Origin of the sequence: Marivibrio halodurans, assembly GCF_017963645.1 — a bacterium.
Lineage (GTDB): Bacteria > Pseudomonadota > Alphaproteobacteria > UBA8366 > Aestuariispiraceae > Marivibrio > Marivibrio halodurans.
Genome location: NZ_JAGMWN010000001.1, coordinates 285129 through 746501 on the forward strand (window position 1 = coordinate 285129; position 461373 = coordinate 746501).

Genomic DNA, 461373 nt, shown 5'->3' on the forward strand with positions numbered 1-461373 from the left:
GCCAGTTCGCGCCGGGATTCCTTCGGATCGATGCCGATGATCGGAATCGCGCCGGCGAAGGCCGCCGCCATGCAGGCATTGAGCCCGATGCCACCGGTTCCGAAGATCGCGATGCTATCGCCCGCGCGCGCCTGAAGCACATTATGGACCGCGCCCATGCCCGTCGGCGCGGCGCAGCCGAGCAGGATCGCCGTCTCCGCCGTCAGGCCGGCCGGAAGCGGGGTCAGGCGGTTCTCGCTGACCACGGCATGGCGCTGGAAGGTGGTGACGCCGCCGGCATTCACCTCCTTGCCGTCCCAATCGTACTTGCAGCCACCGGTCTCAGCGCCGCCGCCCCGAATCCAGGAGAGGACGACCGCGTCGCCCTCCTTCACCTTGGTGACCCCGGCGCCGGCATCGATCACCGTGCCCGTGCCCTCGTGGCCGAGACAATGGGGCAGCCAGCGATCCGGCCCCTTGTCGCCCCGCCATTCCATCACCTGGGTGCCGCAGGCCCCCGAATAGGCGATTTCGACCAGAACCTGCCCCGGCTTCAGCGCGGGTATGCTCAATTCCGCCAGGACCAGCGGTTTCCCTTGTTCGACGAGGAGCGCGGCTTCGGTTTTCATGATACGGCGGAGGTCCTTTGTTCAACGGTTGCACAGACGCGCTCGGCGATCTGGTGGCCCGTCAGCCCGAGGCATTCACGGGCGAATTCCTGTTCGCCGGATTTCTTGAAGAACTTATCGGGGGTTCCGATACGCATGAGCTTGCGCGCATCGACGCCGGTATCGACCGCCCATTCCGCCACCGCCGCGCCGAGGCCGCCGATGACCGAATGCTCCTCGATCGTTACCACCCGCTGAAACCGCTGGAATGCGTCGGCGAGGCATGCCTCGTCCAACGGCTTGACGGTGTGGAAACTGACGACGCGTGTCGAAATCCCCTGCTCCCCTAGCAGACGGCCGGCCTCCAACGCCTCCGGCAGCATGTTTCCGGTCGACAGCAGACAGACGTCGGAGCCGTCCTCGATGGTGATGGCCTTGCCGATCTCGAAATCCTCGATCGGGCCGGAGTGGATGACCGGCTCGCCCTTCTTGCCCATGCGCATATAGACGGGGCGATCCTGGCGCAGGATCGCGCGGAGCGCGGCGCGAACCTCCCAGGCATCGCCGGGCGCCATCACCACCATGTTCGGGATGGAGCGCAGGAACGAAATATCCTCGCACGCATGGTGCGTCGGACCGAGCCCGGCATAGGACAGTCCCGCCCCCACGGCGACGATCGTGACCGGCACCTCGTGATAGGCCGCGTCGGTGCGGATCTGCTCAAGGCACCGCGTGGTGATGAAGGGCGTGATCGTATAGGCGACCGGCCGCATGCCGTTCATGGCCATGCCGGCGGCGACGCCCATCATGTTCTGTTCCGCCACGCCGCAATTGAAGAAACGGTCCGGCTGCGCGTCCTTGAACTTGTCGAACAGCTTGTTGCCGATATCCCCCGACAGCATCACGACGCGGGGGTCTTCCTGGCCAAGCTTCGTCAGCTCGTCTGCGAAGGCGTTTCTCATGTCAGATCAACCCCAGTTCACGATGCGCTTCGGTGACTTCCTCGGCGGTGGGCGCGCGATAGTGCCAGTTGTTGTCGTCCTCCATGAAGGAGACGCCCTTGCCCTTGACCGTATGCGCGATCAAGGCCACCGGCTTGCCGGAGCCGTTCGGCACATTGGCCATCAGTTCCGCCAGCTTCGCGACGTCGTGGCCGTCGACCTCGTGCGCGTCCCAGCCGAAGGCGGCCCATTTGTCGCGCAGCGGCGCCAGCGCCAGGGTCTCGTTCGACCGGCCGGTCGCCTGCCACTTGTTGTAATCGACGATGACGCAGACATTCTCGAGCTTCTGGCCCGCGCCGAACATCGCGGCCTCCCAGACGGAGCCCTCGTTGTTCTCGCCATCGGACAACAGGGCGAAGACGCGATAATCCTGCCCCTTGATCCGGCCGGCGAGCGCGGAGCCGAGGCCGATCGGCAGGCCGTGTCCGAGGGAGCCAGTCGCCGCCTCGACCCCGGGCAGCAGGTTGGCCGGCGGATGCTCCGCCAGCCGCCCGTCATCCTGGTTATAGGTGGCGAGCTCTTCCTCCGGGAAATAGCCGCGCATGGCGAGCGTGGCGTAAATCGCCATGGCCGCATGCCCCTTGGAGAGGATGAAACGGTCGCGCTTCGGGTCGTCCGGACGCTTCGGATCGATGCGCAGCGCATGCCAATAGGCGGCTGTCAGGACGTCCACGCAGGACAGCGACGAGCCCAGATGGGCGGATTTGGACGCGTGGCACATCTCCACCACGCGGCCGCGTATGCGCGCGGCCTGGGCGCGCAGGGCCTCCCCGTCCGGGCTTCGATCTAGGGCCATGGCTTCCATTGGACGCCTCTCTCGATGACTTAGGGCTTGTGAATATAGTCGGACGGCAGATTGGGCAGTTCGCTCTCGAAGCGCCTGGCCCAGGCGATGCAATCGGCCACGCCCTCCGCGAGACCAATCTTGTCGCGCCAGCCGAGTTCGGTGCGAATCTTGAAACTGTCGAGCGTATAGGCCGTGTCCTTGCCGGCCCGCTCCGGTCCGATATCGACGCAATCCTCGAAGGAGGCGCCGAGCTGATCCAGGATCGTTTCGACCAACTGCCGGATGGAAACAAGCTCATAGCCGGAGATGTGATAGCAATCGCCGGGCGCGCCGTTGAGCGCCACCTTGTAGGTCGCGTCCGACACGTCGTTCATATGAATGAACACGCGCACGGACTTACCGCCGCCATCCAGCTTCAGACGCTTGCCCGTCATCGCCGCGTAGATCGTGCGCGGGATGATCCGGTAGAGCTGCTGGCCAGGGCCGTAGACATTCGCCGCCCGGGTCGAGACCGCCGGGAAGTCGAAATTGTCGACATAGGTCTTGAGGCTCATATCGCCGGCCGCGCGGGAGACCGCGTAGGGGGTCGAGGGATTGTAGGGATGATCCTCGCGCACCCAGCCCTCGGTCGAGCCATAGACCTCCGGCGTCGTCACATGCACGTACCGGTCGAGCCCGTCATAGCCGCGCAGCAGATTGTGCAGCCGCACCGTGGAAACCACGTTGGTGCGCATCCAATCGTCGGGATGGTCCCAACTCTGCCCCACCATGCTCTGCGCCGCGAAATTGACGACATGAGTCGGACGTTCGCGCTTCAGAAGGGCGCCGAGCGTGTCGAGATCGTGATTGATGTCGATCTTCTCGAATCGGACGGCGCCGCCGTCCTTGCGCCATTTATAGGGCAACAGCGCGTCATGCGGCTCCGCCGAGCGGCTTCCGGCCAACACGTCATAGCCGAGGCCCGCGAGATAGTCACAGAAACTCGCCCCGGAGAAGGAGTTCGACCCGAGGACTAGAAAACGTTCGTTACCGGCCATCAATCCCCGCCTTACGAGCTTTTGCCTTCGACGACCTCATGGCGCTTCGTCCAGAGGTACTGCATCAGCATATGCCCGATAACGAGCTGCGCATCCTCGGCGATCTGCATGTCGTCGATGGCGAAATGAATCGGCCGGTCGGCCATCGCCTTCGCCTTGCCGCCGGAGAAGCCGAGCACGGCATAGCTCTTCATGCCGATCCGCTTCCCCTCCTCCAGGGCGTTCAGGATGTTCGGGGAATTCCCGCTGCCGGAGAAGCAGATCAGGATATCGTCCGGCCGCGCCATGACGCCGAGCTGAATCGAGAAGATCTGATCATAGCCCTCGTCATTGGCCAGGCAGGTAAGGACCGCCGAGTTGGCTGGCAGCGCATGGGCGCGAATGCCGGAGCCCGGAGTCTTGCCCAGGGCATAGACGAAGTCGTTGGCGAGGTGGATCGCGTTGCCCGCGCTGCCGCCATTGCCGCAGAAGAAGACCTGCTTGCCGGTCTTCCAGGCGTCCAGCATGTCGTCCGCCAGCTCCGCCACCTGTTCCCAGCTATAGCCGGTCAGCGTGTCGGACAGGCGCTTCGCATAGGCGGAGAACATGCCGTCCGGGCCGCCGGACCGGTCGTCCGCCGGACGCTCTACCGTCGGTGCTTCCGTTACGCTCATCACAGCACCTCCTCTTGCATCCAGTTCAGATTGTAGAACGAGGGCTCGTTTTTCAGAACCCCCTGGGAATGGAGGCCGGCCAACTCGCGAATGGCGTCGCGTACAGTCTTCTTCGGCCGGAACCCGGTGGCGAGCAGCTTATCCGAATTGACCCGGTAGGAACGCGGATCATTGGACGGAGTCACGACGACCTCCGCATCGACATGCTCGCCGACCATCTCGGCGATCTCGCGAATCTTCAGGTTCTCGAACCCGGCGTTATAGACACCGGTGTGCTGGGGATTGTGGAGCAGGAAGACGTAAAGATCGGTGATGTCGTCGATATGGATGTTCGGCCGGGTTTGTTCCCCGCCGAAGACGGTGATCTTGCCGTTCTCCAGCGCCTGCATCGTCAGCATATTGACCGAGACGTCGAGGCGCATGCGCGGCGAATAACCGCAAACCGTCGCCGGGCGCACGATCTGGACCGTCATGTCGTTCTCGTAGGAGAGCACGATCCGCTCGCCGCACATCTTCGTCTTGTTGTACTCGGACAGCGGGAAGAGCTCCAGATCCTCCGTCACCTGCGGCTCGTCCGACACGCCGTAGACCGAGCCGGAGGAGGCGTAGATGAACTGCTTCACGCCGACGCGCTTCGCACGGTCCGCGAGCTGCATCGTGGCGAGGCAACTGATCTCCCAGGTAAGCTTGGGGTCGAGATCGCCGCACGGGTCGTTGGCCACGCTCGACAGATGGATGACGGCGTCCACGCCCTCCAGATCCACCTCGTCGATATTGCGGATATCGCCCTTGACCATGGTCAGGTTCGGGTGCGGCAGCAGATGATTGCCGAACCACTGGATATCGAAGGCGACGACTTCGTGCCCATGCTCCAACAGCTTCGGCACCAGCACGGTCCCCTTATACCCACACGCACCGGTCACAAAGAGTTTCATGTCCTAGACCCCATTCCAAACACCCTCTCCGACCATGCCCGAAATGCACATGCCCGGTACGCCAGCGTGCTACCGGGTTAGCCGTCTCCTTTCAACAGAAAACGGGCCAGCGCGGGAGAAAACACCCCTGACGTACAGGATGGCGACAGATTGTCTCAGCCATCATCTATCTCGCGTAAATTTAAACCCTGCGTATAGCTGAGAGGCATTGCCCCCCCCTGCCACAATCCCCTATACCGTCTCGGATTTGACAAACGATCCTTCGTTGCTGGCACTCTCGTAACAGGCGAAACATCATGAGCGTAGCGAAAAATCGTCCCCCAAACCCTCAGCAGCAGCAATACGAAACAATCCACGACGCCTATGAGGTGCATTATTATGACGCCTCATCAATGGCTTACCGCCATCGTTTTATCTATGGCCCTCTCGTCGCCGGATTGGATTTAACCGATGCCTCCCTTGCGGATCTCGCATGTGGCAGCGGGCATAATTCACTCGCCATGCGCAGCTATTTCCCGACCATAACAACAACGGGATATGATATTTCTCCGTCGGCTTGCCGCGATTACGAGACTCGCACCGGCGGAAACGCCCATCAGATTGACCTCACCGTTCCCTACAAAGCCGAGCAGACGCACGATGCCGCCCTTGTCATTGGTGGGCTACATCACTGCGTCGCCGATCTCGATGCAACGTTTCGCAATGTGGCCCAAATGGTGCGCCCCGGGGGATATTTCCTGATGATGGAACCGAATGACGACTTCATCCTGAGCGTCATTCGACGAGTCTGGTACCGACGCGATCGGTGGTTCGAGGCCGATACGGAAGAAGCGCTCAAGCATGATGAGATTGCGTCGAGGGCGGCCCCCTATTTTACTCCCGTGAGAGTCGAATATTTCGGGGGGCCAGCCTTCTACCTTATTTTGAATAGCCTTATCATGCGTATTCCGTTGAAAGCGAAGCCCTTTTTGAGACCATTTCTTTTCCCGTTGGAGCGAATCTATAATCTGTTGCCTGGTCGAAAACCCTATGCGGCGTTCCTGGCCGTGTGGCGGCGTAATGAGGTTGACGTTTAGAATGTCTCATTCGTTCGGCGGAATCTCTGGTTCATTATAAATCAATGTCCTATGTAGGGGCATTGGTGACAGTGTGCTCGAGGCTGCACTGTGCTAACGAGATTTGGGTAGCGAATATGACGGTCTCTATCGCCAAGGTTCGTGCAAGTATCATGAAACAAGGGCTCCCCAAGGATTGGTCGCGGGTCAGCAATTGCTATGGGGTGGCCATATCGTCGCGCATTCTTCTGCCGTTCCTCGGCGCCTTCGTTGTGGCCCCCTATCTCGTCACGTTTTCGCCTTGGTTGGCCATCCCTGTTGTTCTGACGATGGGAATCTACGGCTACAAGATCAGCTTTATCCTACATGACTGCTCGCATAACGCGCTATTCTCGAGAAAGTCCGTCAACCTATGGGTCGGGCGTGTCTGTGGGTGGATGGTTGGCGTCAACTATGATGTGTTCCGCCAGACTCATCTCTTGCACCATAGCCACAATGGCCAGGGCCTTGACCCTCAGCATGGCGAAGTGAATGGGTTTGGTGGAGCCTCGCGGGGTAAGCTGTTGCATCATCTGCTGACCCCGCTCCTAGGCATGCGCGCGCCGGAGATAATCTTAGGCTATGGCGGCGGGTACCTCGAGGCGGAAGAAGGCGAGCAAGCAACCCTCGAGCGTGTTGCCGACGAAGGGCGCCGCACTCGTATCCTCTGGCTCGGTGGCACGGGACTCACGCAAATCGTCCTCGCATTGATTGTCGCGAATTTTGGCATGGTTCCATGGGCCGTGCTGCTTTACCCGTTGGCTGTCGTAACGGTCGGCTTGTTTCTTGCTCGGATGCGGACCTTCGCTGAACATTGCAGGCCGGAAGGGGTGGAAACCCCCGACTTCACGCGGTCTCACCGACCGAACTGGGTCGATTCCCTGCTGCTATACGATGCACATTTCAACTATCATCTTGAGCACCATCTTTTCCCACAAATTCCATCCAACCGCCTGAGAAACCTCTATGATAAGTTTGGTGAGCAATATCATACAGAAGCGACGATCGCATCGTCGATGTTTGCAACTGTGGCGCGGCGGGTGCTTGATGCGCGAGGGTAAGCAGCAACAGGAGCGGCCTGAAACAACCGTCGGCATGATCGAGACTCGGGAGGTTGATTGCGTGCTTTGTGGCACGTCGGAGGTCGGTGAAGAGGTCTGTGTGACGAAGGACTTCTGCTACGAGACCTGCGAAAATGAATTCCATTATGTCGCTTGCGCAAATTGCGGCCATCTCTATTTAAAAAACAGGCCGGCTCTTTCAGAGCTTTCGACGATCTATCCAAAAAATTACCTTACATATGATTACGAGAAATCGCTGGGCAATCTGATCTTCCGTCTTCGGAATGCAGTCCAAGCGCGCAAGATCGACCCGATCGCACATTATGCGCGCCCCAACGACACGATCGTCGACATCGGGTGCGGCGCGGGTGATCTCTTGCGGCTCATGCGCCGGTATGGTGCACCGGGTTGGCGGTTGGTTGGCGTGGATTTTTCCGCCGAAGCCGTCAAGCGTGCGAGAGCTGACGACATCGAGGTCATCGAAGGTCGTATTGAGGCGTTGCCGGAGAACACGCTTAATGACGTCGGCGTCTTTGTTATGAACCAGTTGATTGAGCACGTCGAAGATCCCGGTGAGGTCCTGAGGAGCTGCGCTAGTATGTTGCGTCCCGGCGGGGTTCTAATAATGGAAACGCCCAACCATGCGGCTTGGGACCCACGTCTTTTTCGCTCACGATATTGGGGCTGTTGGCACGCCCCTCGTCATTGGAATATTTTCGACGCGGAATCGCTTGGCAGCTTGGCTGAACGCAATGGGTTCGAAGTTGTCGCGGAGGACTACACCCTCAATCCCTTTGGCTGGCTGCATAGTATCCAGTACTGGATGCGTGAACGCGTCGGATGGTGGCGTCTGGGCCGTAAGTTTGACGTCGATAACGTTTTTGCCCTTGCTGCAGCGAGCGCTCTTGATGTGCTCCAAAAGCTCTTCTCCGGGAAAACCTCGAATCTTCGCCTCATTTGTCGAAGGCCGGAGATGGAAAGGTGAAATTTGTGCTCTCACCGAGGGGGCGGAAGTATTTTGTCATCGTTACCAAGATTTTGGTGACTGCAGCTATTTTAATCTTCATAGCTAAGCTCGTTGAATCGGATGAGATCTTGGTTACGTTGAGTGGAATAGATATTCCAATGGTTATTCTTGGGGTCTTGGCAATGTGGCTCAATGTCGCCCTATCTGCTCTACGTTGGCAAGTATTTCTGGGTTTTTTCCGTGTCCGAGCATCTCTTCTTGATTGTATGCGTATCTATGCTGAAGCAGTCACACTTAATCTAATACTACCCGGTTCCGTTGGTGGCGATGTATTCAGGATCTATAAGCTAGGACGAGAACGTGGGAAAGGGCGGTACTGGGAGATTCTTAGTTCAGTCCTCGCGGATAGGTTTTGCAGTCTTTTGATTCTAATAGCACTCTGCGCGGGCACTCTAACATTACATGGAAATCTCGTAGGCGTTCAATTGACGATCATATGGGGGCTGGTGGTTATGCTCGCACTCGGTTTCGTGTTCGTCTATGCCTTCCCTATATCGCGCCATTGGATGCGTAATTGGGCCTATCGCTTACTCTCCCGATTGGTTTATATCGTGCGACGTCTTTTTCGTGGCCCCAGACGTATTGGACTTGCATTGTTTCTATCCATAAGCGTTCAAATACCTATACTTATGAGTATGTATTTTTCGATATTATCTGTTTCTATTGAATTGGCTGACGTTAATATTGTAATTCTATCTACAACGCTTGCGACTCTCGCAGCAATGATTCCTGTTACCTTGGCAGGTTTCGGAATGCGAGAAGGCGCCATCGTTGTCGTCTTGACTTTATTCGGAGCAACGCCAGAACGTGCGGCGGCAATCGCGGCTGTTTTTGCGGTTTGCACATTAGGCCAGTGTTTACCCGGACTTCTGTCTTGGCTTTCTTTTCGATCCAAAGCCTTTTTCTTCTCAAAAGCCCCTACTTGATCGTGCGTTCCATCCCACCGTAGTAATGGTTACATACCTCGATTATAACCAACAACAGTCCAACTGTACCCGTGGCGGTGATGTGTAGCGATATCGGATAAACCACAAGACGACAGGAGGTCAATTGCTTCCTTTTGAGAATAGTATTTTGCATATGCTGGTTTCAATTGGTCGTATATAACAAGATATCTTTTTTCTCGAGAGAATTTCCCGATCACGTTTCTCATATAACCACGAAGTGGAACGGGGAGCCAGTGCGCCATCCATATATATCCGCTAAGTATTACATTTAAGGCATGGCAAAGAATAGAGAGAAGGCCGTGAGGTAGCCTAGAGGTTACTACCCTAAGCGGCAAAAAAAGTCCGAGATATGCTTCATTACCTTCTTTTCCATATAACCATACAATCATTAGCCCGTCATCTTTTAGGCATTGACGCGCCCTTTCGACGACTTCTTTAGCATTTGGTATATGGTGTAGAACGCCGATAGATAGTATCATATCGTAGGAATCGTCTACCGGCATCTCTTGGCCTGGGGCTTCGACATATCTAATTTGATCGGCTAGGTCCTCTGTATTCTTCTTGAGGACGTTCATTGAGCGAGAGGGTTCAATAGCCGTCACATGTTTAGCACCTGCTCCTAAAAGCATCCGAACGATGCGTCCGGAGCCACTACCAATTTCAGCTATACGCTTATCGTGAATTTCCTGAATTGGGACTAGTGGCTCCAAGATATCAGCCAAAAGCTCTACTGACCCATAATAGCCTTCATTTCCAGTGTATCTCGTCCACTGGTCGCCAAAATCCTCAATTGTTCGTTCTCCTAGATCATTCTTCATTTTAAGACGGTCTCCATTTCAAACCGGTTCATTACTCGCTTTCAGGGCGCTGCGCTAATACCAAAACAGAAACTCCGAAAGGTATTCTTATGAACGGAGCGGTCAGGCAATCCAACGTAAATAAAAATAATAATATTTCATTTATTACAGGCGCATTAAATCTATTTTCACTCTTTTGGGGTATCTTTAGCATTGAAATAATCCGGCGAACCAAAAAAATCGGTAGGAATAGCAGGAAGTTGAAATAGTAACTCCGCCGTACGCGCAGTCTGGAGACAGCGACCAAGGATTCGAAGCCCTTCTTACGGTAACGCCGCTTGTGATGCGATAGAATATCCTGGGCACCCCACAGACTTTGAAAGGCTGGAACGGTCATCAGGACGTAACCTCCGGGCCGGACGACTCGGAAAATTTCCGAAAGGGCCCGGGCATCGTCATCGACATGCTCGACGATATCCGTCGCGAGTACGAGGTCGAAATGACCATCCTTGAAGGGCATTTGGCAGATATCACCCTGCCTCACCTCCCCCAGCCCCTTATCGCGGCAGAAGCGAATCGCTTCCTCGCTCATATCGAGGCCTGTCACATCAGAAAATCCCATATCCCGCATAAGCCGTAGGTTGGTCCCCGTGCTCGTTCCAACATCAAGCACACGGGCGTCCCGGGATACCCCTGCCCGGCCTATCTCTCGCGCGAACAGCCTTCGGCGGCCCACGAACCACCAATGGCGTTCCTCCAGGGCCGCTTCGGCAGCGTAGGTTTCTCTATCCATAACCGGCGCGCCTTCTTCCCCTATGCCGGCACTGTCGCCGCCATGGCGGGTGATCGATGGGCTGCGCGCTGAAGGCTCCACCATGTCCACATAAAAAGCCGATAATCCGCCCGCCCAGTGCGGTGAGCCTCCCAGGCATGTCGAGCCCAACCGGTATCGGTACCGGGTATCGGGAACATCGGAATCTCCTGTGGCACCTCGCACATCCAATCAGCCAGTGGAATACCAAAGCCCTTTTTGCGCCGATGGACGATCTCGGTCGGTAGAAGCGGCTCCAGCGCCTTCTTCAGCAGATATTTACGCTGGCCGTTCCGGAATTTGAAGCGGTTCGGTAAGCGTTGGCAGAATGACACAAGATCATTATCGAGAAAGACCGCCCGCGATTCCAAGGAGGACATCATACTGGCCCGATCGGACTTCGTCAGGATGTCATCCTGCAGATAAATCTGCGTGAAGAACTGGAGCAATCGGTCAATCCGTCCTCGCGCGGGGCCCGTCTCCCAAAGATCCATCGCTTCGCTATAGACTTCTTCCATGGGCATCGGCTGATCGAAAAGTTCGGTAGCCTCCTTAGAGTCGATCGGCGCCATCCAGGCCGGTGCCCAGGCCGATTCCGGATACGAGAGACCGGCCAGCGTCCGACGCAGCTTGAAGTCGAGGCTCATGTTCCGACCGGAACGGGGAAGCTGCCCGGCCAGCCAACGAAATATCTCGTGAAGCGGCCGCGGCACTGTCCGGCTATAGAGCGCGGCCGGTCCCAAGGCCGCGAAAGGATCATATCCGGCAAAGAGCTCGTCGCCGCCGTCACCGGACAGTGCGACTGTCACATGCTCACGTGTGAAGGCGCTTAACAGATGTGTCGGAACGATTGAGGCATCGCCAAGTGGCTCGTCGAGACCGTCGAGCACAGACGGGATAAGGTCCCGTGCGTGACCCAGGCTAAGCACACGGGACCTATGTTGTGTTCCGACATGCTCCGCGACTTGAGCAGCGAAGCCTGATTCGTCGTAAGAGGCCTCTTCGAACCCGATCGTGAAACTGCGCAAGGAATCCGCCGGAACATGTGTTGCTGCGGTGGCGAGGATGCCGCTCGAATCCAGCCCGCCACTCAGGAATATCCCGATCGGCACATCGCTGACCAGACGCCGCGCCACGGCGCGGGTCAGAAGTTCGCGAAGCTCTTCCGCCAGCACCTCCTCACCGCGTGCTGCGAGGTCCTCATCCGGTTCGAGATCGAACCGCCAATAGCACATAGTGCAGTGATGACGAGTGCGCAGATCGACGGTCATGAAATGACCCGCCGGCAACTTATAGGTTTCGGAATAGAGGGCATGAGGCGCAGGCAGATAGCCGTAAGCGAAGAGCTTCTGGAGCGCGGTGGCCGAAATTTCCGTTCCCACGGCGCGGTGGCAGGTCAGCGCGCTGAGTTCGCTGGCGAAGGCGAACAATTCGGAACGGGCGCTGTAGTAGAGAGGCTTCTCTCCGAAGCGATCGCGCGCGAGATAGAGGCGTTCCCGTTCCAGGTCGAATATCGCGAAGGCGAATTGTCCGTTCAGTCGCTCGGCCAGGCCCTCGCCCCATGCCCGATAGCCATGGATCAGGACTTCCGTATCGGAATGGTCGGTTTCAAAACGGTGGCCGCCCCCTTCCAACTCAGCACGGAGATCCTCGAAATTGAATATCTCGCCGTTGAAGACAACGCACAGGGTGGCGTCGCGGCTCCACATCGGCTGGCCACCTCCCGCCAAGTCTCGGATCGCCAACCGCCGATGCCCTAAGTGCAGCCCCCGGTCGCGGTCGATATGGAAACCTTCCGCGTCGGGGCCGCGATGGGTTAGGGCACGCGTCATCGCCTCCAGGTCGGACCGGTCACCGACACCCACGAATCCCGCGATACCGCACATGCGCGCCGTTAGTCCTTCTGACCGTTACGAAGAACATCCACCATATAGGTGGTCTTCCCCTGTCCTTCGAAGTAGGTGCGAACAATGACCTCCGCCAAAATGCCCATCAACACCAGGATCACGCCGATCATGAACAGCATTGCCGTCATTAGGGGAAGCGGTGTCGCGATAAAGGAAACCCCCTCGAACAGCTTGAGGAAAACCGAATATCCACCGGAAAGAAACGCCAGGGCTATAGAAATGAGCCCCGCCCCCCCGAAGAAGTGAATCGGTTTCGTCAGGTAGCGGTCGAGGAAACTCACGAGCAACAGGTCCAGGACGACCTTGAATATACGCTTCAAACCATATTTCGATTTACCGGCCACGCGCGCACGGTGGTTCACGGCCATTTCAGTCACACGGCCGCCCATCCACTTCGTATAGATGGGAATAAAGCGATGCATCTCGCCATAAAGCCGGACATCCTTGATATAGCGTCGACGATAAACCTTCAGGGAGCAGCCATAGTCATGCAGGCTGACACCGGACACATGCGAAATCAGCCAGTTAGCTGCTTGGCTCGGCAGTTTCCGCGATAGCATCGTATCCTTGCGGTCACGACGCCAGCCGGACACCACGTCGAATCCTTCGTCCAGCTTGGCCAGCATGGTGGGGATGTCCTTCGGATCGTTCTGACGATCTCCATCCAACCCAACCAGCAACTCGCCGGAAGCGTGGTCGATCGCCGCGGACATCGCCGCCGTTTGGCCGAAGTTCCGCACGAAATGAATAACGACGACGCGCGTGTCCGCCGCGGCCAAATCATCGAGAACCGCACGCGTCCCATCACTACTACCGTCATTGACGAACACCAGTTCGAAGGCGCGCCCATCACCTTCCAGCACCTCGACGAGTTCGTCGTAGAGGGGTTTGATATTCTGGTCCTCATTATAGAATGGAACAAGAACAGATATTTCGACCGACGATCCTGACGCGCCCTGCTCCGGTGTCCGTCCATCATGGTCCCGCATGCTCATGATGCCCCTACTCCCCATATTCTCGCCCCAATATCGTTGCCCCCGATGCACGTATGCGTGGGATCACACACTAGCTCCTGTTCGCCGAAGCTCCCCCGCCCCGGACTGGGTAGATCACCGCGACCTTGCCAGTACAATCCTTGATGGCATCACGATCCACATCCGGAAGACCGTTCACCAAGAAGAAGACATCCTGGTCCGATAGAAATGCAGCGAACTCCTCACAGACCGGCTGCCACGCCTGGAAGCTTATCACGCGTGAGTCCCTTGCGCATTCAAGGTCGATTGTCCCTCCCCATTTGGATTCCGTCCAATCCTTCCGAGTCGCGGTTAGGCGCTCCGTCTCCTCGGAATTGCATGTCGGGGAAAGCGCTCGCCACTCCCGTAAAATGGTTTCGGCCTGTTCTAAGCCTGCTTCCCCATAGGGTTCCGGCGGAAAGATGATCGCGAGGGCACCAGTACAATCCTTGGGCACGGTCTTCGGGTCGAGTTCCATCCCATCAAGGAAGAACGATAGATCATTCTCCCGAATAATATCGATCAAGTCTCCACAGATCGGTGGCCATACCTGGAAACTGATCACATGCGTTCCCTGCGCGCATCCAAGTGTCACGGCCCCCCCCCATGCGGATGTTTTCCAGTCCGCGTGCGAAGCAGTCAGGCGCGCCGCTTCCTCCGGATCACAAACCGGGTCCTTTTCGCGCCATTCGCGTAAAATTTGGTTCGCCTGCGCGAAGCCAGCCTGCGCATATGGCTGTGGCTCGAAGAAAATAGCGAGAGGACCAGTACAATCCTCATCCGCGACGGGCCCATCAACCTCTTCGCCATTCAAATACAAAGTTTGCCCGCGTTTACTGCTGATTTTGACGATATCAGCGCAAAATGGCTGCCATACAGGTACGCTAACAACACGAATTTCACCAAGGCACATCAGTGTTACGTCCTGTCCCCAGATCAAGGTTTTTAACGCAGGACGCCCTTTGAACACATCGGACAGTCGATCTGGATCACATGTCGGCGATTCTTGACGCCATATGTCGACGATTTTTGCAGCTTGCTCATAGCCATGTCTTGCCAGCAAGGATGTCTGAAAATCCTTGGCCAGAAAAAGTATGCTGGGGGGAATAATGAGAAGAGAAAAGGCCAGAATAATGCTTTTCATTAACTTCATGCGCTGAGTCATCACCATGATCTCACCACTTCGCCTGTATAATGGCCTCGAAAAGTCGTTCGCGCGGTGTTTTCTCGAAAACGATCAAATCCTGCACATCCCAAAGTCCAGGTCCTTCAGCCATGGCATCGATATCGTCCCGCCAGTCCTCCATATCCCGGCGTCGACACCCGGCATTAAATATTCCATAAGTGAAGTGGAGGGTTAGCTCAGCGGAACGGTTCACGGAAAGCGCCGTAAAGGCACCGTTTCCACGAAATATTCGTGCTCCCACCCCATCCGTATCCTCAATCTTCCAACAGTGGGAATAATAAACTGGCAATACGATAATGGTTGGACCATCTGACTTTATCGTGACGTGTAGTTTATTCTTACCGACCCGCAAGGAGGCATCGTCAGCACGCACAAAGTCGTCCAGAGGCCGTGTTTTTAACAAGAGTGTTTCACGCACATCCACATCCGGCTGCTGAAGAAGGGCGATAGTTTTCGCTATGGACGTGGTTTGTTCAATTCTGCTCGGACGAAGGATTACCTCGGGGTTGCGCACCCGATGAACATAGGCATGCCCGCCATTGGCTATATCCACACGCTGTCCAGCCTCCAGTGCGGCATGATGAAGCGGCTCCCCGGAAACAACCACCTTTACCGCAAACGAACGGAACAAGTTCTCCTGATATGAGGCAATCGTCAGTTTGTTGAACCGCGCCTTATAATGGTTATACGGATGTGATTGATCTTTTGTCGCTTCTTCGGAATCCGTAAGCCGCGTGGTAAGGAAGTGAGCTGGAGGTGTCACCACTTGCGCATATTCATTCATGGTTCGCGCCCCCATGTTCAGCAAATGGCCAGTTACATGATTAAAGCTAGGAGTTTGATCACGCCCGATGTTAAGTACCGATACGGTAAAAAGCGTTTCCTCCCCCCCATCCTGCCGGAGCATATCAAGAGCACGTTCCGCGATCGGACGATAAGATTCTATTGGTTCCTGATAGATGATGGAGCGATTTGGCGCCAAGCTCATCGCGCATGCCACGATAACTACTGGAGCCACTAAAGAAAATGTAACGGAAGCCGCCCGACGCCCCCAAGAGGACAGATGAATTGGAGTCGCGTCGATTCCGTCCCGCAAGATAGCTGCAATAACACCGACCGCTACTACGATGAAAACCGAATAACTATGGGTTTCATAATATAACGGGAAAGGAAATGGCCAAACCTGAGCATAGGCTAGATAGTAGGTAGCAACGAGATAAAATACTACCAAACACGAAAACATTGAAAATGAGATGAATTGCCTTCGTCCCTTTGTGAAAAGGGCCCCAAACAACAAGGATACAAAAACAGAAATATGGATAAGGAAAGTCCACTTTCCGACAAAAACTCCTGAAGTATATACGGGGAATCCAGCCCCTCTCCAGGCTTCCATGACCATGGAACGAGAATTACCAATACCAAGAGTATATATATACTCCAACAGCCCGGAAGCAGAAATAATAACGATTATCCCAAAAAGGTAGGCGGAATGAATTAGTATCGCCCGCCCCTTTGACAACAACGCAATCACAAAGAATGGAAAGAAGAACATCCCATTTATCAAAACCCATAGAGGTTCAGACGATATAGACCAAACCAAAATCAAAAGAAACGACAAATACCTTAAAATTAGATTTTTATTATTATTTATAAATGCGATTCCAAGCATAAAATTAAACTGCGCAATCGACAGAAATGCTGTCGGCCAAATTAAAAATTGAACAGAAGTGCTAAAAATATATTGAAAAGGGTATATAGTCTGCAAACATGAAGCAAAAACTGCCAAAAAAGAGAAAATATTATTTAGGCCAAGGCAGCGCGATAAAAAGAAAATAGAGCTGGAAAAAAGTAGAAAATTTATAACCGATGAAATGAAAACACCATTCCACCCTTCAATATAAAGAAGGGGAAATGTCGAGCTTAGAGCCGTATTGAATGGTAACGCTAAATTAAAAGCGCCCTGCATTGTGTTTATATTGTTTGTCTGCCAGGGAATTCCGCTGGACTGAGAGTTTTCAATCAGAAGCTGTAATAACCGGCCATCCGTCCCGGCAAAAAGCCCCTGGGGAATCTCAAGCCAAATCAGCGGCACAATGATCCAGAACGTCAAAAGAGAAAGATAGCCAAGAATCCGATCGCGAGACCAGTACTGCCGGCTAAATAAGAAACTCGTCCAACCGTTCATGGACTGATGAAGGATTTCATATGCTCCGAAAATTGTCATTTATCCTATCCTCATCGTTTTCTTTAAAGTTTATGATTGTTCCTAATAAGGATATGTAAGTTACATACTCATTCGATATGCGGACGTTTGAAAACTTTCCTTAGGCTAAATCTATAAGCGGCCTCATCGCAGCCCCGCGCAAACCGCGAAGTTATAGTGCGCCATCTTGTGGAAGCCGGTATGGACCACCTCGTCATTCATGCTGAACATGAAGACGTTGTGGAAATAGTTCTGGAGCAGCGCCTTCAACTCCGGGCCGGTCTTGCAGTTGATGTGCCCTTCCTTCGATTGCGGCGAGGCATAGACCTGGCTTTCCAGGGAGGGGACGCCGATGACCGCGCACCCGTTCTTTTCGAGATTGCCGAAGCTGTTCTCCAGGAAGACACGCTCGTCCTTCGGCTCGATATGCTCCAGCACATCCAGCGAATAGACCGCGTCGAACGATCCCGGGACCGGGCCGTCCAGCATGTCGTGAACCCGGGCATCGAAGTGCCAGCGCTCCACCATCCGGTCGTTGACGTCCTGGATGAAGACGGGATCGAAATCGATCGCCGTCAGATTCTCGACTTCCGCCTGAACGATGCGGATACCGAAGGCATCGCCGCATCCGACCTCCAGAACGTGGCGGCGCCCCTGCAGCATCTTGGCGACGAACTTGTAGCGCGATAGCCGGAAGACCAGATGCTTCGGGTCTTCGTACCAACTCTCGCTGCTGCGCAGGCCGAACCGCTCGACGCCGCGCTCCTTCGCGGCCTCGACGATCACTTGGTACTGTGCTTCCTTGGTCTTCTGCGTCTCGCTCATGCTTAGTCGCCTTCTTGGCGGCGCGTTCTGGAACGCGGCCGCGCGCTTTCGCGTTAAATCTTGACGTCGCCGTCCTTGCCGACGACCCGGGTTTCGGGGCAAAGCACGACGAAATGGCCGCCCTTCTCCAGATAATCCGGGTTGGATTCGATAATCTTCGCCGAATGCACCCAGGCAAGGATCACGGTGTAGTCCGGCATACGCTCCAGCAATTCTGCCGTCGGACGAATGGGAATACCATCGCCGGATGAGTATTTCCCGACCTTCTGCGGATGATCGTCGACGATGAAATCGATCTTGTCCCGCAGACCGAGCTGGGCCAGCAGGGTCGGCCCGCTGCGCGCCGCGCCATAGGCGGCGACGGTCTTACCCTCGGCGCGCCATTGATCGACCAGGGCCGCGGTCGCTTCGCGCATCCGCACGAGCTTGGCATCGAACTCCCGAAGGGTTTCGACCCGATCGAGCTTGCGCTCGTTCTCCAGCGCGACGAGTTCATGAACCGACGTCTCGACCGGCCGCCTGCCCCCCTTCAACTGAACGGTCCCGATCAGGGAGCCGTGCTGGATCGGCGCGCGCTCGACCGCGATCAACTCCAGCCCATGCCGATCGAGGAAATCGATCAGCGGCTTCACCGAATGGTGGCTCATATGCTCATGGAAAATCGACGCGATGAGGACACCGTCGATGATATCCAGCAGATACTGCGCCTCGAAGAAGAATAGACCGTCCGGTGCCAGCATGGTGCGGACGCAATCAACCATCTCGCCCAGGTCGTCCGCGTGCGCGAAGACGTTGAAGGCGCAGATCGCATGCGCAGGCCCGTATTCCTTCCGAACCCGCTCGGCGAGGTCCCGGGTCATAAGGTTACAGAAGGTCTCGATCCCGCGCTCATTGGCGCGGCGCGCGACTTCCGTCGCCGGATCGATGCCGAGCACGCGATAACCCCGTTCCTTGAAGGGCACCAGGAGCGAGCCGTCATTGCTGCCGATATCGACGACCAGGGCGCCTTCCGGTGGCTTGGTGGCGTCCAGGATCGTGTCCGCCATCTGCCGGAAATGCTCCGGCATCCCCTTCGCCTCACCCGAATAATAGGTGTAGGAGTCCCAAAGGTTCGTCGAATCGATGACGTCCAGATGCTGAACATGGCCGCAATCGGCGCACATATAGACATCGACCGAATAGCGCGCGGCCTGGCGCGCGGTTTCGGGATCGTCGGTATAGCCTTCCGAAAGAGGAATCGGCTTAAGCGCGACCACGAGTTCCACGTTCGGCGAGTCGCACAAGCGACACGTATCCCGATGCGCCACGGAAACGTCCATTTTCAAGACAGCCCCTCCCCTCAATCCAAGTCCCGCGCGGCCGGGAACAGGTCCCGCACCAGCGCTTCGAGCGGCTGCGGCCGCAGCCCCGTCAGTTCCTGCGTCCGGGTCATGCCCAAGCCGCTATAAGTCGGTTTGAAGGCGATATGAATCCCCTTCTCCGTCGACGTCGTCGCTTCGATAAGGGCAGAATCGACACCAAGCCGGCCCGCCAAGGCTTCCGCGAACCGCGTATAGCTCACGTTCTCCGCACCCGAAAGATGTAAATTACCGGACACCCTCTTTTCCGCGATCGTGGCCAAGGATTCACCCACGAACCGGGTCGACATCGGCGCGAAGATCAGGTCGGAAAAGGGGGTTACCACCTCGCCCTTGTCCCATGCCGCGAGCCAGTTCGGCAACGGTGGCGTGTCCGATTCCATGATCTTGGTCAGCCGCGTGATATTGAGCCGGTCGCGCGCGTCCAATTCGTCGGCGAATTTCAGTATCTCGCGCTCACCCTCGTCCTTCTGCCGGGCATAAGCGATGCCCGGCGCGTGCGGGTCATCCTCGTGCGGCCAAGGACGCTCCCCACCGAACACGGAATTGGTCGAGATGAAGGTAACGAAGATTCCCTGCTCCAACAGGGAGGCGACCAGCCGCGGGATCAACTCCACATTGATGACCCGGGCCTGGGGGTCGGTCTCGCAGCGCTCGTAGTTCGTCGCGGCCGCGATGACGAGGGCATAATCGACGCCTTCCGGCGCGCGATAGGTCTCCTCGCGTTCGAAATCCATGAGAACGCGCCCCGGCCCCACGGTCTCCTCCCGTCGCGTCGAGGCCAGAACCTCGTGACCGCGCGCCGCGAGCGCCTTCACGGTGGCGCCGCCGACAAGGCTGTCGCCACCGACAACCAGAAACTTTCCTTGATCCGGCATCTTTTACCCACCTGTTTTGAAGCATCTGCTCTTCGCAAGTGCTTATCTCGATGTCAACTGCCCTTCCCCTTGCATGCCGATTCCACGCTTTAAGGGGAATTCTCGTCGCGCGTATTTCCGTCGCCTCGCCGGCGCATGGTCAGCAGGATACTCGTACAGAAGGCCGGACGGGCCACCCGGGAGCACGCGCGGTGACGAAGATTCACGCCCGCCATCGCCGTGGCGATGAAGGGAAGCATGACCGCCGCCAACAGGGTCGCCGGGGTTTCGCGCCAGCGTCCCGGCCAAAGCGCGCGCAGACAGGACAATTCCAATCGTCGCAGAAGGCGTCTGAGACGCCCCCCCACCAACCGCGTTGAAATCGTCCATCCCAACCAGTCACGCGGCAGCATCCCCTCGACCAGTAGAGGAAATAGGTCGGTATGATTGGCCGGGTCGGCCGACGCGCCGGGATGGTGTATCCAGAGCCTTAGAACACCGCCCGGCGCCAGCAACGGCTGCGTCCGCGCGATCAGGGCCCGGATTTCCTCAACCCTATCCCATGGCAGACGGACGACAACCGCGTCGAAGGGGCCGCCCTGGGCACTCGACGTTTCGCCGATTCCCTCGATCGATGACGTCGTGGCGTCGAGGCGGCGCACGCATTCGGCCGCGAGCGTCCCGTCACCACCATCCGCCACGAGGGTTCGGGCCGCCCTGTCCCGCGCGATTTCCTCCAACTCCCGCTCGATCAGCCATATATCCGGCCATTGATTGTGCCAAAGCGCGACCCGCATGCCCCGACCGCGACGCCGCCTGGCCCCCTGCAGAATGCGGGCATAGATCGATGCCGCGCCCCCATCCTTCAAGGATGGGCCACCCTCCCCCTGCGCCAGTTCTGGCGGCAGACTGGCCGGGCGGTCCGTGCCCGCCTGCTCGGCACGCGAAAGGCTCCACATCCGCACCGCCGGCGACCAATAGGGATGGTTCGCGTAAGCGATTGGCGGACACTTGTTCAGGGCCGCGTCGATACGGTCCATGAACGCGCTCAACGCAGCTTTCTGCCGTGCCAATCCCGCCGGCAAATCCCGTGCATGGAAGACGATATCCCGTTCAGCGACGGCGCGATGCTCCTTGGTCGTCCAGGCGGCCAACCCATCGGCGATCATGGCGGGATCATGTACCCCGGCGAAGAGTAGCTCGCGCTCCTGCGCCGTCTGCTGCAATTCCATGATGAAACAGTCATCGGAATCATCGAGCACCACCCACGGCCCCGACGGGGCCAGATCCGGCACGAACCCGTAATCGCAATAGGAGGTGACCGGCGGCATCGAACGCTCCGGCCGGATCGCCAGCATGAAGATCAAGTGATACCGCGCCAGAAGCGTGGCATCATCCACCTGCCAGAAGATTTGATTGTAGGTGTGGGCGGCCAACAGATCCTGCGTCACCGTCTTCCCGACGACGGTCGGATGCAGCATCTCGAACGCCATGGCGACCATATCCCGCTTTCCCATGGCGAGGGTCGACGTTCGCGGGTCGAACGCCTCCAGCAGACGGGGTACGGCTGGCTCCGCCTGAACACGCAGCGAAGGCGCCAGAATGCAGCGTGCCTCGTTCCGGCTCATATGCTCGGCGAGCATGCCCAAGGAGCCGTCCGCCAGGACGAAATCCGAGTTCATAAAGATGAACCAACTGTCCGTCTGCCGCTCTCCCGCCGAGCGGACACCACGGGCGAAGGCCAAGGTCAGCGTGACGCCGTAATGACCATCCGTCACCAAATCGTCGATCAGGATAAAGGTCACCGTGCAATGCTGGCGTAAAGCCGCGAAGGTCGGCTCGCGCTCGAACAAGGCCACGCTCTCGCGCGTGGTCATGATCGCGACCTCGAGTTCGACCCGCTCCACCAGGCTCGGTATATTCCCCGAGGCAAGATAGGAAGGCAGGGAGACTCGCGCGAACACCTCAACGTAGCGACGCCCCCATATCGCCGCGATCATCCTCGCTTTCGGTCGCATTTCCCCCGACCTTGATTTGAATTGTCCAGCGTGCGCCCAGTCGCGCCTATGCGTCGAGACCGCGAATGAAATCGAACCCCGCCTCGGGATCGCTCTCGGGCGGCGCCCAAGCAGCCCCCTCCGACTTCGCCGGATCGAACGGACCGGTCGTTGTTTCGAGATAGACGAAGATATCACTCTCGAAATCGAGTGTGTGGAATATCCCTTCCGGCATACGATAAAAGAACGTTCGCCCCTGCCCGTGCGGCCCCATCGGAACGCGCCGCGTCACCTCCCCCGATTCGCCGAACAACAACGCGGTCGCGCTCCCCTCGAGCACGGTTAACGTCTCGCTTTTCCCGAAATGCCGGTGCGGACGTACATAGGATCGGCCAGCCATGGCGATCAGCATCTCCTGGGCCGTCGCTTCCGGGCCGGGATGGAAACAGATACGGCAGCGCTTTCTGGGTGATTCCAAGGCGATGCGCTTGATCATCGCGACAGCCTCCGGGCCGGCCGTCGCAAAGGAATCGACCGAATAATAGACCTCCGCCGCCACCTGCCGGAATGCGGTGCTGTCGGCCATAAGTCTTCTCCTGGAATATGCCCCCATCAACGTCCATGCCTTTCAGCATGAAGCGCCTCTTGATAGGGGGTCGATAAGCTCACGTCAATTTTGGGTGCTTCCGCTCGCGCCGGAAGTCTCTGAGAGTTCATGGTGAAAAGCGTATTATCATGGATTCCCCGCTGGATTTCGGGCCGCCTATTGTGCAACAAGGCGGCGTCCGGGGGCGCGATGGCCTTTTCCCGGATTCCATCGGTACGGGGGACGTGCGAAAGACTTTTCACGCGGTTCCATTCAAACCCGTGGACAAGCTATTTCGATCAATCGGAGGGTTCGGATGAGTTGTTTGGTTTGCGGCAACGCGCTAGGCGCGGATCGGTTGGATGTCGGTGCGCATCCCGTGGCCTCCTTCCTGCGCGAGGAGCGCTCGGCCGAGGAGGATCGCGTATCGATGGTTCTGGGCCAGTGCGAGACGTGCGGAGTCATTCAACTCCGGCAGCCGGTCTCTCACGAGAAGCTCGTCCCGCCGACCTTCATCGCGGCCCGTGAGCCGGAGGATCACCTCGATTCGGTCGTGGACAAGATCCTGGAACTGCCGGGCATGGGCCCGGACAGCGTCGTCGCCGGCCTCACCTACAAGGACGACACGACGATAGAGCGGTTCGAGCGCAAGGGCATCAAGAAGACTTGGCGCGTCGAGCTCTCCGATCTGGACATCCAGGAACCGGCCGCCAATATCGAGACGGTTCAGATTCGCACCACGCCGGAACGGATGGAAGCGATCGCCGCGAAGTATGGCCAGGCCGATTTACTGCTCGTGCGTCATATTTCCGAACATACCGAGGATCCCGGCGCCTTCATGCGCGGACTATCCGCCCTGGTTAAGCCAGGCGGCTTGCTGATGCTCGAAATCCCCGATTGCACCGCCAACTTGAACCTGAAGGATTATTGCATGGTGTGGGAGGAGCATTCGCTCTACCTCACCCCGGCGACCTTCGCGATGCTGCCGCCATTGGGAGGCTTCGAGAGCCTCTATATCGACGTTCATCCTTTGCCGTTCGAGAACTGCCTGGTGCAACTCGCACGCAAGACGGGCGAGCCGCGCATGCCCGCCCCGACCCCGGAGGCGGCGGCCGAGATCGGGTGGCTCGGCGACTATGCGCGCGCCTACGAGCCCGCGCGCGAGGAACTGCGGCGCCTGCTCCAAGGCATGCGTGAAAGCCAGGGCAAGATCGCGCTCTTCGGCGCCGGCCATCTGGCGTGCGCTTTCGTCAACTTCATGGGTGTCGAGGATCTGATCGAGTTCGTCGCCGACGACACGCCGGAGAAGCAAGGGCGCTATCTTCCAGGCACGAATCTCCAGATCGTCCCCTCGGCCGAACTGGTTTCCCAGAACATCGCCGTGTGTCTGCTGGCGCTGTCCATCACCAACGAGGATAAGGTGATCGGACGCAACCAGGGCTTCGTCGACGGTGGCGGACGGTTCCTATCGATATTCCGTGCCAGCACACGATCCGTTTTCGACGCGGGGAAGAAGACGTAGACTCCCCCATCGACGAGGGCGGCATCCCCGATGGGTTGCCCCCGGAAATAGTCCAAGCGGTGCGGTGTCTTTGGTCCCTGGACGCGTCCCGGCCGTGAGAATAATGTGAGCGGTGATTGCTGACAGGTTAGTCGGCACCGAAATACAGGAGCGACGAGATCCTATGGGTGTTTCATTCTATACTCTTGAAACAATGGAAAAGTATGGCCTGATCGGTGCGGGGCGAACCTTGTTGGATTTCGGCAGTTCGAACCTGTACGCCGCAACAGCCGATCAGATCGCCGCCTTCGTGAGACGGCACGTGGAATCGCCCCGACCGGATCTCGATGAGTTCGCGAACCGTCTTGCCAGTGGCAGCGGCAAGGGCCCCGACGGCCAAGCGCTCAATCAAGCGTTTCTGGGCGAACTCCTGGAAGCGATCAATATGACTTATGAATCGATCGATATCGCGGCCGGCTATAAAACACGTCAAGTCGATCTTAATGTCGAGCCGTTGCCGGCGGCAATGGTGGGCCGTTACGATTCCGTCATAAATTGCGGAACCAGCGAGCACATCCTCAACCAACTAAATACATTCAACGCCATCCATGCCGCCACGAAGTCGGGGGGAAGGATGATGCATGTCCTGCCGGCGATCGGCTTCGTCGATCACGGCTACTTCACCTATACGAGCCGGTTCTTCTTCGATCTCGCCGGATACAATCAGTATGAGGTCGTGGATATGTGGTACGAAGGCGACGGCGGTGGCGACGAGAACATCTTCACTACCGCGCGCCAGTATCAAACCTATTTTCCGGTGCTGACCGAACGGCTCGCGAAGATCGGGACCACGGATCGTGAAACCAAGCAGGACAGCGTGAAGGTTCCCACGATCTCGATTTCCCTTGTCTTCCAGAAAACCCAGGATGTGCGGTTCATGGGGACGTTGGAAACCAGCACCAGCGTGGGGGAATTCACAGGCGACTTGCGGGACGCGTATAGCGAAAAGCAGGGCTCCGCAGCGAAGACTGGGTAATCAGCCCTATTTCATATCACCCCTGGAGCCGGAGACGTCGGGCGACGAGGTCGCCCGCGTCGAACGGGCGGAGCCCAGCGAAAACCAGCCCTTTCGCTAGAGGACGGCCCAAGGACCCCAAGCTTCGGCAAAGCCGTGCGAAACGGATAGGGCAAGACGGGACGACATCCAGCACGCCTGGGTGGTCAAACCCACTCCATTTCCCACGATCGATTTGGAAGCAAAGAGCGCCGCTGATCCAGCGGCGGCGCCATCTTTGCGCGTACCCGGATGGGAAAATATCCGGCGTGTTTGCCTGAAAACGTTCGAATGCTGCCGCGGCGGTTCTCACCAACAGGTCCGGGTCGAGGTTTGTGCGCGAAGCCACACCCGTATCGCTCCGTCGCCAGGCGCCAAACGGCCGCTCGTCGAAAATCGCGCCCCAGCGCGCCGCCATATAACGCTGAATATAACCATCACAGAAGCTTCCCAGCGCGAGATCAAAGCCGCCTAATTGCACAAGACGGTCTCGTCGATAAACGCTCGAATTCCCAAAAATCCAACTATCGCGCGCCATGAGGGTGCGTCGCGCATTCTCGGGGGAAACCCAACCATCCTGGTTGTAGGGTGAAGGGCTGGCGATAACACCTAAATCCTGCCCATCGGCGTCCGAGATCAACCGGGTACGGGTGGAATAAATCGCCGCGCTCGGATGTGCTTGAAGCCCGGCCCTGGCCGCATCGAGAAACCCCGCCTCCACCGTATCATCGGCGGCGGAACAATGAACCAAGTCGGTCTCGACCGCCTGAATTCCCATGTTCAGCGCACCCACGACGCCTAGATGCTCCGACAGTTCGATCAACTTGACGGAAGGGTAAGTCGAGACGATCTCACGCACACGGAGTCGCGCGGCCGGATCGGAATAATCATCGACGATGACGACGGCATCCGGCGCCGCTGACCGATCCGCAAAAAGCCGTTTCAGCGCGTGGGGCAAAAGATCCGTGTGGTTCCTATGGGGAATCACGACGCCTACGCTCAAGCCTTGCATTATTGCCTCGCAGGGATAGCCGGACGTCCCGAGCCCGTTACCTCTTGTTTGGCCTGAATTCGCGATGCGCTCGTTCCAGGCCCTCCACGGTTTCTATTCCGCGATGATAGCCGTCCACCGCGGTCGCGAAAATCCGACCGACATACCGGGGGATGATCTCCGTGCTGAGATCGATGAAAGGGCCCTCGTGCTCATCGATATCCGCGAGAACTTCCGGGGTCAGGATATAAACCGCCGCATTGGCCAGATCACCCGGCGGATTATCCACCTTCTCGTGAAAGGCCTGAACGAGTCCGCTCTCATCAAGCTCGACGATCCCCGACTGCCGCGGCATGTCGGTATGGAAGGTCAGCATCGTCAGTGCCGCTTCCGGCGGGCGAGCGTCATGTTTCGCGAGGAACGAAGGCACGTCGAGTTGCGTCAGGTTGTCAGCATGCGCGACAAGCAAGGGCTCTCCAAGATGGAAGCCGCCATTGGCCTTGATCGTACCCGCTGTGCCAAGCAGATCGGGCTCAAAGCTCATAGCGACGCGATCACGCCAAGGAGACTCTGCGATGAAGGCCTCCACCTTCTCATGGAGATAATGGGTATTAACCAAAATCTCCGAAACCGCACGGTCGCGCAGCAGCAACTCAAACCAATAATCGAGCAACGGCCGCCCATGGACCTCGACCAGGCACTTCGGCGTGGTATCGGTAATCGGCCGCAGACGGCTGCCCATGCCCGCGGCAAGTAGAAGCGCGCGCATATCAGGCAAGCACGCCGCGAAGGGCTTCGATCAACTCGGTCTGATGCAGCGGTTTATTGCCGATCCGGGATACCTGACAACTCGCCGCGACGGAGCCGATAAGGGCGCTGAGCCAAGGATCCGCACCGGCCCGGAGCGACATCGTCATGCTGGTGAAGAGGGAATCGCCGGCCCCCGCCGTATCGACCGGAACGGCGCACAACGCGGGCAAGCGGTCCGCGAAAGGCTCCCCATCCGACTCACTGCGCACGAGGAGACCATTACCACCAAGCGTTACCGCGACGATCCGCGCTTGCGTCGAGGCCTTCAATTTCTCGACCGTCGAGGCCAAGCCGATGTGGAAGTCGCGGATGGAGAGCCGCGCCTCGTGCTCCGTCGGTGTGATCAGATCCATTCCCTTGAAGCGCGCGATATCGCCAAACTGCGAGGATGCCTGACTATCCGCCACCATCATGATGTCCCGACGCCGGGCACGGGTTACCAAATCGTCGACCAGCGCTTGGGGAAGACAGCCATAATTGAAGTCCGAGAACAGCAGCACATCGGTCTGATCCGCGATTGCCTCGAACGCTTCCGCTATACGACGCGCGACCTTTTCCTCGACATCATGCTGGCGCAACTCGTTGACGCGCAGCAGGGTCTTACCCTGGGCGCGGAATCGGCGCTTCAAGGGCGTCGGGCGCGTGGGATCGCGGAAACCGAATACCTGCACGCCGAGTTCCTCGAGCGCATCAAGGCTCGTCTCACCGATCTCGTCATCGCCGATGATGGTAAGGAAGGATACGTTGGCACCCAGGCTGCGTGCATGGCCGGCGACGGCCCCCGCGCCGCCGGTGAACCGCGCCTCGTCCTGGGGCGAGACAACGATCGTCGGATCTTCCTGGGACATGCCGACCGGCTGGCAGGAGATATAGGAATCGACGATAAGGTCCCCGATCACCGCCACGCGCAAGCCACTGAAGGCGGCAACCGTGCTGGCCGCGTCATGCAGGGTAATTCCGTGACGGGTAATGTAATCCCTGGGGACCAGCGCCGCCTTGGACGGCCTGGAGAATTCACGCTCAAGCGCTTCGTTGTCGGCGAATGCGATCTCGCCGGATCCGAATACCAATCGTCCCCCATAGGAATCGACGATCGCCTGCTCGACGTTGAAATGCTCCTTATGCTCCGCCCCCTTCACGATGATGTCCGGTTTCAGCGCGGCGATCACTTCGGTCAACGGCTGCGTCAGATCCAGGATGCAATCGACGAAGGAAACCATTTCCAGCGCTTCGCGACGGGTTCCGATCGGGATCGTCACCTCCCGCGGGCCATCGGGCGATAGTCCGACGACCAGGCGATCCGCATTCTCGGAAGCGAACTTCAACAGGCGCAAATGACCCGGATGAAGCACATTGAAGTTTCCGGACACGAACGCGACGGTTTCCTCTGGACCGAAGGCATCGCGAACCTCCTTGCACATCTTCGACAAGTCGGGCGCGTTCGTGGGATAGCGTACATTTTCGGCGAACTCGTGCATCGAAGTCCTCATTTGATCCATTCATCGACTTAGACGTCGCGCGAACCGCGCGACCAGCATAGCCCAGTAGCAGGCATGCGCGACCGCTTCTTTGCGCGACGGTTCCGCAGCAGTGGACGATGAAAGCAAATCTCGGTTCCCCACCCGATTATTCCGCATCAGAAAAGCAGAAAAACGTGCCCCCATCAAAGCAGCGTGATCAGTACCTATTGCCTATTCCCAGATATCCTCAAAATGCCCCCGAACATATCCATGCACGCATGAAAAAGGAATATGCCAGCCAATAACCACGCTATCCCCGCTGACGCCTTATACCGAACCCTTTTGCCCGATACAGGATTCCTTGAGGCGTCCTCCCCATTTTCGAGCCGACTTATATGTCCGAACGATAATTCCCGGCGCGGGTTTGACATAGTTTTTCGCGTCGACGCAACTCGTATCGACGACATATTCGTTATCAATCGCGTCGGCAGCAAGATTCTCCGTGGTCAAGCTAGTGGTCTGCTCCATCGGAATCTGGAATGGGTGATCATATTGTTTCCGCAAGACGGTTTCGATCCCGATATCGTGCGCCGCATCTGAAACCGTATCGCTGCCTTCGAAACCTGCGGGCAATGATACGGCACGACCGACACTGAAGAGCTGCCTGATCAAGCTGTATTCGTTCGAGCCCGCAAGGTTGCGGAAGAATAGCTCATCATACCGAAAGAACCCGTGCGAGAAATATCCGTCCGATGGCAAATCATGATACATTACCCCCCTTTTGGCGCAAAGATCATGGACCACCTGAAACGCATTCAACTGGTTTATGACATGCTCCGTTGTTCCAAGGTTCATGACCAAGTCGAAGCGACCCTTAAGCGCGGGGCCAGGCGCATGCCTGTTCAGATCGAAAAGAATGGTTCTCGGCGCGTCGAAGATATCCAACGCGACATAGGTAAAACCAGCGCGTTCCAGCAAATCGCCTAGAAACATGCCGTCCTTGATATCATCCAGGAAGACCGTGTCATTGTTCGCGGCGCGAAGATGCGAAGGAGCCCTGCGCGCATAGTACGCGAGCATCGAGGCCGCCCCCTCGCGGAGAGCGGCTCCGAATAGTTGCGTCACACCGATATCGCAGATTTGAGCGCCGTAGGGCAGCTGACCCGCTTCAGTCAATTCCATGATCCGCTGGATCGTCTTAATGCCCGCGCCCAAAGTTTTGTGCTCCGCTTCTTGGAAAGATAAGGGGTGGATTTCGAGGCGCGCTATTCTCTCAGAACCCGCGCTCGAAGGATACGGCTCCGTATCCTGGCGAGGTCACCGTGTTCGCATCATTCTAGACAAGCTATGAGACATCGCACGTGAGAGCCCCGCACACAGTATTAAGCAGGGCTTTCCACTAGTGCCTTCCAACCCAATTGACAATCCTCGGGAACACGGTTTTAGAAGGGACGTGACACATGTTTATGACGCGCCCGAAGAAGTGGAAATGTCGATGAATTCACAATCTGGGTTTTAATGGATCGCGCATAGCGTGCACACTCCGATTCAAACCGTTTCGTGATTGCCATTCCGTTGATCTGAATCGCAGGGTGTCATGCCCGGGTGGGAGAATCGGGATAAAGGGTCGAGGTGGCTATTCTACCACGTGGAGGGGGAAGTTCGATGGCGGGCAAGCAAAGGGCGAAATTTATCTCAGCAGTATGGGGCGCCCGCTACATCCAGGATTTCTGCCAAGCGTCCCTGCCCTCCTATCTCGCGCCCGGAAATCTACCCACGCTCGGCGCGGTTTGCGATCTCGAGATACTCATCCTGACGGACAAGGCGAGCGTTCCGATCTTCAAGCGAAATCCGCTGTTCGAGGACCTTCGGAAAATCTGCGCCGTCCGGTTCATTCTGATCGACGATCTGATCGTGAAGGGTCAGTACGGGGTAACGCTTACCCTAGCCTATGCCCGGGCCGTCATGGACAGTGGAGAAGCCCAAACGGATACCTATTTCATTTTCATGAATTCCGACTTCGTTCTGTCGGACGGCTCGCTTCGCCATCTCGGAGAGCGTATGCAAGCGGGTGAACCCTGCATCATGGCCCCCTCATTGCGCGGGCGTCAGACGGAACTCACGGCCTTGCTCCGTGAGGAATACGACCCGGCGAGCCGGACGTTGTCGCTTTCCTCGCGCGAGATGATCCGGATGACCTTCGATCATCTTCATCCCACGGTCGTCGCCAAAACGGTGACACAGGATCACATCACCTGCACCACCACCAACCAACTTTATTGGCAAGTCGATGAATCTACTCTTCTGGGCCGCTATTATTTGATCTTCATGCTTGCCATCAAACCGGAGCGGCCGATGCCGCTCGTCACTTCCTATTGCGACTATGGATTCGTGCCGGAACTGGTGCCGTCCGGCGCCTTCTCCATTATCGACGATTCCGATTCGTTCTACATGCTCGAACTACAACCGACCGATCAGGAATCGGAGAGCCTGCGGTGGGGGCGCCTGAACCCCCGAAAGGCGATCAAGACACTCGCCGAATGGACCACCAGGGAGCATCGTGCCTTCGCGGAAATCGACGTCATGTTCAAGGCCGGGGATGCGCCGGAATCCTTGGACAAGGAGCGAGCCAATTTCCGCGATTTCTTTGATAGGTTCAAAAGCGCCCTACGCTCGCCCCCCAGGGAGCCTGCCTATCACCCGTATTGGGTGCTCGGTTTTCAATCCTGGTGGCAATTGCGTGGCGAAGGTAATGTATCCGGGACATCCGGGTCCTTCACGCCTCCCCCTACCATCCCATCGGAAATGCGGGCGCCGGCATGGATCGGTAAGGCGGACGCGGACGATATTCTGGGCCGTCCATCCCTGATCCCCAAGGACTTTACTTGGCTGAAGCGGTTCCTTTATCCCTCTTTCGAACGTCCACCGGATGTGTCCCATACCCATCGCGCCCGAACCGATTACGAACCGATCAGGCGGTGGATAAAATCCATGAAACATGCGGGAACCAAGGGCCTGTTCCTGCATGAAGTATCGAGTCCCATCACGCGGCCGCTTGCGCGGCAATCCGGTGCCGAAACGCTGGCGATCGACGAATTCATCCGCGATGACATAACGCCGAACCAACTTTATTCGGACGTTCTCATCCATGTATATCTATCATCGATCGGACATGTCGGTTCGCTTCTAGCCAATGTCTCGAAGATCGTTGAGCCGAATGGCCGCATCACGCTTTTCATTGAAGGAAGTTCCCTGAATTCCGGCGTTCAGGAAGGCAACTTCCAGCACGAGTTGGCCCGGTTTATGGCGGATACCTTCACGATCGGATTAATGAGGTTCGACATCAGGACGGCATTCGCAGGCGGACACATCAAACACTATCTGACAATCGTCGAAAGAGGCGCTCGGACGAGGATATCTGTACGCTCGCCGCTAGGGAGTCTGAAGCGTCCCGTCTTTTATCTAATTCTCGCCGCTACCGCCGTTCTGTTCGCCGTGGATAATATCCGGAAGAAATTTCTGCGATCCACTAAACCAAAATACTGCACGAGCGTGGTTCTCACTCTCGATTTTTCGAACAAACAGAAGCGTGGCATGCACAAGCGACACTTGGAACAAGGTTCGGTTTGACGTTCGCGCGGCTCTCGGACAAGACTGCGGCCCACTTTCATATACAGTCGATCCTGTGCTTCTTCGTGTCGCATGAAGGCGGTTCGATGGGGGATGGTCGACGGTACTTTCCATTCACCGACTGCGTGTAACAGTGGCGGACCAGATGATGCGTCTAACGCCTGTATCCATGGCTTTCGGGGCGCTCGCCACGACGGTTCCGCTTGTCGCCACATTCGCGCCGGTTCAGGTCACCGCGCTGTTTCTGCTGTTCGCTGTTCCCCTCGCCTTCCTGGCTTGGCGCCGTGCGCACGCACCGTTCTTGTTCGCGTCGGGCGGACTGCTTCTATGCCTACTCCTTTGGGGCGGCGTCACGCTTTCATGGAGCATCGCTCCCGACGAGGGGCTCAAGCGCCTGACCCGGCTGCTGCCTCTCTTCGCGTTGGGTGCACTTTGCCTCGCGATCGCGGTGCGGACCGATCCGTTAACGCGCTGGACGGCTGCGCGCGCCGTTCGTGGCGGTGTCTTGATCGGAATCGTCACGCTGATCCTGCTCAGCCTCAACCGTTACTTCGTCAATGGTGCCTTCGATTTTGGGGTCGAGGAGATCATGGGCGCTGATCTGTTGAACTATAAGGTGGGGGGGACATGCATCGCGGGGCTAGCGCTCATCCTGCTCGCCCAGGAAATCGATGATGGGAAACACGGTCGCGCGCTTGCCGGTGCGGCGCTTGTCGGCCTGCTCGTCGCCGCGACGCAAAGCACGACCGCGCTTGCCGCCTATGGTATCGGGGTGGCGGCATTCCTGGCGGCAGTTGCCCTGCCCCGCGTGATCGGCCCGGCGGTCGCGGTCGCGATTCCCTGCGTCGTCATGGCCATGCCATGGCTACCCGATCCGCCCTTTTCCCTGATGAAGGAATTAAGCGCGTCCGGCCTGCATCGCGCCGCGATCTGGCATTTCACCATCGATCGAATTCACGAAGCGCAGTTCCTGGGGTGGGGCCTGGATTCCGCGCGGGACCTCCCTGGGGGGCGGGACTTGGTGCCCGACAATTTCTTCGGCTACAAGGTGCAATGGGTGCCGGAATGGCATCAATTGATGCAACTGGAAACGGCGGAGATTCTGCCCCTCCATCCGCACAACAATAGTCTGCAGGTTTGGCTCGAACTCGGTTTCCCCGGCGCCGTTCTGTTCGCCGCGCTGTATGGCGGCGCGGCAATCCTGATCAACCGCGATTCCGGGCGGAGCCGAGTTCAAAAGGCCGGGCTTCTCGCGATTCTATGCTATTTGTTCGTTGTCGCCTCTGCCAGTTTCGGCATTTGGCAAAGCTGGTGGATATGCTTGCAGCTCACCGTCTGGACACTGGCCCTGGCGGTGTTGACCAAGCCACATCCGGTGCGGCCCATGCCCGGCCAAATGCCGGATATAGCCGGGACATGAGTGCGCCATGTGCGGAATAGCCGGGTATTTCCTGAAGGCGGCATCGCTCGACGCCAGCGAAGGCGACAGCCGCCTCCGCCGCATGGCCGATTCCCTTGCCCATCGCGGCCCGGACGGCGACGGTATTTGGAACGAGCCTGCGGTCGGCTTCGCCCATAGGCGGCTCAGCATCCTCGACCTCAGCGACAATGCCCGGCAACCGATGAGTGACGAGAGCGGCCGCGTCCATCTCACCTACAATGGTGAGATCTATAATTTCCAGGAACTCCGGGCGACGCTGGAGAAGCGCGGCGCGCGCTTCCGCTCCACCGGCGACACGGAAGTCCTGCTCAAGGCCTATCTGGAATGGGGAGAGCGCACGCCGGAGAAACTGGTCGGCATGTTCGCCTTCGCCGTCTATGACCAGCGGGACGAGTCGCTGTTCCTCGCCCGCGACCGTTTCGGTGAGAAGCCGCTGTTCTATACGGTTCAGGATGATGCCTTCCTGTTCGCTTCCGAGATCAAGGCATTGCTGACATGGCCCGAATTTAAGCGCCGTACCAACGGCCGGGCCCTGCACCGCTATCTCACCTTTCAGCACGCGCCCTATCCGGAAACGGCTTTCGAGGGGGTTCTCAGCCTGCCCCCCGCGACGCGGTTGCGTATTCGCCGCAACAATTGCGCGACGCCCCCCGCGCCCGAGACCTATTGGTGCCTGGAAAGACCGCCGACACCGACGGCGCGTGACCCTATCGAGGCGGCGGAAGATGTGCGCGCGCTCTTGGAGCAAGCCGTCCGGCGGCAACGGGTCAGCGACGTTCCCCTCGGCGTCTTCCTGTCCGGCGGACTCGATTCCAGCGCGATCGCTTATAGCCTGCGCCGCATGGAGGCCGGGACGCTTCGAACCATAACCGCCGGCTTCGAGGCGCGCGCCAATGACGAGCGCCGCTATGCCCGGATCGTCGCCGATCTCGTCGGCGCGGATCATTCGGAATATACGTTCCATAACGACGTCGTGGACGATGTCGTCGCCCTCGATTCCGTCCTGGACGAACCTTTCGCGGACCCCGCGATCATACCGGCGATGCAGATGTCGAAGCTGGCCAAGCGCCATGTGGACGTCGTCCTCTCGGGCGATGGGGGCGACGAGGCGCTGCTCGGCTATTCGCGCTATGTCGGATGCAAGCTGGCGCACATGCTCGACCTGATTCCCGGACCGATACGCCGGACCCTCGCGCGCGCCGGGTCGGGATACGCGGTCGGGCCGGATACACCGCGCGCCCTGCGCTATGCGGCGCGTCTTCTGTCGGAGATGGGGCGGGAGGAGAGCGCGCGTTACGCCAGCATGATCTCCTTCTTCTCGGACGAGGATCGCCCGTCCCTCTATGCCGACGGCATGGCGGCCCACGGCTCGGAGCATATCGCGGAGGAGATCGCGGCAGCGCTCGCGGGCGACGAGCCGATCGCCTCGCGCGCCGCGGCCTACGATCTGCGCGGTTATCTGCCGAACGTCCTGATGACCAAGACGGATCGCGCCGCCATGGCCTTCGGACTGGAGGTGCGCTGCCCCTTCCTGGATCATGAATTGGTCGAATATTGCGCGGGCCTTCCCGACTCGTTGCGCCTGCCCGGGACGAACAGCAAGGCCGTCCTGATGGAGGCGATGCAGGGCGCGCTCCCCAGCGAAATCCTGGTGCGGGACAAGGCCGGTCTCGGCGTGCCGCTTGCCCATTGGCTGCGAACCGACCTTTGGGAACTGCTGACGGACAGCCTGTCGGAGGAGACCGTCAAGCGGCGCGGCCTCTTCAACCATGCCCCGATCGCGGCGATGCTGAACGAACTGCGGGAGGGGGGGAGCCGTCCGCAATATCGCCTTTGGGCCCTGCTTCGGCTTGAGCGCTGGCAGGCCTCCTGGGCGGCGGCATAGCGCGGGTTCCCTTCAGCCCGGGGAAAGGCGGCGATAGAGCGCGCCCCAGGCCGCCGCATTGGTGGCGATGCCGTATCGGGCCTCGGCGCGCGCCCTGCCGCCGGCGGCGAGCGCGCGCCGACGGTCCGGATCACCGCGCAAGGCCTCGACCGCGCCGGCGATCGCCTCGACATCCCCGACCGTGGTTACGACACCCGCCGGGGCCATGCCATCCCAATCCGCGATCAGCATCCGGTGCGCGTCGCCACAATCGGTCGCGATGACGGGCGTTGCGCAAGCCATCGCCTCGCCGATCGAATTCGACATTCCCTCCCCGTAACGGGAGGTCGAGATCAGCAGATCCGATGCATTCAGGATATCCGGGATATCGCCGCGCCGGCCGAGACCGTGAAGATTGGACGGTCCTTTCAGCGCCTCCGTCCCCCGGCCGACCGCCAGGAAATGCACATCCGGCAGGCGCGCGGCGACCGCCGCCAAGGTCTCATACCCCTTCATGGGATCGACACGGGCGACCGTGGTACAAACGAAATCCGCATCCGATAGGCCAAGTTCCCGGCGCAATGCCCGCCCCGCGCTGTTATCGCCCGCGCTGTTATCGGGGGTGAAGTGCGCCAGATCGAAACCGTTCTCCACCACCTCGAAACGCTCCGGCCGATAGCCGAGGGTCCGGTGGACATCATATCCCGCATGGGAATTCGCGACGATCATATCCGGCGCGCGACTGAGCCAAGCGCCTGCCCGCACGGAGGTGCGCAGAAGCGGCGAATAGTCGGAAAAATTCATGTCCGAGCAACGGATTCCCCAAACCAAGCGCGGACGCGCCCCGCCCGTCCCCCAGAGCGAGGCCAAAGCCGCGAGATTCGCGTAATACATCCACCCCTGGACGATATCCGGGCGGCGCGCGCGAACAGCCCGGCGCAGACGAAGCAGATCGAGCGGCGCCGTCGGTAGCCGCATGTTCAAGCAATCGAGAGGAACGCCCGCCGCACGGACCTGTTCCGCGAAAAACCCGGGGCCGCGAAGACACAGAACGCTATGATCGATATCGCCGCCGCGCGACTGCATGAGCAGATTGACGAGCGCACGTTCGGCCCCGCCCGCTTCCAGATCCACCAGGACATGAAGGACGTGAGTCACCGGCCGCCGCTCCCACTCCCGCGCTCATGCTTGGTCGCGTCCGGCCGCGTCCCGCGCGCGGCGCGTATCACCGCCCCATCTGCTGGAACTTGGCATCCAGCGCGCGCATCACGCGCGGGCTGACGAATTGCGAGATGTCGCCGCCCAACTGCCTGATTTCCTTAACGAACCGGCTGGATATGAACTGGTGGCGCTCGGACGACATAAGGAAGACGGTCTCCACCTCCGTATTGAGGCGCGCGTTCATCCCCGTCATCTGGAATTCATATTCGAAGTCGGATACGGCGCGCAGACCGCGCACGATGATCTCCGCCCCCGACTGCTCCGCCCAATGCATCAGCAGTCCGCTAAAGGGTTTCACCTCGATCACGGCGCTAAGGCTCGGCGCGAGGGTCGCGATCTCCGCCTTCACCATGGCGACCCGCTCCTCCAGGGAGAAGATCGGTCCCTTCCCCGCATTGGTCGCGACGGATACGATCAGCTTGTCGCACAGATGCTTCGCCGCGCGGCTGATGATGTCCATATGGCCGTTGGTGATCGGATCGAAGGTTCCGGGATAGATTCCGATCCGTTCCGTCTTCGACATGGGCCTTCCCCCCCGTCTCCCTCGCCTCGCGTGGCGCCGGCGATCAGGCCTCGCCGTCGCTCCCGTCGCCATCATCCATGACGCCCGGGGCATCTTCCGCGCCGTCGTCGGTGGAACCGGGGGTGTTCGTTCCGATCACCTCCGCCTCCTCGTCGGGCGGCATTTCGCCTTCCTCCCCCTCGTCCGTCAAGCGCGCGACGGAGACGACGCGGGCGCCCTCCGCGATATCGAACAGGCGGACGCCCTGGGTGTTCCGGCTCTTCGGCGTCAACTCATCCAGCCGGCAGCGAATGATCTGCCCGCCGTCCGTGACAAGCATCAACTCATCGCGCCCCGTATCGACCCAGAAGGAGGCCGCGACCAGGGCTCCCTTGGTCTTCATGTTGTTGATGCCCTTGCCGCCCCGCCCGGTCACCCGGTAGTCGTAGGCGGAGGCCAACTGCCCCATGCCCTTGTCGGAGATGGTGAGGATGAACTCCTCGTTTTCCCGCATGGCTTGGAAGGCGGGGGTCTCCAACTGCGCCGCGCGTTCCTCGTCGCGGGCGCGGTCCTCTCCTTCCGCGCTTCCCGCCTCCTCGCTCGACGATGCCAATCGGCGCGCCGCCGACGCCGCCTGCAGATAGGCGGTACGCTCCTCCGGCGTCGCTTCCGAATGGCGCAGCACGGCGAGCGAGATCACCTCATCCCCATCCGCCAGCCGGATACCCCGCACGCCGACCGAGTTCCGCCCGACGAAAAGACGCACGTCCTCCACCTGGAAACGGATCGACATCGCGCCGGCGCTCGCCAGAAGCACATCCTCGCCCGGCTGGCAGGGTTTCACGTCGACCAGACGGTCTCCTTCCTCCAGCTTCATGGCGATCTTGCCGTTCGCCTTGATATTGGTGAAATCGGAGAGCGCATTGCGCCGCACATTACCGCTGGCCGTCGCGAACATGACGTTGAGGCCGTCCCAACTCGCCTCGTCCTCCGGCAACGGCATTATGGTCGTGATGGCCTCGCCCTCCTGCATCGGCAGCAGATTGACGAGCGCCTTGCCACGGGCCTGCGGACTGCCGAGCGGCAGCTTGTAGACCTTCATCTGGTAGACCATGCCGCGCGAGGAGAAGAACAGCACCGGCGTGTGCGTCGAGGTGACGAAGACCCGGGATACGAAATCCTCGTCCTTCATCGCCATGCCGGTGCGGCCCTTGCCGCCGCGCCGTTGCGCGCGATAGGTCGAGAGCGGCACGCGCTTGATATAGCCGCCGTGGGTCACGGTGACGACCATCTCCTCGCGCTGGATCAGATCCTCGATATCGTGCTCGAACTCGTTCTCCTGGATCTCGGTGCGCCGGGGGGTGCCGAAGCGCTCCTTGATCTCCAGAAGCTCCTCCTTCATCACCTCGTAGCGGCGTGCGCGGGATGCCAGAATCGCCAGATATTCGCGGATTTTCTCCGCGATCTCCCGGGTTTCCTCCTCCAGCTTCTCGCGTTCCATGCCGGTCAGGCGCTGCAGGCGAAGCTCCAGGATGGCGCGGGCCTGCCGTTCGGAGAGCCAGGCCTCCTGCCCCTCGATCCGGGCTTCCGGATCGTCGATCAGCTCCAGATAGGGCAGGATCTCCGCCGCCGGCCAGGAGCGCCCCATCAGCGCCTCGCGCGCGGACTGAGGGTCGGGTGCGGCGCGGATCAGTTCGATCACCGGGTCCAGATTGGTGATCGCCACCATCAGGCCGGTCAGGATATGCGCGCGGTCGCGGGCCTTGGCGAGTTCGAAGGCCGTGCGGCGCTTGATCACTTCCTCGCGGAAGTCGGTGAAGCTGCGCAGCACGTCGCGCAGGCGCAGCAATTGCGGCCGCCCGCCGTCGAGCGCCAGCATGTTGACGCCGAAGCTGGTCTGCAGCGGAGTGAAGCGGAAAAGCTGGGCCTTGATCACTTCCGGCTCGACGCCGCGCTTCAACTCGATGACGACGCGCACGCCCTCCCGGTCGCTCTCGTCGCGCAGATCGCCGATCCCCTCGATCGTCTTATCGCGCACGACCTCGGCGATACGCTCGATCATGCGGGCCTTGTTGACCTGGTAGGGGATTTCGGTGACGACCAGTTGCTGGCGGTCCTGGCCGCGCTCCTCGACGTCGATGCGCGCGCGCATGGCGATGGAGCCGCGCCCCGTCGTATAGGCCGCGCGGATACCGGCGCGGCCCAGGATTATCGCGCCGGTCGGGAAATCCGGACCGGGAACGAGTTCCATCAGTTGATCGTCGCTGATCGCCGGATCGTCGATCCAGGCGATGCAGGCATCGATCACCTCCCCCAGATTGTGCGGCGGGATGTTGGTCGCCATGCCGACGGCGATACCGCCGCCGCCATTGACCAGCAGGTTCGGATATCGCGCCGGAAGGACGGTGGGTTCCCGCTCCGACTCGTCGTAGTTCGCCTGGAAATCGACCGTATCCTTGTCGATATCGTCGAGCAGCGATTCCGCCGCCTTCGCCAGCCGTGCCTCGGTATAGCGCATGGCCGCGGCCGCATCGCCGTCCATCGAGCCGAAATTGCCCTGCCCGTCGATCAGCGGCAGGCGCATGGAAAAATCCTGCGCCATGCGGACCATGGCGTCATAGATCGCCGAGTCGCCATGCGGATGGTATTTACCCATGACGTCGCCGACGATGCGCGCGGACTTGCGATAGGGCTTGGTGCTGTCGTAGCCCCCTTCCTTCATCGCGTAGAGGATGCGCCGATGCACCGGCTTCAACCCGTCGCGCACATCCGGCAACGCCCGGCTGACGATAACGCTCATCGCGTAATCGAGATAGCTGGAGCGCATCTCGTCCTCGATCAGGATGGTCGAGACGTCGCGATTGGGATCATCCGGCCCACCGCCGGCGGGAGGCTCGCCCGGAGGCGGCGTGACGGGGGGCTGGGCGGGTGCGTTATCGTCGCTCAAGGGACACTCTCATGAAGGCTACGCGAACCGGGACAAAAGCGCCCCGAACATGGGCCGGACACGGGGCCGCCGGGGCGCTTCTCATATGACAGTTCTGTTAGCACAGGGGACCGGGCGTTAACACCCAAATCGGCCCCTTTCCAGGGTCGGGACGGGGCACGGGAAAAGGCGCATTTTATATTTATTTTCAATGATATAAATAATGCGCTTTCGACCCGTGGAGGGCAGCGCCCTTGCCATCGGCCCGACCCTGCCCGCATTGTTGGAAAAGCCCCTGAAAACCGCCGAATCGGGAAAATGTGCGCGCCCCGCGATTGAGCGAAGCACCCATTCGTTTCGATACCCGGTCGCCATCCCCGTCCACCTTTATCCAAGGCGGTCGATCGAGGACGGCGTGCCGTCGATGTCCCGGAATGCCTATTCGCCCAGCGCCTCGAACATCCGCTCGTTCTCGGACGCGTCGGGACGGCCGGGCAGCAGCAGGTTCAACACGACCCCGACGATCGCGGCGAGCGCCATGCCGGCCACCTGCAGATTCTCCGACACCTGGATCAACGCACCGCCCACCCCGATGGTCAGGATGACCGAGGCGATCACCAGATTGCGCGTGTGGCCGAGATCGACGCGATTATCGATCATCATCCGCAAACCCGAAGCCGCGATGATGCCGAACAACATGATCGAGATGCCTCCCATCACCGGCACCGGAATGGTGGAGATAAAGGCGGATACCTTGCCGATGAAGCCGAAAATGATGGCCAGAACCGCCGCGCCGCCGACGACGAAGACGCTGAAGACCCGGGTCACGGCCAACACGCCGATATTCTCGCCGTAGGTCGTGTTCGGGGGGCCACCGATCAACGAGGCCAGGATGGTCGCCAACCCGTCCCCCAACAGCGAGCGGCCGAGCCCCGGCCGGCGCAGGAAATTACGGCCGACCACCTTGCTCAGCACCATCTGGTCGCCGATATGCTCCGCCACCGGCACGATGGCCGCGGCCAGGAAGGAGACGATGATCGCTTGCTGGATGTTCGGGCTGTAGGTCACGAAGGGGATGGAGAAATCCGGAACCTGGAAGAAGGGGGCATCCACCACCTGCTGGAAATCGACGAGGCCCAGCGGCAACGCGATCAGATAACCGGCCCAGATTCCCACCAGGACCGGAATCATGGACAGGAAGTTCCGAACCAGCGTCGCGCAGAGAATAGCGACCAACAGACTGGCCAGCGCCACCGCGAAATAGGTGCCGTTATAAGTGAAATCCGCGCCGACACCGCCCTTTGTCGCCATATCGACGGCGACGGAGGCGAGGCCGAGCCCGATCACCATGATGACCGGCCCAACGACAACCGGCGGCAACAGACGCATCAACCAATTGACGCCGAAGAAGCGGATCAGGGTCGAGATCACGACATAGACGAGCCCGGCGACGAAGCAGCCGACGAGCGCCCCTTCCGGTCCAGCCGTGGCGGAGGCGGCCAGGATCGGCGCGATGAAGGCGAAGCTGGAACCGAGATAGGCGGGAATCCCCCCCTTGGTCACCAGCATGTAAAGCAGCGTGCCCGACCCGCTGGCCACCAGGGCGACGGCGGGCGACAGCCCGGTGATGAGGGGAACCAGGACGGTCGCCCCGAACATCGCGAACAGATGCTGCAGACTGAGAAGCGCCCAAGCCGGCGCCGCCGGCTTTTCATGCAAATCCAGCGCGACGCGCCGATCGTCCGAAACCGCCATCGACCATCCCCCTGATTGTCGGATTTTCATGCCAAGTCGCCAGCCTGACGCGATTCGCCGATCACCGCACCGCGGTTCCCATATTCCGGCCCCTCTCCCGCCCTCGCGGCGATGAATCAGAACGGAATATCGTCGTCCAGATCCTGGCTGTAGTCATTCCCGCCGGAACGTCCCCCGCCTCCGGAACCACCGCCCGATCCGCCGCCCGGTCCACCACCGTAACCGCCACCACCGAAGCCGTCATCGGGGCCGCCACCATAACCACCGCCGCCGCCCCCGGAGCCGCCGCCGGAACCCCCGGGTCCGTCGAGCATGGTCATATTGCCGCCGAACCCGCGCACGACGACCTCCGTCGTATAGCGATCCTGACCCGACTGGTCGGTCCATTTGCGGGTCTGGAGTTGCCCTTCGATCAAGACCTTGGAACCCTTCTTCAGGTAACGCTCCGCGATCTCGGCGACCTTGCCGAAGATCACGACCCGGTGCCATTCGGTCTTTTCCTGGTTATTGCCGTCGCGGTCGCGCCAACGTTCCGAGGTGGCGATGTTCAGATTGGCGACCTTGTCGCCGCTCTGCATCGTGCGAACCTCCGGATCGCGCCCGAGATTCCCGACCAGGATGACCTTGTTCAAGCTGCCGGACATCGATCCCTGCCTTCCATTTCATACGATCGTGGATTTCCGCGCGTGGCGTAGCAAAGCTCGCGGTGCCTGCCAAGCACGCGCGGCTCCGCGCCTCGCATATGCCGCCGGGTCGTCCAGCGGCGTTTTTTTTTCAATCTGCTGCGTCTTCCGTCTCTGCGGCGTCTTCCGCCAAGGAATGCCGCGCACACAATAGCGCACCACATGCGACCCGCCCAGCGCCGACATCCAGTGCCGACATGGCGGCTCCGCCAAGCCATCGCGCGGCCCCCGGCCGACGCGAATCCCCGCGAGACAACCATTTAGGACGGGTGGCGTCGTCCCTTCTGATATGTATACTGAGCGCCGAACGATAACACTCCTCTAAGACAGGGAAGGTTCACCATGAGGAAATTCTTAGCCACCCTTCTGACGGCGGCCGTATCGACCGGCGCCCTGGCCGGTGGGGCCTCGGCGCAGGATGCCGTGAAAATCGGCATGCTTCAGGGCTTCACGGGCCCGACGGAGTCGCTCGTCAAGCCGATGGCGCTGGGCGGTGAGATGGCGATCAAGGAAGTGTCGGACAGCGGCATCTTCCTCGGCGGTCGGGAAGTTGTCTCCGTGCGCGGCGACAGCACCTGCATCGACGCGGCGGCGGCGACCGCGGCGGCGACCCGCCTCGTCACGTCCGAGGGCGTCGTCGGCATCAATGGCGCGACCTGCTCCGGCGCGACCACGGCCGTCCTCAACAACGTCGTGCGCGCCAATGGCGTCGTCATGATCTCGCCGTCGGCAACCTCGCCGGCGCTCTCGACGATCGAGGATGACGGCTACTTCTTCCGGACCGCGCCGTCCGACGCGCGCCAGGGCCAGATCATCGCGGATATCCTTCAGCGTCGCGAGATCGGCACCGCCGCTCTCACCTACACCAACAACGACTACGGCAAGGGCTTGGCCGACGCGATCCAGGCCGCGTTCGAGAAGAACGGCGGCACGATCACGGCCGTCGCCGCGCATGAGGACGGCAAGGCCGACTATTCGGCCGAAGTCGGCACGCTCGCGGCCGCGGGCGGCGAGGTTCTGATCGTCGCCGGTTATCTCGACCAGGGCGGCAAGGGCATGATCCAGGCTTCCCTCGACACCGGCGCGTTCGACAAGTTCGTGCTGCCGGACGGCATGGTCGGCGAATCGCTGACGGACAATTTCGGCGACGCGCTCGACGGCTCCATCGGCACCAACCCGGGCACCGACAGCCCCGGCGCCGATATGCTGGCGAAGCTGTCCGAGGGCAAGGATTTCAAGGGCGACGATCCATACGTCCCGGAATGCTATGATGCCTCCGCGCTGCTGCTGCTCGCCATGCAGGCGGCCAACTCCACCGATCCGTCCGTCTATAAGGACAAGATCATGGAGGTCTCCAACGCGCCGGGCGAGAAGATCTTCCCGGGCGAACTGAAGAAAGGCCTGCAGATTCTGGCCGATGGCGGCGACATCGACTATGTCGGCGGCACGGCGCTCGAGATGATCGAGCCGGGCGAATCCGCCGGCAGCTTCCGCGAGACGGAAATCAAGGGCGGCAAGTGGGAAACGGTGATGTACCACTAAGGTACGCACCGACCACGGATATCGGGAACGGTCAGGGCAACACCCTGGCCGTTCCTTCTTTGTCCCTTTGAAAAGCAAGTCACAGAAAAACAAGCCACTGAAGAATCCGGGCGGTCGATATGATAACCGTTGAGAACGTCGCCAAGCATTTCGGCGGCATCCATGCGGTCGATGGTGTCTCGCTGTCGATCGAGAAGGGGTCGATCACCGGGTTGATCGGCCCGAACGGCGCGGGAAAATCGACGCTGTTCAATATCATCGCCGGGGTCTTCCCCCCCTCCTCCGGCAGGATTTACCTCGACGGGGAGGACGTGACGGCGCTCCAGCCGCACGAGCTCTTCCACAAGGGGCTGCTTCGTACGTTCCAGATCGCGCATGAATTCTCCACCCTGACGGTGCTCGAGAACCTCATGGTCGTTCCGGGCATGCAGGAAGGGGAGCAGCTGCGCCACAGCTGGTTCAATTTCAGCCGTGTGAAGGAAACCGAGGCCCGCATCCGCGATCGCGCCCGGGACGTGATCGAATTCCTGGAGATCGCGCATCTGGAGAACGAGCTCGCCGGCAATCTGTCGGGCGGCCAGAAGAAATTGCTCGAACTGGGCCGGACCATGATGGTGGACGCGAAGATCGTCTTCCTGGACGAGGTCGGCGCGGGCGTGAACCGAACACTGCTCAACACCATCGCGAAATCGATCAAGCGCCTGAACGAGGAACGCGGCTATACCTTCTGCCTTATCGAGCATGACATGGATTTCATCGCCCGGCTTTGCGACCCGGTCATCGTGATGGCCGAGGGCAAGCTATTGACCCAAGGCACGATCGAGGAGGTCAAATCGAACGAGGAGGTCATCGAGGCCTATCTCGGCACCGGGCGCACCCAGAAGCGGAAGGCCGAGGCATGAGCTTTCTATCTGCGACGGGAATGACCGGCGGCTATGGTGCCGGCGCCGACATCATCCATGATTGCACGATCACCGTCGAGGCCGGCGAGATCGCCGTCGTGGTCGGCCCGAATGGCGCGGGAAAGTCGACCGCGATGAAGGCGGTCTTCGGCATGCTGGGGCTGCGGGAGGGCAAGGTCCTTCTCGATGGTGAGGATATCACCCAGATGGCCCCGCAGGACCGCGTGCCGAAGGGCATGGGGTTCGTGCCGCAGAACCGCAACGTCTTCGTCTCGCTTACCGTCGAGGAAAACCTCGAAATGGGAGCCTTCATCCGCAAGGACGATATCCGCGAGACGAAGGATCAGGTCTTCTCGCTTTTTCCCATTTTGGCGGAGAAACGCAATCAGCCGGCGGGCGAACTTTCCGGCGGTCAACGCCAGCAGGTCGCGGTCGGCCGCGCGCTCATGACGCGCCCGCGATTGCTTATGCTGGATGAGCCGACGGCCGGCGTCTCGCCGATCGTCATGGACGAGTTGTTCGACAAGATTCTGGAGGTGGCGAAAACGGGGGTCGCCATCCTGATGGTCGAGCAGAATGCCCGGCAAGCGCTCGAAATCGCGGATCACGGCTTCGTGCTGGTCCAGGGGCGTAACCGGTTCACCGATACGGGCGAGGCGCTTCTCGCGAACGAGGAAGTGCGCCGTTCCTTCCTGGGGGGTTGAAGTGGAGGACATCGTCAACGCCTTGGCGCTGTTCGCGAATTACGTCGCCGTTCCGGCGACCGCGTACGGTGCCCAACTCGCGCTCGGCGCGCTCGGGGTCACGCTGATCTTCGGGATTCTACGTTTCGCCAATTTCGCCCATGGGGAGATGATGTCCTTCGGCACCATGGCGACCATCCTGGTCACCTGGGGTCTGCAGGACGCGGGCATCGGCCTCGGCCCCTTCCCGACGGCGCTGTTGGCGCTGCCGGTCGGTATTCTCGCGGCCATCACCATGGCCCTTGTCGTGGACCGGACAGTTTTCCGCTTCTATCGACGCCAACGGTCCAACCCGATCGTCTTCGCGATCGTATCGGTCGGCGTCATGTTCCTCCTGGCCGGGCTGGTGCGCATCATCATCGGCCCGGACGACCAGAGCTTCGCGGACGGCGCGCGCTTCGTCATCAACGCGCGTGAATTCAAGGAACTGACCGGGCTGGAAGAAGGCATCGCTATCAAGCAGACCCAGATCATCACCGTCGTGGTGGCGGGCGCGGTCGTGGCCGCGCTCTTCTGGTTCCTGCAGAAGACGCGTTCCGGCAAGGCGATGCGCGCCTATTCCGACGACGAGGATCTGGCCCTTCTTTCCGGCATCAGCCCGGAGCGCGTGGTCGCCATCTGCTGGATCATCGCGGCCGCCCTGGCGGCGATCGCGGGCACGCTCTACGGTCTCGACAAGACCTATAAGCCCTTTATCTTCCTGCAGATTCTGCTGCCGATCTTCGCCGCCACCATTCTCGGCGGCATCGGCCAGCCGGTCGGCGCCATTCTCGGCGCCTTCATCGTCGCCTTCTCGGAAGTGATGGTGACCTACGCCTTCCGGAAATTCCTCGCCTATCTCGGTCCTCAGGACTGGGCGCCCGACGGCTTGGTGCAACTGCTCTCGACCGACTACAAGTTCGCGGTCTCCTTCATCATCCTGGTCGTCGTCCTGTTAATCCGGCCGACCGGCATCATTCGAGGGAAGGTCATCGTATGACGAAGAAGGTCGCGCTCCTTTATGGCCTGATGCTGCTGGTGCTGGCGATCGTCGGCATCTTCCAGAGCTGGAACGTCGCGTTCGGCATCTTCAATCTTTGCTTGATCTCGGCGATCATGGCGCTCGGCGTGAACATGCAATGGGGCTATGCCGGGCTGTTCAATGTCGGTGTCATGGGGTTCACCGCCCTGGGCGGGCTGGCGGCGGTGCTTGTTTCCATGCCGCCGGTCGCGGAAGCGTGGCAGGTCGCCGGCGGCGATATCGCGCTATCGATCCTCAGCCTGATCGGCACCATCGCCGCGATCATCGCCGCGCGCCACTATGCCCCGCGTATCCTGCGCATACCGGTGACCATCCTGCTATTGATCGTCGGGTATTTCGTGATCGGCCATTTCTTCAACCCGGCGACGGAGGCGATCGAATCGATCGACCCCGCCTTGACGGGCTATCTCGGCGGGCTCGGCCTGCCGGTTCTGATCGCCTGGCCGGTCGGCGGGCTGGTCGCCGCCGGTGCCGGGTGGTTCATCGGGCGTATCGCACTCGGCCTGCGGGCGGACTATCTGGCGATCGCGACGCTTGGCATCTCCGAGATCATCATCGCCATCATCAAGTACGAGGAATGGCTGTCGCGCGGCGTGAAGAACGTGACCGGCATTCCGCGCCCCGTCCCCTACGAAGTCGATCTGGTCGAGACCGACTGGTTCATTTCGCTGGCCAATTTTTTCGGCGCCAATGACATCAACGACGCCGCCGGCCTGTTCGTGAAATTGTGCTATGCGGTCCTATTCATCGCGGTTCTCGCCATCATCATGTGGTTCGCGGAGCGCGCGCTGAAATCGCCTTGGGGGCGCATGATGCGGGCGATCCGCGACAATCGCGATGCGGCCGCCGCCATGGGCAAGGATGTGAAGGCGCGCCATCTGCAGACCTTCATCCTCGGCTGCGCGGTCTGCGGCGTCGCGGGCGCGATGCTGACGACGCTGGACGGCCAGTTGACGCCGACCAGCTATATCCCGCTGCGCTATACCTTCCTGATTTGGGTCATGGTGATCCTGGGCGGGTCCGGGAACAATTGGGGGGCCGTGCTGGGCGGTTTCGTCATCTGGTTCCTGTGGGTGGAGGCGGAACCGCTCGGCAACTGGTTCATGCAGACGATCACTATCCCGTTGCCGGAGGATTCAAGCCTCGCCCAACATCTCGTGAATGGCGCGGCCTATACGCGTTATCTGCTGATGGGGGCGATCCTGCTGCTGGTCATGCGTTTCGCGCCGCGCGGGCTGATACCGGAGCGGTAGCAGCGGATTCGTCATTCCGCATCCCGCGCATCCCAGGCAACAAGAAACCCGCGACTGGCCACGCCGGTCGCGGGTTTCGTGTTTCAAACGCCGGGAAGAAGCCTTTCGCCGTGGGGCAGTTACTCCGCGGCCTCGGCGCGTTTCGTGGATTTGACGAGCGGCGTGATCTCCCGCACCGCGCCTTGCGCGGCAGAGGTCGCGAACGCCGCATAGGCCTGAAGCGCGCGGGACACGTTGCGCCGGCGCGGGGCGGCCGGCTTCCAAGACGCATCGCCCTTCGCTTCCATCGCCACGCGGCGATCCGCCAGTTCCTCCGCCGATATGTCGAGCGTGATGGACCGGTTCGGAATATCGATCTTGATGATGTCGTCCGGTTCGACCAGCCCGATCGCACCGCCCTCGCCCGCTTCCGGCGAGACATGGCCGATGGACAGGCCCGACGAGCCGCCGGAGAACCGTCCATCCGTCACCAGGGCGCAGGCCTTCCCCAGCCCCATGCTCTTCAGATAGCTGGTGGGATAGAGCATCTCCTGCATGCCGGGGCCGCCCTTCGGGCCTTCATAGCGGATCAGGACGACATCGCCTTCCTTTACCTCGCCGCCGAGAATGCCCGCGACCGCCGCATCCTGGCTCTCGAAGATGCGGGCTGGCCCCTCGAAGGTCAGGATTGAGGCATCGACACCGGCCGTCTTCACGATGCAGCCATCTTCAGCCAGATTGCCATAGAGGACCGCGAGTCCGCCATCGGTGCTATAGGCATGGGCGACATCGCGGATGCATCCGGCCTCCCGATCGATATCGAGGCTGGCATAGCGCCGATCCTGACTGAAGGCCTCGGTCGTGCGCACGCCACCCGGCGCGGCCGAATAGAATTCGCGCACGGCCTCCGACGGTTCGCGCATCAAATCCCAGGCCTCGATCGCCTCCCCCATGGTGGCGGCATGAACCGTCGGGCGGCCACGATGCAGCAAATTCGCACGGTCGAGCGCGCCCAGAATGCCGAGGATCCCGCCGGCGCGGTGCACATCCTCCATATGATAATGCGATACGGCGGGCGAGACCTTGCAGAGATTCGGGGTCGACCGACTCAACCGGTCGATATCCGCCATGGTGAAATCCACCTCCCCTTCCCGCGCCATGGCGAGGAGATGCAGGACCGTGTTGGTGGAGCCGCCCATGGCGATGTCCAGGCGCATCGCGTTCTCGAAACTCTCGAAGGTCGCGATACCGCGCGGCGTGACCGGCTCCCCGCCCTCATAGTGGCGCTTGGCCAGATCGACGATGCGCCGGCCGGCCTCCAGGAACAACTCGCGGCGCCTCGCATGCGTGGCCAGCAGGGACCCGTTCCCCGGCAGGGCGAGCCCCAAGGCCTCCGCCAGGCAATTCATCGAATTCGCCGTGAACATGCCGGAACAACTGCCGCAGGTCGGACAGGCCGACCGCTCGATCTTATCGACCGTCTCGTCGTCATTGGCGGGATTGGCGGCCTCGACCATGGCGTCGACCAGGTCGACCATGCGCTCCCCGTCCTTCAATTGCACCTTGCCGGCCTCCATCGGCCCGCCGGAAACGAAGATCGTCGGGATATCCAGCCGCATGGCCGCCATCAGCATGCCCGGCGTGATCTTGTCGCAATTGGAGATACAGACCAGCGCATCGGCGCAATGCGCGTTCACCATATATTCGACGCTGTCGGCGATCAGCTCCCGGCTCGGCAGGCTATAGAGCATGCCGTCATGGCCCATGGCGATACCGTCGTCGACCGCGATGGTATTGAATTCCTTTGCGACACCGCCCGCCTTCTCGATCTCCCGGGCGACGAGTTGGCCGAGGTCCTTCAAGTGCACATGTCCGGGCACGAATTGCGTGAAGGAATTGGCGACCGCGATGATCGGCTTACCGAAATCATCGTCCGTCATGCCGGTGGCCCGCCAGAGCCCCCGGGCACCGGCCATGTTCCGGCCATGAGTCGTCGTGCGGGAACGGTATTCGGGCATGGGAACGCTCCTCATCAAATCTTCTTATCGTCAAGGAGCGAGACACTACCGGTGAAAACGACCGACCACCAGCCGGAAAACCGGACAAGGCGCTGTGCCAATGGGGAAAGACGGCGCTAACGCGTGTCGAATAGCACCCGCCGGCCGCCGATCGTCAATAATCGTCGTCGTCCCAACGGCGCTTGGCACCGGAGGCCATATTACGAATCTCGTCCTCGACCATCCGCTCGACCATGCCCGGAAGATTGTCGTCGAGCCAGGAGCGCAACATCGGGCGCAGCAGGTTCTTCACGACATCCTCCAACGTCTCGCCGGAGTGTCCCATCCGGATGGAACGTTCCAGCTTGGCGAAACTGGCGACGCCGAACGCCTCCGTCGCGTCGGAGACAATGCGGTCGTCGTCATAGTCCTCCAAGGGCTGGGGACGACGGCTGGGGGCCGGCGGCGGCGGAGGAGGAGGATCGAAGAAATCGTCCTCGTCGTCCTCGTACGGGTCCTGGTCCTCCATATCGACCAGTTCCAATTCAGGCGGGGGATCCGGTTCGGGTTCCGGCTCAGGCTCAGGCTCCGGTTCGGGCTCCGGGGGCTCATCCTCGATCTCGTCGACCAGTTCGAGGGGCTCTTCCTCCTCCAGCTCCAGGGGAGGGTCGGGCTCGGGTTCCGGCGCCGGGTCGGGTTCCGCGTCCTTGTTCTGAACGTCCTCGTCACCGTCCTCGGAAATGATCCGCCGGATGGAGGCGAGAATTTCCTCCATGGACGGTTCTTTTTGGGACGAGTCGCTCATCGTTCAGACCTGTTCTTCCAATACCGACCGCGCAGGCCGACCGCCCTCTCCCACCCGCATCGTTCCGACGACGGAAAAGGGCCTTCTTGGACCGCGATACCGCGTCTGGCCTGGGGATTGTAGCCCGATTCCGCCATTGTCTTCGCCAAACTGCACTGACTCGGCGGATTTATGCAATCGCGTTTCCGGAGAAAGTCATTCACCGGGTTAGGCACCGGAGAGACGCCGGCGCGATCGATCGAAAGGGCTGGAAAGGCTATTCGGATATCTCAACCGTCTCGCTGTCGCGATCATAGGCGCTATCCTCGACCGGATCGCCCGTCCCCCAGAACTGATCACGCACCGCGCCATAATGCGATTGCGGGTCATAATAAGGAACGTCCAGTCCGAGATCACGGGCCGTCATGCCGCCGGTCGCCACGAGCACGTCATAGCGCGCGACGAGAAGATCCCGTTCCGCCTGAACCAGGGAAACACGGGCGTCGAGCAATTCCTGCTCGGCATCCAACACATCAAGGACGGTACGCTGGCCGACTTCCGCTTCCTGCTGCACGCCTTCGAGCGCGATCTCGGCGGCACGGACCTCCTCGCGGATCGCCTCGATCTCCGCCAAGCTGGAGCGATAGGTCTCCCAGGCGCTGGTCGCGTCGTCGATGACGCCTCGACGCGATTCCTCGACGGTGTCCAGCGCCTCGCGCGCACGCTGCTTGGCCGCCCGAATCTCGCTGGTCTGGAAGCCTTGCTGATAGATCGGCACGATCAACTCGGCCGTCAGGCTCATCTGATCGCGTTCCGTATCGGCGCCGAGTTGATTGCGGCTGTGGCTCGCGCTCCCGACCAGATCGACGTCCGGCAGAAGATCCCCCGTCTGGCTATCTATGACGCTCAAGGCCGACCGGCGATCATGGACCGCCGCCCGCACTAAAGGGTTGGTTGAAAGCGCTCGCTCGACCGCGTCTTCCCGGGAAGCAGGCAGTTCCACCAAGCCTAGGGGTGCCTCCAATTCGCCCGGAGGTTCCCCAACGACCCGCTCATAGGCCGCGCGGCTCACCTCTAGATTACCGGCGGCGCGGATCTTGTCCGACGTCGCGCGCGACAGACGCGATTCGGCTTGCGCCACGTCGGTTCGCGTGACCTCGCCGACATCGAAGCGATCCTGCGTCGCCTCCAACTGGCGCTGCAGGCGAAGTTCGTTTTGCTGATTGAGATCCAGCACCGCCTGATCGCGCACCACGTCCATGAAGGCGCTGACGGTGTCGAACAGCACCTCCTGCTCGGTCGAGCGCAACCGCTCCCGCTCGCCGCGCACATCCGATTCGGCCGTCGCGATATCCGCCTCGGTCGATCCCCCATTATAGAGGTTTTGACGAACCTCCAGTTCAAGCGACCAGGTGGAGCGGGTATCCTTCTGCGGTGTCGTGTTCTGGCGGGTACGCAAGGCGCCGCCGGACCCGAACAGTTGAACCGACGGCCGCCATCCGGAAAGCGCCTGTGGCACACCCTCGTCCGTCGCGCGAAGCCGGGCGCGACCGGCCTGCAATGTCGGGTTCTCGACATAGGCCTTCGAGAGCGCATCACGCAGCGTCTGCGCCCGCGCCTCGTCGCCGGGCGCCAGGACGAGACATGCGACGAGCGCGCTCCCCCCCATCAGCCCGGCGTGGAAGAATTTTCGGAAGGACGCGACTTTGGGCATTGTGACCGCCATCTGTTTAACCATGATCGGCGCCGGCCCATCCGCGCGACGCCGATATTATCTTGTTCCTGGATGCGCGAGGTTCAATCGATTCGTCCTCATCCGCACGCGGCGGCTAGAAGACGAACCCCACCTCGCGCTCGAAACCCGGCGCGGGCTGCACCATGGCATCGCGCAGGATGCGATGCGAAACCACGCCGTTACGCTTGCCGAACAACGTCAGCCGCCCGACCTGACCCGGTCGACCGATCACCGCGACGAGGCGCCCCCCCTCCTCGAGCTGGTCGGTCAGTGCCTCCGGAACCTCGGGCAGGCATCCGTCCACCAGGATGACGTCATAGGGCGCTTCCTTGGGCCAGCCCTCGGCGTGCGGCCCCTCGACGATCACCACATTGTCGAGCGCCATGTCGGTGATCAGCGTATTCATGCGCCGTGACAGGTCTGAATCCTGCTCCAGGGCGAAGACGCTGCCGCCGAGCCTACCCGCGACCGCCGCTATATATCCGGTGCCCGGCGCGATAACGAGCACGTTGTCCGCGGCCCCGATGGCGGCGGCATCGATCAGGCGCCCGGCCGTCACCGGCTCCATCAGGAAGCGGCCCGGCGCGATCTCCACATCCTCGTCGATATAGGCGATCGTCTGGCGTCCCTTGGGCACGAAACGCTCCCGGGGGAGCGTGCCCATCGCGTCCAGCACGCGCTCATCGGTCACATTGTTGGGGCGAATCTGGCAGGCGACCATGTTGCGTCGCGCGATCGTGAAGTCCATGTCGACATCCCCGTCCGAACGGCCGGCGCGCGGGCGCCGGGAGGCCGTGGGTTCTGAAACCATCCATCGCCGTTATAGGCGCGCAGCGAAGCGAAGGCAATCGCGGCCTTATTCCCAATCCGTGCCCATCGCGAACCGGCCGACGCCGATGCTTGACCGGTACGATAACGGCGCGTATATCCGGCGCGCTTCACACCCTTGAACGGCGCGGTGGCGGAGTGGTTACGCAGCGGCCTGCAAAGCCGTCTACGCCGGTTCGATTCCGGCCCGCGCCTCCAACGATTTCAATAACTTACCGGACGCAGCCAGGGGAATTTCCCCCGGCTGTGCCCAATTTTGTGACCACCCAATTCCTTAACGAGAAACTGGTGGACACGGGAAGCAGATTAGTTCTTATCCAGCATGTCGCCCGGACATCCACGAGCCGACGTCTCCGAGGGCGTGGGTTCGTTGATGATCGTGATGGAGGCGCCCGGCCGCATCCTGCACAGCGGATAACGGAAATCACCCGTTACCGTGTAATGACGGTCGTCATCCTCCCGCACGAAAGGGATCGCCTCTCCGTCCGCAGTGATCAGGACGACGTCCCCATCATCATCTCGATACAGACCCTCGGGGATGCGTCCACGATCCTCGGCCCTATAGTGCCGTTGGTTCGTGTCGCCTATCTGAACCTTGATCGTCATGGTTAGTCCTCCACTCCAAAATAATGTTTCCAGCCCTCGGTGCCGAAGACATCATGGTCGTCACACGCGTCCAACGCTGGGACCAAGTCCGTGTTGACGATGTCCTTGACACACTTCCCGTCCTCCCCGCCTGATGCCAGAGTGGATGCCATTCGCATCAGCAACCGCTCCGCGTCGATGTGGTGGAGTTCCATGGTTCCTTCTCCTCTCAAAGAAAACGCCCCGCCGAATGGCGAGGCGCTTGGACCGTGGATCGCTTCACTAGATACAGGAATTGTCAGCTTCGTTTGAGATGGTGCTCCAGTCGGTGGTCGATCCACCACCTGACAATCAGCTTCTCCCACCAACGAGTCCTAGCACCCCATAAGTAGGCATGGGCTCGTTTCTTCACCCAGTTGATCATTCGTCGCTCTCCCCTCACCACGGTTCCTGACATGGCGCGTCCCAGGAGCCATCCTCAACGCGTCGCGCATAGTCCTGAAGGAAGAACCCGACGAGCAGACCAAACGTCACCGTCAGGGCACGTACTGCTTCGTGCCAATCCTCGGGATTGAGGCCCCACTCAACGAACGCACCTATGAGATAGAGCCCGACCGGCCCGAAGGTAAAAAAGACGATCCGGTTCGCGTGCATCAACTGTCCTCCATTGCATCCAGGATATTCGCGGCCTTATCGGCTTCCTCGCCAGGGATAAGCTGCGCGTACTTCTCGGTCTGCTTGGTGGTCGAGTGACCCAACAGCTTCGATAGCTGGTGAAGCGTCACCTTGCCCGATTGCGCCAGCCGCGAAGCGTAGGTGTCCCGCAAGGTGTGGATCGTAGCCGTTCCGCCGTACCGTTCAATCAACCGGGGATTATTGAGCCCGGCCCTATCCATCGCTTTTCGGATCGTGTGAAAGCGGTGGTTCCGGTGTTCGCCGGGATTGTCCCAGTCCGGGAACAGCCACGGTGTGTTGACCTTACGCACCATGTCGAGGCGCTCCTCGATAATCCGTCTGACACGGGCAGTCATGGTCATGCCCGACCAGTTCTTCACCTTTGGCCGGAAAAGCATGATCTTGCCCTTGTCGAGCCACACGTCATCCAAGGGCAGGTCGGCGATCTCGCCTATCCGCGCCCCGGTATCCAGAAGCATGACTGTCATGTGATAGGCGTCCTTCAGCATGTAGCTGTGCTTCCAATTCAGTTCCTCGGGCGCGGACCACTGGTTGATCGGCCTGTCCGGCCGTAGCTCATGAAGTAAACGCTGTACTTCATCCTCGGACAGATACCGGAACTTTGCCTTGGCCTTCAGACGTTTGTCCTTGCGGGACGTCGGGAATTTGACGTCCGGGACCGCGACCTCGGTATCCTTGAAGAAGGTGATCGTGCGGGAGAGGATGTTCAATTCCTGACGTATTGTGGAGGCCGCCATGCCCTCCGCTGCACGTTGGTTGACCAACCCCTTTACATCCTGGTCAGACAAAGCGGCGAACCGAATGCTCGCATCCAGCCCCTTCTTTCGCCGACCGGACGAACCGGAGAATAGGACTTTAATGTACCCCTCGGTCTGACTCCCGCTATCCAGCGAGCGGGCGTACCCTTCGAACCAACGGGATACCGCTTCCCCGAGCGTGATATCCTCCTTCTTCCCGTGATACGTCCGGTCGCTGACGTCGGTGCGACACTTGGCTTCGACGGCGAGGGCGTCCTTCTTATTCGTGCAGTGGGTTGATCCACGGTACTCCTCGCCCTTGAGGCGGAATTTGTACCACCATATATTCCCACGCTTGTAGACAGACATTAAGCCCTCGCCTTGATGCGGTCCTCGCCGGACCAGACGACAGTATTCAGGAGCGCGCAGATTTCGCGATGCTTCGCGATCAACATGCCGCGCCGGTCCTCGCATAGGTAGATCGTTCCTGTTTCGTCGGTGACCTTGCTGATCGTCTGAAACGCCTCCCAGTCGTGCGTGCTGAAAAGGTAGAATTGCGGATCACCCTCGTCCGTCGCGCCGATGTCGGCGCATTCCGCGACCCCTCGCCGGGATAGCTCCCGGAAAGCTTGCATGAGGGCGGAATACTCCTCCGCCTCCCATGACCCGTCCTTTTCGATTGTATCAGCGGGAAATGCGATCACTTCCGCCATTGGCTCACCTCGCCTTTGGACAGATGTTGTTTTATTCAGTCCTCCTTGGAGTGAGGACCGAATAGCTCCTCGAACATGTAGGGGTCATAGGCGGCGAGAAGTCGCTTGGCGAAGTCCCGTCTCCCAACCCCAAGGGCTTCTGCCCAATACCGCATCCCTTCCGGCGGGACACGGTTCGCCCCGTTCTCGACGGACGAAACGAACGTGTAGTAGTCAAATCCCAAACGCTTCGCGAGAGCAGCCTGAGTGAGGTCCTTGTCCTGTCTGAGTTTCTTGATCCAGGACCCGACTTCCTTCCTCTTCTGCTTCGCCTCCTCGGTCTGAACGCGATACTTTGAATGGGCCATCGTCGCCCTCCTCGTTCATGACCCCGTCCCATAATATGCTTAGTATTCCTAAGCATGGGGAACAAGGGTTCAGTTGCCTCTAATCACCATTACCACCATCCAGACGACCAAGAGTGCGAATGGCAGCAAGGGCATCCATTTAAGGATGTCCATCACGTCCCCCTTTTGTGGTGATTTGGACTCCCGTGTCCAGCACAATCTTCATGAGCGCACCCGTATCTACCTAACCCAATACATCTAGCGTCCACCAGATGGGTATTCAACAGGTACACCAAAGGGTTACCCTATGGTGTCTACTCTGGACAGGTTGCCTTGTATGGCAACCCCAGCATGAGAGTCCTCTTTGAGGGGTTACCCCATAGGGTACCCTATAGGGTACCCCATAGGGGACAGTTTTGGCCCACTCTTCGTTTCAATAGGTACATGTAAAGTGAGCCGCCTCTTTCCCTGTCAGGGTCCCCGACAGGGGTTAGCGTTTAGACACGACGAGGCTTAAGTGTCAGCCGTAGGGTGGACCGTGAGTCTCATAGGGTCAGGTCCGGGGTTGGTCCAAATCCGTCAGATGGTTATGGCGGAGTGGACCAGAAGCAGAATTAGAAGCGAGACTTCCACGGTCAGAACCGTGATGATCAGGCTCCAGTCGGTCATGCGGACAGGTCCTTTCAACCCTCCTTGGTTGGATGGACGACGTCCCCGTCGAGGGTCCCTGCCATCTCCGAATGGTCCCGCAGAAGCTTATCCAGGAGACGGCGCGGAACCTTGACTTCCTTGGTCGTCCGCTTGGTGTGGTTCAGGATTGCGTGAAGCTCCTCGAATTCGGGAAGCTTGAGGGAAAGCTTGGCTTTACCCTTCATACGCCATCACCAATGTCAGGGCGGCAGAGCGAAGCGATGAATGGGTCCTCCTCGACGCGCTCAGTTTTACCGTCCTTCGCCTGTGTCTCCTCCAGGCTGATCAGGCCGTCGATGTACGCCATGGCTTCCTTGATACCCTCGGCCGAGGCCGTGAACGGCCAATCATGGATCGGCTTGGTATCGCCGATATTGTTCATGATCACGACCGACGCTGGGACGGTTGCCGTCGAAAGACTGATTTCGTACCCACGATAAGGGAGGGTCGTGCGGCCCTGAATGTAATAGCCTTGGGCGCGGATCGATGCTTCCGAGCCAGGGGACGGGCGCCGTTGGAGGCGAACAGTAGTGTGGAGCATGGTTAGTCCTCCTTAATTGCATGAAAGGCGGTGACGCGCTTACGTCGCCCCCAGTGCTGCTCGACCGGGACCGCGCCGCGTTGATCAATCACCCAGCCGTTCTTAACGACCTGCGCGTGGCCAGTGGTGCAGACGAGATACAAAGCGTCCCGTCGCGTGAACTGGGCGAGGCGTTGAAGGGTGACGGCGCTGGTTACCTCGGTATGAGAGTGTTGAACGCCGAGGGATGCCATGGCCTTCACGACCAGACTCCACGTCGTTCCCCCCTTCCAGTTCTTTCGCGGGTGGCGCTGATAGGCGGAACGGAATACGTCCGTGTAGGCTCGGACAGCTTCCGCGTAGCTGCATCGCGCGACGACGGACAGCGCTACCAAGCCGCAGTTTCGGGAGCCCTCTAGATCGTCTGGCAAAGCCAAACCGTCGGGTACCATCTTATCCTCTCCTTTCATGATGCTATTCCGGTGTAGTCAATGGTCAGATTGATGCGACGGCGCGCTCCTCGACACGTTCCGCTTTGGCAGCCGGGAAAAGCACTTGCATATCCCCATCGACACGCCCAGCCACGCGGTAGCGCGTGAGACGATATCCATGGTTGTCGAGGTAGCGCCGCGCTGGCGCGGTGTAGAACCAATCCCGTACTTGCCGGAGTGAGCGGAAGCCAAAGAGCCAGTATCCTCGCGGCTTGCTCGCGAAGGCGTCCGTGAAGCTGGATATCTCTTGGGCCGGGCCGGGATGCGAATAAACATCCACATCCAAGTCACGAAGCAGTAGCCTAGCCGCTCCAGCGGTGTAGGGACCAGTCCCGTCCGACATACGCTCCACCCGCCACGCGTAGCTTGTGCGTGCCATGTCGCCTCCTCATTGTTGGATGGATGGATGGGGTTCAAGGAATGCCCCAGCGGATCGCCCGCCAGGGCATACCTAGAGCCTCATCGCTCATTCACATCACACATAGCGGCGAATTCTTCATGCGTGATATAGTGTTTACCACCACACGCGCGGATGTAATCGAATTGTTCAATTGCGCGCCGGGGGTTGGCCGCGAGAATACGCTTGGCGAGTTCATGACAGGAAAACCCGTTATGATGACCCGCTATCCGCTGTCCATTGCGATAAAGCACATGTAAGTCCATCTCACTGTGCCAGTGAACACGGAGGCCATCGTCCATGGGTCGAAGAATTTCGGCGCTGCTATTTGGCAGTACGGATTGGCGATAGGCTTGTTCATGAGCCATAGGGTTGCCTCCCCCTTAGTAGGTGCCAGTGGCGTAGTTCGCGGAATGAGGTGGTTCCCGACCCTCTTCCATCAGCATGGTGTATGCGTCCCGATACCACCGCCGCCGGTCGGCCTTGTTGGAGATGTGCGGGCGAGCATCGACACACCGCCAAGCGCGACGAGCCTCTTTACCCGCCTCGCTAATTGGCGTGCGCCGAGCACACGCACCTTGGGGCAATCTCTTGAGGATCGGCATGGCTTACCTCCCGGTCGGATAATCCACATCAAAGGCGCGTAGCACCTGCCCCACTTCTCTGAGGTTGTGGCGCAGAAGGTCGCGACAGTTCCGGGCGTTCTCCCCTTCTCCCATCTCGTGCTGGTCCCGCGCCTCGGCGGCTTCCCCGGCCGCCGCCATAAGCACCATTCGCACGCGTTCCATGCGGTTGTAGGCTTGTTCGTGAGTCATCGGCTGCTTTCCCCCTTATTAGGCGAACCGCAGGGGCCAGACAGCCCGGATCAGGCTGCAAAGGCGGACATATTCCTTACGGTTACGCGTCTGCTTCGCGGCGAACGCGCGGCGCGTCATACGGTTCAACAGATCGCGGGCTTCGCGGTTGTGCATGATGTTCACTCCTTTTGGGTTACGTTACTGCTGTACTTGACGCCTAAATGGCGCAAGAGAAACCGCCCAAGGATGACCCTAGGCGGTAACTATTGCGTCATGAGGCGGGCACTTCCGCCTATGTGGAATAGACGAGATAGTCGTCACCCTGGTAGCTGACCCGGTAGCCATTCCGCAGCATACCCCCTACCGATCCGGTAGTTGGTTGCACGCACTGACACCCCTTATCAAAGTGCTTAAGCACTTCGCGCGAGCGTCGAAAGTCAGTCTCAACGACGTAGCCGCTGCCTGTTAGCCGACATGCTTGGTAGAGCATTGTAGCCTCCAGTGGTTATGGGTCACGAAACAACTGTTATCCGAAAAGGGACAAAAGCCCGCCAGGATGGCCCGGCGGGACTATGATTGACTCATTAAGTCGCTAGGGTTGGCTTCATGCTGGCCTGTTTCCAGACGCCAGGATGCAGCGTTTCGCGTCACTCTCTAGCTTAACGCGCCGTCGTGCCTTGCCTTGTTTCAGTTGGGCCAGCCGTGGCGGCCAGGGCACTCCCCATCCGCTTTAGGCTAGGTGCGAGCCTTGCTCGCCTTCCTCAACCTACCTCCAAGGCAATAGTACGGTTCTTCACAATGTCCAATAATCCGGGGCTTTCGCCCTTGGCGTCCGGTCGTCCCGTCCGCCGTTGATTGGGGATATGGCATAGTATCCTGGGGTTTGTCTACCCCTATACATAAACTTTTTTGGGCACACAGACTAAACCCTTGTGTGCCAAAGAAAAAAAGCAGGGCGACAAGGGTCGTCGAAAGTTTGCGTGTGTGTAAATCACGGGCTGGAACCCCGAGCGTGGCACCGGCGCTTGCTCGGTCGTGGCCATCCGTAGCCATCCTTGCACGGAGAGCGGCGGCACGCCCTTTCAGGTTCATCGGATAATTAGTTGGCCGTGTACAGCCCACGGCGCGGGCCAGGGTTATGGCAGGATTGCGCCCTGCCCGTCCCCTAGGTGTGCCCGATTTTGTGCCCAGGCGGTGCCATCGCTGGGCCGACCGGCGCCCCGCCCGTTGCGTGCGCGTGCGCGCGGGTGCCCAGGCGCATGGGCGCGGGCCTTCGGGCCGGGGGCAAGGGGGGAATTTCGTTCAGCGCATGGGGAGAAACGGGGTCACGAAAAATCGGGGGAAAATAAACGGAGCCCCAAACGCTACCCTTGACCTATGCCCCTCACCTTTTCCACCTTCCGGTCATGAACGGAAGTCCAGTAATAGGCATCGGCATCGCCGCGTTGGGTATCGTTACGGCGGCTACGGGGTTGACCGAGGGGCTGATATTGGTCCCGGTCGGGCTCTGGGTAACAGTCGCGGGACCCACGTAAGGGATACACCACGACCGTCACGCAAAACCGATATAGGTGCGCCAGGGAATACGCTGTGTGAGCTTTGGGGTGTTCGTAGGTCTACCCTACCTGACAGAACCCAAAGCTCACACACGACGCTCTCTGAGGCTAACGGGTGACGCGCCTCATGGCCACGTGCATCCCGCCCATTACCGTTACCGTGAACGTCACCAGGAAGGTGACGAGGGAGACGGCTTCCGCTTCAGTCAACATACTTCTCCTCATAGGTGGTGATCTTCCGCTCCAGGGTGTCGTAGGTAACGACCGAAGTACCCTTGCGACGTGCTTTCCGGGTAAATCCCGGTGTCTGACAACTGTCGATGAAGTCTTCCAGCATCTCGTCCAGTTCCTCTCGCTCCATGTCCCGCCGTGCCTCGTCGGTGTCCATGGCCATGGCTTTCTCATAGGAGGCAACCGCGCCAGCGAAGGCGTCGATGCGGTCGTCGTGATTGAGAGAGCCCCGTTCGCGGGACAGGTGGGTTAGCTGGTAAATGAAGGTCTCGTCTCGGGCCACGCTGTCATCGATCACGACCCGGTGGGCATTCAGGACGGGCTCGACGGTGTCGATGATCCGCTGTTCCTTCTGGCCCGAAGCCCACTCCGCTTCCTCGATGGCCACGGGCCAATCGTCCATCTTGGCCTGTTTCTTCGCCTTGGACATGACAGGCTTGAAGGCGTTGATCCAAATCTCGCCGCCATAATTCGGCTCGACCAGGACCTTATTCACCTTCAGGCGCAGAACGTCCTTGGCGATCTTCAGCATGGCTTCGTCGACGCCTCCATTCCATCCACTCAAATGCGGGCAGAAAAGCATCCCATTAAGATGCTTCAGGGTTACCCAAGCCGTCTCGTCCTTACCGCGACCCGATGGGTCGACGAACATGATCGACCCCTCATAGGGACGATATTCGGTACGGTCCACGAATAGCGGGCCAAGGAACTTGTCACCGGAAAAGCCAACATTCGGGATGTCGTGATAGACGTTGTCCGTGCCGGTATCGGTCCCCCATTGGATCGTCAGGGGGGCCTTGTCGGCGTTCAGCGGATAGACGACGAAGTCGAACTGCTTCAGCGGATAGCGCTCCGCATCGGACAGCGAGGTGTCCAGCATGTACTGGAGAGCGAACCAGGAGCGCCCCTTCGCCTCGCGCGAAATGAGGTCCTCGTCGGAGAACCGCTTGGGGTCCACAGGGTCTCCTGAAGCGGCACCCTTGTCCATCGCGTCCTGCACGAACGGGGCGAGGATGTTCACCTTCTCGCCACTGTCCCGCATCAGGAGGTAATTCTCCATCTTCTCGGGACGCGGGAAACGCGCTGGCACGGTGAAGCAATTGAAGCCGCGCTCGGTGACGAGGCGGTTGTAGATACTCTCCTCGGTTTGGGGCGTACCCAGGAATAGCACGTCACCGGCCGGTCGGGTCAGGTGTCCTTCCGCGTCCTCCTCGGCCGGAACCTTAATGGCGTCGAATTCGTTGACGTTCCTGAGAAGCGTCTCGCGGCTGTCCTCGGTGCGGGAGTTCTCCGGCACCTCGATATCGTCCGCTATGATCCGTGTCGCACGGGACCCGGTGATCTGACCAGTGATGCCCGCCGCCTTCAAGGATGGCGACTGGGAAATCGAGGCGCCCCGGACGTCGAACCTGTCGAATGAGTTACGCTGCCCCTCCTGGGGTCTCAGGAACTTCAGAATGTCCATGGTCCCCAGGATGTTCTTGACCTGGGAAACGAACTCCTTCGCCTTCGGCGACGAAGCGGAGACCACCAGGATTTTCTCATTCTTAGGGTCTCGGCCGAGGAGCCACAGACAATAGGCTGCGGCGATATATGACTTCCCGATACCACGGAAGGCGCGGACCATTTCGGCCCGCCCCGTCCTGGCCTTGTACCCTTCCGGGAAGCCATGCTGCATGAAGTACGCGATCTCGTACTGGGCCGGTGTGGGAGCGGGAAGCCCCAGATGCATCCAGACGAGGTAGAGGAAGTTACGGAAATCCTCCGCGACCTCCTTTGGCAGCATTAAGCGTTACCTTCCTTGTTGCTGGGGAACGGAAGCCCCTTCTCCTTCATGAACTGGTCCAACGCGCCAGCCGGGCTGTCCGTCGTCGGGATATCCTCGGGCGGGTTCTCCTTGATGTAGCGCTGGGCCGTCGCGATGATCCGGGGATCGGGGTCCTCGGCTTGAAGTTGCTCGATCAGCACACGTGCCAGGATGTCCCGAATTTCGCTTGAGCGGTTCTTGTCTTCCATCAGTATTTCCTACCTTTCCAGGCACCGACGGTGTTCTGAAACCCGTCGCGAACGCCCAACGCCGCACCCACGGCCGCGCATCCCATAACCTCGATTGGGCACAGGATGACGACGGACAGCTTGCGGAACCAGTTGGGTTTCCAGTTGACGACCGGCCTCATGTGGCCACCGTCAGATGCTCGAACGGCTGACCAAGATGATCAGCGACGTTGAAACACGGGCAAGCCTTCTTGACGCCGGGGAGATCCCGGTGGCCGAGGATAGTATCGACCTGGGGGTATTCCTCCAGAAGTGTCCTCAGAAGATTGGGGAGGGTCTGGAACTGCGCGGCGGTGAAGTTGTTCTCCGCCTTCGTGATATCGTCGGCGTCCGAGCCCCCAACCATGCAGATGGCCAGGGTGTAGTCGTTGTGTCCGGCCGCATGGGCGCCTTGGCGCCATTCGTCGCGACCCGACTCTACCTTGCCGTTACGGCGGAGGACGAAGTGATAGCCGATATCCGACCAGCCACGTTCCTTGACGTGCCACTGGCGGATTTCCTCGGCCCCGATGTTCATATCGGCGGGCGTGGCCGATGCATGGACGACGATAGCCGTCGTCTTGTCTCGCGCGATCATTACCTCTTGAAGTATTTGACGATCTTCTTGACCCCCACGGCGGCCGCAATGACGGCACCGAGGGATACCTGATACCACTCGGGGACCGAGCGGCCGAGGGCAGCAAAACCCTCTTCGACATGACCTGCCATGCCGGGGATAAAGCACAGGACTACCGGAACGGAGAGAACGATGGTCCAGTATTCGTCCTTCCAAGACGACTTGGACCCCTCGGCCATCTCCATGTCCCAGTCCTGATTGTGCTTTATTTTCGACTGAATACGCTTGTTTTTCGCTGCCTCGATTTTTGTCTTTCGTTTTTCCTTGAGGCGCGCGCGATCCGTCTTACCTTTGACCCAGTCCAGGCCAGCCTTGACGAGACCGCTCACCACGGTCCCGGCCAGGGCTGTCAATCCCATTTAGTCCTCTTTCGTCCAGTCTCGGATAATCTTGATGCCGCGTAGGGTGAGAACGACGCCGCCCGCGACGACGCCATACAATGCTCCCCACTCGTCGAGCCATTCCGCCCACAAGGGCATGGAAAGGCCGGTCGTGCCGAGCGCGGCATCCTTGGCGACATCGAATTTCTGAGCCGCTTGGGATACTCGTTCGACCGAAGTAGCCATTACTGCCTATCAGCCTTTCCCCGCAGCCATTCATGAGCCTTTTCGCCCCCATGCCTGACCAACCGAAAGAGACCCTTCGCAAACTGGATCGGTCTCAGAACAAGGAAAAGGAAAAGGACGAAGGCTTTGCCGAACGCATTTAGGTTCTGCATGACTTCACCTTGAAATTTTCTGATTGATTAGGGCCACCGGCTGTCCGCCATGGGGTCGCCCTCGTAATTACCTGCGCGGATTTCGTCCTTAATATCCCAGGAAATGTCGTAGATGCCCGAGATATGATCGAACACTGCCGCCCCAAGGTCGAACATCGCGGTTTCGGACAGGGACCGAGTGACGTTATCCGCCCCACGGAACTTGAAGGTCCGGGAGCCGCCAGTGGCCATGATGTTTCCGGCGAGAGAGGCTAGGCTGTCAATACGGGACAGGTCCTTATCATTCCTCGTCTGGACCGGGATCGACGTCTCGTCGATGGTCACCGTGACTCCTTGGGAGACGACATATTCCCGGTAAGCGTTGACGGCTTCGCACTTCTCCTCGGGGGTGGGCTCGATCTCCGGCTTCTCCACGGAATACCCCGAGGGGATCGGGCCAATGGACTTGATGACAAGCTCTTCCCCGTTGTCCATGTCATAAACCGTCTTTCCGCGATGATCCTCTTTGAGGGACCAGTAAGCCCCCTCCCAAACGGCTACTTGATCTTCGCCAGGGGTGGGAGGCTCGGAAAGCACGGCACCTCTCGGGATTAGCAGGTTGCCCTTGTCAAGAGGGTCTTCATCAACCGCCACTTCCCCGACGAACTCTCTCGTCGCGGGTATCGTTTGATATGCAATCGTCATGATCGCCCCTAGTATTTGATGTAGAAGACGACCGCTACGTTCTTCGGCCGCGTCTCGTCAGCGGTCCTGGCACCGCCATTAATCGGGGAGAAGTACAAGTCCCGCGCTTGGTTCCCACCCGTGTCGGGCTTATTCGCGGAATTGGACGGGTACGCGGTAAACGCCCCGGAGATGGAGCCACCGCCGTTCCAAACCGATCTGATCCAACCATTGAAATCCTGAAGGGCGTCGCTCTGGTAGGTCAGGATCGACCGACCGACGTCAAGTCCCCGCGTCTCATCCAACCCACGAAGGAACACGCCACGGAAGTCGGGCAGGTTAAAGGTCGTGGAGCCGTTTCCGTTCCCATGGGCCGTGCCCAGGACCGCAAACAGGTCGGCATAAATCGTCCGACTTACCTCAGCGCCGTTGCATTTGAGGTAGCCTTCGGGAGTCGTGGCCGAGATGTACGGCATGATCGCCCCAGGCGGTACCGTATCTTGACTGTTGCGGATGCGGTGCCCGTTGATATCGACGTCGCCGGTCATGGGGCCGTTAGAGCCATCGCGCTTGTAATAGGCGGTGTGAAGCGACACGGCCCCGAGCCATGCGCCCGACCCTGCCGACCAAACGCGCCATTCGCCCGAGGCACTATTCCAGTAGACGGCGCCATCTATCAGCGCGTTCCCATCATTATCCGTCGTGGGATCGGAACTCTTGGCCCCGAGGAAGCGGTCGTCGAAGGTGTCCAGCTTCGCCGCAGCGGACGATTCGGACTGAGCCGCGTTACTCTCGGATGCCGCCGCTGCATTCTTATGCGTCTCGGCCTCGGCCGCATATTGACCCGCCGTATCGACCTTTGGATCGATCTGCGTATCGACATACGATTTCGGAACGACATCCTGTTCCTCTGAGGGGGAGCCTACATTCTTGACCCGGCGACCCTGGACATCGTAGGCGTCATCGGCGAGGTCCGGGAAGAGAGCCCGGACGGCGGTGTCAATGGCCTCCTGAGACAAGAAGAACGCCTGTAGACTGTCCGTGTCGAGGTCCTCTTCCGGGAGGTAACCGTTCGTGAAATCGACGAGACGGGCATCCCGAGAAGACTTACGCTCGATCTGGATCGTCGTTCCGCTTGCCGGGGCGCTGTCGAAGCTGACCACGCCCTTGGACGGTAATGTGAAGTGGCCATCTTGATCGACTCCATCGACTTGAACCGCAATGTGGTCATCCGCGATGTAGTCGAAGTTAAAGGTGTATTGGGTCTGAGACCCATCACCCACATAGGTCTTGAAGCTATTCGCCATGTCCTTCTGGTGTTGGTTGCGAAAAGCGAAGACCCGCAGGGGTTAACCTGCGGGCCTCCGTTCCGTTCAATAGTGCGGGGTTCTACCCTTCGTTCAACCGACGCCAAATAGCATCGAGGTAGAAGAGGTTAGAATACGGAGCAAGGCGCTTCCCCTTCTCCAGGACTTTCTCCGGTTCATCCAAGGAGGAGAATAGACCTTGAATGTCATCGACGGTGGACACGGTCGGTCCCAACATACCGGAAAGCCAATGCGACTGCCGGTATCGCGAAGGGACCAAACCCAATTCGGAGAAATCGGCGCCCCAACTCTCGGCGAGTTTCAAGCCGCCGTTCAGCATGGGGTTCGTCATGAAGAGAAGTCCACCACGGTCGACGCTCTCTCGAACCCATCCCCCACTAGGCAGGTCCTTGATCTCGTCCCAGCGATCTTTGATCAAACCCTCGCGGATCGTATAGGACGCCGCGCCCATCGATAAGGCCCACAGAGCGGAAGTCGCAGCTTCCCATTCCTTGTTGGCCATCTTGTAGGACAGCTTCCGACCCCATTTGTTCACAGAGGTGAAGGCGAAGGTTTGGAACTGGAAGATCAACTTACCCATCGGGGTGGACATGAAGGGTGGCGTATCGCCCGCCCCCGGCGTGATCACGGCCCGGTCGGTTGCCCGGCGAAGCGCCACGTAGAAACGGCGGGTGGCCGAGTCATCCCCCCAGTTCTGCGCGTTCGGTAGCTTCATGCCGTACTTCCCGGCCACCAGCTCGTCTTCCCCGAATTCATCCATCTTGCTGGTGATGCTCTTCAGGGACCGCTCGTCCAGGGTGAGTTCGGCCATATCGCGCATCTCCTTGGCGGACAAGTTCTCACCACGCTGTAGCTTCTTCCCAGCCGCGTACATGTTCTGAACGATCTCGTGACCGGCGACGAACTTCAGCCGACTGTTCCAGAAGCGCATCAGGTTCAGGGTATTCATCTTGTCCGTGCCCCATTGGAGCCCGTGTTCGATGGCGTCCGTCACTTTACGCGTCCGACCGACGCCAACGCCCCGCTCACCGATCACGTCATCCAAACCATAAAGACGGGACTGACGGTTCATCAGCGGGGAGTTTTCGATGCCATACAGAACCGCCGCTAGGGTCTGGTCATCCATGTCCTTGGCGATATTGTGGATCGGCTTTCCGAGCATCTTGGGAAGGGTCTTCCCGACGCCGACATTCATGCTGATCGTCGCCATGTCCTGGATCGACGACCACACGACCGACCCCATGAACCGAAGGAAATTACCATGCCGGAGCGTGCGGCTCGCGTACATGACGGCTTCCGAAGGGTCCAGGTTTTGAACGTCGTACCGTCCGAGCAACCGGTCGCGCGCCACGACGACGGCACCGGTCTTTTCATTCAGCATTATCTCACGTTCGCGATCCAATGACCGGGCCAGCTTATCATCGCCGTTCTGGCGGGCCGCTTGGGCACGCTCGGCGTAGATGTTCCGAAGCTCCTCCATACGGTCAGCCAGGGCATCGTCGCCAAACTTCTCCCGAAGCGCCAAGCGACCGGCCATGTCCTGCTTATACTGGGTGGCGATCTTGGTAGGGTCGAAGTCGATGTACCCTTCGTCCATCAGGACGTCGATCTGATCGTCCGTGAAGTTCAACGCCCGAAACTTGGAACGGCTCGGGTGCCCGACGTGGAGAACCCCCGTGGGAAACTCGTCGCGCTTCAAGAAGCCGTTCCGCACCAAATCCTTGACCGCGTCGGGGACATTCTTTCGTCTCCGCGCGGCATCGGCCGCTTTCCTTGCCCTCTTGGCATCAGCCTTGGCGCGACGGGCCTTCTTCCCAGCCTCCTTTCGGAGACGGTTGGCCTCGATCCGTCTCGTCTTGGCCGAATTGCGAGCGGACTTGGCGGCGTCCTCGGTGTAGCGAAGAGTCGTCAGCCGCTTATTGTTGATCTTACGCTGTCGGTCCAACTGTTGAAGCCGCTTCTCTATCTCCTTGAGACGGCCTTCCAAGGAAGCCCTGGCATTCGTCTTTTCGGGGTCGGGCGTCTTCTTGGCCGTCAGGGGCTTGAAGAACGCCTCGTCTGACCGCCGAAGCCGTTCAAGCTCCGCCCGCTTGGCCTTCTGGTTCACCATCATCTCACGGATGAAGTCGAAGTCCTGGAACTCCCGGACTTGCTTAGACGACCCTTGTTTCCGGCCGATGGTTACCGTGGGCTCGGCATAGAACTTGGCGAGATCGTCCTGAGCGCGGCGGGCCTTACTGACCGCACGGTCCCAACGCTTGATCTCCTCTTCACCGACATCCTTCACGGCGCGTGGAATGAACTGTTGTTGACGCTCTAGCGTCTGTCTGCGGGACGCCTCCGCCGCGCGCGTAATTGCGTCACGCTCGCGACGTAGTAGCTCACGCTCGGTTTCGACAGCCTGACGGGCCACCTCGCGGGCGCGGGTCTCCTGCTCGGCTTTCTCGATTCGGGCGTTGGTTTCCGTCGTTCGCGCCTTGCGCGCCTCCTTGGACGCTTGGATCAGGTCGGCGTGGCGCTGACGGGCTTCCTCGGCGGCTTCTCCGACAGCGGCCTCAGCCTTCTCCAGGTCGAATACGTCCTGCTCCTCGTTCCACGCCTTCTGGATTTCCTCCTTCTGGGCGACATCGTCGAGCGCGTCGTATTCCCGTTTCGACAGGCCGTAGAAGTCCCGGAGCCACTCGTCATCCGGCTCCTTCTGGAGCATATCGATCAACAGCCTTTCCAGACGGTCGGGATTTTCCCTCACCTGCCCCATGATCCAAAGTTGCGGAACATATTCCTCAACCTTCTGGTTGGGTTGGAAGACGCCTTGCTCGACCCCTTTACGGTAAAACTCCTCATAGTAACGCTGCCATCCCTTGACGGCATTGTTAACCGACCCCTCGAATTCCGACGGCACATTCGCTTCCGAATTCCTGAGCCGCTTGTAGACCATCTTATTAAAGTCCTGGCGGGAGACGACTGGCGCCCGGCCGATCTCGTCACGGATCGCAGCGACGCCTTCGGTGCCGGGCTTCTTGGTGTTCAGCCGACGCCATTCGCGTTCATGAGCTTGAGAGGCTTCCGCCGTCCGGCTCTCGTAGTAGTGGACAAGGTCCTCGGCGCTCTCTACCGCCCGGCCCCGCTCATTGCCCTTGGTAACGATGCCGGTGTCGAGCATTTCCATGATCAACCGGCGGCTTTCCGTGACCTGGGCGTTGGACGCGGCGGAAACCGGGGTCCGCCAGAACCCAACCTTGTCGGACATCTCGTCCAAGCCACGAGACAGGATGCCTTGCTTGTCGGGCATATCGAAGTCCGCCAGTTCCTTGAACCGGATTTCATCCGACACGGACGCTGCGGACAGGTCCTCGCCGGGGACGCGGCTCCGGGTCGCGACCGGCGCATTGATATCGACCGCTTGAGAAGTCTCCCGCGCGATCTTGCCTTTCCCCAAGGTATGCATGAAGGCACCGATGCCGCCGCCGAGAGCGGTTCCCACACCGACGTTCAGGAAGCTCTCGCCGATGGTCCGGGTCTCCTGAATGCCGTGTAGCAACGCTTCCTGACCAGCCACGAAGCCGCCCGCTTCCGCTGCGGTGGTGAGGGCAGTGGCCCCTAATTTACCAGCCTTGAATGGCGCCGTGAGCGGCACAAGTGACGACACGTCCAGGAAGGACGTAGCCATCCCAGCGACATGACCCGCGAAGGACGAGTTTCGGATGACCTTGCGCCGGTCAAGTTCACGGTCAATCTGGCTTACCTTGGCCTGAAACTCGTCAGGGTTCTGAACGTTGTCGAAGTGTCCGTCCAAGAGGAACTCTTCGACGTGTGGCTCGAACTCGTCCTGGTTATCGGCGTAGAACCGGAAGGGCGAGAAAATACCGTCGTGCTGCTCGGACGGTCCTTCATAGCCGGACTCGACGCCCTGGCGAATGTAATCGGCCACGCCGCCGAGGACGGTTTCTTGCATGAAGTAGGCTCCGGCCGTGTCACCGACCGATGGACCGTCAGTTTCTCGTTCGAAATTTTGGACGAGCGGCGCGGAGCCGGTCTCCAGAATATCCCTGGAGACCCGCTCGTTTGCCAGCGCTCGCCTTTCGGCTACGCTTCCTGCCATTTCCTCTCGCTAGTGGTTACGAATTGCTGTCGGGGATGATCTGCGGTTCCATCCCGAACGCTTGGGCGAACATGTTGGCTTCGGCATTGCGCCGCGTGGATAGGTCGACGTCGCCGCCATTGCTGTCCTCGCGGATTTCCCGTTCGGCGGCCCGCCAGTTGCCATTTCGGATCGCGGACGTGAGGTCGTCGCCGATAAGGGCGGGGTTCTGGTACGCCATGCCGGTCAACACGAGTCGCGCCTCCTCCGGCAGTTGGAAAAGGGCATCCATGCCCAGCTTATTCTGGAGGATCTTATCAGCCTCCATGAACGCCTTGTTGAAGACGTGCTGAACCTGATCCTCGCGAAGTTCGGCGTCTCCCTGCCGGATATCCATGGGGTTGGCGCCCGCTTCCTCCAGGGCCTCCCGGATATAGGGCTCGTCGAGATTGAACCCCAAACCGACAGCCTTGTTGCCGCCTGGATCGTCATAGGCGACGTCCCGCGACCCTTCCATAGCCTTGATGTACTCATAGGCTCGCATCTGGAAGCTGTCCTCCACGTCGCCCCCTTCGGGCGTGACGGGCTGTCCGCCATTGTAGTTCTTCACGAACCGCTCATGGAGCCCCAGAACGTGATCGAGGGCATCCTGCGGAGTGTCGAACTTGTCCGGGATTAGCTTCGTGACGTTCGTGGATGGGGGAACGATGCCCTTATCCTTGAAGTCGTCGACGACCTCGCCGACTACGTCGGCCATCCGACTCTTGGTTTCGGGGTCGTCCAAGGCTAGGACCTCTCCGTCGAACCGCATCGCGGCCGCGTTGAAAATCACCTTTCCATTAACGACCCGGCCCGGCATCCGAGATTGGAAAGTGTCGATGAGCTTCTCCTGGCGACGACGCAGTTCGTCGGACGCCTGAGCTTTCTCGAACTGTCCGGGGTCCGGCTTCGCCGGGGGCGTCGGCCGCCAGTGCAGCGCGTAAATCGGCTGCTCGGCGTCGTTCCGAACCTTTTCGTACTGAATACCGAGAGGCGCCAACTCCGCGTTGACTTCTTCGATCTGCGTCTCGAATTCGGCTGGGTCCTCGGCCCATTCCCGCGATCCACTTACCGTGTCGGACTGCGACGTTCCCTTGGGACCGGTTCGGGTCTCTGTCACCTTTTGGAAATCGACCGATTGTCCGGGCGTTACGGTGACCCAGCCATTCTCTTGCCCCCCGTACCCTTCGGGTCCGGTGACCGCGAACCAGCCGTCCTTGGCTAACGGCGTGTTGGGATCGACCGTCATGGTCTCGGGATCGGCGCCAGCGAACACCCACGGCTTTTCCTCTCCAAGCGTGTCAACGGCCCCTTCCCAAAGGCTGTCGCCTCCGAAGAGACTCGTATTGTCGAGGGCATTCTCGGTCGACGTAACGAAGGCCCGCTGCTTCTCGGTAAGCTTTACCAGTCGTTCGCCATCGGGGCCGGGAACCTTTTGGTGACGTGCGAGGACTTTTTGCGCCGCCCGCTCGATAGCCTTATCCGATTTCAGTCGGTCACCGGACGCATCCTTCAGGAAGGCCGCGAGGTTCGTCACCTCACCGACCACGTCCTGGTTACCGTCTACGACGTCCAGGGTCGCGTCGAACTTATCGTCGACCACGTCCCCCAAGACCTCAGCGACCTTCTCGTCAGCGGTCTGATCGTCGTCAAGCTGCCCATCGGTGTACAGGAACGACGCCTTGTATCCGTCGTTCAGACGTTCGTTCAGTTCCTTCCCACGCCGATCCATCGCCGTCAGAACCGTTGTCGCCGCTTGGTTTAGCGACGTGCCATCCTGTCGAAGGCTCTGCATCAGGAAGTAGGCATTGGTCGTCTTGTCGGGGAGGTCCGCAAATAATCGCGGGTTCGACTGTTCAATGGCACGCATCGCGTGGAAGGCGGGGACGACGGACTGAGCCATCATGTCCTGGTCATCGACCGCACGCACGTCCGTGAGGCCAACCGTCATCTGTTCGACCTCGTCCGGCACGAATGACAGGCCCCGGATCATCTGATGCGCGCTGGGGTGGTTCGCTTTCAGCGCGTCGGATACCATTGGCCCGGCGAAGTCCTTCATCTCCTCATGCGTCGCCAGGGTGCCCATGTTCGTCGTGTCTCCCATCAAGGTGGACGCCACGCGGGAACGGGACTTACGCTCGGCCGAAACTTCGGCGACCTGATCCCGGATGTCGCCCCAGGCGGACTTTACCCCACGGTGCCAGCTTCGGTACTGACGGATCGGGAGAAGTTCCCGATACGCCACGGACAGGTTGCCCTGGTCCAGCGCGTCCTGGGCGGACGTAAGCTGGGCGTCGATCCGATCATTGAGCGCGGTGTTCTGGACACTCGCGGTCTCCTGGTCGATCCGGGAGACCATGGCTGGGAACTGCCGCGCCAACGGGGTATAATCCGGGTCGTCCGGGTCCTTCTTCGTCAGCAACCGACGTGTCCGCATTATATTCTGAAGGGGCTTATTCGAGCGGCGAGCGGCCCGGAACAATGCGTCCACCGCCAGGGCGGAGCCACGGCGCGGATCGTTCGTTATGGTGGCGCCCTCGTTGATCACACGCCGTAGGTCGGACACATCATCCACCTCGCCATTGCTGAAGCGTACCTGGACACTGTTCTGGAAGTCCTGGACGTTCCTAGCCTTCTGGTTCTCGTGAAGTTGAAGCTCCTTCGACCGTGTGTCGGCTTGAATGCTTCGGAAGAAGCCCTCCACGAAGAAGGGCTTGATCTCCTCGGGCATACCCTTCGCCTGTTCAGCGACGAAGGATCGGGCGCGTTCCTGGATCGCGTCCGGGCCATCGGACAGGGAAATCTCCACCAACGGGCCTTTCTTGAAGTCCGTCGCGGCCTCGTCGGCCAAGAGGGTTCCCTTGGTCTTGATGAAAGTCTTCATCCGGGCCTTGGAGACGTCTTTCGGCAGGTCGTCTTCCGTCTTCCCCATCAAAGCGTCCATCTGACCCTGGTTGGCTTCTTCGACCTCGCGTTCCTGGGCCGCTTCTCGGGCTTGGCCAAGATCGCGTTGCCGCTGAACCTCGGCCACATCCATGATGCCGTCGCCCATCTGACCGAACGTGCGTTCCAGGTCGTTCCCCAGGCGCTCCATACGTGTGGCGATACGGGAGGCGCCCGCCGTGAGACCTTCCAGCGGGTTGTCAGCCTCGGGGACCGACCGGCGCACCGGCCGGGTATTCGCCGTCGGGGCCGTCCGCGTGGACGTCGTCAGGTCAACGTCTGTCGGGCGACGGCGGGTCTGCCTCTGTGATGCCATTCGTTATCCTTTAGCTGCTTCCAGTCGTTCTTGATGCTTGGCGTAGCTGGTGGCGATCTGTACGCCGGAGTTGAGGGTGTCCATCATCGCACTGGTGCGAGCGTTGCTTTCAGCCATCTCGGCTTCAGCCGATGTGGTCGCCACCTGAAGATTGCCTCGGTTGATGGCGTTCGCGGTCTCCTGCGAGACGGCTTCCTTGTCCTTCTGTAGGGCGTCAATCTCGCGCTGACGCTGCCGCTCGATCCGACCAACATCCACGCCTTGCAGATATCGCTGCTCGTTCGCGATCCGTAGCGCGTTGGTCGTCCCCAGAACGCCACCCCCCGACGCCATCTGCGCCTGGAGGGCGGCGAATTCCGCATCGGCCTTGCGGGCGAGATCGGACTTCTTCTCCTCGGAAGCCTCGTCGACCTGCTCCTGCCGTTCGGTAAGTTCTTCTTGCTGCCGCGCGAAGTTATCCATGGCCACTTCTTCAGCCATGTTGGCTTCACGCCGGGCAGCATCCTTCCGCATATCCGCCGCGTTCTGGGCTTGTTTATAAGAGGCAAACGACCCCACAGCCGTCGTAACGGCGGAAATCGCCAACGCGGCCCCCGTGGAAATCGCCATTATGCGTTCTCCTGTCGTGAAAGCTCGTTGAAGAAGCCCTTGACCGTGGCGCTCGTGACGGTGAAGGGAAGGTGCGTCTCGTTCTTGAAGGCGATTGTGGTCGTGTCCCCCTTCCCCTTCACGCGGACGCGGAAGATATCGGACAGTATCGGCTGCTCTCCGACCCTGTTCGTCGCGCTGCCGAGCTTCCGTCCAGACATCGTGTAAGTCCTCGTGGGTTTGCCGTCCGGGGTGACTTCGACTTCGAAGAACCCGGTTTCGGTGAAGGACACCTTCATGTATTTCAACTGAAGTCGACCGCCGAGAACGGTGTTATTCTCCCCTTCTCGGACATAGATTCGGGAAAGCTCCACATAGGCCGTGTAAGGCAATCCGATGATCATATCACCGCCAGACCAATCCCCCTTGGCGCTGACCTTGTACGGGTCCCCGGAGTCATGATCGAGACTGACCTCCCGGCCAGCGCTGTTGAAGTCGCCGCTGGCCACGGCGATAGCCTTTGCCTGATGCTGGAACGGTAGCGTCCACGACGTCACGTTGTTATCGCTGTCGTGATCACCCGCCACCGCCACACGGCAGTCCAATAGCGGATTGAAATTCATTCCCACGAGAGGTGCCTCGGGAACGAACGCGCATTCCTCGATAAACACGTCGCCGCCGCGAGAGACCAGGACCGACAAGCGATCTCCCAGGCATTGCAGACCAATGATGCCATCGCAGCGCGTGCGCCATCGCCCCCAGGCGGATTGAGCCTTGGTTTCCCCGTCCCAATAGACGGTGTAGTTGTATACCGTGTCCTCCTCCCCATCCGTCACCGCGAAGAGCATTCCGGTAGTCGGGTCCGCGTCCATCGTGGAGATTTCCGCCGGGATGTACCCTTGAACGTGCTTCGTGACGTCCGCCGCCGTGTTCGACAGCGTTTCGTCATCATAGAAATACTCCAACAGGACCGCGTCCCTTTGAGTGGAGGCAGCGAAATACAACTGGTCACCGACCGTGACGGGTCGAGCCAGGGACGACGTCGAATAGGTCGTAGTCATATCCACGGACGCCGTCTTAGGAGACATCGTGGCGCCGCCCGAAAGGGTGAATTGGGAATTGGCGGACGTCAGAAACACCGTCTCGCGGTGAGGCGTCGCCCACCGGAGCGGGCTCACCGTATTGGACTTAGCAACCCGGTGGATCGGGTCTGTGTCCAGCACTTGGGTCGCCTTGTCCGGCCATAATTCGAAGAAGTCCCCCGACTTGGAGGAGTAAATGTCCTCGTCGCTTACCAGCCACATCCGGTTCTTGAAGAAGAACAAATCGGATAGCGCCGATCCAATGAAAGGGGGCTGAGGAACGGTCACGTCGTCGCCCACTTCGCGCGCGCGCCACGTGATCCGAGACAGGGTGAAGGTTCCGTCGCTCTCGCGGACGATCTTGTGCGGCATGGACGACGCATCGAAGGCATTCTTCAAGCCCGGGCGGACCCACTCGATCCAAATATCACTAGCTTGCACGTACTTGACGTAATAGTCGTCCAGTCCGGTAGCCGCGCCGGTCACTTTATAAACCACGCCGTCGCTGGGAGGGTTGCTGCTCGCCGAATAGGGTAAATCCCCGAACGTCGCGACAGAACCGGACAATCCGCCGCCCGACGTGACGCCCATGGATGTAATAATCGAGCGGTTCACGACCAATGTATAGTCCTTGACCGTGACCATGACGATATTATTTCGAGGGTCCCCTGTCGTGATGTAGTCACGCTCGGAACTGCCGTAGAAATTTACCGTCTTTTCCTCGCCGGTGAGCGCGTCGAAGACTGAAAGCCCGCCACTATTATCGATGGTCATCCAATATTGTTCATTGGCATCCCGCGCGTAAGCATGTGCTTTATACGGGTTGGAAGGGTCCAACCCCGTCTTTCCGACCAGCTTCAGGGCCGGTCTCTTCGTGAAACCCCCGGACACGACACTGAACAAAACATTGTCCGCCTCTTGAACCTGTGAAGGGAGGCGAACGGTATGCGGCTGGCGGGACACGCCATTGAACAGGGACCGGATGGGCTGATCAATCAACAGTCCCATTTAGGCTCCGTAAAATCGGTTCTTTCGATGGGTGATCATATGAGCGTGACGGTTGTCCGTAAGGACATTGCCATCCTCCGCTTCAGCGTCGGCCCATAGCAGGTCCGTCCATGCGTCGCGCTCCTCCGCGACCACGAATTTATCGAGCACGGTCGATCCGATTTCGCTCTGTTGGTACAGTCGCGCGGCGTGAGCCGCGATGTAGCGGCACATTTGGTGCGACAATTCCTCAAACGGCCGTTTCAGCACGACGTCCGCCAGGACGCCCGCATCGAACACGAAGGTCCGGTTGCGTCGGTCATAGAGCCGGTCACCCCGAAGCACTACATCCGTGACCTTATCGGCGCCGACAGTGTCGACCTTAAGGGTGCCCTTCGGCATGTCGATATGACCCTTGGCGTCCGGTACCAGCATCCAATTCTCTTCCGTGTTCTCGAACCAGCCGATGGACTGGATATCGGTGGATGTCCGATCAACGAAGCGCTCTGCGGCCTCGGCATCGGGATCACCGGACTGAAGGCTGTTGACGGGCTCTTCGCCGACGACCTCCAGGATGCGGTTCACCGCGTCGAGTTTTTTGCTACTCATGTCCTCTCAAACGAAAAAGCGGGCCAGCCCCCTCTTTGGAGACTGACCCGCTATGTTGGATGAATGGTTACTGACCGACGAACCGCAGATTATGCGGTCTTGAACTCCACGGCGGTCTCGGGACGCAAGGTGCCATGGCCAACGGCCATCTTGGACACCATGAAGTCCTCCTGCCGCCGCACGTCACGCTCGGTTTCCATGGCGATGTCCTGGAGACGAAGCGTGCCGACAGCCTCCGGCGTCCACAGAATGCCGGTAGTCGTGCTGTAGTCAGCCTGATACTTGGAGTAGACCGAGCTATCGGCGCTCTCGTCGCTGTTCGGGATCGTGCGCTGCTTCATGATCGTCACACCGTCGATCTGCATCGCCTCCTCGCGACCGGCGATGGCGCCGATCTGGCCGAAGTCACGGTTCACGACGAGGTAGTTGCCATCGGTGTCCTTGGCGTACTTAATCGCGTCGTACACCTTGGCGTTGACGAGCATATAGCGCGGATCGTCGTCCGGTACGTCGTTATCGAACAGGTCGATATTCGCTTGACGGATCGCGTCGATCCAATCCTTACCGGAGATGGTGCCGCTGTTCGCCAGGGCAGCGTCCGTGATGACGTTTCCGCCGGGGAAAGGACCATCGGCGCTCGTGCGAGCGGCCAGAATGGTCTGTCGCATGACGTTCTTGTCGAACTCACGAGCCAAAGCCCGACCAAGCTCGGTAGAAAACTCACCTGTAACGTCGAAGTGCGACATCTTCTCGTCGAGGTCATAGATCGCCGTGTGAGCAACCAACAGACCGTCGATGGTGATGGTCACCTCGGTCGTATCGATGTCGTTCCCGAGCATCTCCTTACCAGCGGTATGGTACTCGGCCTGGGCCTTCCAAGTTTTCGGGAACTGAGCGGACTTACCACTCTCGATATTCTGGACCTTGTGCTTGTCGAGGGTGAGGACCTTCTCCTGGAATGCCGTGAGAACCTCACCGCCGAAAATCTTCAGGAACAGATTTCGGTCGTCGGCGCTCTGACCCTTACCAAACCGGGCCGGATTGCCGTCGTCACCAAAAGCCATTGTGGGTAGAAACTCCCTGCTTGCGAAAATAGATGTAGAGAAACTGATGTACTTTTCGGACACACCCTTTCCTGTCCCGGTTGTCCGCCGTAGCGGGCCGGTCGTATTCGCGGGTCGTCCAGGATGCGCTGTCGCCTCCCCTTCGGGGCCACCTCCGGGGCAGGGACGAGGGGCGCACCCCACCTCGTCACGACTGGCTAGGTCGGAGAGGATTTGAAATACGGCCCAGGGCTCAAGCCGAGGGCGTCAAAGCGTGAAATGAATGACCCCGGCCGCGTGCTTAATGCAGAGGCGGTACCGGGGTTGATAATAAAGCCGCCCGTCCGTGATGCCGGGTCTGGTTATCAGAGCTACCGTGGACGGGGGCGACGCTGGCGAGGCGCTGGGCCTCGTACCCACAGCACGCTGCGGGCGGGTAATCCGTGAACCCGGCGCTCCTCGTGGGAAAGGAGGGAAACCACGAAGCGTCTTGCGCGCTCTCGCCGGGGCGGAGCCAAGGCACTCAGCGGGTTCAATAGGTACAAGAGATAGAGGCGGGGATGTCGCTCCCCGCTGGCGGACCCTACATGAAGTTGGACATCGCCACCTTGCGACGAACCTTCTTCTTGTATTGCGGATCGATATCGTAGAGCCGACGCCCCTTCTCGTCCCGCTTGGACATGGCGTCGATCATTTCCTGCTGGCTGGTGAAGCCGGATTCGGTCTCCGAGCTATTGTCACCTTCCATAAGGCTAGGCTCGTCGCCTCCGCTGGCGTTTCCGTCCGCGCCGAAGCGTGACTTCATCGCGTCGATGGCAATACGCCAGTCCTTGCTATTCAGGAGACCGTTGTATTTCTCGATTTCACTCTGCGGAAGCTCATTCGCGGCACGTTCCAGCATCCGGTTCAGGACTTCCTGGCCTCCGGCATAGTCCGCCGAGCGCCGCTGCGCCATCTGCTTGGATGCCTCGCGCATCTGGATATGCTCCTCAGCCATCCATCGCGGGATTCCGGCATCCTCCAGAGCGTCGAAGTCCTCGTCGTCGAGGGTGCCATTTTTATCGATCTTGCCGGTAATCTCGCTCCAGTCGAGCCCGGCATTCTCGATAACGTTCTTGACCCCCTGGTCGCCGCCCTCGGAGCCGTCGTTTTCCCCGTCTTCGGAACTGGAACGCTGCTCCTGGTCGCCGCCATCGGAGCCTTCCTGACTCTCCTGACCGCCACCGGACGTCCCCTTTTCCAATTCCTGGTAGGATTTCAGGAGGTTTTCGACATCGACTTCCCCCTTCTCGCCGTTCCAGAACTTGTCCGGTACATTGTCTGGCTTCTGGGGTTTGCCTTCCTGGGAAATCTCATCCATCTGGTCGGCCGTGCTGGACGATTCCCCGTCGCGGAAGCCGCTCTCGTACCGGCGGGCCATCATTTCATTATATTCAGGCGTACCCTTTTCGGGCGTCTGAGCGGCTGCGTCTCCGCCCCGGTTGTCGTTTTCTGCCATGCTCCTTTAGCTCTGTCGCTGCTCTAGAAGTTGTCTAACGGCATCGGCTGGAAGCTGTCCCATGCTATCGGACATCTGACGCTTCTGCCGTATTCGCTGTACCTCTTCGTCGGTACGGACGTTGCTTGGGAGACCAACGCCGACGAATAGTTTCTTCAGAAGATCGGGCCAGGGGATGTAATCCTGGACTTCCTCGCCCATTCCTTGGATCAAATTGAGGACGGTTTGGATTCGCACCACATCCTGCTCTCGACCGAGGGCTTCCAGCCCGACCACGACCTGGGGTTCGACCACGTCCGACATCTCGGGAAGTTTACCCTGTTGTTCCATCTGGAACATCAGACGCTTGAGGCGAACGCGCATCATATCCTCGGACAGCATCGAATAGACACCGCCCAGGACTCCCTCCAGTTCTTCAGCCAGCATCCGAAGCTCGGTCGCGGTGACGCGCTCGGCGTCACGTCGAAGGCCGGACTTCAGAAGGAAGGCGCCGGAGAGGCTCTCTTCCAAGCGTTGGATTTCGGCCGATGTGACCTGCATCCCATTGGCGTTCTCAAACTGGAGCATGGTGACGCTGTCCGCATCGCCGACGCCAACAGCGCCGTTTTCGGCCGTCTCCAGGAACTTCTTCATCCGCTTGGCGTAGGTCTGGGGCGACACGACATAAAGATTACGAGACGCCATGGCGGCGCCGTCGCGCATCGCCTTGCTGAGGCCATCGAAGCTGGTCAAGTCGCCGATATGCTCCTCGACCTTCCCTCGCCCGTAGCTTTCGCCAGGGATTACGGACCAACGCAAGGGGTTCGCCGGGAGTCGATCCGGGCTGTAGGAACCTTTCGTTCCCTCGATTACGTTGTCGTTGATCTCCTGCTGGACCTTGAAGCTGCCATCCTTGCCCTTTCGAACCCAGGTGTAGATCGCGACGTCCTCGCCGTTGTCCGCCTTCTGCTGTCCAGGCGTCAGCGAACCCTTGGCCTTCTCCGGCACGTTCTCCGGCGCCATCTTTTCCTCTAGGACGATTTCCAGGAGATTACCGGCGCGGTCACGGACAACGCAGTATTGACTGAAGGGGTAGACGCGGATTCGGTTATCGGTCCCCATCCACTCCAGAGCGTTCCCCGTCACGACGAGAAGCTGGGTGCATAGATTGGTCGATTGACGCCAGCCACTCCGCTCGATCTCTCCCTGAACCAGTTGCTCGGCCATCGCTAGCTTCTGGGTCATGCTCTCGGGGACCGACATCTGGCCGGACTCCTGGAGAATTTCCGGGGGGATCGTCATCTTGAAGAAGGGCTGCCCCGGCGGCAGAAGGGCCGTCATCAGACGGGAAGACAAATGAACGACCGCCCGGCTACCAAGGCTTTGGTAGGGCTCCGGCAGACGGGACGTTCCTTGGTGACCGTCGGGAGGAAGTAGGGAGGGAAGTGTCAGTTCCGCCGCTCGGCGGGCTCGCTCTAGGAAGGGCTCCCGCTTAAACTTCAAGCGCTCGTACCGCGCTCGCGCAGTATCCGCCATTAACTCTTAGATTTCTTCCGCTTCTGTTTGTTGGGTATACTCAAGCCAGACCCGGACGTGCCAGCCATCGGGATCGTGAATGCTTCGCGATCCACATGGTCTTCGCGCTCCTTTGCGCGTTTCCGAACCTCCTCGATGCCCTCTGGATCGACAGGCTTAGGTTTCTCCTTCTCTGTCTTCTCGGGCTTGGGTTCGGACTTGGGGGGCTTAACGATTTCCGGCTGGGGCACGCTTCCACCGCCGCCGCCAAACAGTCCCATTAAATAGAAACTCCGGCGCCTTGGGTCTGGGTGGAAACGCTCCCTTGCTTGCGTTTCGTGACGCCGCTGGACCGGAAGCGCGTCCGGGACGTATTCGTTTGCGCGGCGCTTATGCTGTCTTGGTGGGCCGCGTTCAGCTTCTCCTTCCGGTCTTTCAGCTTCTCCTTCCGGTCTTTCAGCTTCTCCTTCCGCTTCAGTTCGGCGTCGTGCGCGTCGCGCGCGGTCTTGGAACTGAAAGTCTTCCCGTCGCTGGCGGTATATCGGGGTGCCGCCGTCTGTCGAGGCGCGGGGTCCGGCGTACTCATTAATTACTCCAATGGTTGGGAATTTCGGTGAAACAGATGGTCCCCGAAGACTGCCAACCGAGCCGTAGCATTTGATAGAGGATCGCCTTGTTATAGACCTTGCACATAAGTACCTTGGCACCGCACAGGTCGGCGACTTTATGTAGGTCCTTGATCACCCCGCGCGTCAGCCGCAGGGTTCGGTGCTCCTGGTCCAGACAAATGTGGAACTCCAGGACATCTGGGGCGTCCTCGACCCAGTGAAACCACACGAACCCTAACGTTTTCAGTTTGTCAGATGTCGTGAGGCGGCAGATTAGAACCCGTTCAACATACTCCACGGGCCAATCGAAGGGGTAGTCGTTCGCCGCGAGGAAGTCGGTCAGGAACTCGGGCTCCTGGCAGAACTCAACCTTCATCGCGCTCCTGCTCGCGCTGGGAAATCAACTCTCGGATCAGTTCAACCTTGCCGGCGTACCGATGGGCATCTTCCGGGCGCTGGTCAGGCGCAATACACTTGGGAGGGTACGTTTCCGCCAGAAATTCCAGAAGCCCGTCTGTCGTTTCGGGGAGGTAGAGGCTGTCATCCATGGTTGCGATACCTCTGCAATAGCTACAGGTTTTGCCGTGGAGTTGCTTCCTCCACGCTTGGCCTTTCGATTTTTATTCCACTTGTAGATGGCGCCCACGACTAGGGCCGTCTCGATAATCCCAACAGGCATGGGCGCCGTCTCCTTCGTGGTCACTCGCAGGTTCGGGTGTTCGTCTCGGGATCGATGTAGCAAGCCGACCCTTCATGGACCGGCCCGCTCTCGTCGGCGTTCAGAATTCCGTGCCGCTTACCCGAGGCGCGATAGGTGGTGCATCCCTTGGAACCGCCCAGATAGGCTTTCCAATAGACGTCCTTGAACTCCTGGAACGTGACGTCGGCGCCGACGTTGCACGTCTTACTGACGGAACTATCCATCCAGTAAGCGGCCACGTTCAGAACGTCGACGTGATCCTGTACGGTCAGCTTATCCGCCGTGCGGCCGTAATGGTCGAAGACACGGACGCCATAGTCGTCGACATGCTCCTCCCGCAGACCGTCCGGCATATTGATCGTGCGCGTGAAGCCGTGGCTGAACACGGGCTCGATACCAGACGAAACATTGTCGGCGGCGAGGGAAATCGTGCCGGTTGGGGCGATAGACATGAGGTGGGAGTTTCGGATGCCGTGAAGGTAGATGCATTCACGGGTATCCTTGTCCAAGCCCTGGACGAACGCGCTCTTGAGATACTTCTCCCGGTCGAAGAGCGGGAAGGGTCCCTTCTCCCGCGCCAGCTTCGCCGACGCACGGTAAGTCTCGTTCGTGATCGCACGTAAAATCTCATTCAGGATACGCCGGAAGCCAACAGTTCCGTAAGGATGCCCGATAGCTTCCAGGGCGTTGGCCACGCCCGTCACGCCTAGGCCCATACGCCGCTTAGACTTCGCTTCGTTCTCCTGCTCCGGGTGCGGATAGACCGCCCGGTCGACCACATTGTCCATGGCGCGGACGATGGTGGGGATATCCTCCAGGATATCCCTCAGCCTAATCACGAGATGTCCCTCGTCCCCCTCTTCGACATACTTGGCGAGGTTGATAGAACCCAGCAAACAGGCTCCGTAGGGCGGTAGGGGCTGCTCGGCACAGGGGTTGGTCGCGGCAATCGTCTCGCAATACCAGAGGTTATTCATGGCGTTGACGCGGTCGATGAACACCACGCCGGGTTCGGCCCAGTCCCAGGTCGCCGACATGATCTTGTTCCAGAGATATCGAGCGCCAACCCAATTGTAGACCTTTCCTTCAAAGCGGAGAGGGAATACGTCGCCGTTCCGGACGGCCGTCATGAACTCGTCCGTGACCGCCACTGACAGATTGAAGTTGGTCAGGGTGTCGTGGTTGGCCTTGGCGTCGACAAACTCCAGGATGTCCGGGTGATCCACGCGCAGCATACCCATCTGGGCGCCGCGTCGGTGACCGGCACTGGAAATCGTGGCGCACATGGCGTCGAAGATGCCCATGAAGCTGACGGGACCCGACGAGTGGCTATCCAGAGAGCGGATCGTCGCGTATCGCGGGCGTAGGGGCGAGAAGTCATACCCCATGCCGCCGCCAAGCTTCATCGTCTTGGCGGAGAACTTCGCCCCATCCATGATGCCGTCCATCGTGTCCGGGATCGTCGGCGCCACATAGCAGTTATAGGGCGTTACATGTCGGCCCGAACCCATGGCGGCTTGAACGCGTCCGGCCGGGAGGAACTTCTGAAGGGACAGAAGCTCGGCGAGGTTCTGGAAATGCAGGTCGTCATCGGCAAGAGCGTCGGCGACGCGGTCCATCCCGGCTGTGAAGCTCTCGCCTTCCTGGAGGTACTTGGTCCGGTATATTTCCTGGGAGATGGGAAGCTCAGGCCCGATCTGTGTCATTACTCTCCTGGTCTTGCATGAAGGCCCCGCCGGAAGCACCGGCGAGGCGAGGTCTTATCGGTTGATCCGGGAGCATGGGGACCCCGGTGTGTCCCGGCACGTGCCGTGGTCGTGGCACACCGACTTGGCGACACCACAGAGACAACGGCTCTGGTGATCGAGCCGGGGCGGCAAACCTGTCATGAACCGCCAGACGTATTGCGGTTCGTCTTCTTCTTCCGGCCCTTCTTCCGGCCCGTTCCGTTCGGCCGCTTCGATTGCCCATTCGAGGTACTGTCGTGCTTTTCGGAGGTCTTGCGCCGGGTCTTCCGGGTGCTTCCGCCTGTACCGTGCGAGGTATTTGAGGACGGTTCCGACGTGGAGAGCTTCGTCTCCGGGCAAGTCCCGGACGCATTGCGCGGTGAAGTCGATGGGGTCGATGCCCCGGCCGTCGACGTAGTGGGAAGGACGACTGACTTCGTCGGGTGCCATAAGTGAATTGTCTCCTTGTCCTGGTCGTAGTTCTCTGCCCGGAGGATGCGGGCGACCTGAGCGTTCAGGATCGCATCCTCTTCCGATTGCCCGGCGTCCACGAACGCGCCGAGGACGGCTTCCCACATGTCAGCTAGCGTCGAGCACGGCTCCAGAAGACGTTCCGCGCGCTTCTCGCCGACGCCCTTCGCGCCCTTGTAGTTGTCCGTCACGTCGCCGGTTAGGGTCTGCGTCATCCAGACATAGTCGGCCATGAACCGGTTCGTTCGGCGTTTCTGCTTCTTATCGGGGTTGAAGTGCCGGGCCGGGACCGACAGTAAGTCCTTGTCCGTCGACACGATCACCGGCTTATGGAAATGGCCCGAGGTTGCATAGATGCCGATCACGTCGTCCGCCTCCAGGCGAGGTATCGACAAGCTCTTATGCTGGGTGGACAGGTGATCCTTGACCGCCGTCAGATGCTCCGGCCGCTTCATACCCTTCCTGTTGGCCTTGTATTCCGGGAATATTTCCTTGCGGAAATTTCCATCAGAGGAAAAGCACAAGAGCCAAGCCCGAAGCCCTTTAATGGGCCTAAGCCATGTGTCGAGAAGCATGTCCGCGGATCGTTTCGCCTGGGCCAGGGAGGCGGTCACGCCCTCCTCCCCGTCGCCCCAGTCGATATCCTCCTCCGTGGCCGACGCCGCCTTATAGGCGACAATATCAGCATCGATCAGAGCAGTAGTCATATAGGTTGTATTTTCTCCTTAGTGGGTCTCGGACCAGTTGTCCCCGATGTCATGGGACCCGGTCATCGGAACGCGTAGGTTCAAACTGCGCCCGGCCTCTTCGATGGCCCACGATGCCGTCTTGCCGATCAACTCGGCGATTCCCGGCTTGGCTTCGATCTGGAATTCGTCGTGAACATTGGCGCAGTAGGCCCAATCCCGGCCGATAACGATGTCGTTCTCCGGCCCGACCCGGTGCATCATCTCCCGGTGGAAAATGACCAGAGCCTCCTTCATGATGACGGCGCCCGCGCCTTGGAATAGGAAGTTCAGACATGAGTGAAGGGAGCGGACCTTAATCTTCCGTCCGTCGAGGCCCGGTATCCAGCCGTCGCGCTTGGCCTTCTTCGTCGTCTTTCGCGATAGGCTATCGAAACCTGTAATGCCCTTCATCAGAGCCTCTCGCGCGGCCTTACCGAGCGCGGATGGCGATCCATGAGGCTTCTTCGCTCCGGCCTTTCGGGCGTCCGCGATCACCTCGCGGCCCAATTTGGCGTCCCCTCCGCCATAGACGATGGCATAGATGATCGTCTTGGCACTGTCCCGGAGATAGAGCTTAATCGAGCGTTGGTTCAGGGTGTGGACGTCGTCACCCGTCTCCGCGCTTCCCTCAATCGCACGCTTGCCGAAGGCCCCTTCGTCGTACATGGCCAAGAAATGGCCCATCACGCGAAGCTCCAAGCCATCGGCGTCGATGCCGATCAGCTTCCACCCTTCTCGTGGCTTCCAAAGCGCCCGCATTCGCGGGTCCTTGGACACTTGCGCCATGTTCGGGTACTTGTGGGACATGCGTCCCGTGGCGGCGCCGGTCGTGATGACCGACCCGTGAACCCGGCCGCCATGCTCTAGGTTCAGCCAGCCCTTGTCGCGATCCTTGCCGACGATCTGACCCAGCTTCTTATTGGTGTCGAGATACTCGGCGGCTAACTTCGCCTCGGGCCATGTCAGACGCTTCAATACCTCCTCGCTGACCTCGGGCTGACCTGTATTGGTCCACTTGTCCGGTTTCCAGCCATATCGGCGGATCAACCGATCCGCGATCTGTGGGCGCGATCCGGGATTGAACTCCTGGAGCTTGACCTTGCCGTAGGGCGCCCCGGCCGTTAGATCGGCCTGAAGCGGGTCCTTGTAGCGGACGGTACGCTTCGGTTCCTTGTAGCCGTTGGCGACCCATATCGGCGGGAAGCTATCGCGCAGCTTATCCTTGATGTCCTCAAGTTCCTGGCGAAGCTGGCCCACCAATTCCTGCGCGTTTTCGACGTCGATCCGAAAGCCGTTCTGCTCCTGGAGGAACAGAATTTTGGCGACTTCATGTTCAAGCTCGACGGCGTAGCCGTAACGGGCTGCAATAGGTCCAAGCCTTTTGTATAGCTGCTCGGTTACGTCGTCGTCCCGAAGACAATAGGTTCCCATGGCGGGGGTGAACCGCTCGAAACTGTCAATGTCCCCTTTTGGGAAATCGAAGGCCCTACCCGCCTCCGCGAGGGAGTGACCGTTCTTCCGACCCGGATTGACCAAGCGCCAGACGATCAGGGTATCGAAAACCTTATCGCTGAAATCCTCGTACCCAAACCGAACAAGTGCCGGGCAGTCGAACTTGATGCCGTTGTGCATCACGATCCGATCCGCCCGGCGCAGCCGATCCACACCTTCCTCGATACTGGGATAGCCTGGATGGTCCGCGTAAAGCGTGGCATCGCCCGTATCCGGGTTCTTCACCGCGAGGCAGTGAAGCTTCGTCATGGTCTTCTTGTTATGAGGTGGAAGCGGTAGGAGACCGTCTGTTTCGATGTCGGCGATCTCTGTCAGCATCCAGTTACTCCTTGTGATGAAAGCGCTGTACGTGCCGCGTAAAGAATTCCCCGGCCCGAAGCAGTTGCTCTGCCGACAGGTCCGATTTCAGGCTGTTGGCCTTATGAGAGACGATGACCACGTTTCCGGGCACGTAGCCGAAATCGTTATCCAGACGCTCGAACGAGAAGACTTCCGGTCTTTTCTTCCCGCGCGTTTGGGGCGGGAGGTAGGAAAGATGCACGCCCAAAGCGGGACAACGCCGAGGAAACTCGATCTCTTCAAGCGTGAGATCGAAGGCGAGCCCCCGGCGCTTCGCCTCGGCCCTACAATCCCTGAACCTCTTGCGGACGTACCGCCACTCCTCGCGGCTAAAACGCTTCTTCGTCCGAGACATCGCCGCTGGTGGACCCGGAAGCTGTCTCGTCGTCGAAATCGACTTCGCCGTCCTCGTCGACCCACCATCCAATGGGGTTGAGCCGCCCGGTCTCGTCGTTGTAGCGAACGACGTCGCCGGGTCCGGTCATGCCGGAGTACCTGTTCTTCAGAACCCATATGACCGTGCTGTTCCGTGTCGCCGGGTCGGCGGCGGAGCTATCCCTCTGAAGTCCGATAACGAGGTCCGATAACTGCACGATGCCGTGCGACCCGCGATAATCCTTGAGGCTCGGCTTGGCGCCATCCTCGTGCCCCTGCCCACCGCCTGGGCGGGACAAGTGAGCCACCAAGTGCAAGCCTACCTCCGTGCGTTCGGTGAAGGACCGAAGAGCGGTCATCATCTTGTCGATAGCCTTGCGCTCGTCGGGTTCGTCCATGCCGGAGAGGACGATGTTCAGGTGGTCGAGGACGATCCAGCGACAATCGACCGCCGCCATGTACGCCATTTTCCCCATGAGAGACCGCTGTTGTATCGAACCGAAATGGTCGTACAGCCAGAACCGATCCGTCCCGAGGGTTTCCTTGATGGCGTGGTCGATATCCTCCTCGGCTATATCCTGGCCAGGAAGATGTATCGGCTTGTCCAGGTGGAGTCCCACGAACCCCCGAGCGGAGCGGCTTACATTTTCCTCAAGGGCGATGTACCCGATGGGGTCGCCGTGGGTCATGGCGTTATGATAGGCGATCTCGCGGACGAATGCCGACTTGCCGACGCCGGACCCGGCGCCCCAGGTCACGATTTCGCTGCCGCGCTGTCCATAGGTCAAGCCGTCCAGGCACGGGAAGGGGTAGCCCTTCCCCATCTCCAGCGGCTCCTTCACCTTCTCGGCGAGGTCGGATGCGTTGATTACCCCGTCCGGCCGCTTCTCCTGCGCTTGCCAGATGGCATTGCAGATGCCCTTCACCTCGCGGTTCTGGAGCATCTCGTTGGGGTCCTTGCGGGGAAGACTGGCGACCTTAGCCTTGCCGGGGGTGATGACCTCGGCAACCTCGGCGGCGGCCTTCTTTCCGGGTTCGTCCTGGTCGAAACAGAGGACGACCTCCTCGAAACTTTCAACGAACTCGATCTGCGCCTGGACCGATGTCACGGCGCCCTGCGCGCCATTCGGCAGGGATACGACCGGCCACCAATTATTATAGCCGAGGGCTTGGGCCACTGAGAGCGCGTCGATTTCGCCCTCCGTGATGACCAAACGCTTACCGCCTTCCTTCCAAAGTTGCTGACCGAAGAGACCGGCCTGTCCGAGATCGCCCGTGACGTAGAAGGATTTGTCGGGCTTGCGGCACTTCTGCGCGACCATCGCCCCATTGCTATCGTAATAGGGCGCGATCTGAACCCGATTACCGTGTCGGTCCTCGCCGTATCCGTAGCCGAACTTTCGGCATGTCTCTTCGTCGATACAGCGTTTCCGAAGGGGCCTGACCTCCTCGATCTGGAGAAGCCGCTTCGTCTTACTGCTCACCTTCCTCCTTTCCGGCTGTCCGTCGATCTTCCCACGCTGACCGCATGAGAAGCACTTTCCCCAGCCATCCGTGTTGACTGAAAATGCGTTGGAACTTTCGCACCACGGGCAGGGCTGGTGGGTCTTAACCCAACCGGCCATCAGCCCTCCGGGATCACTGACGTCAGACCGTTCTTCTTGCTCGTGGCGTTGAACTTCTCGACCACGGCACGATCCAGGTTGATCCCAGCCCGGAGCGCCAGGAGGCTTGCGGAGATCACGACATCAGCCAGTTCATCGGCCAGCTTGCGGTGAAGCTCCTGGCTGTCCTCGTTACTGCGTTCAACGTCGTCCCGGATGCGGTTCATCTTCTTGACGATGTTACACGCCTCTCCGGTCTCTCCGGCCATTTCCACGGCCCAGTCCGACAGGCTCCAGGACGCAATGCCATTCGGGCCTTGCCACTCCCGGCAACGGATAGAGTTGTACTCAGCAAGCTCCCTCAGTGCGAGGTGCCGCATGGGTTTGCTCCTTTCGGGCGATCCATAGGTTTCGAAGGTGAAGAAAGAGGAAGACCACGTTAGTCAGGGCGGCGGCATGAACCGACGCCAACAGACCCCAGGTGATGAAGAGGATCGCGGTAACGACCCCCAACACCGCCCCGAAAGTCTTGCTGCGCCCGTATAGGAACACGCATGTCATTGACGCCAGGAATGCTGCCCACTCCAGAAGGGACAGCGGATCGATCACGCCGCCGCGCCATCCATTACCGTGAGGGTTTTCTTGACGTTCGCGTCCTTCGCCATGCGCTCAAGCGCCATGGATTGTGCGGCATTCAGACACTTCGAAGGTTCGTCATACCCTTGGTGAAGCAGGGTCGTGGCGTATTCGGTCTTCAGGCGTTCGAACTTGCGCTTGACCTCTTCCCATTTGCCGGTCGCCATGGCGAGGCGGTCGTTCTCGTCCTCCAGAACGGTCACATGTTCCTGACGTTTCTGGTCCCAGAAAGTCTGTGCCATCAGCGTCCCCCTTTCTTCTGACCTTTAAGCTTTTGCTTCTTCTTGCCCATGCCACGGAACAGACGCTTCGGAACGCGGGTGGCGACGGTCTTCTTTTGGTTCATGGTGTCCCACGGTCGCATCCGCCACCGCCCCCGTTCGGGGTTCGTCTGAGGCTTGTCGCTCGGGATGAAGTAAACCCGGCCTTCCGCGATGTCGGCTGTGATCTCGACGCTCATGGCCTCTCCTTTCGGCATGAAAAAACGGGCGAGCCCGTAGGCCCGCCCGCTGTGTAGGGTCGGTCGATAGCTCCAGGAATTAGACGGGGGCCTCGTAGGTGAAGTCCAACTCCTTCCCCTTCGGCGGATCGATCAGATCGGACAGGCGGACACGCATCCGCTGGGCACGTGCCGCTTCCCGGTAGTGGGTCGTTCCTTCATGGAATTTCCTATCGGAGACGTCATACGCCTCCTCGGCCTTGGCGTTGGCGATGTCCCCGACCTCCTTCAGATCGGTGATCATTGCGCTAAAGCTCGCCATCACGTTGTCGACGGTAGCGACATTCGGGTTAACAACCTGCAACAGCTTGCGAATGAAACGGGGCATGATGCCTCCTCCTTATTGTGGTGGTGCGAGAAGAGACCCGTCCAAGAGCAATCCGGTCGGGACGGAACGTATGGCGACGGCTCAGGCGAAAACGATCAGAACGCTCATGGCGGAGAGCGCCGCCATGATCAAAATCTCCGGCCCCGGTCCTGGGTCGCCCATGTCGGAAAAAAGTAGCGTACCCAGCATCACGCAGCCGCCCTGGTCAGGAAGCGGGGTAGCGGAACATCCCGCTCAGTGAAGGCCGTCCGCTCGGCCGACTGCCTAACCAGACGATAGCGGACGTAACGCTTGCCGGTCGGGTCCTTACGATTTGTCCGCTCGATGGTGTAAGGGAGACCCGCACCCATGATCACGACCTCCAGGTCCGAGACACGGCGCGGCAGCGCCTCGATCCGGTACAGGCTACGGGCCTCCAGGCCCGAGATGGTTCCGATATTGATCAGATGCTCGGCCAGGGTCCGTACCTGCGGGCTCATGCCATGGAGCCAATTCGACAGGTCATTGCGATCCTTCATGTGTCCTCCTCTTCGGCGAGCGGGAACCAATAGAGAAAGGTTCCGGGCGCCTCGCCCGTTTCCGTGAAGCGCTTGGTGGATGTGCAAAAGACGACCTGATCGTCGTCCTTCCAGACCTTCTCGCCTTTAGTGAGCACGTCGAGCGGTGCCTTGACGTAATTATCGACGTCGCCCTTGGGCCAGAAGCGCTTGGTGGTCTTTGGCTTCTGGACGATTTGCTCGACCATCACGGCGACCGGCCCCTCCAGCTTCGGCCCCTCAAAGGCTTTGGCGAAGGGGAGCGCGGCCTTCCGCCATTTGGCGTAGGTCTTTGCGTAGTAGGTTCCGAACTTTCCGACGCGTGGACGGGATGCCGGGACCGGATCGATGTCGATAGTCAGGCGAAGCAGCGCCGCTCCCGCCCGGTCGACGAACCAATCCCGGAAGGCCGAGACGAAGTTAGAAGTCCTCGTCGTTGGTCTCTTCGTCGTCATCCTCTTCCTCGTCGTTGGTCTCTTCGTCGTCATCCTCGTCATCGAAGTCGTCAGCCGCGTCCGATCCGCCGTTCCTCTTCTCGATCAACTGCACGGCGTCGAGATAGCGAGTGACGCCCCCGCCGAACCCGTCGTAAGGGATCATCGTGATGCGGAACTTGGCCAAGTCACCGGCCATGATCCGGGTGTCCGTGTCCTCCAGGCTGTTCCGCTTCTTATCGACCATCTTCGGCTGGAAGGCCGACCGGCACTCAAGAAGCCAGTGCCCATGGAACTCCGACTTCTCGTCGTCGTATTCGTCGCCATCCTTGAAGAGCGGGTTCTTCGACTTCTTGCCCTTGGCATGAAGGTCGTTCAGTCCCTCCATGTACTCGACGAACGCTTCGGACCCATGCTGGGTATTCTTGTCGGCGTCCTTCCAGACGATACTGTCGTCGTCCTTCGGAACCAGGGCAGTCCCCTTGTACTGCGGCTCGTCCTCGTCCCAGCGGTCGTCCGGGCTGTAAATGAACGTATAGGCCAGGACACAAGCCGGGCCGACGACCTTGTACGCCTCGCTCTTCTTGCCCTTGGACTTCTTCTGGGTCTTCTTCGTTCCGCCCTTCTCGCTGCGCTTGGCGGTCGCGCCTTTCGATTTCGCCACCATGTGATCCTCCTTACGAATTACCGTATGCGCTCGACACGGCCGCCACCGTGGCGAGACCCTTCTGATCGTCCACCGGCGTATTCGCTTCGCGGTAGCGGCTGATCAATTCACTGCCTCGTTCCAAGGCTTCACACGCCTCCCAAAACGGCGACTCGCCGTGTCCCGAAATCGCTTCCAGGAAGGTGGCACCAAGCATTGCGGCAGCCTCCCGCCGCTGACCCTGGGTCAAGCCGAGGTTGTCAGCGAGATTGTCCATCTTGTCGGCCCCCGTCAGCACCGCCGAGATGAACTCCTTGTTGGTAAGAACCTTGGCGATGTTCTGGATATCCATCGCTCGATCCTCCTTTCGTGTGTGAAAGTGTCTGTTCACTAGGTACATGATTTATTAGTTACGAAACCGATGTACCCTTAGCTGAAAAAATAGTCGCTCCGCAGGACTTCGGAGATGTCGAAGTCCCCGGTCGACGGTGGCTGGGGAAGATCGAACGCCCCGTCCTTGGACAGCATCCTGTGAAGGTCTCCGAGAGGGTCCCCCTTGTAGATGTGGTAGAACTCTTCCCGGAGAATGTCGCCAAGGATTCGGGTGTCCTCCCCCGCGTGAGTGGCGAAGCTGTCGTGGATCATGGCGAAATCGTCGATGCCGGAGCGTTTGGCCATGTTCACCGTGTTCACCAGATGGGCGGCGTCGTAGCTGTGGATCACGTTCGGCGCGGCCGCCAATGCTTGACGCCGGTTGTCGATGCCCATGACGGGCTCCTCCTCCCAAAGGACGCACTCGCCATAGAGGGTCGCAACACGCTTTTTGTTACGCTTCCAATACGCCTGACGGACCTGCATCCCCGATGGGGTCGTCCAATCCATCGGCTCGTCCTGCTGAGCCAGCGCCTTGGCGCAGTCCTGAAGCCACTGCATGATCGTCGAAGCGGATCGAACAACGCCCTCGACCGCCTCCAGGAGCGCGCTGGTCATGTACTCCGCATTACGCGCCTTGTGGCCGTCCAAGGCGTCGCAGTGGCCGTCCTTTATGAACTGCTGACGGAGTCCAGCACGGGTCACGCCGTAGGGCATAGTCATCACGCCACGCTTAACGGTCTTGCGGGTCACATTCCCGAGCCAACGGCTCGCCGCGTCACTGCCATCCTTCGCGTCACGTTCGGCAATCTCGATCACACGGTCGGTCACGATGGTATAGAGATCGCGGCGGGTGTTACCGGCCGCCACATTCGTCTGCGCCGCGCCATAGCTGTCGCGCCCCATGGCGCTCAGAATTTGCAGCCCGGAACAGGTGGCGTCCTGTGGGATTGGAAGGTGCGATATGAACGCCTCGCCTTGTTCGACATAACCAAGCCATTCCCGGCAGGTCGCCAGGAACCCCCACGGCTCGTCCGCCTCGGTCCAGAAGCGTCTACCGTCCAGCGGGTTCCGCGCACTATCGATCACCTCGCGCTCATTTTCCATAAACCACTGTACACGCTCCTCGAATGAAACCTTATCCATCCCGAATGTCGCCGCGCCCCGGAGACACAGGTGGTAGGCTCCGTTCTTGCCAAGCGGCTTGCCGTTCGCGAACATCAACATGGATTTCCCGAGGTCGTCCTGTTGCGGATTGATGTCCTGGGGCATGGGGTAGAGCCGCCCCCGCCAGTCGACGGACGACGGGAAATAAAGCGTCTTGTCCCGGAGCCTTTCCGCCAAGGACAACTTGCGGAGGAGTGCCTCGCGGCGACCCATCAGCTTGGCGTTCAGGTCGTGGATACGCTCGCGTTCTGCTTTCTTCTCCGCCCGTTCCTCGTCCGACAGGGCGTCCCACTCCTCGGCGCTCAGTCGCTTCGGTAGCGGGTGGTCGTCGGCGGACGGCAGGTCGGCGATGACGTCACCATGGGTATAGGCTTCGCGGATGATATCGACGATCCAGTCGTTCGTCATGAACGGTGTCTTCTGGACCGCGTTCACGGCGTCAAGGTGGTCCTGGGAAAGCGGGCTATCCAATTCCGCCGTATGAGTGTGGATACCCGTTTTGATCAGCGGGGTTTCGATCAGGTAGTAGCCACCGCTGTAATCCGTCATTCACCCTCCTCGTGACAATGTCCAGGACACTCGGGATGCTCGTCGAGTTCCGCTTCAGCCTTCCCGCACACTTTGCAGAGGGTCAAACCGCCATCGCATATCATGCAAAGCCCGGGGAAATCGGCGATATTCGGGCACTCGTGACCGTCCCCTGGTTCCATCAGGGTATGCTTCACGCGTCCTCCGCTCCGTTCTTCCGGTCGAACAGGATGCCGCCCATCTCCTTCGCCGCCCGGCTAAGTTCCGCTCCGATGGCGCCCAACGGGCTCCAGGCTTGGTTCAACAGGAAGGGCGTAACCTTCTTCTTCACCTCGATCTTACCCTTCGATGCGAGCCAGTCAGGATCGCCGGACTCGGGTTGGATCGCGATCTTCAGGTTCATTGGACCTTGTTCCTCCTTCTTTCCTTGGATCGGATGTACTTACGCTTGTCGGGAACGACCTGGGGCTTGAACGCCCGTCCCTGGAAGAGCGAGCGATGCGTCGGTTTCCCGTAGCGTTTGCGTTTCTTCGTCACGGAACCCTCCGAGGTATTCCTGGACCGCCCAGTGACGCATGTTGATAGACCGATGTACCCCACGGGCAGTCTGAAAGGTCCGGGCGACGATGTCCTGGGGGTAGCCATTGTAGACAAGCAGCCGCGTCATCCCCTGCATAGTATGGACCTCCCGGTAGCGACCGGGTTCGGTCACGGCCACGACTTCATCGAACACCCGCTTGTTTACCGGCAGCCATTTGGTCGGCCGATTGACGAGCCGGTTCTTCGTCCTCTGCCAACGGCGCCGAGCCTCCCTTAGAGTCATGCGCCCTCCGGGTTGAAACGGTCCCGGCCGATCATCCTGATCAGACGATGATGCATGTCGATCAGAACGTCGCCGAAGTCCCGATCACAATAGTCGTCATGCGGGACGTAATAACCTAGTTGGTAATCGGAACCGCGAACTTTGGAGTAGCCAATGGCATCGAACCGCCATGAGTCATTCCAAGTTCTCCAGGCTGTCATCTTGGCGACCTGAAGCATCTTTGTACACTCGGGACTTATAAACGATGCCGGTTCATCCCGTATCTCGGTCATAACGCCCGCTTGTTCATAACCAATCCGACGTTCCAGCATCTTGATCTTGTCCAGCATGGCGAACTCACGGGGCGTCTCGGGGTGACCGAAGTCATTGTCATGGATCATCAGATGTCCTCCGCAGCCATCAGTTCCACGCACTTCCGACGCAGCGAATTCAGGGTGTCCTTGCAGTCTCTCCCTCCAGCGAGTTCCATCGCCTCGACCGGGGTGCCGTCCTCCTGGCGGATACCGACGTCCGCATAGACGATGAAGCCGAGGGGCGTGTCCTCCATCGAGACTTCAAAGGCGTTGTCCTGGAAGAACTGTTCGTCGGCCGGATACACATCGAAGACGTCGATGTCCTGGGCGCGTCCGTGGGGTCGGATATAGACTGTAGCCTTCATGTCATCTCCTTCTTCCAATCGTTCGGCTTCGCGATCATCGGCAACATGAACGGGCGCTGTAGCTCGGATACAGCGTGATAATGCGTGATGTATTCCTTCGCTACGTCGGTAAGCTTGATCTGTCGCTCGGTCACCAACTGCCGCCCGTTGCCCTTGTAGTGCATCTGCATTTCGAACCATCCGCCTCCGTGTTCGACCAATAGCTGGACGCACTTATGACCGAAATGGACCTTGGTTTCCTTGTCCCAATCGAGGGCCACGCTCTCCTCGGACAGCTTCATCCACTTCTTGGCGTTCCGGGCATCGACCTTCTTCACCCGCCGCTCCATCAGTTTGTAGAGGTCCACGGCTGCGTCGCCGCTATCCTCTGCGGCTTTCTTCTTCTCGGCCTCCTTCTGCTTAAAGAGGTCGAATTCCCGCTGGGTCTTGGCATTTCCGGCAATGGCAATGGAGAGCGGGGTTACCGGGCGGTAGTCCTGAATTTCCACGGACAGTCCCGCCAAGGTCGACCGGACGATCACGACGGCCAGTTTCTCCGCCTCCAGGCAAAGCATCGGAACGGCCCATTTGGGTATCTTTCCGCGCCCCTGGATCGTCTGGAACGCCTCGTCCTGCGCTTCCCGTACAGCGGGGATCAAGGGCTTAAGGATTTCAGTAAGCATGACCTCCCCCGCCTCCATGTCGGCAAGACCTCCCCTACCACCGGCCTGAGCGCGGTCATTGGCCTTGGCGACCGCTTCGCGGTACCGCTTCACGCCGTCGTCTACCCCCCTTAGCTCCCACTGGTGCTCGGCTTCGATGTCACGGATTTCGGCTTCCGCCATATGCTCTCCTCTGTGCCCTCTGTGCCCAGATTTGTACCCACGCCATGCCCTTGGAATGTCACCAATAATGCCGTGTACACCGGTATCTATTTGATTTTTCTATGTATATAAACCACTTGTGGAGTGGTTTCATAACTGCAAAGCCGTCTACGCCGGTTCGATTCCGGCCCGCGCCTCCAATACCCACTTCCGACACCCGACCACCCTATCGGCTCTCCCGCCGCGCGGCCTTCACGCGGCGTGTCGGAAGGCTCGTCGAATCGCCTTTTCAACCAACAACTTGGCCCATGCCGAGACGTCGTCGAAGAAGATGACTGGGCGATGACGAATTTCACCGTTCGGCTCTTGGCAAGCACCAGCCGGATTGCTATACACGCGCCCGGTCGGGCGGGCACCCCGGTGACACCCCGACCGACATACCGATCCGGTGTAGCTCAGTTGGTAGAGCAAGCGGCTGTTAACCGCTGGGTCGCAGGTTCGAGTCCTGCCGCCGGAGCCATTAAAAAGGCCGCCCCACGGGGCGGCCTTTCTCGTTTGCGTCCCTAATCGCCGCGGCGGACCTATGGGGATAGCCCGCCCCCAGGCTTTCCCTTGCGGCTTCACCCCGCCGGCTTCAGCCCATGCAAATGGTGCGGGCAGTGCTCGCCGGTTTCCAGCACGCTCAGCATCGCCGTCCAGGTGCCGATATTGTGATCCACCGTCGCGGGGCTGGAGGCGGCGGCGGCCTTCTCATAGAGCGGTCCCTTCAGTTGCGCCAGTTCCTCGCGCGCGATTCCGACATACCAGGCATTTCTGTTCACAAGATGAACATTATGAAATCCGGCGGATTTCATCGCCCGGCGATAGCGGTCTGGCGACGCCATACCGAAACTCAATCCCTCCATTTCCAGATAATGCTTCATCGCCGGCGATGGCGCGTCGTCATGCGCGATCATCCAATCGCTGGCCGCGATTCGGCCCCCCGGCTTCAGCACACGAAAGATATCGGCGAAGAGATCCTCCTTGTCCGGAATATGGATCATCGAATCCTTGCTGAACACGATATCGAAGCTTTCCGCCTCGAAGGGTAAGGGGCCCGGCGCGACCTGTTGAAAGTCGACGCGCGCCGCGAGGCCGAGTTCCGCCGCGCGGGCCTTCGCCTTGCGCACCACCGGCCCTTCGACATCGATGCCAACGACCGCGCCCGCGCCGTGATCGCGCGCGAGGCTGAGGGCGATACCACCGGATCCGCAGCCGATATCCAGCACACGCTTGCCGGATAGATCGATACCCTCCAGGACGCGCGCCACCTCTTCCGGCCCGCCGGGCGAGAGGAAGCCCCAGCCCCAGAGGGATTCGAGAAACTCGATCAGCTCGTCCGTGTATTCGTCCTCATGCGCGGGACTTTCGGTCATCGCTTTCTCCTTCTCGTTCCAGGCAAGGCGATCGGAGACCGATCGCCACCATCGGTCAGTCAGGCGCCTCCATCAGGATGGGCACGACCGCGTCGTCGATCTCGCGGGCGAAACGGTGTCCGCCATGCACCGCATGCGCGATCAGCCCGGGCGCCAGCGCATCGCCGATCCGCGCCACCTGCCCGATTCCGGCCTCGGCGAGCGCATCGGGCGCCGCCGTCAGTTCATGATAAAGCCCGTCTTCCGGCGCGCGGGACGTGACAAGGACAAGGTTGGGCGCGGCCATCGACGCCGCGCGGTCGGTGAAGATGCAGCGCGTTTCCACCACCCCGCCCGCGAAGGCGGATACCGCGCGGTTCGGCACGATCTCCACGCCCAGTTCGATCAGGCGGGCATTGGTGCGGAAGTCCTCCTCCGTATGCGCGCCCCAGGCGCAGGCGCGCCCGGCCGTCGTGATCAGCGTAACCGCCCGGCCCGTCTTCCGAATCATCTCCGCCAGGACGGAGGCCATGTAATGCTGGTCGTCGTCGAAGATCGCGACCGGCCCACCGGAAAGGATATCCGCCCCGCCCTCGCCCATCAGGTCGTCGGGCGTGTAGAGACCCTCGTCCCCCTCCAGCGCAGGGACCGGCGCATGGAACCACCGCCCCATGCCGTCGCGCCGCCAACGCGCCCCGGTCGCAAGTGCCACGACCGGATGCCCCAGGTCCCGAATCGCCGCCGCGTCGAGTGGACTTTCCAGATAGGTTTCCACATTGGAAAGGCGCGTCAATTGCTCCAGCCGATAGTCGCGCACCCGCGCCCAGGTGGAGAGGCCGGGAAGCCGTGCCTCCCGACCCGCGCGCCCGCCGAGCGTGTTCGATGCCTCCGCCAGCACCACGTCATAGCCCCGGCGACCGAGCGTGCAGGCGGCCTCCAGCCCCGCCGGACCGCCCCCCACGATCAGGATAGAGCGGTCGGAGCCCCGGGCCGGCACCCGTTCCGGATGCCAGCCGCGCCGACCCTCCTCGCCCATTGTAGGGTTCTGCGTGCAGCGGATCGGCGCGCCGCGCGTATCGAAGGCGTAGCAGATATTGCAGCCGATGCATTCGCGGATGCGTTCGGGCTCGCCCGCCTCGATCTTGTTCGGCAGGAAGGGATCGGCGATCGAGGGTCGCGCGGCCCCGATGAAATCGACCGCCCCGCGCCGTATCAGCGTCGCCATCGCATCGGGCGTCGTGTAGCGGCCGACGCTGACGACCGGTTTGCCCACCAGTCCGCGCGCCTCGGCCAGCCAATCGGCATGCACGCCCTCGTCCACGAAACGGGAATGCCCCATTTCCATACCGTAGTCGTCGCATACGAGGTCCCAGAGATCGGCCAAGGGGCCGAGATGGGCCAGCATATCGCGGATCTCGTCCGGCTCCGGCCCGAAACCGCCGGGGGAATGGGACCCGGTGAAGCGCACGGCGACCGCGCATTCGCCCTTGGTCGCCTCGCGCGTCTCCTCGACCAGTTCGGCGACGATCCGGGCCCGGTTCTCGAGGCAACCGCCATATTCGTCCCGCCGGTCGTTCATCGGCCCCAGCAGGAAATTATGCAGGAGATAGCCGTGCGTGGCATAGACATAGACGACGTCGAAGCCCGCGCGATAGGCGCGCTCCGCAGCCTGCCGGTGCCAACGGCGAAGATCCCGGATGTCCTGCGCGTCGAGCTTGCGCGACTGAATCGGATCGCCGCGCGCCGGCAGGCTTTGCAGGTCGAAGGGCGGCTCGCGGCTGGCCAAGTTGGCGATGGAACTGCCGCCATGCCAGAGCTCGACACCGGCGAGGCTGCCATGCTCCCGCACCGCCTCCACCATCAGGGCGTTGGCGCGCAGATCCTCCTCGTCCCACAGCCGGGCATAGGGATAGGGCGTGTCGTCCGATGTCCGGTCGATCGAGCAATATTCGGTATTCACGACCGCCCAGCCGCCTTCCGCCTTCACGCCGCGCATCGCCGCCAGGGTACGCGGCCACCCGCGTCCCATTCCGGTGCAATGCGGTACTTGATAGAAACGGTTGCGTGCCGTCTTCGGCCCGATGGTCACGGGCTCGAACAGAATATCGAAACGCGGATCGCGCGCCATGGGCCCTTCCCCCTGCAGTGAACGTGGCGATAGCCGGTCGTCCGGGAGAGCTCAGGCGGCGTTGGAGGCGGACCAGATACCTTCCGCTTCCAAATCCTTCTGCGTGCGCAGGATGCCCTCCCGCAGGATCTCGACCATGGTGTCGATCTGCGAGCGCTCGATGACGAGCGGCGGGGACATGACGCACATATTGTACATCGGCCGGACGATCAGCCCCATCGCCTCGGTATGGCGGTCGATCCGCTCCCCGACCTTCTTGTCGAGACTGAGGGGGTTGCGGCTGCGCTTGTCGGCCACCGCGTCGACGCAGGCCATCAGCCCCTGCCCGCGCACCTCGCCGACCAGCGGCAGTTCCTCCAGCTCCTTCAGCCGCCCGAGGAAATAGGGCGAGATATCGAGCACGTGCTGAAGCAGCCCCTCCTTCTCCATGATCTCGATATTGGCGAGCGCCGCGGCGCAGGCGATCGGATGACCGGAATAGGTATAGCCGTTGGCGAACATAACGCCCTCCTCGGACCGCTCGATCTCGTCGAACAGCCGTTCGGATATGGCAACCCCGCCAAGCGGGACATAGCCCGAGGTCACCCCCTTGGCGAAGGTGATGATATCCGGCGTCACGCCGAACACATCCTCCGAGGCGAACCAATGGCCGAGACGCCCGAAGGCCGTCACCACCTCGTCATGGATCAGCAGGATATCGTTCTTGCGGCAAACCTCCGCCACACGCTTGTGATAGCCGGGCGGCGGAATGATGACGCCGCCGGAAGCCAGGATCGGCTCGCCGATGAAGCATGCGATCTTGTCGGCACCGACCTCGGCAATCTTGGCCTCGAGTTCCGCGATCAAGTGATCGCCGAATTGCTCGACCGTCATGTCATCCGGCCGGCGATAGGGATTGGGCGAGGACAGTCGGACGACCAAATCCTCCGCCACGTCCAGATAGTCGCGATCGCGCAACTTGCCGCAGCAGGATGCGGAGAGATAAGTGGAGCCGTGATATGCATCGCCACGCGAAAGAATCATTTTCTTCTCGGGCTTTCCGCGCACATTGCTGAGAAATTGCGTGAAGCGCAGCGCGGTGTCGACCGCCGTCGAGCCGCCCGTCGTGAAGAAAATCTTATTGAGATCGCCCGGCGTCATCGCGGCGATGCGCTCCGCGAGTTCCGCCGCCGGCGCGCTGGTCGAGAACCAGGGCGAGTTATAGCCGAGATGCATCGCCTGCCCGTAGAGCGCCTCGGCGATCTCCGGCCGGCGATAACCGACCTGCACGCACCACATGCCCCCCGGCCCGTCGATCAGCCGGTTGCCGGCGCCATCATAGACATAGACACCGTCGGCCCGGTCCATCACCGGACGCGCCTCGTCTCCCAATTGATCGACCATGTCCCAGGGTTGGATAAGGTGGCGCTTGGCCGATGCCTCGACGGAGGCGACATCGACGCTGCTCTCATGGCTGTTCGGGCGGGTCATGCTCTTCATGGGACGGCTCTTTCGCTTCTTGTGTTCCGAATTCCGGGGGGATTGTTCCGGGTTGGCCTCTCCGGACCGTATCCGGCGAAGACGGTTCTGCCCGCACCCGGTCATGGCGCGGCCTGTGGCACGCGCCGTGAACCGATAGCCGGAAACCACCTGTCGCGGTCTTCTGCCGGATCGTGTCTCAGGAGATAACACTGAACAGACGTTCAGTCAAATTACGTCGTTCAACTTTCGATTTCATATCGCTTCTCGATGTCGCATCATGGCGCGTCCCCAAGGCTTTGGAGATACCGCGAGGCACGCGGCGAAGCTCATGCGGACGATCATCCCTTAGCCCGAACAACGGACAACAGTGACAGGATAGCGCCCCCATGGCCAAGGCACGCAAGGCCGACGCGCCGACCACCCGGATCGAGAAGAAGGAAGCCACGCGCCAGCAGTTGATCGCGGCGACGGTGGAGGTTATCGCGGCGGACGGCTTCGCGGACATGACGCTCGCGAAGGTTTCGCAACGCGCGAACGTGTCGCGGGGGCTGGTGAATTTCCACTTCACCAGCAAGGAGCGCCTGCTGGTCGAGACCCTGCGGCATCTAACGGAGGAATACCGGGCGAGTTGGTCCAGGGCGATCGCCGGACCGCGCACGGCGCGCGACAAGTTGCTGGCGCTGATCCGCGCGGACTTCAGCCCGCGCGTCTGCAATCGCAAGAAAATCGCGGTCTGGTATGCCTTTTGGGGCGAGGCGAAGTCGCGACCGACCTATCTGGAAGTCTGCGCCAAGGCTGACGGCGCCTTCGCCCAGACCGTGGAGGAGCTTTGCGTCGAAATCGCGCGCGAAGGCGGCTATGCCGTCGATGCCGCGCTCGCGGCCCGCGGCCTGCGCTGCATTACCGATGGACTCTGGCTTGAACTCCTGATGGCACCGCAGCAGTTCCGCCGCGATATCGCGATCCGGACATGCCTGCAGTATCTCGCGGCCCTGTTTCCAAACGATTTCCTGGGCTCCGAATACGATCATCTGACGCAGGCCGTCCTGGAGCGCGAAACCCCCGCCTAACCCCCGGCTTGCCCGCCAACTTAGGCGAACCGAAGCCATCTCCATGAGTCGCGCGCCCCTCACTGAACGACTGTATAGTCAAAAATTACGCGCTATATACTTGACGCGACGCGCGTCAGGGCCATACGATTGAATGAACGTTTAGTGAAACGTCGAGGATTTGCCGACGGGCGGCGCAGAATCCGACCATCGGATCCGGCATGTGCCGGCGCGAAAGTGACAACGACATCCGGCCAACGGGTGGCCTATGGATTGGGGCTGGCGCGCGCCATGCGCGGGCACCTCCGATATCGCATATCGTCGATACGCCGACGTCGAACACAATCGAACTCTACTGGGAGACAGAGGATGCAGATCAAGGACAAGGTTAAGGCTTTTCATGACGGCGCCCTTAGCCGCCGCGACATGCTGAACGGCCTGGCCGCGATCGGTGTCGGGGTCGCGATGGCGCCGATCCTGCCGCGCACCGCGCGGGCCGCCGGCTCGGACGCCATTTATTTCACCTGGGGCGGTTACGACATCCCCGACCTCTTCAAGCCCTATATAGAAAAACATGGCGAGGCGCCGAGCTTCGCCACCTTCGGCGGGTCGGAGGAAGGGCTGACCAAGATGCGCGCCGGCTATGTCGTCGATGTCTCGCATCCCTGCAACCAGGCGGTTCCGCGCTGGGTGGCGACCGGCCTGTTCCAAACCGCCGACCCGTCGCGGCTTTCCAATTGGTCGGACGTCATCCCCTCGCTCTACGAGCTGGAAGGCAACATGGCGGACGGCCGCCCCTACATGGTTCCGATGGAATGGGGCCAAACCTCGGTCACCTATCGTACCGACCTCGTCGACCTGCAGGGCGAGCCGGAATCCTGGGGTATCCTCTGGGACGAGCGCTATAAGGGCCGGTTGGGCTCGCTCGCCTCGGCGGCCGACGCCTGGTGGGTCGGCGCGATCTATGCCGGCGTCGATTTCGAGAACATGGCGTCCGACGAGGCATTCGAGAAGATCGCCGCCGTGATGCGCGAGCAGCGTCCCCTGATCCGCACCTATACGGATGAGACCACGTCGCTGGAGCAGGCGCTGGCCTCGGGCGAGATGGTCGCGGCCATGACCTGGAACGAATCCGCCGCCGCGCTCAAGAACCAGGGTCTGCCGGTCAAGTTCGCCGCTCCTAAGGAAGGCGCGCTGACCTGGGTCTGCGGCGCGATGATCCACAAGGAAGCGCCGAACATCGACCTCGCCCACGACATCATCGATTCCCTGATCAGCACGGATACCGGCAAGTTCCTGATCGGTGAGTACGGCTATGGGCACTCCAACGCCAAATCCTTCGAGGCTTTCTCCGAGGAAGATCTTGCGGCGAAGGGCCTCAGTTCCAATCCGAACGACATCCTTGCGGCCGGAAAGTTCCAGATTCCGCAGAGCCAGGAGTTCGAGACGCGGATGAATCAGGAATTCGAGAACATTAAGGCCGGCTTCTAAGTTTCGCCGGCGCCACAAGAATTCCTGGTTGGTCACCGATGTCGCCGCCCGCGCCGCAGCATGCCGGTGTGGGCGGCGGCAGCGGTGCTACCGGATTTGGATTTTCGGTGTAAGATTTTCGGCGGTTGTTCCGCTCCTACCCGTCGATCGTTCCGGACTTGAGGCAGCGTTACGCCCAACGTCGCGCATGCCGTCGGGACCGGCCGATCGGATGATCGCGAGAGGTCGAACACGTGGTTGATGCAACCTCGCTGAGCGAACCCGAATTAACGGAGTCGCGACCACGCGGCGGTCGCTTGGCGACCCTTTTCCGACGAAGCGAGAGCCTGCGCGGCTATGCCCTGCTCTCCCCGACACTGGCGGTCATGGCGCTGGCCATGTGCGCGCCGACGGCCATGATGGTGGCGTTGAGCTTCTGGGTTCAGTCCGGCTTCGACATCACCATGACCTTCACGCTCGATAATTACGCGAAGGTCTTCACCAATCCGATCTTCGAGGCACTGTTCCTGCGCACCCTGATGATCTCGGGAACCTGCGCGCTGGCGACCGTTCTGATCTCCTATCCGATGGCCTATTACGTGGCCTTCCACGTCCACCGGCGGAAACTCGCCTGGGTCATCATGATGACGCTGCCCTTCTGGACCAGCTATCTGCTGCGCGTTTTCTCCTGGAAGGTGGTGCTCGGCTATAACGGCGCGATCAATTCGGGGCTGATGTCGCTCGGCCTGATTTCCGAGCCGCTGGAGTTCCTGCTCTACAGCCCGGAAGCCGTCATCATCACGCTGGCCCATGCCTGGGCCGCCTTCGCGATCCTACCGATCTATGTCTCGCTTGAGAAAATCGACCGCTCCCTGCTGGAGGCGGCCGCCGACCTCGGCGACGGCGCGGTCGCCCGGTTCCTGCGGATCACGCTGCCGCTCTCCATGCCGGGCGTGATCGCGGCGCTGCTGCTGATCTTCATCCCGACCTTCGGCGATTTCGTGACGCCCGCGCTGGTCGGTGGGCCGGATGGCATGATGCTGGCCAATATCGTCCAGAAGATGTTCGGCAAATTGAACGATTGGCCGCTCGGCTCGGCGCTGGCCATCTCCATGATGATCATCGTGTCGATCATGTGCGGCGGCCTTATCTGGGTCACGCGTCAGATCAAGGAGCGCGCGATATGAGCGCCGGCGGATACATGCACCGCCCGAACCGGCCGTTGATGGTCTATGCGATCGGGTATCTCGCCTTTCTCTACATGCCGATCCTGCTGCTGCCGTTGTTCTCCTTTAACGACGCGATCTATATCGCCTTTCCGTTGAAGGCGTTCACGACGCAATGGTACCAGCAGATGTTCGCCAACGACGCGATGCACGCCGCGCTCATGAACAGCGTTCAGGTCGGCGTCAGCGCCTCGGTCCTGGCGACCATACTCGGGATCTTCGGGGCGAAGGCGGTCACGCGTTTCCGCATCAAGGGCGTGAAGCCGGTCCTGGGCGTGGTCATGCTGCCACTGGTGATCCCGCCGATCATCATGGGCGTGGCGCTGCTGATCCTGCTGAGCCAAATGGGGATTCCGCTCTCGCTCATCACCGTGACGGTCGGGCATGTGCTGATCTGCGTGCCCTTTTCCATCGTGACGCTGATGGCGAGCTTCGAGGGCTTCGACAAGTCGATGGAGGAGGCCGCCGCCGATCTCGGCGACAATGCCTGGTGGATCTTCTGGCGGGTCACCTTCCCGATGGTCTTCCCGGGCATCCTGGCGAGCCTGCTGCTGTGCTTCACCATCTCGTTCGACGAGTTCATCATGGCCTTCTTCCTGGCGGGAACCGACCCGACCCTGCCGATCTTCATCTATGGCCAACTCCGTTTCCCGCAGAAGCTTCCGGGCGTATTGGCGCTCGGCACCTGCATCGTCGCGGTCACCTTCACGGTGGTCTTCCTGGCGCAATGGTTGCGCGGACGCGGGCCCACCGCCCCCAAGACAGAAGGGAACTAGGCGGATGTCTTCCGACGACTCCTTCCTGAATATCGAACAGGTCACCAAGCGCTTCGGCGCGGTTGTGGCCGTGGATCGAGTGAATATCGCGATCCGCACCGGCGAGTTCTTCTCGCTGCTCGGACCCTCGGGCTGCGGCAAGACGACATTGCTGCGCATGCTGGCGGGCTTCGAAACCCCGGACGAGGGCGAGGTCTATATCGACGGCGTGCCGATGTCGGGTGTCTCCCCCCATGTCCGGCCGACCAATATGGTCTTCCAGAGCTACGCGATCTTTCCGCACCTCAATGTCGAACGGAATGTCGCCTATGGCCTGCGCAAGGAGAAGCTCTCCAAGCAGGAAGAGGCCAAACGCGTCGACGAGGCGCTGGAGATGGTGAAGCTCGGCGGCTACGGCAAGCGTAAGTCGAACGAACTCTCCGGCGGGCAGCGCCAGCGCATCGCGCTGGCCCGCGCGCTCATCCGCCGGCCGAAGGTGCTGTTGCTGGACGAACCGCTGGGCGCGCTGGACAAGAAGCTGCGCACCGACATGCAGATCGAGTTGCGACAGCTCCAGCAATCGCTCGGCATTACCTTCGTCTTCGTCACCCACGATCAGGAGGAAGCCATGACGCTTTCCGACCGGATCGCGGTGATGGCGCAGGGCAAGGCGCTGCAGGTCGCCTCGCCCAAGGATATCTACAACCGCCCGACCAGCATGACCGTCGCCGATTTCATCGGCCAGATGAACTTCATCGAGGCGTCCGTCGGCCAGGTCGCGGATGGCGTCGCGGCGCTGGAGGCCAAGGGGCTCGGCCGTATGAAGGCGCATATCAACGGCACGGCGGTGACGACGGGCGCGCATATGATCGCCGCGCTCAGGCCGGAGAAACTCTCCCTCACCGACAGCGAGCCGAACGGCGGAGGGAATGTCGTGAAGGGACGGATCGAAGCCGCCGCCTATCTCGGCGACCGCAGCCATTTCCACGTGCGCGTGGACGGGCTCGACCAACCGCTCGCCGTGGCCGCGCCCGACCTTCCCTTCGTCGGCGACGGTGCGAAGCAGGAAGGACGGCCGGTCTGGCTCACCTGGGCCGACGATTCCGTGATCCTGCTCGACAAGGATACGCGTTAGATCCGGAAGGCGCGTGGGGACCGTCAATCCGACGGACGCGCGCCCTCCCCCTGCTCGCCCGTTCGGGACGATGACGCGTTATCGTCGTCCGCCGCCTTCGTCTCCTTCGGGCGGATGGGATTGTCGAGGCGCCTGAACCGGCGCTTGCAGCCACAATCCTCGACCGGCTCATCGGTCCGGGGCTCCGCAACCGGCGGCTCCTCCTCGCCGGCCCATGCGGCCGTGTCGCGGCCACCCACGGCAGGCGCGGCCGTCATTAAAAGCCCCAGCAAACCGATCCCCAGCAGCGCCGTTGCCGATTTACGCCCACCGACCGGGCGCCGCCGCCCGCGCTTGGATAATCCCGTTCCATGCATGCGCATTTCCAGCGTCTCTATTCAGAATCCCATGCCATCACAATGGCACGTAAACACATGAATTAGAATGTATAAGATTCCATAGTTTGACTGAAAAGTCATTCAGTGAACTGGACAGCGTCACCCCGCGCGCCTAGACTGGCCGCGGATTTCATGGGGCCACCGCCCCTTCGCGAAACAGGAGGTTCAGGCGTGAAACGCTATGACGCCATCGTCATCGGCGCCGGACATAACGGCCTGGCGGCCGCGGCCTATCTGGCGCGCGGCGGGCTGGAGGTTCTGGTGCTGGAACGGCGCGACGCGATCGGCGGCGCGGCGATCTCGGAGGAACGGCATCCCGGGTTCACCTATTCCTCCTGTTCCTATGTCTGCAGCCTGCTTCGGGCGGAGATCATGCGCGATCTCGACCTGCCGAAGCATGGGCTGAAAATCATCCCCTACGGCACCACGGCGTGCCTGATGCGGGGCGGCGATCGTTTCGCGATGTATCCGGACGCCGACCAGACCCGGCGGGAAATCGCGCGCCATTCCGCCCGCGACGCCGATGCGTTCGACGAGTTCATGCGCGACCTCTATCGCCAATGCCGGGCGATCCGCCCGCTTCTCCTGAAGACGCCACCGGACCCGACCAGCTTCAAGCCGCGCGACATCAAGGGCCTGCTGGAGATCGGCCGCGCCTTCGGTCAGTTGGACGAGGACGCGCTCTATCAGGCGATGCAGTTCTGGACGATGAGCTGCGGCGATTTCCTCGACCGCTATTTCGAATCCGACGTGGTGAAGGGGGCGCTGGCCGGGGGATCGATCATCGGCACCGCGCTCGGCCCTTATTCGCCGGGCAGCGCCTATGTGCTGCTGCATCATGTGATGGGCGATCTGGACGGCCATGTCGGCGCCTGGGGTTTCGCCGTGGGCGGCATGGGCGCGATCAGCAAGGCGCTGGCCGGCGCCGCGCGCGAGCATGGCGCGGAAATCCGCACCGGTGCGGAGGTGTCGGAGATCTTGATGCAGGGCGACCGCGCGGCGGGCGTCGTGCTGGCCGATGGCGAGGAGGTGCGCGCGCGCACCGTGGTCTCCAATCTCGACGTGAAGCGCACCTTCCTCAAACTCGCCCCGCGCAAGCATCTGCCGGGCGCGTTCGTGGACCAGGTGGAACGGTTCAAGATCCGGGGATCGTCGGGCAAGCTCAATATCGCGCTCGACGCGCTGCCGGACGTACCGGCGCTGCGTCACGATCCGAAGCTGATGCGCGGCGGGCTCAATGTGGGCGACTCGCTCGAATACCTGGAGCGCGCCTATGACGACTGGAAGAACGGTACCTGGTCGAAGAAGCCCTATCTCGACATCTTCATCCCCTCGACGCTGGATTCCTCGATGGCGCCACCGGGCAAGCATTATATGTCCGTCTTCGTGCAATATGCGCCCCCGACACTCGCCGACGGCCCTTGGACGGCGGAGAGCCGGCAAGCCTTCGGCGATACCGTTCTGGACACGATCGAATCCTACATGCCGGGTTTCCGGAAGCTCGTGCTCGACGCCTGGGTCCGCACCCCCGCCGATATCGAGGCGGAAGTCGGCCTGACCGAAGGAAACATCTTCCAGGGCGAATTGACGCTCGACCAGCTTCTCTTCAACCGGCCCGTGCCGGGCTATGCCCAGTACCGCTCCCCCATCCGGGGGTTCTACATGTGCGGCTCCAGCACCCATCCGGGCGGCGGCGCCATGGGCGCGCCGGGCGCCAACGCGGCGCGCGAGATGCTGCACGACCTGAAGCGGAGGGCCGCATGACCACCGGCAACGCGAAACATTATGATGCCATCGTCATTGGCGGCGGGCACAACGGCCTCGTCGCCGCCGCGCTGATGGGGCAGATAGGCAAGCGCACGCTGCTCATCGAGGCATCCGCCGAGCTGGGCGGCATGGCGGTCCACGCGCCGGCCATCGGGCGCCTGTCGGAGACGGTGGTCCGCGCCCTCGCCCTGGACCGGCACGGCCTACGCTTCCGCACACGTTCCCTGGCGACGGAGATCCTGCGGGAGGGGACCTCCCCCCTCCCCCTCCAGCCCGACGACCCGGCGGCGACACGGCAAGCGATCCACGCGCTTTCCCCGGCCGACGCGGAGGCTTGGCCGCATTTCCAGCAACGCATGGCGCGGCTGGCCGCCGGCCTCGCCCCCTTCCTGGAGCGCACGCCGCCGCGCCTAAGGCTCGACGATTGGGGGGAGCGCTGGGAGCTCGCCCGGCTCGGCTTCGCGGTGCGGCGCATGGGGCGGGCCGACATGCGCGATCTGTTGCGCATCCTGCCCCTCAATGTCGCCGATCTGGCGGAGGAGGTGTTCGAGAGCGATGTGCTGCGCGGGCTCCTTTCCTTCGACGCGGTGCTCGGCAACCGGATGGGCGCGCGCTCCCCCAACACGGTCTTTCCGCTGCTGATGCGCCATGCCGGCGGCGCGGGCTGCCGGCCCGGCACGCAGGCCGTTGCGGAAGGCGGCACCGCCGCCCTGATCGACGCGTTGAGGAAGGCGGCGGCCTCCCATGGCGTCGAGATCAGGACCGATGCCCCCGTCGCCCGCATTCTGGTGGAGGACGGCCGCGCGACGGGCGTCGAACTGACGGACGGCGGGACGATCCGGGCTGGAACGATCCTGTCATCCGCCCATGCGGGAACGACGCTTATCGACCTGGTCGGGCCGCGTCATCTGGATACGGACTTCACGCGCGCGGTGCGCCATGCGCGCGGCGCCGGCGTGACGGCGCATCTGATCCTCAACCTCTCCGCGCCGCCGGCGGGGGGCGATCCCGACACCCTCGCCACCACGCGCCGTGTCCACGCGCCAAGCATCCAGGCGGTGGAGCGCGCCTTCGACCGCGCGAAATACGGTGAGTTGCCGGAGGACCCGCCCTTCGAAGTGACCGTCGTGAACGAGGGCGAGGGGCACGCCCGCGCCCATGCGCTGATCCAATACGTACCCGGCGACTTGAAGGACGGTGACTGGAAGACGGAACGGGACGCCTTCACCAAGCGCCTCGTCGCGCGGATCGAGGATCTGTGCCCCGATCTGGCCGGACGGGTCGAGGGCGCGCACCTCGCCACGCCCGCCGACATCGCCGCGCGCCACCGCGCGCCGGGCGGCCATTGGCATCATCTGGAAACGGGATTGGATCAGGCCTTCATGCTGCGCCCGGTCCCCGGCTGGGCCCAATATCGAACGCCGATAGAGGGCCTCTTCCTCTGCGGGGCGAGCACCCATCCGGGCGGCTGGATCAGCGGACAACCCGGCCTCAACGGCGCGCGCGCGGCGCTCGCCGCCGAGAAGGCGTCCGGCAAGGTGAAGGGAGAAGCCGCATGACGACCGCCACCGCCACCACCATGAGCCCGGCGCAGACCCAGACACCGATGCTGCCGCGCGGCCCGATGCTGAAGCGCAGCCCGTTCCATGAGCGGCTCGCCGCCCTCAACCTCGCCAACGCGTGGGAAGCATGGCAGGGTTATACGACCGCCAGCCTGTTCTACGATGCGGAGGACGAATATTTCGCGATCCGCACCGGCGCCTCGCTCTACGACGTCTCGCCGATGCTGAAATACCGCATCGCCGGACCGGAGGCGGAGGCCGTCGTCGATCGCCTCGTGAGCAAGCGGATCGACAAGCTGAAGCCCGGCCGCGTCACCTACGCCCCCTGGTGCGACGCGCGCGGGCGGGTGATCGAGGAAGGCACGATCTTCCGCCTGTCCCCGACGGAATTCCGCATCAACTGCGCGGAACACCAACTCGCCTGGTTCTCGGAGACCGCGCACGGTTTCGACGCCCAGGTCGAGGAGGTGACGGAGGAAATCGCGGGCCTTGCCCTGCAGGGACCGACATCGAAGCAGGTTCTGGCCGATATCGGTCTGGCGGAGGCGGCCGCCCTACCCTTCTTCGGCATCGGTACCTTCAAGGGTGCGGGAGGCTATCCGGTAACGGTGAGCCGCACCGGGTTCACCGGCGATCTGGGCTATGAACTCTGGGTGGCGCCGGAGCATGCCCTGCCCCTGTGGGACGCGCTGATGGCGAGAAGCGATCTTCACTATCTGCGGCCGATCGGCTCGCGCGCGCTCGACGTCGCGCGGATCGAGGCCGGGCATATCCTGATCAATGTGGAGTTCGTCGGCGCCCGGCATGCCATCCGCCCCTCGCAGACGCGCACACCGTCGGGGCTGGGGCTCGACTGGGCGGTCGATCTGGCGAAGCCGCATTTCAACGGCCGCCGCGCCCTGATCGCCGAGCGCGAGGCGGGCGGGCCGAAGCGCCGCCTGGTCGGCCTCGACGTCACGGGACGCAAGCCGGCGACGGGCGCCTATCTCTATCATCGCGGGCGGGAAGTCGGCCAAGTCACCTCCGCCACATGGTCGCCGATCACCAAGCGCAATATCGCGCTGGCTACCGTCGAGGCGCGATACGCAACCGAGGGCACGGTGCTGGACGCCGAAATCTACTATATGAAGGAAGTAACCCAGGGGAAGGTCGACGCCGCCGCGACGATCGTCCCCCCGCGCTTCTATCAACCCGGCCACCGGCGCGGTTGAGGGGAAAGAACCCACGATGCAGCAGGACCGCCCGCCGGGGTTCGAGCCCTTTCCGCATCCGCCCGTCGCCGCCGAGGCGGAAACGGGCTTGAGCGCGCGCCAACGCCGGCGCGGCCTGATCGCGGTGTTGGCGAGCCTGCTGGCCGCGGGCCTGACCTTCGGCACCTCGATCCCGCTGCTCGCCCTGCTGATGGAGCGGGATGGGGTCTCCACCACGATGATCGGCCTCAACTCCTCCATGCCGTTGCTGGCGACGATCCTGATGTCGACGGCGACGCCGTGGATCGTGCGGCGGCTGGGTGTCATCCCGACGCTGATGGCGGGAATCGTGCTGATCGTGGTGGGTTTCCTGGGCATGGCGGCCTTCCGCTCGCTGGAGGCTTGGTTCGTTCTGCGTTTCCTGGTCGGTGTCGGCATGTCGGTCCATTGGGTGATCAGCGAAACTTGGCTGAACAGCGCGGCGAAGCCCGGCAATCGTGGCCTTATGGCCGGGCTCTACGCCGCCCTGATGGGGATCGGTTTCGCCGGCGGCCCCGCGATGCTGACCATCCTGCCGATCGACGGCTGGACGCCCTTCCTGGTGATCATCGGCTTCGTGGCCCTGGCGGCCGTGCCGATCCTGTGGGCGGCGGGCGCGGCCCCGCGCCTCGACCTGACGAGCGAGAGCGGACGCTGGTCCGCCCTGCGCCTCGCGCCGACGATCTTCCTAGCGATCTTCGTTTCCGGGCTGGTCGATACCGCGATGCTCTCGCTCCTGCCGATCTATGGTCTGCGTCATGGCTTGGCGCAGGAGGAGGCGGTGCTGCTTCTTTCCGTCGCGGTGGCGGGGACGGTTGTGCTGCAGGCCCCGCTGGGGCTTCTCGCCGATCGCGTGAACCGGCGCGCGCTGCTGCTCATCGTCGGGACGGTGGGGCTGGCTGGCGCCCTTCTGCTTCCCCTCGTCCTGGCGGAGACATGGCTGCGCTGGCCGCTGCTCTTCATCTGGGGCGGGACGGTGGCCGGGCTCTACACTGTGGCGCTCGCCGATCTCGGCGCGCGGTTCGAGGGGGGTGCGCTGGCGGCCGCGAACGCCCTCTTCGTCATGAACTACTGTATCGGAAGTCTGCTCGGCCCGTCGGTCGCGGGCAGCGCCATGGACGCGGTCGGGCCGGACGGATTCGTCCTGACGGTTTCCACGGCGCTCGGCCTGTTCCTGGCGATCGGGGTCGCGCGGACGCTCTGGATGCGCGGCCGGCGGCCACGGGCCCCGACTTGATCCGACTCAATCCGGGAGCCCGCGGGCCGTCTACCGCCGACGCATCACCCCGCCGCCGCCAGCTCCGCATCCCGCGCGGCGACCGTGCCGGGCGCCGGCGCCACGGTCAGCGTCGTGACCGGACAGGCCGCGCGCACGCGGTCGTGCAGTTCCTTCACCCCGTCCTCGTAGATCGAGAGGGGGCCTGGATTATAGCCATGGCTGCGCAGGCCCTTCTGGACCCGTTCGCTGAGCCACCGGTCCTCCGCCAGCACCATGCGGTTGATGCGGTCGTTGAGATAGCGCAGCACCCGCATCTCCCGCCGATCGTCCGCCTGCCCGTAGAGGCCGAGGCGAACCTGACAACGCCCCTGCCCCAGCGGCAGGATCTGGAAGAAATCCATGCTGTCGGGATAAACGTCGATGCCGTGGTTCGGCAGCATGCTGAAGAATTGCCAGGTGCTCCGCTTCTCCTCCGGCAGGTGGGTCAGCACCTTCGGCGCCAGATCCTGATACATCCGCTCCACCCAATTGGGGGACGGACGATCCTTATGCCGGCTGACGCTGCCGCCGATGCCGAAGCTGTTGCCGAAGCCACCCATGCCGCTATCCAGCATCCGGTGATAGCCCGGATGGCCCATCGGGATGTGATAGTTCTCCTGGTTATTATCTACGGCCGTCTTCCAGTCGCAATTCCAGACCTGATCGATCATGGGCCGCACGCCGACCATGGTCTCCGGCCGGTAGGGCTCGATCAGCTTGGCGTAATCGCCCCACATCTCCGCGAGGCTCGGCCCCTCGCCCGCGACGCGCACGAAGACGAACCCGAGGAAAACCTCGTGCTCCACCGTGTTGAGGCCGAAGCAGTTCTTGTCCAGGCCGGGAAAAGTGCTCTCCGCCGGGACACCCGCGAGACGACCGTCCAGCGCATAGGCCCAGCCGTGATAGGGACACAGCAGACGCCGACGCAGAGTGCCCCGCCCGTCCAGCAGCTTCGCCCCGCGATGGCGGCAGACATTATGGAAGGCCCGGATCGTGCCGTCGGCGTCGCGAACGATGGCGATGGAATCGCGCATCAGGTCGAACACCATGTAATCGCCCGGGTTCGGCACGTCGTTCTGATGACAGGCGACCTGCCATGTTCCGAGGATCAGCCGTTCATATTCCAGCGACAGCAGTTCCGAGTTGTCGTAGGTCCAGGCCGGCAGACCGTGGACCGCCTCGCGCCGGACATCGGCGTTCTCGGGATCGCGAATGCTCATGATGCCGCTCCTTCTCGTGATTGCTCCTCGTCATGGCCCGGGGCCACATGCCATCTCGGCTCGTTCGGAAAGACCGTCGCCAGATAGCTGATCGCCAAGTCCCGCGCGGCCGCCCGATCGAACGACCGGCCCGCGACCAACGCATCCTGCCAAAGCCCGTCGATCAGCCCGCCCAGGCCGCGCGCCAGCGCCTCCGCCGCGCGCCCTTCATTCCGCGCGCCGGTTCCGGCGAGCATCCGCCGGCACAGAGTCAGAAGGTCGGCCTGAAACACCGCATCCGCCTCCCCCACCCGTTCGAGATAGAGGCGCCGTGCCTTTGCCTCCCCCCAAAAGGCGGTCCAAACGGCGATAGCGTCCGGCGCGCTTATTCTGGGGTCGAGCGATATGTCGATCAGCCGTTCCAACGCCCGGGCCGGATCGTCACCGGCCTCCATGAGGACCCGGCGGCGCGCGCCCTCGAACATCGCCACCACATGATCCAGCGCCGCCAGCAGCAGCGCGTCCTTGCGCGCGAAGTGAAAGGTGACGGAGCCAGGCGAGATACCGGCCCGGCCGGCCACCCGTTCCATGGTCGTGCCGGACAGCCCCTGGCGCGCGATCACCCAGAGGGTGGCACCCAAGATCCGTTCACGGTTCACGCGCGACCGGGTTTCCCGACCGGCCCCTGGGGTGACATTCGCCACGATATGCTCCGGGCTTGAAATTGACTGAATATACGTTTAGCGAAATCATCTAAAAAAGTCAACCACGGGGGCGGCGCAACAAACCAACCCACTGTTTCTTCTAGGTTTAAAGGAACGTGGTCGTCAGACTTCGAAATGCCTGGGGAACAGCGATGCGAGAAACGCCTTCGCATTGGCGAGGGCCTCTTCCCGTTTCATCTCCTTGGGATAAAGCAGAACCTGGAGCCAGAGCCCGTCGATCACGGCTTCCAAATTGCGTGCGGCGACCTTGGGGACGATTTCGTCATAGCCGCCCGCCGCCGCCAAGTCGGCGCACAGATTTTCCAAGCGTTCGCGCCGGTGATCGTCATGGGCGCTCTGGATCGCCAGATAGGTCGGCCGGTGCCTTGCCTGCCCCCAGAAGGCGAACCAAACCGCCACCTTCCGGCGCGAACAGACGGCCGGCGCGAAATCCGCGGCAACGACGGCCGACAATCGTTCGGCCGGGTCCGGTCCGGCCTGGTCGAGCGCACCCTGCCAATGCACTTGATGCTCATCGGCCAAGGCGCGCAGCGTCTCCGCATAAAGCGCTTCCTTGCTGACGAAATGGAAATTGACCGTGCCGTGCGAGAGACCCGCTTCCTCCGTCACGCTGTTAAGGGTGGTACCGGACAACCCCCGTTTCGCGATCGAGGATATGGTCGCTTCGATCAACTCCCGCCGACGTGCCTCGCGGACACCGCCGCGTCCCGCTCCAACCGTATCACCGCGTCGCGCCATCAGGCCGGCCTTCACCACACATTAACTGACTGATCAGTCAAATTTTAGGGGCCGGCATATTCCAACGTCAAGCATGCACCGGACGGCGACCGGATCAAAGCTCGTCGAGTTGCCGTTCAAGTTCGTTGACCAGATCGTTCGCTTCCTGAAGCTTCAAGCGCGCGGTCCCTAGCTTCGAGCGCATCGCCTCCACCGGATCGACATTGCCTGCGGTTTCGAAGGCTTCCACATCGCCCTCCAGCAACCAATTCGGCGTGACATTCAAAATCCCCGCGAGGGTGAACAACCGGTTGGCGCGGGGGTCGCGTTCCCCTTCCTCCCAGGCGGAAATGGTTTCCAGCGTGACCCCCATGCGCCGGGCCAGTTCCTCCCGCGACCACCCCTGATGCTCACGCGCGCGGACGATGCGCGCGCCAACCGGAATGGCTGTGTCGGACGATGTCATGGAAAACTCCTTCGCGCCGTTGATCGGCGCCTATGAAATTCACGGGTCTCGTAAAGCGTCGAGCCGTCTCCCTCCCGTCGATCAGTCTCCCGATCCGGGGTCGGCGATGCTAGAGGGCACGCCCGGCAAGGTAAAGATATCCGCCGGGAGCCGAATGGCTAGCGCCCCAACTCCTTGGAAACGGCGTCGGAGAGGGCCTCGACGACGGCCCGCGCGACCGCGTCCCCATCGCCTTTCATTCCCCGTTTGTAGACGACCTTCATCGCGTCCACATGCTGATCGATCAATTCCGGCGTGACGCTGCGCTCGTTCGGCAATTCCCGGACATAGCGGCAAAAGGAGCGTCCGATTTCCGTGATGAGGGGATAGCCGAAGGTCGTACCCTGACCACGCATGTTATGGATCAGCCGGAAAAGGGAATCGACCGCCGACGGGTCGCGCGATTGCCGATAGCGGACACCATAGGTTTCCAGCCGGTCGATATCCTGACCAAGCTTGTCGATATATTCCGCCTCGAGCCGCTTGACGATCTCGTCGGCTTCCCGGATCGCGCGCTCCGGATCGCGCCCCCCGGTCTTGGGAACCTTCTTGGCGAGATCGTTCGGCCGTTCGATCACTTGATGCCAACTGCGATCGGGATTGTCCGGAACCGCCGGCACATCTTCCTTGGTTACCATTCGTGCCCTCCCCCGACACGAACCGATCCAACGCGGGCGCTCCCCCTTGCCCCCCGGGATGGAACGGCCGGCTGCCGGTTCTAGATATCGATTTCCTCGTGCGCGCCGCGACGATCATCGCCGTCGAAAATCGGCAGGTTGAGACGCCGCCGACACGGACCGAAAAAGGAGGCGGTCCGAACGAAGGGGCGTGGATTATCCACGATCTGGACAAGCCTGGCATGAAGCGATCTGGCGGCGACCGGCTTCGCCAGGAATTCAGTGATTCCGAAATCCCGTGCCTTCATCACCTTCATTTTCTCGGTATAGCCGGTCAGCATGATAATCGGAACATATCGACAGGGGCTGTCCTGATCGAGGCGTACGCGCCGAACGAAGCTCGGCCCGTCTTCCGGCTGCATTTCCCAATCACAGAGAATGACGTCCGGCTCGCTGTCGAGAAGCTGTTCCCATGCCTCGAACCCATCGGAGGCGAAGCGGATCTTGGTCACGCCAAGCGCCTGCAGCATCCGCTCCAGCACCATCCGCATGAAACGACAATCATCCACGATCAGGATGCTGAGTTGGCTGAAATCGTGTCGATGACGGTTCGACATGAATTATTGCTCCACCGGGATCCTAATCCGCGCCCCTCCCGGTATCGGCGCGATAGGGAGCACCGCCCGATGCCAAATTCTATAGCAGAGACACCTTGGCACGGGAAACATTTTGCATGCCCGCGTGTCTACGGGTCCAGCCGTACTAGGCGCCCATCATCGGCGCATGCTATCGTCCGAAGTGGGTTTATAGCGGTGGGGCGAGGCGGCAGGATGGCCCAGGACAATCAGGTTCGCGTACTTAACCGACGCTCCTATTATGATGGGGACGTCATCTTTCACGAAGGGGACACAGGCAGTCAGGCCTTCGTCGTCCAGCAAGGGCGGGTGCGCATCGTTCGTACCGTGGAAGGCGGCGAGAAGGCGACGCTCGGCATCATCGAGGCCGGCGGGATTTTCGGCGAAATGGCCCTGATCGACAAATCAACGCGGATGGCAAGCGCCATCGCGGACGGCACCTGCGTGTGCATCTCGATCCCCGAGGAAACGGTCCGCAAGAAGCTCAAGGCATGCGACCCGGTCGTGCGCACGGTCATCCTGATGATGATCCGCATGATCCGCACCGTCGCGGACGAGACGCGGTTGCCGCCGGACACCGTCGACGCCTTAACGCGCGAGGTGACGGAGGAAACGGTACCATGAGCGACACGGCCAGCGCGCTCGGCAAACGTCGCTTCGAAGCGGGCGATATCATCTTCATGGAGGGCGATCCGGGAACCGAAACCTTCCTGATCCAAACCGGCCGGGTTGGATTGATGAAGCGCGGCGCGGACGGTCTGTTCGAGCCGCTGGCGACGCTAGGACCGGGACAGGTTTTCGGCGAGATGGCGCTCGCCACCAAACGTCCGCGCGCGGCAGGCGCGCGCGCCCTGGAGGATTGTCAGGTCATCGCGGTATCGCGGGCGCATATCGACGAGAAATTGAAGGACGCGGACCCGTTCATCGCCGCCCTGTTCCGCATCCTGGCAGGCAATCTCGAATCAACCCTCGACCGCAAGCGGGAGGTCGAACGCGCGGGCCGTCCGCGAACCGACGCCGTGCTCAAGGGGCGGCAAGAGGCCCTCGACCGGGCGATGGACGATCTGACCGGCGCGTGATGAATCGCGTCGGCGGAGCCGCCGGACGTGGATTCATCGCCGGGTGAAATCGATCGGCACCTCGGCCTGACGCTCGTCCTTCATGAAAAGCCGGCCGAAATTGCCGAGCGAGACGAGATGCGCCACCGCCAGGGCGAACCACCCGCTACGCCACCAGGTTTCCAGTTGATCCGACGGCAGGGCACGCAGCCGCTCCTCGTCGATCACCCGGAATCCCTTGATCGCCATATGCCGCTTATCGGCCAATTCGACATCGACGGCGCGGTCGATCAGCAGATCCTGCTCCCGGCAGGCATCGACGAACTTGCGCGTCCGGCTCTGTTCGCGCGCGAAGGCACCGGCGAAACGCCCCATGCGCTTCATCAAGTCGCTGGGCTTCCGTCCCTCGAACAAGGGATGTCCGCCATCGCGCGTCACCATCGGCGCGTCGGTATCGACGCCGAGACGGACTTCCGGCGTCTCGCCACGTTTCAGGCCCCGGCTGTCACGTAGGAGGATGAAGGGGTAGCGGCGCACGAAGGCCGGAATGTAACAACCTTCCGTCCAGTGTCCCTCCGCCTCGACGAACAGATTCTGGGCGTGGCGCACACCGACCAGAACGACCGGCATGTTGGTCTGGTCGCCGTTGAATAGAATTGGATAGTGACGCGCGGCGGCCATGAACTCGATCGCGTTGAGCGGGATCATGTGCGAATCGCGCGCGAAGCCATAGTCCCCATCGACGAGAAGCCCCAGATCGCCGTGCTTGTCGGCTTCGAGGACCTCCAACCGACGAAAGAACATCGGCAGTGATTGGCTTTGCCGCGCGCTCTGCCCGTGCGCGCGGCCCTCGCTCGCTCTCTCGTTCATCGTGGCGCGCCGCCGCCTCCCGCTCTTTCCTACGATGTCCCGTCCGATGGCATCGGGTTCTTGCTACCATCATCCGGTCGAAATGGCGATGGGGCCGACGCGATCAAGCGCCGCCCCAATCGCATGCGGATCGCGGTGGAACAAGGCTGAAACGGCGCGGCCGTCCCTACTCCGCCGGTTCAGGCGTCTTCTCGCCGCCGGCCTGACCGCCCGGGTTCTTCATCACGATAACGGGGTCGACCTTCCGCAATTCGTCCAGTTCGATATGGCAGGTGATGACATGGCCGTTCCCTGCATCGCGGAATGGCGGTCGCTCGTCATCGCAGATCGACCCGATCTTGCGTGGACAACGCGTGCTGAAAGGGCAGCCTTTCGGCGGATTCAGCACGGAGGGCAAATTACCTTCCAGCACGATCTCGCGCTTCTCGATCGACGTGTCGGCGATCGGCACGGCGGAGAGCAGAGCCTCCGTATAGGGATGGTAGGGCGGCGCATAGACCTCCTCCACATCGCCCTGCTCCATGATCATGCCGAGATACATCACCACGACCCGATCGGACAGATAGCGCACGACCGATAGATCATGGCTGATGAACAGCAGCGTCGTGTCATACTGCCGCTGGATATCCATCAGCAGCCCCGTGACGGCCGCCTGGACCGAAACGTCGAGGGCAGAGACAGGCTCGTCCGCGATCACCATCGGCGGATAGCCGGCGAAGGCCCGCGCGATGCCGATGCGTTGCTTCTGGCCGCCGGAAAGCTGCCGTGGCTTGCGGTATTTGAACGCGCGCGGCAGCTTGACGAGGTCGAGCAGTTCATCGACCCGGGCATGGACTTCCTGGTCGGACTTCGCCACCCCGAACTTCTTGATGACGCGCACGATCTGGCCACCGACCGTATGGCTGGGGTTGAGCGTCTCGTTCGGATTCTGGAACACCATCTGCAGGGTGGATATCTGCTTCGGTGTGCGGCTTGTGACGGGCAGGCGCGAAATCTCCTCGCCGTTATAGACGATCTCCCCGTCCGTGGAGGTCTCCAGCCCCATCAGCACCTTGGCGAAGGTCGACTTGCCGCAGCCGGATTCCCCAACGATCGCCACCGTCTCGCGCTTGCGGGCAGAGAAGGTGATCGACTCGTTCGCCTTGACCCAGCGAGAAGCCTTACCGGTCAGCAGCGCCTTGATAGAACTGTCGCGGACCTCGAAATATTTCCGCATGTTCTCGACATGCAGGACCTCGTCCCCGGGTTCGTTGGCCGGATGTTGCTCGATATCGGGCGTGAAATTCTCCCAATCGATCTCCTTCCAGCGCAAGCAACGCACGGCGTGACCGCTATCCCCGTCGATCGTCTCCCAGGGAATCCCTTTCGGATCGTCGCACCGTCCCTCCTGGAAGAAGTCGCAGCGCGGCCCGAAATAGCAGCCCGACGGCCGGTCGTAGGGCAAGGGAAGCTGCCCCCGGATGGGGACCAGCGGGTTGGCGTTCTTGTCCGCCGTCGGCAAGGGAATCGAGCCGAACAATCCCCGCGTATAGGGGTGGCGCATCATGTCGAAGACTTCCTTGACCGTGCCGGTCTCCACCGCCACGCCGGAATACATCACGCAAACCCGATCGCAGGTTTCCAGGATCAACCCCATATTGTGGGAGATATAGATCATGGAGGTCCCGAATTCGGCGCTGATCTCCTTGATGAGCTTGACGATACCGGCCTCGACCGTGACGTCCAGCGCGGTCGTCGGCTCGTCGAGGAGCAACAGCGTCGGATTCGACAAAAGCGCCATCGCGATGACCACGCGCTGCTGCTGGCCGCCGGAAATCTGGTGGGGAAAGGCCCCCATGACCCGCGCCGGGTCCGGCAGCTTGACCTTGGCCAGCATCTCCTCCGCCCGGCGCCAAGCATCCTCCTCGGAAATGCCGGGCTCATGGAACAGCGGCACCTCGGAAAGCTGGCGGCCGATCTTCATCGACGGGTTCAGGGCCGACATCGGCTCCTGATAGATCATGGCGATGTCGGAGCCGCGAAGCTGGCGCAACTCCTCCTTCCCCATTCGCGACATGTCGCGGCCCATGAACTTGATCGATCCGCCGACGATCCCGCCATTGCCCCCCATATATTGCATGATCGCCATGGCGACCGTGGACTTGCCGCAGCCGGATTCGCCGACGATTCCGACCGCCTCCCCCGGATAGAGGGTCAGATTGAAGTCCTTCACCGCCGGCACCTCGCCCGCGCGGATGAAGTAGGAGATCGATAGATTCTCGATCGCCAGGACCGGCTCCCCCTTAGGCGGGGTCTTCACCGGATTGGCCTGTTGGGCTTGGTTCATGTCGCTCATCCTCGTCCCCCCGATCCGGTCAGTCGCGCAGCGACACTTCGCGCAGGCCGTCGGCCAGCAGGTTGAATCCGAGCACCAGCAGCGAGACCGCCAACGCCGGGAAGAACGGCATCCACCAGAACCCTCCCATGGCGAGCGAGCGCGTCTCGTTGATCATGCCCCCCCAATCCGGGAAGGGCGGCGGCAGGCCGAGCCCGAGAAAACCGAGCGCGCCGATGGTGATCGTCGTGTAGCCCATGCGCAGACAGGCATCGACGATCAACGGCCCGCGCGCGTTGGGCAGCAGTTCCGTCAGCATGATGTACCACGGCCCCTCGCCCCGGGTTTGGGCGGCCGCGATATAATCCCGCGTCGCGATGTCGAGCGTCAGTCCGCGCACGATACGCATGATCCCCGGTGCCGAAGCGAAGACCACCGCGAAGACGATGGTCAGGCCCGAGGCACCGGCCGTCGTGATGATCAACACGAACAGCACCATCACCGGGAAGGACAGGATGACATTCGCCAGGAAGGATAGAACCTCGTCCACCCATCCCCGGAAATAGCCCGCGGCGAGCCCCATCAGAATGCCGACGACATAGGCGCTGAAGGTCGCGAGCGAGGCGTAGAACACCACCCGCTGCGTGCCGTAGATCAGACGGGAGAAGACATCCCGTCCCTTGTTGTCCGCCCCCAGGAAAAGGAAATGCCCGTCCGCCGTCGTCGTCAGGGGCGCCGCGAAGGGTTCGATGAATTCGTCGTAGCGATAAGGCGCCAGAAGCGGCGCGAAAATCGCGACCAGCGCGAAGAATACGACGAGCGCGAGGCCGACGACACCGACCGGGCTCTCCCGCAGCAGGGCGATCGATCCGACGATCCTCTCGACACTGCCCTTGGGCCTGTCGGAGGAGGAAACGCTGCCGTCCGTTTCGCTGGCTTGGCTCATGATTTATGCCCTCCCCTCAACTGAACCGGATACGGGGGTTCAGAAAGGTGTAGCCGATATCGCCCAGCGTCTGACTCAACACGGCGACGAAAACGGCGGCGAGACCGCAGGCCTCGATGACGAAGATGTCGCGCCGCAGCGCGGCCTCCAGCAGCAGGGTTCCGAACCCCTTGTAGGCGAAGGCGTATTCCGTCACGACGACGCCTGAGAGCAGCCAGTTGAGCTGCAGCATGATCACGGTGAAGGGGGCGATCAGCGCGTTGCGCAAGGCATGCCGGAGAATCACCCGCCGGTAGGGCAGGCCCTTCAGGACCGCCGTGCGGATATAGTGAGTCGTCATCACCTCGGCCATCGAGGCGCGCGTCATGCGCGCGATATAGCCGAAACCGTAGAGCACCAGCACGCTGACCGGCAGGATCATCTGCGCCCAGTCCCATCCGGCCGCCATGGAACTCGTACCCGGCAACCATTCGAGTTGAATGACGAAGACCGTGGTCAGGATGACCGCGCTGGCGAATTCCGGGATCGATGTGGTGACGATCGAGACGACGGAGATCGTACGATCCTGGGCCGATCCCTCCTTCACGCCGGCGAGCACGCCGAGGAACAGCGCGAGCGGCACCATGATGAGGAAGGTGAGCCCCGCCAATATCCCGGTATTCGCCAACCGATCCCAGAAGAATTCATTGACCGGACGCTTATATTGCACCGATTCCCCGAGATCGCCTTGGGCGACGTCCCCGACCCAGTCGAGGAAGCGGATCGGGATCGGCCGGTTATAGCCGTTCTCCTCGATCCATATATCGAGTTGCTGATCTTGCGCATAGGGGCCGAGCACCCCTCGCGCGACCGAGCGCGGATTGCCCTCGTTGACGACGAACAGGATGAAGCCGACGACCAGCATGATGAGCAACATCAAGCCGATCCGCCGAACGATCAGTCGGGTCATGGTCGCCGAACCCCCTTTTTGCCCCCGGCCGGGTCGGCATGCGTGCGCCGCCCCTTCGCCTTGCGCCGCCGGAACCGACACCACCCGATACCATCGAACCCATGGCGAAGCCCCCTAGGGTCCTATGGCATGCCTTGCCCGCTTAAAGTCCCCCGTCGCCGGCAAGGCGGGGTGGCATCCGCCCGATTGGCGACGCCCGATAAATACGCATTCACGAATGAACCAAATTAATATCCGGCCCCATGCCCCGCTGGGGCCCTGAAACAAAGGGGCACAGAAACAAGCGCATGAAACGGCGCGCCCCCGAAAAAACGGGACACCCCCGCCGTCGCGTGGACGGCGGGGGTGCTGCGGATCGCCTCTTAGGAGTCGATCCAAACGTTATGGAACTGATGATAGAAGGTCGGGTGCGTGATGTGCCCCTTGACCCGCTTGTTCGCCGCCTTGAAGACCGACCGCCAGAACGGTTGGATAATGACGCCGGAGTCGCGAAGCAACTGCTGCGGCTTCTCCATCAGCTTGCGGCGCTCCTCGACATCCAGGGTCGCCTCGGCTTCGTCCAGGGCCGCGTCGAACTCCGGATTGTTGTAGGCCGCCTCGTTCCACGGCACGCCGGTCCGGTAGGCGAGGCTGAGCACCATGGTGCCAAGCGGGCGGTGCGTCCAACTGGTCAGGCCGAACGGCGCCTTGTCCCACACCTCCCAATACTGGTTGGCCGGCATCTTGTTGATGCGAATATTGATTCCGGCCGGGCGGCACTGCGCGGCGAGCGCCTCGCACTCCGCCGTCTCCCACGGACCCTGGGTGTCGCCGACGACGATCTCCAGATCGATGCCGTCGGGATAGCCGGCCTTCGCGAGCAGGGCCTTCGCCTGTTCGATATCGCGCGTCGGCCCGGGCAGGTCGAAATATTCCGGATGAATCTGGCAGACGTGATAGTCGGCCGCGACCTGACCCGCATTGCGGTGCGAAATCTCCAGCATCTGCGCCCGATCCGCGCAGAGCTGCACGGCGCGCCGCAAATCGACATTGTCGAACGGCTTCTCCGTGGTGCGCATGCGCATGACGCCGGTCTGGGCCGTCACCGCCTCGTGCAGTTCCACGTTGGGCAGCTTGCGCACGACGTCGAGCTGGTCGACAGGCGTGTTGTAGGTCATGTCGACCTGGTCGGACGCGATGGCCCCGATCTGGGCGTTCGAATCATTGCCCAAATCGATATACTGGATCTCGTCCAGATAGAACGGCCCGGCCCACCAATCGCGCGCCTTACGGAGCACGGCCTTCTGGCCGACCGCGAACTCCGCCAGTTCGAACGCGCCGGTGCCGATCGGATTCTTCGACAGATCGGCCTCGTAGTCCTTGCCGAAGCCACGGTGCGTGATCGCGGTCGGATAGTTGTAGAAGTTCTCCGGCATGGCGAGCGCGGGCGAGCGCAGATTGAATTGGACCGTGTAGTCGTCGACCACCTCGACCGCGCCGGGAATGCCGCGCTTATTGCCGTCGACTTCCTCCACCATCGGCGCGAACAGGCCGAGGTTCGAGGAGCCGGTCGCCGGGTCGAGCCAACGGTTGACCGTATGCGCGATATCGGCCGATCCGAATTCGTCGCCGTTCGACCAGGTGATGCCCTTGCGCGCGGTGAAGCGCCAGGTCTTCAGATCTTCCGACGCCTCCCAGCCCTCGGCCAGATAGGGGCGCGTGATATTGTCGGATCCGGTGCGCGTCAGATATTCGACGATGAAACGCGCGACATTGGATTTCTCCACCCAATCGAAGGTGGCGGGATCCGTCATTTCCTGCATCGCCATGGCGACACGAAGCGTACCGCCCGGCTTGGCGGACTGCGCCATCGCCGGCCGCACGCCGAGACCCTGGCCGGTGATCGACCCGGCCATCGCATAGGCCGCCGTCGCCGACATGCCGAGCAATGTCGCGGTGCGCAGGAAATCGCGGCGGTTGACCTTGCCCGAGGCCAGCCCATCGGCGAGTTCCGGCATGTAGGGGTGAATTTCGTAGCCGAGCTTCCGCGCCTCCTTGCCGATATAGCGCTTCTTGCCCAGTAGTGAGTTTCGTTTGAACATCTTAAGCCGTCTCCCTTTGGCTGCCCAGAACGGCCCGATCATCCGACCCTCGTCATGCGAAGGAGCCGGCCCCACGACCGTCAGTTCTCAGAGATCGCGCGATCCGCGATAACTGCGCTTAGCGACAAATGCCTACCCTGTTTTCATGATCGGTCATGACGATGCGATGCGCGCGCCGTGGATGCCCCCGATCATCTGGTCACTTACCGCCGCCACCGGCGGAAGGTCGCGGACTATCGCACCCCTTCCATCCGACCGCTCGGTGCTCCGCCGCTCGTTTTTTTTCGAGCGTGCCCAGTTCGCCAAACGCCCCATACCCCCGGGACCTTCGCGCCACTCTGTTCAAAAAGTATGGCCGGGGGCCGATTCAGAAGTCAACGGCTAAACGCCCTTGAATATCCGAGGCTTTTTCCGGCGCACGTCATAAATTGGCCAGAGATTGTCGCGAATCGGACAGCCCATTGGGCAGGCGTTCATCCGCCGTTCCGCTGTAACTCGCAATCCGACGATAGTCGTCCTGATCGACGACACTGGCTCCCGAGAGAAGCAATGCCTCGCGCGCGGCGGCGAGGTCCGGATCGGCGAGCGCGGCCTCGACCGCCGCGCGAAGCCCGGCGATCCGGCCGCCCTCCATATTCCCCGACGTCACGAGGGGCAGTCCCGGCACCGCCCGCGTCCAACCGACGGTCGCGAGTCCCGACACCTCCGCCGGGGCGTGCCGCGCGATCAGGGCAAAAGTCACGGCATCGACGGCGCAAAGATCTGCCCCGCCGTCGCGCACGGCAGCAAGCGAGCGGCGATGGGCGCCCGTCTCGACCTCCTCCGCGAAGAAAGGCGCCGCGCCGGGCGCATGATCGGCGACCGCCCAACGCACGCACTGATAGCCGGAGAGCGAGCGCTCCTCGTTGAACGCCAGGCGTGCTCCACGGAAATTCAGGATGGCCCGGCTCTGTTGCCCGTCACCTTGCGTCGCGCGTCGATCCCCCGCCCGCGCCAGAAGCCGGCTTCTATAAAGCGGCCCCTCGCACCCTTCGGCCGCGTAGCGCGGCGTCACGACATAGGCGACCCGGTCGCGGAGCAGCGTCGCGAAGGGATAGCCGCAGGTCTGGGCCAGCAGGAGATTGGGGTCGCGCCAATGCGCCCAAGGGTCCTCGGGCCAGGAAAGCTTGTCCGGTACGCCGGTCAGCCCCGCCATTTCGAGGTGACGGGCCAGCCCCGCCCACCAACGGGTCAACGCCACCTCCATCTCCGGCATGGCGTACATGAAAAGGGATGCCGGTGAATCCATCATGGCGCCCATCGTCATGCCAGACGCCCCCGCCCCGTCACACGGTCGGCCAGACCGCGCAGGAAGACGGGCGCCTCATGTGCCTGCACCACGGCCGCGCGGATCAGCCGGTCGAAATGTTCCGTCAGTTGGCGGATATGGCCGGTCGTGTTGAACACGAAGTACATCTCCCCCAGGAACAGCGCCGCCCGTTTCGGCCCGAAGACGGTATAGGGTACCGCGAAATGGGTCCGCCCGTCATAGAGGAACAGGCGCAGACGCGGATAAAGCTCGTCCGTCAGCGTCGCGGCGTGCAGCAATTGTTCCCGCCGGTCCGCGGCGCTCAATTCGCGCCACACGCCCGCCCCCTCCGCGAAGGTCTCGAACGCCTGGCGCGAGCAGCATATTTCGAAATCCGCATCCGGCGTCCGGGTATAGGCAAGCTTGCTGCTGGCATCCGCGATCGCTTCCGACGGGCGCTTCGCGGCATAGCCGGCATATTCGAACCGCAACACCGCTTCCGTCTTCATCAAATCCGGCAACGAAGCGGGCACATAGCGAATCTTGTAGCCCGCCGCCTCCGCGTGCCACCGGCGCAGATTCTCGTCCGACGGCGCGCTCGGCCCGCTCAAGGCGACCTGTACCGATTCCCGCAGAATTTCGGCCCCCAGCTTCTGCTGTTGGGTGAGCCCCATCAACCAATCGAGACTGACCTGCAACACCGAGGCGACGGCGGCCACGGTATCCGCGCGCGGCAGCCGGTCGGTTTCCGCCGATAGAAGTTGCGACAGGGTCGATCGGTCGATCCCCGCTTCCGCCGCCAGACGGGACCGGTTGGTACCAGCCGCCTTCATCGCCTCCTGAAGGCGGTCACGGAAAATCCGGACGGTTTCGCGCCGATCACGGGACATCGCGGTGCCTATCGTTCATATCCTTGGTGATAAATGTCATCAAACAGGATATTTCACAACGCCTATAACTAAAATGCTACATTGAGTGACAGAACATGACAAAACCCACATTGTGGAAAAGTCCACCCCCAGCGTAACAATTCGGCATGAGCGTCACACCCATGCCACCGGCGAAGGCCGATCCCGGTTCCGCCCCCGGATCAGAACACGACAAATCACCCTCTCACCCCATCATATGGCGGGGATCGGGACGCACGCCTCTGGCCCGTCTTCTTGCCCGTCTCGACGCGCTGGAAGCCCCCACTTGGGCAATCGTGCTACTGACATATGGCGGGTTCCTGGTCCTGACCTATTGGTGGCGGATCGTGCCGTTACCGCTTTTGGTGGCGTTGGGCGCCTATCTGGTCTGTCTGCACGGCCATATGGCGCATGAGCTTCTGCACGGCCACCCGACGCGCAAGCGCTGGCTGAACGATGCCCTGGCGATGGTGCCGTTGTCGCTTTGGCTGCCCTATCCGATCTATCGGGACAGTCATCTGGCGCATCACGGCATCACGCACTTAACCTCCCCGATCGAGGACCCGGAAAGCTTCTACCTGACGCCCAAGCGCTGGAGTCGCAAGCCGGTCGCCCTGCGCGCCCTGCTCTATTGGAACCAATCCTTTCTGGGACGCATGGCGGTCGGGCCGCTTCTCATGGTCGGTCGCTTCCTTGCGGGCGAGATTCGACGCTTCGGGCGGGGCGAGTGGGCCTATGCCGGGGCCTGGGCCGTGCATCTGATGCTGGCCGCGCTGGTCGTCTTCTGGGTTGTGGCAATCTGCGGCATGCCATTCTGGCTTTATCTCGTCGGCATCGTTTATCCGGGTCTTTCGCTTGGACTCATGCGCTCCTATGTCGAGCACCGGCCGGGCCCCGATCAGGATAGCCGCTGCGCCATCGTGGAGGGCGGGCCGCTGACGCGACTGCTCTTCCTCAACAACAATTTCCACCTCGTCCATCATGTTCGTCCCGGCCTGCCCTGGTACCGGATTCCGGCGGTCTATCGCGCCGACAAGGCTGGCTGGCTCGCGCGCAATGGCGGCTATCGCTATCGCGGCTATTGGGACGTAATCGGCCGGCACCTGCTCTGGGCCAAGGATTCCCCGCTGCACCCGACCATCCGGTGATCCTGCCCCTTCCCGGAACGCCCGCCGCGTGCTACCGCGACGGCCATGCAGGATAATATCTCTCTCGACGGCACGGAATTGACGCCGGGGCGCCTCGCGCGGATCGCGATGGAAGATGTCCCGATCGCGATCGATCCGGAGGGCCGTGCCCGCCTCGCCCGCGCCCGATCGGTGGTTGATCGCGCGATCGACGAAGGACGTCCCGTCTATGGGTTGACGCGCGGTTTGGGCGATCAGATCGACCGGACGATCGACCGGGAAAGCCTCGGCGATTTTTCCCGCCGCACGATCAGGGGGCGCGCCCATGGGCTGGGGTCGCCCCTGCCGCGTGCCGTCGTGCGCGCGGCGATGGTCGCGCGCCTCAACGCCGCGCTCGTCGGCGGAGCCGGGATGTCGGAGGCGGCGGTCGATGCGCTCGCCGCCCTGATCAACGCGGGCGTGACGCCGGTCGTGCCGCGCATCGGGTCGATCGGTGAATCCGATCTCTGCCTGATGGCGACCCTGGCGCTGGTGCTGATCGGCGACCCAGAGGGGCGCGCCGAGGTCGCGGGCGTGGAGATGACCGCGCCCGAGGCGCTCACCAAGGCCGGGCTGTCGCCGCTTACGCCGCTGCCGAAGGATGGGCTGGCACTGATTTCCGCCAATGCGATCGCGGTCGGAGAAGCCGCGCTTGCCGCCGCCGGAATCGACCGCGCGCTGGAAGCGGCCTTCGCCGGCTGCGCCCTGATGCTGGAAGCCTTCCGCGCCAATCCCAGCCCCCTCGACCCGGCCTGCGCGGCGATGCGCCCGCAGCCCGGCCAGGCGGAAGCGGCGATGCGCCTGCGCGGGTTCCTGGAAGGCAGCCGGCTGCTCTCCGACCCCGAGGCGCCGCGCCGGCTTCAGGACCCGCTCAGCTTCCGATGCGCGGCGCCGACGCTGGGCGCGGTGCTGAATGCGCGGGAGGGGTTGGCCGCCGCGCTGGACGCGGAACTCAACGGCGCGGGCGACAATCCGCTCGTTCTAGCCGATCGCGACACCGTGATCTCCACCCCGAATTTTCACGCGCCGGGTCTGGCGCTCGCCTGCGATCACATGGCAGCGGCCGTGGCGACGGCGGGCGCATCCATGCTGGCGCGCTGTCAGGTGATGAAGGAACCGTCCCTGACGGGCCTGCCGCGCATGCTCTCCCCCGGCGATATCGGCAGCGCGGGCATCGCGCCCTTGATGAAGCTCGCCCAGGCGTTGATGCATCGGCTGCACGGGGCGGCGCAACCGGCGGCGACCATGCCATCGCTGGCCGGCGGAACGATCGAGGATATCATGAGCTTCGCGCCGCAATCGGCGGAGAAGCTGCGCGATTGCGCGGAAAGCTTCCGTCTGCTCGTCGCGCTCGAACTCCGCATCGCGATGCAGGCGCTCCATCTGCGCCCGGAGGCGCGTCCGGGACGCGCCTTGTCACTCTGGATCGAAAGGCTGCGCCCGCTTTGCCCCCCCTTGGAGGCGGAGGACCGACCGCTGAGCAACGAGATCGACGCGATCGCGTCGGCCATCCGATAAGACCCATTCGGCGGCGCCCGGCCGCCCGGTCAATCGTCCAGGGGTATCTGGTCGTCCGTCTCCACCGCGTCGAATATCTCGTCGTTCTCCAAATAGGCCTCCCGTTCGGCCGCGTCCTCGGCGTCCTCGCCCTCGTCGCCCTCGGCGAGCGCATCCTCCTGACGCATGGCGATGGCCCCTGCGCCGGGGCGGAGGTCCAGCAGTCCGGCGGCCTTCAATTCCTCCACCCCCGGCAGGGCCGACAAATCCTCCAGCCCGAAATGGTCGAGGAAGGCCGGCGTCGTGCCCCAGGTGACCGGCTTGCCCGGCGCGCGGCGGCGCCCCTTCGGTCGTATCCAGCCTGCCTCCAACAACGTGTCGATCGTCCCGCGCGACAGGGCGACGCCCCGGATTTCCTCGATCTCCGCGCGCGTCACGGGCTGATGATAGGCGACAATGGCAAGCGTCTCTATGGCCGCCCGGCTGAGCCGCCGGGGCACCTCGCGCTCCAATGTCATGTGTGGGGCGAGATCGTCGGCGGTACGAAAGGCCCAGCCCTCCCCCACCCGGGTCAGAATCACGCCCCGATTGGCGTAAAGCCCCTGCAACTCCTCCAGCAAGGTCGGCACATCCGCGCCGTCCGGCAGACGTTCCCCCAGGACATCGGGGCCGAGTGGCTTGTCGCTCGCGAACAAAATCGCCTCCAGCAGGCGGATTTGCTGAAAATGATCCATCAATGCTCCTCCGGGGCGTCATCGGACGCCTGGTCGTTCGGGCCGCCGGTCTCGTCCTCCCCGCCCCAATCCTCCTCGTCGAGCAACGCGCCGATCGCCGCGTCGTCGAGCCCTTCCAGCGAATCCGCGTCCGAGCGCGGGCGCGCCGAATCCTCCTCCGGGATCTCCTCGCCCTTCAGCGTCTCGTTCCGCTTGCGCGCCACGCCGCGCACATAGATCGGCTGGAACGTGCCGGACTGCCGGACCTCGGCCAGCCCTTCGCGCGTCAATTCCAGCATGGCCGCGAAGGTCCCCGCGATGGTCGACCGGGTTAGCAGCAGATCGTCGCCCTTCGCCTCCGGCGGCAGGAAGACCTCCAGCATCTGCCAATCCGTCCGGTCCCCGATGATATGGCGCAGGCGGGAGAGGGCCTGTTCCATCGAATAGAGCCGGGTGGGCAGGATACGAAGCTGACCGCTGCGGACCTGACGGGCGCGAATCTCGCCATAGGCCTTCAGCATGTCGTAGAGATCGTCCTCGAAGCGCGGCGTGCGCTCCACCTTCAGCGTCTCCGGCATGCCGCGCGCGAAGAAGTCCTGCCCCAGTTGCGTGCGCCGCATCAACTCCTTGGAGATATTCTGCATCGCCTCCAGCCGCTGAAGCTGGAAGGCGAGGCGGGCGGCCATTTCCGCCGGATCCTCGCTCTCCTCCGTCACCTCCGGCTTGGGCAGCAGGATGCGCGACTTCAAATAAGCGAGCCACGCGGCCATGACGAGATAATCGGCCGCGATCTCCAATTGCAGCGTCCGCGCGCGTTCGATATAGCCGAGATACTGGTCCGCCAGTTGCAGGATGGAAATTCTGGCGAGATCCACCTTCTGCTCGCGCGCCAAATTCAGCAAAAGATCGATCGGTCCCTCGAACCCGTCGATATCGACGACCAGTTCCTCCTCCGGCCGCGCGACGCGCTCGCCACCGGTGTCGAACGGCTCCGCCGCCGCGCCGGGCGTCGGCGCGTCCCTTCCGTCATTCGATGTTGGCAGGTCGTCGCTCACGGTCGAGGCGGGCCCCCTGGATAATGCCGCCGGTTTCGATGCGCGGGCCGTGCGACGGCGTTGGCCGTCCGATAGCAGGCACTGCCCAGGCCTCCGTCCAGCCCCCTTTCCCCTCCTCCGGCATAGCCCGATCAGGGCGAACCGGCAAGCAAGGCGTCCAGCCGCGCGGCCGCCGCGCGCGCGTCGAAGCCGGCGGGCGGATCATCGCGGCGTGCCAGCGCGGCGCACCAGCGTCGCGCGCCCTCCCCGTCCATCATGCCGGCCCCGTCCAGCGCGGCCGCCATCTCCGACCGATCGCCGTTGCAATGCAGGATGACGTCGCACCCGGCCTCCCGGGCCTGCACCGCACGTGTCTCGAACGAACCGGAGAGCGCCTTCATCGACAGATCGTCCGTCATCAGCACCCCGTCGAAGCCGATCTGGCCGCGTACCACGCCACCGATCACCGCCGCCGACGACGTGGCGGGACGCGCCGGATCGATGGCGTCGTAGACGATATGCGCCGTCATGCCGAGCGGACAGTCGCCGAGCGCCGCGAAGGGCGGAAAGTCCCGCTCCTCCAACGCGGCGAGCGACGCCGTCACGCGCGGCAATTCCAGATGGCTGTCCGCCACCGCCCGGCCATGGCCCGGGATATGCTTCGCAACCGGCAGAACGCCGTGGGTCAGGAAGGCCTCCATCGCCACGCGGCCGAGCACGCCGACGACCGACGGGTCCTCCGCGAAGGCGCGGTCGCCGATGATCTCGTGCCCGTCGGGTGCCGGTACGTCCAGGACCGGCGCGCAATCCACATCGATACCGAGCGCCGTCAATTCAGAGGCGATCAACGCGATATCCAGCCGCAGCGCCTCCACCGCCGCGATCGGATCGCGACCATGCAGGAGGCCGAACGGCGCCATCGGCGGCGCGGCCCGCCAAACGGGCGGCCGAAGGCGCTGCACGCGCCCACCTTCCTGGTCGATCAGAACCGGTGCGGCGGGATCGTCCACGCAGGCACGCAAATCGGCGACGAGCGCACGCACCTGGTCCGGTGTCTCGATATTGCGGGCGAACAGAATGAAGCCGAGAGGCCGGTGTCGCGCGAAAAAGTCCCGTTCCCCGCCGCTTAGCACCGGCCCCGCGCAGCCCAGGATAGCGGCCGCTCTCCGGCCTTCGAACGCCTCTGTCCCATCGGTCATGATCGCTTACCCGCGCCTACCCGCCGGGCCGCACGACGAGACAAGCCTGTTCCTTGGCCTTGAGCGCGGTGCAGACGGCGTTCGCCGCATCCCGGCTGGCCAGCGGACCGCCCCGCACACGGTAATAGGTCTTGCCGTTGACCTCCGCGCGCTGCACCGCGAGCGTGAGGTCGCCCAGCTCCGCGTCATGCGCCTGCTGGACACGCGACCAGGCAGCCCGCGCATCGGCCTCGGAGCTGAGCGCGGCGATCTGCACCTGCCAGCCGCTGGTGGGATCGGCCGACGCGGTCTGTGCAGATTGTTGGGCGGGTTGTTGGGCCGGTTGTTGAGACGCGGCAGCGGGTTCACTCCGGGACTCCGGCGTGGCTTGTTGCTCGGGCGCCGCGTTCGTCTGGCCGCCGGCTTCGGTGCCGGACTCATCGGGAGCCGGCGCGGCCGTCGGCGGCTCGGCCGAGGGTTCCGCCAGCTTGGAATCCGGCAATGGCGGTACCGGTTCGATCCCCTCCCCGGTTCCCGGCGCGGTGCCCTGTCCGGCGGAATTATCCGTGATGGAGGGCATGGTCGGCGTTTCGACCGCCGGCGCGCCACCTGATTGGCCCGCTGCCTGCTGCCGTTCCGGCGCGGGGGGCTGCATCGGATCTTCCGGCGGGGGCAGGATACGCTCGACTCGCTCCTCGCCCTCCTCGCCGGAGATGCGATTGAATACCTGCTTGTCGGTGTGGGGAATCTCCATGCCGCCCGGATCGGTCGGCTGCACCTTCGCCTCGCCCTCGGGCGCCAGCAGGGGGGCGGCATCCTCGCTGCCGGACCGCACCCCTTGGTTATAGGCGTACCAGACGATGCCGCCAAAGACGAGAACCGCGATCACCGCGACCGCGATCGGCAGGGTCCGCAAGCCACGACGGCGCCCCCCTCCACCATGACCGCCACCGCCATGACCACCGTCATAGTCGGCCTGGCCCTCGAGGTCGGCGAATTCGCGTTCGAGATCGTCCAATTCCCGCGACATGGCGCTCGTCACCTACTTGTCCGGCGGATGCGGCCCGCCTGTCCCGCCCCTCGACCAACGACCCCCGACCGCCGCGCATCCCATCCGCGTGGGATACACGCCCTCAACTCAACTCATCGACCGGCGTCACGCCGAAAACATCCAACCCCGAGGCGATCACCGTGCGCAAGGCTTCGACGAGCGCCAACCGCGCGATCGTCACCGCCGGGTCGTCCGGCTGTATGAAGCGCAGCGTGGTCTCTTCCTTGCCACGTGTCCACAGGGCGTGGAAGGCGGATGCCGTATCATAGAGATAATAAGCGATTCGGTGCGGTTCTTCCGCCTCCGCCGCCGCTTCGACGGCACGCGGCCATTCGGCCAGCCGCTTCATCAAGTCGAATTCCGGTTCCGCGTCGAGGCGCGAGAGGTCGGCCGCCGCCAAGGCCTCGGCCGACGTATCGATTCCCGCCTCCTCCGCCTGCCGGAAGACGGAGCGGCAGCGGGCATGGGCGTAATGGACGTAGAAGACCATGTTATCGCGGCTCTGCTCCTTCACCGCGCTCAGGTCGAAATCCATCGGGGCGTCGTTCTTGCGCGTCAGCAGGAAGAAGCGGACGACGTCGCGGCCGACCGAGTCGATCAGATCCTGAAGCGTCACGAAGGAACCGGCGCGCTTCGACATCTTCACCGGCTCCCCCTTGTCGAGGAGCTTCACCATCTGGCAGAGCTTGACCGTCAGAGAGGCTTCGCCGCCGCTGACCGCCTTCACGACCGCCTGCATGCGCTTCACATAGCCGCCGTGATCCGCGCCAAGGACAAGCACCATGTGCTTGAAACCGCGATTGTACTTATCCCTGTGATAGGCGATGTCGGAGGCGAAATAGGTCCAGCTACCATCCGATTTCTTAAGCGGCCGGTCGGTATCGTCGCCGAACCGGCTCGCCCGGAAGAGGGTCTGCGGACGCTCTTCCCAATCATCCGGCTTCTTGCCCTTGGGCGGATCGAGAACGCCGATATAGATCAGGCCCTTCTCCTCCAGATAGGCGAGCGCATCGTCGACCTTCCCGCTTTCGATCACGCCGCGCTCGGAGGTGAAGACGTCCTGCTCCACCCCAAGATCGGCGAGCGTGGCGCGGATCAAATCCATCATCATGGCGACGGCCTTGTCGCGGACGATCGGCATCCAGCCGTCCTCGTCCATTTCCAGCAGGGCCGCGCCATGCTCGCGCTTCAGGACCTCGCCCACCGGCACCAGATAATCGCCGGGATAGAGCCCTTCCGGCATCGGGCCGATATCCTGGCCCAGCGCCTCGCGATAGCGCAGGAAGGCCGACCGGGCGAGAATATCGATCTGCACGCCCGCGTCGTTGATCCAATATTCCTTGGTGACGGCATAGCCCGCCTTGTCGAGAAGCCGCGCCAGCACGTCGCCGAAGACGGCGCCGCGCGCGTGACCGATATGCAAGGGGCCCGTCGGGTTGGCGGAAACATATTCCACGATCACCGGCTCCCCGCCCCCGGCATCGCCGTCGCCATAGGCCGGTCCTTGCGTCAGGACGGCCCGCGCCACACGGTGCCAGATATCGGCCTTGAGCCGCAGGTTGATGAAGCCGGGACCGGCGATCTCCGCGCTTTCGATCCAATCGCCGCCGGACAGGCCGGCCGCGATCTTCTCCGCCAGATCGCGCGGCTTCAGACCGGCGGGCTTGGCCAGAACCATGGCCGCGTTGGTCGCCATGTCGCCGTGGCTTGGGTCGCGCGGCGGCTCCACGGCGACGCGGGAAAAATCGGTTCCCTCCGGCAGGTCACCTTGATCCTTCAAGGCCTGAAGAACCGATTCGACCTCGCGTTTCATTTCCTTGAAAACGTTCATTTTATCACTTTTCTCATCGGTCGTTCATGTCAGCTCAGCCGCAGCCGCGTCGTGCCGGCGAAGAGGTGCTTATACTGGCGATGCGCGAAACGATCCGTCATGCCGGCGATATAGTCCGCGACCGTGCGGGCGGTCGTCGCGTCGAACGGCCCGGCGCAAGCATCCCGCCAGATCTCCGGCAGCCGGTGCGGCTTGTTGAGATAGTAGCGGAAGAGTTCGCCGATGATCCGCATGCCGTCGGCCCGTTCCTCGTTGACGGCGGGCGCGCGGTACATATTCGCGAACAGGAAGGCCTTCAACGATTTTTCCCGCCCCGCCATCCCCGCCGAGAAGGCGACCATCTGCCGTCCCGCCGCGCGCAAGGCGGCCGCGTTCTCCGGTTTCGCCTCGGCAAGGCGCCGTCGGGCCTCCGCCAGCACGTCCGCCACCATCTCCCCGATCAGGCGCCGGACGGCCTCCGCGATGCGCACGGGACGCGGCAGGTCCACATAATCCCGGTCGACCGAGGCAAAGGCCGCGTCCACATGCGGCACGGCCTCACGCACCTGACCGATGGTGAAAAGCCGCGCACGCAGCCCATCATCCATATCGTGATGGTTATAGGCGATATCGTCGGAAATCGCGGCGATCTGCGCCTCCAGCCCGGCATGGGTCCCGACCTCCAGGTCGAAACCGGCATTGACCTCCGAAAGCGTCAGCGGCAGCGGATCGTCGCGCACCGGCCCGTTATGCTTCACGACGCCTTCCAGCGCTTCCCAGGTCAGGTTCAGGCCGGGATGGGTCGGATAGCGCATTTCCAACCGCGTCAGGATACGCAGCGCCTGATCGTTATGATCGAAGCCGCCGAAAGGCTGCATGATCTCATCGAGCGCATCCTCCCCCACATGACCGAAAGGCGTGTGGCCAAGATCGTGGGCGAGCGCGATCGCCTCCGTCAGGTCTTCGTCCGCGCCCAGCGCGCGCGCGATCGACCGCGCGATCTGCGCCACCTCCAGCGAATGGGTCAGCCGCGTGCGGATATGATCGCCTTCCGGCGAGATGAAGACCTGGGTCTTGTGTCCCAGCCGCCTGAACGCGGAACAATGAACGATCCGGTCGCGATCGCGCTGGAAGGGCGTACGGGTTTCCGACGGCGCCTCGTCATGGAAGCGCCCCCGGCTCTCCTCCCACATTGTCGCGTAGGCCGCTCTCTCCGGCGTCATGGCATCGGTCCCAAGAGGACAAGGGGATACGGACATGAAAGCAAAAGACGGGCGCCGACCGGGCACCGCCCCGCCCCCTCTACAGCCGACGGCGGGGAAAGGCAATGAAGGCGGCGTTCATCGCTTGAAACCGTTATCCGAACCGGCGCGGAAATTGACATTCGACCGTCATTTCCTACCTTATGGGGGTGCGCCCGGGACGGCGCGCACCATGCCAAGGATAGGTAAGCGATATGTCCGACGCCCCCGCCACGCAAACCGGTCTTTCCGCCAATCTTGACGATCCCTTCGCGATCGCGATGAATGACGGGCCGCGCGAGTTGTCGATATCCGACGCGGCCGCCCGCCGCCTCGCCTTCCTGTTAGGCCAGGAGGACGACCCGGATCAGATGCTGCGGGTCACCGTCTCCGGCGGCGGCTGTTCCGGCTATCAGTATCATTTCGATTTCGACCGGGAAGCCCGCGCGGACGATCTGGTGTTCGAGCGCGATGGCGTGAAGGTCGTCACCGACAACGCCTCCATGGACCTGCTGGCCGGCAGTCAGCTCGACTATGTCGACGATCTGATCGGCGCCTTCTTCACGGTCAACAACCCGAATGCCAGCTCCTCCTGCGGCTGTGGGGTCAGCTTCTCCGCTTGAGGGCGATTCGCGCTGGCACGGGCGGTCGGGAGCGCTTAGGCTCCGCCCGTCATGAGCCAGAATACGATCCGCATCGCCACCTTCAACGTGAACTCGATCAAGGCACGCCTGCCGCGCGTGACGGAATGGCTGGAAGAGGCCAAGCCGGATGTCGCGCTGTTGCAGGAATTGAAGTGCGCCGACGAGTCCTTCCCCCATTTCGAGATTGAGAGCGCGGGCTACAAGGCCGAAATCCACGGGCAGAAGAGCTATAACGGCGTCGCCATCCTCTCCCGCCATCCGATCGAGGATGTGCGCCGCGGCCTGCCCGGCGCCGACGAGATGGGCGATGATGCCGATCAGGCCCGCTATATCGAAGCGACGGTGAAGGGCATTCGCCTCGCCTCCATCTATCTGCCGAACGGCAACCCGGCGCCGGGGCCGAAATTCGACTATAAGCTACGCTGGATGGAGCGGCTGCGGGCCCATGTGGCGGAAACGCTGCTGCCTTCGGAACGGCCGCTGGCGCTCGGCGGGGATTATAACGTCTGCCCGACCGACCGGGACGTCCACGATCCGACGGGCTTCGCGGAGGACGCGCTCTGCCGGCCGGAGAGCCGGGCCGCCTTCCGCGCGCTCCTCAATCTCGGCCTGACGGAGGCATGGCGCGCCCTGCACCCGAACGCGGAGGGGAAATACAGCTATTGGGACTATGGCGCCGGTGCGTGGCAGAAGGATAACGGCCTGCGCATCGACCATTTCCTGCTCTCCCCCCAGGCCGCCGACCGGCTGGTCGAATGCGAGATCGACCGCCGCCCGCGCGGGCGTGAGAAACCATCCGACCATACGCCGGTGGTGGTGGAACTGACGGTCGATTGAGGGGCCGGCACGCCGGACCGGTTGGGATCAGCCCTCCCCGCCCCCACGAAAACCGATGGCGACGACATACATTTCCGGGCTTTCCTTGCGGCTGGCGGGCGGCTTGAAGTGGGCCACCTTCTCGAAATCCCGCTTGAGTTGGTCGAGCAGCCCCTTCTCCGTCCCGCCCGCGAAGACCTTGGAGACGAAATTGCCGCCGGGCTTCAGCACCTCCTCCGCGAAGGCATAGGCGAGTTCGGCCAGCGCCTGGGTGCGAAGATGGTCGGTCGGCGCGTGGCCCGTCGTATTGGCCGCCATATCGGAAAGCACGACATCGACCGGCCCGTCCAGTTCCGCGCGCAGCCATGCCGGCGCGTCGTCGTCGGTGAAATCCCCCTCGATCAAAACCGCCCCCGGAACCGGGTCGCAGGCCAGCAGGTCGATGCCGACGACACGGCCACGTTCCCGCCCGTCCGGTTCCTTGCCAAGGCGTTCGCGCGCGATCTGCACCCACCCCCCCGGCGCGCAGCCCAGATCGACCACCGTGCCGGCGCGCGGCAGGACATCGTATTTCTCGTCGATCTCCTTCAGCTTGAAGGCGGCGCGGCCGCGATAGCCAAGGCGCTTCGCCTCCAGCACATAGGGATCGTTCAACTGACGCTGGAGCCAGCGGGTGGAACTCGACTTGCGCCCGCGCGCGGTCTTTACCCGCACGGCCTTGTGGCGGGCGTCGCTGACCTTGCCGCCGCCCTTACCGCCCCCGTTGCCGCCAGCTTGCCCGCCGCCGGAGCCTTTGTTGCCGGGTTTCCGTGCCACCGACTTTCCTTCCACAAAACCGCTTTATAGAGCGGATGCGCGGGCCATGAGGTCGAGCAAAATCCCCTCCCGCAAGCCCCGATCCGCCACCCTCAGCCGCCCGATCGGCCATTGCCGACAAATGGCCCGCAGGATCAGGCAACCGGCCAGGACAAGGTCCGACCGATCGCGTCCCACGCAGGGATGCGCCGCCCGTGCCGCCGGGTCAAGCGCGGCCAACTCGCCGGATATTCTCTCGATCGCCGCGAAATCAAGCCAGGCCCCATCGACCCGCGCGCGATCGTATCGCTCCAGCCCCTGGGCGATACCGCCCAAGGTCGTCACCGTGCCGGATGCACCGATCATCTGGACCCGGCCCGCATCGACCTCTTCCCGGATATTCTGGATCGCGCAAAACCGGCCGAGACTGACGGCCAGCACATCCTCGATCTCCGCGCGCAGGCGGGCGGGCTCCGTCGAGGAATCCAGCAATTCCGAGACACCGACCACGCCGAGCGGCACCGAATGCGCGCCCAGCACCTTGGGCGGCCCCTGGCGGTCGGCGTCGAGGGCGATCCAGGCGATCTGGGTGCTGCCGCCACCGATATCGAAGATCAAGGCGCGATCCGCCCGCCGGTCGATCAGGGGCAGGCAGCCGGCGATGGCAAGCCGTGCCTCCTCCGCCGGGCCGATGATCTCGAGCTCGAGGCCGGTTTCCCGCTTCACCCGGGCAACGAACTGGTCGGCGTTGTTCGCGCGCCGGCAGGCCTCCGTCGCGACGGCACGCACCCGCTTCACCCGGCGGCGGCGCAGTTTCGCCGCGCAGGCGCCGAGCGCGTCCAGCGTCCGACGCATGGCCGGTTCCGACAGGGTTCGGGTGCCCGCCAGCCCCTCGCCCAATTGCACGACCTTGCTGAACGCATCGACGACCCGGAATCCCGACGGCGTCGACCGCGCGACCAACAAGCGGCAATTATTCGTGCCGAGGTCGATCGCCCCGAAGGCATCGCCACCGGCCCCACCCCGGCCGCGCGTCCCACGCCGGCCCCGCCGCTTGCGACGGCGCGCCGGTCCGGCCCCCGCTTCCCCGTTGGTCGTGCCCTTCTCCAAACCGTCCTATCCCTGGGCGGAGCCATCTGCCCTTACGATGCCCCGCTTATCCGCTTACATCCCACAGGAGGATATCGGGCAGCCGGGCATCACGCAAAAGGACCATCGCGCGCTACGCCGGTCGACGCGCCACCGCAGGTCCCTTGACTTCCTCAGGGGCGATTGCTACAAGCCCGCTCACACAAGGCCAAGCCCCGGCGAAATCGAATTAACATACTGATTTCGCTATATGAATGGGGGATCGTCTAACGGTAGGACAGCGGACTCTGACTCCGTCAATCTAGGTTCGAATCCTAGTCCCCCAGCCATTGAGAAGCCCCGCATTACATTGCGGGGCTTCTTTCTTTTCAGCTACTTGTCCCGACATGCCGCGCCGGATCGCGTATGCGCCCGCCAAATTATCGGCCCCTTCATCAAACGGAAGCACGCAATCCGATCGCGGATAGGATAGATTGACGCCGAGGGTGGAAGTAACCCAACCGCGAAGGGAATTATCATCACCATGACGATTCGCGCGCGACCGACGCTCACGGCTTTCCTCCTGGCGGGGATACTTATCGGATGGCCGGCGGCCTCCCCGAACGCGGAAGGGGGTACTCCGGTGGTATCCGGAACGGAAAGCTCCAGCCGTAGCACAGCATCCCAAACCGCCCATGCCTTTCAATTCGATGGTCTGGACGGCGCGCCGATCACGCTTCGCGATCATGCGGGCGGGCCGATCCTGGTGGTGAATACCGCCAGCCTTTGCGGCTATACCGGCCAATATGAGGGGCTGCAGGCGCTTCATGAGCGCTATGCGGACCGCGGCCTTACCGTCGTCGGCGTGCCCTCAGACGATTTCGGGGGGCAGGAATATGAGACCGCCGCCGAAATCAAGGCGTTCTGCACCGGGGCCTATGGCGTGACTTTTCCGCTCGCGGCGCGGGCACCGGTACGCGGCGCGGAGGCGCATCCCTTCTATCGCTGGGCGCGCGAAACGCTTGGCGCCGACAAGGCGCCGCGCTGGAACTTTCACAAGTATTTGATCGCGCCGGACGGCCGGCTTGTCGCGGCCTTCGACACGCGCATCGAGCCACGGGCACCGGAAGTCCTGCAGGCAATCGAGGCACTGTTGCCCGCGATGTGAGGTCGGTGGGTCGGCAGGTGGGCTTTTCATTACGGAACGTACGTTCCACTATCCAGGCCGATCAATGGTAATCGGCCCGGAGGGAACGACGATGACGATCACGCTTTATGAATTGACCGGCGCGGACGACGATTTGCGTTTCAGCCCCTATGTCTGGCGCATCCGCCTCGCGCTCGCGCATAAGGGGCTCGACCACGAAGGCGTTGCCTGGCGCTTCACCGAGAAGGACGCGATCGCCTTCTCCGGACAGGGTAAGGTTCCGGTTCTCGTCGACGGCGACAAGACGGTAATCGACAGTTGGGATATCGCCTGCCATCTGGAGGATGCCTATCCCGACCACCCCAGTCTCTTCGGTGGCGAGGCCGGTCGCGCCGGCGCCTATTTCGTGAAGCACTGGTTCGAGACCGGGGTCAACCGTTTCATCGCCAAGATGGTGGTGGCCGACGTCTGGGCCGTTCTTCATGAAAAGGACAAGAGCTATTTCCGTGAGACCCGGGAAAAGGCGCTCGGCAAGAAGCTGGAGGAGGTTTGCACCGACGAGGACGCGGCGCGCGCCGATCTGGCGCAGGCGTTGACCCCGATGCGCGCGGTTCTTCAGACCCAGCCCTATCTCGGCGGCGCGGCGCCCAACTTCATGGACTACATCCCCTTCGCCGCCTTCATGTGGGCGCGATGCAGTTCACCGAGAGCGCTTCTGGAAAGCGACGATCCGGTCCATGGCTGGCGCGAACGCATGCTCGATTCCCTGGGCGGCATGCCGCGCGCGGCGAAATGCGTCGAGACCGGATGAACCACCCGCGGCCGTCTCGCATCGTCATCGACGCGATTTATTAGCCTTTCCTTCACCAAGCGCCGCCGAAGGGGCCGATTTCGGTCTCTCGGCGGCGTTTTCTTGTCCAGGGGAGACATGCGCTTTTGGCATCCCCCCTCTCTGAAAACTGCGCATTTCTTTGGGTGAATTCCCGACTATTTCCCGCTCACCCGATGACGCGGACGGCGCGCCGATCGGCTGGTTCAACCCTTCTTCGAACGGGAGTAAAAGAGATGGCTGTCACGATGTTCGATGCCGGCCGCGAGGAAGTCACGATCAAGGACATGATCGCTCGCGCCGTCTATGTTTTGAGCGCCAAGACCTACCGGGCCGCCGACGCGATGGCGCGTCGCAGCGCCCGCCGCAAGACCGAGCGTGAGCTGGCCCGCCTGACGGACGGCATGCTGCGCGATATCGGCCTGGAACGCGCCGACATTCCGAAGGCGGTTTCCATGCTTCAGGTCTCCGGCCGCTAAGCCGACAATCCCCATGCGATGCGTGCGCGTCACGCATCGCCGGGTATCGTTCGACGCCCCGCCCGCGCCCGTCGCGGCGGGGCGTCATGCGTTTCGAAGGCATGCGTGCTCCGCGGGCAGTCGGGAGGTCCCGGACGACTCCAGCGAATCGGCGGAGTCGCGCGCTATTCCCATAGACGTACCCCCCACTTTCCCGATAGACTTCGTGGCATGGGAGACTATAGCGAGGGTCTCCCGCCGATCAGTCAGGGAGCTTCGTTCGTACCCATGAACCGTAATTTGCCGCCCGCCGTGGTCCATGAGCGCGTGTCCGCCCGGGTGAAATGGTACAACCCGACCAAGGGATTCGGTTTCGTCAAGACCGAGACGGGAGACCCGGATGCCTTCATGCATGCCTCCGTCCTCCCCCAGGAAGTGACCCAGGATCTACCCACGGGGGCAACCGTGACGTGCGATCTGGCGCAGGGTCAGAAGGGGTTGATGGTCTCGACCGTCTATGATGTCGATCTTTCGACTGCGGACCCCAGCTTCGGCGGTGGTGGTGGCGGTGCCGGCGGCGGCCGCCCCCCCGGAGGCGGCGGCTTCGGCGGCGGTGGGTTCGGCGGCGGACCGCGTCGCCCCCCACCCGGTCCGGTCAGCGACCCGTTCGAGGGGACGGTCAAATTCTTCAACACGGCCAAGGGCTTCGGGTTCATCGTCCCGGACAACGGCGGACCCGATGTCTTCGTGTCGATCCGTACGCTGGAGCGCTGTGGCGTTCCCACGATCGATAGCGATCAGCGCGTGCGTATCACGACCCGGCCCGGTGACAAGGGACCGATGGCGGAGTCCGTCGAGGTTCTCTGAACCAACGCCGGGCCGCCCGCCCCCACGAATCGAAATGTCGTGCCGGACGTTTTTGGCGCGCGGCCTCTGGTATGCATCCAATATACCAGAGGCCTTTCGCGCTTCCAGCACCTGCCGGTCATAAGCCAGGGTATCGGCTAGAATTCCGGATACAAATACAGAGACATCGCCCCCCACTCCCGGCGAGACCCGCGAACCGGCCACAGGGGACAGAGGGGCGCCGCCCGGCCGAGCCTCCACGCACGGTCCCCACAAGGACCGACCGCCTCCACTATCGGCGTCCCCCGAAACGGGTTACACGGCGTATTTGAGGTTTCGGCGTCGGAAACTGGCCGTCCAAGCGGGTGACGGGATAGTGCCCCTCCCGAAATCAGCCGGAATCAGCGCACGGGCCCGTACCCATAGGCATGGGGAAGGAAGCGTTCCAACCTATTCAGGACCTGGCCCGTGAAGCGAAGCTGTTCCTCGTTGATCCCGGTTTCGCCGAGCTTGCCCGCCTGCTCATCCAGAATCTCCTCGACCTTGTCGCGGACCTTGAGGCCCCGATCCGACAGCCGGACCCGGAAAGAGCGACGATCGTGCGTCGAGCGCTCCTGAATCAGATAGCCGTTCTCGACCATCTTGCGGACATTGTAGGACACGTTGGACCCCAGATAATAACCGCGGTGCGTCAACTCCCCCACGGTCAACTCGTCGGTCCCGATATTATATAGGATCAACGCCTGGATATTGTTGATGTCCCGGATCCCCAGCCGATCGATTTCGCCCTTGATCACCTCGAGGAATTGCCGGTGCAGACGCTCGATCAGCTTGATTATGGTGAGATAGTCGTCTTTCACGGAACAATTCTCTTATTCAGTGCACGCGTGCCGTTCGGTTGATCGCCCCATGCCACGCGGCGCGGACGGACCAGTCCGCGCCGTTACATCGAGGCGCGCCGATGAACGGTTTCCCCCCGTGCGCGGCCCCCACCCAAATTCAGAGACTATCCTTTCGCGCGGCACGGTGTCCAGTTGGGAATACAGCGATTCTACTCGGTCGATTCGCGGATCATCTTGATTATTCCCGAGAAATCCACGGCATCGTTTCCACCCTCGCTAAATCGCTGATAGAGGGCCATCGCCTCGCGGCCGAGTACCGTTTCCGCCTCGAACCCCTCGGCGGCATCCTGCGACAATTTCAAGTCCTTCAGCATCATCGCCGTGGTGAAGCCAGGCTGATAGTCACGATTGGCGGGCGAGGTCGGGACCGGCCCCGGCACCGGGCAATAGGTCGTCAGCGACCAACACTGACCCGAAGCCTTCGAAGAGACATCGAACAGCTTCTGATGGTCCAGTCCCAACTTCTCCGCCAGGACGAAGGCCTCCGCCACGGAGATCATCTGGATGCCCAGCATCATGTTGTTGCACATCTTCGCGGCCTGACCGTTGCCGGCGCCGCCGGTATGCACGATCGTCTTGCCCATCTGCTCCAGATAGGGGCGCGCGGCCTCGAAGGCTTCCTCGGGTCCGCCGACCATGAAGGTAAGCGTTCCGGCCTCGGCCCCACCGACACCGCCGGAAACCGGCGCGTCGACCATGGCGAACCCCTTGTCCCCGGCCGCGGCCGCGACGGCGCGCGCGGTCTCCACATCGATGGTGGAGCAATCGACCAGCAGAGTGCCCGGCGCCGCCTGACTCAGCACCTCGCCTTCATAGACCTTACGGACCTGCGGGCCCGCCGGCAGCATGGTAACCAACACGTCGACGTCGCGGGCGGCTTCGGCCGCGCTTCCGGCGATTTCCGCGCCGGCATCCTTCATCGTGCCCAGCAGTTTCTCCGAGAGATCGAAAGCCTTCAGCGCATGGCCCGCCTTCAGCAGATTACGGGCCATCGGTCCACCCATATTGCCGACCCCTATGAAGCCGATCCTGGCCATCGTCCTTCTCCCTATTTCCATCGCGCGGCCTTGCCGGCCGCCTCGTCCTCCGCTCGCGCTGTCTTGGTTCACGCGAAGCGCAAATCCGGTGCCACGGGCGCGAAATAGCCCTGCACCGTTTCATCGTCGACCTCCTCCGGTCCGCTGGCGGACCAGTTGGGGGCGTGATCCTTATCCACCAGCACCGCGCGGATTCCTTCGTAGAAATCGCTGCCGGGGCGCATGCAGGCCTGGCTGAGGCGGTACTCCATCGTCATGCAGGCATCGAATCCCAATTCCCGCCCCCGGCGAAGCTGCGCCAACGTCACCTTCATCGAGGTCGGCGATTTCTTCTCCAGCACGGCCAGCGTCTCGGCCGCGAAGGCCGACCCGTCGGCGGCCAACGCGTCGAAGATATCCTCCAGCCGATCATGGGCGAAACAGCGATCTATAATCGCGCGATTGGGCGCCAGGACAGGCTCGCCCGCGTGGCGGTTGAAGTCGGCCAGCACCGCCCCGATCGCCGCCGCCGCGTCGCCCTTCAGGGAGGCCCCGGCGAGCGCCGCCTCCAGGGCCGGCAGGTCGTCGCTGCCCACGACATGGGTCGCAAGGCCAAGCGCCGCCGCATCCGCCGCGCCGATCCGCGCGCCGGTAAGCGCCAGATAGAGCCCCGTTTCGCCCGGACATTTGTTCAGGAACCAACTGCCCCCGACATCGGGAAAAAGGCCGATCCCGGTCTCCGGCATGGCGAACATCAGCCGTTCCGTCGCGACCCGATGGCTGCCATGGATCGAGAGACCGACCCCGCCGCCCATCGTCACCCCGTCGAGCAAGGCGATATAGGGTTTGGGGAACATATGGATCTTCCTGTTGAGGCTGTATTCCTCCCAGAAGAAGCGGCTGGTCAGATCACCGCCAGTCCGACCCGCCTCCCATACGGCGCGCACATCGCCGCCGGCGCAGAAGGCCTTGCCCCCCTCCCCCTTGATCAGGACGGCGGCGACGCTATCGTCCTCGCGCCAGTCCGCCAGGACCGGGTTCATCTTCTCGATCATCGAGAGATTGAGGGCATTCAACGCCTTGGGACGGTTCAGCGTGACCACGCCCAAATCACCCGCGCGGTCGAACAGGATCTCGTCCTCGTCGCTCATTCGACATCAATCCTTCAACAGGTTCCGGCTGACGATCAGCCGCATGATCTCGTTCGTCCCTTCCAGGATCTGGTGGACGCGAAGGTCGCGCAACAGACGCTCGACCGGGAAATCGCGCAGATAGCCATAGCCGCCGTGAAGCTGCAGCGCCTCGTTGACGATGGTGAAGCAGGCGTCCGTCGCGAAACGCTTGGCCATGGCGCAGGCCTGGGTCGCGCCCGGGTCCTTGGCGTCGAGACGCGCGGCCGCCTTGTGCACCATCAGGCGCGCGGCCTCCAGTTCCGTCGCCATGTCGGCCAGCTTGAATTGCAACGCCTGGAAATCAGCGAGCGCGCGGCCGAACTGCTTGCGCTCCTTCATATAGGCGGTGGCCTGCTCCATCGCCGCGCGCGCGCCGCCGAGCGAACAGGACGCGATATTGATCCGCCCGCCGTCGAGGCCCTTCATCGCGATCCGGAATCCCTCGCCCTCGGCGCCGATGCGGTTCCCGACCGGAACCCGGCAATCCTCGAACACGACCGCGCTCGTCGGCTGGCTGTGCCAACCGAGCTTGCGTTCCTGCCCCCCGAAGGAAAGGCCGTCCGTCCCCGCCTCGACGGCGAGGCAGGTTATGCCGCCCGGCCCCTCGTCGCCCGTGCGGACCATGGTGACATAGACGTCCGACCGGCCGCCGCCGGAGATGAAGGCCTTGGAGCCGTTCAGCACGTAATGATCGCCGTCGCGCACCGCGCGGGTCTTCAGACTGGCCGCGTCAGAGCCCGCCCCGGGTTCCGTCAGGCAGTAACTGGCGAAATGATCCATCGTCATCAGCTTCGGCAGGAACTTCGCGCGCACCGCGTCGTCCCCGAAACTGTCGATCATCCAGGCCGCCATGTTGTGGATCGAGATATAGGCCGCGGTCGACGGGCAGGCCCAGGCCAGTTCCTCGAAGATAATCGCGGCATCCAGTCGGGACAGTTCGGAGCCCCCATGTTCCGCCCCGCAATAGATGCCCCCGAAGCCGAGCGCCGCGCCCTCGCGCAGCACATCCTCGGGGAACCGGCTTTCCTCGTCCCAGGCCGCCGCGTGCGGCGCCATTGCCTCCGCCGCGAAACGCCGGGCCATGTCCTGGAACGCGCCCTGATCCTCGCTGAGATCGAAATCCATGGGTATTAAGGTCTCCTCCCGGCCACGATGTCTCTCGGGCTTGGTCCCCGCCGGGCGGGCCGGCGCAGCGGACGAAGGCGAGCATAGTGCGCTCGCGGGAAGCGTCAACAAGCCCGGACGGCCGGCGGCGCGAACAGGTCGTCAAACCATGTGCAACCGATGCATGGCCAGGCGTTCATAGGCCGGGCGGCATTGTTCGGCGATCGCTTCCAGCGCGTCCGGCAGGCGCCGCGGCGCGGGGTTCGCGGTGCCGAAACCGGTCGATGCCTCCACCGCCTTGTACCAAACCGGCGCCCAAACGCCGTCGCTTTCCCTCGGCCCGGACGGCCAGGAAAGCATCGCGGGATCGAACGGAATTCCAAGCGCGGCGCACAGGGCACGCAACGCCCCCGGCGGGTCCGCCAGGACATCCGCCGCGTCGATCACCGGCGGAACCCCTCCGGTCGCGGTACGCGCCCGATCGAAGATTTCCACCTGCCTTTGAAACCCGAGTTCGAACGCCGCCGGCATGCCCCTCTCCTTCACGAACGAAGCGACCACCGCGCGCGGATCGCGGATAAGGAAGGCGTTCCGCACCCCCGCGATCCAGTCCAGCGGATCGCCGTCAAGGATATGCTGGCACATGTGCTTCTGGTACCAGATCGCGGCGCCACCCGGCGGGGTGCCGGTCAGGGTCTCGACGACACGCGCGTAATCGGACGGCTGGCTTTCGATCACCGCCTCGCGCATCGGATGGTCGATACCGGTGCGGATCAGATAGGCGCTATAGAAGGGCTCGTCCGAGACGGCGCAGTCCGCGCGGTTCTCGAAGCCGCGCATCATCGCGGTGGAGATGTTGCGCGGCCCCGACCACATGGCGATGCGCACCGGCCTTTCGCCCGTCGAAGCCATCTTGGTCGCGCTCATGCCGACAGGGTCCGGGGCGGACATTCCCGTTCCACCAGGGCCTTGTAGGCGCCTTGCAGGCGTTCCACCACGGGCCCGCGCCGCCCCGCGCCGATCACCCGGCCGTCGATTTCACGCACGGGAATGACGCCGGCGAAGGTGCCGGTGACGAAGGCCTCGTCGGCGGAATAGACCTGGGTCAGCGGAAAACTCTTCTCCGCGACCTCCATCCCAAGCTCCCGGCCGAGGGCCAGCACGTTCGCGCGCGTGATCCCGGCGAGGCAATAAAGCCCGCTCGACGTCCAGAGCGCGCCGTCGCGCACGATGAAGAAATGGGTAGAATTGCAGGTCGCGACGAAGCCGTGCGGGTCGAGCATCAGGGCCTCGTCCGCGCCCGCCTTCTCGGCCTGGATGCAGGCGGCGATGCAGTTGAGCTTGGAGAGGGAATTCCAGCTCGGGTCCTGCACATCCGGCGCGCCCCGATGAATATGGACCGTATGCAGCCGCAAGCCCGTCTCCAACACGGCCGGGTTCGCCTCCTTCCATTCGGGGATGATGACGATCGTCGGCCCGCCGACATTGGCGCGGGGGCTCTGGAACGGTGTCGATTTCATACCCCGGCTGACGACGAGGCGGATATGCACCCCGCTTTCCATCCCATTGGCGCGGCAGGTCTCCAGGATCGCCTCGCGCAGCGCCTCCCGGCTCATCCCGATGTCCAGGTCGATCGCCTTCGCCCCTTCCCACAGGCGGGCGAGATGCCGGTCGATGAAGGCCAATCGGCCGTTATGCAGACGAATCCCCTCCCACACTCCGTCGCCCAGAAGGAAGCCGGAATCGAACACGCTGACCACGGCCTTGTCGCGCGGCAGGATCGTGCCGTTTATCCAAATGCGGACATCGGCGTTACGCGGGTCGGCATCGTGGGCGTGGCTGCCTGTTTCCATTTGGATTGATCCTTCATCGCGATTGGGCGTATCGAAGGTAGCGGCCGCCGACGTACCGCGAAAGACTTGCCAGGCCGGGCGGGTGGTGGAAGCCTGCCCCAATAATAATCCCTACTGGTCGAGTGTCCCTGTCCCCATGTCCTCAAGCCCGTCCCTCCCGAAGACAGCCATCGTGATCGGTGCCGGCGCCGTGGGCGTTTCCTGCGCGCTGCAACTGGCCAAGCGTGGCGTTCGGGTGACGGTGATCGACCGCGGCCCCGTTGGCGGCGGCACCAGCCACGGCAATGCCGGCGCCATCCTCCGCGCCGCGAGTCCGGTGGCGGGACCCGACGTCATCGCCGCCTTGCCGCGCATGCTGCTCGACCCCAAAAGTCCGCTATCGATCCGCTGGCGCTACCTCCCCCGATTGACGCCCTGGCTGATGCGGTTCCTGAACGAGAGCCGGCCGTCACGCGTGCGCCGCAACGCGGATGCCATATGGCAGCTAGGCGCGGGCGCGGTCGATGCCTGGCGCGCGCAAGTGCGCGGCACGGCGGCGGAGGACATGCTTCGCCCCGTGGGATGGCTCAAGGTCTATGAGAGCGAGGCCAGCTTCGAAGCCGCCCGGCCGGGCCTGGAACGGTATCGCGCGCGCGGCACGGCGGTCGAATATTTCGATCGCGATTCACTGCGCCAATTGGAACCCAATCTCGCCCCCCTCTTCGCGCGCGGGGCATTGCACGCGGATGCGCTGTTCGCGCTCAACCCGCGCCGGGTGGTGGAAATCTGCGCCGACGCGGCGCGCGCGCTCGGCGTCACCTTCCGGCAGGCGGAGGTATCCGACGCCCATGCGGACGACACCCACGGCACCGTCACGCTCGCCGATGGGGAACGCCTGACGGCGGACCGCCTCGTCCTCGCCTGCGGGGCATGGTCGAAGGGCTTGGCGAAGCGTCTGGGCGCTTCGATCCCGCTCGACACCGAACGCGGCTATCACCTGATGTTCGAAACGCCGGAACGCGGCCTGAATCGTCCGGTCGTCTGGGAGGACAAGGGCTTCGTCCTGTGTCCGATGGCGCATGGGCTGCGCATGACATCGCAGGTCGAACTGGCGGGGGTCGAGGCGCCGCCGGATTTCCGCCGGATCGAACGGCTGCTGCCGCTGGCGCGCCGGATGCTGCCCAGCTTGGCGGGGGAACCGACCGACCGCTGGCTCGGCTATCGCCCCAGCACGCCGGATTCCGTCCCCGTCGTCGGCGTCAGCCCGCGGGCGCGGGCCGCCCTCTTCGCCTTCGGCCATCAGCATTACGGCCTCAGCCTCGCCGCGCGCACGGGCGAGGTGATCGCCGACATGGCGCTCGACCGCCCCACCGGCGTGGACGAGAGCGTCCTGTCGCCGTCCCGCTACGGCTAATCATGGGCGGCGCATGTCGGCGCGCGCGTCGTGGCCGGAGAAAATGAATTCTCCATCGTCCTTATATGGCAACATTGATGTCCTAGAGTGACGATGGGAATCCGGGCCCGCGCGGAAACAGGCGGAGTTTCGAGCACATCATGTATCCAAGGATTTCAGAGGACGACAACCTTCTGCGGCAGGATCGGTTCATCGAGCAGCTTCAAGCCGGTGTACGGTTCGCCTTCCAGCCGATCGTGACCATTCAGACCGGAGCCGTGCACGGCTACGAGGCGCTGCTTCGCAATCACGAAGCCGTCGGCGCGTCGAGCATACCGGAGCTGTTCGACATGGCGCATGCGCTCGGCGTGCTGCACCGGGCGGATATCGTGCTACGCGAACGCGCGATCGCGGATTTCTCCACACTGCCGGCGGCCGACCGTGCGATGCTGTTCTTCAACCTCGACGGTCGTATATTCGAGAGTCCGGACTACCACCCCCGCCGCACGATCGCGCTGCTGGCCCATCACGGGGTCTCACCGCATGCGCTTTGCCTGGAATTGTCGGAACGCTACGACAATGCCTCCGCCAAGCATTTGAGCGAAACGCTCCGACTTTGCCGGGAGCATGAGTACAAGCTCGCGATCGACGATTTCGGGCGCGGCTTTTCCGAAATGAAGATGCTCTACGACCATCAGCCGGACTTCGTGAAGATCGATCGCTACTTCATCAGCGACATCGCGCATGATTCAAAGAAGCGGTTGATGGTTTCGACGATCGTCGACCTGGCGCATGTGCTGGGAACGCGCGTGGTCGCGGAAGGAATCGAGACGGAAGCCGAATTCCTGGCCTGCAAGACGGTCGGCTGCGATTTGGCGCAAGGGTTCTTCGTCGCCCGGCCGACCATGGCACTGGCGGATCTGCGCGCCGATTATCCGATCGTCGAGGAGGTCAACCGCCGTGACCGACGGCGTAAGGCGAACGACGCGACATTGGTGCGCGACCAACTCGACATTTTCCACGCCCTGCATGTCGACGATAGCATCGATACGATGCTGGACGCCTTCCGCACGCATAAGGATCAGACGATCTTTCCGCTGCTCGACCCCCATGGCCGACCGACGGGCGTGATCCGGGAGTATGACCTCAAGGAATTGACCTATCAGAAATACGGGCGCGATCTGTTGCACAATAAGGCCTATGCCCGGCGCCTGTCGCATTTCGCGCATCGCTGCCCAATCGCGGATATCAAAAGCCCGATCGAGAAGATCCTGCAGATCTACGCCCTGTCGGAAACGACGGACGGGATTCTGGTCACCCAGGATGGCAATTATCTCGGTTTCCTGACCGCCGACCGGCTCGTGCGTTTGATGAACCAGAAGAACCTGGCCGCCGCCCGCGACCAAAACCCGCTCAGCAACCTACCGGGCAACAACTCGGTCAGCGACTATATCGCCGAAACGTTGGAACGCGAGGAAGGCGATTGCGCCCTGCTTTATTTCGATTTCAACGATTTCAAACCCTTCAACGATACCTATGGCTTCCGGCAGGGCGACCGGGCGATCACCCTCTTCGCCGACCTGCTGCGCAAGCATTTCCCGGACAGCGATGCCTTCGTCGGGCATGTCGGGGGTGATGATTTCTTCGTCGGCGTCCCGGATCGAGCGCGAGAGGAGATCGCCGACCGAATCCGCGCGCTGCTGGAGGCCTTCCGCTCCGACGTGGAAAGCTTCTACAGCCTGGAACATCGGGAAAGCGGCGGTATCGTCGCCCTGGACCGGACCGGGCGGCGACAGCGGTTCGGGTTGTTGAAAGCCTGCTGCGCGGTCGCGCTTCTACGCGACGGCGCGCCACGGCCCAGTCAGGACAATCTGACGAAACGTTTCGCCGCCTTGAAGAAACGGGCGAAACGCGATCCATCCGGCGTGGTGTGCGAGGAAGTGAGCAACGGCGGCGACTGATCCGTCCCGCCCCTTGCCGTTCCGGTCACGCGCGACAATTTCTTCTCCGATCGGCTGTTCGGAGGATCACGAGATGACGGGACGCATTACCGGCCACGCGTTGCTGCTGGCGCTCGCCCTAGGGCTGGCCGCTTGCGGTGGGACGCCCCTGCTGGGGTCATCGGACTTCGTCCTGACCAAGACTCAGGTCAAACCGGCCTATGACGTCGGTAATTTCCGTTTCGCCCACGGCTCGAAGAACATGCCGGTCGCGGTATCCGGCCGGGCCCGCGGCCTCGACGAGCAGGCGATCGGTGTCGCGATCGCCCAGGCGATGACAGGGCGCACGCCGGTTGCCCCCACGACGTTCGTTAGCGCGCCCGACACCCCCCTCGACGCCAGCCGCCTCGCGGTAAGGGTCGCCCCGCCGATCGACATGAGCGCGGGCAGCCTGTGCGCCGGCCGGCGGATCGATCAACAGGCCCAGGATATGGACGGGAAGGTACGGGAGCCGGACCGCCTGACGCTCCTGCTCGCCTATTGCAACGGCGCGCGGCATCTGAGTTCGACACACCTGACACTGGCCTTGCCGGCGGATGGCACGGGTTTCGACACACCGGCCTTCCGACGCGCCGCCGCGTTGGTGGCGACGGAAATCTTTCCGGCCCGCGATCCGAACGACGATGCCAGTTTCGAATTCATGATGGCGAACTGATCGCCCCCCCTTTAGTCGGCATGATGATGCCGTCATGCTCTAGCGCTCGTGAAGCAGCCAATCGCGCATCAGGGTGGTCGCCGCGTGCGGGCGTTCCAAGGTCGGCAGGTGACCGCATTCCTCGATGACGGCGAGGCGGGCACCCGGAACGAGCGCCGCCATCTCCTCATGTAACGCCAGCGGGGTCAGGGCGTCCTGCCGACCGCACAGCACAAGCGTCGGACATGCCACTTCCGCCAGCCCCGGCCGCGCGTCGGGGCGCCCGATGATCGCGGTCTGCTGGCGCACGAAGCCCGCCTGCCCCACGGCCTCGGCCATGGTCATGATCGGATCGACAAGGGATTTGTCCTCCAGCCGCTCCTCATGCACCAGCATCGGCAGAAGACGCGGGGTCACCCCCTTGAACTTTCCTTGATCCGAAAGCGCGATCAACCCCTGGCGGCGGCGCGTCGCCTCGGCCGTATCGGGGCGGGCCTGCGTGTCCATCAGGGCCAGTTTCGTTACGCGCTCCGGCGCCTTGCGCACGACCGCCATGGCGACGTAGCCGCCCATGGACAAGCCCGCGAGCGCGAAGCGTGCCGGCGCCTCGGCCAGCAACCGATCGGCCATCGCGTCGATCGAATCGTCGCGCAGCGTATCGGCAACCACGATATCCGCGATATCGGCGAGGTGACGGGTCTGGTGCGCCCACATCCCATCGGTCAGCAGCAGACCGGGAACGAGGACGAGCGGGGTACGGTCGGACATTACTTGATCAACTCCAGCAGTTCCTTGAATTCGGGCGTCGCCGCCTCGCCGATCCATTCGAACAACACCATCTCGGTGGTAACGATCTGCGCCCCGGCCGCGGCGAGACGGTCAAGCCCCATACGCCGGCTCTCCGCCGCGCGGCTTGCCACTGCATCGGCCACGACCGCCGTTTCGAAACCACGTGCCATGAACCCGGCGGCGGTTTGCAACACGCAGACATGCGCTTCCGACCCCGCCAGCACGATACGACGACGGTGGGTCGCCGCCACGGCGTCGGCCAAGCCCCGGGCGCGCGCGCCGTCGAAGGTCGTTTTCCCATGAATCTCCCCCGCCTCCAACAACGCGCGGACCGGCGGAACGGTCGGGCCCAACCCCTCGGGATATTGCTCGCTCGCCAGAACCGGGATCTGAAGACGCCGCGCGGCGCGGATCAGCCGGAGGGCGTTGGCCAGCGTGCGTTCGCCCTCCATCACGGCCGGTATCAGCCGTTCCTGCAAATCGACGAGCAAAAGCAGAGATTGGGTTCGTTCGAGAAGCATGACATGATCCGTGACGACATTGACCTGCGGCGCGCGGGATCGGCGAGAGTAGCGCCGAGCGTGACCAGTCGGCAACGCTTGCCCGTCAAAGCGGTGCGATCCGGGCCAAAGCTGGCGAATTCCGGCCGATCCGGCGATGCACGGCGTTGACTTGAACGGTGCAACCCCTATAGTCCGCCGCGATATGCCATTGGGCGCCCGCCTCTCCGCCGATTGGACGGGGCGCACCGTAAAAACCCGGGGATGGCTGGCGGATGGGCCGGCCATGCGGCATATGGCCCAAGCTGGAGGCCCGGCCATAGAGCCGACGAGAGTGTGATCCGAGCGCGCGGTCGTGAAAGACCGGCACCGAGTCGCCCCTGCCGAGGGGCCCTACCCGGCCCGCATGAGGCCCACCAACCGTAGCCCGCAACGCGTTAGGACTGAAGCGCCAACCATATGACCACATTCGCCGACCTGGGACTTTCCGACAATGTACTGCGCGCGGTCAGCGACGCGGGCTATGAATCTCCAACGCCGATTCAGGCGAAAGCCATTCCTCCCGTTCTGATGAACAAGGATATTCTCGGCTGCGCTCAGACGGGAACCGGCAAGACGGCGTCCTTCACGCTGCCGATGATCGATATCCTGTCCCAGGGACGCGGGCGGGCACGGATGCCACGATCCGTCATCCTGGAGCCGACGCGCGAGCTCGCCGCCCAGGTCGCCGAGAATTTCGAGACCTACGGCAAGTATTGCAAGCTGGAGATGGCGCTCCTCATCGGCGGGGTCAGCTTCACCGAACAGGAACAGAAGATCACGCGTGGCGTCGATGTACTGATCGCCACGCCGGGCCGGCTTATGGACCACTGCGAGCGGGGGAAGGTCATCCTGACCGACACCAAGATCCTGGTGATCGACGAGGCCGACCGGATGCTCGACATGGGGTTCATTCCCGATGTGGAACATATCGTCTCGCTGATGCCGCGCTTCCGTCAGACGCTGATGTTCTCGGCCACCATGCCGAAGGAAATCCGGCGGCTGGCCGACAAGTTCCTGGACAGCCCCAAGGAAATCACCGTCGCCCCGCCGGCCACGACCGCCGACACCATCGAACAGTCGGCGATCCCCGTCAGCCCGCGCGGCAAGCGCCGGAAACTGACGGAACTGCTGCGGGTCGAGGATGTCTCCAACGCGCTGGTCTTCTGCAATCGCAAGCGCGACGTGGCGACCCTCTACCGCTCGCTGGAAAAGGACGGCTTCAAGGCCGGCGCCCTCCATGGCGACATGGACCAGTATAAGCGGATGGAATGGCTGGCGAAGTTCCGCGACGGGGAGATCAACGTCCTCGTCTGCTCCGACGTCGCCGCGCGCGGACTGGATATTCCGAGTGTCAGCCACGTTTTCAACTACGACGTCCCCAATCATTCGGAGGACTATGTCCACCGGGTCGGACGCACCGGACGCGCGGGCCGCAAAGGCAAGTCGGTCACCCTCGTCACCGAGAACGACGACAAGCAGATCGCGGAGATCGAGAAGCTGATCGGCCGCAAGATCAATCTTGAGAAACCGGCGGAAAGCGACACGGCCGAGGCACCAGAATCACCCGCCGCCACCGCCCAGCCCGTCGAAGCCGGGGACGACAAGGCACCGTCGACGAAGAAGGGCCGCGCCAAGAAAAGCCGTAGCCGCCGACCGGCGGAAGCCGCGCCAAGGGAAGCAGGCGAGGAAACCTCCAAGGAACCGACCGGGGACAAGAAGCCGGCAGCCAATGACGAGGGTCGACGCTCCGTGAAGCCGCGCGAGCCGCGTGGCGCGCGATCGTCCAACCGCCGGGGCGAGCGGGTCCCCCCCGACGTCCCGCCCGAGGAGTTGAATAAACCTTTCGGCGAGACCGACTTGGTTCCGGCATTCCTGAGACGCTGACAGGCGGCGAAGGAAAAGCCGCGTCCTAAAAGCTGGGCGGCGTGCAGGCGGACATGATCACGCAGTCCGCCTCCCCGATATTTCGGAAGCGGTGCGGCAACCGGCTGTCGAATAGATAACCGTCGCCCGGGCGTAATACCCGTACTTGGTCCCCGACCGTGACCTCGATCAATCCAGCAATCACGATTCCGCCCTCCTCCGCCTCGTGAGACAGGAGTTCCGCCCCGGTATCTGCGCCGGGGGGATAGGTTTCGTGGAGGATCTGGAGTTGATGACGCGAGGCATCGCCGACCTGACGCAGGCTGACCTTCCGGCGCCCGGTCGCGGTCGAGGCCGGGTCCATCCCCATATCGGCGGGGGAAAGTTCCGTGAAATCCCCGGCGGAGAAAAAATAACGCGGCTCCAGCGAATCCCCATCCTCCGCGAAGAATTCGGACAGCGCCATGGGAATGCCGTCCAGCACCTTCTTCAAGGAGGAAACGGAAGGGCTGGTCTTGTTCTGCTCGATCAACGAGATCGTGCCGTTCGTCACGCCCGAACGCTGCGCGAGCTGACGCTGCGAGAAACCGCGCGCCTCCCGCACGGCCTTCAACCGCCGCCCGATATCGATGTCCATGGCCGACCTCTCGTCGCGTTTGACGTTTAAAAAAATGAACACGAACACCCACGAAGGCAAGTGAAAAGCCACATTCATCAGCGCGGGCAATCCTTTAGCGCCGGATTTTGCTGTTTAACGGCCCTCTTGCGATGCTGAAAAACTGTATTTGACCTGATATATTAAACGGCGTACAAGCATTTCGGACGCTAGGGGGTCGGAAAAGTGCCCCAACGTCACTCTCCAGGCGCGGAGAATGTCTCCGCGCGGGACATCGCAGGAACCCCATGACCGACAAGCACACCCCCCAGGCCGGAACCGGCGCGTCCAGGACGCGCAAGACCGCCACCCCCCGCGTACGCAAGGGCGCGAAATCGAAAAAGGCGCAGCCCGAGATGCTGGAGCCGCGCGCGGCGATCCTGTCCGAACCGATGACCACCACACACCGGGAGGCCCCCATCATGACCAATGCCGATCTTTTGGCCCGCCGTCAGGCCGCCGTTCCGCGCGGTGTCGCGTCCGCCGCGCCGATTTTCGCCGACCGTGCCGAGAATGCCGAGGTCTGGGACGTCGAGGGCAAGCGCTATATCGACTTCGCTGGCGGCATCGCCGTGCTCAACACCGGCCACCGCCACCCCAAGGTGATCGAGGCCGCGAAGGCGCAGGAAGACCGTTTCACTCACACCTCCTTCCAGGTGATGGCCTATGAGCCCTATATCGCGCTGGCGGAGAAGCTGAACGCCCTGGCCCCCGGCGATTTCGCCAAGAAGTCGATCTTCCTGACCACCGGGTCCGAAGCGGTGGAAAACGCGGTCAAGATCGCGCGCGCGGCGACCGGGCGCTCGGGTGTCATCGCCTTCACCGGCGGCTATCACGGTCGCACATTGATGACCCTCGGCCTGACCGGCAAGGTCAGCCCCTATAAGAAGGGCTTCGGCCCCTTCCCGGCCGACATCTTCCGCGTTCCCTTCCCGCAGAAGCGCGAGGGTATCTCGGTCGAGGATTCGATCCAGGCGCTGGAGACACTGTTCCTGACCGACGCGGAGCCCAGCCGCGTCGCCGCCATCATCCTGGAGCCGGTGCTGGGCGAAGGCGGGTATTATCCCGTCCCGACCGAGCTGTGGCAGGCGCTGCGCGCGATCTGCGACAAGCACGGCATCCTGCTGATCGCCGACGAGGTGCAGTCCGGCTTCGGGCGGACCGGTCGCTGGTTCGCGATCGAGCATTCGGGCGTCGTTCCCGACATGATCACGGTCGCGAAGAGCATGGCCGGTGGCTATCCGATCTCCGGCGTCATCGGGCGCGCGGACGTGATGGACGCGGTCGAGCCGGGCGGCCTGGGCGGCACCTATGGCGGTAATCCGGTGGCCTGCGCCGCGGCGCTCGCGGCCATCGAGGCGATCGACAGCGAAGGGCTGCTGGCCCGCTCCGAGGCGATCGGGACGAGCATGCGTCAGCGTTTCGCCGATATCGGCGCCAAGGCCGCGCCCTATCGGATGTGGGACATCCGCGGCCTGGGCGGCATGTTGGCGGTCGAGTTCGTCACCGACTTCGAAACGGCCCAGCCGGACGCGGCCCTGACCAAGGCCATCGTCGCCAAGGCGCTGGAGAAGGGCCTGGTACTGCTGGCCTGCGGCATGCATGGCAATGCCATCCGCGTGATGGTGCCGCTGACGGCCTCCGACGCGCTGATCGAGGAAGGCCTGCAGATCTTCGAAGCCGCGCTTGTCGAGGCGGTCGCGGAACTGCAACAGGCAGCGGCGTAAGCCATCGGCTATCGGCCACCCGCCGTCGGCAATGCCGCGCGGGAGCCCCCGAACAGCCTTGTTAAGGGAAAGGTCCCGTCCGACACTGGGCGGGACCTTTTTCTTGCCTGGACGCATATCGCGGGCGGTGCCGTCGCCCGATGGAACTTTTCTTTGGGAAATGCCGCCGATGCACGATCAGCTATATAGCGACCTATCCCTGATCGCGGCTTATGATTCCCTCAACAGCGACCGGCGCGACCGCGATTTCTATCGCGCGCGACTGCCGGCGGCACCGGCGCGGCTCTTGGATATCGGCTGCGGCACGGGCGACTTCGCGCTCGAATGCGCGCGGGACGGATATTCCGTGCTGGCCCTGGACCCGGCCCCGGGAATGATCGCCCACGCCCGGGCGAAGGATCGCGGCCGTACTGTTGATTGGATCGTGGGAACGATGGCGGCGATCGCGCCCTGCCAGGAGGTCGATGCCGCCACGATGATGGGGCACGCCTTTCAATGCCTGCTGACGGACGCCGATATCCAGGCGTTGTTCGCGCGCATCGCCGGATGCCTGTCGCCGCGCGGGTCCTTCCTGTTCGAAACGCGCAATCCCGCTATATGTCCCTGGGAACACTGGACACCGGCCCATGCCGGCCCCCCGGTGACCCTGCCCACGGGGGACGGCGTGCAGGTGATCGACGACGTGCTGTCGGTCGAGGGCGAGGTCGTCACCTTCACGGAAACCTATCATTGGACTTCGGGAAAGGCGCCGACGCGATCCCTAAGCCGCCTGCGTTTCGCCGACCGCCCCACGATCACGCGCCTGGCCGAGGCGGCCGGGCTTCGGGTGGATGCCGTGCACGGAAACTGGGACGGCGCGGATTTCGACGAAGCGACAAGCCCGGAATTGATCTTTCGCTTACGGCCGACCGCTTCCTATTCCGCGAGCGCGGGAGCGCCGTGATCAGGCGTTTCGCAAAGGCTGTGATCGCTCAACACCTCGATCACCCGGCAGTCGGCCACGCGACCGCCCTTGCACTCCTCCACCATCCGCTCCAACTCGCCGCGCAGCGCCGTCAGGCGCCGGATGCGACCCTCCACCGCGTGAAGCTGTGCCGTCGCGATGCGATCCGCCGCCTCGCAGGATTGAGCGGGATGGTCGACCAAACTTATCAGGTCGCGGATCGCCGATAGGGGAAAACCCAATTCGCGTGCATGGCGGATGAAGGCCAGACGCCGCACGGCGGAGGCATCATACAGGCGCTGATTGCCCGATGAGCGCCGGGGCGCCGGGATCAAGCCGATCTGCTCGTAATAGCGGATCGTCTGGATGTTGCAATCCGCCGCCTTCGCGACCCGCCCGATGGTCATGCCGTCCGTCATCGAGAAACCTCTTGAACCTATAGCGACTGTAGAGAGTAGATATGGTGCGGACAGTGAATTCGACCAAGGAGGAAATAGGGAAATGTCCGCGGGATGCTGCAATCACGGCGCCGATTTCAACGGTGTCTCCAAGGGATTCCGGCGCGCGCTCTGGATCGTCATCGCGATCAACGCCACCATGTTCGCGGTGGAGATGGCGGCCGGCGCCCTCGCCGGATCGCAGGCATTGCAGGCGGATGCGCTCGACTTCCTCGGCGACAGCCTAACCTATGGCATCAGCCTGGCGGTTCTGGGCTTGTCCTTGAAGGTGCGCGCGACGGCGGCGCTCGTGAAAGGAATCAGCCTTGCCCTGATGGGGTTCTGGGTCTTCGGATCGACGGCCTATCAGGTGCTGATCCTGGGCGTGCCGAATGCCCCGGTCATGGGCGCCATCGGCCTGATGGCGCTGGCCGCCAATCTGGCAAGCGTGCTGGTCCTGATGCGCTATCGAGACGGAGACGCCAATGTTCGCTCCGTCTGGCTGTGCAGCCGCAACGACGCGCTCGGCAATCTGGCCGTCATGGCGGCGGCGGGTGGTGTCGCGCTGACCGGTGCCGCCTGGCCCGACCTGCTGGTGGCGGGACTGATGGCCGGGCTCTTCCTCTGGTCCGCCGTCCAGATCGTCCGTCAGGCGCTGGCGGAGCGCCGCCACCCCGCGGCGGAACCGCAGGGGGCGGAGTGAGAGGGCGGAGTGAGGGGAAGATTCCCCGCTACCGGCCGAGTTGCTTGACGCTGCGCCCTGCCCAGTCCGGCGTGGGGTCGACCACGGCGGCCTTCATTTTCTCCAAGGCTTCCGCCGGGAAAGGCGCGGTCTTACCGGCCCGTGTGTCGAAATGCAGCAGCAGGCATTCGAAGGTCGCGCGCTCGCGGCCCTCGAACTCCATGACATGGGCGATCTGGAGTTTTTTCTCGTCGATGCCCAGGATCATGCTGGCGATCTCCAGATTCGCCGGCGCGCGCACCTCGTCGAGATAACGCAGATGCGTCTCCACCGTATAAAGAGCACAGCCGGTAGCGTCGAAATAATCCGTGCCGACCCCAAACGCGTCCTGGAGCTTCCAGGTCGCGTTCGAGAACGGCACCAGATAATAGGCCTCGTTCAGGTGGCCGTAGGCGTCGAGCCAAGCATCCTGAAGCGGCTCCTTATGCAGGCGGTGAATGGTCATTCCTGTCCTGTCCCCTTCCTGCTCACGATGGCTTGGTCATGACGACCAGCTTGGTCATCGCCGGAATCAGGTCCTGTCCATCGTCGACCTCGAACCCGGCCTTCTGCCCGGCCTGCTTCAACCAACCGACCGAGAGCGAATGCGCATCCGGCGTGAAGGCCATGTGCTGAAGCTGCCACAGCGCGGCCAGCGCGGGGCCGCGCCGATGCTCCTCCACCATGAAGTCATGGACCATGATTCGGCCCCCCGGCTTCAAGGACTGCCACGCCTTGTCGAGCAGGCGGGTCACCGCCTCCCCCGGCACGCCGCTGATCAGATAGCTCATCAGGATGGCATCCATCTCGCCGGGCCATTCAGCCTCGACCGCGTTGCCGGGAATGTAGCGCACGCGATCGACCAGCCCGGCCTCGGAGATGAAGCGCCAGCCGATCTCCGCCACGTTCGGAAAATCGATGATGGTGGCGTGCAGGTTCTCATAGGCCTTGCAAAGGCTGATCGTCATCGCGCCCGTGCCGCCGCCGACATCGAGCATATGCTCGGCCTCCGACAGATCGACCATCCGGGCGAGCGTCCGACCGGGGCCGAGGGAGCCCGCATGCTGACTCTCGGAATAGACGGAAGCCTGTTCCTCGTCCGCCATCCAGTGCTGATAGGAGGAAATGGCGCTGTCCGGCAGTTCCCCATGCATCACGGCGTTGAGCTGCAATAGGAAGGGATACATCTGCTGATCGATCTGATAGCGCAGATAGTCCCCGAAATCATATTTCGACTTGCGCGACAGGAAGGCGTCGGCCGCCGGCGAATTCTTGAGCTTCGTGCCCTCTTCATATTGCAGCACGCCGATGCTCGCCAGCGCGGTGGTCAACGTGATGACCCGGTTCGCCGGAACGCCGGCTTCCTTGGCCAGTTCCTCGGCCGTCTTCGGGCCGTCGGCGAGCAACGTGAAAATATCGACATGAAGCCCCGTGAAGAGTGCCTTGGAGGCCATGAACCCGAAAGCGATGGAGGAAAGGTCTTCCGCCGTCTCGACGGGCGAAACCTCTACTGAAGCACCGGACATGGTTCTTACGTCCCCTTCTCTCATGATTTTGCGTTTTAGCGACATATGAGCGTCGCCAATTATCGAAGAAGCGACATCATACAGAAGGATATGGTGCAGTGCAAAAAAACATCCCCAAGGCGAAAAACAGGGGGGATGACGGGACTAAACGCTCGGCGGATCGACCGAGACGCCGATCGGAGATACCGGCGGGACGAGACTGCGCAAGCGATCCAGGAAGAGCGAGAACAGCTCTGCCTGGGAAGAGATGCCGAGCTTGTTATAGGCATTCTTGCGATGAATCTTCACCGTGCCCGAACTGATGTTCAGATGCAGCGAGATCGATTCCGTCGAATGGCCGCGCAGGATGAAGGTGATGACCTCCGACTGACGGTCGCTCAACACATCCTGGCCGATGGCGTTAAGGGCGGTTTCCACCGGGTGCGGCGTATCGCTGGCGTCCGTCCCATCCGACGCGCGCTTGGCGTCGAAACTCTTATAGAGCGTGCCCCAGTTATTGGAGCCGAGGGCGCTGACGACCGGCGCAATCTCCCCCAGGATGGCCACCTCCTCCGGCTTGAAGGGCTCGCGCGTCTGGCGCCTCGTGATGCTGTGCACGGCGGTCACGCCGCCGGGCGCGCCCATGAAGAAGCCGATCTCGTCCAGGATGCCGGTGCGGGCATAGTGACGCTTATAATATTCGCTGTCGTAGAAGCGATCCGGCGCGATGTCGGAGAGCTTCGCGAGGCCGGATATCCGCCCGCCCTGCACCTCCGCGAAGAAAGGGTCCAGCACATAGGGGCCGATGACGTAATCGCCGACGATGATCCCGACCTCGTCCTGCGTGGCGAGATCGGTATAGACCCCGATCGGCTGTTCATTGCCGCGATAGGCGAACAACATCGAATTGTCGAAGGGAACGAGCGCCCGGATCGCCTGATCCAAGCGCGGCAGGAAATCTTCCGTCCCCAGCGCCGCGACGACGCGGGCGAGAGCGGCGCTCCATCGTCCCAATAGCTCGTTATCGCGCTCCATCGCCCCTTCCGCTCAGGTTCTCGCGCGCACGGCCGCGTCCATGACGGGCATATTACCTTGGGGATATTCCGCCGTAACGGAAATGTCTCCTATCGTGCATGCATTCGACATGAGACCCCTTGGTTCAACAGGATGCGCACCTTAGCCGATGTCTTCAAAAAACACCCGGGATAACGATCCACCGGCCTTCGACGCCGCCCTTTCCGACCTCGGCGCGGAGCATGTCCATATCGGCCTGTTCGACGCCGACGGCGTCTTCCGCCACAAGAAGGTGGGGGTCGACAAGGCCCGCAAGCTCGCCGCGAAGGGATATCAGTTCTGCGACGTCCTCTACAATTGGGATACGGCGGAGGAACCCTATGGCGGCGGCGCCTATATCGACCGGCCGGCCTCGATCGATCCGTCGTCCGTGCGCCCCTACCCCTTCGCGGATAACGAGGCTGTCTGCCTCGCCGACTTCGACGAACCCTATGGCGAGCGCAGCGCGCGCCTGCAAGCCAAGCGCCAAGTGGAGAAAGCGCGAGAGATGGGCTTCACCGTCCATTCCGCCTTCGAATTCGAATTCATGCTGCTGAACGAGACGCCGGAGAGCCTGCGCGCCAAGGATTTCCACGATATCGACCATTTCGCTCAGGGCAACCGAACCTATTCGCTGCAAAGCGCCGCCCTGCATGACGACCTCCTCGCCGGGCTGGAGGAGACGATGGCGGCGCTCGACATCGAACTCGACGCCATCCACACAGAACTCGGCCCCGGCACGTTCGAGGCACCGCTCAGTCATGCCGAGGGGCTGAAGGCGCCGGACGACGCGGCGCTGTTCAAGAATTTCGCCAAGGCCTATTTCCTGCGCCAGGATCTGATGGCGGCCTTCCTCTCCAAGATGTCGCCCGATCTGCCGGGGCAATCCGGCCACTTCCATTTGTCGCTGCGCGGCATCGAGACCGGCGCGCCGGTCTTCGCCGACGCCAAGGCCCCGGACGGGCTCAGCCCGACGGCGCGACACTTCATCGGCGGGCTGGTCACCCTGATGCCGGAGATGCTGGCGCTGTGCAGCCACACGGTGAATGCCTATAAGCGCATGGTGCCGGGCGCCTGGGCGCCGACCTATGCCTCCTGGGGCGTGCAGAACCGTACGGCCGCCGCGCGCGTCATCAACGACACCGCCGAGGCGACGCGGGTCGAGTTCCGCGTCCCCAGCGCCGACACGAACCCGCATGCCGCCTTCGCGATGTGCCTCGGCGCGGGCCTCTGGGGGATCGAGAACGCGGTGGAACCGCCGCCGGCGACCGACGCCGATTGCTATGCCAGCGAGCCGGCGGACCACGCCCGTTTCCCCGGGACGCTCGGCGAGGCGGCGGCGCGTCTGGCGGCCTCCGAGGCCGCGCGCCAAATCTTCGGCGACGTCTTCATCGATACCGTGGCGACCATGCGCCGCCACGAGGAAGCCGCCTATCGGCGGCATGTGAGTTCCTGGGAACTCGGCCGATATCTCGAAGTGGTCTGAGACCCGGGGGATACCGGACGAAACACTGCAACCGGGTTGGTTCGCTCTATTGGAAACAGGGAGTAAGAGGATGAAAAAGCTGATGAATGGCATGGCCGGCATGGGCGTGGATCGCCGTACCGTCCTGAAAGGGGGAACCGCCGCGGCCGCGACCGCCGCCTTCGGTGGTGGCTTCGGCATGCGGCCGGCCTCCGCCGCGACCTCCATGCGCTATATGTGCTGGGAAGGTTACGACAAGGAAAGCATCATCGGGCCGTTCGAGAAGGCGAACGACGCCGAACTCTCGATCGACCTGATCACCGACAGCGCCGGCGGCTTCGCCAAGCTGGCGGCCGGCGGCTATCGCGATTTCGACGTGGTCTCCAGCGACAGCCCCTGGATCGCGCGCATGGGGCCGGCCGGCATCTGCGAATATCTCGACGACGAGGAATTCGCCGACGCCTATGCCAGCTTCTACCCGCAGTTCCGCGCGCCCTTCGCCCCCCTGCAGTTCGAGGGCAAGGCGACCGGCCTGCCGACGCGCTGGGGCTGGGTCGGCCCGACGGTCAACACGAAGTTCGACAAGCTGGAGACCTGGTCGAGCTACGATCCCTGCTTCGATCCGGCCTATAAGGACAAGATCTGCGTCCTGGATTGGGGCGATTGGCCGATCATGCCGATGGCGCTGCATGCCGGCATCAACCCTTACAAGGAACTGGACGACGCCGAGCTGAAGGAAATCCGCAAGGTCCTGCGCGCACTGTTCAAGAATACCCGCGCGCTGGTCGGCGACCTGTCGGTGGCGCAGAAGGGGCTGATGGACGGCTCCTTCCGGGCGCTGATCGGTGGCGGCACCTACTGCACGTCGGCGCTGCGCAAGGACGGCAACGACCATATCATGTCGATCGTGCCAGAGCCGAAGGACGGCCTGAACCAGGGCATCATCTGGATGGAGGCGACGGGCGTGCTGAAGGGCACGGACAATCCGGACCTCGCCAAGGATTTGGTCCGCCACATGGTCTCGCCCGAGGTTTCGGTCGATCTGGCCTGGACGGAAGCGACCTGCAATCTGGTGCCGAGCCAGGATGCGGAGGATCTCTTCTCCGATGAGCAGAAATCCGTCCTGCAGATGGATTACATGTGGGAAGCTTGGGACAAGAGCCAGTTCCACGACATCGCGCCGAATGTCGACGAGATGCTGGCGATCTTCCAGGAGGAGTTGGCGGCCGCCAACTGATCCCGGCGACGAAACGGCCGCCCGGCGCCCCGACCATATCGGGGCGCCGGGTCGCGCCATTATTCATTTCGTTCCTATAAACGACCGACGAAGAGGCCCGCGGCCCCGTGAATGAAAAGACCCCCATCATCGACGCCCGGTCGATCGACAAGTTCTATGGCGGCTATCAGGCGCTGAAGCAGGTATCGCTCAGCGTCCATGCGGGGGAGTTCGTGGCCCTCGTCGGGCCGTCGGGCTGCGGCAAGACGTCGTTGCTCAAGATCCTGGCCGGATTCGAGGATTTGAGCGGCGGCAGCCTCACGATCGACGGGCACGACATGGTCGGTGTCCCCTCTTCCGCCCGGCCGACGCGGATGGTGTTCCAGAAACTGGCGCTCTTCCCCCACCGCACCGTTCATCAGAACATCGCCTTCCCGCTCAAGCTCGCCCGGCGGCCGAAGGAAGAGATCGACCGCCGCGTGGGTGAGATGATGGAGTTGATGCACCTGCGCGCGGCCTATGCGACGCGCTATCCCGCCCAGCTTTCCGGCGGGGAGCAGCAGCGCGTGGCGCTCGCCCGTTCCATGGTCTCGCAACCCAGCGTGCTGTTGCTGGACGAGCCGCTCAGCGCCCTCGACGTGAAGCTCAAGAAATCCCTGCAGGCCGAGATCAAGCGCCTGCACCGCACGGTCGGCACCAGTTTCGTCCATGTGACGCACGACCTGGAGGAAGCCATGATGCTGGCCGACCGGATCTGCGTCATGCGGGCGGGCCGCATCCTGCAAACCGGGGCGCCGTCCGACATCTATTTCCGGCCCGTGAACGGCTTCGTCGCCGGCTTCATTGGAGAGACCAACCTGCTGCCGACCCGGATCGAGCGGCCGGCCGGGGGGCTGCGCTTCGAGGCCCCGGGGCTTTCCTGCGCCGAACCCGTACTGGGCACCGATCAGGCCGCCGAGGGGCTGGAGGCCGGCGAGGCCGCGTTGATGATCCGGCCGGAGATGATCGTCCTGTCCAAGAATGCCGCCGACGACGGCGAATGCGTCATGGAAGGCCGGGTCGAGGAATTCTTCATCAAGGGCGCGTCGATCCAGTATCGCGTGAATGTACCCGGCGTCGAGGCGGCGGTCGTGGCCGAGGTGCCCGGCACCTCCCAGCCACCCGCCGATGTGGGCGATAATGTCCGCCTCTCTTTCGCGCGGGCCGATCTCTTCGTGCTTCACCGGGACTAGGGCGGGACCAGCGTAATGGCGGATCAACGGAAAAGCTGGCGCGACCGCGGCCTGATGCTCGCCACCCTGCCGGTAAGCGCGCTGATGCTGTTCTTCTTCCTCGTGCCGCTGGGCCTGACGGCGGCGCTCAGCTTCCAGAGCACGAAATATTACCGCGTGGTCTGGTCCTGGGACACCGGCACATGGATCGACGTCTTCACGCATGGCCATTACTGGTCGATCATGCTGCAGACGATCACCATGGCGCTGGCATGCGTCGCGCTGTGCATCATCATCAGCCTGCCGGTCGCCTATGCGCTGGTGAACCGGATGCGGTCGGTCGAGAACCACGTGAAGGTGCTGATCGTCTTCGCCTTCCTGACGGACGCGGTGTTGAAGACCTTCGGCTGGGTGCTGTTCCTCGACCGTACCGGCGTGATGAACGGCATGCTGGAGACGATCGGTTTCGGCCCGGCGGCGACCGACATCCTATTCAACCCGGGCGCCACCTTGTTGGGCATGGTCTATAACCTGCTGCCCTATACGATCTTCACGATCTATCTCTCGTTGGCGCGGATCGACCGGGATCTGGTGCTGGCCGCCTATGACGCCGGCGCCTCGCGCCTGCGTACCTTCTGGGAGGTGACCCTGCCGCTCAGCCGGCCGGGCGTGATCGCGGGCGGGGTGCTGGTGTTCGTGCTCAGTCTCGGCGTCTTCCTGGAATCGAAGGTCATGGGTGGCGGCACCTCGCCGATGGCGGCGGAACTGATCCGCCAGACCTTCGAGACGCGGGTCAACTGGCCCCTCGGCGCGGCGCTGACCCTGGTCGTCATCGCGATCGGCGTGCTGACATTGGGTGGGGCCGGCGCGCTGTTCCTCCACCTCAATTCCCGGAAAGGAACGGCGTGATGACCAGGGATCGTCTCGAAGGCCATCTGGCCAATATCGTGCTCTACGGCTCCGTCGCCGGGGTGCTGGTCTTCTTCTATATCCCGATCCTGACACTGATCCTGTTCTCCTTCTCGGAGAGCCGTTTCCTCAGCTTCCCGATCGAGGCGCTGTCGCTACGTTGGTATGGCGAGTTGTTCGCCGCCAATGATTTCTGGCCGGCCCTGCGTAATTCCGCGGTCCTGGCCTCCGTCTCCACGGTCTTCGCGACGATGTTCGGCATCGGTGGGGCGATCGCCTGGATTCGCTGGCGCTTCCGCTTCCAGCGCTTCTTCCAGGGGCTGACCTTCGCGCCGTTGCTGTTCCCGCAATTGCTGCTGGGGGTGGTGATGCTGCTCTGGTTCTCGGTGCTGGGAAGCTGGCTCGATTTCTCCCCCGGCCTGTGGAGCGCGATCATCGGCCATGTGGTCTATATCACCCCCTTCGCGCTGGTCATCATCGCGGTTCAGGTGCATGGATTCGACGACACGCTGGAGGATGCGGCGCGCGACGCCGGCGCCAACCGCTGGCAGGTTTTCCGGGAAATCACGCTGCCGCTGATCTGGCCCGGCGTCTTCTCGGCCGCGATCTTCGCCTTCCTGCTTTCCTGGGGGAATTTCTATATCACCTACAGCCTCGCCGGGACGGCGCGGACGCTGCCGACCTTCGTCTTCAGCGGTATCGCCGTCGGCTCCTCGCCGATCTATCCGGCCTTGGCGACATTGAGCTTCGTGCCGGCGCTGCTGCTGGTCGGCCTCGCCGATGTCTTCCGCCGCCGGGCCGCCGCCCGGCGCGCCGCCCCACCCAAGAGCGAATAGGCCGATCATGACGGACGCCGACGACCCGGTTACCGCCGGCGCGATGGCGCGCGCGACGCGCGACGGCGCGCTGCGCCCGACGGACCTCGTGGAACGCGCGTTGCGACGGATCGAGGAAATCGCCCCCCTCAACGCCTTCCCCCTGGTCGACGGCGAGGGCGCGCGGGCCGAGGCCGCGCGGCTTGAACGCCTGTCCGCGGCGGAGCGCGAAAACATGCCGCTCCATGGCGTGCCGGTCGCGATCAAGGATTTCACCCCAACGGCCGGGCATCTCACGACGCGCGGGTCCTGGAGCCAGAACGAGGTGCCGACGGAAGACCCCGTCTTCGTGCGCCGCTTGAAGCGCGCGGGCGCCATCATCGTCGGCAAGACGGCGACACCCGAATTCGCCTATTCCAGCTTCACCCAAAGCCCGCGCTGGGGCATCACCCGCAATCCGCACGATCCCACGCGCACGCCGGGCGGGTCCTCCGGCGGGTCGGCCGTCGCCGTCGCCACGGGCTGCACGCCCTTCGCGGAAGGCAGCGACATGGGCGGGTCCATCCGCATCCCGGCGGCGCTCAGCGGCGTCGTAGGGCTCAAGCCCAGCCTGGGGCGCATCCCGATGGACGTGCTGCCCGGCGGCTCGGACTTCCTCTCCCATTTCGGGCCGATCGCGGGATGCGTGGACGATGCCGCGCTGTTCCTGTCGGTCACGCAAGGGGCGGATGACGCGGATTATCTATCGCAAGCCGCCGTCGGGCCGATCGACCACCCGGTCGCCCCCGCCGATCGGTCGATCCGCATCGCGGTCTCCCCCGACCTTGGCTATTACGCGATCGCGCCGGAGGTCGCCGCCCGCCTGGACGAGGTGATGGCCGCCCTGAAGGCCGACGGCTATCGGGTGGAACGGGTCGAGCTTCCCTGGTCGCGGGCGATCAACGATGCCTGGTCGGCACTGTGGGGTGTGGCGCTCGCCACCAGTTGGGGCGACGCGCTGGAAACCCATCGCGAATACATGGACCCGGCCGTGGTGGCGCTGATCGAGGCCGGCCGCGCCCTCGATGCCGTCACCGCGCGCCATTACGAGGCCGTGCGCCACCGCCTGTGGGCGGATCTCGCGGCGGTTTTCCGGGATTATGACGTCCTGCTCTGCCCCACCTGCGCGCGGCCCGCGCCGAAGGTCGATGCCCGCGACGCCGGGTTCGAGCAGGATGCGCCGGACGGCCGCTATGCGGGGCTCGACCTCTGCTGCCCCTTCAACATGGTCAGCGCCTGCCCCGCCGCCTCGGTCCCGATCGGCACGGCGGAGGGGATGCCCGTCGGCCTGCAGATCGTCGGCCGCCGCTTCGATGACAGCACCGTCCTGCGCCTCGCCAAGAGCGTGGAGCGGCTCTACCCGCCGAAGTTGGCGCCGATTCCACGCGGGTAATGGATTATCCCGGCCGCGACGCCGCGTCCCCGGCCCTTTGACCCCCAGCTTACGCACCCTGGCCGGCGGGGCCGAAACGGATGGGACCCTCCTCGGTCACGACCCGGCCCAACGGGATGTCGTGCCATTGGGGAAAGATCGTGCGGATGGCGGCCGAGGAATAGCCGACACCATGGAGTTCGGGCCGCCGTTCCAGCGCCGCCAGGGTCCGGTCATAGAAGCCCCCGCCATAGCCCAGCCGATAGCCCGCGCTATCGAACCCGACGACCGGCGCGATCACCATGTCCGGCACGACGCATGGCGCATCCTCGCCCGGAATCGGGATGTTCCATATGCCCCGCGTTAGCTTCTCGCCCGGGGACCACGCGCGGAAGATAAGCGGCTGGCCACGCGCCACCACGACCGGCAGCGCACATCGGCCGCCATGCGCGTCGATCCGTTCGAGAAGACGGCGAAGGTCGGGCTCTCCCTTGAACGGCCAATAGGCAGCGATGATCCGTCCCGCGACGGGTTCGAGCATGGTCTCCAGACAGGCCATGATGCGCGCATCGTGCCGACGACGCAGGTCTCCCGGGATCGACAAGCGGCTCTCGATAAGCCGGGCACGCTCGGCCTTGCGCCAGGCCTTCAGGTCCGCGCCCAGCGGGGACACCTCGTCCGCCCGGTCTCGTTCGCCGGTCACCGCGGAAACTCCGCATGCCCCGATATCTCGAGGGGAGCAACCTCGCGATCGGGTCGCACGAACCGCTCGCCGCCCTTCAACAGGACCCCGTGATGCACAGCAAGGCCATATTCCAGGCTGCGGGCGATGCGCTCGGCCCGCTCGATGAAATGATCGGCGGCGGCCGGCGGACAGACCTCCCGCGCGGTCGGGATGAAGAGGGCCAGCCACCGGTCGAAATGCCGTGCATCCACGGGCAGGGTCGCATGCTTCGCCATCGGCTGACCGTGGAAACGTCCCGTCAAAAGCGCGACGGACGACCAGAAGGCGCACATCCTTTGCAAATGGAGATCCCAATCGTCGATGCGCGCATCGAACACCGGGCCCAGGACCGGATCCGCGCGAATGCGGTCATAGAAGGAGTGGACGAGACGCTCGATCATCGCCTCGTCGATGCCCGTCCGCGCGATAATCTCGGCCGTGACGGCCGCCCGGCGTTCCGTTTGCATCGCGACTCTCCTTAACAGGTATTTAATATACCTATTTATCAAGCCATAGTGCGCCGGTGCAATCGCAATTCGAAAGGACGGCCATGCGGCTAAGATCTTCAACGGATTTCGGACTACGCGCGCTGATGCGCCTCGCGGGACAGGCGGAGCATGTCTCCTCGACCCAAGAAATGGCCCGCGATCTCGGCATATCGCGGAACCATTTGACGAAGATCGTGCAAACACTCGCCGGCGCGGGGTTGCTGACCACCCGGCGTGGGGCGGGCGGCGGCTTCGCATTGGCCCGTCCGGCCGAGCGTATCACCCTGGGCGAGGCGATCCGCGTCATGGAGGCGGGGCAAGCCCTGGTGGAATGCTTCCAGGCGGACGGCGGCGCCTGCACCCTCACCCCCGCCTGCCGGTTGAAAGGGCACCTCGCCGCCGCGCGCGACGCCTTCCTGGCGGAATTGGACGGCACGACGCTGGCCGAGTGCGCCTATCCACCCCGGCCCGCGGGACGCATCGCGACCTGAGTGAACGGACACGAATCCATAAGGCAAGGGAAGCGGCGAAAGCTAACTTGCTTAAAAATCTGACGACTTTACGGGAAGGCCCCGCTGGCACGCCGCAAAAAAGCAAGCGATACCAGCGGGTTGTTGGTCGGAGCGGCAGGATTTGAACCTACGACCCCTTGTCCCCCAGACAAGTGCGCTACCAGGCTGCGCTACGCTCCGATCATGACCCTGGTGGGGTTCGGCGGCGGACGAGGCCCGTCTTCCGAACGGCGCGGAATGTAGGCGCTTCGCCCCGGATGAGCAACCCGGGAAGTCACTTTCCCGGCGCCTATCGTTCCGTCAGCGCGAGCTTCACGCCGAGGCCGATAAAGGCGGCCGCGAAGGCGCGGCGCAGCCATGCCATGACGGAAGGCCGGCTCACCACATGATCGCGCATCGCGCCGGCCGCGGCCCCATAGCCGACGAAGACCACGAAGGTCATCGCCATGAAAACCAGGCTCATCGCCGCCATATGCTCCAGCGCATGCGGCTGCCCCGGCGTGACGAACTGCGGGAGGAAGGCCAGGAAGAACACCGAAAGCTTTGGATTCAACAAATTGACCAGAATCGCGCGAACGACGATTTCCCGCGCGGGCGGCACCGTACCCGCCGCTTCCACCGAGAGCGCGCCATGGGCGCGCAGCATGCTCCACGCAAGATAGAGCAGATAGCAGACCCCCAGCACCCTGAGTGTCTCATAAGCGATCGCGCTCGTTTCCAGGATGGCCGCCAACCCAAACATTGCCGCCAGAAGATGCGGCACGATACCAAGCGTGCACCCCAACGCCGCGATCGAGGCCGCCCCCGCCCCACCCCGCAACCCGCAGGCCAGCGTGTAGAGCACGCCCGTACCCGGTGCGATCACGACGATGAAGGCGGTAAGGAGAAATTCCGGCGACATCCTGTCGGCTCCTTCATTCGATCCGCACGGATCATCGCAAGATGGCATGCCGACGCGCAAGCGTGACGGGGAGACGAGGCACGCGCTATTCGGCCAATGTTGCGCGCAGGGCCACCAAGCGCCGCCGCGCGGCTTCCAGCCGGGACCGGGCCCCGTCGGTCAGTCCCGCCGCGCCGGTCACGTTTTCGGGGGCGGCGCACGCCGCGTCCCGGGCGGCCGGATCGACGGTTTGCTCCGGCATGGGCGCACGCCCCTCGCCCCCGGTAGATTCCGCCGGTTTTTCCGATATCCGCGTCACCGTGCCCGGCGCAGGATCAATCAGGAAACTCGGCTGGCTTTCGGTCACGGTTTCCAAGGCACTGTTGACGCTGGCGGCCGCGCCGTCGCATTCCCCATTGCCGTTCTGGGCGGGCTCTCCATCAATCAAGGCACGCACGCCGCGTTCGCGCAGCACCTTCTGGACGCCGCGAATGGTGAATCCCTCGGAATAGAGCAGATCGCGGATGCGCTGCAGCAACACCACGTCATCGGGCCGGTAATAGCGCCGCCCGCCGGCGCGCTTCATCGGCTTCACCTGGGCGAACTTGGTCTCCCAGAAACGCAGGACATGTTGGGGAACGTCCAGATCGTCCGCGACTTCGCTGATCGTTCGGAAGGCGTTCGCGGCTTTCGCCCGCCCGTCATCGCCGTCCGCTGCCGTCATTGCTCACGCCCACAAGGAATCCGGGCCGCGTGACAACGGGCCCGCCCGGCCGCCACGCCGGATGAAATGGCTTACTTGTTGATCCGGTCCTTCAGCACATGGCTCGGCCGGAAAACCAGGACGCGGCGCGGGAGAATCGGCACCTCCTCCCCGGTTTTGGGATTGCGTCCGATGCGCTGGCCCTTCTGCCGCACGGAGAAACTGCCGAAGGAGGAGATCTTGACCGTCTCCCCATCGACCAGCGCGTCCGACACCTCGCCCAACACGGTCTCGACCAGCGCCGCCGAATCGTTCCGCGACAGCCCGACCTCCTGATAGACCGCCTCCGCGAGTTCGGCGCGGGTCATGGTTTTCCCCGCCATGACGAGGTCCCCCCAATCAGTGTTTCTTCCAGGGTAGCACGGTAGCCTCGCGCCGAAAGGCCGTCAATCGCCAGGACCTCGAATCACGACGATCGTCTCTACCACCGGATGAGGGCCGCCCCCCAGGTGAACCCACCGCCCATCGCGGTGAGGCCCAGAAGGTCGCCGGGCTTGAAGAGTTGGCGCTCCACCCCGTGGGTCAGGGCGAGCGGGATGGTCGCGGCGGAGGTGTTCGCATGTTCCTCCACAGTGACCACGACATGATCGGAATCGAGACCGAGCTTACGTCCCACCATGTCGATGATCCGGCTGTTCGCCTGATGCGGGATCAGCCAGGTGAGATCGTCGAGATCGAGGTCGGCGGCATCCAGCGCCTCCTCCACGCTTTCCGACATGCGCTTGACGGCGTGCCGGAACACTTCCTGCCCCTGCATCCGCACGAACCCAGAGGTTCGCGAACTCGCCGGGCCGCCATCGACATAGAGCGCGTCGTAGAACCGACCGTCGGAGCCGAGCCGGGTATCGAGGATACCGCGTTCGCCCTTACCGTTGCCGGTTTCCTCCGCCCGCAGCACCACGGCGCCCGCGCCGTCGCCGAACAGCACGCAGGTCCCCCGGTCCGTCCAGTCCAGAATACGGCTGTAGATTTCCGCGCCGACGACCAAGGCGCAGCGTGCCTGACCGAGCCGCAGCATGTTGTCCGCCTGGGTCAATGCATAGAGGAACCCGCTGCACACCGCCTGCACGTCGAAGGCGGGACCCCGCGTCACGCCCAATTTCGCCTGAAGACGCGTCGCCGTCGCCGGGAAGGTATTGTCCGGCGTCGTCGTCGCCATGATGATCAAATCGACATCCGCAACATCCGCCCCGGCATTGGCAAGCGCGGCGCGCGACGCCTCCAGCCCCAGATCGGAGGTCAATTGATCGTCGGCCGCGATATGGCGGCGGGCAATTCCGGTGCGCTGGCGAATCCACTCGTCATTGGTATCGACGATCCGGGCGATATCGTCATTCGTCATGACGCGCTCCGGCAGATAGGCGCCGACCCCTTTGACAACGCTGCGCACCGGCATCTCCAACCCCTAACTCTTGCTTGCCATCCGATCGGCGCGTTCGACGCACGCCCGATTCTTCCACCGGCGCCGATCGGCACCGGCACCGGGCCGCTCACCGACCGGTTTCGGCCGGCCGAAGCTGCTCGAAATCATGTCGCATCTTGGCGAGGAACCCGTGGGTCGCCATGTCGGCGGCGACACCGATCGCATTCGCGAAACCGAGCGAATCCGTCCCACCGTGGCTCTTCACCACGATTCCGTTAAGACCAAGCAGCACCGCGCCGTTATAGCGTCGCGGATCGACCCTGAGGCGCAGCTTATGCATGGCGCGCCGGGCGAAAAGATAGCCGACCTTGGCCATCAGGCTCGACTGGAATGCCTCTCGCAGAAAGGCACTGACGAGGCGCGACGTACCTTCCGCCGTCTTCAGCGCGATATTGCCGGTGAACCCGTCGGTCACCACGACGTCGACCGTGCCGCACGCGATGTCGTCTCCCTCGACGAACCCCTTGAACTCGATCGGCAGAGTGCTCTCGCGCAGCGCGGCGGCAGCCAGCTTAACCTCGTCCTTGCCCTTGAGATCCTCGACCCCGACATTGAGCAGTCCGACCGTCGGCTTCTCGATCCCCATCGCCGTACGCGCGAAGGCTTCCCCCATCACCGCGAACTGCACCAGATTCTCGGCATCGCACGCGACATTCGCGCCGAGGTCGAGCATGCAGGTCTCGCCACGCTCCGTCGGGAAGAAGGAGCAGATCGCCGGACGTTCGACACCCGCGATGGTGCGCAGGCCGAACATCGCCATCGCCATCAGCGCGCCCGTGTTGCCGGCGGAGACGGCCGAATCCGCCTCCCCGGACTGAACCGCGTCGATCGCGAGCCGCATGCTGCTCTGCTTCCCGCTGCGCAACGCGACGGAGGGCTTGTCGGTATTGGCGACGACCTTGTCGGTATGGCGAATCTCGACGCAATCGGCGAGATGGCTCTGAGCCGCGACGAGCGGCTTCAACCGGGCTTCGTCGCCATAGAGCAGGAAGCGCAAGGCCGGGTTGCGCTCACGCGCGATCGCCGCGCCCTCGACCACGGAATCCGGGGCGTTGTCCCCCCCCATCCCGTCCAAGGATATGGTCAACCGCTCCGCCAAGCGTTCTCGCCTCTCATCCCCCGCCCGCAGGATGCGATTCGCCCGCGGAATCCAATTCTCAAGCTCTCAAGCCAAGCGCGGGCATCATGTCTATCCCGCCGCAAAACCAAAAGCCGGGCCCGCCTAGGAGCCCGGCCGGATCGAACCGCTCATCTTCCTGGACCACGGCTCCAGGCGGCATGTCCGCGACGCCCGGAGGCTGCGGACACACCGTCCTGTTCGGCGTCGTCGCCTAGAAGCTGTCCTTCGGCTCAATCACCTGACGGCCACGATACATGCCGGTCTTCAGGTCGACATGATGCGGACGAACCAACTCGCCCGTCGTCTGGTCCTCGCGATAGGTCGGCTGCTTCAGGCCATCATGCGCGCGGCGGTTGCCACGGCGGGACGGCGTCGTTTTGCGCTTCGGAACGGCCATGATCACAATCTCTCGTTCACTGCCCCGGAAATCCGTCACGCGGCAACCCGTCGCGCGGCACCATGGGCTGGGTCTCAAACAACGCGGCGGCCGACATATCGGCCGCCCGCGAAATCCGGCGTGTTAATAACGCTTTTGTCCGGGCGGGGCAAGACGCGACACACGCGCGGCAGGGTGGAACCTCCCCTACTTCTTCAACTTGGAAAGCGCCGCGAAGGGACCGGCCGGCTCCTCCTCCTCGATCGCCGCGCGACGTCCCGCCGGCACGTCGTCGAGCGCCGTCGACATGTCGACCCCCGCCTTGCGCGGGTGCGGGTCAAGCAGCACCGCCAGACGCTGCACCAGCAATTCGCCGAGATCGATGCGCCCATTCACGATTTCCTCCGGCGGGTCGGGATCGTCGAGGGTGAATTCGCGCTCCGTCTCCTCGACCGATTCCTGTTCCGGCGGTCCATATTCGACCGAGAACCGCTCCTTGATCGAGACCGGCAGGGGTTCCAGCGTGACGACGCACCGCTGGGCGAGTTCGGCCTCGACCCGGCCCATGGCGATCAGCATCGGGCCGCCCGCCAGCGGGCGCAGGGCCACCTCCCCCGCCAGACGATCCAGGGCGACAAGGTCCAGTCGCTCCGCCAGGGCAGCGCGCGCCGCCTCGTCCGCCTCCAGGCGATAGGTTTTACCACCGGAGGGGACATCATCCGCCTCCACCGGCACGGAGAATTCGGGCGGGCGATCGATATCGGCGGGCTCGCTCATTCCGCCGCCTCCTTCCTGTCGGGTTTGTCGGGAACAGTGCCGGCGCCCGCTCCGGGCAGGACCGCATCGGCATCGGCGAAACCGACGCGTCCCGCCAGGATCGCCGCCGTCGGCTCATTCGCGAGATGGTCCATCTGGGCGCGGCAATAGGTCGCGAGGCACGCGGCCGCGCGCGCCCGCCGCGCCTCGTCCATATCCGGATCGCGATAGACGTTGCGGACCAACACCTCCTCGAGGGCGTCCGGCCTATCGGCCTTCAACGCGCCCCAATAGGCATCGAGCCGACCATAGAAGGCCTGCGCCAGCTTCTTCATCTTCTTGCCGACCGACATGTCGCCCACGCCCATTTCGCGCAAGGAACGATCCATGTCCTTCATGATATGATTGGCGAGCTCGTCACCGACCGCCTGCCAGCCCGGCGCGCCGCTCATCCGCCGGAACAGCAGGAAGGCGTGCAACGCGATCATGTCGAAACGACCATCCACCGTATCCGCCACGCCGCCGGTCTCGTAGAGCGCGGGCCGGCGGGCGGCCGCCACCACCGAATCATAGAGATCGGCGGCCGCGCGCTTCTCGGGCCCGGATCGGAAGAAATCGATGATCGGTTTCACGGGCATTCATCCTCAAATCATTGCCAAGGCCGCATGTAGCGCGACGAAGGCGCCGGTTCAATGCACAGCGGGTCGGTTCATACGCGGGCGCGGCAAGAGCGAGTCGAGGCCGTGCCGCAGGCTATGCTTGAAATGACCGCGCGCGCGAGGCATCTATCGGGCGGGCCTCGTGACGCGAGACCGATCCTTCACCTTCACGATATCGGATTCGGACCTGCCATGACGCGTCCTTCGAAATCCCGGCTCCTCCGCACCGGGCTCATCGGCCTCGGCGCGATCCTGCTGCTCGGCGCGTGCGAGCCGCGGACGGCGCTGCGCGGCAATCTGCCGCGCGAAAGCCAGATGGAACAGATCCGCGTCGGCCAGGACAGCAAGAGCCGGGTGCGCGATATTCTCGGCACCCCATCGACGGTCGGAACCTTCGATCAGGATGTCTGGTACTATATGAGCCAGAAGACGGAACAATGGGCCTTCTTCGAGCCGGAAATCGTCGATCACCAGATTCTGGCGCTTTATTTCGACGCCAACGGCCGGTTGGAAAACATGGTGACCTATACCGAGGAAGACCTGCGGGAGGTGGATTACGCCAGCCGCACGACTCCGACCTCGGGCCGCGAGTTCACCTTCATCGAACAGATGTTCGGTAATCTCAACCGCTTCCGTTGAGGCGCTTCCGTTGAGGCGCCCAAGGTCGAGCTAGCCGGCGTCGAGCCAACCGGCGGCGCGCACTCCCGGGATGAAGCTTCGCCCCACCGGCACTTCCAGGCCGTTCTCAAGAATCAGCACCGGCCGCTTCGCCTTGCGGCGGACATCGCGCACCGCCGCGCATGCCACCCAATAGGACCGATGTACCTGCATGCCGTCCGCGCCCGCCAGATCGCGCGCGGCGTCGCGCATGCGGCAGAGGATCAGGGCCGTCCCCGTGCTGGTGTGGACGCGCAGATAATGGTCCTCCATCTCCAGCGCCAACAGCCGCCCCGACAGACCCGAAGGCCAGCGGGCGCGGAAAGCTTCCGTCGGGTCGACGGCGGCGCTTTCCACCTGCCGCGCATCCTCCAGCGCTTCCCCCTTGCCGGAATCGGCCGCGCGGCGACGCGCCCGTTCCATCCCATAGCCGGCGATACCGACAAGCCAAAGAAGCAACAGCACCTGCCCCCCGAAAACCAGCGGCCGTTCGGCGAGATCGGTCCGGAAGATCACCTGCCCCGCGCCGAGCACCACCAGAAGACAGGGGCCGAGCGACAGAAGCGCCGCGAGCAAAGGCAGGATGACCACCGGCGCCGGAAAGCGATCGTGGAACCGGCGACCCAGCCCCTTTAGCGCCGCGTCCATGATCACCCAATTGACCATCACGACGCTGACCCAGAAGGCCGCGCGGACAAGCGGCCCATACGCCTCGTAGCTGCCGAACGGCCCCAACGCAGCCAGCAACAGGCCGACCGCGACCGGACGCCAGATCCAGCTTCCCACCAACGCCGGAACACGGCCGATACCCCGACCCATCCGTTCACGCATCGTGAACCGTCACCGCGTCGCCCTTCACGAATGCCCCCTTCCCCTTTCGCGAAATGCCGCTTGAGGACGTCTCCCGGCCGCCTCTACCTCTTCCCCCAACGGACCATGAGGACCGACAATGACCGACAACGGGAGAAAGACCGATGCCGACCACGTCGCCGATGATCGGGCCCGCCGACGCGATTTTGGCCGACGCGATCCTGACGATTCATATCGCCGCCGGATTTCTCGCGCTGACATGCGGCAGCGCGATCATCCTAATGCGCAAGGGCGACGGTCGCCACCGCCAGGTCGGCTGGGTTTTCTCGGGCGCGATGATGACGGTCGCCGTCACGGCCCTCGCGCTGTGCCTGTTCCGTCCGAACGACTTCCTGCTGACGATCGCTTTGTTCAGTGCCTATCTCACCCTGAGCGGATGGTGGGCAATGGCGAGCCGGAGATCGGTCCGTTCCGCGCGTGCGGTCGTCGCGTTGGATTGGGCGCTCGCCCTCGGCGGCATGGCCACGGCGCTCGCGATGCTGGGCGTCGCGGGGATGGAGATGCTGATGGATACTTCCCACCGGCCCGTCGTGCTACTCGTCTTCGGGCTGGGTATCGCGGCCATGGCGGGGCGGGATATGGTGACGGCGGCGCGGCGCGGCGGCCTTTCCAGGGCGGAGAAGCTGGCACGGCACATCCAGCGCATGATGGGCGCCTGGATCGCGAGCCTGACCGCCTTCGCCGTGGTCAATCTGAGCTTCCTGCCGGATCTGGCGGTGTGGCTCGGTCCGACGGCGCTGGTCACCCCCCTCATCACCTATTGGAGCCGACGTTACGCCCCGAAGGTAAAGGCGGTCATCGCCTGACCAGCGACCTGTCCACGGGCGAAACGCGAAACGCCCCCGACCGTCACGCGGCCGGGGGCGTTCGTATTCCAGCGCCATGGCGGACGCCGATGGCGGTCGAGCTTACGCCAGACCGGCCAGCAGCAGCAGCGCCACGATGTTGGTGATCTTGATCATCGGGTTGACGGCCGGACCGGCGGTATCCTTATAGGGATCGCCGACGGTATCGCCCGTCACGGCCGCCTTATGGGCTTCCGAGCCCTTGCCGCCGTGATTGCCGTCCTCGATGTACTTCTTGGCATTGTCCCAGGCGCCGCCGCCCGCGGTCATGGAGATCGCGACGAACAGGCCCGTGACGATGACGCCCAGCAGCATCGCGCCGACGGCCGAGAACGCCGCGCCCTGACCCGCGACGAGCAGGATCACGACATAGAGCACCAGCGGGCTCAACACCGGCAACAGCGAGGGGACGACCATCTCCTTGATGGCGCGCTTCGTCAGCATATCGACGCAGCGGCCGTATTCGGGCTTGGTCGTGCCCTCCATGATGCCCGGGATTTCCTTGAACTGGCGGCGCACCTCGACGACCACCGCGGCGCCCGCGCGGCCGACCGCCGTCATGCCCATCGCGCCGAACAGGAACGGCAGCAGACCGCCCATGATCAGCCCGACGACGACATAGGGGTTGGAGAGCGAGAAATCGACCGTGATATCCGCGAAGAAACGGTTGAGGTCCGCGGTATAGGCCGAGAACAGCACCAGCGCGCCGAGACCGGCGGAACCGATCGCATAGCCCTTGGTGACCGCCTTCGTGGTATTGCCGACGGCGTCGAGCGCATCCGTCGTGTTGCGCACGCTGTCGTCCAACTCCGCCATCTCGGCGATGCCACCGGCATTGTCCGTGACCGGGCCGTAGGCGTCGAGCGCGACCACCATGCCGGCCAGCGCCAGCATCGTCGTCACCGCGATGGCGATACCCATCAGACCCGCCAGCAGGTGGGCCACGACGATCGCCGCGCAAATCAGCAGCGCCGGAATCGCGGTCGCCTCCATGGAGACGGCGAGCCCCTGGATGACGTTGGTGGCGCTTCCCGTCTCGGACGCCTTCGCGACCGAGCGGACCGGGCGGTATTCGGTGGAGGTATAGTATTCCGTCACCCAAACGATCAGCGCCGTCAGCACCAAGCCCAGCAGACCGCAGATGAACAGGTCGAGGCCGGTGAAGGTGACGCCGTCCATCGTCATCGGCGCATCCAGGCCGATAATGAAGTGCGTGATCGGCAGCAGCAGCACGGCCGAGATGATGGCCGAGCCGAAGAAGCCCTTATAGAGCGCCTTCATGATGTTGCCGGAGCCGTCGACCTTCACGAAATAGGTCGCGACGATGGAGGCCAGCAGGCACACCCCGCCGATCGCCATGGGATAGACCATGAAATCGGCCAGCGCGACGGTGCTGTCGGTGATGCCGTAGAGCAGCGTCAGCACCATGGTGGCGCCGACCGTGACGACATAGGTCTCGAACAGGTCGGCGGCCATGCCGGCGCAGTCGCCCACATTGTCGCCCACATTGTCCGCGATCACGCCCGGGTTGCGGGGGTCGTCCTCGGGGATGCCGGCCTCGACCTTGCCGACGAGGTCCGCGCCGACATCGGCACCCTTGGTGAAGATACCGCCGCCGAGGCGCGCGAAGATCGAGATCAGCGAGGCGCCGAAGGCGAGGCCCACGAGGCCGTGGATGATCGCCTTGTTCTCGCCGTCGGTGACCGGCGTGATGTTCTGCAGGATCAGGTAATAGACCGAGATCGCCAGCAGCGCGAGGCCCGCGACCAGCATGCCCGTGACCGCGCCCGACTTGAAGGAGACGGAAAGTCCCTGGGCCAGCCCCTGGCGGGAGGCCTCCGTGGTACGGACGTTGGCGCGCACCGAGACCAGCATGCCGACATAACCGGCGACGCCCGAGAGCGCGGCACCGATGATGAAACCGACCGCGCTGGCCGTACCCAGCGTCGCGAACAGAATAACCGCGACCACGACACCGACCATGCCGATCGTCGTGTACTGACGGTTCAGATAAGCCGAGGCGCCTTCCTGGATGGCGCCGGCGATTTCCTGCATGCGCTCGTTACCGGCGCTCATGGACAGGATGCTGCGCGAGGTCACGATGCCGTATAGCACCGCGGCCACCCCGCACAGGATTGTAATGATGAGCCAGGTCATGGCTTTCCCTTCCCCTTCATCTGAGCTCCCCCATCCGGCAGCGTCCGGGGCGAGCATGTGCGATGACCGGCCGCCGTCGTCGACCGTCCGAATCGGACGGACGCGCGTGGCCTTGTCGTTCCCCTATGGTCCCGGGGCCGTCAGCCGTCGATATCGCCTGATTCCCCCGGAAAATCGCGGCGGACCTTACGGGATGGCATCCGCTCGTGCAACCGGAATGGGGCCGAAACCGGGGCGTCCCGTCACCCCGCCCGCCCACCATCCCCGGGCAGCCCTCACGCCATGCGTTGCCGTCGGCGAACGACCAGCTTGAACCACCCGACGAGGCAGAAGGCGACGAGCATCGCGATCCCGACGACGAGGTTCACGGTCTGCCAGCCATGGATGCTCTGCAACACGCCGGAAAGCAGGCTCGCCACCGCGACGGTGGAGAAGACACAGAAGTCGTTCAGCGCCTGGACCTTGGATTTCTCCTCCGGCCGGTAAGTCTCGGTCAGCAGCGTCGTACCGCCGACGAACATGAAGTTCCAGCCGATCCCCACCAGGATCAGGGCACTCAGGAACTGCAGAAATTCCACGCCGGAGAAATTGATCGCGATCGCGGTCAGATAGAGCACCGTTCCCGTCAGGATGATCGTCGCGGTCCCGAACCGCTTGATCAGCGCGCCGGTGAAGAAGCTCGGCACGAACATACCCAGGACATGCCATTGTATGACGAAGGCCGCGTCGTTGAAGGCATGGTTATATGACGTCATGGCCAGCGGAGTCGCGGTCATCAGGAAGGACATGCTGGCATAGCCGATCATGGCCGCGAAGACCGCCACCGGCAGTGTCGGGTTGGCCACGATCTCGCCCAGCGGACGGCCGGAATTCTCGCGCTCCGCCCGGCTCGGCTTTGGAATGTCGAGGAATTGGAGCAGCCCCGTGGTGACGATCGACAGCACGCAGATCGCCGCGTAGGCCCCGGCGAAGGGCGCGCCGGCGATCAGATCGCGGCTGTGCTTGGCGATCTCGGGGCCGAAGACGCCGGCGATGATCGGGCCGATCATGACGTAGCTGATCGCCTTCGGTTTGAAGGCTTCCGAGGCCGTGTCCGCCGCCGCGAAGCGATAGTACTGCCAGAAGGCGTTATGAATGCCCATCATGAAGCCGGCATAGACGAACAGCCAGAAATCGCCGCCCATGATCGCCAGAACGGCGATCGCCGCCCCGGCGAGCCCGATCATCTGTCCGATCGTGAAGCCGGCCCGCCGGCCTATCCGTCCCATCAGCAGGGAGGCCGGCACCGTCGCCGCCATCGTGCCGATGAACTGCACGCCGAGCGCGAGGGTCGCGAAAGCCGTTTCCGGCAACGCGCCGACGAGGGGCAGATGATAGATCGCGTCCGGATCGGCCAGCAGCATGCCGGTCAAGGCCGTCACGGTCATGACCAGACTGGCGCCCGTATTACTGAGGCCGAGCGCCACGCACAGGACAGCGACATTCCTCTTGGTCGGATCGCGGCCCGCCGGGCCGGTTCCGTTTCTGGCTTCTTCGGACATGGGCGGTTGGATCAACTACACGGTGAATGGGCATGGAAGGTCGCGCGCCGCCGCCGACCCGTCAAGCCGAATGGCCCACGCCGAGATGGGCATGGGAACCGGCCATGTCCTCAATTGGTCTTCTCGTAAGCCCCCTGAATCAGGACCTCCCGAACCACGTCGGCACCGACGATCCGATCCGCGATCGCCCGAAGGCGGGCCTTCACCGTGCGCACATTGAGCGGACTGTCGAGCGGCACGCTCGCGAAATAGGCATGAAGATCGCGCAGGAAGGCATCCATCAGGCGGGGCATGCGTTCCTGGATCTCCTCGCGCGCCGCCAGATCCTCGACCTCCAGGCTGATCTGGAGCAGGACATACTTGGCGACTGCCCCACCCCGGATCACCGGGATCGTCAGCGCCTCCAACTCGACATAGACGGCCGGCTCGCCCGGCCCATCGTCCGGCGCGGCATCACTGGCCTCGTGGCCCTCCCCGGCATCACGCATGAGGAACCACCAATAGGCCCCGCCTCCGCCGGCACCGAGCAGCAGGATGAGGAGGACGAGAATGATCAGGAGCTTCTTCACGGGTCCGCGCCGGCGCCTTGTCCGAGAACGGGGCGGTCGATGCAACCGGCCCGACAACACCCTCCAAGTTCCTGTTCTAGCAGGAATCCTCAGCCGTGGCGATAGCCCGGCCGCGCGAATTCCAGGGCCGACCCGTCCGCGTCGCACGCGGTGACGGCGCCTACTTCCCCTGCGACGAGGCGGCCGATTCGGGAAACCCGCGTATCGGTGCGCCGTCCGGCCGCCTCCACGGCCGCGCGCTCGCCGGGCGGGGCGGCGAAGAGCAGTTCGTAGTCATCGCCGCCGGTCAGTAAGTCCGGCAACCGCCCCGGCTCGTCCGCCAGGATGTCCGACGCGGCCCCGGAGAACGGGACGGCGGGACAGTCGATCCCGATCGCAAGGCCCGAGGCCGCCGCCATATGCCCCGCGTCCGAAATCAACCCGTCGGAGACATCGAGCGCCGCGCGCGCGACGCCCGCCAGCACCCGGCCCAGCGCCACGCGCGGTTCCGGCCGGCGATAGCGCCCGATCAGATAGGCCGCCGCGTCGCCAAAGCCGTGAGCCCGGGCGGCCTCCAGCCCCAGGAGCCCATCGCCGATGGTCCCGCTGACCCAGAGGTCGTCGCCGGCCCGCGCGCCGTCGCGATGCAACGCCTCCGCCGGTTTCACGGCCCCGAACGCCGTCACGGTGATCGTGACCGGTCCCGGCGTGGCCACGCTGTCCCCGCCGGCGAGATGGATATCGAACGCCGCCTGATCCGCGGCCAGGCCGTCGCAGAAAGCGGCCAGCCAACCGTCATCCACCATCTTCGGCAGGGCGAGATTGAGCGTATAGCAGACCGGCCGCGCCCCCATGCCCGCAAGGTCGGAAAGATTCACCCGCAGCGCCTTCGCGGCGATATCCGCCGGTCCCTCGTCGCCGATGAAATGGACCCCGGCGACCAGCGTATCAGTGGTCACCACCAGGACCTCCCCCGGCGCGCAATCGATCAGGGCTGCATCGTCGGAAAGCGACCGCGCGCCCGGAAAGCCGGCCGCGAGGGGACGCAGGAACCGGCCGATCCGGCCGAATTCACCAAGGGAGGTCGGTGTATCGTCGCGCGTTTCAGCCATTCACCACCTGCCGCGCGGCCATGCGGATCACTCCCGCGTGGGGTCGTCGGTGCCGGATTGCCCGATCGGCGTCTCCAGCGGGTCGACCTCCGCCGCCTGTTCGGCGGTGCCCCCCTGCCCGCCCGCTGGGCGGAGCGTCTTGGCAAGCGAGTCGAGGACCGCATTGACCAGGCCGATCTCCGTCCGGTCATAGAAGGAATCCGTCACGGTCAGATAGTTCGAGATGACGAGTGGCGGATCGGCCGACTCGTTGCGCCACAACTCGAACGCGCCAGCGCGCAGGATCGCGCGCATCAATGCCTCGTAGCGCGAGGCCGCCCGTTTCGTGCGTCCGGCCTCGGCGATCATCGTGTCGATCGCCTTGGTCTCCGCCAGGACGCCGCGCACGATATCGGTGAAGAGTTGCGGGTCGGCGGGCAGCGCCTCCCCCTCCAGCTCCGCCGTCTTGCCGCGCGCGGTGAAGGCCGCGATCACGTCGGTCGGGCCGTGCTGGGACATCTCCATATCATAAAGCGCCTGAACCGCGGCCAAGCGTGCCGCAAGCTTCCGTCCGCTCCTGGAAATCGTCTTTTCGCCCATGGGGTACTTTCCGTTCCTCGTCCCTCAGGCGTCCAGCCCGAATTCACGGCGAAGCGCGATCATGGCGAGGCAAGCCTCCGCCGCGCCGCCGCCCTTGTTCTTGTCCTCGACGCTGGCGCGTGCCCAGGCCTGCACCCGGTTCTCGACCGTCTGGATGCCATAGCCGATCGCCAGCGAATGCTCGACCGACAGGTCCATCAGGCCGCGCGCGCTCTCGCCGCAGACATAATCGTAATGCGTCGTCTCGCCCCGGATCACGACGCCGAGCGCGATATAGCCGTCGAAGCGCGGCTTGCCCCGATGCAATTGGCTCTTGCGGGCGATGTTGATCGCCGCCGGAATCTCGAAGGCGCCGGGCACCGCGAAACGCTCCCAGGTGGCGCCCGCCGCCTCCAGCGCCTGGGTCGCGCCACGCGCGAGTTCATCCGCCAGATCCTCGTAGAACCGGGCCTCGACGATCATGATATGGGGGGCTCGATCAGCCATCGCGTTCATGCGTCCTCTTCCCGGTCCAGAAGGCGCGCAACGTAGCGCGCGAGGGCATCCACCTCAAGATTGACCCGGTCGCCGGGACGCCGGTCGTGGAAGGCGGTCACCTTGAAGGTATGCGGGATGATATTGACCCCGAAGCGATCGCCCGCCACCTCGTTGACGGTCAGCGACACGCCGTCGAGGACGATCGAGCCCTTGGACGCGATGAAGCGGCGCAGCGGCGCGGGCGCCCGGAAGCCGAAGCGCCAGCTATCCCCCTCCTCCGCGCGGTCCAGCACCTCCGCCACGCCGTCGACATGGCCGAGCACGAAATGCCCCCCCAACTCGTCGCCCAGGCGCAGCGCACGCTCCAGATTGACCGGCGTGCCCTCGGCCCAATCGTCCAGCACGGTCTTCGACAATGTCTCCGCCGAGGCGTCGACGGCGAACCAGCCGGTCCCATCGGTGTCGCGCCCGGCCTCCGTCACGGTCAGGCAGCAGCCGTTGCAGGAGATCGACGCGCCGATCGCGATCGCCTCGACCTCATAGCCGGTCGCGATCGTGAAACGGGTGTCGCCACGCCGCTCGACGGCGCGCACGCGGCCCAGATCGGTAACGATGCCGGTGAACATGGCCCAAGGCTCCAACGGGGTTCGATGATGGGGGCTATCTATAGCGTCCGGCCCGGTGGGGAAAGCCCGCCGGTCGACGGGGCGCCCGCGCATCAGGTCCTGATATCGGCGACCGGCCGCTTCGCACCGCGCACACGTTCGCGATAGATTGTGTAAAGACCGCTCGCCACCACGATTCCGGCCCCGATGACGGTCCAGGAATCCGGCAAATTGTCGAACACCAGATAGCCGATGATCGTCGCGAAGACGAGAAGCGTGTAGTTGAAGGGTTGCAGCACGGAGGCCGGCGCCGCCTCCAGCGCCTTGATCAGCAGCAGGTGCCCCGTCGCCGCCGTGCAGGACAGCAGCAGCAGCCAGCCCCAATCAACCAAGGTCGGCCATGTCCAGAAGAAGGGACCGATCACCGTCATCACCGCCGCCCCGATCAACGCCATGTAGGTGAGCGAGGTTTCGCTGTCGTCATGGCGCGAGACCACCCGCGTCAGCACGTTATAGGCCGCGAAGAGCAGCGCCGTCAGCAGCGCGACCAGAACGCCCGGCTTCAACGCCTCGAACCCCGGCCGCAGGATCACCAGCACGCCGCAAAAGCCGACCAGAACCGCCGCCCAACGGCGAATCCCAACCGCCTCGCGCAGGAAGAAGGCCGCGATGGCCGTCACCATCAAGGGGAAGGTGGCGAGCAACGAATGGATTTCCGCCAGCGAAAGCGTGCGGATCGCCACGATGAAGGCCCCGATCTCCGCCAGGATCAGCAGGGACCGTAAAATTTGAAGCCATGGCCGTTCGCTCCGCAGGCATTCGCGCAGCGGCTTCTTGCGCAAGGAGAAGGCCAGCGCGAAAGCCGCATAGAAGACGAACCGCACCCACAGGATCTGCGGCGTGGAATAGGTATCCGCCAGCCCCTTGGTGATGGCGTCCTGGGTCGCGAAGATCAGCATCGCGCCCACCACCAAGGTGATGCCGAGGGTCGGGTTATCCTGATGCGGTGCGCGTCTCATGCGGAAGCGCTTATCCCATCGCGCGCCGGGCCGCAAACCCAGCGCGCGTCGGAACAGTCGGGACCGGAAAAGGCCCTACCGCCCCTTCCACTCCGGCTTGCGCTTCTCCGCGAAGGCGCGCGGGCCTTCCCTGCTGTCCTCGCTCTCCAGCATGGCGAGATAGGTGGGCAGGTCATGGCTGCGCAGCAGGTCGAAGGCGTCCTGGGTTTCCATGTTCGCGGTCTCGCGCACCACCTCCTTGATGCAGGCGAAGACCAGCGGCGGCCCGTCGGCCAGCAGGCGGGCGAGTTCCCAGGCGCGCTCGCGCAGGCGTTCGCCGGGCACCACTTCGTTGACGAGGCCCCAATGCTTGGCCTCCTCGGCCGCCATCCAGCGGCCGGTCAGCAGCATGTCCATCGCCACGTGATAGGGAATGCGCTTGGGCAGCTTGATGGTGGCGGCGTCGGCCAGGACGCCGATATTGATCTCCGGAAGGGCGAAGCGCGCATGGTCCGCCGCGATCAACATGTCGCAGGCCAGCGCGATCTCGAACCCGCCGCCGACGCACATGCCGTTGACGGCGCAGATCACCGGCTTGTTTAGGTCGGGCAGCTCCTGCAAGCCGCCGAAACCGCCGACGCCGTAGTCGTCCTCATATTCGGCCGCGCCGGAGGCCGCATCCTTCAGGTCCCAACCGGCGGAGAAGAATTTCTCTCCCCCGCCCGTGACGATGGCGACGCGCAGGGACGGATCGTCGCGGAAGCGCTGGAAGGCGAGGCCCATCTCGCGGCTCGTCGCGTTGTCGATGGCATTGGCCTTGGGCCGGTCCACCACGACCTCCAGGATGCCGTCCTTTTCCGTCAGTTTCAGCGAAGATTGGCTCATGCCACCTCCCTTTCCTCCGCAAGTCTCATGAAGGCGTCGGCCGCGACCGCCCCGTCCGTTCCCACGATCAACGGATTGACGTCGAGTTCGAGGAGACCGTCGCCCTGCGCCGCCGCGAAATCGGCGATCGCCTGTATCGCGTTCAGTGTCGCGGACAGATCGCCCGCCGGCCGGCCGCGATACCCCTCCAGCAGGGGGAAGACGCGCAAGCGGCGCAACGCCGCCTCGATCCCGGCGCGATCCGCCGGCAGCGAGAGAACCGCGCGGTCCGCCAGCACCTCGGCCAGCACGCCCCCCGCCCCGATCATCAGGCACGGGCCGACCAGGGGATCGCGGATAATCCCGACGATCAATTCGGCCACCGGGGACGACACCATGCGCTCCACCAGCACATGGCCGGAAAGCGCGAGCAGATCCTCCACCGCCTCATGCAGCGCGTCCGCGTCCGCGAGACCGAGGCGCACGGCGCCATGTTCGCTCTTATGCGCCATCGATGCGCTGACGGCCTTGGCGACGATCGGATAGCCGATGGCCTCCGCCGCGGCGAGGGCCTCGCTCGCGCTCGCCACCAACGCGCCCTCGGGCACGGCGACCCCGACGGCGGCAAGCCGCCGCTTCGCGCGGTATTCGTCGAGACTGCGCCCCGACCCGTCGGCAAGGATGGCCGGGCGCGGCGCGTGGGCTGAGTCCACGGCCGCCTCGGCGCCCGCCCGGGCCAGCCCGGCGCCGGCCAATGCGGCCGCGCGGACGGCGATCAGCGCCTCCTCGATCCCCTGCATCGGGGCGATCCCGGCGGCCATGAGATGCGCGCGCGCGGCGGATGGCAGGCATTCCGGCAGGCTCGCCACCACCATGGTCGGGCGACCCGTCGTCCGGGCGGCGGCGATCAGCGCATCGGTCGCCATTTCCCACCCCGTCTCGTCCCCGACACCGGCCTTGGGGTAGTCCAGCACCAGCATCCCGACATCGACCGGCGCCGAAAGGGCGGCGGTATAGCATGCCTCGCACGCCGCCTGATCGAGCCAGATATAGGTGTGATAGTCGAGCGGATTGTCGATCGCGATCCCCGGCCCCAGCGCCGCGACCAGCGCGGCGCGCGACGACGCATCGAAATCGGGCAGGGTGATGCCGACCCGCTCGGCGGTATCGGCGACCAGCGCCGCCTCCCCGCCGGAACAACTCATGGAGACGAGACGCCCGCCCGGCAGTCCACCATGAACGTGAAGCAGCTTCAGCGTCTCCAGGAAGGCCGGGACACTCGCCGCGCGCGGCACGCCCAGGCGTTCCAGATAGGCATCGAAGGCGGCGGCCCCGCCCGCCATGCTGCTGGTATGGCTCAAGGTCGCGCGGGCGCCGCGCGCGGAAAGCCCGGTCTTGAAAGCCAGCACCGGCTTGCCCGCCCGGTGCGCGGCGGCGACGGCGCGGGCGAAACGCTCCGCGCCCTCCGGCAGCCCCTCCAGATGGACGCCGATGGCGCTCACCCTCGGATCGGCGGCATGCGCCTCGATCAAGTCGGCGGGGCCGACCGTCGCGGCATTGCCCACCGTCGCCAGATGCGCGATCGGCAGGCCGCGATCCTGCATGGTGAAGTTGATCGCCATATTGCTCGACTGCGCGACGATGGCGACGCCGCGCTCCACCCGTTCGCCGCCATGGACGTCGGGCCAGAGGGTCACCCCCTCCAGATAGTTCAACATGCCGTAGCAATTCGGCCCCAGGATCGGCATGGCGCCGGCGGCCCCGACCACGCGGGCCTGCAGGGCCTCGCCCTCGGCGCCCGCCTCCTTGAAGCCGGCGGCGTAGCAGACCGCCCCGCCCGCGCCCATCGCGGACAGCTCGGCCACGACATCGACCGTCGCCTCGGGCGGCACCGCGACGAAGGCCGCGTCCGGCGGCGCGTCGAGGGCACCGACCGACCGCTTGCACGGGATGCCCGCCAGCATCTCGCGCTTGGGATGAACGACCTCGATCACGCCGGCGAAGCCCGCGCGGCGGCATTGCTCGATCGCGACACCGCACTCCCGCCCGCCGATGAAGGCGATCCGACGGGGAGAGAGCAGACGGCTCAACCGTCCTTCCGCCATGATGCCCCCGTCAGCCGCCGAGCGGGCGCAACAGCCCGCGCGAGATGATGTGCCGCTGGATCTCCGAGGTGCCCTCCCAGATGCGTTCCAGCCGCGCATCGCGCCAGATCATCTCCAACGGCAGTTCGTTCATCAGGCCCATGCCGCCGTGAATCTGGATCGCCTCGTCCGCGATGAAGGCCAGCGCCTCCGTCGCCGCCAGCTTGGCCATCGCGGCGTCGCTGTCGGTCATGGTGCCCTGGTCGTGCTTCCAGGCCGCCTCGTAGGTGACGAGTTCCGCCTGACGCAGCCTCAACGCCATGTCGGCCAGCTTGAAGCTGACGCCCTGGAACTTGCCGATCGGCTGGCCGAACTGCTTGCGATCCACCGCCCATTGCGTGGCCAGTTCCAGCGCCCGGTCGCACCGGCCGAGGCAGGTGCCGGCCACCTGCAGGCGCGTCGCGCCGAGCCAGTCATTGGCGACGTCGAAGCCCTTGTCGACCTCCCCCAAAACCTGGGAAGCTGGGACGCGGCAATCGTCGAATTCCAGGATGAAATTGTGATAGCCGCGCATCGAGACGTTCTTGTAGCCGGGCCGGATTGTGAAGCCAGGCCAACCCTTGTCGATCAGGAAGGTAGTGATCTTCTTACGCGGGCCGCGCGGGCCGTCCTCCTCGCCGGTCGCCGCCATCAGGATCACGAAATCCGCCCAATCGGCATGGCTGATGAAGTGCTTGGTGCCGTTGATGACGAAGTCGTCGCCGTCGCGCACGGCCCGGCAGTTCATGCCGCGCACGTCGGACCCGGCGCCCGGCTCCGTCATGGCGAGGCAATCCACCTTCTCCCCCCGGATGCAAGGCAGCAGGTACTTCTCCCGCTGTTCCCCGACACAGGCCTGGAGGATGTTGGACGGCCGGTAGACCGTATAGTGCAGCGCATAGGACGCCCGTCCCAATTCCCGGTCCAGCATGGTCATGGACAGCGTGTCGAGACCGCCGCCCCCCAATTCCTCCGGCATGGCGGCCGCGTAGAGGCCAAGTTCCCGGCTCTTTTGCTTGATCCTCTCGGCTACCTCGACCGGGACCTCGTCGGTCTCCTCGACCGTACGTTCGTGGGGGTAGAGTTCCTCCTCCACGAAGCGGCGCGCCATCTCGATCAGCAGGCGCTGTTCCTCGCTCGGGCTGAAATCCATGGCGGTTATCGTCCTTCCTTATCCGCGCGCTCGGCCAGCAGGCGTCCGGCGCCCTCGCGGTACTTCGACAGCGCGCGCATGATGTCGATCAGGCAATCGTCGCGCAGCCGCTCCAGATCGCGGATCGCGACGCCCTGAAGCTGCTCGCCCGTGCCCTCGACCATGCGTTCGATCAGGGCCTCGGTCAGGTCCGGCGCCTCGAGCTTCGTCCAGGGCAGTTTCAGGGCCGGGCCGAACTGCTTCATGAAATGGCGCATGCCCTGCTCGCCACCGGCCAGCGCGAAGGTCTTGTTGACCCCCATGAAGGCCCAGCGCAGGCCGGGTCCATAGACGATGGCGTCATCCAACTCGCCCGTCGTCGCCACGCCGTCGGCGACGAGGTGCAGATTCTCCCGCCACAGCGCCTCCTGAAGACGGTCGGAGAGGAATCCCTCGATCTCCGTGCGCACGCGCAAGGGGTGCATCTCGATCCCGCGATAGAAGACCTCCGCCCGGTCGAGCACGGCCGGATCGGTCTTCTTGCCGCCCAGAATCTCCACCAGCGGCAGCAGATAGACCGGATTGAAGGGATGGCCGACCAGCACGCGTTCCGGATGACGGCACTTCGCCTGGAACTCGCTCGGCAGCAGGCCGGAGGTCGAACTCGCGATCGGTACATGCGCCGGCGCGACGGCGTCGATCCGGCTATGAACGTCGATCTTCACGTCCAGGTTCTCGGGCGCCGATTCCTGGATGAAATCGGCCGCCTCGGCCACCGCCTCCAGGCTGTCCACGGTCGTCAGCCGATCCTGCGAGGCACCGGGGGCGAGGCCCATCTTCTCCATCGCCGGCCAGGCATTCGCCACCTTGGCCCGCAAGACGGCGGCCCCTTCCGGTGCCGGGTCCCAGGCCACGACATCAAGCCCGCGGGCCAGCGCCCGCGCCGCCCACCCGGCCCCGATCACCCCGCCGCCGACGAGGCCGAAGCACTTGATCTCCGTCATTTAAACGTCGTCCTTCCCGATCAACGATGCTTGGTGAGCTGGAACTTCGCGCGCGCCTCGTCCGGGGTCAGCACCCGCGCGCCCATCAGTTCGATGATCCGGCGCGCCTTGGCGACCAGATCGGCGTTGGAGGCCAGGACGCCGCGTTCGAGATAAAGGTTGTCCTCCAGCCCGACGCGAACATTCCCGCCGAGCAGCACGGCCTGCGCCACCATCGGCATCTGCATGCGACTAATCCCGAAGGCCGACCAGTTCGATCCCTTGGGCAGCATTTCCGCCATCGCCTTCATGGACGTGGTGGAAGCCGGCGCGCCATAGGGAATCCCGAGGCAAAGCTGGAACAGCGCCGGGGCATCGATCAGCCCCTCGTCGATCAGTTCCTGGGCGTGGACGATATTCCCGGTGTCGAAGGCCTCGATCTCCGGCTTGACCCCGATCTCCTTGATCTCCTTCGCCAGCGCGAAGAGCATCCGGGTCGTGTTGGTCATGATGTAGTCGCCATGACCGAAATTCATCGTCCCGCAATCAAGCGTGCAGATCTCCGGCATCGACCGGCGCACATGGGCCAGACGCTCCGAGGCCGGCGCCATGTCGGTCGCGGCATGGTCGATCGCCAGCGGGTCCTCCGGCGGGCCGAGCGTCAGGTCGCCGCCCATGCCGGCCGTCAGGTTCAGGACGACGTCGGTGCCGCTGGCGCGGATGCGCTCGCACACCTCCTCGAACTTATCCGGGTCGCGGGACGGCGTGCCGTCGTCCTCGCGCACATGGATATGCACGATCGCCGCGCCGGCCTTCGCGGCCTCGACCGCGCTGTCGGCGATCTGGGCCGGCGTCTTGGGCAGATCGGGATGCTTGTCCTGCGTCGCGCCGGAGCCGGTGACGGCGCAGGTGATGATCACGTCCTTGTTCATGGTCTAAGCTGTCCCCCGTTAAAGATTGACAGATCCCTCGTCGAAAATCCGGGGTGGAGCCTATCCATCCCGCCGAAACCTATTTTACATTTTCCGATCATTGATTGATTATTTTCGCCAACTCATGAAATCCCGGAGCCCATGTTCACCCCTCAATCCCACGGCGCGATCCAGCGCATCGGCTTCCTGCTGCTGCCGAAATTCTCGCTGCTTGCCTTCGCCAGCGCGATCGAGCCGTTGCGCGTCGCCAATCTGATGGCGGGTCGCACGCTCTATGAATGGCGGCTCTTGTCGGAGGATGGGGAGCCGGTCTCCGCCGTGAACGGCATGGCGAGCGTGGTCGACCATTCCCTCGACGACGCCCCCGCCCTGCCCGCGATCGTGGTAACCGCCAGCTATGAGCACGAACCGGCGATCAGTCGGCGCATCCTCTCCTGGCTGCGCCGGGCGGCGGTGTTCGGCGCGCGGCTGGGGGCGATCGACACCGGCAGCTTCGCGCTGGCCCGCGCCGGGCTGCTCGACGGCTATCGCGCCACCACCCATTGGGAGGAGTTGGAAGCCTTCGCCGAGCGGTTCCCGCGCGTGGAGGCGCGCCAGGATCTGTTCACGGTGGACCGCGACCGCTTCACCTCGGCCGGGGGGACGGCGGGCCTGGACATGATGCTGAACCTGATCCGCATGCAGCACGGGCAGGATCTGGCCACGGCCGTGGCGGATTTCTTCGTCTATGCCCGCATCCGCGACGCGCGGGACAGCCAGCGCATGCCGCTGCGCGCCCGGCTCGCCACCAGCAATCCCCACTTGATCCGCGCGGTGGAAGCGATGGAAGCGGCGTTGGAGGAGACCATCCCCATCCCGCGCGTCGCCAAGCGCGCCGGCATCTCCGAACGGGAGTTGGAGCGGATGTTCCGCCGCTGGCTCAACACGACGCCCGCGCGCTATTATCGCGGCCTGCGGCTCGACCGGGCGCGAGGGTTGCTGCAACAGACGGACATGCCGGTGCTGGAGGTGGCGACGGCGTGCGGCTTCAACTCCGCCGCCCATTTCGCGCGCAGCTATCGTCAACGCTTCGGCCGCTCCCCCACCGACGATCGCTCGCTTTCCTGATCGGCGGGGGCGCACTATCGTCGCCGCCATGACGACCGGCTTGATTCAACCCGTCATCCTCTCCGGCGGCGCGGGCACGCGGCTCTGGCCGCTGTCGCGACGGGCCTATCCGAAGCAGTTCCTGCCGCTGGCGGGGACGGCGAGCCTGTTGCAGCAGACCGCCGAACGCGTATCGGACCCGGCGCGGTTCCACCCTCCCCTCGTCATCGCGGGCGAGGCGCATCGCTTCATCGTGCGCGACCAGTTGGAGGAGGCCGGCTGCCGCCCGGACCGTCTGGTGTTGGAGCCCGTGGGGCGCAACACCGCCGCCGCCGTGGCACTGGCCGCGTTGATGATGGCCACGCGCGATCCGGCGTCCATCGTGGCGATCCTGCCCTCCGACCATATGATCGCGGACGAAGCGGCGTTCCACGCCGCCCTCGCCCGCGCGGGCGAGGCGGCGGCGGCGGGATATCTCACCCTCTTCGCCATGCGCCCGACGCGGGCGGAGACCGGCTATGGCTATATCCGGACCGGCGCCCCCCTGGAAGGGCTGGACGGGGCCTTCCATGTCGAGCGTTTCGTCGAGAAGCCGGACGCCGCCACCGCCGAGCGCTTCCTGACCGACGGCGCCCATGGCTGGAACAGCGGTATGCTGATCTTCCGGGCCGACATGATGCTGACGGCCCTCGACCGGCACGCGCCGAAGGTTCTGGCGGCCTGCCGGGCGGCGCTTGCCGGGGCATGGGTCGATCTGGATTTCCTGCGCCTGCCCCGCGCGGCGTTCGAGGCGGTACCCGCCCTGCCGATCGATGTCGCGGTGATGGAACGGACGGACCGCGCCGCCGTCGTGCCCGCCGATTTCGGCTGGAACGACCTGGGCGCCTTCGCCAGCCTGCACACGGTGGGCGCGGCAGACGACCAAGGCAATGTCGTGCGTGGCGATGCCGTGCTGGAGGCGTGCCGCGATAGCCTCGTCATCGGCGAGGACGGGCGCCTCGTCGCGGCGATCGGGCTCACGGACATGGTCGTCGTCGCGACCAAGGACGCGGTATTGGTCGCGCCCGCCGACCGGGCGGACGCGGTCAGACACCTGGTCGCGCGCCTGGAAGCCGACGGCCGGGTCGAGGGAACGGAACATCCGCGCGCCCATCGCCCCTGGGGCAGCTATGAGGATATCGACCGCGCCGGGGATTTCCGCGTGAAGCGCATCGTGGTCAAGCCGGGCGGGCGCCTCTCCCTCCAGCGCCACCGCCGCCGCTCCGAACATTGGATCGTGTTGCACGGGGAAGCGACGGTGACGGTCGGCCAACGGACGGAGACCCTCCGCCGCAATCAATCAACCTATGTGCCGGTGGGCGAGACCCATCGGCTGGAGAACCACGCGGACACCCCCCTCCATCTCATCGAGGTGCAGGTCGGGGACTATGTCGGCGAGGATGATATCGAACGGCTGGAGGATATTTACGGGCGCGATCCCGATTGATCGTCGCGCCCCTCCGCCGCCAGATTGTCCAGAATCGGGCAATCCGGCCGGTCATCGCCATGACAGCGTGCCATCAAGATTTCCAGCGTGCGCTTCATGCTCTCCAATTCGGCGATCTTTTCGTCGATATGCCGCAAATGCCGGTCGGCCAGCGCCTTCACATCGCCGCTCGCCCTATTGCGGTCGCGATAGAGGGAGAGCAGCGCCCGGCAATCCTCCACCGAGAACCCCAGGCCGCGCGCATGCCGCACGAAGCGGAGCGATTCCACCGCGTTCCCGTCATAGTCGCGATAGCCGTTCTCGCCCCGCGCGGAGGGCTCGATAAGGCCGATCTCGTCGTAATAGCGGATCGTCTTGGTCGGAATCCCGGCCTGCTTCGCGGCGTCGCCGATATTCATCCCTATCCCCTTTAGAGCTTCGCCGCGCGCAGCCGCAGCGCATTGCCGATGACCGAAACTGAACTCAGGCTCATCGCGGCGGCGGCGACCATCGGGCTCAACATCATCCCCAGCACCGGATAGAGCACCCCGGCGGCGAGCGGCACGCCAAGCCCGTTATAGACGAAGGCGAAGAACAGGTTCTGGCGTATATTGCGCATCACCGCGCGGCCGAGCGTACGGGCCGCCAGCACCGCCCGCAGATCGCCCCGCACCAGGGTCACATGCGCGCTTTCGATGGCGATGTCGGCGCCGGTTCCCATGGCGATGCCGACATCCGCGCGGGCCAGCGCGGGCGCGTCGTTGACGCCGTCGCCGGCCATGGCGACACGGCGGCCCTCGCCCTGCAGGCGTTCGACCACGGCGTGCTTGTCCTCGGGCAGGACCTCCGCCTCGACCTCGTCGATGCCGAGACGCCGGGCCACCGCCTCGGCCGTCGCGCGGTTGTCACCGGTCAGCATGACCAGCCGGATGCCGGCGGCGTGCAACCCCTCGATTGCTTCCGCCGTCGTCTCCTTGATCGGATCGGCCAGTTTCAGAACCGCCGCCATCTTGCCGTCCAGCGCCACGAAGACGGCCGTGGCACCGTCGCGGCGCCATGCATCGGCCGCTTCCTCCAGCGCTTCCGGATCGGCCCCGGCGACCCGCATCATCGCGGCATTGCCGATCGCCACCCGGCGGGACTCCACCGTTCCGGCGACCCCCTTGCCGTCGGTCTGGTCGAAATCCCCGGGCGCGTCGGGCAGTGTCAGACCGCGCTTTTCCGCCGCCTCCACGAAAGCACGGGCCAGGGGATGACCGCTTGCCCGCTCCAGCGCCGCGGCGAGGCGCAGGACGCTCGCCTCGTCCGCGTCCTCGGCGGTTTCCACGGCCTCGATCGCGGGTTGCCCCTCGGTCAGCGTGCCGGTCTTGTCGAGCACCAGGGTATCGATGGCGGCGAGACGTTCCAGCGCCTCCGCGTCGCGGATCAGGATGCCCGCCTGGGCACCGCGTCCGACACCGGTCATCACCGACATCGGCGTGGCGAGGCCAAGCGCGCAGGGGCACGCGATGATCAACACCGATACCGCCGCCAGCACCCCATGGGCGAGCGCGGGACTCGGCCCGACGGCCGCCCAGACGGCGAAGGCGATCACGGCGCAAAGGACCACGGCCGGCACGAACCATCCGGCCACCCGGTCGGCCAGCGCCTGGATCGGCGCGCGGCTGCGCTGCGCATCGGAGACCATCCGCACGATACGCGAGAGCATCGTGTCCGATCCGACCTTGTCCGCGCGCATGACGAAACCGCTATTCCCGCCGAGGATCGTACCGCCGATCACCCCTTCGTCCGGCCCCTTCTCCACCGGCCGGGCCTCCCCGGTGACGCGGCTTTCATCCAGCGTCACGGTACCTTCCAGAATGGTGCCGTCCACCGGCACCGCGTCGCCCGGACGCACGCGCAGCCGGTCACCCTCCTTTATCTGGTCGAGGGGGACCTCGCGCTCATGCCCGCAATCGCTCAGGCGGATCGCGGTCTTCGGTGCCAGATCGATCAGTGCCTTCAACGCATCGCCCGTGCGCTCGCGCGCACGCAACTCCAAAACCTGCCCGACGAGAACGAGGGTGACGATGACCGCCGCGCTCTCGAAATAAAGCGGAACCGTGCCGTCCTCCGACCGGAAGCCGTCCGGGAACAGGTCCGGAACCAGCAGACCGGCGAGGCTCGCCAGATAAGCGGCGCCCGTGCCGATCGCGATCAAGGTGAACATATTGGGGCTGCGATTGACGATCGAGGCCCAGCCACGTTGGAAGAACGGCCAGCCGGCCCAGAGCACCACCGGGCTCGCCAGCAGAAGCTGAGCCCAGCGCGACCAATCCCCGGAGACGAGACTGGAAAGGCCGGGAACCATCTCCCCCATCGCCAGCACGAAAACCGGCACCGTGCCGACCAGCGCGACCCGGAAACGCCGCGTCATATCCAGCAGTTCGGGGCTCGGTCCCGCCTCCACGTCGACGGTGCGGGGCTCCAGCGCCATACCGCATTTCGGACAGGTACCGGGCTCCTCCCGCACGATCTCCGGATGCATCGGACAGGTATATTCGGTACGGGTTTCGCGCGCCTGGGGCTGCGCGGGCTCAAGCGCCATCCCGCATTTCGGACAGTTGGCGGGCGTATCGGAATGGACGCCGGGGCACATCGGACAAACATACCCCTCGCGCGGGGTCCGCGCCGACGCGCCTTCCGTCTCCTTGCCCTCGCCTTCGCCGCCGTGATGCCGGCAGGTTCCATCATGCGCCATGCTGATTCTCCTATTGCCTGCCGCCTATATGGAGGTTCCAGCAACTGGAAGGTCAAGAGGCGCCATGGAGGGCGACTAATGCGCGCCCACCCCACCGCCCGGCGCGGGCTTCGCGAACAGGAAGACAAGCGGCACCGCCAGCAAGAAGGCGGCCGCCATCATCAGGAACACATCGTTCCAGGCCATGACGGTCGCCTGTTGGCCGACATCCTGGGCCAGCACCTGCATCGCGGCCGCGTGCGGGTCGCCGACCGCGGGGTTCCGCGCGAACATCTCCGTCAGGCGATCGATATGCGCGCCCGTCCTCTGGCCGTCCGCGCCCAGGGATTCCGCCATCCACCAATAGTGCCGGTCATAACGCCCATCCCATTCGGTGTTGATCAGCGCCAACCCGACGGCGCCCCCCATGTTGCGGAAGACGTTGAAGAGGCCGCTGCCCGCGCTGACACGATCCATCGGCAGGGTGCCGAGCGCCGTCGCCGTGATCGGCACGATGCATAGGATCAATCCACTGCCGCGCACCACCTGGGCCCAGAACAGCTCGTCGAAGGAAACGTCGGCGGTCATGCCGCTATTCAGGTACAGGCCGAGCGCCACCATCGGAAAACCGATGGCGAGCAATATCCGGGGATCGACCGCCCGGGCGAGCCGCCCGGCGATCGGCGCGGTCAGGAACATCGCCGCCCCGGTGACGAACATCACCTCCCCCACCTGAAGGGAGTTATAGCCCCGCACCTGGAAGAGCAGCTGGGGCAGGATATAGCTCTGCCCATAAAGGCACATGCCCAACACGAAGGTCAGGATGCAGCCGACGGTGAAATTGCGGTTCCGGAAGGTGCGCAGGTCCAGCACCGGATCCGCGATGGTCAATTCCCGCCAGAGCAACAGGATCGCCGAGAGGCCGGAGACCAGCGCGAAGAAAAGGATCGTGTCGTCGGCGAACCAATCCTCGCGCGGGCCCTCGTCCAGCACGAATTCGAGCGCGCCGAGGAACCCGCCGGTCAGCGCGATGCCGATGATATCGATCCGGCGGAACAGGGACGGCCGTGCCCGATCGATATCCACCACCAGCGGCACGGCCAGGGTGACGAGAACGCCGGGCACCAGATTGATCAGGAACAGCCACTCCCAGGAGAAATACTCGGTGATATAGCCGCCGAGCGTCGGGCCGATCGCCGGGGCCATGGTCGCGGTCAGGCCGATTACCACGGTCCCGACCATCTGGCGTTCCGGGGGGAAGAGCTTGTAATTGGCCGCGAACACGGTCGGAATCATTGCCCCGCCGACGAAGCCCTGAATCGCGCGGAACAGGATCAGCGATTCGATGTTCCAGGAGAGCGCGCACAACGCGCTGGTCACCGTGAACCCGGCGGAGGAGGCGACGAACAGCCAGCGCGACGACATGACCCGCGCCAACCAGCCGGACAGCGGGATCATGACCACCTCCGCCACCAGATAGGCGGTCTGGACCCAGGTGATCTGATCGCGCGAGGCGGAGACGCCCGCCTGAATCTGCGGCAACGAACTGGCGACGATCTGAATATCCAGGATCGCCATGAACATGCCCAGCACCATCAGGAAGAAGCCGAAGACACCGCCCCGGGGGGTGAAACCCTCCGCGCCGTCCCGACCTTCCCCGCCCGTGGTCTCGGTCACGACGCGTCCCCATCCGTCCGGATGATGACGATCGCGGAACTTCCCGGACGCGGGGACAGACCGTTCGGGAACGCCTCGTCGAAACGGAGTCTGACCGGCACCCGTTGCACGATCTTGGTGAAATTGCCGGTCGCGTTCTGCGGCGGAAGCAACGCGAATTCAGAGCCCGTGGCAGGCGCGAGGCTGGCGATATGCCCCCGGAAGTGCCGCCCGCCGAACATGTCGAGCGCGATGTCCGCGTCCATCCCCTCCCGGAAATGCTCGATCTGGGTCTCCTTGAAATTAGCGACTACATAGAAATCGTCGCGGGGCACGATGCTGAGGAGACGCGTGCCCGACGCCACGGTTTCCCCCGCCTCGATCTCCCGATTGCCGACGGTGCCGGCGCGTGGCGCGCGGATCACGGTGCGGTCCAGGTTCGTCTCGGCGGCGGTGCGGTCGGCGCGGGCGCTTTCCAGCTCGCCCAGGCGCTGCTTGCGCTGAGCGGCGAGAACCGCGAGTTCGTTGCGATCCCCCTCCAACGTCGCGCGCGCCTTGTCGCGCGTGGCCGTGGCCGTGCGATAGGCATTGCGCGCCTCGTCGAGGGAACGCGCGGTCGTCGCCCCCTTTGCCACCAGCGCCTTTTTGCGATCCAGATCCTTGCGCGCGAATTCCAGATTCGCGCTCGCGGTCGCCAAATCGGCCTCGCCCGCCTCGATGCGGCGGGCTTGAAGGTTCCGGTTGGCGGCGATGGTCTCTATCGCCGCCCGGGCGACATCGATCCGTGCCTCGGCGCTTCGAAGCGCCGCGCGATAGTCCCGGTCGTCGAGACGAACGAGCACCGCGCCCTTCTCCACATATTGGTTATCCTCGACGGATACCGTGGTGACGGTGCCCGATACCTCGGCCGACAGATTGACGATATCCGCCTTTACATAGGCATCGTCCGTGTCCTCCACGAAACGGTCGACGGTCCACCATTGATGGCCGAAATATCCACCCCCGACGACCACCGCCCCGACAAGCAGCGCCAGCATCACCTTCTTGCGCCAGCCGGTACGCGCCCGCGCGGGCTCCGAAGCGGCGGATCCGCCCCGGTCCTTAGATTCCGTCATAGTCATGCGCACTCCATGAGAGGAAACTAAACTGAACGGTTTAGTTTTTTGTTGTATCTGGGCGACACCACGCATATGTCAAGCGCATCGACGCAAGAAACGCATAGGGAGAACGACGCGAACATGCCCCCCCAGGACCGTGCGACCAGCAAGCAGGCGCAGATTCTCGAAGGCGCGCGGGGGGCCTTCACGACCTCCGGCTACGAAGGGACCAGCGTCGACGAGATCGCTCAGCGCGCGGGCGTCTCCAAAGCGACAGTCTATAAGCACTTCGCCGACAAGAAGGATGTCTTCCTCGCCTTCGTGCGCTGCGAATGCACACGCCACGCCGCGCAAACCTTCGACACCCCTCCTTCCGAGGGCGATATCCGCACGATCCTGATCGGCATAGCGAACAGCTACCTGCACTTGATCCTTTCGAATCACGCCCAGGCCGTCTTTCGTATCGTCGTGGCGGAATCCCAACGCTTCCCGGAAATCGGCCGCGCGTTCCAGGAAGCGGGCCCCGAGACGGGCCGCCGCCGCCTGGAACGCATTCTCGCGGGCGGCGTCGCGCGCGGCGAACTCATGATCGACGACACGGACCTCGCGGCGCGCCAGTTCCTCGAACTCTGCAAGGCCGATCTGTTCTACGAACGGCTCTATGGCGGGCGGACCGAACCAACGGCGACGGAACGCGACGTCCATGCGCGTAAGACGGTGGACATGTTCCTTCGCGCATACGGCACTCCCACCCCCCGCGCCTGACCTCCCCTTACCTCTCCACCCCCCCCCTTCGTCAGCACGAGGCGGGGCGGGGCGAAGCGGAACGACCCGCCACGACGGCGATGAATCATCCACACCCTTAAAAGCGGGCGGATTTTTCCTGAAGTTCTCGGAATGCGTGTCTCTTAGTCTTTGGAATCAAACATAATTTTTTGCAAGTGATTCTCAGAATCAATTGCATTACGCCGAACCCTGCTCTACGACTCCGGTCGAACGCGCCCCGGGAGGGGGACCACGGACGAATTCGCAGGAGAAATACGATGCACAGAAAGGCGCTTCTGGCCGCCGGATGCGCGGTCATGGCGTTGACGGGCATGCCGCAGGGGAGCAAGGCGGCCGAACCGATGAAACTCGATCCCGTCATCGTCGAAGGCGGTAATTCCCATTCCTCCCAGCGGCTGCGCCGCGACGTGGAGGCGGGCATGAACGCCAACCGCACCAATTCCTACATCGACGGATCGGTGCTGCAGAACATCAACCCGGTCAATTCCGGCGACGCCCTGCGCTATAACGTGCCGGGCCTGATCAACCAGCCCTTCAACGGGGACCGTTTCGGTGGCGGGCAGAAGATCCGGACCTTCGGCGATTTCGGCGCCGCCCAGTCGATCGACGGCATGCCGGCTTTCCAGATGCAGGGCCAGGAAGGCGGCGGCTACAGCAACACGCTGATCCCGACCATCGCGATCGACCAGATCGGCGTCATGAAGGGCAGCCGCGGCGTGGGATATGGCGACGGCACGGATGGCGGCGTCATCGACACGACCATCAAGTCGGGCCGCGACTATACCGACCACCAGGCCGTCAGCCTCGACCTGAACACCGCGCGCGAGGCATTGACCCAGGTGGAAGCCGCGGATCATTCCGGTAAGTGGGACTACTACGCCGCCGGCAGCTTCCTCTATGGCGACTATAACGGCGACCCGGACATTCTCGAGCAACAATCGGTCAAGGGCGGACTCGGCAAGGTCGGCTATAACTTCAGCGACGACACCCGCTTCGAGTTCCTTGGCATCTACGACCGCAGCGATCCCCGCATCTATCGCAACAATGCGATCAACCAGATCACGACCTCGACCTTCTATGGCGCGGCGACGCTCGACCATCAATATGACGAGAACAACAGCGGCCGGGTCGGCGTGATCTTCGAGGAGGGCGATTCCGCCTGGCCCGGGCGTAATCGCGATCGCGGCATCTCGAACCAGATCCTGTTCGGCAAGCATTACCTGTCGCGCCAACTCACCGACGGCGTTTCCTATGACGGGTCGATCGGCGGCGAAGTTCGCAAGACCAACTCGACCCGCGACGAGATGTGGGACAACACCTTCGTCGACTACGCGGCGATTTCCGAGAATGCCTTCCACATTGGCGACAACCTGATCGTGAATGGCGGGCTTCGCGTCACGAAGTTCAACAACGAGATCGTGCTGAACGGCGTGGAGCAGCCGGACAATCTGGCGGAGGACACGGTCTTCTCCTATGAAGGCGGCGCCTCCTACGACTTGCCGACCCAAACACAGATCCGGGCCAGCTATGCCACCGGCTATAACCGGTTCTTCAACAAGTACGGCAATTTCGGCACGGACGCGCTGAACCCGGCCGGCGCGGGCGACGAAATCGTCGAATCCCGCACCATCGAGGCCGGCGTGAACCAAGGCTGGAACGGCGGCTATGTCGATCTGGCGATCTACAATGTCGTGCAGGACAATGTCCCGCGGCGAAACGGCGGCGCCATCGAGAGTATCGAGGTCGATCAGTCCGGCATCGAGATGGAATTCTTCCATCGCCTGACCGAGGATCTCGCCGCCTCCGCCAGCTACATGCACATCCTCGACGTGCAGGCGACGCGCGCGAACGGCCAGGAGATGAACTCCAACATCTTCTGGGCGGGCCAGACGGCCTCCGTGCCGAAGGACCAGATGTCCATCCGTCTCGACTATGCCTTGACGCAGGAGGTCGACATCTGGGGCATGGCCTTCTATTCCACGGGATACGAGGAAGTCGACGCGAACGGCAACACGACCGAACGCGAGGACTATAACCGTATCGACCTGGGCGCGGCCTGGGCGCCGGTGGAGGATTGGAGCTTCCGCTTCCGCGCCGAGAACATCACCGACGAGCGTGGCTTCGGCCAGGCGGTGCAGGGCACCTATGTCGATACGGACGGCAATCTCGGCCGGGTGTTCTGGGTCGGGGTGGATCACACCTTCTAGGCATCGCGTCCGATAGAAGGGAACCTTCCCAAGGGGAAGATATTCCGCCGATGAGGCCGGCGGGCGAGGGGCTGGAGACATGCACTATAACTGGCTTAGAAAGCTGCATCTCTGGCTCTCGCTCGCCGCCGCCTTGCCGCTCGTCATCCTGAGCCTGACCGGCGCGCTGCTGGTCTATGGCCATGAATTGCAGGAAATGCTCCAACCCGAGCTATGGACGGTCGAGCGTCCGACGCCCGACGCGGAGCCCCTGCCCTATTCCACCCTGATCGAACGGATCGCCGAGCAGAAGCCCGACGTCCGCGTCTGGTCCTTCGGTATCGGCGAGGATGGGGCCCGGGGCGAGGGCGGGTCGGACAAGGCCTGGACCCTATGGCTTGGCGGCGGGGCCGGAATATTGAACCTCGATCCCTATACGGGTCGCATCCTCGACCACTACAAGGGCGACGAGACCCCCTATGATTTCGTGCGCGCGATCCACCGGCGCTGGCTGACCAGCGACGGGACGGTGACGCCCATCGCGCGCAACATCATCTCCGCCGTGTCGGTCCTGCTCATCGTCCAGATGATCGTCGGGCTCTTCATGTGGTTGTTGCCGGCCAAGCGGCTCAGCCGGTTGAAGGTCGATTTCAAGCGCTCGACACGCATCGTCGTCCTGCGTCTGCACCAATTGACCGGCGTGGTCACGGCCCTGATCCTGGTCACCGTCGCCTTCACCGGCATGGCGCTCTATTGGCACGGTCCGATGGAGGCCGTCGTCGAATTCACCACCGGCCAGGAAGTGACCACCCCGTCGGAACCGCAGCTTCCACCCAATCGGATGGAAGTTCACGACATCGACGCCGCCGTCGCGGCCGGCCAAGCGGCCTTTCCCGAGGCGAAGCTGCTGCATTTCCGCGCCCCGCAGCCGGGTAAGCCACTTTCCATGGGTTTCCAACAACCGGGCCATCTGGTGCCGAGCCAAGTGTGGGTCGGCGGCGATCCGCCGCGCGTGCTCGGCACCGACGACGCGGCCGACCTCAACGCCGTCACCTGGTTCTGGCGCGCGAAGTATTGGATCCACATGGGCGATTTCGCGGGGCCGATCGTCCGCGCGCTCTGGGTTATCGTGGCCCTGCTGCCCACCGCCTATGTCGTCAGCGGCCTTTGGCTCTGGCTCGACCGGCGCGGTCGTCGGCGCGCGCGTCAGTCACGGGCCGCACCCGCGCGGGCCTGAGCCCCGCCCCGCCCCCTATCGCTCCATCAAGCGGCGGACCCGGTGGTCGCCGAAATCCGGCGCCCCGTGGCGCAATAACCGTCGAGCCAATCCGTGCGCCCCGCCTCCGCCGACCAGAGGATGGGAAAGAAACTCTCGTCCAGTGCCGGGTCGCCGACACGTTGATAACGTCGATAAATATAGCCGCCAGGCCGGTCACTGAACCGCGCCGCAGCCGGGACTAAATGCAGGCCGATCGACCGACGCATGCGCTCTCCGCTCCGATTCGGGCCGGAGCCGTGCCAGATCTCCCCCGCATGGAAGACGACGGTGCCCGCGGGCACCTCGACCGGAACGGGCTCGGGCGGCACGATCCCGGCGGATTCCGCCGCCGCGCGCATCTGGGCGCGATAATCCGCCTCGCCGTGGAACGCCTCCGGCAAGGGGCTAAGCGGCCAGAGATGGGAGCCCGGCACATATTCGATCGTCCCCGCCTCCCGGCTGGTATCGTCCAATGTCACCCAGCAGGTGACCGTCCGCGCGGGCTCCAGGAAATCCATGAAGGAGGAATCCTGATGATGGGCGATCGCCTTGGTGCCGGGCGGCTTCCACCAGATCGTATCCTGTCCCAGACGCGCGCCGGACCAGCCCGTGAGAACCGCGGCCGCCCGGCCCACATCCTCCGACAGGGCGAGCCCGGCCACCGTCAAGTCCGCCTTCCAGGCATTCGCCATGTGGCGCGTGACGTCGGGCAGGCTCATCCCCTCGCGCCAGTACCATTCGTCGGGATAGACGCCGGTATCGAAGCGCCCCGCGAAAAGCCTTGGGAACCGTTCGCGCAGCGCGGCGATCCGCTCCCCTGCCAGAACCCGCTCCAGGATCAGGAAGCCGTCGCGCCGAAATCGCGCGATATCGTCCGGTCCGATCGCCGATAGCCGGGGAATATCAAACACCGCCATGCTCGCCATCCATCTGTTCAATTGGCTATATGATGATATTATCCTCGGCATGAGTGGCGATCTAACGAATGAATTACGGAATCAATCCGGGATTCCCGAACTTGACCGAACCGATCTCGGTATTCTGCGCCTTTTACAGAAGGATGCGCGGTTATCGGTGAAGGAGATCGCGGCGCATGTGGGGTTGGCCCCCTCCACGACGCATGAACGGATCAGGCGCCTTCGCGAAGCGGGCGTGCTCGGCGACGCCCATGCGGAGGTCGATCCGAAGGCGCTCGGCATCGGGCTAGAGGCTCTCTTCATGATCGAGTTGTCGAAGCATAAGCGCGGCACCGTCGACCGTTTCATGGACGATATCGTTCAGGTGCCTGAGGTTCGCTCGGCTTTCCTGGTCACGGGGCGCTACGATCTGGTGGTCCATGTAGTGGTACGCGACACGCGCCACCTGAAGGATCTGGCCCTCGACCAGTTCACCAGCCGCCCCGGCACCGCGCGGGTCGAAACCTCGATCATCTTCGACGCCCGTCAGCGCCACGAGTTGCCGGTTTTCGGCCGATCCTAGAGAGATGGTAAAAGCGGGAACAGGCTGATATCCCTTCCATGAGGGCCGAATATCCGGGAGGGCCAAATATCCGGGGCCTTCCGATCCGGCATATTATCAGACGGATACGGACGATACGGGCATGGATGATCCGCGCGCGCACGCCGAACCCGGCGACACCGGCTTCCACACGGTATCCGTCGCGGACGCCCTGGCGGCGGTCGACGGCCGATCGGCGGGGCTCAGCACGGCGGAGGCGGCGCGGCGCCTCTCCCGGTTCGGCCCCAACCGCCTGCCGGCGCCGCCGGGACGGTCCCCTTTGCGACGCTTGCTCGCCCAATTTCACAATGTGCTGATCTATGTGCTCCTCGGCTCGGCGGCGATGACGGCCGCGCTGGGGCACGCAATCGATACGGGCGTGATCCTGGCGGTCGTGATCGCCAACGCGGTCATCGGCTTCATCCAGGAAGGCCGGGCCGAACAGGCGATGGGCGCGATCCGCCGAATGCTTGCCCCGCGCGCCTCCGCGATCCGCGACGGCGAGCGGCGCGGCATCGACAGCGCCGACCTGGTGCCCGGCGACATCGTGATGCTGGACGCGGGCGACAGGGTTCCGGCCGATCTGCGCCTGATGGAGGCGCGCGGCCTGCGGATCGAGGAAGCGATCCTGACCGGCGAATCCGTCCCGGCCGATAAGGCGACGCAGGCCGTCGCCGCCGACGCGCCGGTCGGCGACCGCGCCTGCATGGCCTTCAGCGGCACCCTCGTCGCCGGCGGATCGGGCCGCGGGCTCGTCGTGGCGACCGGAACGGGAACCGAGATCGGCCGGATCAGCGGGATGCTATCCAAGGTCGAGACGCTGACCACCCCCCTGCTTCGACAGATGGATGTGTTCGCGCGCTGGCTGACGGTCGTCATTCTGCTGATCGCCGCCGCGCTCCTCGCCCATGGCCATATCGCCGGGACCTTGCCCTTCGACGAATTGTTCATGGTCGTCGTGGGCCTTTCGGTCGCGGCGATCCCGGAAGGCCTGCCGGCGGTCCTGACCATCACGCTTGCCGTCGGCGTGCAGGCGATGGCACGCCGCAACGCGATCGTTCGCCGTCTGCCGGTGATCGAGACGCTCGGCGCCGTCTCGGTGATTTGCAGCGACAAGACGGGGACCTTGACCCGGAACGAGATGATGGTGGCGACGCTGGCCGCCGCCGGCCACGACTATATCGTCGACGGCGACGGCTATGCGCCCGAAGGGAATATCCGCCGCGCCGACGGGTCGAGCGTCATCCCATCCCCTGCCCCTGGCCCTGGCCCTGCCCCTGCCCCTGGCCCTGCCCCTGGCCCTGCCCCTGGCCCTGGCCCTGCGAACGATCCGGCCGGACAGACGCTGATGATGGAGGTCGCCCACGCTTCCGCGCTTTGCAATGATTCCTCCTTGAGCCGCGACGAGGCGGGCTGGCGGGTGGAGGGGGACCCGATGGAAGGGGCGCTCAAGGCGTTTGCCGGCAAGATCGCGAGGCACGCGCCGGAGCCGTTCGACAACTGGCGGCGGTGCGATGCCATACCGTTCGACGCGGCCCACCGCTACATGGCCGTCCTGCACCACGACCCCGAGGGGCAGGCATTCATCCATGTGAAGGGTGCCCCGGAACGTCTGCTCGCCATGTGCGCGACCCAGCGAACCGCCGATGGGGGCGAAGCACCGCTGGAGTCCGCCTATTGGCACGGCCGGGTGGAGGATATCGCCGCGCTGGGACAGCGCGTGCTGGCCCTCGCCACGCGCGCCATGCCGGGGGATATCGACAGCCTGGAAGGAACGCGGATCGAAGACGGCCTGGTTTTCATCGGTCTCGTCGGATTGATCGACCCTCCCCGGCCGGAAGCCATCACCGCGGTCGCGGAATGCCATGCCGCCGGCATACGCGTGAAGATGATAACAGGCGATCACGCCGCGACGGCCAAGGCGATCGCCCGACAGGTCGGCCTGCGCCATCCCGACGCGGTCCTGACCGGCGCGGATATCGAAGCCCTGGATGACGCCGCCCTCGCGGCGGCGGTCGTGGATACCGATGTCTTCGCACGGACCAGCCCGGACCATAAGCTACGCCTCGTCACCGCGTTGCAATCGCATGGGCTGACCGTCGCCATGACCGGCGACGGCGTGAACGACGCCCCCGCGCTGAAGCGGGCGGACGCCGGTATCGCGATGGGACGGAAGGGCAGCGAGGCGGCGAAGGAGGCATCGGTCCTCGTCCTCGCCGACGACGATTTCGCCTCGATCGCCGCCGCCGTCCGCGAGGGGCGCACGGTCTACGACAATATCAAGAAGGTCATCGCCTGGACGCTTCCCACCAACGCCGGCGAGGCGCTGACCATCATCGTCGCGCTCCTCTTCGCGATGGCCCTGCCGATCACAGCCGTTCAGATTCTATGGATCAACCTGATAACCGCGATCACGCTCGGCCTCGCGCTCGCCTTCGAGCCGACGGAGGACAACACGATGAACCGGCCGCCCCGGCCGCGTCACGAACCATTGCTGACCGGGGCGCTGGTCTGGCGCATCGTCTTCGTCTCCGTGCTGTTCCTGATCGCCGTCTTCGGCATGTACGCCCATGCCATCGGCAAGGGATACGACCCCGCGCTCGCCCGGACCATATCGCTCAACACCCTCGTGGTGCTGGAGATCTTCAATCTGTTCTTCGTGCGGAACATCCATGGCACGTCGCTGACATGGAAGGCCGTGCGGGGTACGCCCATCATCTGGGCCTGCGTGATCGCGGTCACCCTGGCCCAGTTCGCGGTGACCTACCTGCCCCCGCTGCAACTCGTCTTCGGAACGCGGGCCGTACCGCTTGCCGACGGCATTGCGATCGTCGCCGTCGGCGCCCTCTTCCTTGTCCTCGCCGAGGGGGAGAAGCAACTGACCCTGCGGCTCCTCCGGCGGACGAAACCCGGCCCGCCTTAAAGTCGGGCGCGGGGTCTCCGCCTCACTCCCACTCGATCGTGCCGGGCGGCTTGCTGGTCACGTCGTAGACGACGCGATTGACGCCGCGTACCTGATTGATGATGCGGGTCGCGCAGCGGCTCAGGAAATCGTGCGGGAAGGGGTAGCTGTCGGCGGTCATGCCGTCGGTGGAGGTTACCGCGCGCAGGGCCAGCACATGGTCGTAGGTGCGCGCGTCGCCCATGACGCCGACCGTGCGCACCGGCAGCAGCACCGCGAAGGCCTGCCAGATCGCGTCATAGAGGCCGGCATTGCGAATTTCCTCCAGATAGATCGCATCGGCCTTGCGCAGGATATCGCACGCCTCCCGCGTGACCGGCCCGGGGATGCGGATCGCGAGCCCCGGCCCGGGAAAGGGATGCCGGCCAATCAACGCCTGGGGCAACCCCAGTTCGCGACCAAGGACGCGAACCTCGTCCTTGAACAGTTCGCGCAGCGGCTCCACCAGCTTCATGTTCATGCGATCCGGCAGACCGCCGACATTATGGTGGCTCTTGATCGTGACGGAGGGGCCGCCGGCGAAGCTGACACTCTCGATCACATCGGGATAGAGCGTGCCCTGGGCCAGGAAATCGGCGCCGCCGACCTTCTTCGCCTCCTCCTCGAACACATCGATGAAGAGACCGCCGATGATCTTGCGCTTCTTCTCCGGATCGTCGACACCGTCCAGCCTGCCGAGGAACAGGTCCGAGGCGTCGCGATGCACCAGTGGGATGTTGTAGTGATCGCGGAACAGGGTCACGACCTGCTCCGCCTCGCCCTGACGCATCAGGCCGTGATCGACCAGGATGCAGGTCAGCCGCTCCCCGATCGCCTCATGGATCAGCACGGCGGCGACGGAGCTGTCCACCCCGCCGGACAGGCCGCAGATCACCCGGCCGTCCGGCCCCACCTGCTCGCGGATGCGCTGAATCGCGTCCTGCTTGAAGGCGGCCATGGTCCAATCGCCGCTGCACCCGCAGACCACATGCACGAAATTGGAGAGAAGCCGCGCGCCGTCCGGCGTATGCACCACCTCCGGATGGAACTGCACGCCGTACATGCGCTTCTCGTCGTTCGCGATGGCGGCGAAGGGGGCGCCGTCGCTGCGCCCGACGATGCGGAATCCCTCCGGCAGCTTGGTAACGCGGTCGCCGTGGCTCATCCAGACGCGCGCGCTGTCGCCCCGCTGCCATACGCCCTCGAACAGGCCGCAGGGCTCCGTCACCTCGACATCCGCGCGGCCGAATTCCTGATGGTCGTGGGTCTCCACCTGTCCGCCCATCTGGGCGACCATCGTCTGCTGGCCATAGCAGATACCGAGCACGGGTACCCCCAGCGCGAAGACCACCTCCGGCGCGCGCGGTGTGTCGCTTCCGGTGACGCTGGCCGGCCCGCCGGAGAGGACGACCCCCTTCGGATCGAAGGCGCGGATCTGCGCCTCGTCGAAATTGTTGAAGGGGTGAATCTCGCAATAGACCCCGGCCTCGCGCACGCGGCGCGCGATCAACTGCGTCACCTGGGAGCCGAAATCGAGGATCAGGATCTTCTGCGTCTGGTTCATGTCTTCGATTTCGCTCATGTCCCGCTCCTCGCTCCCTTACGCTCTCTGCCTGTCAGGCCAGCTTGCGGCCCATCACGGCCACGAAAAATCCGTCCACCCCTTGCGCGCCGGGCGATAGGCGAAGGCTCGTCGCGCCCGCCGGCGCGGGGCACGCGCCACCGTCCTGTGCCGTGCCCTGTTGGGCCGCCACCGTTTCCGCCCAGACATCCGCGATCGGATAGGCGAAGAAATCCGGACGCTCCGCCAGGAAGGCCGCGACCCGCGCCTCGTTCTCCTCCGCCAACCATGAGCAGGTGACATAGACGAGCCGCCCGCCCGGCGCCACCAGGCGCGCGGCGCTATCCAATATCTGGCCCTGAATTTCAATCAGCCGCTCCAGATCGGCCTCGGTCGTCTTCCATTTCTGGTCCGGGTTGCGCCGCCAGGTGCCGGTGCCGGTACAGGGCGCATCGATCAGCACCCGGTCATAGAGGCTGCCCTTGCCGCCCTTCGCGCTCGCCGCGCGCTTCACCCACTTGTCGCGCTCGCTCGTCAGCGGCCGGCGTTCCACGATGAAGACACCGGCACGCTTGAGGCGCTGGGCCGCGCGCTTCAGCCGGTTCTCGGACGTATCGCAGGCGACGAGACGCCCGGTATTGTTCATCCGCGCGGCGAGCGCCAGCGACTTGCCCCCCGCCCCGGCGCAGAAATCCACCACCCGCTGTCCCGGCCGCGCATCGGTAAGCAGGGCGGCGAGTTGGCTGCCCTCGTCCTGCGGCTCCACCAGTCCCTGCTTGAAGGCCCGCGTGCCGCTCAACGGCGCCCGCCCGGCGAGGCGCAGCCCGACGGGGGAATAGGGTGTCTCGACCGCGACCAGCCCCTCCTCCGCCAGCGCGGCCTTGGCGGCCGCCCGGTCGGCCTTCAGCGTGTTGACGCGCAGGTCGACCGGCGCCTCCTCCAGATAGGCCGACGCCTCGGCATCGGCCCGCTCGCCATGGATATCGGCGAAACGCGCCGCCAGCCATTCGGGGGCATTGGCACGGGCGGCGACCGGCTGGCAGCCGAAGTCGAAGCCGCGCTGGCTCGTCAATTCGATCGCGACGCGCTTCTCGCGCATGCGCAGCGGCTCCGGCGCGAAACGCGCGCCGTCGCAGGCCTTCTCCAGATCGGTAAGGCGCCAGCCCTCCCCCAATTGCAGCCAGACCAGCAACCGATCGCGCGCGGCGGGCGGATGGCCGGGATCGACCCCGCGCGTACGCTCCAGCCACCAATCGATCTGGCCGCGCCGGCGCAGCACGCCATAGACCATGGTGGCGATCGCCTGACGGTCCTTCGACCCGGCATAGCGGTTGCCGCGCGCCCAATCCGCCAAAACCTTATCGGCCGGGGGGGCGTCGGGCGCCTCCAGTATCTCCAGGATATCGATCGCCGCGGAAAGCCTGCCGCCGGGGGTCATTCGCCCACCTCCGGCAAGCGTCCGCGCAGTCCGCCGCAGGGCACGGGAGCCTCAAGGTTCTCATCAAAAAAGGTAGAAGCCACGATCCTCTTACGCCCTAGCCGTGCCGCAGCTTGAAATAGAGGATCGCGCCCGCCAGCAGGAAAGTGACCGCGTTGGCCGCGACCAGCGGCAGATCGCCGATCATCAGCCCATAGGTCAGCCACAGCACGATCCCCGTCGTCAGCACCAGAAACATCCCCAGCGAGATATCCCGGGTCGAGCGCGTGCGCCATGTCTTGATCACCTGCGGCAGGAAGGCGACCGTCGTGCAGGTTCCCGCCAGCATTCCGATCGCCTGAACCGCCCAATGCACTTCCTGCACCATGGGTATGGCTCCCTTCCCCCGGATCCTCACCGCCCGGATCAACTGTCCAGTTGATAGTTGGGCGATTCCTTGGTGACCGTGATGTCGTGAACATGGCTTTCCCGCAAGCCCGCGCCCGTGATGCGACGGAAATGGCTGTAGCCGTGCAGCGTCGCGATATCGGCGCAACCGGTATAGCCCATCGCCGCGCGCAGCCCGCCGACCAGTTGGTGGATCACGCCCGCGACCGGCCCCTTATAGGGAACGCGGCCCTCGACCCCCTCGGGCACGAACTTATGGCTCTCCGCGATATCCTCCTGGAAATAGCGGTCGGCGGAGCCGCGCGCCATCGCCCCGGCGGAGCCCATGCCGCGATAGGCCTTGTAGGAGCGCCCCTGGAACAGGAACACCTCGCCCGGCGCTTCCTCCGTCCCGGCCAGAAGGGAGCCGATCATGACGCAATCCGCGCCGGCCGCGATCGCCTTGGCCACGTCGCCGGAGAATTTGATGCCGCCATCGGCGATGGCCGGTACGCCATGCTTCCGGCAAACCTCGGAGGCCTCCATGATCGCGGTCAATTGCGGCACGCCGACGCCCGCGACGATGCGGGTGGTACAGATCGAGCCGGGACCGATGCCGATCTTGACCGCGTCCGCGCCGGCATCGATCAGGGCCTGGGCGCCATCGGCCGTCGCCACGTTGCCGGCGATCACCTGGGCATAGTTGGACAGGCGCTTCACCGCCTCCACCTGATCCAACACGCCCTTGGAATGACCGTGGGCGGTATCGACGACGATCACGTCGGCCCCGGCCTCCAGCAGGGCCTCCGCGCGTTTCAGCCCGTCGGCGCCCGCGCCCGTCGCGGCGGCGACGCGCAGGCGCCCTTCCTCGTCCTTGCAGGCATTGGGGAAGGCGCGGCTCTTCTCGATATCCTTGACCGTGATAAGCCCGACGCAGCGGTTGTCGCCATCAACGACCAGCAGCTTCTCGATCCGGTGCTTGTGGAGAAGACGCATCGCCTCCTCCCGGCCCACGCCTTCGGGAACGGTGATGAGCTTACGGCTCGTCATCAGTTCCTTGACCGGGGTCGTCCCCTCCTCCGCGAAGCGCACGTCGCGGTTGGTCAGGATACCGACCAGCTTGCGCGAGCGCTTGGAGACCACCGGAATGCCGCTGATCTTGTTGCGGTCCATGATGGCCAGCGCCTCGGCCAGCGTGCGGTCCGGCGTGATGGTGATCGGGTTGACGACCATGCCGCTCTCCGAACGCTTGACGGAGCGGATCTCGTTCGCCTGCTCCTCCACCGTCATGTTCTTGTGAACGACGCCGACGCCACCCTGCTGGGCCATGGCGACGGCCAAACGCCCCTCCGTTACCGTATCCATCGCCGCCGAGATCAGCGGAATATTGAGACGAATGCGGGTGGTGAGTTGCGTCGAGGTATTGGTCGCCGCCGGCAGGACCTCCGAACGTCCCGGCTGGAGCAGCACGTCGTCGAATGTGAGGGCTTCCTGAATCGGCATGGGGCGCATCCCTTCGAAAATGTGGCGGCCCGTGGGCTGTCGGGCCGGGATGCGGGTGGAAAATAGACAAGGCGGGCATTTTTTAAAGGGAAAATTTGGCGACACATGCAAATCGAAGCTTTTTTTGGCCGTTCAGATATCGAACGGCTGCAACTCGTCCTTCATGCGTGCGTGTTTACCCTCAGCTTCATGCGGATGATTCGCCGGCTGAACATCCCGGAAAGTCCCGCGTGCGGGGTTCGCGTATCCCCTCGCGCCGCCGGGACGGTTCGGGAACTGCCCCTTGAACCGCCCCGATGGCGGCAGTAGAACCGCGCTCTCGGCTTTATCAGGCGGATCGAAGAGGATCGACACCCGTGCCCGACGTGCCCCTGAACGAGGCGGCGCTGAACCGCCGTACCTTCGCGATCATCTCGCATCCGGACGCCGGCAAGACGACGCTGACGGAAAAGCTGTTGTTGCGCGGCGGCGCCATCCATCTGGCCGGCGAGGTCAAGGCGAAGGGCGAGCGGCGGCGCGCGCGATCCGACTGGATGAAGATCGAGCAACAGCGCGGTATCTCCGTCACCACCTCGGTCATGCACTTCATTCGCGGCGCTGTGCATTATAATCTGTTGGACACGCCGGGCCACGAGGATTTCTCGGAGGACACCTACCGAACCCTGACCGCCGTCGACAGCGCCATCATGGTGATCGACGGCGCCAAGGGCATAGAGCCGCAGACCCGCAAGCTGTTCGAGGTCTGCCGCATGCGCGACGTGCCGATCACCACCTTCATCAACAAGATGGACCGCGAAACGCGCGACCCCTTCGAGTTGATGGATCAGATCGCGGACGAGTTGCAACTCGACGTCACGCCGCTGACCTGGCCGATCGGTGTCGGGCAGGATTTCATGGGCTGCTACGATCTGGTGCGCGACCGGCTGCTGCTGATCGGCGCGGACAGGATGGAATCGGTGGAGGTCGACGGCCTCGACGATCCCAGGATCGCCGACTATGTGCCGGAGCGCCTGCTGGACAAGCTGCGCGAGGAAGCCGAGCTCGCCCGCGAGGCATGCCCCGATTTCAATATCGACGCCTTCCGCCAGGGACATATGACCCCGGTCTTCTTCGGCAGCGCGCTGCGCAATTTCGGCGTCGGACAGGTCCTCGACGCGCTTGAGGATTACGCGCCGCCGCCGCGCGCGCAATCGACGGACAAGCGGACGGTCGACCCGTTGGAGGACAAGGTCACCGGCTTCGTCTTCAAGGTACAGGCGAACATGGACCCGAACCACCGGGACCGCATCGCCTTCGTGCGTCTCGTCTCCGGGCGCTTCAAGCGCGGCATGAAGCTGAAGCATGTGCGCTCCGGCAAGCCGATGGCGATCTACAACCCCATCCTGTTCTTCGCCCAGGATCGCGAGTTGGCGGAGGAAGCCTTCCCCGGCGACATCATCGGCGTGCCGAACCACGGCACGCTGCGCGTCGGCGACACCTTGTCGGAGACGGACGAGCTGCGCTTCACCGGCATCCCCGACTTCGCGCCTGAAATCCTGCGCCGTGTGCGTCTGGACGACCCGATGAAGGGCAAGCATCTGCAACGCGCCCTGGAAAGCCTGGCGGAAGAAGGCGTCACCCAGGTGTTCAAGCCGGAGCTCGGCGCCAACTGGATCGTCGGCGTGGTGGGGCAACTCCAACTCGACGTGCTGGCCGCGCGGATCGAGGCCGAATACGGCATCAAGGTTACCCTGGAACCCGCGCCATTCGAGACCGCGCGCTGGGTTGCCGCGGACGACGCGAAGACACTCGACACCTTCGCCGGATCGGTCCGCAGCGCCATGGCGCACGACCGTGACGGCAATCCGGTCTTCATGGCGCGGAATATGTGGGAACTGAACCACCAGCTACAATCGAACCCGGATATCCGCTTCACCAAGACGAAGGAACGCGCGTGATGGCCTTCACCCTCTATGGCGCGCCGGGCAGCGGCAATTGCCATAAGGTGGCGCGGATGCTGAAGCTCTGCGACCTGCCCGCGACCTACCGCTTCATCAATCTGATGGAAGGCGCGCAGCACGACCCGGCTTTCTGGGAGATCAGCCCCCTGGGCGAGATTCCGGTATTGGTGGACGGCGGCAAGGCACTCTATCAATCGCCGCTGATCCTCAAGCATCTGGCGGAGAAGACGGGCCGCTTCGGCCCCGACACCGCGGACGAACGCTATCGGATGGATAGCTGGCTGATCTTCGACCAGCAGCGCATCTTTCCCTCGATCGCGGTAAAGCGCTTCACGATGCGATTCACCCCGCAATTCGGCAATCCGGAAGTCTATGCCTTCCTGGATATGAATGCCCGCCGGGCGCTGCGCGAACTGGATCGCGCGCTTTCCGTCTCCGATTATCTGGTGGGCGCCTCGCCGACCATCGCCGATATCGCGTGCAGCGCCTATCCGCTGATGGCCGGGGAAGCGGAGATTGATATCCCCGCCGAATGGCCCGCCGTGGCAGCCTGGCTCGACCGGCTGACGGCGCTTCCGGGCTGGGTCGCCCCCTATGATTTGATGGGCCGGGAAGACGGGCCGCTCTAAGGCATCCGCGGCCGGCGGGATGGTCTCCCTACCATGTCGTCATTCCATCCGCCCCAGGATCGGCACCAGGAAGACGATACAGGCCAGGAAGAACAGCACGGCGCCCCCCAGGGCCCATAAATCCCCCGCCTTCCAGGCGGAGACGATGAAGCCGATCGAACTGGCGATGAAGACCAGCCAGCCGGCGACCGCCCAGGACCGCGCCTTCCTCACCATTCCCCTCCCGTCGGGAGGGCCGCGCGAATCCGGGTGGCGAGGCCCCACCCCCCATTCCTTCCAGCGTTCTTCCCAAGGTTCTCCCCAAGGTTCGTCATCGACCCGGAAACTCCGTAATAGCCTAAATATCGTACAAGATGGCTGGTCGGCGCCACCAATCGCCTACCGAAGATTGCGGATTCGTTAAGTCTTCGGCAACCTCTTCCCCGTAACGGAGTATGGTGGGGTTTAGACCTAAAGGTTGGGGCGACGATAAAATCAACGGGGAAGGACTGAAGCAATGTCCAGGGGATTTTCCAAGCTCGGCATGGTTCCGAGAACCATCACGGTCACGACGGGGCTTCTGATCGCGGCAATCGCGCTCATCAGCGCGGTGATCCTCTATCTCATCTCGGCCGAGATCGAGCAGCAGGTCATCGACCGCCAGGAAACCAGCCTGCGCGCCGCCGCGGAAGTGATGACGGACCGCTTCTCCGACTTCGAGGCGAGCTATGACTCCGACGGCAATGTCAATCGGTTGGAAATGCCGGCGATCCCCGATTTCGACTCGCATGAGATGATCGATAAGGTCGGCCGCATCACCGGCGAGACCGCGACCGTCTTCGCCTTCGAGCCGGAGAACGGCGATTTCTGGCGCCGTACCACCAATATCGTCAAACCGGACGGCAACCGCGCGGTCGGCACGCAACTGGGCATAGATGGGGCCGTCCACCCCGTGGTCTCCGCCGGCGATACATTCCGGGGGCAGGCGACCATCCTGGGTCTCGATTATTACACGATCTACGAACCGATCTTCGGCCCCGGGGACGAGGTGATCGGCATCCTTTATGCCGGGGTGCTGAAATCCGAGGTCCAGGCCCTGCTGCACCAATTGGCCCTGGCGCTGGCACTCATGGCGCTCGCCGTCGTGGTGCTCAGTGTCCTGACCGCGACGCTGACCTTCCGCCGGATGCTGGCGCCGATCCCCCGTCTCGCCCGGTTGATGACGCGGATGTCGGAAAGCGGGGAAGCCGTCGACATCCCCTATGTCGAACGGTCGGACGAAGCCGGCGTGATGGCCCGCGCCCTTCGCGTCTTCCAGGAAAAGACCCAGGAAGCGGCGCATCAGACGGCTGAGAACGAACGCCTTCGCGAGGAGCAGCGAGGCCGCGACGCCGCGCGGGAGGAAGAACGGCGCGAGGCGATGAAAACACTCGCGGACGAGTTCGAACGCTCCGTCGGCGAAATCACGCGGCGCCTCGCCGCCTCGGTCGAATCCCTGCGCACGGCCAGCACCAGCATGGGCGAGGCCGCCAGCGATTCCAGCGAACGCTCCAACGAAACGGCCCGGGCGGTCGAGACCGCCGCCGATAGCGTCAATATGGTGGCCAGCGCGTCGGAGGAGCTTTCCGCCTCGATCCGCGAGATCAGCGAGCAGGTCGCGGAAAGCTCCCGCATCGCCAGTTCCGCCGTCGACGAGGTGCGCAACACCGGCCAGACCGTCGGCGAACTGGCCCGCGCGGCGGAGGAAATCGGCGGCGTGATCGAGCTCATCAACGATATCGCGGAGCAGACCAACCTGCTGGCCCTCAACGCGACGATCGAGGCCGCCCGCGCCGGCGAGGCCGGAAAGGGCTTCGCCGTCGTGGCGAGCGAGGTCAAATCCCTCGCCGAGCAGACCGCCAAGGCGACCGAACAGATTTCCTCCCGGATCACCGCCATGCAGTCCAACACCAAGGGAACGGTGGATGCGATGAAAGGTGTCGGCGAGACCATCGAGCGGATCAACGAGATCGCCGGCACGATCGCCGCCGCCGTGGAGGAACAATCGGCCGCCACGCAGGAGATTTCCTCCAACGCCTCCCAGGCGGCGCGGGGAACCTCCACCGCCTCCGAGGGCGTGCAAGGCGTGCGCGAGGCCGCCGAGGCCGTCGGCGAGAGTTCAACGGGGGTGAAAACGCTCTCCGGCGACCTCTCCCGCGATACGGACGCCTTGAAGCACGAGGTCGAGGGTTTCCTGACGAAGGTGCGGACCTAGCGGGCCTCGCAGGCCGCGTTCGGCCGGGGGTGGGCCAGCGGATAGGCGGTGCGCACGATCCGCTCGGCCCGGCTGCGCCAATAGCCCTCCAGGGTGAGGGGGGAGCCGTCGTCGCCCCGGCAGTAGGTCGTCGCCCCCACGTTCCCGTCGCTTTCAGGCGCCGAGGGTCCGCGCCATTTACCGTTCGGATAGCGGCATATGGCATTCGCCGCGGCATGCGCGATGGAGGCGATAACCTGAGCCGGCGCGCAACGGTCGGGATAGAAGCTGCTGATCCCGCGCTTCTCATGCCAGATGCCGTCCTGCCGCACGGCGATTCCGGTCGCGACATAGACGCCGGTCGCCCCGTTGCGTTCGATCACCGCGCCGATACGCGCGCCGTCCGCGTCCCGGCCGCCGGGCCGGTGATGATAGCCCGATCCGCGGTCCCGGCCGTTCACCTCCCCGCAGAACAGGTGCGGACGTTCCACCGGCGGTTCCGTCCGGCTCAACAGGGGCGCGCCCAGGGAACAAGTTTCCGCCTCCGCCGTCAGCGGGGCCGCGAACCCGACAGACGCCATCGCGAGAAGCAGGAAAAACAGATGGCGCGCGAATGCGCCCTGGCGCGAAAATTTCATTGCCCTACATCATAGTGCGGGGGTGCGGGAGTGGTCCCGTATCCTTATAGTGTCCGACTGACTTCCACCCGGGCCCGATCCGGGTGTTCCGACACCAACTCTATGCCAGAGGCCCCATGTCCGTCAGCATTCGAGTGCGCGGCGCGCGCGAGCACAATCTTAAGAACGTCGATGTCGATCTGCCCCGGGACAAGCTCGTGGTGGTCACGGGCTTGAGCGGCTCGGGCAAGAGTTCGCTCGCCTTCGACACGATCTATGCCGACGGCCAGCGCCGCTATGTGGAGAGTCTCTCCGCCTATGCCCGGCAATTCCTGGAGATGATGCAGAAGCCGGACGTGGATTCGATCGAGGGGTTGTCGCCCGCCATCTCGATCGAGCAGAAGACAACCAGCAAGAATCCGCGCTCCACCGTCGGCACGGTGACGGAAATCTACGACTATATGCGCCTGCTATGGGCGCGCACGGGCGTCCCCTATTCCCCCGCCACGGGCCTGCCGATCGAAAGCCAGACGGTCAGCCAGATGGTCGACCGCGTGCTCGCCATGCCGGAGGGGACGAAGCTCTATCTCCTCGCCCCACTGGTGCGCGGCCGAAAGGGGGAATACCGCAAGGAATTCGTGGAACTCCAGAAGAAGGGCTTTCAGCGCGTCAAGGTCGACGGCAAGTTCCACGAGATCGAGAACGTCCCCGCCCTCGACAAGAAGCTCAAGCACACGATCGACGTCGTCGTGGACCGTATCGTCGTGCGCGAGGGGCTGGAACAGCGGCTGGCGGATTCGGTGGAAACCGCGCTCGGCATCTCCGACGGCCTGCTCGTGGCGGAGAACGCGGAGGATGGCGAGCAGACCATCTTCTCCGCCAAATTCGCCTGCCCTGTCTCCGGCTTCACCATCCCGGAGATAGAGCCGCGCCTCTTCAGCTTCAACAACCCCTTCGGCGCCTGCCCGGCCTGCGACGGTATCGGGACGGAAATGACCTTCGATGAAGGTCTGGTCGTTCCCGATCCGGGAAAGAGCCTGCACCAGGGCGCGATCGCCCCCTGGGCCAACAGCTCCAGCCCCTATTACAAGCAGACGCTGGAAGCCCTGGCCAGGCATTACGGCGCCGGCATCCAGGCCAAGTTCGAGGATCTGCCGCAAGAAGCGCGCGCCGCCATCCTCTATGGCACCGACGATATCATTACCTTCCGCTACGATGACGGGCTGCGCACCTACAAGACGGAGAAGAACTTCGAGGGCGTGATCCCCAACATGCAGCGGCGCTATCGCGAGACCGAAAGCAATTGGAGCCGCGAGGAACTGTCGAAATACATGACGGTCACGCCCTGCGATGCCTGCGGCGGCCACCGTCTGAAGCCGGAGGCATTGGCGGTCAAGGTCGCCGGCCGCCATATCGGAGAGGCCGCGCAACTGTCGATCGCCGAGGCGCATGCCTGGTTCTCCGGTGTCGAGGAGCATATGACCGCCCAGCAGGCGGAAATCGCCCACCGCATTCTGAAGGAAATCAACGAGCGGCTCGGCTTCCTGGTTAATGTAGGACTTGAATATCTGACTCTAAGCCGAAATTCCGGAACGCTTTCCGGCGGCGAGAGCCAGCGTATTCGTCTTGCGTCCCAGATCGGCTCCGGCCTGACGGGCGTGCTCTATGTGCTGGACGAACCGTCGATCGGCCTGCACCAGCGCGACAACGACCGGCTGCTCGAGACGTTGAAACGACTGCGCGACATCGGCAACACGGTGATCGTGGTCGAGCATGACGAGGAGGCGATCCGCGCCGCCGATTACCTCGTCGACATGGGGCCGGGCGCCGGCGTCAATGGCGGCCATCTGGTCGCCGCCGGCACGCCGGAGGAGGTGCTGAAGGTCGAGGAGAGCGTGACCGCCCAGTACCTGACAGGCGTCATGCAGATCCCCGTTCCCGACACGCGCCGCACCGGCCACAGGGGGCAATTCCTGAAGGTCGTCGGCGCGCGGGAGAACAACCTGAAGAATGTCGATGCGACCATCCCGCTCGGCACCCTCACCTGTGTCACGGGCGTATCCGGCTCCGGCAAGTCGACCCTGATCCTGGAGACGATGCAGCATGCGCTCGGCCGCGTGCTGATGGGCGAGAAGGCCCAGCCCGGCGCCCATGACCGGATCGAGGGCATCAAGTTCCTGGACAAGGTCATCGACATCGACCAGTCGCCGATCGGGCGCACGCCGCGCTCCAATCCCGCGACCTATACCGGCGCCTTCACGCCGATCCGCGATTGGTTCGCGGGCTTGCCGGAAGCGAAGGCGCGCGGCTATCAGGCGGGACGCTTCAGCTTCAACGTCAAGGGCGGCCGCTGCGAGGCCTGCCAGGGCGACGGCGTCATCAAGATCGAGATGCACTTCCTGCCCGATGTCTATGTCACCTGCGACCAGTGCGACGGCCAGCGCTATAACCGCGAGACGCTGGAGGTCAAATACCGCGATAAATCCATCTCCGACGTGCTGGAGATGACGGTCGACGAGGGGGCGGAGTTCTTCAAGGCCGTGCCGTCGATCCGCGACAAGATGGTGACGCTGCAGCGCGTCGGTCTCGGCTATATCAAGGTCGGCCAGCAGGCGACGACGCTGTCCGGCGGCGAGGCGCAGCGGGTCAAGCTCGCCAAGGAGCTTTCCAAGAAGGCGACCGGCCGCACCCTCTATATCCTGGACGAGCCGACGACGGGGCTGCATTTCGCCGATGTCCACAAGCTGCTGGAGGTGCTTCAGGCCCTGGTCGACAGCGGTAACACCGTGGTCGTGATCGAGCATAATCTGGAAATCATCAAATCGGCCGACTGGCTGATCGACCTCGGCCCCGAGGGGGGCAACAAGGGCGGCGAGATCGTGGCCCAGGGCACGCCGGAGGAGGTCGCCGTGGTGGAACGCAGCTATACCGGCCGTTACCTCGCCCCCTATCTGCCGAAGGTGGCGACGAAGAAGAAGGCGAGTTAAGGGACGGTCATGTTGCGGCGGACGCTCTTTCCTCTGACGCTGTTGTTGCTCGCCGGGTGTCTCGGTTTCGGGGGCGGCGACGCCCCGCCGGGCACGCCCCCCACCTCATCCACCCCATCCGCCAAAGCCCCCGCGCCGAAGCCGGCGACCCCCATCCCCGCCGAAAGCGAAACCGCCGAAGCCACGGCGGACAGGTCGGATGGGACGCCCCCCGCCGCCCTGTCGCCCACGAGCGATTGGACGATGATCACCCGCCGCCAGGGGGAGGACGGCGCGCTGATCGAATTCATCCCCCAGGGGGAAACCGCCGCCACCTGGACCAAGATGGCGAGCGTGACGCAAGCCAGGCTGGGCGCGCCGGCAAGCGCCATGAAGGTGCGACGCTATCTGTTCCAGCCCTTGCGCGAACGCTGCGCCGACGCGACGGTCGAGGTTCTATCCCAAAGCCCCCCCGGCGTCGGCGACGTACGGGACGAGGCGGTGCTGATCTGCGAGGGATTCGACCGCACCGGACTGCCGGCGGCGATCAACACGAAACGCCACAGTCTGCTCTATGTCGATGCGCGGGCGACGCGAACCGGATACGAGACGTTCCAATTCACCTGGCATCATGACAGCATCCCGGCGCGGACCTATCGGGAGTCCCCCCTGTTCGACGGCGAGGCACGCGCCTGGCGACGCGGCATGGAACAGGCGCTGACCGGCGCCCAGGCACCGGGAAGCTGACCGGATGCCCACCCCCCGGATGCCCACCCCGCCGAACGCGCCTCCCCCCGGCATGGTGAAGGGCGTCGGCGTGCCCGGGCGCTGGCCCCGGACACACGCGCCGGAAGGATGGCCCGGCCCGGTCGATTTCCCGATCGACCCCGGCCGGAACCGGCGCAACGGAATAACCATCCTGATCTTCGCGGCGGTCGGAGGCTGTGCCTATTTCGCGCTGGGTGGCGGCGCGGTCCTGGGCTGGATCGTCGCGCTTGTGGTCGTGGCCCTGATCGCGGGCAGCCTCGTGCGCGTGCAGGGCGACGCCTCCGCCCTGCGCTTCACCCGCGAGGGCATGGAATTCGTCGGCACCCGCCCGCCGAAGCGCCATCGCTGGGACGAAATATCCGGTATCGACCCGATGGATATCCCTTGGGGCCTGCCCATCGGACACGCCAAGCGGGGTCAACGCGTGGTGCGCGTCACGTTGAAACCCAGGACACGCTATGGCCAACCGGATCATGAGGTCGTGCCGGCGGGCCCGGGCGTGGATGCCGACGGCCTCGCCCAGGCGATCGAAGGGTGGTGGCGCTATGCGACGCGCCCCTGGTAATCTCGCCCTTGGGTACGGATACGGATGCAATGCGCGCCCCACTCTTTTTCCCGCACGAAGCAGGAGAAACGGGGCATGATTGCCATGTCGCACCGATGAGTCCTCCGCCCCTGGATATCGTCCGTGCTAGAATTTCCCGAGAGCTTGGGGCAAGATCATCGGGGAGGGTCGACATGACGCTGCGGCGGCTCCTTATCCTGTTGCTTTTCTGTCCGCTGGTGCTCGCGGCCGCGCCCGGGGCGGAGGACGACCCCGGCGCGCCGCCGACTCTGCGCGCGCTGCGGCTGAACGATGCGGAGATCACGCGCCTGCAACGCGCGATGATCGAACTGGGTCTTTTGACCGGCCCGGCGACCGGCCGTTATGACCGGGCGAGCGACGATGCCCTCATGCGATTCCGCCGGGAAGCGGGGCTCGACCCCAAGGCCGCGATCGGCGAGGACACCCTCAAGCGTCTGGAGCAACGCGCCGCCGCCGCGATCCTGATCGACGACCTGCAAGAAGCGCGACGCGCCGAAATCGCGAAGGCGCGCGAAGCCCTGCTGTCCGATCCGGCGACGCGGGACTTGGTCGTCGACGTGCTGTCCCCCGCCGACGCGACACGCGATCCCGGCCCGTGCCTGGACGCCCCGACCGTCCGATGCCTGCTCCATGAGGCGGGGGAGAGCGCCAAGGCCGTGGCCGACGCGGCGCGACGGGATTGGGCCTTTTCCGAAATCCTGGCGGTCGAGATGCGTGCCGGTCTGGACCGCGAGGCGCTGGAGACCATGCGCCGGATCGCCGACCCGCGTCGGATACTGCATGCCTTGCGCGACATCGCGATCGACCATGCCCGGCGTGGCGATTTCGCGGCCGCGCTGGCGGCGGCGGACCGTATCCCGGACGACAAGACCCGGCGGGCCGCCCTCGACGGCATCGCGCGCGTCGGCCTGCCTCCGGATCATGCCCCCGCTACCCTGCCCGAACCGGGCGAAAAGTCGAACGACCTCGTAAAGGCCAATATCGCACCGCGCCACCAGGCGATCGACCTCATCGACCTCGCGCTTGCCCGGATACGGACCGGCGATATTGCCGGTGCGCGCGCGCTGCTCGAGGAAGGGGCGCGCATGATCGACGGGCTCGCGCAAGAGCACCGCCGGTCCTTCCCCCGCTATCGCATGGCCCTCGCACGGCTCTCGCTTGCCGCGCGAACGGAAAGCGCGCGCGACCTCGACCCCGTCCCGACGATGATCGACGAGCCGCATCTGCGCGCCCAGATCTATGCCCGCCTTGCCGATCTTCGCCGGCGCCTCGGCCTTCCCGGCGCGCCGGAGGCGGAGGAGAAGGCCGAAGCGGCCCTGGCCGAGGTGCCAAGCCGTCTGCGGCGCATCTGGACCGCGGCCGACATCGCGAGAACCCTGCACCGGGCGGAGTCCGACGCGGCATCGGCGCGATATCTCAACCACGCCCGCACGGAGGCGGCCCAGTACCGCACCCCCTGGGGACGTGCCAGGGCGCTCGCCAGGCTCGCGCTCGCCTATCTCGAAAGAGCCGACGGCTCGACGGCGGCCCCACCAACCAGCGGACCACACCGCCCGGAATGACGAACGGGAACCGACGCCCAGGACGAAGCCCCATGATTAGGACGCGCGAGTAAATGCACCCGGATGAAGGAAGCCGGATGAACCTGTTGGGAAGCGGTGGATTCAAGGATCACTTCTCCGCCAGCGCGGCGGCCTATCGGCGCAGCCGGCCCGGCTATCCGGACGGGCTTTTCGCTTGGCTCGCGGGTCTGCCGGCGGCCGGGGAACGGAACGCCACCGCCTGGGACTGCGGCTGCGGCAATGGGCAGGCCAGCATCGGCCTCGCCCGCCATGTCGGCCATGTCATCGCCACCGACCCCAGCGCCGGGCAAGTCGCGCGCGCCGCGGCTCACCCCCGCATCCGCTATCTGGCCGCCCCCGCCGAGCGCACGCCGATCGCGGCGGACAGCATCGACCTGGTCGTCGCCGCGCAGGCGGCCCATTGGTTCGACATTGACGCCTTCTATCGCGAGGTTCGCCGTGTCGCCCGGCCGGGGGCCGTCGTCGCGCTGATAACATACGGACCGCTGCGCGCCTCAGGCACTCTCGACACCGTCCTGTCCGATATCTATCACGGGCCGGTCAATGCCCATTGGCCGCCGGAACGCGCGCATGTGGAGGCGGGTTATCGCACCCTGCCCTTCCCGTTCGCGGAGATCGCGCCGCCCGTCTTCGCCATGCGGGCGCGCTGGCCGATGGAGAGGCTGGTCGATTACATCTCCACCTGGTCGGCGGTGAAGGTCTATCGCGAGGCCACGGGCACCGACCCGATTCCCGAAGCCCGCGCGCGGATCGCCGATGCCTGGGGCGATCCCATGCGACGGCGCGAAATCCGATGGCCCCTCAGCCTACGGGTCGGGCACGTCCATGGCGACGGGATGGTCTGAGTCGCCCACCCACCCCGGACCAAAAGGCGATCACCAGCGCCCGGGACCGCCGCCATCCGGATCGACCTCGTCGGAAGACGTCCCTTCCTCCGTCGGAATACGATAGTGCTCACCCAGCCAGCGATTGAGGTCCACCTGACGACACCGGTCGGAACAGAAGGGTTTCGTCGCCTCCTGCACCGGTTCGCGGCAGATCGGACAACGCGCCTTGCCGGCCCGTTTTCGCGGCTTTCGGTCGGGGTCGAACATTGGCCCTATCGCTCCAGATCGATGCGGGGGGGCACGCTATCCGGGCCGCGCCGAATTTCCAAGGGGCGGCCCAATCGCCGCTCGCAATCCGCACGCGCCGTGGCCAAGGGGCCATCGAGGGCGCGCTCCACCACATCGGACGCCGTCACCACAGGCCGCCCCGGCCCGGGATTACGCAAGACCGCACGCAGGATCGCGGCGGCCTGGGCGTCCGGCGCCGGGGCGGGGTCGCCCATCGGTGCGTGGTGAAGTTCCCCCAGGCTAGGCCCCGTGCGCTGGCGGGTGATCTCGATCAGACCGGCGGCGGTGACACCCAGCACGTCGGTCTTCACAGGGTCACCCTTCACGGCCGCGCGCATGGCATCGACCAGCGCGCGCATGCGGCCTTTCGCACGCAGGGTCACGCAATCGATGACGATCAGGCCGGAGAGATTGCGCAGCCTGATCTGGCGCGCCGCCTCCTCGCAGGCGCGTTTGTTGAGGCGGAATACCGCCTCGTCCTTCAGCCCGCCGCCGTCGGCGGACCGGCCGCTGTCCACGTCGATGACGGTCATCGCCTCCGTATCGTCGATGGTGAGGCGCCCGCCCCCGGGGATCGAAACATGCCGGGAGAGGGCATCCGCGATTTCGTCCGCGATTCCCGCACGCTCCAGCAGGGCGCCCTTGGCCGGATCGGCGAAGGCAATCCCGGCGGCGAGGTCGGGCCAATCGCCCTCGACCCGCTGTTTCAGGCGCTGGAAGAAGGCTCGGTCGTCCGTCGCGACACGACTTTCCGCCGGTGCGTCGCGCACTTGGCGCAGGGCGAAATCCGCCGGCGCCTCCAGGATCGCCGGCGGCTTCGCCCCCTTCAGCGCCTGTTCCACCGCCGCGCGGCGGGCGGCGAGACGCCGGAGGTCAGCCAGCAGCGCCGCCTCCCCCACGGCCGCCGCCGGCGCACGGACCTGCAAGCCATCATCCAGGCCGCTCGCCCCCATCGCGTCCAGCGCACGGGCCAGAATCTCCTCCAGCTCCGCCCGCCGCTTGCCCTGGCCGAGCGCGCGCGCCCAGGAGATGCCCTGCCGTCCGGCGGTCCAGCTCAAATACCGCTCATGCAGCGTCCAGGCGCGGGTAACGGCCGCGCCCTTGCCGCCATGGGCGTCGCGGCTCACCTGCACCGCGATCGCCGCCCCCTGGGTCAGCTTTCCCGCCTTGGCCAGCAACCCGTCGCCGATCGATCCGAGATCGAGGAAGGCGGCCCCCGTCTGCCCGTCGACCGAGGTGACGCGCGCCGCAAGGATGGTTTCCACGGCGGCCGGGCGGCCGTTGCGGTCGATCGCCAGATGGCGCAGCCGCCCCTCCTCCGCGTCGAGCAGGGCCGCGCGCCGTTCCCCCGGGCTCGCATCGATATAAAGCTCGCCACCCGCATCCGTCATCGCGCCATGATCCCGAAACTTTCAAGAAGGTTCGCCGTCTCGAACAGGCCGAGACCGACGACATTGCTGTAGGAACCGTTGACCTGCCGCACGAAAGCGGCGGCGCGCCCCTGGATCGCGTAACCGCCCGCCTTGCCGTGCCAGTCGCCGCTTTCGATATAGCGGTCGATCTCGGCCCGTGTCAGTCGCTTGAAGGCGACCGCCGTCTCGACCAGGCGATGACGGGCGGTGCCGTCCGGTCCGATCGCCGTGATGCCGCCATGAACGCGGTGACGCCGGCCGCTCAGGAAGGCAAGGCAGGCGCGTGCCGTCGCCTCGTCCTCCGCCTTGGGCAAGGCCCTGCGGCCGACCGCCACAACGGTATCGGCGGCAAGGATGACGGCATCCCCCCCCACCCCGCCGGACACCACCGCCGCCTTTCCGGCCGCCAGACGCGCGGCGAGCGCGCGCGGCAACTCGTCCCGGCCCGGTGTCTCGTCGATCTCCGCCGGGACAATTCCGGCGGGCTCGATCCCGATCTGGCGTAGCAGGTCGAGCCGTCGCGGGCTGGCCGATGCGAGAAGGAGGCGCGGCGCGGCCGTCATGCGCGCCCTCCCGCCCGCGAAGCGCACGCCACCGCGCCGGCCGGTGTCTTCATATCCAAGAGCGTCTCCCTCATTCCTCCACCCCGAACCGTTTGGCGAGGCGCTGGCGAAGCTGGTCGCGCACCTGCCGATAGGCATCGAGGCGTTGTTCGCGCGACCCCTCTATGATGGTGGGATCGAAGGTATTCCAGAATTCGACATCGCAGGCCATGGTCCGGGTCAGCTCCACCGCGTGGTGCTGCGCCTCCGGGGAAAGCGCGATGATCAGATCGAAGGAGGTATCCTCCAACTCATCGAAGGTCTTGGGATTGTGGTTCGAGAGATCGACGCCGATCTCCTTCATAATCTCCACCATCATCGGATCGGTCTCGCCTTCCCGCGCCCCGACGGAATCGACGTAGATTCTATTGCCCATCAATTGCTTCAGGAGCCCCTCGGCCATCGGGGAGCGCACCGCATTCATGGTGCAGCAGAACATGACGGCATCCGGCAGATCCACGTCCATCCTGGCGTCCTTCAAGCCCCGTGTCCGACCGCTCTCCCCGTCAGTGTTCGTCAGCCACGAATATGCAGGACGCAAATCAGGGTGAAGAGACGCCGCGCCGTCGCCTTGTCCAGTTCGATCTTCTCCCTCAACCGTTCGATCAGCAGGTCCGATCCCTCGTTGTGCAGGCCCCGGCGGGCCATGTCGATGGTTTCGATCTGGCTGGGCGAAAGCTTCTTGATCGCGTCGAAATAGCTCTCGCAGATCTGAAAATAATCCCGGATGAGCGCGCGGAACGGGCTGAGCGGCAAGGTGACGGCGGTAAGCGCCCCACCCGCCTCCGAGGAGATGGTGAACAGAAGCCGTTTTCCGTCCTCGATCGACAGCACGACCTTATAGGGGCCTGTGAAATCGCCGGCCGGGCGGAAACGGTTCATGTCGAGGAGGTCGTAGATCGCGACCGCCCGCTCATGCTCGATCTCCGGGGCACGGCGCACGACGGACTGTTCGTCGAGACGGATATCGACGATCCGCTCCGTGCCTTCGCTTGCGCTCTGGACGCCGTTCCGCTCCGACATGCTCGTTCCTCCAGGCTCTTGGGCCATGCGCTCGCCAGCGCCGTTTCCCGCCGGCCACGATTATCGGGATTTCCGGCCCATCCGTCGAGGCGGGCGGGAGATGGCGCGCGCGAACCCGCGAATGCCGCCGGACGTCAATCGCCCGCCGCCCTGTTGAGCCGGATCGCGATGGACCGCGCATGCGCGCCCAGCCCCTCCGCCTCCGCCAGCCGCACGGCAGCCGGACCGATGGTGCCCAGGCTATCGGCGTCGCAGGCGACGAAGGACGTCCGCTTCATGAAATCCAGCACGCCGAGGCCGCTGGAGAAACGCGCGCTGCCCGATGTCGGCAATACATGGTTCGGCCCGGCGATATAGTCGCCGATCGCCTCCGGCGTATGGCGGCCCAGGAAGACGGCGCCGGCATTGCGCACACGCTCCGACAGGGAGTTCGGATCGGCGACGGCGAGTTCCAGATGCTCCGGCGCGATACGGTCGACGAGCGCCGGGGCCTCCTTCATGAGGTCGGAAACCAGGATGATCGCGCCGTGATCTGTCCAGCTTTTCTCCGCGATCTCCCGGCGCGGCAGGGTCGCCAGATGCGACGCGATCGCCCGTTCCACCGCGGCGGCGAAATCCGCATCGTCGGTGATCAAGACCGATTGGGCGGACGTATCGTGCTCCGCCTGGCTCAACAGATCGATGGCGATCCAACCGGGGTCGTTCGCGGCATCGGCGACGACCAGGATTTCCGAAGGTCCCGCGATCATGTCGATCCCGACCGTGCCGAAAACCCGCCGTTTCGCGGCGGCGACATAGGCATTGCCGGGGCCGACGATCTTATCGACCGGCCGGATCGTCTCCGTCCCATAGGCCAACGCGCCGACCGCTTGCGCCCCACCCAGACGATAGATCTCCTCCACCCCGGCCAGATGCGCCGCCGCCAGAACCAGCGGATTGACCCGGCCGTCCGGCGTCGGCGCCACCATCACGAGACGCTCCACGCCCGCGACCTTGGCCGGCATGGCATTCATCAGCACTGAACTGGGATAGGCCGCCGTGCCGCCCGGCACATAGAGCCCGGCCGCCGCCACCGGCCGCCAGCGCGCGCCGAGGCGCACCCCCACCCTATCGACATAGTCGAGGCCGCCGGGCAGCGTCTTCTCGTGGAAGCTTCGGATGCGCAGCGCGGCTGTCTCCAGCGCCGTCATCACCTCCGGCTCCACCAGGTCGGCCGCGCCCGCGATCTCCGATGCGGGCACGCGCATCGTCCCGGCCGTCAGCTCCAGACGGTCGAACCGCTTGGTATAGTCGAGCACCGCCGCGTCGCCGCGCGCCCGCACATCGGCCAGGATCTCGGCCGCCGCGCGGTCGGCGGTTTCCTCCACGTCACGGCGCGCGCCGAGGAATTCCTCGAACGCCGCCGGGAAACCGTCCTCGCGGCTGTCCAATCTATGCGGCACGGCTCGCCTCCGCGAAACGCTCGATCCATTGGCCCATCTGCTCCGGCCGCGTCTTGAGGGCCGTGCGATTGACGATCAGGCGGGAGGTCACCTCCGCCAGCGTCTCGATCTCCACCAGACCGTTGGCCTTCAAGGTACCGCCGGTCGAGACCAGATCGACGATGCGCCGGCACAGCCCCATATTGGGCGCCAGTTCCATGGCACCGTTGAGCTTGATGCATTCCGCCTGCACGCCGCGCCGGGCGAAATGACGCCGGGTGATGTTCGGATATTTGGTCGCGATGCGAATATGGCTCCAGCGGCTGGGATCGTCGCCCGCGCTCAGGCTCTCCGGCTCCGCGACGGCGAGGCGGCAATAGCCGATGCCGAGATCCACCGGCGCGTAGATTTCGGGATAATCGAACTCCATCAGCACATCATTGCCGGCCACTCCCAGATGCGCCGCGCCGAAGGCGACGAAGGTGGCGACATCGAAGCTGCGCACGCGCACGATCTCGACCTCCGGCCGGTTGGTGGCGAAGCGCAGCGCGCGGCTGTTCGGGTCGTCGAAGGCGGCCTCCGGCTCGATCCCCACGGAATCGAGCACCGGGCGCAGTTCCTTCAGAATCCGCCCCTTGGGCACGGCGAGGACCAACGGCTCGTTGGCGCGGCTCTCGTCCGCTTCGTCCATGATATCGTTCGCGGCTTGGCTCATCGGGTCCGTCTCGGGCGTTGCTCGCGCCGCCTTCCGTCTCGTCCCAGCGGCGACGCGGCCACTATGTGGCACAGCAGCCCGGCGGATTCCAGCCAATCGATCGCGATGGCGCCGCGATCTACAGCAACAGGCCACCCAACACGCCCGCCGTGACCACCACCGCCCAGGGCGGCAGTTTCCAGATCACCAGCGCGACGAACGCCACCCCGGCCAGCGCCACGGCATGGGGCCGGTCGAACACCCCCGCCAGCACCGGATCGTAGAACGCGGCCGCCAGCAGCCCGACGACGGCCGCGTTGACGCCCGCCAGCGCGCGCCGCATCGCGGGCGCGCGGCGCAACCGTGCCCAGAAAGGCAAGGCGCCGAGCGTCAGCAGCATGGAGGGCAGGAAGATCGCCGCCGTCCCGATCGCCGCGCCGCCCCATCCGCCTGCCGCCGCGCCGAGATAGCTGGCGAAGGTAAAGAGCGGCCCCGGCACCGCCTGCGCCGCGCCATAGCCCGCGAGGAAGCTGTCACGGCCGACGATCCCGCCATCGACCATGCCCGCCTGCAGCAGCGGCAGCACCACATGCCCGCCCCCGAAGACCAGCGCGCCCGCGCGATAGAACCGGTCGGCGAGCCCGAGTCCGCCGTCCAGCCCCACCAGGAACGGAACGATCAGAAGAAGCGCGAACAGGAACAACGCGCCGAGAGCCACGCCGCGCCCGATATCGATGTCGAGGCCGTCGCCTCCTTGCCCCGCCCCTTCTAGCCCCGGCTCCTCTTGCCCCGACCCGGCTTCGCTTCCGCCCCCGGCGCCTTTCAGGAACACGAGCCCCAGCACCCCGCCGGCCAGGATCGCCGCGATCTGCGCCCAGACCGGCGCGCCGAGAAGGCCGGTGACACCGATCACGACGACGAAACCGCCAACGGCCAGACCCGCGCGCGGCGCATCCGGGGCCAGCGTCCGCGCCATGCCGATCAGGGCCTGCGCCACCACGGCCGCCGCCGCCGCCTTCAACCCCAGCAGCCAGCCGCCGCCGAGCACGCCCCCGAACCGCACCACGCCGAAGGCGAAGAGCGTCAACGCCAAGGCGGAGGGTAGCGTGAAGCCGGCCCAGGCGGCCAGCATGCCACCGATGCCGCCGCGCGCCAGCCCGATCATCATGCCCACCTGACTGGACGCCGGGCCGGGCAGGAACTGGGCCAGCGCTACCATATCGGCATAGGCCCCTTCCGTGAACCAGCCGCGCCGCGCGACGAAGGCCTCCCGGAAATATCCCAGATGGGCGATCGGCCCGCCGAAGGACGTACAGCCCAGCATCAGGAAGATGCGGAAGAGCGAGAGGGCGGGTGTCCGCCCGGACGGTGCGTCGGTCATGGGCCATTCTCTAACGCGCGCGATGTGACGGTTTCGTGAAGCAAGGCCCGGGTATCACCAGTGATTGCCCCGATCCCCCACCTTCTTATATATCGGGCGCCATGATGGACCAGGCCACGACCGCGAACCGGCTCGACATCGACCTCGGCTTCGACAAGCCGCGGGCGGAAACGCGCGTCGTCGTCGCGATGTCGGGCGGCGTCGATTCCTCCGTCACCGCGGCGCTGCTGCACGAAGCGGGGTACGAGGTCGTCGGCATGACCCTGCAACTCTATGACCAGGGCGAGGCGATGGCGCGCAAGGGCGCCTGCTGCGCGGGCCAGGATATCTACGATGCCCGGCGCGTCGCCGATGGCATGGGCTTTCCCCATTACGTGCTGGATTACGAAAGCCGCTTCCGCGATGCGGTGATCGAGGATTTCGCCGATGCCTATGCGCGTGGTGAAACACCGATCCCCTGCGTGCGCTGCAATCAGACGGTGAAGTTCACCGACCTGCTGACCACGGCGCGCGAACTGGACGCGGACGCGCTGGCCACCGGCCATTATGTCCGCCGCACGGTCGAGGCGGACGGCGCGCCGACCCTGCGCCGCGCCGTCGACGACGGCAAGGATCAGAGCTATTTCCTGTTCGCCACGACGCACGCGCAGTTGGATTTCCTGCGCTTCCCCCTCGGCGACCTGGATAAAAGCGAGACCCGCCGGCAGGCCCAGCGCCTCGGCCTCGCCATCGCCGACAAGCCGGACAGCCAGGATATCTGTTTCGTGCCCGACGGCGACTATGCCCGCATCGTCCGGCGCCTGCGGCCGGAGGCGGCGGAGCCGGGAGAGATCGTCGATCGCGACGGCACCGTGCTGGGCCGGCATGACGGGATCATCCATTATACGATCGGCCAGCGCCGGGGTCTCGGTATCGGCGGGCGGGACACCTCCTCCGAGCCGCTCTATGTCGTGCGGCTGGAGCCGGAGAGCCGACGCGTCGTCGTCGGCCCGCGCGCGGCACTGGCGACGCCCGATATCCTGCTCGACCAGGTAAACTGGCTGGGCGGCACGCGACTGTCGGACGGGCCGGCCAAGGTGCTCGTCAAGATCCGCAACACCATGACGCCCGTCCCGGCGGCGGTGGAGGCAACGCCGCTGGGCGATGTCGAGGTTCGCTTCGAGCAGCCGCAGCACGGCGTCTCCCCCGGGCAGGCCTGCGTCTTCTACGACCCCGCCGACGCGAGCCGCGTGCTCGGCGGGGGCTGGATCGCCCCGCGCCGCCCCCAAGCCGCCTAGAGCATGCTCTAGAAACCCAGATCGCTCAGGCCGGGGTGATCGTCCGGTCGACGCCCCAGCGACCAGTGAAAGCGCCGCTCTGCCGCCTGAATCGGACAATCGTTGATCGAGGCGATGCGTCGGCGCATCAGGCCGTTCGCCGCGAATTCCCAATTCTCGTTACCGAAGGACCGATACCATTGCCCCGCGTCGTCGCGCCATTCATAGGCGAAGCGCACGGCGATACGCTCACCGTCATGCGCCCATAATTCCTTGATCAGGCGATAGTCCAGTTCCCGCACCCATTTGCGCGTCAGGAAGGCGACGATCGCCGCGCGGCCTTCAAGGAACTCGGCACGGTTCCGCCACTGGCTGTCGGGGGTGTAGGCACGGGCCACCACCTCCGGGTCGCGGCCGTTCCAGGCATCCTCCGCGCGCCGCACCTTCTCCCGCGCCGTCCCGGCGGTGAAGGGCGGCAGAGGCGGACGGGTTTCCTGCATGGTCATACTCACTCTCCTTCCTTAATGAGCCGGGCCTTAATGAGCCGGACCTTAATGAGCCGGGCGCGCAGATCCGCGTTCTCGGCTTCCAATTGGGCGATGCGTTCACTCAGGGGCCGGGCGGCTGCCTCGACCTCGCGGCGGGTGAAGCGCTGGGGAATATGTTGCGGGCAGTTCCAATCGAAGGCCTGGAGGCGTAGACGGAATATCCGCTCCACCCGGGCCCTGTAGGCAGGGTCGATCACGCGGGCCGTAAGCGACGGGTCGGCATCCGGCGCGATACTCTCCGCCCTTGCATAGATCTTCAGGCGCGCGCGCCGTACATGATCCATCAGGAACAGACAGGTCCGGTCGTTGGCCGTCAGATTGCCGAGGCTGATATACTGGCGATTGCCGCGATAGTCGGCGAAGGCCAGCGTGCGGTCGTCCAGAACCTTCAGGAACCCCACCGGCCCGCCGCGATGCTGGACATAGGGCCAGCCGGTCTCCGAGACACTGGCGATATGGAAGCTGTCGCGCGCGGCGATGAAAGCGGTTTCGTTATCGGTGAACCGATCGAAGGCGCGGTCGCCCGAGACAGCGCGCCAGTCCCGGTCGACGCCCATGGAACGTTGCGCGGCGAGGACGCCGGGCGTCGCGGCGATATCGAGGAATCCATAGGCCATGCTCAACCTCCAACCATCCGAATGAAGAAAGGCGGGACCGGGACGGACGGCGCCCCGGCCCCATGCGGCATCACGCCGCCACCTCCTGCGCGGGCTCCAGTTCGGGCTCCACTAGGGGGAAGTCGATTTCCGTTCCCGCGACCTCGTTGAGGAAATTGGTGAAGCTGTTCTCCGCGACGAGCGCCACGATCTCGACGATCTGCCCGTCGGTGAAACCGGCGGCGCGCACCGCGGCGACATCCGCCGCGTCGACATGGCCGCGCTCGCGGGCGACCTTCGCCGCGAAGGCGACCGCCGCATCGGCCTTCGCGTCACCGGACGCTCCCCGGCGGTTCAGCGCCACTTCCTCCGCCGTCAACTTGGCCAGATTGCGGGCGAGATAGCTGTGCGCCGACAGGCAATAGGCGCAGCCATTGCCCTGGGCCACGGCGAGCGCGATCCGCTCCCGCGTCTTGAGGTCGAGCGCCTTGCCGAGCGCCCCCTGGAAACCGGCATAGGCGCCAAGGGCAACGGGGCTGTTGGCGATAACACGGAACAGGTTCGGCACCGTGCCGAGTTGCTGCTTCACGGCGTCGAGGATCGGCTTGGACGCCTCCGGCGCCGCGTCATGGGTTGGGATGCTCAAACGGGACATCGGGAAATCTCCTTCTCGCTACTCGAACCGGGGGTCGGTTCGACGAGGCAAAGAATGGAGATTTCCAGATAGAATAATAATATGGTAAATTTCTAAACTAGATTTTCACTTTATGGAAAAATGGATGGATCGCTTCGACGCCATGTCGATGCTGCTGGCCACGGTGGATCATGGCAGCCTCTCCGCCGCCGGGCGGGCCCTTCACGTGCCGGTGCCAACATTGAGCCGCCGGATTTCCGATCTGGAGGAGCGCCTCGGCACCAAGTTGCTCATCCGAACCACGCGGAGCCTCGCGCTCACCGATGCCGGCACCGCCTATGTCGAAGCGGCGCGCCGTATCCTGGAACAGGTGGAAGCCGCGGAACGAGAAGCCACCGGCGAGTTCGTGGAACCGAAGGGGGAACTCGTCGTGACCGCGCCGCTCCTCTTCGGCCGGCGGCATGTGCTGCCGATCGTGACGGATTTCCTGGCCCGGTTCCCGGCGATCGATATCCGTCTGGTGCTGTCCGACCGGAATGTCCGCCTGGTCGAGGATCACGTCGACATGGCGGTTCGCCTCGGCGATTTGCCGGACAGCGCGATGGTCGCCACCCGGGTCGGCACCATGCGCACCGTCCTGTGCGCGAGCCCCGGTCTGATCGCGGCCCATGACGCGCCGCGCGGACCGGAGGATCTGCGCCATATGCCGTGTGTCGCCTTCGACGCACCAATACCGCTCTCGTCTTGGAGTTTTCACGATCCCGCCACGAAGCGGCGGGTGGATATCGGCATTCGTCCACGCCTTTCCGTCTCGACCGCCGACGCGGCCGCCCAGGCGGCGATAAACGGGGCCGGGGTGACGCGCCTGTTCCATTATCAGGTGGCCGACGCGCTGGCGGCCGGCACGCTCCAACTGGTGATGGAGGATCACGAGCCGCCGCCGACACCCGTCCATTTGATTCACGCGGCACGCGGGGCGATGCCGCTCAAACTGCGACGCTTTCTCGATATCGCGGCCCCGAGACTGCGGCGCGATCTTGAAATGCTGCCGTCTTCCGACCCAACGATGTCGCGAAACGACCACCGATCCACCGCCGACGATCCGTCGTAGAAGGAGTGAGGGGTGTTGTTGCCGGCCGCAATCCCTACATGGAACCGATGCCCCGCTCCTCCCCCATCCTGACAGAAAAGCCGCCCGACGAGGCTGGCGGCGCGCACGCCGACGCCGCGGACGATGGCTTTGGGCGGGGGTATCGCGGTCTCGCGATCTCGCTGCTTCTGGCGAGTTTGGGGATCGCGCCGCTCGATGTCGGCTTCACCGGGGCCTATATCGCGATCTCCGGCCATTGGCAGTCGGTGCCGGATGCCCTGATCGCCAATCTTTTCGTTCTGGTCGCAGTCAATGGGATCGGGGCCTGGGCGATCCTGCGGCCGCTTCGCCATCTCGGCGCGTCGTCCCCTGTGCTGCGCCGGCGCGCGCGACGGCGCCTGGGCCGGCTCAGCCTGTGGCTGCCGCTCTGGGCCTTCGCCGTCGGGGCGCTCTATTGCGCGGCGGTCTTCCTTTCCGGCTCCTATACCGGAGGAATCGGGGAGGAAACGGCGGTCGAGACCGGCACCGCCATCGCGGCCTATTTCTGGTTCGCCTTCGTCTACGGCTTCTATTTTTCCTTCTACAGTTATTTCGCCGTCTCCGACGTGCTGGGCCGGGCGGCCGAGCGCGCGCCTTCCGTGCCGGTCGCGCGACTGCGCCAGCCTTTCGCCTTGAAACTCGGTCTCGTGGCCGTCGCGCTGGCGCTCATGCCGCCGGCGCTGGTTCTGCAGGACCTTACCTGGCTCGCCCCCGTCCGGGCGGCCCAGGGGCTTTACCGGACCGACGCGGTCCTGCTCGACCTGATGGCGACGATGCTGGCGGCGGGAATTTCGCTGTTCTTCGTCGGGCGCAGCCTGTTGCGGCCGATCAACGCGCTCGTCCAGGGGTTCGACGGACTTGCGGCGGGGCGGCTCGATCTGCGGCTGCCCGCAGCCTCGGACGACGAGCTGGGCGCGCTCTCGCGGCGCTTCAACCGGATGGTGCGGGGATTGGCCGAACGCCGGCGGGTGGAATCCATGTTCGGCAAATATGTCGCGCCCGCGGTCGCCCGCTCCATCCTGGCGGACAGCGCCGACGGCCATATCCGGGGCGAGGCGCGGGAGGCGACCAACCTCTTCGCCGATATCGAAGGCTTCACGGCCCTCTCCGAGACGCTGCCGGCGGATGCGGCCATCGACATGCTGAACGACTATTTCGCGGCCGTGAGCGCACCGATCACCGCGCGCGGCGGCGCCATCGTGAACCTGACCGGGGATGGGCTGCACGCCGTCTTCAACGTACCCTATCCGATAGAGAATCATGCGGAGGCCGCCGTCCTCGCCGCGATCGACATCCAGCGCGCCCTGGCCCGCATGCGATTCGGCCCCGACTCCCTGGCCCTGCGCACCCGGATCGGCGTGCATGGCGGCATCGTCGTCGCCGGGTCCGTCGGCTGCGACGACCGGCTGCATTACACCGTCTATGGCGACAGCGTGAACGTCGCCGCGCGCCTGGAGGCGCTCAACAAGGATCTGGGCACGGAAACGCTGGTGAGCGATGCGGTCATGACCGCGCTGTCGACGGCGGTGATTCCCTCCGACATCACGGTCTCGCGCCATGCCGGGATCGCGCTCCGCGGTCATGTCCGGCCGGTCACGGTGCACGCCCTCGCCCTGCCGGGGGCCGATCCGAACGAACGGGCGGGACCCGATGCTTGACAGCGCAGCGCGCCCGAAATATCTAACCGGCGCTCAAGGGGATGGCGGCCCGACGCGGTCCGCGCCTTCCCCATCGGGGCGGAGTAGCTCAGTTGGTTAGAGCAGTGGAATCATAATCCATGTGTCGGGGGTTCGAATCCCTCCTCCGCTACCACCGATCCAGGCACCTGGGCGATCCCCACCGGACACGAAAAACCGGCGGATGCGAAGATCCGGCCCGGACGGTACGCGGATAGCCGGCCTCTTCGATTTCACCCCGCCACCGAATCGGACGGTGCGGAGCGCTTCCTGACCAAGGTGATCATCGCGAGCAGCCCAAGCACGGCGAACGGCAGGCATCCCAGGAAAACCCATCGTGCCACCTCCGCCGCTTCCGACGGCGTCCGCATCGTCGCGAATCCCGAGGCATTCGCGACGATGCCGACATAGGCCGCCCCGAGGGCGTATCCTAGTCTTTGAACCGTCGGGATGGCGCCGGAAATACGCTGCACCTCCGCCGGCTCCCCAAGCGCGACGGTCCGCCTGAGGATGAAGGTCCACGCCATTCCAAAGCCCGCCCCTTCCATCGTGGAGCATATCGCGATCGACCAGATAGGCCCGCTCGGAACGGCGAAGAGGAATCCCACGACACTGGCCGCCACGAGCGCCATCCCGGTGGTGATCATCAGCCGGTCCAGCCGTTCCGGCGAACCGCTCACCAGAACGGCGGTAACCGTCCACCCGATGGACGAGCAGGCGACGATGTAACCGGCCGTGAAGGCGGACGCATCGTGGATCAGCGTGACGAGAAGCGGCCCGAAGGCCGTGATCGCGATCGTCGCGATGGAAAGCGACAGGATCATCGTCAAGGCCGAGCCGACGGGCTTCGTCACATCGAACGGCAGGTTGGGCAGAAGACGGTCGCCGCCCGCCCTGTTATCCAGCCAGAGAAAGAGCACGAGGCACCCCAGCCCGGACCCGATGCATAATGTCGTGCGGATCGGCGCGATCTCGACGCCACCATAGGATATGAGCAGCACGGCCAGACACAATAGAGCCAGCCTCCTGAAGGGGAATGTGCCGCTTTCCGGGGGGTGCGCGACGGCCCGGTCCGGCTGCGCGACGATCCAGGCGGCGAGACCGAACGCCTGCAAGGCGAAGAAACCGAACCCCCAGCGCCACGTCGCGTGATCGACGAAGAGCCCTCCGATCAAGGGGCCCAGGAACGCGGACACGCCCCAGAAGGTGGAGACCGCCGCCAAGGCGCGCGCCGTATAGCGCCTGGGAAAGATCACCCCCACCGCGACGAAGGACATCGCGACGAGCCCCCCACCACCGAGGCCCTGGAGAACCCGGCCCGACAACATGACCGCCATCGTGGGGGCCGCGGCGCTGAGCAGGCAGCCGAGCGCGAACAGAACCGCCGCGAGACTCATGGGAAGCCGCAATCCGTGGCGCATGGTCAGATACGCGCTGGCGGCTCCCGCCACCACCGAGGCGATTTCATAGAGCGAGAAGGACCACCCCACCAACCCCCTGCCGCCGATATCCGCCACGATGGACGCAAGCATCGTCGCCATGATGAGTTCATCCGCCGCGTGCAGCCAGACCGCGAGACAGACCAAGCCCAGGGCCGGCGCATAGACGCTGCCCAGGAATTCCTTCCAAGGTACGGAGGCCTCGCGCGTGCTGTCGGGGGTATTTGGAAAATCCGTCATGCCGCTCTCCTTGACAGCGAAAGCCGTAGGACCTCAACAATGGTTGAGGTCAAGGAGGATTTTCATGGCGAATCGTTATCTATCGGTCGGTCAGGTCGCGGAACGAAGCGGATTGCCGGTCTCGACCCTTCACTTTTACGAACGGAAGGGGCTGATCGCCTCGCAACGGAACAGCGCGAACCACCGAATCTATCACCGGGAGGTCCTGCGCCGCGTCTCCGTGATCAAGGTGGCGCAAGGCGCGGGCATCCCCTTGGCGGAGATCGCGCGTGCCCTCTCCACCCTTCCGGCCCATGCCGTGCCGGATACGGCGGACTGGGCCCGCATCTCCGAGGTCTGGCACGACGATCTGACGCGGCGCATCGAGAGGCTGACCGCCTTTCGGGACAAGATGACGCTGTGCATAGGATGCGGCTGCCTCAGCATGAAGCGGTGTCCCCTCGTCAATGCGAACGACCGTTTGGCTGCGCAAGGGCCGGGCCCGCGTTTGTTGTAACGGCATGGGATAGCTGGGTCCCATCGGCCTCGGCCCCGTTATGATCCCCCACGCCGTGCCCAGGCCCACATCTTTATATTTTTTTGTTCTCAAATATATTGACATAATGCCTATCTTAAATAGAGTGAGAGTCGCAACACACCCCCCGTGCGCCCGGCGCGCGGGGGGTTTTCTCATGCGCCTTTCGGTGCGGCCCGTGGGCCCGTCTCTCTCGATCCGATCCGGATGGGAAGTGGCGGGTCGCGGGCCGCTTTCGTTTCGCGTACCGACGACATGATAAAGGAGACCGCCCCATGGCCGGCACCGAAGATAGCCCCGCCTATGAATCATCCTCTCCGCTTTCCTCCCGTCCCACGCCCAGCCGGTCCGATAGCAACGGGGCCCGCGCGTCCGATCCGGCGCCCTCCCCCGATCACGGCGCGGCGCGGTCGGGCGGCCGTGTAGGCCGGCAGCCCGACGGCGAGCACGAGGGGACGCTCGGCGGTGGTTCCAGCCGAGATTTCGGCCGAGATTCCGGCGGCGGCGCGCGCCACGGCGCCTCCCATCCGACGGCTTCGCGCGACCGGACCTTCGGTGTTCCCGATCGCCTTCGATCCGACGGAGCCGGCGCGGCGCGCGAACCGGGCGACCTCCCCGGCACCATCATCGACGCCGATGCCGGCGACGGGCCCCGTCACGGCGTGTCCTCCCCCACCGCCACGGCGCGAGATGCGCGCCCGCGGCCGGCCCGCCCGCCGAAACCGCTGAGCGACGACGCCCTCGCCGGCCTGCGGCGCACGGCCGACGCCATGAAGCGCACCACCAATATCGGCGGCTACGCCGATATCGTCGATGGCGCGGTCGCGGCCGACCCCGAAGCCGCGATGCGCGAGATCGGCGAACTGCGCCGGATGCTCGGCGATCCTCTCCTGGAGACGCAACTCGACCGCCAACTCCACGACGCGCTCGCCAAACGCGCCGCCGCGCGCCCCCTCGGCCCGGCGGCGGCCTCGACGACGATCGAGCGCGGCGACGACGACGGTGACCGCTTGGCCGATCAAGACGATGTGCAACCAGTTCTCTCCGCCGCATCCTTCCAAGGCAAGGAAGGGAACGGCCGCGTCACCGATCCGGTCGCGCTGAAAGAGGCGAAAGAGCGCGTACAGCATGAGTTGGAGGCGTCTATGCTGGAACTGCCATCGCCGGAGCCAGCGACGCCCCAAATCAAGCGTCCCATCAATCCGGGAGAAGATGTCCTCGCCTACTACAACAATGCGCAAGACTGGCTTCTTGGTGAAGAAATCACGGAACCGGAGTCGAAGGCCGCCCTGGAAGCAATGATCGACCTCATCCGCTGGGATGACGAATGGGGACAACCTTCAAAGGGGGCGCCGCGTATGCCTGATGACCTTCGTGCTCAAGGCCGGCCCGACACGACGCCCCCTCGATACACGGTCCCCGGAGAGAAAGAAGGGATCGCGCGCTTACTTCGAGGGCAAGGAGCGAACCCAACCGCCGAGTTCCCACCAAAAACCCGATTGAGTGCTGAAGAGGTCTCGGCGCTCATGAAGGACGGGGGTTTGTCGAACTTTGAACGCGCCAGTGTAGTTCTCGCGCCGGACGGCTATTATCACCGGATGATCAAACCCTATTACGATCCACAAGCTGTCCATGCACGCGCCCTCGAACTCGGGCGCCGTCATGCGGCACGGTTCAATCGACCGCTCCATGAGGTGCTGATTGACGACATGCGGTTCGATTACGGTGTCAATTGGGAGTGGCCCCGTCGCTGAAATCCGGGTGACCCAACGGGCCGAGAAGCGCTTCTCGATCGCCGGCGCGAAACGCGTCGGCGAGCGCCTTTCCCTGCTTGATTGCATCCTCCGTTTTCACGCGTTCGAGTTCTTTTGAAAGTGCTCTTTTTCGATCGTCGAGTACCTTACGTTCCTGTTCCCGATCCCACGCCTCATCCGGCACTTTGGAAATTGGTGCTTTCCGTGCAGCCCAGGGGACCGGCAGATCATCGAACATCAGAAGTGTCCAGGCGACGTGACGGGCTGGATCTCGACCGAAGGCAGGATGTTGGGACGATTTGAACTGAAAGGCTTCGTCCCAGTAGAAATAAGACAGATATCCACGCGCCAGACCATTGCCGCGATCAGCTGCTTCGATCGCTAGAAGGCGCAACAACTCAAGCCTTTCCGGCTCCTCGAACAGGCTCATCCCAAAACCGGCCACTTGTATGATGCTGTGCTCCACGAGGGATGTTCGGGCCAGACGAAACGCCTCTCTATAGCGCGGGTCCTCCCTGTCGCCGTCCGCCGCCCGGATTAGGGAGCCGACCAAGTGGCGGAACACGCGACCGCGCCCCGCCAACTCTATCGCGCGGCGCAAATGCTCGCGCCCCTCCTCCCGGCGGTCATCGAAATACCCGTCCTCCAGAAGCAATCGCCGCCCCAGCATCTCATGCGCGAAGGCGACATCATGGGCCGCCGCCGCGCGCAGCATGGCAAAGCCCGTCTCGAAGGAGCGCGAGACCACCGGCGGCTCGAGGAACTGAAGCGCCCCCCAGTAAGCCTGGGCATGGGGCTCGCCCGCCTCGGCCCGCCCGCGCAACGCCTCGAGGGTCCGCCGCGCCAGTTCCGGCGTTTCCTTGAAAAAATCATAGTCGAACGCGGCGACCGCTTGATCGGAAGTCAGGGCGCGCCAGATGATCCGGGCGGCCGCCCGATCGTCGCCATCCGCCGCCGCCGCGCGCAGCAATGCATCCGCCTCCGCCGCATGATCAAAATGCAAGATGGAAGCGCCACGCAAATCAATAAATGCGTAAAGTGCTTGACGGTCACCCGCCTTGGCCAAGGCCCGCAGGATGGGCGCCGCCTCATAGACCCGCGCGCGCTTCGCCGCCTGAAAACCATAGGCCCGCAGCGCCCGCGCCGTCAGTTCGTCGCGCGCACCGAGCGCGGACAGCACCTCGATCTGCCGTTCAATGGACAAGGCGCCGGCGCGTGGCGATTCCGGCGCGCCCGCGGCTCGCGGAACGGTCGCGACGCAGAGGCCGAAAAGCAGAAGCGCTGCACCAATAAGACGCATGCGATGAAACGTACGGCCTGCTCGTTCCAGGCGCAAGCCGGTAGAAATCGCCCCGCATCACGTTGGCCCGTTCGTCGCCGACCCCCGACGATGTGACGGCCAGCGCGCGCGCGATCGACATGCTGGGCACGCTACGCGCGACGGAACGGCTAAGGGGCGAACAGGCGCAACGCGCGCTCGCCGAGGCCGATGCGCGCCATGGCGAAGGCTCCGCGCTCTCGACCGCCGTCAAGGCCTATGTCCGGGAACGCACATCCGCGCTCGGCGCGAACCCGGAAACGGTGAAGGCCGCCCTCGACCACGCCAACGCGCTCGCGCGCGATCCGAAAACCCATGCCGGCATGCGCGCGAACCGGGCGGCCTTCGACCGGCTGACGCCAGATCAAAAAGCCGCCGCCAAGGCCACCCGGTTCGAGATCGAGCGGGAACGACGCGCTTTGATGGACGAGGCTCGCGTGGCGCAAGCCGCTTTCCTCCAAACCAGCCGCGGCGAACACCGGCGCGGCTATAGCTCAAGTGTCCCATCGCCTACCCGTCAGGCCGCATACACTGCGAAAATGACCGAATTGGAGACACGGTACGAGGCGCTTTTAACGGATGAAGCTGCCCTCCCAAGCCTGCCCTACCCGAAGGTTGATCCGGGCTTTGCGCATGAGCTCGGCCACGACGCCGCCGACTTGCTGGAGATGCAAGCCGGCGCGGGCGACGCTTTGATCACGGCCGGCTTGGCGATAACGCCCTGGAGCGCCAGCCAGGCGACAGTCCGAATGCTCGGCAAAGCTGGCGCAAAGGCCTTTGGGCAAGCGACCAGCCTCGGTGTCGCGGGCGTAGAGGCTAGGCGCGCGGCAAGTAATGCCATACGGCTGGCCACCCATGCGGAATTCGAGGAAAGAGGTTTCGACACAAGAAATCCCGCCTCCCTAACCCAACTGCCGCCCGAGGCCCGGCGGCGGATCGCTATCAAGGGGGCCGTCGCCGCGCTGGCAAATGGCGCTTCGGCCGCCGTCGCAAAGCAGATCGTCAACAGGCTGACAAAGCCGACAATGGCCGAACTCGAGCATTTGATAATGGAAGAGGGGGTTGCCCACGCCTTTGAAGATTCGGTTTCCGGCGTTATCGATAAGCGTTGAAGCGCTTGCACTGAGACGACAAATTGGCGAGAGAAGGCCAACGAACATCAAATGGTTCTTCTCTCGCCTTTTCCTGTGCAAGTAAAAGAGCCTTGTCGCCCCAATCCCTCTGCACGACCTTATCCAGAATACTTTTCGCATCGATATCACCGCGCTCAGCCGCGTCGAGCATGTAAGCACCGCCGATAACGTGCTTCTTCAAGTGCCTGATAGTGATGAGGCCTAAGTTAAAAAGCGCCTTGTGACTCCCCGCCGCTGCAGCTTCTTTATATATTCTCGCTTGTTTCAGATAGGTCTGATAGGAGGCCTGCCCGCCGTTCGGCGCCAGGAGATAACCATATAAGTTCAAGGCATCTGGAGTATGGCACCGCACGCGCTTATCGAGAAAGGAACGCGCGCGTCCATAGTCCGTCATTGTAGAAATATCACCAGAAAGAAGCCGCGCCATGAGGTAACGTGCCTGGAGGTCGCCCGCGTCGGCGGCGGGTTTGAGAAGATCATGGGCGCGAGCGTAGTCGCCCGCTTCGTACGCCGCGACGCCCGGGGCCGCGACGCCCGGGCCTGCGTCGATCGACGGATCGGCCATGGCCGGCGCGCTCCAAAGAAACGTCGGGAACAGCAGCGCCGCCGCCGCATATGCTATCCTTGAATGCATGGAGACAAAGATACGCGTACCTGCCCGCCGGTACAATCATCCACGCCCTATCCCTCATACCCGCACATGCCGCAAACCGGCGATCGAGGCCTATAAGGCACTCGGCCGGACGAGCCGTGGCGAGATCGCGCGCGGCCATGGGCCCGGCAATCCCGCGCCGGGCCGTCAGCGCGCCTTCGACGACAAGATCGATGCCCTCGCGGCGCGCATTCTCGACCTCGTCGCCCGGGAGGATGACCTCCCCGGCGTGCCGCACCCAGACCTCGACCCCGGCCTGGCGCGCGAACTGGGCCAGGACGCGGCGCGCGTTCTCGATGGCCGGGAACGGGCGGCGGATACCGCGCTCGATATCGGCATGACCGTCGCCGGCGCCATCCTACCGGGCGGCGCGGCCGGAGCCGGCGCCAAGGGCCTCGCCCGCGCCGCCGCCATCGGGCTCGACGCCGCCGGCGCCGCCAAGGTCGCCCAGGACGCCGCCGACGCCGGCCTCGCGGCCGAAATCGAGAAACACGGCCTCGACCCCACGAACCCGGACACCCTCCGCCACCTCCCACCCGACGCGCGAAACCGCATCGCCGCCAAGGCCGCGATCGCCTTCGCCGCGAATGGGGGTGCGAAAGCCGGGGCCGCGCGGATCGTCAGGCACGCGACCAAGCTTGTCGGAGAGAGTGAGGTACGCAGGGCGGTTATCGAAAGCGGAGCAGCCGAAGCGATTTACAGGGGGTTCGACGGTGCGATCAGGAAAGACTAAAATGCAGGGCATTGTCTGCTGAAGCTGGTGAGGGCTGGCCAACGTACTTCGAACGGTTGCTCCCTCACCAGTTTTCTAATTCGAGCGAGAGCGATATCCCCTGAGTGGTCAGCCTTAATTCGCTTGATAATCTGCAATCCCTGAGGATCGCCCTTCTCAGCCGCCTCGTAAACATAGGATGCGCCAAGAACCGGCTTTCTCATATTTTTTGTAATCGTCAAACCCATGTTGAAAAGTGCCTTAATACTTCCTGCTCCCGCAGCTTCTTTATATATTTCAATTGCCTCTACCAGGATAGTATATCTTTCCTCCCCATGATATCGAAGCATTGCATTCGCATAGAAATTTAGAGCATCAACTGAAAAACACCTTGTTTTCGCGTCAAGATAAGCAAAGGCCTGTTGATAGTCCGTGCGATCCGCGAGGTCGCCGCTCAGCAAACGCGCCATCAGATACCGAGCCTGGATATCACCGGCCTCCGCCGCTGGTTTCAGGAGATCGTGGGCACGCGCGTAGTCGCCCGCCTCGTACGCCGCGACGCCCGGGGCCACGGCACCCGGGCCTCCGTCGATCGACGGATCGGACACGACCGACGCGCTCCAAAGAAGCGCCGGGAACAGCAGCACCGCCGCCGCATATACCATCCTTGCATGCATGAAGACAAAGATACGCGTCAAAACCCTTCCTCACAATTATCAAAGAGTTGCTATCGTTCTTGCGTGTTCGCACCCCAAATGCGCAAAGCTGGGGTGCTCTACCCCTCCCCCCGGACTCCGAACCGACGCACGAAACCGCATCGCCGCCAAGGCCGCGATCGCCTTCGCCGCGAACGGCGGTGCGAAAAAAGCCGCATCGGAAATCGTCGGCCGAATATACAGAGATGGCGGGGCTCGCGAATTGGAGAAAGGGGCGGCCGAGACCGGCATCAGCGAGACGTTGCAGCGCGCTTTCGAGGGCTTTGCCAAACGGAAACCAGGTCAGGACAATTAGCTTCACTTGGATCGAGGAGGGGCCAGCGTTCTTCAAACGGCTTCTCCTCGATCAGTGCTTGAATCGCGGCGATCGTCGCGTCCGCATTGGACGAACTTCGCACGACTGACATAAAGCGCAGCCCCTCTGGATCATCCAATTGCGCCGCTTCGAAGAGGTACGCGGCGCCGGTGAGCGGACGACCTAAATCCTTTCCGACCACCCCACCCAAATTCGCCAAAGCCACGCGATTACCGGCTCTTGCCGCCTCCTTGTATATCAAAGCGGCACGAAGAAGTCCCTCTTCGGTCGGATGGACACTCTGATATAGAAATCCAAATAGACTTAAGGCTGCGGAATACTGGCATCGGACTTGCCCATCCAAATAGCTTAACGCAGCGTCGAAGTCGGTTCTGTCTGGGAGATCGCCGGACAGGAGTTGAGCTAAGAGATACCTTGCCTGAAAGTTGCCAGCATCCGCTGCCGGCTTCAAAAGTTCGTAAGCTTTCGGGTAATCACCCGCTTCATAGGCCGCAACGCCGTCGGCTACATCGACGGAAGAATCGTCGGCTGCCAGCATGGAGCCGAAGACGGTCACGAACATAAGAAATGCTGCAAGACATGCGGCCATTGAATGCATAATTTTATAAATACCCCCATTAAATGGCTTTCAACAATATCTTCTTATCGCAGCGAACTGGGTAAGGGGGCCGCTGAAGCGGCGGCAGAAGAAATATTGCGCACTCTTATCAGTCCACGGCCTGAAGAACGGTGAACCGGGGACACATTCTTGCTGACTTGTTGAGCGTGGGCCACCGAAGTTCCGGAGGCTCATTCTCGATTATTTCCGTGATCCTTTGCTCCGTGAGAACTGCATGTTCGGTTCTTTTAATGCCCTCGACGATTCCCCGAGAAGCAGCATGTCCCTTTTCCGATGCTTCCCAAATGTAAGAGGCGCCTATGAACGGTCGATCGAAGTCTTCCGTGACGGTTTTCCCCAAATTGAACGCGGCCCTCAGGTTTCCCGCCAGCATCGCTTCTTTATACGCGAGTATTTGATGGCGGCTCGCGGCAACGCTTTCGCCGTGGGCCCTCGGATAGCTGTAGCCATAGAGGTTCAAGGAAGCCGGATTGTAGCATCTTGTTCGCTCATCCAAATAGCCGAGGGCTAATTGAAAGTCGGTCGAGGCCGGCAAATCGCCGGTCAGGAGACGCGCCATCAGATACCGAGCCTGAATATCACCGGCCTCCGCCGCTGGTTTCAGGAGATCATGGGCACGCGCGTAATCGCCCGCCTCGTACGCCGCGACGCCCGAGCCTGCGTCGATCGACGGATCGGCCATGGCCGGCGCGCTCCAAAGGACCGTCGAGAGCAGCAGCACCGCCGCCGCATATGCCATCCTTGCATGCATGGAGAGAAAGATACGCGCCGATCCACGTTGGTTCAATTATCGAAAAGCCGCCATCGCTCCCGCGTCTTCATTCCGACGGTGTCCAGGACAGTCCGGTTCAATCGACCGCTCCATGAGGTGCTGATTGACGACATGCGGTTCGATTACAGTGTCAATTGGGAGTGGCCCCGTCGCTGAAATCCGGGTGACCCAGCGGGCCGAGAAGCGCTTCTCGATCGCCGGCGCGAAACGCGTCGGCGAGCGCCTTGCCTTCGCGTAACGCCTCATCGACCAAGGCGCCATCCAGATCGCGCGACAGGGTTTCACGGCGCTCTTCAATCACCTCCTGATCGGTCTTCTGCCGCCAGTCTTCATCCGTCAAAACGGAGCCCGCCGGCTTCCAACGCGCGCGCGGGATCGGCAGATCATCGAACATAAGCAGACGCCATGCGACATGCTTCCCAAGGTCTTTCCCGAACGCCGAATGGGCAGCGTTCTTGAACTCATAAGCCCCTTCCCAATAAAAGTTGGATAGGAAGTTGCGCGCGAACCCGTTCCCACGGTCAGCCGCCTCGATCGCCAGGAGCCGGAGCAACTCAAGCCGCTCCGGCTCCTCGAACAGGCTCATGGCATATCCCGCCACCCAAGTCGTGCCATACTCGGCGAGAGAGGCACCCGCCAGACGAAACGCCTCTCTATAGCGCGGGTCCTCCCTGTCGCCGTCCGCCGCCCGGATTAGCGAGCCGACCAAGTGGCGGACCACGCGACCGCGCCCCGCCAACTCTATCGCGCGGCGCAAATGCTCGCGCCCCTCCTCCCGGCGGTCATCGAAATACCCGTCCTCCAGAAGCAATCGCCGCCCCAGCATCTCATGCGCGAAGGCGACGTCATGGGCCGCCGCCGCGCGCAGCATGGCAAAGCCCGTCTCGAAGGAGCGCGAGACCACCGGCGGCTCGAGGAACTGAAGCGCCCCCCAGTAAGCCTGGGCATGGGGCTCGCCCGCCTCGGCCCGCCCGCGCAACGCCTCGAGGGTCCGTTGCGCCACTTCCGGCGTTTCCTTGAAAAAATCATAGTCGAACGCGGCGACCGCTTGATCGGAAGTCAGGGCGCGCCAGATGATCCGGGCGGCCGCCCGATCGTCGCCATCCGCCGCCGCCGCGCGCAGCAATGCATCCGCCTCCGCCGCGTGATCGTAGGGCAAGGCGTAGCCCGCCCGTAGATCGATATACGCGTACAGGGCCTCCGCATCACCCGCCTTGGCCAAGGCCCGCAGGATGGGTGCCGCCTCATAGACCCGCGCGCGCTTCGCCGCCTGAAAACCATAGGCCCGCAGCGCCCGCGCCGTCAGTTCGTCGCGCGCACCGAGCGCGGACAGCACCTCGATCTGCCGTTCAATGGACAAGGCGCCGGCGCGTGGCGATTCCGGCGCGCCCGCGGCTCGCGGAACGGTCGCGACGCAGAGGCCGAAAAGCAGAAGCGCTGCACCAATAAGACGCATGCGATGAAACGTACGGCCTGCTCGTTCCAGGCGCAAGCCGGTAGAAATCGCCCCGCATCACGTTGGCCCGTTCGTCGCCGACCCCCGACGATGTGACGGCCAGCGCGCGCGCGATCGACATGCTGGGCACGCTACGCGCGACGGAACGGCTAAGGGGCGAACAGGCGCAACGCGCGCTCGCCGAGGCCGATGCGCGCTATGGCGAAGGCTCCGCGCTCTCGACCGCCGTCAAGGCCTATGTCCGGGAACGCACATCCGCGCTCGGCGCGAACCCGGAAACGGTGAAGGCCGCCCTCGACCACGCCAACGCGCTCGCGCGCGACCCGAAAACCCATGCCGGCATGCGCGCGAACCGGACGGCCTTCAACCGGCTGACGCCAGATCAAAAAGCCGCCGCCAAGGCCACCCGGTTCGAGATCGAGCGGGAACGACGCGCTTTGATGGACCCGGCGATCGAGGCCTATAAGGCACTCGGCCGGACGAGCCGTGGCGAGATCGCGCGCGGCCATGGGCCCGGCAATCCCGCGCCGGGCCGTCAGCGCGCCTTCGACGACAAGATCGATGCCCTCGCGGCGCGCATTCCCGACCTCACCGCCCGGGAGGATGACCTTCCCGGCGTGCCGCACCCAGACCTCGACCCCGGCCTGGCGCGCGAACTGGGCCAGGACGCGGCGCGCGTTCTCGATGGCCGGGAACGGGCGGCGGATACCGCGCTCGATATCGGCATGACCGTCGCCGGCGCCGCCAAGGCCGCGATCGCCTTCGCCGCGAACGGGGGCGCGAAAGCCGGGGCCGCGCGGATCGTCAGGCACGCGACCAAGCTTGTCGGAGAGGTGAGGTACGCAGGACGGTTATCGAAAGCGGAGCAGCCGAAGCGATTTACAGGGGGTTCGACGGCGCGATCAGGAAAGACTAAAATGCAGGGCATTGTCTCCTGAAGCTGGTGAGGGCTGGCCAACGTACTTCGAACGGTTGCTCCCTCACCAGTTTTCTAATTCGAGCGAGAGCGATATCCCCTGAGTGGTCAGCCTTAATTCGCTTGATAATCTGCGATCCCTGAGGATCGCCCTTCTCAGCCGCCTCGTAAACATAGGATGCGCCAAGAACCGGCTTTCTCATATTTTTTGTAATCGTCAAACCCATATTGAAAAGTGCCTTAATACTTCCTGCTCCCGCAGCTTCTTTATATATTTCAATTTCCTCTACCAGGATAGTATATCTTTCCTCCCCATGATATCGAAGCATTGCATTCGCATAGAAATTTAGAGCATCAACTGAAAAACACCTTGTTTTCGCGTCAAGATAAGCAAAGGCCTGTTGATAGTCCGTGCGATCCGCGAGGTCGCCGCTCAGCAAACGCGCCATCAGATACCGAGCCTGGATATCACCGGCCTCCGCCGCTGGTTTCAGGAGATCATGGGCACGCGCGTAATCGCCCGCCTCGTACGCCGCGACGCCCGGGCCTGCATCGATCGACGGATCGGCCACGGCCGGCGCGCTCCAAAGGACCGTCGAGAACAGCAGCGCCGCCGCCGCATACGCCATCCTTACATGCATGGAGGCAAAGATACGCGTCAAAACCCTTCCTCACAATTATCAAAGAGCTGCTATCGTTCTTGCGTGTTCGCACCCAAAATGCGCAAAGCTGGGGTGCTCTCCCCCTCCCCCCGGACTCCGAACCGACGCGCGAAACCGCATCGCCGCCAAGGCCGCGATCGCCTTCGCCGCGAATGGGGGTGCGAAAGCCGGGACTATCCAGATGTTGAGAGAAAGCGGCCTTGGAAATTCAATCGCCGGCAACATCTTGGAAGATGGAGTTTCGCGCACCATCGAAGAAAATATACTGCGAATAACCATACCAAGACCTAAAAACGACACTGAGTAGTTTCGTCGTCGAGGAGCGGCCACCGTACAGCGAACGGCTGCTCCTCGACGATAATTCGGAGCCGCTCGAGAGACAAACGTCCTAATTCTGAATCCTCCACGGATTCGATAAATTCGATAGCGGACGGCTCACCTAATTCGCTCGCTTCCAGCAGATATGCTCCCCCCTCTAAAGGTCGTTCCAAATCCCGACCAAGCAAAAGTCCCAGTCCCGTTAGCGCCTCAAGATTACCGCCGAGCGCCGCCTCCTTATATGCAAGGGCCGTTTCTTGAAGCGTCCCGCCCCTGGGCCCTGCATGCCAGGAAACATAAGCAAATAGAGCCAATGCGCCAGGCGAGCGACAGCGAACATCCTGATCAAGATAAGCAAAGGCCTGTTGATAGTCCGTGCGATCCGCGAGGTCGCCGCTCAGCAACCGCGCCATGAGGTAGCGCGCCTGGAGGTCGCCCGCATCGGCGGCGGGCTTTAGGAGATCATGGGCGCGCGCGTAGTCGCCCGCCTCGTACGCCACGACGCCCGGGGCCACATCGATCGACGGATCGGCCATGGCCGGCGCGCTCCAAAGGACCGTCGAAAACAGCAGCGCCGCCGCCGCATATGCCATCCTTGCATGCATGGGGACAACGATACGCGCGCATTGCCGACGTCACCCTTGGACGCCACCCCTCGGCGGGCCCCGATGCGATCACCCACCCCCTAGAAGGTCTTCATCGATCCCATAGGCGGCGCGCCAGCGCGTGGCGTTGACCGCGCGGCGGCCCTCGACCCGTTCCACGGCTTCCTCCAGGCTCATCCCGAAATCCGTCCCATCGTTATTCCCGCCGTCCCGCGCGATGGACGCGATGCGGCAGGTGTACCAAGCGGTGATGCCGCCGGGGATCGTTTCCGCGAAGCGGGGGAAGGTCGGATCGGCATCCTCGCCCGCGATCCACTTGGTCGGGAGATCGGGGTCGAGCACCAGTGCCCGGGCCAACCCGACGACATCCACCGCGCCCGATTCAATCGCCGCCATTGCTTGAGCCCGCGTCTTGAACCCGCCAACCGTCATCAGCGGCTTCCCGGTGACGGACCGGGCCTTGCGCGCGGCCTCCAGGAAATAGGGGCCCTTCCCCGCCCCGTCGCTCGCCGCCTTGGCGCCGGGGAAATAGGCCCCCCCACTGATATCGACGAGGTCGAGCGTGCTGCCGTCGAGCAACGCCAGCGTTCGTAGGAAATCGCGTTCCGTGACACCGCCTTCCAACTGATCGGTCGCGTTGATCTTGATGCCGATCGGCACCGCCGGCCCGACCGCCGCACGGATGGCCGCCACGATCGCCAGCACGATCCGGCTCCGCCCTTCGGCATCGCCGCCCCAACGATCGGTCCGCCGATTGAAAAGCGGCGAAAGGAACTGACTCAACAGGAAACCATGGCCCGCATGGATCTCGACGCCGGTGAAACCGGCCGCGATCGCATTGGCGGCGGCCTGGGCGAAGCGCATCGGCAGGGCGGCGACGGCCTCCGCGCTCATTTCCTCCGCGCGGATGCCCCCGGCCTCGATCGCGGAAGGGGCCCGCACCCTGCCCGCCACCGGCACGGCCAGCGCCCCGGCATGGCCTAACTGCGCCCAGAGATGCACCCCATCCTGGGTTGCCCGCGTCGCGAGGTCACGCAATGCCGTCTTGTCCGGTAGGGGCGAAAGGAGAAGATTGCCGCAATTCTCCGGATGGTCGGGATCGATCTGCGTCTCCCCGACGATCGAGAGGGCAAGTCCGCCCCGGGCCCAACGCTCATAAAGGCGCGCCTGAGGCGGGGTGGCGCCACCCCGGCCATCGCCGAGTTCGTCGGACATCGCCGCCTTGGCGATCCGGTTGCGGAGTACGGCCCCGCAGGGAAGCGTCAGGGACCGGTCGAGTGTCATGCGAGAGCCTTCCCGCCTCCATTCCCACCGCCGCGCCTCACCATCGCCCCCATCGTAGAGCCCCCACGGCGTTCGTCCGACCCTAATCGTGGCGCGGTGGTATATCGCGGCCGGCGCCGGAAGGCGTGCCCTCCCCCGAATGGGAAGGGCCTACCCCTCCCGGCCGGCGCGCATCGCCAGGATCTGGTCGCACATATTGAGGTTCAAATGGACCACCTTTGCGATCAGGTTCGGATCCTTTTGCGGCCCCTCGTCGAGCGCCACGCCGACCTTCACCATGAAGTCGCTTATCCGGCGCAGGAGATCTCGCGTCTCCGTCGTAACCGCCTGATCGAAATGCTTGGGCAGAAAGTTCGAGATGAACCGCCACAGGAAAAGATTGGTTTCCAGGACCGCCTTCCAGGTCTCCGGGTCCGCGCCGTTCAGGCGACAGGCCTCCAACCGTTCCGCGATGTCGAGGAACGGCAGGGCCATGTCGTCGATCAACTCCTCGCGCGAGGCGAGCGGCACGGGTGTCTTGGGCTTGGTCGGCATGGTCATGCTGTCCTGTCCTTGCAACGCAACGCCTTGGCGACCGCGCCCCGGCCACGATTTGCGCGATCCCCCTCCGATCGAGAGAGGAGGTTACCGAACCGCCCCATCTCTCGGCAATCTCCATAAAAGGACGGGCATTCGGCCGCAAAATTCGATCTTCTCGCGGGGGGTCGATAATTAAATACTGGAATGCGGTGCGGAGTCCTGCCAGTCTATACGCACAAATGATCACGCGGCGATCGGAATTTGCCGTTTCGCCGCCTTGCCGGGTCGGCGAGGCGGTGGAGGTGGAAGCCGGCGGACAGCGTGATCACCAGGGGCTTCACGGGGACTTCACTTTGCGACACGACTTGACGGGCGAAGACCGCGTTCAAGCCCCTTAGGGGCCGTTCGGCGCCAAGCCGGTGAGGGAACTGCCCTTGCCGCGTGATGGTGCCATTCGGCTTTGGGCTAACAGGGTCGGCATTCCGGATCCGTGGCCGCTCGGGCCCGGGCGGCAGCCGGCGCAGACTGAAGCATAGGGGTAACAACAGCATGAAACTCAAAACGCTGATGGCCGCCGGCGCGGCACTGGCGTTCGGGGCGACGGTCGCCAACGCGGCCACGCTCGACGACGTCAAGGCCAAGGGCTATCTCGACTGTGGCGTCACGACCGGTCTGGCCGGTTTCGCCTCGCCCGACGACGAAGGCAACTGGACGGGCTTCGATGTCGATTTCTGCCGCGCCATGTCGGCCGCGATCTTCGGCGACCCGGACAAGGTCAAATACACGCCGACAACGGGCAAGACGCGCTTCACGGCGCTGCAGTCGGGTGAGGTTGACGTGCTGGCGCGCAACACCACCTGGACCCTCAGCCGCGATGTCGACCTCGGTTTCGAGTTCATCGGCGTCAACTACTATGACGGCCAGGGCTTCATGATCCGCAAGGACATGGGCATCACGTCCGCCACGCAACTCGACGGCGCGTCGGTTTGCATCCAGTCCGGCACGACGACGGAACTCAATCTGGCCGACTACTTCCGCACCAACAATATGAGCTTCACCCCCGTCGTGGTCGAGGACTCCGCGGAAGCCCGTCAGAACTATGACCAGGGCGCGTGCGACGTCTATACGACGGACCGTTCGGGCCTGGCCGCGCAACGCGCGGTTCTGCAGGAGCCGGACACGCACATGCTGCTGCCGGAAATCATCTCCAAGGAGCCGCTGGGTCCGCTCGTTCGTCACGGCGACAACCAGTGGGGCGACATCGCCCGCTGGACGTTGAACGCCCTGGTTACCGCCGAGGAGTTCGGCGTCACCTCCGAGAACGCGGATTCGATGCTTGAGTCCGAGAACCCGGAAATCCGTCGCTTGCTCGGCTCCGAGGGTAACCTCGGCGGCATGCTCGGCCTCGAGGCCGATTGGGCGCTGAACGCCATCAAGACGGTCGGCAATTACGGGGAAATCTTCGAGGCCCATATCGGCCCGAACACCCCGGTCGGCCTCGATCGCGGGCTGAACGCGCTCTACAAGGATGGTGGCATCCTCTATTCGCCCCCGTTCCGGTGAGAAATCGGGCCGCGGATCCCGAAAGGGGTTCGCGGCCCTTTTCTTTCGCGCATCGAATTTCGGTGCGCGGGCTTCCATCGATTCTTTTGGTATTTCGAAGTGTATAAGCAAAAAGGCATTGGAGAAGCGATCGAGACCCCGGACAGTCCGGGTCGGTGTCGCGAACTCCGGGCTTCAACTCTGGCTTAGGAATCCAGCGGGGGGATTCACGAGCAAAGCGGCCCGGTAACCGTCGGGGGGCGGTAGCCGGATCGGGGCACGCGCTTCCCGCCACTCCATGAATGGGGGGCGGTATCGCGCGAGGATCAGGGGGTAAAACGGCACATGGCTGTGGAAATCGGCAGCAGTTCGGCGCCGAAGGCGAGCTTTTGGCGCGATCAGCGCAATCGAGCGATCATGACGCAGGTCGTCGTCATCTCGTTGTTCGTGGCGTTCGTATGGTTCATCGTCGACAATACGATCGAGAATCTGGCACGGCTGGGGATAGAGCCCGGCTTCGAGTTCCTGGGCGAAATCGCCGGCTTCATGCCGACGAGTCCGAACTTCAACCTGACCAATTTCGACATGAACTCGTCGACCCATGGGGACGTGTTCCTGCTGGGGCTGGTCAATACGATCCTGATATCCTTCTGCGGTATCGTGCTGGCGACCGTCGTCGGCTTCATCGTCGGCGTGCTGCGGCTCAGCAGCAACATGCTGATATCCTTCGTCGCGGCGATCTATATCGAAGGCACGCGCAACGTGCCGCTGCTGCTCCAGATCCTGATCTGGTATTTCGGCGTCTTCCTCTCGCTTCCGAATGTGCGCAGTTCGCTCGACATCGGCGAGGTGATATTCCTCAACGACCGTTACCTGACCTTCCCGGTGCCGGTGCCGGAACCGGGCTTCATGCTGTTTCCGATCTCGCTCATCCTCGCGATCGGCGCGGTCGTGGTGCTCGCCAAATGGGCCAAGAAGCGCCAGGACGCGACGGGAGAGCAATTTCCGGTCTTCTGGACGTCGGTCGGGCTCGTGACCGTCCTACCGCTGCTGGCCCTGATCGTCACCGGTTTCCCGGTCACATGGGATATTCCCTCGCTACAGGGCTTCAATTTCCAGGGAGGGACACAGGCGCCCGCCGCCTTCTGGGCACTGCTCGCGGCGCTTACCTTCTATACCGGGGCCTTCATCGCGGAAAATGTGCGCGCCGGCATCCAGGCGGTCAGCCATGGCCAGACGGAGGCCGCCTTCGCCCTCGGCCTACGGCCCGGCCTGACCATGCGCAAGATCATCATCCCGCAGGCATTGCGCGTTATCGTGCCGCCGACGACCAGCCAGTATCTGAACCTGACCAAGAACTCGTCGTTGGCGATCGCCATCGGCTATCCGGACCTGGTGAACGTTTTCACCGGCATCTCCCTGAACCAGACCGGCAATGCGGTCGAGATCATCGCGCTCACCATGCTCGTCTATCTGACGATCTCGCTGCTGATCTCGCTGTTCATGAACTGGTACAACAAGCGCATCGCGCTGGTGGAGCGGTAAGCCATGACGGATATCTCCTACGTCAAGACCGAGCGCCATGAGAGCCTGCCGCCGCCGAAGTCGGAGGTCGGGATCATCCACTGGCTGCGTTCGAACCTTTTCAGCACTTGGTATAATTCGATCGGGACAGTCGCGGTCCTCTACCTGTTCTATCTGGTGGTACCGCCGCTGGTCGATTGGGCCCTGATCTCGCCCGTCTGGGACGCGCAATCGAACCAGGATTGCCGCTTCGAGGGGGCGGGCGCCTGCTGGGGCTTCATCGGCGCGCGCATCAACCTGTTCTTCTATGGCTTCTACGACATGGAGAACTATTGGCGACCGACATTGGTCGGATTGATGCTGCTGTTCCTGGCGATACCGATCCTGTTCGAGCAGGTGCCACGCAAGGTGGCGAGCGGCGGGTTCGCCCTATTCGCCCTGTTCTGGGCGATCTGGGCGATCGGCGGCATCGGCACCGTGGCCAGCCTCAACCTCGCCGTCGCCGCCGGCGTCTTCCTCTTCCTGGCGGCGGTCGCGATCGCATCCTATCTGAAGGCGCCGCGATCGGCCTGCGCGATCGCGGTCGTCGCGGCCTTTCCCTGGCTGTCGGTCTCGCTGCTCTACGGTCCCCTCAATGTGGAAAGCCTTCAATCCGGCTTCGGCATCGCGATCTACGCCATCCTGCTGATCGGCGGCGGGGCCCTCGGCCTATGGTCGCGCCAGCGGCGGGACGCATTGGGAACGATGGTCGGTTTCCTTCTGGCCTATGCCGCGCTCGTCATCATCTATATGAGCTGGGGCATGGACCTCACCGTCCAGCCGACCAACACCTTCGGCGGGCTGATGTTGACGCTGGTGCTCTCGGTCGTCGCCATCGGCGTGTCGCTCCCGCTCGGAATCGTGCTGGCGCTGGGCCGCCGCGCGCACACCATGCCGGCGGTTCAAATGCTCTGCATCGGCTTTATCGAGTTGGTGCGCGCCGTGCCGCTCATCACCATCCTCTTCATGGCGCAGTTCATGCTGCCGCTCTTTCTGCCGGAGGGGGTGAATTTCGACAATGTCGTCCGCGCGCTGGTCGGCGTCTCGATGTTCGCCTCCGCCTACATGGCGGAGGTGGTGCGCGGCGGGTTGCAGGCGATTCCAAAGGGACAGTTCGAGGCGGCGGATTCCCTCGGCCTCAATTTCTTCCTGAAGATGCGCCTCATCATCCTGCCGCAGGCCCTGAAGATCGTGATCCCCGGGATCGTCTCGACCTTCATCGGCTTGTTCAAGGATACCTCGCTGGTCAGCATCATCGGCCTCATGGACCTGTTGCTGATCGCTAAATCCTCGGTCACGGATTCGAAATGGCTGGGGTTGGAGCACGAGGCCTATTTCTTCATCGCGCTCATCTACTTCGTCTTCTGTTTCGGGATGTCGCGATACTCGATCTATCTGGAGCGCAAGCTGCATACCGGCCACAAGCGCTAGGACCACGACCATCGCGCGCCGGCCCTGGAAACGATCGGGCGGCGCGCCCGAGGAGGAGTTGCAACGATGGCGAACACCGCGGAAAGCACGGGGGCGGCGATGGAAATCTCCGACGAGGTCGCGATCCAGATCAACGGGATGCACAAGTGGTACGGCGATTTCCACGTGCTGAAGGATATCAACCTGACCGTCCATCGGGGGGAACGGATCGTGGTCTGCGGCCCGTCCGGGTCGGGCAAATCGACAATGATCCGCTGCATCAACCGGCTGGAGGAACATCAGCGCGGCAGCATCGTCGTCGACGATATCGAGCTTACCAACGATCTGAAGAACATCGATGCCGTGCGCATGGAAGTCGGCATGGTGTTCCAGCACTTCAATCTGTTCCCGCATCTGACCGTGCTGGAGAACTGCACGCTGGCGCCGATCTGGGTGCGCAAGGTGCCGAAGAAAGAGGCGATCGAAAGCGCCATGACCTATCTGGAGCGGGTGAAGATCCCCGAGCAGGCCCATAAATATCCGGGCCAGCTTTCCGGCGGTCAGCAGCAACGCGTGGCCATTGCCCGATCGCTGTGCATGAACCCGCGCATCATGCTGTTCGACGAGCCGACATCGGCCCTCGACCCGGAGATGATCTCGGAAGTGCTCGATACCATGATCGATCTGGCGCAAAGCGGCATGACCATGATCTGCGTAACCCATGAAATGGGCTTCGCCCGCAAGGTCGCGAACCGCGTGATCTTCATGGATGGCGGCGAGATCATCGAGCAGAACGAGCCCGAAGCCTTCTTCAACAACCCGCAGAACGAACGCACGAAGCTGTTCCTGAGCCAGATCCTCAATCACTGAGGATCGCGGCCGGATACAGCCGTGCGACGGCGTAAAACCACCGGAAACGGCCGCGACACGCCGACGCGTCGCGGCCGTTTGCACGGCTTTCCCGTTGACGGCACACCCCGGACACGGGGATAAGTCGGGTTATGAGGAGCCCCGCCCCGCATAACCGGCCGATGGCCGAAGCACGGCGCGCCCGGTCCGGTGCACCGCGACGCCGGTGCTTCAAGGCGCTCTCCACCCTGGCTGCCGGGCTCTATCTGCTGATGGCGTTGGGCGCCGGGTTGGGCTTTCGCCCGGCAGTTCCGCAAGCGAACGGAGCGCCCCTTCCCTCCCCGGAGCTAACGGCGGCGAGCGCGGTCGCCGGGCCGATCTGCTACGGCGCGGCCCAGCCCGTGGCGGATAATACCCCCTGGGGACCGGGCAACGATATCCTCTGCCCCGCCTGCCTTCTCGCGAAGTCCTTGTGCGCGCCGATATCCGTGCCGACGACGCCCGTCGCCCAAATGGCGACGCCGGAGCCCCTCAGCTATCTGCTTCCCGGCGGGCGGGCCCCCTTCACCGTAACCGAGGCGGCGCCACCGCCTCCGCGCGGTCCGCCGGAAACGGTCTGATCCCACCCGACCTTCCCAGACATTAAGGGGCCGACGCGGCGCGCAACGAACGTGAATGCTTCGGCAGCACTAAGCGTCCCGCCCCGCAGAGTGATGGAGACAGACCATGCGCCTATCCAATCGTTTCATCTTGCCGGTGCTGACCGCCGGTGCCCTCGCCCTTATCGCCGCCACGACGCTCGCGATCCAGTTCCTCGCGGTTTCCACCCCCGCCAGTGCCCATGAGGCAGACGATCATGACCATGTGATGCACGGCCATCTCGCGCTCATGGAGGCGTGGGTTCGTGCCACGCCGCCGGGCGCCAAGGTGGGGGGCGGCTATCTCACGATCCATAATGACGGCGCGGAAGGCGACCGCCTGACCGGCGGCAGCGCCGGCTTCGCCGACCGGGTCGAGGTCCACGAGATGAAGATGGAAGGCGAGACGATGAAGATGCGCCCCTTGCCGGATGGCCTGGCGATTCCGGCCGACGGCGCGGTGTCGCTGGAACCGGGCGGGTTGCACATCATGTTCATGGGGCTGAAGCAGCCGCTGAAGGAGGGCGGGACGGTTACCGTGACGCTCGACTTCGAGAAGGCCGGCCCGGTCGAGGTGCCGTTCCACATCGCCCCGATGGGGGCGAGCGGTCCTGGGCACGATCACGGACACGACAACGCCCCGGCCGAATAAAGTCACCCAATGCATAAGGAGGCGGGAGACAGATGCCACGCACCATCCCCCTGATCATCGTCGCCGCGGTCGCGATCCTGCTCGCGGCCGGCGGGGTCGCCTGGACCATCCTCTCCTCGCAGCCGGACGGCCCGCGATCCACCAAGACGGACGGCCCGCAAATCGGCGGGCCGTTCGACCTGGAGACCACGGGCGGCGAACGGGTGAGCGAAGCGGATTTGAAGGGCAAGCCCTTCGCCATCTTCTTTGGGTTCACCCATTGCCCGGATGTCTGCCCGACCACATTGAACGAAATGGCGGGCTGGATCGACGCGCTGGGCGAGCAGGCCGACGATATGCGCTTCGCCTTCGTCACGGTCGATCCCGCGCGCGACGACGCGGAGACCATGACCTATTACGTCGAGGCCTTCAGCGACCGCATCATCCCGCTGACCGGGACCGAGGCGGAAATCGACTCCATGGCGAATACCTACAAGATCTACAAGGAGAAGGTCCCGCTCGACGACGGCGAGGACTATACGATGAACCACACCGCCGCCGTCTATCTGATGGATGCGGAAGGGGAATTCGTCGACGTCATCAGCTTCAAGGACGAGCAGGATCAGGCACTAAGGAAGCTGCGCGCCCTTGTCGAGGGCTGATAGTCGGACATTTCCCCCTACTCTATGGCGACACTGACAGTGCCGGCGATCGGCACGCCCGCCACGGCATAGGCGCGATGATCGTTGGTGTTCAGCACCACCTCGATCTCGTGCCGGCCGGGGGCGAGCGGCTCCGTCTCGTAGCGGGGGCCATAGATACGGCCAATCTTGACCCCGTCGATATAGAGATGGGCATGGCCCTTGCCGGGGGTGTGCGGTCCATCGACCGCGCCCCGGTCGAAGGTGAAATTCTCCAACGCCAGTTCGAGAGCGACACGCCCATCCGCCATCGGCGAGGCGCCGAGCGCAAGGGTCGGAACCGGCTCCCCCGCCGACGCGGGTTCGTATAGAACGCTGCCATGCGCGTCGGCGGCGATGGGCGTGGCCACATAGGCCTTGACCGGAATCTTGCCGGCCCGCTCGAAGACGAGGGTCAGCACGGCGGAATCGCCGACACTGACGGGCTGCCCGATATTCGACAAGTCGATATAGGCGCCGCCGGGGCCGAGCGTCACGATGCTTTCGGCCGGAATATCGATATAGGGCGTGGCGCCGCCGGCGGCGGTCGGCCCGTGGAACCCGCAGCCCCAGGCCAGATCGGTCGCGACGCCGATCAGGCGATCGGCCTCGCCCGCGCCGTTGGCGATGGTCGCGAACAGCTTCGCGTCACGCGGTGCCTCCGGCGTGGCGACGATCCGCGCATCCTGCACGACGAGATCGCCGCGCCCCAAGGTCAACAGATAGGCCGCGCCGGCCGCCGCGATGACGGCGACGAATCCCAATCCGACCAACAGCTTCCTCATCGCTTCCGTCTTCTCCTCCGCCATGCCGGCACGGCCTGGGCTTGCATGCCGGCACGGCCTGGGCTTGTCACATGCGTCAGGATAGCAGACCTTTCGGATACGCGGCACGATCCCGCGCGACAACCGGGAACGGAGAAGAATGCGTATCACGATTTTCGGTGCCGGCGCCGTCGGCGGCACGATCGCCGCGCGCCTGGCGGCGGCCGGACAGAGCGTCAGCGTCGTCGCACGCGGCGACACGCTGGCCGCGATCGAAGCGAACGGCCTGATTCTGGCGGAGGACGGAACGGAGATCACCGCCCCCCTGACCGTCACCGACGACCCGGCGACATTGCCGCCCCAGGACGTCGTGCTGCTGGGCCTCAAGGCGCATCAGATCGAGCCCGCCCTACCGGCGATCGAGCCGCTTCTATCGGCCCGGCCGCTCGTCGTGCCCGCGATCAACGGTCTTCCCTGGTGGTATTTCGAGGGCGTGGCCGATCACCCCCCAGGAGGGGCGCGGATCGACAGCGTGGACCCGAACGGCGCGCTGGCGCGGGCCTTCCCGGCCACGCGCCTGTCGGGATGCGTCGTCTATGTCGCGGCCCGGACCCTGGCCCCCGGCCGGGTGGAAAGTTCCGGATATCGCCGCCTGATCCTTGGCCCCGTGCTCGGAACCTCGCCCGACGGGCTGGAGGATTTCGCCGCGACCCTGGCTAATGCCGGATTCGAGGCGCCGATCGATCCGGACATTCGGCAGGCCGTTTGGATGAAGCTTTGGGGCAATCTCTGGGCCAATCCAATCTCGGTCCTGACAGCCGCCCCCATGGGGCCGATCACGGACGAGCCGGCCGTGCGCGCGACGGCGCGCCGGATGATGGAGGAGGCGCAAGCCGTCGCCGCACGGCTGGGCGTGGTGCTGGACGAGGATATCGAGGATCGGATCGACCGTCCCGGCAAGAGTCTGCCTGATTTCCGCACCTCCATGCTCCAGGATTTCGACCGCGGCCGGCCGATCGAATTGGAGGCGATCCTGGGCACGGTGCGCGAACTGGCGCACCGCCTGGATATCCCCGCGCCGACGATCGATACGGTCTATGGCCTAACCCGTCTGCGCGCGCGCATGGCGGCCGAAGGGAACGGCGACGACGTCCGGCCCGACTAGGCCAATTGACGCTACAAGCCGCGCGGGCGTATGAAGGACCATGCTTGCCCGCGCCCTTCTCCTGCTGCTCGCCCTTCTACCGCTCATCGGTGGCGCCTCCACGTCCGTGCGGGCGGGCCCGTTGGAAACCGAGGAGAGTCTGACCTTCTTCCGAATCGGAACCGGCCCGACGGCGGAAACACTCTATGCGCTCGGGACCGCGATTTCCGCCGGGATCAGCCGTCCACCAGGCGGCAGCCCGTGCGACCAGGGCGGTATTTGCGGGGTTCCGGGCCTGATCGCCGTGGCGCAAAGCAAGGGTGGGTCGATCGAGAACCTGGAATCGCTGGCCGACGGCGACCTGGAAAGCGCGCTGGTCCATGCGGACATGGCCTATTGGGCCTATAATGCCTCGGGCCCGTTCCGGCATCGCCCTCCCGCCGCATCCCTTCGTGTCATCGCCAATCTAACGCCCGTGGCAATGCATCTGGTCGTGCGCGCCGATTCCGATATCGAGATGGTCGATGACCTTCGCGGCCGCGCCGTCTCCCTCGGGCCCAGCGGGTCGGGCACGGTCTCGAACGCGTTGTTGCTGATGCGCACGCATGGCCTGCCGTTGGAGGATTTCAGCGCGCGCTTCCTCAACCCCGGCCCGGCGAGCGACCAACTCGCCAACGGCGAGATCGACGCGCTGTTCGAGGTCGGTGGTCCTCCGATCGCAGCGATCCAGGCGCTGGCGGAGCGCGTACCGATCCGCCTGATCCCTATAGACGGCTATCCCGCCCGACAGATGCAAACCCTCTATCCCTTCCTGAGTTCCGGCACGATCCCGGGGGCGCTTTATCGCGATGTCCCGGAAACGCCGACCCTTTCGCTGGGCGTGCAATGGGTAACGCGGCAGGATCAACCGGACGCATTGATCGAAAGCATCACCCGCGCCCTCTGGCAGGGTACGTCGCGCGAGCTTTACCTCTCGGACAATCCGGACGGCCGGTTTCCCGATATCGAGGATGCCGCCGCACCCTCCGCCATCCCCATGCATGCGGGCGCCCGGGCCTATTACGATCAGGCGCTGGGGAGTTGACGGTCGGCGGCTAAAGAACCCGTTTCGCCTCGAAGGCGGCGCGCTCGCCCTCCGGAACGGCGGAGAGGATCACCGTCGCCTGGGCGAGCCCGCTCTCGTCCGTGAGCGAGACATCGACCAGCGGCGCGTAACCGTCCGGGATCAGGCTCAACATCCGCGCGCGCGCACCGCCATGGAGCACCAGCGTCGGCTTGCCCGAGCGTAGCGGCACCACCTCCATGTCGCGCCAGAAGACGCCCTTGCGGAAACCCGTGCCGAGGGCCTTGGAGCAAGCCTCCTTCGCCGCGAACATCTGGGCCAGACGGTCGGCGCGCTTGGCCGGGCGGCGTGCCGCCCGCGCCCTTTCTCCCTCGGTATAGAGGCGCAGGAGAAACCGCTCGCCGAAGCGTTCCACCGTGCGTTCGATCCGCGCGATATCGCACAGATCGACACCGAGCCCGATGATCATCGCCTACCTCCCCGCGTTCGCCCGGCCGCCACTTCGACGGCGCGACGGGCGCGTTCCATGGTCTTGCTCTGACGCCGCAGGAAACGCCTATGCTGATAGCCAGCGATCGCCCGACGCAACGGAAAGAAGAAGGCCGCCCAGACCGGGGCGAAAACGGTGACGCCGCCGACCGCCATCGGCAGGAAAACCTCCCAGGGGTGATCGAGCAGGTAGCCGAAACTGAGCCGGTGCGTCTGCAAATCCTCCGCGCTGACTCCCAGGATCAGATTGCCGAGCTTGAAGATGCCAAGCCAGATGAAGGGAAAGGTCCAGGGATTACCGACGACCGTTCCGATCGCGGAAGCCAGGACACTGCCGCGGGCGAAATAGGCCATCAGCCCCGCGAACAGAATGTGGAACCCCATGAAGGGGGTGAAGCTGATCGCCGCGCCGAAAGCGAACCCGCAGGCGATCGCATAGGGCGTCCCCGGCATGCGGCCCAACCGATGGCGAAAATACTCCACCCACCGCGCCCAGCCGAGCGACGGCCAGAAAGCCTCCCTCACCCGCGCCACGACCGCTCGTTTCTTCCGCCGTTTGAACATTCCCCTCGTCTTTGGACGCCCCGCGCCCTTACCCGTTACCCCTTGGTTGCTAACCGCTTTGCGCGCGTTCGACCGAGTTGACAAGAACCGAAGCGCGAAGGGCCGCGATGATATTGTTGAGCTGCCGCACGTCGTGAACCTCGATATCCACCAGAAGACCGAAGAAATCCTCGCTCCGGTCGATGAACTTCAGGTTCGTGATATTTCCGCCATCGCGCCCGATGACGCTGGTCAATGCCGCCAGCGCACCCGGTTCGTTGCTGAGCACGGCGGAGATTCGGCCGACGAAGCTATTGGTTCCCTCCCCGGTTTCCCAGCCGACATCCAGCCAACGTTCCGGCATGTCGGAGAAGCTTTCCAGCGTCGGGCAATCCACCGTATGGATCGTCACCCCCTTGCCCGTCGTCACGATACCGACGATACGGTCCCCCGGCAGCGGATGGCAGCATTTCGCATAATGGATCGCCATGTTCGGAATCAAACCCCGCAAGGGTACCGTACTGCCACGATCCTCGCGCGTCATGCCGTCGGCGCCGCCCCCCTTCGGCTTGACCTTGCGCTGGGGCTGCTGCTGGTCCTTGGCGCCCGGATAGACGGCATAGAGCACCTCGCGCCCCGTGACCCGCCCTTCCCCGACCGCGACATGCAAATCTTCCACGGAGTCCACCCGGAAGCGCTTGAGCACGCCTTTCAGCGCCTTCTCCGTCAGTTCGTAATGAAACTGATGAAAGATCTTCTCCACGATCTCGCGGCCAAGACGCAGATACTGCTCGCGCTGCTGGGAGCGGATGAAGCGCCGGATACAGGCCCGCGCCTTGCCCGTGACGACGAAGCTCTCCCAGGCCGGGCTCGGCGTCTGCGCCTTGGAGGTAACGACCTCCACCTGATCGCCGTTCCGCAATTGCGTGCGCAACGGCATGATCCGTCCGTTGACGCGCGCGGCCGTGCAGCGGTCGCCGATATCGGTATGGACCGCATAGGCGAAATCGACCGGGGTCGAACCACGCGGCAGGGCGAAGAGATCGCCCTTGGGCGAGAACACGAAGACCTGATCGGAGAACATCTCCATCTTCGTGTGTTCCAGGAAATCCTCCGGGCCGGCCGCGTTCTCCAGAATCTCCAGCAATTCACGCAGCCAGCGGTACTGCCGGCCTTCCGTGCTGGGCGCGCTGCGTGATTTCCCGGAATCCTTGTAGCGCCAATGCGCCGCGACGCCGAGTTCCGCGACCTCATGCATCTCACGGGTACGAATCTGAATCTCGATGCGCTGATTCTCCGGACCGATCACGCCGGTATGGAGCGACCGGTAACCGTTCGGCTTGGGCAGCGAGATATAGTCCTTGAACCGTCCCGGCACCGAGGAATACCGGGCATGGATTACCCCCAGCACGCGGTAGCAATCGGCCACCGTGTCCACGATCACCCGGAAAGCCATGATGTCGGACAGTTGCTCGAAGCCGACATTCTGACGCTGCATCTTGCGCCAAATCGAATAGGGCGATTTCTCGCGACCGCTGACCTCGGCCGCGACACTTTCCTTCTCGATCAATTCGGCGAGCGTCACGCGCACGCGCCCGATCAGGTCGCCGCCCCGCTCGCGCAGAAACGCAAGCCGCTTGATGATCGAGGCGCGGGCATCCGGATTGAGCTCCTGGAAGGCGAGATCCTCCAGCTCCTCCTTCCAGTCACGGATACCGATGCGTTCGGCCAGCGGCACATAGATATCCATTGTCTCGCGCGCGATGCGCCGGCGCTTCTCGCTCGCCTTGATGAAATGCAGCGTGCGCATGTTGTGCAGCCGGTCGGCGAGCTTGACCACCAGGACCCGGATATCCTGGGACATGGCGAGGACCAGCTTGCGGAAATTCTCCGCCTGCTTGGAGCGATCCGATTGCAGTTCCAATTGGGAGAGCTTGGTAACGCCGTCGACGAGGCCGGAGATTTCCGGACCGAACAGGTCCCCGATCTGGGCGACGGTCGTCTCGGTGTCCTCCACCGTATCATGCAGCAGGCCGGTGATGATCGAGGCGCTGTCGAGACGCTTCTCGCTCAACAGGCCCGCGACCTCGACCGGATGCGAGAAATAGGGATCGCCCGAGGCGCGTTTCTGCGTGCCGTGCGCGCGCATGGTGAAGACATAGGCCCGGTTCAGCGCGTCCTCGTCCGCGCCGGGCTCGTAGGTCTTCACACGCTCGACCAATTCATATTGGCGCAACATCGCCGGAAACCGCCCGTATCACCGCTCGAACCAACCGCCTTACGCGAAGAAGACACGCAATGACGAGCCCCTGCAAGGCCAAGCCGCATGGCACTTCGGAGAGGGTCGGCACCGAACCGTGCCTCGCGAATGGCATGGGGCTTGCGACCAATTTGCATGCCCCTCCATGGCTTATGATATAGTCAATGCGAGGCTCTCTTCCCAGCATCGAATGCCTCGGCGCGGGAAGGTCGAAGACCGGTTTATTCCGAGGAAGGATCGTCCCGTGACGGACCCGATCATTCAGCGTCAGAATCTGTTCTCCCTGCTCGACATGGCCAAGCGCCCAGGGCAGAGCACGGGCATGCGGATGCGCGGGAACGAAAGCGGAAGCGAATCCATCCTCGCCATGTTGGAGAAATCCGACCCGGAAGGCGCAAATGCCCTACGCACCCAGATCGGCGAGGCACGGAGCGTCCTGGACCGTATGGAGGCCGTTCGCGAGAACGCCGGGGATCAACGCAAGGAAGCAGCCCGCCAGAAGATCGAACGGATCAAGGCGCAACTCGCGATGCTGCGCCTGTTGGCCGCGGCCGATCCGGAGGCAGCGGCACGGCAAGCCTCGCGCCTCGCACGCGAACTCGCCGCCGCGGTCAAGGACTATACCGCCTCCGGTGGGACGGCCACGGTAACGCCGACGGCCGGCGCGGGCGTGACGGGCGGGGCCATGGCGGGCCAGACGCCCCCGCCGACAGCGGGCGCCACCACGTCGGGCGCGTCCGAAGCGGAGACCACGACAACGGCTGAGGCAACACCCCCGCAGTCCACCTCGATTCAGGCCACGGCCACGCCAACGCCGGATCAGTCCCCCGCGAATGAAGGCGCGCCCGGTAAACCGGACGAAGACGCGGACGGCAAGGCGCGCGGCCAAACCGGCGACGGCTCCGACACGGCGCCGTCCCCCTCCCCGCGCGAGGAAGAACGCGAGGCCATCCGGAACCGCGCCAACGCCCTGGTCGGCCAGATGGCGCAACGCTTCGGAGAAAGCCGCGCGGAGAGCGAATTCGCGGCCGAAATCCGACAGATCAAGGCCGCCTTGAAGACCATCATGGAAGCGGCCAAACGCAAGCTCCGCGCGGAGGACGGCGAATCCGACGCCGATCGGGACATCAAGGCCGGCGAACGCGCCCTGCGGGAGGTCGAACGCGCGCTCGACAGCCTCGCGCCGGCACCGGCGGCCGGGCCGAGCGTGACGGTCGACCTTCTGGCCTGACGAACGGCTTCCCCCGCGCCACCGTCCAATAGGCACCCTCTCCACCGAAAACGAAACCGCCCGGGCCGTTCGGCGCCGGGCGGTTTTAAAACGATCGATTTCAAGGGGCGCGGCGCGCCCCGCGCCCTCAATCCTCGCGGTCGGAGGGGTCGACATCCTCGAACATCGCCTCGGCGGCGGCCTTGGCTTCGGCGGCATCGCCCTCGCCTTCCTCGCCTTCCGGACGGGACTGACCGGACGTGCCCTCGCTCTCCTCGCTCAACAGCGCGGCGGCGGCCATTTCCAGCATGTCCTCCTCCTCGGGTTCGTCCTGCTCGATATGCTTCTGCAGGCCACGCACGAGGGAATCCTTCAGATACTCGGTATCCAGCTTATCCTCGGCGATCTCGCGCAACGCGACGACCGGGTTCTTGTCGCGATCGCGGTCGACCTGCAGTTCGCTGCCGTTGGCGATATCGCGGCTGCGTTGTCCGGCCATCAGGACAAGCTCGAACCGGTTCGGAACCTTCTCTACGCAATCCTCGACGGTAACGCGTGCCATGAACGGTCCTCTCAAGCGCTGCGGCGCGGCGGGCATCCGATGGGTTCCGGCCGATCCGTGTCCCCGGCCGTATCCATCGCTCCCGTCGCGCGATTCTTGGGTCTCCAGCCGGCGCGCGCGAAGCCGCGCATCACCCGGCAAGTGCCGGACTATAGGCAGGCCGCCCACCCGATGCAACCCCGCCGCGCCATCTCCGACAGGCGGCTGGCCTCACGATTTCATGAAAATGGCGCTTTTCGGAACGTCTTGTGTCGCATCCCCCCGGCGTATAGAGATGCGCTTATCCGAAGCGGCGGCGGGGCTCGCCCACGGCAATTTGCTACTTTCACCTAATTTCCGTTTCAGCCCCGTTCGGATTACACGGAAATCGATCGCGCGTAAGGAGATCGCAGGCATATGAAGCTCGGCATTTACCAGTTCGAGAAGCTCGGAATATTCATCGACGGCTCGAACCTCTACTCCGCCGCGAAGAGCCTTGGTTTCGATATCGACTATAAGAAACTCCTGGAACTATTTCGTGGCGAGGGTCGGCTGATCCGCGCCTTCTACTACACCGCGCTGTTCGAGGATCAGGAATATTCCCCGATCCGCCCGCTGGTCGATTGGCTCGACTATAACGGCTATACCATGGTCACCAAGCCGGCGAAGGAATTCACCGACGCCCAGGGCCGCCGCAAGGTCAAGGGCAACATGGACATGGAACTCGCCATCGACATGTTGCAGATGACGGACCATCTGGATCACGTCGTGCTTTTCTCCGGCGACGGTGATTTCCGCAGCCTGGTCGAGGCCGTGCAGCGCAAGGGCGTGCGCGTCTCGGTCGTCAGCACGATCAAGACCTCGCCGCCGATGATCGCCGACGAATTGCGCCGGCAGGCCGATAACTTCATCGAGCTTCAGACCCTCGCGGAAGCCATCGCCCGTCACTTCCACAATCAGCGCCCGCCCGTCCGCGCCACGGTCCGTGGCCGCCCGCCCACGGAAGAGATGGACGAGGACGAGTATGACGAAGAGGATGAGGACGATTACGACGACGAGGACTATGACGACGAGGATTACGAGGACGATTACGACGACGAGGACAGCGAAGCCATCGTCGAACGGACCCCGTCGAAGTCGTAAGACCGTGTTATCCGCCGTTCGATAACTTGCTGTTCGATAGGATGTCCACCTCCTCAGCCGGTTTCGAGAACCCGCCAAGCGATTGCCCCCTGTGTCCCCGCCTGGTCGAATTCCGGGCGGGGAACCAGGCCGCCCATCCCGATTTCCACAACGCCCCGGTCGCGAGTTTCGGACCGATCGACGCGCGTCTTCTGGTCCTGGGGCTGGCCCCTGGGCTGAAGGGCGCGAACGCGACCGGGCGTCCCTTCACCGGGGACTATGCGGGCGATCTGCTTTACGACACGCTGCTTCGCCACGGCTTCGCGCGCGGGACCTACGCCAAGCATGCCGGGGACGGTTTGACCCTGGTCGATTGCCGGATCGCCAATGCGGTCCGCTGCGTGCCGCCGCAGAACAAGCCGACGCCGAAGGAAATCGCCACCTGCCGGCCCTTCCTGGTGCGGGAGTTGTCGGCGATGACGGAACTTACCGCGATCCTCTGCCTCGGCCGGATCGCGCACGAGACGGCATTGCGCACGCTTGGCCACAAGCTGAAGGATCATCCCTTCGCCCATGGCGCCGGGCATGCGGTCATGCTGCCGACCGGCGCGCGGGTGACGCTGGTCGATAGCTATCACTGCTCGCGCTACAATACGAATACGGGCCGTTTGACGGTGGCGATGTTCGACGCGGTCTTCGAAAGGCTCAAGCAGGCGCTTTAGAGCGTGTCGCGTTGATTTGGATCCGCCTGAGATCGGGTTTCCGGCCCACGGTCCCATGGGGAGAGGGAGCGCCGGCGATGCGGGGCATCGTCAAGCGCGCTCGACGCGGTCCGGGAGCCCGGAAAACCGACCGGAAGCGCCGCCTTCGGCTCCCTGATCGTCGTCGCGCCCCGCTTCCGATGCCCCGCATCGCCGCGCGAGCCGCTCCTAGTCCAAGAAACCGAATGCGGCGTCTCAGGTGATTCCAAATCAACGCGACACGCTCTAACCGTATTCCTTCATGACCTGCGCCTTCTTGCGCTGCCAATCGCGCTGCTTGATCGTCTCGCGCTTGTCGACCTGACGCTTGCCCTTGCCGAGACCGAGGGCGAGCTTGCAGATCCCCCGATTGTTGAAATAGAGCCGCAGCGGTACGAGCGTATAGCCACCCTGCTTCGCCGCCCCCAGGAACTTGTCCCGCTCCCGCTTGTGCAGCAACAGCTTGCGCGCGCGTTTCGGCTCGTGCTGGAACTTCGCCGGGGCGTTCGGGTAATCCCCGATATGGACGTTGAAGAGATACATCTCCCCGTCCTTCGGCCCGGCATAGGCATCGGACAGATTCACCGTCCCCCGGCGAAGGCTCTTCACCTCCGTGCCGAGGAGTTGGAGGCCGGCCTCGACCTCCTCCTCGATCTCGTAGTCGAACTTGGCCCGCCGATTGACCGAAATCGTGCCGGTCGAGGTCAGCGTGCTCCGTTTCTTCTGAGCCATATCGTCCTCCGGTCGCCCGCGCGGGCCCCGGCCGGGCGCGTGGGCGTCAGATCAGCGCGACCTGACGCAACGCGTCCTCGACCTGGCGCTTGCTGGCATCCGCGATCTCGGTAAGCGGCAGGCGCGTGCGGCGCGTCGCCTTGCCGAGCAGTTCGGCCGCGTATTTCACCGGCCCCGGCGAGCTTTCGCAGAACAGCGCCGTGTGCAACGGCAGCAGCTTGTCGCGAATTTCGACATAGGTTTCCATATCGTTCTGCCGCCACGCATTGTGAAGACGCGAGCAGAGATTGGGCGCGACATTGGACGTGACCGAGATGCAGCCATGCCCGCCCTGGCCAAGGAAGGCGCCGATCGTCGCATCCTCGCCCGAGAGCTGGGAGAACCCCGGCCCGATCGCGACCCGCGTCTTCAGCGGACGGGTCAGATCGTTGGTCGCGTCCTTCACGCCGACGATCGTGTCGAAATCCCGTGCCAGACGCGCCATCGTCTCGACCGACATGTCGATCACGCTGCGCCCGGGGATGTTGTAGATGATGATCGGAATATCGACCGCCTCCGCGATCGCCTTGTAGTGCTGATAGAGCCCTTCCTGCGTCGGCTTGTTATAATAGGGCGTGACGATCAGCGCGGCGTCCGCGCCGGCGGTCTTGGCATGTTCGGTCAGCCAGATCGCTTCGCGGGTGGAGTTGGACCCCGTGCCGGCGATGACCGGCGCCTTGCCTTTCGCGACCTCGATGCACAGCTCCACCACGCGGCAATGTTCCGCGTGGCTGAGGGTCGGGGATTCGCCCGTGGTCCCGGTCGGGATCACGGCCTCCGTCCCCTCCTCGATCTGCCATTCGACGAATTTCTGGAAGGCGGCCTCGTCGACATTGCCTTCCTCGTCCATCGGCGTGATCAGGGCGGTCATCGAGCCCGTGAACATCGGTGTCATCGCGAAGTCTCCATCGCCTAAATTATATCGCAAGGGCGGGTAGTCTTCTGGAATTAAGTGGTTCGTTGCGCGCCGGCGCCACGCGCCGGGCCGCCGCGACTCGCCCAGCGCGACAGGGCGCGGACTTTAATCGCCCGGTCCGCCCCGAACAAGCCGCTTTCCCGGGCGTTTGACGCTGTCCCTTGCATATCGGCGCGATTGGTTCCTACACTGTCACACGATCCGGTCGATCAAGGATTCGATCGGAGGATTCCGAGGGGCAAGGAAAGTATCGGGCGGTCCTGGCCATGATGGCGCCTTCGCGCCGCGGCCGGTATCGTCCACCGTGCAAACCGCGACCATGTAACCGCGAACGCCTGGGCGAGAAGAATTGACGCCACGACGATTGCTCCCGACGTCGATCGCGACCGCCGCGCTCCTGCTCGTGCTCACCTTTATTGCCTCCGATCGGATCGCACGGGCCGACGCGCTGCCGGCCGCGCTGACCGAGGATGACGCGGCGGAATACGAGCTGGCCTTCCGTGCCCTCGACCGCGGGCGGTGGGAGGCGGCGCTGCGCCATGCCGGGCGCGCCGAGGAGGATTTGCCGCGCCAGGCCGTGATCTGGCTCTGCCATCAAAGCCTCGATTGCCCGTCCAGTTTCGGTGAGATCACCCGTTTCGTCGAAACCCACCCGGCGTGGCCGCGCCTCGACCGGCTGCGCCGGCGGGCGGAGGAAGCACTAGGCCACGCCGTGCCGGACGCCCGTATCCTCGACTGGTTCGCGGCTTATCCGCCACTGACCAGCGTCGGCACGATCCATTATCTGCGCGCGCTCGAACGCACGGGCGACCGCCCGCGCCTGCGTCGGGAGGCGCGGGCGATCTGGCGCACCACCTTGATGGGCTATTCCGACGAGCATGAATTCCGCCAGCGCTATCGCGATTTGCTGAGCGATCAGGACGAGATCGACCGGCTGGAGTGGTTGCTCTGGGAAGGGCATGTCGAAAGCGCGACCCGGCAGGCACGCCGCGTGCCCCGCGCCTATCGCGACCTGGCGGAGGCGCGCATCCTCCTGCGCACCATGCGCGGCGGCGTCGATGCCGCGATCGCGCGCGTGGTGCCGGACCTCGCCGATCATCCGGGGCTGGTCTATGAACGGCTGCGATGGCGGCGGAAGAAGGGCCGCGACGAGGAGGCCGGCAATCTGCTGCGCTGGCCGGAGATGCAGACGGTGCGCCCCGACCTCTGGTGGCAGGAACGCGCGATCCTGGCGCGCCGTGCCTTCTCCGACGGGGAAATCAGCCGTGCCTACCGGCTTGCCGCCGATCACGGCACCAACGACGGCGCCGACTTCGCGGAGGCTGAGTGGTTCGCCGGCTGGGTGGCCCTGCGGTTCCTGCGCGACCCGGAGATGGCCTTCCCCCATTTCCGGCGCATGTTCGAGCGCGTCTCCTATCCCGTCAGCTTGAGCCGCGCCGCCTATTGGGCGGGCCGCGCGGCCGAGAACGGCGGCAAGCCGGAGGTCGCCCATCAATGGTACGCGGAGGCCGCCAAGCACAGTTCCAGTTTCTACGGCCAGATCGCGGCCCTGAAACTGCCCGCGGGGGAGCGTCCCGGTCTTCCGGTCGAGCCCAACCCAACGGCGACCCAGGTTCAAGCCTTCGAGTCCGGCCAGATGGTCAAGTTGATCCGGATGCTGCAACAGGTCGGCGCGGAGGACACGGTACGGGTCTTCATCGACCACATGTCGGAGAACCTGAACGACCCGATCAATTTCACGCTGCTGGCCGGGCTTGCCAGGGATATCGGACGGAACGACCTCGCCGTGCGGGTATCGCGGGAAGCGATCAAGGACGGGGTCATCCTCTCCGGCACGGGCTATCCCGCGCTCGACATGGATGGCAGTCAGATCGCCGATACGACCATCGTCCACGGCCTGATCCGGCAGGAAAGCGGCTTCGACATCGACGCCGAAAGTCATGCCGGCGCGCGCGGCCTGATGCAGCTGATGCCGGCGACGGCGCGCGTCGTCGCGCGGCGGGAGAACCTGCGTTACGAACGCGATAAGCTTACCGCCGAGCCGCAATTCAACCTACATCTCGGCACGGCCTATCTGAAATCATTGCTGGAGCGGTTCGACGGTTATCTGCCGCTGGCGCTCGCGGCCTATAACGCCGGTCCCAACCGCGCGCGCCGCTGGGCGGAGGAATTCGGCGACCCGCGTGGCATGACGCTGGAGGATCAGATCGACTGGATCGAGAGCATCCCCTATCCGGAGACCCGCAATTACGTCCAGCGCGTGATGGAGGGGATCACCGTCTATCGCCAACGTGCCGCCGGGCGGCATGTGGCGTTGCGCCTCACCTCGGCCGCGGGTTATTGAGGCGCGCCGTCCTCACGACCCTTTCAGCGTAGCCAGTTCGTCCCGCGTGGTGTTCAACTGATCCGTCGTCAGGATCAGGCGGCGCCCCAGATCGCGGGTCATCTCGAAGGAGAAATAAGGGTCCTGGCGCGCCAGTTCGGTGAAGACCTCGCGATTGAGGCGCAACGCCGTGGTCGGCCGCAGCGCCCGCACGGTGGCCGAGCGTTTGGCGTCGTTCAGCAGGGCCAATTCTCCGACCAGCCGGTTTTGATCAAGGGTGAAGAGCACCTTCTCCGTCGCCCCCTCCCCGACCAGGACTTCCGCCTCGCCCTCGAGGATGACATAGGCGGCGTCGCCGTCATCGCCCTCGCGCATCAGGATCTCGCCGGGTTCGTAATGCTTACGCTCGCTGGTGAAGGCCAGGAACTTGAGGCGCGTCGGATCCAGATTGGCGAACAACGGCAAATGCTGGAGCGCGCGCGCCTCCACCGCCAGGGCCGCGTCCTCCCCACTCCCGTCCTCCCCACTCCCGTCCTCCGGGGAGGGCGTCTCGGCGGTCTCGGGGGCCGCCACCGGCGATGCCCCGCCCTCACCCCCGACGCGTTCCTCCGTCACGCGGCCGTTACGGATGCGCAGCACCTGCTCCACCTCGATCCCTTCCGGCGGGGCTCCGCCGACGGCGATCACGGTCGCGCCGCCCGCGGCCTCGCGCACGGCCGGCATGATGCGCGCGCGCGCCTCCGCGTCCAGCGCGCTCATCGGATCGCTCAGGATCAGGATCGCCGGACGCTTCACCAGATTGCGCACGAGATTGAGCTTCTGGCGCTGTGCGCCCGACAGACGTCCCCCGCTGATTCCGACCTGGAAGTCGAAGGCCACGCGCACGATGGCGCGGCGCAGATCGAGATCGTCGCACAGCTCCGCCACCACCGCCTCGACCCGGTCGGTGGCGTCCGACCGGCCATGAACGATGCGGCCGAACAGAATATTGTCGAGGATAGTGAGCCCGCGATTATAGCGTGCGGGATCGAAGGGCTCGACCTTGCCGCCGGGCTTGAAGACCTCCGGGTTCTCCGCATGCAGGGTCCGGCGCAAGTCGACCAGGGTCGCCTGCATCGCCTCGTCGATCAGGCCGAGGCGATGGCGCTGCACCACCAGCTTGAAGGGCAGGCCCGTGATCTGTCGCCGTTCCTCGTCGGATAGACCGCCCCCTTCGTATCCACCCTTCGCCTTGCGCACCATGACCTTGAGGTCGGGCAGCAGATCCTCGTCGATGAAGCTGTATTGCTCGAAGAAGGGATGGCCGGGCGGCAGGTCCTTGAACAGCTCGACCATCAATTCCGCGCATTTTAGGCCGATCTCGTAGAATTTCGCGATCAGACCGTGACGCTCCAGCAGGTCGCGCACCACCGGGTTCTCGTGCAGCCGGTCGAAGGCCCATTCCGGCACCGTGGGACGCCCGAACAGGATGTTCCCGGCGACGGAGGAATAGGTGTTGTAGCGTCCCATGTCGTAGGTCTGGACCAGATCGTCGAAGCCGCGCTCCGCCAGCACCTCGCCGACGTGCCGGCGCGCGGTCATGACCCGTTCGGCAAGGTCCGCCCGTGCCTCCGGATCGATCGTCTGGCGCAGGCCGATGGAGTACATGTCCTCCTCCATCTCCACCACGCGCAGCAAATCGACCGCCCGCTCGGTCAACGCCTCCCGGTCACGCACGCCGGCCATGGCATAGTCGGTCCAATCCCGCGTCGGATCGAACGGGCTGTTGCCGGAGGCTTCGGCCTCCTCGATCTCGCGGCGGCGGGTGTCGTCCTCGCGCTCCTCCTCCGGATCGGGCGGACGGCGCTGCAGGCCGATGAACATATTGGCCGCGATGGTGCCGTTGAAGAAGGCGGGCTCGCCCGTGGCATAACCGATGCGCGCGCCCGTCACCCCCTCATGCAGCGTGGCGATATCCCGGTCCCCCACCCTGATCCGGCCGGTGGAGGGAGTCAGCAACCGCGCCAGCAGCCGGCCGACTATTTCCCGGGCCATGCCGCTGGTGGCGATCACGGCCGTCGTGCCGCCGGCCTTCAGCGTGAAGCTGGCGCCGTCGATCACCCGCGTGCCGTCCTCATCCGCCCAGGTCAGGCTGGACGCCTGGATGTCGCCGTCCAGCGCCGGCTCCTCCGTCGGCCGGCCTTGCTGCAAGTCCTCTTCCAGCATGCCCGGCGGCGCGAACTGGCCGATCAACTGGTCGTACTTGATGCGCGCGTCGGCGAGGCGCTGATAATAATCCAGCAATTCCTTCCAAGGCGCCGCCAGATCCTTGTAGGCCGCGAGCGCGGCCACCAGCGCGCCGAAACTCAACTCCCCCTGGATCACCAGATAGCCACCGATCGCATAGAAGAAGAAAGGGGTCAGTTGGTTGATGAAGTTGTTCAGGAACTTCATGAAGAACTTGCGCTGATAGATCTCGAAGCGCACGTCGAAGATCCGGCCGAGACGCCGCGAGATATCCGCCAGCACGTGGCCCACATGGTCGTGCGCGCGCACGTCCTGAACCCCCAGCGCGATCTCCCCCACCCGGTTGGAGAGGGAGCGCACATGCTTCACCCGCTCCTTGCCGAGCAGGTTCACCTTGCGCTGCAATTTCGGAATGACATAGCCCTGCACCGGAATCAGCGCGAAGGCGGCAAGGCCGAGATAGGGGTCCTGCGCGAACATGAAGGCCATGATCGTCAGGAAGGTGCCGCCCTGGAACGCGATCAGCGCGAAGGCGTCGCCGAAGAAACCGCCCAACGGCTCGACCTCGGCCGTCACCATGGTGACGATCTCGCCGGACGATGTCTTCTGGAACTGCGGTAACGGAAAGCGCAGCGTGCGCGCGACCAGCACGAAGCGGAGCCGGCGCAGCAACCGCTCCGCCATCACCCCCTTATAGGTGTTGATGCGCATCTTGAAGAGCCCGTTGACGATGACGAGCCCGAGAAAGATACCGCACAACACGAAAAGGTACTGGACCTGCGTCAGCGTGACGCCCAGGAAGTCGATCGTCTCGCGGTCGGTATCGATCGCGCCGTTGATGATCGTCTTCGGCAGGTCGAAGGAATAATAGAGGAAAGGAAAGGATAGCAGCGTCAGCGCCAACGTGATGAGTTGCTGCGTCCGACTGTTCTGCCAGATGAAGCGGAACATGCTGCGATCCATCGCGGCGTCTCCCCCGAATTCAGCGCCGGCCGCCCTGCCCAAGGCGCCCTGCCCTAGCCACACCGCCCTAAGCCGCCCAGTCCCTGACAATGCCCCACCCCCGCCCCGCGATTTAAGCGAAGGCCGGGGGCCCTGTCATCCGGCATGCGCCGTGGTGGCATTCATCACGCCGCGAACTGTTCCTTCAGGATGCGTTCCTCCAGATTATGCTCCGGATCGAACATGATCGTGGCCGCGATGCCGCGATCCTCGTGGATCGAGACATGGCGGACGTCGCGCACCTCGGTCGAATCCGCCACCGCGCTGACCGGGCGCTTCTGGGTGTTGCGAATCTCGAAATCCACATGCGCGCTCTGCGGCAGGAGGGCGCCGCGCCAGCGCCGGGGGCGGAAGGCGCTGATCGGGGTCAACGCCAGCACGCCCGCGCCCAGCGGCACGATCGGCCCGTGCGCGGAGAGATTATAGGCCGTGCTGCCGGCCGGCGTCGCCACCAGCGCGCCGTCGCACACCAACCCGTTGAGCCGCGCCACCCCGTCGACCCGGATGTCGATCTTGGCGGCCTGACGGGTTTCCCGGAAGACGGAGACTTCGTTGATCGCGATCGCCTCCTCGATCGTGCCGTCGACGCGGGTCGCGCGCATGCGCAAGGGGTAGAGCTTGAGCGCCTGGGCGCTGGCCAGCCGCTCCTCAAGCCCACCGGTGCGGTACTCGTTCATCAGGAAACCGACCGTGCCGCGATTCATGCCGTAGATCGGCTTGCCCGTGCCGATCAGCGCGCGCAGCGTATGCAGCATGAAGCCGTCCCCGCCCAGCGCGACGACGACATCCGCCTCCTCCGGCGTCTCCACGCCGTGATATTGCGACTTCAGCGCGCCCAGCGCCTGTTGCGCCTTTTCCGCCTCGGAGGAAACGAAGCAGATTCTGAGCGTCCCCACCCGTTCGCCCACCCGTTCGCCGGCCCGTTCGTCTGGCCTGTTGTCCGCGCTGTCCGGTCCCTCCGGCATCGTGACGATCCTTGCCTTTCGCCCCCGGCGCGCGCGACAGTCGATCCCGACGCCGCCCGGAAGGCCGTGCGGTGACTGTACCCGGCACACATGGGCCCGGAAAGAGCGGAAGAAACGACGGATGAACGGATGGGAGGGTCGGCGATGAGCCGCGAGGAAATCCTGTTCGCCAACGATGCCTTCTATCAGGCCTTCGCCGATGGCGACGAACGCGCGATGGAGGCCCTATGGGCGGAGGAGGCGCCGGTCGCCTGCCTGCATCCGGGATGGGAGCCCCTGATGGAGCGCGCCCATGTCATGGCGAGTTGGCGCGCCATCCTTCAGAACCCGCCGGCCGTGCGCTGCCTCGACCCCCGGGTCTTCGACCAGGACGGCTGCGCCTTCGTGCTGTGCTGGGAGGCCGTGGGCGCGCAATATCTGGTCGCCACCAACATTTTCGTGCGCGAGGGCGGTCGCTGGCGCATGGTCCATCACCAATCCGGCCCGACCAACGGAAAACCTCCGAAGGCCGCCCAAGACACCGAAGCGCGCGTGATCAATTGAGGGGAAGGCGCCGCGCGACGACACACGCCGCGCCCTCCCGGCCCCCTATTCCGGCAGATCGTAGATCACGATGGTGACGCTTTTCGCGTCCGTCGTCTTGTCAGCCCCGTCGTGCCGGATCGCATAGGCATCGTCGGAAAGCCCGGGCAGATCGGCTTCCGCATCGTGTCCGCCGCCATGCGAGAACTTCTTCGTCTTGGATATATTGACCTTTTCCACCTTCTTGGCGATGACGATTTCGTTGCGCGTCGCGGTGCGATAGATGCCGAAACTGCCGGTATTCGTCACCGAGGAGGCGCCCGGGTCGCCGATGGAGGCGACGATCCCGCTCTCTCCCGGCCCCAGCCGTTGCCCGGGAAAGGGCGGCGCATATTCGACATGGCCGTCCGGGAAATCCTGATCCTCGATCGTGCCCTCGAAGCAGGCGATATAGAACGCCTTCCGGCCTTGGTTCTCCACATGGATATTCGTACGGCTCATGGTCGTCCCCTCCGTTTAAACCTTTCGTCCATAGTCCGGCACTAATCCGAAAGGCGTCAATCGGGGGGCGCACTTTTTACATGTTTTTCTATAAAACACCCCCAAAAAGGGACGAAACGGTAAACTCTTCGGGGATACCCCCTCACGCATAGGCCGTCACCACCTCCGCCAGCGTGGCGTCGGTGGGATCGGGAAGCCGGGCGATGGCGGCGCGGGCGCGGGCCAAATCCTCCGGCGTATCGACGGCGATGGAAAGACCGCGATAGCGCGAATGGTTGGGGCTGATATTACGGATCTTGAAGTCCGCCGCATGCTCATAGGCCCAGGCGGTCACATGCTCGCGCCATTCAAGCGCCTGCGTCGCCGCGCAGATACGGGCCAGCGCCGGGCGGCTCACGGCCTCCGCGCTCGCCCCGATGGGATAGCCGCGCGGGAAAACGTTGGTCGCGATGTCGAGCGTCGGGTCGGCGAGATAGGCTTCCGCCACCGCGTCCGTCACCTCCGGATCGACGAAGGGACTATCTCCGCAGATGCGCACGAACCAGTCGAGCCCATGCGCCTCCATCGCGGCGAGGCAGCGCCCCGCCACATCCGACGCGTCGCCCCGGAAGCACCCGATCCCCTCCGCCCGCGCGAAGGCTTCCAGATCGTCATCCACCGCCCGGTCGGAGGTCGCCAGCAGCATCGCCGGCACCACCCGGCAACGTCGCAGCCGATCGATCGCGCGACCCAGCACCGGCCGTCCGGCAAGGTCCATCAGCCCCTTGCCCGGCAGGCGGCGGCTGTCGAGACGGGCGAGCAGGATCAACGCGGCGGGGCCCCGGGTGGTCGGGGCACTTGTGATGGTCATGCGCGGCGTTCCTCGGTCGTGCGGACTGGCGGACGATCAATCCACCCCGCACGGTATCACGGTGATCGAAGGCGGCGGCAAGCGGAAATCGGCGCCTCGGCCGCCCGGACGCTCGCGCCATGGGTGCCTTTTGTCGCCGAAACGCGCCAAGGCGTCGTGTCCATGCGAGGAAAAGGCGGCGCCCATGCTATTCTCGGTATCAGGCATCGGCGGCGAACGACCGATCAAGCCCAGGCGAAAGGGAGCGGCCCCATGATCATCTATCCCGATATCGAGGTGAAGGACGGCAAATGCGTCATCCTGCGGCGCGGCAGTTTCGACGATCCCAAGGTCTATGACATCGAACCGCTGGCGGCGGCCAAGCGTTTCGAGGCGTCGGGCGCGGAATATCTCCACGTCGTCGATCTGGACGGCGTCCTGCAGGGCGGCCGCCACAATGCGGAAACCATCGTCGAGATCATCGAGACCGTCTCCATCCCCGTCCAGGTCGGCGGCGGCATCCGCACCATGGCCACGGCCGATTGGTGGATGGAACACGGCGCGGCGCGCATCGTGCTCGGCACCGCGGCGATCAAGGACCGGACCTTCGTGCGCAATGCCTGCGCGCGCTATCCGGGGAAGGTCGTCGTCTCGCTCGACGCGCGCGACGGCTATGTCATGGTCGATGGCTGGCGCGAGCAGACCGGCTTCACCGCGAGCGAGATCGCGAAGGATCTGGCCGACAGCGGCGTGGCGGCGATCGTCTTCACCGATATCGACGCCCAGGAAGGACCGAAGGAAGCGACCTTCGCGGAGACCAGCGCGCTCGGCCAGGAGATAGCCATACCGCTGATCTCCTCCGGCTGCGTGCAGTCGCTGGACGATGTCTCGGTGCTGCGCCATATCCCCGGCATCCATGGCACGATCATCGGCTGGGCCTTCTATGAGCGCTGGGTGTCGGTCCGCGCGGCGCTGGCCGTCGCCCGGGAACCGGCGACGGAGGCGGAGTTCATCTAGGGGCGTTCAGGACCCTAGGCGGCCGAGCTATAAGGCTGCGGTCAGGGGCCGGGCGAGATCACCGTTCGGCGCGACCGATACGTCGTCGAGGCCGAGCCACCCGGCCATCTCCCGCAGCGCGGGCGCCAGCCGTTCGGCAAGCGGACCCGTCGGCTCGCCCGCCTCCGCGAAGGCGCCTTGCACCAGCAGGCGCCGTCCCTCCCGGTCGGCCTTGAGGTCGAGACGCCCGGCCAGCCGGTCGTCGAGCGCGATGGGCAGGACGTAATAGCCGAAGGCCCGCTTGTGCGCGGGCGTGTAGATCTCCAGCCGATAGTGGAAATCGAACAGCCGCTCCGCCCGTGGCCGGAACCAGCAGACCGGGTCGAAGGGGACGAGCAACGTGCAGCCCTCAAGCCGCCGCTTGCCCGCGTCCGGCACCAGATAGGCCGGGTCCTTCCAGCCCTTCACCCGGGCGGGGATCAGCGCCCCCTCCTCCACCAGTTCGGCGACGCGCGCCCGGCTCTCCGCCGAGGGCAGGCGATAGAAATCGCGCAGATCCGGCTCCGTCGCGATGCCCAATGCGCCGGCCGCGCGGCGCAGCAGGGTGCGCTGCGCCTCCTCCCGGCTGGGGGTCGGGGTTTCGACGACGGCGCGGGGCAGCACACGTTCCGTCAGATCATAGATGCGGGTGAAACCGGCCGTCCGGCGCGTCGCCGTCGTGATCTCGCCGCCCCAGAACAGGAACTCCGCCGCCTCCTTCGCCTCGCTCCACCCCCACCAAGGGTCGGTCGGGCCGTTCGTCGTGCCGGTCAGTTCGGAGGCCGCGACGGGACCGCGGTCGGCGATCTCGTCGCGTACGCGTTGGATGGCTTTCGGATTCTCCCGCGCGAAACGGGCAAGGCGGCCATAGATTCCAATGCCCCGCGCCGCGTCCTCCATGCGCCAGCGGAAACAGGGCTGAAGCTCCACCGGCAGCAGGGAGCATTCATGGCCCCAATATTCGAACAGGCTGCGCCGTCGCCCGCCATAGGCTTCCTTCTCCAGCAGCGCATGGTCGTAAGCGCCCAGGCGGGAGAAAAGCGGCAGGAAATGCGCGCGCTCCAGCACATTGACGCTGTCCACCTGCAACACGCCCAGGGCGCGCGCGGTCTTGCGCACCTGCGCGGCGCTCACCGGCCCGTCCGGCCGGCGGCGGTGCAGCCCCAGATGCGCCAACGCGACGCGGCGCGCCTGAAGCGGCGTCAGCGTCTCACCCGCCAAACGTTTCGCCATGACGCCCGGTCACCCCTGCGCGATGGAGATCGCATCCGCGTCCCAGGAACCGGGCCAGACCTCAGCCCGCCCGGCGCTGCGCAGGTGCCGGATCATGCCGACCGGCACGTCCCGGGCGATCAGCAGGGGGCCATCGCCCTCTGCCTCCGGGCGCCCCGCCTCCTCCGCGAAGCGCCCGTCATAGCCGAGTTCCGCCTCGCACGGCAGGAAGACGGCCGCGCCGGAGAAATTCGGGCGCGCGTTATTGGGCAGCGCGGAGCCGATGGAACCGACCGCGCAAACCGCCGTCTGCAATTCCACCGCCCGGGCCTTGGCGCAGCCGAAGACGCGGGAATAGCCGGACTCCTTCTCCGTCATCGAGGGGACGAGGATCAGGTCCAGGTCCGGCTCGCTGCGCGCGATCTTGGCGGAGAGCGCCGGCAACTCGATGTCGAGGCAGATCAAGGTCGCGATGCGCAGCCCGTTCCACTCCACCATCTCCACCTTGCCGCCGGTAGCCAAGTGCCAGCCCCGTGGGTCCTTCTCTCCCGGCGTCAGACACAGCTTGTCCTGCGCCACGACCCGGCCGTCCGGCAGGATCAGATGGGCACGGTTGAGGTGCTTCGGCCCGTCGGAGTCCGGATCGGCGGCGGGGTCGGGCACGGGCACCGTGCCGGCCAGCAGGGCGATCCCCGCCTTCTCCACCAGCTTTGGCAATTCGGCCAGCGCCTTGCGCGCCTCGTCGGCCATGAAGCCGATTTCCTCCATCGGCTTAAGCCCGCCGGGGGCATAGCCCAGCCATTGCTCGCTCGCATATTCGGGCAGGACCAGGATATCGGCGCCGCCCGCCTTCGCCTCGGCCAGTTTCGCCTCCACCTTGGCGAGCCAGGCGTCGATGCCGTTCAGCGGCTGTGCCATGTTGGTGGCCCAGAGCGCGACGGTGGCGAAATCCTTGCGGACGGTCATGAAGCGATCCTCGTTCCGAATAAAGGATGGATGATGCACGAACGGGCCGATGCTAGCGGCTCTCCCCGGAAAGGACGAGCCCCTTACCGCTTGCACCGCGTGAGCGGAGCGAATACTGACGAGGCGAGCTTACCGAGCGCAACCCCAGAGATTTGGCCGATCGACCCGCGATGAGCGATATCAGCTTCGAAACCGCCGGCGGCATAACCATCCGCCGCAGCGAGGAACCCGCCCCCTACGAAACCGCGATCGACGATGTGATCGAGCGGTTCGACGGCCGGCCGGGTGCCCTGTTCTCCTCGAACTACGAGTATCCGGGGCGCTATACGCGCTGGGACGCGGCGGTGGTGGACCCGCCGTTGATCATCGCATCGCGCGGACGGACCATGCGGTTCGAACCGCAGAATGCGCGCGGGGCGCTGCTGGCCCGCATCATCGCCGGGGCGCTGGACGGCCACGGCGATATCGCCACCAGCGCATGGGAGGGCGAGACCTTCACGGTGAGCGTCGCGGAACCCTCGCGCCATTATGACGAGGAGGAGCGCTCCAAGGCCCCGACGGTCTTCTCCATCCTGCGCCGGGTGGTCGAGTTGTTCCGCACGGACGGGGACGACAATCTCGGCCTCTACGGCGCTTTCGGCTACGATCTGTGCTTCCAGTTCGACCCCATCGCCTTCAATCTGGAGCGCCCGGCGGACCAGCGCGACATGGTGCTGTTCCTACCCGACCAACTCGTCGTGGTCGACCATTACACGGTCAGCGCCAAGCGCTATCGCTACAGTTTCGAGATCGGCGGGGAGAGCACCGGCGATCTCGACGGCACCATCGCGGAAGCGCCGTTCGAGGCGGCGGAAACCGTGCCCAACCCCGGCGATCACGTGCCCGGCGAATACGCCAAGCTGGTCGAGCACGCGAAGGAAAGCTTCCGCGCCGGCGATCTGTTCGAGGTTGTGCCGGGCCAAGTCTTCCACGAGCGGTGCGAAATGCCGCCCGCCGGCATTTTCCGTCATCTGCGCCAGATTAACCCCTCGCCCTATGGCTTCCTGATGAATCTGGGCCAGGGCGAGTATCTGGTCGGCGCCAGCCCGGAGATGTTCGTGCGCGTCACCGGCCGCCGGGTGGAAACCTGCCCGATCAGCGGCACCATCCGGCGCGGCGAGGACGCAATCGAGGATTCGCAGCAGATCCTGAAGCTCCTCAACTCCAAGAAGGACGAGGCGGAGCTAACCATGTGCTCCGACGTCGACCGCAACGACAAGAGCCGGGTGTGCGAGCCGGGTTCCGTGCGTCTGATCGGACGGCGCCAGATCGAGATGTATTCGCGCCTGATCCACACGGTCGACCATATCGAGGGGCGCCTGCGCCCGGAGATGGACGGCTTCGACGCCTTCCTGACCCATGCCTGGGCGGTGACGGTGACGGGGGCGCCCAAGCTGTGGGCCATGCGTTTCATCGAAAATCATGAGAAGAGCCCGCGCGCCTGGTATGGCGGCGCGGTCGGCATGGCGCATTTCAACGGCGACATGAACACCGGCCTGACGCTCCGCACGATCCATATCAAGGACGGCTATGCCCGCGTGCGCGCCGGGGCGACGCTGCTCTATGATTCGATTCCCGAGGAGGAGGAGAAGGAGACCGAGCTCAAGGCCTCCGCCCTGCGCGCCGCGATCAAGCGTCCGGCCAATTCCGAGGGCGCGGATCTCGACCAGGAGGTGCGCAAGGTCGGCACCGGCAAGACCATCCTGCTGGTCGATCACGAGGACAGCTTCGTCCATACGCTCGCCAACTATTTCCGGCAGACCGGCGCGCGCGTGGTGACGGTGCGCACGCCGCTGGCCGACGATGTCTACGACCGGGTGAAGCCCGATCTCGTCGTCCTCTCCCCCGGGCCGGGGTCGCCGCGCGACTTCGATTGCGCGCGCACGATCGAGGGGGCGATGCAGCGCGACCTGCCGATATTCGGCGTCTGCCTGGGCCTGCAGGCGCTGGCGGAACAGGCGGGGGCCAGCCTCGATCGACTGGACGTGCCGATGCACGGCAAGCCCAGCCGCATCAAGGTGACGCAGGCGGGTCGCGTCTTCGCGCGGCTGTCGAATGAATTGACGGTCGGCCGCTACCACTCCCTCCACGTGCTGCCACGGACGCTGCCGGATAGCTTCAGGGTCACGGCGGTCACGGACGACGACGTCGTCATGGCGATCGAGCATGCGGAGCGTCCGATCGCCGCCGTGCAGTTCCACCCGGAAAGCATCATGTCGCTCGGCAAGGCCGCCGGCATGCGGATCGTGGAGAATGTGGTGGAGTCCCTGACGAAACGCTGAGGGATGGGGGCGGCTGCGGACGGGACGCCCCCTCCTATTCCGCCACCCCGTCCACCGCGGACAGATACGCGATCGCGGCGTCGAGCGCCCCCTGCCCCACCGGCAGCCCCGCCCGGCGCAGGACGAGGTCTATCACGGCGAGGCCGCCCAGCACCATCGGCTCGTTCACATCGCCCATATGCCCGATACGGAAGGACCGCGCGCCGAGCTGGCCCAGCCCCCGCGCGATGGCGACCGAATAGATATCGCGCGCGGGCGTGCGGATACATTCCGGATCGAAATCATCGGGCAGCAGCACGGTGGTAACGCTGTTGGCGCGGCTTTCGGGCGCAAGCGCATTGAAGGCCACCGCGCCCCCCTCCGCCCAGACCGACACGGCGGCCCGAACCGCGCCGGCCAGGCGCGCGTGACGGGCAATCGCCCCCTCCAGCGTCTCCTCCGCGATCATCTTGAGCGCTTCGTCCAGACCGAAGATCAGCAATTCCGGCGCCGTGCCGCAAAACCGCTGATAGTGCTCCCCGCGATTGCGATCCACCCAATCCCAGTAGCGGCGCGGCGTCGCGACCGTTCGTCCGATGGCCTGCGCCTTCTCGTTGGCGGCGACCATGGAGAGGCCCGGCGGCATCATCAGCCCCTTCTGGGAGGCCGCGATGGTCACGTCCACGCCCCATTCGTCCATCCGGAACGCCGTCGTGCCGAGGGAGGCGATGGTATCCACCATCAACAAGGCCGGGTGCCCCGCCGCATCCATCGCCGCGCGCAGCCCCGCGATATCGCTGGTGATCGAGGCGGCGGTATCCGTGTGCACGGCCAGAACCGCCTTGATCTCCCCCTTCGTGTCCTGACGCAGCGCGTCCTCGACCCGGTCGGGATCGATCGGATGGCGCCAGTCGTTCGGCACCGTCCGGCATTCGACGCCGAGCGATTGGGCAAGGCCGCGCCACCCCTCCGAGAACTGCCCGACCTCGGGGATCAGCACCGCGTCGCCGGGGGAAAGCGTGTTGGCCAGCGCCGCCTCCCACGCGCCGTGACCATTGGCGGTATAGAGGAAGACCTGCGCCTCGGTCTCGAACAACGCGCGCACCTCCTCGAACAACCGGTCGCTGAGGGCGATGAAATCCGGGCCGGAGAAATCAACCGGCTGACGGTTCATGGCGTTGAGGATGCGCTGGGGAACCGGCGTGGGGCCGGGCACCATCAGGAACTCCCGTCCCCGTCTAACCGTCGTCATGCGAAACCGACCCATAGGTTACGGTGAATTAGGCGCGCATAAGTAGCCCAAATCGCCGGCGGGTCAACGCCGAGGCTTGGCCCGCGCGCGCCTCTATCCCGCCAAGTGCCGGGCCATCTGGCCCCGCCCACGCGGCAGCGCGCTCATCCCACCGGCGGCACCGGCACTGACGGCCGCCAATGCGCCCAGGACAACCGGCATGACGAAGGGCAGCCAGCCCGGCGCCCATGCGACATGCAACCCCTCCGTCGTCAGCCACCATCCGCCGATCAGCCCCGCCGCGCCGCCGATCGCGGCCGCGATAGAGCCGAGCGTCAGCGCCTCCCCCAACCGGGCGAGCGCGATTTCCCGCCGCGAGGCGCCGACCAGCGCGAAGGCCAGTGCCTCCCGGCGGCGCGCATCGACATCGGCCGCCACGATCGCCGCGAGGCCCAGCGCCCCCGCCACCAGCAGAATACCCGCGATGCCGAGCGAGCCCAGCACCGCGCCGTCGATCACCTGACGGACCTGCGCGACGATCCGGCGCACGTCGATGGCGGTGACATTGGGCGCGATGCGGCCCGTATCGGCGATCACGCGATCGATCGCCGCGCCGTCCGATCCCTGCAGGGTGAATATCCAGGAATGCGGCGCATCGCGGAACGGGTCCGCGGAGGCGAGCAGCAGATAATCCGGACGGAAGGTACGGTGATATTCCTTGCGGATCGCGACCACCTCGGAGGTGAAGGTCCGGCCGAGGACGCTATAGGTCACTTCGTCGCCGGGCTTGAGATCGAAGGCCTGCGCCAGATCCTCCTCCGGCGCGATCACGGGCGGGGCACCCCGGTCCGGCGTCCACCATTCCCCGGCGAGCAATTCCGACCCGGTCGGTCCCGCCGACCAGGAGAAACTGCGATCGCCCTCGATCACCCAGCTCTTGTCGGCGCGGACCAGCGCTTCCTCCGCCGGCACGCCGTTCACGCGCAGGATACTGGTGCGCATGAAGGGATCGGCCTGAAGCCCGCCGAGCGCCGGGTCCTCCGCGATCCGGTCCCGCAACGCCTCGACTTGATCGGGCTGGACGTCGATCATGACGAGGTCCGGCACCTTCGCCGGGATTTCCCCGCGCAGCGATCGTTCGAGGGAGCCTTGCGCCCCCAGCACCGCCGTGACCCCCGCGATGCCGATCCCGATGGCCAGCGCCTTCACCGCCGAGGCACCGGGTTGCGACAGCCCCTGGACGATCAACAACCCGACGAAGCCCTTTGGCCTACGCCGCGCGATCAGCCGTGCCGCCGCCCAACCACCGGCCGCCAACAGCGCGCAGGCAAGCACGAGCCCCACCGCCGCCAACGCCGCCAGCATGGGGATCGGCAGGCTCGCCACCGCGAGCGCCAGGGCCAGAAGCGCCGCGCCGATGCCGATCGCGGCGTGACGGGGGCGCGGGCTCATCCCCGCTTCCCCGCTGCGCATCGCCTGTCCCGGCGGGGTGCGCGCGGCGGCGGAGAGCGCGGCCACGCCCGCGCCCGCTATGCCGATACTCAGCGTCGCCGCCGCCTGCAGCCCGGGCCAGAACAGCGCGCCCGCCGTCCAGTTCAGATGCAGTTGGGCCCCCACCAGATCCATCAACGGCACGGCCACCAGCGCCGACGCCCCGAAGCCGAGCGCCAACCCACCCAACGCGGCCAGCCCCAGGATCGTGCCATGCAGCGCGATCACCAGCGCGGGCGTCGCGCCGGACAGACGATAGAGCGCGATGGTCCGCGCCCGCCTGCCGACCCAGACGGTGGCCGCGGCCCAGGCACCGGCGAGCCCGATGGCGAGCGCGACGATCCCCGCCACGCCCAGGAAGGTGGTCGTCCGCGCCACCGTCCGCCGCACGCGGTCGCCGGCATCGCCGGGGGTTTCCATCTCCCACCCCCGTTCGGGCGTCAGGTCCGCGACCGCCGCGCGGAAATCCGTGCGATCCACATCCTCCGCCTTCGTCAGACGGTAGCGGAAATCGGCAAGCGCGCCGGGCCCCAGCAACTCGGTCCCGGGCAGTTCCTCAAGCGATATCAGAACCCTGGGACCGACCAGGAATCCACCGGCGGACAGCCGATCCGGCTCCGCCTCCAGGATCGCGCGAACCTCGAACTCCCGCTCCCCCACCCGGATGGGATCGCCCGGCGATATGGGCAGACGGGCGAGAAGCGTTTCCTCCACCACCGCGCCCGGCAGGCCGCCCCGCCGGGCCAGGGCCTCCTCCAGCGGCCGGTCGCCGGAAATCCCGATCCGGCCATAGAGCGGATAGGCGCCGTCCACCGCCTTCAGTTCGATCGGCGTCCGGGTTTCGCCGCCGCGCGCGGTGCTGCGCAATTCGACCACGCGGGAGACATCCGCCACCGCCGGTAACGCCGCCAGCCGGCCCACCAGATCGTCCTTGAGGGGCTGGTTCACCACGGTAATCGCGAGATCGCCGCCGAGGATCGCATAGCCATTACGTTCCAACGCCGTGGCGAGCGCATTGCCCAGCATCCAGACCGCCCCCAGCAACAGGGCCGCGATCGCGGTGCAGGCGATGAAGAGGCGCAGCCCCATGATGCCGCTGGCCGCCTCGGCACGCAGCAGGGTCCATAGGGTCGGCAGGTGGAGGTCGCGGTCGCGGAATGCCTTCATCGTCGGCCGCTCACGCCGCGATCCGGCCGGAATCGATTTCCAGCCGTCGGTCGCATCGCGCCGCCAGCGCCGGGTCGTGCGTCACCAGCAACAGGGCCGCCCCGGTGCTCCGCGCCAGATCGAACATGACCTCCACGATGGCCGCGCCGGTCTTCTGGTCGAGATTGCCGGTCGGCTCGTCGGCCAGGATCAGGCGCGGCGCCGCGATGAAGGCACGGGCGATGGCCGCGCGCTGCTGTTCGCCGCCGGAGAGCGCCGTCGGCCGATGATCCAGCCGATGCCCCAGGCCGACCCGGTCAAGCATGGCCGCCGCGCGCTCCCGGGCGTCGGGTATCCCCGCCAGCACCAGGGGAAGCGCCACATTCTGCAACGCCGTCATGGCGGGCACCAGATGATAGGCCTGGAATACGACGCCGATATCGCGGCGGCGCAAGCGCGTGCGCGTGGTCTCGTCGGCATGCGCCATATCCACGCCCATGACGTCGATGCGGCCGCCGGTCGGCCGCTCCAAGCCCCCCATCAGGGCGATCAGAGACGATTTGCCGGAGCCGGACGGCCCCGTGACGGCCAGGATCTCCCCGGCGGTCACGCGCATATCGATTCCGGCGAGGACCGATACCTCGCCGCCCGCGCCGGGATAGGCCAGGCGCGCATCCTCAAGTTCCGCGATGATTTCAGTCAAGCGATCTCCCACCCTGGGCATCGTGCGTTGCGTTCCGGTTGACCATAAAGATTTGTGCATTGCCACATTTGACAACCCATGGCCGTCGATTTGGCATGCTGGGCGGAGATTTCGGCCATTCCGGGGCATTGCCGCCGCCCCGCGGCGCGGCCTACGATGCGCCGACGGATTTCGGGGCCCGGCATGAAGGAAAACGGATGTTCGACGGGTTCGAGGACACGCGAATCGACACCGGCACGGTGACCCTGCACGTCCGCCATGGCGGCGAGGGGCCGCCGCTTCTGCTGCTGCATGGCTATCCGCAGACGGGCGCGATGTGGGCGCCGATCGCGAACGACCTTGCCAAGCGCTTCCATGTGGTGGTGCCGGACCTGCGCGGCTATGGCCGGTCGGACAAGCCGGCCTCCGACCCGCGTCACGTCTCCTATTCGAAGCGCGCGATGGCGGGCGATCTCGCCCGGCTGATGACGGCGCTCGGCCATGATACCTTCCAGGCCGCCGGGCACGATCGCGGCGGGCGCGTGCTGCATCGCCTGTGCCGCGACTATCCGGAGCGGGTGAGCCGCGCGGCCGTTCTCGACATCGTCCCGACCGCGACGGTGTTCGAGACGACCGACAAGACCCTGGCCACCGCCTATTATCACTGGTTCTTCCTGATTCAGCCCGCCCCCTTCCCCGAAACCTTGATCGGCGGCGATCCGCTCTACTTCCTGCATCACACGCTGGGGGCCTGGGGCACGGGTCTATCGGCATACGATCCGGCGGCGCTCGCGGACTATGAGCGCGCCTTCGCCGACCCGGAGACGATCCGCGCGAGTTGCGAGGATTACCGCGCCGCGGCGACGATCGACCTGGAACACGACGCGGCCGACGCGGAACGGCGAATCGAGTGTCCGCTGCTGGTCCTGTGGGGGGCGAACGGATTGATGGCGCGAATCTACGATGTATTGGGCACGTGGCAGTCCAAGGCCAAACAGGTGCGGGGCCACCCGATCCCCGGCGGCCATTTCCTGGTCGAGGAAAGCCCCGAGGCGACGCTGGAGGCGTTCGATACCTTCTTTAGTAGCTAGACGGAAAGAGACGAAAGCATGATGGACGGCATCGACAAATCGGACCGGCGCGGTGGCGGTGGCGACAGGCGCCGAAGTGACCGGCGCGCCGGTGACCGGCGAGAGGGCGATCGACGCGACGGGGCCTGCGCATCCACCGCCTTCCAGGCGGAGCGGGAGGATATGGCCGCCGCCTTTCGCTGGACCGCGCGCCACGGCATGCACGAGGGGATCGCGAACCATTTCAGCCTCGCGGTCTCGGACGACGGCTCGCGCTTCCTGCTCAACCCTTACGGCGTGCATTTCAGCCGGATGAAGGCGAGCGACCTGCTGTTGCTCGACGCGCGGGAGGAGCCGGAGGGCATGGGCGATGCCGTCGATCCGACCGCCTATGCCATCCACGGGGCGCTGCACCGGAATTTGCCGCAGGCGCGCTGCGTGCTGCATCTGCATCCGAAATACGCGACCGTGCTCGCCTCTCTCGCCGACAGCACAATCCCGCCGATCGACCAGAACAGCATGCGCTTCTACGAGCGCGTCGCGATCGACGAGGGCTATGACGGCATGGGCCTCGGCGACGAGGCGGAGCGGCTTTCGCGCACGCTGGGCAATCGGTCGGTCCTGATGATGGGCAATCACGGCGTCATGGTGGTCGGCGAGACCGTCGCGCGCGCCTTCGACGAGATGGTCTATCTGGAGCGCGCCTGCGAGACCGTCGTCACCGCTTATATGACCGGCCAGCCGCTGCGCCGGGCAAGCCACGAGGTGGCCTCCAAGACCGCGCGACAATGGGCCGAATATCCCGCCTTCGGGGAAAAGCATTTCGCGGCGCTACGCGCCATCCTGGACGAGGAGGAGCCGGATTATCGTCAGTAATCGAAGAACCGCCTTCCTTCCCGCTTGACGATGGCGAGGCCACGCGGTTCATGGCGCCCCACCGATCCGGGAGCCCGCGCGACAAACCCCACCTGGAGACCACGCCCAGGAAGGGGGTCGGACGAAAGGAAAGACCCAGCCCGTGCTTGGCAAATATCCCATGCCGCTCAACGTCAACGAGGACGAGGACAAGGACAAGGACGGGCCGGTGGAGGTCGCGGGGCTCGACGTCGTGCGCCAGCCGGAACTTCGCGACCTCGCGGTCTATTGGATGAGCCTGCGCCAAGAGGGACGGCTGCCGACGCGCGCCATGATCGACCCCATCGATATTCCTTGGGCGCTCGACAGGCTCTATCTCGCGACGCGGGAGGAGACACCATCGCGCTGGCGCTATGTCCTGGCGGGTCAACAGATCGCGGACACATTCCAGCGCAACACACTGCGGGGGGTTGGCCTCGACGAAATCCTGTCGCCCGAGGGTCTAGCCACCGTGGTGGACCGCTGGTCGCCGGTCGAACATGGCGACGTGATCTACATGGACGGCATGATCTATCGCGCGGCCGAGCGCTTCGTGCAGGGCGGCCGCCTTCTCCTGCCGCTCGGCGACGATGACGGCAATGTCGTCGCCCTGCTCGGCATGACGGTGACGGAGGCCCAACCCCGCCGCCTGGATCCATCGGAACAGGGCACCTATCGCGTGTGGCGAATCCGGCCTTGAATGCGTGCCCCCGTTCCCTTCCCCTTTCGCCATGCTTGGGAATTGGGCTAAACAAGCGCTCATGAGTGCCCTGCCCGATTTCTCCCATTCCCCGACCGAGTTGATCGTCGATCTCGACGCGCTCGCCGATAATTGGCGCCTGCTGCGCGATCGCGCGGCCGGTGGCGGCGCCTTCGCCACCGCCGTGGTCAAGGCCGACGGCTATGGTCTCGGCATCGAACGGGTCGGACCAGCGCTGCACGCGGCCGGTTGCCGAACCTTCTTCACCGCCCATCTGGACGAGGCGATCGCGTTGCGCGCCCTGCTTCCGGACGCGGATGTGGAGATCGGGGCGCTGAACGGCCTGCTGGGGGACGAGGCGCCGGTCTATCGCGCGCATCGGATCATGCCGACGCTGAACGATCTGGGACAGATCGAACGTTGGGCGGCCTTTTGCCAGGCCGTGGAGACACCGCTGCCGGCGGGCCTGCATATCGACACCGGCATGTGCCGCCTGGGTCTGCCCTGGCAGGAGATCGACCGGCTGGCGGCGGAACCGGCGCACCTCGACGGATTCGAAATGCGCTATCTGATGAGCCATCTGGTCAGCGCCGACGCGCCTTCCGCCCCGATCAACCGGCAGCAAGCGGACCTCTTCGCCCGTCAGACCGCGCGCCTGCCGAAACCGACGGCGGGGCGGATGCTGGCCAACAGCTCGGGCTGCTTCCTCGGCCGCGACTGGCTGTTCGAGTGCGTGCGCCCGGGTGTCGCGATCTATGGCGTGGCACCGGACACCACACGGCCCAATCCGATGAGACCGGTCGTGCGCCTTAGCGCGAAAATCCTGCAAATCCGGGACGTTGACGCCCCCCAGACCGTTGGATACGGTGCCGCCTACCCGGTCGCGAGGCCGAGCCGGGTGGCGACCGTCGCGGTCGGCTATGCCGACGGCTATCTGCGCACGGCCGGCGCCGGTCCCATCGCCGAGGAGGCGGTGGCCCATATCGGCCAGCGGGAGGTGCCGGTGATCGGGCGTATCTCCATGGATCTGACGACGCTCGACGTTACCGACGCGCCGGAGGCGACGGTCGGCACGGCGATCGACATGCTGGGCCCCCTCAATACGGTCGACCGGCTGGCATCGGCGGCCGGCACCATCGGATACGAAATCCTCACCTCGCTCGGCCGGCGCCATCGCCGCCGTTATGTAGGAGGGGACGCATGAACCCGTTCCGGCCGGTCGGCCATGCCTTTCTCGCCTTCCTGGAGGCCACGGGCCGGCTTTTCCTCTTCGCCGTGATCGGCATCGGCCATTGCGTGCGGCCGCCGCTCTATCCCCGCCTGATAGGCCGGCAGATGATCGATATCGGCTATTATTCCCTGCCGGTCGTCGGGCTGACCACCTTATTCGCGGGTATGGTCTTGGCGCTGCAAAGCTATACCGGCTTCGCGCGCTTCTCGGCCGAGGACGCGATCCCCTCCGTCGTCGTGCTCTCCATCACGCGGGAACTTTCCCCGGTTCTGGCGGGCTTGATGATCGCCGGGCGGATCGGCGCGGCCATGGCGGCCGAACTCGGCACCATGCGGGTGACGGAACAGATCGACGCGCTGGAGACGCTCTCCACCAACCCCTACAAGTATCTTGTCGCGCCGCGGCTGATCGCGGGCGTCACCATGATGCCGCTGCTGGTCCTGATCGGGGACGTGATGGGGATATTCGGCGGCTATGTGGTCAGTGTCTTCAAGCTCGGCTTCAACGCGCAGACCTATATCGTCAACACCTGGAATTTCGTGCAGGCGATGGACGTCGTCTCGGGACTCGTCAAGGCGGCGGTCTTCGGCTTTCTGGTGGCGCTGATGGGATGCTATCACGGCTATATGAGCCGCGGCGGCGCCCAGGGCGTGGGCCAGGCAACGACCAACGCGGTGGTCTCCGCCTCGATCCTGATCCTGATTTCCAACTACCTCATCACCGAGATGTTCTTCGCCCAATGAGCGACGCGACGCCAACCGTTCCCAAGATCAAGCTCGCCGGAGTCGAGAAGCATTTCGGCACCAAGACCGTGCTGAACGGCGTCGACCTGGAAGTCGCCCAGGGCGAATCCCTCGTCATCATCGGCGGATCCGGCACGGGCAAGTCGGTGATGCTGAAATGCATCCTGGGCCTGCTCACCCCCGACGCGGGCGAGATCGAGATCGACGGCCGGCCGATCACCCGACTGTCCACGGCCGAACGGGAGGCCGTCAACGCGCGCATCGGCATGTTGTTCCAGAACGCGGCGCTCTTCGATTCCCTGAGCGTCTGGGAGAATGTCGCCTTCGGCCTGATTCAGGGCAAGCGCATGAAGCGCGCGCGGGCGAAGGAAATCGCGATCCGCAAGCTCGCGGACGTCGGTCTCGACGCGGATGTCGGCGCCCTGTCGCCGGCGGAACTTTCCGGCGGCATGCGCAAACGTGTCGGCCTCGCCCGCGCCATCGCCGGCGATCCGGAGATCATCTTCTTCGATGAGCCGACGACCGGCCTCGACCCCATCATGGGCCATATCATCGACGAGTTGATCGTCCATTGCGTGCGCCAAGTGGGTGCCACCGCGATCTCGATCACCCACGACATGGCCAGCGCCCGGCGCATCGCCGACCGCATGGCGATGCTCTATCGGGGGGAAATCATCTGGAGCGGCCCGGCCGCCAGCATCGACGACAGCGGCAATGCCTATGTCGATCAGTTCGTGCATGGTGCCGCCGAGGGGCCGATCCGGATGGAACTGCGCAAGCTCTAACCCCCTTCCCTGATTGTTGACGTTCCGTCAAAAGATCGTGCGCCATCTTGCGATCGCCCGGGGTGGAGGCCAATTCGAGGCCTGAAGGTTCCCCCGACGGTTCCATTGGGTCACCCCCCGGATGAGAGGATGCAAAAAGCATGAGCGACGCCGATCCTACCCCCAAGGACGAATACACGCCCCCCAAGGTCTGGACCTGGACCGACGAAAACGGCGGCAAATTCTCGAAAACCAACCGGCCGATCGCCGGCGCGACGCACGAGAAAACGTTGCCGGTCGGCGAGCATCCGTTGCAGCTTCATTCGCTCGCCACGCCAAACGGCGTCAAGGTGACGATCATGCTGGAGGAACTGCTGGAACGCGGCCATGACGGCGCGCAGTACGACGCCTACACGATCGATATCGGCGAAGGCGATCAGTTCGGCAGCGGCTTCGTCGAGATCAATCCGAATTCCAAGATTCCGGCCCTGGTCGACCGCAGCACGACCCCGCCGACGCGGGTGTTCGAATCCGGCTCCATCCTGCTTTACTTGGCGGAGAAGTTCGGCGATTTCCTGCCGACCGGACATAAGGCGCGCACGGAAGCCCTGAACTGGCTGTTCTGGCAGATGGGCAGCGCACCCTATATCGGCGGTGGATTCGGGCATTTCTATCATTATGCGCCCTATAGGATGAAATACCCGATCGACCGCTTCGCGATGGAGGCGAAGCGTCAACTCGACGTGCTCGACCGGCATCTGGCCGACAATCACTACATGGCGGGCGATGAATACAGCATCGCCGATATCGCCATCTGGCCGTGGTATGGCGTCCTGGCCCTCGGCAAGATCTACGAGGCGGGCGAGTTCCTCGACGTCCAGAGCTATGAAAACCTCCAGCGTTGGACGCGGGAGATCGGCACCCGACCGGCGGTCGAGCGCGGCCGCATGATCAACCGCAAATGGGGCGAGGACGGCGAACAGATGATCGAACGCCACGGCCCCGCCGATTACCAGGGTAAGACCGGCGTGAAGATCTGATCCGTCCGGGTACGGAACGGCCGCCGCGCGCGAAGCGCGGCGGCCGGATATCTTCTTAAATTTAATTGATAATCATTCGCAAAATCTCTAGCATCCGCCCGGTTCCCCCGCACCGCGCGCCGACCGGCCTTCCGCGTCGACGGCACCGGCTTCGCCGTGCGGTCATGTCTGTCGATCGAACGGTGGCCGGATGTCGGACTCGCGCCTTGTTCAGGCTTTTCGCGATTATGAGGCCGAACTGATCCAATTCCTGTCGGCGCGGCTGCGGTCCTCGACGCTCGCGCAGGATCTGACCCAGGAACTCTATCTGAAGATTCGCGCGCTCGATGACGGCGCGGTGGTGCGAAACAGCCGGGCCTACCTGTTTCGCATGGCCTCCAACCTGGCCCTGGACCATCTGCGCGGCGAGCGACGGCGGGCCGAGATTCTCGCCGAGGCGCGATCCTTCCTGGGCGAGGAGACCGACATGATAACCCCGGAACAAGCGCTGATCGCGCGCGAGGAGTTGGCGCGCCTTCGCCTCGCGTTGGCGGATCTGCCCCCGATCAGCCGCAGGATATTCCGGATGAGCCGTTTCGACGGGCTGACCCAGCGCGAGATCGCCGAACGAGTCGGGCTTTCCCCTACCGCCGTCTTCAAGCATATCCGGAAGGTCATGGATCACCTCGCCACCGTGCGCGATCCCTGACAGACCCGCGCGCGGCGGACGGGCATGGTGTGCATCCGGCCCGCGCGCCCGTCTTATAAGGAAAGGGCCCTCCGCGGTTGCCTGTCCGACATGCACCACGCCCACCCCTTATGACGAAACCAAGAAGGCTACCCAGTTCCCCGCATGCAAAACGCCGATCCGGAAAACCACCGCCCCGACGGCACGACCGATGACGACGAGGTCGTCATCGCCGCGCGCGACTGGGTCGTGCGCCTGGCTTCGAAGGACCTAACGGAGCGGGAGCTGCAGGCCTTCAAGGTCTGGCACGGGGCGTCCGAGGCGCATCGCCGCGTCTTCGAGACGGAGCGTCGCTTCTGGCAGCGGCTGGGCCGGCTGGTCGCCGAGCCCGACACGGCGGAAACGGTGCCGGAAGCGGAACCACCCTCCCCCACCCGTCATATCCGGCCAATGCGCGGCCATGGGCGTCGCCCCGGCGCGGCGCCCGGCCGCCGCCGCAAGATTCTCGCCGGCAGTCTGGTGGCGGCGTGCCTCGCGCTTCTTGTCATGGTTGGCGATGACGGACTTCTTGGTCCCGCGCCCGATCATGCGACCGATGTCGGCGTTCAGCGCAGCGTGCGCCTGCCCGACGGCTCCATGGTGCATCTCAATACCGACAGCGCCATAGACCTTACCTATAACGACCGGGAACGCGCCGTGACGCTACTGCGCGGGGAGGCTCAATTCGACGTCCTGCCCGATTCCGCGCGCCCCTTCCGCGTGGCCGCCGAGGGGGGCATGGCGGAAGCGGTCGGTACCCGCTTCATCGTCCGGCTGGAGGATGGGAGCGTCCGTGTGACGGTCAGCGAGGGCAAGGTTCTCGTCTCCTCCCCGGCCGACGGCGACCCACCCCGAAGCCAATTGGTCGAGGCCGGACAGGCGAACCGATATGCGCCCGGCGGCCCCCCGGGGCCGGTTGAGGTCGCCGACCTTGCGAGCGTCACGGCGTGGCGGCGGGGCAAAATCCGGATCGACGGCCTGACGCTCGAACGGGCGCTGACGGAACTCGACCGCTATCTGCCCGGGACGATCCTGCTGATTGCGGCGTCGGAGGATGGCTTCGACGCGGTAAGCGGCGCGTTCGATATCGACCATGTTCCGGCGGCGGTCGATGGGCTCGCCGCCACGCACGGGCTGAGCGTCACGCGCATCGCCGGGCTGATCACGATCTTGCGCTAAGGAAAATTCGAAAAAATCACATATCGCCGGTGAGCATGAAGCCGTCTCGCCCGTCATTCCAATGTAAATTCGATGGTATGCGAGTGATTAGCATTCGCGCAGCCGGCCGCGCTCCCTGGGGATAGGGCATCGGCCGGCAATCTCAGGAGGGGGAGTATGATGCGGTACGATATGCGCGCTTATCAATCCACGGCAATCGCGCGACGCGGCGCGCGGAGCAGGGCGGGAACGGACGCGAAACGCCAATCTTTGCTTCACGGCGTGGCGTTCGGCGCCCTGATCGGCGCGACCCTGATCGCGCCGATCGCGGCGCGGGCCGATTCGGGCACCTCCCCCCAGGCAATCCAGCAAGCCCAAAGCGAGCCGGCGCGCGCCTTCGACATCGCCGCCCAACCCCTGGCGGACGCGCTGATCGCCTTCAACGAGCAGGCGGACCTTCAGGTCGCCTTCCGCACGGACGAGGTGGCGGGGCTGACATCGCGGCCCGTCGCCGGCAGCTACGCACCGGAAGCCGCGCTGCGCCTGTTGCTTGACGGCACGGGGCTTACCTTCAGCCGCAGCGCCGAACGGACGATCACCGTCGGCCGTTCGACGTCCGACGAAGGCACGATGCAACTCGGCCCCATCCTGGTCGAGGGGTCGGGCGAGCGCGCCACGGGCCCGGTCGACGGCTATATCGCCAAGCGCAGCGCGACCGGCACGAAAACCGACACACCGCTGATCGAAGTGCCGCAGTCGATCTCCGTCATCGGCGCCGAGCAGATCGAGCGGCAGAACGCGCGCACCGTCAGCGACGCGCTGCGCTATACCCCCGGCATCATCCAAACCCAGGGCTTCAACCGTACCAATGACGGTTTCTACAGCCGGGGATTCCAGCTCAACACGGATTCGATCTATCAGGACGGGCTGCGCAATCAGGCCAACATCTTCGACACGATAACCGAGCCCTACCTGCTGGAACGGATCGAGGTGCTGCACGGCCCCGCCTCGGTACTTTATGGGCAGGCGTCCCCCGGCGGCATGGTTTCGATGGTCAGTAAACAGCCGACCACCGAGCCGATCCATGAGATTCAGGTCCAGGCGGGCTCCTACGAGCACAAGCAGATCAACACGGATCACGCCGGCCGGCTGAACGAGGACGGGACCCTCACCTACCGCGTGACGGCGGTGGCCCGCGACGCCGAGACGATGATCGACTATATCGGCGACGATAAGGCGGTTTTCGCCCCCTCGCTGACTTGGCAGCCGGACGACGCGACATCGCTGACCTTCCGGGCCAACTACACCGAAACCGATACGATGTATTATTACGGCCTGCCGTTTTCCGGATCGGTTTCGGACAACCCGAATGGCCGCATCGCGCGCGAGCGCTTCATCGGCGAGCCCGGGTTCAACAACTGGGATCGCACCGCCTACAATGTCGGCTATGCCTTCGAACATGAATTCGACAACGGCGTATCGATCTCGCAGAACCTGCAATTCTCCACTTACGACAACGACTATGCCGATATCTGGTTTGGCAGTTTCCAGCCCGACCAGCGCACGATCAGCCGCGGCGCCTATGCCCGGACGGATGAATCCAGCGTCCTCTCGGTCGATACCCACGTCCAGGGAGAAATCGACACCGGACCCGTGGAGCACACCCTGCTGGGCGGCCTCGACTATAGCCAAACCAGCTTCTCGCGAATCCAATATAACGGAACGGTCGGCGCGCTGGACCTCTATAGCCCCAGCTATGGTGGGGCGGTCCTCCTGGGCGCCAATCCTGGAACGGAATCCTCGCAAAACCAGGATCAACTCGGCCTCTATCTTCAGGATCAGATCGCGATCGGCGATCTGCGGGTCCTGCTGGGCGGGCGTCAGGACTGGGTCGCGAACAAGAGCGACAATCACCTGACCGGCGTCGGTACGGAGGAACGCCCCTCCGCCTTCACCGGCCGTGTCGGCGTGGTGTACCTGACGCCCTTCGGCCTGGCGCCCTATGCCAGCTACGCGGAATCCTTCCAGCCGCAGTCCGGCACCAATGCCGCCGGTCTGGCCTTCGACCCCACCACGGGAACGCAGTACGAGGCCGGCGTGAAGTACGAGCCCCCCGGCATCGACGGCTCGCTCACCCTCGCGGTCTATGAATTGACGCGCCAGTAAGGTGCTGACCACGGACCCGAATAATCGCGGCTTCCAGATCCAGGAGGGCGAGGTCCGCTCACGCGGGGTCGAGGTGGAAGGCAAGGTGAGCCCGTTCGCCGGTCTGACGTTGCTCGCCAACTATACCTACACCGACGCGGAAGTGACCAAGAGCAACACCAACACGCTCGGCAACACGCCCGAGAACACGCCGGAATGGATGGCTTCCCTGTGGGGCGAATACGCCTTCCAGCAGTCGGATCTCGACGGGCTCGTCCTCGGCGGCGGCATGCGCAGCGTCGGCCCCAGCGTCAATCTGGCCGACACGGTCGAAGTGCCGACCTATACCGTCTTCGATGCGATGATCGGTTATGAGCGGAACGGCTGGGAGGTCGCGCTCAACGCCACCAACCTGTTCGACAGGGAATATTTCGCCTCCTGCACCTATGGCTGCTTCTACGGCGATGCGCGCACGCTGATCGGCACCATCGGTTATGAGTGGTAGGTCGCGCGCCGGCTGGCCGGCGACGATCCGGGCGACGGGGCCGCTCCTGTCACGGATCGCCGCGGCGATCCTGGGCGGCTATGCGCTGTCCTGGTCGGTGGCGGCCCTGTTGGCCGCCACCTTACCCGCCACCCTCGCCCTTGACCGGGTCGAGGCCGTGCTGATCGGCGGTCTCGCGGCCTTTCCGATCCATGTCGGCGCGGCGATCTGGTGCTTCGCCAGCACCAGCGCCGCGCGGGCCTGGGCCGGCCTGACGCCGGCCCTGCCGCTAACCGGTCTCGCCTTCCTGTTGGTGCCCGCCGGATCGTGAAGCCGGACCTGGAGAGCACGCGCCCGTGAGCGGACGTTTCACCCAACGCATGGCGTGGCTGCATACATGGGGCGGCCTCGTCTTCGGCTGGCTTCTGTTCGCGGTCTTCGTGACCGGGACTCTCAGCGTCTTCGATCGCGAGATCGACGGCTGGATGCGCCCGGAACTGGCCGGGGCCAAGCTGGACGGAAATATCGACGCGACGGTGGATGCGGCAGTGGACGCGGCGGAGGCGGCGCTGCGCGATCTCGCCCCCGAGGCCGGGCGGTGGCTGATCGAACTGCCGACGGATCGCCTGCCCGCGATGCGTCTGCTCTGGATCGACGGCGGCGTCCAGGAGCGCTATCTCGACCCGGCGACGCATCGGGTTCTCACTCCGCGCGCGACTCATGGCGGCTCCCATTTCGCGCAGTTCCACGCCCGCCTGCACGGCGGTGAAATCGGTATCTGGGTGGTGAGCCTCCTGGCCCTCGGCATGCTGGTCGCGATCGTCACCGGCATCGTGATCCACAAGCGCATCTTCCGCGATTTCTTCACCTTCCGCCCCGATGCCCGGCGTCAACGTTCCTGGCTGGAGGGGCATAATATGACGGCCGTCCTGGTCCTGCCCTTCCATCTGATGATCGCCTATAGCGGCCTCGTCATCGAACTGCCGCGCATCATGCCGGCGGGTATCGATGTGCTCTACGACGGGGATATCCGTGCCTATTGGCGGGAGTCCGAACCCGCCATCGACCGCGCGCCGACCGGGGAACAGGCACGGATGCTGCCACTTTCCAATATCCTGGCGCGTGGCCGGGAAGAATGGGGGCCCGGGGCAGTCGCGATGATGAATGTCTGGTTCCCGGACGATGGCGGCGCGGCGATCGACCTGATGCATGATCACGGGAACTGGCTGACGCGCCTCTATAATCCCCTTTCCTATAACGGTATCACCGGCGCGCTGCGATACGGCGCACCCGATCTGGGGCCCGTGCGCAACCTCACCGCCGCCGTGGAGGGCCTGCATCATGTGGAGTTCGGCGGGCCGGTCGTCCGATGGCTCTATTTCTTGTGCGGCGCGGCGGGCTCGGTCATGATCGCGACCGGCCTCGTCCTCTTCACGGTGAAGCGCCGCAAACGCCTTGCCGACCAAAGCCCCGGCGCCCAAAGGTTCCACGCGGTGACGGAACGGCTCAATGTCGGGGCGGTCGCGGGCATCCTCGTCGCCTGCGCGGCCTATTTCTGGGCGAACCGCCTGTTGCCGGTCCATCTGGAGGGGCGCGCGCTCATGGAAGTGCTGGTGTTCCTGGGGATCGTGCCGGTCGCGTTGCTGCACGGCCTACTGCGCCCACCTCGGCGCGGGTGGGTGGAGCAGATGGGGCTCGCCGGTCTGCTATGCCTGTTACTGCCCCTACTGAACGCGCTGACGAGCGAGGCGCATCTGGGAAACAGTCTCCCCGCCGGGACATGGCGCCTGGCGGGCGTCGATCTGACGGCGGCGGCCTGCGGCCTCGTCTTCCTGGCGATCGCGCACCGCATCGCGCGAAGGACCACCACGCCGGGGGCATCATGCTGATCGCCGCCGTCTTTTGCGCCGTCTATGCCGGATGGGCCGCGCTGGCCCTGGCAATGGATCGGCACGCGCGCGATATCGGCCGGACGCCGCCCCGCCCCGCGACGGTCATCGTGCTTCGCCTCGCGGGAACGGGCGTGCTGGCTGCCGCGCTCGCCGGCTGCGCGGCGCGTTGGGGTTGGGCGATCGGGCCGGTCGCGTGGCTGGGCATGCTCGGCGTGGGCGCGCTGCTCTTCACGCTGACGCTATCCGTCATACCGCGCGCCGCCGTCCCGGCAGCGGCGGCGTTGGCAATGGTCGGCACGATCTCGGCCGGCGCCAGTCTGCTTGGCTAAGCTCCCTATTCGCCGCGCGGGAAGCGCTTATCCTCCTCCACCACGTTCAAATCCATGTGGTTGCGCATGAATTGCTGCGAGGCATCGCGCGCCGGTTGATGGTCCCAGGGGGTGTAGCGGCCCTGGCGCAAGGCGTCATAGACCACCCAGCGCCGCGCCTGGCTGGCCCGGACATCGGCGTCGAACCGCTCCAGATCCCAGCGCCGGTCGGCCTCGGCCCGGAATTCGGCCAGGACATCGGCCGCCGCCGGGTCCGCCGCGCGGTTCCGCATCTCGTGCGGATCGCTGGAGAGGTCGAAGAGCTGTTCCGGATCGAGCGGACAGCGGTTATATTTCCACGTCCCCCGGCGCAGCGAGACCAGCGGCGCATAGGATGCCTCGGCCGCGTATTCCATCGGCACGAAACGATCCGCCAGCGCGGTATCGTCCGCGATCGCGGGCAACAGGCTATCGCCCTGCACCCAGGGCCGCACGCTCTCCATATCCAGCCCCGCGATATCGCAAAGCGTCGGCGCGATATCGATCAACGAGGCCGGGGTCGAGACCCGGCCCGGCGCGATCCCCTCGCCCGCGATCATCAACGGCACGCGGGACGAGCCCTCGAAGAAGGACATCTTGAACCACAAGCCCTTCTCGCCGAGCATATCGCCGTGATCGCCGGTGAAGACGATCACCGCCTCCTGACGCGTGCGCTCCAGCGTATCGAGAAGATCGCCCACCTGCTCGTCCAGATAGCTGAGATTGGCGAAATAGGCCCGGCGCGAGCGCGCGATATCGTCATCCGTGATATCGAAGTTACGCCAATCATTGGCATCGAAGATACGCTTCGAATGCGGATCGTGGTCGTCATAGGGGATCGAGGCGACCTCGGGCATCAGATGCTCGCACCCCTCATAAAGGTCCCAATAGCGTCGCCGCGCGACATAGGGGTCGTGCGGATGGGTGAAGCTGACGGTCAGACACCAGGGGCGGCCGTCCTTGCCGCGCGCGAGGTCATAGAGCTTGCGCCGCGCCTGATAGGCGACGTCGTCGTCGAATTCCATCTGGTTGGATGTCTCGGCCACGCCGGAGCCGGTGACGGAACCCATATTGTGATACCACCAGTCGATCCGCTCCCCCGGCTTGCGGTAATCGGGGGTCCAGCCGAAATCGGCCGGATAGATATCGGTGGTCAACCGTTCCTCGAAACCGTGAAGCTGATCCGGCCCGCAGAAATGCATCTTGCCGGACAGCGCCGTCTGATAGCCCGCTCGGCGCAGATGATGCGCGAAGGTCGGCATGTCGGCCGGGAACAGGGCGGCGTTGTCGTAGATCCCCGTGCTGGACGGCAGCCGCCCGGTCATGAAGCCACCGCGCGCGGGCGTGCAGAGGGGCGAGGCGGTATAGCACGCATCGAACCGCGCCGAACGCTCCGCCAGGCGACGCAGGTTCGGCATATGCAGCCAGGCTTCCGGCCCGTCCGGAAACAGCGTGCCGGTCGCTTGGTCGAACATCAGGATCAGCAGGTTCGGTTGGGTCATGATCGCCTCGTCGAACGGAAGGATGGAAAGGCCCTCTCAGGGCCGTGCCTCACAAGACGGCATCGCGTCCGTTCGGGCAAACGACGAATTCCGGGCCAATCTCTAAGTTGAGCTAATACTCTAAAAGGCCGCGCGGCGGCACTGGCCAGGGCCGCGAATCTTCGGCATGGTCCGGCTCTTCCGACGAGGAGACGCCCCCTCCATGGCACGGTCCACCACCCGCTATGTCTGTCAGGGCTGCGGCGCGGTCTATCCGCGCTGGCAGGGCCATTGCGAATCCTGCGGCGAATGGAATTCCATCGCCGAGGAAGCGGTGGAAAGCGCGCCCCCGATCGGCGGCAAGGCGAAGGGCGGGACCTCGGCCACCAACCGGCGCGGCAAGGCGGTGGAATTCGTCGCGCTGGACGGTGCCAACACGCGCGCGCCGCGCCTCAAGAGCGGCATCGCGGAATATGATCGCGTGCTCGGCGGCGGGCTGGTCGAGGGGTCGGCGGTGCTTATCGGCGGCGATCCGGGGATCGGCAAATCGACGCTGCTATTGCAGGTGACGGCCGCCCTCGCCCGGGCGGCGCGCGTCGCCTATATCTCCGGCGAGGAGGCGATCGACCAAGTGCGCATGCGCGCCGATCGCCTGGGCGTGAAGCAGGCGACGGTCGACCTCGCCGCCGCCACCAGCGTCCCCGACATCCTGGCCGCGATCGACCGGAACGACGGTCCGAAGGTCGTGGTGATCGATTCGATCCAGACCATGTATGTCGACCTTCTGGACAGCGCGCCGGGCACCGTCGGCCAGGTCCGCGCGGCGGCGCAGGAGTTGATCCGTGTCGCCAAGCGCCGGGGTATCGCGCTGCTCCTGGTCGGACATGTGACCAAGGAAGGCGCGATCGCGGGGCCCCGCGTGCTGGAGCACATGGTCGATACCGTGCTTTATTTCGAGGGCGAGCGCGGCCATCCCTTCCGCATCCTGCGCGGGGTGAAGAACCGTTTCGGGCCGACCGACGAGATCGGCGTCTTCGACATGACCGAACAGGGATTGCAGGAGGTGAAGAACCCCTCCGCCCTTTTCCTCGCCGACCGGCAGGAAGGAATCGCGGGCGCCGCCGTCTTCGCCGGCATCGAGGGATCGCGCCCGATGCTGGTCGAGATCCAGGCGCTGGTCGCGCCCAGCGCCTACGGCACGCCCCGGCGCGCGGTCGTGGGGTGGGACTCCAACCGGCTCGCCATGCTGCTGGCGGTGCTGGAGGCGCGCGCGGGGCTGGACTTGGGCGGTCGCGACGTTTACTTGAACGTCGCGGGCGGCTTGCGGATTTCGGAGCCGGCGGCGGACCTCGCGGTGGCCGCGGCCATCGCCTCCTCGCTCACGGGCGAGGCGGTGCCAGGTGAGACGGTGGTCTTCGGCGAGATCGGCCTATCCGGCGAGGTGCGCACCGTCGGACGCGCCGATGCACGGCTCAAGGAGGCGGCGAAGCTCGGTTTCAAGCGCGCCATCGTGCCGCGCCGCCCCGGCAAGGACGGCCCGGACCGGAAGGGCGGCAAGAACGACGGCGCGTTGGGCGTGACGGAAGTCGCGGATGTCGGCCGGTTGGCGAGCCTGCTGGCCGGAGACGGAACGTTGGATGGCCCCCTGCCCTGACCCGCCTCCCGGTTTCGCGGAGACCATGACAGGCGCCGCCCGGCCCGACGGGCGGCATTGAAAAACGGAACGAGATGCTCGAAGGGCTTCCCATCACCATCGTCGATTTGGTGGCCGTCGGCGGCGTTTTACTCTTCGCCGTGCTGGCCAGCTTCTGGGGGTTCATGGGGCTGGTCACGGGAATCGGCGCCTGGGTCGGCGCCGGCGCGGCCGCGATCCTCTATTATCCGGAAGCGCAGGAAATCGCCCGGCGCTATATCGAGACTGACCTATTCGCCGATCTGGCCGCGGGCATCGGGCTCTTCGCGGGCAGTCTGATCCTGCTCCTGGTCGTCAGCGCGATACTTTCCCATATGGTGAAGGAAAGCGCGCTCGGATCGATCAACCGGGCGCTCGGCTTCGTGACGGGGCTCGCGCTCGGCTATGTCATCCTGTGCGTCTTCCTGATCGGCGGCATCATGATCTTCAAGGAGGAGCGCCTGCCGCCGTCGGTGACCGAGGCGCGGCTCTACCCGGTGGTGCGCGCGGGCGGCAACGCGCTGCTCGACAATGTGCCGGAGTCGCTGAAGACCGACAGCATGCGCACCCTGCAGGAAACCCAGCGCCAGATGGACGACGTGCAGCGCGCGAAGGACCTCTATGATACGCTCAACAACCCCGTCCCCCGCGACGAGGGCACGAAGGACGGCGCCGGCGGCGATGCCGGAGAGGGCGGCGGCGATGGCAAGGGCTATGCGCCGGAGACGAACCAGGAACTCGAAAGCCTGATCAACGACTCGGACCGGTGAGACCGCGCGGCAGTCCGGCCGCCGGCCTTTTCCGATCGAACCCAGGACGATGATGGCGATGGCAAGAGCCTATGCATTGACCACGAACCCGTTCGACGACGACAAACTGCGCGAGGAATGCGCGGTCTTCGGTATCCACGGTACCGAGGACGCGGCCGCCCACGCCGCATTGGGGCTGCACGCGTTGCAGCACCGCGGCCAGGAGGCGAGCGGCATCGTCACCTATGACGGGGCGGAGTTCCGCGCGCACCGGGCGCTCGGCCAGGTCGGCGACGTCTTCGGCGAGCAACAGGTGATGGACCGGCTGAAGGGCAGCGCCGCCATCGGCCATAATCGTTATTCCACCACCGGCGACCCGATGGTGCGCAACACCCAGCCGCTTTTCGCCGATTTCGAATTCGGCGGCTTCGCGGTGGCGCATAACGGCAACCTGACCAACGCGGTCCAGCTTCGCCGCGAACTGGTCCATGGCGGGTCGATCTTCCAGTCCACCACCGATACCGAGGTCATCGTCCATCTTCTGGCCCAGGCGAAGGGCGGCGTCACCGACCGGCTGACCGAGGCCTTGCGGCGTGTCGAGGGGGCCTATTCCCTGGTCTGCCTGACGCGCAAGAAGCTGATCGGCGTGCGCGACCCGCTCGGCGTGCGGCCGTTGGTGCTGGGTAAGCTGGGGGATGCGCATATCCTCGCCTCCGAGACATGCGCGCTGGACATCATCGGCGCGGAGAAGGTGCGCGACGTCAAGGCGGGCGAGATGATCGTCATCGACGACAACGGCATCACCAGCACCTTCCCCTTCCCGCCCATGAAGACGCGCTTCTGCGTCTTCGAATATGTCTATTTCTCCCGCCCCGACAGCATCGTAGAGGGGCACAGCGTCTATGCCGCGCGCACCGCGATCGGGCGCGAACTGGCGGCGGAGCATCCGATCGAGGCCGACGTGATCGTGCCGATCCCGGATTCGGGCGTGCCCAGCGCCATCGGCTATGCGGAGGCCTCCGGCATCCCCTTCCAATACGGCATCATCCGCAACCACTATGTCGGGCGAACCTTCATCGAGCCGACGGACGAGATTCGCAATCTCGGCGTCAAGCTGAAGCACAACGCCAACCGCGAGGTGATCGAGGGCAAGCGCATCGTGCTGATCGACGATTCCATCGTGCGCGGCACGACCAGCCGCAAGATCGTCGAGATGATGCGCCATGCCGGCGCGACGGAGGTGCATATGTGCATCGCCAGCCCGCCGACGACGCATAGCTGCTTCTATGGCGTCGACACGCCGGAGCGGGACAAGCTCCTGGCCGCGCGCAACACGCTGGAGGAGATGCGCGCGCTGATCGGCTGCGACAGCCTCGCCTTCATTTCGATGGACGGACTCTATCGCGCGGTCGGCCTGCCCGGCCGCGACCCGGACTCGCCGCAATATTGCGACGCCTGCTTCTCCGGCGATTATCCGATCCGGCTCACCGATCAGGAACAGCAGGGCGGCAAGACCTCGCAGCTCAGCCTCCTGCGCGAACAAGCGAGATAACATCATGACAGGACGGTTGGCGGGGCGGGTCGCGCTGGTCACGGGCGCGAGCCGGGGGATCGGACGCGCGGTCGCCGAGCGTTACGCGGCCGAGGGCGCGCATGTCATCGCGCTGGCCCGCACCACGGGCGCGCTGGAGGAATTGGACGACACGGTCAAGGCCGCCGGCCATGGCGAGGGCGTGACCCTGGTGCCGGTCGATCTGAGCGAACTTGACAAGATCGACATGATCGCGGCCTCGATCCATCAGCGGTTCGGCCATATCGACGTGCTGGCGAGCATCGCCGGGCAGTTAGGGCAGTTGAGCCCGGTCGCCCATATCGCGCCCAAGACCTGGACGCAGACGATGACCCTCGACCTGACGGTCAATTTCCATCTGATCCGGGCCTTCGATCCGCTGCTGCGGCGGAGCGTGTCGGGCCGTGCCCTCTTCACCACCTGCGCGCGCGGGCGCGCGCCCAAGGCCTATTGGGCCGTCCACGCGGCGGCCAAGGCGGGTCTGCAGGCATTGGTCGAAAGCTATGCCGACGAATTGGGCAAGACCGAGGTCAAGGCGACCCTGATCGATCCCGGCCCCGCCGCGACCCGCCTGCGCCGCCAGGCCTTCCCCGGGGAGGCGGTGGACGCCCACCCCCCGCCCGAGGACCCGGCGATCACCGACCTCTATGTCCGCGCGGCGGAACCGGGCTGGTCGGAGAACGGCACGCTGCTGACGCGATAGCGCCGACGCGACCCTCCCTCTTTGCCGCGCACGTCCCCATCTGCTATGGGAGCGTCGCCTGTCCCGTACGTCGCCGACATCAAGCAGCGGATTCCGATTCATGAAGATCCTGATCACCAGCGCGCTTCCCTATATCAACGGAATCAAGCATCTGGGCAATCTGGTCGGCAGCATCCTGCCCTCGGACGTCTATGCCCGCTTCAAGCGCCAGACCGGCGACGAGGTGCTGTTCATCTGCGCCACGGACGAGCACGGCACGCCGGCCGAGCTGGCCGCGCTGGAGGCGGGTCAGGACGTCGCCGATTTCTGCCGTGAGCAGTACGAGGTCCAGAAGGACATCTATGAGCGCTTCCACATCCGCTTCGACCATTTCGGCCGCAGTTCCTCGCCCGACAATCACGAACTGACCCAGCATTTCGCGCGCAAGCTCGACGAGAACGGCTTCCTGGAGGAGCGGGAGATCAATCAGGTCTATTCGCTCGACGACGGTCGCTATCTGCCCGACCGCTATGTCGAGGGGGAATGCCCCAATTGCGGCTATGAGCGCGCGCGTGGCGACCAGTGCGAGAACTGCACGAAGCTGCTGGACCCGACGGACCTGATCAATCCGCGCTCCGCCGTCTCGGGCGGCACCAATATCGAGGTGCGCGCGACCAAGCATCTGTTCCTGCGCCAATCCGCCTTGATCGACGAGGTGGAGACGTGGATCGACAGTCACCCGGACTGGCCGCATCTCGTCACCTCGATCGCCAAGAAATGGATCAAGGAGGGCGTGCGCGACCGCTGCATCACCCGCGACCTTTCCTGGGGCGTGCCGGTGCACAAGGCGGGCTTCGAGGGCAAGGTCTTCTATGTCTGGTTCGACGCGCCGATCGCCTATATCGCGACCACCAAGACATGGGGCGAGCTCGACCCCCGGAACCGCGACTGGAAGGCCTGGTGGACCGAGGGCGCGCACGTCAAATACGTCCAGTTCATGGCCAAGGACAACATCCCCTTCCACACCATCAGCTTCCCCGCCACCGAGATCGGCAGCCGGGAGCCATGGAAGAAGGTCGATCAGTTGAAGGGCTTCAACTGGCTGACCTATTACGGTGGCAAGTTCTCGACCAGCAGCAAGCGCGGCATCTTCACCGATCAGGCGCTGGCGGAGGAACCGGCGGATTACTGGCGCTATTGGCTGATGGCGAACGCGCCGGAGTCCGGCGACAGCGTCTTCACCATCGATCGCTTCGCGGAACAGTGCAACAAGGACCTGGCGCACACGCTCGGCAATTTCGTCAATCGCGGCATGAAGTTCTGCGAGAAGCAGTTCGGCGCGGCCGTGCCGGAAGGCGGCGACTGGACCGAGGAGGAACGCGCCATGGCGACGGAGTTGGAAGGCCTCGTCGCCGACTATCGCGGCCACATGGAGGCGATCGACTTCCGCAAGGCGATGGCGAGCCTGCGGGCCATCTGGTCGCTCGGCAATAATTATCTGGCGAGCGCGGCGCCCTGGACCGCCATCAAGCAGGATCGCGAGCGCGCGGCCTGCATCATCCGCACGGGCCTGAACCTGACGCGGCTCTTCGCGACGCTCGCCTGGCCGGTGATCCCGGAAAGCGCGGAGAAGATCCTCGCAGCCTTCGACATGGCCCCGGCGGAGGGCGGCACCCCGCCCTGGCCCGGCACGGATATCGAGGCGGAGTTGACCGCCCTCGCCCCCGGGCGTCCCTTCACGACGATCCCGCCGCTCTTCAAGGTGATCGACTGGGATCGGGTGACCGAACTGACCCAGCGCTACGGCGGCGCGCCGGAGGAAGTCTGATACCAAATCTTGTTGATCACGACCCATGCGGATCGCGTTCGGCTTTGGTCGGGTAGGAAGGGTGGCGCGGGCGATGCAGGGCATCGTCAAGCCGCGCTGACGCCCTCCGACGGAAGCCGAACGCGACCCGAAGGGCGCCCCTCCCGGGCCCTCGGACGGCGCCGCCCGCGCCTCGCGATGCCCCGCATCGCCACGGCACGCGCTCCTGGCCGAGAACCCGGGAGGGACGTCCCCATGGGTCGTGATCAACAAGATTTGGTATGAGGTACCGACGGTGCCTCAGTTCCGCTCCAACTGCCGCTTCGCGCGCTCCCAGGCGTCGACATACCATTCGCAATAGCGGCGGTAGCCGGTCTCCAGCGGCCAATCGGGCTTGAAGCCCAGTTCGCGGCTCGCCCGCTCGATCGAGAGGGTGCCGCGGATCGGCTTGTCCATCGCGCGCGGCCGCTCCTCCAGGATGGCGCCGGGCACGACATCCTTCACGATGGCGGCCAGTTCCGCGATGGTGCGCGCATTGCCGAAGGTGATGTTGTAGGTGGAGGACTTCTCCGGCGCGTCGTGCAGCGCCAGCGCGCGCACCATGCCCTGCACCAGATCCTCGATATAGGTGAAGTCCAGGCGGCCGTCCCCGCCCCCTTCCAGCAGCAGCGGCTTGCCGGTCAGCGCGTTCTCGACGAAGGCCTGACTGACGCGGCGGCTGATGCAACGCTCGCCATAGAGGGCGGAGGGGCGGATCACCGTCGTGCCGACGCCATATTGCGTGCGGTAGGTACGCACCAGCCGCTCGCCCATGAACTTGGCGTTGGCATAGATGCCTTCCGGCCGGGGGAAGGTGGTTTCGTCCACCGTGTCCCCCTCGAAATCGCCATAGACGGTGGAGGAGGACAGGAACATCACCTGATTGATCGCGTCGATGCGCGGGCGCACCAGCTCCAGCGCGTTGCGCAGCGTGATCAGCTGCAGGTCGAAGGTCAGGCCCGGCTCCTTCTTCGCATCGACGGCGGATGCGATGGCGGCCAGATGGACGACCTTGGTCGGGCGCACATCCTCGAACACCCGGCCGAGGTCGGCGAGGTGACGCGCGTCGCAATTGATCAGTCGCACCCCGGCCTCGCGCAGCAACTCGAAACGCGACAGCAGGAAATGCTGATAGGCTTGGCGCTGCACCAGATCGCGTTTCGATTCGAAGGAATTCTCGATCAGGCTGTTGACCATCAGGTTATCGGCGATCGCCACCTCCGCCCCCATGGCGGAAAGGCCGAGGGCCAGATTGTGCCCGATGAAACCCGCCCCGCCGATCAGCAGGATGCGTTGCCCCGAAAGCTTCGGTTTCAGGCTGTCATAGGGGATATCGGTCACGGGCGGGGTATCGGTCATGGCGCTTCGATCCTTCCGATCGGTCTGTCCGTCAGGCCTTCTGGCCCTCGCGATAGGCTTCGGCGAAGGCGTCGGCTATCCTGCCCGCCCCATCCTCGCCGAGATGCGGTCCCACGGGCAGCGAGATGGTCTGGTCCGCCAACCATTCCGCCACCGGGAACATGCCGGGACGATAGCCGTATTTCGCTGAATAATAGGTAAAGAGCGGCACCGGCCCCGGATAGTGGATGGAGCTTCCGATGCCCCGCGCCTTGAGGCCGTCGACCACACGGTCGCGAACGACAGAGCCGTCGCGCGGCAGCACCGCGTTCAGGCAATAATGGCTGGAGCGCGCGCCCCCATGTTCCAGCGGAAAGACGGTCAGCCCGTCGAGCGCGCTCAAGCCCGCGTGCAATTCCCGGGCATTGGCCGCGCGCGCGGCCTGGAACGCGTCCATCCGGTCGAGCTGGGTCAGGCCGACGGCGGCCTCCACCTCGCTCATCCGGTAGTTGAAGCCGAGCGCGTCGACATCGTAGATCCCGGGCCGCGCGCGTTCCCCCAGCATGCGGTTATAGCCGAAGGCCCGGCGCTTGCGCAGTTGGGCGGCCAACTCCCCGTCATTGGTCGTGACCATGCCCCCCTCGATCGAGGTCATGTGCTTCACCGGATAGAAGGAGAAACTGCCGGCGAGGCCGAGCGTCCCCGCCTTCGCCCCGTCATAAGTCGCGTCGAGGGCGAGCGCGCAATCCTCCAGCACGAAGGCGTCCTTCTCCGCCGCGATCGCGCGGATGCGCGCCATGTCGCAGGGCAGGCCCAGATAATGCACCGGCATGATCGCGGCGAGCGGCCCCTCCACCGCCGCCAGCGCCTCCGGGTCCATGTTGCCGGTCGCCGGATCGACATCGACGAAGACCGGCGCCGCCCCCTGAAGCTCCACCGAATGGGCGGTCGCGACATGGGTCATGGCCGGGACGGCCACCCGGTCGCCCGACCCGATCCCCTTGACGAACAGGGTCAGGTGCAGCCCGGCGGTGCAACTCGACACCGCCACGGCCTCGGCCGCGCCCGCGCGCTCGGCGAATGCGGCCTCGAAGGCGGGCGTCACCTGCCCATGGACCAGGATGCCGCTCTCCAGCACGTCCGCCACGCGGCCGAACGCGGCCCGGTCCAGCATCGGCCGGCCGAAGGGAATGGGATCACCGCTGCTCATGCTTCGCGCTCCGGACAAACGAATTTCCTCGACGCCCACAGCCGAGCCCGAGTCGCGCGAAACTTGCAAGGATCGTACCGAACAGGCGGGATTTAGCCCCCCCGCCCAACACTCCCGAGCTTCCAATCCACGCCCCTGCGTGAGGGACGACCCGGCGGCGGCGCGGTCTTGCCGATCGCGAGGTGGTTTCAATCCACGCCCCTGCGTGAGGGGCGACGAGCGGGTCAAGGCGGCCGAGCGCGCGGCGGCCGTTTCAATCCACGCCCCTGCGTGAGGGGCGACTTGTCATTGCGCGCGCTCCTCCCACTCAAAATTCGCGTTTCAATCCACGCCCCTGCGTGAGGGGCGACGTGTAGCGGCCGTTCATCGCCAATTTGACGTTGTCGTTTCAATCCACGCCCCTGCGTGAGGGGCGACGAGCTATTCTGCGGTACGGCGGCGGTGACGTTGTCGTTTCAATCCACGCCCCTGCGTGAGGGGCGACTCGCCAACAAGGAAATCCATTTCGGCGACAGCGACGTTTCAATCCACGCCCCTGCGTGAGGGGCGACTATATGCCTGCTCTCGGGTGTTGATGATTCCGTTGTTTCAATCCACGCCCCTGCGTGAGGGGCGACGGTGTAGGCCCGGGTCTCCGGGTTGTAGTTCGTCGGTTTCAATCCACGCCCCTGCGTGAGGGGCGACCCACCTTGCCGGTTGTTATGTTGCGGCGGTATCCGTTTCAATCCACGCCCCTGCGTGAGGGGCGACCGGCGATCAAGGGTCTGGCGCAGGCCCGGTTTGCCGTTTCAATCCACGCCCCTGCGTGAGGGGCGACCGTCGGATTGCCGTAGCGGTCGGCCAAAACCAGCCAGTTTCAATCCACGCCCCTGCGTGAGGGGCGACCCGCCGCGTCAGGCGTCGCAACGCGCTCCAACCGGTTTCAATCCACGCCCCTGCGTGAGGGGCGACCATGCGCCGGGTGATCGCATCGCCCAGCACATCGCCGTTTCAATCCACGCCCCTGCGTGAGGGGCGACACCGCGTCACGCGGGCCAGAGCTTCGCGTCCCCGCGTTTCAATCCACGCCCCTGCGTGAGGGGCGACCTCGCCGCCAATTCGTCCTTTAGCGCGTTGGCGGCGTTTCAATCCACGCCCCTGCGTGAGGGGCGACCCGGCCGCCCGCGCTGGATCGATCCGCGCCGGGACGTTTCAATCCACGCCCCTGCGTGAGGGGCGACCCCAGCCGCTCGGCATGGTCCTGCAGGCGGGTGAGGTTTCAATCCACGCCCCTGCGTGAGGGGCGACGGCCCTAACGGTAACTCCATGGAAAAGAAGGGACAATATGGCGTAATTCGCGAACCGCGAGGGCCATGGCATCCGCGACATGGGATGTCTCCGTGCACGGGTCTATTTTCTAAACATGTACAATAAGTTATCCGAATCGCGAACCACCCGGGGAAATCCCGCGCGCTTGGGGTTCGCGCACCCGCACGAAAGGCGATGCGGGAGAAGGCGCTAGAGGATCAGCGGGCCCGACAAGTCGGTGGCGGGCTTGGCGCCGACATGTTCCACCCGGTCGCGCCCATTGGCGCCGAGGCGGTAGTAGCGGAGACTATCCTCCGCCGGGTCGATCAGGTCTTCGAGCCGCGCCTTGAGGAGCACCCATTGCGCCGGATCGACCTCGATCTCGAACACGGAATACTGAACGCGCTGCCCGAAATCACGGCAGGCCTTGGCGATCCGCCTAAGGCGCCGGGCGCCGTCGCCCTTGTCCGTGCGCACATCGTAGGTGACAAGCATCAACATCGCGATCCTCCCACCGGCATCCCGTCCGGCCGCCCCGCCTCAACTCCAGAACCAGGGCGGATAGTCATCGATATCCCCGCGCAGATGGCGCGAGAGAAGCTGCGCCTGAAGATAGGGGACAAGCCCGAGGGGCGCCTTCTCCTCCAGGAAGTCGTGGCGCCGTTCCTCGGACTTCCAGTCCTGCCAGGCCGTCAGCACGGCGCGCTCGTCCCCCTCGGCGCCGGGGTCACCGCCGCCGGGCCCACCGCCACAGGGGATGAATTCGACCCGGTCCGCGACGCCGGTCAGATTCAGCGCGGCGCTGGCCAGCGGCAGCGCGGTGACGACCCGGCAGCCGCCGCGCAACCGTTCGCCCGGCTGGTCCGATGCCTGATGCAGCACCCGCCCCTCGGCGGTCAGTCGGTTCTCCACCCAGACCCGTTCGAGATGGATCAACGCCGCCTGCCGCAGGCAATAGACCGCATGCTGCAGGGCCGAGATCGGGATCGGCGCGTCCCCCTGCTCCATCGCCATGGGCCTCCTCCTCGGCACGGTGCCGCCGTCCGGCGCGGCCGCGTCAGGCCGGCTCTAGTATCTCCACCCCGTCGGGCAGGTCGGACCGGTCGACCTCCACGTCATAGTCGGCGTAGCGCCGCGCCGGGGGATAGTTGTTCAGACGTCCGTCGATCGGATGCACCTCGCCGTCGATCATGCGCCGGACCCGGACCCGATCGAAGAGGTCATGGGCCTTGGCGTTGCCCAGGGGGTTGTCATGCTTGAAGACGATCAGGCGCCGGCTCGTCATCTCGCCGCGCGCGGCGGAGCGGTCATGCTCGAACATGGTGCCGAGCGCCTCGAACAGCGTCGCCAGATCGTCGTCGGAGAAGCCGGTCCGTATCGCCAGCTTGGCCGAGATGAAGCCGTGCGCGCGATAGAGCCCGTAGGGCACGATATGCTTGCGCCCCATGGTGCGGTTGTCGTGCCGTTCGTCGGCGGCGTCGCCGTCGCCCCCCTCGCCGTCCCGGCGGGCCTTCTTCTCCTTCGCGGTGGTGGCCGCCATGCGGGTGATGGACACCTCCAACGGCACGATCGGTTCGGCCGAGGTGGCGAAGGAAAGCTGCACCGGCCCGCGAAGCTGGCCGCAATTGATCCCGGTCCCCATGACCGCGCCGAAGGTGCGGATGTCGAAGTAGTTCCCGCACATCCATTTGGTAAGCTCGGCCGCCTCGTCGTCGGATTTCGGACTCAGCTTCTCCGCCTTGGCGACCTTGTCGTCGTCCGGCCGCACGGCGGCATAGGCGCGACGATGCGCCTCGTTCAGGATCGCGCCCTCGCGGACATAGATCGCATGCCCGGGGTCATCGCTCCGGGCGAGTTCGACATAGTTGCGGATCTTGCGCTTCAGGCTGACGTCGCTGACCAGGCCGCGATTGGTCTCGGGGTCGAGGCGCGGCAGGTTGCCCGCGTCCGGGTCGCCGTTCGGATTGCCGTTCACGACATCGAACAGAAGAACGAAATCATAGCGATGGGCGATGGCGGTCATTGCGGGGCCTCCGTTTCGAGCGTCTCTTCCGGGGTTTCTTCCGCCCCGGAGGATTTATTGAAGAAGGCCTGCCGCTGGTGATAATAGCCCAGCGCGAACAGGCCCTGATCCGCCAGCGTCAGCGTGCGCGGAAAGGCATCGGGGCCGGGATCGATATTCTCCATGATCTCCCCGATCATGCGCTCCAGACGGTTCCGCCACCCGGCGTGTTTCTTGCCGAGCTTCGAGAGATGCGGCTGCACCCCCTTGTTGAGCAGCGGGAAGACCTTGCCCGGCTGCGCCGAGGCGGCGCCGTAGTAGCGGTCCTTGATGGTGGCGTTGAGCTTGCCGAGCGCATCGGTCTGGGCGCGCTCATAGACGGCGAACAGACGGCCGAGCAGATAGCCGATACTGGCGTTGTCGGGGTCCAGGGCCACGGGCACGTCCTCCTTTCCAAGGGTTCCGATCAGAACGGATTTCACCATGCCGGCGCGTTCGGCATTGACCACGCCGTCGGCCCGGATGCGCATCAGGACCGCGGTCATCAGCGGCAGCGGATAGCGCGCGCCGGTCAGGATGGCGCGCATCCATGCCCCGGCCAGATTGGGCGGGATGTTCTCCGACTTGCGCTGCACGGCGGTTTGGATCAGATAGCCGAAGAGGCCCGTATTGGGGTTGCGCGGACCGGGCTCGACGGCGATATCGCGCAGGAACCGGCCGTAATTCGCGGCGATGGCGCCGAAATCATCCTCCACCCAGAAACGGACCGAGATGCGCCCGGCATTGGGCGCGAGGCCGAGCACGTGGAACCGCACGCCCGCGTCCAGGCCGGGCGCGAAGTCGGCGATCGGCCGGCCCGCGCGCAGACGCTCCAGGATCGGCGCGACCCGTTTCGCCTGGGTCGCGTCGTCGACCCCGGCGACCATGACGCCGAAGGCCGCCTCCGCCAGGTCGGCGGCCTCCGCGTCCGATCCGTCGGCCCAGAACACGGTGGAGGCATCGCCGACCTGCAGCCGGTGGCGGGACCCCGTCTCCAGGAACTTGTTCAACACCGCGCCATAGGCGAAGGCCGCCCGCGCGCCGACCGGGGCGTTGCCGCCCTGCTCATGCCCATAGGAGGTGAAGGCGTCGAGATTGAAGGAGACCAGCGACGCCCCCGAACTCTGCGCGCCCCACACGCCCTTGACCACCGGGTGCAGGCGCGCCGCCGGCCCCTTCTCCCCGGTCACCAGACAGATCGCGCCCGAGTCATCCGTATTGGACGCGTCCGTATGGGGCGCATCCGCGCCGGCGATCCGGGAGGCCCAGAGATGGCGCGCCGCCGGCCGGTCGTGCAGGAAACGATCCAACCATTCCGACTCCAGGGCGAAGACGATGTTCTGGTCCAGCATCTCCTCCGGCCAGCTCCATCGCGCGAAGCAGTCCGGCGTCCACAGGTCGAGGAACAGCGACAGGGCGCGCAGCCCCTCGTCCTCCGTCGCGGCCAGGGCCTCCCGATGGAGCGTCTTGAACGCCTCGTGCTCCCGCTCCAACCGCTTGCCCGGCCCGGCGCTGACGCCCAGCGCATAGGCGGTCTTGTCCCACAGGAAGTTCGGGGCGATGCCGGAGGTCCGCTTACCGCCCGCCGGGACCGCCAACCGTCGCGGCTTCGGCTTCTTGCCCTGGAAATCCCGCAGGTCGCGCGGCGTCCCCGACGGCATGCCGTCGGGGCCCAGGATGACGGCATGGGAGATATTCTCGATCGAATAGCCGAAGGGCGGAACCAGCCCCCGTTCCTCCATGCGGCCATAGGCCCGCGTCAGGGCGGCCAGCACGCTCATCGCAGGATCTCCGGCGCGCCGGGTTTCGGCACGTCGAGGATGCCGTCCCTCAACCGCGCGCGGAAGAACATCGGCGTCCGGCCGTTCGCATGGTCGATATCATAGAGCATCAGGCCGAGGTCCCGATCCCCGACCCCGCCCGCGCCCCCGCCCTTGCCCGGCGGGACCGCCGCGTCGGGCGCCAGCAGGCTCACATTGGCCGGAAACTCCCGCGTGCCGAGATAGGGTTGATGGAAGCACTGCCCGCGCCGGGCGCGCCGGTTGAAGATGTCGAGATGCTTGCCTTCCGTCTCCTCCGGCCCGGCCGCGGGCGTCAGGTCGAAATGCGCCTCGATGACATAGGCGACATCGACCAGGATGGTCGCCGCGCGCTGCTGCCGGTCCTCCTCGACGCGCTGCTCCAGCCCGTCCAGCGACCCGGCCTTCATCGCGGCGCGCACCTTGCCCATCGGGACCTTGTGGCCGACCTCGTTGCGGCGGATGGTCTGGAAGCGGATCGGCTCCAGCACATGGATGCGGTCGATGGCCCAGGCGATCGCCGGCTTCCAGTGGATCGCCTCCAGGATTCCGCGCGCCGCCGACGGCGTCATCACGTCGTAGCTGACCCGCTCCACCTTCAATTCCGGGCGGGTGAAGCAGGCGCGCGCGCCCGACACGTGAATCCTGACGCCGAATGCCATCCGATAAAGCCCCTCCCATGCCCGTGACGAGGATGCTAGCCATTGCGTGCCTACCGGGCAAGGATCACGTTTCGGTTGCGGGCTCCAATGTCAATGCGTAAGGGGTGGCGCCGCCCCCTGCCCCTTGATTTCAATACCGGGATGAAGCCAGGATTGACGATGGGTGGGATGGGCAGGAAGGCCGCCCTCCGCGAACCCCAAGCGCGCGGCTTTTCGCCGGGTGGTTCGCGGAACACCGCAAGCTATTGGAAATCGTCAATAAAGCACCGGCATCCCCGCGCCGGCCGAGGCAAGGAGCCCCCTCGCCCGCCGAGGTTCGCGGAATCCTCCGCATTGCGCCAACATTTTCATGGCCTTACAGATAGGGCCGTCGCCCCCCACGCGGGGGCGTGGATTGAAACGGCCAAGCCGTCATCGCGGAGAAGTGGCTCGCCTGGTCGCCCCCCACGCGGGGGCGTGGATTGAAACCCCGACGCCACGGCCGACGATCTTTTGCGCCGGTGTCGCCCCCCACGCGGGGGCGTGGATTGAAACAGGACCCGTTCTGGCGCGATTGCGAGGCTGGGCGGGTCGCCCCCCACGCGGGGGCGTGGATTGAAACCGGCGCGGGCGGGATTTGGTCACCACGGGCGACGGGTCGCCCCCCACGCGGGGGCGTGGATTGAAACGCCCAGGCTCCGAAAGGTGTCGGCCATCGTCCGGAGTCGCCCCCCACGCGGGGGCGTGGATTGAAACGGCCAAGCTGTCCGCCATGCTGGCGGAGGCGGGGGTCGCCCCCCACGCGGGGGCGTGGATTGAAACCCGGCGGCGGTTGCGCGATATCCGGACGCGCAAGATCGTCGCCCCCCACGCGGGGGCGTGGATTGAAACTGGCGATGCGTTCCAAGGACTCGCATATCCGCGCGGTCGCCCCCCACGCGGGGGCGTGGATTGAAACGATGAAGGCAAGGCGGAAGTTCAAGAGCGATACGGTCGCCCCCCACGCGGGGGCGTGGATTGAAACATGCGCACGATATTGCCAAATGGGCAAATACATGGCGTCGCCCCCCACGCGGGGGCGTGGATTGAAACCGCGTGCCCGAGGCCAATCCCCGCGAGCGTGCCCGTCGCCCCCCACGCGGGGGCGTGGATTGAAACCGCGACCGCGCGCCCACGGTGCAGCTGCAATTTGTCGCCCCCCACGCGGGGGCGTGGATTGAAACAGGGGTATAGGAACCCTCCCCTATCGATCGGGAAAGGGCGTCGCCCCCCACGCGGGGGCGTGGATTGAAACCGACGGCACATTGGCCGCATAGTCAGGCGGGCTGGTCGCCCCCCACGCGGGGGCGTGGATTGAAACGTGCCCGCGTCGATGGCGCGCCGCCCGCGTTGCACGTCGCCCCCCACGCCGGGGCGTGGATTGAAACACCGCGAACGGGACGAAGGTGGGCGAAAGCATCCCGTCGCCCCCCACGCGGGGGCGTGGATTGAAACAAGGCAGACTTCCTGCGCCAGGAGAAACCACCGGGTCGCCCCCCACGCGGGGGCGTGGATTGAAACAAGATCCTGATCGCCTGCAACCAGCGTCCGGCGAGTCGCCCCCCACGCGGGGGCGTGGATTGAAACATTGAGTGGGTCGAGACGGCGGTCTGCGATCTCACGTCGCCCCCCACGCGGGGGCGTGGATTGAAACAGGCCCGCCTCCGCCGCGATATCGGCGGTGCGCAGGTCGCCCCCCACGCGGGGGCGTGGATTGAAACCGGATACGCGGCGTCGATTACGTCGTCGCGGCCCCGTCGCCCCCCACGCGGGGGCGTGGATTGAAACGCGGCAGGAGACGCCGCGCACATGGCAGGCATCCTGTCGCCCCCCACGCGGGGGCGTGGATTGAAACTATCAATGCACGAGCGCGGGCACGAGCGCGGCGGCGGTCGCCCCCCACGCGGGGGCGTGGATTGAAACAGTCGTTCCTTGGCCATGTCGATCTGGCCCTTCGCGTCGCCCCCCACGCGGGGGCGTGGATTGAAACCATCGAGTCCCCGCGAGCGTCCAGTATTACCAAGTCGCCCCCCACGCGGGGGCGTGGAGCCGATAAGCATGTCGCGGTCGGGCTCGACCGGGGTGATAAGGGGGATGGAAGCGCGGTTCGAGCCGGTGCCGGCATCGTAGGCGGCTTCCTGACGGCGGCGGGGCACCCCGGCGCCGTTTTTTTTTGGGGACAGTCGCCGCCACCACCGCCCCGCATGCGGCTGGGGCCGGGCGCGGGCATTCACAGGATCGCGGAGAAGGCGCCGGGGTCGGCCTCCCAGATCAGGCCCGTCTCGCGCGTGTAAAGCGGTTCGGCGCGGGAGTCGTGGCACGTGGAGAGCACGGCGAACTGGTCCGCGCGCTCGCGGCCGCCGGCGAAATAGATGGCGCCAAGGTCGATGAGCCGTTGGCGCTCCCGTCCCGGCGGCTGGACGATCCAGGTTTGCAGCCGCCGGGCCAGCGCGCCGGACGAAATGCGCGGATTGTCGAGATCCGCCAGGATCTCGGCATTCGCCGGATCGGGGATGATGACCGGCGCGCCGGTATCCGCCACCATCCGGAAGTCCTCCGCCACGGACCGATAGGCGAAGGACGGGCCGCCGATATCGAGCTTGAACCGATCGAGCAGGCCATGCCGGTCCAATGCCTCGGGACCGCGGGTCCAGTAGAGTTCGCGGAAATAACGCTCGACCGTCTCCGGCGCGGTCCAGTCGGCGCCGCCCTCGATAAGGCGCGCGAAGATCTCCGCGTTGCGTCGCAACTCGCGCGGCGCCGGGTGGTCGGGGGCCCGGAAGACGGTGACGATGCTGTCCCCGGCCGCGCGCTTGCCTTCGCGGTTGCAGCGTCCCGCCGCCTGGACGACCTGTTCCAGCCCCGCCTCCGCGCGCCAGACGTGGGGGAAATCGACATCGACCCCGGCCTCGACCAGGGAGGTGGCGACGACCCGGCAGGGGCGTTCGCCCTCCAGGCGCGCGCGCACCTCGGCCAGGATGGCGCGGCGATGGGCGGCGCATTGCCGGGTGGAGAGATGGATCAACCCGTCCAGCGCCGCCGCCCGCCCCGCCCGGTACAGGGCCAGCGCATGGGGCCGCGAATTGACGATGACCAGGCCCTGATCGGTTTCGGCCAGGGCGTCGATCAGCGCCGCGTCGTCCATCGGCCCGGCATGGCGGAACCGGGTACGGCGCAGGCGCCGGGCAAGGTGCGCCGGGTCCGGGGCCAATTCCTTGCCCGCCGTCTCCAGGCCCATCAAGGGATCGGCGGTGAAATGCCCCCGGTCCAGGGCCGGTTGCGTCGCGGTGCACAGCACGAGGCTGGCACCATAGCTGCGGACCAGTTCGCGCAAGGCCGCGACGCCGGGTTTCAGCAGGCCGAGCGGCAGGGTCTGCGCCTCGTCCAGCACGATGACGGCCCCGGCCAGCGCCTGAAGCTTGCGGCAGCGCGCCGGGCGGGCGGCGAACAGGCTTTCGAACAGTTGGACATGGGTGGTGACGACGACCGGCGCGGCCCAATCCTCCATCGCCAGACGCAGCTTGTCGCGGGCGGCGCGGGCCTTCCAGCCCTGGCCGTCCTGCTCGATCGCGCAATGATGTTCCAGCACCACGTCCTCGCCCAGCACTTCCTTGAAGATCGCGGCGGTCTGATCGATGATCGAGGTGAACGGAATGGCATAGACGATCCGCCGCAGCCCGTGGGCCCGGGCATGGTCGAGCGCGAAGCCGAGCGAGGTCAGCGTCTTGCCGCCGCCGGTCGGCACCGTCAGCGTGAAGCTGTCCGGCGGTCGGTCCGCCTGGGCCCGAACATGCTTCAGCACCTCGCGCCGCAAGTCGTCCACGGGCCTCTTCTCCCGCCCAACGGCTATCCCGGCCATATGGGCGTCGAAGCGCGCGCGCAGATCGGGCAGGATATCGCCCAGGGCCGGCCAGGCGCGATCGGGCGTCCGCCCCTCGATCGCGCTGTAATAGGCCTCCGTGTCCTTGAAATCGGCATCGACCAGGGCGGAGAAGAGCATGCGACCGAGGAAGGCGAGCTCGAACGCCACGCGGTTCCGGCCGCTCGCGGTGAAGCCGCGCGGCGAAATGCCGGCGGTGTCCGGCGCGATCTCCTCCCGCCAGCTTGGGTCGAGACGATCCTCGACGGCATTCACGCGATCCCGCAACCCGCCGAGCGCCGCGTCCGTGTCGGGCAGCCCGGCATGATGCCCCGCCACCGCATGCGCCAGGAGCCGCGCGACGAGTTTCTCCTCGCCACTCCCCGCCGCATGCCAAAGCCACGCGGCGCCGGCGATCGCATGCTCCGGGCCCGGTCCCTGCCCACGGATATAGGCCTGGAACGCCGGATCGTACTTACCCAGATCGTGGAGCAGGCCACCCAATGCCGCCGCCGTCTCGCCGCCGAATGGCCTGGCCAGATCGGCCGCGTGACGCGCCGTTCCCTCTAGATGCTCCCGCAAGCCGTGCCATGCCGCGTCCGGGTGGGACTTGGGCGGGGAATGGGCCGCGAATTCGGTCATCCGATGGGCTCCGCCACGGCGGCGCGAGGGGAAAGCGACTGGTCCGCACGGTCCGTGATCGGCATGCCCCTTCGCCCCTGGCCCCAAGCGTTGCGTCCATCCCGATCGGCGCGACCGTCAAGGTTCCGCCTATCGGCCCCTACGACCGCGCCCCGTCCGATCGACGGTCTCGGCTCGGATGAACTTTCCGGCCTTTTGAATATGAAGGCAAGCACTCCGGAAAAAACACCCGCGAGCCGTGTCCGTCGAATGGCGCGGCAGCGACCCTCTCTAATCGTCCGCGAATTCCCGGGCGATTTCGATGAAGCGGTCCTCGATATGGTCGAGGGCATCGACGAGACGAGGGTCGAAATGGCTACCCCGCCCCTCGCGGATGATGGACATCGCCTTCTCATGCGGGAAGGCGGGCTTGTAGACGCGCTTGGTGATCAGGGCGTCGTAGACGTCCGCGACGGCCATCAACCGGCCGGAAAGCGGAATGTCCGTGCCCTTCAGCCCGGCCGGATAGCCGGAGCCGTCCCATTTCTCGTGATGGGTCTGGGCGATCTCGCGGGCATGGCGCAGGAAGGAAAGTTGGGAGGCGTCCAGCAACTCCTCCGCCGCCAGGATCGCTTCGGCGCCGAGGGTCGCATGGGTCTTCATGATCTCGAATTCCTCGGCCGTATGCGGGCCCGGCTTCAGGAGGATGTTGTCCGGGATGCCGACCTTGCCGATGTCGTGAAGAGGCGCGGACTTATAGAGGAGGTCTATGGTTTCCGCGTCGAGCACGGCGGCGAAATCGGGATGGCCGCTCAGATGCTCGGCGAGCGCGCGAACATAGTTCTGGGTCCGCCGGATATGGTTGCCGGTCTCGTTGTCACGGGTCTCCGCGAGCGAGGCCATGGCGACGATGGTCGCTTCCTTGATGCGCTGCACGTCGCGGGTCCGCGATTGCACCTCGCTTTCCAGCCAATCCGCCTTGTTGCGCAGGAAGTCCGCGTGACTTTTCAGGATCAGATGATTGTGAACGCGCGCGCGCACCAAGGGCGGGTTAACGGGCTTGGAGATGAAGTCCACGGCACCGAGTTCCAGACCCCGCCGCTCATCATCCGGATCGGTGCGCGCGGTCAGGAAGATCACCGGGATGTCGCGGGTGCGCCGGTCCTCCTTCAGCCGTCGGCAAACCTCGTACCCGTCCATGCCCGGCATCATGACATCCAGCATGATCAGGTCCGGCCGGCTGTCCGCGCCCGCGATGCGAAGCGCGCTCTCGCCACTGGTCGCCACCTTCACGCGATAGGCATCGCGCAAGAGATCGCTCATGATCGCGAGGTTATCCGGCGTATCGTCCACGACCAGCACCGTGGCCATTGCCTGATCACTCATGGTCACCCTTCTCTTGCGTTGCCACGGCCGATCCGCCGCTCGGACCGGCGGACCGAATGAGGGCCAGTGCCTCCTCGAACTCGAAACGTTGCGCGTGCGCGACCACGGCCATGCCCCGCTCCTTGCCGAGAATGGCACACAGGGCCGGTTTGCATGTCGTGCTGAATTCCACGGCTTCGGCATCGTCATCGGCCAGAAGCCTAGCCAGACGGGCCAGAGCCTCGCGATTATCCGCATCCGACAGGTCGCCGCGTAACGATCCGCCGTCATCAGCGGCCACGTCATTCCCATCCGGCTCTTCGGGCATCTGGCTGCGGATCGATGAGACCAGCGCATCCGTCTCCCCGATAAGCGCGACGACGTCGTCCTCGATCTGCAGGACGGATGCGCCGGCACGAACCCGCTCCTCAAGCGCGCCCGCACGCCGCGCCAGCCCGACGGAACCGATCGTCGCCGCCAGCCCCTTCAAGGTATGCGCTTCCCGTTCAAGGGGCAGCGTATCCGCATTGCCCAAGGCGGCGCGGATATTCATTTCCATGCGTGGCCAACCGTCGCAGAAACGCCGCAGAACCATGCGGTAGCGGTCGGCGCGACCGGCAACGTTCGCGATCCCCCTGCGGGTGTCGAGATCGCGGACATTGATTTCCGCCGCGCCGGAGACCGCGCCGGGCCGGTTGCCTGACGGCTCGACGAAAGCGCCCTCGCGATCGCTCAAGCGCGCCAGCGTCTCGTAGAACTGCTTGACGTCGATGGGTTTGCCGATGTGCTCGGTCATGCCGGCCTCGATGAAGCGCTGCCGGTCGCCCGCCATGACATTCGCCGTCATCGCGATGATCGGCAGGGTTCGGAACCGATCGTCCCGACGCAATTCGCGCGTGGCGGCGACACCGTCCAGGATCGGCATATGCACATCCATCAGCACGACATCGAACGGCGACGTCGATAGTTGGTCGACGGCCTGCCGGCCGTTGGCGACCACGGTGACCGTCGCCCCGGTCTCGTGAAGAAGTTCCGTCGCGATTTCCTGATTGGTGTCATTGTCTTCGGCCAGCAGTATTCGCATGCCGGAGAGATCGGGAATCTGTGGCAGGGGCTCCGGCTCGTCGAAGGACCGCAGGTCCTCCAGGCTCTCTCCGTCCAGAAGCCTAACGACCAGATCGAACAGAACCGAGGCGCTGGCCGGTTTCGACAGGACCGCCAGGATATCGCAATCTTCCGCGGCCTCGTGCAGGTTCTCCTGGCCGTAGGCGGTAATCATCACCAGGGCCGGCCCCTCCTCCTGCCGCCCTTCCGCGGCTCCCTCACCCTGACGCGTCATGGCGCGGATGTTTCGGGCCACCTCGCACCCGTCCATCTCCGGCATCTGCCAATCGATGAAGACGAGGCTGTAGGGGGTGCCGCCCTTGCGTCTCTCCTCCACCAGTTCGAGCGCGCGGGGCCCGCTCCCCGCCTCATCGACCGAGAGGCCCATATCCCGCAGCATGCCGACCAGGATCGTGCGCGCGCTTTCATTGTCGTCGACGACCAGGGCCCGCGCGTCCAACGCGCGCGGCGGCATCGCGCTTCGCGTTTCGGCATTGTCGTCCTTGGCGAAATCGCCCTCGAACCAGAAGGTACTCCCCTCGCCCTCCCGGCTCTCGACGCCGACATCGCCCCCCATCAGCTCCGCCAAGCGCTTGGTGATGGACAGGCCGAGGCCCGTACCGCCGAAGCGTCGCGTCGTCGTGGCGTCGGCCTGCTGAAAGGACTGGAACAGCTTCGACTGCTGGTCGTCGGCTATTCCGATGCCGGTATCCCGCACCGCCATTCTGAGCCGCACCCTGGTATCGTCCTGCGACAGGACACGAACGGAAACGACCACCTCGCCGCTTTCCGTGAACTTCACGGCATTGTTGGCGTAGTTGGTCAGGATCTGGGAGACGCGCAGCGGGTCCCCGATCAGCGAATGGGGTACATCCGAGCCGACCTCCTGCAGGAACTCCAGGTTCTTGGCCGCCGCACGCTGGGCGACGACGGCGGTGACGTCCTGCAGCACCTTCTCGATGTCGAAGGGAATATGCTCGATCTCCAGCTTGCCGGCTTCGATCTTCGAGGAATCGAGAATGTCGTTGACGATGGCGAGCAGGCTGCGGCTCGCCGTACGGATCTTCTCGGTGAAGCCTGCCTGCCGCTCCGTCAGATCGGTCGTGCGCAGCAGATGCGTCACCCCGATGATCGCGTTGAGCGGGGTGCGGATCTCATGGCTCATATTCGCCAGGAAGGCGGACTTCGCCTCGTTCGCGGCGTCCGCCAATTGGCGCGCCTCGATCAGTTCCCGCTCCGCTTCCTTACGCTGGGAGATGTCGCGCACGACACCGGTGAAGAAGCTCTCATTCCCCACGACGGCCTCTCCGACGGAAAGCTCGACGGGAAACTGTTCCCCATTACGGCGCCGGGCCACGACCTCGCGCCCGATATTGATGATACGGGCCTCGCCGGTTCGCCGATATCGATCGATGAAACCGTCATGCTCGGCGGACGAGATGCCGTGGGTCAGCATCGCGACGTTACGCCCGACGACCTCTTCGACGGGGTAGCCGAACATACGCTCGGCGCTCTGGCTCCATTTACGGATGATGCCGTCGACATCGATCACAATGATCGCCTCGGCGGCCGTGTCGAAGATCGCCTGAAGCCGCGCCTGATCCGCGCGGGCCGCCTCCTCCGCCGCCTTGCGCTGCTGTGCTTCCTCGGCCAGGACGCGGGCCGTCTCCTTCAGGCGGGCCGCGAAGGACGCCGCGACGACCCCGACGGCAAGGACGAGCGTGCCCAGACTCACGAACAGGGCGAGGATGCCCTGGGACAGATCGTCGGTGAAAGGCTCCGCCCCGCTGATCGGATAGAACACGGCCGCCTGCATGGCGACATAGTGCATCGTCGCCACGGCGCACCCGAGGATGACCGCCGCGACATACTGCCGAAGCTTGGAAAACCCGGCCTCTTCCCGCCGGTAGCTCGCCACCAGCAGCGCGATCAGCGACAACGCGACCGCCGCCACGACCGACAAGGCGACCAGAACCGGATCATACAGCAGCACCGCCGGCAGCCGCATCGCGGCCATGCCGGTATAATGCATCGTCCCGATACCGGCTCCCATCAGAACCGCGCCGATCACCAGACGCGTCCCGAAACCGAAATCCGTGCGTCCGATCACGATAAGGGCGGTCAGGCTGGCGAGAATTCCGGGAGCGATGGAAATCGCCGTGGTTATAAAGTCGTAGGAAATCCCGCAGGGGAGCGAGAAGGCCAACATCCCGACGAAATGCATGCCCCAGATCGAGCCACCGAACCCAAGCGCGCCGGCGACCTTCCACAGAAGGACGGTCCTGGGATTGCCCGCCGCCAGGCTTTCCGCCTGGGACAGGCTCGCCAATCCCGACCATGCCCCGACGATCGCGATCGCGACGGACAGCGCTACGAGATCGAACCGGAAATCACCGACCAGCGGTAGCGCGCTGCCCTGATATTCGATGAATTGAGTGAACGTATCGTTCAGGAACATACGGACCACGCATCTCGTGCCAATCCGCGTTCCGAAACCCCGTCGCGGATGGGGCGTTCTGCCGCGTCGACGTCCAGGCCAAAGTCGAACCGACGGCGTGCCCCTGTTACGTCAGACCGACTCCGTCGCGGTTTCGGGCCCGAACCCCGCGGCGCTTCGCTCGATCCCCGTTCGTCAGGACAATCCCGACAAAGACCGGACGATGCATTCGTTCCCGCTGCATCGTTCAAACCTCATACTACTCGCGACTATACAAAAGCGGTGATTGTTAACAACCGGCATTCCATGAGCGCCCCCCGTTTCCCCGCCGTTTAATGAAAAACTTCACGCGACGGCGCATGTTGAAAACGTATTTTAAGAAAAGAACAATCAATAAGCGCGCAAAATATTCGCTCGTGAACCGTTCGGCCTCGAACAAATGTCATTCTGGTTCGCTATCAACGACGGCGAAGGCCGGATGCGGGACGGACGCGGCGTCGATATCCCGCAGATGGTCAAGACGCCAAGAACCGTGGGCACGGAGCGGCATGCGGCCGCCGAACCGCGAAGTATCCAACGGGAGCGGCTTGAAGGTGTCTACCACTCAAACGGCCCGATCTGACGATACCGCCAAGGCGTTGATTTGCGCGGGGAAAGATGGTGCGCCATCCCAAAGGGATGTCGAACCAAAACTGGAGCGCCAGTTCGACGTCAGGAGAAATGGTGCCCAGGGGAGGAATCGAACCACCGACACTGCGATTTTCAGTCGCATGCTCTACCAACTGAGCTACCTGGGCGTGCCCGGATTGGAGGACGTTTCGAGTGCCCCCCGCGAGCGGCGCTATCTGTAGAAAATCGGATCGGCCCTGTCCAGACCATATTTCGAAAGAAATTCATTCCGGCGTCGACGGCCGACACCGCCCCACTCGCCCACCGGCCACTCGACGCACGGGCAACATTCGCCGGAGGAGCGAATTTTGTTAGATTTCCATTATGCTTATAGGGATACTTACAGGATGGGCGGAGGGGGAATATGATCGATGCCGGGGCCCACGCGCCCCCTGGCCCACCATCACCGCACGCGCCGGCGAAAAGTGGCGCGCGCCTACCGTTACCCCCACCCATCGCGGGCATGGGGATAGCGGGCGCGGGCGGGTCGAGGCATGACATGAACGGGGAATGAAACGTATGAAGGCACCGCTTCTCGGCTGGTTCAAGGACGCCAGGATTCGCGTAAAATTGATGATAATGGCGGGGGTCATCCTCGTCCTGCTCGCGGTCAACGCGGGCATCGGGCTTTACCAATTGAACGAGATCGGACGGGACCTGGACGTTCTCACCACCGATCAGCTACCGGCCACGACGCTGACCAGCGAATTGACGGTGACACAGCTCGAACGCGCGCAGATATTCAACCGGTTCGTGACACTGGCCAACAGCTCCCAACGCAATGAAACGCTGGAGAAAACGCTCCGCGAGGAATTCGTCGCGCAGGGGGAGGCCGTTTCGTCCCTCCATACGCGCCTGGTCGAGGGCGCGGCGGCGGACACGGACCGTGCCGCCACGCTTTCCCGGATCGGCGAGCTTATCGGGACATACGAGAGCCAGGCGGAGGAGGTTTTCGACGGACTGTCGGGGGGCAACCTCTTCACCATCGCCAGTTCGATCAACGATGCGCGCACATCGCAGGCGGATCTGCGCAACATGTTGACCGATCTGCTCGAACGAACGAAGGCGGCCATCACGGCCAAGGTCGGCGACACCCGCGCCACCAGCGACACAGCGATCATTCTGATCGCGGCTACATCCGCCGCCGCCCTACTCATCGGCGTGCTGTTGTCCTTCAGCCTAGCCGCCTTGATCACGCGGCCGCTCTCACGCGCCATAGAAACGATGGAAGCACTGTCCAAGGGCGATACCTCCATCGAGCTCAAGGTCGCTTCGAAGGACGAGGTCGGCACCCTGGCCCGGGTGATCGAAATCTTCCGGGAGAACAAAATCCACTCGGACGAATTGGCTGAACAGCAAAAGCTGGAAGAGGAGCGCCGCCGCGAGGAGGAGCATAAGCAGAAGGAACGCGCCAAGCGGGTCGCGGAACTGACCGAACGTTTCGAGAAGGAAGTCGCGAGCGTTCTCGAAGCGGTATCGAGCGGCAGTTCGCAGATGCTGGCCACGTCCGAGACGATGTCCTCCGTCGCGGAGGAAACGAGCACTCAAGCTTCCACCGTCGCGGCCGCGTCGGAACAGGCCACGACGAACGTACAGACCGTCTCCTCCGCCGCGGAGGAACTCTCCAACGCCATCAACGAAATCGCCGGCCAGATCGCGACCGCCAGCAGCACGGCCCGCGAAGCCGTGGACACCGCCCGAGCCACCAACGAGGACGTACGCGAGTTGACCGGCGCGGCGGACCGGATCGGCAAGGTGATCGAACTGATCTCCGACATCGCGGAGCAGACCAACCTGCTGGCCCTGAACGCCACGATCGAGGCCGCCCGCGCCGGGGAGGCCGGCAAGGGCTTCGCCGTCGTCGCGAACGAAGTGAAATCGTTGGCCGCCCAGACCAGCAAGGCGACGGAGGAAATCGAATCCCAGATCGGCGACATGCAGGGCGCGACGCGCAAGGCGGTCGGCGCTGTCGACAAGATCGCGGAGACGATCGACCGGATCGATCATATCTCGACCAGCATCGCCTCCGCCATCGAGGAGCAAACCTCCGCCACCCATGAAATCGCCCGCAATGTGGAGGAAGCGGCCGCCGGCACCCAGGAGGTGAACCATAACATTACCGGCGTCAGTCAGGCCGCTTCCGAGGCCGGCAACGCCGCCGGCCAAGTCAAGTCGGTGGCGACCGACCTATCGCAACGCGCCGACAGCCTGCGCAAGACGGTCGATACATTCCTCGCCGACATGCGCGCCGCTTGAGACCACACCGATCCGGCGGGAGAGGATGGGAAGCGTCCTCCCCGCTTGCCACGGGCGGGCGGGCGTGGAAGGCTTCCGATCATGGTGCCGGAAACGCCCGCCCCCGCCCTTTCGATCGAACACGCCACCGCCGCCGACGAGCCGGAATGGCTGACCTTGTGGCATGGCTATCTGCGTTTCTACAGAGCGCACCTGCCGGACGGGACCACCCGCGCGACATGGCGCCGGATCCTGGACGAAACACATCCCTTTCGGTGCTTCGTCGCGCGCGATCGCGCGGGTGGCGCGGTGCTTGGCTTCGCCCTGCACTTCCCGCACCCGTCGAGTTGGTGCACGGTCGGGGAAATGTATCTGGAAGACCTCTATGTCGCCGACGACGCACGCGGCCGGGGCGTTGGCCGCGCCCTGATCGAGGCGGTGAAGGAAAGCGCGAGGGCGGAGAAGTTGGATCGCGTCTATTGGATGACCGAAACCGACAATGCGACCGCCCGCGCGCTCTATGATCGGCTCGCCGGCGGCGCGGACGATTATGTCCGCTATCGGCTGAAAGTCTAAGGGAGCAAAAGCAAAACAATGACCGATTTGCCGGAAATCCACGGTGCCCGTGCTTGCGTCTTCGATGCCTATGGCACGCTTTTCGATGTTCATTCGGCCGTCGGCGCGATGAAGGCGGAGATCGGACCGCAAGCTGACCGGCTCTCCCAGCTCTGGCGACAGAAGCAACTCGAATATACTTGGCTGCGCAGCCTGATGAGGGCTCATCGGGATTTCTGGTCATTGACGGGCGACGGCCTGGATTTCGCGATGGAGGCGACGGGCCTCGGCGACAGGCCGGAACTGCGCGAGAGGCTGATGGACCTCTATCTCCGCCTCGATTGCTATCCGGAGGCGCCGGCGACGTTGGACCGGCTTCGCGCATCCGGAATGGCGACCGCCATCCTGTCAAATGGCGCACCGGCAATGCTGGAGAGCGCGGTCACCCATGCGGGTCTCGCGGATCGCCTCGACCCCATTCTATCGGTCGAGGATATCGGGATATTCAAACCCGATCCGCGCACCTACCAACTGGCCTGCGACCGGCTGGGGCTAGCGGCGGATGCGGTCTGTTTTCTCTCCTCCAACGCCTGGGACGTCGCGGGAGCCGCGCATTTCGGATTTCAGGTGGTTTGGATCAACCGGTTCGGCCTGCCCCGCGAACGCCTACCCGGTACCCCACGCGCGGTGATCGAGCGCCTGGACGAGTTGCCCGCGCTGGTGGGCGCATAGCCCCTGTTCTAGAAATCCATCGAGAGGCTGAAGCCCTGCGCGCCCTCGGTCCGCAGAGCGCCCATCTCCATCGGGCTGTCCTCGGCGAAGGCATCGAGATCGGCCACCGCCTGCCCGATGCCCCATCCGACGAGCGCGCTCAGGAAGACGTCGGAACTCCAGTGCTTGTCGTCATAGATGCGCTGCGCGCCGACGAGGCCGGCGGCGCCATAGGCGACCCAGGGCACCCAGCCGATATGCCCGTATTCGTGCGCGACCGAGCTGGCCGCCGCGAAGGCATAGGTCGTATGACCGGAGAGGAACGAGTTCCCCTCGTCGAACCAATCGTCATTGCCCTGATCCTTCAGTGGCCGGGAGCGGCCGAACAGCGCCTTCGTCGCCTCCACCGGGATCGCCGCCAACAGGACCGACTGGAACCCGTTCAACCCCACGCGTTGAAGCGAGCGGTCACCGGCGACCTCTCCCGCTGCCCAGGCCCCGGCGCCGACCGCGAGAAGGCCGTAGAAGCGCCCGCCGACCTCGACCGCGTCGAAAAAATCGTCGGCGCCGCCGGACTGGCTGTCCTGCGCCGTGTCGCGAATATCCTCGTCCGCCAAATAGAGGGCACCGAAACCGCCGAGCGCGATCGCATCGATGATCAGCGAGCGGGTGCTGAAATCGAAGGGACGCTTCGCCATCTCCCACGGCACCTCGTAGAAACCGGACAGATAATCCGCGTCCCACGGGGCCGGGTCCTGGCAGTCCCCGGGCTCCACCGCGCAATCGACACGCGCGGCGGCGACGGCGGTCGTCGCCTCCTGACCGATATCGATGCGCGTCTCGGGAATCGTGACGCCGGACGCCGCGGACGAACGGGATGCGGACGGCCGGGATGGGGACGGATCGACCGACGCAGGTCCCTGCCCCGCCGTTCCGTCCTGGTCAAACCCCGAGGCAAGCGCGCTGCGCGGCGCGGCGGAGACCTTCTGAAGCGGTTGAGCGCCCCCCCCATCCCACATCGGCGGCAGGTCGCGCCCTCCCTCCCAGGCGATGCCCGTGCGCTCCCGCGCGAAGGGCGCCATGTCGAGCGCGTCTAGCGCCAGGCGAATGCGATAGACTCCCCCGGTCTCCTCCGGGCGTTGCAAGCGCATGGCGGAGACCGTCACCGCCTGCGTCAGATCAATGGCCAGCGCGCAACCGGGCGCCGGTCCCTCGATGCACGCCCACTGCCGGATCAGGCCGCCCTCGCCCAGGCCGGACACGTCGCTCGGCGCGCCGGGCACGAAAACGACGACCCGGCGCCCGTTCGGCGATTCCCAGAAAACGAAATCCGCCGCCCGCGACAGATCGATCGTCAGCGCCGGTCCCTCGGCCCCGGCGCGAAGGGCGACCGCGCCGATATGCGGCGGCGTGGCGCCGGCACCCGACATTTCGTTGTCCACCCCGCCGGAAGTGGGACTGTTCGATGCAAGTTGCTGGACGCGTTCCCTCCCGGCGGAGTCCATTCCGGTCGGAAGGGCCTCCCCAGCATTATCGTCCGCCCCACCGATGACCGTCGTGGTCCATTCACTCGCGCCGCCATCTGCCCGGTCGGCCGGAGGGGAGAGCGTCGAGGGATCCACATCCGTCGGAGCCATCGGCTCCAGCGCCGGCCGATCCGCCGTGCCCGGCCCCTCCTGGCGCCACCCGTTGGAATCGACGACGACCGTTTGCGCGACCGCGTTCTGGCCCTTGATGGTGGGCACCACACTGGTTCCCAGGACCGCGCCCGCGATCGCGACCGTGACACGCATCGCCAGGGCGCGCCGCCCCCCCATGACCAAACGGACAAACACCGGGGCTTCCCCTTTCCCTCACGAAGGATTGACGCAAGATCAATGTAAGACCCGAATGCGCCAACTCTTGCCCGAATTCCGAGCGCGCAAAGTAGCACGTGAACGAATCGGTTCAAGATACAATAATAAATGACTTCTTCGGAACCGACCACGATAGGCGCCCCCCATGACGGCATGTGATTCCCAATGCATCAAGCGGCTGGCGCGGACGGTTCGGGCCGCCGACGGGCGTGTCCTCTTCGCTTGGGATTATCCGGCCGCCCCGGGGAAAGACGCCGTGTCGCGGCAGGCGCGCCTCACCGTCCTCTGCCTCGCCGGAATCGCGCGGCATTCGGCCGATTTCGACGATTTGGCCCGGCATCTGGCGGGGCGCGGACATCGTGTCGTCGCGCCCGACTATCGCGGGCGCGGCCGCTCGGCGCGCGACCCCAACCCCGCCAACTACCGGCCCGAAACCTATCTGGAAGATATTCGGCATTGTCTGATCGCGCTGCGTACCGGGCCGGTCGTGGTGGTGGGCAGTTCGATGGGCGGGTTGCTCGCCATGGGCATGGGGGCGGCCATGCCCATGATGCTGCGCGGCGCGGTACTGAACGATATCGGACCCGATATCGGTGGTGGCGGACTGGGGCGGATCGTCGGCTATCTCGGCGCGGGCCGGCACTACGCGGATTGGGACGCGGCCGTCGCGGCGCTGCAAGGCCTGATGCCGACCCTTAACCCCGGACCGCACGGCGCCGCGACCGGGACGAAGGCGGGGCCGGCGGACTGGCGCCGCGTGGCGGAGGCGACCTTTACCCAAGGAGCGGACGGGCGCCTTCATCCGGCCTGGGATCCGGCTATCGCCGAACCACTACGCGGTGGCGCATCGATCCCCGACCTTTGGCCCTATTTCCGAAGCCTGCGGGCGAAGCCGGTGCTTGCCATCCGGGGCGGCCGGTCGGACATTCTTAGCGCGGATGGACTGGACCGAATGGCGGCGGCGCACCCGCGCTTGCGCACGCTGACCCTGCCGGGGAAGGGCCATACCCCGACGCTGGACGAACCGGAAAGCCTGGAGGCGATCGATGGATTCCTCGACGACATCGAATGCGGCGACCGACCGGTCGACAATGGGTGAGCCCATCCCCCTTCCCGATACCGCGGAGATCGAGGCAGCGGCCGAGCGCCTGGCGGGGCGCGTCGTGGAAACCCCGCTCCTGGAATCGGCCTTGCTCAACGAGCGCGTGGGCGGGCGCGTTCTGGTCAAGCCCGAATGCCTGCAACGCACCGGTTCCTTCAAGTTCCGGGGGGCCAGCAACCGCATCCTCGCCCTCACGCCCGAGGAACGGTCGAAAGGCGTGGTGGCTTTTTCCAGTGGCAACCACGCCCAGGGCGTGGCGCTGGCCGCGCGGCTTGCGGGCGTATCCGCCACCATCGTGATGCCCGCCGACGCCCCCGCCATCAAGCGGGCGAATACGGAAGCCTATGGCGCGACCGTCCGCCTCTATGACCGCCATGCCGAGGATCGCGAGGCGATCGGCGCCGAGATCGCGGCACGGACAGGCGCGACCCTCGTTCCCCCCTATGACGACGCTTATGTGATCGCGGGCCAAGGCACGGTCGGGTTGGAGATCGACCGGCAATTGACGGACCTCTCGGTCACGCCGGATCAGGTGCTTTGTTGCTGCGGTGGGGGCGGATTGATCGCCGGCACCTCGCTCGCCCTCAAGGCGCGGCGCCCGGATCTCCCGATCTTCGCCTGCGAACCGGAGGATTTCGACGACACCGCCCGCTCGCTCGCGAGTGGATCACGCGAAAGCGTCGCCGCCGACGCGCGGTCGATTTGCGACGCTCTGATGGCCCCGCGTCCGGGCGCGATCACCTTCGCCATCAACAGTCGCACGCTGGCGGGCGGCCTCGTGGCGAGCGACGACGAAGTCCGGGAGGCCATGCGCGTGGCCTTCCAGACGCTGAAACTGGTGGTCGAGCCGGGCGGCGCTATCGCGCTCGCCGCGCTTCTCGCCGGACGGATCGAGACGCGGGGTCGGACGAGCGTGGTGGTCCTGTCCGGCGGCAACACCGACCCGGGCTTCTTCGCGGAAGTGTTGGGAGCGGCCTGAGGACACCATCGCCCCCTTCTATTGCCCCCTTCACATGCGGGCTATAATTCGGCTGCCCTGCCCCCGGCTGCCTTGGTCCGGATAGTATCTCGTCGGTCGCCGGAGGGACGTCGCCCGGGGGGACGCCGCCCGTCATAGCGCCTCCGGAGCCCCCCGCGAACGACGCGACCTAATAGGATTTCGCCGGCTCCGCGAGCGCGGATGCCTCCGGCTTGTCATCCGAGCCGGCACCATCCTTATCTGACGTCTTGCCTGCATTCTGCGCCATATCCGGCTTGGGCGGCAGGGCCGGCCCATCCACCGCGGACGAGGGGGATTTGCTCACCGGCTTCAGCCGCTTATCGACGTCATCCACCCGTCGGCAAAGGCCCTGCATATGGGCACCCGCCTCGATCGCGAGGCGATCGTGATAGATATCGCCGATAACGCGGGCACTGGCGGTCAGCGTAACTTCCCGGCCCGTGATCTCGCCCTCGACCGTCCCGGCGATCCGGATATGATCGGCGATCAGCGCGCCTTGCACCTTGGCGCTTTCCCCGATCGTGACCTTCTGGGAACGGACGTCTCCGATGACCACGCCGTCGATCTGAATGTCGCCGGTCGAGGTGAGATCGCCTGTGATCGAGAGCGATTCCGAGATGATGGACGGCGCCGAATTCTTCTTAGGCGCCGGTTTCTCGGGAACCGGCGCGACGTCGGTGGTTGCGGCACCCGCACTGCGCGGCGGGGGAGAATTCTTAGATCTTGAAAACATGTTTTCCAGCCTCGATGAACTGCTCGGGATCCAACGGCTCCCCATCGACCTGCACTTCGTAGTGAACATGCGGGCCGGTGGAGCGACCGGTGCTTCCGAGCTTTCCAATGGTTTCACGATGCTCGACGCGCTGCCCCTTCTTGACCGCGATCGATTTCATGTGGGCATAGACGGTTCGGATGCCGCAGCCGTGATCGATCACGACCTTGTTCCCGTAACCGCCGTCACGGCCAGCGCGTACGACCGTACCCGGGGCCGCCGCCATGATCGAGATCCCGGGCCAACCACCGAGATCCACCCCTTCATGAATCGCCCACCGGTTGTTGAAGGGGTCCTTCCGTTTCCCGAAAGGGCTGGTCACGTGATAATTGTCGATCGGCGAGATCAACGGAACACAGCGCACGACCTGTTGCAGCGCGCGCCAGCGATTGATCCGGGTCTCCAGCAACTCGACATCCTCGGCATAGGTCTCCGGCAGGGCGGCGGGCAGCGCCTCGACGCTCGCCTCCAGCATCGGGCCGCCCTTTCCGCCCTCGAACCCCACACGGCGCAACATGGCATCGACATCCAGGCCCGCGAGCTTCAGAAGTGCTTCGGTATTGTGGAGGTTCTTCTCCGTCTCCTCGGACAGCCGCTCGACCAGGGTGCGTTGACTGTCGTGCAGCCCTTCGATCTCGCTCAACAAGGCTTCGGCATGGCCGACCGGGTCGCCGATATCGCCCGTACCCCTCCAAGCGCTGGAAGTATCCGCATGGACGCCGCCCGATTGCGGGGTGATCGAGGCCAGCAGCCCGATCAGATCCGACTTATCTCCCTCGGGGGAAGCGTCGGCCATATCGCCCGCCGCCCCGCCGGACGCGGTACGCACCGCCCCCGAATCCTTGGCGAGGCGCGCGAGGCTCATGACCACCTCGGACAGGGTCGACTCGGCCGCGTCGGCGCGCCGGCGCGCCTTATGCAAGTCGCTGACGACACTGCGGCTCTCGCTTTCCAGCGCGGCCAGGGCGTCCCCTTCCCGATCCACGGATAATCCCGAGATCGATGCCAGATCGCGCACCACATGCTCAATCCGCCGTTCGGCCGCGCGCCGCGCCGACCGGCTCTCCGAAAGATCGTCGCGCACCGCCGCCAGCCGCTCGTTGAGCGAATCGCGCTCGGCCTCCACCGTCTCGACCGCTTCCTTCGTGCTGTCCAAGGCGTCGGAAAGGGTCGCCATCCGTCCGCGCAACGCCCGCTCGCGCCGGTCGGTCGCGGCCAGCTCGCCACGCACGTCGCGCAGCGTGCGGGCCAGATCGGCGCTCGCCCGATCCGCCGCTTCCTGCGCGGTCAGGGCCCGATCCCGCTCCTGTATCAGCCGCCCGACCTGACCGGTCAGTTGCCGGCCCTGGTCGCGCGCGTCGGCAAGCGCGCTCTCCAATTCCTGAATACGGGAATGCAAGGCATCGCGGCTCTGCACGATGCGTTGACGATCCGCCTCGGTAACGTCGAGATCCGTGGCGATGCGATCGAAGGCGCCCTCGATCCGGGTGCTGATCTCCGCCAATTCCTCCAGATCGACGGCCAGGGCCTCGTCGGTCTCGACTCCAGACACCGGGCCATGGCCCTCATCGGCCTCGATCTCGCGCTGACGGGCGAAGATGCCGCGCGCCAACACACCAACGCGGACACGGTAGGTTTCGAGATCGGCGCGCACGCGGTCATAGGCAAGCTTCGCCTCGACGATCTCCGCGTCCTGCTTGTCGAGGTTCGTCTGCTGCCAATAGGAAACGCCCGTCCCGACGGCGGCCCATAGGCCGAGAGCGGAAACCATGCCGACGAGCGATCCCTGCATCCAGGGACGAAGACGCAGATAGCGGACACGATCCTCGCTGCGGATCAGGAGCTCCCGTTCGCGGAAAATCCACCTCAGGCGGTCCTGGAGATTCTCCCTTACCCCCTTGGCGCGTCCCCCCTTGGTCTCCACATCCTCGGTGTCTTTTGAGCTACTCCCCACGCGATCCCCATATGGCGCGAATTCGCCGCGCTCACCAAACCCACCGGGAAAGACGTCGCCCCACACGGTGGAACCCAACGCAAATATGGTCTTCCGGCAACCTGCCCGATTGCCTTGATCCGCACGATCAATGTCCCGCGCGTCACCCTGGCGGCGGCCCGCAATGGCGGGCCGCGCACCGTCCTCATCCGATGGATTCCGTTCTAGTCGATAAGCTTGCCGGGCGCGAGTCAAAATCGGCGGCGGCGGGCCGCGTCACGACCAACGCAGGTCCGGCGCGTATCGGATCACCCCTCCGCCGAACCGCCGAGGGACCGGGCAATTCGGTCGATCGTCTCATCGTCCGAGACCAGGCAATCGAGCGGCAGGACGCGCCCGTTCGGTAGTCTCACGGAGACCGTTTCCAGGCTGCGCGAATCGCATGGGCCGAGCAGGCTGATCTCGCCACCATTAATACGGAAAAGCAGCCGATCGCCGGACCGGTGAGAATCCCCGGCATCCGGATCGAAATCGAACGCGAAGCGGTCGCCCCGCGTGAAGTTCCAGCCATACCGCTCGCCCGGCTGGGGAACGGGGATGCGGACATAGCCGCTCCCTGCCCGTGAGCTCCGTGCCCGTGAACGGTACGAGGGGAATGCGAGGGTCATATCGCCCGATCCTTTCATGCCGATCACCCCATGCGCCACCATCGAACCGCCCCTCCCGCGCACAGGGATTTAATCCCGCATCATTTAAAAACTTCCTAAAGCCCCCGCGCGCATGGATAACACCGCCCTTCCAACAAGACGTCCCACAGCGCCCTTTCCGTAAGACGTACCACAGTACGTCACGCAAGAGCCGCACCAAGTCGTCATGCCTCCCCTTTCGCGCAAGACCTTGCGGTCACGCGGCCCCGGCGCCATATCGCCCGGTGGACCAAACGCGCCCACCGGAGACCGTGGGCATGAACCGAGGCAGGCACGCGGAAACAACGGAATGGCAGGACGGAACATCGATCCGCACGGCACGGCACGCCGGGGCTTCACCCTGGGCGGGCATGATTCCGAGACGGATATCGAGGACCGCCTACGCGACCCGGCCCTAACCGAGGGAACGGTCCTGCGGCGGGTTGTCGGCTATGCGATCGACGTGGTGATTCTGGCGGCCATCGGTTTCGCGATCCATTTGGTGGTCTTCATGACATTGGGCTTGCTGGCGCCGCTGCTTTATCCGCTGCTGGTCGTGCTGCCGTTGATCTATCATACTTATTTCGTCCAATCGGCGGCCTCGGCGACGATCGGCCAGCGCCTCGCCGGGTTGGAGGTAAGGCGCCTCGATGGTGGACGGCCGGGTCCGCTGCAGGCTTTCGTCATGGTGTGCCTGTTCTACCTCACCCTGGCGCTGACCAGTGGACTTCTGCTGCTCTGGTGCCTGATCGACGACCGCGGCCGTTGTCTGCACGATATCCTTTCCGGCACGCTGGTCTTGCGCGGCGACCGGGTCGGCGCGTAGTGGCGCGACGGTCGAACGCATCGCCCCGGGACGAACGGGCGGCAACCGATAGGAACGATCATTCCTTGCTTTCCGCCAGCCGGACGCCCTAGGCTTTCGAACGAGGGATCCCGGCAAGAGGATCCGACACGCCTGCGGGGATCGAGCGGCAGGATCGATCATCGATCGCACGGAACGCCGATGGCCGGATCGGGGCACCCGCCCCGGGGACTTGGATCCCGGGCGGGGGAACCGACGGGTTGGGTGTTCCGGCGTCGCGGGTCATTCCCGCCGGAACGGGCGGCGCCTGAAGGATCGGGCGCGCGCTGGCGAAACAGGGGTACCATGAACGAGAGCATCGGCGCCGGAATCGGCTTGCCAGGCTATGACCCCCAAGGGTTCTTCTGCGAGATTTTCGGAGGCGCCCAGGGGGCGCCCGCCCCCTCCCCCGCGATCCAGGAGCGGTTGAAGCAACTCGATACGAACGACCTTTCCGCGCGCGCCAAGGCAGCGGAGGAGGAACTGTTCAATCTCGGCATCACCTTCACCGTCTACACGGAACGGGAAGCCATCGACCGCATCCTGCCCTTCGACGTGATCCCGCGCCTGATCGGCGCACGGGAATGGGTGGGCCTCGACCGCGGCGTGAAGCAGCGCGTCACGGCGCTGAACCACTTCCTGCACGACATCTATCACGATCAGAAGATCATCAAGGACGGGGTGGTTCCCTCCGAACTGATCAACGGCAACAAGAACTTCCGCCCCCAGATGGTCGGGCTGAACCTGCCGCACGATACCTATGTCCATATCTGCGGGATCGACTTGGTGCGGGGCGCGGACGGGGCCTTCCGGGTGCTGGAGGACAATGCGCGCACGCCCTCCGGCGTCTCCTACGTGATCGAGAACCGGCACATGATGCTGCGTGCCTTCCCCGATCTGACGCGCGATATCGGCCTGCGCGACGTGGACGAATACGGCGCGCGCCTGCACAAGGCGATGCACGAGGTGGCGCCGGTCGATATCGACGAGCCGCAGGTGGTGCTGCTCTCTCCCGGCACCTACAATTCGGCCTATTTCGAGCACATCTTCCTCGCCCGCGAGATGGGCGTGCCGCTGGTCGAGGGACGCGACCTGCTGGTCGGGGAGGACGACCGCGTCTATATGCGCACGACCGCCGGCCTCGCGCCCGTCCACGCGATCTATCGCCGCATCGACGACGATTTCATCGACCCCGAGGTCTTCCGCGAGGACAGCATGCTGGGCGTGCCGGGCCTGATGCGTGCCTATTGGAAAGGCAATGTAACGCTCGCCAACGCGGTCGGCACCGGCGTCGTCGACGACAAGGCGGTCTATGCCTACATGCCGCGCGTCATCAAATACTATCTCGACGAGGATCCGATCATCGAGAACGTCGAAACCCATATCTGCGGCGAGGCCGAGGGGCTGCGATACACCCTCGACAATCTCGACAAGCTGGTGGTCAAGCCGGTCGGGGAAAGCGGCGGCTACGGCATCCTGATCGGCCCGCAGGCGAGCAAGGAGGAACTGGCCCAGTTCCGCGAGAAGCTTAAGGCCGACCCGGCCAATTTCATCAGCCAGCCGGTGATCAGCCTTTCCGTCTGTCCCACGCTCGTCGATGGGCGGATCGAACCCCGCCATGTCGATCTGCGTCCCTTCTGCATCACCGGCCGGGACAGTTGGGTCCTGCCCGGGGGGCTCACTCGGGTCGCGATCAAGCGCGGCTCGCTGGTCGTCAATTCGAGCCAGGGCGGCGGCTCCAAGGACACATGGGTGCTGACCGAATGAGCCAGCCCCTTCTCGCCCGCTACGCCGAATGCATCTACTGGATGGCCCGCTACATGGAGCGGGCGGAGAATCTCGCCCGCCTCGTCGAGGTCAACGAGGTCTTCGCCCGCGATCACCGGGGAAACCACAATTGGGATGCGATCATCCGCCTGAACGCCGATTGGGACGCCTTCCGAAAACGCCATGACGAGGCAACGGAAGCCAATGTCACCTATTTCTACCTGCTCGACCCCGAGCATCCGGGCTCGGTCTATTCCACGGTCCGCATGGCGCGGGAGAACGCGCGCACGCTGCGCCCCTTCATATCGACCGAGATGTGGACGCACCTGAACGCGATCTATAACCGCCTGCGCGCGGTCGAGGCCGGGCCGGGCCGCCTGCCCAACATCGCCGATTTCTGCAAGCGGCTGAAGCAGGACTGCCAGGCCCATAACGGCATCACGGAAGGCACCTTCTATCGCGATCAGGGGTGGGCCTTCTATCAGATCGGCAAGTATCTGGAGCGTGCCGACCAAACGACGCGGTTGATCGACGTGAAGTATCACGCCCTGCTGCCCTCGCCGAGCGATGTCGGATCGCCCCTCGACGAGAGCCAATGGAACGCGCTGCTGCGATCGGTCGCGGGCTATCATGCCTATCGCCGGGCCCACCCCCATGATCTCAGCCCGGCCAAGGTTGCCTCCTTCATGATCCTGAACGGGCAGTTCCCGCGCTCGGTGCGCTATTGCGTCGGGGAATGCTCGCGCAATCTGGCTACCCTAATCACCACCTTCCAACTTCCGCGCGGTATCGAGGTCACGGACCCCATCGACGTCCTGCATCAACGCTTGGAAGAATCCGATATCGAGAGCATCATAGCCTTCGGAATGCACGAATTCCTCGATTCGGTGCAGGTGGAGTTGATCGAGGTGTCGCGCGCGATGGCACGGGCCTATTTCGGGGGCGAGGAATAGCGGGAATAGCGAAGCGGAAATCCCGCCGGCCCCCTCGGGAAAGGTCCGGCGCGAAGCAAGGATACCGCCATGACGGTACAGCGCAGCCCCACGATGCTGGTTTTCCATCGCTCCGGCGCGATGCATTGTCCCTATCTCTCCGGGCGGGTCGAACAGCAGCTTTTCGCGGAGTTGAGCGGCCCCGACGCCCAGGAACAGTTCGAACATCTGAGCCGGCACGGCTTCCGGCGGTCGCATCATATCGTCTATCGCCCCGCCTGCCGGGGGTGCGAGCAATGCATCCCCGTGCGCATCCGGGTAGCGGACTTCAAATGGACCCGATCCTTCCGGCGGATCGCCGCGCGCAACCGCGATCTCACGGTCCGCGACATCGGCGCCAGCGCGACGGAGGAGCAATACGCCCTCTTCGCCCGCTATGTCGGCACGCGCCACGGCGACGGCGATATGGCGGATATGAGTTTTCGTGACTATGCCAACCTGGTGGTGGCGAGTCCGATCGACACCACGCTCCTGGAGTGGCGCGATTCGTCGGGCCGGCTGCGCGCGGGCTGCATCGCGGATAGACTCGGCGACGGCTATTCCGCCGTGTACAGCTTTTTCGACCCGGCCGCGGACCGCCGCAGCCTCGGCAGCCAGGTCATCCTATCCCTGGTCGAGATGGCCTTGGAGCGCGGCATGCCCCACGTCTATCTCGGTTTCTGGGTGCCGGGCAGTCCCAAGATGGCCTACAAGGCGCGCTTCCAACCGCTGGAATGCTTCGGTCCCGACGGGTGGCGCGTCCAGGATGGCCCCGACGTCTAGGAGACGCGCGCGGGACTGTTGCATGTAAAACAAATTGCGCTATAAATCCCTTAATCGGGTGCTAAAAGCCGAGCCTAACGGGTAAGACGGATCGCGGGTGGGAACGTGTCCCGGACACGATAACCGCGCAGCGAACCGAACTGGACATCGAAACCGTCGAGTCCGGTTTGGACGGGAGCGAACCTCAGGGGGCGTACACCACCATCTGAAGCGGGTTTCCGCACAAATCAAGGCCTCGGGCACAGCCGAAGGGGGCATGCGCACGCGTGCGACCGCCTCCCCGACCGGACCGTGGCGTCGTCGGTACCACCAAGGGCCCCAGGGCATCGCGGTCGGAGGCCGGCGGCCTCGCGGTCCACCCCAACCAGAGACCATCCAATCTCATAGGGAGACTTCCATGAAACGTCGCGATTTCATCAAGGGTGCCGGCATCGCCGCCGGTGCGGGCGTCGCCGCCGCCGCGTCATCGACCCTCTCCGCCCCGGCCGTCGCGCAGGAGCGCATCTCGATGGTCGTCGTCTCGACCTGGCCGCGTGACTTCCCCGGTCTCGGCACCGGCGCCCAGCGCTTCGCGGAGCGCGTCGGCGAGTTGTCGGACGGCCGCATCAATGTCGAGTACTACGCCGCCGGAGAGCGCGTCGGCGCCTTCGATGCGTTCGACGAAGTCGCGTCGGGCAATGCACAGTGCTATCACGGGGTCGAGTACTACTGGAAGGGCAAGCACCCGGCCTGGGTCTATTTCGGCGCCGTTCCGTTCGGCCTGACCTACACCGAGATGACCGCCTGGATTCGCTATCTCGGCGGCCAGGAGCTGTGGGACGAGGTCGGCGACGAGTTCGGCCTGAAGGGCTTCATGTGCGGCAACACGGGCGTCCAGATGGGCGGCTGGTTCAACAAGGAAATCAACTCCTCCGAGGACCTCAAGGGTCTGAAGATGCGCATCCCGGGCCTGGGCGGCGACGTCATGGCGAAGCTCGGCGCCTCGCCGGTTTCGCTGCCGGGCGGCCAGATCTACGAGAACCTGGTCTCCGGCTCGATCGAGGCGACGGAGTGGGTCGGCCCCTGGAACGACTATGCGATGAAGTTCTACGAGGCCGCCAAGTACTACTACTATCCGGGCTTCCATGAGCCGGGCCCGATCCTGTGCTCGACCATGAACAAGTCCTGGTTCACCAGCCTGTCGAAGAACGACCAGCTGCTGATCGAGGCGGCCGCCACGATGGAGAACGACATCCTGATGGCCGAGTTCAACGCGAAGAACGGTCAGTACCTCACCAAGCTCGTCGATGAGCAGGGTGTGGAGCTGCGTCGCTTCAACGACGACGTCTATGACGCCTTCGGCCGCGCGTCGGCCGAGGTCTTCGAGGAGACCCGCGCGCATGACGATCTCACCAACCGCGTGCATGAAAGCTTCCTGAACGCGCGTCAGGAGGTCGGTAGCTGGGCGAACCTGGCCGACACGGCCTATATCGCGCAGCGTAACCGCGTCCTCGGCAACAGCTAAGCCGGGAAGCGGAAATATCCGCGCGAGATAACGGGACGGGACGTCCTCATGGGCGTCCCGTCCTCTCGTGCCGGGTCATGCTCTCGTGCCGGGTCATGGGACATTCGTTCGTTGATTTGAGTCTTGCCGCATTGCTCCCGGGCCCGATGCTCGCCCGGGTATAAGGACCGGATGGGAAGGATCATGGACGCAGCCACCGCACAGACCGGAAACGGCGAAACACCCGCCGGCGGAAATGGACAGGTCCTGGCGGTACGCGCCGCCGGTTGGGTCTCCGTCGCGCTGCTCGGCGCCTATCTGATCAATATCGTATTGACGATCTATCTCGGGATTCCGGGTGTGACCGCGCTCGGCGGGGAGGATGGCGCCATCGGGTCTTTCGTGGTCCTGCTGGCCTATGCCGTCGCCATCGTGCTGCCGATCATTTTCGTCGCGCGCACGCCGGGGCGCGGTCTTCGGGCGGATGCCGCGGCGATGTCGGCTCTCGTCAATTTCATCATCCGCGCGGCCTTCTGGTCCGTGGTTCTGATCGGCGTCGTGGATGCCGCGATATCCTTCCTGCGGGTCGAGGGGTTCTTGACGGCGCTGACGGGTGAAGCGCTGGCCGGCGAACTGGGCCGGTCCCACTATCGCGGCACATGGATCCATATTCCGCTCGTCGCCATCGGTTTCCTGCTCGCGCTGCGTACACGGACGCTCGGCTTTCAATGGCTGGCGCTGCTCGTCGTCCTGGCGGAATTGGTGATCGTCATCGGCCGTTTCGTCTTCTCCTATGAGCAAGCCTTCCAGGGTGATCTGGTACGCTTCTGGTATGGCGCGCTGTTCCTGTTCGCCAGCGCCTACACGCTGTTCGACGATGGGCATGTTCGTGTCGACGTGCTCTATGCCGGGATGAGCGACCGCGCCAAGGGCAAGGTGAACGCGATCGGTTCGGTCCTGCTCGGGCTCGCGCTCTGCTGGGTCGTCCTCTATTTCGGCATGGGCGAGAAATCGAGCATCGTGAACAGCGCGATGCTGTCCTTCGAGGTCTCGCAATCCGGCTTCGGAATGTATGTGAAGTACTGGATGGCGAGTTTCCTCGCCGTCTTCGCCGTCACCATGGCGATCCAATTCACCAGCACCTTCGTCGAGGGTGTCGCGGATTGGCGTGGGGACCCCGGCAAGCGCGAAACCACACCGACCGGGGGGCAATGATCGCGGTTCGTGCCGTCGAGGGGGCTCTTTCGGCACGAAACCGTTTTTAGGGGTTTGGGGTCATTCCGCTCTCGCGGGCGGAGAAACTGTACGAGAACGCCATGGAACTGCTCTTTCTCGCCATTCTGGTCATCATCATGGCGAGCGCGCTCGCGTCCGGCTTTCCGGTCGCCTTCTCGCTGCCGGGATCGGCCATCGTCACGGTCCTTCTGGCCGCCGGTACTGGCTATCTGTTCGAGGGCAATCCGGCCGCGTACTTCGCGGAAGGCGGGCCGAGCAATTGGTTGAGCGCCGGGGTCACGAATTTCAGGGGCATCTATTGGGAGGTCGAACGCGACACCCTGATAGCGATCCCGCTCTTCGTGTTCATGGGCATCATGCTCCAGCGGTCGAAGATCGCGGAAGACCTGCTGATCTCCATGGCCCAATTGTTCGGTCCGGTACGCGGCGGTCTCGGTATCTCGGTCGTCTTCGTGGGCGCGCTCCTGGCGGCGACCACGGGCATCGTCGGCGCGACCGTCGTCGCCATGGGGCTGATCTCGCTGCCCGCCATGATCCGGAACAAATACGCGAACTGGCTCTCCACCGGCACGATCGCGGCTTCCGGCACGCTGGGCCAGATCATCCCTCCCTCGATCGTGCTGATCATCCTGGCGGATCAGCTCGCCAGCGCCGTCGATCAGGCCGGCGCCGTGCGCACGCAGATGTACAAGGACATTACCGGCGAATTCTCGATGCCGAGCGAATTCGGCATCGTCTCCACCAGCGCCGGCGACATGTTCATGGGCGCGATGGTGCCCGGCCTCGTATTGGTCGCGATCTACATGGTCTTCATCCTGGCGATCGCCTTCGTCAATCGGAAGGCCGCTCCGCCGGTACCGAAGGAAGGTGGTTTCGACCGGCAATTCTGGAGCAGGGTGGCGATCGCCCTGGTGCCGCCGCTGACACTGATCTTCGTCGTGCTCGGCTCGATCATCGCGGGTATCGCAACGGTCAATCAGGCGGGCGCGATCGGTGCCGTCGGCGCGACCGTCATGGCGGGCTACCGACTTTATGACGGCAGGAAGGGCGCCTTCTATCCGGCGATCCTGGCGGTCGTATCGGCCGGTGTGATCCTGACCATCACCGCCGTCCACATGGTCAATGTGAAGTCGATCCAGACGTCGGTCGACGTGCTGGCGCTGGTCGCCGCCACGATCGCGGTGATCGTCTTCCTTTTCGCCGTCGCCTGGAGCTTCTGGCGCACCTTGAAGGTGGACGACACCTTGCGCGGCGTCCTGATCGAGACGGCGAAGACCACCTCGCTCGTCTTTATCATCCTGCTGGGCGCGGCGATGCTGACGGCCGCCTTCCGCGCCTTTGGCGGCGAGGAGCTGGTGCGGGAATTCCTACAAGGCCTGCCCGGCGGCTTCTGGACCCAGTTCATCATCGTCATGGCGGTGATCTTCGTCCTCGGCTTCTTCCTCGATTTCATCGAGATCGCGGTCGTGGTCGTGCCGATCGTCGCGCCGATCCTGTTGGCCGACCCCGGCGCCAATATCACCGCCGTCTGGCTCGGCGTGATGATCGGGCTCAACATCCAGACATCTTTCCTGACACCCCCCTTCGGCTTCGCGCTGTTCTATCTGCGTGGCGTGGCCTCGAAGGCCGTGAAGACGGTCGAGATGTACAAGGGGGTCGTCCCCTTCATCGCCTTGCAGCTTCTGGCACTGGTCATCGTTGGGTCCTATCCGGCCCTGGTGAATTATCTGCCCACCCGGATATCCTTGCTTTCAGAGACCGCGCCACCGCCGAAGAACCCCCGGCTCCAGGCCTGTATCGAGGATTACGTCTCGATGCGTTTCAGCCGTGACGGAGACGAAATCCGGGCCGCCATCGCCTCGGCGGAGGGGTGGGATCTAACCCTCCTGCCGGAGGATCTGGCGGGAGACGTCGCCGAGGCGATCAATCTGGCCGGACAATCCTTCTCCGCGATGGAGGAGGCCCGGGCCGAAAGCGCGCATATCGAGGAAGCCAAGATCGACTACCAGCCGCTGCGCGACGAAGTGCGGCGCCTGCAGAGCATCGCCAGCCGCGACGCGGAATTGATCGAGGAGACGGGCCAGGAACTCGACAACGTCAAACGCTATAGCCCGGATCAGACACAGCGTATCGCGGAACTCGAAGAGGAACTCGAGTCGTTGAAGGCCGACCGCGAGGCGATGCTGGCGAACATCCCGCCGCGTTGGGACGAGGCACGGGCCGACATGAAAAAGCTCCTCGCCCAGGAGAAGCGCGCCTATCTCAACTATCGACGGACCGTGGACAATGCCTATGAGCCGATCGGGGTCCTGAAGCGCACCTTGCGCGACGGGGACGCGCTGGCGGCCATGCGGGAGGACGTCGCCGCCCTGAGCCAACCGGTCGAGGCCGGCGATTTCGCGTCCGCCGAGGAAGATATCGGCGACGTACTCGCCGCCGTGCGCGAGTTGGAGGGAACCAACGATCTGGCGACCCTTCTGTCGGACATGCGCCGGGCAATTCGAGAATCCGGCTCCAGCGCCCCGGATCCGGAAGAGGCCCTATCGCTCCACGGCGAGGCAATGACGATGCTGGAGGACGAAATCGCCTGGCGCTCCCAGGCGGCCGAGCAGCTTCTGCCGAAGGTCATCGCCTATGACGAGGCGGTCCGCGATACGATCGGTCTGCGCCTGTTGGAGCGTCTGCCGCGCCGTGTCGCCCTCTATGTCGCTGACTGCAATTCCGTGCACCGGGATATCTCGGTCAACTTCTAGGGAAGGCTGGACGGAACAGCCCGTATCCGATGGTATAGGGCGAATTGAATGGAACACGGGCCGGGCACCGACCGGATATTCTGGGCGGTGTCCGGCCCGCGTCCTTGTCCGAACCGCCGGAGGTTGCGATGCGCCATCGGGCGCCCTCCCCCTCGACCGCGCCCCGGGACATGGGCCCGGCCGCTCTCGTCTCAGGGCTTGCCGACGCGATCGACCGGGTGAACCGTTCGATCGGCGCGGTTGTCGGGTGGTGCGCGTTGATGCTCGTCCTGGTTCAGGCGGGTATCGTGCTGATGCGCTATATCTTCGGTGCCGGATCGGTCTTTGCGCAGGAGGCCGTGCTCTATCTCCATGGCACCCTTCTCCTGCTCGGCGCCGCCTATACGTTGAGCCGCGACGGCCATGTCCGGCTCGATCTCTTCCACCGGAATTTCGGCCCGCGCGGCCGGGCGCTCGTCGATCTGATCGGCACGGCGGTCCTATTGATACCCGTGGCACTGGTCATATGGAGCACCGGCTGGGGTTATGTCGCGTCCGCCTGGCAAAGCCTCGAAGGCTCGCCGGAGGTCTCCGGCATTCCGGCGCGCTTCCTGTTGAAATCGGCGATCCTCGGTTTCGCGGGCTTGCTGTTGCTACAAGCCGTCGCCTCGCTGCTGCGCGCGGGCTTGGTTCTCGCCCGCCCCTCCCGGCACGGCACCGCCCGGGAGGGAAAGTGAGCGCATGACGGTTGGCCCCTATCTCGATATCGCCATGCTGGCCGCGCTCTGCGCGGCGCTGCTGGCGGGCTTCCCGGTCGCCTTCACGCTGGCCGGGGTGGCGCTGATCTTCGCCTTCATCGGATGGGGCGCGGGTGTCTTCGATCCGGCCTTCCTCGGCGCGCTGCCCAGCCGCCTGTTCGGTGGGATCGTCTGGAATGAGGTGCTGGTCGCCGTCCCCCTCTTCATCTTCATGGGCGTGATGCTGGAGCGGTCCAAGGTCGCGGAGGATCTGCTGGAGGCCATGGGCGCGCTATTCGGGCGGTTGCGCGGCGGCCTCGGCATTTCGGTAACGCTGGTCGGCATGCTGCTCGCCGCCTCGACCGGAATCGTTGGCGCGACGGTCGTGACCATGGGCCTCCTATCCCTGCCGACCATGCTGAAGCACGGCTATGCCAAACCCTTCGCCTGCGGCACGATCTGCGCGGCCGGGACGCTGGGGCAGATCATTCCCCCGTCGATCGTGCTGGTGATCCTCGGCGATCAACTCTCCAACGCCTATATCGAGGCGCAACGCTCCATCGGCAATTTCGCGCCGGAGCCGCTTTCCGTCGGCGATCTCTTCGCCGGCGCCCTGATCCCCGGCCTGCTGCTGGTCGGCCTCTATATCCTCTATCAGATTGGCGTCGCGTGGGTGAGCCCGGCGAGCGCACCCTCGATCGCCCCTGCCGGCGGCATGAGCGCCGGCGCATCGGGAACCCCAGCGGTCGGCCGGGCCTTGCGGGCCCTGGCGCCGCCGCTGGTCCTGATCGTCGCGGTGCTGGGCACCATCCTGGCCGGCGCCGCCACGCCCAGCGAGGCGGCCGCCGTCGGCGCCGTCGGCGCGACGCTGCTGGCCGGGCTACGGTTGCGCCCCAATGGTGAGAACGGCGGGAAAGACGCGGGCGAGCCCCCCTGCCCCGACCACGAACAGGGGACGCTCGTCACGACGATTTCCGGCGGTTTCTGCGGCCTTGTCACCGGCGCGATCCTGGGCGACTGGATCGCGGCGGCGCCACTGCCCGGACTGCTTCTCGGCCTTGTGGGCGGGGCGCTGGCCGCGCGGCTGGGATGGCTCGCGCGGGGCTTGCGCGCGCTCGACCCTGCGGGAAGCCAACGCCCCATCCTGGCGGCGGGCGGGGCGGTTCTCCTCCTCCTGCTCCTGCGCGCGGCCTTCGATCTGCGCTGGCAGCGGGAGAGCGTGCCCCTTCAGGACGGCATCGCCATCGCGGCGGCGGTCGGGGCGAGCCTCGTTCTCCTATGGGGACTCGCGGTGGCGCTCTGGCGGGCCTGGGCAACGGATGTGCTGATATCCGTCAACCGCACGGTGATGGAGATCACGGCGATGATCTTCACCATCCTGATCGGCGCGTCGCTCTTCAGTCTGGTCTTCCGGGGCCTGGGCGGGGAGGAATTGGTGCGCGAGGGGTTGTCGGCCGCGCCCGGCGGCTTTCACGGCGCGCTGCTGATCGTGATGTTGATCATGTTCGTGCTGGGCTTCTTCCTGGATTTCGTGGAGATCACCTTCGTCGTGGTGCCGCTGGTCGCGCCCATCCTGCTGGCGATCGAGGCGATCAACCCGATCTGGATCGGCATCCTGATGGCCATCAACCTACAGACCAGCTTCCTGACGCCGCCCTTCGGCTTCGCGCTGTTCTATCTGCGCGGCGCGGCGCCGGACGCGATCGCGACCACCGATCTCTATCGCGGCGCGGTGCCCTTCGTGTTGATTCAGGTTCTGGCGCTGGGCCTGATCGCGGCTTTCCCGACATTGGCCACATGGCTGCCGAGCGCGCTGTTCGGCACCAGTTTCGGATAACGAACGGCGCGAGGTCCCTACCCTCAATCGAACTTGTTGGAGCGCGGAAAGCCCGCCGGCGGCATGCGGCCCGCCTGGGCCCGCTTACCGATCCAGCCGGTAAGATCCATCTCCGTGCGGGTGCGGTCGCCGATGCGCCAGGTGAGGCCTTCCTTCTTGCGGAAGAACTTCACGTCGCTCATCCCCCCGTCCCGGTATTTCTGAAGCATCACGCCACGACCGCGCGTCATCTCCGGCAGTTCCTCGATCGCGAAGAGCAACAACTTGCGGTTCTTGCCGATGACCGCGACATGGTCTCCCTCGGCCACGCGGCAGAAGGCGGCCTCCGCCTTGTCGGCCACGTTCAGCACCTGCTTGCCGTTGCGGGTCTGGGCCACGACCTCGGTTTCCTTGACCAGGAAACCGCGGCCGTCGGTCGAGGCGACGAGCAGCGTGCGCGCCGGATCGTGCACGAGCAATTGGACGAAATCGTGCTCGTTCGATAGGTCGAGCATCAGGCGCAGCGGCTCGCCATTGCCGCGCCCGCCCGGAAGCTTGTCGCAGCCGACCGTATAAAAGCGCCCGTTCGTCGCGAAGACCAGCAGCTTGTCCGTCGTCTGCGCATGAAGGAAGAAGCCGGGGCCGTCCCCCTCCTTGAACTTGATCTCCGCATCCTCGGCCAGATGGCCCTTCATGGCGCGGATCCAACCCTTCCTGGAGCAAACGACGGTGACCGGCTCGCGCTCGATCATGGCTTCCAGCGGGACCTCCACGGCCTGGGGCGCCTGCGCGATGACGGTCCGGCGGCGGCCGATGTCGGTATCGGGACCGACGGTCTTCTTCAAATCCTTGAGTTGCCCGGCGATGCGCTTCCAACGCAGCCCCTCGTCCCCGAGAAGCGCGATCAGCCCCTTCAGTTCCTCCGCGAGTTTCTCGTGCTCCTTGCGGATCTCGATCTCCTCCAGCTTGCGCAGGGAGCGCAAGCGCATATTGAGGATCGAGTCCGCCTGAAGCTCGCTCAGTTCGAAGCGCCGGATCATCTCCTTCTTGGGCTCGTCCTCCTCCCGGATGATGCGGATGATCTCATCCAGGTTGAGATAGCAGATGATATAACCTTCGAGGATTTCCATCCGCCGCTCGATCTGCGCCTTGCGGTGCTCGGACCGGCGCACCAGCACCTCGTGCCGGTGATCGAGGAATTCCTGCAACGCCTCGCGCAGATTGACGAGCTTCGGCACCTTCCCGCCATCAACCAACACGTTCATGTTGAGGGAGAAGCGGCTTTCCAGGTCGGTCTGACGGAACAGCGTTTCCATCAGGACCTCGGCCTCGACATTGCGCGACTTGGGCTCGAGGACGATGCGCACATCCTCCGCCGACTCGTCGTGAATGTCGGTCAGCATGGCGATCTTGCGGTCCATCACCAGTTCGGCGATCCGTTCCACCAGCCGGGATTTCTGAACCTGATAGGGAATCTCGGTAATGACGATCTGATACTGACCGCCCTTGAGGTCCTCCACATGCCATTTGGCGCGCACCCGGAAACTGCCGCGGCCAGTGGCATAGGCCTCCGTGACGGTCTCGCGATCCTCCGCCAGCACGCCGCCGGTCGGAAAATCCGGCCCGGGGATGAATTCCACCAGCTTCTCGATCGTCGCCTTCGGATGCTTGATCAGATGGATCAGCGCATCCGTCAGTTCCGCCGCGTTATGCGGCGGGATCGAGGTCGCCATGCCGACCGCGATGCCGGAAGCACCGTTCGCCAACAGGTTGGGCAGACCGGAGGGTAGGACGACCGGCTCCTCCCCCTCCCCGTCATAGGTCGGGCGGAAATCGATCGCATCCTCGTCGATGCCGTCCAGGATCAACTCGGCGATCGCGGTCAGGCGCGCTTCCGTGTAGCGCATGGCCGCCGGATTGTCGCCGTCGATCGAGCCGAAATTCCCCTGCCCGTCCACTAGCGGATAGCGCACCGCGAAATCCTGCGCGAGGCGCACCATCGCGTCATAGATCGCCTGGTCGCCATGGGGGTGATACTTACCCATGACGTCGCCGACGATGCGCGCGCATTTCTTGAAGCCGGTCTGCGGGTTCAGCTTCAATTCCCGCATGGCGTAGAGCAGCCGGCGATGCACCGGCTTCAGCCCATCGCGCGCATCCGGCAGCGAGCGGCTGGTGATGGTGGAGAGCGCATAGGCCAGATAGCGTTCGCTCAACGCCTCGTCGAAGGGCGCGCGCCGCACCTCGTTGGCGGGGCCGGTCATCTCGTCGGTCATGGTCGGAAGCTCCCGTTGGCTACCGGATAGTGTAGCGATCGGCGCCGCTCACGCAAGATATTGACAGCGCCTCAGAGCGCCCCGCCCCGGCTCGCCGCCCCCATCAGAAGCAACGCGCCGACCGCCGCGACGGCCAGGCTTCCCGTCACGGCGAGGACGCGCATCGACAGCGCCACACGCGCCGCCGCGCGCCCCTCCCCGGCCCCGATCGCGCCGACGCGCAGCAAGCCACGGCGCGCCAGGATCGCCGCCACCCCGATGGCGGAAATGGTGATCGAGACGCCGACCGCCATCGCCACGGCCGACAGCGCGCCGATCAGGAATATGCCGTTGCCCAGCGCGAAGAAGAGCACGATCAGCGCACCCGTGCAGGGCCTGAGCCCCGCGACGACCGCGGCCGACAGATATTCCCAGCGCGACCCGAGGCGCGCCGCCGCCTCGTCGTGATGCCCGTGCGCGTGAGCATGCCCGTGATGGTGATGACCGCAAGCATGGTCGTGGTCGTGCCCATCATGATCGTGCCCTCCATGTCCATGATCGTGACCGCACTCGCGCCCCGTCAGGGCCGCCCAGGTCATGGCGAGGCCGAGCGCCAGAACCAACGCATAGGAGACCATCTCCACCACCGGCATGGCCCCCAATATCGCCGTGCGGCTGCCCGCCAGGACAAGCCCCAATCCGCCTACGATCACGATCGCCGAAACGGCCTGGATCGCCGCGATCAGCGCGCCGAGCGCGAGCCCCCGCCGGATCGTCGCCTCCCGCGCCAGGAAATAGGTGGAGATCACCGCCTTCCCATGTCCCGGCCCGACCGCATGAAAGACGCCATAAAGGAAGCTGAGCCCGATCAAAGCCAGCGCCGGCAGCAACGCCCCCTGTTCGTGATAGGCGGCGATGTGCGCGCGCAGAGCTTGGTTGAAGGCCAGTTGCTGGCGCGCGGTCCAGGCGATCGCATCGCGGAGGGGGCCCGGCAACGTCGCGACCCACCCCTGGGAAGAGCGCGTGCCACCCAGAGCCGTCCCCTGCCCGTCCGCCTTTTCCGCCGTCGCGGGCGCCGTGCCCTCCTGCCCCGCGCCCAGCAAGGAGGTGGCCGAGGCCGGCGCGCCCACGGCGCCGGACAGCGCGAGGACTGTCAAAATGATCGCCGCCAGGACCGCATGGCGCATGGGTTCCCGTTCTCCGCTCACGACCGCGCGGGCGCGCAGTCGAAGCGAGCCAGCGGCGGATTGAAGGCACCGTAATAGAGAGACGTGCTCTCGTCCCGCCCGATGGTCACGACGCAGGAGAAAGGCGCATCCTCCACCACGCGGACCGGCGCGGCCTTCTCCGCGAATTCGAGGCTGATATAATACTCCGGATCGTAGAGGGAGAGCGTGACCGACGTCGCCACCGGATCGGTCGGCTCATCGAAGGCCAGCGTCAGTTCGTAGGTCACCGTCCCGTCATCCGGAGAGATCCGAACATCGAAATCGTCGGTCGCGCGTACCGGCCAGGGCTCCCCATCAACCCGGACATCCGTGAACCAGCCGACCGCCGACAGGCCCGCGAAGGCCCCGTCGCGCATCGCCCGTCTTTCCTCCGTGTCGAAACGACCGTCGTCGTTCCAGTCGAAATCCTCGTAAAGCACGGTGCTGAAGAAAGGATCGAAGGACCAGTCGAGGCGTACGCCCGTCACTTTTCCATCCGTCTGGGTCAGAACCGCCTCGGCCAGGATCCAGACATGCGGATGGGCGCGCGCGACACCCGCCGACACCGCAAGCAGGAACATCGCCCCAATTATAAGGATCGGGATACGCGCCGCCATCGCCCGCCGCTCTCCACCATCGTCCGTCACAGAGTGGATGATGACGAACCCGCCCAAGAAGAACCACGCGCCAATCGTCGCGGATCAGGGCCCCGAGGATGCCCCGGCACCCCCGGATCTCGCGTCAATCGTCCAAGGGTCCGATCCGCTCCCGGTCGCGTTCGACGTCGCGCTCGATGAACTCCGAGAAGTCCTTGGCCTCCCGGAAGTTCTTATAGACCGAGGCGAAGCGGACATAGGCGACCTGATCGAGCTGGAGCAGCGCCTCCATCACGAGTTGGCCGACGGTCTGCGCCGGAATCTCGCTCTCCCCGGAGGATTCGAGCCGGCGCACGATCGAATTCACGACACGCTCCACCCGCTCCAATTCGACGTTCCGCTTGCGAAGCGCGATCTGCATCGAGCGGATGAGCTTGTCGCGGTCGAAGGGCTCCCGCACCCCGCCGGATTTGATGACGGTCAGTTCGCGAAGCTGCACCCGTTCGAAGGTGGTGAAGCGGGCACCGCAATTCTGACAGAGCCGGCGCCGCCGGATCGCCGAGTTGTCCTCGGTCGGGCGGGAGTCCTTCACCTGCGTGTCGTCATGCTGACAGAACGGGCACTTCATCGTCCGATGTCCTTACCAGTGGCGGAATGCGTCTCAGCCATAGGGCCGATCATAGAGCGGGAAGCGGCGGCACAGCGCGGTCACGCGCTCATGCACGGACGCTTCCACGGCGCCATTGTCCTCGCGATTGGCGGCGAGGCCGTCCAGCACCTCGATGATCAACTGGCCGACCTGACGGAACTCCGCCTCGCCGAAGCCGCGCGTGGTGCCGGCCGGCGTACCCAGGCGCACGCCGCTGGTGATCATCGGCTTCTCCGGATCGAAGGGAATGCCGTTCTTGTTGCAGGTGATGCCGGCACGCTCCAGGCTCTTCTCGGCGATATTGCCGGTCAAACCCTTCGGCCGCAGATCGACCAGCATCAGATGCGTGTCGGTACCGCCGGAGACGATATCCAAACCGCCCGCGACCAGCGTCTGGGACAGCATCTTGGCGTTATTCACGATCGCCTGGGCATAGGCCTTGAACTCGGGCTTCAGCGCCTCTCCGAACCCCACGGCCTTGCCGGCGATCACATGCATCAGCGGACCGCCCTGAAGACCGGGGAAGATGGCGGAATTGATCTTCTTCGCCAGCGCCTCGTCATTGGTCAGGATCAGGCCGCCGCGCGTGCAGCGCAGGGTCTTGTGCGTCGTCGATGTCGCGACATGCGCATGGTCGAGCGGGTTGGGATGCACCCCGCCCGCGACGAGACCGGCGAAATGCGCCATATCGACCATCAGATAGGCCCCGACGGAATCCGCGATTTCCCGGAACCGCTTGAAATCGATGACGCGCGGATAGGCGGACCCGCCGGCCACGATGACCTTCGGCTTGTGCTCCTTCGCCAGACGCTCGACCTCGTCGAAATCGATCAGCGCATCGTCCTCGCGCACATGATATTGCACGGCATTGAACCACTTGCCCGACTGGTTCGGCGCCGCGCCGTGGGTCAGGTGGCCACCGGCATCCAGCGACAGGCCGAGGAAGGTGTCCCCCGGCTGCATCAGCGCGAAGAAAACCGCCTGGTTGGCCTGCGCGCCCGAATGCGCCTGGACGTTGGCGAAGTCGCAGCCGAAGAGCTTCTTGGCGCGCTCGATCGCGAGGTCCTCGACCACATCGACGCACTCGCACCCACCATAATAGCGCCGGCCGGGATAGCCTTCCGCGTACTTGTTGGTGTTAACGGAACCAACGGCCTGCATCACCGCCCGGCTGACGATATTTTCGGACGCGATCAGTTCGATCCCATCGTTCTGACGCGTCAATTCCCCGGTAAGGGCACGAAACACATCCGGGTCGCTCTCCTCGAGCGGGCTGTCGAAGAACCCGGTGAAGCCATAAAGATCGGTCGCGGTTGCACTGGCCATAACGTCGTCTTGCCTTTCACTGGAGAAATCCGTCCGGCACCTTGTCGGCGAGGCTGCCGGCCACCCCCGTCATATCCGCCGGGCATATCCACCGGCGCGTTCCATGCCGGCGCGCCCTCCTCCTAACCCACGGCCCGCCAAACCGCCATCACGCCCGCGTCACCGATCGGTTCCGGCGCGTCATGCCACGCGACGCACCCAATCCGGTCCGGCCGAGGAGCCGGGATCGGAAGGGTCGAGCTTCACGGATTGGGCGAGCACCGCCCCAGGTCATCGTCCCCTCTTGCCCTCCTTCGATTAGCATAGGCCACCCGTCGATTCCAGTCCGTCCTACCAATCCTCGTGCGATCGAACAGCACAAGCCACCACTCCTTGAGTAGCGCCTCCCCCTCGTCTTGACGCGAGGCGAGTCTCCAAGGTCCGTCACGAGGTCGAATTGGATGAGATGTTTCGATGCACCACCACATGATGTAGTGACAGGAGTCAGGTTTCTCCCGATATTTAGATTTTCTCAGCATTATTTCGTCGGAATTTTCCAGGATCACTTGGAAGACCGATATCCAATTGCGCTTATTACTGGTTTCTGCTTGAATTCGACTCCGTTGGGCGGGATACGAGCAGTCTGATCGAGGGGGGTAGAGCATGCAGGATGTGGAGTTGGATCGGGACACGCGTCCGACGCGTGCCGACCTGCTGACGATGACGTCACGGATCGTCGCGGCCTATGCGGGGCGGAACGATATCGGCGCCGGCGATCTCCCCGGCCTGATCCGGTCGGTCTATGGCTGTCTCGACCGCCATGCGGAGGGCGTGACGACCGCGCAAGCCGAACCGGAAGCCCCCCGCAAGGCGGCGATCCCGATCAACCGGTCCGTCACACCCGATTACCTCGTCTGCCTCGAGGACGGGAAGCGCCTCAAGATGCTGAAACGACATCTGCGCGCGGCCTATGGGCTGACCCCGGAGGAGTATCGCGCCAAATGGGGCCTGCCGCCGGACTATCCGATGGTCGCTCCGAATTACGCCGCCGAACGCTCGGCCTTCGCGAAGAAGATCGGCCTCGGCCGGAACAGCGACGCCGGCGGCCGCACCGCGCACTGAGGGACGCTCAACCGGCCGGATAGCCTAGCCGTTCGGCCGTTTCCGCCAGAATGTCCGTCCAGCCCGCAGGGAGTATCCCGGCGTAGCGCCGCCAGCGCCCCACGCCGCGATCCGTGATCGGCCCCGCCACCTGGGCATAGCTCGCGGTTCGCGCCGCGCCCATGTCCGCCGCCTCGTCGAGTATGGCGGGATCGGGCCGTAGATTCAGGGCGCGCTGCAGATCCGCGAAGGCGCGCACGGGATCGGCGATCAGATCCTCGAAGACCACGGTTTCGATATGCGCGCCGGTGCATGCCACGAGGTCGGACAGCATCGCCTCCAGCCGCGCGACCATATGCGCGGCCTCTTCCAGATCGACGAAGGGCGCCGTCGCGGCCGTCAGGCGGAAATCCTGCAGGAAGCAACTGAGCGCCACGTCGCGCGGGTCGCGGACAAGGCGCAGGATCGGCGCCCCGGGATAAAGCGCGGTGATCATCGCCAGCCGCTCGGCATTGAACGGATGCTGGTCGAGCAACAGGGCGCCGTCCGCGCTGGCCGCCGCCTCATAGGCGGTGCCGAGGCGCTGGCGCCACGCCTCGCGCGCCGTCTCCCGCGCGCGCGCCGCCAACTCGGACGAAAGCGCCATGACGCAGTCGGGATAGCGTTTGCCCGTCTCCTTCTCGACCAGCGCCACGGCGCGCTCGATCGCCGACGTCTCCACCGCCACCGTCACCGCGGCATGCCGACCAAGCCGGTCCCCCACCAGGGTCGTGCCGGAACGCGGCATTCCGATCAGGAAGACAGGCCGTGGCCCCTTCGGTGCGCGTGTGGGCGGTGATGGGGCGGGTGGGGGCGGGGCGCGCTGGACGAGGCTCATGCGCTCGATCGCGGCGAGCGCGGCCTCCATCGCCTCCAACCGCGCGGCCCGGTCGCCGCGCATACGGACCACATGCGGCGGACGCGCCGCCAGTGCATTGGCCCGCACGGCATGCTCCAGCGCATCGGCCGGCCGGCCGGTCGCCTCGGCCAGGCGCGCGGCCTCGAACTGAAGACCCATGCTCTCCGCCGCGCCAGCCTCCACCAGCAGCCCGTCGATCAGTCCGCGCGCCCTGTCCATCTCGCCACCGCGCCGCGCCAGCACCGCCATCATCAGCCGCGCGACACGGTCCTTCGGATCGAGGGAGAGGGCCTTGTCCGCCGCCGCGCTGGCCGCCGCCAAATCGTTCTCCCGTTCGTGGAGCCCGGCAGCGCGAGCCCAAAGGGCGGCGACCTCGCGCTCCCCCTCAACACCGCGTTCGGTGCCGAGCGCGCGGTCGAGCCATTCACGGCACCCGGCACCATTGCGCAACGCCTGCTGGGTGGCCGCGATCTCCAGCGCCAGCGCGCGTTGCCGCGACCCGCCGTCCCACGCCGCCATCAGATGCCGCAGCGCCTCCTCCGCCCGCCGCGCACGGCGCAACAGGGTGCCGGCGGTTCGGTGGATCGCCAGGGCTTGCGGATCGAGGGTTTGCGCCTTCGCCACGGCGGCAAGCGCGTCCTCCAGCCGGTTGAGACCGCCCAGCGCCTCGGCCCGAAGGCGGAATGCCTCCGCCCGTTCCCGCGCGCCCAGGCGGGTTTCCTGGGCCAGCGCGTCGAGCGCCGGCAAGGCCCTGTCATAGGCGCCGGCCCGCAAGGCCGCGACCGCGACATTCATCGCCGCGTTGGCGCCCGGCGCGCGGGCGCGCGCCGCCTCGAACCGCGCCAGGGCCGCCGCCGGCTCCCCCATCGCCAATAACGCGGAGCCGAGGGCCGCCATCGCCTTCGCGTGCTCGGGGTCCAACCGCAGACATGCCTCCAGCCGGTCGCGCGCGGTCTCCGCCTCGCCCGCATGCAGCGCGATGAAGCCCAGCCCGTAATGGAGCCGCGCGCTGCCCCCATCGCGATCCTCGACCGCCTCGTAAAGCGCGCGAGCACGCGCCATCTCGCCCGCGCGCACCGCCGCCTCCGCCGCGTCCAAGGTCGCCGTCAACGCCTCGCTCCACCGCCCGTTATTTGGTTCAGAAGACGCGATAACAGAATAGACGACCCCGGATTTCAAGCGCCGGGGCACCGCGAGCCTGCGTCACTGTGCCTACTTCGAGGACTTGCCCGGCCTAAGGATGGCGTCTACCTCTAGAAAAGGTGGTTTGGTTGACCTAATCGAGGACTGCCATGGAACTCGACGCCCTGACGCTCGCGCGCATCCAGTTCGGCGCCAACATATCGTTCCATATCCTTTTCCCGACGATCACCATCGCGCTCGGCTGGTTTCTGCTTTTCTTCAAGCTCGCCTATAGCCGCACCGGCGACATGAAGTGGATGGAGAGCTATTTCCTCTTCGTGAAGATCTTCGCGCTCAGTTTCGCGATGGGCGTCGTCTCCGGCATCACGATGAGCTTCCAGTTCGGCACCAACTGGCCCGGCTTCATGGAAACCGTCGGCAATATCGCCGGGCCTTTGCTGGCCTACGAGGTACTGACGGCCTTCTTCCTGGAGGCGGTGTTCCTCGGCATCATGCTGTTCGGTTTCCGCCGGGTGAAACCCTGGATCCATACCATGGCGACGGTGCTGGTCGCGCTGGGGACCACGGTATCGGCCTTTTGGATCCTGGTATTGAACAGCTGGATGCATACCCCCGTCGGGTTCGAGATGCGCGACGGCGTCGCGCACGCGACCGACTGGCTCGCGATCCTCTTCAACCCCTCCATGCCCTATCGGCTGGTACATATGCTGCTGGCCTCGGGGCTGACGGCCGCCTTCCTGGTAGCCGGCGTCTCCGCCTTCCGCTGGTTGATCGGCCGCCGGGAGCCGAGCGTCATGGCGGCGCTGAAAACCGGCGTCGCCGTTGCCGCCGTGCTGATCCCGCTGCAGATTCTCGCGGGCGATATGCACGGCCTCAATACGCTCGAGCATCAGCCGCAGAAGGTCGCCGCCATGGAGGGCAATTGGGAGACGGGAACGAACGTTCCCCTTCTGCTCTTCGCCTATCCGGACGTGTCCGCGCAGGAGAACCTGTTCGAATTCGCCGTGCCCGACGGCGCCAGTTGGATACTGACCCACGAGGCCGCCGGCGAGGTGCCGGGCCTGAAGGATTTCGTGGCGGAAGACGGCACGGCGCTTCACCCGCCGGTCCTGCCCGTCTTCTACGGCTTCCGGGTCATGGTCGGCATCGGGCTGCTGATGCTCGCCGTCTCCTGGATCGCCGCCTTCCGCTTGTTCCGCGGGCGCCGGGAGGTGCCGCGCCCCCTCGGCTGGGTGCTGGTGGGCATGACATTCTCCGGCTGGGTCGCGACCCTGGCCGGCTGGTACGTGACCGAGATCGGCCGCCAGCCCTGGCTGGTGACCGGCGTGCTGCGCACCGAGGAGGCGGCGAGCGACGTGGCCGCGCCGGTGATCGCGGGCTCCCTCACCCTTTATCTCGCCGTCTATGCAGTGCTGATCCTGGCCTATATCGGGACGATCGCGCATATCGCCCGGAAATCCGGCGGCAACGAGGAAGGCCGCGACCGCAGCCCGGTCGCGCTGCCCGGCGCGCACCAGCCCGACGGCTACCACCCCGATCCGGCGGAATGACAAAAGGGAGGAGAGGATGAGCGATTTCCTGGCCGACCCCAATCAATGGCTGCCCTTCACCTTCGCCGCCCTGATGGGGCTTTCGATCCTGATCTATGTCGTGCTCGACGGTTTCGACCTGGGCGTGGGGACGCTGTTCGCGGTCGCCGCCGACGATGGCGAGAAGGACCGGATGATCGCCAGCATCGGCCCCTTCTGGGACGCGAACGAGACGTGGCTCGTGCTCGCGGTCGGGCTTCTGCTGGTGGCCTTTCCGGTGGCGCACGGGGTGATCCTCTCGACCCTCTACGTGCCGGTCGCGCTGATGCTGATCGGGTTGATCCTGCGCGGTGTCAGCTTCGATTTCCGGGCGAAGGTCCGGCCGCCGCACAAGCGGTACTGGAACCGTGCCTTCCTGGTGGGCTCCCTGATGACGGGGCTGTCGCAGGGCTTCATGCTCGGCCTTTATATCATGGGGTTGGAGGTGACCGCCTGGACGCTGGCTTTCGCCGGCCTGACCGCGATCTGCCTGACGGCGGGCTATGCCTTCATCGGCGCCTGTTGGCTGATCCATAAGATGGAGGACGCGCTGCAGCGCAAGGCGGTCGCCTGGGCGAAGCGATTGGCCTGGTTCGTCGCCGCCGGCTTCATCGCGATCTCCCTGGCGAGCCCGCTGGTCAGCCCGCGCATCTTCGACAAATGGTTCAGCTTTCCGGAAATCGCGCTGCTGGCCCCGCTGCCGATGCTGGCGACCGGCCTCTTCATCTGGTTGATGATGAAACTGGCGCGCCTGCCGGCCCCCGACGACCGGGGCAGTCTCGGCCCCTTCGCCATCGCCATCGCGCTGTTCGTGCTGTGCTTCGCGGGGTTGGCCTACAGCTTCTACCCCTATGTCGTACCGGATCGCCTGACCATCTACGACAGCGCCAGCGCGCCGGAGAGCCTCGCCATCATGCTGGTCGGCACGCTTTTCGTGCTGCCGGTGATCGCCGGCTATTCGGCCTTCAGCTATTATGTCTTCCGGGGCAAGGCGACGGATCTCAGCTACGATTGACGGCGCATGGTGGGCATCCCCCGCTGCGCGTCGTCGTCTATAGATCCCAACCGCTCGGCGGGTCGGGGCGGCGGTTGGCGCCGCCGCGTCCCCGGCGGCGGGCGACAGCGTCGGCATGCTTGCGCTCCACCATGCGTTCCAGCTTGCGGACGACGAGACGACTGAGCTCGCTCTCCGCGACGGCGGGGTCGCCGACGATCGACACTTCCTCGAAGGTCACCGGATCGACGGCGGAAACCTTCACATAGCCACCCTGGCCCACGAACTCGATGATCGCGCCTTGGGGCAGGATGAAGGGATCGGCATGGGGTGCGTGCTTGGCCATGGGCGGCAGTGTATGTCCGCCGTTCCTTCCCGGCGAAGGGAAAAGACGATCCCACGACCGCGTTTCGGGAAAGACGCGGAGCGCGCCCGAGGCTTTCCCGCCCCCGCCCCATGACCTATCCTCCGTCCAGTCGGGATTGCCAATATTTCAAGCTTGAAATATCAAGGGTCGCCGACCGGCACCGACCTTAGATCCGCGCGGGGAGTAGAGACGAGATGAGCGATCGCAAGAAGGCCCACTTCGAATGGGCGGACCCGTTCCTGCTGGAGGACCAGCTCTCCGAGGAGGAACGGATGATCCGGGACAGCGCGCACGCCTACTGCCAGGAAAAGCTGATGCCGCGCGTGCTGGAGGCCAACCGGCATGAGCGCTTCGATCGCGAGATCATGACGGAGATGGGGGCGCTCGGCCTGCTGGGCATGACGATCCCGGAGGAATATGGCTGCGCCGGGGTCAATTACACGACCTACGGTCTCGTCGCGCGCGAGGTGGAGCGGGTCGACAGCGGCTATCGCTCCGCCATGTCGGTGCAAAGCTCCCTCGTCATGCATCCGATCCATGCCTACGGCACGGAGGAACAGCGCCGGAAGTACCTGCCCAAGCTCGCCAGCGGCGAATGGGTCGGCTGTTTCGGCCTGACGGAGCCCGATCACGGCTCCGACCCCGGCAACATGGCGACCCGGGCGAAGAAGGTCGATGGCGGCTACAAGATTTCCGGCGCCAAGAACTGGATCACCAATTCGCCGATCGCCGATGTCTGCGTCGTCTGGGCGAAGACGGAGGACGGCGCGATTCGCGGCTTCGTCCTGGAACGCGGCATGAAGGGGCTGGAGACACCGAAGATCGAGGGCAAGTTCAGCCTGCGCGCTTCCATCACCGGCATGATCATGATGGACGACGTCTTCGTGCCGGAAGAGAACCTGCTGCCGAATGTCAGCGGCCTCAAGGGGCCGTTCGGCTGCCTCAACAACGCGCGCTACGGCATCGCCTGGGGCGCGCTGGGCGCGGCGGAATTCTGCTGGACCCAGGCGCGGGACTATACCCTGGATCGCAAGCAGTTCGGCCGGCCACTCGCCGCCAACCAGTTGATCCAGAAGAAGCTCGCCGATATGCAGACGGAAATCGCCATCGGTCTGCAGGGCTGCCTGCGCGCCGGGCGCCTGAAGGACGAGGATAGCTGCCCGCCGGAACTGATCTCGCTGATCAAGCGCAATAGCTGCGGCAAGGCGCTGGATATCGCCCGGCAGGCCCGTGACATGCACGGCGGCAACGGCATTTCCGACGAATATCACGTGATCCGCCATGTCATGAACCTGGAGGCGGTGAATACCTACGAGGGCACGCACGATATCCATGCCCTCATCCTCGGCCGCGCGCAGACGGGCTTGCAGGCCTTCACCGGCGCCTGAGCGCGCACACCGCTTTCAGCCCCTTCCCTCCTCCGCCGCGCCCGGAAGAGGGAGATACATGGCGCTACCCGCCTCCGTGACGGGCGGCGATGGAGGTTCCTTCCCTTTCACGGCGGATCGCCCGATGTCCTCGCCCTTTGCCTCGATCCCACGCCGCGCGTGGGTGCTGCTTCCGCTCCTCGCCTGCTGCTGGGGCGCGACATGGCCGATGATGAAGATCGGTACGGCCGAGATTCCCGTACTGACCTTCCGGGCCCTGACGGCGGTGATCGCCGGCGCGGCGTTGATGATCGCGACCGCGGCGCGCTACCGGACGGTGCTGCCCCGGCGGGACGAGTGGGGGCGCCTTCTGCTGTGCGCGCCGATCAATGTGACGGCTTGGTTCTATTTCTCGGCGCTGGCCGTCACCCTGTTGCCGGCGGGGCGGGCGGCGCTGCTGGCCTATACCATGCCGCTATGGGCCTTCATCATCGGGGTTCTGTTCCTGAAGGAACCGATCCTGAAACGCCGCGTGCTGGGCGTCGTCGCCGGGGTCGGCGCGATCCTGCTGATGGCCTGGGACGGGATAGAGGGCGCGGTCGGCCGCGCCGCCGAGACGGCATGGGGAATGCCGACGGGAATCCTGGCCATCACCGCGGCCGCGATCGCCTGGTCCATCGGATCGACGCTTCAGAAGGAAGTTCGCTTCGAAAGCCCCGTCATGCCGATCGCGGCGTGGCAATTGGCGATCGGCGCGATTCCGCTGACGGCGCTCGCGCTCGTGCTGGAGCCGTTGGATTGGGTCGGGGCCGTCGGGACGGGGCCGCTGCTCGCGACCCTGGGCGTCTCGCTGATCAGTCAGGCGACGGGCATGTGGATCTGGTTCACCATGCTCCAGATCACCTCGATGGCCTTCGCCTCGCTCGCGGTGCTGGCCGTGCCGCTGGTCGGCATGGGGTTGAGCGCGGCCTTCCTGGGCGAGCCGCTCGGCCTCGTCGAGATGGCCGGCTTCCTGTTGATCACCGTGGGGCTCGCCACGGTCCTGCCACTCGACCGGCTGTTCGGCCGGCGGCGCCCGCCGCCGGCCTGACAGTCGAGAGGATCAGGGGGCGCATACCCTCCGCGCAGATCAGGGGGCGCATGCCCCCCGCGCATCAGGCCGCGTGACGCGGACGACGACGCGGACGATCGCCGGCATTCTCCGCCTTGGGTGCGTTCTGCTGATGTCCGGCATTCGGACGATCGGCCTTGCGCACCGGCTTCTGCCCCGGCTTGGCGTTCTGGGGGCGGGCCTGCTTTTGCATGTTGCCCGAATTGCCGTTGCCGCCGCCGGCCGCATTCGCATCGCCGCCCTTGCCGCCACGACGGCGACGGTTGCCCCGGCCGGACTTGCCCGGTTTGGCGCCACCGCCCTGGCCCCTGGCCGGACGGGGATCGTTCGCCGGATCGACCAGCGCGCGCTTCAACAGCTTCTCGATATCCGTCAGCTTGCCGAACTCATCCGGCCCGCAGAAGGAAATCGCGCGGCCGTCATTGCCGGCCCGCGCCGTGCGGCCGATGCGGTGGACATAGGCCTCCGGCTCCATCGGCAGATCGTAGTTGATGACATGGCTGACGCCGTCGACATCGATGCCCCGCGCGGCGATATCCGTCGCCACCAGCACCCGCGCCTGCCCCCGGCGGAAGCGGGCCAGCGCACGTTCGCGTTGCGACTGGCTCTTGTTGCCGTGCAGCGCGTCGGCCGGAATGCCATCGCGGTCGAGTTGCTGGGCCAGTTTGTTGGCGCCGTGCTTGGTACGGGTGAAGACGATCACGCGGCTCATCGCGTTGTCGTTCAGCATCTCGTTCAGCAGGCCGCGCTTCTTCGAGCCCTCGACGAAGACCACGGATTGCTCGATCCGCTCGACGGGAACGGAGGCGGGCGTCACCTCGATCCGACGCGGCTCGTGCAACATCTCGGCGGCCAGCGTCTCCACCTCCTTCGTCATGGTGGCGGAGAAGAACTGCGTCAGGCGGTCGGAACGCGTCGCCGCGACGATCTTCCTGACATCGCGCACGAAGCCCATGTCGAGCATCCGGTCGGCCTCGTCCAGCACCAGATATTCGACATCGTCGAGCGCGACCAAACGCTGGTTCATCAGGTCCATCAACCGGCCCGGGCAGGCGGTCAGGATATCGACACCCCGGCTCAACGCCTTCGCCTGGCCATGCTGGCTGACGCCGCCGATCACGACGGAATGGCGGATATTGAGGAACTTGGAATAGGTCCGCACCGACTGGTCGATCTGCAGCGCGAGTTCGCGCGTCGGCGCCAGGATCAGCGCACGCGGACGCTTCGGATGCACCTTCGCCTTGTCGGCGACGAGATGCTGCAGCAGCGGCAGGGTGAAGGCCGCCGTCTTGCCGGTGCCGGTCTGGGCGATACCCAGGACGTCATGGCCTTCCAGCACGACGGGAACCGCCTGCGCCTGAATGGGGGTGGGGTTTTTGTGGTCCGCCGCGGCGAGCGCGCGCAGCAGGTCCTCAATCAGGCCGAGGGATTTGAAGGAGATATCGGTCACTTTATCTATCGTCTTTCCAACACCAAGCACGATCCGACGGCGCCCATATCTCGGGTCGCCATCCGGCGTATTACGCAGATCGCCCACCCGGCCGGTCCCGAATGGACCGTCACGCGGCGGGACGCGGATCACCGGCGTCCAGGGCCGTCATCCACGCGCACTTGGATGGAACGGGATTGTTTTCATGAAGGGCCACCGCATCGAACACTTGATCGAGGATTGAACCGACGAATAAAGCGCGACGTGCGCTTGCGGCTGGCCTGATGGGCGGTACATGCGCCCATTCGCGCATGATTGCAAGGTTAATCGGTGACCGCCGTTCCGAACATCGCATGCAGCACGCGGTCCCCGGGCTCTATCCCGAGACGTTGGGCCGTACCGCCCTTCAGTTCCAGGACCGCCAGCACCCGGCCCTTGGACGGGCGCGGCGTGCGGGTGTGAGGGGCGGCGCGTTCGATGATGCTTTCGATCTCGCCATCCTTCTCGATGAACAGCATGTCGAGCGGGACATAGGTATTGCGCATCCACATGGAGACGCGCTGCTCCCGCCCGTAATCGAACAACATACCGCGATCCGGCGCCATCTCGCGCACGAACATCAGGCCATAGCCACGCTCCGCGTTGGTACGCGCGATTTCGATATCGAACCCATGGCTCTCGCCCGACGCCGTCTCTATGGCGAGCGTGTCGGTCGCGAAATCCGGCCTCTCCTCCTCCTGCTGCGCCAGGACGAGGGACGGCAGGGCGCAGAGCACGATCAGGAAGGCGGCGATAAGACGGCGCATGGCCTTCTCCCTTTCCCCCCTCGCCGTCAGCCCGCCTGCCGGACGCGTTCCAGCGCCTCGGCCAGCTTCGCGCGCTGGGCCTGTTCCTCGGCGAGGCGGTCGCGATTCTCCGCCACGACCGCATCCGGCGCCTTGGCGAGGAAACTCTGATTCGCCAGCTTCTTCTCGATCTTGGCGATTTCCCCCTCGGTCTTGGCGATTTCCTTCTCCAGCCGCTTGCGCTCGGCGCCGAGGTCGATCACCTCGGCGAGCGGAATGGCAAGCGTCGCCTCGTCCAGGATGAGCTGGGCGGAGCCCTTCGCCGGCTCGGTCGGAAATTCGAACCCGTCGATGCGGGCCAGACGGCCAATCAGTGCCTCGTGCCGGGTGAGCCACCCCTTCGCCTCGTCGCGCATGTCGAGGCAATGGACCTGCACCTGCGCGCCCGCCGGCACGTTCATCTCCGAGCGCACGGAGCGCACGGCGGAAATGAAGCGCACGACCCAGTCCATTTCCTTGTCCGCGTCCGCATCGACCAGGGCTTCGGCCCCGTCCTCCGGCCAATGGGCGCGGATCAGCGGATCGGCCTCGGCCCCCGCCTCGCCCTTCAGATGCACCCACAGTTCGGCCGTGATGAAGGGCGCCACGGGATGCATCAGACGCAGCGTCCGCTCCAGCACGAAGGCGGCGGTGGCGCGCGTCTCCGCCTGGGCGGCCGCGTCCTCGCCGGAGAAGAGCGGTTTCGCGAACTCCAGATACCAATCGCAGAAGGTATGCCACAGGAACTGATAGACCGCGCCGGCCGCATCGTTGAAGCGATAGCTTTCCAACGCCGCCGTCACGGCGTCCCGCGTCCGGCCAAGCTCACCCAAAATCCAGCGGTTGAGCGTCTGCCCAGCCGCCTTCGGGTCATAGGTCGGGTCGAGACGGCATTCGTTCATCTCGCAGAAGCGCGCGGCGTTCCAGAGCTTCGTCATGAAGTTCCGGTAGCCCTCCACCCGATCCTCGGAAAGCTTGATATCGCGCCCCGCCGCCGCCAGCGCCGTCAGCGTGAAGCGCAGCGAATCCGCCCCGAACTTGTCCATCAGGTCGAGGGGGTCGATGACGTTGCCCTTCGACTTCGACATCTTCTGGCCCTTCTCGTCCCGGACCAGCGCATGGACATAGACGGTGTGGAAGGGCTCCTCCTCCATGAAATGGTCGCCCATCATCATCATGCGCGCGACCCAGAAGAAGATGATATCGAACCCGGTGACCAGCACATCGGTCGGATAGTGCCGGGCGAGCACATCCGTCTTCTCCGGCCAGCCCAGCGTCGAGAAGGGCCACAGCGCGGAGGAGAACCATGTATCCAGCACGTCCTCGTCCTGGGACAGCGCGACCGGCTTGCCGTAATGCGCCTCGGCTTTCGTCCGCGCCTCGTCCTCGGTCATGGCGACGAAGATCTCGCCGTCCGGGCCGTACCATGCCGGAATGCGGTGCCCCCACCAGAGTTGGCGCGACACGCACCAGGGCTGGATGTTGCGCATCCATTCGTAATAGGTCTTGCTCCAGTTCCCGGGCACGAACTTGGTGCGCCCCTGCTCGACCGAGGCGATCGCGGCCTTGGCGAGTTCCTTCGCGTCGACGAACCACTGCTTCGTCAGATAGGGCTCGATCGGCACGCCGCCCCGGTCGCCATAGGGGACCGAATGGCGGATCTTCTCCTCCCCGACCAGTAGCCCCTCGGCCTCCAGATCGGCCAGCACCGCCTTGCGCGCCTCGAAACGGTCGAGGCCGCGATATTTCTCCGGCGCGTTGTCGTTGATCCGCGCATCGACCGTCAGGATATTGATCATCTCCAGATCGTGGCGGCGGCCGACCTCGAAATCGTTGAAGTCGTGGGCCGGCGTCATCTTCACCGCGCCCGTCCCCTGCTCCGGGTCGGCATAGTCGTCGGCGACGATCGGGATACGGCGGCCGACCAGCGGCAGGATGCAGTGCTTGCCGATCAGATGGGCATAGCGTTCGTCCTCCGGATGCACGGCGACGCCGCTATCGCCCAGCATGGTTTCCGGCCGGGTGGTGGCGACGGTGAGGAAGGTGCCCTCCGCGCCCTCCACCGGGTATTTGATCGACCACATGGAGCCGTCGGCCTCCACCTGCTGCACCTCCAGGTCGGAGATCGCGGTCTCGAAGGCCGGGTCCCAGTTGACGAGGCGCTGGTCGCGATAGATCAGCCCCTGCCCGTGCAGCGTCACGAAGACGTGCCGGACGGCGTCCGACAGCCCCTCGTCCATGGTGAAGCGCTCGCGGCTCCAATCGCAGCTCGCGCCCAGGCGGCGAAGCTGGTTCAGGATCACGCCGCCGGATTCGGCCTTCCAGTCCCAGACACGCTCGATGAACTTCTCGCGGCCCATGTCGCGCCGGCCCTCGTTCCCCTCGGCGGCCAGCTTGCGCTCCACCACCATCTGGGTGGCGATGCCGGCATGGTCGGTGCCCGGCTGCCAGAGCACATCATAGCCGCCCATCCGCTTATAGCGGCAGAGCACGTCCTGCAGCGTATTGTTGAGCGCATGGCCCATATGAAGGGAGCCGGTGACGTTCGGCGGCGGAATGACGATGGTGAAGGGCGTCGCGTCGGGCCGGCCGCCGGGCTTGAAATAGCCCCCGTCCTCCCATTGGCGGTAGTGCTTGTCCTCGATCGCCCGCGGCGAATAAGTCTTGTCCAGCATCGTGCTCGCTCATCCCGCTTTTTCGCGCCGTCTCGCGCCTTCTCCCGGCGTTTATACGGCTCGCGCGCGGATGGTCAAACCCGGCGGGGCGATTGCCGCATCGCCCGACGCGACACGGGCCGTTATGCTGCCGCCGGAGCGGCAGGCTCGACCGTTCGACGATGCAAGGGAAAAGGACACGGCCATGACGAAGGACGGCGGGAACATGACCGGCGGCTGCCTGTGCGGGGCCCTGCGCTATCGCATCAACGGGCCGCCGCGGGGCGATGTGGTGCATTGTCACTGCACGCTCTGCCGGCGCGCGTCGGGGGCGGTCGCGGTCACCTGGCTTACCGTCGCGCGCGGGGATTTCACCTGGGTCGCGGGCACGCCCGCGCTCTATCGCAGTTCCGCGAAGGGCACGCGGGAATTCTGCCCCATCTGCGGCACGCCCGTCACTTTCCGGCACGCCGATTACGCGGACGAGATCGACATCAGCGTCGGTTCCCTCGACCGGCCGGAGGATGTGCCGGCCAGCCTGCATATCTGGACCGACACGCGGCTGCCCTGGCTCGCCCTCGACACGCATCTGCCGGACCGGAAGCGGGAATAGCGCCGGTGCGCCCTCACCCCCCGGACAGCGCGGAGAGACGGCGCAAACAGGCCTCGAACGCCCGGAAATCCCAATAGGGGTCGCCGTCGCCCCCATCCGGCGGCGTCTCGATCCCGCCGCCGTCGCTATCGTGGACCGCGCCTTCCAGCATCAGATTGTCCGCCATGTCGAACCGCTCTATGGCGAGGCCATCCGCATCGCGCTCCCCCGCGTTCGATTCACCGCCCTCCAACCGGTCGGCCAGCAGACCGGGGCGACAGCTATAGGCGAGGCACGGCTTACCCTGCGCGCGCATATAGCCCAGTTCGAACGCCGTGCCGGGATCGGCATGCGGCCCGCGAAAGGGGGTCAGGTTGGCGATGATCGCCTCCGCCCGGTCCATCATCGCGATATCGGCGCGATAGATCGCGAGGCCGTGGGCATGCGCCGCCAGCCCCGCCCCCGGAACATCGGCATCCAGGGGAAACAGCCCCTCATGCCCGTGATCGGCGCAGAGCGCGGCCTTGGCGCGGCCGATCGCCTCCGCCTCGCGATGGAAGACCTCGGGACCGGCGAGATAGATCCTCACGGCCGCAAGCCGCCCCAGGCGACGAAATGGGGATTCTCGAAGATCGCGTTCTTGGCATAGGCGAAGGGGGTGCCGTCGGTCTCGGTCACCAGCCCGCCGGCCGCCTCCAGCACCGCCTGACCGGCGCCGGTATCCCATTCCATGGTGCGCCCGAAACGGGGATAGAGATCGGCCTCCCCCGCCGCGACCTTGCAGAATTTCAGGCTGCTGCCGGCATTCGCCATCTCGGCGATGGGACGTCCCTGGAGAAACTGCTGGATCTCGGCCGGATCGCCGTGCCGGCGGCTGGCGATGACCGTCAGGCCGTCCGCCGGCGGCTCGCGCACGGCAATCGGCTCGGCGCCCCCTTCGTCCACCGCGCGCCAAGCGCCCGTGCCGACCAGACCGGAATAGAGCGTCCCCAGCGCCGGGGCCAGCACCACGCCCAGGACGGGGCGCCGCCCCTCGATCAACGCGATATTGACGGTGAACTCCCCGTTGCGGTTCAGGAACTCCTTCGTGCCGTCCAGCGGATCGACCAGCCAGAAGGGGCCGTCCCCGACATCCGGTATGTTGCCGGCGGCGGCCGCTTCCTCCGCCACCACGGGGATATCCGGCGCGAGGCGTCGAAGCGCGGACACGATCAGGGCCTCCGCCGCCTCGTCCGCGTCGGTGACGGGGGAGTTGTCGTCCTTCGTGCGCGCGTCGAAATCGGTGGCGTAGATCGCCATGATCGCCGCGCCCGCCTGCCGCGCGATATCGGATATCCCGTCGAGCAGGGCTTTCCGGTCGGATGTCATCTCGTCTCCTTAAGATCGGGCAAGCGGGCAGTCCGGCCCGCCGGGAAAGCGGATACCGGGCCGTCAGGCGGCCTTCGACCCGGCGGCGCGCCCATCGCGGATCAGGCGCCATATCTTCTCCCGCGTCGCCGGCATGTCGACATGGCTGACGCCGAAGGGACGCAGCGCATCCACGACCGCGTTCATCGCGGCGGGCGGGGCACCGATGGCGCCCGCCTCGCCCGCGCCCTTGATGCCGAGCGGATTGGTCGTGCAGGGCGCGTCCTCGAAATAATGGAAATCGACGAAGGGCACGTCGTCGGCGCGCGGCATGGTATAATCCATGAAGGATCCGGTCAGAAGCTGACCCGATTCCGTGTCATAGGCGGTATATTCCAGGAGCGCCTGCCCCAGCCCCTGGGCCACGCCGCCATGCACCTGCCCCGCCAGCAGCAGCGGGTTCAGCACGGTGCCGAAATCGTCGACCACGGTGTGATCGACGACGGTGACGACGCCGGTATCCGCGTCAATCTCCACCTCGCAGACATGGCAGCCATTGGGGAAGGTCTGCGCCGCCGCCTTGTGGTCGGCCTCGCCGTCCAGGCCGGGTGCCTCCCCGGCCGGCAGCTTGTCCGGATCGTGCGCGGCCGCCGCCACGTCGCGGAAAGGCACCGTGCGATCGGTCCCCTTCACCGTGAAGGCGCCATCCAGATAGTCGATATCATCGGCCGCGGCCTCCAGCAGCAGGCCGGCGATCCGCTTGCCCTTCTCGATCAGCGCGTCGCCGGCATCGCGCACGGCGACGCCCCCCTCGGGGATAGAACGGGAACCACCGGTCCCGCCCCCCTTCCGGATCAGGTCGGTGTCGCCCTGGACGACGTCGATATCGGCGATATCCAGGCCCAGCCCATCGGCGATGATCTGCTTATAGGCGGTCTCGTGCCCCTGCCCGTTCGACTGGGTGCCGATGAAGAGCGTGACCCGCCCCGCCGCCGAGGCGCGAAGCGTCGCGCGCTCCCCCGGCCCCGCGCCGCAGCATTCGATGTAATAGGCCGTGCCGAGACCGCGCAACTTGCCCGCCGCCTCCGCCTTACGGCGGCGTTCCGGGAAACCGGCGGCGTCCGCGATCTCCAGCGCGCGGTCCATGTTGCGGGCGAAAAGACCGCTGTCATAGGTCGTGGCGAGCGGCGTGGCATAGGGCATCGCCTCCGGGGCGATGAAGTTGCGCCGGCGCAGGTCCGCCGCGTCGACGCCAAGGTCGATGGCGGCCTTGTCCACCAGCCGCTCGAGCAGATAGCTCACCTCCGGCCGGCCGGCGCCGCGATAGGCGTCGACGGGTACGGTGTTGGTGAAAAGTCCCTGCACCTCGACATGGATCGCGGGCGTGCGATAGACGCCGACCATCATCTTCGACCCGCAGGCCGTCGGCACGAAAACCCCAAAATTGGAGAGATAGGCGCCGAGATTGGCCTTGGTATGGACCTTCAGGCCCGTGAAGTTCAGATCGGCGTCGAGGGCGAGCTTAACCGTCGAAACCTGATCGCGCCCATGGCTGTCGGAGAGGAAGCCGTCGGCCGAACGCTCCGCCGTCCATTTGACCGGCCGGCCGATGCGTTTCGCGGCCAGCATGACCAGCGGCTGCTCCGGATAGAGGAAGATCTTCATGCCGAACCCGCCGCCAACATCGGGCGTCACCACCCGCACCTGTTCCGACGGCACGTCGAAGATCGTCTTGGCCAATTGGCGGCGCAGGCCATGCACGCCCTGGGTCCCGGTGTGAAGGGTGTACTTCCCGTCCGCATAGGCGCCGATGGCGACCCGCCCCTCCATCGAATTCACGATCAGGCGATTGTTGACGAGCTTGAGCTCGACGACATGCGCGGCCTCCGCCAGCGCGGCATCGGCCGCCGCCTCGTCCCCCAAATCCCAGGTCAGCGCGGTGTTGCGCGGTGCCTCGTCCCATACCCGGGGACTGTCGGCCGCGTCGGCGTCGTCCAGGTCGATCTGCGCCGGCAGTTCGTCATAGTCCACCATCACCAGATCGGCGGCATCACGAGCCTGGGCCAGCGTCTCCGCGACAACGAAGGCCACGGGGTCGCCGACATGACGCACCCGTTCGGTCGGCAGGACGGGGCGCGGCGGCTCCACGATGTCGCTGCCGTCCTTGTTCTTGAGCGGGATCAGATTGGGGATGGTGCCGAGACCGGCCGCCTTCACATCGGCGCCGGTGATGATATCCAGCACGCCGGGCGCGGCCCGTGCTTCCTCGATATCGATGGAGGTGATCCGGCCATGCGCGATGGGGGACCGGACGACCGCCGCATGGGCCTGCCCCGGCAGGTCGATATCGTCGGTATAGGTGCCCTCGCCGGTCAGGAACCGCTGATCCTCCGTCCGCGTGATGGCCTGACCGATACCGAACTGTCCCATCGTCCGCCACTCCTTCGCACCTGCAAAAAACCCAGGGGACTTTAGCGCCGGGGCGGGCGAGGTCAATCGCCGGGTCGTGGCGAACCGAAGGCGGCGCTCAGGACTCCCCCTCCGTCTCGATCTTCAGGGTGCGGCCGCAATGCTTGCAATGCACGGCATCCGGCTCGTGCCGGGTCAGGCCGCAATCGGGGCAGGTATGGCGCACCTTCTCCGGGCGGAAGACGGTCTGAGCCAGGCGCAGGAACAGCGCGACACCCACCACCATGATGACGACCGACAGGATGCGACCCGTCGTCGTATCCAGGACGATATCCCCGAAACCCGTCGTGGTCAGTGTCGCGACGGTGAAATAGAGCGCGTCGACATAGCTGGCGATCTGCGGGTTGTCGCCGAATTGCAGCACATAGACGAGCGCCGTGGTCACGAAGATGAAGACGGCGAGATTGACCGCGCTGACGATCACGTCCTCGTGCCGGCGGAAGACCGGCGCCTCCCGCCGAAGATCGCGCAGCACGTGATAGGAATGCAGCAGCCGGAGCGAACGCAGGACCCGGAGGAATGCCAGACTTTCCGACAAGAATGGCGCCGCCAGAAGCGAGACGATCACCAACAGGTCGGCCAGCGTATAGATCTGGCGCAACATCCGCGTCTTGCTCGGCGCGATCCACAGCCGCGCCAGGAAATCCGCCAGGATCACGGACCCGATCACGAAATCAGCAAGATAGATCGCCGGCGTCGCGTCAAGCGGCGCGGTGACGATGAAGAAGACGATGGTGAAGATATCGAAGACGATCAGCCCATAGCGGAACATCGCCGCCCGGCGGCTGCGTCCGTTGTAGAGGCGCGTGACCGCCGTCCTCAATCGCGTTTCTTCCTGGGCCATGCTGGAGCCAAGCATGGCGTCTCTCCGACCGCGAGACAATGGGGCGCGAACCAGGCAGGGCTAGGCTGGACGCACGCGGATTCCGCCATAGTTCTTCCGGCGCACCACGACATGACGATGGGAACCGGCGATGAATGCAAGGAACGCGATCGTCTTCGGCGCGAGCGGCGGCATCGGCGCGGCCCTGGCCGACGCCTTGGCGGAGACGCACCGGGTCCACCGGCTATCGCGCCGGGGAAGCCCGCCGCTCGACCTGACGGACGAGGAAAGCATCGCGGCCACCGCGACGGCGGCGCCGGAAGCAACGCTGATGATCGATTGCACCGGTTTCCTGCACGATGCGCGCTTCGAGCCGGAGAAGAGTTGGCGGCACCTCTCCGCCGATCACATGGCGCATGCCTTCGCGGTCAACGCGACGGGACCGGCCCTGCTGATGAAGCATTTCCTGCCAAAGCTTCCGCGCGAGGAGCCGGCGGTCTTCGCCACGCTGTCCGCCAAGGTCGGGTCGATCGGCGACAATGGATTCGGTGGCTGGTACAGCTATCGCGCCTCCAAGGCCGCGCTCAACCAGATCGTAAAGACGGCGTCGATCGAACTCGCGCGGAAATGGACGCGGGCGGCCTTGGTCGCGATTCATCCCGGCACGGTCGACACCGGGCTTTCCGCGCCCTTCGCGAAACGGGGACTCGACGTGCGCCCCCCGTCGGAGGCGGCGCGAGACATCCTCGCGGTGCTGGACGGCCTCGACCATCGGGCGAACGGCCGGTTCCTCGATTACAAAGGCCGGCAGCTTCCTTGGTAGCTCAGTCCAAAGCGCCCCTTGGTCGCGGCTTGCCCTGACCCGCCCGGCTGTCGCAAAGTGGGGGAACCATGATGTTGGGGAGCTTTCGCGACCATGCAGACGATCTTCATTCAGGTGAAATGCGAACTCGGCCGGGCCTATGAGGTCGCGGACGCCGCGATCCAGGAGGTCGAGCAGGTATCGGAGGTTCATTCGACATCGGGTCACTACGACCTGATGATGAAATGCTATCTCGACGAGGAGGAGGATATCGGCCATTTCGTGACCGAGCACATCCAGACCCTGGCCGGGATCAAGGACACCTTCACCATTATCGCCTTCAAGGCCTTCTGAGCGGCCCGGCCATCGCCCGCGTCGCAACCGCGAAAGGGTAGCCCGCCCCCATGCCGACCCCCGCCCTATCCGACGATCAATTGAAGGCCGAGGTCGTCAGCCTCGTCCAGTATATCCGGCGGTTCCGCGAGGAAATCGCCCAGATGGTCTCCCGCGACGGGGATCGCACCCGGTTTCAATCCATGTCGGAGCAGTTGGACGAAATCCTGGAGGCGACCGAGGGCGCGACGCATTCGATCCTGGAGCGGATGGAGAATGTCGATTCGCTGGTCGACGATCTGCGCGGCGAGGCCGATCCCGCGAAGCGCGGCGCGCTCTGCGACAAGGTGCAGGAGGAAACGACACAGGCGATCGAGGCCTGCACCTTCCAGGACATCACCGGTCAGCGCGTGACCAAGATCGTGCGATCGATGAAATTCGTCGAGGAACGCGTCAACGCGATGGTCTCGCTCTGGGGCATCGACGCGATCGACGAAATGGCCGAACGCTACGGCCACCAGGAAGAGGCCGAACGGGATGCCGACGAGAAGCTGCTGAATGGCCCGGCCCTGAAATCGGAGGCCTCTATCTCCCAGGACGAGATCGACAAGCTTTTTGACTGAGCCGCGACGGTGGGGAGTCACGATTAACGGTTTTTTCGCACTTCCAGCCTAACACTTAGGCATGAGAACCGATCGCTGTCCGAACGACCTGCCTCAAGACGCCGCGCCGAAAGCGCTGTGCCGGCCGATGCGCCTGATGCTTCAGGCATTCGGTGGCTGTTGCTTGGCGATCGGCATCGCGGGCGTCGTTCTACCGGGCCTGCCGGGCACGGTCTTCCTGCTGCTGGCGCTCTGGGCCTTCTCGAAATCCAGCGCGCGGCTCCATCTCTGGCTTTTCAATCATCCGCGCTTCGGCGCGCCGTTGCGCGCGTGGCACGCGCACCGGGCCATCCCCCGCGCGGCGAAATGCATGGCGCTTGGCATGATGACGGCGAGTTTCGCCGCCTTGTGCTTGATCGGCGGCGGTCTCACCCCGGCGGCCGCGATCGCCGGGGCGTCGATGGCGGCCGTCGGGACCTGGATCGCGACACGGCCGGAAGGCTCACCCCTCCCCGTCGTCGCCCCGGAAGCTCAGATCGGCCGGTAGCCGGCGCCAGAGCGCGCAGGCGCGATACCGCTCCTCCCGATAGACGTCGGTCAGATTGTCGAGAATCTCCAAAACCCGAGCATGTCCCAGCCGATCGGCCCATTCCAGCGGCCCGATCGGATAATTCACCCCCTTCATCATGGCGGTGTCGATCCCGTCCGGATCGGCGACACCCTTGTGGAGCGCATCCGCGGCCTCGTTCATCAGCATCGCGACCGTTCGGGTGACGATCAGCCCCGGGATATCCTCGACGGGAGAAACCGCGAACCCCGCCTTCTGGAAGAGCGCGGCGACGGCGGCGAAATCCTCCGCCGGCACATGGCTGGACCGGCTGAGGGCGACACGCGGCCCCTCGCCCTTTCCGTTCCCCGCCCAATCAAGTGCCAAATCGAACAGGATCGCCGCCTTGCCCTCGATCGTCGCGACCGATTCGGCATGGTTGCCATCGCTGGGACACAGGATCACGGGGCCGAAATCCAGCATGGGGAAGAGGCATTCGTCCTCCTGCGCCTCGATCGTCAGCCCGGCCCCCGCCAAGCGTTCGAGGAGCGGCGCCCACGGCCCCGGATCGCCCAGCAGGATCGCGGCTTCCGGCGGATCGATCTCGGCGGTCTCGGCTTCCCGCGGGGCGGGTTCCTCCGCGCCCTCGCCGTAGTCGTACCAACCCTGACCGCTCTTCCGGCCCAACAGGCCGCCATCCGCCATTTCCTTCTGCAACACGGACGGACGATAGCGCGGATCGTTGTTGAAGGCCTCGAACACCGCCTTGGAGACCGCGTAATTAACGTCGTTCCCGATCAGATCCATCAACTGGAACGGCCCCATGCGGAATCCGCCGCCGTCCCGCATGCAGGCATCGACGGTCGCCGGGTCGGCGCCACCTTCCTCGACCACCCGCAAGGCCTCGCCATAGAAGGGGCGAGCCACGCGGTTGACGATGAAGCCGGGCGTGCTGGTCGCGTGCACCGGGCTCTTGCCCCAGGCGGCGGCGGTATCGAAGACAATGTCCGCCACCGCCGGGTCGGTGGCGAGGCCGGAGACGACCTCGACCAACGGCAACAGCGGGGCCGGATTGAAGAAATGCATGCCGACGACCCGCTCCGGCCGCGTCAGCCCGCCCGCGATCGCGGTGATGGAGAGGGAGGAGGTATTGGTCGCCAGGATGACCTCGGCGCCGCAGATTCCTTCCAGCTTGCCCAGCAATTCCTGCTTCACGTCCAGGCGCTCCACCACCGCCTCGACGACGAGGGCGGCGGGTGCCAAATCCTTCAGCGCATCGGCCGGCGTCACGCGGGCGAGCACCGCGTCGGCCTCCGCGCGTTCGATCCGGCCCTTCTCCACCAGCCGGGCGAAGACCTTCTCCAGCGCGTCCTTCGCCTTCTTCGCCTGCCCATCGGCGGCATCGAACAGCAGCACCGGATGCCCCGCCTGGGCCGCGACCTGCGCGATCCCCTGGCCCATAGCCCCGGCCCCGACAACGGCCACGACCCGATCCTTCGAAAGCGCCATCGCGGCGGCCCTCCTTTTCCCGATCAATCCCGAAACTGGCGGAGGGATAGCGGCTCCCACCCGACGGGGAAAGCCCCCGCCGTCCCATCAGTCATTGGCCGCGGGCGGCAGCAGGTCGGCATTCGCCTCGCCAAGACGGGGATAAGCCCGGCGTTCGGGCGGGCGCCGGAACGACGGATCGATCGGAACCGGCAGGGCGGGCATCTCCGCATCACCGTCCGTCACGGACGCAGCGAAAAGACCGCGTGCGATGAAATGCGGATGATGGCGCGCGTCCGCGACGCTTCGCACCACCGTGACGCATGCGTCGCGGCCCTCGAATCGCCTCTCCCACTCGGCCGCGTCCGTTTCGGCGATGATCCGCGCGACCGCCGCCGCCGTTGCCTCGGGATCGCGGGAATCGTCGCGCAACTCCTCCGGCAGGGCGATCGTCTCGCAAAAGATATCCCAAAACCGCTGTTCCAGCGGCGCGACGGCAAGAAGCCGGTCGTCCGCCGTGCGATAGACGCGGTAACGGGGCGACCCGCCGGCCAATAACCCGCCGCCGGGCGCGGGGGCCCGGCCGGTCACCTGCTCCGCCGCCTGGGCCCACCATTGCCAAGTCATGACGCCGTCGGCCATGGCGATGTCGAGGTGCCGCCCCCGGCCGGTACGCTCCGCCTCCCGCAAGGCCAGCAGGATATTGATCACCGCCGGCAAGGCGCCGCCACCGATATCCGCGATCAGACCGGGCGGCGGTACCGGCACGCCATCGGCGCGCGCGCCAAGGTCCAGCAACCCCGTCTCCGCGATATAATTGAGGTCGTGGCCCGCGCGATCGGCCATAGGCCCGCTCTGCCCCCATCCGGTCACGCTGCAATAGACGAGCGCCGGATTGACGGCCGCCACGCGGTCGTAATCCAGCCCCAGTCGCGCCATGGCACCGGGCCGGAACTGCTCGACCAGCACCTGCGCACCCTCGATCAAGGGCATCAACCGCGCGCGGTCCATCGGGTCCTTCAGGTCCAGCGTGACCGACCGCTTGCCCCGGTTCATCAGGGCGAAGGCGCCGGTATCCCCGCCCCCGCCCCATCTCGGCGGGGGATAGACGCGTAACTCATCCCCCTGACCCGGACGCTCGACCTTGATGACCTCGGCCCCGGCCTCCGCCAGCAGGAGGGTCGCCATCGGCCCCGGCAGCAGGGTCGTGAAATCGAGTACCCTTATGCCGGAAAGCGGCTGACGGGCGGCGTCGGCACCCTCCGTCATCAAGCCCCTCCTCTCCCCTCGCGCCCAAATGGGCGCGGGCCGTTGCACGCTATTCGACGGGTGGCACGAAATCCGGAACGACCCGGTCGAAACCGGCATAGAGACCCGGCTCCAACTGCGGCCCGCCGACCGCGCGCCCCTCACGCCGGGGATCGGCACCGCCGGTCAGTTCGCCCGCGATCATCTCCACGCCGTGCAAGCCGCTCGTCATCGCCTCGACCTCCACCTCATAGCCCTGGGCGCGCAGGACCCCGGCCAGATCCGCGACGGCGCTGTCCGCCTCCAGTTCGAGGGGGCCGTTGCGGTTGAGGAAATGCGGAACCTCGATCGCCTCCTGCACGTTCAATTCCCAGTCGAGCACGCCGACGATCGTCTTCGCCGTATAGCCGATGATCCGGCTACCGCCGGGCGACCCGATGGCGAGGCGAGGACGGCCGTGCGGCGCGAGGACGATGGTCGGGCTCATCGAACTGCGCGGACGCTTACCGGGTTGCATCCGGTTGGGATGCGGCCCGCCGTCCGGCGCGCTCGTGGAAGGCCAGGCGAAATCCGTCAATTGGTTGTTCAGAAGAAAACCCTTCACCCAGACGCCGCTACCGAAGGCGAATTCGACCGAACTGGTCATCACCGCGACATTGCCCTCGGCATCGACCATGGAAAGATGGGTGGTCGAGGGCGGTTCCTCCGCCGCGTCCTCCGCCGGGGGCGGCCCACCCGGCGCGCCCGGCGGAAATCCGAAGGGCGCCTTGCCCTTGACCGCGTCGGTGAAGTCCATCGCACCCGCCCGCGTCGCCAGATAGTTCCGGTCGAGCATGCCCGCCACCGGCACGTCCACGAAGTCCGTGTCACCGATATAGCGGTCGCGATCGGCATGGGCGAAGCGCATCGCCTCCGCGAAACGCTGGATCGACTGCGGATGCGTCGGCGGGAACAGCCCGATCCGCGATTGTTCCAACAGCCCCAGGATCTGAAGCGTGGCCAGCCCGCCGGAGGATGGCGGCGGCATGCCGCAAACCGTGAAAATGCGATAGGGCGCGCACAGATTGTCCCGCCGCTTCGCCTGATAAGTCCGCATGTCTTCCAGGCTCAACACGCCGGGATTGGCCGGCGCGTCGCGAACCGCCGTCACGATGGCCTCCGCGATCGGACCGTCATAGAAGGCATCGACCCCGTCGCGCTGAATCGTGCGCAGCGTTTCCGCGAAGGCCGGATTCCTCAGCATATGCCCTACCGGCCAAGGCATGCCGTCGTCGCTATAGAAGAACCGGGCGGCGGCCGGCATCTCGCCCAGATGCTCGACCCGTTCAAGCAACCCATGCAGGCGGGGGGAGATCGGGAAGCCCTTCTCCGCCAGTAGCGCGGCCGGCTCCAGCAAACCGGCGAAGGATCGCGCGCCATGCGCGTCGTGCGCCATCTCCAGCATGCGCAGCAGCCCCGGCACGCCGACGGAACGACCGCCCTTCAGGGCCTCGAAATAGCCCTTCTCGCTCCCGTCCGACTTGACGAAAAGAGTGCCGTCGGCGGCCATCGGCGCGGTCTCGCGGCCGTCATAGGTATAGAGCCGCTTTTCCCCCGCATCCCAATAAAGCAGGAAGGCCCCGCCGCCGATACCGGAGGATTGCGGCTCAACCAGGTTGAGAACCATCTGGGCGGCGATCATCGCATCGATCGCATTGCCGCCTTCCGATAGAATGCGCGCGCCCGTCTGGGCGGCGGCGGGATGGGCGGCCACGCTCATGAAATCGCGGGAGAAGCTGGGCGGCGGCGGCCCCTCGCCATCGACCCGCATCTCGGCGACCGCGGGCTCCGGCGCGGGTTTCCGCAAATCCGCCGGATCGCTCGTAAACCCGGTGAAGAGCGCCGCCAACAACCAGCCGCCCAGCACCGTTCCACCGCCGATCAAGGCGGCACCGATGGCGGCGACCAGCACCGTCCTCGGGGTCCATTTCGGCTCTGGCATGGCGGACACTAACCCTTGGAACGAACGACGGAACGACCCGGGCGCGATGGCGGTCAGGGGTGATGAACGCGACGGGGCGTCACCCCAACTCTACGGCGGCGCGACCGGCAGGCGTCAACTTGCACACCAACCAGTCCGGCTTCAATGGATTGTTGAACCAGGGCTCCGCCCACCCATGGTCGATGCAACTCATCACCGTGCGTTCGCTGATGCGTTGACCATGGGCATCGAACAGCGGCAATTTCCCCCCCGGCTGATCCATGCCCCGGCGGAGATAGGCGAGCTGGGCCTTGCTGGGCCGCGCCGCCACGCCGCACTCATTTTTCGCGCCGACCGCCATCCCGGATGGCCCCGTCCCCTCATTGATCCCCTCGCTGATCCGGCGACGCGCCGTACCCGACGCCGCAGCCGTTCAGCAATGGTATGCCATCATGCCCCAGTTGCAAGCCATGTGACCGCCCGAGCCCTCCGCTAATGCCCCTACATCGCGGCCGTCAGGGCGCGGAACCGCTTGAGGAAGGCGGCTTTCGCCGCCTCGGGCGGCATCGGGGTGGCGTCGAAAGGGCCGGCGACACGCACCTTCGGCGGCGCGCCCCAGAGCTTGCGTGCCTCGACGGCGGAGAAACCCGCGATCTGCGTCGCCTCCAGATAGGCGCCTTGCAGGTCCGCCTGCTTGATCTTGCGCCGGATCGCCTCCGGCACCTCCGCCGGGAGGCCGAAGCGCAGATGGATCGCGGCCTGCAACCGGCCCTCCAGCGCTTTGTAATCGTAGCCGATCGCGGTCTTGAAGGGCGAAATCATGTCGCCCACCACATATTCGCTGGCATCATGCAGCAACGCGGCCAGCCGCCAGGAAACGGAAAGGCCCGGCGTCGTTTCCACGACCAGGGCCTCCACCATCACCGAATGCTGCGCGACGGAGAACGCCCAATCCCCTTCCGTCTGGCCGTTCCAGCGCGCCACCCGGGCAAGCCCATGGGCGATATCCTCGATCTCGATATCCATCGGGGTGGGGTTCAACAGGTCGAGCCGCCGGCCGGACAACATGCGCTGCCAGGCGCGCGGCGGCTTGGCGGCGGGCTTCGACGTTTTCCCGGCCTTCGTCTTCGCTATCGCCTGTCCGGCCGCGCGATCCTCCGGCCCCGCCATCAGCGCCTCCCGCGCGGACTAGAGCATGCAGATACCATCATGCTCTAGCGGTAGGCATCGAGCCAGCCGAGCCCATCCTCGGTCCGGCCGGTGGGGTGATATTCGCAGCCGATCCATCCCTCATAGCCGATGCGGTCCAACGCGTCGAAGATCGCCCCATAAGCGATTTCCCCCCGGTCCGGTTCCGTGCGGTCGGGCGCGCCCGCGATCTGGACATGCCCCAGGACGGGCGCCGCCCGTTCGATGGCATGGATCAGATTCCCCTGCATCACCTGGCGGTGATATATGTCGAGCTGTAAACGCACGGCCGGATGATCAATCGCCTCGATCAGGCGGATCGCCTCCTCCGTCCGGCTGATGACATAGCCGGGATTGTCGTGGGTGTTGAGCGGCTCCAACATCAGGGTAACCCCCTCGCCCGCGGCCTTCGGCCCCAAACGGCGCAGATTGGCGCCGAAGGAGGCGAGATAGGGTGCGTTGTCCAGATTCATCGGCGCGATGCCGGCCATGACATGCAGCATCGGCGTGCCCAGCACCCTGGCATAGGAGAGCGCACGGTCGAAGGCATGTTCCAGTTCCTTCTCCCGGCCGGGCAACGCGCCCAACCCCCGGTCCCCCCGCCCCCAATCGCCCGGCGGAAGGTTGAAGAGCACGAGCTTCAGGCCGGTCGCGTCCAGCTTTTCCCGGATACCCTCCACCGGAAGGTCATAGGGGAACTGCATTTCCACCGCCTTGAAACCCGCCGCCGCGGCCGCCTCGAAACGGTCGATCGGCGGGTGCTCGGTGAAGAGCGTCGAGAGATTGGCGGCGAAACGTGGCATGACGAAATCCTATCTTTTCCCCTCACCTCAACTGAACACTTCGTAGAACATGCGGATCGCGGTGACGAAAAGGAAGAGGGCAAAGGCTTTTCGCAACAGTCCGGTCGGAATCGCATGGGCGATACGCGCGCCGAGCGGCGCCGCCAGGACCGAAACCGGTACGATCAGGGCGAAACCAATCAGCGAGACGAAGCCAAACGAGAAGGGCGGCAGGTTCGCCGCGTCCAACCCGTTCCAGATGAAGCCCGCCGTCCCCGGAATCGCGATGATCAAACCAATCGCCGACGCCGTGCCCACCGCCCGGCGGATCGGATAGTTGCAGGCGGTCAGGATCGGCACCGTCAGGGTCCCGCCGCCGATCCCCATCATGGTGGAGAAGGTTCCGATGCCCGCGCCGATCACATGCCGCACGAACCCCGTCGGCAAGCTGTCGCGCACCGTCCAGCCGTCGGGACGGAAGGTCATGTTGGCGGAGACGATCAGCGCGATCACCGCGAAAACGATGGTCAACACCTGTCCCTCGACAAAGAGCGAGATCGTGCTGCCGATCACGACGCCGATGAAAATCGGCACGCCCCAGCTTTTCAGCAAGGCGGTATCCACGCTGCCGCGCTTGAAATGGGAGCGCGCGGAACTGGCCGAGGTCAGGATGATCGTCGCCAGCGACGTGCCGACCGCGATATGCATGCGGATATCCTCGTCGATTCCCATGCCGGTCAGAATATGGAAAAGGACCGGCACGATGACGATCCCGCCGCCGACACCGAGAAGCCCCGCCATGATCCCGCCGATCAAACCCGTGCCCAGCATCGCCACCGCGATCGGCAACAGCTCGGTCCAGGATCCCTCCATCATCAAAACACCTCCCTCACCCTCTTGATATGCGTCAAGCGGCTGCCCTCCTGACGCTCGATATGCGTGTCCAGCACGCTCAAATCCCATATGCGGGTCGCCATGTCGGTCGCATTGGCGTGTAAAATCCGCGTCGCGTCGAGCATGATCCCCACATGCCCCGGCCAGAATACCAGATCGCCGCGCCGCGCCGCGTCGACGCCCCCCGCGAGCGCATGGCCCAGCGCCAACTCCTGCATGTCCGTATCGCGCGGGCAATCGATCCCGCAGCAATGCAGCGCGAGTTGGACGAGACCCGAGCAATCGAGACCCACGCTGGTCTTTCCCCCCCAGAGATAAGGCGTTTCCAGGAAAAGTTCCGCGACCGCGGCCGGATCGGCCGCGTTCTCCCCCACCGCCCGCAAATGATCCGCATGAACGAACCCGGCAGCGCCGTCGAGCCGTGCCCAACGGCCTTCGATCGAGGAAACCGCGACCGCCGCCTCCACGCTCAACAGGTCCAGGGGCGGAACCTTCAAGCTTGCATCGGGATAGAGATAGGTGCGCAAGGCCGCGACACGATGCGTCACCGGCGCCCCGACCGGGCCCAGCCGATCCACCCGGCAATAGCCGACATAGCCGTCCCGGTCGTTCTGGACCCAGGCCCAGTCGCCCGCGACCTCGAAAACCCGAACCCGCTCTCCGAACAGCAGTTGAGTGTCCTGCGGCGCGCCGTCGTCCGGCTTCCGGCGCAAGGCCGCGGCGCCGGCCGTCACCTGTCGGTCCTCGCCCACCACGAAACATGACGCCGACACCCGGTCGCGCAGCCGGGCGTCGGCGAGATCGTCACGATAGGCGTTAAGCCGCGAATCGAGCGCTGACGCCATGAACCGGCGGTGCCTTTCCTGCTATCCGTGCATGAGCGCGGGCGGGCCCGATGCGGCCCGCGGGGACCCCATGCTTACGAGAGCAGCGCTGTATTGGCAACGCCGGCGCCCGGCGACCGGGCGCGGCCAAGCGTCACGGAACGGCCATGCCCTTGGAGACCGCCTCGCGGGCGCCCAGTTCATCGTACCAGCGCTTGGCATTGGGATAGTCGGACCAGTCGATGCCCTGCCACTCCCAGCGCGCGGCCCAGGGATATGTCGCGATATCGGCGATACTGTACGCCTCCCCCGCGAGATAGGGCGCCTCGCCGAGGCGCTTGTCCAGCACGCCATAGAGCCGCTTCGCCTCGTTCGTGTACCGATTGACGGCGTAGTCGATCTTCTCCGGCGCGAAGCGGCGGAAATGATGGGCCTGCCCCAACATCGGACCGAAGCCGCCCATCTGCCACATCAGCCATTGCAGACAGAGATAGCGCGAGGCCGCATCCTCCGGAATCAAGCGTCCCGTCTTCTCCGCCAGATAGATCAGGATCGCGCCGGTTTCGAAGACCGAGATCGGCTTCCCCCCCGGCCCATCGGAATCGACGATGGCGGGGATCTTGTTATTGGGGCTGATCTTCAGGAAAGACGGCTCGAACTGCTCGTCCTTGGTGATATCGACGCTGTGCACGCTATAGGGAAGCCCGACTTCCTCCAGCATGATGGAAACCTTGCGGCCGTTGGGCGTGCCCCAGCTATAGAGATCGATCGACATGCGCTTCCCCTCTCTAACGCTCCAAATGTCGGCGGCGCGCCCTGCCCGCGCGCCGCCATAAGCATGGATTACCCCTTACCGGGGACCAAAGAACAGCCAGGCGATGAAGCCGATGATCGGAAAGACGAGCAGCACGAGAATCCAGATCACCTTCACGCCGGTGCTGGCGGGGCTGCCGAGCGTCTTGACGATGGCATAGATGATGAGAACGAGGCCGATAAGCCCCAGGATGCCATATTCGAGACCCATTGTTTTTTCATCCTTGTCGTCGTTGCGTCGCAAATACCCCTTCCCGGATAGCAGACATTGGGCGGCCGGGCCGACGCTTCAACCCACCGTGCCGTCAACCGTCGCGCCGACGCCCCCATGGGCCGGGGTCGTCATTTCCCGTGCCATCTCTTCGCGGCGCGGTGGAGGGCACGCTGCCACGGCCCGCCCGCGCGCCGGACTTCGCGGACGCTTGGCGCGTAGCATCGTCCTTGCCCGATGGCGCGCCGTTGGTGGAGGAGGCGGGCGCGGGCGTACCGGGAGTCAGGGTCGCGGCCACCGCCTCGCGCTGGAAAAGGGGAACGTCCTTCCCCTTCATCAAGGGCAGTAGCGCCGCCCCCGCCACCAATCCCCCGATATGGGCGAGCCACGCCACGCCACCGCCATCGCTGCCCGAACCCGCGAAGCTCCACACCTGCAACGCGATCCAAAAGCCGAGCACGAGCCAAACCGGCAGGCGGATCGGAAACCAGTTGAAGGCCAGGATCAGCACCTTGCCGCGTGGATAGAGCATCAGATAGGCCGCGATCACGCCGGAGACGGCCCCCGACGCACCGATCAGGGGCTGAGACGTCGCGCCGACACCGACCATGTGCGCGCCCGCGGCCAACACCCCGCACAGAATGTAGAAGGCGAGGAAACGCAGATGTCCCATCGCGTCCTCGACATTATCGCCGAAGACCCAAAGGAACAGCATGTTGCCGACCAGATGCAGAAAGCCCCCATGCAGGAACTGGTAGGTGACGAGCGTGGCCAGCGTCGGTGCCGCGTCGAAGCGCGCGGGCAGGCTCTCATCGCCGATCACGAGACTGGGGATAATGCCGTATCCGAGGACGAATTGAACATCGAGCGGATAAGGCAGGCTGAGTTGATAGAAATAAACGATGACGCAGGCCGCGACCAACGATGCGGTGACCAGTTGGAACGGAATACGCTTCAGCGGGTTGCCGTCGCCGATCGGGATGAACATACGCGCCTCGTTCTGGCCTGCCCTCCTGATACCAGATAGGCGGCCGCCAGGGCAGGGAAAAGCCGAACGTCGGCACGGTGCCGATTGTCGCGTCGCGCGAATCCCCGTCAAACTAACCGGAAGTGGTGACGGGAATGACGGCATACGCCTTATCAGGGAGTAGCGACCGGCATGATGGTGCGCTTCGACGGCACTCTCCAGGCGCTCGTCCTGTGCGCGAGCCGCGAGACGGCGCGCACGCTCGTGCCGGACGGCGATGGCTGGACGGAACGTTGGTCGCGGCTCGATCGGGAAGGCGCCTACCGCCTGCTCGCCCAGCGGCGCGACCGGGCCGAGACCCTGGCCGAGGCACGGCGCGCCTTGGCGGCGGAGGGGCTGACGGCGGGGCGCGGCGCGCTCGACGACGAGACGGTGCTGACGACGCTCGCCGAGCGGTTGGCGGGCGGCTGGGTGGTCGAGATCGACCGCCGCGCGCCCGTCGGCGGCTGGCATTCGGACGCCCCCGCCCCGCCGGAACCGGTGCCCGATGCCGTCCAACCGGACCCGAAGCCGACCGGCGTGCCGGCCCGGAAGACGCGCGATCACTGGATCACGGTCGAACTGGTGGGCGAGGATGGCGGCCCCGTCCCGAACGAACCGGTGACGGTCACCGACCCCGCCGGGGAGGAGCACGCGGGGGAGACCGACAGCCAGGGGCAATTCACCGTGACCGGCATTCCGGAGGGCGATTGCCAGATCACTTTCCCCGACCTGGATCAGGAGGCCTGGGAGGCCGCGGCCAATGGCTGACGACACGGACCCGGTAACGTCCCACGCCGATATCGTCGCGTCGCCCGAACCCGTCGGCGCGGGCGAATGGACCGTCGCCGCCGGGGATAGCATGGCCTCCATCGCGGACGCGACCGGCCATTTCTGGCAAACCCTGTGGGACGCGCCGGAAAACGAGGCGCTGCGCACCGCGCGGGAGGACCCGGAGACCCTGACGCCGGGCGACAAGGTCCACGTCCCCCCGCCGCGCGCCAAGACGGAGACACGCGCCTGCGATCTGGTACACCGTTTCAAGCGCAAGGGCGTGCCCGTGCGCATCGGCTTCGAGGTACGGCGCCCGGACGAAGGCGCCTTCGCGGACAAACCCTTCACCCTGCGGGTCGGCAAGCGGCGCTATAGCGGGAAAACGGACGCGGACGGCCGGATCGAGGTCTATGTCGCGCCCGCCGCCAAGACCGGCCTGCTGACGGTCGAGATCGACGAGAAAGGCTTTCCCAAAACCATGGAATGGGAAATCGAGGTCGGCCGCATGCCGCCGCTTGAGACGGTGGCCGGGGTCAAGGCGCGCCTCGCCAATCTCGGCTATGACTGCGACCCGACGGCGCCCTCCTTAACGGAGACCGACCGGGATGCCATCCGGCGCTATCAGCAGTCCTGCGGGCTGGAGGCGAGCGGCACGGTCGACCGGGATACGCTCGACGCGCTCGAAAGCGGGTACGGATACTGACCGTCGATGTGCAAGGAGCCCAGCAGCAGTTCCAGCCATCCCACCGCCGCCGCGCGCTCGCGCACGACGCCGGTATCGGTTCCCCTGCCGCCGCCGGAAATCCTGATGATCCATCATCTGGATGTCGGCCAGGGGGAGGCCACGTTGGTTATCTTCATGTGGTACGACGGCGGCTATAAAAAGGATACGGTCCTGATCGACGGGGGGCGGACGACGCGCGGTGGGGGAACGGTCTCGCGCTATCTGAAGGAATTGCAGATCGATTACGTGGATGTCGCGATCTGCACCCACTACGACCAGGATCACATGGAGGGCGTCGCGGCCGTCCTGGGCGATACGGACCTGACGGTCGGCCAAGTCTGTCATCGTGGGGCGCTCGACAGCCATAAGGCCACGCTGCTGCGCAACGCCATCGGCGATATTCCGGCAAGCCGGTTGGAGAAGCACCAGGGCTTCGTCCTGGGCCCCGATACGCTCGACACACGACCCCAGCTTCGATGCGTCCATTCCAGCCCTCACCCGACCGAGGGCGACGACAACCCCTACTGCATCGCCATCGGCGTATCCTATGGCGAGTTTCGCTATTATCTCGGCGGCGATCTGGATTCGCCCAACGAGGATACGGTCGATTGCACCACCACCATTCTGAACGACGCCGATGCGATCGCCGGGATCAAATGCAGCCATCACGGCTCCCGGAAAAGCACCTCCGCGACCTTCCTCGGCACTTTGAAGCCGATGATGGCCGTGATCTCCGCCGGGGCGCACAGTTACTGTCATCCGGACGACGATGTAATCGCGCGCCTGTGCGCGGCCGGGTCGGTCCAAAGGTTCTATCTGACGAATTGCTGCTACAACCGAGCCGGCATCAATCCGATCTATGCGTTGCAGAAATCCATCGAGCAAATCAGCTCCGAGCTTCGATATGTCTCGCTCCGCATCGAAGTGCTGGAAGCGATACGCGACTATAACCGGGCAAAGAGAGCGAACCCGCACGACCCAGCCCTGGCCGGATTGCGCGCGACGGTCATGGAGATCAACAAACGCCGGGGCAAGGCGAAGCGCGCCTTCGACGCGATAAAGGCCCTGCCCGACACCGACACGCGCACCCGCAAAGGCATCGTCGCCGGCTCGCCCGCGCATCTCGGCGGCGTCGTCGTCGAGGTGACGAGCCGCGAGGCCGACAGGGACGATTACACCTTTCGCGTCGGCTGCTATCAAACCGGCAACAGCTTCGCCCCACCCCAACGGCGTGGATGGCGTTGGGATGGGTTCAAGATGGGCACCGGCCGCGTCCCCGTCTCGAATACCCCCGACCTGGGACGGTTCCAACGGATTGGCGACTTGGAAGCGGACGCATCGACCAACTGGCACCAGTTGGTAAGCGAATTGCGCGGAGTGGAGTATTTCTCGCTGCCCACCAAGCCGGCGGGGGCGGAACCCCATGTCGTCGCCCCGCTCAGCGCGGCGGAACGCGCCTATGCGCTGGACGATCCGGTCAGCAGCGACGAATCCGACGGATCGGAATATGTCCCGTCGGGCGACGAGTCCGATTGATGTCGGCGGGGACCGCGGCCGTGCGATCTGTTATTCTTCCGACAAATCCGATCGGCCCGCCCTTCACGTAAAAAGGCGGGGAAGCGAGGAGGCATGACCCATGTATTACGCCTATGCCGATATCGAGGGTGAGACGCTGAACGCCATCAAGGCCCTGGAGGGGGAGATCGGGCGGCCGCTGATCGCGGTGAAGCCCGTCGCCCTAAAACCGGCCGAGATCGAGGAGCCGGCCCTCGACCGCCTGCGGGCGCTGGAGGCCCGGCTCGGCGTCACATTGGTGGCGGTGGAGCCGCGCTGAGCCGCCCCCGCCCCCGGCAACCGACCCCGCGCGGCGCCGTCCCTACCCGTCCAACTTCTTCTGGAGCAAGTCGTTCACCATCTTCGGGTTCGCCTTGCCCTGGGATGCCTTCATGACCTGTCCGACGAACCAACCGATCAGGCCTGTCTTGCCGCCGCGATATTTCTCCACCTGATCGGGATTGTCGGCAACGACCTTGTCGACGATCGCCTCGATCTCGCCGCTATCGGTGATCTGCTTCAGGCCCTTGGCCTCGACGATCTCCTTGGCGCCCTTGCCGGTCTCGAACATCTCGTCGAAGACATCCTTGGCGATCTTACCGGAAATCGTGTCGTCCGCCATCAGGCCCAGCAATTCGCCGAGGGACGCGGCGCTGACCGGGCTTTCCAGAATGGTCTTGTCGGCCTTGTTGAGGCGCCCGAACAGTTCCACCGTCACCCAGTTGGCGGCCTGCTTCGGGTCGCCGTGCTTGGCCACTTCCTCGAAATAATTCGCGATTTCCCAGTCCGCGACCAACACGGCGGCATCATAGGCACCGAGCCCATAACTCTCCATGAAGCGCTTCTTCTTCTCCGCCGGCAGCTCCGGCAGCGTGCCGCGGCATTCCTCGACGAAGGCATCGTCGAATTCCAGCGGCAGCAGGTCCGGATCGGGGAAATAGCGGTAATCATGCGCCTCTTCCTTGTTGCGCATGGAGCGGGTCTCGCCCTTCGACGGGTCGAACAGCCGCGTCTCCTGATCGACGGTGCCGCCGCCCTCGATCACCGCGATCTGGCGCAGCGCCTCGATCTCCACCGCCTGACGCACGAAACGCACGGAGTTGATGTTCTTCAACTCCGCCCGCGTGCCCAGCGCCTCGCCCGGCTTGCGCACGGAAACGTTCACGTCCGCGCGCATCGAGCCCTCGGCCATGTTGCCGTCGCACGAGCCGATATAGCGCAGGATCGAGCGCAGCGTGGAGACATAGGCCGCCGCCTCCTCGGGTGAGCCCATGTCGGGCTTGGAGACGATTTCCATCAGGGCGACGCCGGAGCGGTTCAGGTCGATGAAGCTTTTCTTCGGATGCTGGTCGTGCATCGACTTGCCGGCATCCTGCTCAAGATGCAGCCGCTCGATCCCGACCACCTTGGTCGTGCCGTCGGGCAGATCGACCTCCACCTCGCCCTCGCCGACCACGGGCTGGTCGTACTGGCTGATCTGATAGCCCTGGGGCAAGTCGGCGTAGAAATAGTTCTTCCGCGCGAAGACCGACTGCTTGTTGATCGCGGCGTTGAGCGCGAGGCCCGTGCGCACGGCCTGGCGCACGCATTCCCCATTGATGACGGGCAGCATGCCGGGCATGGCCGCATCGACCAGGCTTACCTGCGCGTTCGGGTCCGCGCCGAAGGCGGTCGCGGCGCCGGAGAACAGCTTGGCCTTGGAGGAGACCTGCGCATGGACCTCGAGGCCGATGACGACCTCCCACTCCCCGGTCTCGCCCTTCAGACGGTAGTCGGACATTCTCTCTTTCCTCCCGTCGCCTCAGCCGGCCCGAAACTGCGGGCGGCCGGTGAAGCCCGCCGCGCTTTCCAGCGCATGGGCCGCGCGCAGCACCGTTTCCTCGTCGAAGGCCCGGCCCAGGATCTGCAGGCCGAGCGGCAGACCCTGATCGTCCATCCCCGCCGGCACGCTGATGCCGGGCAGGCCGGCCAGATTGGCGGGCACCGTGAAGACATCGTTCAGATACATCTGCACCGGGTCCGACGGCTCCTCGTCGATGCCGAAGGCGGCCGACGGCGTAGCCGGGGTTAGCAGGACGTCGACCTGCTCGTACGCCTTGCGGAAATCCTCCGCGATGCGGCTGCGCACCTTCTGGGCCTTCAGGTAATAGGCGTCGTAATAGCCGGCGGAGAGGACATAGGTGCCGATCAGCACCCGGCGCTTCACCTCCTCGCCGAAACCCTCGCCGCGCGTGTTCTCGTAAAGCTCGTTCAGCGACTCGCCCTCGACCCGCAGGCCGTAGCGCACGCCGTCGTACCGCGCGAGGTTCGAGGACGCTTCCGCCGGCGCCACGATGTAATAAGCCGGCAGGGCGTATTTGGTATGCGGCAGGGAGACATCGACGATCTCCGCCCCCTGCTGCTTCAGCCAGTCGATCCCCTGCTGCCAGAGCCTGTCGATCGAGGCCGGCATGCCGTCGACGCGATATTCCTTCGGCACGCCGACCTTCAGGCCCTTGATGTCGCCGGTCAGCGCCGCTTCGTAATCCGGCACCGGGCGGTCGACGCTGGTCGAATCCTTCGGATCGAATCCCGCCATCGCGCCCAGCATGATGGCCGCGTCGCGCACCGTGCGCGTCATCGGCCCCGCCTGATCCAGCGAACTGGCGAAGGCGACGATGCCCCAGCGCGAGCACCGGCCATAGGTCGGCTTCAGACCCGTGATCCCGGTGAAGGCCGCGGGCTGGCGGATCGACCCGCCGGTATCCGTGCCCGTCGCCGCGAGGCAGGCGCGCGCCGCGACCGCCGCGGCCGACCCGCCGGAGGACCCGCCGGGCACCAGATCCTTGTCGTCGTCCCGGCGTTTCCAGGGGTTCTTCACCGGGCCGTAATGGCTCGTCAGATTGGCCGAGCCCATGGCGAACTCGTCCAGGTTCAACTTGCCCAGCATCACCGCGCCCGCATCGAACAGGTTGCGGGTGACGGTGCTTTCATAGGGCGGCTTGAAGCCGTCCAGGATATGGCTGCCGGCGGTGGTCAGGACCCCTTCCGTGCAGAACAGATCCTTGATGCCGAGCGGAATGCCCTCCATCGCGCCGGCCTTGCCGTCGGCGATGCGCTTGTCGCTCGCCTCGGCCCGGGCGCGGGCTTGCTCGGCCGTCTCGGTGATATAGCAGTTGAGGGGACGCGCGGCCTCGACCGCCTTGATATAGGCGTCGGTCAGCTCGACGGCGGAAATCTTCTTGGCGCGCAGCGCGTCGCGCGCCTCGGCGATGGTAAGATCGAGAGGATCGCTCATGCTATCGGGGCCCCGCTATCCGATTACTCGACGACCTTGGGGGTCGTGTAGAAGTTCATCTGCGCATCCGGCGCGTTGGCGGTGACCTTCTCCGGATAGCCGCCGTCGTCCACCTTGTCCTCGCGCCAGCGCAGGCTCGTCTCGACCGCCGAGGTCATGGGCGCCACGCCCTCGACATCGACCTCGCCCAATTGCTCGACCCAATTGACGATCCCGTCCAACTCGCCGGCCAGACTGTCCAGCCGATCCTCCGGCACCTTGATCCGGGCGAGATGCGCGACCTTCGCCACCGTCTCCTTGTCGAGCGCCATGGGGTGAGCCCTCTTCCGCCTGATGTCTGAAAAATTCTCGGAAAACCCGGCGCGGCCCCGTCGAAGCCCCACCGGAATCGGGCCGGAAGCTAGCACCGGGGACCGGGGGCGGCAAGCGGCGGCGCGCTCCTTTTGCCTCGCCCCCGATATCGGATGGCGAGACGGAACCCGGCACGGCGCCTGTTTCGCCCCCCTCCAACCTCCCCCATAAAGGGAGGGGGTCGGGGGGACCGACATACGTGACGTCCCCATTCCCTCACGGAAGCTCAAGCCGCGCGATGCTCCGTATTCCCCGCCGGCGTGATGAAGACCAGCGTCGCCGGCGTCGCCGCCGTGCCGAAATGCCAGCAGGTGCGCGGCACGACGCAAACCGGGCTTTCCGGGGTCAGGTGGGCCGTGCGCTCGCCCGCCCCCTCCTCGATACGCAGCGCGACCGGGCCGCCCTGGCGCAGGATAACGATTTCCTCGCCATCCATGTGCCGTTCCCAATGGGAGAAGGAGCCGGAGAGCCGCAGCAGCGAGATCAGCCAGCCGTCGATCGTAACCCGGCCGTCCGCCAGCTTCTCCCAGAATTCCGGCCCGCCGCCCAACGCCTCCACCGCGCCGTCGCGGGCGAGCGAAAGGAAGATATCCGTATCGTCCGGCATGACCGCCCCCGTCGCGATTCCTTGGTGACGGGGGATGATCGCGCGCGGCGCGATCGGGCGCAAGCATCGCTGGCCCGGCCGCGCGGCGCGCGCTATACCCCGGCCATGGACCGACCGACCGCCCTTACCGATCTGCCGCGCGGCGCCGTGTTGCTGGGTCTCGACCCCGGCACGAAGACGATCGGCGTGGCGGTCGGCGACCCCGGCTGGCAGATCGCCTCGCCGCTGGAGACCATAAAGCGAACCAAGTTCACCAAGGACGCGGAGCGGCTGGAGACCCTGATCGCGGAGCGCCGCGCCGGCGGCATCGTCATGGGCCTGCCCGTCAATATGGACGGCAGCGAGGGGCCGCGCGCCCAATCCGTGCGCCAACTGGCCCGAAATCTGGTTCAATTGCGCGGCTGGACCCTGCCCATCGTCTTTTGGGACGAGCGGCTTTCGACCAGCGCGGTCGAGCGTTTCCTGGTGGACGAGGCCGATATGACCCGCAAGCGCCGGGGCGAGGTGGTGGACAAGATGGCCGCCGCCTACATCCTGCAAGGGGCGCTGGACGCGCTGCGGCGATCGGATTGAACGGCGCGCGGCGCGCCATTAGGCTCCCGCGCGTTCATGACAAAGGGGGAGAAGACCCATGGACCCGACCCTCGGCCGCTATCCGACGAGCCGCATGCGGCGCACCCGCACGAACGACGCGATCCGCCGGCTGGTGGCGGAAACGCGCCTCGGGCCGCAGGATTTCATCTGGCCGTTGTTCGTGAAGGACGGCACCGGCGCGCGGGAGCCCATCGCCGCCATGCCGGGGGTGGACCGCCTGTCCGTCGATCTGATCGTGGAGGAGGCGAAGCGCGCCCAGGATCTGGGCATACCGGCGATCGCCCTTTTCCCCCAGACGGACCCGGCCAGGAAGGACGCGCAGGGCTCCGAGGCCCTAAACCCCGACAATCTGGTCTGCACGGCGACGCGCGCGGTGCGCGCGGCCTGCCCGGAGTTGGTGATCCTGTGCGATGCCGCGCTCGACCCCTATACCGATCACGGCCATGACGGGCTGCTGGCGGACGGCCGCATCCTGAACGACGAGACGGTGGAGATGCTGAAGCGGCAGGCGGTCGTCCAGGCCGATGCCGGCTGCGACACGATCAGCCCGTCGGACATGATGGACGGCCGCATCGGCGCGATCCGGCAGGCGCTGGACGAGGCCGGGCACCAGAATGTCCGCATCATCTCCTACGCCGCGAAATACGCCTCCGCCTTCTACGGTCCGTTCCGGGAGGCCGTCGGCTCCGCCAGCGCGCTGACCGGCGACAAGCGCACCTATCAGATGGACCCGGCCAATGGCGACGAGGCCCTGCGCGAGGTGGCGAAGGACCTGGACGAAGGCGCCGACATGGTGATGGTCAAGCCGGGCATGCCCTATCTGGACATCGTGCGGCGGGTGAAGGACGCCTTCGGGGCGCCGACCTATGCCTATCAGGTGTCCGGCGAATACGCGATGCTGGCGGGGGCCATCCAGAACGGATGGCTCGACCGCGACCGGGCCATCCTGGAGGCGCTTCTGTGCTTCAAGCGCGCGGGCGCCGACGGCGTGCTGACCTATTTCGCGCGGGAGGCGGCGGAGCTTCTGGCCGCGCGCTGACCGCCCGTCACGCGAAGGGCAGGGTCATGCCCACGCCCTTCTCCGCCGCCTTGCGCAGCAAGGCCGCGCCGAGCGCGATATCGCTGGTCGGCAGGCCGCGGTGCCAGAACAGGATCGTTTCCTCCGCCCGCTCGCGGCCGGGCTTGGCGCCGGCGCAGATCTCGCCCAGTTCCGCATGGACGCCGTCCTCGTCGATCAGGCCGGCATTGATGTGCGGGCGCAGCGCGCCGAAGGGGCCGGCCCGCATCTGGCCCCGGTCATCGACGACCACCTTGTCGATCCCGTCCAGCACGTCGAGTTCCAGCGTGCTCATCGTGCCATAGGGAATGACGAGCGCGCCGGGCTTGATCCATCCTGATTTGAAGAGCGGCGTCGGCTCGTTGAGGCGCGAGGCCTCCACCAGGATATCGGCACCGTCGAGGCAGCTTTCCCAATCCTCGGTCGCGCGCACGGGCTTGCCGAGATCGGCGCTCAGCCGCTCCGCGAAGGGCTCCCGGCTTTCCTTCCGGCGGGAATGGACGCGGATTTCCTCGAAATCGAACAGCCGGTCCAGCAGCCGCACGTTCCAATAGGCCGTGCCGCGCGCGCCGATATGGCCGAGGACCCGCGGCTTGCTCGGCGCCAGATGCTTGGCCCCGATGGCGGTCAGCGCGCCGGTGCGCATTTCCGTGATCGCGGTCGCATCAATCACCGCCTTCGGAATCCCGGTTTGGGGATCGAAGAGGTTCAGCATCGCCATTTCCGAGGGCAGGCCCTGCTTGTAGTTGTCGACGAAGTCGCCGACCACCTTCACCCCGGCATAGGCCCAGCCCTCGTCCTTCGCGCGCACGACGCCGCGCAGCACGTTGAAATGGCCGTTGACCCCGTCCCCCGGCATCAGATGCATGCGCGGTTCGACCACCGTGCCACCCTGCCCCTGGGCGACGAGGCTCGCCTCGATCGCCGCCAGGATTTCCGCATCGTCGAGCGCCAGCGCCTCGACATCGGGGCCGCTGAGATAGGTGATCGAGATCGCATCCGCCATGACGTTCTTCCCTTCCACGTGCTAGGTGTCCCACCGCTTACGCCACTCACGAGGATCAGAAAAGCATGACGGACCAGCCAAAGCGCCCGACACGTGTCGAGGTGATCGCCCGCGATCGGCCCTTTCAGGGATATTTCGCGGTCGATCGCTATCGCCTGCGCCACGAACAGTTCGCGGGCGGCATGGGCAAGGAGATCAGCCGGGAGATCTTCGAGCGCGGCCACGCCGTCGGCGTCGTCCCCTACGATCCCGCGCGCGACGCCGTCGTGCTGATCGAGCAGTTCCGCGCCGGCGTCTTCGCCCATGGCGATCCCGAGCCATGGCTGATCGAGGTGGTCGCGGGCATCATCGAGCCCGGCGAGGAGGCCGAGGCCGTCGCCCGCCGCGAGACGGAGGAGGAGGCCGGCCTCACCCTCGGCCGGTTGGAAGAATTGTCGATGCAGTACATGTCGCCCGCCGGCAGTTCGGAATCGATCCGCTTCTTCGTCGGAGAATGCGACAGCACGAAGGCCGGCGGCCTGCACGGGCTGGCGGACGAGGGGGAGGATATCCGCGTCTTCGTCCACAGCTTCGAGGAAACGCTGGCCATGGTTCATGACGGGCGCATCCGCAACGCCATGACAACCATCGCGATCCTTCAGACGGCGGCGCGTCGCGAGGCCTTGCGCGAGGCATGGCGGGCGCACTAAATACAGCGGCGTTCGGGGCTTGGCGCAGAACCACACCCAACCGCTGGAGAAACGACCCATGCATATTCGCGACGACTTCGTCGACGCCGTCGGCAACACCCCGCTCATCAAGCTCAAGAAGGCGTCGGAGGAAACCGGCTGCACCATCCTGGGCAAGGCGGAGTTCCTGAATCCCGGCGGGTCGGTGAAGGACCGGGCGGCGAAGTACATCATCCTGGACGCGGAAGCGCGCGGCGAATTGGAGCCCGGCGGCCTGATCGTCGAGGGCACGGCGGGCAATACCGGCATCGGCCTGGCGCTGGTCGGGAACGCGCGCGGCTATCGCACGCTGATCGTCATCCCCGAGACGCAGAGCCAGGAGAAGAAGGACATGCTGCGCCTGTGCGGGGCGGAGTTGATGGAGGTTCCGGCCGTCCCCTTCAAGGACCCGAACAACTATGTCCATGTGGCCGAGCGCACCGCGGCCGAACGCGCCAGGAGCGAGGCGCACGGCGCGCTCTACACCAATCAGTGGGACAACCTCTCCAACCGCGAGGGCCATGTCCGCTCCACCGGCCCGGAGATCTGGGACCAGACGGAGGGCAAGGTGGACGCCTTCACCTGCGCCATGGGAACCGGCGGCACGCTGGCCGGCATCGGCCTCTATCTGAAGGAAAAGAACAAGGATATCCGCATCGTCGCCGCCGATCCCTGGGGGGCCGCGATGTACAACTGGATCAAGACCGGCGACCTGAAGGCGGAGGAAGGCGGCTCCATCACCGAGGGCATCGGCCAGGGCCGCGTCACCGGCAATATCGACGGCGCCCCCTTCGACGACGCCTATAAGATCAAGGACGAGGAGGCCCTGCCCGTCACCTTCGACCTGCTGAAGCACGAGGGGCTGTGCCTCGGCGGCTCCAGCGGCGTCAACGTGGCCAGCGCCATCCGCCTCGCCAAGGACCTGGGCCCCGGCCACACCATCGTCACGGTGCTGTGCGACGGCGGGCAGCGCTATCAGTCGAAGCTCTTCAATCCGGCCTTCCTGAAGGAAAAGGGATTGCCGGTGCCGGACTGGCTGTAGGTCGGACGCCACGCGTCCTCTCCCAACTTCCCCCCATGAAGGGGGAGGCGCTATTGCCCAGCCTCCGCCAGCCGCGTGCGCACCTTCACCTCGCCATGCAGCGTGCGGTGGACGGGGCATTTGTCGGCGATCTCCAGCAGCCTCTCCCGCTGCTCCGCGCTGAGGTCGCCTTCCAGGACGATTTCGCGCTCGATCACGTCGACCATGCCGCCGACGGTCTCGCAGTCGGCGCAATCCTCCGCATGGGTCTTGGCGTGCTTCAGGCGCACGGTCGCGAAATCGAGCGGCCATTTCTTGCGATCGGCATACATCCGGATCGTCATGGAGGTGCAACTGCCGAGCGCCGTCAGAAGATAGTCATAGGGGCTGGGGCCGCTGTCGCGGCCGCCCATCGACTTGGGTTCGTCCGCGCCCATGACATGGCGTCCGACGCGCACCCGGTTGCCGAAGGGCCCTTTGCGGGTCTCGCGCACCTCGACGACGTTATCGGGCAGCGGGGCGGCCTCCCGCTTCTCCATCGGATCGACATCGACATAGCGCGCGGCCCAGCCGGCCAGCACCTGCGCCACATAGGCCGCATCGCGGTTGTCGGTCAGAAGGTGGTTCGCCTTGTCCAGGCTGACGAAGCTCTTGGGATGCTTCGCGGCCTTGTAGATGCGCTCCGCGTTTTCGATCCCGACCGTCTGGTCGAGGGGGGAATGCATGACCAGCAGCGCCTTCCTCATATGCGCGATCCGGTCCGCCAGATCGATCGCCTCCAGCGCCTCGATGAAGTGACGCTGTATCTTGAAGGGCCGCCCGCCGAGATCGACGACGGCCTCCCCCTCCTCGCAGATGACGTCCTTGTGATCCTCGAAATGATGCGCGACGTGCTCCGGATCGAAGGGCGCGCCGATGGTGGCGATGGCCTGCGTCTCCGTCAGCAGGTCGGCCGCCGCCAGCACCGCCGCCCCACCCAGCGAATGGCCGATGACGATCGCGGGCCAGCGATAGTCCCGCGCCAGGAAATGCGCCGCCGCCTCGATATCCAGGATATTGGTGCGGAAATTGGTGTTGGCGAAATCGCCGTCGGAACCGCCAAGGCCGGTGAAATCGAAGCGCAGCGTGGCGATCCCCCGCTCCCCCAACGCGGTCGCGATCCGGCTGGCCGCGACGGAATCCTTGCCCAGCGTGAAGCCGTGCACGAAGAGAGCATAGGCGCGCGGGCTCTCCCCATCCGGCAGTTCCAGCCGGGCGGCGAGCTCGAACCCCTGGGAGCCCATGAAGGTGACTTTTTCCGAATGTCGGGCCATGGCCGTCGCGCTTCCTTATCCGTGGCGGGCACGCACCGATGCGCAGATCGGGGCGCCCGCTCAATCGAACCGATAGCAGTCCATCGCGATGATGCCATGGCGGAAGCTGCGATGCAGCGCCTGTCCCGCCACCCCGTCCGCCTTCGCGCCGAGCGGCACGAAGAGCGGCAGCAGATGCTCCGGGCTGGGATGGTTATGGCGCCCCTCGGGCGCATCCTCGAAGGCGGCGAGAGCCGCGACATCGTCCGCCGCGATCCGGTCCGCCAGCCAATCGGCGAAGGTCACCACCCAGTCGGGCGCCGGGGATTCCGGCGGCTGTCCGCGAAAGGCCCGCAGATTGTGCGTCGCCGCGCCGGTTCCGAGGATCAGCACCCCTTCATCCCGCAGCGGCGCCAATGCCCGGCCGAGCGCCATGTGATGCGCCGGCCCCAGATGGGGCTGCACCGATAGCTGCAGCACCGGGATTTCCGCCGTGGGCCACATCAGCAGCAGCGGATTCCATGCGCCGTGATCGAGGCCCCTTTCCGGATCGGCGCCGGCGGGAAGGCCGGCCGCGCGCAGCAAGTCGACGATCCGCGTCCCCAGATCCGGCGCGCCCGGCGCCGGATAGCGCAGGCGATAGAGCGCCTCGGGAAAACCAAAGAAATCGTGGATCGTCTCCGGCCGTGGGGTCGTGCCCACCGTCGGCTGGCGCGCCTCCCAATGGGCGGAGACGGCGAGGATCGCGCGTGGCGCCCCGAATTCCGCGTCGATCGCGGGGCCCAGGCCCTCCAGGAACGCCTTGGCGGGCGCGCCCCGATCGATCGGCAGCGTCGGCGCGCCGTGGCTGATGAAGTAGCTGGGGAGGCGTGTTTCCGTCATGATCGAAAAGATAGTCGGGCACCCGTCGCCGAACAATCGGCTTGGTGGGCGACGGATTGTTTACGAATTGGCCAAAATATCATCGGCCCCACCCTCCCCCACGCGCCCCGTCCCGGTGGTGGCGGCGGTGTCGAAGCGCCGCTCCAGGCGCGCGCGGGCGTCGGGTAGCGGCTTACCGTGCAGATCCAGCACATGCCGCGCCAGGAAATAGCCCGTCAGACGAAGCGATTGTCCCAACGCCTCCGCCCCGGCCCTGGCACGCGGGCTCAGCAGGAAGGCGGGCAAGGGCAGCAGCCGCTCGCGATAGGGTCGGGCGGCTTCGGTCGAGACGGCACGTCCTGTCCGGGGAGAGACATAGGTCAAATCCTCCGTCACCCCGGTCGCCGCGCAGGCCGAGAGGTCCAGACCGAAGCCGAGTTCCGCCAGCAACCCGACCTCCCACCGCGCGTAGGTCTCCGCCCAGCTCTCCGCCTCCAGCGCGACCAGAAGCGCCGCCAGATCGTCGAAGATCTCGGGATGCGGCTCTCGTTCCGGCAAGCCGGTATCGATCAGGGACAGCGCGGAGGAAAGCGCCGCCAGCCGACCCGAATCCATCATCAGCGCGGCCGCGTGGCTCGCCACCGGCTCCAACGACATCGCGCCCAGGTGCTCCTCCAGCCGCGCGCGCCAGGTCGCCTCGACCCGGTTGCCGGGTTGCAGCATGCCCTTCATCCGCCGGGATTGGCCGCCGCGCACCAGGCCCGCATGCCGCCCCCGCGCGCGCGTCAGCAGCGAGACGACCGCGCCGTTCTCGCCATGCCGCCGAACGCTCAGGATGATACCATCGTCGCGCCATTCCATGGGGGCGAGGGTACGCCCGCCCCGCGCCTTCGACAATCGCGCGCGCCCATGGGAAACCGGAGCGGGAAGCCGCGTGGGCACGGAATTCACCCCTCTCCGGAAAACGCCTTCTCGATCACGGCACCCGCATCCGCGTTGGGCTCGTCCGCGCGCCGGTTCCAGGTGGTGGCAAGATTGCGGCTCTTCATGACCCGCTTATAGATCTCGTCGTCCAGTGTATCGTCCATCCAGGAATGGAATTCCCGCACCGTGCGCGCACGCAACTGCATGGGATTGCGGTCGCGTCGGTATTGGACGGATGGGTCCTCCTCCAATTCCCTAGGCGGGGCCGGCATTTGGCGCAGGATATAGGCGATGACCGCGTTGCGCGCCGGAATATCGTCCTCGTCCACCGTCAACCAGCGCGTCGCATGGCTGGCCCAGCCGTCGAGGGCGAAGGATATCTTGATCCGTTCTTCCCGGATCAGGTTGAGGAGCCCATCATAGCGCTTATCGTCGAGGTAATAGCTTTCATCCAGCATCGCCTTCTTGATATGGCGGGCCCGGCTCAAGGCATATTCAACGAAGGTTTGAAGATTGTAGGTGATGATCTCGCCCGCGTCGCGGAACTCCTGCGTGCTTTCGCCGCAATAATCGGCGATGCCTTCGTCAAGCGCCTCCAGCAATTGCAATTGTCGGCTGAGATAACCGACCGACCGGCTGCTGTCCTCCACGACGATGGAACAAATGGGCGCGGCGAATTCGCTGAGGCCGTCCAGGCGGCTCTGCAACTTCTCGCGGCTGATGCGCGCGCCCTTCACCACCGTGCCGACGATAATGCGCACGAGGCGAAGCATGTCGTCCGGCGATTGCTCGTTGAGCGAAAGCAGGATACGGCGATCGACGGAGGCGAGTTCCCGGCTGCCCATCATCTTGCCGTACCGCCGCCCGAACATGGCGAGGACTTCCAGGAAACTGGACTGCACGTCCTGCGCGGCGATCCGCATTTCCTGCGCGGCCTGACGCTTGTCGGTCGCGTCGCCCGCCTCCGCATCGACGGCGAGACGCAATTCCCGCATCATGATCGGGTCGAGATGTCCCTGATACTTCGCGCGCCCCTCCATGACCCTTTGATGGAGAAGGCGGTCCCGACCGATCAGGTCGGTCCATCTAGTGAGATCGGCGAACATCATGACGAGATCGTTCGACCGCCCCATGTCGGAACCGGCCCAATTCGGAATCAGCGCTTCGTAATCATCCAGGTCGGTGCGCCTGGGCATGCGGCATCTGGCCAGTTCGACCATCCGGCCGTGAAAGCCGACATAAACCCCCCGGTCGCGAAAACTCTTATATTGGACGGCCATCCACCCTCGGCCCCCATGCCACCACATACATCTCCCCGGCCGATCCGCCGTACCCTATTACATGCCGGAAGACAGGCCCCGTCAAAGGCTTCACGGATCGAGCGCCCCCAGACCGTCCCTCCAAGCCCCCTGGGGCATCTCCCACTGGTCATCCCACTGGTCATCCCACTGGCCACCCCACTGAACCACCCCATTGGGCGCGCCGGCCGTGCGTCCCCACGCGAAGCGTGCTAAGCCGCCGGTCGTCCGCGTTCCCGCCCGGTTCGGAGTATCGTCCCATGCGACCATCCCTCGTCAGTTCGGCGCTTGTCGCCGCGCTCGTCGGTTTCGGCGGCAGCGGTGCCGTCGTCCTTTCCGCGATCCAGGCGGTCGGCGCGACGCCGGTGGAAAGCGCGTCCTGGCTGACCGCGCTGTGCCTGTCCATGGCGGGGACCAGTTTCTGGCTTTCCTGGCGTCACCGCATGCCGATCCTGGCGGCCTGGTCGACGCCGGGGGCGGCGCTGCTGGGCGCGACGGCGGTCGGCGGTGCGACCGGCCCCTATGATATCCAGACCGCGGTCGGCGCCTTCCTCGCCGCCGGCGCGCTGATCTTAGCCAGCGGCCTTCTGCGCCCGTTGTCGGACGCCATAGCGCGAATTCCCGGCGCGGTGGCGGCCGCCATGCTGGCGGGCGTCCTGATCGCCTTCCCGATCGCGATGTTCGATGCGGCGACGGCGGATCCGCTGCTGATCCTGCCGTTGATCGGGCTCTATCTGGTCGCGCGGCTAATCAGCACCGCCTGGGCCGTCATCCTGGTGATCGGCGCGGCGGTCGCCTGGGCAATGGCACTCGACCGGGTGGCGGCGATCGACGGGACGCTGGCCGTCGCGGACCTGACGCTCATCACACCGACCTTCACGGTCGAATCTCTGATCGGGCTGGCCCTGCCGCTTTTCCTGGTCTCCATGGCCTCTCAGAATCTGCCGGGCTTCGCCGTTCTGCGCGCGGCGGGGTACGAACCGCCGGCGCGTTCCGCCCTGACGGTCACCGGCATCGCCTCGATCGTGACCGCGCCCTTCGGCGCCCACACGACGACCATGGCGGCGATCACGGCGGCGCTCTGTACCGGCCCCGACACCCACCCCGACCCGGCGCAGCGATGGAAGAGCGGCCTGTTCTACGCCTTCTTCTATCTCGTTCTCGCCGCGGTGGGGGTCAGTCTGGTTTCCGCCTTCTCCGCCCTGCCCGCCTCGATCGTCACGACGGTCGCGGGGCTGGCACTGCTGACGCCGCTGATGGGCGCGCTCAAGGCCGCGATGGCGCCGGAGGAAACCCGCTTCGCCGCGACCGCGACGCTCGCCGCCACGGCCTCGGGGCTGACGCTTCTCGGCGTGGGGTCGGCTTTCTGGGGGCTGGCGCTCGGTCTTCTCGTCCTGGGGCTGGAGGCCTTGGCCCGGCGCCTGAAAGGATAACGGCGCCGCCCCTTAAAGCGGCGGCGCGAAGGCGCGTACCGGCGGGGCCTCGTCCTCCTCCACCCGCTCGACCTCCACCAGGGCGGAATGCGCCGACGGCCCCTGCGCCAGGCGCGAGGTACCGATATCCGCCGTCAGCACGTTCGGATTGCCGTGCGCGTCGAGGCTGCCCTCGCGCTCCGGCTCGACCGGGTCGTACCAGGCGCCGGTGGCGAGCTCGACCACCCCCGGCATCACCCCTTCGTCGATCATGGCGCCCGCCAGACAGGCGCCGCGATCGTTGAAGAGGCGCACGATATCGCCCGCCGCGATACCCCGCGCGGCCGCGTCCGCCGGGTTGAGGCGACAGGGCTCCCGCCCCTTGATCTTGGCGTCCGTGCTGGCCTTGCCGTGATCGAGCTGGCTGTGCAAGCGCTTGCGCGGCTGGTTGGAGATCAGATGCAACGGATAGCGCGCCGCCAATTCCGTGGCCCCCAACCATTCGCGAGGCGGAATCCAGACCGGATGCCCCGGACAGTCGTCATAGTCGAAGCCGGCGATCCGTTCGGAGAATATCTCGATCCGGCCCGACGGTGTCTTCAACGGGTGGGCCTCCGGATCGGCGCGGAAATCGGCCGCGAAGACACGTTCGACGGGACCGCCCGGCAGTTCCAGCACCTCGCGCTCCCAGAAGCTGTCGAATTCCGGAATCTCAAATCCCGCCTTGCCGCCCCGCTGACGCGAGATATCCCAGAGATGACGCAGCCATGCCATCTCGTCCCGCCCCTCGGTGAACGCCTCCGCGATACCGAGGCGCCCGGCGATGCCGGTGAAGATCGCATAGTCGTCGCGCGCCTCACCCACCGGGTCGACCGCGCGCTTCATCGCCACCGCATGGCCGGCGAGCGAGGTCGCCATGTAGTCGTTACGCTCCATCGCCGTGGTGGCGGGCAGGACGAGGTCCGCGTGCCGGGCCAGAGAATTCCAGAATATCTCGTTGACGATGACCGTCTCCGGCCGCGCCCAGGCCCGGCGCAGCCGGTTCAGATCCTGGTGATGATGGAACGGGTTGCCGCCCGCCCAATGAACAAGGCGGATATCGGGATAGCGATGGCTTTGCCCGTCGTAATCGAACGACCCGCCGGGATCGAGCAACATGTCCGCGATACGCGCGACCGGGATGAAGCGCTTCACCGGATTGCGGCCCTGCGGCAGCGCGCCCCAACCCGATTGCGGCGACGGATCGCCGACCCCGTGCAACGCGCTCAACCCCACGGTCAGCCCGCCGCCCGGCGTGCCGATTTGCCCCAGCATGGCGGCCAGGACAACCGCCATCCAATAGGGTTGCTCGCCATGTTCCGCGCGCTGCAGGGACCAGCTTACATTGATGATTGTGCGGTGCGAGGCCATGCGGCGGGCAAGATCGCGGATGGCATCCGCCGCCATGCCGCAGAGCGGGGCCGCCCATTCGGGCGATTTCGCGATACCGTCGCCTTCCCCCATCAGATAGGGGCGGAAACGGTCGTAACCGACGCAGTAACGGTCGAGGAAGGCATGATCCGCCAGCCCCTCCGCCTCCAGCACATGGGCGAGCGCCAGCATCAGCGCGGTATCGCTGTTCGGGCGAATGGCAGCCCATTCCGGATCGACGAAATCGGGCGTATCGTCGCGGAAGGGCGCGATCGAGACGAAGCGCATGCCGTTTTCGGCGCACCGCTCCATCCACTCGTGCGTCGTATGCTTGGCGAGGCCGCCCGCGTTGTTCTGCGCGTTCTTGAGCGGCAGGCCGCCGAAGGCCACCATCAGTTCGGCGTTCTCGGCGATCGAGGGCCAACTCGTGCTGTCGGCGGTAAGCGCGCGCAGGCTGGCGATCACATGCGGCAGGATCACCTCCGCCGCCGCATAGGAATAGGCATTGACCGATTTCACATAGCCGCCCGCCAGCCCATAGAAACGGTGAATCTGGCTCTGCGCATGGTGGAAGCGACCGGCGCTGGCCCAGCCGTAGGAACCGGCATAGATCGCCTCGTTCCCATGGGCCTCGCGAATACGCGAAATTTCGGCGGCGGCCAGTTCGAAAGCCTCCTCCCAATCGATCGGCACATAGCGGTCGGCGCCGCGCCGCGCGCCTTGGCGTTGCGCGGGATCGGCGCCGGCGCGCACGGCCTCCAGCCAGCCGGCGCGCGCATGCGGGCGCTGAATGCGCTGCGGACCGTCGATCGTGCCCGCCATGGATTCGACCATGGCCGCGGGGTCCGTATCCCCTTCATAGGGATCGACATGGACGACGCGACCATCGCGGACGATTACACGCATCGTGCCCCAATGATGGGCGGTGCTCGTTCCGCGCGCCGTCCTGCCGGTCGTTGTATCGTCCATGGAAGCCATAACTGACGCCTTCGTCTTGCCGTAACCTTCTAAACGCCACAATATCGCCCAGTATCGGTGACACAAGCCGAGGGCTCGGCTACAACAATCAACGATAAGAAGAGGTCCGTGGCCCATGATCGGTTTCCACCCGCAGCCCCGAACGTTCCGCGCCCTCGGCACGCATGCCGCCCTGTCGATGGGCATCGCGATGATTACCGGCCTCGCGATGGCGGCATCGGCGGGCGCGCAGCAGATCGGCCCCCTCGCGGACGCCTCCGCGCCGGCACGCGACGATCGCGGCGGTACATTGACGCTGGAATTCGAGAACGACTTCTTCTCGACCACCGACCGGCATTTCACGCACGGCACGAAGCTCAGTTACGTCACCGCCGAACGCTCCCCGATCGAGAACGACGTGATCGCGCGGGCGGCGCGCTACGTCCCCTTCTTCCCGGACGGCGCGCGGGCGCGGGCGAGCTATTCGCTCGGCCAGAACATGTATACGCCCGAGGATATCAGCCAGACCGCTCTCATTCCGGACGACCGGCCCTATGCCGGTTGGCTCTATGCCGGATTCGGCCTGGTGGCCGAGGATCCGGACCGCGAGCGTATCGACAATCTGGAGATCGACATCGGCGTCGTCGGCCCCTGGAGCCAGGCCGACACCACGCAACGCAAATGGCATCGCTGGTTCGATTTCGACGAACCCCGCGGGTGGCGCAACCAGATCGACAACGAACCCGGTGTGATGGTGCTGTTCGAGCGCACCCAGCGCGGCGCGCGCGCCGACCTGCCCTTCGGCCTGGAAACCGAATTCCTGCCGAGCTTCGGCTTCGCGCTCGGCAATGTGATGACCTATGCCTCGGTCGGCGGCACGGTGCGGATCGGCGGCGATCTCAGCGTCGATTACGGCCCCCCTCGCATCCGGCCGAGCCTGCCGACCGGCGGCTTCCTACGCCGGGAGGACGGCTTCAATTGGTACCTTTTCGCCGCGATCGGCGGGCGGGCCGTGGCGCACAATATCTTCCTCGACGGAAACACGTTCTCCGACAGCCATAGCGTCGACAAGAAATACTTCGTCGGCGATTTCCAGGCCGGGCTCGCGCTGCAATATGACGGATGGCGCCTCGCCTACACCCATATCCTGCGGACCGAAGAGTTCCATGGACAGGACACCCCCGACCGTTTCGGAGCACTTAGCCTATCCTACCAATTTTAGAGTAGACGCGTGTTTGTTTGAAATAATCCACGTATTCACCACAGGTTAATTTCGCATTAACTTTTAGCTATCATGATTCGAATCCTGATTCGTCTCCCCTACCCTTAACGGAGGGGACGACCAACAACCGACGAGCGTTCGATATGAAAAACGCCGCCCTTGCGATGGTTCCAGGCATATCGGGCTCCGGCGACATGCCGACGCCGATCGACCGCCTCCATGCCGCCTGCGACTCGCGGCTGCGCTACCGGGACAGCATGACGCTCGTCGATATGTGGATCGCCAATGACGAAGGCAGCCGGTTCGACCCCTGCGACATTCCCACCCTGCTGGCGAAAATCTATTTACTCGACCAGGAGGGAGAGCGCTTGCGCTATCGCGTCTCGGGAGAGGCGGTGAACGCGCTCACCAACCGTCAACATACCGGCCGGTTTCTCGACGAAATCGTTCCCCCCGATATCTATCCGGAGATCCTGCCCTGTTTCATGCGGGTGATCGGGGGAACCGCGATCTGCATCCTGCAGGGAAAGCTGATCGTTCCCGAACGCGATAACCTGTATTTCGAACGGGTATTGCTGCCGGTCCGGCGCTATGGCCGCACGATGCTTTTGGGATGCCGCAGTCTCTCGACGACCTGCGCGCTACGCGACGGCATGACGGCCGAGCAGGAGGGCGTGCGCCTGACGATGATCGACCGGTCCACGGGCGACGCATGGGATGAGGTCAGGAATTTGGTTCCCGTCGCGCCGACCTACTGATCACGGCCCTGTTCGCATTCCGACCGGCCGTCGATACCCCCTCCGGATTCAGGAGCGAGCCCCTCGAAGATGAGCGGCGCGTCGACGATGTTCCGGCGCTCCGTGGTCTGAAAATCCTCATGGCTTTCCGGCAGACCATACCCGAGATCGATGAAGCATCGTTCGGAAGGGTAGGAATAGCTGATCGTCACGGACGCATCCGTCCAGCCGATATCCTCGCGCACGATGCTGTCCGCGAACAGCAGCCGGTCGGGCGCCTCCAATCCGGCGGCGCTGCGCAACGGTACCCCCAGGGCCTCGCAGAACACCTGCTGCCCGGAGGACAGAATCTGCAGATTGCGCACAGCCATGGCGCAGCGATGCTCCAACATGGAGGAAAAGGATCGCCACGCCTGTTCGCGCCGTATCGGCTGGACGAAATCGAGGTAATTGTCGCCCACGCGAACGCCGTTGAAGCGCCGTTTGCACTCCTCGCCGATCAGACGGAATGTGACCCGATCCTCGCCGACCTCGTACAGCACCATGCTGGACAGTACGCGGCCGAGAGCCGCCAAGTCGAAGGACGAAAGGCACGGGATTCCGCCCGCCTTTTCAAGTGACCCCCCGTAGACGGCGGCTAGCCTGCGGGCGGGCTCGGATTCCAGGCGCGCCCTGACGACCTCGAGGCCGGAGGCGAGATAGGCAGGGCGCGTGACCAACGTCATCAAGTTTCTCGTTCGGAAAGGAGTGCTACCGGACGAAGTATAATCGCATCAGCGCATTTCGGAAGGATAAGAGTGCGAATATTCACCTGCCGCCCTCCCTCCGGGTCGCGCCGATGCCGGGGCCCTGGCGTGGCGTGGATTCCCCTTCTCAGATCAACCGGACATCCCCATGTGCCGAAACGGGGGAAAGAGGACCCCCGCGACCGGCGTATCTACGAGCCAAGGAGGCCCCATGCCGCAGCAACCCGCGACCAAGACCGGCCCCAAGCAGGGAGCCGCGAAGCGAGCACCGGCGAAACAAGTAAGCGGCAAGACACCCAAGGCCCGAAAGACGGTCGCGAACGGCACGTCCCCGGGAAAGCCGACGCGAGGGAGAACCGCCCTCGACCTTAACGGCTATCTCTATAGCCCCGCCGATATACCGATGCGGCGCGTGCGGGTGGATTTTCATCATCACGATCGGCTGGACACGATCGACGAACCGATGCGCGGCGATATTTCCGGCATGGCGATCGACGACGACATCCTGTGGCTCGTCTCGGACGAAACCTGTTCCGTCGAGCGTCTGAAGCGCCAGGATGACGGCGGCTATGGCGCGCACCGTAGCTTCGATCTAACGAAAGTCTTCGACCTGCCTGGGAACACGGAAATCGACCTCGAGGGAATGGCCGTCGAGGATGATTGGCTCTGGCTCGTCGGCTCGCACGCCCTCAAGCGCAAGAAGCCCCGGCCGGACCAGGACGGCGCGCGGAAGACGATCAAGCGGCTTGGCCGGATCGAGCGGGAGGCGAACCGCTATTTCCTCGCCCGCGTACCGCTGGAGACCGGCGTCGACGGCGCGCCGGAACTCGTCGCCACCGCGCGCGACGGGCGCGAGGCGGGACTGGTGCGCATGCGCAAGGGACGCAACGACCTCGCCCGGCATCTGGCGAAGGACCCGCATATCGGTCCCTTCCTCGACATCCCCGCGAAGGAGAACGGTATCGATATCGAGGGGATAGCCGTTTCCGGCACCCGCGTATTCCTCGGCCTGCGCGGGCCGGTGCTGCGCGGCATGTCCTTAATGATCGAACTCGACATCAAGGATAAGGGCGACGGTCGTCTGAAATTGCGCAAGACCTTCAACGACGGCGGACGCTATCGCCTGCACTTTCTCGAACTCGGCGGCATGGGAATCCGCGACATGGTAATGGACGGCACGCGGCTGCTGCTGCTTGTCGGCCCGACGATGGATCTCGACGGTCCGGTCGCGGTGGTGTCGTTGAAGGAACCGTTCGGCGATTTCCACGACGTTACCTTCGCCAAGGAAATCGGCCATGTCCTGCGCATCCCGCACGGCGCGGGAACCGACCACGCGGAAGGATTCGCGCTAACGCCGGATCACGAGGTTCTTGTCGCCCATGACAGTCCCGACCCGTCGCGCCTGCATGACGACAGCCGGGCGAAGGATCTGGATCTATTCGCGCTCGAAACGGCGTGAAGAGGTTCAGTCCAAGGTCAGGTCGGGCGTGCGCCCGCTTTCCTCCAACTCCCAGGCGCAGCGCCAACTCCCGGCCGAAACACCCGGCTCGATCGTCAGATAATTGCGTTCCGCCGTATAGACCGCGCGCTTGCCCGGCAGCGGACGCAGACGGATCGGGTGCCCCGGCAACGGGCTGGAGCCGAGACGCGAAAGAAGCCCCAACCCCCGCGCATACCCTGCCGGCGGCGTCGGATGGGTGATGCCGGAGGCGACGAGTTGGTGGATCGGGCCGGCCGGCGTTTCCAAATGCCCCCGGGTCGCAAGATGAATTTCCCCGGAAAGAACCGTGACCCGGCACCCGTCCGATCCGTGTCGCGCCAGCATCGCCTGCAGGAAGCGCCGCCACTCCGCGCGGTGATAGCGGCTTTGCCACTGGTCGCGCAGATCGTCCTCGTATTTCTGCATCGACGGCATCAGGACCATCATGGCCTCGACCCAGGAAAGCCGGGGGCCCAGTGCCGGGACGCTGGACAGGATCAAAATGCGCCGCGCGCCTTCGCTTGTTCCATATTCGGTCGGGTCCAGCCCGGTCGGACCCTGCCCAGTCGAACCTTGCCCAGTCGAACCCTGCCCGGTCGAGGCGGCCTCCGCCATCGCGGCATCGAAGCCACGCCACCCCGCCTCGCCCATCACCCGGCGGGGCCGACGCTCCGATCGCAGATCCGGCGCGATCAGCGACAGGCCCGGCAAATGAACACGCCAGCCCAGGCTCCCGCCCTCGGGATCGGTACAGAATTCCGGTAGATCCTCCGGCGTCGCCGCCATCTGAAACAGCAGGAAAAACCGTCGCGCCGCGCGGAACAATGCCCGCCCGATCGGAGCATCCAGCTTCCGCTCGCGCAGCGACCCCCATCCGTCGCAGATATCGTGATCGTCCCACATGGCAAGCGAGGGGATGCGCGCCATCACCTTGGACGGCCCATCCTGCCCGAACAGGATCAGATAGCGGTGGAGGAAAGCCGATTCCATCGCATCCTCCGCCGCCGCCAGGGTCGCCGCGTCGACCGGCGCCACGCGCGATTCGTGCGCCCAAGCCCGCACGGCCGGATGCGCCTCCAGCACCTCGTCGGCATAGATCTGATCGCCGCCCTGCAACAGAAGGCCGAAAGGCCGCGCCTCGTTCTCGCGCGCGAGCCGATGCCAGAGACGGTTGCGCCGTCCCGGCTCCCGGTCGAGGTCGCCCTCCTCCTGGCCGTTGCAGGAGACATAGGCGATGCGCGGCCCCGGCGCATCGAAGACCAGCGATACCGGAATCTCCACACCATCGTAGCGATAGGAAGAAAGCCCACCGACGGGCAGGGCGAAGCGGTAGCGCAGGATCCGCCACCCGTCTCGCCGCATCAGGATTTCAGGATCAACCTGGGCGCCATCGGCTTCCAGCACGGGGTCGGCCACGCCGTCCGGCAAGACCGCGAGGGCGGCCAGCCGTGCCCGTGCATCCGCCAAGCCCCGAAAGAATAGGAGGGGACCGACACCGCCTTCCGGCGGCCCGGCCTTGTCCATTACGTCCAAGGGCATCTCCTCACTGCCGTGCCCACACCCGAGACGTGCAGGTAGTGAAGCCATCGCCCGCGATCAAGCGTTACGCGCGCGCGACGCCCTTCAGGAAAATGTCGATCGCGCAGGAAAGCCGTTGCCGGACGTCGTTTTTCGATAGCGTGGCACGGTCGGGATCGACCAGCCGGTCGATCGGATTCTCAAACACCATGTCGCAGAACATACGGGCCGCCAGTTCGGTGTCCACCGGCGCGATCTCCCCGGCCACGGCCGCGCGGTCGAGTTCCGCGCGAACGGTGTCGCGCACCATATCCGGCCCCTCCCGCAGGAAGACCTGCCCTAAATCGGGATGGCGATGCGCCTCCAGGATCACCGCGCGCAACACGCCCAGCGGCACCGTTTGATCCGCCGCGCGCCCGTCCGGGTCGAATATCCGTTCCAACCGTTCGGCCAACGGCATCCGCCGCTCCGAATCGATCAGCGGTCGGACGAAGGAACTGCGCAACCGCCGCACGCATGCCTCGAACAGCGCGGCGCGATCGGCGAACACGTCATAGAGCGTACGCTTCGACATACCGGCCTCGCGCGCGATCGCGGCCATGCTGGCGCGTTCGATGCCCTCGCGAACCAGCAGGCGTTCGGCCGCATCCAGCAGCCGGCGCTCGCGCTCCGCGCGGCTTAATTCCTTGGGGCGGCCGCGCCGGCGGCATCCATCGCCGGACCCGCATCGGATCATGAATATGCCTCCCTATCTTTTTTCCCACCGCCTCCTGGTTCGAGACGGATTCGTTCCTAGCTTTACCCTTGCGCTCGGCACGCTTGGCGCTTAATAAAACCACGCGGTTTTCAAATTTGTCCACCCGACATATCACGGAATGAAATGACCATGATCCGATCGCGCTTTTTGATCGTGGCCGCCCTGGCGGCTAACCTTGTCCTGGGCACGATTACCCCTTCGGCCGCGCAGCAGCAGGGTGCCGGCGGTCCCCAACCCGTCACCGTGACGACTCTTGAAGCGCGGGACGTAACCCTGACTAGTCGCCTTCCCGGCCGCATCGTCGCATCCGGCGTCGCCGAGGTGCGACCCCAGGTCGCCGGCATTATCACTGAACGGTTGTTCGAGGAAGGCGGCCGCGTCATGGCCGGCGACCCGATGTACCGCATCGACGCCGAAAGCTACGAGGCCAGCGTCGCGGCCGCGGAAGCCCAGGTGGCCGAAGCCCGGGCACGGTTGCGCGCGACCAGCAAGGAGGCCGACCGGGCCCAGGAGTTGATCGATCGTGGCGTGGTCAGCGAACAGCGGCTGGAGGAAGCAATTTCCCAGCGCGATGTCGACGCGGCCGCCCTGAAGGTCGCGGAGGCGGAGTTGCGGGCCGCGCGTATCGACCTCGACCGCACGACGATCCGGGCCAAGCTGTCCGGGGTGGTCGGCCGTTCCTTCACGACGCAAGGCGCGTTGGTGACCGCCAGCCAGGCGGAGCCGCTGGCGGTCATACGCGCGCTCGACCCCGTCTATGTGGATGTGACGCAATCGGCCGCCGAGATCCTGGCATGGCGCCGCGGCTCGGTGCAGAGCAAGCTCGACGGCGTGGACACCCGCGTCACGCTGCAACTGGCGGACGGCGAGCTCTATACCGAAACCGGCGAGATGACGGCGGCGGAACCGCATGTGAACGAATCCACCGGCGTCGTCACGCTGCGCATGACCTTCGCCAATCCCGACGGTCTGTTGCTGCCCGGCATGTATGTGCAGGTCGACATGCCGCAACGCCAGTTGAAGGATGCGATCCTGGCCCCGCAGCAGGGCGTGCAACGCAACCGGCGGGGCGAACCGGTCGCCTATGTCGTCGGTGCCGAGAACAAGGTGGAGGAACGTGCCCTGACCATCGCCCAGGCGCAGGGCGCCAACTGGGTCGTGACGGACGGTCTTTCCCACGGCGACAAGCTCATCATCGAGGGCCTGCAGAAAATCGCCCCGGGCGCGCCCGTCGCGCCGGAGGAAGGCAAGGCGACGACCGCCGACAGCTCCCTGCAATAAGCCCACGCGCCCGCTCAATATACTAGGACCGATAGCATGGCCCGTTTCTTCATCGACCGACCGGTCTTCGCCTGGGTGATCTCGATCCTGATCATGGGGGTGGGCGCGCTCGCCATCCTGATCCTGCCGGTCGCGCAATATCCCCAGATCGCGCCGCCTTCCGTGACGGTGACCGCGACCTATCCCGGCGCCTCGGCGGAAACCGTCGGCAATACGGTCACCCAGGTGATCGAACAGCAGATGACCGGCCTGGACGGAATGCGATATATCACGTCCAGTTCCACCTCCGCCGGCCGGTCGGAGACCACCCTCACCTTCGAGACCGGCACCGATCCGGACATCGCCCAGGTGCAGGTTCAGAACAAGCTGGCCCAGGCGACGCCCTTGCTGCCGGAGCCCGTTCAACGACAGGGCATCACGGTGCGGAAATCCTCCGCCGGCTTCCTGATGGTGGTGGCGCTGATCTCGCCCGACGGGTCGTATAGCCAGGTCGATCTCTCAGATTATCTCGCCAGTAACATGGCCGATGAGTTCAGCCGCATCGAAGGCGTCGGCAATGTCCGTGTCTTCGGCTCGCAATATGCCATGCGCATCTGGCTCGACCCGTCGAAACTCGCGGCCTACGACCTGGGGCCGAGCGACGTGGTGCAGGCGGTGTCGTCCGAGAACGCGCAAATCTCCGCCGGCTCGTTCGGCGATCTGCCCGCCGTCGAGAACCAACAGCTCAACGCCACTATCACCGCCCAATCCCTGCTGCGCACGCCGGAGGATTTCGAGCAGATCGTGCTGCGCGCGGAGACCGACGGCGGTCTCGTGTTGCTGAAGGATGTCGCGCGCGTCGAGATCGGGGCGGAAACCTATCAAACCATCGCACGCTACAACCGCAAGCCGGCCTCCGGCATGGCGATCCAGCTCGCCTCAGGCGCCAACGCCTTGGAGACGGCCGAGGCCGTGCGCGCGCGGACAGAGGAGTTCGCGCAGTTCTTCCCCGAGGGGATCGACTATGTCATCCCCTACGACACCTCGCCCTTCGTGGAAATCTCGATCGATGAAGTGGTGAAGACGCTGATCGAGGCGATCGTCCTCGTCTTCGTCGTCATGTTCCTCTTCCTGCAGAATTGGCGGGCGACTCTAATTCCGACGTTCGCGGTCCCGATCGTGCTGCTCGGCACCTTCGGCGTGCTCGCGGCGGCCGGTTTCTCGATCAACACGCTGACCATGCTGGCCATGGTGTTGGCCATCGGCCTGCTGGTCGACGACGCCATCGTGGTGGTGGAGAATGTCGAGCGCATCATGGAGGAGGAAGGGCTCCCACCGCGCGAGGCGACACGAAAATCGATGGGCCAGATAACCGGCGCCCTGATCGGTATCGCGCTCGTGCTCTCGGCGGTGTTCGTGCCGATGGCCTTCTTCGGCGGATCGACCGGCGTGATTTACCGACAATTCGCCATCACCATCGTCTCGGCGATGGCGCTGTCCGTGCTCGTCGCCTTGACCCTGACACCGGCCCTCTGCGCGACGTTGTTGAAGAAGCATAAGGAGAACCACGACAAGCGGCGCGGCCCCTTCGGCTGGTTCAACCGCGGTTTCGGCGCGACCCAGAACGGCTATACCAAGGGCGTTGGCGGCATCGTTCGCCGTCCCTTGCGGATCGGCATGATCTATCTGGTGCTCGTTGGCGGCATGGTCTGGCTGTTCAACACGACGCCGACTGGCTTCCTGCCGGAGGAGGATCAGGGAATCATGTTCGTCCTGGCCGAGGCGCCGACGGGCGCCACCGCCGGCCGCACCCTGGAATCCCTGAAGAAGGTGGAGGATCATTTTCTCGAAACCGAGGAGGAGAATGTCGCCTCCCTCTTCACCGTCGTCGGGTTCAGCTTCACTGGCTCCGGTCAGAATAAGGGCCTCGGCTTCATTCGTCTCAAGGATTGGGAGGAGCGCACGGAGCCCAGCCAGGGCGTGCAGGCCATCGCGGGACGGGCCTATGGCGCGCTCGGTCAAATTCGTGATGCCATGATCTTCCCGGTCGTCCCTCCGGCGGTCCAGGAACTGGGCAATGTCTCCGGTTTCGACCTATATCTCCAGGCGCGAGGAGGACAGACGCACGAGCAACTGCTGGAGGCTCGTGGCCAGCTTCTGGCGGCGGCGCAACAAAGCGCGATGATCGGATCGGCCCGGCCGAGTGGTTTGCAGGACGCGGCGCAATTCCGTCTCGATATCGATTGGCGCGCCGCCGGCGCGATGGGCGTGAACGCCGAGGACGTGCGTGATGTGCTCTCCATCGCCTGGGCGGGATCCTATGTGAACGACTTCATCGATCGCGGCCGGATCAAGCGCGTCTATATCCAGGGCGAGGCCGGTGCCCGCTCCACCCCGCAGGATATCGAGCGCTGGCGCGTCAAGAACGCCAACGGCGATCTGGTTCCCTTCTCCAATTTCGCCACGGCGCAGTGGGTCTTCGGACCACAGGGATTGTCGCGCTATAACGGCGTGCCGGCGATGCAGATACAAGGGTCCGCGGCACCCGGCGTCTCGTCCGGCGAGGCGATGGCGGAGATGGAGCGGCTTGCCGGCGAAGTGCTGCCCGAGGGTTTCGATATCGCCTGGACGGGCCTCTCCTACGAGGAGCGGCAGTCGGGTGATCAGGCGCCGATGCTCTATGTCCTGTCGCTCGCCGCGATCTTCCTATGCCTCGCGGCGCTGTACGAGAGCTGGGCCATTCCCTTCTCGGTCATGCTGGCGATGCCGATCGGCGCGCTCGGTGCGTTGATCGGTGCGAAACTCGGTGGCTTCGACAATGGCGTCTTCTTCCAGGTCGGGCTGCTGACCGTGATCGGCCTGACCGGCAAGAATGCGATCCTGATCGTGGAGTTCGCGCGCGAGCGCCAGGAAGAGCTGGGGGAACCCCTCCTGCAAGCCGTGAAGGAGGCCGCGCGCCAGCGTTTCCGGCCGATCATCATGACGTCGGTCGCCTTCTCTCTGGGCGTGCTGCCGTTGGTGTTGAGTTCCGGCGCCGGGTCGACCGGACGCAACGCGATCGGCTCCGGCGTGCTCGGCGGCACGCTCTCCGCGACCGTGCTGGGCGTTCTGTTCGTCCCGCTGTTCTTCGTCATCATCCGCAAGCTGATCCCGGTGCGCCCGCGCGAGGAACATGTAGGGCCGAGCGAGAAGCTACAGAGCGAGTAACGGGCAGGCGACGCGCACGCGCGCCCCATGAAAAAGCGGCCGGTGCCCTTCGGTACCGGCCGCTTTCCTTTTCCCAATGTCGCTTTCCCAGGGTCGCTTTCCCAGGGCTGCTTCCCCAGCGTCGCTCGCACGTCGCATCGTACTATTCCCGGGCGAAATCCTTGCCGTTGATCGTCACGACCCGGCCGTCATACGCGCATTCGGAATCACCGCTGGGGATGGTCGTCTCCCGCATCACATTGCCAGCCATGTCCTTATAGACCGCCGGGCCGTAATCGAAGCGCATACCGCCCCGCGTTCCGGCATAGGAGAAATCGACATCGAAGGTATAGGTCTCCGTGCCGCCATAGGTCTGCTGCCAGAAATGGCCGCGCCCCCCGCCATCGAATCGAAGGCGGCTGAGCCCGCCGTCGGCGACGAATGATCCCTCGACATCGGTGCAGCCGTCGACCGGCGTCATGGTCGTCGCGGCCGTCACGGTCTCCGGGGTCATGGCATCACTCGGGGCGCCATTGACGGCGCCATTCGCAGCGGTGGCCTCGGCCCGGGCGGCGGCTTCCCGCGCGGCCTCGACTGCCGCTGCTTCAGCGGCGGCTTCCTGGCGTGCCGTCTCCTCCGCCGCCGCCAGCCGCGCGGTCTCCTCCGCTTCGCGCTGGGCTTCCTGTTCAGCCACCCGGCGATCCGCCATCCGGGCGTCGAATTCCTCCTTCGTGGCGACGGCGGTCCCCTCGACATAGAAACAAGTGTCCGGCGTGCCGTTCGGCAGAGTGCAGGAATAAGCGCCGTCGAAACCGCCCGTATCGATGCCGGGCGCCTCCAAGATGGTTACCCCATCCTCGCGGGTCAGCAGCCCCGGACCGACGGGAAAGCCGTCGCCGTCATACGCGCCCTCCCATGCGGTGCCGTCCGGCCACCACATCAGCCCTTCGTCCGGCGTCAGGCCGTGATAGCGCCCCTCGAACGTCCGCCCGTCGGCCCATTTGGTTCGGGTTCCCTCGACGACAGACCCATCCGCGCCGATCGCCCCGTCGACCCGCCGGCCATCCGTCGGCACCGGCATGCCGATGGGACGCCCGTCGATGACGGTCGCCGGGTCGATTACCGCGACCTCGTAATCGCCGTGCATCACCCGCATCCGACCTTCGCCCGCCGGCATTCCCTGATGTCGGGGACCTTCATAGAGACCGGTCAAGCCGGCTCCCAGATCGATCCGCAACGGCTCGAACGCCTGATGCACTCCCAGGATTCGGATCGGTGCCGTCTCCGCCTCCGCGCGCGCGGACTCCGTCGCGTCATAGAGATCGACGCTGTTCGAGAAGAAGCCGATATCGACATAGTAAATGGTCGGTCGATCGGCCGATATCTCGACCCATTCATCGCGTTTCAGCACATCGTCCTGGAATATTCGCACCCGATAGCGGTCGGGCCAGAGATCGACCCGCTGGCTCTGCCCTTCATAGACGGGGCCAACCATCATGGGACGCAGCCCCGGCGTGCGTTCCGCCATCAGGATCTGGGCGTACCAAGGAAAATAGTAACTGCCGGCCCCAGCCGGCGAGACGATCAGATGCAGCCTTCCCGGCGCGAGCGGATCGACCGCGTCCCCGGCCATGACGGATGCGGTGTCGGCAGTGGCAGTGGCAGGGGCAGTGGCGTCGCCACTATCGGCCGAAGCCGCGGAATTGGTGCCACCGAGGCCGGGAAAGGCACCATCGGCCGTTTGGCAGGCGGCCAACAGGCCGAGCGCCAGGAGACACGACAATCCACGACGAACCCGGGAGCGGCGCCGCGACCGAACATCCCGCGAGCCTAGACCCAGGATCGCATCGACGCCGAGACCATCATTCCCGTCCGGTGTCGGGTTTCCGATCGCACCGATCAGGACCGATAGAATTCGCACCATATTGTGGATCTTCCTATCCCTCATTGTTGCATGCGCCCCTCGCAGCCTGCGCCGACTTGTCGGTGCGCATAGTAAAGCGGGCGCATGCCGCGCCACGGGGTGCATCAGTCAGACGGACAATCGACCGCCTTCACGATCTCTCCATGCTGATAACAATTTCGGATGGTTGGGATATCCTCGGCATAGATTTCCTGCCACCCGTGCAAGTCGCCGTCCTTCATATGGATCTTCCCGGCAAGTCGTCCCTCATGGAAGCTCTCCATGACCGTATGATGCGCGTCGATCGACAGGATGCGGAACGACAAGGCGCCGTCATGATAGGATTCCGTCATCGGAAGGCCGTTCGGATCGGGCGTGACGACGGATACGGAAACGATGTGCTTCACCGACCCGACGGAGAAGCCGACGGTCGGGGTCGTCTGCCGCCCATCGGGCAACCATCCCCCGCCATAGCCGGCCCCGTAATAGGTTTCGGCCGCATCCTCGGTGAAGCGCCGTTCCACCCGTTCGCCGTTCAACAGACGCTGATAGATGGTGTTGCGCATTTGGTTGAAATAGGTCGGGTCTCCCACCGGTTCCCCATTCACGAAGACACTGGATGTGCGATAGGTGAGGAGGCTATCGCTCTCCATCCCATTCTGGATATCGCTGACGGTCCAGGTGCGCAGGATCATCTCGACCGGGCCATTCAGGAGGCCGTCGCGGGGGCATTCGCCGTCGATCATGGAAAGGACGACCTCCCGACGTATGGCCTTTTCGTTGAACTTACGCATGGACGCCGTGTTATAGGTGCGCTCATAGGCGGTCGGCCCGACCGCCGCGCGGGCCAGTTCATCGGGCCCGCCCGGGCATATCGTTCCCTGGGCGGGATCGAAGGTGGCGTCTTCCGCCTCCAAGAGACGGTTCAGGTCCTGCAAGGCCCGCTCCACGTAAGGAGAGGCCGCCACCGGAATCTCGCCGAGGCTTCGCAACGGCTTGGAATGCGCCGTGCCGCACAGGACGGGCACGAAGAGAAGGGCCGGCAGGAGCGGCAAGAAGCGGCGGAAATTCACGCCTTGAAGTGCGTTGCACATGGTCATCACTCGCTGCATTGAGGCGATCCGCAAGCGCTGCTGCACTGGCTGGCGATTGAGGCGAAATCATCCACGAGGTTGCAGGAATAGACCCGCGTCATCGCTTGCTTCGCACTCAGGCAGGCGGAAGTCTTGTAGGTGATGGTGACGGTGGAGGACATTCCACTGGGGCAGGTGAAGCTGTATTGCGTGCTTTGGCGGGGCGACGCACTCGCCGCCTGCATGCCCGCGCCGCCCGTGGTCGAGGACGTGCCGCCGTTCGTCCCCCGCGCCGCCATGCCCGCATCCAATGCCGAGCTGTCGCCGGTCAGGATCGAGGAAAAGCCGGTGACCCCGCCATCCGGCGCGACGGTGCTGGAAGGATACCCACCCGTGCTGTTCGAAGCGATCTCGGCCAGCGCGCTCGACTCGCCCCCGCTCATCACGTCCTGGAACAGGGCGGCCCCGATCTCCAGTTGATCCGTGCCTGGAATATCGGAGGTCGCGATCATCAGCCCGCCCAACCCCATGGATAGCACCTGGCCGAAGCTGAAGAGCGACCCGCTATCGGCGGCGGCCGCCGCCTCGGCTTGGGCACGGCGCAGCTCCTCCTCCCGATATTGCCTGATCTGGGCCTCGTACTGCCTTTCGACCTTCTGCAGATAGGCGGGGGTCGCCTTGTAGAAGGTCAGCGGCTGGTTCGGATAGACATCTTCCGCGATATAGATGCCCTTATCGACGCTACCGTCGGGCCGGGTATAGGTCCCGATCATCGCATAGGTGCCCGTCGTCCAATACCCATTCGGCTTGTCTTGTAGATATTTGAAATCCCCGCGATAGATCCCCTTCCCTTGAAACGCGGATTCGGACCGGTACGTCCCCCGCGCATAGGCATAGCGGATATTGTCGTCATAGGGGCTGGAGTAGGTTTCCCACCGGCCTTCGAAAACATCCATATCGCGCGATGTTATTCCTTCTAGCGGCCGTTTTCCCCCTTCCAGGGCGGCCTGCTGAATAGCCTCTATCGGCAAGGTGTCCTGCCATTGGAGTTGCCGTTTCTTCTCTTCCTTCAAGGCCGCGCGCGCCTCTTGATCGGCCTCCAGCTTCGCCCGTTCCTCGTCGGTCTGCCCGGCATAAATGTCAAAGCCGCCCATCGGATCGTGGCAAGCCACGAGCGATATCAGGAGCAAGGCGAAAAGCCCGCACCGTTGAAATTCTCTTTTCATCATGTCCAGTCTCTAACAATCCGGATACGCCTGAAACTGGCGGGCCGGTCATCTCGGAAGGAAGAAAGACGCCCGTCGGCCGACACGGCATCCGACCCAGGAAAGCGTGACCACGCATCCGCGCTCCGCGCGCCACGTCCCCCCACGACGAAGGAGCATCCACGCGCACCGAGCGGCCTTGCCTAGCCACTGGGTCCATCGACGTGCCTCCGTCGCACGACGATGACCTATCTTTCGCCGTGACGTTCAACCTGTCCAGTGGAAAGCCGCGCCCCGGTAATCGACGGGAGGGCGGCGCCGGACAAGAACCGCGCGGCGGAGGCCGCTATGCCTCGTCGACGATCTTCTTGAGAGCCGCCTGAAGCGTCGCCAGCCGCTCCGACACCTCGCCGGAGCGGGCGCGCACGGCGGACGCATGCTCGCCAACGGCGGTGGAGACCTCGGAGACTTCCGCGATATCCGCGGTCACGCGGCGGGTTTGCTCCGCCGCCTGCTCGACATGCTCGATGATGGAGCGGGCGGCCTCGCCGCGTTCGCGCACCGTCACGGATATCCTGCGGGATATCGCGTTGACCTCCTCCACCGTGCTGGTCACCCCGGCGATCGCGCCGGCGGCGGCGTCGGTGCGCCCTTGCACGGCGCCGATCCGTTCGGTGACTTCCTCCGTCGCCTCGCTGGTCCGCGCGGCCAACGTCTTCACCTCGTTGGCGACGACCGCGAACCCCTTCCCGGCCTCGCCCGCGCGCGCGGCCTCGATGGTGGCGTTGAGGGCAAGAAGATTGGTCTGATCGGAAATGCCCCGGATCATGTCGATCACCTCGCTGATCCGTTGCGCGTCGGAAACGAGAGCATGGATCGAGCCGGACGCGGTCTCCGCCGCCTCGGCCACGCGGCCGGTCGCGCCATCGGCCTTGTCGGCGAGGTCGGCAACCTCCTCGAAGGAGCGCACCACCTCCCCGGTCGCCTGCACGACATGATCGGTGCTGCGTGTCGCGGCCTGCGCGGCGCCCGCGACATCGCCCGCGCGCCGATTGGCATCCTCCGAGGCGTGACCAAGCCTGTCGGAAACCTCGGTCAGTTCGTTCATGCTGTACCGAACGCCCTCGACGGTACTCTCCAATTCGCCATTCAAGCGGCCGGCCATGGCTTCCAGCCGATCCTTGATCTCCTGCTGCTGCGCCTCGGTACGCGCGACCTCCTCGCGGCGGCGGGCGTCCTCTTCCGCGCGCATACGCTCCAGTTCCCGGCGCGCCGTGCGCAGATCACCGAGCGCGGTCGCCATCGCCCCCATTTCATCCCGACCGGTGCGGGGGATATCGACATCCGTGTCGCCGCGCCCAATCCGGGTCATGGCATCCGCCATCCCCGTCAGGGGCCGAAAGACGACCGCGCGCATCAGCCCATACCCCAAGGCCCAGGCCAGGACGAAGACCGCGATCATCACCACCAGCGCCTCGTTCCGTGCATCCTCCACGGCCTTATAGAAGACACTGCTATCCCGGGTTACCGCCGCGCGCGCCCAAACCTGTCCCGTGTCGGCGGGAATATCCACCGTGATCGGCACACCGCTTTCGGCCGTGTCGGTGGGCTCGACGATCGTCGCGGAATTCGCGCCTTCGCCGTTCCCTTCCGCCACTTGGGGGCCGTCCCCCCCGCCCTCCGGGCTGGCGGCCGACCGCATCGCCTCGTCCAGGATCACCGTTCCGTCCGTGGTCAACAGTCGGAAATCGCCGCCCATGGCGCGCGCCAGCCCGTTCAGCGCGGCGGTCGGGTCGCTCACCACCTCCAGAAATCCGTCAACACGGAACCCGCCGATCGGGGTGATCACGCTATGCACGGGCCGGCCGTCCCCGGTCCGCCAGAGGAAGCTGATCGGCTTGCGCTGGGCCGCCTTGTCGCGAGCCAGAAGCTGCGTGCGCACCGAGGTATCGGCGGTCACGCTTTCCTCGATCCCCTTCTCGCCATGGGCCAACGGCTGAAGATCCTTGTCCAGGGCGATCGCCCCGACAAGTTGGAAGGTCCCCTGGGTCACCAGCATGTCGTTGAAAAGGAAATTGGTCTCGACGCCGAGCCGCTCCGCGTCCTGCTCGCGCGCGGCGCCGGCCAACGCCTGGACACGCGCCCATTCGCCCGCGATCTGTTCCGCCCGTTCGGTATATTGCGTGCGAACCCGGTCCTCGATCAGGATACGCAAGGTTTCCGCCGAACTGGCGCTCAGCGTTTCCATCGCCAACCGAGCCGCGCTGTTGCTGCCCCACAGCGTGGCGCCGATCGCGCCGATGGTCACCACCAACCCGATCACGAGCAAGACCGCGCGCATCGTCACCCGCGCCCGCATACGCCGGCTTAGTGTCCCGGCCGCGTCACCCTTACTATCGGGCCCGGAGGATTCGGCATCGAAGTCGTCCGATAGGACGGGAATGTCGGCGGGCATGGGCGGCGCTGATCCTTTCGGGTTCGAGAAGCCGAAGGGCTATACTGCACCGCAGCATGCGAACGAAACCATAAAAAAATTGTTAATACAAACAATCATGAGATGATTTACTTACCCTATTTTGCACGTTTTGGGCGGGGCTGCTCCAGCTTGTCGGCCTCCGACGACGTGCCCGGCACATGGACGCGGGAATAAGGAAGTTCGGACGCCAAGAACCTCCAAGTTCCCCGAATGAAGACGACACCTAGGCATAGAGCGCGGCGATCTCCTCGGCATATTTCTCGGCGATATTGGCGCGGCGCACCTTCATGGTGGCGGTGACCTCGTCGTCGTCGTGGTCCAGCTCCTTGGTCAGCAGATGGAACCGCCGTATATGGGCGACCTGGGCCAGGGTATCGTTGGCCTTGCCGATCTCCGTGCCGATCAGGTCGCGGACGGCTTGGTTCTCCGCCAGGCTGCGGTAGTTGGTATAGGCGAGGCCCTTTTCCTCCGCCCATTTCCCGACGGTATCCAAGTCGACCTGGATCAGGGCGGAGACATATTTGCGCCCTTCGCCGATGACGATGCATTCCTTGATGAAGGGGCTTCCCTTGACCGTGTTCTCGATCTCCGAGGGGCTGAGATTCTTACCGCCCGCGGTAATCATGATATCCTTCAGGCGGTCGACGATGCGGTATTGCTCCCCGGCTATGTCGGCGACGTCTCCGGTGTGCAGCCAGCCGTCGCGGAGTGTCGCGCGCGTCGCCTCCTCGTTCTTATAATAGCCCTTGAAGACAAGCGGCCCGCGCAGCAGCAGTTCCCCCATCTCGCCGATCCGGATTTCCGCGCCCTCGACCGCCGGGCCGACCGCGCCGACGACGATTTTCCCGGGATACTGGCCGGTGATCATGCCGGTCGTCTCGGTCTGGCCATAGACCTCCAGCAAGGGGACGCCGATCGTCCGGAAGAAGGCGACGATACCGCGCGGGATCGGCGCGGCCCCGGTAAGCGCGACGCGCGCGCGCCGCAGGCCGATGAAATTCTGAAGCGCCCGGAAGATCAGCAGGTAATAGAAGGCGAAGGTCAGCCGCTGGCCCAGCGTGCGCCGCTCGCGCGGGATTTCCGCGAAGGGCGCGCAGACACGAAGCGCATGCTCGAACAGCGCCTTGCGGTAGCCGCCGGCCTCCAGCAGCTTCACATGGATGGAGGCGTGCAGCTTCTCCCAGATGCGCGGCACGCCGAGGAAGCTGGTCGGCGCGACCTCCCGCAGATCTTCCTGAACGGTACGCAGGCTCTCGCCGAAATTGACCGTCCCCCGGGCATAGAGGGGAGCCATGGTGGTGAACATCTGCTCCGCCACATGGCAGAGCGGCAGATAGGAGAGATGCGTCGTCTCCGGCCCGGAGCCCAGACGCTCGATGATGGCGGCGGCCTCGGCGCGCATATTGCCCCAGGAAATCATCGCCCCCTTGGGCCGGCCGGTTGAGCCGGAGGTGTAGATGATCAGCGCGGTGTCGTCCAAACCCTGGCGGTCGATCCGACGGTCGATCTCCGCCGGATCGCGTGCCGCGCCCAGGGCCTCGATCTCCGCGAAGGAACGAATGATATCCCGCCGATAGTGGCGAAGCCCCTTCATGTCGATAACGACGATGCATTTCAGCCGGGGCAGGTCGTCCAGGCATTCCAGGACCTTGTCGGTCTGTTCCTGATCCTCGCAGACCACGATCTCCGCATCCGCATGGCCCAGGACGTAGGACACCTCAGCCGCCGGGCTGGTCGGATAGACGCCGACGGCGACACCGCCCGCCATGCCGGCCGCGAATTGGGCGAGAACCCATTCGACCCGGTTCTCCGACAGGATGCCGAGATGGCCGCCATCGGAAAGACCGGCGTCGAGAAGCCCCAACGCGAAGGCCCGGGCACGGTCGTGATAGGCGGCCCAGGTGATCGGATTCCAGATACCGAAGTCCTTCTGACGCAGGGCGACCGCATCCGGTGCGTGACGCGCGTGCTCGCGCAGCATCTGGACCATGGTCAGTTCGGGAAGCGCGCTCATGCCGGTCCTCACGAAAGCCAGCGCTTGCGGCGCTTGTAATGCTTGACGTCCCGGTAGTTGCGGGAAGCGCCCTCGTCGCCGACGCCGAGATAGAATTCCCGCACGTCCGGGTCATTGGCCAGACGGTCCGTCGGCCCGTCGATCACGATCCGGCCCGTCTCCATGATATAGGCGTAGGAGGACACGGCGAAGGCCATCGCCGCGTTCTGCTCGACCAGAAGCATGCTGGTCCCCTGTTCCGCGTTGATGCGGGCGATGATGGTGAATATCTCCTCCGTCAGCAGCGGCGAGAGCCCCAGCGACGGCTCGTCCAGCAGGATGATCCGGGGTTGGGCGACGAGCGCCCGCCCGATGGCGAGCATCTGCTGTTCCCCGCCGGAGAGATAACCGGCGAGCGCCTTGCGCCGCTCATGCAGCCTCGGGAAATAGGAGTAGACGAGATCGAAATCCCGCGCCGAAGCCCCGGCGCGGGAGAAGGTGGCGGCGACCAGGTTCTCCTCGACCGTCAGATCCTCGAACACGTGGCGCCCCTCCATCACATGGAAGAGGCCGTTCCGGACCAGCTCATGGGGCTTGAAGCCCCGGGTCGCGGCGCCGTCGAAGAGGATATCCCCTCCGGTGACGGCGCCGTTCTCCAGGTCGAGAAGCCCCGAGACGGCCTTCAGCGTCGTGGTCTTGCCCGCCCCGTTGGAGCCGAGCAGGGCCGTGATCGAGCCTTCCTCCACCGCCAGGGACAGGCCGCGCAGGACCTGAACCGTGTGGTTGAAGACCACCTCGATGTTCCGGACATCGAGGACCGATCGCTTCGCGTCGTCACGCTCGGGCATCCCGGCCGCCGCCTTCATCCGCGTCCCTCCTTACTCGAGCCGGATCCAGTCGGAAGCCGGCACCATCTTCTCCTGGGACATGTCCGCCCGATAGATGCGGCCGACCGGGATCGAGTTGCCGGGAATGCTGATCGGCACGCCGATAATGCCGCCGGTATCGAAATCCTCGATGCTGTTGAGCGCGGCCTTCAGGTTGTCGCCGTTCAACTCCTTGCCGGCCTCGAGCGTCCGCTTGGCGGACTCCGTCATCAGCATCGCCGTCAGGAAGCCCTGCATATAGGCCGTCGACTGATATTCGGGCCGCATCTCGCGGATTTTCTCCAGCATCGGCGCGTCATCGGAGTCATCATAGTAGTAGGCGTAGGGCATCACGCCCATGAAGCCGTCGCCGGCCTCGCCCATCTTCATGACCATGCTGTTGTCCATCGACCAGAAGGTGCCCATGAACTTGGTTTCCATACCCATCTGCTTGGCCTGGTTGATGAATTCGGGGATCGGCGCCAACACATAGCCATGGAAGATGGTGTAGTCCGGCTGGGCTCGGCGCAGCTTCAGCACCTCGGTCGAGACATCGACCGAGCCGGGCTTGGTGACGATGGTTTCCACCACCTCCAGGCCCAGTTCCTCCGCGCGTTTCTGGCTGGTCTCGATCGGATCGCGGCCGAATTCGGTATCGGAGTGGACATAGGCGACCTTGGCGCCCGGATTCTCGTCGGCGATGTACTCAAGCAGGATGTTGATCATCTCCGTGTAATCGGGGCCGGCCATGAACTGATAGCGGTGCTTCTCCGGGTCGTTGAGCTCGGAGGCGAAGGACGCGCCCGCCATCAGGATCGTGCCCTTGCGGTCGAGTTCCGGCGAGATCGTCTTCGCGAAGCCGGTGGAATCGCCGTAATAGAAGTTCGTGTCGTACTGGCTGGTGATCTTGTTGAAGGCCGCGACGGAGGCGTCGACCTTATAGGCCGTGTCCTCCGGAACGTACTTGATCATGCGGCCTTCGATGCCGCCGGCATTGTTCACGATCTCGACATAGTCCTGGATGCCGGCATGGATACCCTCGCCCGCGAAGGCGAAGACGCCGGTCAGCGGGATGGAGCCGCCCAGCACGATATCATCGGCCGCCTGCGCCGCCGGCATGCCGCCGGCAAGGCCGGCCGCCATGGCCATGCCCAGCACGGTCCGTCTTTTGACTCCGTCTTTCAGGAACATTGCTAACCTCCCTTTTTCATTCGGTTTCACGGGTTGGGTCCGTTTCGTTGTCAGGTTTTGAAGGGCCATAGATGGAAGAACCGCCTGAGGCGGCGCCATGCTTCGGCCAGCCCTCTTGGCTCGAAGATCAGGAAGCCCACGATCAGCGCCCCGAAGACGATGGTGCGCACGGGCGAAAGCAGGGCGACGGCGTCGGGAAGCCAGGGCGACAGCCATCCGACGATCAGCTTCAGCGCCTCCGGGACCATGGTCATGAAGGCCGCCCCCAGGATGCCGCCGAGGATCGAGCCCATCCCGCCGACGATGATGGCAGCGAGGAAGAAGATCGACATGACCAGCGGGAAGCTCTCCGGCGTCACGACGCGGAAGAAATAGGCCCACAGCCCGCCCGCGACCCCGGCATAGAAGCTCGACAGGGCGAAGCTGTAGAGCTTGTAGCGCAACAGCGGGATACCCAGCACCTCGGCCGAGATGTCGCGGTCGCGGATGGCGATGAAGGCGCGGCCGATGCGCGTGCGGAACAGATTCGACGCGCCCAGCACCATCAGGACCGTGACCGGCACGATCAGCCAATAAAGCTTGTCCGGCTGGTCGAGCGCCGTGCCCAGGAACGTCGCCGGCGGCATGGTCAGGCCCGACTGACCGCCGGTGACGGATGTCCAGTTCGCGAAGACGAAATGCAGGATGACCGAGGCCGCGATCGTCGCGATGGCGAGATAGAGCCCCTTCACCCGCAGGCTGGGAATCCCGACCAAAATGCCGATCAACCCGGCGCCCAGCCCGCCCGCCAGGAGATTGACGAAGAAGGGCGTGCCCAGATTGATCTCCAGCCAGGCCACGATATAGGCCCCGACGCCCATGAAGGCCGCCTGCCCCAGGCTGACCAGCCCGGTGAAGCCCGTCAGGATATTGAGCCCGGTGGCCGAGGCGATGTTGATCGCGACGAGACAGCCCAGATAGATCCAATAGGCGTCCGCGACGAAGGGGAAGGCCGCGATCGCAACGAACAGCCCGGCCAGCCACCACCGCTGAACCGGGGTGTCGAACAGGGCCTCGTCGTGCCGGTAGGTTTCCTTGGCGGTTCCGATGCGCATCTTATAGCCGCTCTATCTCATGGGTGCCGAACAGGCCGTAGGGGCGGACCATCAGGACCACCACCAGCAGGACGAATGTCGCCAGAGTCTTGTATTCGCCGCCGAGATAGGCCCCCGCCAACGCCTCCAGCAGCCCGATGAAGAGCCCCGCGACCAACGCGCCCAGCACGCTGTCCAGACCGCCGACGATGACGACGACCAGGACGGACAGGCCGAACACCCCCATCGTCGGCGAAATCCCGCCAATGGCACCGACCAGCATGCCCGCGACGCCCGCCGTCACGCAGGCGATGATCCAGGACAGCGAGAAGACCTTCGGTACGTTGATGCCCATCGAATAGGCGGCGGCCTGATCGCTCGCGGTGGCGCGCAGCGCGACGCCGCCGCGCCAGAAGCGGAACAGCGCCAGGAAGATCAGCACCACGACCGACGCGATCGCGAAGGCCGTGGCGACCTTCGAGGAGACATAGGCATCGCCCAGGAAAAGCGGCTGGTTCGGCAGATATTCCGGCAGGCGCAACGGGTTCGCGCCCCAGATCAGTTCCACCGTGCCGGTCAGGATGCTGCCCAGCCCGATGGTCAGCATGAAGACGGCGATCGGACTTTCGCCCAGCATCGGCCGGATCATCGTGCGTTCGATCCCGGCGCCGAGCAGCCCGGCCACCACCACCGTCCCCAGCGCGGCGAGCCAGAAGGGAAGCGCCAGCCCGGCCGAGAAACCGAAGAACACATAGGCGCCCAGCATCAGGATCTCGCCGATCGCGAGATTGACCACCTTCGTCGCCTTGTAGATCAGCACGAAGGCGAGCCCGGTGATCGCATAGAGTCCGCCCGAGCCGATCCCGGCGAGCGATACCTCGATGAGCAGCAGCCAATCCGTCATGCGGCCCCTCCCGCCGCGCCCGCGGCCTCGCGCACCCGCGCGCGCAGATCATCGACCTCGCCCGATCCCAGATAGGCCGCGATAACGTCCGGGTTCGAGGACACCTGCCCCGGATCGCCCTTGGCGATGACCTGCCCGAAATTCAGCACGACCACATGGTCGGAGATATCCATGACCATGCCCATGTCATGCTCGACCATCAGGATGGTGACACCCCATTCCTCGCGCACGTCGAGGATGAAGCGCGCCATGTCCTCCGTCTCCTCCCGGTTCATCCCCGCCACCGGTTCGTCGAGCAGCAGGATGCGCGGGCGCATCGCCAGCGCGCGCGCCAGTTCCACCCGCTTGCGCAGGCCATAGGACAGGGCCGACACGGGGGCGTTGCGGATATGGTCGATCTCCAGGAAGTCGATGATCCGTTCCTCGACCTCGCGGCGCAATTCCATCTCCTCCCGCCGCGCGCGGCCCAGATAGAACAGCGCCTCCAGGACCCCCGTCGCCATGTGCGCGTGACGACCGAGCTTGATGTTGTCCAGCACCGTCATGCCCTGGAACAGGGAGATATTCTGGAAGGTCCGCGCCATGCCCAGGCGCGCGCGCTCCGGCGGGCGCAGCCCGTCGACCGGGGTGTCGAAGAAGCGGATCGATCCCGCCCCCGGCCGATAGAAGCCGGATATCGTGTTGAACAGCGAGGTCTTGCCCGCGCCATTCGGCCCGATGATAGAGGTAACGGAGCCCTCGCGCGCGGTGAAGGACACACCGTCGAGCGCGCGCAGCCCGCCGAAGCTGAGCCTCAGCCCATCGACCGCGAGCGCCGTCCGCCCCTCGTCGGATGACATCTCAACGGCCATCGCGGCACCTCCCATCGCGCCCACCCCTATCGCGGCCACCATGGGGGGAACCGCCACCCCGCGCACGGGGAAACGGGCCGGGCATGCGACCCGGCGCGTGGTCCAAGCGGACCCGAACTCTCACTGACACCGTTTCCTCCCTGGTACCCGCCGCCCCTTGTCTTTATGCGCCGGGACGTGCGGCTTCCTAGATTAGTAAACTTGATCGTCCGCGCGCTACAGTTCTCCACGGGTTTGGAAGACGCTGTCCAGCGGCACGCGATCCACCGGGTCCTCCAGGCTTCGGCCGGTCCGCCGGAAGCCCTTGCCGAAATCGGCGACATGACGGCGCATCCAAAGGCGCGCCGCATCCATATTCCTGCCGGACAAGGCATCGAACAATTTTTCGTGCGCGGCCAGGAGCCGATCGGCAGCTTCCGGCACCTGTTCGAAGATCGGCTGAGTCGCGGGATAGATCAGCAGGCTGACCGGCTCCCGCGCCAATTGCAGCACCCGGTTACCGGACGCCCTGGCGATCAGGGTGTGGAATTCGGTATCGAGGTCGGCCATCCGTTCCGGATCGTCCAGCGCCGCGCGCGTGCGCGCCAGATTGTCCGAAAGGGCGTCCAGATCGTCCCCGGTGCGATGGGTAACGGCGAGCTCGATCGCATTACGCTCCAGCATATCGATCGCTTCGTAGAGTTCGCGGAACGAGACCTGGTGCAGGATCAGGGCACGGCTGACGCGCGTGGCGAGCTTCGCGTGGCGCGGCACGCTGGCGACGAGGCGGCGGCTCGGCTCCCGCCTTATCAGTCCGGATTGCTCCAGGCACCGGATGCCCTCGCGCACGGTCGAGCGATTGACGCCGAATTGCTTGGCCAGATCCGCTTCCGTGCCGATGGGCGTATCCGGCGGAATCCGGCCGCTGACGATCTCACGCTCGATCGCCTCCGCGACCAGCTGATAGGCCGGCGGCGCGCTGATCCGCTCGAATCGGTCGGCTTCGGCCTGGGCCATGCGCCTCGTCCACCCCATCCCCACGTCGGTTTGTCCGACAACCCGATCTTATGAAGCGCCGACGAGCGAAGTCAATCGCGCTGTTGCGGTCCCGGTGAGATGGGCCCCGTCACGCCGCCGCCTCGAACGCACCGCTCGCGCCTTGGCCGTCCAGATCGGCACAGGGACTCTCATTAGAAATCCCGGAATCGATGGAGCCACGCTCGCTCCGTTAAGTAGGAGAAGAGTCACGAAGGCGACCCGATTGGCCGCCATGTTCTCGTGCGAAACCAAGCGGCCCAGGGCGGAACGGACGAACAGACCGAGGCGTCCACACGGCCCATTGAAACGAATGCCGGCGGATCAGCCCGAGACAAATTTTCGAGAAAACCCGAACGCGGCCCTCAAAGTATCGATTTTATCATATTTTCGAGAGTGGCGACCCCTACGGGACTCGAACCCGTGTCTTCACCGTGAAAGGGTGATGTCCTAGGCCACTAGACGAAGGGGTCGCGGTAGAGGCCGGGCGGGCGTTCGCGCCGCCGCTTCGGGGCGCTGTTTAGCGATTGCGCGCGCGGCGGTCAAGCATGGCGGCGTGGAGAAATATCATTATGGCGTGAAACGGCGCGGGCGCCGTCCGGACGAATTGGCACTCGCCTTGCATGATCGTTGGCGACAGTCCTGTTCGGCGCGTGGAGCGCGGACCGGTGGGCACGTTGGATCCAGGAACCGGGGGGACCCGGGTGAACCGGGGAAGAAAATGCCGGGTTACTACCTCTTCGGCGCCGGAATAAGCGCGCTTCAGGCCCAGAGCCGGAAGTTCGACACCATTCGTGGTAATATCGAGAACCAGACGGTTCCCGGTTACAAGGCCGCCGACGTCCGTTTCCAGGACATGGTCGCGACCCGGGGCGAGCAACGCACCGAGCAGCTTCTCGGTGTCCGGGCGCGTCAGCAGGTCTTCCTTGGCAAGGAAGGCGAGATCATCCCCACCGGCAACCGTTTCGACGGCGCGATAACCGGCAGCGGCTTCTTCGTCACCCGCCCGAGCTTCGAGAATAACGGCGACGTCGTCCTGACCGACGCGGGCGCCTTCAACGAGACGCTTGTCAATGTCGACGGCGAGGAGCGCGTTTATCTGACCGATCTGGCGGGCAATTTCCTGCTGGGCTACAACGCCGATCCGGCGACGGGCCAGTACACGGTCGATACCAGCAGCGCCAACGCCCTTGAGCCGATCGAGGTGACGCGCGAGCGCGCGCTGTCCGTGGCGCAGCCGACCACGGTGCTCAGCCTGCGCGGCAATCTGTCCCCGGACACCGAGGTCGGCAAGACGGAGCAGTTCACCTTCACCGTGCTCGACGGCACGGGCGACGCCGATGGGCTCGGCGATGAGCAATTGCTTAATTTCAACTTCACGAAGACCGCCAACCCGGATGAATGGGACCTGGAGATCACGGCCCCGAACGGCGCGGTCTCGCAGCCGACCAACCAACCGATGCGGGTCGTCTTCAACGCCGACGGCGAGATCGAATCGATCGGCGGCGCCTCGGGCTTCAATTTCGACGTCGCCGCGACCTGGGACAACTCCCAAGCGCAAAGCACGATCGCGGTCAATCTCGGCCGGTTCTCGCAATATCAGGCCGTGACATCGATCGAGACCGTCAATGTCGACGGCAATTCCGACGGGTTCCTCACCGACGTCTATTTCGGTGACGACGGCAAGGTGATGGGCGATTTCAGCAATGGCATCAGCCGGGCGATCGGGCAACTCGCGCTCGGCGATGTCGTGGCGCCGGAGAGGTTGTCCGTCCTCGACGACAACCACTACCGCCTGACGGCCAATTCGGGCGACCTTAACCTTTACGACTTCACCACGAGCAACCGAGCGGCGTTCCAGGGCTTCGCGTTGGAGCAATCGACGACGGAAATTTCCGAGGAATTCACCAACCTGATCGTAACCCAGCGCGCCTATTCCTCGGCCGCGCAGACGATCCGCACCGTCGACGAGATGATGCAGACCGCGACCAATCTCAAGAATTGAGCGCGCGATGCTTAAGCACTCGTGAAACGCGACAAGACTTGACGCATTTGACGGGATAGACTGCGGCACCATGACCGACCCCGACGCCGCCACCGTTCTGCTAGTCGAGGATAACGCGCAGGTCCGACGGCTGCTCGGCGCGGTTCTGCGCGCGATCGGCATCCGGCGGGTGGTCAGCGCCGCGAACGGGTCGGAGGCGATCCGTATCCTACGCCAACAAACTCCGACGGGTAGCGAGGGGACGGACGACGGGGAGAGCGGCACGCATTTCGATGTCGTCATCTCCGACTGGAAGATGCATCCGGGGGACGGGGTGGCGTTGCTTCGCTGGATTCGGCGGCACCGGGAATCGCCCAACCGCTTCGTCCCTTTTCTTATGCTGTCCGCCTATGTCGATCCGGACAGGGTGCGCCTTGCCCGGGACCTGGGCGCCAGCGCCTATATCGCCAAACCCTTCACCGCCGATACGGTCGCGCGCTATGTCTCGATCGCGTTGGCGGACGCCCGTCGCTTCGTCGAGATCGGCGACTATTTCGGTCCCGACCGGCGCGGCAACGCCCCGGACCTGAGCGAGGCAGAGCGCCGTGACCGCGACCGGAGCGACCGGGAAAAGGGCGTGCGTTTCTTCATGCCGCCGCAATCGATGGAGGGCCGGCGAACGGGCGGCACGCCGATCGACGCCCAGCGCCTGATGACGATTCAGAAGGTAATCGAGCAGCGGGCCGAATCCTTCCTCGACTGGACGAAGGAGTCGGTGGCGCGTCTCGATCTTGAACTCGACATGGCGGTGAAGCGTAGGCCGGGCGAGCGCCGGGTGCCTTTCAATCGCATTAACCAGATCGCGCATGAACTGCGCGGCCAGGGTACGACCTTCGGCTACCCGCTCATCTCCGCCATCGCCAAGAATATCGAGGAGGCGACGGCGCGGGATTTCGACCGTTCCGACGCCACGCTCGCAATCATCCGCATGCAGGCGAAGGGGCTGAAGCAAGTGGTCCGCTCCCGATTGACCGGCGATGGCGGGACGGAGGGACAGGAGTTAATGCGCACGCTCGCGCCCGCGCGAACGGACGAGAATACGGCCGGGGATGGGGGGCGTGGTGGTGGCGGACCCGAGAATGATGGCGACTCCGCCTCGTCGACCGCCGCCTCCAAATAGACCGAGCACGCGGCCCTGGGCAATCCCCCCCCCCTCAATCCTGCATATCGGTCCGGCACGGCCCCTTGTCCCGGCCATCGATCTCCAGCATCGCATCACGCCCCTTGATCCAGAACAGGACCGACCGCCCCATCGCGTCGGTGCCGATATAGCGGGCACCGGACGCGCTGCGTCCCTGGGGCAGGGTCATGCGCGCCAGTCCCGGTGCGTCGAGCCGGACGTGGGCCACCTCCCCCGGCCGGAAGACGGCCGTCAGCGGCTCATCCAGCCCCTCGCAGCGATACAGCGCGCGGACCGCATCGTCGCGCGCGCAAGCCGTGCACGATATCCCGGTCACCATAAGCCCCAGCAGGACAGACCACCCACGCCGCATTGTTGTCTCCGTTATCCGTGCTCCGACGCGCCTGGACGACAACGATCGTTCGCGAGCCCGCGACCCATGCCGCGCCCTGGACGCCGGCCCTCTTCCCAAAGCACGCGGTCTTCTCTATACCCCGCGCCCATGAGTGGAAACGAAACGATCACCGCCCCTTCATCGGGCAAGCGCGGCGCGCGGCAACCGAAGGTCGGCATGGTCAGCCTCGGCTGCCCAAAGGCGCTCGTCGATAGCGAGCGCATCCTGACCCAGCTTCGCACCGAGGGATACAGCATCGCCCCGGATTACGACGGCGCGGACGTCGTGCTGGTCAATACCTGCGGCTTCCTGGACAGCGCCAAGGCGGAATCCTTGGAAGCGATCGGCGAGGCCCTGGCGGAGAACGGGCGCGTCATCGTCACCGGCTGCATGGGCGCCGACGAGGCGGCCATCCGCGCGGCGCATCCCAGCGTCCTGGCCGTCACCGGCCCGCATCAGTACGAGCAGGTCGTCGAGGCCGTGCACGCGGTGCTGCCGCCGCTGCATGACCCACTCATGGATCTGGCGCCGCCGGGCGGATTGAAGCTGACGCCGCGTCATTACGCTTACGTAAAGATCTCCGAGGGCTGCAACCACAATTGCAGTTTTTGCATCATCCCATCCCTGCGTGGCCGCCTGATTAGTCGTCCTGCCGCGAGAATTATGTATGAGGCGGAACGGCTGGTCGCCGGGGGCGCGCGGGAGTTGCTCGTCATCTCCCAGGACACCAGCGCCTACGGTGTCGATCTGAAGCATGCGGAGACCAAGTACCGCGACCGGCCGGTGCGCGCGCACATGACCGATCTGGCGCGCGAACTGGGTACGCTGGGGGCCTGGGTGCGGCTGCACTATGTCTATCCCTATCCACATGTGGACCGCGTGATCGCGCATATGGACGCCGACGCCGCGCGCGCCGGTACGGGCAAGATCCTTCCCTATCTCGACATCCCCTTCCAGCATGCGAGCCCACGGGTCCTGAAGGCCATGAAACGCCCGGCGCATCAGGAGAAGACGCTCGACCGCATCGCCGACTGGCGCCGTCAGGTGCCCGACCTCACCATCCGGTCCAGCTTCGTCGTCGGGTTTCCGGGCGAGACGGAGGACGACTTCCAGGAGTTGCTGGATTGGTTGAGCGAGGCCCGCCTCGACCGTGTCGGATGCTTCGCCTACGAGGATGTGGCCGGCGCCGCGGCCAACGACCTGCCGGGGCACGTGCCCGTCGATCTTCGCGAGGAACGCAAGGCCCGCCTGCTGGAACATCAGCGCGCGATCAGCGCCGAGCGCCTGGCCCGGTTCGAGGGCCGCACGATCGACGTCATGATCGATCAGGCGGACGCGGACGGCGCGATCGGCCGGTCCATGGCCGATGCGCCGGAAATCGACGGCCAGGTCTTCATCGACGGCGATGGCGCGACGGCGCTGGAGCCCGGCCAATTCGCCCGTATCGCCATCGACGAGGCAAGCGACTATGACCTCTACGGCACCTTGGCGACTTATACCAAGTCTTGTTGATCACGCCCCATGCGGATCGCGTTCGGCTTTCCCCTGAACGGACGGAGGCGGGCCGGAAGGGTAGCGCGGGCGATGCGGGGCATCATCAAGCCGCGCTGACGCCCTACGACGGAGGCCGAACGCGACCCGAAGGGCCGCCTCTCCCGGGCCCTCGGACAGCGTCGCGCCGCGCTTCCGATGCCCCGCATCGCCACGCGCGGCGCTCCTAGCCCAAGAAACCGAAAGCGGCGTCTCGGATGGGTCCATATCATATCATCATGCTCTAGCCGAGAACCCGGGAGGGACGTCCCCATGGGCCGTGATCAACAAGATTCGGTATTAAACGCCCGAAAGTGCGCCGCCCGTCAAAGAGCAGCCCAAAAATTTGACATAAATCAAATTGCGCGGTCGTGATCGGCGCTAGGGTTGCGATGTTGCTTCTCGCGAAGCGACGTGAAGCGTTGGCGGAAGGGATTCCCTTCCCTGCAGACTCTTCTATCCCATCCCAACTTTCAGCCCCGCGCCGGAACCGGTCGCGGGGCCTTTTTTATGGCGCATCACCCGCGCGCCCAGGGGGGGACGGGCTGGAATTTCTCGATCAGGAAATCGACGAAGGCGCGCACCTTCGGTGAGAGGTGGCGCCGCGTCGGATAGACCGCGTTGATCGGCACCTCGATATCGCGATAGAAGGGTTGAAGGACACGTTGCAGCTTTCCTTCCTGAACCTCGGGTTCCACCAGGAACTCGGCCAGCCGCGCGACCCCCAGACCGGCCAACACCATCTCGTGGATGGTCTCGCCGTTGCTGGCGGTGAAGTTACCCTCCGCCTTAACCCTGTATTCCTCGCCCTCCGCGATCTTGAATATCCACTCGTTCAGATGCGGCATGTTCGAGAAGGTCAGGCAATTATGACCGGTCAACTCGCTCGGGTGACGCGGCGTACCATGGGCCTCGAAATAGCTCGGCGCGGCGACGATCGCCCGGCGGCTGACGGCCAACTGCCGGGCAACCATGCTGGAATCCTGCAAGGGGCCGAACCGCACGGCGACATCCTGCCCCTCCTCCACCAGATCGGAGACGGAATCGGTAAGCGTCAATTCGATCCGCAGTTCCGGATAACGCGCCAGGAACTCCGGCATCAGCGGCGTGATCTGATGCTTGCCGAAGGCGATGCCGCAGTTGATCCGAAGGGTTCCGCGCGGCGCGGCGTGAAGTTGCGTCACCGCCGCCTCCGCCTCGTCGATATCGGAGAGGATGCGCGCGGCGCGTTGATAGAAGGCCGCCCCCTCCTCCGTCGCGGAAAGCCGACGCGTGGTGCGGTTCAGCAGCCGCACGCCAAGCCGGTCCTCCAACCGCGCGATCTGCTTGCTGACGGCGGAGGGCGTGAGCTTGAGGTTACGCGCCGCGGAGGAGAAACTCCCCTCCTCCACCACCTTGGCGAAGACCGCCATTTCCATCGACCGATCCATGGCCGTCCCCCTGACCTCCCCGCCCATCAACCGCCGGATCACGACGCGGTTGAATGAGTGGATGCCTGACACAGTTGTTCCAAAACGGCAAAAGTAATTGGAACATTCCGGGGATTATAAATCAAGCGTACCGGCGTTACCTTAGCACAGTTACGAAACAAGAGAGGTGCCGCAGAGCGGTCGCGCAAGCGACGCCGACGCTCGAGACGGCTCCAAGCCGGGGCGAGACGCCATTCGGAGGCCTTACTCAAGGAGCCAGTCGAATGAGCTACGCGAACGAAAGTATGGATCGAATCATGACGGTTTCGGCCGAGGATGTCCGGACGGGAATCGAGGCGGCGCACACCGCGCGCGCTGAGGCCTTCCGGGACTTGGCCGTCGGGCTGGCACGGATCTTCACCCTGAAGACGAGCCTGAATCGCCATAACGTCGCCCGCCGTTCCGCGACGCCCTGCGCGGAGTGCTGAATTTCAACCGCGCCCAGGCGCGGTGGACCGTGGAGACGAGGAAGAGACGACTGATTTAGCGAGATACCATCGCGGCATCATGCCCCATGACGCCTGACCCCGGCGCGTGTCCAGCCCCCCTGAACGGCACGCGTCACCCAAGCCCCAGGCCGCCGCGATGGTTCCTTATCCGCCGAGTTCCGGGCTCCCTGGCCGGAGCTCGGCGGGCCGGGCGCAAGCGCCCGGCGGAACCGTCCCCACTCTTGCCCGGGTGGGGTCTCCCGATGGTTCCCCCTAGCCCCGCGCAGCCCTGCTGTCGCGGGGTTTTTTTTGAGTACGTGGCACCTTCTAATCCTCCGCCAAGCGCGTGACGGCATAGCCGGCATGGGACAGCCGCTCGACGATGGCGGCGAGTTGGGCGTCGTCGCGGGTTTCCACCGCCACCTCGATCAACGCTTCCTTGGCCGGCAGGTGGCTGAAGACCCGTTGATGGGCGACATCGACGATATTGCCGCCGGCCTCGCCGATCAGGCCGGTGACGCGGGAAAGCTCCCCCGCCTGATCGCCCAGCCGGATGCGCAGCCGCGCGAGCCGCCCCTGGCGCACCAGATCGCGCAGCAGGACCGAGGCGAGCAGCCGCTGATCGATATTGCCGCCGCAGAGCACCGTGCCCACCCGGCGTCCCCGGAAGCGGTCCGGGTCGCTCAGGATCGCGGCCAGCCCGGCGGCGCCCGCGCCTTCCACGACCGTCTTCTCGACATTGATGAGGAGGGCGATCGCGCGTTCGATGGCCGATTCCTCGACCAGGACGATATCGTCGACATGGCGCTTGACGATCGCGCGGGTGAGCGTGCCGGGTTGCTTCACCGCGATCCCCTCAGCGATGGAAGCCCCGCCGGCCGTCACCGCCTCTCCCGCCAGCACCTGCTTCATCGAAGGATAGAGGATCGACTGCACGCCGATGACCTCGATCTCCGGCTTCAGGGCCTTCGCCGCCGTCGCGATCCCCGCGATCAACCCACCACCCCCGATCGGCACGACGAGGGTGTCGAGTTCCGGATAGGCGCCCAGCATCTCCAGCGCGATGGTTCCCTGCCCCGCGATGACATGGGGGTCGTCATAGGGGTGGACGAAGACCAAGCCCTCCCGCTCCGCCGTGTTGTGGGCGAAGGCGGCGGCCTCCGCCAGGCTGTCTCCTTCCAGCAGAACCCGCGCGCCGTGCGATTTGGTGAATTGTACCTTCACGTTCGGCGTCGCCTTCGGCATGACGATCGTCGCCGGGATACCCAGCCGGTTGGCATGATAGGCGACCCCCTGGGCATGATTGCCGGCCGACATGGCGATGACGCCCGCCGCGCGCTCCGCCGCGCTCAGATGCAGCAACTTGTTGAGCGCGCCACGCTCCTTGAAGGCGGCGGTGAACTGCCGGTTCTCGAACTTCAGGATCACCTCGCAGCCCAGGATATGGCTCAGCGTTCGGCTCGGCCGCTGGCGGGTTTCATGGACCGCGCCGGCGATCGCCTCGGCCGCGCGCCTGATCTGCTCGATCCCAACCGATCCGGCCTGCCCATCGCCCGCCATCCTTATTCCCACCTTATGTGTGTAAAACATACCGGCTCTTTACCGGCTCGCCATGTCCGCGTCCAGTCCCCATCGCCCCCATCTATTCGAGCGCGTCCGCCGCGTTGAGGGAATCGGCGCGTTGGCGTGCCTTTTCGCGGATTTTGCCCGCGACCTCCGGGTAATCCATGGCGAGGCGATCGAAGGATTGCCGGTCGAGGGAAAGCAACCGCGTCTCCAGCAAGGTCACGGCGGTCGTTCGGCGCACCGGGCCATGCAACAGGCCGTACTCGCCGAAGAAACCGCCCGGGCCGACGCGCAGGGGCTTCGGGGCCACCTCCAACTCCACCTCGCCGGATACGACGAAATACATCGCCTCCGCCCGCTCGCCCGCGCGCGTCACGAGGTAGCGCCCCGGCAGCACCAGGGGGGACAGAAGCCGCACCGCGTTGTGAAGCTGATCGGCGGACAGGCCGGCGAAGGCGGGCACTTGGCTTACCATCTGGCCCGTCACCTTGAAATCGCGACGCCGCAACTCGTCCAGGAAGCTGGAGGCGAAAAGCCCCGTCCACAGGCCGAAAAGCCCGATTCCGAGCAACATCACCACCGCCCCGATCGCCCGGCCCCAGGGTGTGATCGGCACGACATCGCCATAGCCAACCGTGGTCAATGTCGCGAGCGCCCACCAGAGCGCCTCGGGAATCGAGGAGAATTTCTCCGGCTGCGCCTCGTGCTCCACCAGATAGATCGCGGTAGCGGAAAGATGGAGCGCGATGAAGACGATGACGAGGGCGGCCAGCATCGTCCGCCGTTCGCTGTGAAAGACCGCGACGATCGACTGCAACGCCACCGAATAGCGCGTCAGCTTGAGCACCCGCAGCATTCGGATCGCCCGCAGCGCACGCCCATCCGCCGGCGGAATCATACCCATCATCGTCAGATAGAAGGGCAGGATCGCCGCCAGATCGATCAAGGCGATCGGCCGCGTCATATAGGCCAGCCGCCGCCGCCAGGCCCCACGAAGGCCGCGCGGCCCGGGGTCCTCCGCCGCCACCCACAGGCGCGTCAGATACTCCACCGTGAAAATGGCGACCGAGATCCGCTCCAGCCAATCGAACCAGGGCCGGTAGGGACCCGGCCACCCCTCCAGGGTTTCGAGCGTGACCGCGAGGACGTTGACCACGATCAAGGCGATCAGCGCGATATCCACGCCCCGGCCAAGGGCGTCCGCGCGCCCCCACCCTTCCAGCACGGAGAAAACCTGTTTGCGCAGAGCATTCATCACGGGACAGCATAGGCCCGAGTCCCGCCGTCGCGGCAACAACAGAGGAGTTTCCCCGAGAATGACCGCCTATCTGATCGCCCGCGTGAAGGTCACCGACCCGGCCCGTTACGAGAACTACAAGGCCCTGAGCCCGGGCGCGCTCGCCGCCTTCGACGGCAAGTTCCTGGTTCGCGGCGGCGCCCATGAGACGCTGGAGGGCGAAGCGGAGGACCGCCGTCTCGTCCTGGTCGAGTTCCCCAGCCTGGAACAGGCGAAAGCCTGCTATGATTCCGCGCAGTACCAAGCCGCCAAGGCCGAACGCGACGGCGCGGCGGAAATGCAGATGGTCGTGGTGGAGGGCCTATAGAAGGTCCGGCGGAGACGATCCCGCAGCCCACAGCGCAGCCTCAGCCCACCGCAGCCTCAGCCCACCGCAGCCTCAGCTCAACGCGGCCTCGATCGCCGCGACCGCCTTGGCGGCGGCGGCGCCGTCGGGGCCGCCGGCCTGGGCCATGTCGGGACGGCCGCCGCCGCCCTTGCCGCCGATCGCCTCGGCGCCCGCGCGGACGAGTCGGACCGCATCGTACTTACCCGTCAGATCGTCCGTCACCCCGACGACGAGCGAGGCCTTGCCGTCATTGACCGCGACCAGCGCCACGACGCCGGAGCCAACCTCGCCCTTCAACTGATCGGCGAGCGGCTTCAACTCCTTCGGCGGCACGCCGTCGAGAACGCGGGACGCGAACTTGATTCCCGCGATTTCCTTCGCCGCCGGGGCCTGCGCGCCCCCACCGCCGCCAGCGGCCAATTTCCGACGCAATTCGGAAATCTCCCGCTCCAGCTTCTTGCGCTCGTCGAGCAGGGTCACCACCCGGTTCGGCACGTCGTTTACCGCCGTACGCAGGGCGGACGCCGTCTCGGACAGCGCCTTCTGCTGCGCGCGCAGATGGCGCATCGCGGCTTCGCCCGTCAGGCAGGTAAGGCGACGAACCCCGGCGGAGACCGCCGCCTCGTCCACGATCTTGAAGAGGCCGATATCGCCGGTGCGCCCGACATGGGTGCCGCCGCAAAGCTCGACCGAATAGAAACCGCCCGGACGCCCCGGCGCGCCGACCGCGGCGGCGTCGCCCATGGAGACGACACGCACCTCCTCGCCGTACTTCTCGCCGAAGAGGGCCAGCGCCCCCGCCTCCACCGCGTCGTCGGGCGTCATCAGGCGCGTCGTCACACCGGCATTGGCACGGATCTGCGCGTTGACGCGGCGTTCGACCTCCTCGATCTCCTCCTCCGTCATGGGCTTGGGATGGGAGAAATCGAAGCGCATGGTCTCCGGCGCGACGAGGGACCCCTTCTGCGTCACGTGATCGCCCAACACCTCGCGCAGCGCCTGATGCGCCAGATGCGTCACCGAATGGTTGGCGCGCAGCTTGCTGCGCCGGTCGCCCGCCACCGTCATCTCCAGCGCGTCGCCCTTGTCGAGTCTGCCTTCCTCCAGCACGCCGATATGGACATGCATGTCGTCGAGCTTCTTCTGCGTGTCCGTGACCTTGAAGCGCGCGCCATCGGTCGTCATCAACCAGCCGGTATCGCCCTGCTGGCCACCGGACTCGCCGTAAAAAGGTGTCTGGTTGGTCAGCACCATGGCCTCCTGCCCGGCCTCGACGCTGTCGACGGGCACGCCGTCGGCGACGAGGGCGGTGATCGTGCCTTCCGCGCGTTCGGTCTCGTAGCCGAGGAAATCGGTGGCACCGACCGTCTCATGCAGGTCGAACCAGACCTTGTCCGTCGCCATTTCGCCGCTGCCGGCCCAGGCCTTGCGGGCCTGGGCGCGCTGGCGCTCCATCGCGGCGTCGAAGCCGGCCTGATCCAACGGCCGCCCCTGGCCGCGCAGGATGTCCTGGGTCAGATCGACCGGGAAGCCATAGGTATCGTAGAGGGTGAAGGCGACCTCGCCCGACAGCGCCTCGCCCGTGCCGAGCTTGCCGGTCTCCTCCTCCAACAGCTTCAGGCCCCGGTCCAGCGTGGTCTTGAAGCGGGTTTCCTCCAGCTTCAGCGTCTCGGTGATCAGCGCTTCCGCCCGGCGCAATTCCTGAAAGTGATTGCCCATCATGGCAACCAGCGTCGGCACCAGCCGGTGCATCAGCGGGTCCTTCGCGCCCAGCATGTGGGCATGGCGCATGGCGCGCCGCATGATCCGGCGCAGCACATAACCGCGCCCGTCATTGGACGGCAGCACGCCATCGGCGATCAGGAAGGAACTGGCGCGCAGATGGTCGGCGATCACCTTGTGGCTCGCCGCCTGGGGGCCATCCGGATCGACGCTGGTCAGGTCGGCCGATGCCTCGATGATCGCGCGCAGCAGGTCGGTATCGTAGTTGTCGTGCTTGCCCTGCAGCACGGCCGCGATCCGCTCCAACCCCATGCCGGTGTCGATGGAGGGGCGCGGAAGCGATGTCCGCTCCCCGCCCTCGAACTGCTCGAACTGCATGAAGACGAGGTTCCATATCTCGATGAAACGGTCGCCATCCTCGTCCGGGCTGCCGGGGGGACCGCCCGGAATCCCGGGACCGTGGTCGTAGAAGATCTCAGAGCACGGGCCGCAGGGGCCGGTATCGCCCATCTGCCAGAAATTGTCGGAGGTCGAAATCCGGATGATGCGGTCGTCGCCCAGCCCGGCGATCTTCTTCCACAGCGCCGCGGCCTCGTCATCCTCGGAATAGACGGTGACGAGCAGCTTCGCGGGATCGAGACCGAACTCCTTCGTGACCAGGGTCCAGGCATGCGCGATCGCGACATCCTTGAAATAGTCGCCGAAGGAGAAATTCCCCAGCATCTCGAAGAAGGTATGGTGCCGGGCGGTATAGCCCACATTCTCCAGGTCGTTGTGCTTGCCGCCGGCGCGCACGCATTTCTGCGAGGTGGTCGCGCGGGCGTAATCCCGATGCTCCGCGCCGGTGAAGACGTTCTTGAATTGCACCATGCCCGAATTGACGAACATCAGGCTGGGGTCGTTGCGCGGGACGAGCGGCGAGGAGGCGACGATCTCGTGATCGTGCCGTCCGAAATACTCCAGAAATTTCGTCCTGATATCGTTCGCGCTCGCCATCTTGAACCGCCAATCCTTGAACCCAATCCGAAAGCCGGATTCCCACTCGATGAACGGGGAGGCATGATGTAGCGAGCGGCGGCCTTCCTGTCCAGCGGTGGCGCCGAGATTTGGCGTCTCCGCCCTGCTTCCGGGCCACGTCGTTTGACAGCGCGCACGCCCGCGCCTACCCCTTGGCCTTCAACTGCCCTCCATCCGGGAAGGCCGGTCGGGGCCGGGGCCACCCGCCCGGAACGGGCGAACGTACGACCGCAGAGGATCCACGCCATGGCCGACGCGCCGCAGGACCGAGCCGAGAGCCTCAGCCCGCTTCAGGGCATGATCGTGCCGGTAACACCGTTTCAGCAGAATTGTTCCGTCCTATGGTGCACGACGACCGGCAAGGCCGCCGTGATCGACCCCGGCGGCGACCTGGAGCGGATCGAGGAAGCGCTCGCCCAGGCGCGCGACGGCCAGGGCGTGATCCTGGAGAAGATCCTGCTGACCCACGGGCACCTCGATCATGCCGGCGGCGCCATGGCGCTGAAGGAGGCGCATGGCGTGCCCATCGAGGGGCCGGAGGAGGAAGAGGTCTTCTGGCTTTCCGCCATGGAGGACCAGGTGCGAAAATTCGGCATGGCCGGCGCCGACCCGCGGCCGGTCGTTCCCGACCGCTGGCTGAAGGACGGGGATACCGTCACGATCGGCGACGTGACGCTCGACGTCTATCACTGCCCGGGGCACACGCCGGGCCACGTGATCTTCCACAGCCCGGACGCGAAACTCGCCATCGTCGGCGACGTGTTGTTCCAGGGCTCGATCGGGCGCACCGACTTTCCGCGCGGCAACCACGAGCAGTTGATCGAGGCGATCACGACGAAGCTCTGGCCACTGGGTGACGACACCGCCTTCATCCCCGGTCATGGGCCGATGTCCACCTTCGGACAGGAACGCCAATCCAATCCCTTCGTCGGTGACCGGGCATTGAAGGGCGCCTGATACAGGCGTATCTGCTTCACGCTCCACCAAACGCAATCCGGGCGCCACCCGCTAGGGATGACGCCCGGACCCGCTAGCCGTCACGGCCGGTGGCGCGCCGGAGAACCGGCCACGCCGCATGGGTGCGATCAGGAGCCGCTATTATCGTCGGTACGGGAATCCAACTCCCGTTCGGCCTCGTCATAGGCCTCGGCGAAGGCGTTCGCGGCATCGTGGAACCCTTCCTTGGTGTCGTCCCAGGCCGAGGCCGACGCATCGCCCAGCGCATCCGCCTGCTTCGCGGCGATACGCTGCATGTCGCGAAGCTTGGCCATGGTGTCTTCCCAGCTTTCGTCAGCGGCATCGCCCGCATCCTCGGCGAATTCATCGCTGCGCGCTTCCAGATCGGCCAGCGCCGCATCCATCTCGTCCACGAGCTCCCGGCCCTCGCGCATCGCGGCATCGCTTTTCTCCGCGCTGAACGCCTTGATCTCTTCCCAGGAGTAGTGGACCTGATCGCTGAACTTCTCGTCGCCGCCCGCGCCGTCGTCCGTGGCGAACGCGGGAGACAGGGCGCCGCCCATGCCGACCGCGAGGGTCATGGTGCCGGCGGCGAGGATCGTCTTGATTGGCTTCATTGTCATCGGCTCTTTCCTTCTATCGTTGATCTCGACGGTGGCCCCTCAAGTTCACCGATCAGGTTGGGTCGGTGCGCGAGATGGTCAAGAGCTTCTGGTCCCGAAACACTTTTTTGACACAATATCGTACGTGTCCGGTCCGGGCGTGCCACGCCGTCCGGTCAAGACGAACATCCATGGAAGGGTCTATCCACACCGTGGGACGTACACACCCGGACGAACGCGTACGGAAGTTGCGGAGCGGATATGAAGGATAGGAACCGGCGGGACCAAACGGCCCGGCCGCCCCTCTCACCCGACGATCCGCGGCCACGGAAGAAGCCGCCCGGAAGCGGCCGGGCAACTCTGGCGGATCGTCGGGATAGAGAGAATATGTAGCGGCCGGCCCGTGATCAGGCTGCCGCCCGGGCCAGCGAGTGCAGCACCGTGCGCAGGGTGTCGCGGGTCTTGCTGTCCGTGATCCGCGCCCAATCGCGCGCGATCTTGGAGGCCTCCTTGTCGAGGGCCTCATGGTTGTCGCCCGTCGCGCCATCGACACCGTCGATGCCGTCGAAAAGCGCCTCGACGGGAACGCCGAGGGTCTTGGAGATCAGCACCAGCTTGGACGCGCCCATGCGGTTCGAGCCCTTCTCGTACTTCTGTACCTGTTGGAACGACACGCCGAGCGCCCGGCCGAGTTCGACCTGAGACACGCCGGCGCGAATACGCAACTCCCGAACACGCGCGCCAACGGCTGTGTCGACGGGGTGAGCCATCTTGATATCCTCCTTGTTAATATGAATCCGGCGGCGGCTTCTCCGCATTGCCGAATTCCATGCCATCCACCTACCCAATGGCGCCATTCCCCACCCGCCGTCCCGGCGGCATGCAACGGAAAATGGCACCGACGCACCCTTGCCCCACCTCCCAGACTAGGACTTAGGTACGAATTTTTTCTTAATACACGATCTGATTGCGTCCGGGAAAGCCATACCGGTCACGGGGTTCCCGAACCATCATCCTTATTTCTCCCGATCGCCGATCGGCCAATCCGGCCGAACCATCGAGAAGACGTCACCCACCCGGCCGTAATCGCGGTAGCCCAGGCGGGAGATCGGCGCCAGTTTCGCGATATCGACGATACCGTCCGCGATCACATCGTCCGCGATATGGATCGCGACGACATGGCCGACGACCAACCGATTGGGCGACGCCTCGTCGGTCGAGAGAAGATCGACGACCTTGACCAGCTTGCACTCGAAGGTCACCGGGCTCTCGCCGACGCGCGGGCAGGAAATAACCTCGCACGGTGCCTTGGTCAGACCCGCGACCTCGTACTCGTCCACCCCGTGGGGCGCCGCGACGGCGGTCATGTTCATCGCCTCGCGCAAATCCCAGGTGACGATATTCACCGCGAACTCTCCGGTTTCCCGGATATTGCCGATCGAGTCCTTGAGCCCCGCCTGCTTGTCGGGCGCGCCGGTCGAGGCATACACGACCTGGGGCGGGTGATAGGCAACGCCGTTGAAGAAGCTGTAGGGCGCGAGATTGACCCGCCCTTCCCTATCCTGGCTGGTGATCCAACCGATCGGTCGCGGCACCACGATCGCATTGAAAGGATTATGCTTCAGGCCGTGATCATCTTCCGTCCGATAGAACATCTTTTTGTCTCAATTCCCGTTCATAGGGTCTTTTGGTGCATATCAGGCGCCCTGCCCGGCGAAAGGTTTATACGACGTGCCCGATCCTGTCGACTTAGCACACGGCATGCCACCGGAACGGCTGCAGGCACGGATATTCGCGGGCGATATCCTGGTTTTCCGGGGGTTGGCGCCGGTCCGCGCGCTTGTGTCGCAGGCGGATCGAATGATCCGGGCGCATTTCGCGAATCCCGAGCAAGCCACGAGGCACATGGACCCGGCCTCCTTCCTTCAGGCCGCCGGTGCCTTGCGCCGGGCCTATGGCCGGTCGGCGGAAGTATCGTGCCTATGGCGCGAGGCATTGGCGGCATGCGGACTGGTGATGGACCGGACCTATTGGGATCGCCGCCGTCTGCGCGTCAATCCATCCGGCGCGCGCCATCACGGCCCCCAGGTGGCGAACCTGCCGGCGCATCGCGACAGTTGGGGGGCCAACCTGCCCCAACAGATCAATTGGTGGGCGCCGGTCTATCCCGTGACGGCGGGACGCAGCCTGTTGATCCACCTTGATGCCTGGGCGCGTCCGGTCGAGAACGACAGCGCCACCTGGGATATCGAGGAGTTCCGCCGCCGCCGCGCCGCGGGGCACGGGGCCGGCTATCCCCCGCTTCCGACCGCGACGCGCCCGGCGGATTGGGGCGAAGCCACGCCGATCCTGCCACGTCCGGGCGATTTGATCGCGTTCTCCGCCGCCCATCTACATGCGAGCGCCGTGAACCGGACGGGACGGACCCGCTTCAATATCGAGGGACGGACCCTCGATCTCGCTGAATGGCGCGCCGGCCGCGGCGCCCCAACCCCGGACGGGGCCGCCCCGCATGTCGCGTTGCGCTGGTTCAGTCATTGCGAAACGGGAACGCCGCTCGAGACCGCCCAAGAACAATAAACCCAAATGCAAGAGAACCCGAGAACAGCACCCTTTGAAGACATGACAAAAGCAAGGCCACGCCACGCGAACACGAAACCGTGATCGGAACGCGAGCATCATTTCTATGCGATATAGAATAAGGGTAGATTTCGGTCGGTGGGGAAACACAGTCGCGGGGCGCGTCCCATGCGCCGGTGCGATCGCGCATGCAGTAGAATGGGTACGGTAGGACATGCCGATCTGGTCAACCGCCGATAAAGTAACCTCGGAAAAGGTACTGGCGCTCGATGCCTATTGGCGCGCGCGTCTGGGCAATGGCCCCATACCGTGCCGGAAGCTTTTCGACCCCTCGGACCTGCGGGATCTTCTACCGAATATCCTGATCGTCGAGTTCGCCGACGATCCATGGAAAATCCGCTATCGGTTGATCGGAACGAAAGTCGTGGAGATGTCCCGACTGGATTTCACCGGACGGCGACTCGACGAATGCGCGTTTCAGACGACCGACGAGGATATCTGGTACCAAGCCTACAAGATGGTCGGTGAACGGTCGGCCCCCGTCTATGGTCGCGCCACGATTCCCATCGAGGGGGCGGATAACCAGCACGTCACCGAGGAATTCGGGATTTTCCCCCTAACGCATGACGGCACGGCGATTCATCAATGCATCGCGATCGAGGACTATACCCCGATCGACCGCCTTATTCCGCCGGACCGTATTCGACCGATGCGGATGCGCTGACGCGCGTCAGGCACCGATCCGTCCGGCCGGGCCGCCGGACGCCCCCTTGCCCCGCCCGCCGTCACGCTCTCCGAACAGCCCCCGGAACGGATGGGTCATTTGTCCCAGGAAGGAAGCCGGCATCGGTTCGTCGATCCCGATCCTGACCGATGGACGATAGCGCGCGTAATGGTGGGTGCCGAACAACAGGTCGAAAATCATCAAATTCTCCCCGTAGTTCCTGTTCCCCTCCTTCAGATCGCGCGAGTGGTGGAAGCGGTGCAGTACCGGCGTGTTGACGATGTAATTCAGAAAGCCGAAGCGCATCTCGACATTGCAATGGGTCAACATGCCGATGAAGGCGGTCGTGGCGCTGACCCATTTGAATATCTCGATCGGCGCACCGGCAAGGAACAGGATCGGCTGACTCAGCAGGATGCTGGTGACGGTATCGACCAAATGGAACCGCCCGGTATTGATGAAGGTCAGACGCGGCGCGCTATGATGAACCGCATGGAAGCGCCAAAGGAACCGCCATTCATGCGCGAGGCGATGCGCCGCGTAGAGACCGGCCTCCACGAGTACCAGGGCCAGCAGGACTTGCGCCGGCAGCCACCATTCCCCGGGCCAGACACCGTGAAGTTCCGTGCCACGCGCCACCTCCGCCACGCCGAAGACGGCGCCCACCGCGACCAGCACCTGAACCGCGCTCTTGTTAAGCACCGTATGGGCGAGATCGACCCCGATCTGGCCGTCGTTCTCCAGCCAGGCGCGCTCATAGGGCCAGCGCCGCTCGGCCAGGAAGAGGCATGCCGCGAGACCGAGATAGGCCAGATTGAACGCCAGGAAGGAATACCCATGGGCGATCCCGGTCCAAGTTATCGTCAAGGCCGCGCAAAGCAGAAGGGGCCAAAGCAGATAAAGCCGGGCAAAACGAACGAGAGAGCGAATCATCGGGGTGTTCCGTGAAAACGGCGAGGAACGGAAACCCACGCAGGAACCCGATGCGCGACGCCGAGGAGCTTCTTCATGACGATCGGGAGGTGGCGCCCGTAAAGAACCAGAGCCGCGAGATGAAAACGAATATGTGCCAAACCTCCGATGGCCCCGATTAATTGTTACGGTTTCGCGACAAAATCAAGCCCCAACGCGGGAATCGGGCCGATTACCGTGACGCATCCCCAGCCCGCAGAAGTAGGGCCGGTAGAAGCACGCATGTCGCGCCCAGGACCGTCACGACCCCGATCGTCAGGAACTCCCCCATGCCGGCTATACCGCGATTATCCGAAAGGATGAGGGTGGCGAAGGACGCGATGGTCGTCGCACCGCTCATCAGCACGGCGCGCGGCGTCGAGGATCGCATCAGCAGGCCGAGCGAGGTCTCGTCGCGCAGCCGCATCACGAAATGCACGCCGTTATCGACTCCCAGCCCCAGGATCAGGGGGACGACGATCACGTTCGTGCTGTTGAAAGGGCGATCGAACAAGACGCTATAGCCCCCAAGGACCACGACCGAGAGCCCCAGCGGCGCCATCACGCACAAAGCCGCGCGTCCACTGGCGAGGACCCACCAAATCAGGAGAAAAACAGTGGCCGCGGCACCAAGGATCGCCTGTAGGAAAGCCCGGGTCACGATGTCGCCCACGCCCGCCTCCAGGACCGGACGTCCGATCGCATCCGGATAGAGGGCGGTGACGGCCTCCGTGAACCGTCGTAAAGCGCGGAAGTCCGTCAGATCCTCGGCCGGCAGCGCCACCGCGCGGCCATGGCCGGCCTCGCCGATGTAACGCGCCTTCATTGCTTCCGGCACGTCGTCCAACGTCACCGCCCTGGCCTCCAACACCGCCTTGAGACGTGTCATCAGGTCGGGCAAATGGCGAGTCAGCCTGCCCTCGTATTCGGCCAGGGCGGCCGCCGGCGACGACGCGTCGGTCAGCCCGTCCAGGGCGCTCATCAGCCGCGCGGGGGCCGCCCCGCCGACGCTTGCCGCCACGTCGCGCAGGGCGGCGACGGCCTCGGCCCGCCCCGCGTCCGAAAGGGCTTCCATGGTCCGCCTCGGATTAAGCGCCGGCCAAAGACTCGCCGCCATGTCGGCGACGATGGCGAGCTTCAGCGCCTGCTCCTCCGGCAGTAACGAGGCCGGCCCGCGCGCCGAGGCCACTTCCGGCAGGACGGCGAGCCGCGCCGCCACCGCGTTCGCCGCCTCCGGCGTATCGGTCACGACGGAGAGCGAATAGGGCGTGAGGGTACCGTCATCCTGCAGATCGCGCAGCGTGGCGATCGATTCCGCATCCGGGTCCTTAAGGGAAAGCGTATTGAAATCGAAGGCGATCCGCGTCGTCAGCAGCGCGCCGAAAACGGCAAGCGCGAAGCCAATCAGCAGGATCGCCCGCCGCCGACGCGAAATCCAGCGCGCCAGGGCCGGCCCACCAGGCAGATCCCGCCCCTTGTCGTCCGGTAGGGAGGCGACCCGGCACAACGCCAGCAATGACGGCATGACGGTAAAGCTCGCCAGGAAGGCGAGGACGATCCCCCCGGCGGAGATCAACCCCAATTCCGCCAACCCCCGAAAATCCGTCGGCAGAAAGGCGAGGAA

General features: G+C 64.6%; 416 protein-coding genes, 7 tRNA genes, 2 pseudogenes and 2 CRISPR repeat arrays (2 of these 427 running past the window's edge). Of the genes and pseudogenes, 158 read left to right on the top strand and 267 right to left on the bottom strand.

What is annotated here, in order from left to right:
- The 6 genes in view from KAJ83_RS01240 to KAJ83_RS01265 are tightly spaced (at most 29 nt apart) and all read right to left on the bottom strand, a layout consistent with a single transcriptional unit that may run on beyond the window.
- On the bottom strand, positions 1-608 hold the 5' portion of the coding sequence (locus KAJ83_RS01240) for a zinc-binding dehydrogenase (RefSeq protein ID WP_210680195.1). Its footprint begins 433 nt before the window's first position; the window shows 608 of its 1041 coding nt (coding positions 1-608); its start codon is at positions 606-608; the stop codon falls past the left edge of the window.
- The gene (locus tag KAJ83_RS01245; RefSeq protein ID WP_210680196.1) at positions 605-1549 is read right to left on the bottom strand and encodes a transketolase family protein; all 945 of its coding nucleotides are present in this window, start codon (positions 1547-1549) and stop codon (positions 605-607) included. Before KAJ83_RS01245 ends, KAJ83_RS01240 begins: the two co-directional genes overlap by 4 nt.
- Before the next feature lies 1 nt (position 1550).
- A complete protein-coding gene (locus KAJ83_RS01250) occupies positions 1551-2384 on the bottom strand; it encodes a transketolase (protein WP_210680197.1) in 834 nt (277 codons plus the stop codon).
- A gap of 29 nt (positions 2385-2413) precedes the next feature.
- Entirely contained in the window at positions 2414-3412 is a 999-nt protein-coding gene (locus KAJ83_RS01255) for a GDP-mannose 4,6-dehydratase (protein ID WP_210680198.1), read from the bottom strand.
- Positions 3413-3423: 11 nt separating this feature from the next.
- A complete protein-coding gene (locus KAJ83_RS01260) occupies positions 3424-4065 on the bottom strand; it encodes an SIS domain-containing protein (protein WP_210680199.1) in 642 nt (213 codons plus the stop codon).
- Positions 4065-5000: an NAD-dependent epimerase/dehydratase family protein gene (locus KAJ83_RS01265; protein WP_210680200.1), complete on the bottom strand. Its 936-nt coding sequence runs from the start codon at positions 4998-5000 to the stop codon at positions 4065-4067. Before KAJ83_RS01265 ends, KAJ83_RS01260 begins: the two co-directional genes overlap by 1 nt.
- A gap of 296 nt (positions 5001-5296) precedes the next feature.
- Here KAJ83_RS01265 and KAJ83_RS01270 point away from each other — a divergent pair, with 296 nt between their 5' ends.
- From KAJ83_RS01270 to KAJ83_RS01285, 4 genes are all read left to right on the top strand, one after another.
- Positions 5297-6076, top strand: coding sequence for a class I SAM-dependent methyltransferase (locus KAJ83_RS01270; protein WP_210680201.1), 780 nt, complete (start codon positions 5297-5299; stop codon positions 6074-6076).
- A gap of 152 nt (positions 6077-6228) precedes the next feature.
- Positions 6229-7155, top strand: a complete 927-nt coding sequence (locus KAJ83_RS01275; protein ID WP_210680202.1) for a fatty acid desaturase family protein — start codon at positions 6229-6231, stop codon at positions 7153-7155.
- Entirely contained in the window at positions 7142-8140 is a 999-nt protein-coding gene (locus KAJ83_RS01280) for a class I SAM-dependent methyltransferase (RefSeq protein ID WP_210680203.1), read from the top strand. The genes KAJ83_RS01275 and KAJ83_RS01280 overlap by 14 nt, the downstream gene beginning before the upstream one ends.
- A complete protein-coding gene (locus tag KAJ83_RS01285; protein ID WP_210680204.1) occupies positions 8137-9108 on the top strand; it encodes a lysylphosphatidylglycerol synthase transmembrane domain-containing protein in 972 nt (323 codons plus the stop codon). The genes KAJ83_RS01280 and KAJ83_RS01285 overlap by 4 nt, the downstream gene beginning before the upstream one ends.
- 29 nt (positions 9109-9137) lie before the next feature.
- Here the strand turns inward: KAJ83_RS01285 and KAJ83_RS01290 are convergent, their stop codons facing one another.
- From KAJ83_RS01290 to KAJ83_RS01340, 11 genes are all read right to left on the bottom strand, one after another.
- On the bottom strand, positions 9138-9947 hold the full coding sequence (locus KAJ83_RS01290; protein WP_210680205.1) for a class I SAM-dependent methyltransferase: 810 nt from the start codon (positions 9945-9947) through the stop codon (positions 9138-9140).
- A 31-nt stretch (positions 9948-9978) separates the two neighbouring features.
- Complete coding sequence (locus tag KAJ83_RS01295; RefSeq protein ID WP_210680206.1) at positions 9979-10719, bottom strand: class I SAM-dependent methyltransferase; 741 nt, start codon at positions 10717-10719, stop codon at positions 9979-9981.
- A 20-nt stretch (positions 10720-10739) separates the two neighbouring features.
- Positions 10740-12623 carry an asparagine synthase (glutamine-hydrolyzing) gene (asnB, locus tag KAJ83_RS01300; protein ID WP_210680207.1) on the bottom strand — a complete coding sequence of 628 codons (1884 nt, stop codon included), beginning with the start codon at positions 12621-12623 and terminating at the stop codon, positions 10740-10742.
- An 8-nt stretch (positions 12624-12631) separates the two neighbouring features.
- A complete protein-coding gene (locus KAJ83_RS01305; RefSeq protein ID WP_246484143.1) occupies positions 12632-13639 on the bottom strand; it encodes a glycosyltransferase family 2 protein in 1008 nt (335 codons plus the stop codon).
- 70 nt (positions 13640-13709) lie between these two features.
- The gene (locus KAJ83_RS01310) at positions 13710-14828 is read right to left on the bottom strand and encodes a hypothetical protein (RefSeq protein WP_210680209.1); all 1119 of its coding nucleotides are present in this window, start codon (positions 14826-14828) and stop codon (positions 13710-13712) included.
- Positions 14829-14832: 4 nt separating this feature from the next.
- A complete protein-coding gene (locus KAJ83_RS01315) occupies positions 14833-17067 on the bottom strand; it encodes a hypothetical protein (protein ID WP_210680210.1) in 2235 nt (744 codons plus the stop codon).
- A 123-nt stretch (positions 17068-17190) separates the two neighbouring features.
- Positions 17191-17871 carry a class I SAM-dependent methyltransferase gene (locus KAJ83_RS01320; RefSeq protein ID WP_210680211.1) on the bottom strand — a complete coding sequence of 227 codons (681 nt, stop codon included), beginning with the start codon at positions 17869-17871 and terminating at the stop codon, positions 17191-17193.
- Between the two features lie 53 nt (positions 17872-17924).
- Positions 17925-19154 (bottom strand): class I SAM-dependent methyltransferase, encoded by a 1230-nt coding sequence (locus tag KAJ83_RS01325; RefSeq protein WP_210680212.1) that lies wholly within the window; start codon positions 19152-19154, stop codon positions 17925-17927.
- Between the two features lie 56 nt (positions 19155-19210).
- Entirely contained in the window at positions 19211-20107 is an 897-nt protein-coding gene (locus tag KAJ83_RS01330; protein ID WP_210680213.1) for a sugar nucleotide-binding protein, read from the bottom strand.
- Between the two features lie 89 nt (positions 20108-20196).
- Complete coding sequence (locus KAJ83_RS01335; protein WP_210680214.1) at positions 20197-21963, bottom strand: hypothetical protein; 1767 nt, start codon at positions 21961-21963, stop codon at positions 20197-20199.
- Between the two features lie 187 nt (positions 21964-22150).
- Positions 22151-22669, bottom strand: coding sequence for a WbuC family cupin fold metalloprotein (locus KAJ83_RS01340; RefSeq protein ID WP_210680215.1), 519 nt, complete (start codon positions 22667-22669; stop codon positions 22151-22153).
- 316 nt (positions 22670-22985) lie between these two features.
- Between KAJ83_RS01340 and KAJ83_RS01345 the strand changes: the two genes are divergently transcribed.
- Both KAJ83_RS01345 and KAJ83_RS01350 read left to right on the top strand, forming a co-directional pair.
- Positions 22986-24191, top strand: coding sequence for a methyltransferase domain-containing protein (locus KAJ83_RS01345; RefSeq protein WP_210680216.1), 1206 nt, complete (start codon positions 22986-22988; stop codon positions 24189-24191).
- Positions 24192-24354: 163 nt separating this feature from the next.
- Complete coding sequence (locus KAJ83_RS01350) at positions 24355-25206, top strand: class I SAM-dependent methyltransferase (protein ID WP_210680217.1); 852 nt, start codon at positions 24355-24357, stop codon at positions 25204-25206.
- A 16-nt stretch (positions 25207-25222) separates the two neighbouring features.
- On the opposite strand, the gene KAJ83_RS01355 is transcribed toward KAJ83_RS01350, so the two are convergent.
- The 4 genes from KAJ83_RS01355 to KAJ83_RS01370 form a co-directional block, all read right to left on the bottom strand.
- Positions 25223-26236, bottom strand: coding sequence for a glycosyltransferase family 2 protein (locus KAJ83_RS01355; protein ID WP_210680218.1), 1014 nt, complete (start codon positions 26234-26236; stop codon positions 25223-25225).
- Between the two features lie 37 nt (positions 26237-26273).
- The gene (locus tag KAJ83_RS01360) at positions 26274-26984 is read right to left on the bottom strand and encodes a nucleotidyltransferase family protein (protein ID WP_210680219.1); all 711 of its coding nucleotides are present in this window, start codon (positions 26982-26984) and stop codon (positions 26274-26276) included.
- A 1-nt stretch (position 26985) separates the two neighbouring features.
- Positions 26986-28503 (bottom strand): PfkB family carbohydrate kinase, encoded by a 1518-nt coding sequence (locus KAJ83_RS01365; RefSeq protein WP_210680220.1) that lies wholly within the window; start codon positions 28501-28503, stop codon positions 26986-26988.
- A gap of 309 nt (positions 28504-28812) precedes the next feature.
- The gene (locus KAJ83_RS01370) at positions 28813-29667 is read right to left on the bottom strand and encodes a methyltransferase domain-containing protein (protein WP_210680221.1); all 855 of its coding nucleotides are present in this window, start codon (positions 29665-29667) and stop codon (positions 28813-28815) included.
- 483 nt (positions 29668-30150) lie between these two features.
- Between KAJ83_RS01370 and KAJ83_RS01375 the strand changes: the two genes are divergently transcribed.
- From KAJ83_RS01375 to asnB (KAJ83_RS01385), 3 genes are all read left to right on the top strand, one after another.
- On the top strand, positions 30151-32115 hold the full coding sequence (locus KAJ83_RS01375; RefSeq protein ID WP_210680222.1) for a hypothetical protein: 1965 nt from the start codon (positions 30151-30153) through the stop codon (positions 32113-32115).
- A 133-nt stretch (positions 32116-32248) separates the two neighbouring features.
- The gene (locus KAJ83_RS19575; protein ID WP_210680223.1) at positions 32249-33535 is read left to right on the top strand and encodes an O-antigen ligase family protein; all 1287 of its coding nucleotides are present in this window, start codon (positions 32249-32251) and stop codon (positions 33533-33535) included.
- Between the two features lie 7 nt (positions 33536-33542).
- Positions 33543-35441 carry an asparagine synthase (glutamine-hydrolyzing) gene (asnB, locus tag KAJ83_RS01385; protein WP_210680224.1) on the top strand — a complete coding sequence of 633 codons (1899 nt, stop codon included), beginning with the start codon at positions 33543-33545 and terminating at the stop codon, positions 35439-35441.
- 12 nt (positions 35442-35453) lie between these two features.
- Here the strand turns inward: asnB (KAJ83_RS01385) and KAJ83_RS01390 are convergent, their stop codons facing one another.
- The 5 genes from KAJ83_RS01390 to ssb all read right to left on the bottom strand — a co-directional run bounded on the left by KAJ83_RS01390 (position 35454) and on the right by ssb (position 42468).
- A complete protein-coding gene (locus KAJ83_RS01390; RefSeq protein WP_210680225.1) occupies positions 35454-36578 on the bottom strand; it encodes a glycosyltransferase in 1125 nt (374 codons plus the stop codon).
- 67 nt (positions 36579-36645) lie between these two features.
- Positions 36646-37164 carry a pantetheine-phosphate adenylyltransferase gene (gene coaD, locus KAJ83_RS01395; RefSeq protein WP_210680226.1) on the bottom strand — a complete coding sequence of 173 codons (519 nt, stop codon included), beginning with the start codon at positions 37162-37164 and terminating at the stop codon, positions 36646-36648.
- Between the two features lie 43 nt (positions 37165-37207).
- Positions 37208-39988: a DNA gyrase subunit A gene (gene gyrA, locus KAJ83_RS01400; RefSeq protein WP_343221937.1), complete on the bottom strand. Its 2781-nt coding sequence runs from the start codon at positions 39986-39988 to the stop codon at positions 37208-37210.
- 519 nt (positions 39989-40507) lie between these two features.
- Positions 40508-41824 (bottom strand): uracil-xanthine permease family protein, encoded by a 1317-nt coding sequence (locus tag KAJ83_RS01405; protein ID WP_210680227.1) that lies wholly within the window; start codon positions 41822-41824, stop codon positions 40508-40510.
- A gap of 116 nt (positions 41825-41940) precedes the next feature.
- Entirely contained in the window at positions 41941-42468 is a 528-nt protein-coding gene (gene ssb / locus KAJ83_RS01410; protein WP_210680228.1) for a single-stranded DNA-binding protein, read from the bottom strand.
- Positions 42469-42849: 381 nt separating this feature from the next.
- Between ssb and KAJ83_RS01415 the strand changes: the two genes are divergently transcribed.
- From KAJ83_RS01415 to KAJ83_RS01435, 5 genes are all read left to right on the top strand, one after another.
- Complete coding sequence (locus KAJ83_RS01415; RefSeq protein ID WP_210680229.1) at positions 42850-44049, top strand: ABC transporter substrate-binding protein; 1200 nt, start codon at positions 42850-42852, stop codon at positions 44047-44049.
- A 119-nt stretch (positions 44050-44168) separates the two neighbouring features.
- Entirely contained in the window at positions 44169-44951 is a 783-nt protein-coding gene (locus KAJ83_RS01420; RefSeq protein WP_210680230.1) for an ABC transporter ATP-binding protein, read from the top strand.
- Positions 44948-45655 carry an ABC transporter ATP-binding protein gene (locus tag KAJ83_RS01425; protein WP_210680231.1) on the top strand — a complete coding sequence of 236 codons (708 nt, stop codon included), beginning with the start codon at positions 44948-44950 and terminating at the stop codon, positions 45653-45655. Before KAJ83_RS01420 ends, KAJ83_RS01425 begins: the two co-directional genes overlap by 4 nt.
- Before the next feature lies 1 nt (position 45656).
- Positions 45657-46673, top strand: coding sequence for a branched-chain amino acid ABC transporter permease (locus KAJ83_RS01430; protein ID WP_210680232.1), 1017 nt, complete (start codon positions 45657-45659; stop codon positions 46671-46673).
- On the top strand, positions 46670-47968 hold the full coding sequence (locus tag KAJ83_RS01435) for a branched-chain amino acid ABC transporter permease (protein WP_246484144.1): 1299 nt from the start codon (positions 46670-46672) through the stop codon (positions 47966-47968). The genes KAJ83_RS01430 and KAJ83_RS01435 overlap by 4 nt, the downstream gene beginning before the upstream one ends.
- Positions 47969-48087: 119 nt before the next feature.
- Here KAJ83_RS01435 and ilvD read toward each other — a convergent pair whose 3' ends face one another.
- From ilvD to KAJ83_RS01455, 4 genes are all read right to left on the bottom strand, one after another.
- Positions 48088-49965, bottom strand: a complete 1878-nt coding sequence (gene ilvD, locus KAJ83_RS01440) for a dihydroxy-acid dehydratase (RefSeq protein WP_210680233.1) — start codon at positions 49963-49965, stop codon at positions 48088-48090.
- Between the two features lie 154 nt (positions 49966-50119).
- A complete protein-coding gene (locus KAJ83_RS01445) occupies positions 50120-50719 on the bottom strand; it encodes a DUF2497 domain-containing protein (protein ID WP_210680234.1) in 600 nt (199 codons plus the stop codon).
- A 286-nt stretch (positions 50720-51005) separates the two neighbouring features.
- Entirely contained in the window at positions 51006-52442 is a 1437-nt protein-coding gene (locus KAJ83_RS01450) for a TolC family outer membrane protein (protein ID WP_210680235.1), read from the bottom strand.
- Between the two features lie 115 nt (positions 52443-52557).
- Positions 52558-53211, bottom strand: coding sequence for a protein-L-isoaspartate O-methyltransferase family protein (locus KAJ83_RS01455; RefSeq protein ID WP_210680236.1), 654 nt, complete (start codon positions 53209-53211; stop codon positions 52558-52560).
- A 204-nt stretch (positions 53212-53415) separates the two neighbouring features.
- On the opposite strand from KAJ83_RS01455, the gene KAJ83_RS01460 reads away from it, so the two are divergent.
- Positions 53416-53489: transfer RNA gene (locus KAJ83_RS01460), tRNA-Cys, on the top strand.
- Positions 53490-53597: 108 nt separating this feature from the next.
- Here KAJ83_RS01460 and KAJ83_RS01465 read toward each other — a convergent pair.
- The 31 genes from KAJ83_RS01465 to KAJ83_RS01615 form a co-directional block, all read right to left on the bottom strand.
- Positions 53598-53897: a hypothetical protein gene (locus tag KAJ83_RS01465; protein ID WP_210680237.1), complete on the bottom strand. Its 300-nt coding sequence runs from the start codon at positions 53895-53897 to the stop codon at positions 53598-53600.
- Between the two features lie 2 nt (positions 53898-53899).
- Positions 53900-54091 (bottom strand): hypothetical protein, encoded by a 192-nt coding sequence (locus KAJ83_RS01470; RefSeq protein ID WP_210680238.1) that lies wholly within the window; start codon positions 54089-54091, stop codon positions 53900-53902.
- A gap of 223 nt (positions 54092-54314) precedes the next feature.
- Entirely contained in the window at positions 54315-54530 is a 216-nt protein-coding gene (locus tag KAJ83_RS01475) for a hypothetical protein (protein ID WP_210680239.1), read from the bottom strand.
- Entirely contained in the window at positions 54530-55678 is a 1149-nt protein-coding gene (locus tag KAJ83_RS01480) for a tyrosine-type recombinase/integrase (protein ID WP_210680240.1), read from the bottom strand. Before KAJ83_RS01480 ends, KAJ83_RS01475 begins: the two co-directional genes overlap by 1 nt.
- A complete protein-coding gene (locus tag KAJ83_RS01485) occupies positions 55678-55944 on the bottom strand; it encodes a hypothetical protein (protein WP_210680241.1) in 267 nt (88 codons plus the stop codon). The genes KAJ83_RS01480 and KAJ83_RS01485 overlap by 1 nt, the downstream gene beginning before the upstream one ends.
- Positions 55945-56057: 113 nt before the next feature.
- Positions 56058-56369, bottom strand: a complete 312-nt coding sequence (locus tag KAJ83_RS01490; protein ID WP_210680242.1) for a helix-turn-helix domain-containing protein — start codon at positions 56367-56369, stop codon at positions 56058-56060.
- A 662-nt stretch (positions 56370-57031) separates the two neighbouring features.
- Entirely contained in the window at positions 57032-57223 is a 192-nt protein-coding gene (locus tag KAJ83_RS01495) for a hypothetical protein (RefSeq protein WP_210680243.1), read from the bottom strand.
- On the bottom strand, positions 57220-57579 hold the full coding sequence (locus tag KAJ83_RS01500) for a hypothetical protein (protein WP_210680244.1): 360 nt from the start codon (positions 57577-57579) through the stop codon (positions 57220-57222). Before KAJ83_RS01500 ends, KAJ83_RS01495 begins: the two co-directional genes overlap by 4 nt.
- 2 nt (positions 57580-57581) lie before the next feature.
- Positions 57582-58010 (bottom strand): hypothetical protein, encoded by a 429-nt coding sequence (locus KAJ83_RS01505; protein WP_210680245.1) that lies wholly within the window; start codon positions 58008-58010, stop codon positions 57582-57584.
- A 498-nt stretch (positions 58011-58508) separates the two neighbouring features.
- Positions 58509-58814, bottom strand: coding sequence for a hypothetical protein (locus KAJ83_RS01510; protein ID WP_210680246.1), 306 nt, complete (start codon positions 58812-58814; stop codon positions 58509-58511).
- Between the two features lie 240 nt (positions 58815-59054).
- Positions 59055-59261: a hypothetical protein gene (locus tag KAJ83_RS01515; RefSeq protein WP_210680247.1), complete on the bottom strand. Its 207-nt coding sequence runs from the start codon at positions 59259-59261 to the stop codon at positions 59055-59057.
- A gap of 18 nt (positions 59262-59279) precedes the next feature.
- Positions 59280-59417 (bottom strand): hypothetical protein, encoded by a 138-nt coding sequence (locus tag KAJ83_RS01520; protein ID WP_210680248.1) that lies wholly within the window; start codon positions 59415-59417, stop codon positions 59280-59282.
- A 1584-nt stretch (positions 59418-61001) separates the two neighbouring features.
- Positions 61002-62816 (bottom strand): phage terminase large subunit, encoded by a 1815-nt coding sequence (gene terL / locus KAJ83_RS01525; protein WP_210680249.1) that lies wholly within the window; start codon positions 62814-62816, stop codon positions 61002-61004.
- Complete coding sequence (locus tag KAJ83_RS01530; RefSeq protein ID WP_210680250.1) at positions 62816-63046, bottom strand: hypothetical protein; 231 nt, start codon at positions 63044-63046, stop codon at positions 62816-62818. The genes terL and KAJ83_RS01530 overlap by 1 nt, the downstream gene beginning before the upstream one ends.
- A 157-nt stretch (positions 63047-63203) precedes the next feature.
- A complete protein-coding gene (locus KAJ83_RS01535; RefSeq protein WP_210680251.1) occupies positions 63204-63662 on the bottom strand; it encodes an N-acetylmuramoyl-L-alanine amidase in 459 nt (152 codons plus the stop codon).
- Positions 63662-64060, bottom strand: a complete 399-nt coding sequence (locus KAJ83_RS01540) for a hypothetical protein (RefSeq protein WP_210680252.1) — start codon at positions 64058-64060, stop codon at positions 63662-63664. The genes KAJ83_RS01535 and KAJ83_RS01540 overlap by 1 nt, the downstream gene beginning before the upstream one ends.
- Entirely contained in the window at positions 64061-64267 is a 207-nt protein-coding gene (locus KAJ83_RS01545) for a hypothetical protein (RefSeq protein WP_210680253.1), read from the bottom strand.
- Positions 64268-64446: 179 nt separating this feature from the next.
- Positions 64447-65103, bottom strand: a complete 657-nt coding sequence (locus KAJ83_RS01550; protein WP_210680254.1) for a DUF4376 domain-containing protein — start codon at positions 65101-65103, stop codon at positions 64447-64449.
- 8 nt (positions 65104-65111) lie between these two features.
- The gene (locus KAJ83_RS01555) at positions 65112-66389 is read right to left on the bottom strand and encodes a phage tail fiber domain-containing protein (protein WP_210680255.1); all 1278 of its coding nucleotides are present in this window, start codon (positions 66387-66389) and stop codon (positions 65112-65114) included.
- Positions 66390-66471: 82 nt separating this feature from the next.
- A complete protein-coding gene (locus KAJ83_RS01560) occupies positions 66472-70512 on the bottom strand; it encodes a hypothetical protein (protein ID WP_210680256.1) in 4041 nt (1346 codons plus the stop codon).
- 16 nt (positions 70513-70528) lie between these two features.
- On the bottom strand, positions 70529-73789 hold the full coding sequence (locus tag KAJ83_RS01565) for a lysozyme family protein (RefSeq protein ID WP_210680257.1): 3261 nt from the start codon (positions 73787-73789) through the stop codon (positions 70529-70531).
- A gap of 3 nt (positions 73790-73792) precedes the next feature.
- Complete coding sequence (locus tag KAJ83_RS01570) at positions 73793-74398, bottom strand: virion core protein, T7 gp14 family (RefSeq protein WP_210680258.1); 606 nt, start codon at positions 74396-74398, stop codon at positions 73793-73795.
- Positions 74398-76467 (bottom strand): phage nozzle protein, encoded by a 2070-nt coding sequence (locus KAJ83_RS01575; RefSeq protein WP_210680259.1) that lies wholly within the window; start codon positions 76465-76467, stop codon positions 74398-74400. Before KAJ83_RS01575 ends, KAJ83_RS01570 begins: the two co-directional genes overlap by 1 nt.
- Entirely contained in the window at positions 76468-77055 is a 588-nt protein-coding gene (locus KAJ83_RS01580) for a hypothetical protein (protein ID WP_210680260.1), read from the bottom strand.
- A gap of 89 nt (positions 77056-77144) precedes the next feature.
- The gene (locus tag KAJ83_RS01585) at positions 77145-78119 is read right to left on the bottom strand and encodes a phage capsid protein (protein ID WP_210680261.1); all 975 of its coding nucleotides are present in this window, start codon (positions 78117-78119) and stop codon (positions 77145-77147) included.
- Positions 78120-78681: 562 nt separating this feature from the next.
- The gene (locus KAJ83_RS01590; protein WP_210680262.1) at positions 78682-79596 is read right to left on the bottom strand and encodes a capsid assembly protein; all 915 of its coding nucleotides are present in this window, start codon (positions 79594-79596) and stop codon (positions 78682-78684) included.
- Between the two features lie 6 nt (positions 79597-79602).
- Positions 79603-81111, bottom strand: coding sequence for a portal protein (locus tag KAJ83_RS01595; protein ID WP_210680263.1), 1509 nt, complete (start codon positions 81109-81111; stop codon positions 79603-79605).
- A gap of 259 nt (positions 81112-81370) precedes the next feature.
- Positions 81371-81676 (bottom strand): hypothetical protein, encoded by a 306-nt coding sequence (locus KAJ83_RS01600; RefSeq protein ID WP_210680264.1) that lies wholly within the window; start codon positions 81674-81676, stop codon positions 81371-81373.
- Positions 81676-82074 (bottom strand): hypothetical protein, encoded by a 399-nt coding sequence (locus KAJ83_RS01605; RefSeq protein ID WP_210680265.1) that lies wholly within the window; start codon positions 82072-82074, stop codon positions 81676-81678. Before KAJ83_RS01605 ends, KAJ83_RS01600 begins: the two co-directional genes overlap by 1 nt.
- The gene (locus KAJ83_RS01610; RefSeq protein ID WP_210680266.1) at positions 82064-82246 is read right to left on the bottom strand and encodes a hypothetical protein; all 183 of its coding nucleotides are present in this window, start codon (positions 82244-82246) and stop codon (positions 82064-82066) included. Before KAJ83_RS01610 ends, KAJ83_RS01605 begins: the two co-directional genes overlap by 11 nt.
- A 151-nt stretch (positions 82247-82397) precedes the next feature.
- On the bottom strand, positions 82398-83981 hold the full coding sequence (locus KAJ83_RS01615) for an adenosylcobalamin-dependent ribonucleoside-diphosphate reductase (RefSeq protein WP_246484209.1): 1584 nt from the start codon (positions 83979-83981) through the stop codon (positions 82398-82400).
- On the opposite strand from KAJ83_RS01615, the gene KAJ83_RS01620 reads away from it, so the two are divergent.
- A complete protein-coding gene (locus tag KAJ83_RS01620) occupies positions 83892-84125 on the top strand; it encodes a hypothetical protein (RefSeq protein WP_210680268.1) in 234 nt (77 codons plus the stop codon). The two genes, KAJ83_RS01615 and KAJ83_RS01620, sit on opposite strands and share 90 nt — an antisense overlap.
- 33 nt (positions 84126-84158) lie before the next feature.
- Here KAJ83_RS01620 and KAJ83_RS19725 read toward each other — a convergent pair whose 3' ends face one another.
- The 18 genes and pseudogenes from KAJ83_RS19725 to KAJ83_RS01705 all read right to left on the bottom strand — a co-directional run bounded on the left by KAJ83_RS19725 (position 84159) and on the right by KAJ83_RS01705 (position 96605).
- Positions 84159-84575: a DUF3310 domain-containing protein gene (locus KAJ83_RS19725; RefSeq protein WP_379786875.1), complete on the bottom strand. Its 417-nt coding sequence runs from the start codon at positions 84573-84575 to the stop codon at positions 84159-84161.
- A 317-nt stretch (positions 84576-84892) separates the two neighbouring features.
- Positions 84893-85303 (bottom strand): annotated as a pseudogene (locus tag KAJ83_RS19730) (hypothetical protein); the annotation flags it as partial.
- Positions 85304-85321: 18 nt separating this feature from the next.
- Positions 85322-87154: a DNA polymerase gene (locus KAJ83_RS01630; protein ID WP_210680270.1), complete on the bottom strand. Its 1833-nt coding sequence runs from the start codon at positions 87152-87154 to the stop codon at positions 85322-85324.
- 4 nt (positions 87155-87158) lie between these two features.
- On the bottom strand, positions 87159-87530 hold the full coding sequence (locus KAJ83_RS01635) for a hypothetical protein (protein WP_210680271.1): 372 nt from the start codon (positions 87528-87530) through the stop codon (positions 87159-87161).
- Positions 87505-89175, bottom strand: a complete 1671-nt coding sequence (locus KAJ83_RS01640; RefSeq protein ID WP_210680272.1) for a toprim domain-containing protein — start codon at positions 89173-89175, stop codon at positions 87505-87507. The genes KAJ83_RS01635 and KAJ83_RS01640 overlap by 26 nt, the downstream gene beginning before the upstream one ends.
- Entirely contained in the window at positions 89175-89534 is a 360-nt protein-coding gene (locus KAJ83_RS01645) for a MazG-like family protein (RefSeq protein ID WP_210680273.1), read from the bottom strand. The genes KAJ83_RS01640 and KAJ83_RS01645 overlap by 1 nt, the downstream gene beginning before the upstream one ends.
- 225 nt (positions 89535-89759) lie before the next feature.
- Complete coding sequence (locus KAJ83_RS01650) at positions 89760-90032, bottom strand: hypothetical protein (protein ID WP_210680274.1); 273 nt, start codon at positions 90030-90032, stop codon at positions 89760-89762.
- Entirely contained in the window at positions 90032-90250 is a 219-nt protein-coding gene (locus KAJ83_RS01655; RefSeq protein WP_210680275.1) for a hypothetical protein, read from the bottom strand. The genes KAJ83_RS01650 and KAJ83_RS01655 overlap by 1 nt, the downstream gene beginning before the upstream one ends.
- A gap of 79 nt (positions 90251-90329) precedes the next feature.
- The gene (locus tag KAJ83_RS01660; RefSeq protein WP_210680276.1) at positions 90330-90617 is read right to left on the bottom strand and encodes a hypothetical protein; all 288 of its coding nucleotides are present in this window, start codon (positions 90615-90617) and stop codon (positions 90330-90332) included.
- 188 nt (positions 90618-90805) lie between these two features.
- A complete protein-coding gene (locus tag KAJ83_RS01665; RefSeq protein WP_210680277.1) occupies positions 90806-91135 on the bottom strand; it encodes a helix-turn-helix domain-containing protein in 330 nt (109 codons plus the stop codon).
- Complete coding sequence (locus KAJ83_RS01670) at positions 91132-91608, bottom strand: RusA family crossover junction endodeoxyribonuclease (RefSeq protein ID WP_210680278.1); 477 nt, start codon at positions 91606-91608, stop codon at positions 91132-91134. Before KAJ83_RS01670 ends, KAJ83_RS01665 begins: the two co-directional genes overlap by 4 nt.
- Positions 91574-92254, bottom strand: coding sequence for an ssDNA-binding protein (locus KAJ83_RS01675; RefSeq protein ID WP_210680279.1), 681 nt, complete (start codon positions 92252-92254; stop codon positions 91574-91576). Before KAJ83_RS01675 ends, KAJ83_RS01670 begins: the two co-directional genes overlap by 35 nt.
- Positions 92255-92264: 10 nt before the next feature.
- Positions 92265-92585, bottom strand: a complete 321-nt coding sequence (locus KAJ83_RS01680) for a hypothetical protein (RefSeq protein WP_210680280.1) — start codon at positions 92583-92585, stop codon at positions 92265-92267.
- Positions 92586-92662: 77 nt separating this feature from the next.
- Positions 92663-94321, bottom strand: coding sequence for a DNA-directed RNA polymerase (locus tag KAJ83_RS01685; RefSeq protein WP_210680281.1), 1659 nt, complete (start codon positions 94319-94321; stop codon positions 92663-92665).
- A gap of 172 nt (positions 94322-94493) precedes the next feature.
- A complete protein-coding gene (locus KAJ83_RS01690) occupies positions 94494-94703 on the bottom strand; it encodes a hypothetical protein (protein ID WP_210680282.1) in 210 nt (69 codons plus the stop codon).
- Between the two features lie 416 nt (positions 94704-95119).
- On the bottom strand, positions 95120-95503 hold the full coding sequence (locus KAJ83_RS01695; RefSeq protein WP_210680283.1) for a hypothetical protein: 384 nt from the start codon (positions 95501-95503) through the stop codon (positions 95120-95122).
- Positions 95503-95781 carry a hypothetical protein gene (locus KAJ83_RS01700; RefSeq protein WP_210680284.1) on the bottom strand — a complete coding sequence of 93 codons (279 nt, stop codon included), beginning with the start codon at positions 95779-95781 and terminating at the stop codon, positions 95503-95505. The genes KAJ83_RS01695 and KAJ83_RS01700 overlap by 1 nt, the downstream gene beginning before the upstream one ends.
- Complete coding sequence (locus KAJ83_RS01705; protein ID WP_210680285.1) at positions 95778-96605, bottom strand: hypothetical protein; 828 nt, start codon at positions 96603-96605, stop codon at positions 95778-95780. The genes KAJ83_RS01700 and KAJ83_RS01705 overlap by 4 nt, the downstream gene beginning before the upstream one ends.
- 423 nt (positions 96606-97028) lie before the next feature.
- On the opposite strand from KAJ83_RS01705, the gene KAJ83_RS01710 reads away from it, so the two are divergent.
- Positions 97029-97104 (top strand) — tRNA-Asn (locus KAJ83_RS01710).
- A gap of 100 nt (positions 97105-97204) precedes the next feature.
- On the opposite strand, the gene KAJ83_RS01715 is transcribed toward KAJ83_RS01710, so the two are convergent.
- The 3 genes from KAJ83_RS01715 to KAJ83_RS01725 are packed head-to-tail and all read right to left on the bottom strand — an operon-like array spanning position 97205 to position 101585.
- A complete protein-coding gene (locus tag KAJ83_RS01715) occupies positions 97205-97999 on the bottom strand; it encodes a methyltransferase domain-containing protein (protein WP_210680286.1) in 795 nt (264 codons plus the stop codon).
- A 55-nt stretch (positions 98000-98054) separates the two neighbouring features.
- Positions 98055-100106, bottom strand: coding sequence for an oxidoreductase (locus KAJ83_RS01720; protein ID WP_210680287.1), 2052 nt, complete (start codon positions 100104-100106; stop codon positions 98055-98057).
- Between the two features lie 51 nt (positions 100107-100157).
- Entirely contained in the window at positions 100158-101585 is a 1428-nt protein-coding gene (locus KAJ83_RS01725) for an aminotransferase (protein WP_210680288.1), read from the bottom strand.
- 368 nt (positions 101586-101953) lie between these two features.
- Here KAJ83_RS01725 and KAJ83_RS01730 point away from each other — a divergent pair, with 368 nt between their 5' ends.
- From KAJ83_RS01730 to KAJ83_RS01750, 5 genes are all read left to right on the top strand, one after another.
- Positions 101954-102637: a TetR family transcriptional regulator C-terminal domain-containing protein gene (locus KAJ83_RS01730; protein WP_210680289.1), complete on the top strand. Its 684-nt coding sequence runs from the start codon at positions 101954-101956 to the stop codon at positions 102635-102637.
- 348 nt (positions 102638-102985) lie between these two features.
- The gene (locus tag KAJ83_RS01735) at positions 102986-104107 is read left to right on the top strand and encodes an ABC transporter substrate-binding protein (protein WP_210680290.1); all 1122 of its coding nucleotides are present in this window, start codon (positions 102986-102988) and stop codon (positions 104105-104107) included.
- Positions 104108-104403: 296 nt separating this feature from the next.
- Complete coding sequence (locus tag KAJ83_RS01740; protein WP_246484145.1) at positions 104404-105273, top strand: ABC transporter permease; 870 nt, start codon at positions 104404-104406, stop codon at positions 105271-105273.
- Complete coding sequence (locus tag KAJ83_RS01745) at positions 105270-106088, top strand: ABC transporter permease (RefSeq protein ID WP_246484146.1); 819 nt, start codon at positions 105270-105272, stop codon at positions 106086-106088. The genes KAJ83_RS01740 and KAJ83_RS01745 overlap by 4 nt, the downstream gene beginning before the upstream one ends.
- Positions 106089-106092: 4 nt before the next feature.
- Positions 106093-107202 (top strand): ABC transporter ATP-binding protein, encoded by a 1110-nt coding sequence (locus KAJ83_RS01750; RefSeq protein ID WP_210680291.1) that lies wholly within the window; start codon positions 106093-106095, stop codon positions 107200-107202.
- Positions 107203-107225: 23 nt separating this feature from the next.
- On the opposite strand, the gene KAJ83_RS01755 is transcribed toward KAJ83_RS01750, so the two are convergent.
- The gene (locus KAJ83_RS01755) at positions 107226-107564 is read right to left on the bottom strand and encodes a hypothetical protein (protein WP_210680292.1); all 339 of its coding nucleotides are present in this window, start codon (positions 107562-107564) and stop codon (positions 107226-107228) included.
- 186 nt (positions 107565-107750) lie between these two features.
- On the opposite strand from KAJ83_RS01755, the gene KAJ83_RS01760 reads away from it, so the two are divergent.
- From KAJ83_RS01760 to KAJ83_RS01775, 4 genes are read left to right on the top strand one after another with little or no spacing between them, the layout of a single operon-like run.
- A complete protein-coding gene (locus KAJ83_RS01760; protein ID WP_210680293.1) occupies positions 107751-109343 on the top strand; it encodes a phytoene desaturase family protein in 1593 nt (530 codons plus the stop codon).
- Positions 109340-110905 carry a phytoene desaturase family protein gene (locus KAJ83_RS01765; RefSeq protein ID WP_210680294.1) on the top strand — a complete coding sequence of 522 codons (1566 nt, stop codon included), beginning with the start codon at positions 109340-109342 and terminating at the stop codon, positions 110903-110905. Before KAJ83_RS01760 ends, KAJ83_RS01765 begins: the two co-directional genes overlap by 4 nt.
- Entirely contained in the window at positions 110902-112119 is a 1218-nt protein-coding gene (locus KAJ83_RS01770) for an aminomethyl transferase family protein (RefSeq protein ID WP_210680295.1), read from the top strand. The genes KAJ83_RS01765 and KAJ83_RS01770 overlap by 4 nt, the downstream gene beginning before the upstream one ends.
- Positions 112120-112135: 16 nt before the next feature.
- Complete coding sequence (locus tag KAJ83_RS01775; protein WP_210680296.1) at positions 112136-113374, top strand: MFS transporter; 1239 nt, start codon at positions 112136-112138, stop codon at positions 113372-113374.
- A 44-nt stretch (positions 113375-113418) separates the two neighbouring features.
- Here KAJ83_RS01775 and KAJ83_RS01780 read toward each other — a convergent pair whose 3' ends face one another.
- The 6 genes from KAJ83_RS01780 to KAJ83_RS01805 form a co-directional block, all read right to left on the bottom strand.
- Positions 113419-114615: an aromatic ring-hydroxylating oxygenase subunit alpha gene (locus tag KAJ83_RS01780; protein WP_210680297.1), complete on the bottom strand. Its 1197-nt coding sequence runs from the start codon at positions 114613-114615 to the stop codon at positions 113419-113421.
- Positions 114612-115253 (bottom strand): TetR family transcriptional regulator C-terminal domain-containing protein, encoded by a 642-nt coding sequence (locus tag KAJ83_RS01785; protein ID WP_210680298.1) that lies wholly within the window; start codon positions 115251-115253, stop codon positions 114612-114614. Before KAJ83_RS01785 ends, KAJ83_RS01780 begins: the two co-directional genes overlap by 4 nt.
- Positions 115254-115421: 168 nt before the next feature.
- The gene (gene betI, locus KAJ83_RS01790) at positions 115422-116057 is read right to left on the bottom strand and encodes a transcriptional regulator BetI (RefSeq protein WP_210680299.1); all 636 of its coding nucleotides are present in this window, start codon (positions 116055-116057) and stop codon (positions 115422-115424) included.
- Positions 116058-116151: 94 nt separating this feature from the next.
- Complete coding sequence (locus KAJ83_RS01795) at positions 116152-116502, bottom strand: helix-turn-helix domain-containing protein (RefSeq protein ID WP_210680300.1); 351 nt, start codon at positions 116500-116502, stop codon at positions 116152-116154.
- 158 nt (positions 116503-116660) lie between these two features.
- Positions 116661-117179 (bottom strand): Hpt domain-containing protein, encoded by a 519-nt coding sequence (locus tag KAJ83_RS01800; protein ID WP_210680301.1) that lies wholly within the window; start codon positions 117177-117179, stop codon positions 116661-116663.
- A gap of 80 nt (positions 117180-117259) precedes the next feature.
- Positions 117260-117775 carry a response regulator gene (locus tag KAJ83_RS01805; protein WP_210680302.1) on the bottom strand — a complete coding sequence of 172 codons (516 nt, stop codon included), beginning with the start codon at positions 117773-117775 and terminating at the stop codon, positions 117260-117262.
- A gap of 213 nt (positions 117776-117988) precedes the next feature.
- Between KAJ83_RS01805 and KAJ83_RS01810 the strand changes: the two genes are divergently transcribed.
- Together KAJ83_RS01810 and KAJ83_RS01815 are read left to right on the top strand one after the other, a co-directional pair.
- Positions 117989-118417 carry a cyclic nucleotide-binding domain-containing protein gene (locus tag KAJ83_RS01810; RefSeq protein WP_210680303.1) on the top strand — a complete coding sequence of 143 codons (429 nt, stop codon included), beginning with the start codon at positions 117989-117991 and terminating at the stop codon, positions 118415-118417.
- Complete coding sequence (locus tag KAJ83_RS01815) at positions 118414-118872, top strand: cyclic nucleotide-binding domain-containing protein (protein WP_210680304.1); 459 nt, start codon at positions 118414-118416, stop codon at positions 118870-118872. The genes KAJ83_RS01810 and KAJ83_RS01815 overlap by 4 nt, the downstream gene beginning before the upstream one ends.
- 33 nt (positions 118873-118905) lie before the next feature.
- Here the strand turns inward: KAJ83_RS01815 and KAJ83_RS01820 are convergent, their stop codons facing one another.
- The 7 genes from KAJ83_RS01820 to KAJ83_RS01850 all read right to left on the bottom strand — a co-directional run bounded on the left by KAJ83_RS01820 (position 118906) and on the right by KAJ83_RS01850 (position 128189).
- Positions 118906-119721 (bottom strand): SapC family protein, encoded by an 816-nt coding sequence (locus KAJ83_RS01820; protein ID WP_210680305.1) that lies wholly within the window; start codon positions 119719-119721, stop codon positions 118906-118908.
- A 166-nt stretch (positions 119722-119887) separates the two neighbouring features.
- Positions 119888-122047: a dipeptide ABC transporter ATP-binding protein gene (locus tag KAJ83_RS01825; RefSeq protein WP_210680306.1), complete on the bottom strand. Its 2160-nt coding sequence runs from the start codon at positions 122045-122047 to the stop codon at positions 119888-119890.
- Positions 122048-122075: 28 nt separating this feature from the next.
- Positions 122076-122981, bottom strand: coding sequence for an ABC transporter permease (locus tag KAJ83_RS01830; RefSeq protein WP_210680307.1), 906 nt, complete (start codon positions 122979-122981; stop codon positions 122076-122078).
- A 16-nt stretch (positions 122982-122997) separates the two neighbouring features.
- Positions 122998-123930: an ABC transporter permease gene (locus KAJ83_RS01835; RefSeq protein ID WP_210680308.1), complete on the bottom strand. Its 933-nt coding sequence runs from the start codon at positions 123928-123930 to the stop codon at positions 122998-123000.
- A gap of 362 nt (positions 123931-124292) precedes the next feature.
- The gene (locus KAJ83_RS01840; RefSeq protein ID WP_210680309.1) at positions 124293-126011 is read right to left on the bottom strand and encodes an ABC transporter substrate-binding protein; all 1719 of its coding nucleotides are present in this window, start codon (positions 126009-126011) and stop codon (positions 124293-124295) included.
- Positions 126012-126432: 421 nt separating this feature from the next.
- On the bottom strand, positions 126433-127302 hold the full coding sequence (locus KAJ83_RS01845) for a phosphate/phosphite/phosphonate ABC transporter substrate-binding protein (RefSeq protein ID WP_210680310.1): 870 nt from the start codon (positions 127300-127302) through the stop codon (positions 126433-126435).
- 11 nt (positions 127303-127313) lie between these two features.
- On the bottom strand, positions 127314-128189 hold the full coding sequence (locus KAJ83_RS01850) for a helix-turn-helix domain-containing protein (RefSeq protein ID WP_210680311.1): 876 nt from the start codon (positions 128187-128189) through the stop codon (positions 127314-127316).
- 314 nt (positions 128190-128503) lie between these two features.
- Here KAJ83_RS01850 and KAJ83_RS01855 point away from each other — a divergent pair, with 314 nt between their 5' ends.
- Both KAJ83_RS01855 and KAJ83_RS01860 read left to right on the top strand, forming a co-directional pair.
- Positions 128504-129355 (top strand): fatty acid desaturase, encoded by an 852-nt coding sequence (locus KAJ83_RS01855; protein WP_210680312.1) that lies wholly within the window; start codon positions 128504-128506, stop codon positions 129353-129355.
- A 45-nt stretch (positions 129356-129400) separates the two neighbouring features.
- On the top strand, positions 129401-130891 hold the full coding sequence (locus KAJ83_RS01860) for an HAL/PAL/TAL family ammonia-lyase (protein ID WP_210680313.1): 1491 nt from the start codon (positions 129401-129403) through the stop codon (positions 130889-130891).
- A 29-nt stretch (positions 130892-130920) separates the two neighbouring features.
- On the opposite strand, the gene scpB is transcribed toward KAJ83_RS01860, so the two are convergent.
- The 6 genes from scpB to KAJ83_RS01890 form a co-directional block, all read right to left on the bottom strand.
- The gene (gene scpB, locus KAJ83_RS01865; protein ID WP_210680314.1) at positions 130921-131604 is read right to left on the bottom strand and encodes an SMC-Scp complex subunit ScpB; all 684 of its coding nucleotides are present in this window, start codon (positions 131602-131604) and stop codon (positions 130921-130923) included.
- Positions 131604-132638 (bottom strand): segregation and condensation protein A, encoded by a 1035-nt coding sequence (locus KAJ83_RS01870; protein WP_343221917.1) that lies wholly within the window; start codon positions 132636-132638, stop codon positions 131604-131606. Before KAJ83_RS01870 ends, scpB begins: the two co-directional genes overlap by 1 nt.
- Before the next feature lie 131 nt (positions 132639-132769).
- On the bottom strand, positions 132770-133816 hold the full coding sequence (gene nagZ / locus KAJ83_RS01875) for a beta-N-acetylhexosaminidase (protein ID WP_210680315.1): 1047 nt from the start codon (positions 133814-133816) through the stop codon (positions 132770-132772).
- Positions 133817-133832: 16 nt separating this feature from the next.
- The gene (locus KAJ83_RS01880; protein WP_210680316.1) at positions 133833-134825 is read right to left on the bottom strand and encodes an SPOR domain-containing protein; all 993 of its coding nucleotides are present in this window, start codon (positions 134823-134825) and stop codon (positions 133833-133835) included.
- Positions 134826-134928: 103 nt separating this feature from the next.
- The gene (gene argS, locus KAJ83_RS01885; protein WP_210680317.1) at positions 134929-136677 is read right to left on the bottom strand and encodes an arginine--tRNA ligase; all 1749 of its coding nucleotides are present in this window, start codon (positions 136675-136677) and stop codon (positions 134929-134931) included.
- 29 nt (positions 136678-136706) lie between these two features.
- Entirely contained in the window at positions 136707-137879 is a 1173-nt protein-coding gene (locus KAJ83_RS01890; RefSeq protein WP_210680318.1) for a deoxyguanosinetriphosphate triphosphohydrolase, read from the bottom strand.
- Positions 137880-138178: 299 nt separating this feature from the next.
- On the opposite strand from KAJ83_RS01890, the gene erpA reads away from it, so the two are divergent.
- Positions 138179-138520 carry an iron-sulfur cluster insertion protein ErpA gene (gene erpA, locus KAJ83_RS01895; protein WP_210680801.1) on the top strand — a complete coding sequence of 114 codons (342 nt, stop codon included), beginning with the start codon at positions 138179-138181 and terminating at the stop codon, positions 138518-138520.
- Between the two features lie 51 nt (positions 138521-138571).
- The gene (xth, locus tag KAJ83_RS01900; RefSeq protein ID WP_210680319.1) at positions 138572-139378 is read left to right on the top strand and encodes an exodeoxyribonuclease III; all 807 of its coding nucleotides are present in this window, start codon (positions 138572-138574) and stop codon (positions 139376-139378) included.
- A gap of 27 nt (positions 139379-139405) precedes the next feature.
- Here xth and KAJ83_RS01905 read toward each other — a convergent pair whose 3' ends face one another.
- Together KAJ83_RS01905 and KAJ83_RS01910 are read right to left on the bottom strand one after the other, a co-directional pair.
- Positions 139406-140173, bottom strand: a complete 768-nt coding sequence (locus KAJ83_RS01905; protein ID WP_210680320.1) for an RlmE family RNA methyltransferase — start codon at positions 140171-140173, stop codon at positions 139406-139408.
- Positions 140174-140197: 24 nt separating this feature from the next.
- A complete protein-coding gene (locus KAJ83_RS01910) occupies positions 140198-141262 on the bottom strand; it encodes a Ppx/GppA phosphatase family protein (RefSeq protein WP_210680321.1) in 1065 nt (354 codons plus the stop codon).
- A gap of 234 nt (positions 141263-141496) precedes the next feature.
- Between KAJ83_RS01910 and KAJ83_RS01915 the strand changes: the two genes are divergently transcribed.
- The 5 genes from KAJ83_RS01915 (at position 141497) to KAJ83_RS01935 (ending at position 144521) form a co-directional block, all read left to right on the top strand.
- Positions 141497-141570: transfer RNA gene (locus KAJ83_RS01915), tRNA-Gln, on the top strand.
- Positions 141571-141863: 293 nt separating this feature from the next.
- Positions 141864-142388, top strand: a complete 525-nt coding sequence (locus KAJ83_RS01920; RefSeq protein ID WP_343221918.1) for a glutathione peroxidase — start codon at positions 141864-141866, stop codon at positions 142386-142388.
- Positions 142389-142479: 91 nt separating this feature from the next.
- The gene (locus KAJ83_RS01925; protein WP_210680323.1) at positions 142480-143178 is read left to right on the top strand and encodes a glutathione S-transferase N-terminal domain-containing protein; all 699 of its coding nucleotides are present in this window, start codon (positions 142480-142482) and stop codon (positions 143176-143178) included.
- A gap of 254 nt (positions 143179-143432) precedes the next feature.
- Positions 143433-143675, top strand: a complete 243-nt coding sequence (locus KAJ83_RS01930; RefSeq protein WP_210680324.1) for a DUF1127 domain-containing protein — start codon at positions 143433-143435, stop codon at positions 143673-143675.
- 267 nt (positions 143676-143942) lie between these two features.
- Complete coding sequence (locus KAJ83_RS01935) at positions 143943-144521, top strand: cold-shock protein (RefSeq protein ID WP_210680325.1); 579 nt, start codon at positions 143943-143945, stop codon at positions 144519-144521.
- A gap of 380 nt (positions 144522-144901) precedes the next feature.
- On the opposite strand, the gene KAJ83_RS01940 is transcribed toward KAJ83_RS01935, so the two are convergent.
- The 6 genes from KAJ83_RS01940 to KAJ83_RS01965 all read right to left on the bottom strand — a co-directional run bounded on the left by KAJ83_RS01940 (position 144902) and on the right by KAJ83_RS01965 (position 150547).
- Positions 144902-145360: a MarR family winged helix-turn-helix transcriptional regulator gene (locus KAJ83_RS01940; RefSeq protein WP_210680326.1), complete on the bottom strand. Its 459-nt coding sequence runs from the start codon at positions 145358-145360 to the stop codon at positions 144902-144904.
- A 191-nt stretch (positions 145361-145551) separates the two neighbouring features.
- The gene (mmsB, locus tag KAJ83_RS01945; RefSeq protein WP_210680327.1) at positions 145552-146460 is read right to left on the bottom strand and encodes a 3-hydroxyisobutyrate dehydrogenase; all 909 of its coding nucleotides are present in this window, start codon (positions 146458-146460) and stop codon (positions 145552-145554) included.
- Positions 146461-146507: 47 nt separating this feature from the next.
- Entirely contained in the window at positions 146508-147569 is a 1062-nt protein-coding gene (locus tag KAJ83_RS01950; protein WP_210680328.1) for an enoyl-CoA hydratase/isomerase family protein, read from the bottom strand.
- 6 nt (positions 147570-147575) lie between these two features.
- Positions 147576-148715 (bottom strand): acyl-CoA dehydrogenase family protein, encoded by a 1140-nt coding sequence (locus tag KAJ83_RS01955; protein WP_210680329.1) that lies wholly within the window; start codon positions 148713-148715, stop codon positions 147576-147578.
- A gap of 141 nt (positions 148716-148856) precedes the next feature.
- Positions 148857-149621 (bottom strand): sulfotransferase-like domain-containing protein, encoded by a 765-nt coding sequence (locus tag KAJ83_RS01960; protein WP_210680330.1) that lies wholly within the window; start codon positions 149619-149621, stop codon positions 148857-148859.
- A complete protein-coding gene (locus KAJ83_RS01965) occupies positions 149618-150547 on the bottom strand; it encodes an aminotransferase class IV (RefSeq protein ID WP_210680331.1) in 930 nt (309 codons plus the stop codon). Before KAJ83_RS01965 ends, KAJ83_RS01960 begins: the two co-directional genes overlap by 4 nt.
- Before the next feature lie 172 nt (positions 150548-150719).
- Here KAJ83_RS01965 and KAJ83_RS01970 point away from each other — a divergent pair, with 172 nt between their 5' ends.
- From KAJ83_RS01970 to KAJ83_RS01980, 3 genes are all read left to right on the top strand, one after another.
- Positions 150720-151940 (top strand): NAD(P)/FAD-dependent oxidoreductase, encoded by a 1221-nt coding sequence (locus KAJ83_RS01970; RefSeq protein WP_210680332.1) that lies wholly within the window; start codon positions 150720-150722, stop codon positions 151938-151940.
- Positions 151941-152080: 140 nt separating this feature from the next.
- Complete coding sequence (locus KAJ83_RS01975; protein ID WP_210680333.1) at positions 152081-153880, top strand: GGDEF domain-containing protein; 1800 nt, start codon at positions 152081-152083, stop codon at positions 153878-153880.
- Between the two features lie 73 nt (positions 153881-153953).
- A complete protein-coding gene (locus KAJ83_RS01980) occupies positions 153954-154574 on the top strand; it encodes a hypothetical protein (protein ID WP_210680334.1) in 621 nt (206 codons plus the stop codon).
- A 39-nt stretch (positions 154575-154613) separates the two neighbouring features.
- Here the strand turns inward: KAJ83_RS01980 and KAJ83_RS01985 are convergent, their stop codons facing one another.
- The gene (locus tag KAJ83_RS01985) at positions 154614-155321 is read right to left on the bottom strand and encodes an alpha/beta fold hydrolase (RefSeq protein WP_210680335.1); all 708 of its coding nucleotides are present in this window, start codon (positions 155319-155321) and stop codon (positions 154614-154616) included.
- Entirely contained in the window at positions 155321-155863 is a 543-nt protein-coding gene (locus KAJ83_RS01990; RefSeq protein ID WP_210680336.1) for a hydrolase, read from the bottom strand. The genes KAJ83_RS01985 and KAJ83_RS01990 overlap by 1 nt, the downstream gene beginning before the upstream one ends.
- Before the next feature lie 438 nt (positions 155864-156301).
- Here KAJ83_RS01990 and KAJ83_RS01995 point away from each other — a divergent pair, with 438 nt between their 5' ends.
- On the top strand, positions 156302-157768 hold the full coding sequence (locus KAJ83_RS01995) for a DEAD/DEAH box helicase (protein ID WP_210680337.1): 1467 nt from the start codon (positions 156302-156304) through the stop codon (positions 157766-157768).
- A 25-nt stretch (positions 157769-157793) separates the two neighbouring features.
- Here KAJ83_RS01995 and KAJ83_RS02000 read toward each other — a convergent pair whose 3' ends face one another.
- Positions 157794-158384 (bottom strand): cupin domain-containing protein, encoded by a 591-nt coding sequence (locus KAJ83_RS02000; RefSeq protein WP_210680338.1) that lies wholly within the window; start codon positions 158382-158384, stop codon positions 157794-157796.
- Between the two features lie 266 nt (positions 158385-158650).
- Between KAJ83_RS02000 and gabT the strand changes: the two genes are divergently transcribed.
- Both gabT and KAJ83_RS02010 read left to right on the top strand, forming a co-directional pair.
- The gene (gene gabT, locus KAJ83_RS02005; RefSeq protein WP_417568561.1) at positions 158651-160129 is read left to right on the top strand and encodes a 4-aminobutyrate--2-oxoglutarate transaminase; all 1479 of its coding nucleotides are present in this window, start codon (positions 158651-158653) and stop codon (positions 160127-160129) included.
- A 169-nt stretch (positions 160130-160298) separates the two neighbouring features.
- Positions 160299-161072: a class I SAM-dependent methyltransferase gene (locus KAJ83_RS02010; protein ID WP_210680339.1), complete on the top strand. Its 774-nt coding sequence runs from the start codon at positions 160299-160301 to the stop codon at positions 161070-161072.
- Here KAJ83_RS02010 and KAJ83_RS02015 read toward each other — a convergent pair.
- Positions 161045-161491 (bottom strand): MerR family transcriptional regulator, encoded by a 447-nt coding sequence (locus KAJ83_RS02015; protein WP_210680340.1) that lies wholly within the window; start codon positions 161489-161491, stop codon positions 161045-161047. The two genes, KAJ83_RS02010 and KAJ83_RS02015, sit on opposite strands and share 28 nt — an antisense overlap.
- A gap of 82 nt (positions 161492-161573) precedes the next feature.
- Here KAJ83_RS02015 and KAJ83_RS02020 point away from each other — a divergent pair, with 82 nt between their 5' ends.
- Entirely contained in the window at positions 161574-162212 is a 639-nt protein-coding gene (locus tag KAJ83_RS02020; RefSeq protein WP_210680341.1) for a cation efflux transmembrane domain-containing protein, read from the top strand.
- Positions 162213-162240: 28 nt separating this feature from the next.
- On the opposite strand, the gene KAJ83_RS02025 is transcribed toward KAJ83_RS02020, so the two are convergent.
- From KAJ83_RS02025 to KAJ83_RS02035, 3 genes are all read right to left on the bottom strand, one after another.
- The gene (locus KAJ83_RS02025; RefSeq protein WP_210680342.1) at positions 162241-162696 is read right to left on the bottom strand and encodes a thioesterase family protein; all 456 of its coding nucleotides are present in this window, start codon (positions 162694-162696) and stop codon (positions 162241-162243) included.
- A 22-nt stretch (positions 162697-162718) separates the two neighbouring features.
- Positions 162719-163756 (bottom strand): class I SAM-dependent methyltransferase, encoded by a 1038-nt coding sequence (locus KAJ83_RS02030; RefSeq protein WP_210680343.1) that lies wholly within the window; start codon positions 163754-163756, stop codon positions 162719-162721.
- A 144-nt stretch (positions 163757-163900) separates the two neighbouring features.
- Complete coding sequence (locus tag KAJ83_RS02035) at positions 163901-164770, bottom strand: helix-turn-helix transcriptional regulator (protein ID WP_210680344.1); 870 nt, start codon at positions 164768-164770, stop codon at positions 163901-163903.
- A gap of 148 nt (positions 164771-164918) precedes the next feature.
- Here KAJ83_RS02035 and KAJ83_RS02040 point away from each other — a divergent pair, with 148 nt between their 5' ends.
- The 6 genes from KAJ83_RS02040 (at position 164919) to KAJ83_RS02065 (ending at position 171836) form a co-directional block, all read left to right on the top strand.
- Complete coding sequence (locus tag KAJ83_RS02040; protein WP_210680345.1) at positions 164919-166274, top strand: glutamine synthetase family protein; 1356 nt, start codon at positions 164919-164921, stop codon at positions 166272-166274.
- Positions 166275-166344: 70 nt separating this feature from the next.
- On the top strand, positions 166345-167490 hold the full coding sequence (locus KAJ83_RS02045) for an ABC transporter substrate-binding protein (protein ID WP_210680346.1): 1146 nt from the start codon (positions 166345-166347) through the stop codon (positions 167488-167490).
- Between the two features lie 107 nt (positions 167491-167597).
- A complete protein-coding gene (locus KAJ83_RS02050; protein WP_210680347.1) occupies positions 167598-168701 on the top strand; it encodes an ABC transporter ATP-binding protein in 1104 nt (367 codons plus the stop codon).
- A gap of 15 nt (positions 168702-168716) precedes the next feature.
- The gene (locus tag KAJ83_RS02055; protein WP_210680348.1) at positions 168717-169589 is read left to right on the top strand and encodes an ABC transporter permease; all 873 of its coding nucleotides are present in this window, start codon (positions 168717-168719) and stop codon (positions 169587-169589) included.
- A complete protein-coding gene (locus KAJ83_RS02060) occupies positions 169589-170425 on the top strand; it encodes an ABC transporter permease (protein ID WP_210680349.1) in 837 nt (278 codons plus the stop codon). Before KAJ83_RS02055 ends, KAJ83_RS02060 begins: the two co-directional genes overlap by 1 nt.
- A gap of 7 nt (positions 170426-170432) precedes the next feature.
- Positions 170433-171836 (top strand): amidase, encoded by a 1404-nt coding sequence (locus KAJ83_RS02065; protein ID WP_210680350.1) that lies wholly within the window; start codon positions 170433-170435, stop codon positions 171834-171836.
- A 49-nt stretch (positions 171837-171885) separates the two neighbouring features.
- Here KAJ83_RS02065 and KAJ83_RS02070 read toward each other — a convergent pair whose 3' ends face one another.
- Positions 171886-172518: a 5-formyltetrahydrofolate cyclo-ligase gene (locus tag KAJ83_RS02070; RefSeq protein WP_210680351.1), complete on the bottom strand. Its 633-nt coding sequence runs from the start codon at positions 172516-172518 to the stop codon at positions 171886-171888.
- Positions 172515-173006: a group III truncated hemoglobin gene (locus KAJ83_RS02075; RefSeq protein WP_246484152.1), complete on the bottom strand. Its 492-nt coding sequence runs from the start codon at positions 173004-173006 to the stop codon at positions 172515-172517. The genes KAJ83_RS02070 and KAJ83_RS02075 overlap by 4 nt, the downstream gene beginning before the upstream one ends.
- 83 nt (positions 173007-173089) lie before the next feature.
- Between KAJ83_RS02075 and KAJ83_RS02080 the strand changes: the two genes are divergently transcribed.
- A complete protein-coding gene (locus tag KAJ83_RS02080) occupies positions 173090-173518 on the top strand; it encodes an RrF2 family transcriptional regulator (protein WP_210680352.1) in 429 nt (142 codons plus the stop codon).
- Positions 173519-173642: 124 nt separating this feature from the next.
- Here the strand turns inward: KAJ83_RS02080 and KAJ83_RS02085 are convergent.
- The 9 genes from KAJ83_RS02085 to KAJ83_RS02125 all read right to left on the bottom strand — a co-directional run bounded on the left by KAJ83_RS02085 (position 173643) and on the right by KAJ83_RS02125 (position 179489).
- Positions 173643-173719 (bottom strand) — tRNA-Pro (locus tag KAJ83_RS02085).
- Between the two features lie 109 nt (positions 173720-173828).
- Positions 173829-174440: a LysE family translocator gene (locus KAJ83_RS02090; protein WP_210680353.1), complete on the bottom strand. Its 612-nt coding sequence runs from the start codon at positions 174438-174440 to the stop codon at positions 173829-173831.
- 85 nt (positions 174441-174525) lie between these two features.
- Positions 174526-175143 (bottom strand): MerR family transcriptional regulator, encoded by a 618-nt coding sequence (locus tag KAJ83_RS02095; protein ID WP_210680354.1) that lies wholly within the window; start codon positions 175141-175143, stop codon positions 174526-174528.
- Positions 175144-175214: 71 nt separating this feature from the next.
- Positions 175215-175505, bottom strand: a complete 291-nt coding sequence (locus KAJ83_RS02100; protein WP_210680355.1) for an integration host factor subunit alpha — start codon at positions 175503-175505, stop codon at positions 175215-175217.
- Between the two features lie 98 nt (positions 175506-175603).
- On the bottom strand, positions 175604-176578 hold the full coding sequence (locus KAJ83_RS02105) for a beta-ketoacyl-ACP synthase III (protein WP_210680356.1): 975 nt from the start codon (positions 176576-176578) through the stop codon (positions 175604-175606).
- Between the two features lie 94 nt (positions 176579-176672).
- Complete coding sequence (gene plsX / locus KAJ83_RS02110; RefSeq protein ID WP_210680357.1) at positions 176673-177704, bottom strand: phosphate acyltransferase PlsX; 1032 nt, start codon at positions 177702-177704, stop codon at positions 176673-176675.
- A gap of 232 nt (positions 177705-177936) precedes the next feature.
- On the bottom strand, positions 177937-178122 hold the full coding sequence (gene rpmF, locus KAJ83_RS02115) for a 50S ribosomal protein L32 (RefSeq protein ID WP_210680358.1): 186 nt from the start codon (positions 178120-178122) through the stop codon (positions 177937-177939).
- Between the two features lie 186 nt (positions 178123-178308).
- On the bottom strand, positions 178309-178878 hold the full coding sequence (locus tag KAJ83_RS02120) for a YceD family protein (protein WP_210680359.1): 570 nt from the start codon (positions 178876-178878) through the stop codon (positions 178309-178311).
- A complete protein-coding gene (locus tag KAJ83_RS02125; RefSeq protein WP_210680360.1) occupies positions 178875-179489 on the bottom strand; it encodes a ubiquinol-cytochrome C chaperone family protein in 615 nt (204 codons plus the stop codon). Before KAJ83_RS02125 ends, KAJ83_RS02120 begins: the two co-directional genes overlap by 4 nt.
- Before the next feature lie 219 nt (positions 179490-179708).
- Here KAJ83_RS02125 and KAJ83_RS02130 point away from each other — a divergent pair, with 219 nt between their 5' ends.
- On the top strand, positions 179709-180155 hold the full coding sequence (locus tag KAJ83_RS02130) for an outer membrane protein assembly factor BamE (protein ID WP_210680361.1): 447 nt from the start codon (positions 179709-179711) through the stop codon (positions 180153-180155).
- A 30-nt stretch (positions 180156-180185) separates the two neighbouring features.
- Here the strand turns inward: KAJ83_RS02130 and KAJ83_RS02135 are convergent, their stop codons facing one another.
- Entirely contained in the window at positions 180186-181004 is an 819-nt protein-coding gene (locus tag KAJ83_RS02135) for a LytTR family DNA-binding domain-containing protein (RefSeq protein ID WP_210680362.1), read from the bottom strand.
- 143 nt (positions 181005-181147) lie between these two features.
- On the opposite strand from KAJ83_RS02135, the gene KAJ83_RS02140 reads away from it, so the two are divergent.
- Positions 181148-181849, top strand: a complete 702-nt coding sequence (locus KAJ83_RS02140; RefSeq protein WP_210680363.1) for a DUF2306 domain-containing protein — start codon at positions 181148-181150, stop codon at positions 181847-181849.
- A gap of 102 nt (positions 181850-181951) precedes the next feature.
- Here the strand turns inward: KAJ83_RS02140 and KAJ83_RS02145 are convergent, their stop codons facing one another.
- The 13 genes from KAJ83_RS02145 to KAJ83_RS02205 all read right to left on the bottom strand — a co-directional run bounded on the left by KAJ83_RS02145 (position 181952) and on the right by KAJ83_RS02205 (position 195939).
- Entirely contained in the window at positions 181952-184045 is a 2094-nt protein-coding gene (locus tag KAJ83_RS02145; RefSeq protein ID WP_210680364.1) for a sodium-translocating pyrophosphatase, read from the bottom strand.
- A gap of 275 nt (positions 184046-184320) precedes the next feature.
- Positions 184321-185586: an MFS transporter gene (locus KAJ83_RS02150; protein ID WP_210680365.1), complete on the bottom strand. Its 1266-nt coding sequence runs from the start codon at positions 185584-185586 to the stop codon at positions 184321-184323.
- A 110-nt stretch (positions 185587-185696) separates the two neighbouring features.
- Complete coding sequence (locus KAJ83_RS02155) at positions 185697-186155, bottom strand: flagellar basal body-associated FliL family protein (protein ID WP_210680366.1); 459 nt, start codon at positions 186153-186155, stop codon at positions 185697-185699.
- An 89-nt stretch (positions 186156-186244) separates the two neighbouring features.
- Positions 186245-187246 carry a thiamine-phosphate kinase gene (thiL, locus tag KAJ83_RS02160; RefSeq protein WP_210680367.1) on the bottom strand — a complete coding sequence of 334 codons (1002 nt, stop codon included), beginning with the start codon at positions 187244-187246 and terminating at the stop codon, positions 186245-186247.
- A 27-nt stretch (positions 187247-187273) separates the two neighbouring features.
- A complete protein-coding gene (locus tag KAJ83_RS02165; RefSeq protein WP_210680368.1) occupies positions 187274-187825 on the bottom strand; it encodes a transcription antitermination factor NusB in 552 nt (183 codons plus the stop codon).
- Positions 187826-187849: 24 nt separating this feature from the next.
- Positions 187850-188311, bottom strand: a complete 462-nt coding sequence (ribH, locus tag KAJ83_RS02170) for a 6,7-dimethyl-8-ribityllumazine synthase (protein WP_210680369.1) — start codon at positions 188309-188311, stop codon at positions 187850-187852.
- A 5-nt stretch (positions 188312-188316) separates the two neighbouring features.
- Positions 188317-188928: a riboflavin synthase gene (locus tag KAJ83_RS02175; RefSeq protein WP_210680370.1), complete on the bottom strand. Its 612-nt coding sequence runs from the start codon at positions 188926-188928 to the stop codon at positions 188317-188319.
- A gap of 92 nt (positions 188929-189020) precedes the next feature.
- A complete protein-coding gene (locus KAJ83_RS02180) occupies positions 189021-189926 on the bottom strand; it encodes a DMT family transporter (RefSeq protein ID WP_210680371.1) in 906 nt (301 codons plus the stop codon).
- 75 nt (positions 189927-190001) lie between these two features.
- Positions 190002-190790: a carnitinyl-CoA dehydratase gene (locus KAJ83_RS02185; protein ID WP_210680372.1), complete on the bottom strand. Its 789-nt coding sequence runs from the start codon at positions 190788-190790 to the stop codon at positions 190002-190004.
- Positions 190787-192874, bottom strand: coding sequence for an acetate--CoA ligase family protein (locus tag KAJ83_RS02190; protein WP_210680373.1), 2088 nt, complete (start codon positions 192872-192874; stop codon positions 190787-190789). The genes KAJ83_RS02185 and KAJ83_RS02190 overlap by 4 nt, the downstream gene beginning before the upstream one ends.
- Before the next feature lie 10 nt (positions 192875-192884).
- On the bottom strand, positions 192885-194045 hold the full coding sequence (locus tag KAJ83_RS02195; RefSeq protein ID WP_210680374.1) for an acyl-CoA dehydrogenase family protein: 1161 nt from the start codon (positions 194043-194045) through the stop codon (positions 192885-192887).
- A gap of 5 nt (positions 194046-194050) precedes the next feature.
- Positions 194051-195028, bottom strand: coding sequence for an L-carnitine dehydrogenase (locus KAJ83_RS02200; protein WP_210680375.1), 978 nt, complete (start codon positions 195026-195028; stop codon positions 194051-194053).
- Between the two features lie 20 nt (positions 195029-195048).
- Complete coding sequence (locus KAJ83_RS02205; protein ID WP_210680376.1) at positions 195049-195939, bottom strand: beta-keto acid cleavage family enzyme; 891 nt, start codon at positions 195937-195939, stop codon at positions 195049-195051.
- Between the two features lie 141 nt (positions 195940-196080).
- Between KAJ83_RS02205 and KAJ83_RS02210 the strand changes: the two genes are divergently transcribed.
- Both KAJ83_RS02210 and KAJ83_RS02215 read left to right on the top strand, forming a co-directional pair.
- A complete protein-coding gene (locus KAJ83_RS02210; protein ID WP_210680377.1) occupies positions 196081-197046 on the top strand; it encodes a GlxA family transcriptional regulator in 966 nt (321 codons plus the stop codon).
- A gap of 28 nt (positions 197047-197074) precedes the next feature.
- Entirely contained in the window at positions 197075-198511 is a 1437-nt protein-coding gene (locus KAJ83_RS02215) for a mannose-1-phosphate guanylyltransferase/mannose-6-phosphate isomerase (RefSeq protein ID WP_210680378.1), read from the top strand.
- Here the strand turns inward: KAJ83_RS02215 and cueR are convergent.
- The 4 genes from cueR to KAJ83_RS02235 all read right to left on the bottom strand — a co-directional run bounded on the left by cueR (position 198490) and on the right by KAJ83_RS02235 (position 203980).
- Positions 198490-198909: a Cu(I)-responsive transcriptional regulator gene (gene cueR / locus KAJ83_RS02220; RefSeq protein WP_210680379.1), complete on the bottom strand. Its 420-nt coding sequence runs from the start codon at positions 198907-198909 to the stop codon at positions 198490-198492. The genes KAJ83_RS02215 and cueR overlap by 22 nt on opposite strands.
- An 11-nt stretch (positions 198910-198920) precedes the next feature.
- Positions 198921-201230, bottom strand: a complete 2310-nt coding sequence (locus tag KAJ83_RS02225) for a copper-transporting P-type ATPase (RefSeq protein WP_210680380.1) — start codon at positions 201228-201230, stop codon at positions 198921-198923.
- A gap of 75 nt (positions 201231-201305) precedes the next feature.
- Positions 201306-202886: a DHA2 family efflux MFS transporter permease subunit gene (locus KAJ83_RS02230; protein WP_343221920.1), complete on the bottom strand. Its 1581-nt coding sequence runs from the start codon at positions 202884-202886 to the stop codon at positions 201306-201308.
- A complete protein-coding gene (locus KAJ83_RS02235; protein WP_210680381.1) occupies positions 202883-203980 on the bottom strand; it encodes an HlyD family secretion protein in 1098 nt (365 codons plus the stop codon). The genes KAJ83_RS02230 and KAJ83_RS02235 overlap by 4 nt, the downstream gene beginning before the upstream one ends.
- Before the next feature lie 123 nt (positions 203981-204103).
- Between KAJ83_RS02235 and KAJ83_RS02240 the strand changes: the two genes are divergently transcribed.
- The 3 genes from KAJ83_RS02240 to KAJ83_RS02250 all read left to right on the top strand — a co-directional run bounded on the left by KAJ83_RS02240 (position 204104) and on the right by KAJ83_RS02250 (position 208171).
- Positions 204104-204727, top strand: coding sequence for a TetR/AcrR family transcriptional regulator (locus KAJ83_RS02240; protein WP_210680382.1), 624 nt, complete (start codon positions 204104-204106; stop codon positions 204725-204727).
- Between the two features lie 278 nt (positions 204728-205005).
- Positions 205006-206955, top strand: a complete 1950-nt coding sequence (locus KAJ83_RS02245) for a TonB-dependent receptor (protein ID WP_246484154.1) — start codon at positions 205006-205008, stop codon at positions 206953-206955.
- A 79-nt stretch (positions 206956-207034) separates the two neighbouring features.
- The gene (locus KAJ83_RS02250; RefSeq protein ID WP_210680383.1) at positions 207035-208171 is read left to right on the top strand and encodes a PepSY-associated TM helix domain-containing protein; all 1137 of its coding nucleotides are present in this window, start codon (positions 207035-207037) and stop codon (positions 208169-208171) included.
- Positions 208172-208197: 26 nt separating this feature from the next.
- Here the strand turns inward: KAJ83_RS02250 and KAJ83_RS02255 are convergent, their stop codons facing one another.
- Positions 208198-209109 carry a phytanoyl-CoA dioxygenase family protein gene (locus tag KAJ83_RS02255; RefSeq protein WP_210680384.1) on the bottom strand — a complete coding sequence of 304 codons (912 nt, stop codon included), beginning with the start codon at positions 209107-209109 and terminating at the stop codon, positions 208198-208200.
- Between the two features lie 49 nt (positions 209110-209158).
- Here KAJ83_RS02255 and KAJ83_RS02260 point away from each other — a divergent pair, with 49 nt between their 5' ends.
- Positions 209159-209671 (top strand): Lrp/AsnC family transcriptional regulator, encoded by a 513-nt coding sequence (locus KAJ83_RS02260; RefSeq protein ID WP_210680385.1) that lies wholly within the window; start codon positions 209159-209161, stop codon positions 209669-209671.
- A gap of 121 nt (positions 209672-209792) precedes the next feature.
- Positions 209793-212612: a cation-transporting P-type ATPase gene (locus KAJ83_RS02265; RefSeq protein ID WP_210680386.1), complete on the top strand. Its 2820-nt coding sequence runs from the start codon at positions 209793-209795 to the stop codon at positions 212610-212612.
- A gap of 22 nt (positions 212613-212634) precedes the next feature.
- On the opposite strand, the gene guaA is transcribed toward KAJ83_RS02265, so the two are convergent.
- The 4 genes from guaA to guaB form a co-directional block, all read right to left on the bottom strand.
- Positions 212635-214212 carry a glutamine-hydrolyzing GMP synthase gene (guaA, locus tag KAJ83_RS02270; RefSeq protein WP_210680387.1) on the bottom strand — a complete coding sequence of 526 codons (1578 nt, stop codon included), beginning with the start codon at positions 214210-214212 and terminating at the stop codon, positions 212635-212637.
- 34 nt (positions 214213-214246) lie between these two features.
- Positions 214247-215629 carry an RsmB/NOP family class I SAM-dependent RNA methyltransferase gene (locus KAJ83_RS02275; protein WP_210680388.1) on the bottom strand — a complete coding sequence of 461 codons (1383 nt, stop codon included), beginning with the start codon at positions 215627-215629 and terminating at the stop codon, positions 214247-214249.
- Positions 215630-215726: 97 nt separating this feature from the next.
- The gene (locus tag KAJ83_RS02280; protein WP_210680389.1) at positions 215727-215996 is read right to left on the bottom strand and encodes a SemiSWEET transporter; all 270 of its coding nucleotides are present in this window, start codon (positions 215994-215996) and stop codon (positions 215727-215729) included.
- Positions 215997-216034: 38 nt separating this feature from the next.
- A complete protein-coding gene (guaB, locus tag KAJ83_RS02285; RefSeq protein ID WP_210680390.1) occupies positions 216035-217498 on the bottom strand; it encodes an IMP dehydrogenase in 1464 nt (487 codons plus the stop codon).
- Positions 217499-217854: 356 nt separating this feature from the next.
- On the opposite strand from guaB, the gene KAJ83_RS02290 reads away from it, so the two are divergent.
- Both KAJ83_RS02290 and KAJ83_RS02295 read left to right on the top strand, forming a co-directional pair.
- Complete coding sequence (locus KAJ83_RS02290; protein WP_379786867.1) at positions 217855-219435, top strand: peptide chain release factor 3; 1581 nt, start codon at positions 217855-217857, stop codon at positions 219433-219435.
- Positions 219435-220067, top strand: coding sequence for a glutathione S-transferase family protein (locus KAJ83_RS02295; protein WP_246484222.1), 633 nt, complete (start codon positions 219435-219437; stop codon positions 220065-220067). The genes KAJ83_RS02290 and KAJ83_RS02295 overlap by 1 nt, the downstream gene beginning before the upstream one ends.
- Before the next feature lie 39 nt (positions 220068-220106).
- On the opposite strand, the gene KAJ83_RS02300 is transcribed toward KAJ83_RS02295, so the two are convergent.
- Positions 220107-220283 (bottom strand): hypothetical protein, encoded by a 177-nt coding sequence (locus KAJ83_RS02300; protein ID WP_210680393.1) that lies wholly within the window; start codon positions 220281-220283, stop codon positions 220107-220109.
- 280 nt (positions 220284-220563) lie between these two features.
- Between KAJ83_RS02300 and KAJ83_RS02305 the strand changes: the two genes are divergently transcribed.
- Positions 220564-222300, top strand: a complete 1737-nt coding sequence (locus KAJ83_RS02305; protein WP_210680394.1) for a methyl-accepting chemotaxis protein — start codon at positions 220564-220566, stop codon at positions 222298-222300.
- On the opposite strand, the gene KAJ83_RS02310 is transcribed toward KAJ83_RS02305, so the two are convergent.
- Entirely contained in the window at positions 222297-222917 is a 621-nt protein-coding gene (locus KAJ83_RS02310; RefSeq protein ID WP_210680395.1) for an EndoU domain-containing protein, read from the bottom strand. The genes KAJ83_RS02305 and KAJ83_RS02310 overlap by 4 nt on opposite strands.
- 116 nt (positions 222918-223033) lie before the next feature.
- Here KAJ83_RS02310 and uvrA point away from each other — a divergent pair, with 116 nt between their 5' ends.
- From uvrA to KAJ83_RS02335, 5 genes are all read left to right on the top strand, one after another.
- Positions 223034-225883: an excinuclease ABC subunit UvrA gene (uvrA, locus tag KAJ83_RS02315; protein WP_210680396.1), complete on the top strand. Its 2850-nt coding sequence runs from the start codon at positions 223034-223036 to the stop codon at positions 225881-225883.
- A 9-nt stretch (positions 225884-225892) separates the two neighbouring features.
- Entirely contained in the window at positions 225893-226609 is a 717-nt protein-coding gene (locus KAJ83_RS02320) for a hypothetical protein (protein WP_210680397.1), read from the top strand.
- Positions 226610-226613: 4 nt separating this feature from the next.
- Positions 226614-227195, top strand: coding sequence for a hypothetical protein (locus KAJ83_RS02325; protein ID WP_210680398.1), 582 nt, complete (start codon positions 226614-226616; stop codon positions 227193-227195).
- A 173-nt stretch (positions 227196-227368) separates the two neighbouring features.
- Entirely contained in the window at positions 227369-228778 is a 1410-nt protein-coding gene (locus tag KAJ83_RS02330; RefSeq protein ID WP_210680399.1) for a peptidoglycan-binding domain-containing protein, read from the top strand.
- Between the two features lie 77 nt (positions 228779-228855).
- Entirely contained in the window at positions 228856-229644 is a 789-nt protein-coding gene (locus tag KAJ83_RS02335) for a class I SAM-dependent methyltransferase (protein ID WP_210680400.1), read from the top strand.
- A 30-nt stretch (positions 229645-229674) separates the two neighbouring features.
- On the opposite strand, the gene KAJ83_RS02340 is transcribed toward KAJ83_RS02335, so the two are convergent.
- From KAJ83_RS02340 to chrA, 8 genes are all read right to left on the bottom strand, one after another.
- On the bottom strand, positions 229675-229893 hold the full coding sequence (locus KAJ83_RS02340; RefSeq protein WP_210680401.1) for a DNA gyrase inhibitor YacG: 219 nt from the start codon (positions 229891-229893) through the stop codon (positions 229675-229677).
- Between the two features lie 5 nt (positions 229894-229898).
- Complete coding sequence (locus KAJ83_RS02345; protein ID WP_210680402.1) at positions 229899-231305, bottom strand: ribonuclease E/G; 1407 nt, start codon at positions 231303-231305, stop codon at positions 229899-229901.
- Entirely contained in the window at positions 231302-231889 is a 588-nt protein-coding gene (locus KAJ83_RS02350; RefSeq protein WP_210680403.1) for a Maf family nucleotide pyrophosphatase, read from the bottom strand. Before KAJ83_RS02350 ends, KAJ83_RS02345 begins: the two co-directional genes overlap by 4 nt.
- Before the next feature lie 70 nt (positions 231890-231959).
- Positions 231960-232394, bottom strand: coding sequence for an arsenate-mycothiol transferase ArsC (locus KAJ83_RS02355; protein ID WP_210680404.1), 435 nt, complete (start codon positions 232392-232394; stop codon positions 231960-231962).
- A gap of 50 nt (positions 232395-232444) precedes the next feature.
- Positions 232445-232951 (bottom strand): UPF0262 family protein, encoded by a 507-nt coding sequence (locus KAJ83_RS02360; protein WP_210680405.1) that lies wholly within the window; start codon positions 232949-232951, stop codon positions 232445-232447.
- Between the two features lie 134 nt (positions 232952-233085).
- Positions 233086-234393 carry a histidinol dehydrogenase gene (hisD, locus tag KAJ83_RS02365; RefSeq protein WP_210680406.1) on the bottom strand — a complete coding sequence of 436 codons (1308 nt, stop codon included), beginning with the start codon at positions 234391-234393 and terminating at the stop codon, positions 233086-233088.
- Positions 234383-235087, bottom strand: a complete 705-nt coding sequence (gene hisG, locus KAJ83_RS02370) for an ATP phosphoribosyltransferase (RefSeq protein WP_246484155.1) — start codon at positions 235085-235087, stop codon at positions 234383-234385. The genes hisD and hisG overlap by 11 nt, the downstream gene beginning before the upstream one ends.
- Positions 235088-235205: 118 nt before the next feature.
- Positions 235206-236447, bottom strand: coding sequence for a chromate efflux transporter (gene chrA / locus KAJ83_RS02375; RefSeq protein ID WP_210680407.1), 1242 nt, complete (start codon positions 236445-236447; stop codon positions 235206-235208).
- 101 nt (positions 236448-236548) lie between these two features.
- Between chrA and mnmA the strand changes: the two genes are divergently transcribed.
- Positions 236549-237724: a tRNA 2-thiouridine(34) synthase MnmA gene (gene mnmA / locus KAJ83_RS02380; protein WP_246484157.1), complete on the top strand. Its 1176-nt coding sequence runs from the start codon at positions 236549-236551 to the stop codon at positions 237722-237724.
- Positions 237725-237732: 8 nt separating this feature from the next.
- Here mnmA and KAJ83_RS02385 read toward each other — a convergent pair whose 3' ends face one another.
- From KAJ83_RS02385 to KAJ83_RS02395, 3 genes are all read right to left on the bottom strand, one after another.
- The gene (locus tag KAJ83_RS02385; RefSeq protein WP_425515456.1) at positions 237733-238209 is read right to left on the bottom strand and encodes a nuclear transport factor 2 family protein; all 477 of its coding nucleotides are present in this window, start codon (positions 238207-238209) and stop codon (positions 237733-237735) included.
- Positions 238210-238211: 2 nt separating this feature from the next.
- On the bottom strand, positions 238212-238868 hold the full coding sequence (locus tag KAJ83_RS02390) for a pyridoxamine 5'-phosphate oxidase family protein (protein ID WP_210680408.1): 657 nt from the start codon (positions 238866-238868) through the stop codon (positions 238212-238214).
- 70 nt (positions 238869-238938) lie between these two features.
- Positions 238939-239502: a carboxymuconolactone decarboxylase family protein gene (locus tag KAJ83_RS02395; RefSeq protein ID WP_210680409.1), complete on the bottom strand. Its 564-nt coding sequence runs from the start codon at positions 239500-239502 to the stop codon at positions 238939-238941.
- A gap of 124 nt (positions 239503-239626) precedes the next feature.
- Between KAJ83_RS02395 and KAJ83_RS02400 the strand changes: the two genes are divergently transcribed.
- The 3 genes from KAJ83_RS02400 to KAJ83_RS02410 all read left to right on the top strand — a co-directional run bounded on the left by KAJ83_RS02400 (position 239627) and on the right by KAJ83_RS02410 (position 242422).
- Entirely contained in the window at positions 239627-240592 is a 966-nt protein-coding gene (locus KAJ83_RS02400; RefSeq protein ID WP_210680410.1) for a LysR family transcriptional regulator, read from the top strand.
- Positions 240593-240639: 47 nt separating this feature from the next.
- Positions 240640-242268, top strand: coding sequence for an adenylate/guanylate cyclase domain-containing protein (locus KAJ83_RS02405; protein WP_210680411.1), 1629 nt, complete (start codon positions 240640-240642; stop codon positions 242266-242268).
- Positions 242269-242345: 77 nt separating this feature from the next.
- Positions 242346-242422 (top strand) — tRNA-Met (locus KAJ83_RS02410).
- 97 nt (positions 242423-242519) lie between these two features.
- Here the strand turns inward: KAJ83_RS02410 and KAJ83_RS02415 are convergent.
- Positions 242520-243965, bottom strand: coding sequence for an MFS transporter (locus tag KAJ83_RS02415; protein ID WP_210680412.1), 1446 nt, complete (start codon positions 243963-243965; stop codon positions 242520-242522).
- 64 nt (positions 243966-244029) lie between these two features.
- Between KAJ83_RS02415 and soxR the strand changes: the two genes are divergently transcribed.
- The gene (soxR, locus tag KAJ83_RS02420) at positions 244030-244461 is read left to right on the top strand and encodes a redox-sensitive transcriptional activator SoxR (RefSeq protein WP_210680413.1); all 432 of its coding nucleotides are present in this window, start codon (positions 244030-244032) and stop codon (positions 244459-244461) included.
- 293 nt (positions 244462-244754) lie between these two features.
- Positions 244755-246233, top strand: a complete 1479-nt coding sequence (locus KAJ83_RS02425) for a hypothetical protein (protein ID WP_210680414.1) — start codon at positions 244755-244757, stop codon at positions 246231-246233.
- On the opposite strand, the gene KAJ83_RS02430 is transcribed toward KAJ83_RS02425, so the two are convergent.
- Entirely contained in the window at positions 246208-247533 is a 1326-nt protein-coding gene (locus KAJ83_RS02430; RefSeq protein WP_210680415.1) for a hypothetical protein, read from the bottom strand. The genes KAJ83_RS02425 and KAJ83_RS02430 overlap by 26 nt on opposite strands.
- Positions 247534-247625: 92 nt before the next feature.
- On the opposite strand from KAJ83_RS02430, the gene KAJ83_RS02435 reads away from it, so the two are divergent.
- The gene (locus KAJ83_RS02435) at positions 247626-248663 is read left to right on the top strand and encodes a hypothetical protein (RefSeq protein ID WP_210680416.1); all 1038 of its coding nucleotides are present in this window, start codon (positions 247626-247628) and stop codon (positions 248661-248663) included.
- Here the strand turns inward: KAJ83_RS02435 and KAJ83_RS02440 are convergent.
- Entirely contained in the window at positions 248647-249249 is a 603-nt protein-coding gene (locus KAJ83_RS02440) for a sel1 repeat family protein (protein WP_210680417.1), read from the bottom strand. The two genes, KAJ83_RS02435 and KAJ83_RS02440, sit on opposite strands and share 17 nt — an antisense overlap.
- 67 nt (positions 249250-249316) lie before the next feature.
- On the opposite strand from KAJ83_RS02440, the gene KAJ83_RS02445 reads away from it, so the two are divergent.
- Positions 249317-250069: a hypothetical protein gene (locus tag KAJ83_RS02445; protein ID WP_210680418.1), complete on the top strand. Its 753-nt coding sequence runs from the start codon at positions 249317-249319 to the stop codon at positions 250067-250069.
- On the opposite strand, the gene KAJ83_RS02450 is transcribed toward KAJ83_RS02445, so the two are convergent.
- From KAJ83_RS02450 to KAJ83_RS02465, 4 genes are all read right to left on the bottom strand, one after another.
- The gene (locus KAJ83_RS02450) at positions 250066-250746 is read right to left on the bottom strand and encodes an SEL1-like repeat protein (protein ID WP_210680419.1); all 681 of its coding nucleotides are present in this window, start codon (positions 250744-250746) and stop codon (positions 250066-250068) included. The two genes, KAJ83_RS02445 and KAJ83_RS02450, sit on opposite strands and share 4 nt — an antisense overlap.
- Before the next feature lie 248 nt (positions 250747-250994).
- Complete coding sequence (locus KAJ83_RS02455) at positions 250995-251669, bottom strand: sel1 repeat family protein (protein ID WP_210680420.1); 675 nt, start codon at positions 251667-251669, stop codon at positions 250995-250997.
- A 118-nt stretch (positions 251670-251787) separates the two neighbouring features.
- Positions 251788-252381, bottom strand: coding sequence for a sel1 repeat family protein (locus KAJ83_RS02460; protein WP_210680421.1), 594 nt, complete (start codon positions 252379-252381; stop codon positions 251788-251790).
- Between the two features lie 220 nt (positions 252382-252601).
- Positions 252602-253831 carry a hypothetical protein gene (locus KAJ83_RS02465; protein WP_210680422.1) on the bottom strand — a complete coding sequence of 410 codons (1230 nt, stop codon included), beginning with the start codon at positions 253829-253831 and terminating at the stop codon, positions 252602-252604.
- Between the two features lie 188 nt (positions 253832-254019).
- On the opposite strand from KAJ83_RS02465, the gene KAJ83_RS02470 reads away from it, so the two are divergent.
- The gene (locus KAJ83_RS02470) at positions 254020-254865 is read left to right on the top strand and encodes a hypothetical protein (RefSeq protein ID WP_210680423.1); all 846 of its coding nucleotides are present in this window, start codon (positions 254020-254022) and stop codon (positions 254863-254865) included.
- Here KAJ83_RS02470 and KAJ83_RS02475 read toward each other — a convergent pair.
- The 4 genes from KAJ83_RS02475 to KAJ83_RS02490 all read right to left on the bottom strand — a co-directional run bounded on the left by KAJ83_RS02475 (position 254840) and on the right by KAJ83_RS02490 (position 258252).
- Entirely contained in the window at positions 254840-255505 is a 666-nt protein-coding gene (locus KAJ83_RS02475) for a sel1 repeat family protein (protein ID WP_210680424.1), read from the bottom strand. The genes KAJ83_RS02470 and KAJ83_RS02475 overlap by 26 nt on opposite strands.
- A 287-nt stretch (positions 255506-255792) precedes the next feature.
- Positions 255793-256359, bottom strand: coding sequence for a hypothetical protein (locus tag KAJ83_RS02480; protein ID WP_210680425.1), 567 nt, complete (start codon positions 256357-256359; stop codon positions 255793-255795).
- A 138-nt stretch (positions 256360-256497) separates the two neighbouring features.
- Positions 256498-257712: an oxidoreductase gene (locus tag KAJ83_RS02485; protein WP_210680426.1), complete on the bottom strand. Its 1215-nt coding sequence runs from the start codon at positions 257710-257712 to the stop codon at positions 256498-256500.
- 150 nt (positions 257713-257862) lie between these two features.
- Entirely contained in the window at positions 257863-258252 is a 390-nt protein-coding gene (locus KAJ83_RS02490) for a hypothetical protein (protein WP_210680427.1), read from the bottom strand.
- Between the two features lie 528 nt (positions 258253-258780).
- Between KAJ83_RS02490 and KAJ83_RS02495 the strand changes: the two genes are divergently transcribed.
- From KAJ83_RS02495 to KAJ83_RS02525, 7 genes are all read left to right on the top strand, one after another.
- Complete coding sequence (locus tag KAJ83_RS02495) at positions 258781-259794, top strand: amino acid ABC transporter substrate-binding protein (RefSeq protein ID WP_210680428.1); 1014 nt, start codon at positions 258781-258783, stop codon at positions 259792-259794.
- Positions 259795-260118: 324 nt separating this feature from the next.
- Positions 260119-261318 carry an amino acid ABC transporter permease gene (locus tag KAJ83_RS02500; RefSeq protein ID WP_210680429.1) on the top strand — a complete coding sequence of 400 codons (1200 nt, stop codon included), beginning with the start codon at positions 260119-260121 and terminating at the stop codon, positions 261316-261318.
- 3 nt (positions 261319-261321) lie between these two features.
- Positions 261322-262767, top strand: a complete 1446-nt coding sequence (locus KAJ83_RS19180) for an amino acid ABC transporter permease (protein ID WP_246484158.1) — start codon at positions 261322-261324, stop codon at positions 262765-262767.
- A 99-nt stretch (positions 262768-262866) separates the two neighbouring features.
- A complete protein-coding gene (locus KAJ83_RS02510; RefSeq protein ID WP_210680809.1) occupies positions 262867-263616 on the top strand; it encodes an amino acid ABC transporter ATP-binding protein in 750 nt (249 codons plus the stop codon).
- A 131-nt stretch (positions 263617-263747) separates the two neighbouring features.
- Positions 263748-264215, top strand: a complete 468-nt coding sequence (locus KAJ83_RS02515; protein WP_210680430.1) for a hypothetical protein — start codon at positions 263748-263750, stop codon at positions 264213-264215.
- A gap of 106 nt (positions 264216-264321) precedes the next feature.
- On the top strand, positions 264322-264885 hold the full coding sequence (locus KAJ83_RS02520) for a copper chaperone PCu(A)C (RefSeq protein WP_210680431.1): 564 nt from the start codon (positions 264322-264324) through the stop codon (positions 264883-264885).
- Positions 264886-264917: 32 nt separating this feature from the next.
- The gene (locus tag KAJ83_RS02525; protein WP_210680432.1) at positions 264918-265526 is read left to right on the top strand and encodes an SCO family protein; all 609 of its coding nucleotides are present in this window, start codon (positions 264918-264920) and stop codon (positions 265524-265526) included.
- Between the two features lie 17 nt (positions 265527-265543).
- Here the strand turns inward: KAJ83_RS02525 and KAJ83_RS02530 are convergent, their stop codons facing one another.
- Entirely contained in the window at positions 265544-266329 is a 786-nt protein-coding gene (locus tag KAJ83_RS02530; protein WP_210680433.1) for a copper chaperone PCu(A)C, read from the bottom strand.
- 139 nt (positions 266330-266468) lie between these two features.
- On the opposite strand from KAJ83_RS02530, the gene KAJ83_RS02535 reads away from it, so the two are divergent.
- Positions 266469-267473 (top strand): ketopantoate reductase family protein, encoded by a 1005-nt coding sequence (locus KAJ83_RS02535; protein WP_210680434.1) that lies wholly within the window; start codon positions 266469-266471, stop codon positions 267471-267473.
- A 40-nt stretch (positions 267474-267513) separates the two neighbouring features.
- Positions 267514-268536, top strand: coding sequence for a TAXI family TRAP transporter solute-binding subunit (locus KAJ83_RS02540; protein WP_210680435.1), 1023 nt, complete (start codon positions 267514-267516; stop codon positions 268534-268536).
- Between the two features lie 10 nt (positions 268537-268546).
- On the opposite strand, the gene acpS is transcribed toward KAJ83_RS02540, so the two are convergent.
- From acpS to KAJ83_RS02555, 3 genes are read right to left on the bottom strand one after another with little or no spacing between them, the layout of a single operon-like run.
- Positions 268547-268984, bottom strand: coding sequence for a holo-ACP synthase (gene acpS / locus KAJ83_RS02545; protein WP_210680436.1), 438 nt, complete (start codon positions 268982-268984; stop codon positions 268547-268549).
- On the bottom strand, positions 268981-269568 hold the full coding sequence (locus KAJ83_RS02550; protein WP_210680437.1) for a DUF2062 domain-containing protein: 588 nt from the start codon (positions 269566-269568) through the stop codon (positions 268981-268983). Before KAJ83_RS02550 ends, acpS begins: the two co-directional genes overlap by 4 nt.
- Positions 269569-269617: 49 nt before the next feature.
- The gene (locus tag KAJ83_RS02555) at positions 269618-271786 is read right to left on the bottom strand and encodes a RelA/SpoT family protein (RefSeq protein ID WP_210680438.1); all 2169 of its coding nucleotides are present in this window, start codon (positions 271784-271786) and stop codon (positions 269618-269620) included.
- Positions 271787-272051: 265 nt separating this feature from the next.
- On the opposite strand from KAJ83_RS02555, the gene KAJ83_RS02560 reads away from it, so the two are divergent.
- Complete coding sequence (locus KAJ83_RS02560; RefSeq protein ID WP_210680439.1) at positions 272052-273038, top strand: hypothetical protein; 987 nt, start codon at positions 272052-272054, stop codon at positions 273036-273038.
- Positions 273039-273165: 127 nt separating this feature from the next.
- On the opposite strand, the gene rpoZ is transcribed toward KAJ83_RS02560, so the two are convergent.
- Positions 273166-273579 carry a DNA-directed RNA polymerase subunit omega gene (gene rpoZ / locus KAJ83_RS19580; RefSeq protein ID WP_210680440.1) on the bottom strand — a complete coding sequence of 138 codons (414 nt, stop codon included), beginning with the start codon at positions 273577-273579 and terminating at the stop codon, positions 273166-273168.
- Positions 273580-273975: 396 nt separating this feature from the next.
- Between rpoZ and KAJ83_RS02570 the strand changes: the two genes are divergently transcribed.
- Both KAJ83_RS02570 and KAJ83_RS02575 read left to right on the top strand, forming a co-directional pair.
- Positions 273976-274701 carry a LabA-like NYN domain-containing protein gene (locus KAJ83_RS02570; protein WP_210680441.1) on the top strand — a complete coding sequence of 242 codons (726 nt, stop codon included), beginning with the start codon at positions 273976-273978 and terminating at the stop codon, positions 274699-274701.
- A gap of 41 nt (positions 274702-274742) precedes the next feature.
- Entirely contained in the window at positions 274743-275402 is a 660-nt protein-coding gene (locus KAJ83_RS02575; RefSeq protein ID WP_210680442.1) for a uracil-DNA glycosylase, read from the top strand.
- A 264-nt stretch (positions 275403-275666) separates the two neighbouring features.
- Here the strand turns inward: KAJ83_RS02575 and smpB are convergent, their stop codons facing one another.
- Together smpB and dapA are read right to left on the bottom strand one after the other, a co-directional pair.
- Complete coding sequence (smpB, locus tag KAJ83_RS02580; protein ID WP_210680443.1) at positions 275667-276152, bottom strand: SsrA-binding protein SmpB; 486 nt, start codon at positions 276150-276152, stop codon at positions 275667-275669.
- A gap of 46 nt (positions 276153-276198) precedes the next feature.
- Positions 276199-277077 carry a 4-hydroxy-tetrahydrodipicolinate synthase gene (gene dapA / locus KAJ83_RS02585; protein ID WP_210680810.1) on the bottom strand — a complete coding sequence of 293 codons (879 nt, stop codon included), beginning with the start codon at positions 277075-277077 and terminating at the stop codon, positions 276199-276201.
- A gap of 394 nt (positions 277078-277471) precedes the next feature.
- Here dapA and KAJ83_RS02590 point away from each other — a divergent pair, with 394 nt between their 5' ends.
- A complete protein-coding gene (locus KAJ83_RS02590; protein ID WP_210680444.1) occupies positions 277472-279451 on the top strand; it encodes a lytic transglycosylase domain-containing protein in 1980 nt (659 codons plus the stop codon).
- 12 nt (positions 279452-279463) lie between these two features.
- Here KAJ83_RS02590 and KAJ83_RS02595 read toward each other — a convergent pair whose 3' ends face one another.
- Positions 279464-282619, bottom strand: a complete 3156-nt coding sequence (locus KAJ83_RS02595) for an ABC transporter transmembrane domain-containing protein (protein ID WP_210680445.1) — start codon at positions 282617-282619, stop codon at positions 279464-279466.
- A gap of 164 nt (positions 282620-282783) precedes the next feature.
- On the bottom strand, positions 282784-283623 hold the full coding sequence (locus tag KAJ83_RS02600) for an NAD kinase (RefSeq protein WP_210680446.1): 840 nt from the start codon (positions 283621-283623) through the stop codon (positions 282784-282786).
- Positions 283624-283767: 144 nt separating this feature from the next.
- Between KAJ83_RS02600 and KAJ83_RS02605 the strand changes: the two genes are divergently transcribed.
- A complete protein-coding gene (locus tag KAJ83_RS02605; protein WP_246484160.1) occupies positions 283768-284166 on the top strand; it encodes a nuclear transport factor 2 family protein in 399 nt (132 codons plus the stop codon).
- 45 nt (positions 284167-284211) lie between these two features.
- Here KAJ83_RS02605 and KAJ83_RS02610 read toward each other — a convergent pair whose 3' ends face one another.
- Positions 284212-284646, bottom strand: coding sequence for a hypothetical protein (locus tag KAJ83_RS02610; protein WP_210680448.1), 435 nt, complete (start codon positions 284644-284646; stop codon positions 284212-284214).
- Positions 284647-284788: 142 nt separating this feature from the next.
- Positions 284789-285496, bottom strand: a complete 708-nt coding sequence (locus tag KAJ83_RS02615; RefSeq protein ID WP_210680449.1) for a cytidylyltransferase domain-containing protein — start codon at positions 285494-285496, stop codon at positions 284789-284791.
- A 252-nt stretch (positions 285497-285748) separates the two neighbouring features.
- On the opposite strand from KAJ83_RS02615, the gene KAJ83_RS02620 reads away from it, so the two are divergent.
- Complete coding sequence (locus tag KAJ83_RS02620) at positions 285749-286492, top strand: 1-(5-phosphoribosyl)-5-[(5-phosphoribosylamino)methylideneamino]imidazole-4-carboxamide isomerase (RefSeq protein ID WP_210680450.1); 744 nt, start codon at positions 285749-285751, stop codon at positions 286490-286492.
- Positions 286493-286519: 27 nt separating this feature from the next.
- On the opposite strand, the gene KAJ83_RS02625 is transcribed toward KAJ83_RS02620, so the two are convergent.
- Both KAJ83_RS02625 and KAJ83_RS02630 read right to left on the bottom strand, forming a co-directional pair.
- Positions 286520-287743: a winged helix-turn-helix domain-containing protein gene (locus KAJ83_RS02625; RefSeq protein WP_210680451.1), complete on the bottom strand. Its 1224-nt coding sequence runs from the start codon at positions 287741-287743 to the stop codon at positions 286520-286522.
- A gap of 9 nt (positions 287744-287752) precedes the next feature.
- A complete protein-coding gene (locus KAJ83_RS02630) occupies positions 287753-288688 on the bottom strand; it encodes a nitrilase-related carbon-nitrogen hydrolase (RefSeq protein WP_210680452.1) in 936 nt (311 codons plus the stop codon).
- Between the two features lie 170 nt (positions 288689-288858).
- On the opposite strand from KAJ83_RS02630, the gene KAJ83_RS02635 reads away from it, so the two are divergent.
- Entirely contained in the window at positions 288859-291009 is a 2151-nt protein-coding gene (locus tag KAJ83_RS02635; protein ID WP_210680453.1) for an anthranilate synthase component I, read from the top strand.
- Positions 291010-291043: 34 nt separating this feature from the next.
- Here KAJ83_RS02635 and KAJ83_RS02640 read toward each other — a convergent pair whose 3' ends face one another.
- From KAJ83_RS02640 to KAJ83_RS02650, 3 genes are all read right to left on the bottom strand, one after another.
- The gene (locus KAJ83_RS02640; protein ID WP_210680454.1) at positions 291044-292240 is read right to left on the bottom strand and encodes a pyridoxal-phosphate-dependent aminotransferase family protein; all 1197 of its coding nucleotides are present in this window, start codon (positions 292238-292240) and stop codon (positions 291044-291046) included.
- 93 nt (positions 292241-292333) lie between these two features.
- Positions 292334-294877, bottom strand: a complete 2544-nt coding sequence (locus tag KAJ83_RS02645) for an ABC transporter permease (protein WP_210680455.1) — start codon at positions 294875-294877, stop codon at positions 292334-292336.
- Between the two features lie 10 nt (positions 294878-294887).
- On the bottom strand, positions 294888-295559 hold the full coding sequence (locus KAJ83_RS02650; protein ID WP_246484161.1) for an ABC transporter ATP-binding protein: 672 nt from the start codon (positions 295557-295559) through the stop codon (positions 294888-294890).
- A 197-nt stretch (positions 295560-295756) separates the two neighbouring features.
- On the opposite strand from KAJ83_RS02650, the gene KAJ83_RS02655 reads away from it, so the two are divergent.
- The 14 genes from KAJ83_RS02655 (at position 295757) to KAJ83_RS02720 (ending at position 308694) form a co-directional block, all read left to right on the top strand.
- Positions 295757-296629: an alpha/beta fold hydrolase gene (locus KAJ83_RS02655; protein WP_210680457.1), complete on the top strand. Its 873-nt coding sequence runs from the start codon at positions 295757-295759 to the stop codon at positions 296627-296629.
- Between the two features lie 18 nt (positions 296630-296647).
- Positions 296648-297484, top strand: coding sequence for a class II aldolase and adducin N-terminal domain-containing protein (locus KAJ83_RS02660; RefSeq protein ID WP_246484162.1), 837 nt, complete (start codon positions 296648-296650; stop codon positions 297482-297484).
- 142 nt (positions 297485-297626) lie between these two features.
- Positions 297627-298202 (top strand): PAS domain-containing protein, encoded by a 576-nt coding sequence (locus KAJ83_RS02665; RefSeq protein ID WP_210680458.1) that lies wholly within the window; start codon positions 297627-297629, stop codon positions 298200-298202.
- Between the two features lie 61 nt (positions 298203-298263).
- Positions 298264-299406, top strand: a complete 1143-nt coding sequence (alr, locus tag KAJ83_RS02670; RefSeq protein WP_210680459.1) for an alanine racemase — start codon at positions 298264-298266, stop codon at positions 299404-299406.
- Positions 299403-300176, top strand: coding sequence for an MlaE family ABC transporter permease (locus KAJ83_RS02675; RefSeq protein ID WP_210680460.1), 774 nt, complete (start codon positions 299403-299405; stop codon positions 300174-300176). Before alr ends, KAJ83_RS02675 begins: the two co-directional genes overlap by 4 nt.
- A complete protein-coding gene (locus tag KAJ83_RS02680) occupies positions 300173-300961 on the top strand; it encodes an ABC transporter ATP-binding protein (RefSeq protein WP_210680461.1) in 789 nt (262 codons plus the stop codon). The genes KAJ83_RS02675 and KAJ83_RS02680 overlap by 4 nt, the downstream gene beginning before the upstream one ends.
- A gap of 140 nt (positions 300962-301101) precedes the next feature.
- Entirely contained in the window at positions 301102-301980 is an 879-nt protein-coding gene (gene yghU, locus KAJ83_RS02685) for a glutathione-dependent disulfide-bond oxidoreductase (RefSeq protein WP_210680462.1), read from the top strand.
- A 190-nt stretch (positions 301981-302170) separates the two neighbouring features.
- Complete coding sequence (locus KAJ83_RS02690; RefSeq protein ID WP_210680463.1) at positions 302171-302668, top strand: RNA polymerase sigma factor; 498 nt, start codon at positions 302171-302173, stop codon at positions 302666-302668.
- A gap of 144 nt (positions 302669-302812) precedes the next feature.
- A complete protein-coding gene (locus KAJ83_RS02695) occupies positions 302813-303865 on the top strand; it encodes a FecR family protein (RefSeq protein WP_210680464.1) in 1053 nt (350 codons plus the stop codon).
- 261 nt (positions 303866-304126) lie between these two features.
- Positions 304127-306010: a TonB-dependent siderophore receptor gene (locus KAJ83_RS02700; protein ID WP_210680465.1), complete on the top strand. Its 1884-nt coding sequence runs from the start codon at positions 304127-304129 to the stop codon at positions 306008-306010.
- A 1-nt stretch (position 306011) separates the two neighbouring features.
- Complete coding sequence (locus tag KAJ83_RS19465; RefSeq protein ID WP_210680466.1) at positions 306012-306494, top strand: TonB-dependent siderophore receptor; 483 nt, start codon at positions 306012-306014, stop codon at positions 306492-306494.
- Positions 306484-306804 carry a DUF3649 domain-containing protein gene (locus KAJ83_RS02710; protein ID WP_210680467.1) on the top strand — a complete coding sequence of 107 codons (321 nt, stop codon included), beginning with the start codon at positions 306484-306486 and terminating at the stop codon, positions 306802-306804. Before KAJ83_RS19465 ends, KAJ83_RS02710 begins: the two co-directional genes overlap by 11 nt.
- A gap of 25 nt (positions 306805-306829) precedes the next feature.
- Entirely contained in the window at positions 306830-308362 is a 1533-nt protein-coding gene (locus KAJ83_RS02715; RefSeq protein WP_210680468.1) for a PepSY-associated TM helix domain-containing protein, read from the top strand.
- Positions 308356-308694 carry a DUF3325 domain-containing protein gene (locus KAJ83_RS02720; protein ID WP_210680469.1) on the top strand — a complete coding sequence of 113 codons (339 nt, stop codon included), beginning with the start codon at positions 308356-308358 and terminating at the stop codon, positions 308692-308694. The genes KAJ83_RS02715 and KAJ83_RS02720 overlap by 7 nt, the downstream gene beginning before the upstream one ends.
- 5 nt (positions 308695-308699) lie before the next feature.
- Here KAJ83_RS02720 and betC read toward each other — a convergent pair whose 3' ends face one another.
- Positions 308700-310214 (bottom strand): choline-sulfatase, encoded by a 1515-nt coding sequence (gene betC, locus KAJ83_RS02725; RefSeq protein WP_210680470.1) that lies wholly within the window; start codon positions 310212-310214, stop codon positions 308700-308702.
- Positions 310215-310416: 202 nt separating this feature from the next.
- On the opposite strand from betC, the gene radA reads away from it, so the two are divergent.
- The 5 genes from radA (at position 310417) to metG (ending at position 316694) form a co-directional block, all read left to right on the top strand.
- Positions 310417-311847 carry a DNA repair protein RadA gene (radA, locus tag KAJ83_RS02730; protein WP_210680471.1) on the top strand — a complete coding sequence of 477 codons (1431 nt, stop codon included), beginning with the start codon at positions 310417-310419 and terminating at the stop codon, positions 311845-311847.
- 74 nt (positions 311848-311921) lie between these two features.
- The gene (locus KAJ83_RS02735; protein ID WP_210680472.1) at positions 311922-312635 is read left to right on the top strand and encodes a CvpA family protein; all 714 of its coding nucleotides are present in this window, start codon (positions 311922-311924) and stop codon (positions 312633-312635) included.
- Positions 312636-312693: 58 nt separating this feature from the next.
- Positions 312694-314166, top strand: coding sequence for an amidophosphoribosyltransferase (purF, locus tag KAJ83_RS02740; protein WP_210680473.1), 1473 nt, complete (start codon positions 312694-312696; stop codon positions 314164-314166).
- A 4-nt stretch (positions 314167-314170) separates the two neighbouring features.
- On the top strand, positions 314171-314887 hold the full coding sequence (locus KAJ83_RS02745; protein WP_210680474.1) for an SDR family NAD(P)-dependent oxidoreductase: 717 nt from the start codon (positions 314171-314173) through the stop codon (positions 314885-314887).
- A gap of 100 nt (positions 314888-314987) precedes the next feature.
- Complete coding sequence (metG, locus tag KAJ83_RS02750) at positions 314988-316694, top strand: methionine--tRNA ligase (RefSeq protein WP_210680475.1); 1707 nt, start codon at positions 314988-314990, stop codon at positions 316692-316694.
- Between the two features lie 279 nt (positions 316695-316973).
- Here the strand turns inward: metG and KAJ83_RS02755 are convergent, their stop codons facing one another.
- From KAJ83_RS02755 to KAJ83_RS02805, 11 genes and pseudogenes are all read right to left on the bottom strand, one after another.
- Positions 316974-318071: an NAD-dependent epimerase/dehydratase family protein gene (locus KAJ83_RS02755; RefSeq protein ID WP_210680476.1), complete on the bottom strand. Its 1098-nt coding sequence runs from the start codon at positions 318069-318071 to the stop codon at positions 316974-316976.
- A 31-nt stretch (positions 318072-318102) separates the two neighbouring features.
- Positions 318103-319260 carry a DegT/DnrJ/EryC1/StrS family aminotransferase gene (locus KAJ83_RS02760; RefSeq protein ID WP_210680477.1) on the bottom strand — a complete coding sequence of 386 codons (1158 nt, stop codon included), beginning with the start codon at positions 319258-319260 and terminating at the stop codon, positions 318103-318105.
- Between the two features lie 119 nt (positions 319261-319379).
- Positions 319380-320547: direct repeats of the CRISPR family, unit length 32 nt; unit sequence GTTTCAATCCACGCCCCTGCGTGAGGGGCGAC.
- 210 nt (positions 320548-320757) lie between these two features.
- The gene (cas2, locus tag KAJ83_RS02765; RefSeq protein ID WP_210680478.1) at positions 320758-321048 is read right to left on the bottom strand and encodes a CRISPR-associated endonuclease Cas2; all 291 of its coding nucleotides are present in this window, start codon (positions 321046-321048) and stop codon (positions 320758-320760) included.
- A gap of 39 nt (positions 321049-321087) precedes the next feature.
- Positions 321088-321252: pseudogene (locus tag KAJ83_RS02770) on the bottom strand (type I-C CRISPR-associated endonuclease Cas1c); the annotation flags it as partial.
- Positions 321253-321604: 352 nt separating this feature from the next.
- Positions 321605-322570 (bottom strand): type I-C CRISPR-associated protein Cas7/Csd2, encoded by a 966-nt coding sequence (gene cas7c / locus KAJ83_RS02775; RefSeq protein ID WP_210680479.1) that lies wholly within the window; start codon positions 322568-322570, stop codon positions 321605-321607.
- A complete protein-coding gene (gene cas8c / locus KAJ83_RS02780; RefSeq protein WP_210680480.1) occupies positions 322567-324369 on the bottom strand; it encodes a type I-C CRISPR-associated protein Cas8c/Csd1 in 1803 nt (600 codons plus the stop codon). The genes cas7c and cas8c overlap by 4 nt, the downstream gene beginning before the upstream one ends.
- The gene (gene cas5c / locus KAJ83_RS02785) at positions 324366-325049 is read right to left on the bottom strand and encodes a type I-C CRISPR-associated protein Cas5c (protein WP_210680481.1); all 684 of its coding nucleotides are present in this window, start codon (positions 325047-325049) and stop codon (positions 324366-324368) included. Before cas5c ends, cas8c begins: the two co-directional genes overlap by 4 nt.
- Positions 325050-325418: 369 nt before the next feature.
- A CRISPR array of direct repeats spans positions 325419-327122; the repeat unit is 32 nt; unit sequence GTCGCCCCCCACGCGGGGGCGTGGATTGAAAC.
- Between the two features lie 175 nt (positions 327123-327297).
- The gene (locus KAJ83_RS02790) at positions 327298-329568 is read right to left on the bottom strand and encodes a CRISPR-associated endonuclease Cas3'' (protein ID WP_210680482.1); all 2271 of its coding nucleotides are present in this window, start codon (positions 329566-329568) and stop codon (positions 327298-327300) included.
- 270 nt (positions 329569-329838) lie between these two features.
- Positions 329839-330933 (bottom strand): response regulator, encoded by a 1095-nt coding sequence (locus KAJ83_RS02795; RefSeq protein WP_210680483.1) that lies wholly within the window; start codon positions 330931-330933, stop codon positions 329839-329841.
- Positions 330926-334474, bottom strand: coding sequence for a response regulator (locus KAJ83_RS02800; protein WP_246484226.1), 3549 nt, complete (start codon positions 334472-334474; stop codon positions 330926-330928). Before KAJ83_RS02800 ends, KAJ83_RS02795 begins: the two co-directional genes overlap by 8 nt.
- Positions 334475-335174: 700 nt before the next feature.
- Positions 335175-335250 (bottom strand) — tRNA-Phe (locus KAJ83_RS02805).
- A gap of 382 nt (positions 335251-335632) precedes the next feature.
- Between KAJ83_RS02805 and KAJ83_RS02810 the strand changes: the two genes are divergently transcribed.
- The 3 genes from KAJ83_RS02810 (at position 335633) to KAJ83_RS02820 (ending at position 338644) form a co-directional block, all read left to right on the top strand.
- A complete protein-coding gene (locus KAJ83_RS02810) occupies positions 335633-337378 on the top strand; it encodes a methyl-accepting chemotaxis protein (RefSeq protein ID WP_210680485.1) in 1746 nt (581 codons plus the stop codon).
- A gap of 81 nt (positions 337379-337459) precedes the next feature.
- Positions 337460-337933 (top strand): GNAT family N-acetyltransferase, encoded by a 474-nt coding sequence (locus tag KAJ83_RS02815; protein ID WP_210680486.1) that lies wholly within the window; start codon positions 337460-337462, stop codon positions 337931-337933.
- An 18-nt stretch (positions 337934-337951) separates the two neighbouring features.
- Entirely contained in the window at positions 337952-338644 is a 693-nt protein-coding gene (locus KAJ83_RS02820; RefSeq protein ID WP_210680487.1) for a haloacid dehalogenase type II, read from the top strand.
- Between the two features lie 8 nt (positions 338645-338652).
- Here the strand turns inward: KAJ83_RS02820 and KAJ83_RS19585 are convergent, their stop codons facing one another.
- Complete coding sequence (locus KAJ83_RS19585; RefSeq protein WP_210680488.1) at positions 338653-340458, bottom strand: phosphatase PAP2 family protein; 1806 nt, start codon at positions 340456-340458, stop codon at positions 338653-338655.
- 166 nt (positions 340459-340624) lie between these two features.
- On the opposite strand from KAJ83_RS19585, the gene KAJ83_RS02830 reads away from it, so the two are divergent.
- Positions 340625-341578 carry an alpha/beta fold hydrolase gene (locus tag KAJ83_RS02830; RefSeq protein ID WP_210680489.1) on the top strand — a complete coding sequence of 318 codons (954 nt, stop codon included), beginning with the start codon at positions 340625-340627 and terminating at the stop codon, positions 341576-341578.
- The gene (locus KAJ83_RS02835; protein ID WP_210680490.1) at positions 341571-342560 is read left to right on the top strand and encodes a threonine ammonia-lyase; all 990 of its coding nucleotides are present in this window, start codon (positions 341571-341573) and stop codon (positions 342558-342560) included. The genes KAJ83_RS02830 and KAJ83_RS02835 overlap by 8 nt, the downstream gene beginning before the upstream one ends.
- A gap of 169 nt (positions 342561-342729) precedes the next feature.
- Here the strand turns inward: KAJ83_RS02835 and KAJ83_RS02840 are convergent, their stop codons facing one another.
- The 3 genes from KAJ83_RS02840 to KAJ83_RS02850 all read right to left on the bottom strand — a co-directional run bounded on the left by KAJ83_RS02840 (position 342730) and on the right by KAJ83_RS02850 (position 345954).
- Positions 342730-343314, bottom strand: coding sequence for a bactofilin family protein (locus KAJ83_RS02840; RefSeq protein ID WP_210680491.1), 585 nt, complete (start codon positions 343312-343314; stop codon positions 342730-342732).
- Positions 343298-345307 (bottom strand): peptidoglycan DD-metalloendopeptidase family protein, encoded by a 2010-nt coding sequence (locus KAJ83_RS19590; protein ID WP_343221922.1) that lies wholly within the window; start codon positions 345305-345307, stop codon positions 343298-343300. The genes KAJ83_RS02840 and KAJ83_RS19590 overlap by 17 nt, the downstream gene beginning before the upstream one ends.
- A 287-nt stretch (positions 345308-345594) precedes the next feature.
- Positions 345595-345954, bottom strand: coding sequence for a hypothetical protein (locus tag KAJ83_RS02850; RefSeq protein ID WP_210680492.1), 360 nt, complete (start codon positions 345952-345954; stop codon positions 345595-345597).
- Positions 345955-346282: 328 nt separating this feature from the next.
- On the opposite strand from KAJ83_RS02850, the gene KAJ83_RS02855 reads away from it, so the two are divergent.
- The 9 genes from KAJ83_RS02855 to KAJ83_RS19200 all read left to right on the top strand — a co-directional run bounded on the left by KAJ83_RS02855 (position 346283) and on the right by KAJ83_RS19200 (position 358362).
- Positions 346283-346798, top strand: coding sequence for an RDD family protein (locus tag KAJ83_RS02855; RefSeq protein WP_210680493.1), 516 nt, complete (start codon positions 346283-346285; stop codon positions 346796-346798).
- A gap of 324 nt (positions 346799-347122) precedes the next feature.
- Entirely contained in the window at positions 347123-348583 is a 1461-nt protein-coding gene (locus KAJ83_RS02860; RefSeq protein ID WP_210680494.1) for a circularly permuted type 2 ATP-grasp protein, read from the top strand.
- Positions 348580-349536 carry an alpha-E domain-containing protein gene (locus KAJ83_RS02865; protein ID WP_210680495.1) on the top strand — a complete coding sequence of 319 codons (957 nt, stop codon included), beginning with the start codon at positions 348580-348582 and terminating at the stop codon, positions 349534-349536. Before KAJ83_RS02860 ends, KAJ83_RS02865 begins: the two co-directional genes overlap by 4 nt.
- A 69-nt stretch (positions 349537-349605) precedes the next feature.
- Positions 349606-350337 (top strand): arginyltransferase, encoded by a 732-nt coding sequence (locus KAJ83_RS02870; RefSeq protein ID WP_210680496.1) that lies wholly within the window; start codon positions 349606-349608, stop codon positions 350335-350337.
- Between the two features lie 397 nt (positions 350338-350734).
- Positions 350735-351841, top strand: a complete 1107-nt coding sequence (locus KAJ83_RS02875; RefSeq protein WP_210680497.1) for a TRAP transporter substrate-binding protein — start codon at positions 350735-350737, stop codon at positions 351839-351841.
- Between the two features lie 183 nt (positions 351842-352024).
- Positions 352025-353035, top strand: coding sequence for a TRAP transporter small permease subunit (locus KAJ83_RS02880; RefSeq protein ID WP_210680498.1), 1011 nt, complete (start codon positions 352025-352027; stop codon positions 353033-353035).
- Positions 353036-353136: 101 nt separating this feature from the next.
- Positions 353137-355809 carry a TRAP transporter large permease gene (locus KAJ83_RS02885; protein ID WP_210680499.1) on the top strand — a complete coding sequence of 891 codons (2673 nt, stop codon included), beginning with the start codon at positions 353137-353139 and terminating at the stop codon, positions 355807-355809.
- A gap of 128 nt (positions 355810-355937) precedes the next feature.
- Complete coding sequence (locus KAJ83_RS02890; protein ID WP_210680500.1) at positions 355938-356525, top strand: TRAP transporter small permease subunit; 588 nt, start codon at positions 355938-355940, stop codon at positions 356523-356525.
- Between the two features lie 4 nt (positions 356526-356529).
- A complete protein-coding gene (locus KAJ83_RS19200; RefSeq protein WP_246484163.1) occupies positions 356530-358362 on the top strand; it encodes a TRAP transporter large permease in 1833 nt (610 codons plus the stop codon).
- A gap of 23 nt (positions 358363-358385) precedes the next feature.
- Here the strand turns inward: KAJ83_RS19200 and parC are convergent, their stop codons facing one another.
- The 5 genes from parC to glyA all read right to left on the bottom strand — a co-directional run bounded on the left by parC (position 358386) and on the right by glyA (position 364375).
- Positions 358386-360617, bottom strand: a complete 2232-nt coding sequence (parC, locus tag KAJ83_RS02900) for a DNA topoisomerase IV subunit A (protein ID WP_210680501.1) — start codon at positions 360615-360617, stop codon at positions 358386-358388.
- A gap of 71 nt (positions 360618-360688) precedes the next feature.
- On the bottom strand, positions 360689-361783 hold the full coding sequence (locus tag KAJ83_RS02905; RefSeq protein ID WP_210680502.1) for a nickel/cobalt transporter: 1095 nt from the start codon (positions 361781-361783) through the stop codon (positions 360689-360691).
- A gap of 17 nt (positions 361784-361800) precedes the next feature.
- On the bottom strand, positions 361801-362421 hold the full coding sequence (locus KAJ83_RS02910; RefSeq protein ID WP_210680503.1) for a DUF1007 family protein: 621 nt from the start codon (positions 362419-362421) through the stop codon (positions 361801-361803).
- A 124-nt stretch (positions 362422-362545) separates the two neighbouring features.
- Positions 362546-363028, bottom strand: a complete 483-nt coding sequence (nrdR, locus tag KAJ83_RS02915) for a transcriptional regulator NrdR (RefSeq protein ID WP_210680504.1) — start codon at positions 363026-363028, stop codon at positions 362546-362548.
- A 33-nt stretch (positions 363029-363061) separates the two neighbouring features.
- A complete protein-coding gene (glyA, locus tag KAJ83_RS02920) occupies positions 363062-364375 on the bottom strand; it encodes a serine hydroxymethyltransferase (RefSeq protein ID WP_210680505.1) in 1314 nt (437 codons plus the stop codon).
- 642 nt (positions 364376-365017) lie between these two features.
- On the opposite strand from glyA, the gene KAJ83_RS02925 reads away from it, so the two are divergent.
- The gene (locus KAJ83_RS02925) at positions 365018-365476 is read left to right on the top strand and encodes a Ros/MucR family transcriptional regulator (protein WP_210680506.1); all 459 of its coding nucleotides are present in this window, start codon (positions 365018-365020) and stop codon (positions 365474-365476) included.
- 7 nt (positions 365477-365483) lie between these two features.
- Here KAJ83_RS02925 and KAJ83_RS19475 read toward each other — a convergent pair whose 3' ends face one another.
- Positions 365484-367463, bottom strand: a complete 1980-nt coding sequence (locus KAJ83_RS19475) for a tetratricopeptide repeat-containing sulfotransferase family protein (protein ID WP_210680507.1) — start codon at positions 367461-367463, stop codon at positions 365484-365486.
- Between the two features lie 182 nt (positions 367464-367645).
- Between KAJ83_RS19475 and KAJ83_RS02935 the strand changes: the two genes are divergently transcribed.
- A complete protein-coding gene (locus KAJ83_RS02935; protein WP_210680508.1) occupies positions 367646-369046 on the top strand; it encodes a cytochrome ubiquinol oxidase subunit I in 1401 nt (466 codons plus the stop codon).
- A 16-nt stretch (positions 369047-369062) separates the two neighbouring features.
- Positions 369063-370079, top strand: a complete 1017-nt coding sequence (locus KAJ83_RS02940) for a cytochrome d ubiquinol oxidase subunit II (RefSeq protein ID WP_210680509.1) — start codon at positions 369063-369065, stop codon at positions 370077-370079.
- A 37-nt stretch (positions 370080-370116) separates the two neighbouring features.
- Here KAJ83_RS02940 and KAJ83_RS02945 read toward each other — a convergent pair whose 3' ends face one another.
- On the bottom strand, positions 370117-370404 hold the full coding sequence (locus tag KAJ83_RS02945; protein ID WP_210680510.1) for a DUF6898 family protein: 288 nt from the start codon (positions 370402-370404) through the stop codon (positions 370117-370119).
- A 215-nt stretch (positions 370405-370619) separates the two neighbouring features.
- On the opposite strand from KAJ83_RS02945, the gene KAJ83_RS02950 reads away from it, so the two are divergent.
- Together KAJ83_RS02950 and KAJ83_RS02955 are read left to right on the top strand one after the other, a co-directional pair.
- Positions 370620-371813 (top strand): acyl-CoA dehydrogenase, encoded by a 1194-nt coding sequence (locus KAJ83_RS02950; RefSeq protein WP_210680511.1) that lies wholly within the window; start codon positions 370620-370622, stop codon positions 371811-371813.
- A gap of 124 nt (positions 371814-371937) precedes the next feature.
- Positions 371938-372882 (top strand): DMT family transporter, encoded by a 945-nt coding sequence (locus tag KAJ83_RS02955; RefSeq protein WP_210680512.1) that lies wholly within the window; start codon positions 371938-371940, stop codon positions 372880-372882.
- Between the two features lie 64 nt (positions 372883-372946).
- On the opposite strand, the gene KAJ83_RS02960 is transcribed toward KAJ83_RS02955, so the two are convergent.
- The 3 genes from KAJ83_RS02960 to KAJ83_RS02970 all read right to left on the bottom strand — a co-directional run bounded on the left by KAJ83_RS02960 (position 372947) and on the right by KAJ83_RS02970 (position 377831).
- On the bottom strand, positions 372947-374353 hold the full coding sequence (locus KAJ83_RS02960) for a DEAD/DEAH box helicase (RefSeq protein ID WP_343221924.1): 1407 nt from the start codon (positions 374351-374353) through the stop codon (positions 372947-372949).
- A gap of 302 nt (positions 374354-374655) precedes the next feature.
- Entirely contained in the window at positions 374656-375138 is a 483-nt protein-coding gene (locus KAJ83_RS02965) for a DUF192 domain-containing protein (protein WP_210680513.1), read from the bottom strand.
- 26 nt (positions 375139-375164) lie between these two features.
- Positions 375165-377831: a valine--tRNA ligase gene (locus KAJ83_RS02970; protein WP_210680514.1), complete on the bottom strand. Its 2667-nt coding sequence runs from the start codon at positions 377829-377831 to the stop codon at positions 375165-375167.
- A gap of 184 nt (positions 377832-378015) precedes the next feature.
- On the opposite strand from KAJ83_RS02970, the gene KAJ83_RS02975 reads away from it, so the two are divergent.
- On the top strand, positions 378016-378423 hold the full coding sequence (locus tag KAJ83_RS02975; RefSeq protein WP_210680515.1) for a GFA family protein: 408 nt from the start codon (positions 378016-378018) through the stop codon (positions 378421-378423).
- A 13-nt stretch (positions 378424-378436) separates the two neighbouring features.
- On the opposite strand, the gene KAJ83_RS02980 is transcribed toward KAJ83_RS02975, so the two are convergent.
- From KAJ83_RS02980 to KAJ83_RS02995, 4 genes are all read right to left on the bottom strand, one after another.
- Positions 378437-378991, bottom strand: a complete 555-nt coding sequence (locus tag KAJ83_RS02980) for a nucleoside 2-deoxyribosyltransferase (RefSeq protein WP_210680516.1) — start codon at positions 378989-378991, stop codon at positions 378437-378439.
- On the bottom strand, positions 378988-379770 hold the full coding sequence (cysQ, locus tag KAJ83_RS02985) for a 3'(2'),5'-bisphosphate nucleotidase CysQ (RefSeq protein ID WP_210680517.1): 783 nt from the start codon (positions 379768-379770) through the stop codon (positions 378988-378990). Before cysQ ends, KAJ83_RS02980 begins: the two co-directional genes overlap by 4 nt.
- Before the next feature lie 63 nt (positions 379771-379833).
- Positions 379834-382179: a xanthine dehydrogenase family protein molybdopterin-binding subunit gene (locus KAJ83_RS02990; RefSeq protein WP_210680518.1), complete on the bottom strand. Its 2346-nt coding sequence runs from the start codon at positions 382177-382179 to the stop codon at positions 379834-379836.
- A 97-nt stretch (positions 382180-382276) separates the two neighbouring features.
- Positions 382277-383077, bottom strand: a complete 801-nt coding sequence (locus KAJ83_RS02995) for a potassium channel family protein (protein WP_210680519.1) — start codon at positions 383075-383077, stop codon at positions 382277-382279.
- 115 nt (positions 383078-383192) lie between these two features.
- Here KAJ83_RS02995 and KAJ83_RS03000 point away from each other — a divergent pair, with 115 nt between their 5' ends.
- The 4 genes from KAJ83_RS03000 (at position 383193) to KAJ83_RS03015 (ending at position 385325) form a co-directional block, all read left to right on the top strand.
- Positions 383193-383864, top strand: a complete 672-nt coding sequence (locus KAJ83_RS03000; RefSeq protein ID WP_210680520.1) for an SDR family NAD(P)-dependent oxidoreductase — start codon at positions 383193-383195, stop codon at positions 383862-383864.
- Positions 383865-383957: 93 nt separating this feature from the next.
- The gene (locus KAJ83_RS03005; RefSeq protein ID WP_210680521.1) at positions 383958-384197 is read left to right on the top strand and encodes an Lrp/AsnC ligand binding domain-containing protein; all 240 of its coding nucleotides are present in this window, start codon (positions 383958-383960) and stop codon (positions 384195-384197) included.
- 50 nt (positions 384198-384247) lie between these two features.
- Positions 384248-384799: a protein phosphatase CheZ gene (locus tag KAJ83_RS03010; protein WP_210680522.1), complete on the top strand. Its 552-nt coding sequence runs from the start codon at positions 384248-384250 to the stop codon at positions 384797-384799.
- A 61-nt stretch (positions 384800-384860) separates the two neighbouring features.
- Positions 384861-385325, top strand: coding sequence for a YbaN family protein (locus tag KAJ83_RS03015; protein WP_210680523.1), 465 nt, complete (start codon positions 384861-384863; stop codon positions 385323-385325).
- On the opposite strand, the gene KAJ83_RS03020 is transcribed toward KAJ83_RS03015, so the two are convergent.
- The 11 genes from KAJ83_RS03020 to KAJ83_RS03070 form a co-directional block, all read right to left on the bottom strand.
- Positions 385281-386834 (bottom strand): 3-hydroxyacyl-CoA dehydrogenase, encoded by a 1554-nt coding sequence (locus KAJ83_RS03020; RefSeq protein ID WP_210680524.1) that lies wholly within the window; start codon positions 386832-386834, stop codon positions 385281-385283. The two genes, KAJ83_RS03015 and KAJ83_RS03020, sit on opposite strands and share 45 nt — an antisense overlap.
- An 87-nt stretch (positions 386835-386921) precedes the next feature.
- Positions 386922-388082: a CaiB/BaiF CoA transferase family protein gene (locus KAJ83_RS03025; RefSeq protein WP_210680525.1), complete on the bottom strand. Its 1161-nt coding sequence runs from the start codon at positions 388080-388082 to the stop codon at positions 386922-386924.
- Between the two features lie 49 nt (positions 388083-388131).
- Positions 388132-390042: a gamma-glutamyltransferase gene (gene ggt, locus KAJ83_RS03030; RefSeq protein ID WP_210680526.1), complete on the bottom strand. Its 1911-nt coding sequence runs from the start codon at positions 390040-390042 to the stop codon at positions 388132-388134.
- A 79-nt stretch (positions 390043-390121) separates the two neighbouring features.
- Positions 390122-390382, bottom strand: a complete 261-nt coding sequence (locus tag KAJ83_RS03035) for a hypothetical protein (RefSeq protein WP_210680527.1) — start codon at positions 390380-390382, stop codon at positions 390122-390124.
- Positions 390383-390522: 140 nt separating this feature from the next.
- The gene (locus KAJ83_RS03040; RefSeq protein WP_246484164.1) at positions 390523-391191 is read right to left on the bottom strand and encodes an HD family hydrolase; all 669 of its coding nucleotides are present in this window, start codon (positions 391189-391191) and stop codon (positions 390523-390525) included.
- 44 nt (positions 391192-391235) lie between these two features.
- Positions 391236-392012: a 2-oxo-tetronate isomerase gene (otnI, locus tag KAJ83_RS03045; protein ID WP_210680528.1), complete on the bottom strand. Its 777-nt coding sequence runs from the start codon at positions 392010-392012 to the stop codon at positions 391236-391238.
- 27 nt (positions 392013-392039) lie between these two features.
- Positions 392040-392867 (bottom strand): sulfite exporter TauE/SafE family protein, encoded by an 828-nt coding sequence (locus KAJ83_RS03050; protein WP_343221925.1) that lies wholly within the window; start codon positions 392865-392867, stop codon positions 392040-392042.
- Positions 392867-393730 (bottom strand): C40 family peptidase, encoded by an 864-nt coding sequence (locus KAJ83_RS03055; RefSeq protein WP_210680529.1) that lies wholly within the window; start codon positions 393728-393730, stop codon positions 392867-392869. Before KAJ83_RS03055 ends, KAJ83_RS03050 begins: the two co-directional genes overlap by 1 nt.
- A gap of 133 nt (positions 393731-393863) precedes the next feature.
- Positions 393864-394484, bottom strand: coding sequence for a glutathione S-transferase N-terminal domain-containing protein (locus KAJ83_RS03060; protein ID WP_210680530.1), 621 nt, complete (start codon positions 394482-394484; stop codon positions 393864-393866).
- Between the two features lie 75 nt (positions 394485-394559).
- The gene (locus KAJ83_RS03065; protein WP_210680531.1) at positions 394560-394733 is read right to left on the bottom strand and encodes a PLDc N-terminal domain-containing protein; all 174 of its coding nucleotides are present in this window, start codon (positions 394731-394733) and stop codon (positions 394560-394562) included.
- Between the two features lie 94 nt (positions 394734-394827).
- A complete protein-coding gene (locus KAJ83_RS03070) occupies positions 394828-395721 on the bottom strand; it encodes a rhomboid family intramembrane serine protease (protein WP_210680532.1) in 894 nt (297 codons plus the stop codon).
- Positions 395722-395892: 171 nt separating this feature from the next.
- Here KAJ83_RS03070 and KAJ83_RS03075 point away from each other — a divergent pair, with 171 nt between their 5' ends.
- From KAJ83_RS03075 to KAJ83_RS03090, 4 genes are all read left to right on the top strand, one after another.
- A complete protein-coding gene (locus KAJ83_RS03075) occupies positions 395893-396510 on the top strand; it encodes a hypothetical protein (protein WP_210680533.1) in 618 nt (205 codons plus the stop codon).
- Positions 396503-397216, top strand: a complete 714-nt coding sequence (locus KAJ83_RS03080; protein ID WP_210680534.1) for a peptidoglycan-binding domain-containing protein — start codon at positions 396503-396505, stop codon at positions 397214-397216. The genes KAJ83_RS03075 and KAJ83_RS03080 overlap by 8 nt, the downstream gene beginning before the upstream one ends.
- A 6-nt stretch (positions 397217-397222) precedes the next feature.
- Positions 397223-398773, top strand: coding sequence for a ComEC/Rec2 family competence protein (locus KAJ83_RS03085; protein WP_210680535.1), 1551 nt, complete (start codon positions 397223-397225; stop codon positions 398771-398773).
- A 100-nt stretch (positions 398774-398873) separates the two neighbouring features.
- Positions 398874-399071: a hypothetical protein gene (locus KAJ83_RS03090; RefSeq protein WP_210680536.1), complete on the top strand. Its 198-nt coding sequence runs from the start codon at positions 398874-398876 to the stop codon at positions 399069-399071.
- A gap of 42 nt (positions 399072-399113) precedes the next feature.
- On the opposite strand, the gene gatB is transcribed toward KAJ83_RS03090, so the two are convergent.
- The 4 genes from gatB to KAJ83_RS03110 all read right to left on the bottom strand — a co-directional run bounded on the left by gatB (position 399114) and on the right by KAJ83_RS03110 (position 403026).
- Positions 399114-400571, bottom strand: a complete 1458-nt coding sequence (gene gatB, locus KAJ83_RS03095; RefSeq protein WP_210680537.1) for an Asp-tRNA(Asn)/Glu-tRNA(Gln) amidotransferase subunit GatB — start codon at positions 400569-400571, stop codon at positions 399114-399116.
- 21 nt (positions 400572-400592) lie between these two features.
- Positions 400593-402068: an Asp-tRNA(Asn)/Glu-tRNA(Gln) amidotransferase subunit GatA gene (gatA, locus tag KAJ83_RS03100; RefSeq protein ID WP_210680538.1), complete on the bottom strand. Its 1476-nt coding sequence runs from the start codon at positions 402066-402068 to the stop codon at positions 400593-400595.
- A gap of 23 nt (positions 402069-402091) precedes the next feature.
- Positions 402092-402379, bottom strand: a complete 288-nt coding sequence (gene gatC / locus KAJ83_RS03105) for an Asp-tRNA(Asn)/Glu-tRNA(Gln) amidotransferase subunit GatC (protein ID WP_210680539.1) — start codon at positions 402377-402379, stop codon at positions 402092-402094.
- 266 nt (positions 402380-402645) lie between these two features.
- Positions 402646-403026: a hypothetical protein gene (locus KAJ83_RS03110; protein ID WP_210680540.1), complete on the bottom strand. Its 381-nt coding sequence runs from the start codon at positions 403024-403026 to the stop codon at positions 402646-402648.
- A 105-nt stretch (positions 403027-403131) separates the two neighbouring features.
- Here KAJ83_RS03110 and ruvX point away from each other — a divergent pair, with 105 nt between their 5' ends.
- Together ruvX and hemB are read left to right on the top strand one after the other, a co-directional pair.
- Complete coding sequence (gene ruvX, locus KAJ83_RS03115) at positions 403132-403599, top strand: Holliday junction resolvase RuvX (RefSeq protein ID WP_210680817.1); 468 nt, start codon at positions 403132-403134, stop codon at positions 403597-403599.
- Positions 403600-403657: 58 nt separating this feature from the next.
- Positions 403658-404659, top strand: a complete 1002-nt coding sequence (gene hemB / locus KAJ83_RS03120; protein ID WP_246484166.1) for a porphobilinogen synthase — start codon at positions 403658-403660, stop codon at positions 404657-404659.
- A 7-nt stretch (positions 404660-404666) separates the two neighbouring features.
- Here the strand turns inward: hemB and KAJ83_RS03125 are convergent, their stop codons facing one another.
- Positions 404667-405683, bottom strand: a complete 1017-nt coding sequence (locus KAJ83_RS03125) for an ornithine cyclodeaminase family protein (RefSeq protein WP_210680541.1) — start codon at positions 405681-405683, stop codon at positions 404667-404669.
- Positions 405684-405748: 65 nt separating this feature from the next.
- Between KAJ83_RS03125 and KAJ83_RS03130 the strand changes: the two genes are divergently transcribed.
- Together KAJ83_RS03130 and KAJ83_RS03135 are read left to right on the top strand one after the other, a co-directional pair.
- Positions 405749-406372, top strand: a complete 624-nt coding sequence (locus tag KAJ83_RS03130) for an NUDIX domain-containing protein (RefSeq protein WP_210680542.1) — start codon at positions 405749-405751, stop codon at positions 406370-406372.
- A gap of 58 nt (positions 406373-406430) precedes the next feature.
- Positions 406431-407432 (top strand): cysteine synthase A, encoded by a 1002-nt coding sequence (locus KAJ83_RS03135; protein WP_210680543.1) that lies wholly within the window; start codon positions 406431-406433, stop codon positions 407430-407432.
- Between the two features lie 50 nt (positions 407433-407482).
- Here KAJ83_RS03135 and KAJ83_RS03140 read toward each other — a convergent pair whose 3' ends face one another.
- The 4 genes from KAJ83_RS03140 to KAJ83_RS03155 form a co-directional block, all read right to left on the bottom strand.
- Complete coding sequence (locus tag KAJ83_RS03140; protein WP_210680544.1) at positions 407483-408724, bottom strand: bifunctional alpha/beta hydrolase/OsmC family protein; 1242 nt, start codon at positions 408722-408724, stop codon at positions 407483-407485.
- Between the two features lie 60 nt (positions 408725-408784).
- Positions 408785-409585 carry a DODA-type extradiol aromatic ring-opening family dioxygenase gene (locus KAJ83_RS03145; RefSeq protein ID WP_210680545.1) on the bottom strand — a complete coding sequence of 267 codons (801 nt, stop codon included), beginning with the start codon at positions 409583-409585 and terminating at the stop codon, positions 408785-408787.
- Between the two features lie 60 nt (positions 409586-409645).
- Complete coding sequence (gene recO / locus KAJ83_RS03150; protein ID WP_210680819.1) at positions 409646-410425, bottom strand: DNA repair protein RecO; 780 nt, start codon at positions 410423-410425, stop codon at positions 409646-409648.
- A gap of 86 nt (positions 410426-410511) precedes the next feature.
- On the bottom strand, positions 410512-411768 hold the full coding sequence (locus tag KAJ83_RS03155) for a hypothetical protein (RefSeq protein WP_210680546.1): 1257 nt from the start codon (positions 411766-411768) through the stop codon (positions 410512-410514).
- A gap of 278 nt (positions 411769-412046) precedes the next feature.
- On the opposite strand from KAJ83_RS03155, the gene KAJ83_RS03160 reads away from it, so the two are divergent.
- Entirely contained in the window at positions 412047-413219 is a 1173-nt protein-coding gene (locus KAJ83_RS03160) for a benzoate/H(+) symporter BenE family transporter (protein ID WP_210680547.1), read from the top strand.
- Between the two features lie 12 nt (positions 413220-413231).
- Here the strand turns inward: KAJ83_RS03160 and KAJ83_RS03165 are convergent, their stop codons facing one another.
- A complete protein-coding gene (locus tag KAJ83_RS03165) occupies positions 413232-415577 on the bottom strand; it encodes a molybdopterin guanine dinucleotide-containing S/N-oxide reductase (protein WP_210680548.1) in 2346 nt (781 codons plus the stop codon).
- A gap of 124 nt (positions 415578-415701) precedes the next feature.
- Here KAJ83_RS03165 and KAJ83_RS03170 point away from each other — a divergent pair, with 124 nt between their 5' ends.
- Positions 415702-416787 carry a lipid A deacylase LpxR family protein gene (locus tag KAJ83_RS03170; RefSeq protein WP_246484168.1) on the top strand — a complete coding sequence of 362 codons (1086 nt, stop codon included), beginning with the start codon at positions 415702-415704 and terminating at the stop codon, positions 416785-416787.
- A gap of 143 nt (positions 416788-416930) precedes the next feature.
- Positions 416931-417545 carry a PAS domain-containing protein gene (locus KAJ83_RS03175; RefSeq protein ID WP_210680549.1) on the top strand — a complete coding sequence of 205 codons (615 nt, stop codon included), beginning with the start codon at positions 416931-416933 and terminating at the stop codon, positions 417543-417545.
- Here the strand turns inward: KAJ83_RS03175 and KAJ83_RS03180 are convergent.
- A complete protein-coding gene (locus tag KAJ83_RS03180; RefSeq protein WP_210680550.1) occupies positions 417539-418249 on the bottom strand; it encodes a PAS domain-containing protein in 711 nt (236 codons plus the stop codon). The two genes, KAJ83_RS03175 and KAJ83_RS03180, sit on opposite strands and share 7 nt — an antisense overlap.
- Positions 418250-418481: 232 nt before the next feature.
- On the opposite strand from KAJ83_RS03180, the gene KAJ83_RS03185 reads away from it, so the two are divergent.
- Positions 418482-419729, top strand: coding sequence for a DUF3616 domain-containing protein (locus tag KAJ83_RS03185; protein WP_210680551.1), 1248 nt, complete (start codon positions 418482-418484; stop codon positions 419727-419729).
- 6 nt (positions 419730-419735) lie between these two features.
- On the opposite strand, the gene KAJ83_RS03190 is transcribed toward KAJ83_RS03185, so the two are convergent.
- Together KAJ83_RS03190 and KAJ83_RS03195 are read right to left on the bottom strand one after the other, a co-directional pair.
- Positions 419736-421274 carry an alkaline phosphatase D family protein gene (locus KAJ83_RS03190; RefSeq protein WP_210680821.1) on the bottom strand — a complete coding sequence of 513 codons (1539 nt, stop codon included), beginning with the start codon at positions 421272-421274 and terminating at the stop codon, positions 419736-419738.
- A gap of 79 nt (positions 421275-421353) precedes the next feature.
- On the bottom strand, positions 421354-422004 hold the full coding sequence (locus KAJ83_RS03195; RefSeq protein WP_210680552.1) for a TetR/AcrR family transcriptional regulator: 651 nt from the start codon (positions 422002-422004) through the stop codon (positions 421354-421356).
- Positions 422005-422154: 150 nt separating this feature from the next.
- Here KAJ83_RS03195 and KAJ83_RS03200 point away from each other — a divergent pair, with 150 nt between their 5' ends.
- Both KAJ83_RS03200 and KAJ83_RS03205 read left to right on the top strand, forming a co-directional pair.
- Positions 422155-423306, top strand: a complete 1152-nt coding sequence (locus tag KAJ83_RS03200; RefSeq protein ID WP_210680553.1) for an efflux RND transporter periplasmic adaptor subunit — start codon at positions 422155-422157, stop codon at positions 423304-423306.
- Positions 423307-423342: 36 nt separating this feature from the next.
- On the top strand, positions 423343-426492 hold the full coding sequence (locus KAJ83_RS03205) for an efflux RND transporter permease subunit (protein WP_210680554.1): 3150 nt from the start codon (positions 423343-423345) through the stop codon (positions 426490-426492).
- Between the two features lie 142 nt (positions 426493-426634).
- Here KAJ83_RS03205 and KAJ83_RS03210 read toward each other — a convergent pair whose 3' ends face one another.
- The 12 genes from KAJ83_RS03210 to KAJ83_RS03265 form a co-directional block, all read right to left on the bottom strand.
- On the bottom strand, positions 426635-428419 hold the full coding sequence (locus KAJ83_RS03210) for a hypothetical protein (RefSeq protein WP_210680555.1): 1785 nt from the start codon (positions 428417-428419) through the stop codon (positions 426635-426637).
- 80 nt (positions 428420-428499) lie between these two features.
- On the bottom strand, positions 428500-429468 hold the full coding sequence (locus tag KAJ83_RS03215) for a hypothetical protein (protein WP_210680556.1): 969 nt from the start codon (positions 429466-429468) through the stop codon (positions 428500-428502).
- Between the two features lie 5 nt (positions 429469-429473).
- Entirely contained in the window at positions 429474-430601 is a 1128-nt protein-coding gene (locus tag KAJ83_RS03220; protein ID WP_210680557.1) for a hypothetical protein, read from the bottom strand.
- A 397-nt stretch (positions 430602-430998) separates the two neighbouring features.
- Positions 430999-433107, bottom strand: coding sequence for a methyl-accepting chemotaxis protein (locus tag KAJ83_RS03225; protein ID WP_210680558.1), 2109 nt, complete (start codon positions 433105-433107; stop codon positions 430999-431001).
- 244 nt (positions 433108-433351) lie between these two features.
- On the bottom strand, positions 433352-435142 hold the full coding sequence (locus KAJ83_RS03230; protein ID WP_210680559.1) for an AMP-dependent synthetase/ligase: 1791 nt from the start codon (positions 435140-435142) through the stop codon (positions 433352-433354).
- 8 nt (positions 435143-435150) lie between these two features.
- Complete coding sequence (locus KAJ83_RS03235; RefSeq protein WP_246484169.1) at positions 435151-435969, bottom strand: ABC transporter ATP-binding protein; 819 nt, start codon at positions 435967-435969, stop codon at positions 435151-435153.
- 30 nt (positions 435970-435999) lie between these two features.
- Positions 436000-437178 (bottom strand): ABC transporter substrate-binding protein, encoded by a 1179-nt coding sequence (locus KAJ83_RS03240; protein WP_210680561.1) that lies wholly within the window; start codon positions 437176-437178, stop codon positions 436000-436002.
- A 50-nt stretch (positions 437179-437228) separates the two neighbouring features.
- Complete coding sequence (locus tag KAJ83_RS03245) at positions 437229-438272, bottom strand: branched-chain amino acid ABC transporter permease (protein WP_210680562.1); 1044 nt, start codon at positions 438270-438272, stop codon at positions 437229-437231.
- Between the two features lies 1 nt (position 438273).
- Positions 438274-439155, bottom strand: a complete 882-nt coding sequence (locus KAJ83_RS03250; protein WP_210680563.1) for a branched-chain amino acid ABC transporter permease — start codon at positions 439153-439155, stop codon at positions 438274-438276.
- Positions 439152-440006: an ABC transporter ATP-binding protein gene (locus KAJ83_RS03255; protein ID WP_246484170.1), complete on the bottom strand. Its 855-nt coding sequence runs from the start codon at positions 440004-440006 to the stop codon at positions 439152-439154. The genes KAJ83_RS03250 and KAJ83_RS03255 overlap by 4 nt, the downstream gene beginning before the upstream one ends.
- A 216-nt stretch (positions 440007-440222) precedes the next feature.
- Positions 440223-441002, bottom strand: coding sequence for a FadR/GntR family transcriptional regulator (locus tag KAJ83_RS03260; protein ID WP_210680564.1), 780 nt, complete (start codon positions 441000-441002; stop codon positions 440223-440225).
- A 415-nt stretch (positions 441003-441417) separates the two neighbouring features.
- Positions 441418-441493 (bottom strand) — tRNA-Glu (locus KAJ83_RS03265).
- 248 nt (positions 441494-441741) lie between these two features.
- On the opposite strand from KAJ83_RS03265, the gene KAJ83_RS03270 reads away from it, so the two are divergent.
- On the top strand, positions 441742-443025 hold the full coding sequence (locus KAJ83_RS03270) for a flagellar hook protein FlgE (RefSeq protein ID WP_210680565.1): 1284 nt from the start codon (positions 441742-441744) through the stop codon (positions 443023-443025).
- A gap of 70 nt (positions 443026-443095) precedes the next feature.
- Positions 443096-444184, top strand: a complete 1089-nt coding sequence (locus KAJ83_RS03275; RefSeq protein ID WP_210680566.1) for a response regulator — start codon at positions 443096-443098, stop codon at positions 444182-444184.
- A gap of 34 nt (positions 444185-444218) precedes the next feature.
- Here the strand turns inward: KAJ83_RS03275 and KAJ83_RS03280 are convergent, their stop codons facing one another.
- Positions 444219-444557 carry an MliC family protein gene (locus KAJ83_RS03280; RefSeq protein ID WP_210680567.1) on the bottom strand — a complete coding sequence of 113 codons (339 nt, stop codon included), beginning with the start codon at positions 444555-444557 and terminating at the stop codon, positions 444219-444221.
- 129 nt (positions 444558-444686) lie between these two features.
- Between KAJ83_RS03280 and rimO the strand changes: the two genes are divergently transcribed.
- Entirely contained in the window at positions 444687-446090 is a 1404-nt protein-coding gene (rimO, locus tag KAJ83_RS03285) for a 30S ribosomal protein S12 methylthiotransferase RimO (protein ID WP_210680568.1), read from the top strand.
- Positions 446091-446626: 536 nt separating this feature from the next.
- Here the strand turns inward: rimO and KAJ83_RS03290 are convergent.
- Positions 446627-447538, bottom strand: coding sequence for a LysR family transcriptional regulator (locus tag KAJ83_RS03290; RefSeq protein WP_210680569.1), 912 nt, complete (start codon positions 447536-447538; stop codon positions 446627-446629).
- A 263-nt stretch (positions 447539-447801) separates the two neighbouring features.
- Between KAJ83_RS03290 and KAJ83_RS03295 the strand changes: the two genes are divergently transcribed.
- Complete coding sequence (locus KAJ83_RS03295) at positions 447802-448005, top strand: hypothetical protein (RefSeq protein WP_210680570.1); 204 nt, start codon at positions 447802-447804, stop codon at positions 448003-448005.
- A 327-nt stretch (positions 448006-448332) separates the two neighbouring features.
- Here KAJ83_RS03295 and KAJ83_RS03300 read toward each other — a convergent pair whose 3' ends face one another.
- Both KAJ83_RS03300 and KAJ83_RS03305 read right to left on the bottom strand, forming a co-directional pair.
- Positions 448333-449565 carry a threonine ammonia-lyase gene (locus KAJ83_RS03300; RefSeq protein WP_210680571.1) on the bottom strand — a complete coding sequence of 411 codons (1233 nt, stop codon included), beginning with the start codon at positions 449563-449565 and terminating at the stop codon, positions 448333-448335.
- Between the two features lie 82 nt (positions 449566-449647).
- Positions 449648-450826 (bottom strand): cyclic nucleotide-gated ion channel, encoded by a 1179-nt coding sequence (locus KAJ83_RS03305; RefSeq protein ID WP_210680572.1) that lies wholly within the window; start codon positions 450824-450826, stop codon positions 449648-449650.
- 61 nt (positions 450827-450887) lie between these two features.
- Between KAJ83_RS03305 and KAJ83_RS03310 the strand changes: the two genes are divergently transcribed.
- The gene (locus tag KAJ83_RS03310; RefSeq protein ID WP_210680573.1) at positions 450888-451175 is read left to right on the top strand and encodes a DUF1330 domain-containing protein; all 288 of its coding nucleotides are present in this window, start codon (positions 450888-450890) and stop codon (positions 451173-451175) included.
- A gap of 72 nt (positions 451176-451247) precedes the next feature.
- On the opposite strand, the gene alaS is transcribed toward KAJ83_RS03310, so the two are convergent.
- The gene (alaS, locus tag KAJ83_RS03315; protein ID WP_210680574.1) at positions 451248-453914 is read right to left on the bottom strand and encodes an alanine--tRNA ligase; all 2667 of its coding nucleotides are present in this window, start codon (positions 453912-453914) and stop codon (positions 451248-451250) included.
- A 267-nt stretch (positions 453915-454181) separates the two neighbouring features.
- Between alaS and KAJ83_RS03320 the strand changes: the two genes are divergently transcribed.
- Entirely contained in the window at positions 454182-454892 is a 711-nt protein-coding gene (locus KAJ83_RS03320) for an MBL fold metallo-hydrolase (RefSeq protein WP_210680575.1), read from the top strand.
- A gap of 128 nt (positions 454893-455020) precedes the next feature.
- Here the strand turns inward: KAJ83_RS03320 and KAJ83_RS03325 are convergent, their stop codons facing one another.
- The 3 genes from KAJ83_RS03325 to KAJ83_RS03335 all read right to left on the bottom strand — a co-directional run bounded on the left by KAJ83_RS03325 (position 455021) and on the right by KAJ83_RS03335 (position 457149).
- On the bottom strand, positions 455021-455515 hold the full coding sequence (locus tag KAJ83_RS03325) for a hypothetical protein (protein WP_210680576.1): 495 nt from the start codon (positions 455513-455515) through the stop codon (positions 455021-455023).
- A 386-nt stretch (positions 455516-455901) separates the two neighbouring features.
- A complete protein-coding gene (locus KAJ83_RS03330) occupies positions 455902-456264 on the bottom strand; it encodes a helix-turn-helix domain-containing protein (RefSeq protein ID WP_210680577.1) in 363 nt (120 codons plus the stop codon).
- Between the two features lie 246 nt (positions 456265-456510).
- On the bottom strand, positions 456511-457149 hold the full coding sequence (locus tag KAJ83_RS03335; RefSeq protein WP_210680578.1) for a flavin reductase family protein: 639 nt from the start codon (positions 457147-457149) through the stop codon (positions 456511-456513).
- 76 nt (positions 457150-457225) lie between these two features.
- On the opposite strand from KAJ83_RS03335, the gene KAJ83_RS03340 reads away from it, so the two are divergent.
- Together KAJ83_RS03340 and KAJ83_RS03345 are read left to right on the top strand one after the other, a co-directional pair.
- Entirely contained in the window at positions 457226-458074 is an 849-nt protein-coding gene (locus KAJ83_RS03340) for a hypothetical protein (protein ID WP_210680579.1), read from the top strand.
- A 214-nt stretch (positions 458075-458288) separates the two neighbouring features.
- Positions 458289-458798, top strand: a complete 510-nt coding sequence (locus KAJ83_RS03345) for a PAS domain-containing protein (RefSeq protein ID WP_210680580.1) — start codon at positions 458289-458291, stop codon at positions 458796-458798.
- Positions 458799-458804: 6 nt separating this feature from the next.
- Here KAJ83_RS03345 and KAJ83_RS03350 read toward each other — a convergent pair whose 3' ends face one another.
- The gene (locus KAJ83_RS03350; RefSeq protein WP_210680581.1) at positions 458805-459731 is read right to left on the bottom strand and encodes a sterol desaturase family protein; all 927 of its coding nucleotides are present in this window, start codon (positions 459729-459731) and stop codon (positions 458805-458807) included.
- 211 nt (positions 459732-459942) lie between these two features.
- A protein-coding gene (locus KAJ83_RS03355) for an MMPL family transporter (RefSeq protein WP_210680582.1) crosses the window boundary here: on the bottom strand, positions 459943-461373 show its 3' portion. The gene runs 1155 nt beyond the window's last position; the window shows 1431 of its 2586 coding nt (coding positions 1156-2586); the start codon falls outside the window, past its right edge; it ends in the stop codon at positions 459943-459945.

Bases quoted from the DNA above. Each gene is read 5' to 3' on its own strand.
- KAJ83_RS01245 (WP_210680196.1), bottom strand. From the start codon at position 1,549: ATGAGAAACGCCTTCGCAGACGAGCTGACGAAGCTTGGCCAGGAAGAC.
- KAJ83_RS01250 (WP_210680197.1), bottom strand. From the start codon at position 2,384: ATGGCCCTAGATCGAAGCCCGGACGGGGAGGCCCTGCGCGCCCAGGCC.
- KAJ83_RS01255 (WP_210680198.1), bottom strand. From the start codon at position 3,412: ATGGCCGGTAACGAACGTTTTCTAGTCCTCGGGTCGAACTCCTTCTCC.
- KAJ83_RS01260 (WP_210680199.1), bottom strand. From the start codon at position 4,065: ATGAGCGTAACGGAAGCACCGACGGTAGAGCGTCCGGCGGACGACCGG.
- KAJ83_RS01265 (WP_210680200.1), bottom strand. From the start codon at position 5,000: ATGAAACTCTTTGTGACCGGTGCGTGTGGGTATAAGGGGACCGTGCTG.
- KAJ83_RS01270 (WP_210680201.1), top strand. From the start codon at position 5,297: ATGAGCGTAGCGAAAAATCGTCCCCCAAACCCTCAGCAGCAGCAATAC.
- KAJ83_RS01275 (WP_210680202.1), top strand. From the start codon at position 6,229: ATGAAACAAGGGCTCCCCAAGGATTGGTCGCGGGTCAGCAATTGCTAT.
- KAJ83_RS01280 (WP_210680203.1), top strand. From the start codon at position 7,142: ATGCGCGAGGGTAAGCAGCAACAGGAGCGGCCTGAAACAACCGTCGGC.
- KAJ83_RS01290 (WP_210680205.1), bottom strand. From the start codon at position 9,947: ATGAAGAATGATCTAGGAGAACGAACAATTGAGGATTTTGGCGACCAG.
- KAJ83_RS01295 (WP_210680206.1), bottom strand. From the start codon at position 10,719: ATGGATAGAGAAACCTACGCTGCCGAAGCGGCCCTGGAGGAACGCCAT.
- asnB (WP_210680207.1), bottom strand. From the start codon at position 12,623: ATGTGCGGTATCGCGGGATTCGTGGGTGTCGGTGACCGGTCCGACCTG.
- KAJ83_RS01305 (WP_246484143.1), bottom strand. From the start codon at position 13,639: ATGAGCATGCGGGACCATGATGGACGGACACCGGAGCAGGGCGCGTCA.
- KAJ83_RS01310 (WP_210680209.1), bottom strand. From the start codon at position 14,828: ATGGTGATGACTCAGCGCATGAAGTTAATGAAAAGCATTATTCTGGCC.
- KAJ83_RS01315 (WP_210680210.1), bottom strand. From the start codon at position 17,067: ATGACAATTTTCGGAGCATATGAAATCCTTCATCAGTCCATGAACGGT.
- KAJ83_RS01320 (WP_210680211.1), bottom strand. From the start codon at position 17,871: ATGAGCGAGACGCAGAAGACCAAGGAAGCACAGTACCAAGTGATCGTC.
- KAJ83_RS01330 (WP_210680213.1), bottom strand. From the start codon at position 20,107: ATGCCGGATCAAGGAAAGTTTCTGGTTGTCGGTGGCGACAGCCTTGTC.
- KAJ83_RS01335 (WP_210680214.1), bottom strand. From the start codon at position 21,963: ATGACCACGCGCGAGAGCGTGGCCTTGTTCGAGCGCGAGCCGACCTTC.
- KAJ83_RS01340 (WP_210680215.1), bottom strand. From the start codon at position 22,669: ATGGCCGACAGCACCGCATTCCGGCAGGTGGCGGCGGAGGTCTATTAT.
- KAJ83_RS01345 (WP_210680216.1), top strand. From the start codon at position 22,986: ATGAGTTGTTTGGTTTGCGGCAACGCGCTAGGCGCGGATCGGTTGGAT.
- KAJ83_RS01350 (WP_210680217.1), top strand. From the start codon at position 24,355: ATGGGTGTTTCATTCTATACTCTTGAAACAATGGAAAAGTATGGCCTG.
- KAJ83_RS01355 (WP_210680218.1), bottom strand. From the start codon at position 26,236: ATGCAAGGCTTGAGCGTAGGCGTCGTGATTCCCCATAGGAACCACACG.
- KAJ83_RS01360 (WP_210680219.1), bottom strand. From the start codon at position 26,984: ATGCGCGCGCTTCTACTTGCCGCGGGCATGGGCAGCCGTCTGCGGCCG.
- KAJ83_RS01365 (WP_210680220.1), bottom strand. From the start codon at position 28,503: ATGCACGAGTTCGCCGAAAATGTACGCTATCCCACGAACGCGCCCGAC.
- KAJ83_RS01370 (WP_210680221.1), bottom strand. From the start codon at position 29,667: ATGGAATTGACTGAAGCGGGTCAGCTGCCCTACGGCGCTCAAATCTGC.
- KAJ83_RS01375 (WP_210680222.1), top strand. From the start codon at position 30,151: ATGGCGGGCAAGCAAAGGGCGAAATTTATCTCAGCAGTATGGGGCGCC.
- asnB (WP_210680224.1), top strand. From the start codon at position 33,543: ATGTGCGGAATAGCCGGGTATTTCCTGAAGGCGGCATCGCTCGACGCC.
- coaD (WP_210680226.1), bottom strand. From the start codon at position 37,164: ATGTCGAAGACGGAACGGATCGGAATCTATCCCGGAACCTTCGATCCG.
- KAJ83_RS01405 (WP_210680227.1), bottom strand. From the start codon at position 41,824: ATGGCGGTTTCGGACGATCGGCGCGTCGCGCTGGATTTGCATGAAAAG.
- ssb (WP_210680228.1), bottom strand. From the start codon at position 42,468: ATGTCCGGCAGCTTGAACAAGGTCATCCTGGTCGGGAATCTCGGGCGC.
- KAJ83_RS01415 (WP_210680229.1), top strand. From the start codon at position 42,850: ATGAGGAAATTCTTAGCCACCCTTCTGACGGCGGCCGTATCGACCGGC.
- KAJ83_RS01420 (WP_210680230.1), top strand. From the start codon at position 44,169: ATGATAACCGTTGAGAACGTCGCCAAGCATTTCGGCGGCATCCATGCG.
- KAJ83_RS01425 (WP_210680231.1), top strand. From the start codon at position 44,948: ATGAGCTTTCTATCTGCGACGGGAATGACCGGCGGCTATGGTGCCGGC.
- KAJ83_RS01435 (WP_246484144.1), top strand. From the start codon at position 46,670: ATGACGAAGAAGGTCGCGCTCCTTTATGGCCTGATGCTGCTGGTGCTG.
- ilvD (WP_210680233.1), bottom strand. From the start codon at position 49,965: ATGCCCGAATACCGTTCCCGCACGACGACTCATGGCCGGAACATGGCC.
- KAJ83_RS01445 (WP_210680234.1), bottom strand. From the start codon at position 50,719: ATGGAGGAAATTCTCGCCTCCATCCGGCGGATCATTTCCGAGGACGGT.
- KAJ83_RS01450 (WP_210680235.1), bottom strand. From the start codon at position 52,442: ATGCCCAAAGTCGCGTCCTTCCGAAAATTCTTCCACGCCGGGCTGATG.
- KAJ83_RS01455 (WP_210680236.1), bottom strand. From the start codon at position 53,211: ATGGACTTCACGATCGCGCGACGCAACATGGTCGCCTGCCAGATTCGC.
- KAJ83_RS01465 (WP_210680237.1), bottom strand. From the start codon at position 53,897: ATGACGATCAAGGTTCAGATAGGCGACACGAACCAACGGCACTATAGG.
- KAJ83_RS01470 (WP_210680238.1), bottom strand. From the start codon at position 54,091: ATGGAACTCCACCACATCGACGCGGAGCGGTTGCTGATGCGAATGGCA.
- KAJ83_RS01475 (WP_210680239.1), bottom strand. From the start codon at position 54,530: ATGCACGCGAACCGGATCGTCTTTTTTACCTTCGGGCCGGTCGGGCTC.
- KAJ83_RS01480 (WP_210680240.1), bottom strand. From the start codon at position 55,678: ATGTCTGTCTACAAGCGTGGGAATATATGGTGGTACAAATTCCGCCTC.
- KAJ83_RS01485 (WP_210680241.1), bottom strand. From the start codon at position 55,944: ATGCAAGCTTTCCGGGAGCTATCCCGGCGAGGGGTCGCGGAATGCGCC.
- KAJ83_RS01490 (WP_210680242.1), bottom strand. From the start codon at position 56,369: ATGGCCCATTCAAAGTATCGCGTTCAGACCGAGGAGGCGAAGCAGAAG.
- KAJ83_RS01495 (WP_210680243.1), bottom strand. From the start codon at position 57,223: ATGAAGGGTAAAGCCAAGCTTTCCCTCAAGCTTCCCGAATTCGAGGAG.
- KAJ83_RS01500 (WP_210680244.1), bottom strand. From the start codon at position 57,579: ATGCTCCACACTACTGTTCGCCTCCAACGGCGCCCGTCCCCTGGCTCG.
- KAJ83_RS01505 (WP_210680245.1), bottom strand. From the start codon at position 58,010: ATGGTACCCGACGGTTTGGCTTTGCCAGACGATCTAGAGGGCTCCCGA.
- KAJ83_RS01510 (WP_210680246.1), bottom strand. From the start codon at position 58,814: ATGGCTCATGAACAAGCCTATCGCCAATCCGTACTGCCAAATAGCAGC.
- KAJ83_RS01515 (WP_210680247.1), bottom strand. From the start codon at position 59,261: ATGACTCACGAACAAGCCTACAACCGCATGGAACGCGTGCGAATGGTG.
- KAJ83_RS01520 (WP_210680248.1), bottom strand. From the start codon at position 59,417: ATGCACAACCGCGAAGCCCGCGATCTGTTGAACCGTATGACGCGCCGC.
- terL (WP_210680249.1), bottom strand. From the start codon at position 62,816: ATGCTGCCAAAGGAGGTCGCGGAGGATTTCCGTAACTTCCTCTACCTC.
- KAJ83_RS01530 (WP_210680250.1), bottom strand. From the start codon at position 63,046: ATGGAAGACAAGAACCGCTCAAGCGAAATTCGGGACATCCTGGCACGT.
- KAJ83_RS01535 (WP_210680251.1), bottom strand. From the start codon at position 63,662: ATGATCGCGCGAGACAAGACGACGGCTATCGTCGTCCATGCATCGGCC.
- KAJ83_RS01540 (WP_210680252.1), bottom strand. From the start codon at position 64,060: ATGGGATTGACAGCCCTGGCCGGGACCGTGGTGAGCGGTCTCGTCAAG.
- KAJ83_RS01545 (WP_210680253.1), bottom strand. From the start codon at position 64,267: ATGGCTACTTCGGTCGAACGAGTATCCCAAGCGGCTCAGAAATTCGAT.
- KAJ83_RS01550 (WP_210680254.1), bottom strand. From the start codon at position 65,103: ATGACGATTGCATATCAAACGATACCCGCGACGAGAGAGTTCGTCGGG.
- KAJ83_RS01555 (WP_210680255.1), bottom strand. From the start codon at position 66,389: ATGGCGAATAGCTTCAAGACCTATGTGGGTGATGGGTCTCAGACCCAA.
- KAJ83_RS01560 (WP_210680256.1), bottom strand. From the start codon at position 70,512: ATGGCAGGAAGCGTAGCCGAAAGGCGAGCGCTGGCAAACGAGCGGGTC.
- KAJ83_RS01565 (WP_210680257.1), bottom strand. From the start codon at position 73,789: ATGGCATCACAGAGGCAGACCCGCCGTCGCCCGACAGACGTTGACCTG.
- KAJ83_RS01570 (WP_210680258.1), bottom strand. From the start codon at position 74,398: ATGGCGATTTCCACGGGGGCCGCGTTGGCGATTTCCGCCGTTACGACG.
- KAJ83_RS01575 (WP_210680259.1), bottom strand. From the start codon at position 76,467: ATGGGACTGTTGATTGATCAGCCCATCCGGTCCCTGTTCAATGGCGTG.
- KAJ83_RS01580 (WP_210680260.1), bottom strand. From the start codon at position 77,055: ATGAGTAGCAAAAAACTCGACGCGGTGAACCGCATCCTGGAGGTCGTC.
- KAJ83_RS01585 (WP_210680261.1), bottom strand. From the start codon at position 78,119: ATGGCTTTTGGTGACGACGGCAATCCGGCCCGGTTTGGTAAGGGTCAG.
- KAJ83_RS01590 (WP_210680262.1), bottom strand. From the start codon at position 79,596: ATGGCAGAAAACGACAACCGGGGCGGAGACGCAGCCGCTCAGACGCCC.
- KAJ83_RS01595 (WP_210680263.1), bottom strand. From the start codon at position 81,111: ATGGCGGATACTGCGCGAGCGCGGTACGAGCGCTTGAAGTTTAAGCGG.
- KAJ83_RS01600 (WP_210680264.1), bottom strand. From the start codon at position 81,676: ATGAGTACGCCGGACCCCGCGCCTCGACAGACGGCGGCACCCCGATAT.
- KAJ83_RS01605 (WP_210680265.1), bottom strand. From the start codon at position 82,074: ATGAAGGTTGAGTTCTGCCAGGAGCCCGAGTTCCTGACCGACTTCCTC.
- KAJ83_RS01610 (WP_210680266.1), bottom strand. From the start codon at position 82,246: ATGGATGACAGCCTCTACCTCCCCGAAACGACAGACGGGCTTCTGGAA.
- KAJ83_RS01620 (WP_210680268.1), top strand. From the start codon at position 83,892: ATGTCGGCCCGAACCCATGGCGGCTTGAACGCGTCCGGCCGGGAGGAA.
- KAJ83_RS19725 (WP_379786875.1), bottom strand. From the start codon at position 84,575: ATGGCACCCGACGAAGTCAGTCGTCCTTCCCACTACGTCGACGGCCGG.
- KAJ83_RS01630 (WP_210680270.1), bottom strand. From the start codon at position 87,154: ATGCTGACAGAGATCGCCGACATCGAAACAGACGGTCTCCTACCGCTT.
- KAJ83_RS01635 (WP_210680271.1), bottom strand. From the start codon at position 87,530: ATGTCTCGGACGAAGAAGCGTTTTAGCCGCGAGGAGTGGCGGTACGTC.
- KAJ83_RS01640 (WP_210680272.1), bottom strand. From the start codon at position 89,175: ATGGCCGGTTGGGTTAAGACCCACCAGCCCTGCCCGTGGTGCGAAAGT.
- KAJ83_RS01645 (WP_210680273.1), bottom strand. From the start codon at position 89,534: ATGCGGCACCTCGCACTGAGGGAGCTTGCTGAGTACAACTCTATCCGT.
- KAJ83_RS01650 (WP_210680274.1), bottom strand. From the start codon at position 90,032: ATGGCACAGACTTTCTGGGACCAGAAACGTCAGGAACATGTGACCGTT.
- KAJ83_RS01655 (WP_210680275.1), bottom strand. From the start codon at position 90,250: ATGAGCGTCGAGATCACAGCCGACATCGCGGAAGGCCGGGTTTACTTC.
- KAJ83_RS01660 (WP_210680276.1), bottom strand. From the start codon at position 90,617: ATGCCCCGTTTCATTCGCAAGCTGTTGCAGGTTGTTAACCCGAATGTC.
- KAJ83_RS01665 (WP_210680277.1), bottom strand. From the start codon at position 91,135: ATGAAGGATCGCAATGACCTGTCGAATTGGCTCCATGGCATGAGCCCG.
- KAJ83_RS01670 (WP_210680278.1), bottom strand. From the start codon at position 91,608: ATGACGACGAAGAGACCAACGACGAGGACTTCTAACTTCGTCTCGGCC.
- KAJ83_RS01675 (WP_210680279.1), bottom strand. From the start codon at position 92,254: ATGGTGGCGAAATCGAAAGGCGCGACCGCCAAGCGCAGCGAGAAGGGC.
- KAJ83_RS01680 (WP_210680280.1), bottom strand. From the start codon at position 92,585: ATGGATATCCAGAACATCGCCAAGGTTCTTACCAACAAGGAGTTCATC.
- KAJ83_RS01685 (WP_210680281.1), bottom strand. From the start codon at position 94,321: ATGACGGATTACAGCGGTGGCTACTACCTGATCGAAACCCCGCTGATC.
- KAJ83_RS01690 (WP_210680282.1), bottom strand. From the start codon at position 94,703: ATGAACCTGAAGATCGCGATCCAACCCGAGTCCGGCGATCCTGACTGG.
- KAJ83_RS01695 (WP_210680283.1), bottom strand. From the start codon at position 95,503: ATGATCCATGACAATGACTTCGGTCACCCCGAGACGCCCCGTGAGTTC.
- KAJ83_RS01700 (WP_210680284.1), bottom strand. From the start codon at position 95,781: ATGAAGGCTACAGTCTATATCCGACCCCACGGACGCGCCCAGGACATC.
- KAJ83_RS01705 (WP_210680285.1), bottom strand. From the start codon at position 96,605: ATGGCGGAAGCCGAAATCCGTGACATCGAAGCCGAGCACCAGTGGGAG.
- KAJ83_RS01715 (WP_210680286.1), bottom strand. From the start codon at position 97,999: ATGACCGAAAGTCCCGCGCATGAGGACGAATACACGGACGAGCTGATC.
- KAJ83_RS01720 (WP_210680287.1), bottom strand. From the start codon at position 100,106: ATGGCGCGCGATCCGCGTTTCGATATTCTGTTCGAGCCCGTGACCATC.
- KAJ83_RS01725 (WP_210680288.1), bottom strand. From the start codon at position 101,585: ATGAAGAGCATGACCCGCCCGAACAGCCATGAGAGCAGCGTCGATGTC.
- KAJ83_RS01730 (WP_210680289.1), top strand. From the start codon at position 101,954: ATGGCCAAGGCACGCAAGGCCGACGCGCCGACCACCCGGATCGAGAAG.
- KAJ83_RS01735 (WP_210680290.1), top strand. From the start codon at position 102,986: ATGCAGATCAAGGACAAGGTTAAGGCTTTTCATGACGGCGCCCTTAGC.
- KAJ83_RS01745 (WP_246484146.1), top strand. From the start codon at position 105,270: ATGAGCGCCGGCGGATACATGCACCGCCCGAACCGGCCGTTGATGGTC.
- KAJ83_RS01750 (WP_210680291.1), top strand. From the start codon at position 106,093: ATGTCTTCCGACGACTCCTTCCTGAATATCGAACAGGTCACCAAGCGC.
- KAJ83_RS01755 (WP_210680292.1), bottom strand. From the start codon at position 107,564: ATGCGCATGCATGGAACGGGATTATCCAAGCGCGGGCGGCGGCGCCCG.
- KAJ83_RS01765 (WP_210680294.1), top strand. From the start codon at position 109,340: ATGACCACCGGCAACGCGAAACATTATGATGCCATCGTCATTGGCGGC.
- KAJ83_RS01770 (WP_210680295.1), top strand. From the start codon at position 110,902: ATGACGACCGCCACCGCCACCACCATGAGCCCGGCGCAGACCCAGACA.
- KAJ83_RS01775 (WP_210680296.1), top strand. From the start codon at position 112,136: ATGCAGCAGGACCGCCCGCCGGGGTTCGAGCCCTTTCCGCATCCGCCC.
- KAJ83_RS01780 (WP_210680297.1), bottom strand. From the start codon at position 114,615: ATGAGCATTCGCGATCCCGAGAACGCCGATGTCCGGCGCGAGGCGGTC.
- betI (WP_210680299.1), bottom strand. From the start codon at position 116,057: ATGGCGCGACGCGGTGATACGGTTGGAGCGGGACGCGGCGGTGTCCGC.
- KAJ83_RS01795 (WP_210680300.1), bottom strand. From the start codon at position 116,502: ATGACATCGTCCGACACAGCCATTCCGGTTGGCGCGCGCATCGTCCGC.
- KAJ83_RS01800 (WP_210680301.1), bottom strand. From the start codon at position 117,179: ATGGTAACCAAGGAAGATGTGCCGGCGGTTCCGGACAATCCCGATCGC.
- KAJ83_RS01805 (WP_210680302.1), bottom strand. From the start codon at position 117,775: ATGTCGAACCGTCATCGACACGATTTCAGCCAACTCAGCATCCTGATC.
- KAJ83_RS01810 (WP_210680303.1), top strand. From the start codon at position 117,989: ATGGCCCAGGACAATCAGGTTCGCGTACTTAACCGACGCTCCTATTAT.
- KAJ83_RS01815 (WP_210680304.1), top strand. From the start codon at position 118,414: ATGAGCGACACGGCCAGCGCGCTCGGCAAACGTCGCTTCGAAGCGGGC.
- KAJ83_RS01820 (WP_210680305.1), bottom strand. From the start codon at position 119,721: ATGAACGAGAGAGCGAGCGAGGGCCGCGCGCACGGGCAGAGCGCGCGG.
- KAJ83_RS01825 (WP_210680306.1), bottom strand. From the start codon at position 122,047: ATGAACCAAGCCCAACAGGCCAATCCGGTGAAGACCCCGCCTAAGGGG.
- KAJ83_RS01830 (WP_210680307.1), bottom strand. From the start codon at position 122,981: ATGAGCCAAGCCAGCGAAACGGACGGCAGCGTTTCCTCCTCCGACAGG.
- KAJ83_RS01835 (WP_210680308.1), bottom strand. From the start codon at position 123,930: ATGACCCGACTGATCGTTCGGCGGATCGGCTTGATGTTGCTCATCATG.
- KAJ83_RS01840 (WP_210680309.1), bottom strand. From the start codon at position 126,011: ATGTTCAAACGAAACTCACTACTGGGCAAGAAGCGCTATATCGGCAAG.
- KAJ83_RS01845 (WP_210680310.1), bottom strand. From the start codon at position 127,302: ATGATGGATTCACCGGCATCCCTTTTCATGTACGCCATGCCGGAGATG.
- KAJ83_RS01850 (WP_210680311.1), bottom strand. From the start codon at position 128,189: ATGTCCCGTGATCGGCGCGAAACCGTCCGGATTTTCCGTGACCGCCTT.
- KAJ83_RS01860 (WP_210680313.1), top strand. From the start codon at position 129,401: ATGCAGGATAATATCTCTCTCGACGGCACGGAATTGACGCCGGGGCGC.
- scpB (WP_210680314.1), bottom strand. From the start codon at position 131,604: ATGGATCATTTTCAGCAAATCCGCCTGCTGGAGGCGATTTTGTTCGCG.
- nagZ (WP_210680315.1), bottom strand. From the start codon at position 133,816: ATGACCGATGGGACAGAGGCGTTCGAAGGCCGGAGAGCGGCCGCTATC.
- KAJ83_RS01880 (WP_210680316.1), bottom strand. From the start codon at position 134,825: ATGTCGCGGGAATTGGACGATCTCGAACGCGAATTCGCCGACCTCGAG.
- argS (WP_210680317.1), bottom strand. From the start codon at position 136,677: ATGAACGTTTTCAAGGAAATGAAACGCGAGGTCGAATCGGTTCTTCAG.
- KAJ83_RS01890 (WP_210680318.1), bottom strand. From the start codon at position 137,879: ATGACGCCGGAGAGAGCGGCCTACGCGACAATGTGGGAGGAGAGCCGG.
- erpA (WP_210680801.1), top strand. From the start codon at position 138,179: ATGAATGACGGGCCGCGCGAGTTGTCGATATCCGACGCGGCCGCCCGC.
- xth (WP_210680319.1), top strand. From the start codon at position 138,572: ATGAGCCAGAATACGATCCGCATCGCCACCTTCAACGTGAACTCGATC.
- KAJ83_RS01925 (WP_210680323.1), top strand. From the start codon at position 142,480: ATGACGATCACGCTTTATGAATTGACCGGCGCGGACGACGATTTGCGT.
- KAJ83_RS01930 (WP_210680324.1), top strand. From the start codon at position 143,433: ATGGCTGTCACGATGTTCGATGCCGGCCGCGAGGAAGTCACGATCAAG.
- KAJ83_RS01935 (WP_210680325.1), top strand. From the start codon at position 143,943: ATGAACCGTAATTTGCCGCCCGCCGTGGTCCATGAGCGCGTGTCCGCC.
- mmsB (WP_210680327.1), bottom strand. From the start codon at position 146,460: ATGGAAATAGGGAGAAGGACGATGGCCAGGATCGGCTTCATAGGGGTC.
- KAJ83_RS01950 (WP_210680328.1), bottom strand. From the start codon at position 147,569: ATGAGCGACGAGGACGAGATCCTGTTCGACCGCGCGGGTGATTTGGGC.
- KAJ83_RS01955 (WP_210680329.1), bottom strand. From the start codon at position 148,715: ATGGATTTCGATCTCAGCGAGGATCAGGGCGCGTTCCAGGACATGGCC.
- KAJ83_RS01960 (WP_210680330.1), bottom strand. From the start codon at position 149,621: ATGAGCGCGACCAAGATGGCTTCGACGGGCGAAAGGCCGGTGCGCATC.
- KAJ83_RS01965 (WP_210680331.1), bottom strand. From the start codon at position 150,547: ATGGAAACAGGCAGCCACGCCCACGATGCCGACCCGCGTAACGCCGAT.
- KAJ83_RS01975 (WP_210680333.1), top strand. From the start codon at position 152,081: ATGTATCCAAGGATTTCAGAGGACGACAACCTTCTGCGGCAGGATCGG.
- KAJ83_RS01980 (WP_210680334.1), top strand. From the start codon at position 153,954: ATGACGGGACGCATTACCGGCCACGCGTTGCTGCTGGCGCTCGCCCTA.
- KAJ83_RS01985 (WP_210680335.1), bottom strand. From the start codon at position 155,321: ATGTCCGACCGTACCCCGCTCGTCCTCGTTCCCGGTCTGCTGCTGACC.
- KAJ83_RS01990 (WP_210680336.1), bottom strand. From the start codon at position 155,863: ATGCTTCTCGAACGAACCCAATCTCTGCTTTTGCTCGTCGATTTGCAG.
- KAJ83_RS01995 (WP_210680337.1), top strand. From the start codon at position 156,302: ATGACCACATTCGCCGACCTGGGACTTTCCGACAATGTACTGCGCGCG.
- KAJ83_RS02000 (WP_210680338.1), bottom strand. From the start codon at position 158,384: ATGGACATCGATATCGGGCGGCGGTTGAAGGCCGTGCGGGAGGCGCGC.
- gabT (WP_417568561.1), top strand. From the start codon at position 158,651: ATGACCGACAAGCACACCCCCCAGGCCGGAACCGGCGCGTCCAGGACG.
- KAJ83_RS02010 (WP_210680339.1), top strand. From the start codon at position 160,299: ATGCACGATCAGCTATATAGCGACCTATCCCTGATCGCGGCTTATGAT.
- KAJ83_RS02015 (WP_210680340.1), bottom strand. From the start codon at position 161,491: ATGACGGACGGCATGACCATCGGGCGGGTCGCGAAGGCGGCGGATTGC.
- KAJ83_RS02020 (WP_210680341.1), top strand. From the start codon at position 161,574: ATGTCCGCGGGATGCTGCAATCACGGCGCCGATTTCAACGGTGTCTCC.
- KAJ83_RS02025 (WP_210680342.1), bottom strand. From the start codon at position 162,696: ATGACCATTCACCGCCTGCATAAGGAGCCGCTTCAGGATGCTTGGCTC.
- KAJ83_RS02030 (WP_210680343.1), bottom strand. From the start codon at position 163,756: ATGTCCGGTGCTTCAGTAGAGGTTTCGCCCGTCGAGACGGCGGAAGAC.
- KAJ83_RS02035 (WP_210680344.1), bottom strand. From the start codon at position 164,770: ATGGAGCGCGATAACGAGCTATTGGGACGATGGAGCGCCGCTCTCGCC.
- KAJ83_RS02040 (WP_210680345.1), top strand. From the start codon at position 164,919: ATGTCTTCAAAAAACACCCGGGATAACGATCCACCGGCCTTCGACGCC.
- KAJ83_RS02045 (WP_210680346.1), top strand. From the start codon at position 166,345: ATGAAAAAGCTGATGAATGGCATGGCCGGCATGGGCGTGGATCGCCGT.
- KAJ83_RS02055 (WP_210680348.1), top strand. From the start codon at position 168,717: ATGGCGGATCAACGGAAAAGCTGGCGCGACCGCGGCCTGATGCTCGCC.
- KAJ83_RS02060 (WP_210680349.1), top strand. From the start codon at position 169,589: ATGACCAGGGATCGTCTCGAAGGCCATCTGGCCAATATCGTGCTCTAC.
- KAJ83_RS02065 (WP_210680350.1), top strand. From the start codon at position 170,433: ATGACGGACGCCGACGACCCGGTTACCGCCGGCGCGATGGCGCGCGCG.
- KAJ83_RS02075 (WP_246484152.1), bottom strand. From the start codon at position 173,006: ATGCAAACGGAACGCCGGGCGGCCGTCACGGCCGAGATTATCGCGCGG.
- KAJ83_RS02080 (WP_210680352.1), top strand. From the start codon at position 173,090: ATGCGGCTAAGATCTTCAACGGATTTCGGACTACGCGCGCTGATGCGC.
- KAJ83_RS02090 (WP_210680353.1), bottom strand. From the start codon at position 174,440: ATGTCGCCGGAATTTCTCCTTACCGCCTTCATCGTCGTGATCGCACCG.
- KAJ83_RS02095 (WP_210680354.1), bottom strand. From the start codon at position 175,143: ATGACGGCAGCGGACGGCGATGACGGGCGGGCGAAAGCCGCGAACGCC.
- KAJ83_RS02100 (WP_210680355.1), bottom strand. From the start codon at position 175,505: ATGGCGGGGAAAACCATGACCCGCGCCGAACTCGCGGAGGCGGTCTAT.
- KAJ83_RS02105 (WP_210680356.1), bottom strand. From the start codon at position 176,578: ATGCCGGTGCGCAGCGTTGTCAAAGGGGTCGGCGCCTATCTGCCGGAG.
- rpmF (WP_210680358.1), bottom strand. From the start codon at position 178,122: ATGGCCGTTCCGAAGCGCAAAACGACGCCGTCCCGCCGTGGCAACCGC.
- KAJ83_RS02120 (WP_210680359.1), bottom strand. From the start codon at position 178,878: ATGAGCGAGCCCGCCGATATCGATCGCCCGCCCGAATTCTCCGTGCCG.
- KAJ83_RS02130 (WP_210680361.1), top strand. From the start codon at position 179,709: ATGACGCGTCCTTCGAAATCCCGGCTCCTCCGCACCGGGCTCATCGGC.
- KAJ83_RS02135 (WP_210680362.1), bottom strand. From the start codon at position 181,004: ATGCGTGAACGGATGGGTCGGGGTATCGGCCGTGTTCCGGCGTTGGTG.
- KAJ83_RS02140 (WP_210680363.1), top strand. From the start codon at position 181,148: ATGCCGACCACGTCGCCGATGATCGGGCCCGCCGACGCGATTTTGGCC.
- KAJ83_RS02145 (WP_210680364.1), bottom strand. From the start codon at position 184,045: ATGACCTGGCTCATCATTACAATCCTGTGCGGGGTGGCCGCGGTGCTA.
- KAJ83_RS02150 (WP_210680365.1), bottom strand. From the start codon at position 185,586: ATGTCCGAAGAAGCCAGAAACGGAACCGGCCCGGCGGGCCGCGATCCG.
- thiL (WP_210680367.1), bottom strand. From the start codon at position 187,246: ATGGCTGAAACGCGCGACGATACACCGACCTCCCTTGGTGAATTCGGC.
- KAJ83_RS02165 (WP_210680368.1), bottom strand. From the start codon at position 187,825: ATGGGCGAAAAGACGATTTCCAGGAGCGGACGGAAGCTTGCGGCACGC.
- ribH (WP_210680369.1), bottom strand. From the start codon at position 188,311: ATGGCTGATCGAGCCCCCCATATCATGATCGTCGAGGCCCGGTTCTAC.
- KAJ83_RS02175 (WP_210680370.1), bottom strand. From the start codon at position 188,928: ATGTTCACCGGCATCGTTACCGATCTGGGCCGCGTGCGCGCCGTCGAG.
- KAJ83_RS02180 (WP_210680371.1), bottom strand. From the start codon at position 189,926: ATGAGACGCGCACCGCATCAGGATAACCCGACCCTCGGCATCACCTTG.
- KAJ83_RS02185 (WP_210680372.1), bottom strand. From the start codon at position 190,790: ATGAGCCAATCTTCGCTGAAACTGACGGAAAAGGACGGCATCCTGGAG.
- KAJ83_RS02190 (WP_210680373.1), bottom strand. From the start codon at position 192,874: ATGGCGGAAGGACGGTTGAGCCGTCTGCTCTCTCCCCGTCGGATCGCC.
- KAJ83_RS02195 (WP_210680374.1), bottom strand. From the start codon at position 194,045: ATGGATTTCAGCCCGAGCGAGGAACAGCGCCTGCTGATCGAGATGGCG.
- KAJ83_RS02200 (WP_210680375.1), bottom strand. From the start codon at position 195,028: ATGACGGAGATCAAGTGCTTCGGCCTCGTCGGCGGCGGGGTGATCGGG.
- KAJ83_RS02205 (WP_210680376.1), bottom strand. From the start codon at position 195,939: ATGAACAAGGACGTGATCATCACCTGCGCCGTCACCGGCTCCGGCGCG.
- KAJ83_RS02210 (WP_210680377.1), top strand. From the start codon at position 196,081: ATGTTCACCCCTCAATCCCACGGCGCGATCCAGCGCATCGGCTTCCTG.
- KAJ83_RS02215 (WP_210680378.1), top strand. From the start codon at position 197,075: ATGACGACCGGCTTGATTCAACCCGTCATCCTCTCCGGCGGCGCGGGC.
- cueR (WP_210680379.1), bottom strand. From the start codon at position 198,909: ATGAATATCGGCGACGCCGCGAAGCAGGCCGGGATTCCGACCAAGACG.
- KAJ83_RS02225 (WP_210680380.1), bottom strand. From the start codon at position 201,230: ATGGCGCATGATGGAACCTGCCGGCATCACGGCGGCGAAGGCGAGGGC.
- KAJ83_RS02235 (WP_210680381.1), bottom strand. From the start codon at position 203,980: ATGACGGAATCTAAGGACCGGGGCGGATCCGCCGCTTCGGAGCCCGCG.
- KAJ83_RS02240 (WP_210680382.1), top strand. From the start codon at position 204,104: ATGCCCCCCCAGGACCGTGCGACCAGCAAGCAGGCGCAGATTCTCGAA.
- KAJ83_RS02245 (WP_246484154.1), top strand. From the start codon at position 205,006: ATGCACAGAAAGGCGCTTCTGGCCGCCGGATGCGCGGTCATGGCGTTG.
- KAJ83_RS02250 (WP_210680383.1), top strand. From the start codon at position 207,035: ATGCACTATAACTGGCTTAGAAAGCTGCATCTCTGGCTCTCGCTCGCC.
- KAJ83_RS02255 (WP_210680384.1), bottom strand. From the start codon at position 209,109: ATGGCGGTGTTTGATATTCCCCGGCTATCGGCGATCGGACCGGACGAT.
- KAJ83_RS02260 (WP_210680385.1), top strand. From the start codon at position 209,159: ATGAGTGGCGATCTAACGAATGAATTACGGAATCAATCCGGGATTCCC.
- KAJ83_RS02265 (WP_210680386.1), top strand. From the start codon at position 209,793: ATGGATGATCCGCGCGCGCACGCCGAACCCGGCGACACCGGCTTCCAC.
- guaA (WP_210680387.1), bottom strand. From the start codon at position 214,212: ATGAGCGAAATCGAAGACATGAACCAGACGCAGAAGATCCTGATCCTC.
- KAJ83_RS02275 (WP_210680388.1), bottom strand. From the start codon at position 215,629: ATGACCCCCGGCGGCAGGCTTTCCGCGGCGATCGATATCCTGGAGATA.
- KAJ83_RS02280 (WP_210680389.1), bottom strand. From the start codon at position 215,996: ATGGTGCAGGAAGTGCATTGGGCGGTTCAGGCGATCGGAATGCTGGCG.
- guaB (WP_210680390.1), bottom strand. From the start codon at position 217,498: ATGCCGATTCAGGAAGCCCTCACATTCGACGACGTGCTGCTCCAGCCG.
- KAJ83_RS02295 (WP_246484222.1), top strand. From the start codon at position 219,435: ATGGCCTTCACCCTCTATGGCGCGCCGGGCAGCGGCAATTGCCATAAG.
- KAJ83_RS02300 (WP_210680393.1), bottom strand. From the start codon at position 220,283: ATGGTGAGGAAGGCGCGGTCCTGGGCGGTCGCCGGCTGGCTGGTCTTC.
- KAJ83_RS02305 (WP_210680394.1), top strand. From the start codon at position 220,564: ATGTCCAGGGGATTTTCCAAGCTCGGCATGGTTCCGAGAACCATCACG.
- KAJ83_RS02310 (WP_210680395.1), bottom strand. From the start codon at position 222,917: ATGAAATTTTCGCGCCAGGGCGCATTCGCGCGCCATCTGTTTTTCCTG.
- uvrA (WP_210680396.1), top strand. From the start codon at position 223,034: ATGTCCGTCAGCATTCGAGTGCGCGGCGCGCGCGAGCACAATCTTAAG.
- KAJ83_RS02320 (WP_210680397.1), top strand. From the start codon at position 225,893: ATGTTGCGGCGGACGCTCTTTCCTCTGACGCTGTTGTTGCTCGCCGGG.
- KAJ83_RS02325 (WP_210680398.1), top strand. From the start codon at position 226,614: ATGCCCACCCCCCGGATGCCCACCCCGCCGAACGCGCCTCCCCCCGGC.
- KAJ83_RS02330 (WP_210680399.1), top strand. From the start codon at position 227,369: ATGACGCTGCGGCGGCTCCTTATCCTGTTGCTTTTCTGTCCGCTGGTG.
- KAJ83_RS02335 (WP_210680400.1), top strand. From the start codon at position 228,856: ATGAACCTGTTGGGAAGCGGTGGATTCAAGGATCACTTCTCCGCCAGC.
- KAJ83_RS02340 (WP_210680401.1), bottom strand. From the start codon at position 229,893: ATGTTCGACCCCGACCGAAAGCCGCGAAAACGGGCCGGCAAGGCGCGT.
- KAJ83_RS02345 (WP_210680402.1), bottom strand. From the start codon at position 231,305: ATGACGGATGCGGGTGGCGAGCTTTATATCGATGCGAGCCCGGGGGAA.
- KAJ83_RS02350 (WP_210680403.1), bottom strand. From the start codon at position 231,889: ATGACGGCCGCGCCGCGCCTCCTTCTCGCATCGGCCAGCCCGCGACGG.
- KAJ83_RS02355 (WP_210680404.1), bottom strand. From the start codon at position 232,394: ATGGACGTGGATCTGCCGGATGCCGTCATGTTCTGCTGCACCATGAAT.
- KAJ83_RS02360 (WP_210680405.1), bottom strand. From the start codon at position 232,951: ATGTCGGAGCGGAACGGCGTCCAGAGCGCAAGCGAAGGCACGGAGCGG.
- hisG (WP_246484155.1), bottom strand. From the start codon at position 235,087: ATGAGCCAAGCCGCGAACGATATCATGGACGAAGCGGACGAGAGCCGC.
- chrA (WP_210680407.1), bottom strand. From the start codon at position 236,447: ATGACCGACGCACCGTCCGGGCGGACACCCGCCCTCTCGCTCTTCCGC.
- mnmA (WP_246484157.1), top strand. From the start codon at position 236,549: ATGATGGACCAGGCCACGACCGCGAACCGGCTCGACATCGACCTCGGC.
- KAJ83_RS02385 (WP_425515456.1), bottom strand. From the start codon at position 238,209: ATGACCATGCAGGAAACCCGTCCGCCTCTGCCGCCCTTCACCGCCGGG.
- KAJ83_RS02390 (WP_210680408.1), bottom strand. From the start codon at position 238,868: ATGGCCTATGGATTCCTCGATATCGCCGCGACGCCCGGCGTCCTCGCC.
- KAJ83_RS02395 (WP_210680409.1), bottom strand. From the start codon at position 239,502: ATGTCCCGTTTGAGCATCCCAACCCATGACGCGGCGCCGGAGGCGTCC.
- KAJ83_RS02400 (WP_210680410.1), top strand. From the start codon at position 239,627: ATGGATCGCTTCGACGCCATGTCGATGCTGCTGGCCACGGTGGATCAT.
- KAJ83_RS02405 (WP_210680411.1), top strand. From the start codon at position 240,640: ATGCCCCGCTCCTCCCCCATCCTGACAGAAAAGCCGCCCGACGAGGCT.
- KAJ83_RS02415 (WP_210680412.1), bottom strand. From the start codon at position 243,965: ATGACGGATTTTCCAAATACCCCCGACAGCACGCGCGAGGCCTCCGTA.
- soxR (WP_210680413.1), top strand. From the start codon at position 244,030: ATGGCGAATCGTTATCTATCGGTCGGTCAGGTCGCGGAACGAAGCGGA.
- KAJ83_RS02425 (WP_210680414.1), top strand. From the start codon at position 244,755: ATGGCCGGCACCGAAGATAGCCCCGCCTATGAATCATCCTCTCCGCTT.
- KAJ83_RS02430 (WP_210680415.1), bottom strand. From the start codon at position 247,533: ATGCGTCTTATTGGTGCAGCGCTTCTGCTTTTCGGCCTCTGCGTCGCG.
- KAJ83_RS02440 (WP_210680417.1), bottom strand. From the start codon at position 249,249: ATGGCCGATCCGTCGATCGACGCAGGCCCGGGCGTCGCGGCCCCGGGC.
- KAJ83_RS02445 (WP_210680418.1), top strand. From the start codon at position 249,317: ATGGAGACAAAGATACGCGTACCTGCCCGCCGGTACAATCATCCACGC.
- KAJ83_RS02455 (WP_210680420.1), bottom strand. From the start codon at position 251,669: ATGGCCGCATGTCTTGCAGCATTTCTTATGTTCGTGACCGTCTTCGGC.
- KAJ83_RS02460 (WP_210680421.1), bottom strand. From the start codon at position 252,381: ATGGCCGATCCGTCGATCGACGCAGGCTCGGGCGTCGCGGCGTACGAG.
- KAJ83_RS02480 (WP_210680425.1), bottom strand. From the start codon at position 256,359: ATGGCCGATCCGTCGATCGATGTGGCCCCGGGCGTCGTGGCGTACGAG.
- KAJ83_RS02485 (WP_210680426.1), bottom strand. From the start codon at position 257,712: ATGACACTCGACCGGTCCCTGACGCTTCCCTGCGGGGCCGTACTCCGC.
- KAJ83_RS02490 (WP_210680427.1), bottom strand. From the start codon at position 258,252: ATGACCATGCCGACCAAGCCCAAGACACCCGTGCCGCTCGCCTCGCGC.
- KAJ83_RS02495 (WP_210680428.1), top strand. From the start codon at position 258,781: ATGAAACTCAAAACGCTGATGGCCGCCGGCGCGGCACTGGCGTTCGGG.
- KAJ83_RS02500 (WP_210680429.1), top strand. From the start codon at position 260,119: ATGGCTGTGGAAATCGGCAGCAGTTCGGCGCCGAAGGCGAGCTTTTGG.
- KAJ83_RS19180 (WP_246484158.1), top strand. From the start codon at position 261,322: ATGACGGATATCTCCTACGTCAAGACCGAGCGCCATGAGAGCCTGCCG.
- KAJ83_RS02510 (WP_210680809.1), top strand. From the start codon at position 262,867: ATGGAAATCTCCGACGAGGTCGCGATCCAGATCAACGGGATGCACAAG.
- KAJ83_RS02515 (WP_210680430.1), top strand. From the start codon at position 263,748: ATGAGGAGCCCCGCCCCGCATAACCGGCCGATGGCCGAAGCACGGCGC.
- KAJ83_RS02520 (WP_210680431.1), top strand. From the start codon at position 264,322: ATGCGCCTATCCAATCGTTTCATCTTGCCGGTGCTGACCGCCGGTGCC.
- KAJ83_RS02525 (WP_210680432.1), top strand. From the start codon at position 264,918: ATGCCACGCACCATCCCCCTGATCATCGTCGCCGCGGTCGCGATCCTG.
- KAJ83_RS02530 (WP_210680433.1), bottom strand. From the start codon at position 266,329: ATGAGGAAGCTGTTGGTCGGATTGGGATTCGTCGCCGTCATCGCGGCG.
- KAJ83_RS02535 (WP_210680434.1), top strand. From the start codon at position 266,469: ATGCGTATCACGATTTTCGGTGCCGGCGCCGTCGGCGGCACGATCGCC.
- KAJ83_RS02540 (WP_210680435.1), top strand. From the start codon at position 267,514: ATGCTTGCCCGCGCCCTTCTCCTGCTGCTCGCCCTTCTACCGCTCATC.
- acpS (WP_210680436.1), bottom strand. From the start codon at position 268,984: ATGATCATCGGGCTCGGTGTCGATCTGTGCGATATCGCGCGGATCGAA.
- KAJ83_RS02550 (WP_210680437.1), bottom strand. From the start codon at position 269,568: ATGTTCAAACGGCGGAAGAAACGAGCGGTCGTGGCGCGGGTGAGGGAG.
- KAJ83_RS02555 (WP_210680438.1), bottom strand. From the start codon at position 271,786: ATGTTGCGCCAATATGAATTGGTCGAGCGTGTGAAGACCTACGAGCCC.
- rpoZ (WP_210680440.1), bottom strand. From the start codon at position 273,579: ATGGCACGCGTTACCGTCGAGGATTGCGTAGAGAAGGTTCCGAACCGG.
- KAJ83_RS02570 (WP_210680441.1), top strand. From the start codon at position 273,976: ATGAAGCTCGGCATTTACCAGTTCGAGAAGCTCGGAATATTCATCGAC.
- KAJ83_RS02575 (WP_210680442.1), top strand. From the start codon at position 274,743: ATGTCCACCTCCTCAGCCGGTTTCGAGAACCCGCCAAGCGATTGCCCC.
- smpB (WP_210680443.1), bottom strand. From the start codon at position 276,152: ATGGCTCAGAAGAAACGGAGCACGCTGACCTCGACCGGCACGATTTCG.
- dapA (WP_210680810.1), bottom strand. From the start codon at position 277,077: ATGTTCACGGGCTCGATGACCGCCCTGATCACGCCGATGGACGAGGAA.
- KAJ83_RS02595 (WP_210680445.1), bottom strand. From the start codon at position 282,619: ATGGATCGCAGCATGTTCCGCTTCATCTGGCAGAACAGTCGGACGCAG.
- KAJ83_RS02600 (WP_210680446.1), bottom strand. From the start codon at position 283,623: ATGCCGGAGGGACCGGACAGCGCGGACAACAGGCCAGACGAACGGGCC.
- KAJ83_RS02605 (WP_246484160.1), top strand. From the start codon at position 283,768: ATGAGCCGCGAGGAAATCCTGTTCGCCAACGATGCCTTCTATCAGGCC.
- KAJ83_RS02610 (WP_210680448.1), bottom strand. From the start codon at position 284,646: ATGAGCCGTACGAATATCCATGTGGAGAACCAAGGCCGGAAGGCGTTC.
- KAJ83_RS02615 (WP_210680449.1), bottom strand. From the start codon at position 285,496: ATGACCATCACAAGTGCCCCGACCACCCGGGGCCCCGCCGCGTTGATC.
- KAJ83_RS02620 (WP_210680450.1), top strand. From the start codon at position 285,749: ATGATCATCTATCCCGATATCGAGGTGAAGGACGGCAAATGCGTCATC.
- KAJ83_RS02625 (WP_210680451.1), bottom strand. From the start codon at position 287,743: ATGGCGAAACGTTTGGCGGGTGAGACGCTGACGCCGCTTCAGGCGCGC.
- KAJ83_RS02630 (WP_210680452.1), bottom strand. From the start codon at position 288,688: ATGACCGTCCGCAAGGATTTCGCCACCGTCGCGCTCTGGGCCACCAAC.
- KAJ83_RS02635 (WP_210680453.1), top strand. From the start codon at position 288,859: ATGAGCGATATCAGCTTCGAAACCGCCGGCGGCATAACCATCCGCCGC.
- KAJ83_RS02640 (WP_210680454.1), bottom strand. From the start codon at position 292,240: ATGACGACGGTTAGACGGGGACGGGAGTTCCTGATGGTGCCCGGCCCC.
- KAJ83_RS02645 (WP_210680455.1), bottom strand. From the start codon at position 294,877: ATGAAGGCATTCCGCGACCGCGACCTCCACCTGCCGACCCTATGGACC.
- KAJ83_RS02655 (WP_210680457.1), top strand. From the start codon at position 295,757: ATGTTCGACGGGTTCGAGGACACGCGAATCGACACCGGCACGGTGACC.
- KAJ83_RS02660 (WP_246484162.1), top strand. From the start codon at position 296,648: ATGATGGACGGCATCGACAAATCGGACCGGCGCGGTGGCGGTGGCGAC.
- alr (WP_210680459.1), top strand. From the start codon at position 298,264: ATGAGTGCCCTGCCCGATTTCTCCCATTCCCCGACCGAGTTGATCGTC.
- KAJ83_RS02675 (WP_210680460.1), top strand. From the start codon at position 299,403: ATGAACCCGTTCCGGCCGGTCGGCCATGCCTTTCTCGCCTTCCTGGAG.
- KAJ83_RS02680 (WP_210680461.1), top strand. From the start codon at position 300,173: ATGAGCGACGCGACGCCAACCGTTCCCAAGATCAAGCTCGCCGGAGTC.
- yghU (WP_210680462.1), top strand. From the start codon at position 301,102: ATGAGCGACGCCGATCCTACCCCCAAGGACGAATACACGCCCCCCAAG.
- KAJ83_RS02690 (WP_210680463.1), top strand. From the start codon at position 302,171: ATGTCGGACTCGCGCCTTGTTCAGGCTTTTCGCGATTATGAGGCCGAA.
- KAJ83_RS02695 (WP_210680464.1), top strand. From the start codon at position 302,813: ATGCAAAACGCCGATCCGGAAAACCACCGCCCCGACGGCACGACCGAT.
- KAJ83_RS02710 (WP_210680467.1), top strand. From the start codon at position 306,484: ATGAGTGGTAGGTCGCGCGCCGGCTGGCCGGCGACGATCCGGGCGACG.
- KAJ83_RS02720 (WP_210680469.1), top strand. From the start codon at position 308,356: ATGCTGATCGCCGCCGTCTTTTGCGCCGTCTATGCCGGATGGGCCGCG.
- betC (WP_210680470.1), bottom strand. From the start codon at position 310,214: ATGACCCAACCGAACCTGCTGATCCTGATGTTCGACCAAGCGACCGGC.
- radA (WP_210680471.1), top strand. From the start codon at position 310,417: ATGGCACGGTCCACCACCCGCTATGTCTGTCAGGGCTGCGGCGCGGTC.
- KAJ83_RS02735 (WP_210680472.1), top strand. From the start codon at position 311,922: ATGCTCGAAGGGCTTCCCATCACCATCGTCGATTTGGTGGCCGTCGGC.
- purF (WP_210680473.1), top strand. From the start codon at position 312,694: ATGGCAAGAGCCTATGCATTGACCACGAACCCGTTCGACGACGACAAA.
- KAJ83_RS02745 (WP_210680474.1), top strand. From the start codon at position 314,171: ATGACAGGACGGTTGGCGGGGCGGGTCGCGCTGGTCACGGGCGCGAGC.
- metG (WP_210680475.1), top strand. From the start codon at position 314,988: ATGAAGATCCTGATCACCAGCGCGCTTCCCTATATCAACGGAATCAAG.
- KAJ83_RS02755 (WP_210680476.1), bottom strand. From the start codon at position 318,071: ATGACCGATACCCCGCCCGTGACCGATATCCCCTATGACAGCCTGAAA.
- KAJ83_RS02760 (WP_210680477.1), bottom strand. From the start codon at position 319,260: ATGAGCAGCGGTGATCCCATTCCCTTCGGCCGGCCGATGCTGGACCGG.
- cas2 (WP_210680478.1), bottom strand. From the start codon at position 321,048: ATGTTGATGCTTGTCACCTACGATGTGCGCACGGACAAGGGCGACGGC.
- cas7c (WP_210680479.1), bottom strand. From the start codon at position 322,570: ATGACCGCCATCGCCCATCGCTATGATTTCGTTCTTCTGTTCGATGTC.
- cas8c (WP_210680480.1), bottom strand. From the start codon at position 324,369: ATGAGCGTGCTGGCCGCCCTGACGCGGGCCTATGGCCGCATGGAGGAA.
- cas5c (WP_210680481.1), bottom strand. From the start codon at position 325,049: ATGGCATTCGGCGTCAGGATTCACGTGTCGGGCGCGCGCGCCTGCTTC.
- KAJ83_RS02790 (WP_210680482.1), bottom strand. From the start codon at position 329,568: ATGACCGAATTCGCGGCCCATTCCCCGCCCAAGTCCCACCCGGACGCG.
- KAJ83_RS02795 (WP_210680483.1), bottom strand. From the start codon at position 330,933: ATGAGTGATCAGGCAATGGCCACGGTGCTGGTCGTGGACGATACGCCG.
- KAJ83_RS02800 (WP_246484226.1), bottom strand. From the start codon at position 334,474: ATGTTCCTGAACGATACGTTCACTCAATTCATCGAATATCAGGGCAGC.
- KAJ83_RS02810 (WP_210680485.1), top strand. From the start codon at position 335,633: ATGAAACGTATGAAGGCACCGCTTCTCGGCTGGTTCAAGGACGCCAGG.
- KAJ83_RS02815 (WP_210680486.1), top strand. From the start codon at position 337,460: ATGGTGCCGGAAACGCCCGCCCCCGCCCTTTCGATCGAACACGCCACC.
- KAJ83_RS02820 (WP_210680487.1), top strand. From the start codon at position 337,952: ATGACCGATTTGCCGGAAATCCACGGTGCCCGTGCTTGCGTCTTCGAT.
- KAJ83_RS02830 (WP_210680489.1), top strand. From the start codon at position 340,625: ATGACGGCATGTGATTCCCAATGCATCAAGCGGCTGGCGCGGACGGTT.
- KAJ83_RS02835 (WP_210680490.1), top strand. From the start codon at position 341,571: ATGGGTGAGCCCATCCCCCTTCCCGATACCGCGGAGATCGAGGCAGCG.
- KAJ83_RS02840 (WP_210680491.1), bottom strand. From the start codon at position 343,314: ATGTTTTCAAGATCTAAGAATTCTCCCCCGCCGCGCAGTGCGGGTGCC.
- KAJ83_RS02850 (WP_210680492.1), bottom strand. From the start codon at position 345,954: ATGACCCTCGCATTCCCCTCGTACCGTTCACGGGCACGGAGCTCACGG.
- KAJ83_RS02855 (WP_210680493.1), top strand. From the start codon at position 346,283: ATGGCAGGACGGAACATCGATCCGCACGGCACGGCACGCCGGGGCTTC.
- KAJ83_RS02860 (WP_210680494.1), top strand. From the start codon at position 347,123: ATGAACGAGAGCATCGGCGCCGGAATCGGCTTGCCAGGCTATGACCCC.
- KAJ83_RS02865 (WP_210680495.1), top strand. From the start codon at position 348,580: ATGAGCCAGCCCCTTCTCGCCCGCTACGCCGAATGCATCTACTGGATG.
- KAJ83_RS02870 (WP_210680496.1), top strand. From the start codon at position 349,606: ATGACGGTACAGCGCAGCCCCACGATGCTGGTTTTCCATCGCTCCGGC.
- KAJ83_RS02875 (WP_210680497.1), top strand. From the start codon at position 350,735: ATGAAACGTCGCGATTTCATCAAGGGTGCCGGCATCGCCGCCGGTGCG.
- KAJ83_RS02880 (WP_210680498.1), top strand. From the start codon at position 352,025: ATGGACGCAGCCACCGCACAGACCGGAAACGGCGAAACACCCGCCGGC.
- KAJ83_RS02885 (WP_210680499.1), top strand. From the start codon at position 353,137: ATGGAACTGCTCTTTCTCGCCATTCTGGTCATCATCATGGCGAGCGCG.
- KAJ83_RS02890 (WP_210680500.1), top strand. From the start codon at position 355,938: ATGCGCCATCGGGCGCCCTCCCCCTCGACCGCGCCCCGGGACATGGGC.
- KAJ83_RS19200 (WP_246484163.1), top strand. From the start codon at position 356,530: ATGACGGTTGGCCCCTATCTCGATATCGCCATGCTGGCCGCGCTCTGC.
- parC (WP_210680501.1), bottom strand. From the start codon at position 360,617: ATGACCGACGAGATGACCGGCCCCGCCAACGAGGTGCGGCGCGCGCCC.
- KAJ83_RS02905 (WP_210680502.1), bottom strand. From the start codon at position 361,783: ATGCGCCATGCGGTCCTGGCGGCGATCATTTTGACAGTCCTCGCGCTG.
- KAJ83_RS02910 (WP_210680503.1), bottom strand. From the start codon at position 362,421: ATGGCGGCGCGTATCCCGATCCTTATAATTGGGGCGATGTTCCTGCTT.
- nrdR (WP_210680504.1), bottom strand. From the start codon at position 363,028: ATGAAGTGCCCGTTCTGTCAGCATGACGACACGCAGGTGAAGGACTCC.
- glyA (WP_210680505.1), bottom strand. From the start codon at position 364,375: ATGGCCAGTGCAACCGCGACCGATCTTTATGGCTTCACCGGGTTCTTC.
- KAJ83_RS02925 (WP_210680506.1), top strand. From the start codon at position 365,018: ATGCAGGATGTGGAGTTGGATCGGGACACGCGTCCGACGCGTGCCGAC.
- KAJ83_RS02935 (WP_210680508.1), top strand. From the start codon at position 367,646: ATGGAACTCGACGCCCTGACGCTCGCGCGCATCCAGTTCGGCGCCAAC.
- KAJ83_RS02940 (WP_210680509.1), top strand. From the start codon at position 369,063: ATGAGCGATTTCCTGGCCGACCCCAATCAATGGCTGCCCTTCACCTTC.
- KAJ83_RS02945 (WP_210680510.1), bottom strand. From the start codon at position 370,404: ATGGCCAAGCACGCACCCCATGCCGATCCCTTCATCCTGCCCCAAGGC.
- KAJ83_RS02950 (WP_210680511.1), top strand. From the start codon at position 370,620: ATGAGCGATCGCAAGAAGGCCCACTTCGAATGGGCGGACCCGTTCCTG.
- KAJ83_RS02955 (WP_210680512.1), top strand. From the start codon at position 371,938: ATGTCCTCGCCCTTTGCCTCGATCCCACGCCGCGCGTGGGTGCTGCTT.
- KAJ83_RS02965 (WP_210680513.1), bottom strand. From the start codon at position 375,138: ATGCGCCGTCTTATCGCCGCCTTCCTGATCGTGCTCTGCGCCCTGCCG.
- KAJ83_RS02970 (WP_210680514.1), bottom strand. From the start codon at position 377,831: ATGCTGGACAAGACTTATTCGCCGCGGGCGATCGAGGACAAGCACTAC.
- KAJ83_RS02975 (WP_210680515.1), top strand. From the start codon at position 378,016: ATGACGAAGGACGGCGGGAACATGACCGGCGGCTGCCTGTGCGGGGCC.
- cysQ (WP_210680517.1), bottom strand. From the start codon at position 379,770: ATGACATCCGACCGGAAAGCCCTGCTCGACGGGATATCCGATATCGCG.
- KAJ83_RS02990 (WP_210680518.1), bottom strand. From the start codon at position 382,179: ATGGGACAGTTCGGTATCGGTCAGGCCATCACGCGGACGGAGGATCAG.
- KAJ83_RS02995 (WP_210680519.1), bottom strand. From the start codon at position 383,077: ATGCTTGGCTCCAGCATGGCCCAGGAAGAAACGCGATTGAGGACGGCG.
- KAJ83_RS03000 (WP_210680520.1), top strand. From the start codon at position 383,193: ATGAATGCAAGGAACGCGATCGTCTTCGGCGCGAGCGGCGGCATCGGC.
- KAJ83_RS03005 (WP_210680521.1), top strand. From the start codon at position 383,958: ATGCAGACGATCTTCATTCAGGTGAAATGCGAACTCGGCCGGGCCTAT.
- KAJ83_RS03010 (WP_210680522.1), top strand. From the start codon at position 384,248: ATGCCGACCCCCGCCCTATCCGACGATCAATTGAAGGCCGAGGTCGTC.
- KAJ83_RS03015 (WP_210680523.1), top strand. From the start codon at position 384,861: ATGAGAACCGATCGCTGTCCGAACGACCTGCCTCAAGACGCCGCGCCG.
- KAJ83_RS03020 (WP_210680524.1), bottom strand. From the start codon at position 386,834: ATGGCGCTTTCGAAGGATCGGGTCGTGGCCGTTGTCGGGGCCGGGGCT.
- KAJ83_RS03025 (WP_210680525.1), bottom strand. From the start codon at position 388,082: ATGACGGAGGGTGCCGACGCCGCCCGTCAGCCGCTTTCCGGCATAAGG.
- ggt (WP_210680526.1), bottom strand. From the start codon at position 390,042: ATGCCAGAGCCGAAATGGACCCCGAGGACGGTGCTGGTCGCCGCCATC.
- KAJ83_RS03035 (WP_210680527.1), bottom strand. From the start codon at position 390,382: ATGGCGGTCGGCGCGAAAAATGAGTGCGGCGTGGCGGCGCGGCCCAGC.
- KAJ83_RS03040 (WP_246484164.1), bottom strand. From the start codon at position 391,191: ATGGCGGGGCCGGAGGATCGCGCGGCCGGACAGGCGATAGCGAAGACG.
- otnI (WP_210680528.1), bottom strand. From the start codon at position 392,012: ATGCCACGTTTCGCCGCCAATCTCTCGACGCTCTTCACCGAGCACCCG.
- KAJ83_RS03050 (WP_343221925.1), bottom strand. From the start codon at position 392,867: ATGATGGAGGGATCCTGGACCGAGCTGTTGCCGATCGCGGTGGCGATG.
- KAJ83_RS03055 (WP_210680529.1), bottom strand. From the start codon at position 393,730: ATGGCGTCAGCGCTCGATTCGCGGCTTAACGCCTATCGTGACGATCTC.
- KAJ83_RS03060 (WP_210680530.1), bottom strand. From the start codon at position 394,484: ATGTCGATCGATCTCTATAGCTGGGGCACGCCCAACGGCCGCAAGGTT.
- KAJ83_RS03065 (WP_210680531.1), bottom strand. From the start codon at position 394,733: ATGGGTCTCGAATATGGCATCCTGGGGCTTATCGGCCTCGTTCTCATC.
- KAJ83_RS03070 (WP_210680532.1), bottom strand. From the start codon at position 395,721: ATGTTCATCCCGATCGGCGACGGCAACCCGCTGAAGCGTATTCCGTTC.
- KAJ83_RS03075 (WP_210680533.1), top strand. From the start codon at position 395,893: ATGATGGTGCGCTTCGACGGCACTCTCCAGGCGCTCGTCCTGTGCGCG.
- KAJ83_RS03080 (WP_210680534.1), top strand. From the start codon at position 396,503: ATGGCTGACGACACGGACCCGGTAACGTCCCACGCCGATATCGTCGCG.
- KAJ83_RS03085 (WP_210680535.1), top strand. From the start codon at position 397,223: ATGTGCAAGGAGCCCAGCAGCAGTTCCAGCCATCCCACCGCCGCCGCG.
- KAJ83_RS03090 (WP_210680536.1), top strand. From the start codon at position 398,874: ATGTATTACGCCTATGCCGATATCGAGGGTGAGACGCTGAACGCCATC.
- gatB (WP_210680537.1), bottom strand. From the start codon at position 400,571: ATGTCCGACTACCGTCTGAAGGGCGAGACCGGGGAGTGGGAGGTCGTC.
- gatA (WP_210680538.1), bottom strand. From the start codon at position 402,068: ATGAGCGATCCTCTCGATCTTACCATCGCCGAGGCGCGCGACGCGCTG.
- gatC (WP_210680539.1), bottom strand. From the start codon at position 402,379: ATGGCGCTCGACAAGGAGACGGTGGCGAAGGTCGCGCATCTCGCCCGG.
- KAJ83_RS03110 (WP_210680540.1), bottom strand. From the start codon at position 403,026: ATGCCGGACGATACGGATATCTTCCTTTCGCTCGCCCGCGACGGCGCG.
- ruvX (WP_210680817.1), top strand. From the start codon at position 403,132: ATGGACCGACCGACCGCCCTTACCGATCTGCCGCGCGGCGCCGTGTTG.
- hemB (WP_246484166.1), top strand. From the start codon at position 403,658: ATGGACCCGACCCTCGGCCGCTATCCGACGAGCCGCATGCGGCGCACC.
- KAJ83_RS03125 (WP_210680541.1), bottom strand. From the start codon at position 405,683: ATGGCGGATGCGATCTCGATCACCTATCTCAGCGGCCCCGATGTCGAG.
- KAJ83_RS03130 (WP_210680542.1), top strand. From the start codon at position 405,749: ATGACGGACCAGCCAAAGCGCCCGACACGTGTCGAGGTGATCGCCCGC.
- KAJ83_RS03135 (WP_210680543.1), top strand. From the start codon at position 406,431: ATGCATATTCGCGACGACTTCGTCGACGCCGTCGGCAACACCCCGCTC.
- KAJ83_RS03140 (WP_210680544.1), bottom strand. From the start codon at position 408,724: ATGGCCCGACATTCGGAAAAAGTCACCTTCATGGGCTCCCAGGGGTTC.
- KAJ83_RS03145 (WP_210680545.1), bottom strand. From the start codon at position 409,585: ATGACGGAAACACGCCTCCCCAGCTACTTCATCAGCCACGGCGCGCCG.
- recO (WP_210680819.1), bottom strand. From the start codon at position 410,425: ATGGAATGGCGCGACGATGGTATCATCCTGAGCGTTCGGCGGCATGGC.
- KAJ83_RS03155 (WP_210680546.1), bottom strand. From the start codon at position 411,768: ATGGCCGTCCAATATAAGAGTTTTCGCGACCGGGGGGTTTATGTCGGC.
- KAJ83_RS03160 (WP_210680547.1), top strand. From the start codon at position 412,047: ATGCGACCATCCCTCGTCAGTTCGGCGCTTGTCGCCGCGCTCGTCGGT.
- KAJ83_RS03165 (WP_210680548.1), bottom strand. From the start codon at position 415,577: ATGGACGATACAACGACCGGCAGGACGGCGCGCGGAACGAGCACCGCC.
- KAJ83_RS03170 (WP_246484168.1), top strand. From the start codon at position 415,702: ATGATCGGTTTCCACCCGCAGCCCCGAACGTTCCGCGCCCTCGGCACG.
- KAJ83_RS03175 (WP_210680549.1), top strand. From the start codon at position 416,931: ATGAAAAACGCCGCCCTTGCGATGGTTCCAGGCATATCGGGCTCCGGC.
- KAJ83_RS03180 (WP_210680550.1), bottom strand. From the start codon at position 418,249: ATGACGTTGGTCACGCGCCCTGCCTATCTCGCCTCCGGCCTCGAGGTC.
- KAJ83_RS03185 (WP_210680551.1), top strand. From the start codon at position 418,482: ATGCCGCAGCAACCCGCGACCAAGACCGGCCCCAAGCAGGGAGCCGCG.
- KAJ83_RS03190 (WP_210680821.1), bottom strand. From the start codon at position 421,274: ATGGACAAGGCCGGGCCGCCGGAAGGCGGTGTCGGTCCCCTCCTATTC.
- KAJ83_RS03195 (WP_210680552.1), bottom strand. From the start codon at position 422,004: ATGATCCGATGCGGGTCCGGCGATGGATGCCGCCGGCGCGGCCGCCCC.
- KAJ83_RS03200 (WP_210680553.1), top strand. From the start codon at position 422,155: ATGATCCGATCGCGCTTTTTGATCGTGGCCGCCCTGGCGGCTAACCTT.
- KAJ83_RS03205 (WP_210680554.1), top strand. From the start codon at position 423,343: ATGGCCCGTTTCTTCATCGACCGACCGGTCTTCGCCTGGGTGATCTCG.
- KAJ83_RS03210 (WP_210680555.1), bottom strand. From the start codon at position 428,419: ATGAGGGATAGGAAGATCCACAATATGGTGCGAATTCTATCGGTCCTG.
- KAJ83_RS03215 (WP_210680556.1), bottom strand. From the start codon at position 429,468: ATGTGCAACGCACTTCAAGGCGTGAATTTCCGCCGCTTCTTGCCGCTC.
- KAJ83_RS03220 (WP_210680557.1), bottom strand. From the start codon at position 430,601: ATGGGCGGCTTTGACATTTATGCCGGGCAGACCGACGAGGAACGGGCG.
- KAJ83_RS03225 (WP_210680558.1), bottom strand. From the start codon at position 433,107: ATGCCCGCCGACATTCCCGTCCTATCGGACGACTTCGATGCCGAATCC.
- KAJ83_RS03230 (WP_210680559.1), bottom strand. From the start codon at position 435,142: ATGAGCGCGCTTCCCGAACTGACCATGGTCCAGATGCTGCGCGAGCAC.
- KAJ83_RS03235 (WP_246484169.1), bottom strand. From the start codon at position 435,969: ATGCCCGAGCGTGACGACGCGAAGCGATCGGTCCTCGATGTCCGGAAC.
- KAJ83_RS03240 (WP_210680561.1), bottom strand. From the start codon at position 437,178: ATGTTCCTGAAAGACGGAGTCAAAAGACGGACCGTGCTGGGCATGGCC.
- KAJ83_RS03245 (WP_210680562.1), bottom strand. From the start codon at position 438,272: ATGCGCATCGGAACCGCCAAGGAAACCTACCGGCACGACGAGGCCCTG.
- KAJ83_RS03250 (WP_210680563.1), bottom strand. From the start codon at position 439,155: ATGACGGATTGGCTGCTGCTCATCGAGGTATCGCTCGCCGGGATCGGC.
- KAJ83_RS03255 (WP_246484170.1), bottom strand. From the start codon at position 440,006: ATGGCCGTTGAGATGTCATCCGACGAGGGGCGGACGGCGCTCGCGGTC.
- KAJ83_RS03260 (WP_210680564.1), bottom strand. From the start codon at position 441,002: ATGGCCCAGGCCGAAGCCGACCGATTCGAGCGGATCAGCGCGCCGCCG.
- KAJ83_RS03270 (WP_210680565.1), top strand. From the start codon at position 441,742: ATGCCGGGTTACTACCTCTTCGGCGCCGGAATAAGCGCGCTTCAGGCC.
- KAJ83_RS03275 (WP_210680566.1), top strand. From the start codon at position 443,096: ATGACCGACCCCGACGCCGCCACCGTTCTGCTAGTCGAGGATAACGCG.
- KAJ83_RS03280 (WP_210680567.1), bottom strand. From the start codon at position 444,557: ATGCGGCGTGGGTGGTCTGTCCTGCTGGGGCTTATGGTGACCGGGATA.
- rimO (WP_210680568.1), top strand. From the start codon at position 444,687: ATGAGTGGAAACGAAACGATCACCGCCCCTTCATCGGGCAAGCGCGGC.
- KAJ83_RS03290 (WP_210680569.1), bottom strand. From the start codon at position 447,538: ATGGATCGGTCGATGGAAATGGCGGTCTTCGCCAAGGTGGTGGAGGAG.
- KAJ83_RS03295 (WP_210680570.1), top strand. From the start codon at position 447,802: ATGAGCTACGCGAACGAAAGTATGGATCGAATCATGACGGTTTCGGCC.
- KAJ83_RS03300 (WP_210680571.1), bottom strand. From the start codon at position 449,565: ATGGCGGGCGATGGGCAGGCCGGATCGGTTGGGATCGAGCAGATCAGG.
- KAJ83_RS03305 (WP_210680572.1), bottom strand. From the start codon at position 450,826: ATGAATGCTCTGCGCAAACAGGTTTTCTCCGTGCTGGAAGGGTGGGGG.
- KAJ83_RS03310 (WP_210680573.1), top strand. From the start codon at position 450,888: ATGACCGCCTATCTGATCGCCCGCGTGAAGGTCACCGACCCGGCCCGT.
- alaS (WP_210680574.1), bottom strand. From the start codon at position 453,914: ATGGCGAGCGCGAACGATATCAGGACGAAATTTCTGGAGTATTTCGGA.
- KAJ83_RS03320 (WP_210680575.1), top strand. From the start codon at position 454,182: ATGGCCGACGCGCCGCAGGACCGAGCCGAGAGCCTCAGCCCGCTTCAG.
- KAJ83_RS03325 (WP_210680576.1), bottom strand. From the start codon at position 455,515: ATGACAATGAAGCCAATCAAGACGATCCTCGCCGCCGGCACCATGACC.
- KAJ83_RS03330 (WP_210680577.1), bottom strand. From the start codon at position 456,264: ATGGCTCACCCCGTCGACACAGCCGTTGGCGCGCGTGTTCGGGAGTTG.
- KAJ83_RS03335 (WP_210680578.1), bottom strand. From the start codon at position 457,149: ATGTTCTATCGGACGGAAGATGATCACGGCCTGAAGCATAATCCTTTC.
- KAJ83_RS03345 (WP_210680580.1), top strand. From the start codon at position 458,289: ATGCCGATCTGGTCAACCGCCGATAAAGTAACCTCGGAAAAGGTACTG.
- KAJ83_RS03350 (WP_210680581.1), bottom strand. From the start codon at position 459,731: ATGATTCGCTCTCTCGTTCGTTTTGCCCGGCTTTATCTGCTTTGGCCC.